The sequence below is a fragment of the Acinetobacter sp. TR3 genome (genome assembly GCF_027105055.1).
GTDB lineage: Bacteria > Pseudomonadota > Gammaproteobacteria > Pseudomonadales > Moraxellaceae > Acinetobacter.
Genome location: NZ_CP114264.1, coordinates 288,357 through 749,729 on the forward strand (window position 1 = coordinate 288,357; position 461,373 = coordinate 749,729).

Annotated in this window: 409 protein-coding genes, 17 tRNA genes, 3 rRNA genes, 1 other RNA gene, 13 pseudogenes and 2 riboswitches (2 of these 445 running past the window's edge); of the genes and pseudogenes, 274 read left to right on the forward strand and 169 right to left on the reverse strand. The window is 39.3% G+C overall.

Annotated elements, in window-relative coordinates; all coding sequences use genetic code 11:
- On the reverse strand, positions 1 to 96 hold the start of the coding sequence (locus O1449_RS01390) for a DsbA family oxidoreductase (RefSeq protein ID WP_269229006.1). Its footprint begins 600 nt before the window's first position; the window shows 96 of its 696 coding nt (coding positions 1–96); the start codon lies at positions 94 to 96; its stop codon lies beyond the left edge, outside the window.
- 176 nt (positions 97 to 272) lie between these two features.
- Between O1449_RS01390 and O1449_RS01395 the strand changes: the two genes are divergently transcribed.
- Positions 273 to 1,022, forward strand: coding sequence for a hypothetical protein (locus tag O1449_RS01395; protein WP_269238950.1), 750 nt, complete (start codon positions 273 to 275; stop codon positions 1,020 to 1,022).
- 54 nt (positions 1,023 to 1,076) lie between these two features.
- On the opposite strand, the gene O1449_RS01400 is transcribed toward O1449_RS01395, so the two are convergent.
- Positions 1,077 to 1,775 (reverse strand): hypothetical protein, encoded by a 699-nt coding sequence (locus O1449_RS01400; RefSeq protein WP_269229004.1) that lies wholly within the window; start codon positions 1,773 to 1,775, stop codon positions 1,077 to 1,079.
- A gap of 296 nt (positions 1,776 to 2,071) precedes the next feature.
- Here O1449_RS01400 and O1449_RS01405 point away from each other — a divergent pair, with 296 nt between their 5' ends.
- Positions 2,072 to 2,572, forward strand: a complete 501-nt coding sequence (locus tag O1449_RS01405) for a hypothetical protein (RefSeq protein WP_269229003.1) — start codon at positions 2,072 to 2,074, stop codon at positions 2,570 to 2,572.
- 55 nt (positions 2,573 to 2,627) lie between these two features.
- Here O1449_RS01405 and O1449_RS01410 read toward each other — a convergent pair whose 3' ends face one another.
- The 4 genes from O1449_RS01410 to fadB form a co-directional block, all read right to left on the reverse strand.
- Complete coding sequence (locus O1449_RS01410; protein WP_269229002.1) at positions 2,628 to 3,251, reverse strand: PH domain-containing protein; 624 nt, start codon at positions 3,249 to 3,251, stop codon at positions 2,628 to 2,630.
- Positions 3,252 to 3,409: 158 nt separating this feature from the next.
- Positions 3,410 to 4,795 (reverse strand): antiviral reverse transcriptase Drt2, encoded by a 1,386-nt coding sequence (gene drt2 / locus O1449_RS01415; protein WP_269238951.1) that lies wholly within the window; start codon positions 4,793 to 4,795, stop codon positions 3,410 to 3,412.
- A 410-nt stretch (positions 4,796 to 5,205) separates the two neighbouring features.
- On the reverse strand, positions 5,206 to 6,378 hold the full coding sequence (gene fadA / locus O1449_RS01420; RefSeq protein WP_269238952.1) for an acetyl-CoA C-acyltransferase FadA: 1,173 nt from the start codon (positions 6,376 to 6,378) through the stop codon (positions 5,206 to 5,208).
- Positions 6,379 to 6,390: 12 nt separating this feature from the next.
- Complete coding sequence (gene fadB / locus O1449_RS01425) at positions 6,391 to 8,544, reverse strand: fatty acid oxidation complex subunit alpha FadB (protein WP_004659309.1); 2,154 nt, start codon at positions 8,542 to 8,544, stop codon at positions 6,391 to 6,393.
- Between the two features lie 608 nt (positions 8,545 to 9,152).
- Here fadB and O1449_RS01430 point away from each other — a divergent pair.
- The 7 genes and pseudogenes from O1449_RS01430 (at position 9,153) to O1449_RS01460 (ending at position 16,463) form a co-directional block, all read left to right on the forward strand.
- Positions 9,153 to 10,217 (forward strand): GGDEF domain-containing protein, encoded by a 1,065-nt coding sequence (locus O1449_RS01430; protein ID WP_269229000.1) that lies wholly within the window; start codon positions 9,153 to 9,155, stop codon positions 10,215 to 10,217.
- A gap of 158 nt (positions 10,218 to 10,375) precedes the next feature.
- Positions 10,376 to 11,290, forward strand: coding sequence for a lipid A hydroxylase LpxO (lpxO, locus tag O1449_RS01435; RefSeq protein ID WP_269238953.1), 915 nt, complete (start codon positions 10,376 to 10,378; stop codon positions 11,288 to 11,290).
- A gap of 71 nt (positions 11,291 to 11,361) precedes the next feature.
- Positions 11,362 to 11,682, forward strand: a pseudogene (locus O1449_RS01440) (hypothetical protein); the annotation flags it as partial.
- 106 nt (positions 11,683 to 11,788) lie between these two features.
- Positions 11,789 to 13,588: an excinuclease ABC subunit UvrC gene (uvrC, locus tag O1449_RS01445; RefSeq protein ID WP_269238954.1), complete on the forward strand. Its 1,800-nt coding sequence runs from the start codon at positions 11,789 to 11,791 to the stop codon at positions 13,586 to 13,588.
- A 104-nt stretch (positions 13,589 to 13,692) separates the two neighbouring features.
- Positions 13,693 to 14,490: a thioesterase family protein gene (locus O1449_RS01450; protein ID WP_269228998.1), complete on the forward strand. Its 798-nt coding sequence runs from the start codon at positions 13,693 to 13,695 to the stop codon at positions 14,488 to 14,490.
- A 105-nt stretch (positions 14,491 to 14,595) separates the two neighbouring features.
- Positions 14,596 to 15,183 carry a CDP-diacylglycerol--glycerol-3-phosphate 3-phosphatidyltransferase gene (gene pgsA / locus O1449_RS01455; RefSeq protein ID WP_005218610.1) on the forward strand — a complete coding sequence of 196 codons (588 nt, stop codon included), beginning with the start codon at positions 14,596 to 14,598 and terminating at the stop codon, positions 15,181 to 15,183.
- Positions 15,184 to 15,302: 119 nt separating this feature from the next.
- The gene (locus O1449_RS01460; protein ID WP_269238956.1) at positions 15,303 to 16,463 is read left to right on the forward strand and encodes a hypothetical protein; all 1,161 of its coding nucleotides are present in this window, start codon (positions 15,303 to 15,305) and stop codon (positions 16,461 to 16,463) included.
- Between the two features lie 212 nt (positions 16,464 to 16,675).
- On the opposite strand, the gene O1449_RS01465 is transcribed toward O1449_RS01460, so the two are convergent.
- Entirely contained in the window at positions 16,676 to 17,449 is a 774-nt protein-coding gene (locus tag O1449_RS01465) for an IclR family transcriptional regulator (protein ID WP_004659301.1), read from the reverse strand.
- A gap of 416 nt (positions 17,450 to 17,865) precedes the next feature.
- Here O1449_RS01465 and O1449_RS01470 point away from each other — a divergent pair, with 416 nt between their 5' ends.
- The 3 genes from O1449_RS01470 to O1449_RS01480 are packed head-to-tail and all read left to right on the forward strand — an operon-like array spanning position 17,866 to position 21,222.
- Complete coding sequence (locus O1449_RS01470; protein ID WP_269238957.1) at positions 17,866 to 19,959, forward strand: FUSC family protein; 2,094 nt, start codon at positions 17,866 to 17,868, stop codon at positions 19,957 to 19,959.
- Positions 19,952 to 20,167 (forward strand): DUF1656 domain-containing protein, encoded by a 216-nt coding sequence (locus tag O1449_RS01475; protein WP_269238958.1) that lies wholly within the window; start codon positions 19,952 to 19,954, stop codon positions 20,165 to 20,167. Before O1449_RS01470 ends, O1449_RS01475 begins: the two co-directional genes overlap by 8 nt.
- Positions 20,168 to 20,220: 53 nt before the next feature.
- Complete coding sequence (locus O1449_RS01480; protein WP_269238959.1) at positions 20,221 to 21,222, forward strand: HlyD family secretion protein; 1,002 nt, start codon at positions 20,221 to 20,223, stop codon at positions 21,220 to 21,222.
- 166 nt (positions 21,223 to 21,388) lie between these two features.
- On the opposite strand, the gene ruvX is transcribed toward O1449_RS01480, so the two are convergent.
- The 3 genes from ruvX to recN all read right to left on the reverse strand — a co-directional run bounded on the left by ruvX (position 21,389) and on the right by recN (position 24,153).
- Positions 21,389 to 21,832: a Holliday junction resolvase RuvX gene (ruvX, locus tag O1449_RS01485; protein ID WP_269238960.1), complete on the reverse strand. Its 444-nt coding sequence runs from the start codon at positions 21,830 to 21,832 to the stop codon at positions 21,389 to 21,391.
- A complete protein-coding gene (locus O1449_RS01490) occupies positions 21,825 to 22,379 on the reverse strand; it encodes a YqgE/AlgH family protein (RefSeq protein WP_269228992.1) in 555 nt (184 codons plus the stop codon). The genes ruvX and O1449_RS01490 overlap by 8 nt, the downstream gene beginning before the upstream one ends.
- Before the next feature lie 115 nt (positions 22,380 to 22,494).
- The gene (gene recN / locus O1449_RS01495; protein ID WP_269238961.1) at positions 22,495 to 24,153 is read right to left on the reverse strand and encodes a DNA repair protein RecN; all 1,659 of its coding nucleotides are present in this window, start codon (positions 24,151 to 24,153) and stop codon (positions 22,495 to 22,497) included.
- A gap of 342 nt (positions 24,154 to 24,495) precedes the next feature.
- Between recN and ppnP the strand changes: the two genes are divergently transcribed.
- The 3 genes from ppnP to O1449_RS01510 all read left to right on the forward strand — a co-directional run bounded on the left by ppnP (position 24,496) and on the right by O1449_RS01510 (position 26,695).
- Complete coding sequence (gene ppnP / locus O1449_RS01500; protein ID WP_004659291.1) at positions 24,496 to 24,822, forward strand: pyrimidine/purine nucleoside phosphorylase; 327 nt, start codon at positions 24,496 to 24,498, stop codon at positions 24,820 to 24,822.
- 181 nt (positions 24,823 to 25,003) lie between these two features.
- Positions 25,004 to 25,753: a 23S rRNA (guanosine(2251)-2'-O)-methyltransferase RlmB gene (rlmB, locus tag O1449_RS01505; protein ID WP_269238962.1), complete on the forward strand. Its 750-nt coding sequence runs from the start codon at positions 25,004 to 25,006 to the stop codon at positions 25,751 to 25,753.
- A gap of 30 nt (positions 25,754 to 25,783) precedes the next feature.
- Positions 25,784 to 26,695, forward strand: a complete 912-nt coding sequence (locus O1449_RS01510; protein WP_269238963.1) for a DMT family transporter — start codon at positions 25,784 to 25,786, stop codon at positions 26,693 to 26,695.
- On the opposite strand, the gene coaE is transcribed toward O1449_RS01510, so the two are convergent.
- The 4 genes from coaE to pilB are packed head-to-tail and all read right to left on the reverse strand — an operon-like array spanning position 26,692 to position 31,125.
- A complete protein-coding gene (gene coaE, locus O1449_RS01515) occupies positions 26,692 to 27,297 on the reverse strand; it encodes a dephospho-CoA kinase (RefSeq protein ID WP_269238964.1) in 606 nt (201 codons plus the stop codon). The genes O1449_RS01510 and coaE overlap by 4 nt on opposite strands.
- Before the next feature lies 1 nt (position 27,298).
- Positions 27,299 to 28,159 carry a prepilin peptidase gene (locus O1449_RS01520; protein WP_269228987.1) on the reverse strand — a complete coding sequence of 287 codons (861 nt, stop codon included), beginning with the start codon at positions 28,157 to 28,159 and terminating at the stop codon, positions 27,299 to 27,301.
- Positions 28,159 to 29,385, reverse strand: coding sequence for a type II secretion system F family protein (locus O1449_RS01525; RefSeq protein WP_269228986.1), 1,227 nt, complete (start codon positions 29,383 to 29,385; stop codon positions 28,159 to 28,161). Before O1449_RS01525 ends, O1449_RS01520 begins: the two co-directional genes overlap by 1 nt.
- Positions 29,386 to 29,409: 24 nt before the next feature.
- On the reverse strand, positions 29,410 to 31,125 hold the full coding sequence (pilB, locus tag O1449_RS01530) for a type IV-A pilus assembly ATPase PilB (RefSeq protein WP_269228985.1): 1,716 nt from the start codon (positions 31,123 to 31,125) through the stop codon (positions 29,410 to 29,412).
- 344 nt (positions 31,126 to 31,469) lie between these two features.
- Between pilB and tpiA the strand changes: the two genes are divergently transcribed.
- From tpiA to O1449_RS01575, 9 genes are all read left to right on the forward strand, one after another.
- Positions 31,470 to 32,261 carry a triose-phosphate isomerase gene (gene tpiA / locus O1449_RS01535; protein ID WP_269238965.1) on the forward strand — a complete coding sequence of 264 codons (792 nt, stop codon included), beginning with the start codon at positions 31,470 to 31,472 and terminating at the stop codon, positions 32,259 to 32,261.
- A 12-nt stretch (positions 32,262 to 32,273) separates the two neighbouring features.
- Positions 32,274 to 32,603 (forward strand): preprotein translocase subunit SecG, encoded by a 330-nt coding sequence (gene secG, locus O1449_RS01540; RefSeq protein ID WP_005162938.1) that lies wholly within the window; start codon positions 32,274 to 32,276, stop codon positions 32,601 to 32,603.
- Between the two features lie 57 nt (positions 32,604 to 32,660).
- Positions 32,661 to 32,745, forward strand: a tRNA-Leu gene (locus O1449_RS01545).
- 44 nt (positions 32,746 to 32,789) lie between these two features.
- Positions 32,790 to 32,866 (forward strand) — tRNA-Met (locus O1449_RS01550).
- 88 nt (positions 32,867 to 32,954) lie between these two features.
- A tRNA-Met gene (locus tag O1449_RS01555) sits at positions 32,955 to 33,031 on the forward strand.
- Positions 33,032 to 33,228: 197 nt separating this feature from the next.
- Entirely contained in the window at positions 33,229 to 33,753 is a 525-nt protein-coding gene (gene rimP, locus O1449_RS01560; protein WP_269228983.1) for a ribosome maturation factor RimP, read from the forward strand.
- Between the two features lie 37 nt (positions 33,754 to 33,790).
- Positions 33,791 to 35,275 (forward strand): transcription termination factor NusA, encoded by a 1,485-nt coding sequence (nusA, locus tag O1449_RS01565; RefSeq protein ID WP_269238967.1) that lies wholly within the window; start codon positions 33,791 to 33,793, stop codon positions 35,273 to 35,275.
- A 10-nt stretch (positions 35,276 to 35,285) separates the two neighbouring features.
- The gene (infB, locus tag O1449_RS01570) at positions 35,286 to 38,000 is read left to right on the forward strand and encodes a translation initiation factor IF-2 (RefSeq protein ID WP_269238968.1); all 2,715 of its coding nucleotides are present in this window, start codon (positions 35,286 to 35,288) and stop codon (positions 37,998 to 38,000) included.
- Positions 38,000 to 38,401 (forward strand): ribosome-binding factor A, encoded by a 402-nt coding sequence (locus tag O1449_RS01575; protein ID WP_269238969.1) that lies wholly within the window; start codon positions 38,000 to 38,002, stop codon positions 38,399 to 38,401. Before infB ends, O1449_RS01575 begins: the two co-directional genes overlap by 1 nt.
- Positions 38,402 to 38,557: 156 nt before the next feature.
- On the opposite strand, the gene O1449_RS01580 is transcribed toward O1449_RS01575, so the two are convergent.
- From O1449_RS01580 to O1449_RS01655, 16 genes are all read right to left on the reverse strand, one after another.
- Positions 38,558 to 38,938 (reverse strand): Na+/H+ antiporter subunit G, encoded by a 381-nt coding sequence (locus tag O1449_RS01580; RefSeq protein ID WP_269228981.1) that lies wholly within the window; start codon positions 38,936 to 38,938, stop codon positions 38,558 to 38,560.
- An 11-nt stretch (positions 38,939 to 38,949) separates the two neighbouring features.
- Entirely contained in the window at positions 38,950 to 39,225 is a 276-nt protein-coding gene (locus tag O1449_RS01585) for a monovalent cation/H+ antiporter subunit F (protein WP_269228980.1), read from the reverse strand.
- The gene (locus tag O1449_RS01590) at positions 39,222 to 39,749 is read right to left on the reverse strand and encodes a Na+/H+ antiporter subunit E (protein WP_269238970.1); all 528 of its coding nucleotides are present in this window, start codon (positions 39,747 to 39,749) and stop codon (positions 39,222 to 39,224) included. The genes O1449_RS01585 and O1449_RS01590 overlap by 4 nt, the downstream gene beginning before the upstream one ends.
- A complete protein-coding gene (locus O1449_RS01595) occupies positions 39,749 to 41,560 on the reverse strand; it encodes a monovalent cation/H+ antiporter subunit D (RefSeq protein WP_269238971.1) in 1,812 nt (603 codons plus the stop codon). Before O1449_RS01595 ends, O1449_RS01590 begins: the two co-directional genes overlap by 1 nt.
- On the reverse strand, positions 41,560 to 41,928 hold the full coding sequence (locus O1449_RS01600) for a Na+/H+ antiporter subunit C (RefSeq protein WP_050042068.1): 369 nt from the start codon (positions 41,926 to 41,928) through the stop codon (positions 41,560 to 41,562). The genes O1449_RS01595 and O1449_RS01600 overlap by 1 nt, the downstream gene beginning before the upstream one ends.
- Before the next feature lie 2 nt (positions 41,929 to 41,930).
- A complete protein-coding gene (locus tag O1449_RS01605; RefSeq protein WP_269238972.1) occupies positions 41,931 to 44,774 on the reverse strand; it encodes a monovalent cation/H+ antiporter subunit A in 2,844 nt (947 codons plus the stop codon).
- A gap of 429 nt (positions 44,775 to 45,203) precedes the next feature.
- A complete protein-coding gene (locus tag O1449_RS01610) occupies positions 45,204 to 46,586 on the reverse strand; it encodes an ATP-binding protein (protein WP_269238974.1) in 1,383 nt (460 codons plus the stop codon).
- A gap of 23 nt (positions 46,587 to 46,609) precedes the next feature.
- On the reverse strand, positions 46,610 to 48,112 hold the full coding sequence (locus O1449_RS01615) for a UvrD-helicase domain-containing protein (RefSeq protein ID WP_018677438.1): 1,503 nt from the start codon (positions 48,110 to 48,112) through the stop codon (positions 46,610 to 46,612).
- A 9-nt stretch (positions 48,113 to 48,121) separates the two neighbouring features.
- Complete coding sequence (gene hisIE / locus O1449_RS01620) at positions 48,122 to 48,889, reverse strand: bifunctional phosphoribosyl-AMP cyclohydrolase/phosphoribosyl-ATP diphosphatase HisIE (RefSeq protein WP_269238976.1); 768 nt, start codon at positions 48,887 to 48,889, stop codon at positions 48,122 to 48,124.
- Positions 48,890 to 48,971: 82 nt separating this feature from the next.
- Complete coding sequence (locus tag O1449_RS01625) at positions 48,972 to 49,394, reverse strand: hypothetical protein (protein WP_269228974.1); 423 nt, start codon at positions 49,392 to 49,394, stop codon at positions 48,972 to 48,974.
- 34 nt (positions 49,395 to 49,428) lie between these two features.
- Positions 49,429 to 49,815 (reverse strand): VOC family protein, encoded by a 387-nt coding sequence (locus O1449_RS01630; protein ID WP_269238977.1) that lies wholly within the window; start codon positions 49,813 to 49,815, stop codon positions 49,429 to 49,431.
- Positions 49,816 to 49,841: 26 nt separating this feature from the next.
- Positions 49,842 to 51,158, reverse strand: coding sequence for an FAD-dependent oxidoreductase (locus O1449_RS01635; protein WP_269238978.1), 1,317 nt, complete (start codon positions 51,156 to 51,158; stop codon positions 49,842 to 49,844).
- Positions 51,159 to 51,279: 121 nt separating this feature from the next.
- Positions 51,280 to 52,899 carry an ABC1 kinase family protein gene (locus tag O1449_RS01640; RefSeq protein WP_269228971.1) on the reverse strand — a complete coding sequence of 540 codons (1,620 nt, stop codon included), beginning with the start codon at positions 52,897 to 52,899 and terminating at the stop codon, positions 51,280 to 51,282.
- Between the two features lie 12 nt (positions 52,900 to 52,911).
- Entirely contained in the window at positions 52,912 to 53,592 is a 681-nt protein-coding gene (locus tag O1449_RS01645; RefSeq protein ID WP_269228970.1) for a ubiquinone biosynthesis accessory factor UbiJ, read from the reverse strand.
- 10 nt (positions 53,593 to 53,602) lie between these two features.
- Positions 53,603 to 54,544 (reverse strand): bifunctional demethylmenaquinone methyltransferase/2-methoxy-6-polyprenyl-1,4-benzoquinol methylase UbiE, encoded by a 942-nt coding sequence (gene ubiE / locus O1449_RS01650; RefSeq protein ID WP_269238979.1) that lies wholly within the window; start codon positions 54,542 to 54,544, stop codon positions 53,603 to 53,605.
- A 195-nt stretch (positions 54,545 to 54,739) separates the two neighbouring features.
- Positions 54,740 to 55,447, reverse strand: coding sequence for an FFLEELY motif protein (locus O1449_RS01655; RefSeq protein WP_269239653.1), 708 nt, complete (start codon positions 55,445 to 55,447; stop codon positions 54,740 to 54,742).
- A 204-nt stretch (positions 55,448 to 55,651) separates the two neighbouring features.
- Here O1449_RS01655 and pap point away from each other — a divergent pair, with 204 nt between their 5' ends.
- The gene (pap, locus tag O1449_RS01660) at positions 55,652 to 57,070 is read left to right on the forward strand and encodes a polyphosphate:AMP phosphotransferase (RefSeq protein ID WP_269238980.1); all 1,419 of its coding nucleotides are present in this window, start codon (positions 55,652 to 55,654) and stop codon (positions 57,068 to 57,070) included.
- A gap of 28 nt (positions 57,071 to 57,098) precedes the next feature.
- Here pap and O1449_RS01665 read toward each other — a convergent pair whose 3' ends face one another.
- Entirely contained in the window at positions 57,099 to 57,605 is a 507-nt protein-coding gene (locus O1449_RS01665; protein WP_269228966.1) for a hypothetical protein, read from the reverse strand.
- A 182-nt stretch (positions 57,606 to 57,787) separates the two neighbouring features.
- Here O1449_RS01665 and O1449_RS01670 point away from each other — a divergent pair, with 182 nt between their 5' ends.
- The 3 genes from O1449_RS01670 (at position 57,788) to recD (ending at position 66,988) form a co-directional block, all read left to right on the forward strand.
- Entirely contained in the window at positions 57,788 to 61,426 is a 3,639-nt protein-coding gene (locus O1449_RS01670; protein WP_269238981.1) for an exodeoxyribonuclease V subunit gamma, read from the forward strand.
- A gap of 3 nt (positions 61,427 to 61,429) precedes the next feature.
- Positions 61,430 to 65,143: a UvrD-helicase domain-containing protein gene (locus O1449_RS01675; RefSeq protein WP_269238982.1), complete on the forward strand. Its 3,714-nt coding sequence runs from the start codon at positions 61,430 to 61,432 to the stop codon at positions 65,141 to 65,143.
- Positions 65,144 to 65,242: 99 nt separating this feature from the next.
- Positions 65,243 to 66,988, forward strand: coding sequence for an exodeoxyribonuclease V subunit alpha (recD, locus tag O1449_RS01680; protein ID WP_269238983.1), 1,746 nt, complete (start codon positions 65,243 to 65,245; stop codon positions 66,986 to 66,988).
- A 703-nt stretch (positions 66,989 to 67,691) separates the two neighbouring features.
- On the opposite strand, the gene O1449_RS01685 is transcribed toward recD, so the two are convergent.
- Positions 67,692 to 68,990: a serine hydrolase domain-containing protein gene (locus O1449_RS01685; protein WP_269228962.1), complete on the reverse strand. Its 1,299-nt coding sequence runs from the start codon at positions 68,988 to 68,990 to the stop codon at positions 67,692 to 67,694.
- Between the two features lie 239 nt (positions 68,991 to 69,229).
- Here O1449_RS01685 and rpsO point away from each other — a divergent pair, with 239 nt between their 5' ends.
- The 4 genes from rpsO (at position 69,230) to O1449_RS01705 (ending at position 74,790) form a co-directional block, all read left to right on the forward strand.
- Entirely contained in the window at positions 69,230 to 69,499 is a 270-nt protein-coding gene (rpsO, locus tag O1449_RS01690; RefSeq protein ID WP_004637724.1) for a 30S ribosomal protein S15, read from the forward strand.
- 257 nt (positions 69,500 to 69,756) lie between these two features.
- Entirely contained in the window at positions 69,757 to 71,847 is a 2,091-nt protein-coding gene (pnp, locus tag O1449_RS01695; protein ID WP_171062387.1) for a polyribonucleotide nucleotidyltransferase, read from the forward strand.
- 256 nt (positions 71,848 to 72,103) lie between these two features.
- Positions 72,104 to 73,426, forward strand: coding sequence for a dicarboxylate/amino acid:cation symporter (locus tag O1449_RS01700; RefSeq protein ID WP_269238986.1), 1,323 nt, complete (start codon positions 72,104 to 72,106; stop codon positions 73,424 to 73,426).
- Positions 73,427 to 73,566: 140 nt separating this feature from the next.
- Complete coding sequence (locus tag O1449_RS01705) at positions 73,567 to 74,790, forward strand: magnesium transporter CorA family protein (protein WP_269238987.1); 1,224 nt, start codon at positions 73,567 to 73,569, stop codon at positions 74,788 to 74,790.
- Between the two features lie 26 nt (positions 74,791 to 74,816).
- On the opposite strand, the gene O1449_RS01710 is transcribed toward O1449_RS01705, so the two are convergent.
- From O1449_RS01710 to O1449_RS01735, 6 genes are all read right to left on the reverse strand, one after another.
- Positions 74,817 to 75,143, reverse strand: coding sequence for a chaperone modulator CbpM (locus tag O1449_RS01710; protein ID WP_004659218.1), 327 nt, complete (start codon positions 75,141 to 75,143; stop codon positions 74,817 to 74,819).
- Between the two features lie 11 nt (positions 75,144 to 75,154).
- The gene (locus O1449_RS01715; protein ID WP_269238988.1) at positions 75,155 to 76,099 is read right to left on the reverse strand and encodes a DnaJ C-terminal domain-containing protein; all 945 of its coding nucleotides are present in this window, start codon (positions 76,097 to 76,099) and stop codon (positions 75,155 to 75,157) included.
- A gap of 141 nt (positions 76,100 to 76,240) precedes the next feature.
- A complete protein-coding gene (locus O1449_RS01720; RefSeq protein WP_269238989.1) occupies positions 76,241 to 76,852 on the reverse strand; it encodes a LysE family translocator in 612 nt (203 codons plus the stop codon).
- Positions 76,853 to 76,965: 113 nt separating this feature from the next.
- Entirely contained in the window at positions 76,966 to 77,841 is an 876-nt protein-coding gene (gene hslO, locus O1449_RS01725; RefSeq protein ID WP_004659214.1) for an Hsp33 family molecular chaperone HslO, read from the reverse strand.
- Positions 77,842 to 77,960: 119 nt separating this feature from the next.
- Positions 77,961 to 79,778, reverse strand: coding sequence for a cation:proton antiporter domain-containing protein (locus O1449_RS01730; RefSeq protein WP_269238990.1), 1,818 nt, complete (start codon positions 79,776 to 79,778; stop codon positions 77,961 to 77,963).
- Between the two features lie 121 nt (positions 79,779 to 79,899).
- Entirely contained in the window at positions 79,900 to 82,125 is a 2,226-nt protein-coding gene (locus O1449_RS01735; RefSeq protein WP_269239654.1) for a primosomal protein N', read from the reverse strand.
- 161 nt (positions 82,126 to 82,286) lie between these two features.
- Between O1449_RS01735 and gspF the strand changes: the two genes are divergently transcribed.
- The 3 genes from gspF (at position 82,287) to O1449_RS01750 (ending at position 84,694) form a co-directional block, all read left to right on the forward strand.
- Positions 82,287 to 83,492, forward strand: coding sequence for a type II secretion system inner membrane protein GspF (gene gspF / locus O1449_RS01740; RefSeq protein WP_269228955.1), 1,206 nt, complete (start codon positions 82,287 to 82,289; stop codon positions 83,490 to 83,492).
- A gap of 23 nt (positions 83,493 to 83,515) precedes the next feature.
- The gene (gene gspG, locus O1449_RS01745) at positions 83,516 to 84,085 is read left to right on the forward strand and encodes a type II secretion system major pseudopilin GspG (RefSeq protein ID WP_442865290.1); all 570 of its coding nucleotides are present in this window, start codon (positions 83,516 to 83,518) and stop codon (positions 84,083 to 84,085) included.
- A gap of 264 nt (positions 84,086 to 84,349) precedes the next feature.
- Complete coding sequence (locus O1449_RS01750; protein WP_269238993.1) at positions 84,350 to 84,694, forward strand: hypothetical protein; 345 nt, start codon at positions 84,350 to 84,352, stop codon at positions 84,692 to 84,694.
- Between the two features lie 51 nt (positions 84,695 to 84,745).
- Here O1449_RS01750 and O1449_RS01755 read toward each other — a convergent pair whose 3' ends face one another.
- Positions 84,746 to 85,006, reverse strand: coding sequence for a DUF2798 domain-containing protein (locus O1449_RS01755; RefSeq protein ID WP_269238994.1), 261 nt, complete (start codon positions 85,004 to 85,006; stop codon positions 84,746 to 84,748).
- Between the two features lie 244 nt (positions 85,007 to 85,250).
- On the opposite strand from O1449_RS01755, the pseudogene O1449_RS01760 reads away from it, so the two are divergent.
- Positions 85,251 to 85,448, forward strand: a pseudogene (locus O1449_RS01760) (tRNA-binding protein); the annotation flags it as partial.
- Here O1449_RS01760 and lnt read toward each other — a convergent pair.
- Together lnt and O1449_RS01770 are read right to left on the reverse strand one after the other, a co-directional pair.
- On the reverse strand, positions 85,432 to 86,991 hold the full coding sequence (gene lnt, locus O1449_RS01765) for an apolipoprotein N-acyltransferase (RefSeq protein ID WP_269238996.1): 1,560 nt from the start codon (positions 86,989 to 86,991) through the stop codon (positions 85,432 to 85,434). The pseudogene O1449_RS01760 and the gene lnt sit on opposite strands and share 17 nt — an antisense overlap.
- Positions 86,988 to 87,827, reverse strand: a complete 840-nt coding sequence (locus O1449_RS01770) for an HlyC/CorC family transporter (protein ID WP_269238998.1) — start codon at positions 87,825 to 87,827, stop codon at positions 86,988 to 86,990. The genes lnt and O1449_RS01770 overlap by 4 nt, the downstream gene beginning before the upstream one ends.
- 175 nt (positions 87,828 to 88,002) lie before the next feature.
- Here O1449_RS01770 and tusA point away from each other — a divergent pair, with 175 nt between their 5' ends.
- Both tusA and O1449_RS01780 read left to right on the forward strand, forming a co-directional pair.
- A complete protein-coding gene (gene tusA, locus O1449_RS01775) occupies positions 88,003 to 88,260 on the forward strand; it encodes a sulfurtransferase TusA (protein WP_269239655.1) in 258 nt (85 codons plus the stop codon).
- 35 nt (positions 88,261 to 88,295) lie between these two features.
- Positions 88,296 to 89,090 carry a hypothetical protein gene (locus O1449_RS01780; RefSeq protein WP_269238999.1) on the forward strand — a complete coding sequence of 265 codons (795 nt, stop codon included), beginning with the start codon at positions 88,296 to 88,298 and terminating at the stop codon, positions 89,088 to 89,090.
- A 281-nt stretch (positions 89,091 to 89,371) separates the two neighbouring features.
- Here O1449_RS01780 and O1449_RS01785 read toward each other — a convergent pair whose 3' ends face one another.
- A complete protein-coding gene (locus O1449_RS01785; protein ID WP_269239000.1) occupies positions 89,372 to 91,084 on the reverse strand; it encodes an electron transfer flavoprotein-ubiquinone oxidoreductase in 1,713 nt (570 codons plus the stop codon).
- A gap of 187 nt (positions 91,085 to 91,271) precedes the next feature.
- Here O1449_RS01785 and O1449_RS01790 point away from each other — a divergent pair, with 187 nt between their 5' ends.
- The 5 genes from O1449_RS01790 (at position 91,272) to O1449_RS01810 (ending at position 95,711) form a co-directional block, all read left to right on the forward strand.
- On the forward strand, positions 91,272 to 91,895 hold the full coding sequence (locus tag O1449_RS01790) for a DUF1285 domain-containing protein (protein WP_269239002.1): 624 nt from the start codon (positions 91,272 to 91,274) through the stop codon (positions 91,893 to 91,895).
- Positions 91,896 to 91,938: 43 nt separating this feature from the next.
- Positions 91,939 to 92,817, forward strand: a complete 879-nt coding sequence (murI, locus tag O1449_RS01795) for a glutamate racemase (RefSeq protein WP_269228946.1) — start codon at positions 91,939 to 91,941, stop codon at positions 92,815 to 92,817.
- A gap of 104 nt (positions 92,818 to 92,921) precedes the next feature.
- Entirely contained in the window at positions 92,922 to 93,950 is a 1,029-nt protein-coding gene (locus O1449_RS01800; protein ID WP_269228945.1) for a DUF4062 domain-containing protein, read from the forward strand.
- 69 nt (positions 93,951 to 94,019) lie between these two features.
- The gene (gene hemH, locus O1449_RS01805; protein ID WP_050042094.1) at positions 94,020 to 95,036 is read left to right on the forward strand and encodes a ferrochelatase; all 1,017 of its coding nucleotides are present in this window, start codon (positions 94,020 to 94,022) and stop codon (positions 95,034 to 95,036) included.
- Between the two features lie 30 nt (positions 95,037 to 95,066).
- Positions 95,067 to 95,711: an MBL fold metallo-hydrolase gene (locus O1449_RS01810; RefSeq protein ID WP_269239004.1), complete on the forward strand. Its 645-nt coding sequence runs from the start codon at positions 95,067 to 95,069 to the stop codon at positions 95,709 to 95,711.
- Here the strand turns inward: O1449_RS01810 and O1449_RS01815 are convergent.
- Positions 95,708 to 95,899 carry a DNA gyrase inhibitor YacG gene (locus O1449_RS01815; RefSeq protein ID WP_241334719.1) on the reverse strand — a complete coding sequence of 64 codons (192 nt, stop codon included), beginning with the start codon at positions 95,897 to 95,899 and terminating at the stop codon, positions 95,708 to 95,710. The genes O1449_RS01810 and O1449_RS01815 overlap by 4 nt on opposite strands.
- A 91-nt stretch (positions 95,900 to 95,990) precedes the next feature.
- Between O1449_RS01815 and O1449_RS01820 the strand changes: the two genes are divergently transcribed.
- The 4 genes and pseudogenes from O1449_RS01820 (at position 95,991) to O1449_RS01835 (ending at position 98,720) form a co-directional block, all read left to right on the forward strand.
- Positions 95,991 to 96,635 carry an SAM-dependent methyltransferase gene (locus O1449_RS01820; protein ID WP_269239006.1) on the forward strand — a complete coding sequence of 215 codons (645 nt, stop codon included), beginning with the start codon at positions 95,991 to 95,993 and terminating at the stop codon, positions 96,633 to 96,635.
- The gene (locus O1449_RS01825; RefSeq protein ID WP_269239007.1) at positions 96,628 to 97,818 is read left to right on the forward strand and encodes a TIGR03862 family flavoprotein; all 1,191 of its coding nucleotides are present in this window, start codon (positions 96,628 to 96,630) and stop codon (positions 97,816 to 97,818) included. Before O1449_RS01820 ends, O1449_RS01825 begins: the two co-directional genes overlap by 8 nt.
- Positions 97,819 to 97,896: 78 nt before the next feature.
- Positions 97,897 to 98,025 (forward strand): annotated as a pseudogene (locus tag O1449_RS01830) (GFA family protein); the annotation flags it as partial.
- 56 nt (positions 98,026 to 98,081) lie between these two features.
- Positions 98,082 to 98,720 carry a flavin reductase family protein gene (locus O1449_RS01835; protein WP_269239009.1) on the forward strand — a complete coding sequence of 213 codons (639 nt, stop codon included), beginning with the start codon at positions 98,082 to 98,084 and terminating at the stop codon, positions 98,718 to 98,720.
- Between the two features lie 14 nt (positions 98,721 to 98,734).
- Here the strand turns inward: O1449_RS01835 and O1449_RS01840 are convergent, their stop codons facing one another.
- Positions 98,735 to 99,067, reverse strand: coding sequence for a HopJ type III effector protein (locus tag O1449_RS01840; protein WP_087547239.1), 333 nt, complete (start codon positions 99,065 to 99,067; stop codon positions 98,735 to 98,737).
- 126 nt (positions 99,068 to 99,193) lie between these two features.
- On the opposite strand from O1449_RS01840, the gene O1449_RS01845 reads away from it, so the two are divergent.
- The 3 genes from O1449_RS01845 to O1449_RS01855 all read left to right on the forward strand — a co-directional run bounded on the left by O1449_RS01845 (position 99,194) and on the right by O1449_RS01855 (position 101,031).
- Positions 99,194 to 100,045 carry a DUF2071 domain-containing protein gene (locus O1449_RS01845; RefSeq protein ID WP_269239010.1) on the forward strand — a complete coding sequence of 284 codons (852 nt, stop codon included), beginning with the start codon at positions 99,194 to 99,196 and terminating at the stop codon, positions 100,043 to 100,045.
- A 59-nt stretch (positions 100,046 to 100,104) separates the two neighbouring features.
- A riboswitch (Fluoride riboswitch) is annotated at positions 100,105 to 100,171 on the forward strand.
- A 133-nt stretch (positions 100,172 to 100,304) separates the two neighbouring features.
- A complete protein-coding gene (gene crcB, locus O1449_RS01850) occupies positions 100,305 to 100,685 on the forward strand; it encodes a fluoride efflux transporter CrcB (protein ID WP_004659163.1) in 381 nt (126 codons plus the stop codon).
- Between the two features lie 79 nt (positions 100,686 to 100,764).
- Entirely contained in the window at positions 100,765 to 101,031 is a 267-nt protein-coding gene (locus O1449_RS01855) for a DUF190 domain-containing protein (protein ID WP_269239656.1), read from the forward strand.
- 100 nt (positions 101,032 to 101,131) lie between these two features.
- On the opposite strand, the gene O1449_RS01860 is transcribed toward O1449_RS01855, so the two are convergent.
- Both O1449_RS01860 and O1449_RS01865 read right to left on the reverse strand, forming a co-directional pair.
- Positions 101,132 to 101,386, reverse strand: a complete 255-nt coding sequence (locus O1449_RS01860) for a type B 50S ribosomal protein L31 (RefSeq protein WP_005218504.1) — start codon at positions 101,384 to 101,386, stop codon at positions 101,132 to 101,134.
- A 136-nt stretch (positions 101,387 to 101,522) separates the two neighbouring features.
- Positions 101,523 to 102,818: an ABC1 kinase family protein gene (locus O1449_RS01865; RefSeq protein WP_269239012.1), complete on the reverse strand. Its 1,296-nt coding sequence runs from the start codon at positions 102,816 to 102,818 to the stop codon at positions 101,523 to 101,525.
- 148 nt (positions 102,819 to 102,966) lie between these two features.
- On the opposite strand from O1449_RS01865, the gene O1449_RS01870 reads away from it, so the two are divergent.
- Positions 102,967 to 103,320, forward strand: coding sequence for a hypothetical protein (locus tag O1449_RS01870; RefSeq protein WP_269239014.1), 354 nt, complete (start codon positions 102,967 to 102,969; stop codon positions 103,318 to 103,320).
- 101 nt (positions 103,321 to 103,421) lie between these two features.
- Here O1449_RS01870 and O1449_RS01875 read toward each other — a convergent pair whose 3' ends face one another.
- Together O1449_RS01875 and O1449_RS01880 are read right to left on the reverse strand one after the other, a co-directional pair.
- Positions 103,422 to 104,783, reverse strand: a complete 1,362-nt coding sequence (locus O1449_RS01875; protein ID WP_269239015.1) for an MATE family efflux transporter — start codon at positions 104,781 to 104,783, stop codon at positions 103,422 to 103,424.
- 30 nt (positions 104,784 to 104,813) lie between these two features.
- Positions 104,814 to 105,275: a DMT family transporter gene (locus O1449_RS01880; protein WP_269239016.1), complete on the reverse strand. Its 462-nt coding sequence runs from the start codon at positions 105,273 to 105,275 to the stop codon at positions 104,814 to 104,816.
- Between the two features lie 116 nt (positions 105,276 to 105,391).
- On the opposite strand from O1449_RS01880, the gene hemW reads away from it, so the two are divergent.
- On the forward strand, positions 105,392 to 106,546 hold the full coding sequence (gene hemW, locus O1449_RS01885) for a radical SAM family heme chaperone HemW (RefSeq protein ID WP_269239017.1): 1,155 nt from the start codon (positions 105,392 to 105,394) through the stop codon (positions 106,544 to 106,546).
- A 124-nt stretch (positions 106,547 to 106,670) separates the two neighbouring features.
- Here hemW and O1449_RS01890 read toward each other — a convergent pair.
- The 4 genes from O1449_RS01890 to O1449_RS01905 form a co-directional block, all read right to left on the reverse strand.
- Positions 106,671 to 106,746 (reverse strand) — tRNA-Lys (locus O1449_RS01890).
- A gap of 21 nt (positions 106,747 to 106,767) precedes the next feature.
- Positions 106,768 to 106,843, reverse strand: a tRNA-Lys gene (locus tag O1449_RS01895).
- 120 nt (positions 106,844 to 106,963) lie between these two features.
- The gene (locus O1449_RS01900) at positions 106,964 to 108,805 is read right to left on the reverse strand and encodes a long-chain-acyl-CoA synthetase (protein ID WP_269239018.1); all 1,842 of its coding nucleotides are present in this window, start codon (positions 108,803 to 108,805) and stop codon (positions 106,964 to 106,966) included.
- 190 nt (positions 108,806 to 108,995) lie between these two features.
- Complete coding sequence (locus tag O1449_RS01905) at positions 108,996 to 112,310, reverse strand: Rne/Rng family ribonuclease (RefSeq protein WP_269239019.1); 3,315 nt, start codon at positions 112,308 to 112,310, stop codon at positions 108,996 to 108,998.
- Positions 112,311 to 112,690: 380 nt separating this feature from the next.
- On the opposite strand from O1449_RS01905, the gene O1449_RS01910 reads away from it, so the two are divergent.
- The 5 genes from O1449_RS01910 to O1449_RS01930 all read left to right on the forward strand — a co-directional run bounded on the left by O1449_RS01910 (position 112,691) and on the right by O1449_RS01930 (position 116,144).
- Positions 112,691 to 113,038 carry a hypothetical protein gene (locus O1449_RS01910; protein ID WP_004659153.1) on the forward strand — a complete coding sequence of 116 codons (348 nt, stop codon included), beginning with the start codon at positions 112,691 to 112,693 and terminating at the stop codon, positions 113,036 to 113,038.
- Between the two features lie 62 nt (positions 113,039 to 113,100).
- Positions 113,101 to 114,033, forward strand: a complete 933-nt coding sequence (locus tag O1449_RS01915) for an RluA family pseudouridine synthase (protein WP_269228929.1) — start codon at positions 113,101 to 113,103, stop codon at positions 114,031 to 114,033.
- Positions 114,030 to 114,704: an HAD-IA family hydrolase gene (locus tag O1449_RS01920; RefSeq protein WP_269228928.1), complete on the forward strand. Its 675-nt coding sequence runs from the start codon at positions 114,030 to 114,032 to the stop codon at positions 114,702 to 114,704. The genes O1449_RS01915 and O1449_RS01920 overlap by 4 nt, the downstream gene beginning before the upstream one ends.
- A gap of 77 nt (positions 114,705 to 114,781) precedes the next feature.
- Positions 114,782 to 115,480: a helix-turn-helix transcriptional regulator gene (locus O1449_RS01925; RefSeq protein ID WP_269228927.1), complete on the forward strand. Its 699-nt coding sequence runs from the start codon at positions 114,782 to 114,784 to the stop codon at positions 115,478 to 115,480.
- Positions 115,481 to 115,532: 52 nt separating this feature from the next.
- Entirely contained in the window at positions 115,533 to 116,144 is a 612-nt protein-coding gene (locus O1449_RS01930; protein ID WP_269239020.1) for a glutathione S-transferase family protein, read from the forward strand.
- 38 nt (positions 116,145 to 116,182) lie between these two features.
- Here O1449_RS01930 and O1449_RS01935 read toward each other — a convergent pair whose 3' ends face one another.
- Positions 116,183 to 117,091, reverse strand: a complete 909-nt coding sequence (locus O1449_RS01935; RefSeq protein WP_269239021.1) for a LysR substrate-binding domain-containing protein — start codon at positions 117,089 to 117,091, stop codon at positions 116,183 to 116,185.
- A gap of 381 nt (positions 117,092 to 117,472) precedes the next feature.
- Here O1449_RS01935 and O1449_RS01940 point away from each other — a divergent pair, with 381 nt between their 5' ends.
- Positions 117,473 to 118,525, forward strand: a complete 1,053-nt coding sequence (locus O1449_RS01940) for an MBL fold metallo-hydrolase (protein ID WP_269228924.1) — start codon at positions 117,473 to 117,475, stop codon at positions 118,523 to 118,525.
- Here O1449_RS01940 and O1449_RS01945 read toward each other — a convergent pair.
- The 3 genes from O1449_RS01945 to O1449_RS01955 form a co-directional block, all read right to left on the reverse strand.
- Positions 118,512 to 118,919, reverse strand: a complete 408-nt coding sequence (locus O1449_RS01945; protein ID WP_269228923.1) for a DoxX-like family protein — start codon at positions 118,917 to 118,919, stop codon at positions 118,512 to 118,514. The genes O1449_RS01940 and O1449_RS01945 overlap by 14 nt on opposite strands.
- Positions 118,916 to 119,356, reverse strand: coding sequence for a thiol-disulfide oxidoreductase DCC family protein (locus O1449_RS01950; protein ID WP_269228922.1), 441 nt, complete (start codon positions 119,354 to 119,356; stop codon positions 118,916 to 118,918). The genes O1449_RS01945 and O1449_RS01950 overlap by 4 nt, the downstream gene beginning before the upstream one ends.
- A gap of 91 nt (positions 119,357 to 119,447) precedes the next feature.
- A complete protein-coding gene (locus O1449_RS01955; protein WP_269228921.1) occupies positions 119,448 to 120,968 on the reverse strand; it encodes a catalase in 1,521 nt (506 codons plus the stop codon).
- Between the two features lie 616 nt (positions 120,969 to 121,584).
- On the opposite strand from O1449_RS01955, the gene O1449_RS01960 reads away from it, so the two are divergent.
- Positions 121,585 to 122,046 carry a hypothetical protein gene (locus tag O1449_RS01960; RefSeq protein ID WP_269228920.1) on the forward strand — a complete coding sequence of 154 codons (462 nt, stop codon included), beginning with the start codon at positions 121,585 to 121,587 and terminating at the stop codon, positions 122,044 to 122,046.
- A gap of 62 nt (positions 122,047 to 122,108) precedes the next feature.
- On the opposite strand, the gene ptsP is transcribed toward O1449_RS01960, so the two are convergent.
- Entirely contained in the window at positions 122,109 to 124,400 is a 2,292-nt protein-coding gene (gene ptsP, locus O1449_RS01965; protein WP_269228919.1) for a phosphoenolpyruvate--protein phosphotransferase, read from the reverse strand.
- A gap of 98 nt (positions 124,401 to 124,498) precedes the next feature.
- On the reverse strand, positions 124,499 to 124,969 hold the full coding sequence (locus O1449_RS01970; RefSeq protein ID WP_269228918.1) for an RNA pyrophosphohydrolase: 471 nt from the start codon (positions 124,967 to 124,969) through the stop codon (positions 124,499 to 124,501).
- Positions 124,970 to 125,152: 183 nt separating this feature from the next.
- On the opposite strand from O1449_RS01970, the gene O1449_RS01975 reads away from it, so the two are divergent.
- The 6 genes from O1449_RS01975 (at position 125,153) to O1449_RS02000 (ending at position 129,529) form a co-directional block, all read left to right on the forward strand.
- Entirely contained in the window at positions 125,153 to 125,812 is a 660-nt protein-coding gene (locus tag O1449_RS01975) for an HAD family hydrolase (protein ID WP_269228917.1), read from the forward strand.
- 66 nt (positions 125,813 to 125,878) lie between these two features.
- Complete coding sequence (locus O1449_RS01980) at positions 125,879 to 126,121, forward strand: hypothetical protein (protein ID WP_004916632.1); 243 nt, start codon at positions 125,879 to 125,881, stop codon at positions 126,119 to 126,121.
- A 2-nt stretch (positions 126,122 to 126,123) separates the two neighbouring features.
- The gene (locus O1449_RS01985; protein ID WP_269228916.1) at positions 126,124 to 126,390 is read left to right on the forward strand and encodes a hypothetical protein; all 267 of its coding nucleotides are present in this window, start codon (positions 126,124 to 126,126) and stop codon (positions 126,388 to 126,390) included.
- Positions 126,391 to 126,454: 64 nt separating this feature from the next.
- On the forward strand, positions 126,455 to 127,888 hold the full coding sequence (locus tag O1449_RS01990; RefSeq protein ID WP_269239022.1) for a DUF2252 domain-containing protein: 1,434 nt from the start codon (positions 126,455 to 126,457) through the stop codon (positions 127,886 to 127,888).
- Positions 127,889 to 127,939: 51 nt separating this feature from the next.
- Positions 127,940 to 128,686 (forward strand): sporulation protein, encoded by a 747-nt coding sequence (locus tag O1449_RS01995; protein WP_269239023.1) that lies wholly within the window; start codon positions 127,940 to 127,942, stop codon positions 128,684 to 128,686.
- Positions 128,687 to 128,767: 81 nt separating this feature from the next.
- A complete protein-coding gene (locus tag O1449_RS02000; RefSeq protein ID WP_269239024.1) occupies positions 128,768 to 129,529 on the forward strand; it encodes a hypothetical protein in 762 nt (253 codons plus the stop codon).
- Between the two features lie 16 nt (positions 129,530 to 129,545).
- Here the strand turns inward: O1449_RS02000 and O1449_RS02005 are convergent, their stop codons facing one another.
- Both O1449_RS02005 and O1449_RS02010 read right to left on the reverse strand, forming a co-directional pair.
- A complete protein-coding gene (locus O1449_RS02005; protein ID WP_269239025.1) occupies positions 129,546 to 130,409 on the reverse strand; it encodes a LysR family transcriptional regulator in 864 nt (287 codons plus the stop codon).
- 53 nt (positions 130,410 to 130,462) lie between these two features.
- On the reverse strand, positions 130,463 to 130,669 hold the full coding sequence (locus tag O1449_RS02010) for a DUF2061 domain-containing protein (protein ID WP_087536325.1): 207 nt from the start codon (positions 130,667 to 130,669) through the stop codon (positions 130,463 to 130,465).
- Between the two features lie 270 nt (positions 130,670 to 130,939).
- Here O1449_RS02010 and leuC point away from each other — a divergent pair, with 270 nt between their 5' ends.
- The 4 genes from leuC to leuB all read left to right on the forward strand — a co-directional run bounded on the left by leuC (position 130,940) and on the right by leuB (position 134,869).
- Positions 130,940 to 132,358 carry a 3-isopropylmalate dehydratase large subunit gene (gene leuC, locus O1449_RS02015; RefSeq protein WP_004659116.1) on the forward strand — a complete coding sequence of 473 codons (1,419 nt, stop codon included), beginning with the start codon at positions 130,940 to 130,942 and terminating at the stop codon, positions 132,356 to 132,358.
- A 12-nt stretch (positions 132,359 to 132,370) separates the two neighbouring features.
- The gene (gene leuD / locus O1449_RS02020) at positions 132,371 to 133,021 is read left to right on the forward strand and encodes a 3-isopropylmalate dehydratase small subunit (protein WP_269239027.1); all 651 of its coding nucleotides are present in this window, start codon (positions 132,371 to 132,373) and stop codon (positions 133,019 to 133,021) included.
- Positions 133,022 to 133,168: 147 nt separating this feature from the next.
- Entirely contained in the window at positions 133,169 to 133,744 is a 576-nt protein-coding gene (locus O1449_RS02025; protein WP_087542947.1) for a hypothetical protein, read from the forward strand.
- A gap of 45 nt (positions 133,745 to 133,789) precedes the next feature.
- A complete protein-coding gene (gene leuB, locus O1449_RS02030; RefSeq protein WP_269239028.1) occupies positions 133,790 to 134,869 on the forward strand; it encodes a 3-isopropylmalate dehydrogenase in 1,080 nt (359 codons plus the stop codon).
- Positions 134,870 to 134,935: 66 nt separating this feature from the next.
- Here the strand turns inward: leuB and O1449_RS16310 are convergent.
- Positions 134,936 to 135,304: pseudogene (locus O1449_RS16310) on the reverse strand (hypothetical protein).
- A 189-nt stretch (positions 135,305 to 135,493) separates the two neighbouring features.
- On the opposite strand from O1449_RS16310, the gene O1449_RS02035 reads away from it, so the two are divergent.
- The gene (locus tag O1449_RS02035) at positions 135,494 to 135,865 is read left to right on the forward strand and encodes a lysozyme inhibitor LprI family protein (protein WP_269228907.1); all 372 of its coding nucleotides are present in this window, start codon (positions 135,494 to 135,496) and stop codon (positions 135,863 to 135,865) included.
- A gap of 61 nt (positions 135,866 to 135,926) precedes the next feature.
- On the opposite strand, the gene infA is transcribed toward O1449_RS02035, so the two are convergent.
- Positions 135,927 to 136,148: a translation initiation factor IF-1 gene (infA, locus tag O1449_RS02040; RefSeq protein WP_001284370.1), complete on the reverse strand. Its 222-nt coding sequence runs from the start codon at positions 136,146 to 136,148 to the stop codon at positions 135,927 to 135,929.
- 229 nt (positions 136,149 to 136,377) lie between these two features.
- Between infA and O1449_RS02045 the strand changes: the two genes are divergently transcribed.
- Complete coding sequence (locus tag O1449_RS02045; RefSeq protein ID WP_004659105.1) at positions 136,378 to 137,385, forward strand: AraC family transcriptional regulator; 1,008 nt, start codon at positions 136,378 to 136,380, stop codon at positions 137,383 to 137,385.
- A gap of 41 nt (positions 137,386 to 137,426) precedes the next feature.
- Here O1449_RS02045 and truA read toward each other — a convergent pair whose 3' ends face one another.
- The 5 genes from truA to asd form a co-directional block, all read right to left on the reverse strand.
- A complete protein-coding gene (gene truA / locus O1449_RS02050; protein WP_269239029.1) occupies positions 137,427 to 138,224 on the reverse strand; it encodes a tRNA pseudouridine(38-40) synthase TruA in 798 nt (265 codons plus the stop codon).
- 16 nt (positions 138,225 to 138,240) lie between these two features.
- Positions 138,241 to 139,209 carry an asparaginase domain-containing protein gene (locus tag O1449_RS02055; protein WP_269239030.1) on the reverse strand — a complete coding sequence of 323 codons (969 nt, stop codon included), beginning with the start codon at positions 139,207 to 139,209 and terminating at the stop codon, positions 138,241 to 138,243.
- Positions 139,210 to 139,253: 44 nt separating this feature from the next.
- Positions 139,254 to 140,432 carry a FimV domain-containing protein gene (locus O1449_RS02060; RefSeq protein WP_269228904.1) on the reverse strand — a complete coding sequence of 393 codons (1,179 nt, stop codon included), beginning with the start codon at positions 140,430 to 140,432 and terminating at the stop codon, positions 139,254 to 139,256.
- 61 nt (positions 140,433 to 140,493) lie between these two features.
- Positions 140,494 to 141,996 (reverse strand): FimV/HubP-related protein, encoded by a 1,503-nt coding sequence (locus O1449_RS02065; protein WP_269228903.1) that lies wholly within the window; start codon positions 141,994 to 141,996, stop codon positions 140,494 to 140,496.
- Positions 141,997 to 142,137: 141 nt separating this feature from the next.
- Positions 142,138 to 143,256: an aspartate-semialdehyde dehydrogenase gene (gene asd / locus O1449_RS02070; RefSeq protein ID WP_004659097.1), complete on the reverse strand. Its 1,119-nt coding sequence runs from the start codon at positions 143,254 to 143,256 to the stop codon at positions 142,138 to 142,140.
- Positions 143,257 to 143,445: 189 nt separating this feature from the next.
- On the opposite strand from asd, the gene O1449_RS02075 reads away from it, so the two are divergent.
- Positions 143,446 to 144,555, forward strand: a complete 1,110-nt coding sequence (locus O1449_RS02075; protein WP_269228902.1) for an endonuclease/exonuclease/phosphatase family protein — start codon at positions 143,446 to 143,448, stop codon at positions 144,553 to 144,555.
- A 284-nt stretch (positions 144,556 to 144,839) separates the two neighbouring features.
- Here the strand turns inward: O1449_RS02075 and O1449_RS02080 are convergent, their stop codons facing one another.
- Entirely contained in the window at positions 144,840 to 145,775 is a 936-nt protein-coding gene (locus tag O1449_RS02080; RefSeq protein ID WP_269239031.1) for an LpxL/LpxP family acyltransferase, read from the reverse strand.
- A 137-nt stretch (positions 145,776 to 145,912) separates the two neighbouring features.
- Between O1449_RS02080 and O1449_RS02085 the strand changes: the two genes are divergently transcribed.
- The gene (locus tag O1449_RS02085) at positions 145,913 to 146,440 is read left to right on the forward strand and encodes an O-acetyl-ADP-ribose deacetylase (RefSeq protein WP_269228900.1); all 528 of its coding nucleotides are present in this window, start codon (positions 145,913 to 145,915) and stop codon (positions 146,438 to 146,440) included.
- Positions 146,441 to 146,498: 58 nt separating this feature from the next.
- Here O1449_RS02085 and O1449_RS02090 read toward each other — a convergent pair whose 3' ends face one another.
- A complete protein-coding gene (locus tag O1449_RS02090; protein WP_005051278.1) occupies positions 146,499 to 148,409 on the reverse strand; it encodes an ATP-binding cassette domain-containing protein in 1,911 nt (636 codons plus the stop codon).
- Positions 148,410 to 148,441: 32 nt separating this feature from the next.
- On the opposite strand from O1449_RS02090, the gene O1449_RS02095 reads away from it, so the two are divergent.
- The 12 genes from O1449_RS02095 to O1449_RS02150 all read left to right on the forward strand — a co-directional run bounded on the left by O1449_RS02095 (position 148,442) and on the right by O1449_RS02150 (position 159,399).
- Positions 148,442 to 148,687 (forward strand): SlyX family protein, encoded by a 246-nt coding sequence (locus O1449_RS02095; protein ID WP_018677344.1) that lies wholly within the window; start codon positions 148,442 to 148,444, stop codon positions 148,685 to 148,687.
- 204 nt (positions 148,688 to 148,891) lie between these two features.
- Positions 148,892 to 149,341, forward strand: coding sequence for a hypothetical protein (locus O1449_RS02100; RefSeq protein ID WP_004659081.1), 450 nt, complete (start codon positions 148,892 to 148,894; stop codon positions 149,339 to 149,341).
- Positions 149,342 to 149,374: 33 nt separating this feature from the next.
- Complete coding sequence (gene topA, locus O1449_RS02105; protein ID WP_269239032.1) at positions 149,375 to 152,014, forward strand: type I DNA topoisomerase; 2,640 nt, start codon at positions 149,375 to 149,377, stop codon at positions 152,012 to 152,014.
- Positions 152,015 to 152,105: 91 nt separating this feature from the next.
- Entirely contained in the window at positions 152,106 to 152,864 is a 759-nt protein-coding gene (locus O1449_RS02110; RefSeq protein WP_269239033.1) for a hypothetical protein, read from the forward strand.
- A gap of 179 nt (positions 152,865 to 153,043) precedes the next feature.
- Positions 153,044 to 153,616 (forward strand): HdeD family acid-resistance protein, encoded by a 573-nt coding sequence (locus tag O1449_RS02115; RefSeq protein ID WP_269239034.1) that lies wholly within the window; start codon positions 153,044 to 153,046, stop codon positions 153,614 to 153,616.
- A gap of 118 nt (positions 153,617 to 153,734) precedes the next feature.
- Positions 153,735 to 155,714 (forward strand): ATP-dependent helicase, encoded by a 1,980-nt coding sequence (locus O1449_RS02120; RefSeq protein ID WP_269239035.1) that lies wholly within the window; start codon positions 153,735 to 153,737, stop codon positions 155,712 to 155,714.
- A gap of 64 nt (positions 155,715 to 155,778) precedes the next feature.
- Entirely contained in the window at positions 155,779 to 156,024 is a 246-nt protein-coding gene (locus O1449_RS02125; protein WP_004802550.1) for an RNA recognition motif domain-containing protein, read from the forward strand.
- Between the two features lie 6 nt (positions 156,025 to 156,030).
- Entirely contained in the window at positions 156,031 to 156,390 is a 360-nt protein-coding gene (locus O1449_RS02130; RefSeq protein WP_269239036.1) for an ASCH domain-containing protein, read from the forward strand.
- Positions 156,391 to 156,462: 72 nt separating this feature from the next.
- Positions 156,463 to 156,966: a DUF6586 family protein gene (locus O1449_RS02135; RefSeq protein ID WP_004659066.1), complete on the forward strand. Its 504-nt coding sequence runs from the start codon at positions 156,463 to 156,465 to the stop codon at positions 156,964 to 156,966.
- A gap of 112 nt (positions 156,967 to 157,078) precedes the next feature.
- Complete coding sequence (locus O1449_RS02140; RefSeq protein WP_005162636.1) at positions 157,079 to 157,357, forward strand: hypothetical protein; 279 nt, start codon at positions 157,079 to 157,081, stop codon at positions 157,355 to 157,357.
- Positions 157,358 to 157,718: 361 nt separating this feature from the next.
- The gene (locus tag O1449_RS02145; RefSeq protein WP_004659062.1) at positions 157,719 to 158,453 is read left to right on the forward strand and encodes a Bax inhibitor-1/YccA family protein; all 735 of its coding nucleotides are present in this window, start codon (positions 157,719 to 157,721) and stop codon (positions 158,451 to 158,453) included.
- Between the two features lie 142 nt (positions 158,454 to 158,595).
- Positions 158,596 to 159,399, forward strand: a complete 804-nt coding sequence (locus O1449_RS02150; RefSeq protein ID WP_004659060.1) for an enoyl-ACP reductase FabI — start codon at positions 158,596 to 158,598, stop codon at positions 159,397 to 159,399.
- Positions 159,400 to 159,559: 160 nt separating this feature from the next.
- Here O1449_RS02150 and O1449_RS02155 read toward each other — a convergent pair whose 3' ends face one another.
- The 5 genes from O1449_RS02155 to O1449_RS02175 all read right to left on the reverse strand — a co-directional run bounded on the left by O1449_RS02155 (position 159,560) and on the right by O1449_RS02175 (position 165,925).
- A complete protein-coding gene (locus O1449_RS02155; RefSeq protein ID WP_269239037.1) occupies positions 159,560 to 160,087 on the reverse strand; it encodes a CbrC family protein in 528 nt (175 codons plus the stop codon).
- Between the two features lie 47 nt (positions 160,088 to 160,134).
- Positions 160,135 to 161,535, reverse strand: a complete 1,401-nt coding sequence (locus O1449_RS02160; protein WP_269239038.1) for an efflux transporter outer membrane subunit — start codon at positions 161,533 to 161,535, stop codon at positions 160,135 to 160,137.
- Between the two features lie 127 nt (positions 161,536 to 161,662).
- Positions 161,663 to 163,654, reverse strand: a complete 1,992-nt coding sequence (locus tag O1449_RS02165; protein WP_269239039.1) for a MacB family efflux pump subunit — start codon at positions 163,652 to 163,654, stop codon at positions 161,663 to 161,665.
- Position 163,655: 1 nt separating this feature from the next.
- Positions 163,656 to 164,990 (reverse strand): MacA family efflux pump subunit, encoded by a 1,335-nt coding sequence (locus O1449_RS02170; protein ID WP_269239040.1) that lies wholly within the window; start codon positions 164,988 to 164,990, stop codon positions 163,656 to 163,658.
- Positions 164,991 to 165,097: 107 nt separating this feature from the next.
- The gene (locus O1449_RS02175; RefSeq protein WP_269239041.1) at positions 165,098 to 165,925 is read right to left on the reverse strand and encodes an SIR2 family NAD-dependent protein deacylase; all 828 of its coding nucleotides are present in this window, start codon (positions 165,923 to 165,925) and stop codon (positions 165,098 to 165,100) included.
- A 500-nt stretch (positions 165,926 to 166,425) separates the two neighbouring features.
- Here O1449_RS02175 and O1449_RS02180 point away from each other — a divergent pair.
- A pseudogene (locus O1449_RS02180) lies at positions 166,426 to 166,875 on the forward strand (bacteriohemerythrin).
- A gap of 4 nt (positions 166,876 to 166,879) precedes the next feature.
- Here the strand turns inward: O1449_RS02180 and holA are convergent.
- The 4 genes from holA to O1449_RS02200 all read right to left on the reverse strand — a co-directional run bounded on the left by holA (position 166,880) and on the right by O1449_RS02200 (position 171,922).
- The gene (holA, locus tag O1449_RS02185) at positions 166,880 to 167,869 is read right to left on the reverse strand and encodes a DNA polymerase III subunit delta (protein WP_269239042.1); all 990 of its coding nucleotides are present in this window, start codon (positions 167,867 to 167,869) and stop codon (positions 166,880 to 166,882) included.
- A 9-nt stretch (positions 167,870 to 167,878) separates the two neighbouring features.
- Positions 167,879 to 168,388, reverse strand: coding sequence for an LPS-assembly lipoprotein LptE (locus O1449_RS02190; protein WP_269239043.1), 510 nt, complete (start codon positions 168,386 to 168,388; stop codon positions 167,879 to 167,881).
- A 211-nt stretch (positions 168,389 to 168,599) separates the two neighbouring features.
- Complete coding sequence (gene leuS, locus O1449_RS02195) at positions 168,600 to 171,224, reverse strand: leucine--tRNA ligase (RefSeq protein WP_269239044.1); 2,625 nt, start codon at positions 171,222 to 171,224, stop codon at positions 168,600 to 168,602.
- A gap of 329 nt (positions 171,225 to 171,553) precedes the next feature.
- Complete coding sequence (locus O1449_RS02200) at positions 171,554 to 171,922, reverse strand: DUF4124 domain-containing protein (RefSeq protein ID WP_269228882.1); 369 nt, start codon at positions 171,920 to 171,922, stop codon at positions 171,554 to 171,556.
- Positions 171,923 to 172,429: 507 nt separating this feature from the next.
- On the opposite strand from O1449_RS02200, the gene O1449_RS02205 reads away from it, so the two are divergent.
- From O1449_RS02205 to O1449_RS02220, 4 genes are all read left to right on the forward strand, one after another.
- Complete coding sequence (locus O1449_RS02205; RefSeq protein WP_269239045.1) at positions 172,430 to 174,157, forward strand: acetolactate synthase 3 large subunit; 1,728 nt, start codon at positions 172,430 to 172,432, stop codon at positions 174,155 to 174,157.
- Positions 174,154 to 174,645 carry an acetolactate synthase small subunit gene (gene ilvN, locus O1449_RS02210; RefSeq protein ID WP_005162601.1) on the forward strand — a complete coding sequence of 164 codons (492 nt, stop codon included), beginning with the start codon at positions 174,154 to 174,156 and terminating at the stop codon, positions 174,643 to 174,645. Before O1449_RS02205 ends, ilvN begins: the two co-directional genes overlap by 4 nt.
- Positions 174,646 to 174,749: 104 nt before the next feature.
- The gene (gene ilvC, locus O1449_RS02215; RefSeq protein WP_004655853.1) at positions 174,750 to 175,766 is read left to right on the forward strand and encodes a ketol-acid reductoisomerase; all 1,017 of its coding nucleotides are present in this window, start codon (positions 174,750 to 174,752) and stop codon (positions 175,764 to 175,766) included.
- Between the two features lie 680 nt (positions 175,767 to 176,446).
- A complete protein-coding gene (locus tag O1449_RS02220; RefSeq protein ID WP_269228880.1) occupies positions 176,447 to 178,507 on the forward strand; it encodes an EAL domain-containing protein in 2,061 nt (686 codons plus the stop codon).
- 109 nt (positions 178,508 to 178,616) lie between these two features.
- On the opposite strand, the gene O1449_RS02225 is transcribed toward O1449_RS02220, so the two are convergent.
- A complete protein-coding gene (locus tag O1449_RS02225) occupies positions 178,617 to 179,765 on the reverse strand; it encodes an alpha/beta fold hydrolase (protein ID WP_269239046.1) in 1,149 nt (382 codons plus the stop codon).
- Positions 179,766 to 180,025: 260 nt separating this feature from the next.
- Between O1449_RS02225 and arsC the strand changes: the two genes are divergently transcribed.
- The 4 genes and pseudogenes from arsC to O1449_RS02245 all read left to right on the forward strand — a co-directional run.
- Positions 180,026 to 180,460: an arsenate reductase (glutaredoxin) gene (arsC, locus tag O1449_RS02230; RefSeq protein ID WP_269239047.1), complete on the forward strand. Its 435-nt coding sequence runs from the start codon at positions 180,026 to 180,028 to the stop codon at positions 180,458 to 180,460.
- 58 nt (positions 180,461 to 180,518) lie between these two features.
- Positions 180,519 to 180,839 carry a metalloregulator ArsR/SmtB family transcription factor gene (locus O1449_RS02235; protein WP_046738165.1) on the forward strand — a complete coding sequence of 107 codons (321 nt, stop codon included), beginning with the start codon at positions 180,519 to 180,521 and terminating at the stop codon, positions 180,837 to 180,839.
- A 132-nt stretch (positions 180,840 to 180,971) separates the two neighbouring features.
- Positions 180,972 to 182,012, forward strand: a complete 1,041-nt coding sequence (arsB, locus tag O1449_RS02240) for an ACR3 family arsenite efflux transporter (RefSeq protein WP_269239048.1) — start codon at positions 180,972 to 180,974, stop codon at positions 182,010 to 182,012.
- 5 nt (positions 182,013 to 182,017) lie between these two features.
- Positions 182,018 to 182,218 (forward strand): annotated as a pseudogene (locus O1449_RS02245) (NADPH-dependent FMN reductase); the annotation flags it as partial.
- 127 nt (positions 182,219 to 182,345) lie between these two features.
- On the opposite strand, the gene O1449_RS02250 reads toward O1449_RS02245, so the two are convergent.
- Together O1449_RS02250 and O1449_RS02255 are read right to left on the reverse strand one after the other, a co-directional pair.
- On the reverse strand, positions 182,346 to 184,637 hold the full coding sequence (locus O1449_RS02250; protein WP_269239049.1) for a TonB-dependent receptor: 2,292 nt from the start codon (positions 184,635 to 184,637) through the stop codon (positions 182,346 to 182,348).
- A 205-nt stretch (positions 184,638 to 184,842) separates the two neighbouring features.
- Positions 184,843 to 185,776: pseudogene (locus tag O1449_RS02255) on the reverse strand (IS5 family transposase).
- A gap of 226 nt (positions 185,777 to 186,002) precedes the next feature.
- Between O1449_RS02255 and O1449_RS02260 the strand changes: the two are divergent.
- From O1449_RS02260 to O1449_RS02290, 7 genes are all read left to right on the forward strand, one after another.
- Entirely contained in the window at positions 186,003 to 187,595 is a 1,593-nt protein-coding gene (locus tag O1449_RS02260) for a peptide chain release factor 3 (protein ID WP_005218358.1), read from the forward strand.
- Between the two features lie 162 nt (positions 187,596 to 187,757).
- Positions 187,758 to 188,585, forward strand: a complete 828-nt coding sequence (locus tag O1449_RS02265; RefSeq protein ID WP_269239050.1) for a hypothetical protein — start codon at positions 187,758 to 187,760, stop codon at positions 188,583 to 188,585.
- 108 nt (positions 188,586 to 188,693) lie between these two features.
- A complete protein-coding gene (locus O1449_RS02270; protein ID WP_269239051.1) occupies positions 188,694 to 189,608 on the forward strand; it encodes an RsiV family protein in 915 nt (304 codons plus the stop codon).
- Positions 189,608 to 190,423, forward strand: coding sequence for a TatD family hydrolase (locus tag O1449_RS02275; protein ID WP_269239052.1), 816 nt, complete (start codon positions 189,608 to 189,610; stop codon positions 190,421 to 190,423). Before O1449_RS02270 ends, O1449_RS02275 begins: the two co-directional genes overlap by 1 nt.
- Before the next feature lie 127 nt (positions 190,424 to 190,550).
- The gene (gene acnA / locus O1449_RS02280) at positions 190,551 to 193,307 is read left to right on the forward strand and encodes an aconitate hydratase AcnA (protein ID WP_269239053.1); all 2,757 of its coding nucleotides are present in this window, start codon (positions 190,551 to 190,553) and stop codon (positions 193,305 to 193,307) included.
- Positions 193,308 to 193,417: 110 nt separating this feature from the next.
- On the forward strand, positions 193,418 to 194,605 hold the full coding sequence (locus O1449_RS02285; protein ID WP_269239054.1) for an MFS transporter: 1,188 nt from the start codon (positions 193,418 to 193,420) through the stop codon (positions 194,603 to 194,605).
- A gap of 61 nt (positions 194,606 to 194,666) precedes the next feature.
- Entirely contained in the window at positions 194,667 to 195,437 is a 771-nt protein-coding gene (locus tag O1449_RS02290) for a tRNA threonylcarbamoyladenosine dehydratase (protein ID WP_269239657.1), read from the forward strand.
- A 30-nt stretch (positions 195,438 to 195,467) separates the two neighbouring features.
- On the opposite strand, the gene O1449_RS02295 is transcribed toward O1449_RS02290, so the two are convergent.
- Complete coding sequence (locus O1449_RS02295; RefSeq protein ID WP_004658972.1) at positions 195,468 to 195,950, reverse strand: hypothetical protein; 483 nt, start codon at positions 195,948 to 195,950, stop codon at positions 195,468 to 195,470.
- A 336-nt stretch (positions 195,951 to 196,286) separates the two neighbouring features.
- Here O1449_RS02295 and O1449_RS02300 point away from each other — a divergent pair, with 336 nt between their 5' ends.
- Entirely contained in the window at positions 196,287 to 196,682 is a 396-nt protein-coding gene (locus O1449_RS02300; RefSeq protein WP_269239055.1) for a GNAT family N-acetyltransferase, read from the forward strand.
- A 9-nt stretch (positions 196,683 to 196,691) separates the two neighbouring features.
- Here the strand turns inward: O1449_RS02300 and dusA are convergent, their stop codons facing one another.
- The gene (gene dusA / locus O1449_RS02305) at positions 196,692 to 197,696 is read right to left on the reverse strand and encodes a tRNA dihydrouridine(20/20a) synthase DusA (RefSeq protein WP_269239056.1); all 1,005 of its coding nucleotides are present in this window, start codon (positions 197,694 to 197,696) and stop codon (positions 196,692 to 196,694) included.
- Between the two features lie 502 nt (positions 197,697 to 198,198).
- Between dusA and O1449_RS02310 the strand changes: the two genes are divergently transcribed.
- The 4 genes and pseudogenes from O1449_RS02310 (at position 198,199) to posA (ending at position 204,383) form a co-directional block, all read left to right on the forward strand.
- Positions 198,199 to 198,492 (forward strand): hypothetical protein, encoded by a 294-nt coding sequence (locus tag O1449_RS02310; protein WP_269239057.1) that lies wholly within the window; start codon positions 198,199 to 198,201, stop codon positions 198,490 to 198,492.
- Between the two features lie 24 nt (positions 198,493 to 198,516).
- Positions 198,517 to 199,676, forward strand: a protein-coding gene (locus tag O1449_RS02315) for an IS3 family transposase (RefSeq protein WP_269239058.1) whose coding sequence is annotated in 2 segments (ribosomal slippage) — positions 198,517 to 198,751 and positions 198,751 to 199,676 — 1,161 coding nt in all. Because the reading frame shifts where the segments join, the coding sequence is not laid out codon by codon here.
- 3 nt (positions 199,677 to 199,679) lie between these two features.
- Positions 199,680 to 200,003: pseudogene (locus O1449_RS02320) on the forward strand (phosphatase PAP2 family protein); the annotation flags it as partial.
- 381 nt (positions 200,004 to 200,384) lie between these two features.
- Positions 200,385 to 204,383, forward strand: a complete 3,999-nt coding sequence (gene posA, locus O1449_RS02325; protein ID WP_269239059.1) for a delta-poly-L-ornithine synthetase PosA — start codon at positions 200,385 to 200,387, stop codon at positions 204,381 to 204,383.
- Positions 204,384 to 204,397: 14 nt separating this feature from the next.
- Here the strand turns inward: posA and O1449_RS02330 are convergent, their stop codons facing one another.
- Complete coding sequence (locus O1449_RS02330) at positions 204,398 to 205,009, reverse strand: HvfX family Cu-binding RiPP maturation protein (protein WP_269239060.1); 612 nt, start codon at positions 205,007 to 205,009, stop codon at positions 204,398 to 204,400.
- Positions 205,010 to 205,169: 160 nt separating this feature from the next.
- On the opposite strand from O1449_RS02330, the gene O1449_RS02335 reads away from it, so the two are divergent.
- The 5 genes from O1449_RS02335 (at position 205,170) to O1449_RS02355 (ending at position 207,907) form a co-directional block, all read left to right on the forward strand.
- Entirely contained in the window at positions 205,170 to 205,478 is a 309-nt protein-coding gene (locus O1449_RS02335) for an HvfA family oxazolone/thioamide-modified RiPP metallophore (protein ID WP_005218272.1), read from the forward strand.
- 66 nt (positions 205,479 to 205,544) lie between these two features.
- Entirely contained in the window at positions 205,545 to 206,408 is an 864-nt protein-coding gene (locus O1449_RS02340) for an HvfB family MNIO-type RiPP peptide maturase (RefSeq protein WP_269239061.1), read from the forward strand.
- Positions 206,359 to 207,111, forward strand: a complete 753-nt coding sequence (locus O1449_RS02345) for an HvfC family RiPP maturation protein (RefSeq protein WP_269239062.1) — start codon at positions 206,359 to 206,361, stop codon at positions 207,109 to 207,111. The genes O1449_RS02340 and O1449_RS02345 overlap by 50 nt, the downstream gene beginning before the upstream one ends.
- A gap of 2 nt (positions 207,112 to 207,113) precedes the next feature.
- Positions 207,114 to 207,734 carry an RNA polymerase factor sigma-70 gene (locus tag O1449_RS02350; RefSeq protein ID WP_269228829.1) on the forward strand — a complete coding sequence of 207 codons (621 nt, stop codon included), beginning with the start codon at positions 207,114 to 207,116 and terminating at the stop codon, positions 207,732 to 207,734.
- Positions 207,728 to 207,907: a zf-HC2 domain-containing protein gene (locus tag O1449_RS02355; protein WP_050041726.1), complete on the forward strand. Its 180-nt coding sequence runs from the start codon at positions 207,728 to 207,730 to the stop codon at positions 207,905 to 207,907. The genes O1449_RS02350 and O1449_RS02355 overlap by 7 nt, the downstream gene beginning before the upstream one ends.
- A 113-nt stretch (positions 207,908 to 208,020) precedes the next feature.
- On the opposite strand, the gene O1449_RS02360 is transcribed toward O1449_RS02355, so the two are convergent.
- The 4 genes from O1449_RS02360 to O1449_RS02375 all read right to left on the reverse strand — a co-directional run bounded on the left by O1449_RS02360 (position 208,021) and on the right by O1449_RS02375 (position 211,987).
- Positions 208,021 to 209,736 carry a cation:proton antiporter gene (locus O1449_RS02360; RefSeq protein WP_269239063.1) on the reverse strand — a complete coding sequence of 572 codons (1,716 nt, stop codon included), beginning with the start codon at positions 209,734 to 209,736 and terminating at the stop codon, positions 208,021 to 208,023.
- Between the two features lie 223 nt (positions 209,737 to 209,959).
- Positions 209,960 to 210,115 (reverse strand): 50S ribosomal protein L33, encoded by a 156-nt coding sequence (gene rpmG, locus O1449_RS02365; RefSeq protein WP_003654787.1) that lies wholly within the window; start codon positions 210,113 to 210,115, stop codon positions 209,960 to 209,962.
- A gap of 12 nt (positions 210,116 to 210,127) precedes the next feature.
- Positions 210,128 to 210,364, reverse strand: a complete 237-nt coding sequence (gene rpmB, locus O1449_RS02370) for a 50S ribosomal protein L28 (RefSeq protein ID WP_004649871.1) — start codon at positions 210,362 to 210,364, stop codon at positions 210,128 to 210,130.
- A 168-nt stretch (positions 210,365 to 210,532) separates the two neighbouring features.
- Entirely contained in the window at positions 210,533 to 211,987 is a 1,455-nt protein-coding gene (locus tag O1449_RS02375; protein WP_269239064.1) for a coniferyl aldehyde dehydrogenase, read from the reverse strand.
- Between the two features lie 121 nt (positions 211,988 to 212,108).
- On the opposite strand from O1449_RS02375, the gene O1449_RS02380 reads away from it, so the two are divergent.
- The 5 genes from O1449_RS02380 (at position 212,109) to O1449_RS02400 (ending at position 215,824) form a co-directional block, all read left to right on the forward strand.
- Positions 212,109 to 212,810, forward strand: a complete 702-nt coding sequence (locus O1449_RS02380) for a TetR/AcrR family transcriptional regulator (protein ID WP_269228826.1) — start codon at positions 212,109 to 212,111, stop codon at positions 212,808 to 212,810.
- Positions 212,811 to 212,896: 86 nt separating this feature from the next.
- Positions 212,897 to 213,760, forward strand: a complete 864-nt coding sequence (purU, locus tag O1449_RS02385) for a formyltetrahydrofolate deformylase (protein ID WP_269228825.1) — start codon at positions 212,897 to 212,899, stop codon at positions 213,758 to 213,760.
- A 245-nt stretch (positions 213,761 to 214,005) separates the two neighbouring features.
- Complete coding sequence (locus O1449_RS02390; RefSeq protein WP_269239065.1) at positions 214,006 to 214,755, forward strand: energy transducer TonB; 750 nt, start codon at positions 214,006 to 214,008, stop codon at positions 214,753 to 214,755.
- Between the two features lie 42 nt (positions 214,756 to 214,797).
- Positions 214,798 to 215,418, forward strand: coding sequence for a MotA/TolQ/ExbB proton channel family protein (locus O1449_RS02395; RefSeq protein WP_269228823.1), 621 nt, complete (start codon positions 214,798 to 214,800; stop codon positions 215,416 to 215,418).
- Position 215,419: 1 nt separating this feature from the next.
- A complete protein-coding gene (locus O1449_RS02400) occupies positions 215,420 to 215,824 on the forward strand; it encodes an ExbD/TolR family protein (RefSeq protein ID WP_046738246.1) in 405 nt (134 codons plus the stop codon).
- Between the two features lie 47 nt (positions 215,825 to 215,871).
- Here O1449_RS02400 and msrA read toward each other — a convergent pair whose 3' ends face one another.
- The 4 genes from msrA to thyA form a co-directional block, all read right to left on the reverse strand.
- Positions 215,872 to 216,396 (reverse strand): peptide-methionine (S)-S-oxide reductase MsrA, encoded by a 525-nt coding sequence (msrA, locus tag O1449_RS02405; RefSeq protein WP_046738247.1) that lies wholly within the window; start codon positions 216,394 to 216,396, stop codon positions 215,872 to 215,874.
- 339 nt (positions 216,397 to 216,735) lie between these two features.
- Positions 216,736 to 217,791 carry an Lnb N-terminal periplasmic domain-containing protein gene (locus tag O1449_RS02410; protein WP_269239066.1) on the reverse strand — a complete coding sequence of 352 codons (1,056 nt, stop codon included), beginning with the start codon at positions 217,789 to 217,791 and terminating at the stop codon, positions 216,736 to 216,738.
- A gap of 20 nt (positions 217,792 to 217,811) precedes the next feature.
- Positions 217,812 to 218,321, reverse strand: a complete 510-nt coding sequence (locus O1449_RS02415; RefSeq protein WP_018677325.1) for a dihydrofolate reductase — start codon at positions 218,319 to 218,321, stop codon at positions 217,812 to 217,814.
- 21 nt (positions 218,322 to 218,342) lie between these two features.
- Positions 218,343 to 219,185: a thymidylate synthase gene (thyA, locus tag O1449_RS02420; RefSeq protein WP_046738249.1), complete on the reverse strand. Its 843-nt coding sequence runs from the start codon at positions 219,183 to 219,185 to the stop codon at positions 218,343 to 218,345.
- A 171-nt stretch (positions 219,186 to 219,356) separates the two neighbouring features.
- Here thyA and O1449_RS02425 point away from each other — a divergent pair, with 171 nt between their 5' ends.
- Positions 219,357 to 220,181 (forward strand): YwqG family protein, encoded by an 825-nt coding sequence (locus tag O1449_RS02425; protein ID WP_269228820.1) that lies wholly within the window; start codon positions 219,357 to 219,359, stop codon positions 220,179 to 220,181.
- Between the two features lie 45 nt (positions 220,182 to 220,226).
- On the opposite strand, the gene O1449_RS02430 is transcribed toward O1449_RS02425, so the two are convergent.
- The 3 genes from O1449_RS02430 to O1449_RS02440 all read right to left on the reverse strand — a co-directional run bounded on the left by O1449_RS02430 (position 220,227) and on the right by O1449_RS02440 (position 222,471).
- The gene (locus tag O1449_RS02430; RefSeq protein ID WP_269228819.1) at positions 220,227 to 220,802 is read right to left on the reverse strand and encodes a xanthine phosphoribosyltransferase; all 576 of its coding nucleotides are present in this window, start codon (positions 220,800 to 220,802) and stop codon (positions 220,227 to 220,229) included.
- 88 nt (positions 220,803 to 220,890) lie between these two features.
- On the reverse strand, positions 220,891 to 221,595 hold the full coding sequence (locus O1449_RS02435) for a DUF3108 domain-containing protein (protein ID WP_420001492.1): 705 nt from the start codon (positions 221,593 to 221,595) through the stop codon (positions 220,891 to 220,893).
- A gap of 195 nt (positions 221,596 to 221,790) precedes the next feature.
- Positions 221,791 to 222,471: a hypothetical protein gene (locus O1449_RS02440; protein ID WP_269239067.1), complete on the reverse strand. Its 681-nt coding sequence runs from the start codon at positions 222,469 to 222,471 to the stop codon at positions 221,791 to 221,793.
- A gap of 287 nt (positions 222,472 to 222,758) precedes the next feature.
- Here O1449_RS02440 and O1449_RS02445 point away from each other — a divergent pair, with 287 nt between their 5' ends.
- On the forward strand, positions 222,759 to 223,646 hold the full coding sequence (locus tag O1449_RS02445; protein ID WP_269228818.1) for an energy transducer TonB: 888 nt from the start codon (positions 222,759 to 222,761) through the stop codon (positions 223,644 to 223,646).
- A gap of 279 nt (positions 223,647 to 223,925) precedes the next feature.
- Positions 223,926 to 226,118 (forward strand): TonB-dependent siderophore receptor, encoded by a 2,193-nt coding sequence (locus O1449_RS02450; RefSeq protein WP_269239068.1) that lies wholly within the window; start codon positions 223,926 to 223,928, stop codon positions 226,116 to 226,118.
- Positions 226,119 to 226,190: 72 nt separating this feature from the next.
- On the opposite strand, the gene O1449_RS02455 is transcribed toward O1449_RS02450, so the two are convergent.
- The 4 genes from O1449_RS02455 to miaB form a co-directional block, all read right to left on the reverse strand.
- Positions 226,191 to 226,490 carry an antibiotic biosynthesis monooxygenase family protein gene (locus tag O1449_RS02455; protein ID WP_269239069.1) on the reverse strand — a complete coding sequence of 100 codons (300 nt, stop codon included), beginning with the start codon at positions 226,488 to 226,490 and terminating at the stop codon, positions 226,191 to 226,193.
- A gap of 11 nt (positions 226,491 to 226,501) precedes the next feature.
- Positions 226,502 to 226,987, reverse strand: coding sequence for an rRNA maturation RNase YbeY (gene ybeY / locus O1449_RS02460; RefSeq protein WP_087537278.1), 486 nt, complete (start codon positions 226,985 to 226,987; stop codon positions 226,502 to 226,504).
- A 72-nt stretch (positions 226,988 to 227,059) separates the two neighbouring features.
- The gene (locus tag O1449_RS02465; protein ID WP_005218240.1) at positions 227,060 to 228,136 is read right to left on the reverse strand and encodes a PhoH family protein; all 1,077 of its coding nucleotides are present in this window, start codon (positions 228,134 to 228,136) and stop codon (positions 227,060 to 227,062) included.
- A gap of 39 nt (positions 228,137 to 228,175) precedes the next feature.
- Entirely contained in the window at positions 228,176 to 229,627 is a 1,452-nt protein-coding gene (gene miaB / locus O1449_RS02470; RefSeq protein WP_269239070.1) for a tRNA (N6-isopentenyl adenosine(37)-C2)-methylthiotransferase MiaB, read from the reverse strand.
- Positions 229,628 to 229,926: 299 nt separating this feature from the next.
- On the opposite strand from miaB, the gene O1449_RS02475 reads away from it, so the two are divergent.
- From O1449_RS02475 to O1449_RS02490, 4 genes are all read left to right on the forward strand, one after another.
- Positions 229,927 to 231,834: a transglycosylase SLT domain-containing protein gene (locus O1449_RS02475; RefSeq protein WP_442865332.1), complete on the forward strand. Its 1,908-nt coding sequence runs from the start codon at positions 229,927 to 229,929 to the stop codon at positions 231,832 to 231,834.
- A 27-nt stretch (positions 231,835 to 231,861) separates the two neighbouring features.
- Positions 231,862 to 232,548, forward strand: coding sequence for a ribonuclease T2 family protein (locus O1449_RS02480; RefSeq protein WP_004658910.1), 687 nt, complete (start codon positions 231,862 to 231,864; stop codon positions 232,546 to 232,548).
- Between the two features lie 167 nt (positions 232,549 to 232,715).
- Positions 232,716 to 233,702 (forward strand): malate dehydrogenase, encoded by a 987-nt coding sequence (locus O1449_RS02485; RefSeq protein WP_269228814.1) that lies wholly within the window; start codon positions 232,716 to 232,718, stop codon positions 233,700 to 233,702.
- 158 nt (positions 233,703 to 233,860) lie between these two features.
- On the forward strand, positions 233,861 to 234,103 hold the full coding sequence (locus tag O1449_RS02490; protein ID WP_241283369.1) for a DUF2789 family protein: 243 nt from the start codon (positions 233,861 to 233,863) through the stop codon (positions 234,101 to 234,103).
- A 25-nt stretch (positions 234,104 to 234,128) separates the two neighbouring features.
- On the opposite strand, the gene O1449_RS02495 is transcribed toward O1449_RS02490, so the two are convergent.
- Together O1449_RS02495 and O1449_RS02500 are read right to left on the reverse strand one after the other, a co-directional pair.
- Complete coding sequence (locus tag O1449_RS02495) at positions 234,129 to 234,656, reverse strand: hypothetical protein (RefSeq protein WP_034600662.1); 528 nt, start codon at positions 234,654 to 234,656, stop codon at positions 234,129 to 234,131.
- 55 nt (positions 234,657 to 234,711) lie between these two features.
- Positions 234,712 to 235,332: a 2OG-Fe(II) oxygenase gene (locus O1449_RS02500; RefSeq protein ID WP_269228813.1), complete on the reverse strand. Its 621-nt coding sequence runs from the start codon at positions 235,330 to 235,332 to the stop codon at positions 234,712 to 234,714.
- A gap of 119 nt (positions 235,333 to 235,451) precedes the next feature.
- Between O1449_RS02500 and O1449_RS02505 the strand changes: the two genes are divergently transcribed.
- From O1449_RS02505 to hisC, 17 genes and pseudogenes are all read left to right on the forward strand, one after another.
- Entirely contained in the window at positions 235,452 to 236,309 is an 858-nt protein-coding gene (locus O1449_RS02505; protein WP_004658904.1) for a 23S rRNA (adenine(2030)-N(6))-methyltransferase RlmJ, read from the forward strand.
- A 49-nt stretch (positions 236,310 to 236,358) separates the two neighbouring features.
- Complete coding sequence (gene pssA, locus O1449_RS02510; protein WP_269239071.1) at positions 236,359 to 237,192, forward strand: CDP-diacylglycerol--serine O-phosphatidyltransferase; 834 nt, start codon at positions 236,359 to 236,361, stop codon at positions 237,190 to 237,192.
- Positions 237,193 to 237,208: 16 nt separating this feature from the next.
- The gene (locus O1449_RS02515) at positions 237,209 to 238,270 is read left to right on the forward strand and encodes a DUF6670 family protein (protein WP_269239072.1); all 1,062 of its coding nucleotides are present in this window, start codon (positions 237,209 to 237,211) and stop codon (positions 238,268 to 238,270) included.
- 410 nt (positions 238,271 to 238,680) lie between these two features.
- Positions 238,681 to 240,218, forward strand: a 16S ribosomal RNA gene (locus O1449_RS02520).
- Between the two features lie 59 nt (positions 240,219 to 240,277).
- Positions 240,278 to 240,354, forward strand: a tRNA-Ile gene (locus tag O1449_RS02525).
- Between the two features lie 36 nt (positions 240,355 to 240,390).
- Positions 240,391 to 240,466 (forward strand) — tRNA-Ala (locus O1449_RS02530).
- A 367-nt stretch (positions 240,467 to 240,833) separates the two neighbouring features.
- Positions 240,834 to 243,724 (forward strand): 23S ribosomal RNA (locus O1449_RS02535).
- Positions 243,725 to 243,898: 174 nt separating this feature from the next.
- Positions 243,899 to 244,013 (forward strand): 5S ribosomal RNA (gene rrf, locus O1449_RS02540).
- Together the 16S, 23S and 5S rRNA genes with 2 tRNA genes alongside form the textbook arrangement of a ribosomal RNA operon.
- 142 nt (positions 244,014 to 244,155) lie before the next feature.
- On the forward strand, positions 244,156 to 244,773 hold the full coding sequence (locus O1449_RS02545) for a hypothetical protein (RefSeq protein ID WP_269239073.1): 618 nt from the start codon (positions 244,156 to 244,158) through the stop codon (positions 244,771 to 244,773).
- Positions 244,774 to 245,065: 292 nt separating this feature from the next.
- Positions 245,066 to 246,514 carry an RNA polymerase factor sigma-54 gene (locus O1449_RS02550; RefSeq protein WP_269239074.1) on the forward strand — a complete coding sequence of 483 codons (1,449 nt, stop codon included), beginning with the start codon at positions 245,066 to 245,068 and terminating at the stop codon, positions 246,512 to 246,514.
- Positions 246,515 to 246,680: 166 nt separating this feature from the next.
- Positions 246,681 to 247,022, forward strand: coding sequence for a ribosome hibernation-promoting factor, HPF/YfiA family (gene hpf, locus O1449_RS02555; protein WP_005158799.1), 342 nt, complete (start codon positions 246,681 to 246,683; stop codon positions 247,020 to 247,022).
- Positions 247,023 to 247,157: 135 nt separating this feature from the next.
- Positions 247,158 to 247,409 carry a BolA family iron metabolism protein IbaG gene (ibaG, locus tag O1449_RS02560; RefSeq protein ID WP_004663844.1) on the forward strand — a complete coding sequence of 84 codons (252 nt, stop codon included), beginning with the start codon at positions 247,158 to 247,160 and terminating at the stop codon, positions 247,407 to 247,409.
- Between the two features lie 6 nt (positions 247,410 to 247,415).
- Positions 247,416 to 248,675 (forward strand): UDP-N-acetylglucosamine 1-carboxyvinyltransferase, encoded by a 1,260-nt coding sequence (gene murA, locus O1449_RS02565; RefSeq protein WP_269229639.1) that lies wholly within the window; start codon positions 247,416 to 247,418, stop codon positions 248,673 to 248,675.
- Positions 248,672 to 249,361 (forward strand): ATP phosphoribosyltransferase, encoded by a 690-nt coding sequence (hisG, locus tag O1449_RS02570; RefSeq protein WP_087536792.1) that lies wholly within the window; start codon positions 248,672 to 248,674, stop codon positions 249,359 to 249,361. Before murA ends, hisG begins: the two co-directional genes overlap by 4 nt.
- Before the next feature lie 92 nt (positions 249,362 to 249,453).
- Positions 249,454 to 249,582 (forward strand): annotated as a pseudogene (locus tag O1449_RS02575) (DUF4272 domain-containing protein); the annotation flags it as partial.
- A 131-nt stretch (positions 249,583 to 249,713) separates the two neighbouring features.
- Complete coding sequence (gene hisD / locus O1449_RS02580; protein ID WP_269239075.1) at positions 249,714 to 251,003, forward strand: histidinol dehydrogenase; 1,290 nt, start codon at positions 249,714 to 249,716, stop codon at positions 251,001 to 251,003.
- 64 nt (positions 251,004 to 251,067) lie between these two features.
- Positions 251,068 to 252,153 (forward strand): histidinol-phosphate transaminase, encoded by a 1,086-nt coding sequence (hisC, locus tag O1449_RS02585; RefSeq protein ID WP_269239076.1) that lies wholly within the window; start codon positions 251,068 to 251,070, stop codon positions 252,151 to 252,153.
- A 13-nt stretch (positions 252,154 to 252,166) separates the two neighbouring features.
- On the opposite strand, the gene pabB is transcribed toward hisC, so the two are convergent.
- The gene (pabB, locus tag O1449_RS02590) at positions 252,167 to 253,516 is read right to left on the reverse strand and encodes an aminodeoxychorismate synthase component I (protein ID WP_269239077.1); all 1,350 of its coding nucleotides are present in this window, start codon (positions 253,514 to 253,516) and stop codon (positions 252,167 to 252,169) included.
- A gap of 520 nt (positions 253,517 to 254,036) precedes the next feature.
- On the opposite strand from pabB, the gene filA reads away from it, so the two are divergent.
- The 6 genes from filA to filF all read left to right on the forward strand — a co-directional run bounded on the left by filA (position 254,037) and on the right by filF (position 262,311).
- A complete protein-coding gene (gene filA, locus O1449_RS02595) occupies positions 254,037 to 255,026 on the forward strand; it encodes a putative pilus system protein FilA (RefSeq protein WP_269239078.1) in 990 nt (329 codons plus the stop codon).
- A 271-nt stretch (positions 255,027 to 255,297) separates the two neighbouring features.
- A complete protein-coding gene (gene filB / locus O1449_RS02600) occupies positions 255,298 to 256,131 on the forward strand; it encodes a putative pilus system C39 family peptidase FilB (protein WP_046740010.1) in 834 nt (277 codons plus the stop codon).
- A gap of 45 nt (positions 256,132 to 256,176) precedes the next feature.
- A complete protein-coding gene (filC, locus tag O1449_RS02605) occupies positions 256,177 to 257,292 on the forward strand; it encodes a putative pilus system protein FilC (protein ID WP_269239079.1) in 1,116 nt (371 codons plus the stop codon).
- A 12-nt stretch (positions 257,293 to 257,304) separates the two neighbouring features.
- Complete coding sequence (gene filD / locus O1449_RS02610) at positions 257,305 to 258,969, forward strand: putative pilus system OmpP1/FadL family transporter FilD (RefSeq protein ID WP_171249222.1); 1,665 nt, start codon at positions 257,305 to 257,307, stop codon at positions 258,967 to 258,969.
- Between the two features lie 11 nt (positions 258,970 to 258,980).
- The gene (filE, locus tag O1449_RS02615) at positions 258,981 to 260,279 is read left to right on the forward strand and encodes a putative pilus assembly protein FilE (protein ID WP_442865333.1); all 1,299 of its coding nucleotides are present in this window, start codon (positions 258,981 to 258,983) and stop codon (positions 260,277 to 260,279) included.
- A 19-nt stretch (positions 260,280 to 260,298) separates the two neighbouring features.
- Positions 260,299 to 262,311, forward strand: coding sequence for a putative pilus system protein FilF (filF, locus tag O1449_RS02620; RefSeq protein ID WP_269239081.1), 2,013 nt, complete (start codon positions 260,299 to 260,301; stop codon positions 262,309 to 262,311).
- Between the two features lie 38 nt (positions 262,312 to 262,349).
- Here the strand turns inward: filF and O1449_RS02625 are convergent, their stop codons facing one another.
- Entirely contained in the window at positions 262,350 to 262,898 is a 549-nt protein-coding gene (locus tag O1449_RS02625; protein ID WP_269229648.1) for an NUDIX hydrolase, read from the reverse strand.
- 120 nt (positions 262,899 to 263,018) lie between these two features.
- Here O1449_RS02625 and O1449_RS02630 point away from each other — a divergent pair, with 120 nt between their 5' ends.
- The 8 genes from O1449_RS02630 to O1449_RS02665 all read left to right on the forward strand — a co-directional run bounded on the left by O1449_RS02630 (position 263,019) and on the right by O1449_RS02665 (position 269,693).
- Positions 263,019 to 263,633 (forward strand): CoA pyrophosphatase, encoded by a 615-nt coding sequence (locus O1449_RS02630; protein WP_005218190.1) that lies wholly within the window; start codon positions 263,019 to 263,021, stop codon positions 263,631 to 263,633.
- A 36-nt stretch (positions 263,634 to 263,669) separates the two neighbouring features.
- Positions 263,670 to 264,200, forward strand: coding sequence for a gamma carbonic anhydrase family protein (locus O1449_RS02635; RefSeq protein WP_269230401.1), 531 nt, complete (start codon positions 263,670 to 263,672; stop codon positions 264,198 to 264,200).
- Positions 264,201 to 264,341: 141 nt separating this feature from the next.
- Positions 264,342 to 265,040: a tRNA (adenosine(37)-N6)-threonylcarbamoyltransferase complex dimerization subunit type 1 TsaB gene (tsaB, locus tag O1449_RS02640; protein ID WP_269239082.1), complete on the forward strand. Its 699-nt coding sequence runs from the start codon at positions 264,342 to 264,344 to the stop codon at positions 265,038 to 265,040.
- A gap of 8 nt (positions 265,041 to 265,048) precedes the next feature.
- The gene (locus O1449_RS02645; protein WP_087536804.1) at positions 265,049 to 265,870 is read left to right on the forward strand and encodes an undecaprenyl-diphosphate phosphatase; all 822 of its coding nucleotides are present in this window, start codon (positions 265,049 to 265,051) and stop codon (positions 265,868 to 265,870) included.
- Complete coding sequence (locus O1449_RS02650) at positions 265,870 to 266,679, forward strand: class I SAM-dependent methyltransferase (protein WP_269239083.1); 810 nt, start codon at positions 265,870 to 265,872, stop codon at positions 266,677 to 266,679. Before O1449_RS02645 ends, O1449_RS02650 begins: the two co-directional genes overlap by 1 nt.
- A gap of 202 nt (positions 266,680 to 266,881) precedes the next feature.
- On the forward strand, positions 266,882 to 268,327 hold the full coding sequence (locus O1449_RS02655) for a C13 family peptidase (RefSeq protein WP_269239084.1): 1,446 nt from the start codon (positions 266,882 to 266,884) through the stop codon (positions 268,325 to 268,327).
- A complete protein-coding gene (fghA, locus tag O1449_RS02660; protein ID WP_269239085.1) occupies positions 268,296 to 269,135 on the forward strand; it encodes an S-formylglutathione hydrolase in 840 nt (279 codons plus the stop codon). Before O1449_RS02655 ends, fghA begins: the two co-directional genes overlap by 32 nt.
- A gap of 135 nt (positions 269,136 to 269,270) precedes the next feature.
- Positions 269,271 to 269,693 carry a hypothetical protein gene (locus O1449_RS02665; protein WP_269239086.1) on the forward strand — a complete coding sequence of 141 codons (423 nt, stop codon included), beginning with the start codon at positions 269,271 to 269,273 and terminating at the stop codon, positions 269,691 to 269,693.
- A 197-nt stretch (positions 269,694 to 269,890) separates the two neighbouring features.
- On the opposite strand, the gene O1449_RS02670 is transcribed toward O1449_RS02665, so the two are convergent.
- Positions 269,891 to 270,166: a DUF2218 domain-containing protein gene (locus tag O1449_RS02670; RefSeq protein WP_269239087.1), complete on the reverse strand. Its 276-nt coding sequence runs from the start codon at positions 270,164 to 270,166 to the stop codon at positions 269,891 to 269,893.
- A gap of 186 nt (positions 270,167 to 270,352) precedes the next feature.
- Here O1449_RS02670 and rpe point away from each other — a divergent pair, with 186 nt between their 5' ends.
- The 17 genes from rpe (at position 270,353) to O1449_RS02755 (ending at position 283,453) form a co-directional block, all read left to right on the forward strand.
- Positions 270,353 to 271,039, forward strand: coding sequence for a ribulose-phosphate 3-epimerase (gene rpe / locus O1449_RS02675; RefSeq protein ID WP_269239088.1), 687 nt, complete (start codon positions 270,353 to 270,355; stop codon positions 271,037 to 271,039).
- 367 nt (positions 271,040 to 271,406) lie between these two features.
- The gene (locus O1449_RS02680; RefSeq protein ID WP_269239089.1) at positions 271,407 to 271,826 is read left to right on the forward strand and encodes a hypothetical protein; all 420 of its coding nucleotides are present in this window, start codon (positions 271,407 to 271,409) and stop codon (positions 271,824 to 271,826) included.
- 68 nt (positions 271,827 to 271,894) lie between these two features.
- Positions 271,895 to 273,784, forward strand: coding sequence for a copper resistance system multicopper oxidase (locus O1449_RS02685; RefSeq protein ID WP_269239090.1), 1,890 nt, complete (start codon positions 271,895 to 271,897; stop codon positions 273,782 to 273,784).
- Complete coding sequence (locus tag O1449_RS02690; RefSeq protein ID WP_269239091.1) at positions 273,771 to 274,667, forward strand: copper resistance protein B; 897 nt, start codon at positions 273,771 to 273,773, stop codon at positions 274,665 to 274,667. The genes O1449_RS02685 and O1449_RS02690 overlap by 14 nt, the downstream gene beginning before the upstream one ends.
- An 82-nt stretch (positions 274,668 to 274,749) precedes the next feature.
- Positions 274,750 to 275,253 (forward strand): cobalt transporter, encoded by a 504-nt coding sequence (locus O1449_RS02695; protein ID WP_269239092.1) that lies wholly within the window; start codon positions 274,750 to 274,752, stop codon positions 275,251 to 275,253.
- 2 nt (positions 275,254 to 275,255) lie between these two features.
- Positions 275,256 to 275,801, forward strand: a complete 546-nt coding sequence (locus O1449_RS02700) for a hypothetical protein (RefSeq protein ID WP_269239093.1) — start codon at positions 275,256 to 275,258, stop codon at positions 275,799 to 275,801.
- 172 nt (positions 275,802 to 275,973) lie between these two features.
- Complete coding sequence (locus O1449_RS02705; protein ID WP_004663797.1) at positions 275,974 to 276,291, forward strand: DMT family transporter; 318 nt, start codon at positions 275,974 to 275,976, stop codon at positions 276,289 to 276,291.
- An 18-nt stretch (positions 276,292 to 276,309) separates the two neighbouring features.
- The gene (locus O1449_RS02710; RefSeq protein WP_269239094.1) at positions 276,310 to 276,792 is read left to right on the forward strand and encodes a methylated-DNA--[protein]-cysteine S-methyltransferase; all 483 of its coding nucleotides are present in this window, start codon (positions 276,310 to 276,312) and stop codon (positions 276,790 to 276,792) included.
- A 342-nt stretch (positions 276,793 to 277,134) separates the two neighbouring features.
- Positions 277,135 to 278,355 carry a bifunctional glutamate N-acetyltransferase/amino-acid acetyltransferase ArgJ gene (gene argJ, locus O1449_RS02715; RefSeq protein ID WP_269229662.1) on the forward strand — a complete coding sequence of 407 codons (1,221 nt, stop codon included), beginning with the start codon at positions 277,135 to 277,137 and terminating at the stop codon, positions 278,353 to 278,355.
- Between the two features lie 143 nt (positions 278,356 to 278,498).
- Positions 278,499 to 279,563, forward strand: coding sequence for a quinolinate synthase NadA (gene nadA, locus O1449_RS02720; RefSeq protein ID WP_269239095.1), 1,065 nt, complete (start codon positions 278,499 to 278,501; stop codon positions 279,561 to 279,563).
- 143 nt (positions 279,564 to 279,706) lie between these two features.
- Positions 279,707 to 279,783, forward strand: a tRNA-Pro gene (locus O1449_RS02725).
- Positions 279,784 to 279,851: 68 nt separating this feature from the next.
- Positions 279,852 to 279,928, forward strand: a tRNA-Arg gene (locus O1449_RS02730).
- 36 nt (positions 279,929 to 279,964) lie between these two features.
- Positions 279,965 to 280,040 (forward strand) — tRNA-His (locus O1449_RS02735).
- Between the two features lie 17 nt (positions 280,041 to 280,057).
- Positions 280,058 to 280,134, forward strand: a tRNA-Pro gene (locus O1449_RS02740).
- Positions 280,135 to 280,447: 313 nt separating this feature from the next.
- Complete coding sequence (locus tag O1449_RS02745) at positions 280,448 to 280,915, forward strand: DMT family transporter (RefSeq protein WP_269239096.1); 468 nt, start codon at positions 280,448 to 280,450, stop codon at positions 280,913 to 280,915.
- Between the two features lie 113 nt (positions 280,916 to 281,028).
- On the forward strand, positions 281,029 to 281,664 hold the full coding sequence (locus O1449_RS02750) for a nuclease-related domain-containing protein (RefSeq protein ID WP_269239097.1): 636 nt from the start codon (positions 281,029 to 281,031) through the stop codon (positions 281,662 to 281,664).
- Positions 281,665 to 281,848: 184 nt separating this feature from the next.
- Positions 281,849 to 283,453, forward strand: coding sequence for a GMC family oxidoreductase (locus tag O1449_RS02755; RefSeq protein ID WP_269239098.1), 1,605 nt, complete (start codon positions 281,849 to 281,851; stop codon positions 283,451 to 283,453).
- A 23-nt stretch (positions 283,454 to 283,476) separates the two neighbouring features.
- Here the strand turns inward: O1449_RS02755 and ntrR are convergent, their stop codons facing one another.
- The 3 genes from ntrR to O1449_RS02770 form a co-directional block, all read right to left on the reverse strand.
- Positions 283,477 to 284,232: an ADPR responsive transcriptional repressor NtrR gene (gene ntrR / locus O1449_RS02760; RefSeq protein WP_269239659.1), complete on the reverse strand. Its 756-nt coding sequence runs from the start codon at positions 284,230 to 284,232 to the stop codon at positions 283,477 to 283,479.
- Between the two features lie 191 nt (positions 284,233 to 284,423).
- The gene (locus tag O1449_RS02765) at positions 284,424 to 285,911 is read right to left on the reverse strand and encodes a nicotinate phosphoribosyltransferase (RefSeq protein WP_269239099.1); all 1,488 of its coding nucleotides are present in this window, start codon (positions 285,909 to 285,911) and stop codon (positions 284,424 to 284,426) included.
- A gap of 25 nt (positions 285,912 to 285,936) precedes the next feature.
- Positions 285,937 to 286,815, reverse strand: a complete 879-nt coding sequence (locus tag O1449_RS02770; RefSeq protein WP_269239100.1) for a phosphoribosyltransferase family protein — start codon at positions 286,813 to 286,815, stop codon at positions 285,937 to 285,939.
- A 340-nt stretch (positions 286,816 to 287,155) separates the two neighbouring features.
- Between O1449_RS02770 and O1449_RS02775 the strand changes: the two genes are divergently transcribed.
- The 3 genes from O1449_RS02775 (at position 287,156) to O1449_RS02785 (ending at position 291,490) form a co-directional block, all read left to right on the forward strand.
- Positions 287,156 to 288,328, forward strand: coding sequence for a zinc-binding dehydrogenase (locus O1449_RS02775; RefSeq protein ID WP_269229669.1), 1,173 nt, complete (start codon positions 287,156 to 287,158; stop codon positions 288,326 to 288,328).
- Positions 288,329 to 288,481: 153 nt separating this feature from the next.
- Positions 288,482 to 289,477, forward strand: coding sequence for an alpha/beta hydrolase (locus tag O1449_RS02780; RefSeq protein ID WP_269239101.1), 996 nt, complete (start codon positions 288,482 to 288,484; stop codon positions 289,475 to 289,477).
- A gap of 357 nt (positions 289,478 to 289,834) precedes the next feature.
- Positions 289,835 to 291,490, forward strand: coding sequence for an exo-alpha-sialidase (locus O1449_RS02785; RefSeq protein WP_269239102.1), 1,656 nt, complete (start codon positions 289,835 to 289,837; stop codon positions 291,488 to 291,490).
- A gap of 79 nt (positions 291,491 to 291,569) precedes the next feature.
- On the opposite strand, the gene O1449_RS02790 is transcribed toward O1449_RS02785, so the two are convergent.
- The 4 genes from O1449_RS02790 to O1449_RS02805 form a co-directional block, all read right to left on the reverse strand.
- Positions 291,570 to 292,853 carry a ribonucleotide-diphosphate reductase subunit beta gene (locus tag O1449_RS02790; RefSeq protein WP_269239103.1) on the reverse strand — a complete coding sequence of 428 codons (1,284 nt, stop codon included), beginning with the start codon at positions 292,851 to 292,853 and terminating at the stop codon, positions 291,570 to 291,572.
- Between the two features lie 41 nt (positions 292,854 to 292,894).
- Complete coding sequence (locus tag O1449_RS02795; RefSeq protein WP_269239104.1) at positions 292,895 to 293,359, reverse strand: hypothetical protein; 465 nt, start codon at positions 293,357 to 293,359, stop codon at positions 292,895 to 292,897.
- A 24-nt stretch (positions 293,360 to 293,383) separates the two neighbouring features.
- On the reverse strand, positions 293,384 to 293,512 hold the full coding sequence (locus O1449_RS02800; protein WP_269239660.1) for a preprotein translocase subunit YajC: 129 nt from the start codon (positions 293,510 to 293,512) through the stop codon (positions 293,384 to 293,386).
- A 71-nt stretch (positions 293,513 to 293,583) separates the two neighbouring features.
- Complete coding sequence (locus O1449_RS02805) at positions 293,584 to 296,418, reverse strand: ribonucleoside-diphosphate reductase subunit alpha (RefSeq protein WP_269239105.1); 2,835 nt, start codon at positions 296,416 to 296,418, stop codon at positions 293,584 to 293,586.
- Between the two features lie 545 nt (positions 296,419 to 296,963).
- On the opposite strand from O1449_RS02805, the gene bfmR reads away from it, so the two are divergent.
- Both bfmR and bfmS read left to right on the forward strand, forming a co-directional pair.
- Entirely contained in the window at positions 296,964 to 297,680 is a 717-nt protein-coding gene (gene bfmR, locus O1449_RS02810) for a response regulator transcription factor BfmR (RefSeq protein WP_269239106.1), read from the forward strand.
- Between the two features lie 40 nt (positions 297,681 to 297,720).
- The gene (gene bfmS / locus O1449_RS02815; RefSeq protein ID WP_269239107.1) at positions 297,721 to 299,361 is read left to right on the forward strand and encodes a sensor histidine kinase BfmS; all 1,641 of its coding nucleotides are present in this window, start codon (positions 297,721 to 297,723) and stop codon (positions 299,359 to 299,361) included.
- An 88-nt stretch (positions 299,362 to 299,449) separates the two neighbouring features.
- Here bfmS and O1449_RS02820 read toward each other — a convergent pair whose 3' ends face one another.
- A complete protein-coding gene (locus O1449_RS02820) occupies positions 299,450 to 299,806 on the reverse strand; it encodes a hypothetical protein (RefSeq protein ID WP_213072473.1) in 357 nt (118 codons plus the stop codon).
- Between the two features lie 122 nt (positions 299,807 to 299,928).
- Positions 299,929 to 300,104, reverse strand: a pseudogene (locus tag O1449_RS02825) (GGDEF domain-containing protein); the annotation flags it as partial.
- Between the two features lie 413 nt (positions 300,105 to 300,517).
- On the opposite strand from O1449_RS02825, the gene ndhC reads away from it, so the two are divergent.
- The 16 genes from ndhC (at position 300,518) to O1449_RS02905 (ending at position 317,614) form a co-directional block, all read left to right on the forward strand.
- A complete protein-coding gene (ndhC, locus tag O1449_RS02830; protein WP_004663758.1) occupies positions 300,518 to 301,069 on the forward strand; it encodes an NADH-quinone oxidoreductase subunit A in 552 nt (183 codons plus the stop codon).
- 6 nt (positions 301,070 to 301,075) lie between these two features.
- Positions 301,076 to 301,753, forward strand: coding sequence for a NuoB/complex I 20 kDa subunit family protein (locus O1449_RS02835; protein WP_004638049.1), 678 nt, complete (start codon positions 301,076 to 301,078; stop codon positions 301,751 to 301,753).
- 85 nt (positions 301,754 to 301,838) lie between these two features.
- Positions 301,839 to 303,626, forward strand: a complete 1,788-nt coding sequence (gene nuoC, locus O1449_RS02840) for an NADH-quinone oxidoreductase subunit C/D (RefSeq protein ID WP_046740048.1) — start codon at positions 301,839 to 301,841, stop codon at positions 303,624 to 303,626.
- A 12-nt stretch (positions 303,627 to 303,638) separates the two neighbouring features.
- Positions 303,639 to 304,148, forward strand: a complete 510-nt coding sequence (gene nuoE / locus O1449_RS02845; RefSeq protein ID WP_004675093.1) for an NADH-quinone oxidoreductase subunit NuoE — start codon at positions 303,639 to 303,641, stop codon at positions 304,146 to 304,148.
- Positions 304,145 to 305,470, forward strand: coding sequence for an NADH-quinone oxidoreductase subunit NuoF (gene nuoF, locus O1449_RS02850; RefSeq protein ID WP_269239108.1), 1,326 nt, complete (start codon positions 304,145 to 304,147; stop codon positions 305,468 to 305,470). The genes nuoE and nuoF overlap by 4 nt, the downstream gene beginning before the upstream one ends.
- Before the next feature lie 11 nt (positions 305,471 to 305,481).
- Complete coding sequence (nuoG, locus tag O1449_RS02855) at positions 305,482 to 308,166, forward strand: NADH-quinone oxidoreductase subunit NuoG (protein ID WP_269229676.1); 2,685 nt, start codon at positions 305,482 to 305,484, stop codon at positions 308,164 to 308,166.
- Positions 308,167 to 308,169: 3 nt separating this feature from the next.
- Positions 308,170 to 309,186: an NADH-quinone oxidoreductase subunit NuoH gene (gene nuoH, locus O1449_RS02860; RefSeq protein WP_004663752.1), complete on the forward strand. Its 1,017-nt coding sequence runs from the start codon at positions 308,170 to 308,172 to the stop codon at positions 309,184 to 309,186.
- Positions 309,187 to 309,204: 18 nt separating this feature from the next.
- On the forward strand, positions 309,205 to 309,747 hold the full coding sequence (gene nuoI / locus O1449_RS02865; protein ID WP_269229677.1) for an NADH-quinone oxidoreductase subunit NuoI: 543 nt from the start codon (positions 309,205 to 309,207) through the stop codon (positions 309,745 to 309,747).
- Positions 309,747 to 310,265 carry an NADH-quinone oxidoreductase subunit J gene (nuoJ, locus tag O1449_RS02870; protein WP_269239661.1) on the forward strand — a complete coding sequence of 173 codons (519 nt, stop codon included), beginning with the start codon at positions 309,747 to 309,749 and terminating at the stop codon, positions 310,263 to 310,265. Before nuoI ends, nuoJ begins: the two co-directional genes overlap by 1 nt.
- Positions 310,265 to 310,573 (forward strand): NADH-quinone oxidoreductase subunit NuoK, encoded by a 309-nt coding sequence (gene nuoK, locus O1449_RS02875; RefSeq protein WP_004638057.1) that lies wholly within the window; start codon positions 310,265 to 310,267, stop codon positions 310,571 to 310,573. The genes nuoJ and nuoK overlap by 1 nt, the downstream gene beginning before the upstream one ends.
- Entirely contained in the window at positions 310,570 to 312,465 is a 1,896-nt protein-coding gene (gene nuoL / locus O1449_RS02880) for an NADH-quinone oxidoreductase subunit L (protein WP_269239109.1), read from the forward strand. Before nuoK ends, nuoL begins: the two co-directional genes overlap by 4 nt.
- A 1-nt stretch (position 312,466) precedes the next feature.
- Positions 312,467 to 314,065, forward strand: coding sequence for an NADH-quinone oxidoreductase subunit M (gene nuoM, locus O1449_RS02885; protein ID WP_269229679.1), 1,599 nt, complete (start codon positions 312,467 to 312,469; stop codon positions 314,063 to 314,065).
- A gap of 3 nt (positions 314,066 to 314,068) precedes the next feature.
- Positions 314,069 to 315,565: an NADH-quinone oxidoreductase subunit NuoN gene (nuoN, locus tag O1449_RS02890; protein WP_269229680.1), complete on the forward strand. Its 1,497-nt coding sequence runs from the start codon at positions 314,069 to 314,071 to the stop codon at positions 315,563 to 315,565.
- A 107-nt stretch (positions 315,566 to 315,672) separates the two neighbouring features.
- A complete protein-coding gene (upp, locus tag O1449_RS02895; RefSeq protein ID WP_269239110.1) occupies positions 315,673 to 316,308 on the forward strand; it encodes a uracil phosphoribosyltransferase in 636 nt (211 codons plus the stop codon).
- Between the two features lie 117 nt (positions 316,309 to 316,425).
- Positions 316,426 to 316,719: a cold shock domain-containing protein gene (locus O1449_RS02900; RefSeq protein WP_269239111.1), complete on the forward strand. Its 294-nt coding sequence runs from the start codon at positions 316,426 to 316,428 to the stop codon at positions 316,717 to 316,719.
- 187 nt (positions 316,720 to 316,906) lie between these two features.
- Entirely contained in the window at positions 316,907 to 317,614 is a 708-nt protein-coding gene (locus O1449_RS02905; protein ID WP_269239112.1) for an excalibur calcium-binding domain-containing protein, read from the forward strand.
- A 15-nt stretch (positions 317,615 to 317,629) separates the two neighbouring features.
- Here the strand turns inward: O1449_RS02905 and gigC are convergent, their stop codons facing one another.
- Positions 317,630 to 318,514 carry a LysR family transcriptional regulator GigC gene (gene gigC, locus O1449_RS02910; protein ID WP_004663735.1) on the reverse strand — a complete coding sequence of 295 codons (885 nt, stop codon included), beginning with the start codon at positions 318,512 to 318,514 and terminating at the stop codon, positions 317,630 to 317,632.
- A gap of 84 nt (positions 318,515 to 318,598) precedes the next feature.
- Between gigC and O1449_RS02915 the strand changes: the two genes are divergently transcribed.
- A complete protein-coding gene (locus tag O1449_RS02915) occupies positions 318,599 to 319,360 on the forward strand; it encodes a ferredoxin--NADP reductase (protein ID WP_269239113.1) in 762 nt (253 codons plus the stop codon).
- A gap of 20 nt (positions 319,361 to 319,380) precedes the next feature.
- Here O1449_RS02915 and O1449_RS02920 read toward each other — a convergent pair whose 3' ends face one another.
- Positions 319,381 to 319,803 (reverse strand): hypothetical protein, encoded by a 423-nt coding sequence (locus tag O1449_RS02920; protein ID WP_005218098.1) that lies wholly within the window; start codon positions 319,801 to 319,803, stop codon positions 319,381 to 319,383.
- A gap of 206 nt (positions 319,804 to 320,009) precedes the next feature.
- On the opposite strand from O1449_RS02920, the gene O1449_RS02925 reads away from it, so the two are divergent.
- The 3 genes from O1449_RS02925 to O1449_RS02935 all read left to right on the forward strand — a co-directional run bounded on the left by O1449_RS02925 (position 320,010) and on the right by O1449_RS02935 (position 322,431).
- Positions 320,010 to 320,210, forward strand: a complete 201-nt coding sequence (locus O1449_RS02925; protein WP_034601857.1) for a hypothetical protein — start codon at positions 320,010 to 320,012, stop codon at positions 320,208 to 320,210.
- Between the two features lie 222 nt (positions 320,211 to 320,432).
- A complete protein-coding gene (locus tag O1449_RS02930; protein ID WP_269239114.1) occupies positions 320,433 to 321,995 on the forward strand; it encodes a mechanosensitive ion channel in 1,563 nt (520 codons plus the stop codon).
- A gap of 256 nt (positions 321,996 to 322,251) precedes the next feature.
- Positions 322,252 to 322,431, forward strand: a complete 180-nt coding sequence (locus tag O1449_RS02935; RefSeq protein ID WP_004663725.1) for a hypothetical protein — start codon at positions 322,252 to 322,254, stop codon at positions 322,429 to 322,431.
- 35 nt (positions 322,432 to 322,466) lie between these two features.
- On the opposite strand, the gene O1449_RS02940 is transcribed toward O1449_RS02935, so the two are convergent.
- Entirely contained in the window at positions 322,467 to 323,663 is a 1,197-nt protein-coding gene (locus tag O1449_RS02940; RefSeq protein ID WP_269239115.1) for an NAD(P)/FAD-dependent oxidoreductase, read from the reverse strand.
- Positions 323,664 to 324,043: 380 nt separating this feature from the next.
- Here O1449_RS02940 and O1449_RS02945 point away from each other — a divergent pair, with 380 nt between their 5' ends.
- A complete protein-coding gene (locus tag O1449_RS02945) occupies positions 324,044 to 328,147 on the forward strand; it encodes a beta strand repeat-containing protein (protein ID WP_269239116.1) in 4,104 nt (1,367 codons plus the stop codon).
- 39 nt (positions 328,148 to 328,186) lie between these two features.
- Here O1449_RS02945 and O1449_RS02950 read toward each other — a convergent pair whose 3' ends face one another.
- Positions 328,187 to 329,056 carry a 1-aminocyclopropane-1-carboxylate deaminase/D-cysteine desulfhydrase gene (locus O1449_RS02950; RefSeq protein WP_269239117.1) on the reverse strand — a complete coding sequence of 290 codons (870 nt, stop codon included), beginning with the start codon at positions 329,054 to 329,056 and terminating at the stop codon, positions 328,187 to 328,189.
- Between the two features lie 334 nt (positions 329,057 to 329,390).
- On the opposite strand from O1449_RS02950, the gene O1449_RS02955 reads away from it, so the two are divergent.
- Positions 329,391 to 330,068 carry a DUF1345 domain-containing protein gene (locus O1449_RS02955; protein WP_269239118.1) on the forward strand — a complete coding sequence of 226 codons (678 nt, stop codon included), beginning with the start codon at positions 329,391 to 329,393 and terminating at the stop codon, positions 330,066 to 330,068.
- Between the two features lie 100 nt (positions 330,069 to 330,168).
- Positions 330,169 to 330,927 carry a class I SAM-dependent methyltransferase gene (locus tag O1449_RS02960; RefSeq protein WP_269239119.1) on the forward strand — a complete coding sequence of 253 codons (759 nt, stop codon included), beginning with the start codon at positions 330,169 to 330,171 and terminating at the stop codon, positions 330,925 to 330,927.
- A 46-nt stretch (positions 330,928 to 330,973) separates the two neighbouring features.
- Here the strand turns inward: O1449_RS02960 and O1449_RS02965 are convergent, their stop codons facing one another.
- A complete protein-coding gene (locus tag O1449_RS02965; protein ID WP_269239120.1) occupies positions 330,974 to 332,596 on the reverse strand; it encodes an oleate hydratase in 1,623 nt (540 codons plus the stop codon).
- A 397-nt stretch (positions 332,597 to 332,993) separates the two neighbouring features.
- Here O1449_RS02965 and O1449_RS02970 point away from each other — a divergent pair, with 397 nt between their 5' ends.
- Positions 332,994 to 333,575 carry a LysE family translocator gene (locus tag O1449_RS02970; RefSeq protein WP_269239662.1) on the forward strand — a complete coding sequence of 194 codons (582 nt, stop codon included), beginning with the start codon at positions 332,994 to 332,996 and terminating at the stop codon, positions 333,573 to 333,575.
- A gap of 61 nt (positions 333,576 to 333,636) precedes the next feature.
- Here the strand turns inward: O1449_RS02970 and O1449_RS02975 are convergent, their stop codons facing one another.
- The 3 genes from O1449_RS02975 to metG all read right to left on the reverse strand — a co-directional run bounded on the left by O1449_RS02975 (position 333,637) and on the right by metG (position 337,376).
- Complete coding sequence (locus O1449_RS02975) at positions 333,637 to 334,614, reverse strand: MBL fold metallo-hydrolase (RefSeq protein WP_269239121.1); 978 nt, start codon at positions 334,612 to 334,614, stop codon at positions 333,637 to 333,639.
- Between the two features lie 133 nt (positions 334,615 to 334,747).
- The gene (locus O1449_RS02980) at positions 334,748 to 335,233 is read right to left on the reverse strand and encodes a hypothetical protein (protein WP_331276178.1); all 486 of its coding nucleotides are present in this window, start codon (positions 335,231 to 335,233) and stop codon (positions 334,748 to 334,750) included.
- Between the two features lie 85 nt (positions 335,234 to 335,318).
- Positions 335,319 to 337,376, reverse strand: a complete 2,058-nt coding sequence (gene metG / locus O1449_RS02985; RefSeq protein WP_269239663.1) for a methionine--tRNA ligase — start codon at positions 337,374 to 337,376, stop codon at positions 335,319 to 335,321.
- 202 nt (positions 337,377 to 337,578) lie between these two features.
- Between metG and O1449_RS02990 the strand changes: the two genes are divergently transcribed.
- Positions 337,579 to 338,040, forward strand: coding sequence for a hypothetical protein (locus O1449_RS02990; RefSeq protein ID WP_269239123.1), 462 nt, complete (start codon positions 337,579 to 337,581; stop codon positions 338,038 to 338,040).
- A gap of 23 nt (positions 338,041 to 338,063) precedes the next feature.
- Here O1449_RS02990 and O1449_RS02995 read toward each other — a convergent pair whose 3' ends face one another.
- Complete coding sequence (locus O1449_RS02995; RefSeq protein WP_269239124.1) at positions 338,064 to 338,561, reverse strand: hypothetical protein; 498 nt, start codon at positions 338,559 to 338,561, stop codon at positions 338,064 to 338,066.
- A 107-nt stretch (positions 338,562 to 338,668) separates the two neighbouring features.
- On the opposite strand from O1449_RS02995, the gene O1449_RS03000 reads away from it, so the two are divergent.
- The 3 genes from O1449_RS03000 (at position 338,669) to apbC (ending at position 341,323) form a co-directional block, all read left to right on the forward strand.
- Positions 338,669 to 339,205, forward strand: coding sequence for a GNAT family N-acetyltransferase (locus O1449_RS03000; RefSeq protein ID WP_269239125.1), 537 nt, complete (start codon positions 338,669 to 338,671; stop codon positions 339,203 to 339,205).
- Between the two features lie 190 nt (positions 339,206 to 339,395).
- A complete protein-coding gene (locus O1449_RS03005; RefSeq protein WP_269239126.1) occupies positions 339,396 to 339,932 on the forward strand; it encodes a hypothetical protein in 537 nt (178 codons plus the stop codon).
- A 161-nt stretch (positions 339,933 to 340,093) separates the two neighbouring features.
- The gene (apbC, locus tag O1449_RS03010; RefSeq protein ID WP_016652929.1) at positions 340,094 to 341,323 is read left to right on the forward strand and encodes an iron-sulfur cluster carrier protein ApbC; all 1,230 of its coding nucleotides are present in this window, start codon (positions 340,094 to 340,096) and stop codon (positions 341,321 to 341,323) included.
- Positions 341,324 to 341,341: 18 nt separating this feature from the next.
- Here the strand turns inward: apbC and O1449_RS03015 are convergent, their stop codons facing one another.
- A complete protein-coding gene (locus O1449_RS03015) occupies positions 341,342 to 341,914 on the reverse strand; it encodes a DUF2062 domain-containing protein (RefSeq protein WP_269239127.1) in 573 nt (190 codons plus the stop codon).
- Between the two features lie 311 nt (positions 341,915 to 342,225).
- Between O1449_RS03015 and O1449_RS03020 the strand changes: the two genes are divergently transcribed.
- The 7 genes from O1449_RS03020 (at position 342,226) to O1449_RS03050 (ending at position 352,562) form a co-directional block, all read left to right on the forward strand.
- Positions 342,226 to 342,819, forward strand: coding sequence for a LysE family translocator (locus tag O1449_RS03020; RefSeq protein ID WP_269229701.1), 594 nt, complete (start codon positions 342,226 to 342,228; stop codon positions 342,817 to 342,819).
- Between the two features lie 114 nt (positions 342,820 to 342,933).
- Complete coding sequence (gene dcd, locus O1449_RS03025; RefSeq protein WP_004663684.1) at positions 342,934 to 343,503, forward strand: dCTP deaminase; 570 nt, start codon at positions 342,934 to 342,936, stop codon at positions 343,501 to 343,503.
- 325 nt (positions 343,504 to 343,828) lie between these two features.
- The gene (locus tag O1449_RS16280) at positions 343,829 to 346,402 is read left to right on the forward strand and encodes a hypothetical protein (RefSeq protein ID WP_331276179.1); all 2,574 of its coding nucleotides are present in this window, start codon (positions 343,829 to 343,831) and stop codon (positions 346,400 to 346,402) included.
- A 13-nt stretch (positions 346,403 to 346,415) separates the two neighbouring features.
- Positions 346,416 to 347,909 carry a hypothetical protein gene (locus tag O1449_RS03035; protein WP_269239128.1) on the forward strand — a complete coding sequence of 498 codons (1,494 nt, stop codon included), beginning with the start codon at positions 346,416 to 346,418 and terminating at the stop codon, positions 347,907 to 347,909.
- 75 nt (positions 347,910 to 347,984) lie between these two features.
- Positions 347,985 to 348,743, forward strand: a complete 759-nt coding sequence (locus tag O1449_RS03040) for a hypothetical protein (protein ID WP_087547007.1) — start codon at positions 347,985 to 347,987, stop codon at positions 348,741 to 348,743.
- Between the two features lie 27 nt (positions 348,744 to 348,770).
- Positions 348,771 to 351,431 carry a DUF6160 family protein gene (locus O1449_RS03045; protein WP_269239129.1) on the forward strand — a complete coding sequence of 887 codons (2,661 nt, stop codon included), beginning with the start codon at positions 348,771 to 348,773 and terminating at the stop codon, positions 351,429 to 351,431.
- 96 nt (positions 351,432 to 351,527) lie between these two features.
- On the forward strand, positions 351,528 to 352,562 hold the full coding sequence (locus O1449_RS03050; protein ID WP_269239130.1) for a DUF6160 family protein: 1,035 nt from the start codon (positions 351,528 to 351,530) through the stop codon (positions 352,560 to 352,562).
- 80 nt (positions 352,563 to 352,642) lie between these two features.
- Here the strand turns inward: O1449_RS03050 and O1449_RS03055 are convergent, their stop codons facing one another.
- Complete coding sequence (locus tag O1449_RS03055) at positions 352,643 to 353,572, reverse strand: tRNA-dihydrouridine synthase (protein ID WP_269239131.1); 930 nt, start codon at positions 353,570 to 353,572, stop codon at positions 352,643 to 352,645.
- Positions 353,573 to 353,652: 80 nt separating this feature from the next.
- Entirely contained in the window at positions 353,653 to 354,462 is an 810-nt protein-coding gene (locus O1449_RS03060) for a cytochrome C assembly family protein (protein WP_269239132.1), read from the reverse strand.
- 147 nt (positions 354,463 to 354,609) lie between these two features.
- On the opposite strand from O1449_RS03060, the gene ffh reads away from it, so the two are divergent.
- Both ffh and O1449_RS03070 read left to right on the forward strand, forming a co-directional pair.
- On the forward strand, positions 354,610 to 356,016 hold the full coding sequence (gene ffh / locus O1449_RS03065; protein WP_004663664.1) for a signal recognition particle protein: 1,407 nt from the start codon (positions 354,610 to 354,612) through the stop codon (positions 356,014 to 356,016).
- Positions 356,017 to 356,173: 157 nt separating this feature from the next.
- Positions 356,174 to 356,820: pseudogene (locus O1449_RS03070) on the forward strand (RBBP9/YdeN family alpha/beta hydrolase).
- 5 nt (positions 356,821 to 356,825) lie between these two features.
- Here O1449_RS03070 and O1449_RS03075 read toward each other — a convergent pair.
- Positions 356,826 to 357,569 (reverse strand): pantothenate kinase, encoded by a 744-nt coding sequence (locus O1449_RS03075; protein ID WP_269239133.1) that lies wholly within the window; start codon positions 357,567 to 357,569, stop codon positions 356,826 to 356,828.
- Between the two features lie 14 nt (positions 357,570 to 357,583).
- Positions 357,584 to 358,336 (reverse strand): biotin--[acetyl-CoA-carboxylase] ligase, encoded by a 753-nt coding sequence (locus O1449_RS03080; RefSeq protein WP_269239134.1) that lies wholly within the window; start codon positions 358,334 to 358,336, stop codon positions 357,584 to 357,586.
- Positions 358,337 to 358,365: 29 nt separating this feature from the next.
- Between O1449_RS03080 and O1449_RS03085 the strand changes: the two genes are divergently transcribed.
- Entirely contained in the window at positions 358,366 to 359,166 is an 801-nt protein-coding gene (locus tag O1449_RS03085; protein ID WP_269239135.1) for a sulfite exporter TauE/SafE family protein, read from the forward strand.
- On the opposite strand, the gene O1449_RS03090 is transcribed toward O1449_RS03085, so the two are convergent.
- A complete protein-coding gene (locus O1449_RS03090; protein ID WP_269239136.1) occupies positions 359,163 to 359,705 on the reverse strand; it encodes a GTP-binding protein in 543 nt (180 codons plus the stop codon). The two genes, O1449_RS03085 and O1449_RS03090, sit on opposite strands and share 4 nt — an antisense overlap.
- Positions 359,706 to 359,719: 14 nt before the next feature.
- Positions 359,720 to 360,685: a hypothetical protein gene (locus O1449_RS03095; RefSeq protein ID WP_269239137.1), complete on the reverse strand. Its 966-nt coding sequence runs from the start codon at positions 360,683 to 360,685 to the stop codon at positions 359,720 to 359,722.
- A 345-nt stretch (positions 360,686 to 361,030) separates the two neighbouring features.
- On the opposite strand from O1449_RS03095, the gene O1449_RS03100 reads away from it, so the two are divergent.
- From O1449_RS03100 to O1449_RS03120, 5 genes are all read left to right on the forward strand, one after another.
- Positions 361,031 to 361,726, forward strand: coding sequence for a GntR family transcriptional regulator (locus O1449_RS03100; protein WP_269239138.1), 696 nt, complete (start codon positions 361,031 to 361,033; stop codon positions 361,724 to 361,726).
- Positions 361,727 to 361,736: 10 nt separating this feature from the next.
- On the forward strand, positions 361,737 to 365,246 hold the full coding sequence (gene smc / locus O1449_RS03105) for a chromosome segregation protein SMC (protein WP_269239139.1): 3,510 nt from the start codon (positions 361,737 to 361,739) through the stop codon (positions 365,244 to 365,246).
- Between the two features lies 1 nt (position 365,247).
- Complete coding sequence (locus O1449_RS03110; RefSeq protein ID WP_269239140.1) at positions 365,248 to 366,234, forward strand: cell division protein ZipA C-terminal FtsZ-binding domain-containing protein; 987 nt, start codon at positions 365,248 to 365,250, stop codon at positions 366,232 to 366,234.
- 72 nt (positions 366,235 to 366,306) lie between these two features.
- On the forward strand, positions 366,307 to 368,340 hold the full coding sequence (gene ligA, locus O1449_RS03115; protein WP_269239141.1) for an NAD-dependent DNA ligase LigA: 2,034 nt from the start codon (positions 366,307 to 366,309) through the stop codon (positions 368,338 to 368,340).
- On the forward strand, positions 368,337 to 368,855 hold the full coding sequence (locus O1449_RS03120; RefSeq protein WP_269239142.1) for a DUF6155 family protein: 519 nt from the start codon (positions 368,337 to 368,339) through the stop codon (positions 368,853 to 368,855). The genes ligA and O1449_RS03120 overlap by 4 nt, the downstream gene beginning before the upstream one ends.
- Before the next feature lie 70 nt (positions 368,856 to 368,925).
- On the opposite strand, the gene O1449_RS03125 is transcribed toward O1449_RS03120, so the two are convergent.
- Positions 368,926 to 369,981 carry an SDR family oxidoreductase gene (locus O1449_RS03125; protein ID WP_269239143.1) on the reverse strand — a complete coding sequence of 352 codons (1,056 nt, stop codon included), beginning with the start codon at positions 369,979 to 369,981 and terminating at the stop codon, positions 368,926 to 368,928.
- Positions 369,982 to 370,333: 352 nt separating this feature from the next.
- Between O1449_RS03125 and ftn the strand changes: the two genes are divergently transcribed.
- Positions 370,334 to 370,798, forward strand: a complete 465-nt coding sequence (gene ftn, locus O1449_RS03130) for a heteropolymeric bacterioferritin subunit Ftn (protein WP_004663600.1) — start codon at positions 370,334 to 370,336, stop codon at positions 370,796 to 370,798.
- 52 nt (positions 370,799 to 370,850) lie between these two features.
- Here the strand turns inward: ftn and O1449_RS03135 are convergent, their stop codons facing one another.
- Positions 370,851 to 371,429, reverse strand: coding sequence for a peroxiredoxin (locus O1449_RS03135; protein ID WP_269239144.1), 579 nt, complete (start codon positions 371,427 to 371,429; stop codon positions 370,851 to 370,853).
- Positions 371,430 to 371,624: 195 nt separating this feature from the next.
- Here O1449_RS03135 and O1449_RS03140 point away from each other — a divergent pair, with 195 nt between their 5' ends.
- The 6 genes from O1449_RS03140 to O1449_RS03165 all read left to right on the forward strand — a co-directional run bounded on the left by O1449_RS03140 (position 371,625) and on the right by O1449_RS03165 (position 377,474).
- The gene (locus O1449_RS03140) at positions 371,625 to 372,338 is read left to right on the forward strand and encodes a hydrolase (protein WP_269239145.1); all 714 of its coding nucleotides are present in this window, start codon (positions 371,625 to 371,627) and stop codon (positions 372,336 to 372,338) included.
- 296 nt (positions 372,339 to 372,634) lie between these two features.
- A complete protein-coding gene (bioA, locus tag O1449_RS03145; protein ID WP_269239146.1) occupies positions 372,635 to 373,930 on the forward strand; it encodes an adenosylmethionine--8-amino-7-oxononanoate transaminase in 1,296 nt (431 codons plus the stop codon).
- Positions 373,917 to 375,071: an 8-amino-7-oxononanoate synthase gene (locus O1449_RS03150; protein WP_269239147.1), complete on the forward strand. Its 1,155-nt coding sequence runs from the start codon at positions 373,917 to 373,919 to the stop codon at positions 375,069 to 375,071. The genes bioA and O1449_RS03150 overlap by 14 nt, the downstream gene beginning before the upstream one ends.
- Positions 375,062 to 375,871, forward strand: coding sequence for a malonyl-ACP O-methyltransferase BioC (bioC, locus tag O1449_RS03155; RefSeq protein WP_269229724.1), 810 nt, complete (start codon positions 375,062 to 375,064; stop codon positions 375,869 to 375,871). The genes O1449_RS03150 and bioC overlap by 10 nt, the downstream gene beginning before the upstream one ends.
- A complete protein-coding gene (bioD, locus tag O1449_RS03160; protein WP_269239148.1) occupies positions 375,868 to 376,512 on the forward strand; it encodes a dethiobiotin synthase in 645 nt (214 codons plus the stop codon). The genes bioC and bioD overlap by 4 nt, the downstream gene beginning before the upstream one ends.
- A gap of 290 nt (positions 376,513 to 376,802) precedes the next feature.
- Positions 376,803 to 377,474: a hypothetical protein gene (locus O1449_RS03165; RefSeq protein WP_269239149.1), complete on the forward strand. Its 672-nt coding sequence runs from the start codon at positions 376,803 to 376,805 to the stop codon at positions 377,472 to 377,474.
- Positions 377,475 to 377,548: 74 nt separating this feature from the next.
- Here O1449_RS03165 and O1449_RS03170 read toward each other — a convergent pair whose 3' ends face one another.
- The 5 genes from O1449_RS03170 to O1449_RS03190 form a co-directional block, all read right to left on the reverse strand.
- Positions 377,549 to 377,968 carry an ExbD/TolR family protein gene (locus O1449_RS03170; RefSeq protein WP_269229727.1) on the reverse strand — a complete coding sequence of 140 codons (420 nt, stop codon included), beginning with the start codon at positions 377,966 to 377,968 and terminating at the stop codon, positions 377,549 to 377,551.
- A gap of 14 nt (positions 377,969 to 377,982) precedes the next feature.
- Positions 377,983 to 378,411: an ExbD/TolR family protein gene (locus tag O1449_RS03175; RefSeq protein ID WP_269239150.1), complete on the reverse strand. Its 429-nt coding sequence runs from the start codon at positions 378,409 to 378,411 to the stop codon at positions 377,983 to 377,985.
- A gap of 11 nt (positions 378,412 to 378,422) precedes the next feature.
- Positions 378,423 to 379,298, reverse strand: a complete 876-nt coding sequence (locus O1449_RS03180) for a MotA/TolQ/ExbB proton channel family protein (protein ID WP_269239151.1) — start codon at positions 379,296 to 379,298, stop codon at positions 378,423 to 378,425.
- Positions 379,299 to 379,340: 42 nt separating this feature from the next.
- Entirely contained in the window at positions 379,341 to 380,051 is a 711-nt protein-coding gene (locus O1449_RS03185; RefSeq protein ID WP_269239152.1) for a TonB family protein, read from the reverse strand.
- A gap of 153 nt (positions 380,052 to 380,204) precedes the next feature.
- Complete coding sequence (locus O1449_RS03190; RefSeq protein ID WP_269239153.1) at positions 380,205 to 382,904, reverse strand: TonB-dependent receptor; 2,700 nt, start codon at positions 382,902 to 382,904, stop codon at positions 380,205 to 380,207.
- A 659-nt stretch (positions 382,905 to 383,563) separates the two neighbouring features.
- On the opposite strand from O1449_RS03190, the gene O1449_RS03195 reads away from it, so the two are divergent.
- From O1449_RS03195 to O1449_RS03220, 6 genes are read left to right on the forward strand one after another with little or no spacing between them, the layout of a single operon-like run.
- Positions 383,564 to 385,348: an ABC transporter substrate-binding protein gene (locus O1449_RS03195; RefSeq protein WP_269239154.1), complete on the forward strand. Its 1,785-nt coding sequence runs from the start codon at positions 383,564 to 383,566 to the stop codon at positions 385,346 to 385,348.
- 14 nt (positions 385,349 to 385,362) lie between these two features.
- Positions 385,363 to 387,177, forward strand: a complete 1,815-nt coding sequence (locus O1449_RS03200) for an ABC transporter substrate-binding protein (RefSeq protein WP_269239664.1) — start codon at positions 385,363 to 385,365, stop codon at positions 387,175 to 387,177.
- Positions 387,178 to 387,235: 58 nt separating this feature from the next.
- Positions 387,236 to 389,254 (forward strand): M3 family metallopeptidase, encoded by a 2,019-nt coding sequence (locus O1449_RS03205; RefSeq protein WP_269239155.1) that lies wholly within the window; start codon positions 387,236 to 387,238, stop codon positions 389,252 to 389,254.
- Between the two features lie 12 nt (positions 389,255 to 389,266).
- Positions 389,267 to 390,205 carry an ABC transporter permease gene (locus O1449_RS03210; protein WP_269239156.1) on the forward strand — a complete coding sequence of 313 codons (939 nt, stop codon included), beginning with the start codon at positions 389,267 to 389,269 and terminating at the stop codon, positions 390,203 to 390,205.
- Positions 390,206 to 390,215: 10 nt separating this feature from the next.
- Positions 390,216 to 391,358, forward strand: coding sequence for an ABC transporter permease (locus O1449_RS03215; RefSeq protein ID WP_269239157.1), 1,143 nt, complete (start codon positions 390,216 to 390,218; stop codon positions 391,356 to 391,358).
- A 13-nt stretch (positions 391,359 to 391,371) separates the two neighbouring features.
- The gene (locus O1449_RS03220; protein WP_269239158.1) at positions 391,372 to 393,105 is read left to right on the forward strand and encodes an ABC transporter ATP-binding protein; all 1,734 of its coding nucleotides are present in this window, start codon (positions 391,372 to 391,374) and stop codon (positions 393,103 to 393,105) included.
- A 57-nt stretch (positions 393,106 to 393,162) separates the two neighbouring features.
- Here O1449_RS03220 and rluB read toward each other — a convergent pair whose 3' ends face one another.
- From rluB to O1449_RS03235, 3 genes are read right to left on the reverse strand one after another with little or no spacing between them, the layout of a single operon-like run.
- Positions 393,163 to 394,113: a 23S rRNA pseudouridine(2605) synthase RluB gene (gene rluB, locus O1449_RS03225; protein ID WP_269229736.1), complete on the reverse strand. Its 951-nt coding sequence runs from the start codon at positions 394,111 to 394,113 to the stop codon at positions 393,163 to 393,165.
- Between the two features lie 40 nt (positions 394,114 to 394,153).
- Positions 394,154 to 394,753, reverse strand: a complete 600-nt coding sequence (gene scpB / locus O1449_RS03230) for an SMC-Scp complex subunit ScpB (RefSeq protein WP_004663573.1) — start codon at positions 394,751 to 394,753, stop codon at positions 394,154 to 394,156.
- Positions 394,750 to 395,544 carry a segregation and condensation protein A gene (locus O1449_RS03235; protein WP_269239159.1) on the reverse strand — a complete coding sequence of 265 codons (795 nt, stop codon included), beginning with the start codon at positions 395,542 to 395,544 and terminating at the stop codon, positions 394,750 to 394,752. The genes scpB and O1449_RS03235 overlap by 4 nt, the downstream gene beginning before the upstream one ends.
- 273 nt (positions 395,545 to 395,817) lie before the next feature.
- Between O1449_RS03235 and O1449_RS03240 the strand changes: the two genes are divergently transcribed.
- Both O1449_RS03240 and O1449_RS03245 read left to right on the forward strand, forming a co-directional pair.
- Positions 395,818 to 396,977, forward strand: a protein-coding gene (locus tag O1449_RS03240; protein ID WP_269238047.1) for an IS3 family transposase whose coding sequence is annotated in 2 segments (ribosomal slippage) — positions 395,818 to 396,052 and positions 396,052 to 396,977 — 1,161 coding nt in all. Because the reading frame shifts where the segments join, the coding sequence is not laid out codon by codon here.
- Between the two features lie 53 nt (positions 396,978 to 397,030).
- Positions 397,031 to 397,750, forward strand: a complete 720-nt coding sequence (locus O1449_RS03245; protein ID WP_269239160.1) for a GNAT family N-acetyltransferase — start codon at positions 397,031 to 397,033, stop codon at positions 397,748 to 397,750.
- A gap of 10 nt (positions 397,751 to 397,760) precedes the next feature.
- Here the strand turns inward: O1449_RS03245 and O1449_RS03250 are convergent, their stop codons facing one another.
- Positions 397,761 to 398,378, reverse strand: a complete 618-nt coding sequence (locus O1449_RS03250) for an L-threonylcarbamoyladenylate synthase (protein WP_269229739.1) — start codon at positions 398,376 to 398,378, stop codon at positions 397,761 to 397,763.
- A 91-nt stretch (positions 398,379 to 398,469) separates the two neighbouring features.
- Positions 398,470 to 399,132: an elongation factor P hydroxylase gene (locus O1449_RS03255; protein WP_269229740.1), complete on the reverse strand. Its 663-nt coding sequence runs from the start codon at positions 399,130 to 399,132 to the stop codon at positions 398,470 to 398,472.
- Between the two features lie 95 nt (positions 399,133 to 399,227).
- On the opposite strand from O1449_RS03255, the gene O1449_RS03260 reads away from it, so the two are divergent.
- The 7 genes from O1449_RS03260 to O1449_RS03290 all read left to right on the forward strand — a co-directional run bounded on the left by O1449_RS03260 (position 399,228) and on the right by O1449_RS03290 (position 403,170).
- Positions 399,228 to 399,788 (forward strand): YceD family protein, encoded by a 561-nt coding sequence (locus O1449_RS03260; protein WP_269239161.1) that lies wholly within the window; start codon positions 399,228 to 399,230, stop codon positions 399,786 to 399,788.
- A 78-nt stretch (positions 399,789 to 399,866) separates the two neighbouring features.
- A complete protein-coding gene (gene rpmF, locus O1449_RS03265; protein ID WP_004638135.1) occupies positions 399,867 to 400,052 on the forward strand; it encodes a 50S ribosomal protein L32 in 186 nt (61 codons plus the stop codon).
- A 197-nt stretch (positions 400,053 to 400,249) separates the two neighbouring features.
- A complete protein-coding gene (fabD, locus tag O1449_RS03270) occupies positions 400,250 to 401,242 on the forward strand; it encodes an ACP S-malonyltransferase (RefSeq protein WP_269239162.1) in 993 nt (330 codons plus the stop codon).
- Positions 401,239 to 401,973 (forward strand): 3-oxoacyl-ACP reductase FabG, encoded by a 735-nt coding sequence (fabG, locus tag O1449_RS03275; RefSeq protein WP_004663557.1) that lies wholly within the window; start codon positions 401,239 to 401,241, stop codon positions 401,971 to 401,973. Before fabD ends, fabG begins: the two co-directional genes overlap by 4 nt.
- 86 nt (positions 401,974 to 402,059) lie before the next feature.
- Positions 402,060 to 402,296 carry an acyl carrier protein gene (gene acpP, locus O1449_RS03280; protein WP_004655272.1) on the forward strand — a complete coding sequence of 79 codons (237 nt, stop codon included), beginning with the start codon at positions 402,060 to 402,062 and terminating at the stop codon, positions 402,294 to 402,296.
- A gap of 185 nt (positions 402,297 to 402,481) precedes the next feature.
- Entirely contained in the window at positions 402,482 to 402,754 is a 273-nt protein-coding gene (locus O1449_RS03285; protein ID WP_269239163.1) for an acyl carrier protein, read from the forward strand.
- 173 nt (positions 402,755 to 402,927) lie between these two features.
- Positions 402,928 to 403,170 carry an acyl carrier protein gene (locus O1449_RS03290; protein ID WP_269229744.1) on the forward strand — a complete coding sequence of 81 codons (243 nt, stop codon included), beginning with the start codon at positions 402,928 to 402,930 and terminating at the stop codon, positions 403,168 to 403,170.
- A gap of 157 nt (positions 403,171 to 403,327) precedes the next feature.
- Here the strand turns inward: O1449_RS03290 and O1449_RS03295 are convergent, their stop codons facing one another.
- Positions 403,328 to 403,876 carry a TetR/AcrR family transcriptional regulator gene (locus tag O1449_RS03295; RefSeq protein WP_269239164.1) on the reverse strand — a complete coding sequence of 183 codons (549 nt, stop codon included), beginning with the start codon at positions 403,874 to 403,876 and terminating at the stop codon, positions 403,328 to 403,330.
- 118 nt (positions 403,877 to 403,994) lie between these two features.
- Here O1449_RS03295 and O1449_RS03300 point away from each other — a divergent pair, with 118 nt between their 5' ends.
- The gene (locus O1449_RS03300; protein ID WP_331276184.1) at positions 403,995 to 404,549 is read left to right on the forward strand and encodes a glutathione S-transferase family protein; all 555 of its coding nucleotides are present in this window, start codon (positions 403,995 to 403,997) and stop codon (positions 404,547 to 404,549) included.
- Positions 404,550 to 404,559: 10 nt separating this feature from the next.
- Positions 404,560 to 405,252, forward strand: a pseudogene (locus O1449_RS03305) (SDR family oxidoreductase).
- Positions 405,253 to 405,309: 57 nt separating this feature from the next.
- Here the strand turns inward: O1449_RS03305 and O1449_RS03310 are convergent.
- Positions 405,310 to 406,077 (reverse strand): hydroxymethylpyrimidine/phosphomethylpyrimidine kinase, encoded by a 768-nt coding sequence (locus O1449_RS03310; protein ID WP_269230410.1) that lies wholly within the window; start codon positions 406,075 to 406,077, stop codon positions 405,310 to 405,312.
- Between the two features lie 93 nt (positions 406,078 to 406,170).
- Here O1449_RS03310 and O1449_RS03315 point away from each other — a divergent pair, with 93 nt between their 5' ends.
- Complete coding sequence (locus O1449_RS03315; RefSeq protein ID WP_269229747.1) at positions 406,171 to 406,845, forward strand: HAD-IA family hydrolase; 675 nt, start codon at positions 406,171 to 406,173, stop codon at positions 406,843 to 406,845.
- Between the two features lie 50 nt (positions 406,846 to 406,895).
- Here the strand turns inward: O1449_RS03315 and ribB are convergent, their stop codons facing one another.
- The 12 genes from ribB to O1449_RS03375 form a co-directional block, all read right to left on the reverse strand.
- Positions 406,896 to 407,555, reverse strand: a complete 660-nt coding sequence (gene ribB / locus O1449_RS03320; RefSeq protein ID WP_269229748.1) for a 3,4-dihydroxy-2-butanone-4-phosphate synthase — start codon at positions 407,553 to 407,555, stop codon at positions 406,896 to 406,898.
- Between the two features lie 94 nt (positions 407,556 to 407,649).
- Positions 407,650 to 407,807: riboswitch (FMN riboswitch) on the reverse strand.
- A 218-nt stretch (positions 407,808 to 408,025) separates the two neighbouring features.
- Positions 408,026 to 408,406, reverse strand: a complete 381-nt coding sequence (panD, locus tag O1449_RS03325; protein ID WP_269229749.1) for an aspartate 1-decarboxylase — start codon at positions 408,404 to 408,406, stop codon at positions 408,026 to 408,028.
- Positions 408,407 to 408,552: 146 nt separating this feature from the next.
- Positions 408,553 to 409,134 (reverse strand): aminoacyl-tRNA hydrolase, encoded by a 582-nt coding sequence (gene pth, locus O1449_RS03330; protein WP_005158359.1) that lies wholly within the window; start codon positions 409,132 to 409,134, stop codon positions 408,553 to 408,555.
- A 19-nt stretch (positions 409,135 to 409,153) separates the two neighbouring features.
- Entirely contained in the window at positions 409,154 to 409,450 is a 297-nt protein-coding gene (gene rplY / locus O1449_RS03335) for a 50S ribosomal protein L25 (RefSeq protein WP_004663523.1), read from the reverse strand.
- A 97-nt stretch (positions 409,451 to 409,547) separates the two neighbouring features.
- Complete coding sequence (locus O1449_RS03340; RefSeq protein ID WP_004663520.1) at positions 409,548 to 410,501, reverse strand: ribose-phosphate pyrophosphokinase; 954 nt, start codon at positions 410,499 to 410,501, stop codon at positions 409,548 to 409,550.
- Between the two features lie 37 nt (positions 410,502 to 410,538).
- Positions 410,539 to 410,613, reverse strand: a tRNA-Gln gene (locus tag O1449_RS03345).
- Positions 410,614 to 410,698: 85 nt separating this feature from the next.
- A tRNA-Gln gene (locus tag O1449_RS03350) sits at positions 410,699 to 410,773 on the reverse strand.
- Positions 410,774 to 410,790: 17 nt separating this feature from the next.
- Positions 410,791 to 410,865 (reverse strand) — tRNA-Gln (locus O1449_RS03355).
- 29 nt (positions 410,866 to 410,894) lie between these two features.
- Positions 410,895 to 410,969: transfer RNA gene (locus tag O1449_RS03360), tRNA-Gln, on the reverse strand.
- A complete protein-coding gene (ispE, locus tag O1449_RS03365; RefSeq protein WP_269239166.1) occupies positions 410,968 to 411,801 on the reverse strand; it encodes a 4-(cytidine 5'-diphospho)-2-C-methyl-D-erythritol kinase in 834 nt (277 codons plus the stop codon). Before ispE ends, O1449_RS03360 begins: the two co-directional genes overlap by 2 nt.
- Before the next feature lie 13 nt (positions 411,802 to 411,814).
- The gene (gene lolB, locus O1449_RS03370) at positions 411,815 to 412,396 is read right to left on the reverse strand and encodes a lipoprotein insertase outer membrane protein LolB (RefSeq protein ID WP_269239167.1); all 582 of its coding nucleotides are present in this window, start codon (positions 412,394 to 412,396) and stop codon (positions 411,815 to 411,817) included.
- Positions 412,397 to 412,400: 4 nt separating this feature from the next.
- Positions 412,401 to 414,119, reverse strand: a complete 1,719-nt coding sequence (locus tag O1449_RS03375; RefSeq protein ID WP_269239168.1) for a tetratricopeptide repeat protein — start codon at positions 414,117 to 414,119, stop codon at positions 412,401 to 412,403.
- Between the two features lie 79 nt (positions 414,120 to 414,198).
- Between O1449_RS03375 and hemA the strand changes: the two genes are divergently transcribed.
- Positions 414,199 to 415,482, forward strand: coding sequence for a glutamyl-tRNA reductase (gene hemA / locus O1449_RS03380; RefSeq protein WP_269229753.1), 1,284 nt, complete (start codon positions 414,199 to 414,201; stop codon positions 415,480 to 415,482).
- A 6-nt stretch (positions 415,483 to 415,488) separates the two neighbouring features.
- On the opposite strand, the gene O1449_RS03385 is transcribed toward hemA, so the two are convergent.
- Positions 415,489 to 417,375 (reverse strand): DNA primase, encoded by a 1,887-nt coding sequence (locus O1449_RS03385; RefSeq protein WP_269229755.1) that lies wholly within the window; start codon positions 417,373 to 417,375, stop codon positions 415,489 to 415,491.
- Positions 417,376 to 417,504: 129 nt separating this feature from the next.
- Complete coding sequence (locus O1449_RS03390; RefSeq protein WP_269239169.1) at positions 417,505 to 418,584, reverse strand: outer membrane protein assembly factor BamD; 1,080 nt, start codon at positions 418,582 to 418,584, stop codon at positions 417,505 to 417,507.
- A gap of 71 nt (positions 418,585 to 418,655) precedes the next feature.
- On the opposite strand from O1449_RS03390, the gene rluD reads away from it, so the two are divergent.
- The 3 genes from rluD (at position 418,656) to O1449_RS03405 (ending at position 421,189) form a co-directional block, all read left to right on the forward strand.
- A complete protein-coding gene (rluD, locus tag O1449_RS03395; protein ID WP_004663505.1) occupies positions 418,656 to 419,705 on the forward strand; it encodes a 23S rRNA pseudouridine(1911/1915/1917) synthase RluD in 1,050 nt (349 codons plus the stop codon).
- Positions 419,706 to 419,792: 87 nt separating this feature from the next.
- Positions 419,793 to 420,533: a peptidoglycan editing factor PgeF gene (gene pgeF / locus O1449_RS03400; RefSeq protein ID WP_269239170.1), complete on the forward strand. Its 741-nt coding sequence runs from the start codon at positions 419,793 to 419,795 to the stop codon at positions 420,531 to 420,533.
- Positions 420,534 to 420,616: 83 nt separating this feature from the next.
- On the forward strand, positions 420,617 to 421,189 hold the full coding sequence (locus tag O1449_RS03405; protein ID WP_269239171.1) for a flavodoxin family protein: 573 nt from the start codon (positions 420,617 to 420,619) through the stop codon (positions 421,187 to 421,189).
- A gap of 39 nt (positions 421,190 to 421,228) precedes the next feature.
- On the opposite strand, the gene smpB is transcribed toward O1449_RS03405, so the two are convergent.
- From smpB to O1449_RS03420, 3 genes are all read right to left on the reverse strand, one after another.
- Positions 421,229 to 421,702, reverse strand: a complete 474-nt coding sequence (smpB, locus tag O1449_RS03410; protein WP_269239172.1) for an SsrA-binding protein SmpB — start codon at positions 421,700 to 421,702, stop codon at positions 421,229 to 421,231.
- Positions 421,703 to 421,828: 126 nt separating this feature from the next.
- Positions 421,829 to 422,023 carry a helix-turn-helix transcriptional regulator gene (locus O1449_RS03415; protein ID WP_087536779.1) on the reverse strand — a complete coding sequence of 65 codons (195 nt, stop codon included), beginning with the start codon at positions 422,021 to 422,023 and terminating at the stop codon, positions 421,829 to 421,831.
- Between the two features lie 123 nt (positions 422,024 to 422,146).
- Complete coding sequence (locus O1449_RS03420; protein WP_005217913.1) at positions 422,147 to 422,434, reverse strand: pyocin activator PrtN family protein; 288 nt, start codon at positions 422,432 to 422,434, stop codon at positions 422,147 to 422,149.
- Positions 422,435 to 422,633: 199 nt separating this feature from the next.
- Between O1449_RS03420 and O1449_RS03425 the strand changes: the two genes are divergently transcribed.
- Positions 422,634 to 423,605 (forward strand): hypothetical protein, encoded by a 972-nt coding sequence (locus O1449_RS03425; protein ID WP_269239173.1) that lies wholly within the window; start codon positions 422,634 to 422,636, stop codon positions 423,603 to 423,605.
- A gap of 130 nt (positions 423,606 to 423,735) precedes the next feature.
- Here the strand turns inward: O1449_RS03425 and O1449_RS03430 are convergent, their stop codons facing one another.
- Positions 423,736 to 424,668: a hypothetical protein gene (locus O1449_RS03430; RefSeq protein ID WP_269239174.1), complete on the reverse strand. Its 933-nt coding sequence runs from the start codon at positions 424,666 to 424,668 to the stop codon at positions 423,736 to 423,738.
- A 614-nt stretch (positions 424,669 to 425,282) separates the two neighbouring features.
- On the opposite strand from O1449_RS03430, the gene O1449_RS03435 reads away from it, so the two are divergent.
- The 11 genes and pseudogenes from O1449_RS03435 to O1449_RS16315 form a co-directional block, all read left to right on the forward strand.
- Positions 425,283 to 426,161: a YagK/YfjJ domain-containing protein gene (locus tag O1449_RS03435; RefSeq protein ID WP_269239175.1), complete on the forward strand. Its 879-nt coding sequence runs from the start codon at positions 425,283 to 425,285 to the stop codon at positions 426,159 to 426,161.
- A gap of 99 nt (positions 426,162 to 426,260) precedes the next feature.
- Entirely contained in the window at positions 426,261 to 426,533 is a 273-nt protein-coding gene (locus tag O1449_RS03440) for a hypothetical protein (protein WP_269239176.1), read from the forward strand.
- A gap of 573 nt (positions 426,534 to 427,106) precedes the next feature.
- Positions 427,107 to 428,165, forward strand: coding sequence for a DUF932 domain-containing protein (locus O1449_RS03445; protein WP_269239177.1), 1,059 nt, complete (start codon positions 427,107 to 427,109; stop codon positions 428,163 to 428,165).
- Between the two features lie 103 nt (positions 428,166 to 428,268).
- Positions 428,269 to 429,381 (forward strand): YqaJ viral recombinase family nuclease, encoded by a 1,113-nt coding sequence (locus O1449_RS03450; RefSeq protein ID WP_269239178.1) that lies wholly within the window; start codon positions 428,269 to 428,271, stop codon positions 429,379 to 429,381.
- 171 nt (positions 429,382 to 429,552) lie between these two features.
- Positions 429,553 to 430,470: a recombination directionality factor gene (locus O1449_RS03455; RefSeq protein WP_269239179.1), complete on the forward strand. Its 918-nt coding sequence runs from the start codon at positions 429,553 to 429,555 to the stop codon at positions 430,468 to 430,470.
- A gap of 328 nt (positions 430,471 to 430,798) precedes the next feature.
- Entirely contained in the window at positions 430,799 to 432,529 is a 1,731-nt protein-coding gene (locus O1449_RS03460) for a class I SAM-dependent DNA methyltransferase (RefSeq protein ID WP_269239180.1), read from the forward strand.
- Complete coding sequence (locus tag O1449_RS03465) at positions 432,519 to 433,958, forward strand: AlbA family DNA-binding domain-containing protein (RefSeq protein WP_269239181.1); 1,440 nt, start codon at positions 432,519 to 432,521, stop codon at positions 433,956 to 433,958. Before O1449_RS03460 ends, O1449_RS03465 begins: the two co-directional genes overlap by 11 nt.
- On the forward strand, positions 433,948 to 435,264 hold the full coding sequence (locus tag O1449_RS03470) for a restriction endonuclease subunit S (RefSeq protein WP_269239182.1): 1,317 nt from the start codon (positions 433,948 to 433,950) through the stop codon (positions 435,262 to 435,264). Before O1449_RS03465 ends, O1449_RS03470 begins: the two co-directional genes overlap by 11 nt.
- Positions 435,257 to 437,656 (forward strand): AAA family ATPase, encoded by a 2,400-nt coding sequence (locus tag O1449_RS03475; protein WP_269239183.1) that lies wholly within the window; start codon positions 435,257 to 435,259, stop codon positions 437,654 to 437,656. Before O1449_RS03470 ends, O1449_RS03475 begins: the two co-directional genes overlap by 8 nt.
- Position 437,657: 1 nt before the next feature.
- Positions 437,658 to 440,759 (forward strand): type I restriction endonuclease subunit R, encoded by a 3,102-nt coding sequence (locus O1449_RS03480; RefSeq protein ID WP_269239184.1) that lies wholly within the window; start codon positions 437,658 to 437,660, stop codon positions 440,757 to 440,759.
- Positions 440,760 to 440,987: 228 nt separating this feature from the next.
- Positions 440,988 to 441,086: pseudogene (locus tag O1449_RS16315) on the forward strand (Fic family protein); the annotation flags it as partial.
- 382 nt (positions 441,087 to 441,468) lie between these two features.
- On the opposite strand, the gene O1449_RS03490 reads toward O1449_RS16315, so the two are convergent.
- Complete coding sequence (locus O1449_RS03490; protein WP_269239185.1) at positions 441,469 to 442,695, reverse strand: tyrosine-type recombinase/integrase; 1,227 nt, start codon at positions 442,693 to 442,695, stop codon at positions 441,469 to 441,471.
- A gap of 315 nt (positions 442,696 to 443,010) precedes the next feature.
- On the opposite strand from O1449_RS03490, the gene coaD reads away from it, so the two are divergent.
- The 5 genes from coaD to O1449_RS03515 all read left to right on the forward strand — a co-directional run bounded on the left by coaD (position 443,011) and on the right by O1449_RS03515 (position 444,558).
- Entirely contained in the window at positions 443,011 to 443,502 is a 492-nt protein-coding gene (gene coaD / locus O1449_RS03495) for a pantetheine-phosphate adenylyltransferase (protein ID WP_004663488.1), read from the forward strand.
- A complete protein-coding gene (locus O1449_RS03500) occupies positions 443,503 to 443,766 on the forward strand; it encodes a YfhL family 4Fe-4S dicluster ferredoxin (RefSeq protein WP_004663486.1) in 264 nt (87 codons plus the stop codon).
- Between the two features lie 26 nt (positions 443,767 to 443,792).
- An RNA gene (gene rnpB, locus O1449_RS03505) (RNase P RNA component class A) lies at positions 443,793 to 444,148 on the forward strand.
- A 61-nt stretch (positions 444,149 to 444,209) separates the two neighbouring features.
- Positions 444,210 to 444,286: transfer RNA gene (locus O1449_RS03510), tRNA-Met, on the forward strand.
- A gap of 195 nt (positions 444,287 to 444,481) precedes the next feature.
- Positions 444,482 to 444,558: transfer RNA gene (locus O1449_RS03515), tRNA-Met, on the forward strand.
- A gap of 218 nt (positions 444,559 to 444,776) precedes the next feature.
- Here the strand turns inward: O1449_RS03515 and O1449_RS03520 are convergent.
- Both O1449_RS03520 and O1449_RS03525 read right to left on the reverse strand, forming a co-directional pair.
- Positions 444,777 to 445,808: a hypothetical protein gene (locus tag O1449_RS03520; protein WP_005217857.1), complete on the reverse strand. Its 1,032-nt coding sequence runs from the start codon at positions 445,806 to 445,808 to the stop codon at positions 444,777 to 444,779.
- A complete protein-coding gene (locus O1449_RS03525) occupies positions 445,801 to 447,426 on the reverse strand; it encodes an NAD+ synthase (RefSeq protein WP_004663482.1) in 1,626 nt (541 codons plus the stop codon). The genes O1449_RS03520 and O1449_RS03525 overlap by 8 nt, the downstream gene beginning before the upstream one ends.
- Positions 447,427 to 448,162: 736 nt before the next feature.
- Between O1449_RS03525 and O1449_RS03530 the strand changes: the two genes are divergently transcribed.
- Positions 448,163 to 448,333: a hypothetical protein gene (locus O1449_RS03530; protein WP_269229762.1), complete on the forward strand. Its 171-nt coding sequence runs from the start codon at positions 448,163 to 448,165 to the stop codon at positions 448,331 to 448,333.
- Between the two features lie 55 nt (positions 448,334 to 448,388).
- On the opposite strand, the gene O1449_RS03535 is transcribed toward O1449_RS03530, so the two are convergent.
- The 3 genes from O1449_RS03535 to O1449_RS03545 all read right to left on the reverse strand — a co-directional run bounded on the left by O1449_RS03535 (position 448,389) and on the right by O1449_RS03545 (position 450,826).
- Positions 448,389 to 448,907: a hypothetical protein gene (locus O1449_RS03535; protein WP_269239186.1), complete on the reverse strand. Its 519-nt coding sequence runs from the start codon at positions 448,905 to 448,907 to the stop codon at positions 448,389 to 448,391.
- 218 nt (positions 448,908 to 449,125) lie between these two features.
- On the reverse strand, positions 449,126 to 449,578 hold the full coding sequence (gene hemJ / locus O1449_RS03540; protein ID WP_269229764.1) for a protoporphyrinogen oxidase HemJ: 453 nt from the start codon (positions 449,576 to 449,578) through the stop codon (positions 449,126 to 449,128).
- An 18-nt stretch (positions 449,579 to 449,596) separates the two neighbouring features.
- Positions 449,597 to 450,826, reverse strand: a complete 1,230-nt coding sequence (locus tag O1449_RS03545; RefSeq protein ID WP_269239187.1) for a beta-ketoacyl synthase N-terminal-like domain-containing protein — start codon at positions 450,824 to 450,826, stop codon at positions 449,597 to 449,599.
- A gap of 289 nt (positions 450,827 to 451,115) precedes the next feature.
- Here O1449_RS03545 and O1449_RS03550 point away from each other — a divergent pair, with 289 nt between their 5' ends.
- From O1449_RS03550 to rimI, 8 genes are all read left to right on the forward strand, one after another.
- Positions 451,116 to 452,465 (forward strand): EcsC family protein, encoded by a 1,350-nt coding sequence (locus O1449_RS03550; protein WP_269239188.1) that lies wholly within the window; start codon positions 451,116 to 451,118, stop codon positions 452,463 to 452,465.
- Positions 452,466 to 452,636: 171 nt separating this feature from the next.
- On the forward strand, positions 452,637 to 453,011 hold the full coding sequence (gene rpsL, locus O1449_RS03555) for a 30S ribosomal protein S12 (RefSeq protein ID WP_004638184.1): 375 nt from the start codon (positions 452,637 to 452,639) through the stop codon (positions 453,009 to 453,011).
- A gap of 160 nt (positions 453,012 to 453,171) precedes the next feature.
- Positions 453,172 to 453,642: a 30S ribosomal protein S7 gene (rpsG, locus tag O1449_RS03560; protein WP_005190966.1), complete on the forward strand. Its 471-nt coding sequence runs from the start codon at positions 453,172 to 453,174 to the stop codon at positions 453,640 to 453,642.
- Between the two features lie 177 nt (positions 453,643 to 453,819).
- The gene (gene fusA, locus O1449_RS03565; protein ID WP_050041360.1) at positions 453,820 to 455,958 is read left to right on the forward strand and encodes an elongation factor G; all 2,139 of its coding nucleotides are present in this window, start codon (positions 453,820 to 453,822) and stop codon (positions 455,956 to 455,958) included.
- A 93-nt stretch (positions 455,959 to 456,051) separates the two neighbouring features.
- Positions 456,052 to 457,242: an elongation factor Tu gene (gene tuf / locus O1449_RS03570; protein ID WP_269229021.1), complete on the forward strand. Its 1,191-nt coding sequence runs from the start codon at positions 456,052 to 456,054 to the stop codon at positions 457,240 to 457,242.
- Positions 457,243 to 457,444: 202 nt separating this feature from the next.
- Positions 457,445 to 458,326: a metal-dependent hydrolase gene (locus O1449_RS03575; RefSeq protein ID WP_269239189.1), complete on the forward strand. Its 882-nt coding sequence runs from the start codon at positions 457,445 to 457,447 to the stop codon at positions 458,324 to 458,326.
- Positions 458,327 to 458,548: 222 nt separating this feature from the next.
- Positions 458,549 to 459,433: a metal-dependent hydrolase gene (locus tag O1449_RS03580; protein ID WP_269239190.1), complete on the forward strand. Its 885-nt coding sequence runs from the start codon at positions 458,549 to 458,551 to the stop codon at positions 459,431 to 459,433.
- Between the two features lie 93 nt (positions 459,434 to 459,526).
- Positions 459,527 to 459,988 carry a ribosomal protein S18-alanine N-acetyltransferase gene (gene rimI, locus O1449_RS03585; protein ID WP_269239191.1) on the forward strand — a complete coding sequence of 154 codons (462 nt, stop codon included), beginning with the start codon at positions 459,527 to 459,529 and terminating at the stop codon, positions 459,986 to 459,988.
- On the opposite strand, the gene O1449_RS03590 is transcribed toward rimI, so the two are convergent.
- Positions 459,974 to 460,789, reverse strand: coding sequence for an arginyltransferase (locus tag O1449_RS03590; protein ID WP_269239192.1), 816 nt, complete (start codon positions 460,787 to 460,789; stop codon positions 459,974 to 459,976). The genes rimI and O1449_RS03590 overlap by 15 nt on opposite strands.
- A gap of 26 nt (positions 460,790 to 460,815) precedes the next feature.
- Positions 460,816 to 461,373, reverse strand: partial view of a leucyl/phenylalanyl-tRNA--protein transferase gene (gene aat, locus O1449_RS03595; protein WP_269239665.1) — the 3' portion only. Its footprint extends 174 nt past the window's final position; the window shows 558 of its 732 coding nt (coding positions 175–732); its start codon lies beyond the right edge, outside the window; the stop codon is at positions 460,816 to 460,818.

Sequence of the window (461,373 nt, forward strand, 5' to 3'; positions counted from 1 at the left end):
AAGCTCAATTCCTGCTTGTTCAGCAATATGTTCAAGACGCTTTTTCCCAATATAACAAAAAGGGCAAACCACATCTGACCAAATATCTACGCGCATGGTATATCTCTACAATTTTAGTTGGTTTGATAATAGGGGCGTAAGTACGAAATTTAAAGCGATGAAAATGTAATGCTCCGTTACGAGAAATGAAATAAAAATCAATTAACAGCCTATGTTTGATTGATTAAACTTAAATTCAGAACATAAAAAATATAATTAAGATTGGAGGCTGTATGCGCCGTTTTCTATTATTCCTTGCAGTCATTGTAATTTGTATAAGTACTTTCTTTTTCTATCAATATCGTGTGCAGCAAAAAGCAGCCAATACTGAACAAATGTTTGAAATTGTTATGGCTGAAAAAATGCGTGAGCTCTATGACCAAGCGCAAGATTGGTCAAAACCTGTGCAACTGAATGTACATGATGATCGTTTGTCAGGTGATTATAAGTTGATGTCCGAGTTTCTACTTAGTTATTGGATGCAAAATGTTGAAGCGCGAAATCATTATTTAAGGCAACTCAAAGCAGCAAATTGGGATACTTTTTTAGATGTAGAGCGTTTGGATCAAGATCGTCAGCAAGCTTATAAAGAAACAGAACAAATGCTTCGCGAGGTTCGGAAAATATCGGCTGAATATGAACGAAAACGGCAACAAATACAGACCGATTCACTTAAACAAGCAAAAAGTTTGGCTATTCATAATGAAATGAGAAAATCCTTACAAGTTAAATTAGAACATAACCTTAAAGTAGATAAAGCACATGATATTTTCCCGATTGAACAGAAAATTATAGAAAAAGCACAGGCAATGTTCGATATGTTGAGAACCTACCCATGGCAGAAACAAGACAAAATGATTCTTTTTCAAGAAACAATACAAGTGAAAAAGTTTAATGCACTTTATCAAGATGTGCTCAGATTAAATCAGAAGATAGATAAAATTAAGCAAAACAATGTTGAAGTATTAGATGAAGAATTGTAGTTCGATCAAGCAATGATTCAGCCTGTGAATCATTGCTTGATTGTAACATCAACTTTAGTCGAAAATCTTTTCCGCTGCTTGGAACGGTAAACTCACCACATCAATCGCTACAGCAAAAGGCAGTAAAACCAGTTTTTCTAAAGGATTCATACCTGATTTTGATTTATAACTTTCTTCTTTATTGGTATAGATAGAGACTTGGTAAGGCTTACTTAATGCTTTTAATGAGGTGAGATTATTTGCAGCAGGGTATACGACACCAGCAAGCTTAATATCAAAACAGAACCGCTGTGCATACATACGCTCATCGCTTGAGGATGAACATTCTTTTGCGCCATTTTCAATAAAGAACTCTAGATCTTTTTTGCTTAAATCTTCTTTAAGTTTTATATAGGAAAGTGGCAATGTACCTGAAAAATTACCATCATTCTTTTCAGAATAAAAACTCAAGTCCCGTGTTATTTGGATATTTTTAGCATCAAGTTTACTGATCAAGCTCACAAATTGAGAACCACCTTGAGTCAAAATATAGCTGTTTTTTTTCCCTGCAATCACGATACTGTCTTTGGGTAAATTTGACGATGTTTGCGCAGGTCGCCCAAAAGCAACCACATTGTCTTCAACTAAAGTGACACGTTCTGTTCGAGTATAGGTTTTGTTGTCTTTGTTAATCAGTGTTTTGGTTGCGCATCCCGTTAAACATAATGCTGTAATTGATATCGCTGTAGTCATTTTAATTAGAGTTGAAAACATCCAGTTCTCCTAATGATTTAAGTTTAAAATTTAAAAAAATAATTGATATTCATACAATATTTAAAAGACCATAATGAAAAATCTAAGTAGAAGCGAGGACTTTTCTCTTAAGTATGGCGATCTTTACAAAGATTAAACATGATCGCTAATACGGATAAATTTGATTTCTCGTTTAAAATTTTGGTGAAATTTACCGTTTATCAGAGTGATACAGAATTCAATATTACTTTGTTGTAGGCTTAAGCTTATAGTTATTTTTATTCAATATTTAAGGTGAATGATTTTTGGAGCAAGTGATGAACTTTCTAAAACGATCAGCGCTGATGATGGCATTTACTTTGGTTGGATTTTCAGCAGTACATGCCGAAGAGGTTGCAACTTTACCAACCATTCGTATTATGGCTGAATCTGAATTACGTGAAGAAGTCGTAGGACCTACTCCATTTCAAGAAGATAAAAAGGTACGTCAAGCACTTCAGCATCGTATTTATAAAACCCATACTGATATGCAGAATGCAGGAATTCCTGAGAATATTAGTGCAGTTGAATTTGAACCAAAGGTGCAGTCAGGCTTATCTCAAGTTTCACCTGGGTTACAAGAGTATATTCTAGCGGTGGCTTCAGGTTTTCAATCATCTGATCCAACTAATGGTGTATTTAAAATATTAGAGCCACTTAATATAAATCGCAACAATATTGATGGCATTCGTGATGGTTCGATTAAAGTCAATTTGAATGATATTTTGCTATTACAGCAGCAAATTCAAAATGGTTTAAAAGATTTTAGACAACCATAGCTTATATCATTGATTAAGATAAAAATCCCCGCATATCTAGTGGGGATTTTTTCTATTATTGTTTTAGGTAACGCTCAAAAATTGCAGAGAAATCATAGTTCTCAATTTGTTTACGACGTTCAGTAAACTTATTTTCAACTTGAATGGTGGTCTGAGAAATAATATCAGGGAGGTTTAACAACACTTGTTCTGGTAATTCACGCAGAGAAAACATGTTATTCACAGCTTGTTGAGTGATGACTAGCGAATTTATTTGACGTTCAATTTCTTTGCATGCTTCCCCAATACTAAATAGAGCTTTATATAAATCTCGTACCTTTTCGATTTGTGATTTTTCAATATCAATTGAATAACTTGCACCACCAAGTTGGAATTTGATTTCGACGTCCCGATCAATTGTACCTGCTGTTTCTAGAAGCACCCGACTAATCTGATAGTGTTTATATGGATAGCGATTCAACGTCCGTTTTTTGCTGACCGCACTTGTACCATCTAGATGAATGAAAGCGGTATTGGTAAAGCAGTATTCGTCGGTTTTTGCTTTGATCAAAAAGAAAATTTTTTCATTGTCTTCATGGAAAATATAGTCATCAATATCCGTCTTATCATAATCTCTAGGTTCAATAATCTTACCGATATCACTGGTTCCCATTAGATCAGCTGCCATATTTTTAAACATTGTTAGAACCTTATCGTTTTTGGAACTGTGATCATAATTTGTCATATATTGTTTTGTCTAGAAAATACTTTTAATTAAGTAGTTTAGATTTTTTTGGTTTTAAGATTATTTCTCTACATGATTTTTATGATGTGGTAAAGAGTGGTTTACTCTGAAATTTATTTTTTAGGAGTAGATTCTAAAAGATGATATTCTTTATTGAGTTCATTATGCTTCTTTATATGCATTTGAATTTTAGACCAGTGAGGCTTGATTTGTCTTTTTATAGCAGGTTCATTCATAATGGATGCTGCTCTTAGGGCATAGCTAATATAATTTCTTTTCCCAATAAATGAAAACCGCCTGTAGATATGTTTTTTATGCCTTTCTAACGGTTCTTCACCTCTTTTAATTCTCGAATTATTGATCTTTAATAATTTCTTATTAGTCATTCGAATGGCTTTTGAGGCTTTGTATTGATATTGGATTAAACCAGCATCACGTAGTAGAATTTTTTTACCATTATAAGTAAAGCCGAGATATTGAAGTGGCTCTCTACTCATATGTGGTTTATCATAAACATGTAAACCATTTTTAAAATAAACTAACTTAGTTTTTTCGGGATGAATTTGAACCTTTAATTTGCTAATCATTTTTTTTGTTTCTAAGTGGATTTTCATGCCTAGGTCTAAGTCACATAATATTAGAATATCATCACAATATCTGTAATATGATGCATTAAGTTTTGATAGATAACTGTTAATATTTTTATCAAAATCAAACATGTAGATGTTTGATAGGAATGCGCTTATAGCAGAACCTTGAGGAATTCCTTTAGTTTTATCTTCTTTGATAATTAATTTATTTTTCCTAATTTTATTTCTAAAATCATGGCTAGAGCATAATTTTTTTAAATCTCTATGATTTTTATTAATGGATAACTCTAAAATGCTATAAACATCTTTTTTATTTACATAAGAAAATTTTGTGATTGATTTATAAACTTGATAATGGTCTTTAGGTAAATAATCGGTTTCTAATATTCTAAGCCAAGCTTCTTTTAAGATTTGATGATCAAGTTCATCGAAAAATTTTTTAATATCAAAACATAAAGCGACGCAGTCTCTTCTTTCCCTTATTTCATCAAAAATTTTTTTGGCAAAATGAATGTTATTTGGTGAATTTGGTAGTTTTCTAAAAGCCAAAATATTTTCTGATAGATTAGACTCTTGAATTAATTTTTCATAATTTGGTGTAAGCAATGCCGCATAATAAGCATATATATGACCATCTATATGAGAAGAATATTTGATAGGTCTAATTTTTTGGGGACATTTAACAATAGCATATCTATCTTTCTGACCTTTTATCTTAATAATTTTGGTCTTATCTTTTTTGATTTTTCTTGATGTAAGTTCAAAATGTATAAATGGGTGGAAAGCATGCTTTTCAATATTTTTAGGATTAGTTACATAGTCATAAACTTTTTTAGGCTGCATTGGGTAATCAAAATGCAAATATTTTCTCTGCCGATTATGAAAGAAATCTATATCTATATTTGTCATTATTAGAAAACTCAAGAAAAGGTTGACGATAATCCTCGTAAAAACGTTCTATCCTATGAATAGAATTTCTTGAGCATACCTAAGTACCCAATATTACGTACCCTCTAGAAGAAACCTTCTACATCGTCTTTAGATCACGAAAGGATTATACTATGAGAAGCATTGATTACATTCTGTGGAGTTCAATATACATTGGCTGTACTTTATTCCAAACAATATGCAACGTTTCACCAGAAATGTTAGATATCGTTCTAACATTGTGTGGAGCAACACTTGACAACAGATTACCTTCCCTATGTACTTTTACATAGGCAATTTAAATATATTTAAAGTTTGTGGATATTGCAATATTCGATTGATAATAAAAATCCCCGCAAAATGCGGGGATTTTCTTTTTATCTCAGTGTCGATTAAACACGTTCGATAATAGTCGCGATACCTTGACCAAGACCGATACACATGGTCGCAAGACCGATTTGCGTATCTTGTTGTTCCATCACGTTCAACAATGTTGTTGTGATACGCGCACCAGAACAACCCAATGGATGACCTAATGCAATCGCACCACCATTCAAGTTGATGATGTCTTGTTTCTCATAAACGCCTAAGCCTTTCATTACTGATAAGCCTTGTGCAGCAAATGCTTCGTTTAATTCGATAGTTTGGATATCCGCCATCGTTAAACCAGCACGTTTAAGCGCTTTTTGAGTTGCTGGAACAGGGCCGTAACCCATGATTGCAGCATCACAACCTGCAATCGCCATAGAGCGAATCACAGCACGAGGTTTTAAACCTAAAGATGCAGCACGTTCAGCTGACATCAACAACATTGCAGATGCACCGTCAGAAAGAGCAGAAGAAGTTGCTGCTGTTACTGAACCACCTTTAGGATCGAAAACAGGTTTCAATGCTTTGAATGCTTCAAGGTTTGCATCAGCACGAATTACTTCGTCGATGTCACACAAGATTTTGAAGCCATTTGCATCATGACCTTCAACACCCACGATTTCATTTTTGAAACGACCTTCTTGAGTTGCAGCCCAAGCACGACGGTGAGATTCAACACCAAACGCATCTTGTTCTTCACGAGAGATACCATTCATACGACCTAACATTTCAGCAGTTAAGCCCATCATGTTCGATGCTTTTGCATAGTGTTTAGATGCTTCTGGGTTAAGGTCGATGCCGTGCATCATACCTACGTGGCCCATGTGCTCAACACCACCAATGATGAAGATATCACCTTGGTTAGTTGCAATCTGTGCAGCAGCCGTATGGATTGCTTGCATAGAAGAACCACAAAGACGGTTTACTGTTTGACCGCCAGCAGTTTTTGGAATGTCAGCCAATAAACCAATATTACGAGCAATGTTCATACCTTGCTCTAAAGTTTGGTTTACACAGCCCCAAATGATGTCTTCAACTTCATTGGTATCAAACTGGTTACGAGCAACAAGTGCACGTACCAATTCAGCAGATAAACTGTCGGCACGAACATTGCGGAACATACCGTTACGTGATTTGCCCATTGCTGAACGAACGCCATCAACAATTACAACGTCACGTGGATTTAAAGTAGCCATTCACGTTGCTCCTTAACCGTAGAATTTTTTGTTGTTAGCAGCCATGTCACGCAACATTTGTGGCGCTTCATAAGCCTTACCTAAGTGTGCATATTTGTCGCAAAGCGCAACGTATTCAGCAACACCTGTTTGGTCGATGTAACGGCATGGACCACCACGGAATGGAGGGAAACCTACACCCATGATCATCGCCATATCTGCTTCAGAAGCAGTTGCAACGATGTTGTCTTCTAAGCAACGAACTGTTTCGTTACAGAAAGCAAGCATCATACGGTCAATGATTTCTTGGTTGTCAAACTCGCGTTTTTCACCAGTCACGAAAGGCGCAATGATTTCGTAAGCTGTTGGATCAACAGTTTTCGCTTTCTTACCTTTCTTATCTAACACGTATTTGTAGAAACCAACGTCATTCTTTTGACCAAGACGTTTTGCTTCGTACATCGCTTCGATAGAACCTTTGTAGTCTGGCTTCATACGGTCAGGGAAACCTTCAGCCATTACTTCTGCGCCATGAACACCTGTATCGATACCAACAACGTCGATCAAGTATGCAGGACCCATTGGCCAGCCGAATTTCGCCATGACATTATCCACTTGTTGGAAATCCGCGCCATCTTTTACAAGAAGGTCGAATGCACCAAAGTAAGGGAACAATACACGGTTAACTAAGAAACCAGGGCAGTCGTTAACAACGATAGGTGTTTTACCCATTTTCTGAGCAAGAACAACAGTAGTTGCAATCGCTTCATCAGATGTCTTCTCACCACGGATCACTTCTACCAATGGCATCATGTGTACTGGATTAAAGAAGTGCATACCAACAAAGTTTTCAGGACGTTGTAATGCTTTCGCCAAACGCGTAATTGAAATCGTAGACGTGTTAGAAGCAATAATCGTGTTTTCACGAACATTCTTCTCAGTGTCTGCAAGTACCATTTCTTTTACTTTTGGATTTTCAGTCACTGCTTCGATCACGATATCCACTTCTTTAAACTCATCGTAGCTTAAAGTTGGACGGATGCGAGCAAGTGTTTCACCCATTTGCGCAGGTTTCATTTTTTTGCGTTCAACTTGCTTGGTCAGTAAGCCATTCGCTTCTTTCATACCAAGTGCAAGTTGTGGGTTACCAATGTCTTTCATGATGATTGGTGTGCCTTTGCTTGCCGTTTGGTAAGCAATACCACCACCCATGATACCCGCACCTAATACAGCTGCTTGGTTAACAGGGTGAGCACCTTTCTCATATTTCTTCGCAGTTTTCTTCACAACTTGGTCATTGATGAATAAACCAATCAATGCGCCTGCTTGAGGAGTAATCGCTGCTTTAGCAAAACCTTGAGCTTCAGCTTTTAACGCGTCATTACGTGTAAGGCTTGCACCTGCTTGTAATGAGTCAAGTAACAATTTTGGCGCAGGGTATTGTGCAGGGTTTGCTTTTGCAAGTACCGCACCTTTTGCTGTATTGAACGCCATCATTTGTTCAAGTGGGTTCAATTTAATTGCGTCTAATTTTTCTTGACGTTTTGCTTTCCAATTCAAACGACCAGCAATGGCTTGTTTAACCAAATCAATCGCAGCTTCTTGAAGTTTGTCAGCAGCAACAACCGCATCTACAGCACCATCTTTTAGTGCAGCAGCTGGTTTTTTCGGGTTCGCCATTGCCATCCATTCAACAGCATTGTCGATACCAATTACACGGCTTAAACGTACGCTACCACCAAAACCAGGATAGATACCGAGTTTGATTTCTGGTAAGCCAACTTGTGCTTGCTCAGACATGACACGGTAGTCACACACTAAGCACATTTCAAAACCACCACCAAGCGCTGTACCGTTAATAGCAACAACTTTAGGGATGTCTAAATCTTCAAAGCTATTGAAGACGTCATGTACAGGCATAAGCCAATCAACAATTGCTTGTTCACCAGCAGCGAAGTTGTCGCCAAATTCAGTAATATCTGCACCAACGATAAATGTTGATTTACCAGAGGTAACAACTAAGCCTTTAATGTCGTTATTGGCTTTAACCGCAGCAATTGCTGCTTGGAAGTCTTCGATGGTTGCACGGTTAAATTTATTAACCGACTCACCTTGTAAGTCAAAGCGGAATTCTGCAATTCCGTCCGCAAGCATTTGGACGGTAATGGCATTGCCAGCGTGGATCATGCCTGATCTCCCTTGTTGTGGAGGATTCTGAGTTGATGTCATAAAGCGTGTATGCGTTAGCGCACACAAAATGCTTCGCTAATCTTACGATAACTATATCCAAAAAGGACATAACAAGTTGTATCAAGCCGTGACGCTAGGGTCATCTATTCTTTTAAAGAATTTATTTCTAAGGCTTGTATAAAAATAGAAAGCTATTTTTTCCTTTAAAAACAGTGAAAAGTTGATTGATTTTAGTCATGTGATTATCGGTTTTAAACGTAAAAAGTGTATTAAGCAAGCCATAAATCATTTTTAAATTCATATTTTTTTTATTAGCATATTTAATCTAATATTTAAGTTAAGTTGATAAAGTTATGGCTTATTTATTGCTTTATTATAGATATAGAGAAAGCAATGTTTTATTGTTAACTCTTTGTTGAAAAAGGATTTTGAAAGATTTTTTTTGTTTTTAAAATGAGACATGATTTGATTTTGTGACAAAAAATGTTAGTTATAGCTATTTTTAGGGTTTATGTGAAAACGAATAGAAAAATAATTATTTGTTGATGATGTGGTTGAGAAGCTGAATAAAAAAACAAACCTGTTTAGGAAAGGCTGGGTAAAGGATGAAACCAACAGACCAAACATTGATGAAACAAATGCATATTTCGATTGAAGAAATTGAATATCGACGATCTTTGCTTAGTTTAAGTCATCAAGAATTACAGCAGTTGGTTGACTTAGGGGAACAAATCGATCTTGAGTATCTACTTGACCAAGTTGTGATTACCTTTTATCAACAGCAAACCTCGATTTCTGAGATAGCTTCACTGATTGGTGATATAGACACTTTATCACGGTTACAACATGCACAACGCCAATACTTGATAGAACTTTTTTCAGGTAATTATGATGCCAATTATGTCAATAATCGATTGAGAATCGGTTTAGTGCATAAACGAATTGGTGTCGAACCCAAATTATATTTATCCGCTGTCTATCATCTCAAAACCATGCTGATATCGATGATTCAACAACAATTAGGCGATACAGAGAATTTTCATCAAATACGTTCTACTTTAGAAAAGTTATTTATGTTTGATATTTCGCTGGTTGTAGAAACTTATGTATGGAGTTTAGTCAGTGAGTTGAAGGCATCTAAAGAAAAAATTGAGCAATATGCGTCTGTGTTAGAAGATCGTGCTCAGCAAATGGAAGCTTTATCTCAAACTGATCCGCTCACAGGACTATTAAATGTGAGACATTTAAATCGTATTTTAAATTCGACAATTTATGCGGCTGAACGAAGTTTAGAACCCGTTACAGTCGTATTTATTGATATCAATGATTTTAAAATAATTAATGATAATTTTGGGCATTCTAAAGGTGATCAAATCTTAAAGATTGTAGCGGATGCGATTCGATTCGTTGCACGTTTGGATGATCATTGTTTTAGATGTGGTGGAGATGAGTTCTGTATTGTATTTCCGCGTTGTACTGAAGCACAGGCACTCGAAAGTTTCGTTCCGAGATTACTACAGTATGTTTATCAAATTGAGCCGAATATTACTTTGAGTATCGGTGCAAAACAAACAGATCATGTTGATGGCTACTTAGATGCATCTACTTTGATTCATGAAGCTGATGCAAAAATGTATTTGGTCAAAAAACAGCAAAAAATAAAAAAATAACAATTTTCATTGAAAGATTTGTTTTTATATATACATGATATTTATTGTTTATTTTTTCTAATTAATTAAGTAGAACAAATTGCTGAACCAAAATTGGCTAGAAATTAAAAAAGACGATGATAAAATTCCGAGATTCATTTTTTTGGTCGATTTTTTCAATGGTTAAATGGATCATTTTAGCGATTTTCATTATTTCAGCTTTGTACATTCAGCGACGCGGTAAAGTAAAGCATTCGTTTTATCGTCAATTTTTTGATCACTCAACGATTCTTGCACCTATAAATTTTTTAATGTACATGTTTTCTAAAGTACCGAATCAACCTTATATTGATACTCAGTATTTTAAAGATTTAAAAGTTTTAGATGAAAATTGGGAAATGATTCGAGACGAAGCCAAAGCTTTATATGACAAAGGTGGGATTAAAGCTTCAAGTAGTTATGACGATCTCGGTTTCAACTCTTTCTTTAAAACAGGTTGGAAACGTTTCTATTTGAAATGGTACGACTCTGCGCATCCATCTGCCGCTGAACTTTGCCCAAAAACAACTGCATTATTAAAAACCCTTCCAACAATTAAAGCTGCGATGTTTACTGAGTTAGCACCAGATAGCCGTTTAGTTCGCCATCGTGATCCTTATGCGGGTTCATTGCGTTACCATTTAGGTCTTATTACACCAAATGATGATCGCTGTTTTATTGATGTCGATGGTCAGCGTTATTCGTGGCGTGATGGTGAAAGTGTAGTGTTTGATGAAACCTATATCCATTATGCGGAAAACACCACTGACCAGAATCGTATTATCTTTTTCGCTGATGTAGAACGCCCATTAAAAACCCGTTTTATAGAAAAGTTTAATCATTGGTTTGGTAAAAGTGTCATGACGGCAGCCAGTTCACCCAATGAAGCGGGTGATCAAACTGGTGGGTTGAATAAGCTTTTTGGATATATTTATCAGTTTCGTTTAAAAGCCAAAGCCTTAAAAGCAAGCAATCGTGGTTTATATTATTTTTTGAAATGGTTCATCATGTTAGGGCTATTTTTCTTAATTTTTATTCGGCCTTATGTATTTTAAATCTGAATGAGATCAACGCCCGAAAGGGCGTTTTTTGATAGCGATGATTTGGTTGTTTATTTGTTTATTAATGTTGGCAAAAACAAGTTCAGTTGAGTACTCAAGATTATATTGAGTCATATCCAACTCAAAATCTGTCACATGTAAGTATAGGAAGCAGTATTATCCGCCAAGATATTTGGCAAAATGCAGCTTGGACTGCATTTACACCTAATACTGAGTTTAATTTAGCAGATACACGCATTCGTCATCAGTCTCGTGAATATTGGGGTTTTTACCATACAACTAGAGAAGTTAATCCAATCGCTCCAACAAATGAACTAGCCTATGATTTCTTTAATGAGTCTGCATTTAAGAGCGCTGATCAAGTATTGAGTCGAGTTTTTAAATAATTGGTGTTATTTGAGTTGTTGAATTGATGAATTTTGGCTCAATTGACTTGAAATTGATTTATGCAGACTACATCATCGAAAGCATTACTGATGATGAAAGTCTGCTGTGAATCCAAACGCGCGTGAACACATTGAAAAAATATTGATTCATATGACTCAATTGCCTGGTGTTTATAAAATGCTCGGCAAAGATGGAGAGTTACTGTATGTCGGAAAAGCCAAAAACTTAAAGAATCGTGTATCCAGCTATTTTGTTAAAACGATTGATCATCCTAAGACACAGGCTTTAGTGGCGCGAATTTATGACATCGAAAGTTTAGTTGTTCGTTCTGAAACAGAAGCATTATTACTTGAACAAAATCTGATTAAATTACATCGTCCGCCATACAATATTATGTTGCGTGACGATAAGTCGTATGTCTATATCTTCGTTTCAGCAGATAAACCTTACCCACGTATTGCTAGTGGCCGTGGCAAAGGTAAACATCAAGTTGGCAAGTTTTTTGGTCCATATCCAAGTGCTTATAGTGCTAGAGATACACTACTTGTATTACAAAAATTATTTAATGTCCGCCAATGTGAAAACAGTTATTTTTCACAACGTAAACGCCCTTGTTTACAGTATCAGATTAAACGTTGTACAGCGCCTTGTGTCGGTCTGATTAGCCCTCAGGACTATAAGGAAGATGTGGATAATTCAATTCGTTTTTTACAGGGTGATACCAAAGAACTCAATCAAGAGCTGATTGGAAAAATGGAACAGGCTGCGGAAGCTCTTGAGTTTGAAAAAGCCGTATTTTATCGTGATCGTCTTGCGTTATTGCGCGAGGTTCAAGCACAACAAGCAGTATTTAAGATCAAAGGCGAAGCCGATATTTTGGCGATTGCCTATCAAGCGGGTGTGACCTGTGTGCAAATCATGTATGTGCGTAATGGGCGGATGCTGGGTGGTAAAAGTTATTTTCCAGATATGTTGGGAGATGATTTGGCGCAAATGCTGAATGATTTTATGGCGAATTTCTATTTCCAAGTGGCGGATGAAGTGCCATCAGAATTGATTGTAAATGTAGATATTCCCGACCAAAAACAATTAGAAAAAGCATTACAACAAACCTTCAATAAGAAAGTTCAAATCAAACATAAAGTGCGAGAAACTCGGGCTGAATGGCTAGAGTTGGCGCAAATGAATGTGCAACATGCGATTAAAGGTAAACTGAGTAATCATTTGGAATTGAACGAGCGTTTTCATCAACTTGAACAAGTGGTTGGAAGACCTATTGATCGGATTGAATGCTTTGATATCAGTCATACCATGGGTGAAGCACCGATTGCTTCTTGTGTAGTCTTTGATCAGGGCGGTGCAAGAAAGCGAGATTATCGTCAGTTTGCGATTCAGGATATTACGGGCGGTGATGATTATGCGGCGATGCGCCAAGCATTGATACGCCGTTATAAAAAAAATATGTTACCTGATCTACTCTTGATTGATGGTGGTAAAGGGCAGTTGCATATGGCGATGGAGGTTATGCAAGAATTAGCGCTTGATGCTTTTATGATTGGTGTCTCTAAAGGTGAGGGACGTAAACCGGGGTTAGAAACGCTACATTTTACCGATGGGACTAAGATTCAATTACCCGAAGACCATAAAGCTTTACACCTCATCCAACAAGTGCGAGATGAAGCGCATCGTTTCGCCATTACCAAACATCGAGCTAAGCGTGATAAACGCCGTAGTAGTTCTGTTTTAGAGGCTATTCCTGGGCTAGGGCCAAAACGCCGTCGTGATCTACTCACTCATTTTGGTGGTATACAAGGGGTTTTAAAAGCGTCAGAAAAAGAGTTGATGCTTGTACCGGGTTTGGGTGAAGTCATGGCGAGAACGATTTATAAAATTTTGCATGAATAATTTGACTGATTGGCTCAATCTCTCAATGACTGATGCGTCAATGATCATTCACAAACAGAGAAAAACATTTAAAGATAAGATGGTTTGACGATTAAGGAAAGATAATGTCATTGCTTCCGCTGTATCAACAGGTTGAACATCAAGAGTGGATTGATATTCCCTCAGGATGGTTACAAGGTCGCACCGTATTTGGCGGTTTAGTTGCAGGATTATTAATCCAAAAGGCGCAGAGCGTGGTTCATGATACAACAAAGCAATTATTGAGTTGTAATGTGACCTTTGTTGGTCCTGTGCAAGAGGGGCAGGCTAAACTCACGGCGGAGGTGTTGCGAGAGGGTAAATCGGTTACAACCTTAGAAGTGCGGTTATGGCAAGCAGATACTGTACAAAGTATTTTAATAGCAAGTTTTGGTTCGCAGCGTGAATCTCGGATTCATGTGCAAAATCTACCGCAAATTCCTGATTATCCACTGCCAGCACAGTTGGAAAAAACGGCTTATATTGAAGGTTTAATGCCACAATGTTTGCAACAGTTTGAACTATGTTGGGCTGAAGGTAATTATCCAATGGCTGGCAGCAAAGTACCTGACTTTGGCGGATGGTGTCGTTTTATTCCTCAGTTGCATCCAAATCGCGAAATGAAATTGGCCGATCTATTTGGATTGATGGATGTGTGGCCACCGGGTGTGTTACCAATGTTTAAAACCCCTGCACCAGCAAGCTCATTAACATGGCAAATTACTTATTTGCAGCCGATTGCTCATCAAGTACAGGATTGGTTCAAATACAAAGTAGTGACTGAATATGCTGAACATGGTTATTCAACCGAGTATGCCTATCTTTGGGATGATGAAAATCGACTGATTGCGGTACTTCGACAAACAGTTGCCGTTTTTGCCTAGTCGACACTGCCGTGCATTTCGTATAAAGTTGTTTACACATGGATACAATCTCGGCACATCCTTTGTGCGACATGCATATTTGATGCGAACAACATGGTGGTGTTTATGAGCACAGGGCGAATCCTGAACATTCCTAATATTTTAACTTTGGCGCGTATCGCCCTCATTCCTGTATTTTTGGCAATAGCCTATTGGCCACCTGCAATTGGAATTGCTGAGCATCATGGGGGAATGATGCGACATCTGATATTGACTGCAATCTTTGTTCTTGCAGCAGTGACAGATTGGTTCGATGGTTATTTAGCTCGGACTTTGAATCAGACTTCTGCTTTCGGGCGTTTCCTTGATCCAGTCGCCGATAAGCTTATGGTTGCAGCCGCATTAATTGTATTGGTGCAATGGCAACCGACGATCTCAATGGCTTTTGCTGCAATTGTGATTATTTCGCGTGAAATTACCGTTTCGGCATTGCGTGAATGGATGGCTGAATTGGGTGCACGTACTAGCGTTGCAGTTTCTACGGTAGGAAAGTACAAAACAGCATTTCAAATGATTGCGATTAGTGTGTTCTTATTAAACTGGAAACCACTCGAAATCTGGGCATATGCTTTACTCTATACCGCCGTTATTTTGACTTTATGGTCGATGTTTATTTATATGAAAGCTGCTTGGCCATATTTAAAACAGCCTTAAAATGATTTGCCATCACTATTTTATTTAAATTTAATAAAAATCTAGATAATCAAAGCATTCACTATAAAATTTGTGAAATATAGTGAATGTTAAAAATGATAACGTAGGAACACGGTTACATGTCATCTTTATTATATTTATCAAATCAAGAGTTGTATCTATTACAAAATCAAAAAACACAGACTATAGATTGTCATGCGGTCAGTCAGTACAAGAAAAATTTACAAGAAATTAAGCAGCGCAAACAATGGAAAACCACTGGTACTGGCGCGCAATTTATGGGGTTGACCCGTCAAGATGATCCAAATGAATTAGCCTATGTATTTCCAGTTGATGCGGTATTGACTGATAATCATCAGATGATTTATGCGGCGCGACTACAAGATGGTTGTGCAATTTATATGAAATCATTAACTGAGTTACAACAGCCAGAAGCTTTAGTTCTTAGAAACAATGAATTTATTGTTCATCATCTTGATTATGCAGCGCAAAAACAAAGATTAATTTTATCTGCAAGTAAAGGTTATGCTTATGAAAGGCATCTTTGTGTTTTGGGGTTAGATTCGAATCGCATCCAATATATTACAGAAGGTGACTGTCAAGACGAACATCCAAGTTTTGATCCTCAAGATCCTGATATTGTTTATTATGATAGCTGTGGTTTTGCCTATGATCATCAAGGTAATGTCAGTGTGGGACCGAAAGAGATTTGTCGCTTGAATCTAAGAACAGGTGAACTAGAAACAATTATTGCTGATCCGAAGTTTGATTTTTATAAACCAAAAATTGATACGGCGGGGCAGCTTTATTTCCTTAAGCGTCCATATAAAAATCAGCATCACAGCGGCAATTCACTCAAAGATATTATATTTGCGCCGTTCAAAATTATTCGTGCTGTGATTGGTTGGTTAGACTTTTTTACGCAACGTTATACTGGCGAATCGCTTAAGTCGACTTCAGGTGCAAATCCTGCTAAGACTAAACAAAAATCTGAAGAAGAATTATTTGTTGAAGGTAATTTGATTAAAGCTCAGAAAACTTTGCAACAAAATCAAAGTGCAGGTGAAAAATTTGCGGGTGTGATCCCTCGTAATTGGGAACTGATTCAATATGCAACGAATGGGGAGCAGAAAGTTCTGAAAAGAGGGGTGTTAGGCTATGCCCTGAATCAGGATGGTTCGCTTTATTATTCAAATGGTAAATATTTGGTTGCAATGTCGACTGATCAGACTGAACAGATGTTGGTTGAAGCAAAGTTAATCAATAAAATTATGTGTTAACTCAATAAATTTATTCTAACTCATTGTTTATAAATTATTTTAATTAAGAGTTTTGGATGGCGCTTAAGAAAAAAGCCCATACAAAGATGAGCTTAGTTCTCTGAGGAAATACACGCTCTTTGGGAAAGCATGCTGAAGAACATAATCATAATATGAGAATATATTGCTATTTACAACGGATAAAAATGTAAATATTTTTTAAAATTCTCAATTCAGTTTGACTGATTTTCGGAAAGTGTTGCAAATTTATGCTCAATTTGCGCTGCATTATTTTGCAAGATCTCGATCAGTTTTTGAATATTCAAGAAATCAAAACGATTTTTTGATGCTACTAGCGTGAGTGCAATCGGCGCTTCTTTAGTAGAAAAGCGAATCGGCACGGAAAGGCCACATACCATTGGATCAATCTCACCCTGCGATAAATAAAAGCCTTGTTTTTTAATTTTCCGCATTTGCTGCATAAATTCATCGAGGCTATGGGCAAAGCCTACCTGAGCAAGTTCCTGAGTAAACTGATGATAATAAGCTTGAATATGCTGCTTCGAGAGATGAGCAATCACAATTTTGGGTGAAGCACCTACATAAACAGGGCGTGGACAACCTCTTCCGTAAGAAATAAGTTCTGCTTCTTTAAAGGTTTCATGGTGTAAATCAATACAATAATCATGGTTTAAATAGGTTAATAAACAACAGAGTTCAGTACGATCTACGATATCACGCATAAAAGGAATACTGATCTGAACCAATGGATCTGTACTATGAGAAATATAATCAAGAACGGCAATTTTAGACCCTAAAGTGTAGTCTCCTGATGTACCACTAATGCGTTTTAAAATATCTGTTGAAACAAGTTCTTTAAGATAACGATAGGCTGTGGGTTTTGACAGACCAAGCTCATCACAAATGATATCGACATTGATAATCGGACGTGAAACTGAAAATAAATCCAGCACGGTGAGAATTTTACCAAAACTCGAAATTGCCATGATCCGTTGTCTACTCCTTAAAAATAACGTGAAAATCGAACTTTTATTGCTTTATAACAGAAAAGCCCGAGATCGTGTATGGACTTTTAGGTCGGAATATTTTTGCTCAATCAATTAGGCATTGAATTGAGAAAAGATATGGTTTTTATTGAAAATATTTTAAATTAAAATGAAAAATTATCAAATAGTGATAATTTATGTTGACTAATTTGCTTTGTTTTGAAAAAATTATAGATGTAGTGTCTTTATTGGATAATGAAATTAGTTAAATTATCTCCATTTGCTCTAGACACTATGCCTTGTTCCCCATAATCAGCTTTTTCTTGTCAACTGATTTAATACTCCAAATCGGTCTAACTTCGTGCCACATTGTTATGTGTCATTAGATCAGGCTGACTTAGAATTGAGACATATTCATGTTACTTAAACAGCTGTTAGCTTTCAGACCGAGCCGACTTGATCTTATTTTTGCTTGTAAAACCTTTGTAGCAGGCATGCTGGCGCTGTTTATTTCTTTTGAATTAGATTTGATTAATCCGATGTGGTCGATTGGAACGGTCATGATTATTGCCAATCCTTATTCGGGAATGGTGTCTTCGAAATGTGTGTATCGTTTGATTGGGACTGTAGCAGGGGCAGTCATAGCACTGTTATTGACCCCACATTTTATTAATACGCCGTGGCTATTTACGGTTATTTTATCTCTCTGGGTGGGCTTTGCTTTATATGTGTCATTACTAGACCGCACGCCGCGTAGCTACGTATTTATGTTGGCAGGATATTCAACTGCCATGATTGTTTACAATGCAATTACCTATATCGATACCTACAATATTTTTGATATCGCTGTTGCACGTGTACTTGAAATCTCTGTTGGGGTGGTCTCTTCCGCCGTTGTTTCGGCAACTTTTTTTCCAGTTCATGTTGGCGCAATGATTAAGCAACGTGTCAATAAAACGTTAAACGATCTAGAAGCAACCTTTGAAAAATTGATTGCAGTTCAAGAAACACCTGAAAATTACACGCAATTTTTATCTGTGATTACTCGTGATGCCTCTGATATTCATGCCTTAGCTGTACATTTGGCTTATGAGAAAGGTGAGTTGAAAGGCATGACCAAACCTTTACAAGAAATGCTACATCAAGTGTCATTGGTGGTTGCGAATTTGGTTGCATTGTCTCAACGTGTGAAACAACTCGAACATTTGCACTTGGTTAATCTTGTTTCGCATTTGGATATGATTCGTCAGCATACTTTGACATTTTTAAAACAAGAGAAAAGTTTAGTACCTGCTGATTTACAGACTTTGCCAATTGGATTTGAAGAGGATTTCGCTGAGCTGATTTCTAAAGTAACGTCTGAACAGAAAGTTGTATTGGCTGCATTAAAGATGGATGTTCGTCATTTTATAGCCAATATCTTGGCAGTAAAACTACTTTGGCAACAAATTCAACAAGGCAATAAAGAGATTCCAATAGAAATTACAGCCATTACGACGAAATATCCAAGTTTACATCGTGATCATGGTATTGCGATACGAGGTGGAATTAGTGCGGTACTGATTACTTTTATTGTCACTGCAGCTTGGATTCTGTCAGGTTGGAAAGCGGGTTTTATGATGGCGCAAATGGGTGCAATTACGGCGTGTATCTTAACGGCTTTGGATAACCCAGTACCTGTGCTGCGGATTTTTATTTGGGGCAGTATTGTATCCGCAGGCTTAGTATTCTTATATGCATTTGGTATTTTTCCGCATGTGACTCATTTTTGGCAATTGGCTTTGGTGCTATTCCCTGTGTTTTTAGTGGCTGTCAGCATGATGGCAAATCAAATGTTAATGCCTGTAGGAATGGTACTTGGGATTAACACCATGATGGGACTGAATCTGCATAATAAATACAGCATGGATGCTGTTTCTTATTTAGATAGTTCATTTGCAATGGTTCTGGGCGTATTGGTTTCACTCATTGTGATTGATTTAGTTCGAGCTGTTTCACCTGATACCAGTGCAACGCGAATTTTAACTTTACATTATCAGGCGATGCGTCAGGCATTAAATCTATCTTATGGTAGTGAGTTCAAAATTCATCTACGCAGTATGTTGGACCGAGTTGGAGTATTGAATACCAAAATGGTTCAAAATCCTGAAGTTAAGATCTCGATTCAGAATGCTCTGATTGAAAGTAGTTCAATTATTGACTTAGTCCGATTGCAAGAAATCAGCCAAAAACTCCCCCAATTGGTCAGTTTGAAAAATGAAGTCAATGTACTGCAACAGCAACTGACAGAATATTTTCAAATGCAGGAGAAACAACTTTCTCTAAACCATTTTCCAATTCGAATTGTACAGCAGATTGATCTATTACAGCGGATTACAGTGCAAATTGAAGATGAGCAACTCGCTCAAAGAATGTTGATTTCTCTGAATAATATTCGTGAAAGCATAGGGCACGTCTCAACACAAAAGATGGATTCAGAAATATATGATTTAGGTGTATTGCATGGGTGAGATTAACGTTTATGGAATCTATATTCCAATTCTTTTGGTGCAAGCCATCATCGCCTACGTGCTTTTTAAGCTGATGAGTCCACTGATCGATCGTTTAGTTATGAGAGGTTGGGTTGTACTACCGAACATTTTCAACTTGTGTTTGTACTTGGGATTGTTGCTGTGTATGCATTGGTTATGTCTTTATTTACAAGGTACAAGCCTTTAAGTAGCTCTCTCCGAAATTTAATGATTTAAAAATATGTGGTAAAGGTGATGAACATGAATGCATTTGATGTACGAAAAGTCATACGTCCAATTGTATTAGTACTTTCGGTTTTGATTGCGATATATGCAGTCGTGCATTTATGGAATTACTACAATGCTGCACCGTGGACACGTGATGGTCGTGTGCGTGGTGATGTGATTCAAGTGGCTTCGGATGTGAATGGATTAGTAACTGAGGTTCTGGTACAGGACAATCAAACGGTAAAGAAAGGACAAGTTCTTTTCAAGATTGATGTTGAACGTCAAGCGCTTGATGTTGAACAAGCTAAATCTGATTTAGCAAAAGCCAATGCTGGTTTGGCTCAGGCGCGTGCAAACTTAGTCGGTTCAAAGGCAAATTTGGTCAAGACTGAAGCTAATATGAAATTGGCTGAGAAGAATGCAGCACGTTATGCCAGTTTGATGGATGGTGCAATCTCTAAGCAAGAGCAAGATCAGGTTTTTGCTACACGCGATCAGGCGATTGCGGAAAAAGAGCAGCTAGCAGCGAGTATTGAACAGGCCGAGGCTGCTATTCAACAACAGCAAGCTTTGATCGACGTGGCGAATAGCAATTTACATTTAGCTCAGCTCAATATGAGTCGTTCGGCAGTCGTTGCACCTGCGGATGGGACCTTAGCTAACTTTGATTTACGTGTTGGGAATTATGTTAAAGTTGGGCAAGCGGTTGCTGCGCTGCTAGATCGTCGTCAGCTTTATGTCGTGGGCTATTTTGAAGAAACCAAATTGAATCGTATTCATGTCGGTGATGCTGCAACGGTACAGTTGATGGGGGATCGCCAGTTAATTCGTGGTCATGTTCAAGGTATTGCAACAGGGATCGAAGATCGTGAGCGTTCTGGTAGTTCTAATCTATTGGCAAATGTAAACCCTACTTTTAGTTGGGTACGTTTAGCGCAACGTGTGCCTGTAAAAATTGTTTTAGATGAACAACCTCAGAATCCATTGGCTTTTGTTTCAGGGCGAACTGCAACCGTGAGAATTATTGAGAAATAATCAGGCATAGTCTGAGCTGATTTATTTTTTAAGAATTGCATTCTAAATTTTATTCAAATGGTTTGGGTTATAGACGTGCTAAAGCAGTTATTTTGAGCATTTGGATCTGATTTTATCACGGTACATCAGTGTGCTATACCGTGATAAAGCGCTTAAATATAAATGATTAAGGTGTTATTCCATTAGGATCACGATACCAGCTTTGAATGAGTAGTGCAGCTGCGAAACTATCAGCCGATAATCGTTTTGCTTGGCCTTTGTTTTGATAAGACTCAAGTTCTTCTCTCGCTTCGCGTGTAGTCAAGCGCTCATCCACCATCCACGTTGCAATATTGGTTTGATGACGCAAACGTCGTGCAAATTTTCGTGCGCGAGCGGAGAGTTCAGATTCACTATCATCCATATTTAATGGCAAACCGACTAAAAAAAGATTGGGTTGCCATTCTTTGACGAGTTTTAATAGCTGGTTCCAGTCAGGGATACCATCTTTCATGACGAATAATGGCAAAGGATTAGCACTCTCAATAGTTGATTGACCAATTGCGATCCCCATTTTTTGAGTACCAAAATCAAAGGCCATAATAGATTGCGAAGTTTTAAAATCAGGCATGACCAATCTCTGAAGCAAACCATGTACGGTCTACCCCCATTTTTTTGTATGCCGCATCCCAACGATCGCCGTAAGGTAGATTAAAGATTAAATCCATATCTGAGTCACAAATCAGCCAGTCACCACGTGCCATTTCTTCTTCAAGCTGATTTTTGCCCCAGCTGGCATAGCCTAGGGCAATTTGGTAACGACCGACACCTTCGTTATGTGCAATTGCATCCAAAATATCTTTACTGGTGGTAATGCAAACATTTTCACCGACTGCGATTGATGAATGCCAAGTAGGTTGACCTGTATGTAGGACAAAACCTGCTTCTGGGCGTAATGGTCCACCTTGCAACACGGCATGAGGTTGTACATTATCTGCATCAATCTCTAAATCATTCAATAATTCTTTGATCTGTAACTCAGAAGGGCGATTGATAATAATGCCTTGTGCACCATCTTCATCATGGCGTGCCACATAGATAACAGTATTGGCAAAGAAGTCATCTGTTATGTCTGGTGGAGCGATGAGACAACGGTGAGTTAGATATTGTTTCGTCACCTAGGCGATTCTCCATCAAAAATATTATGCTGATCTATCTATATAGGTTCTTCTTATCAACATACAAGAGTTAATCGGATTTCGCCAATCTTTTTCTCACATTTTGTTATGCGTTTTAAGCGGATTGAAATTTTAGTTGACGCAGTTGTTTGGCATGTTGCAAGGTGGTTTCGCTAATCTCAACGCCGCCAGACATACGTGCTAGTTCTAGAATACGTTGTTCTTCATTTAACTCAATAATAGTACTGCTTGCTGGATCTGTTTGTTGTTTTTTGACCAATAGGTGTTGGTCAGATTGTGCAGCAACTTGAGCTTGGTGGGTGATACAGAGTAGTTGTACATGCTGAGCTAGATCGGCGAGTAAACGACCAACCACTTCGGCCGTACCGCCACTAATTCCGACATCAATTTCATCAAAGACCAAAACTTCGGATTCTGTTTTTTCGGCATTCATCACTTGCATGACCAGTGCAATACGAGAGAGTTCACCGCCAGAAGCAACGCGAGCCAGCGGTTGTGCAGGAATCCCTTTATTGGCAGTGAAAAGAAGCTGAATAAAGCTGAGGCCTTCGGCATTTGCTTCCATTGGCTCGAATTTAAATTCAAAATATGCTTCTGGTAGAGCAAGCGGCTTCACTTGTTCAGTCAATTGCTTCGCCAATGGAACTGCGGCTGCACGACGAATATGATCTAGATGTTCAGCTTTTTGCATAAAAATTTGATAAGAAATTTCTACTTGTTCCGCTAAGGTTGCAGGATCTTCTAATAGATGTAATTGCTCTAATTCCTGTTGCCAAGTTTCATATTCTTGTTTGAGTAATTCAGGTTGGGTACGGTGTTTGCGCGCGAGACGATGGAAAATTTCTAAGGTTGTATTGAGCTGTTCCATTCTTTCAGGATCAAAGCTTTGGCGATCAATAAATTGGCGTAAACTCGCGGTTGCATCTTCAATCTCACTTTGCGCATTGAGTAACGAATTATAAATATTTGATAACTGTTCACTGCGTCCTGCATGAGACTCTAAACGACGAATGATTGAAGCAACTTCTTGAGTGATATTTTGTTCCGCCTCATCCAAGACATTTAGACTGTAACTACAGTCTTGCATAATATGTTCATGATGGCTGAGACGATCAAACTCTTGTTCCATCTCTCGATAATCCGTTTGGACAATCTCTTCAAGTTCTTCAATTTGAGATTCTAAATTTTGTATTTTTTGAATACGTGTGGCTTGCGCATCTAAAGCGGCTTGATGTTGGCGAATGTTTTTTTGCCATGTGCTATACGCTTCACGTACTGCATCTGCTGGTTCGGCAAAATTATGATAACGATCTAACCAGTGCTTCGGATAAGGGGGCTCAAGTAATTGCTGTTGGCTATGCTGGCTATAAAGTTGTACCAGTAAGCGTCCAATTTCTTTTAACTCAGACAAGCTACTTGGGCGCCCATTGATCCATGCTTTGCTTCGACCTGTCGCAAATATGACACGTCTTAAATGAATCTCACCAGAATCATCATCTAGTTCATGTTCTGTAAGCCATTTTGCTTCCGCACTTTCAGCTTGATAACTAAACACAGCAGTGACGTCTGCTTTATCTGCACCATAACGGACATAGTTGGTATCGGTACGTTCACCCAAGCATGCAGACAGTGCATCTAACAATAACGATTTTCCTGCACCAGTTTCCCCAGTCAAAACATTGAAACCTTGTTCAATATCTAAAGCTAAATGGTCTGCAAGTGCAAAATTAATTAAAGTTAAATGGGTGAGCATATATGCATCCAGTGCACGTAATCTTTTGCTTAAAGATAGAGAAATTTTGCTAATCGAACAAGAGGAGCAGCGTTGTGTTGATGAAATCATGTTTTATTTTTGGAGCTGTTTTGAATAATTTAGTGATGTAAAGCTTATCTATCAATTTATAAGATTTTTTCTATTGTAGTTTAGATCGGATGCTTTGATCTAAAAGCGCTTGTGAGTTGAACATTACTTTAGTAGAAAGGCATAAAAATTGCTGTTAAAGCATGATAAAAATGGATTGATTAGTGACGCAGGCACAATTAAACTACGTCCATCATAACCTAATATAAATGCTGCATTATTTGGAGAGTAGGCATGAGTTCAGTGCAGTTTGATCATGTTACGGTCATTAAAAAGTCAAATGTATATTTTGGTGGGGCATGTATCAGCCATACTGTACAATTTGAAGATGGTACTAAAAAGACATTAGGTGTGATTTTACCTACTGAACAGGCATTAACTTTTGAAACACATGTGCCAGAACGTATGGAAATCATTTCTGGTGAATGTCGTGTAAAAATCGCAGATAGTACAGAAAGTGAGTTATTCCGCGCAGGTCAGTCTTTTTATGTCCCAGGAAATAGTGTTTTCCACATCGAGACTGATGAAGTACTTGATTATGTATGTCATTTAGAAGGTTAACTGATCGCTTCTTAAATCGGGTACACTATACCTAAAGAGAATCCTGTAAATTCATTTTGCAGGATTTTTTTATTAAATTCCCTTGTGGAGCTATTCGCTCCTCACCTGTAAAGCTACTTTGCAGGATTTTTATTTTTCAAAATCTCCCTTTATAGATCGGGAATACTGCAAGAGGTCGTTCATGGCAAAACCTGAATATTATTATGGCGTTCATTCGGTTGAGTCATTATTGGAGTTAGAGCCTGAACGCGTTTTGACTTTATTTACCTTAAAAGGTCGTGATGACCAGCGATTACAAAAGATTTTGCAACTCGCAGAACCTTTTGGTATTAGCGTCCAAAAGGCGAGTCGGGATAGCTTGGAAAAGCTTGCAGGCTTACCTTTTCACCAAGGTGTAGTGGCTGCAGTTCGACCACATCCAACCTTAAATGAAAAAGATTTAGACGAATTGATGCAGCAGTCACCGGACGCTTTGTTACTGGCATTAGATCAAGTGACTGATCCGCATAATCTCGGTGCATGTATTCGTACTGCAGCTGCGATGGGTGTTCAGGCGGTGATTGTGCCACGTGATCGTTCAGCTAGTTTAACCCCGACGGCACGTAAAGTTGCAGCAGGTGGGGCGGAAAAAGTTAAGTTCATTCAAGTGACTAACTTAGCTCGAACCTTAGCTCATTTAAAAGAGACCACACATACACGTGTTGTTGGCACAATGCTAGATGAAAAAGCATTGCCAATTCAGCAATGTGACTTTAAGGGTGCAGTTGTCATTGTTATGGGTGCGGAAGACACAGGTTTAAGACCGATTACTCAGTCTCAATGTGATCACACGGTATATATTCCGATGTCTGGTGATTTACAAAGTCTAAATGTGAGTGTCGCAACTGGTATGGCACTTTATGAAGCATGTCGCCAGCGTAGTGTTGTATAATTCATGCAAGTATTGCCAATGTAATCTTAAATGACTGCTCGTACACAAGGTTATCTATTTGTTTTAATTACAATGTGTATTTGGGGGGGATTTACCATTTTCTCCCGTTTAAATTTACATTGGCATGTGAGTGCATGGGATTTGGTGGCAATGCGTTTTGCGATAGCCTTTCTTATTTTAATGCCTGTGCTCATTTATAAAAAAGATTTAGCTTTTTTATGGCATCCACGTCCAGTCATTTTAGCCTTAACAGGTGGTTTAGCCTATTGTCTAACCGTTTATACGGCTTTTTTGCAAGCACCAGCAGCTCATGCTGCAATTTTCTTAAATGGCTGTATTCCTCTATGTACGGCGGTTGCTGCTTATTTATTGTTTAAACAGCCTTTTGATAAACATACTTGGTTAAGTCTTAGCATCATGTTAAGTGCGCTTGTATTAATGAGCTATCTGATGCTGCATGATCAAGCGGCCGCTTTTGGCTTAGGCGATTTACTTTTTTTTATCAGTGCTGTTTGGTGGGGAGTTTTTACAGTATTGCTTAAACAATGGAAATTATCGGCTTGGCATTCCATGGCAAGCGTGGCAATTTGGTCGGCGATTATTTATTTACCTGTCTATATTTTATTTGTTCCAAAACATTTTCAAGAAGCAGAACCCATTCATTTAGTCATTCAAGGTTTATTTCATGGTGTATTGGTCGTAATTATTGCAACTTTGACCTATGTTGCTGCGATTGAGCGTTTAGGTGCATTTAAAACGGGTAGTATTGTTACTTTGGCACCTTTTATTGCCGCTGTGATTGCTGTTCCACTGCTTGATGAGCCTTTAAATACAGCGATTGCTTGTGGTTTAGTAGGAATGGGTATTGGTGCATTACAGCCATGGCGCTGGTTTAAAAAAGACACGCTGAGTGAACGACTCGCGCAACAGAAGCAGGATTAAAATGCCTGTTCAGCAGTTTGTAGATATTTTAGATGTAATGGTTTTAGTTGTTGATGAAGGTGCTCAAGTAAACCATCATTCATAACAATATCATTTGCGAGTAATTGCTTTTGGGTGCGAGGCATTTGTACCGCGATAATTTTGCGGATTTGTTCTTCATTTTGTCCATCTCTTTGACTTGCACGTTGTAGTTGTGTTTGTTCATTTGCATCGATGAGTAGGGTATGATGCACAAGTTCATGTTGATTGGTTTCAAAGAGAAGAGGTGAAACTAAAATGACATAAGGGCTTTCTGCTTGTTGTAATTGTTGAATAATGGATTGGCGTATAGCAGGGTGAGTGATCTTTTCGAGTGTTTCTCGCGCTTCTGGAAACTGGAATATGTGTTCACGAAGTGCACGTCGATTCAGATTGCCATCTTCTAATAATACCCAGTCTCCAAAAGAAAGTTGAATTTCTTTCAAAGCAGGTTGACCCGGCTCAACCACCTCACGAGCTACAATATCTGCATCGACTACAACAATTCCTTGGGATTCAAACCATTGTGTCGCGGCGGATTTGCCACTACCAATGCCACCAGTAATGCCCAAGATAAAACTCATATTATCCACCTAGATATATTTTCATAATTTGATTTCCCCATAAAAATGCAATCCAGCCAGCAATTGCAATATAAGGACCAAATGCAAATGGTTGGTTTTCACCACGCATTTTTATCAAAATAATTCCAATAATTGCACCAACAACTGAAGAGAGTAGCACAATTAGGGGGAGCATCAATGGTCCCATCCAAGCACCTAAAGCTGCAAGTAGTTTAAAATCACCATAGCCCATACCTTCCTTGCCTGTGACGAGTTTAAAGATATAGTAAACAATCCATAAGCATAGAAAGCCAATCAAATAGCCCCAAATCGCTGAACCAGCAGAAGTATAAATAGTGAAACTATTGATTCCCAAGCCTAGTGCGGCAAGTGGTAAGGTAAAGCGATCGGGTAATAGCTGTGTGTCGAAATCAATAAACGTTAATGTGATTAAGACCCAAGTGAGTATTAAGCCAAATAACATTTGTACGGTCGCACCAAATATAGCAACTACTATTAATGAGCAAATCATTGTTAATAGTTCAATAAGTGGATAGCGAATACTAATTGGATTTTGGCAAGCACCACATTTGCCACGAAGCATTAACCAACTCATTACAGGAATATTTTGATACCAGTGAATAGCAGATTTACATTTTGGACATGTAGATGGTGGGGTGCTTAAGGTTAATTTAGTTTCGTCTATTATAGGTTGTTCTGGGTGTAACAACATTTGGCATTCATGATGCCATTCTTGTTCCATCATCTTTGGTGTTCTATAGATGACGACATTTAAAAAACTACCAATGCATAAACTTAAAAGTCCAACTGCGACATATAACGCAGTTGGGTTGTCTATAAAGTAAGATAAAAATTGATGCATTACATTACTGATCCCATTTGGAAAATAGGAAGGTACATCGCGATAACTAGACCACCCACGAGTACACCTAATACCGCCATGATCAGTGGTTCCATCATTGATGTTAAGCCATCGACTGCATTATCCACTTCATTTTCAAAATGTGTTGCGACTTTATCTAACATCGTGTCCAATGCTCCAGATTCTTCACCAATTGCAACCATTTGAATCGCCATGGACGGGAATTTATTTGACACACGCATCGCAAATTGTAGCTGTTGACCTGTTGCAACATCCTCACGAATTTTCATCACAGCTTCTTCGTAAACAACATTATTCGTTGCACCAGCTGTAGATTCGAGAGCATCAATCAGTGGTACACCAGCGGCAAAAGTGGTTGCAAGTGTACGGCTATAACGAGCAATAATCGCTTTATAGACTAGATCACCAAAAATAGGTGCTTTGAGTGCCATTTTATCTAAAAAGTCTCTGAATTTTTTACTACGTTTTTTTGTTTCTAAGACGCAGGCAATTAATGTTGCAATTACTATAATTAAGATAAACCAGTATTTCTGTGTCCAATTGGACATGTTTACAACCATTTGAGTAAATGCTGGAAGATCTGCACCGAAGGAACTAAATAGGTCTTGAAACACTGGAACGACTTTAACCATTAAAATCACAGTTACAATCACGGCTACAATAAGAACACTAATTGGATATTTCATGGCTTTTTTAATTTTTTGTTTTAATAATTCGCTTTTTTCTTTATAGATCGCAACACGATCTAGCATAGTTTCCAATGCACCCGATTGCTCACCCGATTCAACTAATGAACAGAATAGATTATCAAAATGTTGTGGATATTTTTTTAGCGCGCCAGCAAATGTATTGCCACCTTCAACTTCCCCTTTAATTCCTAGTACAACTTCACGCATAGAGGGATTTTCTAAACCCTCGGCGACGATCTCAAAGCCTTGTACTAAGGGTACGCCTGCTTTCATCATGGTTGCTAATTGACGAGTAAAAATCGTAATATCTAATGTTGATACTTTTTTCTTCATTAAACCTTCGAGAATATTTTTGCGTTTTTCTCGAATATTTTTAATGGTAATTCCTTGTTTTCGTAACGTGACTTTGGCTAAAGCCATGTTACGTGCTGGAACTTCCCCTTTGATTTTAGCCCCTTTACGATCTATTCCTTCATAGGCAAAAGTAGGCATCATTTGCGCTTTTTTAACTGCCATGATTATTAATCCTTATTATTAATTTTATTCACTTGTTACTCGGTTAATTTCCTGCAATGAGGTAATTCCTTGCATTACTTTTTTCAAACCAGAACGCCGGAGATTATTAAACCCTGCTTGTTCTGATGCTGCTGCAATTTGCAGTGCATTTCCATCTTCCATGATAATTTTAGAGATTGCGGGGGTGACCTTCATGACTTCATAAATACCTACTCGCCCTTTATACCCTTCACGGCATTCAGGACATCCAATAGGCTGAAATATTTGTAAATCTGGATTGGCTAAATCTTGTTCAGTAAATCCTAGTTCAATGAGACTCTGCTTAGGTACATTAAGAGGTATTTTACATTGTGAGCATAAACGTCGTGCTAAACGTTGTGCGATAACAAGATTAACTGATGTTGCGATATTAAACGAAGGTACACCCATGTTGCGTAAACGAGTTAAAGTTTCTGGCGCACTGTTGGTATGCAGTGTTGACATCACCATATGACCTGTTTGCGCTGCTTTAATTGCAATTTCGGCTGTTTCCAAATCACGAATCTCACCGACCATAATTACATCCGGGTCTTGGCGTAAGAAAGCCTTTAATGCAGCAGAGAAAGTTAATCCCGTCTTTGGATTCACGTTGACCTGATTAATGCCTTCCAAGTTAATTTCAACAGGGTCTTCTGCTGTTGAAATATTGGTATCTTCAGTGTTTAGAATATTTAGACCAGTATATAGCGATACGGTTTTACCAGAACCTGTTGGACCTGTAATCAATAGCATTCCTTGAGGCTTTTCAAGTGCTTCAATGAATAATGCTTTCTGATCATCTTCATAACCTAATGCTTCAATCCCGAGCATAGCACTTGATGGATCCAAAATACGTAGTACTAATTTTTCTCCAAATAAAGTAGGTAAAGAGTTAACACGGAAATCAATTGCTTTGGTTTTTGATAACTTGAGTTTAATACGACCATCTTGAGGCATTCGTTTTTCTGAAATATCCATTTGGGACATAACTTTTAAACGAGAAGCCAAGCGATTTGCCATTTGTAATGGTGGGGTAGCAATTTGGCGTAGAACGCCATCTACACGATAACGCACACGATACGTTTTTTCGTAAGGTTCAAAATGTAAATCTGATGCGCCCATGCGAATTGCATCAATTAAAAGCTTATTAATATATTTAACAATAGGCGATTCATCACCTTGAGATGAATTATCGTCATTTTCTTGAGGAGAATCTTGATTAACATCGATATCTAAATCGAAGTCTTCACTGTCACCAAAATCGAAACTACCTGAATCACCGAAATGTTGTTCGATTAACTTTTCAAGTTTCGTATGCTCAACAATAATTGGTTCAATATTAAGTTTCGTATTGAACCTAATTGCATCTAATGCATCAATATTAGTTGGGTTGCTCGTAGCAACATACAAAATTTGTCCACGTTGTATTAACGGAACAACACGATGTTTTTGTATGAGTTTATTGTCGGTTAATTCTCGAGGTAATAATCCAACATCGTAAACCGCCAAATCAAAAAGTGGTTCGCCAAATTCTACGGAGATGCTTTCTGCAATGGTAAGTGGAGAAAGACGATGTTGTTCAATCAAATGAGCAACAATATCTTGTTTGGCTTTCTTGGCTGCATCAATTGCATTCTGCATATTTGCAGCAGTCATATGACCATCTTCAACTAAACGTCGAATGAACCCCGAAAACTTTGGAGACGTATGTAATCCTGACATCTGTCCGCCTTACTGACAATATGGTTATAATAGCTATCCTCAAAATTATACTTTTGTTACGTAAAAATACCACTATAGAAAGTGTTGTTTTTTACTTGGTTCATATTGAAAAACTTGAACTGATCGATTTTTTTACAAATTAATTTCAGATTCAGTGAGTAGCGTTCGCTAGAAATAAAGCAAACTATTGTAAGAAATCGACATATACATGTAAAAAAAGTTGATGGTTTTTTGGATCTATTTTCTTTTGGTTGAAACTTAAACTGAAAAGAAAAACTGAATTTTATAAAAATACGTGTAAAATATGCAGCATTTTTTATAAATTAGTCGTAGGTGGGCGAAGTATGTCGAATTCGGCGATTACCCCTTGGGTTATTGGCAATTGGAAAATGAATCCAATGCATGCGAATGCTTTCCAATTAATAGAAGAATTTAAGCAGTTACTACAACAGGACAATATTTCTCCTGAGCAATGTCATATTGGTGTAGCGCCAATAACGATTGCGTTGATTGGTGTTCACGCTCAGCTAAAAGATGCAACCAGAGCTGTTTATACTGTGGCTCAGGATCTTTCTCGTGTGGCAGGTACTGGTGCTTACACAGGTGAGGTGAGTGCGGAACTGTTAAAAGATAGTCAGATTGAATATGTATTGATTGGACATTCTGAGCGCCGTGAATTATTTGGTGACAACGTCAATATTTTAAAAGCAAAACTGCAAAATGCATTAAATGCAGGTTTAACCGTGATCTATTGCGTTGGCGAAAGTTTAGAGCAGCGTGAGCAAGGCGCTGCTGAGCAAGTGGTATTACAACAAATTTGTGATATTGCATCGGTCGTTAAAGCTGAACAATGGCAAAATATTGTGATAGCGTATGAACCGATTTGGGCGATTGGAACAGGGAAGACAGCTTCACCTGCGGATGCTCAAGCAATGCATGCAAAAATACGTGAAGGCTTAAAACAAATTACATCATTCGGTACAAACATGGCTATATTGTATGGTGGTAGTGTCAAAGCCGACAATGCTGTTGAGTTGGCTGCATGTCCTGATATTAATGGCGCTTTGGTTGGAGGTGCATCACTCAATGCACAATCTTTTTATCAAATTGCAAAAGCATTTGCTCAAAGCAAATAATAGGAAGTAGAAATGTATAGTTTTATACTCGTTGTACATATCATTTTAGCAATTATGATTATTGGATTGGTTTTAGTGCAACAAGGTAAGGGTGCTGAAGCAGGAGCGTCGTTTGGTGGCGGTGGTGCTGCTACGGTATTTGGTGCTTCTGGAGCGGGTAACTTTTTAACACGCTTAACCGCGATTTTTACAGCCTTGTTTTTTGCTACGAGTTTAACTTTGGCTGTTTTTGCAAAAAAACAAACAGCGGATGCGTATAGCTTAAAATCCGCTCAAACCACGACCTCTGCACCAGTAACATCGCCTGAAACTTCATCAAACGCACCTAAAACAACTCAATAAGTTGAATTAGTGCTTTCCTTTTTATATTTAAAGGAATAGAATGCGTCCCACAAAGCTGCGGTGGTGGTGGAATTGGTAGACACGCTACCTTGAGGTGGTAGTGCTTTAGGGCGTGGGGGTTCAAGTCCCCCCTTCCGCACCAAGCTTAATAACCAGTAAGTTTGGTGTATGCAGTGTATATGTTGTTGCGGGATGGAGCAGTCTGGTAGCTCGTCGGGCTCATAACCCGAAGGTCGTTGGTTCAAATCCAGCTCCCGCTACCATTTGATTAAGGTGCAACTTAATCAAGCAGGTGTGAAGAAAACTTAAATTGACTTTTTTTCATATTTGTATATAATTTTTGCACGTTGTTGCGGGATGGAGCAGTCTGGTAGCTCGTCGGGCTCATAACCCGAAGGTCGTTGGTTCAAATCCAGCTCCCGCTACCAAGTTTCTAAAAGAGGCTCACGATAAGGTGGGCCTTTTTGCACAGTGGACTTCGGTTTTCTGTGTAATGTAGGGGCGATTTACGCCCTTTTTTATTGGTTGTTTAGCTATCGTGTAGTGTTCGACATCAATTGGTCAAATAGTCGTGCTTCACTATACGGTTAAGATTGATTGGCTCGCATGAGAGCGACGAGAGTAAATGAAATTATCAAATAAATCTCAAGCATTGCATGATCTAATCGCGCCAGCAGTAGCTGCGTGTGGTGTAGATCTATGGGGGATTGAATTCCTACCTCAAGGTAAACGTTCTTTATTACGTATTTATATTGATAAAGTAGTTGATGAGAATGTTGAACCTATCTTAAATGAAGATGGCGAAGTTGAACAAGGGCGTGGTATTGGCGTTCAAGATTGTGTTTTAGTGACACAACAAGTGGGTGCAATGCTTGATGTTCATGACCCAATTTCAGGTGAATATGCTTTAGAAGTTTCTTCACCAGGCTGGGATCGTCCATTTTTTCAACTCAATCAATTGCCTGCTTATGTTGGGCAACAAGTGGCTTTACGATTAATTGCTGCCGTCGAAAATCGTCGTAAGTTTCAAGCGAAATTACTTTCTGTAGACTTAGAAAATGAAATCATTCAAGTTGAAGTGGAAGCTAAACATGTGCTTGAAATTGATAGTAATAATATTGATAAAGCAAATTTAATCTATCAAGACTAATATTAACTTAATTTTATAAGAAATCGGTAGGTGACTTATGGGCCGCGAAATTCTTACCGTTGCAGAAACGGTTAGTAATGAAAAAGGTGTTAGTCGTGAGGCGATCTTCCAAGCATTAGAGCAAGCACTTGTTGCAGCAACGAAGAAAAAGTTTTACGAAGGAACCCATTCAGAAGAAGCACAGCTTCGTATTGAGATTGATCGTAAAACAGGTGATTATCGCACTTTTCGTCAGTGGACAGTTGTGGCGGATGAAGATCATGAAATGCCAGCTTGCCAAGATGCAATCTCAGATGTTGATCCATCAAAATGGTCAATCGGTGATGTGCGTGAGCTAGAAGTTGAGTCAATTGAGTTTGGTCGTATTGCTGCTCAAATTGCGAAACAAGTCATTGTACAAAAGATTCGTGAAGCTGAGCGTGCTTTGGTTGCCGATGCCTATGAATCTAAAGTGGGTGAGTTGATTTACGGCGAAGTCAAAAAACAAACCAAAGATGGTTTCATCATTGATCTAGGTGATAACGCTGAAGCTTACTTGGCGCGTGAAGAAACCATTCACAAAGAAATTTTGCGTCCTAAGCAACGTATCAATGCCATTTTATACAGCGTAAACCGCGAAGGTCGTGGCGCGCAATTATTATTATCTCGTGCTCGTCCTGAGATGTTAATTGCATTGATGAAAAAAGAAATTCCAGAAATTTCTGAAGAAATCATCGAAATTAAAGCAGCTGCTCGTCAACCGGGTGTTCGTGCTAAAATTGCAGTGAAAACCAATGACCATCGTATTGACCCTGTAGGTGCATGTATTGGTATGCGTGGTACACGTATTCAAGCAGTACAACAAGAGTTGAATGGTGAGCGTATTGATGTCGTGGTGTGGTCAGATGATCCAGCACAATATATTGCAAGCGCATTAGAGCCAGCTGATGTATCAGGTATTGTACTAGATGAAGATGCACGTAGTGCAGATATTATCTTCGCAACGAATGATCAGTTAGCACGTGCAATTGGCTCGCAAGGGCAAAATGTTCGTTTAGCATCGGAATTGACGGGTTATAAACTCGACATGATGTTAGAAGAAGAGTATCGTGCTCGTCAGCAAAATGAAGCACAACAGTATTTAGATATGTTTGTTACACGTCTCGATATTGAAGAAGATTTAGCAATGGCATTGGTGGAAATGGGCTTTACTTCATTAGAAGAGATTGCTTATGTTCCAGCTGAAACATTTGATGAAATTGAACTAGATGCGGATTTAGTTGAATTGCTTCAAAGCCGTGCTAAAGAAGCTGCTTTAACTGATGCACTGAAACAGCAAGAAAATATTCAAGAGCCAAGCGCAGAACTTCTCGGTATGGATGGTATGACCACTGAGATTGCTTATGCATTGGCGGCGCGTGGTGTGGTTACAATTGATGATTTGGCTGATCAAGCGACTGATGATATTTCGGATATCGAAGGTTTAGGTCATGACAAAGCAGGTCAATTGATCATGAAAGCACGTGAATCATGGTTTAACTAGGAGATAATAGATGACGGACAAGTCGATTCAAGAGTTAGCGCTCAGCGTAGAACGTCCTGTAGAGAAACTCCTAGAGCAGGTTCGCGAAGCAGGTCTACCACAGCGTAAAGCAGATGACATTATTACCGCTGAACAGCAAAATACTTTGGTCAATCATTTGAAAAAAGTACATGGTCAGGACAGTGGTAACACAGGAAAAATTGCGTTGAAACGTAAAACAACCAGTACTGCTAAAGTAACAAGTACTTCGGGTAAAGCAAAAAACATTAATGTTGAAGTTCGCAAGAAACAAGTTTTTGCTAAACCGAATCCAGAATTACTTGCAGCAGAAGCGAAAGCACGTGCAGAAGCAGATGCTAAAGTACGCGCAGAGCAAAATGCACGTGATTTAGCTGTTCAAAATGCACGTAATGTAGCTGAACAAAAAGCCAATGCAACGTTAGAAGCAATGCGTGCAGCACATACTTCTGAGAGTGCTTCACAAGCTCCTGCAAAAACCGCAGTTGTGGTAAAGAAACGGGGTAGCGACAAGGTAATTAAAGCACCTGTTGTCAAGCCAACAGAAACCCCTGAACAGAAAAAAGCACGTGAAGCACAAGCAGCTCAGTTGAAAGCAACTGAAGAAGCAGTGCGTCGTAAAGCAGCTGAAGAAGCGCAACAGCGTACACTTGAGCAAATGCGTCAGATGGCATCAAAATATTCAAGTGATGATGCAACGACAACGATTCGTGTTATTGATGATTCGCCTTTGGCTGCGGGTCTCGTTGGTCAGGCATACGAAGATTCTTTCAATAAAGAAGACCGTGAAATCAAACGTGGGGGCGCAACTGCAAATCCTCGTGCTGGTAAGAAAGGTGGTCGTGGTGGCGATGCTCAGTCTGAGCAAAGCTTCAGTAAGAGCCATAATAAGCGCGGCTTGAAAACCAGTCAGGCAAACAAGCATGGTTTTGAAAAACCTGTTAAAAAACAGGTTTATGATGTTGAAATTGGTGAAAAAATTGTAGTTGCCGATCTTGCACAAAAGATGGCGATTAAAGTTCGTGAAGTTATCAAAACACTTATGAAAATGGGTGAGTTGGTCACTCAAAACCAAGCAATTGACCAAGATACTGCGGTACTCGTTGTAGAAGAAATGGGTCATAACCCAGTATTAGTTTCTGATACACAAGCTGAAGATAATTTATTAGAAGCAGCTGAAGAAGCACGTGGTGAACAAACGACTCGTCCACCAGTAGTAACAATCATGGGTCACGTTGACCATGGTAAAACGTCATTGCTGGATCGTATTCGTCGCTCTAAAGTGGCAGCGGGTGAAGCGGGTGGTATTACACAGCATATCGGTGCTTATCACGTTGAGACTGAGAAAGGAATTATTACTTTCTTAGATACACCGGGCCATGCAGCGTTTACGTCTATGCGTGCACGTGGTGCAAAAGCAACGGATATCGTGGTTCTTGTTGTAGCTGCTGATGATGGTGTAATGCCACAGACTGCTGAAGCAATCGACCATGCACGTGCAGCGGGTACACCAATTATTGTTGCTATCAACAAAATGGATAAAGAATCTGCGGATGTCGATCGCGTATTAAACGAATTAGCACATAAAGAAATCGTACCTGAAGAATGGGGTGGTGATACACCTATCGCTAAAGTTTCAGCACATTCTGGTGCGGGTATTGATGAGTTACTTGATCTTATCTTGATCCAATCTGAACTGATGGAGCTTAAAGCTTCAGCAGAAGGTGCGGCGCAAGGTGTAGTAATTGAAGCACGTGTTGACAAAGGTCGTGGTGCGGTAACATCAATTCTTGTACAAAATGGTACATTGAACATTGGTGACTTGGTTCTTGCGGGTTCATCTTATGGTCGTGTACGTGCGATGGTTGATGAAAATGGTCAACGTATCACTTCAGCAGGTCCTTCAATTCCAGTTGAAATTTTAGGTTTACCTGATGCACCAATGGCAGGTGATGAAGTTCTTGTAGTGAATGATGAGAAGAAAGCACGTGAAGTTGCTGATGCTCGTTCTGACCGTGAGCGTCATAAGCGTCTAGAGCGTGCCAGTGCAATGCGTCTTGAAAACATCATGGCATCTATGGGTAAAAAAGATATTCCTTATGTGAATGTCGTACTCAAAACTGATGTGCGTGGTACTTTAGAAGCATTACATGTTGCGCTTGACGAACTTTCTACAGATGAAGTTAAAGTCCGCATCATTGGTTCTGGTGTTGGTGCAATCACTGAGTCAGATGTGACTTTAGCTGAATCTTCAGAAGCAGTATTATTAGGTTTCAACGTCCGTGCAGATAACACTGCTCGTCAAAAATCTGATCAAGATGGCATTGATATTCGTTATTACAGCGTCATCTATCATTTAATTGATGATGTAAAAGCTGCAATGAGCGGTAAGCTTGCACCTGAACATCGTGAAACGATCTTGGGTGTTGCAGAAGTGCGTGAAGTCTTCCACTCAAGTAAATTTGGTGCAGCAGCAGGCTGTATGGTACTTGAAGGTATGTTACACCGTAATAAACCAATTCGCGTATTACGTGATGACGTGGTTGTATTCCAAGGTGAACTTGAATCTCTTCGTCGTTATAAAGAAGTGGTTGAAGAAGTTCGTGCCGGTATGGAATGTGGTCTTGCGGTGAAAGGCTATAAAGACATCAAAGTCAAAGACAAGATCGAAGTCTATGATGTTCAATTGATTAAACGGAGTCTTTAATGGCGGGTAGCCAACGCTTAAAGCGGATGGCGGATTCAGTACAACGTGAGTTGTCTGAGCTGATCCGTCAAGAGCTTAAAGATCCTCGCTTAGGTGGTCTAGTGACCATCTCTGCGGTGAAAGTCAGTGCAGACATGGGTTATGCTGAAGTTTATGTCACTGTGATGGGACGTGAACTTGGTGATGAGCAAAGTGAAGTCGCAAATAAAGAAACTTTAGATGTATTGAATAAAGCTTCTGGTTTCTTGCGTCATGAGTTGAGCCATCGTATCAAGACACGTATTACGCCAAGATTGCGTTTCCATTACGATAAAACCAATGCCTATGGTAACTATATGTTTGGTCTGATCGCGGAAGCTGTGAAGGATCTGCCTGAACAAGGGCAAGACGATAAAGAATAAGTTTTAAAAGAAAGCCACCCTCGGGTGGCTTTCTTTTGTGCTATAGATCATTGTGATTGATATGATTTTTTCTATTAAAATTATATCTTTCAGCTAGTTAATTAGTTTAGGCTTTCTGAAACTTAAAAACACATTGAGCTCAATAAAAAGACCAACTTAAAGTTGATCTTTCTTTTCTGCATTACGACGATAACGTTGCCATGGTAGCGGACGATTTAAAGCTTCTGGAACATCACCACTGGTTGAACGCAAACGTAAATGAATTGCAGCTTGTGCCATCAAATTTGCAGATACTGGGGCAGTAATAAATGCAAATAAAGTAATCAATAATTCAGCAAAACCGAAATGACCTTGAGTCGCTCCAAATATCATAGCCGCAATTAAAAAGCTCCCTAAGCCTAGCGTACTTGATTTAGTCGGTGCATGTAGGCGCATAAATAAGTCGGGTAAGCGAATCATTCCGATTGAACCTACGAGCATAAAAAATGCACCAAAGATCAAAAAGAACGAAATGATAATCTCAAAAATTATTTGCATAACCTCTCTCCTTAATCAATCACATGTCCAGTGGTAAAATAGCGAGCCAGTGCAACAGTTGAAACGAAACCGAGCATCGCCACCAATAAAGCACCTTCAAATACATTGGTACTTGCCCAATAGATACCTAACACCACAATTAGGCATATTGCATTAAGAAAAAGAGTATCGAGTGCTAACAAGCGATCAACAACAGATGGTCCAATGATCATGCGGATGAGACAAAGAAACATGGAGATCGTGATTGCCACTAAACTAATCGCAAGTGCATAAGGTAAAATGGTCATTTCGCTGCTCCTTCTGCAATCTTTACATCAAAGATTTCGAGCAAAGGTAGCTCATAACGATTTTTGATGTCTTGAATATCTAATTCAGCATTATCGGTACTGAGTGCATGAACTAAAATATCTCCTCGCTCTTGATCAATCCCTGCGGATACCGTACCTGGCGTCGTTGTAATGATCATTGCGAGTAGAGTATTTACTTGCTCATGCTCAGTTTCTAGAGGGACGCGATACCATTTTGGATGCAACTCATCCATTGGCCCAAGTACCATTTTAGCTACACGAAAGTTTGAAATCACAATATCCCATAACACCACAAAAAAAAGTTTGATTGCAGGAAACCAATGAATATGTGGTGTACGTGCAATAAAAGAGCTTACCAAACGTGAAACAAAGATACCTAATAGAATTGCAATAAAAATATCTGTGATGTCTAAACTATGTGACAGCATGAGCCAAGTCACGAAAATTAAAAATGACACAAAGGGGTGGGGAAACCAACGATCAAGCAAAGCACGTTTTTGCATTAGTGTTCCTCCATCGGTTTTAATTGTGTAGCATTTGGAATAGTTGGATTTGATAAAGTTTGCTCTGCAATTTGACGTTGTTTATATTCCGAAATATGCTCGCCTTGTAGCGTCGGTTTTGAGATAACATCTGGAATTAATACCGCATTATGATCCTCAACCTCACCACCATATTTAGTTTCAGGCAAATACGCTGCATCAAATGGCTGCACGCTAATGGCACGACCTTGACTATCATGTTTTAGAATCGCTTGTTGATAAAGCGCATGATTTTGAATTTGTTGTGCAGTTGAAGTTGTATAACTCTGAATTGGTGCTGCAAATACAACATAACTTATCAAAGCAGTCAGTAATACATAGATTGCTTTGTCATTCCGATTAGGTGCTGTATCAGGTAGTGATTGATAAGCGATATATGCTGATTCTTTAGGATTTTCTTCGGGTTGGCTAGCACGCCAAAAAAGGATAAAACCAACACGTGTGAATGCGATAATGCTGAGTAAGCTAACAATCAGAATAACAGCAATAATCCAACCTTGATAAGGCGCTTCAGCGGTAGCCTGTAAGATAAAAACTTTACCTAAGAAACCACTGAAAGGGGGTAGACCTGCCATCATGAGTGCAATGGTAAAATAAGTAAAAGCAGCCGCTTTTTCCTGTTTGATTTTAGGTGCAACTTTTAAGTGGTCTTTGAAAGAACCACGTTGTGAGGTCATCCAACCACAGAATAAATAGAATGCAGCGGCAACCAGCGTACTATGTACTAAATAATACAATGCTGCTGACCATGCTTGGGTATTAAACATGGCAATAGCGATGAGTAATGTTCCAATCGATGACAACACCATAAAGCCAACAAAACGGCGTAAGCGTTCAGCAGCAATTGCGCCGATTACACCATATAATGAAGTAATCAAACCAATCATTAATAAGCAGTTTTTGAAAATACTCTGTGCCATTGCATCATCAAAAACAGTACCATTGACACGTAGAATGGCATAAATACCAACTTTGGTCATAATAGTAAAAATTGCAGCAACGGGTGTGCTTGCAACAGCATAGGTTTTTGGTAGCCAAAAGCCGACAGGTAGCATTGCTGCTTTGATTCCAAATACTACAAACAGTAACAAGCCACCCGCGATAGCAAGTTTATGTTGATCGCTGTCTAGGGTTGGGATAAGGCGACCCACATCAGCCATATTTAAACTACCAACACTGCTGTAGATCATCCCTAAACCAATCAAAAATAGCGCTGATGCGAGTAAGTTAATCGTGACGTAATGTATGCCTAGCTGGAAACGCGGTCGCCCTTGACCATGTAATAGCAATACATAAGATGCCATTAACAGGATTTCAAAAAACACGAATAAGTTAAATAAGTCACCTGTCAGGAATGCACCCGTTATACCCATTAATAAAAAATGGAACATGGTGTGGAAATAGCGCCCACGTGTGTCCCAGTTATCACTTGCATACCAAATGACAGGCACTGCAAGTGCATAAGTGAGCACCAACATGAATGCAGCGAGACGATCGAGAGCTAAAACAATTCCAAAAGGAGCAGACCATTCACCAAGTTGGTAAACGGTAACTTGACCTGTATTGGCGATCATCAAATAACTGATTGCTGTGATTAAGCCTAGAAGTGCAGAACCTAAACTAATGCCACGTCGCCAAGGTTGGCGCCAATCCTGTTTTAGAGAACCGGAACCAGGATTGCCTAATAAAAGTAATAAAAAACTCGTAAATGCTGGAATCAAAATACTTAAAATAGGAGTATGAGCATGCCAAAAATTATTGAAATCAAACATTATGGCTCATCCTCACGTGGGTCATAAGTTACCGTTGGTTCTTCTTTGGAGTCAACATGATCTGTTCCAGATTCATAGCGACTACGTAAAGCAAGCTGTACAATAAAAGCGGTTGTTGCAAAACCAATCACAATCGCAGTCAGTACCAACGCTTGCGGTAACGGATCTGTTACTTTAGTTGTTTCTGTAATGATTGCAGGTGCATTAATTTGAATACGACCGACTGCAAATAAAAATAAATTTACGGCATAACCGATCATGGCCAGACCGAGTACGACAGGAAAGGTTCTGGCACGTAAAATTAAATAGATGCCTGTTGCTGTTAGAAGACCAATTCCCGAAGCGAGCAAAAATTCAATACTAACCATTTTTATTTATCTCCACTTGGAACAGGTCCAGACATACTTGAGTGACGCGAATCACCTAAGACTGAAATTAGCAGCATTGTCGCGCCAACAACGGTCATATAAACCCCGAGATCAAATGAGACAGCCGAAGCTAAATGCATTTTCCCCAATAATGGTGGTTCTATATAAATATGTGCTGTTGTTAAGAATGGGCGTGTCCAAAACCAAGCTGCAATACCCGTTAAACCTGCAATTGCTAAACCTGAGCCAATCCAAATCTCATATAAGCGACCAGATTTTGCTTTAATCAATTGCTCAGCTTGATCTTGACCCAATACGATATATTGAATGATGAGTGCCATTGCCGTGATCAGACCTGCAATGAATCCACCCCCGGGATAGTTATGCCCACGCATAAAAATGTAGATACTGACGACAAGGGCAAGAGGAAGTACCCATGAGGCTGAAATACGTAACATCAATGGTGAAGGGTTAAAACGATAAGATAAACCTTGTGTCATGGTAGTGCCATGCGCACGCATACCATCCATGAGACACAGTGCTCCTATTGCTGCAATACCCAATACTGTAATTTCACCGAAGGTATCAAAACCACGGAAATCAACAAGAATGACATTGACGACGTTTGAACCACCGCCTAATGGGAGGGATTGTTGTAAGAAGAACCATGAGATTGAATTATGTTCTCGTGTTAGTATTAGCCATGTAATCCAACCAATACCGATACCACCTGCGATTGCTAAGCTTGCATCTCGCCAGCGGCGTGGACGACTCGATTCGTAAGGGGTTAACTGCGGTAATAACGATAAGCTCATCAACAATAAAACAGTAGTAACAACGTCAACTGTGATCTGAGTAAGTGCAAGATCTGGTGCAGATAGGGTGACAAACACCATGGTGACAACAAGTCCAACAGCACCACTAATTAAAACAGCTTTAATCCGTTCGTGGTGGAACCACAACATCATCCAACAGCCAGAGAATAATGTGAGCCATAAGACCACAGCAATCCATGGAGCATGGGTAAGCTCACGTGTGCCAGTTGTTAAACCCTGATTGAATAGGGGTAAACCCACCATGATGATGCTAAAGAAAACAATCCAAAGAAGATAACTTTGTAGAGAACCAGTTTCTGTCTTTTGTTTGATTTTTCGACTGGTAAGTAAGAGATGCTTCAGGAATGATTCAAATAAAAGTTTGCCTTGGAATTTACCTAAATAAGGGTCTAAGTCAATTTTACGTAAACGCTCATTTTTAATGAGGCTAAAGTAAAATAAACCACCACCCATCAATGCAATCAGACTCATGATTAAAGGTGCATTAATACCATGCCAAATCGCTAAGTGAACACCCTCAAATTCAGGTTGAGCCAAACTCGCACGCATTACACTATTCACGACTGTTCCAGCCAATAGTGCAGGCAGAATACCGACCAGAATACATAATGTCGCTAATATAATCGCTGGTAAGCGCATTCCGAGAGGTGGTTCGTGCGCATCTTTATTAGGAATGTGTTTACCAATCCCACCATCAAAGAACACACCATGTACCAAACGAATAGAATAAGTAACAGCAAAAATACCGGATAAAGTTGCTACGGTGGCTGCAATTATCATTACTGGGCCTGATAGGTTTGCCAGTAATTCCGTAAAGAACATCTCTTTGGAAATAAAGCCATTGGTCAGCGGTACACCAGCCATCGAAGCAGCGGTGATCATGGTTAGGGTACCTGTGAACGGAAGGAGTTGCCAGATACCACTGAGCTTACGTAAATCACGTGTTCCTGTTTCATGATCAATAATGCCTGCAATCATGAAAAGAGCAGCTTTGAATGTTGCATGATTAATGATATGAAAGATTGCTGCTGCAACAGCGAGTGGTGAACCAATGCCGAGTAAACAAACAATCAAACCTAAATGGCTGATGGTTGAATAAGCTAAAAGCCCTTTGAGATCTTCTTTGAATATGGCGAAACCTGCTGCCATACACAAGGTAAATAGACCAACAAAGGTCACAATGTTGTGGTACAGCGCAGCACCAATAAATAGAGGGGCTAAACGTGCTAATAAGAAAATGCCTGCTTTTACCATCGTTGCTGAATGTAGATAGGCTGAAACAGGGGTGGGAGCTGCCATTGCATTTGGCAACCAAAAGTGAAAAGGAAATTGCGCACTTTTGGTAAATGCACCTAATAAAATTAAAAGTAGCGTTGGAATAAATAACTGATGTTGTTGAATGGAGTCTTTCATTAACACCAATTGGTCAATCTGGTAAGTACCCGTGATTTGTCCTAAGAGGACAAAGCCCCCTAGCATCGCCAAACCGCCCATCCCTGTGATGGTGAGTGCCATACGTGCGCCACGTTGGGCGGCATCATATTGACTCCAATAGCCCACGAGCAAGAATGAAGAAATACTGGTCAGTTCCCAAAATACCAGTAAGATAATCAAATTGTTGGAGAGTGAAATTCCAAGCATAGCCGCCATGAATAGCATGAGCAACTGATACAGTTTACTGAGTGAGTTTTTGGGACTGAGATAATAATAGGCATAAATATAAATCAGTGTGCCGATCCCACTAATCAGTAAGCCGAATAATAATCCTAACGCATCAAGGCGAAAACTAAGATTGATGCCTAGTTGTGGAAGCCATTCCCAACTCTGTTGCAGGGCATTACCCTGTAAAACCGTTTCAGCTTGGCTAAGCAGTAAAATAAAACAACTCAGGCTAATGCCAATTGCTCCAATTGCCGTCATACCCCGTGAAATACGTTGCAATTGTGAGACAAGGGTTGTGCCAAGTATGAGTGGTAATAAAATAATAATCGGTAGCACACTGATATCCATGTCGATGATTTAGGTCGAGAGAGACCTAATGGTGGATTTTCTTCCAAGACTTAAGGCATTCAAAGAGAAAGCCAAATTTTCAAGTCTCGAAACCCAATCAAGTTAACGGAAAGGGCAAGTTGTATTGCACAACTTGAAAGTAAAAAATGAATTTTATTTTACTATAAAAAATCAACAAAAATCTGATGTTATTACATGAAAATAACAACATCTTTGTCGCTAAAACTTGTCTATCAATGTTTTTTGTTCGCTATTTAATTGAATATTTTCCATTCAATTATCTGTATACATAAGAGGGATAGAGATCTGGTCTTGGATCAAATGCTTGTCCCTACAATCTAGTGTTCAGGTATATAAGACCTATTCAAAAGAAAAAATTGATCTCTAGTTTATGAGGATTAATGATGCAATCAAGCTTAAACCCCAATATTAAAGTGATGTCTCTTGAGGGGTATCATCAATTTTAAGTAGATGAAGCAAATTACTCTTTTCTTGCTCATCAAGCGCTTGGATTTGATGAAAGAGTTCATCAACTTTACTGATCAAAGTTTCTGATTCTAATAAGTGTTGATTCTGCTGCAAGAGAATGCTTTCTGATTGACTTAACTCATTATAGAGTTGTGAAAGTTGTTGTTGAGATTTCTCAAGATTAATCTCATAAATTTCTTTATCACCTAACCTTAAGCATTGATATTCTAAAGCATGTTCTAATAATTCATCGCGATTGCCTGAAGCAATAATTTGCAGTCTTGGAAATGCTTGATGTAAACGCTCTAAAATTTCAGCACTCATATTTTGATCTAACTGATGCTCAATTTGATCAATTAATAATATGCCTTCACCTTCTAAACAAGGGTCGAAACAATGTGGATTAAGCAAGCATAAACGACGTGTAATATCACCTACCAATGCAATCCATGATTTAAGAGAGGCCGATAATTGCTGAAATGGAATGGTCTGATCTTTGTAACGCACCATTAATTGAAGCTTAGGGATATATTGAATATAGATATCATTCAATTCTGGAAAAATGGTATGTAAGCTTTTTTTCAGCGCATATAAATTAGGTGCTGAAAGTTGTTTAGGATGATTCATCAGTTCTTGTTGTAATTGCTGCAAAACCTCTGATTGATTCTGCTGACTGAAATCGTTGCCAATAATACGTCTGACAATGTGGGCAGAGTGAGCATTTTCAACATCACTAATTTCTCGTAGCCACTCAAAGAAACGCGCAAAAGTTGTGTATGGAATCGCCATTAAATCGTAGGCAGCAATATCTTGTAATGTTCCTGGTGCATTCTTACTTTGTAAATTGACTTCTTGCACAAAACGTTCAGCAGGATAGTAGGCAATGAACGGTAAACCAAATAACGGGTCTTGAAGACTGGTTTTTTGATACAACGACACCATTTGATCCAATTGTTGAGTTTCAACTTGGCTAATGCCCACGCCTTGACTGTTAAATGTTTTAAATAATTTCCAACTACAGTTCTGAGTGTCAGTCATTTGTGCAGAGCTACTTTCTGGTAGATGATGATTTAATTCGCTGCTCATTCTAACTTGGACTTGAACTTTGGCTTGTAAGCGTGTCAACAAAATATCTTGATCAGCAATCACAACACCAGCAGTGCGAATATCTTTATAACGTGCGGAGAACCACGTTAAGGCTTGATAGATATTTCTTAAAATTGTAGTTTTGCCTGTGGCTTGCTCACCTAAAATAAGCGTGATGGGACGTTTTGCAGGTTGAAATTCAATGGTTAAATCTCGAAACATCCCAACATGTTTAAATAGCACTGATTCAAGTTGCATAAGCTCCCCCTGAACATAAGCGCTTAACCTACGGACTGGCGAAGACTTGAGGGAGCGCCCCGTTTTAATTGTTGTATCAAATCGTAAAGATGATGAATATTTAAACTTACTTTAGCACGAGTACAGGCAACATAAAGTAATCTTAATTCCTCATCTGTAATTTTGTGTTCTAGTCCATTGATTTTAAATTGATAATCATCTTCGATATGCACACGATTCCATTCCAAGCCTTTGGCTTTATGTGCGGTGGAAATCACATAATCTGCTTGTTCAATGGGCGTGATTTTAGCAAGCGCTTTTTTGAGTGGCTCAGTACCGTGATCATCAACCAGTTTAACTAAGGGCTTAATATCACTACCATCATTGGTTTCACAATATTCATGCACATCATGCCAAGAGTTGAACCAAGCCAATTCGGGTACATCGGTAATACGTTTGCCTTGTTTGAGTAAACTGGCTGCATCAACAAAACGACTGAGTTTTTGGTGATCAGCTTGCAAACCGACTTTGTCACCATGTACTAAACCTGAGAGTAATAGTTCCATTGCTCTTGCATTGGTACGGCATAGAATTGCATCACGCATTTTGGTATGCGGTTTATTCACCACACTCGATTTAACATTTGGATTGCCAAGTAGCGGAACAGTTTCATTTAATGCACCCAGCAGACTATTGGCAACATCAGCAATTGCATCGCCAAAACGGAAAGAGGTGGTTAAGCGACTTTCATGTAATGGCATTTGTTGCATGGCATTGACCGCACCACGCCAAGCATAGATTTGTTGATGTGCATCACCGACATAAATCACTTGTGTGCTTTTTTGGCGTAGTAAAATGCCAAGCATCAATGGGTCAGCATCTTGTGCTTCATCAAACAGAACATAATCTGTTGGAATATTGGGTTCTGATAATGCCCAAAGTTTGAGGTAAATATCGTGACCAATGCCTGCTTGATGATTTTGATCAATCGACTCTAACCAACGGCGTTCAACTGCTGGATATAAGTGCTGTTGTAACGATTCAATATCATCTTGATGCAACCAGTTAGGTGCTTGGATATGACGAGGGGCAGGGTATTGTGAGCTGGTCGAGCAGAAATAGCTGACGGCATTGGCAACCAAACTCGCAAGACGACTTGGCATCAATACATATTTTTCGTAACGTCCACCCATTAAACGACGCAGCGTAATAGGCTCTAAACGATATTCTTTAGCGATAAAACTTGGGCTTAAGCGAGGTAGTCGTAATTTATCAGTCACGCCACGCGGTACGCTACGAAAGGCAAGAGAGTGAAAGGTACGACAATTTACATTGCCATGAAATTTACTCTGTGCTTCAGATGCAATGGCTTTGTTGAAAGCCAAATACATACCACGCCGTTCGGGCATGGCATCACTGATCATTTGTAAAGTCGTGGTTTTACCTGTGCCAGCATACGCAATCACTTTAAAGGACTGACCTAAACGAGCATTGTCTATCGCAATCGCTTGCTCATAGGTGGCTTTGGGTTTCTCGATATTCGACACAGGCAGGGGTTACGCTTCTTGGCTACGGTTGGCTTTTTCAACCAAACCAGAAAGACCTTGGCGACGAGCCAGTTCATCTAGAACTTCTTGTGGATCAAGGTCGAAGTAGCCGAGCATTACAATCGTGTGGAACCATAAATCTGCAACTTCATAAATCAGATCATGCTTATTTTCTAAAGAAGCATGTGCTGCATAATCTTTGGCTGCAATAATGCTTTCGATGCTTTCTTCGCCGACTTTTTCTAAAATTTTATTAATGCCTTTTTTGTATAGGCTGGCAACATAAGAATTATCTGCTTCAGCTTTTTTACGTTCTTGCATCAAACGCCCTAAGTGACTGAGTACGTCAACTTGTTCAGCTTGACCATGATCGTGTGCTTCGACTTTTGCAGATGCGCCGTAAATTGCAGTTGGATCTTTCAGTTGAGCATCTACAATCTCCCAACCTTGAGGGGTCAGTTTGCGATAGAAACAAGATTCACGACCTGTATGGCAAGCAATTCCACCATGCTGTTCAATTTGCAGAATAATCACATCAGCATCGCAATCTAAACGAATTTCATGCACTGTTTGGAAATGCCCTGATTCTTCGCCTTTGTGCCACAATTTTTGACGTGAACGTGAGTAATACAAAGCTTGATTTTTTTCAGCAGTCAGTTGTAAGGCTTCACGATTCATCCACGCAACCATTAACACTCGACCAGTTTGATGATGTTGTGCAATGGCAGGAACAAGACCATTGGAATCAAATTTAACTTCATCTAACCAGTTTGACATGAGTGAAAAATCCATTGAGCGGAAAGCCGTTAGTGTAGCGGTTGTGACTAGGGTTGGCTATGCTTGTTGGGTAAAAAATGCTTTAGGTGCTTGGTTGGATATAAGTACCCATGAGTTTTTTGTTTTCTATTTCGAGAAAGGGTAATGCAGAAGCAACAATGATCAGCATACCCCAAGGATAGCTTGACCAAAACCAAGCATCAACTAAAAAATAAGCGCCTGTGATATAAAGCCAAATGTTTAAAATTCGAGGCAAATATTTTTGATGGATCAATAGAAGAAATATAAAGGGCAAGCTGTCCCATAAAATCACCCACGGAAATAGAGGGCTGATCACCAATCGTCCTATCGTTGATTTAGGATTTATTTGCCATTCAATAAAGTGATGGTGAAAATTTAGAAAACAAAACAAGTTAAAAAGGCTAGGAAATAAAAACCAGCATCCTTTTCGAATCGCCTTGCCTTTATCCTGCCGATACAAAGCCCATAGAAAACTATATTTCATGTCTAACCCTATTTTTATTGATGAATTTTAATTTTTAAGTATTGAGATAGTTCGATATTTCAATCAAGTTCTGATCTGGATCACGTAAATAAATCGAAAGAATTTTTCCTATTGCCCCAGTTCTTTCGATAGGGCCTTCAATGATCTCAATGTTTAATGCGTGAAGATGTGCAATCACGTCCTTTAAAGGTGTTTCAGCAATAAAGCATAAATCCGCAGAACCTGCAGTCGGACGAAGTGCTTTAGGTTCAAACTCTTTGCCAACTTGATGCAAATTAATTTTTTGATGACCAAATTGAAGTACCTTACGATTTTCACCGAAAGTAATCACTTCAAAATTCAGAGCAGATTGATAAAACTGACAAGTTGTTTCAATACTAGCGACTGTCAGAACTAAATGATCTAAATAACTTATTTTCATTTTTAATTCAAATCCTATTTTTACGCTTAGTCATATTCAGGTAGTGATTGATTGTTTTGAATTAATGCATTTTGATTGTGTGGGTATGTCGCAATCTGTTGATAGCTCATATGTTGGAACATACCTGTTTTTAAACCTGAAATGGTAATCGCCATTTCTTTACGAAAATAGGGGATTTGATACATCCACGGAAAAGTGAGATCACGTAAGCCACCCGTCCACCAATGATCAGATTGATAAAGTGGAGTCAGTAAACGACTAAGGAATTGATAGAACTGAGTCGAGGAACGACGCTGTTGATGATAATGTTGCCATAACATTGACCAGTCAATTTGCTGATTTTTCTGAGCGGCGCGTAATGATTGGGAAAAAGCCCACGCATCTAAAAGTGCCATATTCGCACCTTGTCCCAATTGTGGACTCATGGCATGTGCAGCATCACCAATCACCCCGATTCGACCTTGTCCGTATCGAGACATCACCACATCACGATATTGAGCAGATAACCATTGCGGTTGATTGTGTTCATCCAATAAAAGTTGTTCTAGCCATTCAGCGACATCAGACCAACGATCTGATACTTGCTTTAACCAATCTTGTTTTGATTGTTCAGTTTTTAAGAATGATTGCAGTTGTGATGTTGGTAAACTCCAAAACACACTGGAAAGTCGTTGCTGAGGAGCAGTTGGGATAGCACCTGTTGGCAGAACGCCCATCATGATTTTAGAACGATCATAGAATTGATGCAGGATCTCAGGATTTAAATTTAGGCATTCAGGCACGATTGTCCATGCAGCTCCCCACGGATAAGCTTGATCAACTTTGACCCATGCTTTAGGGCGAAGTTGGCTGCGCGCGCCATTGGCAATTAGTACAGCATCGAAACAGTCATCAAAGTTGTGTTGTTGATCAGTGCCAAATAATCGAATTTCATGCGGCTGTTCTTCAATGCGTTCAATATGATGGCTCATTCGCCACGTGACATGACTTGAATATTCAGCGAGTTTTTGAGTGAGGATATAGCACAACGTAGAACGATGGATGCCGAGACCATAAAGGTTGTTGCCTGCCTGATGATAGTGGCTATTCACCAATAGACGTTTATTGGGAAGTTGTCCTTCTAAACCTGTGACTTTTGCCCCGAGTTTTAATGCCTGATCGAGTATGCCTAAATGTTCAAAAACAGCCAAACCCGCAGGTTGTAGTAACAAGCCTGCGCCAACAGGCGATAGTTCTTCAACCTTTTCAAAAATCGTGACCTGATGACCTTCTCGTGCGAGCAAAATAGCAGTCGCCAGTCCCGCTGTACCTGCACCGATAATGGCGAAATGTGGTGTTTTCATTATTTATTCTTTTTTAAGGATCTATAAATTTGTTTAGCTATGATCTTAATTGAATCACGGCAATTTCTGAAAATAAATCTTGCTTATAAAAAATCCCTTGTCAGTACAAGGGATTTAGAACTTATTTCATAATTCGCCAAAGTGCGATCAATGCACTCAATCCAATCAAGACCACTGAGACAAACCAAGGGCTGATGATGGCAATGGTCAGTAAAATCAACATGGTACTGCCAAACATCCAACTACGGCGTTGCTGTTGTTGCATTTGCAAACGCATTTGCTGAATTTCGCGGAGTTGTTTGTCCTGCCATGCGGATTGGTTTTTTAAACCATTTAAACTGTCGATCAGTAGGGTCGGTAAGTCTTGAGCGCCTAATAACAAGTCTGGGATTTGTTGCCCGAGTTCTTTGATATTTTTAACTGGGTTCATATTGGCTTTGACCCATTCGGTCAAAATCGGTTTTGCCAGTTTCCAAATATCAAGTTGTGGGTAAAGATCTGTGCCTAAGCCTTCAACATGTACCAAGGTTTTGAGTAACAACATCAATTGCGGTGGAATTTCTAAATGGAAACGACGCGCAATATCCATGACTTGAATTAAAATTCCTGCGAAATCCAGTTGATCCATTGGTTTTGAAACCATCGGCCCAACTGTGCGACGCATTTCACGCGACAAGGCATCTTGGTCAGTCCCCGGCGGAATCCAACCTGCTTGATGTACAATCTGAATCAATTGCATAAAGTTGCTGTTCATCACTGCAAGCAACATCCGTGCAATCGTCATTTGATCATGCTTAGACAATTCACCCATGATGGCACAGTCCAACGCAATAAAGCGTGGGTTGCTTGGGTTAATGGTTTCAACAAACACATTACCCGGATGCATGTCGGCATGGAAGAAATTGTCACGAAACACTTGGGTAAAGAAGATGGTTAAACCTTTTTCAGCCAAATCAGCACGATCCATACCCAAACGATCAAAGGTTGCGATATCTGAAATAGGCACACCTGTGATGCGTTCGGCTACCATGACATCTTTACTGTCCATATAGACTTCAGGCACGTACATCATGCTTGAGCCTGTAAAGTAATGACGCATACGGCGGGTATTATCCGCTTCTAGACTCAAATCAAGTTCATTCAAGATAATTTGACGATAGTCTTGAATAATTTCAGATAAATGCAGAGCACGAGCTGCTTCTAAACGATTTTCAAGCCAGTCACCGAGCCATGCCAAGATTTCAAAGTCTTGCAGAATTTGATTGCGAATATCAGGGCGAGTGACTTTAACTACCACTTCACGACCATCGTGTAAGGCAGCAGTATGGACTTGTGCAATCGATGCCGCAGCAAGGGGTTGCTCATCAAAGCGAGAGAATAATGTGGATACATCTGCTTTGAGCGATTCTTGGATGCGTTGTTTTGCCAATTGGGTGTCATAGGGTTTGACACGGTCTTGTAACAACACCAATTGTGATAATACTTCTGGTGGAATCAAATCACGACGAGTAGAAAGCAACTGACCTAGTTTAATCGCTAAGGGTCCCATATCCTCTAAAGCTTCTTTGAGCTTGAGCGGATTCTTTTTCTCACGGCTTGACCATGCCGCAGGGTGGGTTTTGATAATGTTTAGGGCATGGCGTGCTTTAACTGGTAATTCTTCCGCAGGGAACAAGGTGTCAAGGCGGTAGTGTGCTGCTATACGCCAGAGTTCGAGTAACCGTGTAACATGCGGAATCATATAAAATCTTACCTAGTCTTGAGAGGATTGTTTTTGTGGGTTGAAAGAAGCCTGTAATTGCTGAAACTTAGCTTCTAAGCGATCTAGCTCTTGATTGAGCTGGCGAGTTTCTCGATTCAGATCATCCATTTGCCAACGTGGAGCAAATAAACCACTATCTTCTTTAAGTGCATCTTCGACAAAGAACAAATGACTTTGCAACGAGCGTTTTATTTGTTGAGGTGCAAGCTGAATTCTGCCCAACTCATGTGCCAGTTGTGGACCAATCCAAGGGGATAAATGCGCCGCAAGATCAGGCTCGACCTGTTGCATAATTCTTTGAATGTCTTGCAAAAGATGATAATCACCCTGTAAAGGAATATTACCAATCTGATCCATATCACTCAACAGCAGCTTTATTAGCTCGACTACATTCGCAACTTTTAAAGTCGCAGTAGCATCGGTAATCTTATTTTGATTATCGAAAGGACGTTGTTCGAAAATTGAAGGCGTTTGAGCCTGTCCTGTGACAGTAGGTTCTAGGCGAACTTTATTTTCATCAAAAAAAACATCAACTGAGAGTTGTGGGCTATCAATCACAACACGTAATAATTGCCCTTGCAGTTGATTGAGTTGAATGCGTGTAATCGCATCCAAATCAATCACATGATGAATGATACGTTCGACTGCACCGAGTGCTAAAATCGACCACATATCTTAAGCCTTAAAGTTTGAATCCGCGGTGAACTGCAACAATACCACCAGTGAGGTTATGGTAGTCACAGCTTTGGAAGCCTGCATTTTCCATCATGCCTTTGAGGGTACGTTGGTCTGGATGCATACGAATAGATTCTGCAAGATATTTATAACTTTCAGAGTCATTTGCAACGAGTTTACCCATGATTGGTAATGCAGTGAATGAATAAAGATCGTAAAGCTTAGAGAATGGTTCGAACACAGGTTTAGAGAATTCGAGAACCAATAAACGACCACCTGGTTTAAGTACACGATACATGGCTTGTAGTGCGGCATCTTTATCGGTCACGTTACGTAAACCAAAACTGATGGTCACTAAATCAAAACTGTTATCGGCAAAGGGTTCTAAAGTTTCAGCATTGGCAAGTACGAAATCAACATTGGTACAGCCTGCATCAAGCAGACGATCACGACCTACATTTAACATAGATTCGTTAATATCTGACAGTACGACATGACCTTGTGGACCGACTTCACGGCTAAATACTTTTGCTAAGTCACCTGTACCACCCGCAATATCAAGTACATGTTGACCACGGCGAACACCTGACATATTAATCGCAAAACGTTTCCAAAGGCGGTGAATACCAAATGACATTAGGTCATTCATAATGTCGTATTTACTTGCAACTGAATGGAAAACTTCAGCAACTTTTTGTGCTTTATCATCGCTACTGACGGTTTGATAGCCAAAGTGAGTGGTTGCTCCAACATTTCCCGTGTTGGCACCACGTGGCAAATTATATTTCGGTACTGATGTATTCGGTGTTGATGTTGAACCTTGTTGTAACGATTGCTGTTGACCTTGAGGTGCTCCTTGAGGAAGTGGAGAACTGAGGAAAGGACTGACTTTGTCTGAACTTGGGTTTTGCTCAACTTCTGGGGTAGGCTGTTGGTTTTCGTTAGACATTGTTTTCTCCTAAACTTTCGCTCTAGCGGCACGAATCAGCAAGCATGATGACAGATTTTGTATTTTTTTACAGGGTTTAGCATATCATTGTTATGAATAATATACAGAAAGTCACACGCTCAAAAGCATTTTTAATTTTTGTTTTTGAATTCAATAATCCCTCCTAACACGAAGAGGGATGGCGATCAATTCAATTTAGTCACGAAATGGGTTTGGGTGACCAGCGTGCACTTTTTCTATGATTTCACGTTCTTTTGCCGTAAATGTTTTGATAAACGTTGCAGCAGACTTCATTGGTTTCATTGCTGCAAAACCTTCTTGGATAAACTCGTACATACGTTCAAATTGATATTTGGTTGCAATGCCTTTACACATTTTAAAAGCTGCATACATCATCGTAGAGCGCATATACTTATCTAATGTGAGACCAAGCTCGTCAAGTAATTGTAATTGTTCATAACGTGCATCGCCTTGATCGAGTTTGACTAAGGTCTGGCGCATGATTTCATCAGTTAGTGGTGTTTCTAAAGGATAATCTTTGAGTAGTTGTTCTGCGACTTGTTCATCAAGTTGAGTGGCAAGTACAGCAAGACTGACCGATTTTGTTCCTGTTTTAATTGCATTTTCAGGGAGTAAGCTTTCTGCTTTATGTGCATATTTCAACAGGCGTTCGATTTGTTGTGCAATTGCATCAAAATCAGGACCACCATACAAGCGATTGAGAAAATATTGTGCCATCAGTTGATTTTCAGGCAGAGCAAAAAATTCTTTATGGGTTTCTGCGATGCGTGCTTTCATCCACGCTTGTACTTCATGCAGACGTTGCTTAAGTGCTGGATTTTGGTGGTAATTCAGAGTTTGATATTGTAATAAAAGATGATCAAATGCAGCGAGTTTTGACATATTCGAACTCAAATAAAATAAAACCAGAAAATCATAGGCTGCATCATAACGAAGAACCATGACAGCATAAACTCTAAATGTCTAACAATCGGTCACTATGTTGATACACGGATTGAGTTCTACAGAAACTGTACAAGGGTTTTGCATGCAGTGAAATAGATTTCATTATACTTATTCTTAATAATGAGCCATTTAGAGCCGAATATGAGTGTACAACAACCAAAATTTGAATTGCGTGATGAAGATGCGTTGTCTTTAGATTTGATTGAAGCCCAATATGCCTTAAAAGATAGTCAAGATAAGAAAAATGCAAAAAGTGTTCTGATTTTGGTGAGTGGGATTGAACTGGCAGGGAAAGGTGAAGCGGTTAAACAATTAAGAGAATGGTTAGACCCACGCTATTTAAGAGTTAAAGCAGATGCACCACGGTTATTAACGACCTATCAAACCTTTTGGCAGTCTTATACGCGCTTTATTCCTGCCGAAGGTCAGATCGTGGTGATGTTTGGGAATTGGTACAGTGATTTGCTGTCAACCGCCATGCATGTGTCAAAACCATTAGATGAAACATTGTTTGATACTTATATCGAACAGATGCGTTCTTTTGAGCATGATTTACAACATAATAATGTGCATGTGGTCAAAGTCTGGTTTGATTTATCGTGGAAGTCTTTACAAAAACGCTTAGACCAAATCGATGCTTCGGAACAGCATTGGCATAAATTGCATGGCTTAGATTGGCGCAATAAAAAACAGTACGATACCTTACAAGGTTTAAGCCAAAGATTTACCGATGATTGGTTTGTGATTGATGGCGAAGATGAAGCCTTACGTGATCAATGCTTTGCCCAATACATATTACAAACCTTACAAGAGTTGCCTGACCATCAAACCAAAGTCACTGAAAAATGGCAGCAAGCACAGATTCCCACAGCACTGTTAGAACCCCAAAAGCAAAGCTTAGATAAAAAAGACTACAAAGAGGAATTGAACAAATTAACCAAAAAAGTGGCGGATGCTCTACGTTATGACGAGCGAAAAGTGATTGTTGCTTTTGAAGGGATGGATGCCGCAGGTAAAGGGGGAGCAATAAAAAGAATTGTTAAAAAATTAGATCCACGTGAATATGAAATTCATAGTATTGCTGCACCTGAACGTTATGAATTACGCCGTCCTTATCTATGGCGTTTTTGGAATAAGCTGAATGATGGTGGGAAAATCACCATCTTTGATCGTACATGGTATGGTCGTGTTCTAGTTGAACGTATAGAAGGTTTTGCTTCAGTTGTTGAATGGCAACGTGCTTATAACGAAATCAACCGTTTCGAGGAAAACTTGGTAGATAGCCAAACCGTGATTGTGAAAATTTGGCTGGCAATCAGTAAAGATGAACAAGAAATTCGATTTAAAGATCGTGAACAAACCCCACATAAGCGTTTTAAGATTACTGAAGAAGATTGGCGTAATCGTGATAAATGGGACGATTATTTAAAAGCTGCTGCAGATATGTTCGAACGAACCAACACAGATTATGCGCCTTGGTATGTAATCGCTACTGATGATAAAAATACAGCACGAATCGAAGTTTTAAAGGCGATTTTAAAACAACTCAAGGCGGATTAAACCGCCTTGTCGTCATCAAATATTATGATTAAGCCACAATAGTACTGCGACTTTTTTGTTGAATTCGTTTGGCAAGGTTATAGCAATCTTGAATATGTGCTTCAGTGATTTTACGCATCATGAAATAACCGAGGCTTGCAGCAACCAGTTGTCCACCTAAAGGAATAAACTTGGTCACTTGCTTGGTGGCAATTTTCGTGAAAAAACCATTAAAAGATTTTTTCATTGCTGTGCGCGCCACCACAAAACCTGAAAATTCGAAACCACGTTTGCGTAGTTCATCCCAATGCACTTTTTTAGTTTCAGGGTCGTAAACACTGATATGTTCAGGTGCTAAACCAAAACGCGCATTAATATAAGGAATAATCTGAGAGAGCATGCCCAAATCAACGACCACATCAAAAAATGGGATGGGTACAATCGCTGCGCCTGCAGACCAATATGCACGATTTTTGGTCAGTGCCAAACACTCTTCACGAATTTGCTCCAAGTTTAAGCTTGGATCAATCGAATCAGGAATTTTTTCAATTTTCATAAAGTTATACCTAAAGTTTATCCCTCGATAGTACATTCAATCGGATTGAGTGGTGAATTTCAAAACAATTTATTTATTTCCTTGTGTGTTTAACGTGACATAGTTATATGAAGTTGTATAGTGATAAATATGTACGTTTTTGTGCAATACAATAAGCATTCCTGATGAGGTCATATTCGTAGATGGGTATTCATGTTATTCAAAGTCAACGCCTTGAAGTGTTATTACAAGGTGTGATGGCATCAATCACCCAACCGAGTTCTTCTCCATTTCAGGTATTTAAAACTCAGCATTTTATTGTCCCTAGCCCCGCACAAGAACAATGGTTGACGCAGAAAATTGCCGAACAACAAGGCATGACCGCCAACTATCAATTTCATCAACGCATTCGTGGTTTTCAGTGGTATGCCTATCAGCAAGTATTAGAAAATAAAGAACAAGTGCGTAAAGCCAATATTCCTCGCTTGATTTTAAAATGGCGCATTCATCAAGCTTTACAGCCTTTTATTCAACCCGAACAGAATAGCCTTGCACAAGAACACCCTTTATATTCGATTGTGCAACGGATTTATGCTAGTGCTGATCAGTTGCAGCAAGGTACTGAAAAAAAACTTAAAAAACAAAGTATGTTGTATTGGGTGGCGGAGCAGGTTTCACAACTGTTTAATAACTACATGATTTATCGTGGTCATTGTCAACGCGGCTGCCAAAGCAATTGTACCTGTGTGGGGAATTGGCTATCGACTTGGGGACAGAATAAAGCCTTAAATATCGAACAATTGATTGCGCCCACGGATCAACAAACTTCAGCCTTTAGCTTGCAACAAACTGAACAGTTGGAAGCTTGGCAGCGTTGGTTGTGGCAAAACTACTTTCATGATGACTTTGTTGAAATACAAAGCATTGATGCTGATTTTTGGCAGCTTCTAGAGAATCAGCAGACACGTCAGAAAGCGTTGACACAACTGCCAAGTCAGGTGATTGTATTTACGATTTTAGATTTACCGCCGAGCCAACTGCAATTTTTACGTCGTTTGGGGCAATATCTGGATGTGGTAATTTTGCACTATAACCCATCACAAGAATATTGGGCTGACAGTGTCGATCCACTCTGGAAGAAGCGTTATGACTTGGGTGTAAAAGAGCGCTATATTGCCAAACATCCCAACGCCAGCGATGCAGACATTGCTGCTTTCTTTGACAGTTTCAGTTTGGGCTTTAATGCCTTAAATCGTGAGTCTCGACATCCATTGCTGACCCGTTTGGGCAAGCAGGCACGTGACCACTTTTCGCTGTTGTCACAACTGGCAACTGGAGATGAAGGTAAATGGGTTGATGCCTTTGTAGAGCAGTTTCCTGAAACGCTACTGGGTAAAATTCAATCCGATATCTTCTATTTGGCGGAGCCACAGTTGCAGCAATATGAGCTTGCGGCAGAAGATGAATCCATTCAAATCCATGTTTGCCACTCCAGCATACGACAACTCGAAGTCTTAAAAGAGCAGTTGGTGCATTGGCTATCTCAGGCGGATGCTCAGCCACGTCGTCCAAATGACGTATTGATCTTGGCTCCGAACTTAGCTGAACTAGAGCCTTTGATCCGTAGTGTGTTCCCAGCAGTTGCCAATGAACATGAGATATTTTTACCTGTTAAAATTGCTGGCGTTGCGCAATTAGATGCCTTAAACGCATGGCGTGCTGTACTCGGACGTTTGCAACTGACACAAGGGCGATTTAATCAAGATGATTTTGCGGATTGGCTCAATCTTTCCGCGACGCAACAACGTTATGGCTTGGATTATACACAGGTACAACGGATTCTGAGTTTACTCGATGATGCTGGCTTTAAGCGTGGTTTAGACGAACAACACTTAAAGCAAAGTTTGAGTGACGATGATCAAGACTATCGTTATAGTTTTAAATTTGCTTTGGACCGTTTGGCTTTAGGAATTGCTGTGCCTGCCCATGTAATGGTGCAGGATATGCTTAGTTATGCCTTGGTGCAGCCAAGTGATTTTGAACTGATAGGTATTCTGATTCAGATCTATCAAGATTTAGCAGCGCGACGAGATTGGCTGGTGGCACATGAGCAAGGACAGCGTTTGCCTGTTGAGGTATGGTTGCAACGGATCAAACAGGATGTACAAGAGTTTGAACAAGCCGATGTGGTGGCATTAAAAGCAATCCGTGAAATTATTCAGAAGCAGGAGCGGATGCTGACTCTGGCCAGCTATTATGACGATGCAGAAATGCAGTTGCGCCAAATTACCTTACCTTTGCCTTATATTATTGAAGAAATTCAGCGCACATTGGAAAGTCAGTCTGCGCAAGTTGAACCGACAGGACAAATTACCTTTAGTCAGATTGGACAAATTCGCCCGATTCCTTATCGTTTGATCGTGATGTTGAACTTGGATACAGGTAAATTTCCAAATCGGGACAGTCATATTCCGTTTGACTTGATGGATGCACTACGTCAGCAATTAGGTGATCGCTCTCGTTTGGAAGATGATCAGGGAGCATTTTTAGATGCAGTCCTGCTGGCGCAAGAACAAGTTTGGTTGTTTTATAATGGCTTTGATCTTAATGATGGCGAAGTCAGAGAACCATCCAGTGTGTTGCAGGGCTTCCGCGAGCATTTGGCTTTGATTGTAAAACCGACTAGCGGCGAAGATAGTCTTCCTTTATCAGAAGTGGATTTAGCTGGATTGTATGCATTACAAATCCCGCCACAGCTTTATCCACTGTATCATTTACATCGGTTACAGCCTTTTGATCCACTCGGCTTTGTTTCGAATCGGCCTGTGCGCTTCCAAGACCAATGGTTTAAGGTCGCCTCACAGATTCAGCAGGTGAAGGGTGAGCGACAGGCGTGGGCCAATATCACCTATCCCGTTGAACAAAATGAAATGATTATTTTGGAGAGTCAGCAATGGATTCAGGATATTAGTTTCCCTGCACGGTTGTATTTAAAGACCTTGGGTGTGGAAAATTTAACTGCACAAGCATCGCTTGATCAAGCTGAACCGTTATTACTCGATGGTCTCGGTAAATATGCCATTCGGTATTTTTTACAGCAGCAGGATGAGTCGATATCACCGAGTATTTTGCAAGATCAGTTGCCCGTTGGCAAAGTTCAGCACAGTGCTTGGCAGCAAAGTCGCTTAGAGCAGCAACGCTTGTCGGAACGCTTGCAGCAGTATGCCCCAGCGCCGACTGAAACCACGCAACGGGTTTGGCGGGTCTCGAAACAATTACAAATCGCCTGTGTGACCCCGAAACAACTGAGCCAAGATTGGGTCAGTTTGGATGCTTCCAGTGCACGTGCCAAGCGCTTTGCCAAAGTCTGGCTGGAATACTTGCTTTGGTTGGTGGTATTGAATAGTGAGACTGTCACAACGAAGCGCCGAATTGTGGTGTTTAGCGATCAGACGGTGATTTGTGAAGGATTAAATTCACAACAGGCACAGCATTATTTAAATGCATGGTTACAGCTTTGGCACGATGCACAGCAGCAGCCTGTGGTTTTGCCTGCAGCCTTAGTATTAAAGCCACTAGAAAAGGGCAAACAATATGAATGGATTGAGCTGGATTCAACTCAGATGTTAACTGAAGACAGTCAAAAGCAAGTCTTGAAGGACTGGAATGATACGGGGGATTTCTCGGGTTTTGATATGACCCAGAATGAAGCTTGTAAATTGCACCGTGATTGGCAATTCATTTTGCAGGAACAAGATGCAACCGCTTTATTACAATATGCCTGTGATCATTATTCTTATGATTTGTATCAACCGATTTTTGAATTTTTACGGGTGGAGTAAGACATGAACTCAAAGTACCCAGTGTCTTATCAGCCGATTAGTGATATTCAATTTGAAGGGCTGCATTTAATCGAAGCCTCAGCAGGAACGGGGAAAACCTATACACTTTCTAGTTTGATGGTGCGGATTTTCTTAGAAAAATATCTACCCAATCAGGTGATTGCCACCACCTTTACCCGTGCTGCTGCAGCAGAACTGAAAACGCGTATCCGTTTGCGTCTGGTCGAAATCCTTGAGTTTTTAGAGCCTTTCCGTGATGTATTGGCACAAGATATTCAGGCCAAGGCATTACAAGAGTCTGATCCCTTAAAACAACAGGTCTTACAAAACTTTGCGCCACGAATTGCCTATGCCTGTGAACGGCTAAAATTGGTCATCGATCAATTGGATGAATTATTTGTTGGAACCTTGGACAGTTTTAGCCAAAAGCTATTGCGTGAGTTTGCCTTTGAAAGTGGCAAAATTGAACGCGCAGAAATTACTGAGGATGCCAAAAGCTACACCCGTCAATTGATTCATGATGTGTTGCGGGAATGGATTCAGACCCAACCCCAGCAAGTGATCAATGCGATGTATAGCGTGGGTGGACTGAAGAGTGTCGATCATTTTGTCGGGATGGTGGAAAGCTCGCTGAATTTTAGTTCGGCACAATTTAAACTGCCTGTCATGCCTGAAATTGAGTTGGATCAGTTGCAGCAGTGGCAACAGCAAGCGCAGCAGATTGACCTGAGCAGCTTGGCTGAATACTTTCAGTTAGAGGGCGCCTATTATGCACATATCAATGGTGCTTCTTTCCGTAACAATGCCTTTCATAAACTGTTTACAGAATCCTTGCCACCATTATTAACTGCACTCAACAGTCCTGAGAATATACAGATCTTTGATGCCTATTTTGCCGATGCACGTGATGCGGTATTTAAGTTTTTAGACAAACTCGAAGCACAAAAAATTTTTAAGAAATGTCCTGCGGAAATTGCCGAAGGCTTCTATCAACATCCATGCGTGCTGCAACTGCAAAAGCTGTTTCAAGCTGTACAGCAGACTCAGCAAGAATTTGAGCAGTTACAGGTCTATTTAAAAGCTTATTTGTGTGTTGAAGTCAAAAAGCGTTTGCCGCAAATGTTACAGCAAAAAGGGGAGACCACCTTTGCTCAGCAAATTAAGACGTTGTCTGAAGCTTTAAAAGGTGAGCAAGGACAATCTTTTGCGGTATTTGTACAGTCACGCTATCCATTGATTCTGGTGGATGAGTTTCAGGATAGCAACCAAGACCAAGACGATATGTTGGCCAGTATCTGGCGCCATCCGCAGCGTTACCAAAAAGGCTGCATGATTATGGTGGGCGACCGTAAGCAGGCGATTTATGGTTTCCGTGGCGGAGATATGTTGACCTTCCTGAATGCCTATCAGGATATTATGGCCAAACAGGGGCGTGAGTATAAGTTGGTACATAACCACCGTTCGGTGAAAGAGCTGGTTGAAGTGGTGGATGTGCTATTTCAGCGCCAGATCGATTTTGGTGAGCAGGTCAGCTATGACCCGATTCAATCGGGTTCACGTCCGCACCCTGCCTTGATTGAAAATGCCCAACCCAATCCAATGCCTTTACGCTGGTTGCATTTGCAAGAGGGCAATGAACAGGCCACACAAGTGGCGTGGCAGATTCAGCACTTACTCAATCAATCGTATTTAAAGCAATTGTACTTAGAAGGTGATGTCCCGACTGCGATTGATGAAGATGATATTGCTATTCTTTCGCGTAGCCATCGCCAACTGGATGAAGTGCAATATGTATTGGAACGTATGGGAATTCGGGTCAACCGACCGTCGAAACGTAGTGTGTTTGATTCCCCCATTGCACAGGATGTGGGGGCCTTATTGACGGCGTTGCTTCATCCTTATGACGAAGCCAAGCTCAAACGGGCTTTGCTCAGCCGTTTATTTGGCTTTGATCTGGCTCGACTGTTGGCCTTAGAACAAAGTGCAGCAGGCTTGAGTGATTATATTCAGCAGTTTGATGACATACGTGAAATGTGGCTGAATCAGGGCTTTTTATCCGCGTGGCAGCGCTGCTTAAATCAGTTTGGTCTTTGGCAGCAACTGGTGGCCACACAAAGTAAAGACAATGAGCGTGCCGTGGTGAATCTACGCCACCTCACTGATCTCTTGAGTCAGCACAGTGAACATGTACAAGGGATGCAAAACCTGTATCACTGGTATTTAAAACAATTAAATTCACCAAGTGATCGCGATTGGGAGCTTGAACACAAGCTGTCCAGTGAAGCGGGTGTGCAACTGATGACCATTCATCAGTCCAAAGGCTTAGAGTTTAAAATCGTCTTTTTACTGGGGGCGAATAAGGCCTTTACTGAAGTACAGAAAACACTGAATTTTTCTACCACTGAAATCCAGTTGCCTGAGACAGGCCAAATATGGACGCAACGGGTGGTAGCAGTGGCGGATAAAAATTTTTTACAGCAAACTGAGCTGGATCAACATCAGCAACGCGCTTTAGCGGAACAAAATCGTTTGTGGTATGTGGCACTGACGCGTGCCAGTCACCGTGTTTATGCCGTGTTTGAACCGGGAAAAGGCGATAAGAATAAGTTTTCAGGTTTGGCTTTTTGGAAGAATCAGGGCGATCACTTTCAACATCCCTATAGTGCCGATGCTGTGCTGATCTTAGCGCGACCACAAGCCTTACAGATGCAACAAACTCAACAACAGCGCGTACTGTTGGCCCAAGCATTGCCGACACAACGTTTTTATGCACGCGGAAAAACCAGTTTTAGCTATTTGGCACAACATTTAAAGCACAAAGCGACTCGGGCTGATCGCTTGGCTAATATCGATACCGATTTTGAGCAAGCAGAAGATGAGTTGAATCTTGCAGAATTGGAAAATAAAGCCACGTCCCAGCCGATTGCCTGGATTAAACAGTATTTCCCGAAAGGGACTTTGGCGGGCAATTTCTTACATGAGATTTTTGAGCAGATTGATTTTCAGCAACCCCACATGTGGGTAGAAGAAATTCGCCGTCGTTTTAAAAATACCTATCAAAGTTTATGGTCAGAGCTACTATTTCAATATCAACAGCATTTCTCTGAACAAGAAAATGCTGAGCAGCAACTCTATCAATGGATTGCTGATTGGCTTAGTAAAGTATTACACACGCCACTGAATCAGGGTTTTCAGTTAAAGCAATTAGTTGCAGGACAATATCTGTCGGAATGTCCATTTTATTTGGCGTTATCTGATCGAGTGCTGGCGATGCAGCGTGTACAGCAGCTATTTGAGGAATATGGCATCGAAATGCCTGAGTTACTTGAAGCTAAATCTGCCCGTTATTTAAATGGTTCAATCGATTTAGTCTACTTCGATGGACAGCGTTACCATATTGCCGATTATAAGAGTAATTATTTGGGGGCAGCGCAACTGGATTATCAGCCTGCTCAGATTGCAGAAAGTATGTCGCTGTCGAGCTATTGGTTACAAGCCGCTTTATATTTAGTGGCATTGCATCGTTATCTGTCAGTCAAATTGCAGGATTATGATATGCAACTGCATTTGGGTGGCGCATCTTATTTGTATTTGCGCGGCATGAATGGGCAGACGCAGCAGGGTTATTTTTACTGGAAACCTGAGGATGAGTTTATTTTACGCTTAGATGCGATTCTTGGATATTTCGCTGAGGATAAAGCAGGAAAAATAGTGTAGATAAAATAGATGATTTTAGATTAAACAAAAACTTATCATGTGGATAAGAGTGTTTATAACCTTGTGGACAAGCGTGTGGGTAAGTTTGAGGATAACTCTGTGGATAAGCTAATCAGTGGTCAGTCAGAACAAATGACTTGGTTGAATATGTGGAGTAACTACCTCACACAAGCACCCTTTTCTCAGTCTGCTCAAGCAGTTAACGCTGCGCATATTTTACAGCAATTGGTTGAAGCCAGCTTGCAAGGTGACAGTTGTATCGAAGTCGATACGACACAGCTTGAAGCATTGGGTGATTTGGCTGTTTCTAGCGAAATCGCAACCACACAGGTTGCCCCATGTGTCTATGATCAGCAGGGCTTGGCATTATACCGATATTGGTACTTAGAGCAACGCCTTGCACAGCAGATTTGTCGATTAAAGCGACAAACGATTCAGGTTGTTGATACCGAACATTATCAAGACTTACTCAGTGATGAACACCAGCAGGCTGCACTGAAAATGGTGTTGCAACAAGGTCTGAGCATTATTACCGGCGGGCCAGGGACAGGTAAAACCTATACTTTGGCACGTATTATTGCAGCCCTCAACCAGACCATACCTGATATTCGTATTGCCATGGCAGCACCGACAGGCAAAGCCGCACAGCGTATGCAGGAAGCATTACAAAACTCTTTTAATGATCCAAAATTATTGCAATCAGGGCTCATCACCGATGAGTTGCGTAATCAAACCACACAGACCTTGCACCGTTTACTGGGCATGGGCAATCGACAAATACCACGCTTTCATCTCAAACAACCTCTGCCATATGACGTGATTGTGGTGGATGAAGCCTCAATGCTGGATTTAAATTTGGCAACTCTGTTATTTGAAGCTGTTCCAGATCAATGCCGACTTATTTTGCTCGGTGATGCCAATCAGTTGGCTTCGGTTGATGTCGGCTCGGTTTTGGCTGATTTACAGCAAGTACAGGGATTGGCTGAAAACCGAGTCCAGCTACAGACTAGCCGCCGTTTTTCTGGTGAAGCCAAGATTGGGCAATTCGCACGATTTATTCAGGCACAGCAAACTGTAAGTAATCCCGATTTAGTCTTATCAAAACTAGAGATGGACATTGTTCCTGCTGCACCTTTGCAAACAATTTCCTTGAGTAAGGATATGCCAGACCTGATTCAGCTGGAATATTTACCCGAGCAACAGCAGGTTGATGTTGAGCCTTATCAGCAGAAGCTAATGGCAGGATTTCACGGCTATATCGAGGCTTTAAAACATTATATACAGGCAGATGAGTCTGCTGAGCAAATCCAGCATGTGGTTCAAGCCTTTGATGATTATCGAATCTTAACGGCAGTTCGACATGGGTCATTGGGGATTGAGCAACTGAATCGTTATGCGGGGCATTGGCTCAATCAGCAACTCAAACAAATCGCTGTTGGAGACTGGTATATCGGACGTCCTGTCATGATGACCTATAATGACTATCAGCTTGGAATTTCTAATGGTGATATCGGCATCTGTTTTAAGCATCGCACTCAGTCACAACAATTCGAAGTCTTTTTCCCGAGCTTAAATAAATGGATTGCAGCGCACCGACTCCCACGCAGTATGCAAACCGCTTTTGCTTTAACCATTCATAAATCACAAGGTTCGGAATTTACCCATACTGCGATTGTTTTAGATGCACATGCCGAGAAACTATTGAGTCAGGAATTGATTTATACCGCAGTGACACGTGCTAAAAAAGTAGTGAGTATTCTGGCTGATCGGAAGGCATTACAACAGTCATTGATTACTAGAACCGTTCGTCGTAGTGGTTTAGTGCAAAAGATCAATTTAGGGTGATTATGAACTTATTCTTTAAAATTCACTGTTTTGTAAGTAAAAGCTTACACGAATTCGAGATATTGTCGCTAGAGTGAAATAACTGTTTTTGAGATCATGTACACACAAAGAGCCTAGCAAGGAAAGCTAGGTAAATCGCACAAATATAATAATAAAGTCAATGAGACAGCGAACTTACAGTGAGGTAAGTGATAAAAGAGGAAACTTACAGCCGCTAAGCCTTGTAGTTTTGGGAGAGACTACAGGGCTTTTTTATTTTTAATCTTACTAATGTCATGATAATTATTGTATTTATTTTAATCAAAATGATTTTAATGAAGAATATCTACCTCTGACTGTGTGAAGCAAACATTAATTTTTCTATAAAAGCTTTGAACCAAAAGTTTAAATTAAAAATATGATTGTTTGACAATTTTCCTGTATTATTAAGTTAAATGTTATACAGACCTGTACGTTTTTGCTTACATAGAGATAAGAAAAATGCTATTTTTCTCCACAATTAGTTCTGACAGAATAGTCGGTATAAAGAAGATACACACTCAAAGCAAAAACATAAAAAGTGATGTGTAAAATACGTTCAGAGGGTCTGAAAGTAGCTTAATAAGAAACATAAAGAATAATAATAGAAAACTGAAAAGAACCTTGAATAACGCGCAAAAGCCCAAGTCTGACTTGGGCTCTTTTTTTGCTGCGATCAAATGAATTAGACGATGTCTGCTTCGTGTCGATCTGTTGCAAATAATGAACGACGTTGATTCTTTGGAATCTTAGGGCAGTTTGTTGAGATTTGATATAATGTTTTGGCAAGAGCAGGGAGGTGTGTCCCAACGACAGATTTTCCTGTGGTAAGCAACGATACACTAACATCACGCTCTGGATCTGCCCAACATAAAATATTAGAAAAACCAATGTGCCCAAAAGCCTGACCAGTCATTGGACCAAATAAACCGACTGGATTACTACCAAGCATTGGACCTAACGCATAACGCATTGGGGCGAGTAGAGTACGGTCTAGGCTTGTTCCTGATGTTGGTAGGGTTGAGCGAAATACAGTTTTTGCGCTCATGATTTCTTTACCCTGATATTCACCACCGCTGAGTAACATTTCAAAAAAGCGACCAACTTGTTCAGCACTGGTATAAATGTTTCCAGCAGGACAAATAGTATCCATGAAACGAGTATCATTGGTGACATCCACTGCAAGTTGTAAACCACCACCGAGTACATGATTAAGATAATGGTCTGTACCTAAGCTTGGGTGAATTCCTGTGGCATAGTTTAGTGCAACATTGTCTCGATATTCTGGTTTCAAACCATAGTTGAAATAATCTAGCCCCATTGGTTTTTCAATATTTTCAGCCAAAAACTCACGTACGCTTTGTCCAGTTACACGCTGAACGATTTCACCTAGGATATAACCAGCGGTAACAGCGTGATAAGCAAGATGTGTCCCTGATGGCGAAACAGGTTTAGCTGCGCAAAGTACTTTTAAGATTTCTTCTTGGTTAAATAAAAGTTCTGGTGTGACTTCTGTATCAATACGTGGAATCCCGCCACGGTGAGAAAGCAAATGGAAAATAGTCGCACGACGTTTACCATTGACCCCATATTCAGGAATATAGTAGCTAATCGGATCGAGCAGATTTAAATCACCGCGCTCATCCAACATATGGATCAGCATTGCTGTAACCATTTTTGATGCAGAGAATAAACATACAGGCGTATCAGGCGTACCAATTTTTGCATCCGCGGCTAAGCCATCTGGGGAGTTACCCTGTGCATAACCAATACTGCGGTTCAGTAAGATTTGTCCTTGACGTCGCAAACATAATGTAACGAGTGGATAGTTTCCTGTTTTATACAGGCATTCAACGCTATTCCAGATCTTTTGAATCTGTTTTTCAGTCATTCCACCCAATTCAGCTGCAACTTCATCTTTTGAGCGAATCACTTGATTTAAGTCATTTGGTACATAACAAGTATTGGTTGATAAAATTTTCACGATTCCCTCGCAATATTTTCGTTTTCTTTCGTCTCTGTCATAAATTGAAAACAGATATACGATAGTGTGCCTATTTTGTTCAATGCTGTCAGCTGCCGAAATGCCAGCAAAGTTAAAACATTTTTGCAATATGGTGATAGATCACTTAAAATAGGTGACTTGCTGTAGTGATGCACGGCAGTCAGTTGCTTGCAACTGATCATTATCATTTTATTTTTTAAGCATCTCGGAGAAATCGAATGGCTTTAACTAACGCAGATCGCGCAGAGATCATTGCTAAATTTGCTCGTGCAGAAAACGACACTGGTTCACCTGAAGTACAAGTTGCTTTATTGACTGCTCAAATCAATGATTTGCAAGGTCACTTTAAAGAACACAAACATGACCACCACAGCCGTCGTGGTTTGATTCGTATGGTTAACCAACGTCGTAAATTACTTGACTATTTAAATGGTAAAGATCATGGTCGTTATGTTGCTTTGATCGGCGCATTAGGTTTACGTCGTTAATTCGATTTTACTTTGTTTTCGCTATTTCGCATGTTGCAATGCTTTATCGCTGAAAAGAGAGTTTCACCTGATTTGGTTTAGGTGATTTTAGAAGGGGCGCTTGTTCGCTCCTTCTTTGTGTTTAACTTTTATGTAAAAATTTTGATCTAGTGCGATGGCTTCTAAGCTTTGTCATTTATCTACACATGAGTTGTAGTCTGAATGCCAAACCTTAGGGGTCTCACTAGAATAAAACTAGGAAAATATAATACATGTCAATGTTTAATATCGTTCGTAAAGAATTCCAATTTGGTCAGCACCAAGTTGTTTTAGAAACGGGTCGTGTTGCACGTCAAGCAAATACAGTTTTAATCACCATGGGTGGTGTAACTGTGCTTGTTGCGGTTGTTGCACAGCCAAAAGCAAAAGCGGGTCAAGACTTTTTCCCGTTAACTGTTAACTATCAAGAAAAACAATATGCGGCGGGTCGTATCCCTGGTGGTTATGGCAAGCGCGAAGGTCGTGCGTCTGAAGCTGAAACTTTAATTTCTCGTTTGATTGACCGTCCGATTCGTCCATTGTTCCCAGAAGGTTATTTCAACGAAATCCAAGTCACAGCAACAGTTGTTTCTTCTGACAAAACAATGGATGCTGATATTGCTGCGATGTTAGGTACATCTGCTGCATTGTCGATTGCGGGCACACCTTTCCGTGGTCCAATTGGTGGTGCACGTGTTGGTTTGATCAATGGTGAATATGTTCTTAACCCAACGTTAGAACAACTTGCACAATCTGATCTTGATCTTGTCGTTGCAGGTACAGAATCAGCAGTGTTAATGGTTGAATCTGAAGCGAAAGAACTTTCAGAAGACCAAATGTTAGGCGCAGTACTTTTCGGTCATGACGAAATGCAAATTGCTGTACAAGCAATCAAAGAATTTGCTGCTGCAGTTGGCGCGAAAGAATCTGAGTGGGTTGCTCCAACGCACAATGAAGAATTACGTGCTAAATTAAAAGAAGCATTTGAAGCAAAAATTTCAGAAGCGTATACGATTGCGGTAAAACAAGAACGTTATGCAGCTTTAGATGCACTTTATGCAGAAGCAAAAGCGCAATTCGTTCCTGAAGAAGATGTTGATGGCATCGCTGATGAAGTTGATTTCTTATTCGAAGATCTTAAATACCGTACCGTACGTGACAACATCTTGTCTGGTAAGCCACGTATTGATGGTCGTGACACCAAAACAGTTCGTGGTATCGACGTTCAAGTGGGTGTATTAGGTCGTGCTCATGGTTCAGCATTGTTTACACGTGGTGAAACACAAGCACTTGTAACTGCAACTTTAGGTAACACACGTGATGCATTGATGGTTGATACCTTAGCGGGTACGAAAACTGACAACTTCATGTTGCATTATAACTTCCCAGCTTACTCTGTAGGTGAAACGGGTCGTGAATCAGGTCCTAAGCGTCGCGAAATTGGACACGGTCGTTTAGCACGTCGTGGTGTACAAGCGGTTCTTCCACCTGTTGATCGTTTCCCTTACGTACTTCGTATCGTATCTGATATTACTGAATCAAACGGTTCATCTTCTATGGCGTCTGTTTGTGGTGCATCTCTTGCACTTATGGATGCAGGTGTTCCGCTTAAAGCACCAGTTGCAGGTATTGCAATGGGCTTAGTAAAAGAAGGTGAGCGTTTTGCAGTTCTTTCAGACATCTTAGGTGACGAAGACCACCTTGGTGATATGGACTTTAAAGTAGCAGGTTCTGCGAATGGTATTACTGCACTTCAAATGGACATCAAGATCGAAGGGATTACTGAAGAGATCATGGAAGTTGCATTAAACCAAGCTTTTGCTGGTCGTATGCATATCCTGAATGAAATGAATAAAGTCATTTCACGTGCGCGTGCAGAAATCAGTGCGAATGCGCCGACTTTCGAAGTGATTAACATCAATCCAGATAAGATTCGTGATGTGATTGGTAAAGGTGGTGCTACCATTCGTGCCATTACAGAAGAGACCAAAGCTGCGATTGATATCGAAGACAATGGTACAGTTCGTGTATTTGGTGAAACTAAAGCTGCTGCTCGTGCTGCGATTGCAAAAATCCAAGCACTGACTGCTGAAGTTGAGCCAGGCAAAATCTACGACGGTAAAGTGATTCGTATCGTTGAATTTGGTGCGTTCGTAAATATCATGCCTGGTACGGATGGTTTACTTCACATTTCACAAATCTCAAATGAGCGTATTGCGAATGTGACCGACGTGTTAAAAGAAGGTCAGGAACTAAAAGTACAAGTTGCTGATGTCGATAATCGTGGTCGTATTAAGTTGACAATGAAAGATATTGAGCAAGCTCAATAATAGCAATACTTTTGCTTAAAAAAAGCGCATTGTTTTTACAATGCGCTTTTTTATTAACTAGATGAAAACTATAAATATAAATTGGCGAAACAATAAACATAAAATTATTTTATATTAGACATTAGTCGAGTGCTTAAATTGTGAGGATTACAATTAACGTAGAATTCCCCAAATTTCCGCTCCTGCCTGTGTTTATAAGGTTTTAGATAGACAGTCGGAAGTCTATTTGTTATCCCAATATGAAGGAATATCGCACATGCACGTCGACCATGTAGCCGCAGGTCAAGATGACCAGCAGCCACCAAAGAAACCCAAGTTTTATCAAATTCTTTATGTACAAGTGATCTTCGCAATTGTTGCGGGGATACTATTAGGTCATTTCTTTCCTGAGTTTGGTGAAAGCTTAAAGCCGCTTGGTGAAGCTTTTATTAAAATGGTGAAAATGATTATTGCGCCTGTGATTTTCTTGACTGTCGTGACTGGTATTGCAGGGATGAAAAATCTTGGCAGTGTGGGTCGTGTTACAGGTAAGGCAATGATTTACTTCCTGACCTTTTCAACACTTGCGCTGATCATTGGTCTGATTGTTGGTAATGTGATTCAACCAGGTCATGGTTTAAATATTGATCCAAGTACATTACACAGTACTAAAGTTGATGAATATGCAGCTAAAGCACATGAATCAACTATTACAGGTTTCTTGATGAATATCATTCCAGATACATTGGTGAGTCCATTTGTATCAGGTCAAATTCTTCAAGTTTTGTTTGTCGCAGTCTTATTTGGTTTGGCACTTGCTAAATCAGGCGATTTAGGCCGTCCAATTACTGACTTCTTGCAACAATTAACCAATCCTGTATTCACTCTAGTGGGTATGTTAATGAAGTTTGCACCTATTGGTGCATTTGGTGCGATGGCATTTACCATTGGTGCTTATGGGATTAGTTCAATTGGGAACTTGATGTTATTAATCGCAACTTTCTACATCACCGCATTACTTTTTGTCATTGTTATCTTGGGTGCAGTCGCTCGTTATAACGGTTTTTCGATTATCGACCTGATCCGTTATATCAAAGATGAACTGTGGTTGGTTCTTGGTACAAGTTCATCAGAAGCAGCGCTCCCATCATTGATGGCGAAAATGGAAAAAGCAGGCTGTGAAAAATCGGTTGTGGGTTTAGTAATTCCGACAGGGTATTCATTCAACTTAGATGGTACTAATATTTACATGACATTAGCTGCATTATTCATTGCACAAGCATGTAATATTGAATTGACACTCACTCAACAAGTGACAATTTTATTGGTGGCTATGCTCAGTTCTAAAGGGGCTGCGGGGATTACGGGCGCAGGCTTTATTACTTTGGCAGCAACGCTTTCGGTTGTTCCTGCGATTCCAGTTGCGGGAATGGCATTGATCTTAGGTATTGATCGCTTTATGTCTGAATGCCGTGCTTTAACCAATTTAGTTGGTAATGCTTGCGCAACAATTGTTGTTGCAAAATGGGATAAGGCATTAGATAAAGAGCAACTCGACCAAGCCTTAAAACATGGCGTGGTAGTAAACAAAGAAGTTTAATACCGCCTAATTTGTAAAAGCCTCGATGCCTCGCATACGAGGCTTTTTCATGTCATTTGATTTTGATAATAGAATAAACATAGCTTTTTATTGTGCTTCATGGCAGCATTTCTATAGATTTTCAAACTTATCTCGACTCTATGCAGCTTTATTATTTTTATCGTCATAACAGTGAAAATACGATTTTTATTAGCGTGGAACAACAAACAGAACATACGCTTGAGTTTTTGTGGGTTGATAGTTTGAGACAGGATTTGGTTAATCATACCGATTCTTGGCAAAAAAATATTTATGAGCATACGGGTGTAGTGCTTAACGAATTTCATATGCGTGATTTGCTCAATATTGAACATCCTTGTGCTTTTGATACAGTTGAAGAATATGACCTATTAGTATTTCGGAAATTGATCAGTCCAGACGATCAAATTTATGAAAGTGACAATGCTTTAGAATCTCATGAAAGTATTTTTGGCCTAGCAACTACACCGATGAGTTTTATCCTAACACCGAATATTTTGGTGAGTGTGAGGGAGCAGGGAAATAAAGCAATCGAAAGCTATATTCAACGTATTCAAGTAATTATGGGGCGTCCGATTGCTGAACAAAATAAGCCGAGAAAATTAGCCAGTACACCTGCCGATTTATGTTTACGCTTATTGAACAGCATGATTGATGGCTATTTGAATTTACGTACGCCACTGACACGTCGTGTTGAATATTGGCAACAGCAACTTTTGCAGGGCAACCGCCGTTTTAAACAGTGGCATCAACTCTTTCATGAAGATATGGCATTCCAACAAATCGAAAATTTATGTGAGGAACAAATAGAGACCTTACAGGAGTTTCGAGATGAGTTAGTTGATAATTATCATCATGTGATGGGGGAGCATAAGCATAAGAATCAAGACATTCTCTTGGTTCGTCTCAATGATTTAATGAGCCATATAGAGCGTGTTCAAAAACATACCTTGCGTTTAAGAAATGCGATTCAATCGGCCATTGATTTACATTTTTCAGCTATTGCGAATCAAACCAATGAAAATATGCGTATTTTAGCAATTATTACGGCAATATTTGCCCCGTTGACCTTATTAACAGGGATTTATGGGATGAATTTTGAATTTATCCCAGGGTTAAAGTCACCTGTTGGTTTTTGGATTATGCTTGCAGTCATGCTAATGAGCACGGTGGTACTGTTGTACTATTTTTACCAGCAACATTTAGTAGGGCGTGGTGAACGGAGCGTAATTGATTTATTGGCACAACAGCATAAACAACGAAATGTAAATTTACTTTGGTTCTTAGACTATGAACCAATTAAGCAAACACTCAAAGAAGTAGAGAAAATGACTAAACTTAAATAAAGCGTTTAGTCATATATAAAGTTGCCTTAGTGAAAATGTTTGAGCTGTTTACGCAGTTGCTGTACTTCATCAATCAGATCCAACATCACCGCAACCGCTGATAAGCTAGCATCGAAGTCACGTTGTAAACGATAAGCTCGACGTGCTCGTGCTACATCTTCACCGATAAACTGATAACTTTGTGGATCGACTTGGATTTGTAAAATTTCATAATCAATCAGTTTTAAAACCCAATCCGTACTTTGACCACATGCTTCTGCAAAGTGTTCGAGATCAAGTGCCAATTGTTCATCAATAATTTCAACTTGGCAGTGACCGTCATATTGAATTTCTTTGTATTGAATAGTTGTCATGATCTTACTCCTTATGAGGCACGAGGTCTGAATGAAGCAAAGGCATCTGCAAACTGTTGATAAGCCTGTTGCTCTTGCTCACTGTGTGCTGGTGGTAAAACAATATTAATAATTAGATATAAATGCCCTGCGATTTTGTTTGGTATCCCTTTATCTTTGAGACGTAATTGTTGTCCATTCTTAGCATTTTTAGGTAAATTGACTTTGAGTTGCCCTGCGGGAGTATTGACTTCAATGCTTTGTCCTAGAGCTGCTTCCCACGGAGTTACATCAATAGTTTGATAGACATCAGCGCCTTCAATACGAATGCGGTCGGTATCTTTATATTGGATTTCAATATAAAGATCACCATTTTCACCGCCATTGATACCACTTTGTCCTTGACCATTTAAGCGAATTTGCTGACCTTCTTTCATTCCTTTTGGAATCTTAACCTGCAAGGTTTTTCGCTGGACTTCAGGCTCACCATAGACGTTATAAGTTGGAATTTGCAAGGTAATCTGTTGAGTTGAACCGTGATAGGCAATATCTAAATCGACTTGAATACTGGCATGTTGATCCTCACCCCGATAGCTGCGTTGTTGGCGTTGCGAACGTTGTTGTCCGCCACCAAAACCTGAGCCAAATCGACCAAATAAATCCTCAAAGCCACTAAAGTCAGCACCTTCACCTGAGCTTTGGCGATAGAACTGTGAGTCGTCAAACCCATTTGGATTGCCTTGTCCAAAATTAGAGAAACCTTGTGGATGATCTAAGATCTGATCGTATTCAGTTTTTTTTGTAGCGTCACTTAAGGTGTCATAGGCGACATTAATCGCCTGCATTTTTGCTTCCGCATCGGTTTCTTTGCTCACATCAGGATGATATTTACGTGCTAGTTTTCGATAAGCTTTTTTAATTTCATCTGCTGAGGCATCTCTTGAAACACCTAGCTCTTCATAATAATTTTTTGCCATGATCTTAAATATAATAATGAGATGTTTCTTTCATTATGAAACGAATCCAAGAGATTTCAATGGATTCGATTGTATAAGAGTTGTTTTGTTTAGCTAAAAGCTTAGAGTAAGTATCGGTACTTTCGGTTTTCTAAGATCACTTTAGATAAAGGTTTCAATCAGCCCATAGAGTGCAATCAACACGAGTAGAGCACCACACAGACCTAGAATCTTTGGATAGATTTTGCTTTGAGAGAGACGACTGAAGAACAGATAGACTAAAGACAAGGTTAAGAAGTCCAAAATAATCCATGTGACCGTAAGTAAGCTTAAACTGAAATTGATGTTCGGAGAGAGATGAATAAACTGTGGGAAAAAAGCCGAAAAGAAAATAATATCTTTTGGATTGGAAATTCCCACCAGAAAGCCTTTTTTAAAGCCTCCGCTTTGTGTGGATACGGTTTGAATGGCGGTTGGATGTGGTGCCTGAAGCACTTCTTTAATAATGCTATAGCCCAGATAGGCAATATAAAGGCAACCTAATATACGAATGGCTTTTAGGTAGTTCTCATCAATCGTGAGAAAGCCTTTGAGAATGAGTACAGAAATAAAAATTAGGATTAAAGAAGCGAAATTGGTACCAAAAATAGTTTCTAATGCTTTTCTATAACCGCCTTTCAGACCAGCACTCGCCACTAAGATCATTACGGGGCCGGGGGTAGCAATCAAGACAATAACGCTAATAATAAATAAGAAATATTCGAAGTAATTCATAAGTCAAAATTAAGGTCTATGTTATTGGGAGATTTGAAAATTGTTCTATCGGATAGACCTTAATACAAAATAAAAAAAGACGGAAGCCCGTCTTTTTTTATTTTACTTTTCAATTAACTTAAATGTTCACCAAATAAGCCTAAAGCTTCTTCTGCGCTAAACTCGTAACGTGTATTACAGAATTGGCAATCCATCTGGATTGGATTTTGTGCTTCTAGTGTTTCATGAACTGCATCCACACCAATTTGAATCAAAGCGTGGGCACAACGTTCCTTTGAACAGGTACAACCGAACTTTAACTGCTCAACTTCAGGTAAACGAACTTCTTCTTCGTTATACAAACGATAGAGAATTTCATTGGCTGAAAGATCCGTCAATTCCTCGGGTTTAAGGGTTTCAGTCAACATGGTCAAACGAGGCCACAAGTCTTCATCAACCAATTTTTGTTCTTCTTCGTTATTACGAGGGAGTAGTTGGATTAATAAACCACCTGAACGTTGACCATTAGTTGCCAATACAATATGTGTTGGAATCTGTGCAGACAAATCATAATATTGCGTTAAGCAACCTGCTAATGTCGGTTGATCAAATGGTACGATACCTTGGTAGCGTTCGCCGTGTTCAGGTTCAATATTGATGAACAGCACAGGGTTGGTCAGGGCAGCAAGCACGGTACGACTATCTTTACCTTCTGTGAAGCGCGGATCTTCTTCATAATCTGCGAGCGCACGAACTTCACCTAAGTGATTGCATTCAGCCATAGCCCATTTAAATGTTCCACTTGCTTGAATTTGTAAACTAATACGACCACGAATCTTGAGTGTACTTGCAAGTAAGGCGGTTGCACTCAGCATTTCACCCAAGAGACTTTGTACCGCAGGCATATATTCACGTTGCGCCAAAATGGTTTGTAGTGCTTCTTCCAAATGAACCACTTCACCACGAACAGGGCAGTCTTCGATAAAAAAGCGTTGGCGTAAATCAGACATATTTTTCTCCAGTGCTCCTTCGAGGGAGCGCAAAGCAACGCTTTGCTTTGTAACGCACTTCAGACTTTATAAAGAGGTGCATGGTTATGCAGTCAATAATGGTGTCAGTTTGCCAAAACTCAAGATGTTTCATTGAGTGATTTTGCATCACTTTGTGTGTTTTGATCATTGCTCGCACGATCTAAAATCAAAGTTTTTGTATTTGCAAATAAATACTCAAGCTCGGCAATAGCACTTGGATGATTTTTAATGATCTCTTGTTGATTAGAATTCCAATGTTGCTGGATAAGCCGTTCATCTTCTTGTTTAAAATGCATCATCAAATTTTGTGCTTCATTTTCGCAAAGACCTGTTTCAACTAAGGCTTGCTGTGCCATACTTAACGCAGATGCGTAGGTTTCACGCCAAATCTGTGAAATCCCTAAATCATGAAGTAATCGTGCATGATGACGATCTCGAGCACGAACCAAAATGGTTAACTCTGGATAATTTAAACGCAGATGTCGTGCTAGATTCATGCTGTCCTCGACATCATCAATCGCAATAATCAGTAACTTGCAGTATTCAATACCTGTAGCCCGTAGGTTTTCGATTTGTGTAACATCGGCATCAATAAAACGATGTCCATATTGTTCAATAAAATCAGCATCAGGTTGGTTGCTATCAATCACGTTAAAGTGTTTCCCTTGCGCATGTAAAGCACGTGCAATGACTTGCCCAAAACGGCCAAATCCAATAATGAGAATTGGATGTCGTGGGATATCAGCATTAGCCACAGCGACTTTATTTTTTTGCAGCATCGGTAAAATTTTCCGATGAAAAAGTGCGAAAAGTAAAGGTGTGAATAGCATCGAACCCAAGATAATGAGAAATGTCGGTGCTAATAATTCTGTACTCAGTAAATTTTCGCTTTCAGCCAGCTTGAGCAGAATAAAACTAAATTCACCACTTTGTGCCAAGTTGATTGCAAACAGCGTACTGAGCTTTGCATTGCGTTGTTGGTAATAGCTGATCGCACCTATCACAACTGCTTTAATTATGACCAGTGCAAAGATTAAACCTAGAATCAAGAGTGGAGATTGGCTTAAAGGTGTCAATGAAAGACCTAAGCCAATCGCCAGAAAAAACAAGCCTGTCGCCGCATCTTTAAAGGGTTCGACAATACGTTCCACCTCAACTTTAAATTCACTCTCAGCAAGTAAAAGTCCAGCTAAAAATGCAGCAATCAAAATATGAAGATTTAAAATATCCATAATCAGGATGACTGAAAGCAGGATGAATATGCTGAGTACAGGAATGAGATGAAGACTGTTTTTATGCGCCAAGAAACGAAATATAGGACGAACTAAATAACGATTGGCTAAAAATAGGCCTGAAATCGTAGCGATGAGCGCTGCAAAATAGGCGATTCCATGTCGAGTAGAGGCTGTGTCTTCTAGTAAAGGAAAGAGTGCAATCAGAATGACGGTAATAAAAGCCTGAAATTGTAAGGTGGCTAAAGTAGCTTGTTCTAATTTATGGTTGCTCTGTTGTTTTTGTTGGAGTCGTTGTTGTGGAAGAATCAACGCAGAGAGCGCTAAAGCACATCCGAGAATCAGACTGTGCAACACTTGATTAACCAGTAAGAAACATGCTCCAACTAGAAGGATCGTGATGATGAAGTATTGTAGGCCACTATTTTTTAAGATGCCTCTGCGTTCTCCCCACAGTTGTAGCGGGCGAAAAGCAAAGCCAATAAAGAACATCACGGCAATCATACCGAAATGCAGCAGTTGATTAATCAGTTTAGGATCTTCAATCAAACCAGAAACGCTTGAACTAAGCAAAATCCCTGCAATCAGATAACCTAAAACAGTGGTGGAGGCATAGCGTTTTGTCAAAGGAACAAAAATTAAAGCCGCAGCCAGTAAAAAAATAATCGGGAGCAGTAAAGACATTGAATGCCTCAATTTTTCTATTTTATCTAGACTAACTCAAATGAAGCGCCTGTAAAAATATGATCTGCAAAGATGATATTCGGAAACGCCCTTGGTCATTTGAATCAACGGACGTTTAGCTTTAACTAAACTCTTGTGGATCAACATCGATCGAGAGTCTGAGCAAATGCTGACGTGGTAAATGTACCACTTGTTGCCACCATTGACGTAAATAAAAGTGCAGCTTGGCGCGATCAGTTGATAAAATCACCATATGCGCGCGATAACGACCAGCTTTACGTTCCATCGGTGCGGGAATGGGTCCCCAAATATCCACGATATCACTTGCCATTACTTTCAATTGTTGTGCAATATCTGCTAAGAATTGTAGGCTATAATCTCTGTCTTTAGATTCAACCCGAACCAATACTGCATAACGATAAGGCGGTAACATCGCGATTTTGCGGTCAGCCAGCATCTGTTTGGCGACAGTGCGGTAGTCATGTTCAATCAATGTGGTCAGCATCGGATGATCTGGACGCAAACTTTGCAAATAAACACTGCCTTTATGCTCACCACGACCAGCACGGCCAGCGACCTGTACAATCAGCTGTGCGGTTCGCTCAGGTGCACGTGGATCAACACTGAGCAGTCCTGCATCAATATCTAAAATCGCAACAAGGGTAACATGCGGAAAATGATGACCTTTTGCCAGCATTTGTGTGCCCAACAAAATGCTCGGTTTATTTTGCTGAATGCGATCATAGATTTTTTGCCAGCTACCGACTCGACTGGTGCTGTCACGATCGACCCGAATCACTTCATGATGTGGGAACAGCTCCTGTAAATGTTCTTCAAGTTTTGCTGTTCCTGCCCCAATAGTTTTTAAGCTTTGTTTCTGACATGCAGGACAATGATCAGGCAGACGATTGATTGTGCCGCAATGATGACAATGCAAATAATGGTAGGGCTGTGAATGCAAAGTAAAATGCGCATCACAATGTGGACAGTTGGCTTGCCAACCACAGCTTTCACACATCAGGATCGGTGCATAACCACGTCGATTTAAAAAGATCAGTACCTGTTCTTTACGCTCTAAAGTATGTTTGATCTGTTCGATCAGGGTTTGGCTGAGACCATGCTTCTTTTTTGCGACTTTTAAATCCACCACATACATTTTCGGCAGTACCGCCACGCCCGCCCGTTGATTTAGTTCAAGCAAGTGCAACTTACCTGATTCCACCAAATGATAACTGTCGATACTTGGGGTGGCTGAACCGAGAATGACAGGACAGCCTTGCAAGTGACCACGATACAACGCCACATCACGGGTATGGTAACGGAAACCTTCTTGCTGCTTATACGAAAGATCATGTTCCTCATCTAGAATGATTAAGCCCAAATGCGGCAGTGGGGTATAGATTGCTGAACGTGTGCCAATAATAATGGAAGCTTTGCCCGTTTGTGCATGTTGCCATGCTTGTAAACGTTTTGAGTCATTTAAGCCTGAGTGCAGTAAAGCCACATCGCAATGAAACCGTGATTTAAAACGGGCGACCGTTTGTGGGGTTAGGCCAATTTCAGGTACCAGTACCAATATTTGTTTGCCTTGTTTTAGCACCTCATGCATGACTTGCAAATAGACTTCAGTTTTGCCACTACCAGTCAAACCATCGAGTAAAAATGCTTGATAGTGATGCTGTGCTTTGAGGATATGTTGAATGGCTTTCTTTTGATCTTTGTTTGGTGTCAAAGGCACTTGAGCCAGCTGCACAGGCGTTGGGGTGAAATCATGCGGTTCTAGACAACATTCAACCAAGCCCTTTTTTTCTAATGCCTTTAAAGTTGAGGTTTCTACACCACTGAGATTGAGCACATTCTCCGTAGAACCATGTGGATGAAGCTTTAAAACCTGATAGGCATCATATTGTTTTTGAGAGCGTTTTAATAAGGCATTTGGGTCATCGTATGGGATGATTTTCCATAAATGAAACAGAATGTCTAAGGCGCGCCCTTGTCTTAATAAAGTAGGCAGAGCGCTTTGCATCACCTCACCAATCGGGAATTGGTAATATTGTGCTGACCATGTCAACAAAGTTAAAACTTGTTGATCTAGAATTGATTCCTGATCGAGTAATTCTGTGATGGTCTTAAGTTTGAATTGCCCTGTGAATAGGTCATTAGGATCAACTTTTTCAGTAATGATTCCAATCAGATTTTGCCGTCCAAATGAAATCGCAACACGTGCGCCAACCTGTGCTTGATCGTATTGCTCAGCACTGACCGTATAGTCAAACGTGTCATACACATAAACGGGTATTGCAACTCGAATACGGTACAAAATAGCGTTAGAATTTTGGCTAGGCATATAGGCTTCATTCATGAGTAAAATGGCATGACTGCATGTCATGGAATTATGCTAAAGTGCAAAGTGTTATGTCGATGAATTTCTTGTGAAAGTATCAGGTTTCATTTCAAACACGGATGCAACTGTAACAACAACTATTTTGGGACAATTAGAACAGAACCATGCCTGCTTATCAATTTACCGCGCTTGATGCCTCTGGAAAGCAACATAAAGGTGTGCTGGAAGGGGATTCCGCACGCCAAATTCGTCAACAGTTACGCGATAAAGCATGGACACCCATTGCGGTTGATGCCGTTGAGCAAAAAGACAAACAGCAACAACGCTCATGGTTTAAAAAAAGCTTTAGCGCCTATGATCTTGCCCTGATGACCCGTCAGCTTTCAGTCTTGGTCGCTGCAGGAATTCCACTTGAAGAAGCACTGCGTGCAGTGAGTAAACAAAGTGAAAAATCACATGTCCAAAATTTATTAATCGCCGTACGATCCAAGGTTTTGGAAGGACACTCACTGGCGAAAAGTATGCAGCAGTCGGGGCGATTTCCTGAGCTGTATATTGCAACGGTTGCTGCGGGTGAGCGTTCAGGCCATCTTGATCTGATTCTAGATCAGCTTTCGGATTACACCGAAAATCGTTTTGCCATGCAAAAGAAAATTCAGGGTGCGATGATTTATCCGATCGTACTGATGTTGATGTCTTTCGGAATTGTCATGGGTCTAATGACCTATGTCGTGCCTGAAATTGTCAAGACTTTTGAGCAAAGTAAAGAAGCCTTGCCTTGGATTACCGTAGCGCTCATGAAAGCCAGTGCTTTTATTCGGCATACTTGGATTGCTATGCTGATTCTCGCTTTTATTGCGATCATTCTATTTACCCGCTTTCTAAGAACAACCGCAGGGCATTATGCCTTTGACCGATTAACACTCAGATTGCCACTATTTGGTAAACTTTCGCGTGGTATAAATGCGGCACGTTTTGCCAGCACCTTGTCGATTCTGACCCGTTCAGGTGTGCCTTTGGTTGAGGCTCTACGGATCGGTGCTGAAGTGAGTAATAACTGGGTAATTCGTGATGCGATTGAAGTGGCGATGGAGCGTGTAACAGAAGGTGGTAATTTGGCAACACAATTGGAGCGTTGCGGTTATTTTCCCCCAATGATGGTACAAATGATTCGAAGTGGTGAAGCTTCTGGTGAATTAGATCGAATGTTAGATCGAGCTTCAACCATGCAAGATCGTGAGGTGACGACCTTTATTTCTACATTACTGGCCTTACTTGAACCTTTGATGCTGATTTTTATGGCGGCAATTGTATTGGTGATTGTGATTGCAGTAATGTTGCCAATTATTAATATGAACAATATGATCTGATGAGTAAGATGTAAGAGATGAATATGAATAATTCAATAGATAAACAAAATGCTGGACGTAGCTTGAATGCTTCTACCCTTGCGGAATCTTGCAACTCAGAGTCCGAGTATAATCTTAATCCTGCCATTCGAAGCATAGCTTCTCGTCTTGCGACCCGACCGAGCGTTGCTCGGTTTAATCGGGTCTCAGGATTTACACTCATTGAAGTGATGGTTGTTATTGTAATTTTAGGTGTTTTGGCTGCATTAATCGTTCCGAACGTGATGGGACGTGGTGAAAAAGCCAAAGTTGATACGACGAGTATTACACTCAAAGGCGTTGCTGGCGCTTTAGATCAATATAAGCTCGATAATGGTCGTTACCCATCCATGCAAGATGGTGGTTTAGATGCTTTGGTCAACAAACCTGCGGCCGCTAAAAACTGGTTGCCAGGTGGTTATGTTAAAGGTGGTTATCCAAAAGATAGTTGGGAAAATGATTTACAGTATGTAATTCCAGGCCGTGAAGGTCGTTCATTTGATTTATATTCGTTTGGCGCGGATGGTAAAGAAGGTGGCGAAGGTAATGATGCGGATATTTATTATCAGCCATAATGTTTGAATAAAATATCACTTCACTTTTGAATTAAATAAATAGAAAGTGAAGTGATAATATTTCTTAATTAAATAAAATAGCATAACTATTTGAAAAATATAAAATGAATAAAATATTGAATATGTGAGAGTTATAATAAGAATTATTCCCATATTTGATAGTTACAACAAAAAGAAATTATGCAGAAAAATAGACTATTTCTTTAGATCAAAGCTTTGCATAATAAATTCAAGCCTTTGAAAAATAAGATGTGGAGAAATCAGATGAAAGCATTCTTTATGTTGGATGAACTCAATCAGTTTCATTGGGCAATGCTGAAATCTGTGTTGTTTATTTTAAGCCTATTACCGATGAGTGAAGGTGCTTTGTCCTTATGGCAAACGACTGAGGGTAGTAGCCAAATCATGATCGGCTTCTTTGCACTGAGTATGTTGAGCGCATGGTTTGTATTGTGTTTTTTAAGTGCCTTAAAAACCAGTGTCTGGGATAACCATGAGCTGATTTCTAAATATGAGCAGCTTGTATTTAAAGCCTATCGCTATATTCCGATGCTGTTTTTATCGAGTCTCGTGGCTTATTTATCGGTGCAATTGTCGATTAATTTCTAAGCCCAATATATGCAAAAAACGTAGACTAAGATCTACGTTTTTTGTCTCAAATTAAGTCGGTTGAACCAGTAGCATGGTTAATTTACGTACAATAGGTAATACTAATAGCAGCACAGGAAATGCAATCAACCAAGAAATCCCCCATGCTGACATCCACGTCGCAGAAGAAAATTGTTCAAAACCCATACTTCTGAGTGTACTAATACAAGACACAATAAAGGTCATAATAATCGATAAGAAGAAGGGTAAAACAATAGATGCGTAACGATTTGGAATCTTTTGAAAATTAAAAGAAGATTTTGAATTCTGCATTTTTTACTCCGTAAACCAACAAACGCCAGTGCCTTATCAAAGATAAAAATATCTTGATCAAATAGCTCCACGCTTTGTTGGAGATATGTTGGCACGTTGATTGACGTAAACGTTTACGGCTTTATGATCAGCAAAATTAATTTAGCATGAAGTCTATAACTTTAAAAGAAAAATGAGAATTTTATTAAATTTCTTCAATGATCTAAACCGTATGTAAATGGAATAAATGAAGTAGAATAATTTTACCAAGCTATATCAACCTGATGATTTGATTGGAAAATTGGCTGTTGCTGTGAATTTCCTGAAAAAACAAATTAGTCCGATTCAATCAAAGTGCTTGTTGACAGATTTTCATAAGACGGAAGGGGATGTTGTGCTTTGTGTCCCAGAGTTTGATGTTCCTCTGGGCACAAAGTTATTGTCATTTATCGACGGGATTTAAACGAAATATCAACTTTACGTGGGCGATAAATCCATCCCATTACTAACAATAATAGTGAGAAAATCAAGATTGGATAATCACTCAAACGATTATATAACGTTTGCCCTTGCATAGCAGGCAAATCACCACGTAATACAAATTCCTGATTTAAGGGGGCTTGTTTCACAATGTGCCCATTGTGATCAATAAATGCAGTTACACCCGTATTAGTCGCGCGAATAAACCAACGACCATTTTCTTTGGCACGCATTTGTACCATTTGTAAATGTTGCCAAGGACCTGCTGTACCTGTAAACCAAGCATCATTTGAAACAGTAATTAAAAAGTCACTATTCATCGCATTACGACGGGTCAGATTAGGATAAGCGACTTCATAACAAATGGCTGCTGCAAGCGCATGTCCTTTGATGGTTAGAGGCTTTTGATTGGATTCCCCACGTGAAAAACCACTCATACTGATATCATTTTGCATCGCAGGTAAAACCCATTTCAGCATTCCTGAAAGAGGAATATATTCGCCAAATGGAACAAGACGTTGTTTTTTATACAAGCCATGCGAATCACTGCCTGATGCCATAATACTGTTGTAATACAAGGGTTCACCCACTTGTTGAGACTTTGGCATATCCCAATAAGGGATTCCAGTCACCCAAGCGCTATCTGCCTTTTTTGCTTGAATATCCATTGCTTTTAAAAAGTCTGGAATATCCGTTTGAAATAAGGGAATAGATGATTCAGGCCAAACGATCAGATCACGCCCCCATTCTGCACGGGTTAAAGTGGCATAGATTTCTAAAGTTTTAATTTGATACTCAGTCAACCATTTCAGGTCTTGTGGAATATTCCCTTGAATCAGTGAAACACTCAGAGGTTTAGCTGCTTTAGGATGCACAAATTGAATCAACCCAGCACCCCATGCACCCACTATCAGTAGTGCAGAAGGAATAGCCCAGAACCAACGACGATTTAAAAACTCGACCAAGGCACAAGCCAAGACAATCACAACAAAAGAAACAGCATAGACACCAAATAAAGGGGCATAGCCATCGAGTAAGCGTTCAGTGAAAGCATAGCCTGCAAATAACCATGGAAAACCTGTGAATACCCAAGTTTTCGCCCACTCAAATAACACCCAAAGTGGGGCGAAGGTTAACGGTGTTTCTGGGAAAAAGCGACGGTACAGCCATGTTTGAAAAGCTGTAAATAAACCCATGGCTGCCGCCATAAATGCAATCATCAAAATGCTTAAAAATGCATTGGTATCACCATAAGTATGGATAGAGGTGTAGAGCCAGAACGCACCGACAAACCATAAACCAAAACCATAGGCCCAACCTAGCGCAAAAGCTTGGCGTGGGCTACGTTGACGTAATACAGCATATAACAGAGCTGGTGATAGAATCGCCAGCCACCAAAAATAATAAGGTGCTAAAGCTAAACTAAAGATTGCACCTGAAATGAGTGCAATCAAAAGGGGGAAAATAAAGGGTAACTGTTTTTGCGGTTGAGAAGTTTTTAACAGCTTTTCAAAATAGGCTCTCATTGACGTACAGCTCGAATCAGATGAATAGTGCGTGCATCTGCTTCAATAATGGTAAATTGCCAATCTCCAAGCTCAATGGTTTGACCTTGTAAATCGCTTACTAAACCAATCTCTTGCAGCAGTAAACCGCCCATAGTTTCAACTTCATCATCAGAAAAATCTGCATCTAAAATTGTGTTGAAATGTTCAATTGGTGTAAGTGCCTGCACAACCCATGTATTGGCTGTAGTTGGATCATTGTCAGGTACGATATATAGTGCTTCTTCATCGGCAATATCGTGTTCATCTTCAATTTCACCGACGATCTCTTCGAGAATGTCTTCAAGGGTGACTAGGCCAGAAGTTGAACCATATTCATCGATGACAATTGCAATATGTGTTTGTGTATTTTTTAACATACGCAAGACTTGATCTGAACGAGCACTTTCAGGCACGAAGACAGGTTGGCGCATCAGTGAATGAATATCAACTTTGACATTACGCTCGGTTAGGAAAGGTAAAAGGTCTTTCGCTAATAAAATACCGACCACATTATCGCTTTGATCTGCTGAAAATACAGGGAAGCGTGAATGTGCAGAATCAATCAGTACATCCAAAATATCTAACAGTTGATCATCTTCTTGTAAGCTGATAATCGCTGTGCGTGGCGTCATCACTTCTCGAATCTTTGTTGCTGGGAGATCAAGTACACCCTCAAGCATAGCAACGGTATCTGGCTCTAAAAAGCGGCGTGAGTCTTGAACTAACTTGAGTAATTCATCGCGGGTTTCAGGTGCAGTACCTAACCATTTTCTTAAGCCACGCATACCCCACGACGGACTGGATTCCTCGACCATGATCTTTCCTAAAGACTCTCTATATCAATTAGATGATTTTCATCATACCGAAGAAAAAGCGGATATGCATCAATAAAACGATGCGAAAAATGTACAGTTTTTCAAAAAGCTGTTGATAATTTTTATCGACTTACTTTATGTTAAAATGTGAATATTAAAATATATGAGTATGATGATGTCCGAACGACCTCAACTTCCCACTGTTCAACTTAATACTAGAGGTTTACGTTGTCCTGAGCCTGTAATGATGTTGCATCAAGCCATTCGCAAAGCCAAGTCGGGCGATATTGTTGAAGTCTTAGCTACAGATCCATCAACATCATGGGATATTCCAAAGTTCTGTATGCATCTTGGGCATGAGTTGGTATTAAAAGAAGAAAGTCTGGATGAAAACAGTAATACTGAATATCGATATTTAGTGCAGAAAGGGTAGTCTGGATATTGAATTAAATTTGAGGAAATGGTTCAGTGAAATTAAAACAGTTTGAAAAACACATGTGGGTTTTTGAAACTTTGATTGATAAGGATATAGAGCAGCAATTTGATGAAGCATTGGAGTACTTGTCTCAAGGCAGTTTACTTGCATCAGAGTTGACTCTAACTAGGCTACTTTCTGAGTATCCCCAACATATTGATGCTTGGGTTCATCTTGGGTTGGTTTATGAATATTCTAGTCGAAAAATGGAATCTTATCTCGCTTTGCGTGAGGCTCATCGTATTGGACTGGCAGCATTTCCCACTACATTTAACTGGGATAAAGATTTATTGGAATGGGGCTTTATTGAGAACCGCCCATTTTTAAGGGCTTGCTTTAATTTAGCTTTACACATGGCTGATACACCGATGGCTGTTGAAGCGGAGCAGATTTTTACAAGATTAGTGAAGATATCCCCAAATGATAATCAGGGAGCACGCTATCTGTTATTAAAACGCTTTCTTGAAACAGAGAATAAATTAAAATTGCAATGGCTGGATACCAAGTATCCAGAAGACCATAGCCCTGAATTTTTATATGGAAAAGTATTGTTTGCATTAATGCAGCAAGATATCGATAGAGCTAAAGCCACATTTTCTGAAGCAAAAGCCGCTTTTCCACTGGTTGCTCGAGAACTCAAGAAAAAACGTCATCCTAAACCTGCTGAATTTGAGGAGGGATATATCACTGTGGGTGGGAAAGATCAGGCATTTGTTTACTGGAGAGAGTTTGGTCATCTTTGGCAATATGGAAGCCCCACTTATGAGTTTTTATTGGCCAATATATAGTCATGCTATGAATAAGCTCTGACATTTTGGGACAGGGTGATATATTTATTATGCTTCCTTGATCAGGCTATTTTTAAGCAAATTTTCCAACTTGGCTATCTCAGTAATTTCACGCCATTGAATATTCTGATGTTTGAGTTGCTTAAACACCTTTCCTTTATATCCATAAAAAGAAAAAATTGCATTGATTTTAGCTTGAATGTTAAAAGTAACAAAGCCCCAATCTTTCAATCAGGGCTTTGAGTAATGACTATGTAATAGATTACATGTTTGGATACTAATTACATATTCGGGTAGTTCGGTCCGCCGCCGCCTTCAGGCGTTACCCACGTAATGTTTTGTGAAGGGTCTTTAATATCACAAGTCTTACAGTGTACGCAGTTTGCTGCGTTAATCTGGAAGCGCTTAGAACCATCATCATTTTCCATGATTTCATAAACACCAGCAGGGCAGTAGCGTTGAGCAGGCTCATCCCATTTCGGTAAGTTTACATTCACTGGCACTGATGGATCGGTTAGCTTTAAGTGAGCAGGCTGGTTTTCTTCATGTACTGTATTCGATACGAAGACTGAAGATAAACGGTCAAAGGTCAACTTACCATCTGGTTTTGGATAGTTTGGTTTGAACGTTGATGCATCTACAGTTTTAAGCGCAGCAAAGTCTTGTTTTAAATCGTGTAACGTAAATGGGACTTTAAGGATATTTTGATCGATAAAGTTAAATGCGCCACCAATCCAAGTACCAAACTTGTGCATTGCTGGACCAAAGTTACGTGCTTGATATAATTCTTCTTTTAACCAAGAATTATTGTACTTATCTGTATAAGCAGTTAACTCTTTAGCAAAATGATCGTCACCTTCAAGGACACGAGCAATTGCAAGATCACCACCTTTTTCTACGCCAGCAGCGATTGCTTCAAAAACAGCCTCACCACACAACATACCTGATTTCATTGCAGTGTGAGAGCCTTTGATTTTTGAAAAGTTCAAGAAACCAGCATCATCACCAATTAAGCAACCGCCTGGGAAAGTCAGTTTAGGTAAAGAGTTAAAGCCACCTTTTACAACTGCACGTGCGCCGTAAGAAATGCGTTTACCACCTTCAAGGAATTGCTTAATGGTTGGGTGAGTTTTCCAACGTTGCATTTCCATGAATGGATACATATTTGGATTTTCATAAGATAAATCCACAATCATACCCAAAGTCACTTGGTTGTTTTCAGCGTGGTATAACCACCAACCACCCGCAGAACCTGTTTCAGATAAAGGCCAACCCGCACCATGCATGACTAGACCTGGTTTGTGTTTCGCTGGGTCGATTTCCCAAAGTTCTTTAATACCAATACCGTAATGTTGCGGATCAGCATCTTTATCAAGATTATATTTTGCAATTAGGCGCTTACCGAGGTGACCACGGCAACCTTCAGCAAATAGCGTATATTTTGCATGGAGTTCATAACCAGGCGTGAAGTTATGTGTTGGCTCACCATTTTTGCCAATCCCCATATCACCTGTTTGAATCCCTTTCACAGTACCATCTTCATGGTAAAGCACTTCAGAAGCAGCAAAACCTGGGAAGATCGAAACTTCTAATTCTTCAGCTTTTTGACCTAACCAACGCACAACGTTACCGAGGGAAATGACATAGTTCCCTTCGTTGTGCATTGATTTTGGTACCATCCAATACGGCATTTTTTGTGCTTTCGTATCAGAAAGTAAGAAATAGGTTTCGTCGCCCGTTACAGGTACATTAAGTGGCGCACCTTCTTCTTTCCAGTTCGGGAACAATTCATTCATGGCACGTGGTTCAAGTACAGCACCAGAAAGGATATGCGCACCTACTTCAGAGCCTTTTTCAACAACACACACTGAAAGATCAGGTAGGTTGTTTTCAATCGCTAATTGACGAATTTTAATCGCAGCAGATAAACCCGCAGGCCCTGCGCCTACGATCACTACGTCAAACTCCATCGCTTCACGTTCGATGTGTTCCATGTAGGACTCCTCATATTTTTAAGGGTGGCAACCGTAATATTGCGATTCGGTGCTGCCATGAGTGTTCTGAATTGCCAAACACAAATGCTACTATTGTGCTTGCAAACGTTTGGGATAGTATAGTTTTAAACCTTGGGCTCGCCAATTGGCTGAGCGGTCATATTTTCTCGTCAGCAAGGCATAAACTATGATAAATGAAAATGATTCTTCACAAAACCCTTTAGAAAATCAGGGAAAAATCGTGTTTCCTGATGATAGAAACTTAATGAACATTTCACAATACTTAAAAGATGTACAGCAAAGTCACAAAAGGTCAATTCCACCTTTAGACCAATGGCATCCAAAGCATTGTGGCAAAATGGATTTGAAAGTAAAAGCCAATGGCGAATGGTGGCACGAAGGTCAATTGATCAAGCGGCAGGCGCTATTGGATTTGTTTACTAAAGTGCTTTGGAAAGAAGAGGGTAAATTTTATCTTAAAACACCTGTAGAGCAGATTGAAATTGAGGTGGAAGATGAGCCTTTATTAATCAATCATGTGGATCAAATTGAAATCGATGGAAAATCTTATTTGCAAGTCTCTACAAGCAATCAGGACGTCGTGATTGTGGATGAAACACACCCTATTTTTATGCGTGAATATGCAGGTGAATTACGCCCATATGTACATATACGTTTTGGTATCAATGCTTTAATCCAAAGACAAAGTTTTTATCATCTTGTGAACTATGGTTCTTTGTCTGAAAATGCTCAAGGTGAGGCTGTTTTAACGTTAAAAAGTGGTGATTTGATCTTGCATTTGAGCACCTGAGGTTTAAGCTTAAAAGATTAGATAAATTAGTGCTCACGTGTGTATGACAGCTGTTCAACCTATGCCTCTCTTATTGGATCCTATGCCACACGCATCTGCTGATGCGCCAATTGGGGTTTTTGATTCGGGTATTGGTGGATTATCGATTGCACAAGAAATTGCACAACATTTACCGAATGAACGCATTCTTTATTATGCAGATACAGCGCATGTTCCCTATGGTGCGCGTTCAGACCAAGAGATTCGCAAGCTTACTGCTCAAGCAATTGAGTGGTTGTATCGACAAGGTTGCAAAATTGCAGTTGTCGCTTGTAACACTGCTTCAGCTTTTAGTTTGGATTATTTGCGAGATTATTATGGTGAGCGTTTTCCAATCGTAGGTTTAGTTCCTGCGTTGAAGCCTGCTGTGATTCAAACCCAATCTAAAGTTGTAGCGGTGTTAGCAACACCAGCAACTTTTCGTGGTCAATTGATTAAAGATGTCATGCTCAAATTTGCTGAACCTGCTGGAGTGAAAGTTCTCGCTGTAACCAGTTTAAAACTTGTACCTTTTGTAGAGTCAGGCCAGCAAATGAGTCAAGGTTGTTTGAATGTATTGCAAGAGATTTTACAGCCTGTTGTTGCTCAAGGTGCGGACTTTTTAGTGTTGGGTTGTACCCATTATCCCTTCCTTAAAGATGCGATTCGTCAGGTTTTTGGTGAAAAGTTAAAGTTAATTGACTCTGGGCAAGCGGTTGCACGACAAACAGCATACATTTTGATAAAAAATAGGTTATTATGTGACAAAATAAGTCATAATATTACACGTATTGAATGTTATGTCAGTGGTAATAATGCGATTGAGTTATCATTAGTGCTCAAACATCTAGTACCAGAACAAATAACATGGACGATTCGCAATTTGGATGAAATTACTGCTTAAGTGCGTAAAATCTAATCATATTTGTGGTTTTATCTAGGTTATCTATTAATAAAATTTAAGCAAAATAGCTTAAAATTATTGATCAGTGAGTTGAGGCTTAGCCTATGCAAGATACCCGTTATCAAGTGTTTATTTCTACGTCTGGCAATGAAATGCAACCAGAGCGAGCAGTCTTGACTCAAACTTTGGTTGGGATGGGGTTCTTTTCGTGGGGCTTAGAACAGCGCACACCATTAAGTACCTCTATTGCTCGTCGTCAAATAGATGACTGTGATTACGTCGTAATCTTATTAGGTAGCCAGTATGGCGAACAATCCGTTTCAGGTGTGGGTTACATGCATTTGGAATATATTTACGCCATGACGAAGCAGAAACCCGTGATTGTATTCATGCATGAAGATCCTGAATCACGTGATGCTGTATTACATGATCATAAATTAGAATTAAGAGAAAAATTCAAAGAGTTTAGAAAACAGCTTCAACATGAAGTTGATCAAGTTTTTACTTATCGGACTTTGCGTGATTTAGAACTTGCGGTACGTTCGAATATGCCGCAAATGTTAGAACGTTATCCTGTGGTCGGTTGGGTGCGTCCGCAAAATACCCAAGTTTTACAAGATGAAATTGACAGTTTGCGTGCAAAAGTAAAACAACTTGAAACTGAAGTTGGAAGTCGAGAAGTCGATCCGATTGCAACTGTTCCAAAGGTATCAATGCATGAGATTTATTCATTTGAATATCGTATGCATGCTTATCAAGATGGTAATTTCAAAGAAGTTAAACCATTCCGTAAAATGACATGGGCACAATTACTGAATGTCTTAGGTGCCTCATTTGTAATTCCTACACCTGAAGAATATTTTTCTAAACGTATGAATGAATATTTAAATGAAACAGGTCTCGATGATGCACGTGTAGAAATGCCAAGAGCGCATGCTGTTTCTCGCGCGCAAATCAATATTCGTGCACTCCATGAAATTAAAACACAAATGCGTCAAAATGAATGGATCATTCCAACTGGCCGTGATGATCGTCAACGGATGTTATGGCAATTGACCTCAAAAGGGCAGAAGTTATTAGAAAGTAATATTTTGGATAGTAATCGGGTTTTTCAATTTAAGACTATGCATTAATTCAATTTAAAAAATAATCATAAAGCTGCTAAAGTAATTGAAGAAATTCAGCTATAGCGGAAGCGATCTATGTCAGCTACACCAAAACCAAAAGTGACTGTGGTTTTAGCAAATTTAGGTACGCCAGACGAAGCCACTGTGCCAGCAGTACGTCGATTTTTAAAACAATTTTTATCCGATACACGTGTAATTGAAATCCCGAAACCGATTTGGTGGATTATTTTACATTTATTTGTATTGACATTCCGTCCTAAAAGAGTGGCTGAAGCTTATGCTTCCGTATGGTCAAAAGATTCACCAATGCGAGAAATTGTGCTTGAGCAAACTGAATTGGTGAAGCGACGTTTACAATCGGAAAATCAGCATTTTGATTTGACGGTTGTTCCTGCTATGACCTATGGGCAACCCAGCATATATGGTGTTTTTGAGCAGCTTGAAAAAAACCCACAAGAGCACGTTATCCTTTTACCTTTATTTCCGCAGTATTCCGCAACATCAACAGCACCCCTTTATGATGCTTTTGCAAAATGGATTCCTAAACAACGCCATTTACCCGGTCTGACGTTAATCAAAGATTATTATCAACATCCCATGTTTATTCAGGCATTGGCGGATAGTGTTGTCGCTTATCAAGCCAAATATGGTAAACCTGAAAAATTATTGATGTCTTTTCATGGTATCCCGCAGCCGTATGCGGATAAAGGTGATCCCTACGCTGATCGTTGCCGTATGACAGCGAAACTCGTCGCTGAGGCATTGCACTTAAATGAGCATGAATGGGCTATTAGTTTCCAATCTCGCTTTGGTAAGCAGGAATGGGTTAAGCCATATACAGATGTGATTTTACAGCAATGGGGTGAGCAAAAAGTTAAATCAGTGCAAGTATTGAGTCCTGCATTTTCGGCGGATTGTTTAGAAACATTGGAAGAGTTGGCCATCCAGAATAAAGAACTGTTTCAACATGCGGGTGGTGGGGAATATGCTTATATTCCGGCTTTGAACAGCGATCAAGCGCATATTGATTTGCTTGCTAGTCTGGTTCAGGCTAATCTTGACGCTCTCACTCATACCTTAGCCCATCGTTAAATTGATGTTTTATTTCGCCAGAGGTTTTTTATGTTGCAAGTCAAAATTGTACCCGTTACTGCATTTGCCCAAAATTGTTCTATTCTTTGGGATAGTGAAAGTAAAGATGCTGTTTTGATTGACGCAGGTGGTGATGCCGCTGTACTCAAACAACAAGTAGAAGCACTCGGTTTAAATGTTAAAGCACTTTGGTTAACGCATGGGCATCTTGATCATGCAGGTGCGGTAGGTGAACTTGCTAAGACATGGAATATTCCAGTGATTGGGCCGCATAAAGAAGATCAGTTTTGGCTTGATATGATCCAAGAAGTCTCAGCACGCTATGGTTTCCCGATCCCACAACCTGTCAAAGTTGATCAGTGGTTAGAGGGGGGCGAAACGTTGAAACTGGGTGAAGATGAGTTTGAAGTCCGTTTTGCGCCAGGTCATACCCCAGGTCATGTGATGTTCTATAATGCCAAACATGGTTTGCTCTGGACCGGTGATGTATTGTTCAAAGGTTCGATTGGGCGTACTGATTTTCCAAAAGGTAATCATCAGCAATTACTGGATTCAATTCAACGTGAATGTTTTAGTTTGCCTGATGAAACTCAGTTTATTTCAGGTCATGGACCTATCAGTACTATTGGTTATGAAAAGCAATTTAACCCATTTGTTGCAAGCAAAGCAGGTTAGTCCTCATAATCATCTTCTTGGCGTTGTAAGCCTGCTTGAGGAGCATCTTGAGTCGGTAATTTATATTCATCACTTGCCCAAGCACCTAGGTCGATCAATTTACAACGCTCTGAGCAAAAAGGACGAAATTCATTAGCTTCCCAAGTGCTGGCTTCACCACAACGAGGACAGGGAAATGTACGTGGCATAGAAAATTCCTAAAACATAAAACAAATAGATTAGGCAAAAGTAAAGTGAGTTGTTAGACTTATGCCGATTTCTAGATAGTTTGATGAGATTATGTCGATTCGTCAATTTCAAGCACAACGTATGCAAGCCCCTCGTGATTTTATTGCCATTCCTAGTACACCGATTTGTGTCGAAATTGGTGCTGGAAAAGGCAAACATGCCTTGTTGTTTACGGGGCAAAATCCGCAAACCACGTTGTATGCGATTGAACGAACCAAAGAAAAATTTATGGCGATGCAAAAACAGCATCAACTAGAACCGCGTGAATATCTCAATCCGATTCATGCCGATGCTTTACCTTGGATTGTGCATGCCTTATATCCAGCTCAAGTGGAACAATTTTTTATTCTTTACCCAAATCCAGAGCCGCATAATCCTGCACAGCGTTGGCTGAATATGCCATTCTTTGAGTTCTTAGTATCTCGCCTTCAGCCCAATGGTACGCTTACGCTCGCAAGTAATATCCCTTCATATATTGATGAAGCGGAACAGCAGTTGCTTGAGCTGTGGAAATTACCGTATGAAAAACAAAAAATTGCAGCAGATTCTGCACGTACTCATTTTGAAATTAAGTACTTGGAACGTGGTGAGTTGTGCCAACAACTGATCATTCGAAAACCAGAAGGCTATACAACCCGTTTTGATGATTTCGCACCTTTGCAAGGGCAGAATATTCAAGAGAACCTTGATGTCTAAACGCATTGCGATTATTGGTGCAGGTCCAGCGGGCTTGATGGCTGCTGAAGTGTTGAGTCAATACAACTATCAAATTGATGTGTTTGAACAAAAGCCTTCGGCTGCCCGTAAGTTTCTTATGGCGGGAAAAACGGGTTTAAATATCTCACATGCTGAACCTGTAGAGACTTTTGTACAGCGCTATGATCGTGTGGATTGGTTGAGCCCTTGGGTGAAACAATGGGATGCTCAGTGGATTCAAAATTGGATGCAAGGTCTTGGGATCGATTCGTATGTCGGCAGTTCAGGACGCGTCTTCCCTGTAGAAATGAAAGCAGCGCCGTTACTTCGTGCTTGGTTAAAACGCTTGATTCAGAACGGTGTGAAATTTCATTATCGTCATCGTTGTGTGGATTTATCCAACAATCAACTCACGATAGAGAATCAGACTCAGCAATTTAGTGCAACTTATGATGCGATTGTGTTGGCCTGTGGAGCAGTGTCATGGTCACAATTAGGCAGTGATGGCGCTTGGCAGCAATGGCTTCCTTCCGATGAGATTGAACCATTTCAGGCTAGCAATGCTGGGGTTCTGAAACAATGGTCGTCGTTTATGCAAGATTGTTTTGGTCAGCCACTCAAACGAGTTGATGCGTGGGTTACATCTGAGCGAAAGACACATGGCGATATCATCATTACGCATTATGGTTTTGAGAGTGGTGTGATTTATAAGCTGGGGCGTGATTTAAGAACACAGCTGAGCCAAAAGAAAAACCTAAAACTTCACCTAGACTTACTTCCAGATCTCAGTATTGAACAATTAGAAAAGAAGTTACAAGCCAATAAGAAGCAGTCACTTACTAACCTTTGGCGTAAAGCAGGCTTGGATCAGGTCAAAATTAATCTGCTTCGGGAAATCGTTGATAAAAGCTTATGGTCAGATGCCAAGCAAATGGTGCAGCAGATCAAACATCTCAGTATTTCTTTAGATGGCTTCCGTCCAATCGAAGAAGCGATTAGCTGTGCGGGCGGGGTCAAGCAAGATATTTTATCTCCACAATTGCAATTGAAATCTAATCCTTATGTGTTTTGCTGTGGCGAAATGCTGGACTGGGATGCACCAACAGGTGGATATTTGCTGACGGCTTGTTTTGCCACAGGGCGAGCAGCAGGGCAAGGCGTACAACATTTTTTAAGCAGATAAATACGCTGTTTTGTACTTTGTTTGATATGTGAATAGTGTTAGTTTTGAGTAGTCAATAAATATAGGATGTATGATGATATGTCTGAACAATCGCCAGTATATCAAGGGAGTTGTTTATGTCAGGGCATCCGCTACGAAATTCAGGGTGAAATTGGTGAGATCGTTCAGTGCCATTGTCAGCGTTGCCGTAAAGCGAACGGGACTGCATTACAGATGATTTACCACAATATATCGAACGCCCATAAGTAGGTAGTGCAAGCATTATGATTTTTGAAACCTCTGAGTTAGATGCAAATCAGATCTATCGTTTGTTGGTTGGGGGAATTACGCCTAGACCCATCGCATGGATCAGTACCATTTCTGCTAGTGGCGTAGCCAATATAGCCCCTTATTCATTCTTTAACGTTGCGAGTTGTCATCCTCCCATCCTTTGGTATTCACAAGTCAATCCAAGAAATGGGCAAGATAAAGATACTTTGAGAAATTTAATCGAGACGCAACAATGTGCGATTCATATTGTAAATTCACAACTGCTTGAACAGATGAATTTATCTTGTGCTGTATTGCCTCCAGAGCAAAGTGAGTTTGATTTTGCTGAGATTGAGTCTGAACCAAGCCATGCGGTCGCAGCCTTGGCAGTAAAATATGCACCAGTGCGATATGAATGCGAATTAAGAGAAGTCATTCAACTCAGTAGCTTAGCATCTGGAGGTACAGTCGTATTGCTGGATGTCAAATCGATTTATGTTGATGATCGGTTATGGGATGGACAGATGATTGATCAACAGCAACTCGATAGTGTTGGGAAAATGGGTGGCGATTTTTATAGTTTAACGACAGATTTATCTAAATTAGTTAGACCCAACATTACAATAGAAAATGATGATAAAAAAGGAGGTTAAGTACCTCCTTTATCTTATTTTGCAGTCAGTGCTTTACCTTCAAACTTCACGCCATCCCAGCCATTTTGCATAAACTGACGGATATTTTGATGATCTGTTGCTTCAGGTGTCGCCAATACAGATGCATAATGTTCCGCAAATAAACTGAGCGTCTCCGCTTGATTTAAGCCTTCGATTTGCGCAAAGCTGAGTACTTTTGCGCTGCCTTGGTTTTCGGTTGCAGCATTTGATTGTGCGCCATTTTGAAAGGCTGTTGGCGTATGTTGATAACGCGCTTCAATAAATGCCAATACGTCTGCAAACTTTGCTGAACCATCTTTAAGTTGTGCCAATAAGCTTTGAGCCATTTCAAAATTCCATATTTGGTGAAGTAATGCCCGCATCATAACATTTAAATACAGCATCGTATTTGAACTGGACGTTGTAATCTTGGCATTTTATGCTCAAAGCGAGCATCAATCTTTTGAATAATAATGAATAGACACCGTTTAAGGTGGTCCTCACCATGGTCTACATTGCGATTTTTCGCACCGATATTAAGTTGTCGTTTTGTCTTGCAACTCCGTCGTATGGTGATGCGCATTCTTCCTTTTATGCGTTTACAAAGTCAGGTGAGCAATGTGGTTTATTTGTCTTGGTTGGTGGATGTTGAGCAAGTTCGCCAGCGTTATCCAGATCCTGTTATTTTATGGGAAAAGCAGGGCAAAACCATCTTTACTATTTTAACTTATCAGCACCAGCATTTTGGCTTTAATTTCCTTGGAAAACTACGCCAGCTAATGCCTTCACCTCGGCAGAGTAATTGGCGCTTTTATTTAGATGAATCAAAGCCCAAGACCGTAATCTTTGAACAAGTGATCGTTGATCAAGCTCTGTATGTGATCGGTGGTCGCCTCGCCAGTGATGTGATGCCTGCGCAATATGCGCCAAATTTTCAGCATCAACGAGATGGAAACGCGATTCATACTTGTATTCGCATGGATGAAGATTATTCTTTTAGCAGTGATATACACATCACCACGCAGAAACGTTTACCTGAGGCTTGGCAAAGCTTATTTTCCTCATGGGAGGAGGCCGTTCAATTTTTGGTGGATCAAGATCATGCGTGGGCTGAATGGATTGACCAACCGACTCGGATGTCGCAAGGGGATATCAACATGCCTGTGCAATTTCAACAAATTCAGGCTGCTGAGATCCATAAATTACAGGCTCCTCAATTGTTGCAACAATTTGATTTAGATGATGATGCCGCAGTTTTCACTTTTGTGATTCCTAAACTGGATTTTTATGTGGTGGGAGAAAAAGTATTGCCAGAATCTCAATAAATTGTGGATAACTTTGTGTTTATACACAGCAGTTGAGTTGTCGAAAAATTATGTTATTTTAGAGCAAAAGAGATGGCATTCCTCCTATTACAAACCGCCGTTTTGGCTAATGATGCCTACGTTACCTTGAACAGGGGGCGTAGGTTTGTGCGTGCTCTGTTCTCATTTTTGGAGTTCGCAGATGACAAATTTTCAGAAAAATATTTATCAATCTATGTTTAATGTCTGTTTATCTCCAACCTCAGGTTTGGAGTAAGTTATGTATTATCCATTACTTTCGATTGCTTTAGGTTCGGTACTCGGTGCATGGTTACGTTGGTTTTTGGGTTTAAAGCTGAATCCTATTTTTCCCAATATTCCTTTAGGAACGGTCACCGTCAACTTTGTTGGTGGCTTTATTATTGGTTTTGCAATTTCCTATTTTTCTCAAAGCTCTCTCAGCCCCAATTACAAACTGTTCGTGATCACGGGCTTTTGTGGTGCATTGACCACGTTCTCAACATTTTCGGCTGAGATTATTACCTTATTACAAAGTGGTAAATTGGGTTATGCCTGTGCTGCGATTTTGATTCATGTGCTTGGATCATTGCTGTTTACCATCTTAGGTATGAGCCTGCATCAATGGCTTAGTGCTACATAGATAGCCAAGGAGTGATGAAATGAATGGATTTTTAATTACTTTTTATACGACACAAAACCATAATGTTTAGGGAAAACCGATTAGCGAATGGCTGTTGGCAGTCGCAAGTCAAATGAATTTGCGTGGGGCGACAGTATTAGCGGGTTTGGAAGGTGTTGATTATCAGGGTTTATTTCATTCTGCTCGTTTCTTTGAATTAGCGGATCGACCTATACAAATTCAATTTGCAGTAAGCTCTGAACAGGCAATCGAATTATTGAGTTATCTGAATAATAAAAAGATTTCTTTATTCTATGTGAAAACACCGATTGAATTTGGCATGGTGGGTAAATCAACTGATCGCTAGGATGCATAGAATCTAGACATAAAAAAAGAAGTCTAAGCGGAGGAGATATAACCTTAGACTTCCAATATTAATAGCTTAATGAATGAAACTTAAAACAAGATTAACCTTTGCGATTAAAACGTGCAAAGCGTTTGTTAAAGCTGGCAACACGACCTTCATTACTTGCTTGGCGTACTTCACCTGTATAAAACGGATGCGATGCACTTGAAATATCTAGGGTAACGTATGGATAGACTTTTCCTTGATATTCTTTGCTTTGTTTGGTCTGTAGTGTGCTACCAATTAAAAAGTAGGCATCAGCATTGGTATCATGAAACAAGACTTGTTGATAAGCAGGATGGATATCTTTACGCATTTTAAATGACTCCTATTTTTAGGGTATGTTATAACATAACAATATATGGAGTCAATTCTAATGCTTTCAAGTGAGTGATCTATAAATTGTAGGTAAAATATTTCACCCCCTTTATTCAAAATAAAGGGGGTGGTTTTTAGTAATTTGGAACAAGCTCTTCAAATAAATCATTTAAGTTGTCGTGAACTTTAAGGTGAATCAAGTTCCAATAATGTCCTGAAATCGTACGGTTGACCATGAGCGTATCTGGAGAAGGTTTAAATACATCCCAATATTTCAGCGATTTTTTAACAAGTCGCATTCCATCGTGATGCGATGAATTTTCGGCAAAGTCATAATGCGTGCTTAATGGGCGCAATAGGATTTCAATCCATTGCGTATACAGTTCTGTTGGAAATTTCTGCTTTTCAGCAATCGAATGCAGTGCAACCAATAAATCCTCAACCTGAGCAATATCCTCTTGGCGAGCTGCATTGACCAATGCTTTAAAGTGTTGAATGATTTCAGGGGATAGTGTTTTGACGCTACCGTAATCATAAATAATCACACTGCCATCTTCACGGAAAGCGAAGTTGCCCGGATGAGGATCACAATGAAAACGCTTCAAGAAAAACATTTCTTGTCCCAAGGCACGAATCAAACGACGACCGATTTGATTACGGGTTTCAACTGACCATGTACTTGCGGTTTCAATCGAATCGCCTTGTTCAAGACTGAGCGTCAGTACGCGGCGAGACGAATAATCTTTATAGACGGTTGGTATGATGATTTGATCATCCAACTTCTCATGAAAAATTTTAAAAACCTCGAGGTTTTGTGCTTCGATTTCATAGTTCAATTCAGCAGAAAGGCTGTCCTGAATTTCTTGAAATAGTTGATCTTGTAGCTTCTTATCAATCTTAAGTACGCCCATTAAGCGCAATGCGAGGCGGACTTGCTTTAAGTCACTTTCACAGGCTTGGTCAACCCCTGGATATTGTACTTTCACCACAACTGCTTGCCCATTTGGAAGTACCGCACGATGTACTTGACCAATCGAAGCTGCTGCAAATGGTTCGGTTTCAAAAGAGCTAAAAATTTGGTTTAAGGGTTTGCCTAACTCTTTTTCTACTTGCTGTTGGATCGCAGCAAAAGGCATAGCAGGGGCTTGGCGTTGTAGTTTGGCAATTGCTTTGGCGACTTCAGGTGGAAAGATATCTTTATACTGTGAGGCAATTTGCCCGACTTTCATCACAGCACCTTTCATTTCACCCAATGTATCGGCAATTTGTAGACCGATGTCTTGGAACAATTGGCTGCGTGCTGCGTTTTTTTGTTCTTCATCTGCGGTGAGATTACGAATGGAGTTGGCAACGCTTTTACTGGCAATACTTGCGGTCATACCAGCCAGTTTAAAAAAACGTCTACTGGCAGAGCTTGCATGTTTTGCCATATTCGTTTGACCTCATTCGATTCAGTTTCAAAGTGATACCCTGATCATAGGCGACAAAACTTAAATTGCCTATAACAAATAATGTTAAGTGATGTAAGAATATAATCGGATATAGTTAAAATATTTAGCTCTAGGTCTATGAGATAAAATGCCAAAATCCATATGGAAATTACATTTAAATGCGACATCAGAACGTTCTGCTCAAAAGATCATACAGCAATGTATAGATGTATTTGAAAGAGTACCAATAAGCTTAAAGATTGAAAAATATAATAAAGGCGGTTACATGGCAACGTTGGAACTTGCACATGACGAAAACTATTCTTGGTCGGAACTTGTGTTGGAAATAATTGCACTTGGTCAACGCTTAGGGAGTGGTTGGAGTATCTATGGCAATATTAATGATGATCCAAGTGCCGTTTTAAGTAAAAGCATGGGTAATCATATCCGAGTAAGTGGCGTTGACTGGGCTGATTGGTTATTACTCAAAGATCAACTGTAAAGGTGATAATCATCTGCATAGGCGAACGCAGTTCGTCTGTACACATATGACGATGGTAGGGGAGAACTGTGTTCTCCCTCGACATTGCAAGCAGATCTTTCCTAAAGCTTAGCGTTAATCATTTGTCCTAAACGCTTATTATTTAAATATAAACGACCCATCAAGAATACACAGGCGATGCTTAAACCGATAATTAACCCAAGCCAAACGCCTGCAACGCCCCAAACTGTGTAACGTGCAAGATATAAACCAATTGGGAAAGCAATCACCCAATATGCCATTAAGGTAATCCACATCGGTGCTTGGGTGTCTTGCATACCCCGTAAACAGCCTGCGGCACTGACTTGCCATGCATCCATCAATTGATATGCCATCGCAAACCAGAGCAAGTACATGGCGACTGGGATAACGTGAATATCAGTCGTATAGATTGCCACGATATAGGGGCGCGCTACAGCAATCAGTGTCATGGTCAAAGCAGCAAAAACGGTTGCACTAATCAACCCCACTTTTTGAACTTGGCGCATCGCATACCAATTTTTCTCTCCATAATAAGTACCTACACGAATCGTGAGTGCAATGGCAAGAGATAATGGGATCATAAATAATTGTGAAGTCACAGAAATTGCAATCTGATGCGCCGCAATCGCATTTTCACCGAGTGGACTCAGGACAATCGCGCCTGTGCTGAAAATACTCACCTCAAAAAATACAGCTAGACCAATCGGTAGACCTAGCTTTAAGATGCGTTTCACCCATACAGGGTCAATTTTTTCCCATTGTGTGAAAATGGGCGCTTGTTGATAAGCCTTGGCTTTTGAAATATAAACCGCGAGTGTAATAAACATCAGCCATTGTAGGATTGCGGTTGCAAAACCACAGCCTGCACTGCCTAAGGCTGGAATAGGTCCAAAGCCATACATAAAAATAAAGTTCAGTGGAATCAATACCAATAATGCAATTAAGCTAATCACAGTCACAGGTCGTGGATGCCCTAAGGCTTCTGAATAACTGCGCAATGCTGCATACATCATCACCGCAGGCATACCAAAGCCAATCGCATGTAAGAACAGGCTTGCTTTCGGTAATAGGCTTTCAGGAACGCCAAATAAGGGTAAAAACATCGGCATAAATTGTAGAATCAACATCGATACGATACCGAGGATGACCGCAACCCATAAGGATTGATGTGCAATAGTCGGAATTTTCTCTGGTGTTCTTGCACCGCGTGCTTCAGCGACTAAAGGTGTTGTTGCGATCATGATTCCTGCAAATAACAACATAATTGGAATCCATAAACCAACACCGACAGCAATGGCTGCCAAATCAGCAGCAGAAAGATGACCTGCCATGATGGTATCAATAAGACCAAGCCCAGCTTGAGCAAATTGGGTGATCAAGATCGGAAACATTAAATGAAATAATTGCTTAAGTTCAAACCGCTTGGTTGTCGCGTGAGACACAAAAAATACTCTTATTGAATTGAGGGGGAATTAGCGTTGTAGAGTGAATATAACACCAATAAAAATGACAATACTGCCGACAAGACGTTGCCAATTGACAGGTGTTTTTTCTGTACCTAACCAGCCGAAATGGTCAAGTAACATTGAAATGGTCAATTGGCCGAAAATAACTAAGCCTGAAAAAGTCAATAATCCTAGTTTGGGTGCAGTATAAATGCTCATGCTGATGGCATAAACCCCAAGACAGCCACCAATCCACAGAAACCATGGAATTTGAGCCAGTTCCCCTAAGCTTGGTTTTGCTACGCTTTGAAAATAAACCATACATGCAAGCACAATTGTCCCTACCAAAAAAGAGAGTAAGGCAGCTTGAAGAGGTGAGTGCAAATGTTCTCTAAGTTGTGAATTAATTGCAGTTTGAAATGCCATTGCAATACCAACACCTAATGCAAGAGGAAGAATAAATAGCAATTGGCTGGTGATTTTGATCATTTTATCAATCTAATTGTTCTTCGTTGTTTCAGTCTAACCGAACAGTGAAGTGATGATAATAAGCGGATTGATAGAGTCATGTTAAAATAAAAGGGTTCTGTTGTTGAGCTTCCATTTTGAGTCATTTAAATCCAGCAAATATTCCACTTTCACTTTATATCCATATGCCTTGGTGTGTGCGTAAGTGCCCTTATTGTGACTTCAATTCACATGCTGTTCCTGATGGGGAATTGTCTGTGGATTTAGAGCAACAATATCTTGAGGCACTGGTGGCTGATTTTGAGACTCAAATTGAAATGGCGCAAGGTCGATCAATTCATAGCGTATTTATTGGTGGTGGAACACCGTCTTTAATTTCAGCACAAGGTTATCAGTGGTTATTTAGTCAATTAAAGGCGCGATTAGACTTTGAAGTAGATTGTGAAATCACATTGGAAGCCAATCCTGGAACGGTTGAACATGATCCATTTGCGGATTATCTTGCCGTTGGCATCAACCGTTTATCATTAGGTGTACAAAGTTTTGATCCTGAGCATTTACAGCGACTGGGTCGTATTCATACAGCGAATAATGCTTTAGATGCAATCCAACAAGCGCGTCAAGCAGGCTTTGAGCGCGTTAATGTTGATCTCATGCATGGTTTACCACAGCAAACGCAAGAACAGGCTTTAAATGACCTTAGATTAGCTGTAGAACAGGGTGCAACACATATTAGTTGGTATCAACTGACCATTGAGCCAAATACGGTGTTCTTTAGAACCCAACCCGTATTGCCACAAGATGAAGTTTTAGAACATATCCAAGAATTGGGTGAGGCTTATTTAAAAGCGAATGGTTATATCAATTACGAAGTCTCAGCATGGCGTAAAGAAAAACCCTCAGCACATAATTTGAATTATTGGAAATTTGGTGATTATTTAGCGATTGGTGCAGGTGCGCACGGTAAGGTAACACGCCCTGATGGTATTTATCGTTTTCAGAAAACCCGTTTGCCGAAAGATTATTTAGCCAAAGTGCCTGCTGATCATGTACAAATGAAACGTATTGATGCAGATGAATTGCCATTTGAATTTATGATGAATGCTTTACGTTTAAATGATGGGGTAGATGCGAAATTTTATACTCAACGCACAGGTCTTGATTTGCAAGATATCAATGAGACGCTGAATCAATTACGTGACAAAAAACTTTTGGTCGATGATGTAAATCGAATTGCTTGCACAGAGCAGGGACATATCTTTTTAAATTCGGTGTTGGAAAGTTTTTTATAATTTAGGTGCAAGATTGCTTTGAGCAAGGATGCTTAAAGTAATCTATTAGTTGTTGTCATCTTTTAGAAAGATAGTTCGCACAAAATAAAAAACCTCATCATTTATGATGAGGTTTTTTAGAATCTGGTGGGTCGTCCGCGACTCGAACGCGGGACCAACGGATTAAAAGTCCGCTGCTCTACCAACTGAGCTAACGACCCATAAGGGTTCAAAACATTAGATGGTGGGTCGTCCGCGACTCGAACGCGGGACCAACGGATTAAAAGTCCGCTGCTCTACCAACTGAGCTAACGACCCATCTCGTTTTGATGTTGCGTATTCTAGCAACTTATTCAGCTAACACAAGAGGAAATTTAAAAACATCTGCATGATTGTTTATAAAAAGCACGATTTCCTCTTGTTTAGCTAAAAAATAAACTAGAAACGGTACTGATAGCTTTGAATGTTATCAAAGATTTCAGTATTTACATCACTATAGCTGTTTGTACCTGGTAATAAAACCAATAAACGTTCAGATGTTTTGCTTGGGTTAAAGCTATCTTCTTTAAGTTTATTCTTTTGGTATTTAAATGTACCAGTGGTTTCAACTTTTGCTTGAATGCGTAAAAATACTGGAATTGCATAAGATGGTAAGCATTTTTTAAATACATTCACCATAGCGCTTAGATCAGCATCATTGAGTTCTGCGCCATCGACCAACGTGATTGCTGCCATACCTGCACGACCATTGGTATTTGGAATTTCAACACCATACACCACTGCCTCTACAATTTTGTCATATTCGCAGACCATGTTTTCAACTTCAGTTGTAGAAACGTTTTCACCTTTCCAACGGAAAGTATCGCCTAAACGGTCTACAAACTGCGCATGACGGAAGCCGATATCACGAACCAAGTCTCCAGTATTGAAGTATGAGTCGCCCTTGTTAAACACATCTTTTAAAATAACAGATTTGTTCTTCTCTGGGTCTGTATAGCCATCGAAGGGTGATCGGCTAGTGATCTTACCGACGAGTAAGCCGACTTCACCTGTTTTGACTTTTTTACAGTTGCCTTTCTTATCGCGAACCAACTCATTCTTTTCTTTATCGAATTCAACAATTGCATATGGAGTAGGAGAGAAGCCAACTGTATTGTCAAAGTTAAAGATATTACTAAAACCTACATTACCTTCACTTGATGCATAAAGTTCAAGTACTTCTTCTACACCAAATCGTTCTTTGAACTTACCCCAAATATTTGGACGCATCCCGTTACCAATCATTTTGGTGACACGGTGAGCGCGATCTTGTTCGGTGACTGGTGCATCAATTAAGTAACGGCAGAGTTCACCAACATAGCCAATTGCCGAAGCATTGAACTTTTGAACATCTTTCCAAAATGCACTGGTTGAGTATTTACGACGTACAGCAAGCGTTGCACTACCTGCAATTACACCACACCAGCACACCACCACACCTGTCGCATGATAGAGTGGAAGAGTCACATACATCACGTCATTTTTACCGAGGTTAAGGATATGTCCATACGTGCCGTAAGCTAGAGTCCAACGGCTGTGTGTGAAAATAACAGCTTTTGGTAGGCCCGTTGTACCAGAGGTATAAATATAAAATAAACCATCTTTACCCGTTACTGTACGTGTGGTAGATGGATTGAATTTAGGAAATTGATCAATTTGTTGTGCCAGATTGACATAACTTTTAGGTGCAATGCCTGCATTTTTTCGTGTTTCTAGATCAGCAAACCAGTGGAAACGATCTTGTGGCACTTTTAATTCTGGGCGAGCTTCATCAATCGCAGCACGGACTTCTTCACCTGCAATCACTGCAATTGGATTAACCAAATTAATGCTATGAGCGAGGACTTTACCGACTTGTGATGTGTTTACGAGTGCGATCGTGACACCAATTTTAGCTAAAGCAACAATCGTAGCAATCAGTTCAGGACGGTTTTCAACCATCACTGCAATTACATCACCTTTTTTAGCGCCAAGCGATAAATAGTAATGCGCAATTTGGTTTGCCCATTCATTCAGTGCTTGGTAGCTGTAGCTTTGATCTTCAAATAACAGAGCGATGCCTTGAGGGTTACGCTTGACTGCTTTTTCAAAGGCAATGCCTAAACCAGCAGGTGAAGTTGGCGTTCGTATATATGCTTGTTTAAGTCCATTGAGAATATGAGGTACTTTGGTGATGAAGTTTGGAAGTCTAGTAGCAACATCACTAAGGGTAATAATATCGGTCTGCGTAGTTTGGCTCATATCAATCCTGTTTTATTTTTCGATTAGTCCAAAAATGGCTATCTGTTAGAACACAACCATTAACATCATTGTTGTTAATGCTATTTTTACTGGTAAGTTCCTAGAGCAATCAACCTAATCTGACAAAATAACAAAAAAGCCTAGTCATCGAAATGACTAGGCTTTGCCTTATTGAGTGCAATTTAGCAAATTATTCATTGCCAGTTGTGCTCTTTTTAGGTGGTCTTCCACGAGGGCGACGAGGGCGGCTAGATTTTTCCTTTTCTGCCTTCGCTGCTTCATCCTCTAGTTCTGCTTCAGTCGGCTCAGCTTTTTCAACAGCTTGAACAGTTTCAGTCGATGTTACTGGCTCAGAAGCTTCAACTGGTGCGGCTTCTGCTGGAGTAACATCAGTACTGTCTAGTTCTAGTGGTTGTTGCGCTGGAGTGGATACTGTTTCATCTGCAATAATATTAACGACTGTTTCTGGCACTTCTTCTTTCGATTCGGTGCTTTCAACAGGTGCAGCAGTCGTATTTGCAGCGATATGAGCTTCCTTAGCTTGTTCAGCGGCAAGTTTAGCCAAGCGACGACGTTCGCGAGGATCATTTGCAACACGAGTAGCAGGTGCTTCAGGTGGAGTTAGTGCCAATACAGGTGCAGGTTCAACTTCTTCAGTTTGCTTTTGAGTTGGAAGTTCAGCATCACGGGTTACGGGACGTTTTTCTTCAGTAACAGCTTCAACCACTAAAGTGTTTGCATATTGCTCAGCAAACTTCTGTAATGCACGATTAAATGTTGTCACTAAGCCGAATTGCTCAATCAAAATAGTACAGTCTTCACCATATACATGACGAATCAGACTACTCATCGTGTACTGAGCTAACGTTGGAATTTGTGACGGTACAACTTTAGGCACAATGGCTTTAGGCGATGATTGCGAATCACGATGACGACGACGTGAACGTGGATCATTGCTAGCACGTTTTACAGGTGCTGGAGCAGCTTCAGTTGATGTCACTTCTTCAACTTCTGTAGCCACTTGTTCTGTTTGAACAGGTTCAAGGACTTCAGCTTGCTCTACAGCAACAGGTGCTGTTTCAGTTTTTGTAACTGGATTAGCCTGTTGTTGGTTTAATGCAACAATTTCACTCTGACCTTGATCAATATTTACGATCAATGCTGTGTTCATTGGTTCTGCGCGAGGTGCATCAATCACATCAACTTTAATTTGTTGAGGATTCACTACAGTTTCAGGTGTAACCGCAGCAGTTTCATTTAAAACACTTTGGTCACGATGACGGTTTGGTCGATTTGGACGCTGTTGGTTATTGCGATCACGACGTGGTAACGCGTTTGTATCATTACCATGTACAGCATCATGATGTTGCTGTTGGTTTTGATGTTCTTGTGGTTGTTGGCGTTTTTGCTGACGCTTTAACTCACGTTGCTCTTGGCGTGATGGTTGCTCTTGACGAGAAGAAGCTTGAACATTTTCTTCCTGCACTTGATTTTGTTGCTCATGTGCATGTGAATGATGTTCACGTTGTTCTTTATGCTTACGTTTCTTCGGATTTTGCGATTGATTTGGGCGATGAGATTTCTCATCCTTCTCAAATGATTCACGTGCTTCTTGTTTCACTGGTGATTGTGAAATATAAGCATTATTTGCAACGGGTGCGACTGCTTCAGTCGTTGTAACAGGTTTGACCTGACCAAATTGACCACGGCTTACCGCACCGTTATTAATCATTTGTTCAATTGATGCTGCTGCATTTTGTGCTGAACGTGATTGATCAGTGGTTTGCGCTTGCTTTTGAACAAATAAATTTTCTAACCAAGCACAAGGACTAGCTGACTTTTGTGCAACTGCTTGTTGTGTTTGTTTAGGTTGAGCTGCTTGCTGTTGTGCAGCTTTCTTTTGCTGCGCTGCGGCATTGTTTTGTGCAGGTGCAGCATGCGTGTGCTCTGCTTCTTCTAAATGCCATTCAGAAGACTCATAACCGAGTTGTTTTTCACTGTCACGGGTCGCTTCAGTACGTTCATAGCTTGAAGGCGCAAAGCCTGCTGGATTGTACTGAATTTCATAGTGTGGCGTTTCTAAATGTGGATGCGGCAAAATGGTGACACGCACATTGGAAGTTTGCTCCAGATATACAAGGCTGTGACGCTTTTCATTTAATAAGAATGCTGCGATTTCAACTGGAACTTCAACTTGAACTTCACCTTGACGCTCGCGTAAAGCAATTTCTTCGACCTTGCGCATAATCGAAAGTGACAATGAACGTAAGTCACGGACCATACCCGTGCCATGACAGCGTGGGCAAACGTAGCCAGTCGCTTCTTCTAAAGAAGGGCGTAAACGTTGACGGCTCATTTCCATGAGGCCAAAACGTGACAGTTGACCGAATTGGATACGTGCGCGGTCACTTTGCGTTGCTTCACGTAATTTCGCTTCAACCATACGTTGGTTACGGTCTTTGGTCATGTCAATAAAATCGATTACGACTAAACCGCCAATATCACGCAAACGAAGTTGACGTGCGATTTCTTCAGCTGCTTCCAAGTTGGTGTTTAAAGCAGTTTCTTCAACATCATGACCACGCGTTGATTTCGCCGAGTTAATATCGATTGAAACTAAAGCTTCAGTTTGGTCAATGACGATTGAACCACCAGACGGAAGTTTAACTTCACGTTCATAAGCGGTTTGAATTTGGCTTTCGATACCGAAGTGAGCAAATAGAGGCTCATTCAAGGTATAAGTTTTTAACTTATCAAGTTGGCGTGGCATGACTGCTTTTACGAAGTTATAGGCTTCGTTATAAGCTTGTTCACTATCAATCAGGATTTCTGCAACATCATCACGTAAGTAATCACGGATCGCACGTGTCACTACACCTGCTTCTTGGTGAACTAACATTGGTGATGGACCAGAACCTGCTGAACCTTGGATTTGAGCCCAAAGGTCAAGTAAATGTTGCAAATCAAGTTGCAATTCTTCTTGTGTACGACCAATACCCGCAGTACGAACAATGACGCTCATGCCACGAGGTACATTTAAAGAAGATAGAATTTCTTTGAGTTCTTCGCGCACAGAACCTGAAATCTGACGGCTAATACCGCCACCTTTCGGGTTGTTTGGCATAAGTACTAAATAACGCCCTGCAAGAGAAATAAAAGTAGAAAGCGCAGCACCTTTGTTACCGCGCTCTTCTTTTTCGACTTGAACCAATAATTCTGTGCCTTCAGTGATGAGTTCACGAATATTTGAAGTTTGACGAGGATCCGCTTTGAAATACGAGTTTGCAATTTCTCGCATAGATAAAAAGCCTTGACGCTGTGCGCCGTACTCAACGAAAACTGCTTCTAAAGAAGGTTCAACGCGAGTGACATGACCTTTATAAATATTTGATTTTTTTTGTTCACGAGTACGATTTTCTAAATCGAAATCGTAAAGACGATTACCAGTAATCAGTGCAACGCGAACTTCTTCGGCGTGGGTTGCATTAATCAACATACGTTTCATGGGTGTGACACCTAATAGTGATGCACACAAACAATCAGCCCGATACTTTTGAGCAAACATCAAATTGGCGCGATCAAGATTCAGAAGCAGCTTTGTACATGATGCTCTGAAACCACTGACTGTAAATATTCAGTTTGTGCTTTGATACGTTTATTTCGATGTCAGCAATAGTGCCTTAATCTTCAGTCTAATGATATTTCATCCATGTTTTGCATCTGTTAAATATCGTTAGACCCAGCATAATCAAAGTTCCTAGACGCTTCACTGGCGGGTGAGCGGTGCATTGGATGGTGACTTTCACTGTCATTAAGCATTGAAGTCGATCCATCTGGAAGTCTCGTGATACGGAATGATCATCGTATCTCTGCTTAGCAGTTCCAATGCATCAACGCTTTAGCCTGAATGCGACATCAGGGAGCAAATTGTCTGATGTGGATCAGTTTACGTTTAATAACCAACAAATTTGTTGGCAACATATTTTTTCTGAACAAACTGTATGTGCTGATGCACAATTAAACGCAACAGTTTGCCATTTTGCCGATATAATAAGCCTTCGGCGTCGGCATAATTCTTTAGGACCTATCCGAGTTATTGGTGAGTATCTCGTCGATTTAAAATTTTATCTAAATAAAATTTCTGATCTGATGCTCACTTACGGTGGTATCCGTGCGCTGAATATATCAAACCTTGCGGCATCTGCCTATGGGCTAAGTTTAGGTTTCTTGTGAAATAACTTAGCTAAATGATCAATTTTTAATCATATTTAGCAAATCTTGGATTAATCGAGCGTATGAATTCTACACAACAATGGCAAAGTGTCACTTGGTTTGACGTGGATGAGCATCAAGACGGGCAGCGAATAGATAATTTTTTATTTACCCGATTAAAAGGTGTACCGAAGAGTCGAATCTACCGTTTGATTCGTGAAGGACAAGTACGTGTAAACAAAAAAAGAATAAAAGCGGAAACACGTTTGAATATTGGCGATCAGATTCGTGTCGCACCAATTCGTTATGAACAAAAGGATGAAAGCGCGGCACCAGTGAGTGATGGCGTGGCGCAAAGCCTGCTTAGTCGTGTGGTTTACGAAGATGAAGGCTTATTGGTCGTGAATAAACCGTCTGGTATTGCCGTCCATGGTGGCAGTGGTGTGGCATATGGTTTAATCGAAGCCTTGCGTGCTGCGACAGGTAAAAAATATTTGGAACTGATCCATCGTATTGACCGAGATACTTCGGGCTTGGTTATGATCAGTAAGAAACGTAGTACCTTAAAACTGCTTCAGGATTTACTACGCGAGCATAAAATTCAAAAAACGTATGCGGCGATTGTCAAAGGACAAGTCAGTTTGGATCAGCAATTGATTGATGCGCCCTTATTGCGTTATGAGCTTGCCAATGGTGAACGTCGTGTCCGTGTGACCAAAGACGGTAAGCCGAGTAAGACTGACTGGAAAGTGGTTGAACGTTTTAAGACAGCGACTTTGGTGCATGCGTCACCGCTTTCGGGACGTACCCATCAAATCCGTGTACATGGTTTAAGTATTGGTCATCCTTTAGTTGGTGATGATAAATATGGACACAATACAGACTATAAAGGTCCTGAAGCACGTCGTTTATGCCTACATGCCATGCGCTTAGAAATACCAAACTATCCAGTGATTGAAGCGCCAATGCCAGAAGATATGCAACAAGTGATCAATGAATTGAGAAAGCAGAAATGAGTCAAAATATCGAATTGGTGATTTTTGATTGGGATGGCACTTTATTCGATTCGGTTGGACAAATCGTGGCGAGTTTGCAATATGCGGCGCAGCAGTTTGAGCAGCCTTTAACGAATGAAGCTGCAAAAAGTATCATTGGCTTAGGTTTACCTGAAGTGATGCAAATCTTATTTCCGCAGGTTCCAGATTTGCAGCAAGATATTTTGCAATGCTATGCAGATCATTATGTTGCAAACTCAAAAGGCGATGCATGGTTTAGTGGTGTGGCAGAGTTGTTGGCTGACTTAAAACAACAAGGGATCAAGCTTGCAGTTGCGACGGGTAAAAGTCGTAAAGGTTTAGATCGTGTATTAAGTCAAACCAATAGTCATCAGATTTTTGATATTACCCGTGCAGCTAGTGAGACCAAATCTAAACCTGATCCATTGATGTTGCAGGAGATTCTTGCTGAGTTGGATGTAGCCGTTGAATGCGCCATTATGGTGGGGGATACCAGTTACGATTTAGAGATGGCTCGAAATCTGAATATGCCACGTATTGGCGTCAGCTATGGGGTGCATAGTATTGAAACTTTGCAACAATACCAGCCTTTAACGATTGCTCATAATGTGCAGGATTTACATGCTTATTTGCAAAGTATATTGGAACGCGCAGTGATTACTGAAAGTTAAGCGATTCACATTATTTGCAAAGATAAGATGGTGAGAAAGCTGATTTTCTCATCATCAATAATAACAATAGGGATAGCATGAGTCGTTCTATTCGATTACTGAATTTATTACAACTCCTTCGACAATATCGTTATCCAGTCACCGCACAAGTTTTGGCTGAGCGTTTGCAGATTAGTCAGCGTAGCGTTTATCGTGATATAGACACTTTGCGTGAACAAGGCGTTCAAATTGATGCAGCGGCAGGATTGGGGTTTCAGCTTAAAGAAGATTTTTTGCTTCCTCCAATGACCTTGAATGAAAATGAAATTGAAGCCATGTTTTTAGCCCTATATTGGCTCAAAAGTATTCCTGACCAAGCTTTGAATGAAGCATCAATTTCAGTGTTAGCAAAATTAAATGCGGTATTACCTGAACATCGGCAAAGTTTATTACAGCAAACCACATTAAGAGCCTTTAACGTATGGCTACCTGTCAATCAAATATTGGTTGAGCAAGTCAGAGTATCGATTCGATCTCAAGTTAAAATTTTCTTTGATTATGTTGATGAACAGCAACGTACCAGTGCGAGAACCGTTTGGCCGTTTGCACTTGGGTATTTTAATGACAAGATTGTGCTCGCTGCTTGGTGTGAATTACGCAATGATTTTCGAAATTTTCGACTTGATCGTATGCAAAGTTTAAATTTAAGCCAAGAGCTCTATCCACAATTCAAACAACAACTTTTTCAACAATGGTGGACTCAGGAAGTATGCCGTTCGACTACTGACAAAAACTGACAATGTGAACGATTAAATTTTAATAACACCAATAAACAAGGAAATATGAAAAATGACACTTAAATTTTATACAAATACTCAGTCTCGCGGTATGGTTGTTGATTGGTTGCTCATTGAGCTGGGGGTTGCCTGTGAGCGAATAGAAGTGGCTTACCAGACAGAAATGAAGGCACCAGAATATTTAAAAATAAACCCTTTTGGAAAAGTTCCTGTTCTAGTCGATGGAAATATAGTGATTTATGAGCTTGGAGCAGTGTGTGCATATTTGACAGATAAGTTCGCGGATAAGGGCTTAGCACCAGCACTCAATGATCCTAAGCGAGGGTTGTACTATCGTTGGCTTATGTTTATTTCTGGACCTTGGGAAGCAGCATCGACCAACAAAATGTTGGGTGTAGAGATAAAATCTGATCAGAAAATGTTTGTGGGCTATGGTGATTATGAAGAAGCTTATCATGCCTTTATTCAGGGCTTAAATGAGGCTGATCCATATTTATGTGGGCAACAATTTACCACAGCAGATGTGATGGTTGCAGCAATGTTATTTTGGCAGTTGAAAATTGGTCAAATACAGACTCATCCCGTAATAGAACAATATTTAGAAAATGTAAAACAGCGTGAAAGTTATCAAAAATTTGTAGCGTTTTTTAGTGATCCAGCCTAAGTAGACAAATAAAAAGCCGATTTAAATCGGCTTTTTTCTTAGCTTGCATAAAGTGCTAACTGTTCTAGCTCGAAAACTTGTCTAATTTCTTCCAAAAATTGTTCTGCTGCTTGGCTTGGTGAGGTTCGATGGAAACTCATAAATACATCGAGACTCGGCAGAGGGTAGTTTAATGGGCGAACAACGATTTGATCCGTCGCAAGTGCTTGCATATAAGAAGGTAAAATCGCGCAACTCAAACCACTATGTACTGCTTGAATACATTCAGCGATCGTGTTGGTTTCGTGGACCGATTTAAATTTAATTTGATGCTGATCGCTGTATTTCAGAATCGTTTGAGCCAATGGTTGAGAAATTTTATGTGATAGAATGGTCAGTTCCAATCCATTCAGTTGTTCAATATTTAATGCATTAAACTCCACTAAAGGATGCTGTTTCGGCAAGATAAAAATTAACGGTTCTTTCAAAACCAATTGACTGGCAAAATATTCATTTTGAAAGTCTTGATTAATAAAAATAATGTCTAAATCACCTTTTTTTAATTCTGCGATTTGATCACTTTCTTTTAAGTTTAATGTGTTGATTTGCAGTTTAGGGGTTTTTATACGTAACCTAGGGAAAATGTAGGGAAAAATTCTAATTTCAGCAGAAGGTACAAATCCGATTCTTAGGCATTGTACTTTTGCTGCCGCAACTTGTCGCGCCATAGTAATGGCTTTGTCCGCTTGAGTTAAGGTTAAGCGTGCTTGTTCTAAAAAAACCAGACCTTCCTCAGTCAATTCAACTTTACGTTTGGTGCGATAAAATAATTGAACACCAATATCATCCTCTAAGTCTTTGATTTGTTGGCTTAAAGAGGGTTGAGCTGTATGTAACTTTAGTGCAGCCTTGCTGAAACTAAGCTCTTCTGCAACCGTAATGAAGTAGCGTAAATGACGTAATTCCATTAGACTGATCCAAATATGTCTTACTATTATTGTAAAGTATGGGTGTTAGAAAGTACTTCTCGATGTCCATTATATAATAGCTGTTTTTGTAAACAATATACTTTATCTTAAAATATAAAAAATGTATTAGAAAAATAAAAAAACTATATAAGCTAAATAGTGGAAAAGTTTGATATGTACCCTAAAATTGTATTGACTCGACTAGATAAAATCAGCATAACTAACAAGCTTATGTTAGGATCAAGTTCGATTGTTGAGAGGTGGTTAAACCCTCTAAAAAAATCATACAATTAGATTGATTTTAAAAGTTAGAGTAAGACTGCTCATTATCCCAATTCTATCGGAATTTTGTGCGATTTAATTCCAGCAAAGAAGAAGTACATGAAAGATAAGCCGACATTAACCTATCAATTGCCGACCAAATCTTGCTTGAGCCATACTTGGGGAAAACCTCCATTTCCGCATGAGTCTTCTGACCATTGTGGCATTGATCGCTTTTATAACTTGGAAAAACCGCTCACGCCTTTTGATCGTAAGGGTTTATTTAAATGGCTAGCGACACGAAAATCTTATACTTGGAATGTTGATCGTGCGCATGAAGCTAATTTGCGTAATCAAATGCTTGAGTTACCACAAAATAGACCACACGCAGATTTAAATAATTGGCAGATTTGGTTTGTAGGACATGCAACGGTTCTGATCCAAATAGGCCCTTACAACTTCTTAACCGATCCTGTTTGGTGTGACTATGTTAGTCCAAAGCAAGGTCAAGGCCCACAACGAGTTTGCCCGGCAGGGATCGCTTTAGAAAAGCTTCCAACGATTCATGCAGTATTATTAAGCCATAATCATTATGACCACATGGACTTGGCTACGTTGGAGTGGCTGCATCAGAAATTTAAAATGCCGATTTATACGGGTTTAGGTAATGGTTACTACTTAGCAAAACATTTACATGTGATTGAAATGGATTGGTGGCAAGAAATTCCTTTTCATGACGAAATCAAGATAGCCTATACCCCAGCACAACATGCTTCTGGACGTGGAGCACGGGATCAAAATAGAGCTTTGTGGGGTGGTTTTTCGCTTCTAGCAAAGACAGGACATTGCTTCTTTGCGGGTGATACAGGTTACGCAGGGCATTTCAAAAAAATTCATGAACGCTATGGTGATGCACGTATTGCATTATTACCCATAGGTGCTTATGAGCCACGAAAGTTAATGCGATATGTGCATATGAATCCACAAGATGCTTTTCACGCTCATTTAGATTTACATGCGCATCGTTCATTGGCCATTCATTTTCGTACTTTCCAACTTACTGATGAAGACCGCAATGCTCCTGAACATGAGTTACAACAAGCAATGAAATCCTCATCTAAATTAGTCAATCCATTTTATTGTATTCGTGAAGGACATTTCATTCGGGCTTAGTGTGAGTCTTTGCGTTGAGACACCAGATTGAAATCAGCGAAAGACTCCCTAATGCAATATTCATCACGACGGGATTAAATGCTTGGTAAATTTGATTTGGGTAAATGAATAGAATAAAAATAAATAACCCAACTAAACTCAAAATACTGAGCCAGTGCAAATATTGATGTCTTATAAACAGAAAGAGAATACCAAAAATGATCTCGCTAATCCCTGAAAGCGAGACTAACCATGGTATATACACATCAGGAATATGTAATTGTTGCCAAACGTATTGTTCACCCTCTACCTGAAAAATTAATTTAGGAATTAAACCTTGATAAATCCAAAGAAAGGCAATAATCAGCTGACAGAATTTTAAAATCTGTGCAATTGTAAGTTCAGCATTTCTCATCTTAAAACATCATCCAATAAGAAATGCTGTTTATCACTCGCTTGAATCACATAACAATCTTCAGTCTTACCAAAAAGTTGATAACGATTAAGGGCAATGCGTCGATAAGTAAAGTCACGTACAAATTTTGGAACAAACTTGCCATATCGTAATGTGTTGTAAGGAAAATCAAGGGATTCCATCACACGTAAGAAAGCTGTTGATTCAGTGAATAATTGTCCCTTCTCAAGTAAGAGCATGGTTTCAAAATGGTCAGTTGGGAAATGATACTTTTTTAAGATTTGTTGCCCCAAGTCTGATTGCACAGAAACCAGTTTGAATTGATAACGTGGATCATGCTTGATCATAAAATTTGCCCATGCTGAGCAAAGAACACACACGCCATCGAACAAGATAATATTATGGTTTTGAATCAGTTGATCTAATTGTTTTGACATGATTATTTTTCTTAAGAAATTGACTAAATTGTTACCCAAGTTCATAAAAAAAGCCATCTGAAGATGGCTTTTTATTTGGATCTTTTAGGGTTTAAAGAAAGCTTGGTAAGTGACGAGCAGGGTCAGTCTCACGGGCAGTTTGCGCATCAGCAACAGTCATACCGAGTGCTTTTGCAACACCTTCGCCATAAGCAGGGTGGCAAGCATAGCAATTGCGGATATGACGATACTTGATAAAGTCCAACGCGTCGCCCATCGCGCGTGCTGTATTGCCAAATAAGGCATCTTGCTGTTCAGGAGTCATTAACTCGAACAAGGCACGAGGTTGACTGAAGTAGTCATTATCATCTTCACGATAATCCCAGAAGTCTGCATCGCCATTGATTTTCAATGGTGGTTCTTTGTACTGCGGCTGTTCTTGCCATTGGCCGAAGCTGTTGGGTTCATAATGTGGTAAACCACCATAGTTGGCATCAATGCGACCTTGACCATCGCGGTGATTACTGTGAACAGGGCAGCGAGCAGCATTCACTGGAATTTGTTGATAGTTCACACCTAAACGGTAACGTTGCGCATCCGCATAGTTAAATAGACGTGCCTGTAACATACGGTCAGGTGAAACGCTAATACCTGGCACTAAGTTACTTGGTGCAAAAGCCGACTGTTCAACATCTAGGAAGAAGTTTTCAGAGTTGCGATTGAGTTCAAACTCACCAACTTCAATCAGTGGATAGTCGCCATGAGGCCAAACTTTAGTTAAATCGAATGGATGATATGGAACTTTCTCAGCATCTTGTTCTGGCATGACTTGTACGAAAAGCGTCCATTTTGGATAGTCTTGACGTTCGATGGCATCGAATAAATCGCGTTGATGGCTTTCACGGTCTTGACCCACCAATTCACCAGCTTCTGCATCAGTTAGGTTTTTAATTCCTTGTTGCGTTCTAAAGTGGAATTTCACCCAGAAACGTTCATTGGCTGCATTAATGAAGCTATAGGTATGACTACTAAAACCATGCATATGTCGGTAGCTAGCAGGGATACCGCGATCTGACATTACAATCGTGACTTGATGCAGTGCTTCTGGCAATAAAGTCCAGAAATCCCAGTTATTGGTGGCACTACGAAGGTTGGTTTTTGGGTCGCGTTTTACTGCTTTGTTGAGATCTGGGAATTTGCGTGGATCACGTAAGAAAAATACAGGGGTATTATTACCCACCATATCCCAGTTACCTTCTTCAGTATAAAATTTTAAGGCAAAACCACGGATATCTCGTTCAGCATCTGCTGCGCCACGTTCACCTGCAACCGTGGTAAAACGAGCAAACATTTCTGTTTTTTTGCCAATTTCGCTAAAGATTTTAGCGCGAGTATATTGAGTAATATCATGGGTAACTGTAAATGTACCGAAGGCACCAGAACCTTTAGCGTGCATACGACGCTCAGGAATCACTTCACGGACAAAGTTGGCAAGTTTTTCATTTAGCCATAAATCTTGGGCTAATAAAGGACCCCGAGCACCTGCTGTCATACTATTCTGATTATCCACCACGGGTGCGCCAAAATCAGTGGTTAAGTGGCTATAAGGACATTTTTTATCGTCTTGGCTCATGTTCTATCTCCATCAAGATGACCTGTGAGTTGGGTCATCCGAACTGTTTGACCGTTCAAAGATATGAATGTTTAACCGTATCAGCTACAAAATGGGTATCAAAAATGAAGATGCCTAAATTGATTTTTAATGATGAGGTTTACATCCTTTGTATTTTTACTCTAGGTTGATGAAAGTTTTTTTTCCAATGGATTAAAGTTGATGTCATAAATGCTTTATCCGATTGAAGCTGTTTAAAGCTTAAAGATCAACTGAGTTTTTGTAGATATGAAATTTGTTAAGAATAGATAAAAGATAATGGAAAAATAAAGACTTACTGGATTGCTAGGTTTTAACTAGAAGTAGGAAAAAAGCTGACATTCAGAAACAAGCTTTGATTAATTTCTTTCATTCAGAGACATCTTTGCCATGTTGGAGTTATGTAAAATCACCTAAAAATAGTCATTTGAGAATGCGTTTGTTTAATCTTTTTTGACGTGAATGAGCGGATTTAATACCTGTTTTTATATTCAATTTTGGTATCTAAAAACATAAACTCGGTTGGAGATATGTAAAACCCCATGATATTAAAATTTGCTATGTTATTTTGAGCTTAATTTTGCAGAGATTAAAACAAATGAAGAAATTAGTGCTCGGTTTAGGGCTATCTTTAACCGTCTTAGCAGGATGTACATCTATTATGCCGCAGTCAGATCAAACTAAAGCGGATGCAGCTCAATCACTCAGTGTTGAATTTGTGGGACAAGGTACTTATAACGTTGTGCAACAACAAGGTACGGTTCGTTTATATGCGGTTGAAAACCGTATGGCAGATGTTCCAGCGACCTTAATCACACAAAAGAAAATACAAGTATCTCAGGTGCCTTTTACAGTTGATTTGAATATTCCTGCAAATCATCGTCAAACTATTCAGCCATCAGTTCGAGATAATACAGAATTGAATTACTATATTACATGGGAACCTGATGTTAAAAATTTAACTGGTAAAGATCTGATTGCAATTGATTATGATCGTAAATTCCCAGCGGTTAGCCTGAATAAAACCAAACAACAGATCTTTTTACGACAGAATCAATAAATACTGAAAATAAAAAAGCGATCAACTGAGTAATGATCGCTTTTTTATTTTCTACAATCATGTTAACTGACTAAACGATTTGATTTGACCATATCTGCAAGGCCATGAGTTTTAAAGTAGTGTTCAAGCCAACTTTTGATGACCAGAGGGTTATTCATGTGTAAAACATCATCTAAGAGTTGTTTTGCATCACTCATTGGGACATGACAAATCGCTTTACGAACTCTTAATATATTGCTAGAACTCATGGAAAGTGTATTGAAACCCATCGCCATCAGTAAAATGGCAGATAATGGATCTCCTGCCATTTCACCACAGACACTGACTGGTTTTTGATAAATATGGCAATCTTCTACCAAACGGTTTAAAGCACGTAATACAGACGGATGAAAGTGCGAATATACGTTAGCAACATGAGGATTGTTACGATCAACAGCCAATAAATATTGGGTTAAGTCATTTGAGCCAACTGAAAAGAAGTCGACTAGCTCCGCAAACTCACCAATTTGTAAAAGTACACTCGGTACTTCAACCATGATCCCAATTTTAGGCTTAGTGATTTTGACTTGTTCTTCTTCTTGTACAGCTAACCAGTCTCGTTCCAATAGATACAAGACTTCCTCAACTTCACTGACACTTGTCACCATCGGTAACAAAATATGCAAATTATTCAAACCAATACTGGCTTTTAGCATCGCACGAATCTGCGCTGAGAAAATTTCAGGATGATCCAGAGTAAAGCGAAGACCACGCCAACCTAATGCCGAGTTTTCCTCTTCAATACTAAAATAAGGCAAATCTTTATCTGCACCGATATCGAGAGTTCGCATAATCACGGGCTTATTGGCAAAATGGCTCAACTGCTGACGATAGATGGCACGTTGTTCTTCTTCACCTGGGAAGCGTTCGCGTAGCATAAATGGAATTTCACTACGATATAAACCGACACCTTTTGCACCACGTTGCACCCCACGAACCACATCAATCATCAAACCTGTATTGACGAACAACGGAATAGAAACACCATCAGGTGTAATTGCATCCTTGGTTTCGTATTGCTTTAAATCTTTTGCGATTTGTTCTTCTTCTTTCTGGACTTCTTTATAACGTTGACGCAAACGACGTGGTGGATTAACAAAGATACGCCCTTGATAAGCATCGACAATCATTTCAATGTCATCAAGCGTGGTGATGGGTAACTCAGTCACACCGACAACAGTTGGAATACCTAACGCACGTGCAACGATCACCATATGTGAATTCGCTGCACCTTCAGAAGTCACAATCGCAGCGATTTTATCAACAGGAAGTTCAACTAAAGCCGCCGTGCTAATTTCCTCACCAATTAAAATACTGTCTGGGCTAAGTTCACGGTGGCTCGAATCATTTTCTTGTAAGCAGGCTAAAATACGGCGACCGAGGTCTTTGAGATCAGAGACGCGTTCACGTAAGTAATCATCTTCCATTTGTGCAAAAAGTGCTACATGCTTATCAATGACTTTACGAACCGCACCTTGTGCCCAACTACCTGCACGAATATGATCTTTGATTTCACTTGGCAATACATTTTCATCTAACATTCGTAAAAATACGCTAAATAATGCGCGTTCTTCTGACATCAATGAATCTTGCATTTTCTCATCTAGAGATTGGATATCTAAACGTACTGCTGCAATCGCTTGATCTAATAGGTCAAGTTCATCACTGATATCTTCAGCCTCACGATCAGGAATTGCAGCAAGATCGGCTGGGGGATAGAGCACGATGGCACGACCTAATGCAATCCCTCCAGCACCTGAAACCCCTTGGAATGTTTTGTAAGATGAACCACTGGTCGGTTTGCGGAAAACATCAATATTTCCGACCGCATGCGCATGGGCAATTACCCCTGAGAGTTGCGCACATAAGGTGACCAAAAATGATTCAGCCGCCTCACTAAAGTCTTGAGACTCTTTATTTTGAACAACTAAAACGCCCATCACTTTACGGCGATACATCACGGGTACGCCAAGAAATGAGTTAAATAGCTCTTCACCTGTTTCGGGCAAATAAGCAAAGCGTTCATGCTTAGGTGCGTTATCTAGGTTTACAATTTCTTCACGTTTACCGACTAAACCGACGAGGCCTTCACCAACACTCAAAGAAACGTGTCCAACAGCTTCAGGTTTTAAACCCTTTGAAGCCATGAGCACATAGCGTTTGTTTCGTTCATCCAATAAATAAATGGAGCATACATCTACATGCATCGCTTCAGCTACATGATTGACCATAATGTCCAAAGAATCATGCAAACTGACGGACGCATTAATTTCTTGCACAATGCGTCTAAGCGTGTCGAGTTGCATGTTTGACATGGATGTTTACTCCAATTTATAAATCGTTATCGGTCTAGTTATAACAGCTCTATAATCAAAAATCATTGCTTAAAGTGATGATTTGTTGACGATTAACGCTACGGTAATTGTAAACACAACTCCATCATGGCTCTGCGGTAAACATCTCTTTTGAAGTTCACTACTTGACCTAATGGATACCAGTAACTCACCCATTGCCATTCATCGAACTCGGGTGGGTCTGATAGATTTAACTGAATATGATGCGGCGATGCCGTTAATTTCAGTAAAAACCACTTTTGCTTTTGTCCAATACATACCGGATCAGAATCTGACCGAATGTACCGATGTGGCAAACGATAACGCAGCCAACTTTTAGTCTGCGCTACTATTTGGACGTGTTCGGGCAATAAACCGACTTCTTCTCTCAGTTCACGATAAAGTGCCTGTTCAGGGGTTTCTCCAAACTGGATCCCTCCTTGTGGAAATTGCCAAGCATTGTGACCAATGCGTTTTGCCCATAAAACTTGTCCGTCATCGTTTGCCAAAATGATCCCGACGTTGGGTCGGAAACCTTCTGAGTCGATCATTTGGCTACCTAAATTTTCTCTATATCGTTGACTTTGATCTCGGGGACAGTCACTCTTCACGTCCAACTCGAAAAAGGTCAAAGTAAAATGTTTAAAATTGCTATGATCTTAACGAATTTTTAGTCACTTACGGAAATAGATTTACGTTTTTTTTCTTTAATTTGCATTTAAATGAGCATTTATATGAAATTGGCTTTGTTTGATTTAGATCACACCCTGTTAAATACCGATTCTGACCACTCATGGGGTGAGTTTTTAGTGAATGAAGGTTTGGTTGATCCAGTTCATCATCGTCAAATGAATGATAAATTCTACGAGGACTATAAGGCAGGGCAGCTTGACCCGATTGCCTATAACGAATTTGTCTTTGAATTTTTGACCAAGCATGACAATACTTATTTAACTGAACTACATCAGTTGTTTATGCAAAAAGTGATTCGTCCCCAAATGCGCCCAAAAGGATTTGATGCAATCAAGAAGCATCAAGATTTAGGTCATGCGATTGTTGGGATTACTGCAACCAGTGATTTTATTACTGCACCGATTTTTCGTGAATTTGGGATTACAGAAATTATTGCCACCAATGCCGAAGTTCTTGATGGGAAGTATACGGGTAAGGTGACAGGTTTACCTTGTTATCAGAAAGGTAAGCTTGCTCGTTTAGATCAATGGTTACAGGGAAGAGCAGTTGATGAGTCTTGGGCGTATTCAGATTCGATTAATGATCGTTTCTTGCTTGAGTATGCAACCCATGCGATTGCGGTGAATCCAGACGATCGTTTAGAAAAATTAGCGCAAGAACAGAGTTGGGATATTCAAGACTGGTCGATCGTATCCGTATAATCTTTACTTTGCTCACATAGTACTTATGATGTTAGAAGAATAGGTATTATGTGAATCGGAAATATCGTGAATAATAAGAATTCAGAGCGTAGACGATATCGCCGCTCAGATTGGGGTGAACAGTTCCTTAGCCAAGGTTTTGATGCTTTGATTAGTGAATTGTTATTCTACTTGATTATCCTTTTATTTGGGGGGGCAATAGGTGGCATTATTTTTGCCTGCATAACGTTTGGATTTGGCGCATTATTTTTGGTTTTACCTTTTGTGATGCTGCTTTATTATGTTGTTAGGAAATTTGTGAAAAAATAAAAATGAATGATCATCCACAGAAGAACGAACCTAGCAAACAGCCAACATGTAGGCAGGTTTGCACAGCATTTTTTGGTGAATTGGTGGGACAACTTATCCTATTCGGCGCTTTTTTTCTCATCACCAATGTCTATTTTGCTTATGTTGTATTTGGTTTTGGCGCATTATTTTTGATTTTACCTTTTGCAATGCTGATTTATTATGCAGCAAAAAAGTATGTGCAAAAACAAAAGGCGCATGATAAAAATTATGAATTGAGTGAAAAATAAAAATTATTTATCTGATCCATTCAATTTATTGTTATAACACTACTGAATTTATGTCGGGGGTGTTATGAAAAAACAACAACTTAAACTGCCAAAACAACTATGGACAGAAGAGAGCATTGATCTTACCAGACACAGCTATCAAGGTAAGCTACTCACCAAAAGTGAAGGTTTTAAATTAGGCAAAACACAACGCAAAAAAATTCCGCGTGAGCAATTATCACAATTGTCAGAACGACCAAAAGATACAACGGCTTTAATGATTTATGATTGGAGCAATCAAGGGCGTTTAGAGCAGCTTAAGCCGATTCGTGCCAAGCGTATGAGTGTTTCACCCTTTACGTTCTATCGTGGTATGCCTTCTTTAATGTTGTTTGATCAAGCTTGGGAACAGCATAACTCAGGATTATTTCAACAGATCTGTGGGGATTGTCATTTAAGTAATTTTGGCGGTTTTGCTAGCCCTGAACGTAATCTGTTATTTGGAATTAATGATTTTGACGAAACTTTAGTTGCGCCATTTGAGTGGGATTTAAAACGTTTAGCGACCAGTTTTGTGATTGCAGCACGTGATATTGATCTTGCTGATAAAGTGGGTTTAAAAGCCATTAAAACCATGCTGAATAGTTATCGCCAACATCTACTGCAAAATACTGAATTATCACCGCTACAAGTTTGGTATGACAAGGTCGATGCCACGACATTACTAGAGAATACGGAATGCCGAAAGCTCAGAAAGAAAAGAGAGAAGCATCTTGATTCAGCACAAAAGAGAAATGCACATTCGGTTTTGCCAAAGTTAACTGAAAAAAATGAGGATACAGGTTTTAGGCATTTTATTGATGACAAACCACTTTTATGGCACCCTCAGACAAATGAACCTTTTGCCCACAATCTTGATCAATTCTTTTCATGTTATCGAGATTCATTGAAATTTGATCGACAAGTTTTACTTGATCGTTATCAACGTACAGACGTTGCACTCAAAGTGGTTGGGGTGGGGAGTGTTGGAACACGATCGGCGATTGCTTTATTTCAGGATGCAGATCGAGAGCCTTTGATCTTGCAAATGAAAGAAGCTAATCCTTCAATCTTGAGTCCTTTATTCCTTGAAAAAGTGAAACATGAAGGTGAGCGTGTCATACATGGTCAGCAGTTGATGCAAGCGGCAAGCGACATTTTCCTCGGTTTTTCTACCTTAGAAAAACATTTCCATGTGCGTCAGCTCCGTGATATGAAAATCTCAGTTGATTTAGCGGATATGGATGACGAATATTTTTATGAATATGCTGAAAGTTGTGGCTTAGCATTGGCGCATGCACATGCAAAATCTGGTAATGCCGATGTTTTGATGGGCTATCTAGGTGAAGGCAACAAGATTGTAGATGTTTTGCAAGAGTATGCCATGCGATATGCTGAGCGTAATTTGAATGATTATCAGCAATTTATGAACGAAATAGCAGATGGCAAGCTTCAAATCGCTGGGGATGAAGCACTTTAAAAATAAGTAGCCAGTTATAGATTTAACGAAATAATTCAAAAGGGTCGAAACATGTTTAAAAAAATGATGTCAAGTTTAGGTATTCAAGGGGTAACTGTAGAAACGCATTTGCATAATCCAACTTTACAAGCGGGTGGAACATTAGAAGGGGAAATTAGTTTTAAAGGCGGCTCATCTGATAAAGAAATCAATAGTTTGTATTTACAATTGATGACCATCGCCGAAGTTGAGTCAGGGGATCATGAATTTAATCAACCTTTGATTTTGGATCAGTGGTTAATCAGTTCAAATTTTTTATTAGCTGCACATCAATCCCATCATATTCCATTTACGATGCAAATCCCATATGAAACGCCTATCACTGAAGTTTCTTGTCGCCGTAATGGGACTCGCGTTTGGATCAATACACATATGGATGTTGATTGGGGACTAGATGCAACTGATCGTGATTATTTAAGTGTGTTACCCACACCAACCATGCAAGTGTTTTTACAAGCAATGCAACAATGTGGTTTTGTCTTATCGAGTGTCGATGTAGAAAAAGGACAACTCACGGCACGTAATTTTCGATCAACCATTGGTTGCTACCAAGAATTAGAGTTTGTTTCTTCACATCTGTTCAGCGGTTTTAATGAGGTCGAAGTGTCATTTGTTGCAGAAGCACATCAAATGCATGTGATGTTAGAAGTGGATCGAACTTTGCGTTCAGATCAGCTATTGACGATGACACTTCCAAATCAGCAATTAGATGTGAGTCAAGTGACGCAACAAATTCGCCGTTTGTTAAAAATAGGATAATCTATATCATCGATGCCTCCCATAATTATTGGGAGGTTTTAATGTCATATAACTGTCATCTTTTGTTCTTAAGATGACAGTATGAAAATAAAAATAAATCAGGAAGCACAGACTTCCAACAAGCTTGATGCATTACTCAAATTAGAACGCCAGCAACCGATGATAAAAACACGCTGGATGATCCTGCCGATTTTAGTCTTACTGCTCATGTATAGCTGGCAACAGCAGATCTTTAGCGCTTGGGTTTTACTCCCATTAATATGGACAATTATTGTTTTAAACCATGTTTTGATCGCCAAGACTCGAAGGAGTAAATTAGAGAAGATTGAGCAACTCAACATTGATCCAATATTTTGGAATAAATTCAAACAACAATATCCCGAACTGAGCTTAAAACAACGTCGACTGATTGAACTTGGATTTAAAGATTACTTGGCATTACATGTGATGCAAAAACAAGCCTATGCCATGCCATCACATGCAGTCGATGCTTTATGGCATGTGATGTTGCAATATCCGATCCAATATCAGCAATTATGTGAGCAAACCATAGGTCGAACGTTGAATCATAGCCCTTATGATGGAACAACGAGACCAGAAGAACAAGCAAAGCAATTATTTGAAGCTTGGAAATATAGCTGTATGTTACATGGATATAATCCAAGCAATACGATGCAATTGCCACGACTTTTTGCGGTTGATCAGGTGTTCGGTTGGGAAAATGGACAATCGTTTGAACTGGCGCAAATGACTAAAAATTTTGCAAAATATATGCAGGATCAATCATCATCTTCATCCAGTTGTGGCAGTAGCTGTAGCAGTTGTGGCGGAGGCGGTGACTAACTTAGCTTTAGCTAGCCTAGCCAAGTTGCATCATATTGATTAATTCTTCCGCTGCTTTAGATTGAATCCGTGCAGGATGCCACACCATACCCAGTTGACGTTGCATATCGAGATTCAGATCAAGTTGTTTTAAATCTTGGTTCACCAACGTTTTAGGTAATACCGACCAACCTAAACCAATAGAAACTAACATCCTGATTGATTCTAAAGGATTGTTGCTCATGCTGATTTTAGGTTTTAAGCTCTTTTTTTCAAACTCTGCTAATGTGATTTGACTGGTATAAGTGTGTGCTGCGGGTAAAAGGCTAGGATAAGCAATCAAATCTTCTAATTTAAGTTGTGATTGTTGTGCTAAAGGATGAAAAGGTGAGGCCACAAAAACCAAAGGATCATTCCAAATCGTCAAGTAGCTTAGTCGTTCATCTCCAATTGGAGGGAGTGTTAAAAAGGCCAGTTCGAGTTCACCTGCTAAAACTTGTTCATGCGCCTGTTCTGAGTCTACAAAATGCACATCTAAAGTGACTTGCGGAAAAGATTGCACAAAAGCTTTCAGTGGGTCTGCGAGATGATGCAATCCGATATGATGACTTGTCCCAATTTTTAAACGACCCTGTACCTGATTCTGCTCATGACTCAGCGTATGATGAATTTCACCTAATTCATTGAGCCATGTTCTCACTTTCGGTAATAAAGAATGTGCAGCATGGGTCGGTTGAATACCGCGTCCTGCGGATTCAAACAGTTTTACTCCAAAATATTCTTCAAGCGTATGAATTCGTTTGGTCACCGCAGGTTGAGTAATAAATAATTGTTCTGCTGCAATCGAAATTGATCCCGTTTCCATCACTTTTAAAAATGCTTCAAATGCAGCAAGATTCATACAGGCCTACTCAAATAACTTTAAAATATGTGCTCAGATATTGATGTTGAAAATTAGAAATAATTCCAAACTTTTTCATGGAAGAAAAAGGCAAAAGCTTGTACGGTTGGTTCAATTAAACTTAAGGTTGCGGCCATGATTAAATTTCCCGTAATCATATAGGCAACTATCATCGCAACACTAATATGCATGATGTAGTAACTCAAGGTTTTTTTTAAAGTCCGTCGATTGTTAATCACGAATTGCTGAATGTTTGCCATATCGCTCACCATTTCAAATCCTATTTAATTAAATAGTAATGATTATCATTTAAAAAGTAAAAAAGAAATTTCTACTCTCGATGATCGAACTTTTAGATAGATAAGCATTGATCTCTTTATTGAAAAAAATTGATGCATAAATGAATTAGGTATTCCAAAAAGTTTGATAACTAATAAAAATGATAAATTAGATTTATGTGAAAGCATTGCTATAATAAATTTAAGATTTAGTTACCCAGTCCTATGACAAGCACGTTGGAGAGCGACGACATGGCAGGCAAGACATTATATGACAAATTATGGGATGACCATTTAGTTAAGCAACGTGATGATGGTTCAAGCTTGATTTATATTGATCGTCATTTATTACATGAAGTGACTAGCCCTCAAGCATTTGAAGGCTTACAACTTGCTGATCGTCAGCCTTGGCGTTTAAGTGCCAATGTCGCAACACCTGACCATAACGTTCCAACTTCTAAAAAAGAGCGTGAGCAAGGCATTGCTGGAATCGAAGATGATACCTCTCGTATCCAAGTCCAAACTTTAGATGATAACTGTAAGACCTTTAATATCGTTGAATTTGGTATTAATGACATTCGTCAAGGTATCGCCCACGTGGTAGGACCAGAGCAAGGTTTAACTTTGCCGGGTATGACCGTGGTCTGTGGTGACTCACACACAGCTACACATGGCGCATTTGGTTGTTTAGCACACGGTATTGGCACGTCAGAAGTTGAGCATGTGTTAGCAACTCAATGTTTAGTACAGAAAAAATCGAAAAACATGCTTGTTCGTGTCGATGGTGTATTAGGCAAAGGCGTGACGTCGAAAGATGTTGTTTTAGCAATTATCGGCAAAATTGGAACGGCTGGTGGTACAGGCTATGCCATTGAATTTGGTGGTCAAGTGTTCCGTGATATGTCGATCGAAGGGCGTATGACCGTATGTAACATGGCAATCGAAGCGGGTGCGCGCGTAGGTATGGTTGCTGTTGATGACAAAACCATCGCTTATGTGAAAGATCGTAACTATGCGCCTAAAGGTGAGCAGTGGGATCAAGCCGTAGAATATTGGAATACCTTACACTCAGACGAAGATGCTGTATTTGATGCAGTCGTCGTATTGAATGGCGCTGAGATTGAGCCACAAGTGTCTTGGGGAACTTCTCCAGAAATGGTGATCCCTGTTTCGCAAGCAGTACCGACTTTAGAACAAGCAAAAGATGATGTTCAGCGTAATGACTGGACTCGTGCTTATCAATATATGGGTTTAACTGCTGGTCAAGCGTTGTCTGATATTCAATTAGATCGTGTCTTTATTGGTTCATGTACCAATTCTCGTATTGAAGATATTCGTGCTGCGGCAGATGTCGTGAAAGGGCGTAAAGTTGCATCTAGTATTAAACAGGCGATGATCGTTCCGGGTTCAGGTTTGGTGAAGCAACAAGCAGAACAAGAAGGCTTGGATCAAATTTTCTTAGATGCTGGTTTTGAATGGCGTGAACCAGGTTGTTCAATGTGCTTAGCAATGAACGCTGATAAATTACAACCAGGTGAACATTGTGCATCTACTTCGAATCGAAATTTTGAAGGTCGTCAGGGTAACGGTGGTCGTACACATTTGGTAAGCCCAGCAATGGCTGCAGCGGCTGCTATTGCAGGTCATTTTGTTGATGTACGTTCATTCTAAAGGAGCAAAATCATGAAAAAATACACTGTAGAACAAGGTATTGTTGCACCTTTAGATCGTGCAAATGTTGATACTGATTTAATCATTCCAAAACAGTTTTTGAAGTCAATTAAGCGCACAGGTTTTGGCGATAACTTATTTGATGAATTGCGTTATTTAGATGAAGGTTATTTGGGGCAGGACATTAATAAACGTCCTAAGAATCCAGATTTTGTTTTAAATAAACCGCGCTATCAAGGTTCAACAATTCTATTGGCACGCACGAATTTTGGTTGTGGCTCTAGCCGTGAACATGCGCCTTGGGCATTAAATGAATATGGTTTCCGTACAGTAATTGCACCAAGTTTTGCAGATATTTTCTTTAATAACTGCTTTAAAAATGGCATGTTGCCTGTGATTTTATCTGAAGAGATTGTTGATCAGTTATTCAAGGAATGTGCTGAAACAGAAGGTTATCAATTGACCATCGATTTAGAGGCACAGGAAGTACGCACGCCAACAGGTCAGGCATTTAAATTTGAAATTGATCCATTCCGTAAGCACTGCTTATTAAATGGTTTGGATGATATTGGCTTAACTTTGCAAGTGGCAGATGATATTCGCGCTTTTGAGGCCAAGGCAAAACAAGTACGTCCTTGGGTGTTTCAAGAGATAGAAGCTTAAGTTTTATTTATATCTCATCAATATAAATATAGCTTAATGTTTTAGTACATTTTAAATATAGCCATAGCGCGGACATGGAACTCTTGTTAACATGCAAGTAGATATATTCGCTTGCATGTTTGCATGATATAGGACTGGGCTTGAATAATGAAAAGAAGACTCCCTCGCAGTATTTTGCTGTGTTTAGGTGTTGGTATGACATTAACCGCATGTCAGAATTCTACGAATATGGTTGATCAGGTTCGTATTGCCCAAAATACAGTAGGCAATAAAGCAGAAAATGCAACTTTGTATTGTTCAGGCGTCGAAAATTGTGAGTTTGAACGAATCAATGATATTGCCGTGATCGATGCCAAATCGCACCGTATTAGCCAACAGGCGATGGAGCAAGGGATTGTACGATTGCATGGTTCAGTTTTTAGTAGAAAACAACAAGTCTACTTAAATGTACCAGCCAAACAATATGAAGTAGTCATTCGCTTTTATCCTATTTCACCAGACCGAGCTGAAACCTTCCATGTGATTCATGCGTTCAAGCCGCATCAAAGCTATACCTTTAAAATGTACCGAGACCGTGCATATCGTTCGGGTAGTTTATTAAATGTTTCTATACCTGAACCCTTATGTGTGGATTTGCAACAAGAACAGCATACGATTCGTCGATTCTGTCGCCCATATGATGTGAGCACAGGTTTGGGTGAATTTGTTGAGAAAAAGATTTAATCGGCTTGCAGTATGAACGCTGCATATATGAAACTGGAAGAATAAATGTCTAAACATATTTTAATTTTAGCAGGCGATGGTATCGGTCCTGAGATTGTTGGTGCAGCTGAGCAAGTACTAACTAAGGTGAATCAAAAATTTAATTTAGGTTTGACATGGGAACATGGTTTACTGGGTGGTGCAGCAATTGATGCACATGGTGAACCTTACCCAGCTGTCACTAGTGAACAGGCGAAAAAAGCCGATGCAATCTTGTTGGGTGCGGTTGGTGGTCCTAAGTGGGATACCATTGAACGTTCAATCCGTCCAGAACGTGGTTTGCTTAAAATTCGTAGCGAATTGAATTTATTCGCAAATTTACGTCCTGCGATTCTTTATCCACAATTGGCTGATGCTTCAAGTTTGAAGCCAGAAATCGTTGCTGGTTTGGATATCCTCATTGTTCGTGAATTAACAGGGGGGATCTATTTTGGCCAACCACGTGGTATTCGCGAATTAGAAAATGGCGAAAAACAAGGTTATAACACTGATGTTTATTCAGAAAGTGAAATCAAGCGTATCGCCAAAGTTGCATTTGAGCTAGCAGGCTTGCGCGGTGGCAAAGTATGCTCGGTTGATAAAGCCAATGTATTGGAAGTGACTGAATTGTGGAAGCAAACGGTTACTGATTTACAGCAAGCACAATATTCAAATATTCAACTCTCACATATGTATGTTGACAATGCTGCGATGCAGTTAGTGCGTGCACCAAAGCAGTTTGATGTGATCGTCACAGGTAATTTATTTGGTGATATCTTATCGGATGAAGCAGCAATGTTGACAGGTTCGATCGGCATGTTGCCTTCTGCATCTTTAGATGAAAATGGCAAAGGCATGTATGAGCCATGTCATGGTTCTGCACCAGATATTGCTGGTCAAAATGTTGCTAATCCATTGGCAACTATTCTTTCAGTTGCGATGATGTTACGTTATACCTTCCGTGAAGAAGCTGCAGCAAAAGCAATTGAAGATGCTGTAGGTCAAGTATTAGATCAAGGTTTGCGTACAGCAGATATTATGTCTGAAGGCATGACAAAAGTTGGTACAGATGCTATGGGTGAAGCCGTAGTTTCAGCACTTAACTAAGTGTTATAGCCAATTAAAAACGCAGCTTGGGCTGCGTTTTTTTATAACTTAATGTATATAAGCGAACTAACAAGCCTTGCTTTCATAGCGAATAGAGCGAGCAATTTGTTGTTGGTCTAGCTCAAAAATGATGTGACATTTTAAATTGAGATCATAAGTACTATCTGTATTGCCAGCACTTTGAATTGGTATATTTTGAACACTAAGTTCAGCCGATTGAGCAATAGGAATTGGGTGAATGACAGTGTAAATCAGCTGATTGCTTTGTTTGATTGGTTGGGCGATAGTCTGAAAACCTAGAGGTTTTAAATCGAACTGCTGTTGGATTATGGTTGCAGATTGCCCAATAAAAAGTTGTAAATAATCAGGTAGGCTGGTTCGATTTTGGTATGCTGTGGTACATGCTTATAAAGATAATATGATTATAAATAACAAATACTTAAATTTTCATTTTGATCAGTCCTTATCCTCTCATCTATTTTTATTCAATCCTTAAATTATGTTGGTGTCGAGTTCATTTGTGTGAATTGATAAAAATATACAAACTAGTCTATTTTTAGGCAATATTCAATTGAGTTCAAATGTGCTTAGATAGATAGCATATTAAGCGATTGAGAAAACTTGATGCACAAATTTATATTTGGACTGATGTGTGGCGCTTTAGCAACATTCAGTCATGCAGATAATTGTGATAAGGCACGCAATACGTATGATGATATTTATTGCACGAATAAAATTTATGCGAGTGCTGATGCTGATTTAAATAAAAATTACCAGCAATTACGTCACCAACTCGATGAGACACAACAAAAGATTCTTAAAAAGTCTCAGCTCGCATGGATTCATCATCGAGATGCAGAATGTACTGATGATCAAAAAAATAGCGTAAGCGTGCAATGTAGACTTACGACGACACAAGAGCGTAATCATTGGTTAGAGGAAAGATTGCGTGAGTGTCAAACGGTAGGGTGTAAAACAACACGTTTGAGTGAGTAATAAGAATCAAGCATAAAAAAAGCCACAAACAAAATGTGGCTTTTTTGCATTCACGAATCTCTTAGCGCGCGCGATAAGTGATACGACCCTTTGTTAAGTCATAAGGTGTCATTTCTACTTTTACACTGTCGCCCGTCAAAATACGGATATAGTGTTTGCGCATTTTACCAGAAATGTGAGCAATAACTTCGTGACCGTTTTCTAAACGTACACGGAACATCGTATTAGGAAGCGTTTCGGTGACAACGCCTTCGAACTCAATGAGTTCCTCTTTATTGGCCATAGCCTACCTGATGATCAAATTGGAAAGGGGCAAATTATAGTCAATTTATTTGAATTTTACAAGGTGAAGCGTATGTAAACCTTTTAGATCTTTATTCATAAAAACTGTCGGACAATTGACAATTTTTTTTAACAAAAGAAGCAGAATATTGTTGTCAGTTTGGTCAATCAACGTTAATCTAAAATTGTTGTTATTGTTACAAGAACGTATCTACAGGGAAGGGCACTGAGTGGGTCAGTTAACAGATGCATCAGTTGTATTGCGCTTTGGTTATCAGGCAATTCGTAAAGCAGGATTGCCAACTGAAGAGATTCTAACAAAAGCAGGGGTAGCGCTAAATCAAATTGATACCAATGCCAGAACGCCATTAAGTGCGCAAAATGCATTTTGGATTGCTGCACAGGAAGTCAGCAATGATCCTGATATTGGATTGCATTTAGGTGAGCATTTACCACTCTATCGTGGTCAGGTGATTGAGCATCTATTTATTAGTAGTGAAACATTTGGTGAGGGTCTAAAACGAGCTTTAGCTTATCAGCGTCTGATCAGTGATGCTTTTGATGCAAAACTCGTAGTTGAAGATGGTCGTTGTTATCTCACCAACGGTGAACAGTTTTGGTCAGATAATTTAGTCAATCGCCATTTCTCTGAATGTGCTATGTCAGGCATCCTACGTTTCTTTAAATTTATTACTGAAGGTCAGTTTCAGCCAATTTACATCGACTTTAATTTTAGTGATGGTGCTGATGATGATGAATATTTCCGAGTATATGGTTGTCCTGTTAGTTTAGGACAAAAAGCGACACGTCTTTATTTTGATGTGGCAGTGCTTGATTACCCCTTGTGGCAAGCTGAACCAGAACTATTACAATTACATGAACAACTAGCGATTGAGAAACTACAAGAGCTTGCGCGGTATGATTTGGTTGGTGAAGTTCGCCGCGCGATTGGTTCAACTTTAGAAAGTGGTGAAACTACGTTAGAAACAGTTGCAGCTCAATTAAGCATCACGCCACGCCGCTTAAGAACACAGCTTAGCGAGGCGAATACGAGCTTCCAGCAAATCCTTTCAGATTATCGTTGTCGTCTAGCGAAGAAATTATTGGCGAATACCAATGAAAGTGTAGAAAGAATTGTGTATTTAACGGGTTTTTCTGAACCAAGTACGTTCTATCGTGCATTTAAGCGTTGGACGAATGAAACCCCTGTCGAATATCGTAAGCGTAAACAGCGCTAATTTTTCTAAGAAAAAAGCCTTATCTCCCGATAAGGCTTTTTTTATTCAGGCAGATTTAACCATTGGGGACCTAAAGGTAGCTGTGGTAAATCAAACTCATCAGGATAATAGGACTGAATAAAATATAAACCATCAGGTGGGGCGGTAATGCCTGCAGCGGTACGGTCTTCTGCGGCAAACATGGTATCGATATGATCAATATCGTACATACCTTGCCCAATCTCAAGCAGGCATCCCATGATATTCCGTACCATATGATGTAAAAATCCATCGGCTTGAATATCTAATACTAAATAGCGTCCATGTTCAAATAGACGACAGTGTTTTACATGACGTATGGGTTGGTTGGATTGACATGCAGCAGCTCGGAAAGTCTCAAAGTTATGCGTTCCCTCAAATTTGGATGCAGCGACAATCATCTTCGGTACATCTAATTTTTGATAAAGATGAGTGACTTGTTTATACAATAGTGCAGGACGGGTGGGTGCGTTATAGACGACATAGCGATAACGTCGAGCAATCGCTTTGAACCGTGCATGGAAATTCTCATCCATGCGTTTAATCCATTGAATTGAAATATCTTTTGGAAGTTGACTATTGGCACCACGAATCCAACCTTGTTCTGGGCGAATGGCTTCGGTGTCGAAGTGAGCCACCATATTGGTTGCATGCACACCCGCATCCGTACGGCCAGCACCATGCAAAATAATGGGCTCATTGGCAATACGGCTCAGCACTTTCTCGATGGTTTCTTGAACAGTTACAACACCAGCCTGCTGAGTTTGCCAACCACGGTATTGCGTGCCACAAAATTCAATACCGATTGCATAACGTTGCATGTTTTAACCTCAAATATTAATGCTGATGCCAATTAGCGAACCATTGTTCGTGGCTCGGATATTTTAAATAGATTTGCAAGACTTTTGCATATAAATCAGCATGGCTATGGCAATCATTGATTAAAACTTTGGCAGATTGAATCCATGAACTGACGGCATAACGTTGATCTAGTTGCCCAAAGGTCACTTGGGTGCTGATAATAGGCAGACATTTTTTTTGATACAGTTGCTCAAACCGCATCAGAATTTCCTCATTTACTGCAATATTGCCTGTGCCAAATCCTTGTAGAATCAAGAAATTTGGTGGGTTAAGCAGAATATTTTTTAACTGTAGAATGAGTTGTTCTTTTGCAATCGGCTGCAACATCAAATTTAAGATGCTGAGTTCAGTTGCTTGCTGAATATATTCATTTTGAACAACAAGAAAATCTGCTGTGGTTTGACAACTTTGATCTGCTTTAACACCGACGAAAGCATCCAACTCAGTGGTATGTGCTTTTAAGGTCGTTTGTGCGTGAAAAACTTGTTCATGGAATGCTAGATAAACACCAGTTGGCAAAGAGAGGACTTGCTCTAATGCCAAATATAGGTTGCCTGTGGCATCTGTAAATTCACGGGTATCATTGCCTTCAACATTCAATAATGGGTATTGGCTACCTGTAATGATGGCATGACAAGAATGTCCCAAGAAACGAGCAAGTGTTGCTGCAGCGTAACTTAAAGTGTCTGTCCCATGAATAATGACAAAATGTTGAAAACCATTGAGTTGCAATTGCTGGATTTGTTGTACCAACTTTAGCCAATCCGTTGCAGTGCAGGCACTACTGTCTTTGATACTAGGCGCAGCGAAACATTCGACCTGTAAATGATGTGGAATGATCTTAGCTAGTAAAGGTAGAAAATCCTGTTCTGGCATCGGCATCAATGGTTCACCAACGCAACCAAACGTCCCACCCATATAAATTAAAGCGATTTTTTTCATCATAAAAAAAGCAGTCTGAGAGACTGCTTATATTAGACCGATCAAATTCAGGAAGCTATTTTATTCAGTAAACTTTGTGAATGTTGTTGTTGCTCTGCATTAAATGACGGGCTATTTTTTAATAATTCACGTGCAGAATCATAAGCGCCCAATTCAATATATTGCTCAGCAAGTTCTAGATTGAGCTGTGCTTCATCAAGTTGTTGTAAATCAGGAAATGATTGTACAAGAGGGTCGTTGATTGCAACAGATGTAGTTTGAGGCGTGGTTTGAACAGGTTCAAGTTCAACAACTGATTCCGTAACTTCAACTTGCTTGTTTTCTGTCGGTTCAAAACTAAAATCTAACGTTGGTGCTGCTTCAGTTTTTTGTTCTGTAACTTCTAAGTTTGAAAAATTGAAATCTAATTCAGGCTTTGCTTCTTCAACTACAGGAGGAGTTGCAGGTGCAGCATCTAAATTGAATGAGAATTCTAAAGGAGCAGGCTCTTTATTCTCTTGTTGCTCGATTGTTGGTGTAGCTTCGGTTGTTTCCTTTTTCTCAAAGGAAAAATTAAAATCTAATGGCTGAACTTCTGGGACTGGTTCAACTGGTTTAACTTCTTCTGCTGGTGCAACATATCCAGATTGTAAGTCATCAAATGATTGTGACGTTTTTGATGCCGCTAATGCGTCAAAATCTGCGTTGTTTTGCTCTGTTGCTAAACTATCTGATGTACTGGTTTGCTGGAAATGGCTTGAGCCTGAATTGAACTCAATTGCATCAGGTTGTTTATTTTTTTCATATTCACGTTGCTTTGCTTCAGCAGCTTCAGCAATATCATCAAGTTTCAAAGCATGAATATGTTTGATCAATTGATCAATTGCAAAATCATCTTTTTGAGCTAAGTGAATATCAAGGAGAAATAAATATAACTCATGTTGGGAGTTATCTTGTTTTAAAATCTGATTGATTTGTGCTTCCGCGCCTTGATAATTGCCACTTTGAATTTGCTGTTCAATTTTCTGGCGTAAAGACTCTGGAATCGCGGTTGCGGCGGCTGGAACAGATTCCTGTTCTTCACGTGCTAATGTCGTACGTGAAGTTTTAGTTGTCGCTGCTTTTTTCGCTGATTTTGCTGTAGCACCTTTTTTAGGTGTTGCAGTATTTTGGTTGTCACTGCGTTTTTTTAAAACGATTGCAACAACTAATGCAACGATTAGCAGTACAATTATTATAGTTGACATGATCTAAACCCCTTAAAGATAGAGCCGCTTTGGTGCAAATTTATGAGAATCTTCTCGTAACCTAGCGTGTTGGCTTTTTAGTTTCCTGCTGCACTTTCAACTGATCTTGTAACTCTGCAAGCCGAGCATTTAATAGCTGAATACGTTGTTCCTTGTTACGTAATGCCAATTCTAACTGTGTTACGTTTCTTTGTAATGTAACGGTTTTTTCTCGTGCTGTCATAACTTTTAATGATAAATCTGCACTGGTTTTTTGCTGTAATGTGTCTTTTTTCGCACTTCCATTGCTTGAATCTTGGTTACTTTCAGCGACTAGTGACATTTCAGCTTGCTGTAGGCGATATTTGGCTTGACCTGATCGAGGATGTGTTACCTGTGCTGCTATTTGATTTATTGCTGTATTTTGACGGGATAGTGTTGTATTTAGATTGAAATTTAAGCGAGACCCTTGTCTTAAACGATTTGCATTACCACCAATAAAAGCATGCTTATTCTGTGCTTTGATCTGATTCATAACTTTAGCAACAGGCTGTTGTGTTTGTGATGCGATTTGTTGCGCAATACTCCATAAAGATTCGTTACGCTGCACGACATGCTGTTGAGCTGAGTTATTAGATGCAGTCATGGAGTTGCTATTTGTGGCTGGTACTTTCTTTTTAACTTGTTGTGTATCTTGCGTAGGTTGTTGTTTCTTAATTTTTTCTTGTGGTTCAACTGGTTTTTTGTCGAGTGGTTTTGATTCTTTTTCGATTGGTGTAGGTGGTTGGCTCGCAGTTTGAACTGGCTGAGCTGCGACTTGAACAATAGGCTGTTTAGTCATGGTAGGCGTTGGATTTGATTCAATTTTTACTGGTGCAGTCGTATTTATATTATTTGTTTCGATTCTAGGGTTAATTTTTGCAGTTGCAGTGTCCTGATTTTGGCTTGGTATCGGCGTTGTAACAACAGATATTGCTACTGGAGAGCTTTGCTTTGATTGTGAGCTATTTAATATTGGTGGTAAAGCTGAGGAGACATTTAATAAATTTTCTTGCTTTAAATTAAGCTCTTTTGCATTTGTTGCAATTGGTGAACTGAAGCGAGTGCTTTCGGGCAAATTGAGTGCAATATCTTTTTCACTGACAATATATTTAGGTGAAAGCGTTTTTTCATTTGCAGCTGCTTTAGCGGATATCGCTCTTGAACTTTGTCCTATAGGCTGCTTAATATGCTTTAAATGTGCTGCACCACTTTCTTGTATTTTAAGAATAATATTAAGTTCACTGTCTGTCATTGGACGTGTAGAGGTAATCACAATCACCCCTTCACCTTGTGAATTACGGCGTGTATAAAAATTTAGGCCACTCGGAGGCTGATGAGCAGCACCCATCATTAAAAGATCTTCAGGTGTTGCTAAACCTACATCTAATTTTGCGGTAGGATCGGCTTGATGAAAACTCATTTCTGCGTAGAGTAATTCACCAGGTGCAGATTGGATTTGCAATGGATCGAGTGTAATCGCATAAAGGTGTTGCGAAGAAATGATGGCTAAAATGGCAACTTTTAATTTGTTATAAACAGTCATCTCGATCCATGAAAAAGTGATGTTTTAGTCAATTCAAAAGTATACATTACCGTGATGTAAATGAATTGTAAAATATTCATGTTTGATAAAAAACAAAAGCCGATCAAATGTGATCGGCTTTTGTTTTTTAAATGTTTTTGCTTAAGCGTTCTTGTATTCAACCAAAATACGAAGCATACGACGTAAAGGTTCAGCAGCACCCCAAAGTAATTGGTCACCCACAGTGAATGCGCCTAAATACTCTTTACCCATATTGAGCTTACGTAAACGACCAACTGGAACAGTTAAAGTACCAGTTACAGCAACAGGAGTAAGGTCAGTCATAGAGGCTTCACGGGTATTTGGAACCACTTTCGCCCATTGGCTTGATTGACGAATCATGTCTTCGATTTCATCAAGCGCAACATCTTTTTTCAACTTCAAAGTAATGGCTTGAGAGTGACAACGCATTGCACCAATACGAACACAATGACCATCAATAGGAACAATCTGTTGATTGCCTAAGATCTTGTTGGTTTCAACCTGACCTTTCCATTCCTCTTTTGATTGACCACTTTCAAGCTGTTTATCGATATATGGGATCAATGAACCCGCTAATGGCACACCAAAGTTAGATTTTGGAAAACCTTCACCACGTTGCAACTCGGCAATTTGACGGTCAATATCAAGAATTGCAGATTTTGGATCATCCAATAACGTTTTAGTATTGTTATATAAATAACCCATACCAGTGATCAATTCACGCATGTTTTGCGCGCCCGCACCAGAAGCTGCTTGATAAGTCATCGAAGTTGCCCATTCCACTAAATTATTTTGGAACAGAGAACCTAAACCCATCAACATTAAAGAAACGGTACAGTTACCGCCAACGAAAGTTTTAGTGCCGTTGACTAAACCATCTTTAATCACGTTTAAATTGACCGGATCAAGTACGATGATCGCATCATCTGCCATACGTAGTGTAGATGCTGCATCAATCCAGTAACCATCCCAACCTTCAGCTTTTAGCTTAGGGAAAATTTCAGATGTATAATCACCACCTTGACAGGTTAAAATGACATCCATTTGCTTCAGACTGTTAATATCTGACGCATCCATAAGTGCTGGTGCAGTCTTACCACCAAATGAAGGTGCTTCGCCACCTGCATTACTGGTAGAAAAATAGAATGGCTCAATGTGAGCAAAATCATTCTCTTCAACCATACGTTGCATGAGGACAGAACCAACCATCCCACGCCAACCGACCAGACCTACTTTCATGTCATTGTGCCTCGGTATGTAAAAAACTTTAAAGGGGTTTGAGTGTATCAAAAGCGACCACAACTGCAAGCTTTACGTAAATAAAACGATAATTTTATTGAGTGGAATAACTTGTTTGTATTAGATAAAAAATTGATAAAGCTATAACTTCTTTAAAAAATCCAAGATAACCCTAAGAGTACAATTAACATGATATGGATCGAATTTTGTGCGGTACTGGTTATTTGGCTGAGCCTGTGGTCTTTGATTCCTCGTGATGAATGGTGGTTTCGCGGTGCAGATTTTCCTCGTTTGCAAATATTGGCAATAGGAATAATCGCCCTATTGGGTTTGTTATTTATGCAAACAGAATGGACTTTAACGCGAGAAGTACTACTTTTGGGGCTTATCGCAGCGGTCGCATTCCAATTAAAAATGGTTTTGCCTTACACGCCAATATGGCGTAAACAAGTTCAGCAGGTGAAACAAGGGCAATTAAATCCAGAGCAGCAAATTTCTTTGTTGGTTGCTAATGTGCTTACACCTAATCATCAATATGATTTATTGTTGAAACATATTGATGATTTACAACCAGATCTAGTACTGACATTAGAGTCGGATCAAAACTGGCAAGATGCATTACAGCCTATAGAAAAACAATATCCTTACCGTGTTGCAGTGCCATTGGATAATTTATATGGCATGCATTTGTATAGCCGTTTACGTTTAGATGATTCTGAAATTAAATTTATTTTAAGCGATGAAATTCCATCTATACACGCCTCGGTAACATTACGTTCAGGTATCCAAGTACAGTTATATTGTTTGCACCCTAAACCACCAAGCCCAACTGAAGCCAAAGATTCAACTCTAAGAGATGCTGAACTTTTAATGGTTGGTGATCGAATTAAAGATTTAGATGAAAGTTGTATTGTCATGGGAGATCTTAATGATGTGGCATGGTCACGCACCACGCGATTATTTCAACGAATCAGTGGCTTGCTAGATCCACGGGTAGGTCGCTATTTCATGAATACTTTTCACGCAGACTATCGACTTTTACGTTGGTCTTTAGACCATATCTTTCATAGTACCGACTTTGGCTTAGTGGAAATGAAACGATTATCTCATATAGGTTCTGATCATTTTCCAATATATGTCGTTTTACAGACGGGTCGTATTTTTGAGCAACAGCAGGAAGAACTAGAACAAAGCGCTGAAGATGAGCAAGAGGCTGAAGAAGCGATTCGGGATGGTATAGAAAAAGCAGAACAAGAGCACAAGCAAGTTGTTGATGAATTGGCTCAGCCTTATAAGTGACTCAATAGAATGAAATGGCAAATATCGTGATGTAAGCAATATCGTACATTGATTTAAGTCTACGGCGAATAGTCGAGTTTGATCAAAAGGTTTATTCTAAATACATCAGCACAAGGATGCAGGAAAGGATTTCCGATTAAGGATAGCGACGCTGAAATGGAAAAACGTATTATGGATATGATGCATGAGATGGAAGCAAGATAATAAAAAATGATGTGAAAGCACAACCTCATTTACCCGAGTTTTGCAGGATGCGAAACTCGGGTTTTAATTTTCTCTAATTATTAATAAATTTTCTCGTAACCTTCTGCTCGGGTTTTGAATCTACGGTGAAACCACATCCATTGAGTTGGTGCGATACGCAATTGAGCCTCAATGATTCTATTCACCCGAATTGCATCATCGAGTTCATTTTCACTGGGCATATTTTCAACAATAGGCTCAATCAGAACTTTGTATTGTGGATTACGAACATCACCATAACGATAAAAATAAAGCGGGATTGCAACAGATTTGGAGATTTTTAATAGACGACGATGTGCAGTAACAGTGGCAGCAGGAACACCGAAAAAAGGCGCCATGACACCTTGTTTTAAGCCAAAATCTTGGTCTGGACTATACCAAATCGCACCGCCATCTTTTAAGCGACGAACCAAGCCACGCATATCATCATGATCAATTTGCTGTTGATAAATGGTTGCGCGACAACGATAAATCAGCATATCCAACATCGGATTATTCTGTGGACGATAGACCACATCAGGCTCAAAATATTGAGCACAAATATAACCACCTGCATCCAATAAAGTACTGTGTGTACCTAGCAATAAGATACTTTTGCCTTGTGCTTTGGCTGAGTTGATGTGCTCTAGACCTTCAATACTATGGCGTCCTTTAAACCAATTTGGACAATACCAAGCATTTAATGTTTCAAATACACCCAACATCATGTCGACAAACACTTGTTTTGCTTGTACTTCAACCTCAACAGGAGACCATTCAGGGAAGCAAACTTCCAGATTTCTGATTGTGGTTTTTCGACGTGATTTGAGCAAGTGCCAGCATAATGAGGCTAAACCATGTGCCAAGCGCCATTGAATTGCCCAAGGTAAGATTGCTAAGAGCATGAGAAAAGTGATGGCGATCCAGATTTTCCAATACTTAGGGAGTAAAAATTCCCATTGAAACTCGCCAGGGATATAAGACTGCTTTTGACTCATAAACTCGAAATATGAATAACGTTGAATTTTGAAGCAGTGTAGCATGAAGTCGGTTTAGTAATTTAAATGTTAAATAAAACCGCAGTTGTTGTAGCGTAAATCAGCCATTAAACAGCTCTGATAAAGAGGAGAAGATTTTGAAAAGTATAAAAATAATGAAAGGAGATATTACCCAAATCACGGTAGATGCAATTGTTAATGCGGCCAATACTTCACTATTAGGTGGTGGAGGTGTAGATGGTGCAATTCATCGTCGTGGTGGTGTAGCGATTTTGGCAGATTGTCAAAAGATTCGTGCCAAGCAAGGTGGTTGTGCAGTTGGCGAAGCGGTCATGACCACCGCGGGGAATCTACCAGCAAAATATGTGATTCATACTGTTGGACCAACATGGTTAAATGGTGAGAAAAACGAACCAATTTTATTAGAAAATGCTTATCGTAATAGTTTTAAACTCGCTGATCATCTGGGTTTAAAAACAATCGCCTTTCCAAATATTTCAACAGGAATTTATCGGTTTCCTAAACAGCGTGCTGCTCAAATCGCTTTTACAGTGATTAATGACGAGTTAAAACAAAGTCAGTCAGTCCAAGAAGTAATTTTTGTTTGTTTTGATGATGAAAATTTTAATATTTATCATTCATTAAAAGATGATTTTGAAATCTAAGCACTCATTGGATTTTAATAGAGCATCTATCATTTATGGATAGATGCTCATCATCTGATTAATTGCCTTTCGACATATTTTCTAAGATGTCCCAACGTTCCAACTTCTCAAGCAAAGATTCTTCAATTTCTGCTAAACGTTGACTCGCCAAAGTTGCAGCATTAGCGTCAGAGACAAACCAAGAACCATCTGCAAGCTTTGCTGAAAGTTCTGCTTGTTCTTTTTCAAGTTTTTCCATTTCAGCAGGAAGTTGTTCTAACTCACGTTGGTCTTTATAACTGAGTTTGACTTTTTTAGGCGCTGATGCCGCGGCGGCAGCCGCTTCTGCTTTGGCTTGCGCTTTCTTAACATCACTTTTTTGATCGACAACTTTGTCATCTGGGCGTTGTTCTAAGTAATCTTGATAACCACCAACGTATTCATCAATATTACCTTTGCCGTCAAAAACCCACGTTGAAGTCACGACATTATCCATAAAGGCACGGTCATGTGAGATCAATAACAAAGTGCCTTTATACTCAGATAACATCTCTTCAAGCAACTCAAGTGTCACCATATCTAAGTCATTGGTAGGCTCATCCATCACGATTAAGTTCGATGGTTTCAATAACAGTTTTGCCAATAAGATACGGTTTCTCTCACCACCCGACAGTGCTTTCACTGGTGTACGTGCACGCTCTGGTGAGAATAAAAAGTCTTGTAAATAACTATAGATATGACGACGGTTACCATTTACATCAACAAAATCAGAACCTTCAGAAACGTTGGCCATCACTGTTTTTTCAAGGTCTAAGGCGTTACGTAGTTGATCAAAATAAGCAACTTCTAATTGAGTACCTGTTTTAACTGAACCTGCGTGTTCGATTTCACCCAAAATAGCTTTAATCAGTGTGGTTTTACCGACACCATTATCGCCCACTAAACCGATACGATCTCCACGAAGAACCAGTGCTGAGAAATCTTTGATAATCGGCGCATTATCACCAAAGGTGACACTTAAATGTTCAATTTCAAATACCAATTTACCTGAACGATTGGCATCTTGGGTCGCCATGCTGACTTTGCCTTGTTGCGAGCGACGAGCTTTAGATTGCTCACGTAAATCTTTTAGTGCACGAACACGACCTTCATTACGTGTACGACGAGCCTTGATGCCTTGACGAATCCATGCTTCTTCTTCAGCTAATTTTTTATCAAATAAAGCATTTTGTTTTTCTTCTGCTTCCATTTGCTGTGCTTTAAGATCTAAATAGCGTGAATAGTTACCTTCATAGCTACGTAAAATACCACGATCTAGTTCAACAATACGGGTTGCAATGCTATCCACAAATGAACGGTCATGTGAGATAAATAATAAGGTTAGATTATTTTGATCAAGCAGGAATTTCTCTAACCATTCAATACTTTCTACATCTAAATGGTTGGTAGGTTCATCGAGTAATAGCACATCTGGTTGAGTCAGTAATGCACGTGCCAATAATACGCGACGTTTACGACCACCCGATAAATCTGCAAGATCGGCATTTGGATCAAGTCCCATTTTACTGAGAATCGAATTTACTTTATTTTCTAATGCCCAACCATCAAGCTGATCAAGCTTGTGTTGTAACATTCCCATATGATCACAGGCTTCCATATCACCCAACACACAAGCATCACTTGCCTCGTGATACGCTTTAAGTACAGCCGCCGCTTCACCTGCGCCATCTGCCACGATATCAGCCACTTTACCTGAGTCCATTGGTACATCTTGGGCTAACATTGAAACAGTTAAACCATTTTGAATTGAAACTTCACCTGTATCAGGCAATAAGCTTCCCTCAATCAGTTTAAGTAAAGTAGACTTACCTTCACCATTACGACCGATTAAACAGACTCGTTCGCCACGTTCTAGGTTAAAGTTCGCGCCGTCGAGTAGGGCAGGCCCACCAAATGCGAGGTGGACATCCCTTAAAGTAATATAGGCCATAATGTTTCCTAAAAGCTCAGATGAGGTCTGAAATGACTAAACAACAAAATTGTGATGATCACGCGTCATTGTCCGCACCCATTGAAGATTTGCAAGTCCGAATTGCATTTTTAGACGATTTAGTTGAACAATTGAATGAACAGCTTGCGATTCAGACTCAAGAAATCGCAATTTTAAAAAAACAAATGCAACTTTTATATCGTCGAGTTGAATCATCAGATTTATCAGAAGGGATTGCGCCTTTTGATCCAATGAGTGATAAACCACCGCATTATTGATCATATAGATGTTGAATAATAAGGATCTGAGTTAAAACTTAGTCATGCTCTTAGGGAAAAATATTTTTAAATTTCAGAATAACAACGTGAAATTACGATTATATCGTCAGGTTTAACTTCTTATTCTGAATAGAATAGCAAGGAAAACTTGCGTTTTTGATTCAAGTTATGTAACGCTAATAAAAGAAAGTTTTGGGCTAGTTTATGAGTAATGTTGGAATTTGGATTACAGTTGCGATTGTATTATTTGTATTAGGCTCAATTTTTGGTCTACGCGTGAGTCCTCGAGAAAAAGCACTGGGGATGATGCGAGATCAGGCTCGGAAAATGGGATTACATCCACGTTTAATCGTCGCACCTGACTGGACGAAAATTCCAATGGCTTCTGAAAAGCGTGCCAGTATGGTGGCTTATTATAGTGTACTGATTCCAGAAGGTCGTTTAGCTTTAATGCGTGCAAGAGTCGTGGATGGCAAACTTCAAGTTGTTCAAGGGGATCAGAAATTTAATGATTCACCCATTGCATTAACAGGAGTTTATGCTATTGATATGCAGGCGAACTGTGTCGGGCTATATTGGGATGAAGAAACTGATTTAAGAGCCACTCAGCTTGAAGCAATGAAAGCATATTTACATGAATTAGCTCAGCGCTAATTATTTGATTAATTATAGGAAAAACGATTTATTATGGCGAATACTCCACGCTCTGCTTCAAAAAGCACAGCAGCACCAGCCTCTGCTGCAACGAAACGTGCCTTAGTGATTGTGGAGTCGCCTGCAAAAGCGAAAACCATTAATAAATATCTAGGGTCACAATTTGTGGTGAAGTCGTCGGTGGGTCATGTACGTGATCTACCAACAGGCGGTGGGGCAAAGTCTACTGAAAAAAAGCCTGTAACACGCGCTAAACTTACAGAAGAACAGAAAGCTGAGAAAGCTCAAACTGCACTTATTAATCGTATGGGGGTTGATCCTGAACATGACTGGATTGCGCAATATGAAGTGCTTCCAGGTAAAGAACATGTCGTCGCTGAACTAAAAAAACTTGCCAAAGATGCTGATGCAATCTATCTCGCAACGGATTTGGATAGAGAAGGAGAAGCGATTGCTTGGCATTTAAGAGAAGTAATTGGCGGTGATGACAGTCGTTACCATCGTGTGGTGTTTAACGAGATTACGAAAAATGCCATTCAGGAAGCGTTTAAACAGCCAACACGTCTTGATTTAAATCGAGTGAACGCTCAGCAAGCACGTCGTTTCCTTGACCGTGTGGTGGGCTTTATGGTGTCGCCACTGTTGTGGGAAAAAATTGCCCGTGGTTTATCGGCAGGCCGTGTGCAATCGGTTGCGGTCAAACTGGTGGTCGAGCGTGAACGTGAAATCCGTGCCTTTATCCCAGAAGAATACTGGCAAGTTTTTGCAGATACTTTGTCGAAGAAAGATGACATTCGTCTTGAAGCGGTTAAACAAGCCGGTAAGACGCTTAAACTTAAAAATAAAGCTGAAACCGATGCGCTATTAAGCGTATTAAAAGATGCTGAATATAAAGTTGCATTACGTGAAGATAAACCTACCAAGGTTAATCCAAGTGCACCGTATATCACGTCGACTCTTCAACAAGCAGCAAGTACCCGTCTAGGTTTCTCTGTAAAGAAAACCATGATGCTGGCGCAGCGTTTGTATGAAGGTGGTTTTATTACCTATATGCGTACTGACTCAACATTCTTGAGTGATGATGCGGTCAATATGGTACGTAATCATATTCAGCAAAATTTTGGTGAAAAATATGTTCCTGCCAAGCCAAACCGTTATGGCAATAAAGCAGGCGCGCAAGAAGCCCATGAAGCGATTCGTCCATCAGATGTTGGATTGACGGGGGATAAACTTGCAGGCGTTGAGCGTGATGCTCAGCGTTTATATGATTTGATCTGGCGTCAATTTGTCGCTTGTCAAATGACACCAGCAGAATACCTGTCTTCGACTTTGACGGTTGAAGCATCAAATGTTGAATTAAAAGCCAAAGGCCGTACCTTGGTATTTGATGGCTTTACCCGTGTTCGTGGTGCCAATAAATCAGATGATGATATTTTATTGCCTGCGGTGAAAGTCGGCGAAGTACTCAAGTTAGAAAAACTTGATCCAAGCCAGCATTTTACCAAACCACCTGCACGCTTTACAGAAGCATCTTTGGTGAAAGAATTAGAGAAAAAAGGCATTGGCCGTCCATCGACTTATGCTGCGATTATCTCGACCATTCAAGAACGTGGTTATGTGAAGCTGGAAAACCGTCGTCTCTTTGCAGAGAAGATGGGCGAGATTGTCACCGACCGTCTTGATGAAAGTTTTAATAACCTGATGAATTATGCATTCACTGCAGATTTAGAAGGTCAGTTAGACCGTGTGGCGACAGGTGAGCGTAATTGGAAAGAGTTGCTGGATACCTTCTACGGTGACTTCAAGAAACGTTTGACCAATGCGCAGGGTGAAAGCGGCATGCGCCGTAATCAGCCTGTCGAAGTTGCTGATGTATCTTGTCCTGAATGTTCGCGTCCAATGCAAGTTCGTACTGGAACAACGGGTGTATTCTTGGGGTGTTCAGGTTATAACCTGCCACCGAAAGAGCGTTGTAAAGGCACACTTAACTTAACACCAGTCGAGTCTTTGGCGGCATTGTCGGATGATGATGGTGCTGAAACTGCTGATTTGATGTCGAAACACCGTTGTTCTAAATGCGGTACAGCAATGGACAGTTATGTAGTCGATGGTGGTCGTAAATTGCATGTTTGTGGTAATAACCCAGATTGTGATGGTTACGAAGTCGAAGAAGGCGAATTCAAGATTAAGGGCTATGACGGTCCAACCATTCCATGTGATAAATGTGATGGTGATATGCAGTTAAAGACAGGTCGTTTTGGTCCGTACTTCGCTTGTTCAAGCTGTGACAATACCCGTAAAGTATTAAAGAGCGGTCAACCAGCACCGCCGCGTGTTGATCCAATCAAAATGGAACACTTACGTTCAGCCAAGTATGATGATTTCTTCGTGTTACGTGATGGTGCGGCAGGTCTGTTCTTAGCAGCCAGCAAATTTCCGAAAATTCGTGAAACACGTGCACCGAAAGTGGCTGAATTACGTAGTGTTGCTGAGCAGCTTGATCCGAAATATCAGTTCTTGTTAGAAGCACCAGATGTCGATCCAGAAGGCAATCCAACGGTAGTGAAATTCAGCCGTAAGAACCAAGCACAGTATGTAGGTTCTGAAACCGCTGAAGGGAAGCAAACCAAGTGGAGTCTAGTGTTCCAAGATGGGAAATGGGTAGAAGCTTAGTGATTTAAGTGTTAAGAAAATGCTGGCAATTGCTGGCATTTTTTATTGAGTAAAGAAAAATAATAATGACTTTGGGTTGGGGAAGAAGTTCATGTGGAAAAATATCCGAGTTGCATGCTTATTGCTGGTGTTGTTAATTGTTGCGATCAATACTTATCGTGATCAAAATCAGGATTGGAATCAGCCGATTAATGTATTGTTGCATCCGATTAATGCCGATGGTTTAGCTACAACACAGCAGTATATTCAACAATTACAGCAAGATAACTTTTCCGAGGTCAAGCAATATTTAGAAAAAAACAGCCAGCAATATCGAGAGCAAAGCAGCTACTTTATGGTTCAAATCGGACGGGAATTGCAACAAGCACCACCGAAGATGTCTGAGCAGCCAAGTATTCTGAATAATATTCTATGGAGCCTAAAGTTTCGCTTTTATGCATGGAAGCAGCATCAATCGATTGATGGTTCACCGAGTTTAACTCTATATCTGAATTTCTATGATCCGAAGCAAAATCGGGAACTCAAGCACTCAACTGCGCTGGAACGTGGACGAATTGGTTCAGTCAATCTGTTTGCCTCAGCTAAACAGACACAGCAAAATAATGTAGTGTTGGTGCATGAGTTATTGCACGGTTTTGGCGCGACCGATAAATATAACTTAGCCAATGGTGAACCTATTTTCCCGATTGGCTATGCACAGGCAGATAAACAGCCGCTCTATCCACAGACTGAAGCTGAAATTATGGGAGGACGGATTCCGTTGTCCGAGCACAAAAGTAAAATGCCAAATGATTTAGAACAAACCGTGATCAGTGTGCTGACTGCACAAGAAATAGGCTGGATCAAATAAATTGTGGATAAGTTTAACTTTACCCACATGGGATCACATAACTTACTAAAAGAAAAATAATGAAATAAAACACATGTTTTTCTGACATTCCATCATTAATTATCAACATGCCTTATACAGAAAAACATTTCAAAGACGCTCAAAATATAAATAGAACATTGATGATAAAAGAGTAAATAATGATGAAAACCGTGGGTAATGATTTGATTCGTAATCAGCTCCACGCTGACCGTAAATGGTATCTGTTATTGGGTGTGTTATTGGTTGTTTTCGGTTTAATTCTTTTAGCAGCTTTACCATTCGCAACTTTATCTGCTGTACTTTTATTTGGTGTCTTAATGATGCTTGGTGGCATTTTACATTTTATTGCCGCATTTATGGTATTTAAAGGGGGCACACGTTGGTTGTGGGCTTTGTTTAGTGTGCTATATCTAGCCGCTGGTTACTTTGCTTTTACCACACCTGTGATTACTGCGGTGGTCTTAACCAGCTTCTTAGCGATTGCGCTTATTATTGCAGGGGTGATCCGAACTGCAAATGCATTTATTCTTAGACCGATTTCTGGTTGGGGGTGGGTACTGTTTTCAGGCATCTTGACTTTATTAACTGGGGTTCTGATTTTATCATCACCTGATTCACCGTTTTGGGTGTTGGGGATCTTCCTTGCAATTGATATTTTATTCCAAGGGATTAATTACCTGACTTTTGCGGGTGCAATTAAGCAGTTACCACATAGCTCAACCACAATTTAAACGATCAAGCTAAAACTAAGAGCATGTAATACACATGCTCTTTTTGTTTTTGTAGTCGGAAACATTTCAATGGCTTGAGTCTGCTAAAATAGTATTTCGTTTTTAATTGACCGATTGTATGACGCTTGCCAAGCTAATTGATGAACTGAATCCACAACAAAAACAAGCAGCCACAACCACGGCACAAAATTGTTTGGTCTTGGCTGGAGCAGGTTGTGGTAAAACCAAAACCATCGTGGCAAGAGCAGCATATTTAATTGATCAAGGTTTGCCAGCACAACAAATTCAGATTCTAACTTTTACCCGACGTGCGGCTAGTGAAATTGTCACGCGGGTGGAACAACATATGGGCGCACAGGCCAAAGGTTTACGTGCATCAACCTTTCATACTTTTTGTATGTATCTTTTGCGCCGTAATCCACGTGCTTTTGGGTTGACCCAGTTCAGTATTATTGATCGAGATGATCAGTTGCTGATGTTCCGTCTGTTACGGGGTAAAGACAAGGGCAATGTGTTGCCGAAAGCGGCCGAATTGTGTGATCTCTATTCCTATGCGCGTAATACCAAAACTAAATTGTCAGATGCATTGGTTGAGCAGTTACCCCAAGCGCTTGAGTATAAAGCTCAAATTGCTGAATTGATGAAAGCCTATGAGCAACGCAAGCAAGAACGTAATTTTCTAGATTATGATGACATCCTATCTATTGTTGCCGTGCATTTGCAAAGTTCACCAGAGTTAGTGAAGTGGGTCACTGGTTTTTGCTCTGCCTTATTGGTTGATGAAATGCAGGATACCAATCCACTGCAATGGGCTTTGTTACAGCCGATGGTGGGCAAGGTCAAATTGTTTTGTGTCGGCGATGATGCGCAGTCAATTTATGGCTTTCGTGGCGCAGATTTTGAAAATATTCATCATTTTAAAGAACGAGTGCCTGATGCCGAAATACTGACTTTGGAAATGAATTATCGTTCGACCCAAGGTATTTTAGATTTATCCAATTGGCTGCTGGAGCAGAGCCAAATTGGATATGACAAACATCTACAGGCTTATCGGGGCAAAGGGTTAAAGCCACAACTGCATATCTTGAGCAATGAGTTTGAAGAAGCCAATTGGATTATTCAGGACTTGAATCGTCGTCATATGCAAGGTGCGGCTTGGGCAGAACATATGGTGTTGTTGCGCTCAGGTTTTAGTGGACGTTATTTGGAAGGTGCTTTGATTGCAGCCAATATCCCTTATCGTTTTGTTGGTGGGGTAAAACTGCTTGAATCGGCGCATGTTAAAGATGTCTTGAGCTTGCTTCGGGTCAGTGTTAATCCACAGGATGATTTGGCTTGGATGCGTTTCCTGACGCTTTGGGATGGCGTGGGTGATGTGGGTGCTAGTAAATTGGCGCAAGAACTGATTCAACTGCCTGATATCGAAGCCCGTTGCCAACGTTTAGAGCGACATGGCAAAGTACCACAACAGGCGATTTTAATTTTGATGCAGCTCGATGTATTGCAGCAGCATGTTGAAGCTTGTATAGGCCTTGCACTGGATGCGCTAAATGAACAGCTGGAAAATAACTATAAAACTAAAGATTGGTCACGCCGTGTTAAAGACTTTGATTTGGTCAAGCAATTGGCACGTAAACACAGTGCTCTTGGGGAGTTCTTAGAGGAATACGTACTTGATCCAATTTCTATCTCAGAAATTGATAAAACGCCTGACCAAGATTTAGTGACGCTGATTACCATCCATTCAGCCAAGGGTGCTGAACAAAAAGTCTGTTATGTGCCACATGTTTCTCCAAATCAATATCCTCATGCACGTGCACAAGGCGATTTTGATGATGTTGAAGAAGAGCGTCGTGTGCTGTATGTGGCCTTAACACGTGCAGAAGATGAATTGATTTTGACCAAACAGAATTTAAATTTATGGTCACAAGATCAATATGATGAGCTAGGAAGAAAAATAGAAAGTTACTTCCTCAATGATTTACCTCAACATTTAGTCGATGTTCAGATTCATCGAGATATTCCACATGGCTATGGCCAAAGCAATCGTTCTCGCACGGCTGCAATCAATTTAGGTTTTGGGATTGATTTCGATTAAACTAGGCAGATTCAATTTCTTTTGATTCATTGATTCTACAATGAATCATCTTTTAGGTTTTAGCATGAAAATTTTAGTTCGTAATTTAGACCGTAATGTGACTGATGCGGAAATTCTCGACTTATTCAAAGCATATGGAAAAGTTGAGTCTTGTGTCGTGGTCAAAGACGAAGCAACGGGGAAATCGAAAGGTTTTGGTTTTGTTGAAATGCCAAATCCACGTGAAGCGATTAAAGCAATTAAAGGTTTAAACACCTTGAAAGTAAAAAGCCAAGGCATTCGTGTCAAAGCTGCGGACGATAAAGCTTAATTATCAATGTTAAAGCAATATACTGCTTTATCAATTGTTGCACCAAATGCTGAGCGAATAGTGAAGAAAATAAAAACGCTTGAAGTTCGCTCATGGCAACCTGAAATGTTGCCATTGAAAGATTTGAGGATTGTAGAGAATCAACACTTTCTTTTGAATGATGGGGATGAAGACGTTGGTTTTGCCGTTGCACTGGTAGATATTGAATCAGTGCATCCATGGCAATCTGATGAAGTTGGCGCAGCTTGTGCAACGTATTGGGCTGAAGGATATTTGGCTTGGGTCATTCGCAATATCCGTCCGATTGATCCACCGATTCAAGTTATGGCCAAGCGAAAACTTTATCGTATCGAATTGATGTTGTGAGTGCTATTTGTTTCAGCATCAATTCGCTTTACAATCAGTCTTGATTTAAATGAACTGAAAAAGGGATTTATTATGTCTCGTGTTGCTCGCTACCATGCTGATCGTACCAATCAAAAATTGTATTTTGCCCGACTTGCATGTCAACAAGCTGAGCAAACTGAACATATTCAACAAGCACAGGCATATCGAGAGGCAGCAGTATTTCATTTACACGGGGCAATTTTAGCGTTTTTACAAGAATTGGTGCGTTATTATCGTTTAAATGATTTACAACCGACGTTTAAGTCGATTGAAGAACAGATGGCAGTTAAAGGACAAGTCTCACCAGAAGTTTCAGTATTACAGCAACTTGCTAAAGATGGTTTTATTGCAGAACTCAAACGTGCGTATCGTTTATGTCAGTACGCACCAGAGCCAACAGCTCCAGAGCCTGAAAATGAGACCTCATCGAATTTGATTATTAAGGTGACTCAAAGTCCTCAAGCATGGTTACCCGATGCGAAAATATTACGAGAATGGCATAGAGAGTTAAGTCATTTGATTGACGGTTTTCGTAATGAAATGGTTGAGTTTTAATTCGAGTACAACATAGACTTGAAATATGAGTGAATAGCACTTATATAAATAAGACGTGAGATTGCAAAGTGCAGTAGCGCTTTGCCACCATGTAGAAACATGGAGTAATTGTATGTCAATGCAACAGTTAAAAGAGTTATTTGGTAGCCAAGAAGCCGTTCTCGAGTTAGTTCAACTTGAAGGTGGAGAGCTTGCCTTGCGTAATGCTGGTTCGGAAGCAGAGCCTTTGGTTAAAATTCAATTTAGTGAAGATGTTAAAAAGATTTTGGGTGATCAGACACCAACCGTTGCACAGCATATGATCCAAGCCGCTTTATTTGGTTTGTTGGAAAAACAGATGAATCAGTTACAAGCAGAAGTTATTGATGAGCAACCGCAGCACTTTAGCTAAAAGGGCTGTAATATTTCACTCTAATCTAAAAAATGATTTAAAAAGGAGTCCTAAAATGCGACTCCTTTTTTATTGATTATGTTACTTAGATAGATGCAGATTTTATTACAATTAATTCACTTGGTATAAAGATATCTAAACCGTAAATAAAAGCTTATGGTTCTCGCTACGAAATGAAAGTTATAGCCATAAAATGTGCTTTAATTTTGCAATCAAGTATTTTGTTTTATATATTTTTAATTGATTAGCTATCAATAAATTGCAAAAAATTAAAGCTTTATTAAATGTAAAAAATATTGGGATTGAATAAAAAATATCATAAACTCAATTTTTATTTGCTTACTATAAAAAGAGAGTTTACATGCAAAGTAATAATCCAATTTTAACTCGGGTGGAAACCTATACTGATATAACTGAGCCAATGACCATTCAAGGTGCTATTCAGAAGTCAGTATTATTGACAGTGATTGCAGCTGTATTGGGAATGGCACTATTTTTCTATTGTGCAATCACTGCTAATCTTTCAATTGCCTATGCTGCAACAATTGTTGGAATTATTGGGAGCTTAATTTTAGCTTTGATTACCACTTTTAAATCAAATACTGCACCAGCTTTAGCAATTCCTTATGCATTATTTGAAGGTGCATTTCTAGGCGGTATTTCTTTTATTTTTCAACTGAAGTTTCCAGGTGTTCCTTTACAAGCTTTGCTTGCGACCTTTGTTACAACCTTGGTTTTATTTGCGTTATATAAATTCCAAATTATTCGTGCTACTGAAAAATTTAAGGCAATTGTAATTTCAGCTTCTATTGCGATTGCTTTAGTTTTTGTTGTGCAGATCGTTTTACGGTTGATCTTTGGCTCAAGTATTCCTTATATCTTTGAAAGCAATTGGTTAGGTATCGGTTTTGCTGCATTTGTTGCTGTAATTGCTTCACTGAACTTAATTTTGGATTTTGATCTTATTGAAAATGCAGCAGCACAACGCGCTCCTAAAGCATTTGAATGGGTATGTGCGATTGCTTTACTTGCGACTTTAGTGTGGATGTACTATTCATTCATGCGCTTATTAAGCCTAATTCAAGGTGATGATTAAATTTAAATTGATATAAAACAAAAATCGTCTTCATATGAAGACGATTTTTTTTATGCAAGATTGTAAAAAAGGTGGATTATGCAATTCCGAAAAATCAGGAATGTTGGCATGATGTGGTGAAAATTTTTCGAGTGAGAATAAGATGTCACAAGGACTTTTAGCTGGTAAGCGTTTTTTAATTGCTGGTATTGCAAGTAAATTATCAATTGCTTTCGGTATTGCGGCAGCATTACACCGTGAAGGTGCAGAGTTAGCATTTACTTATCCAAATGAAAAGCTAAAAAAGCGTGTTGATGACTTTGCAGCACAGTTTGGTTCAACCCTAGTTTTCCCTTGTGATGTAGCGATTGATGCAGAAATTGACAATACTTTTGTTGAGTTGGCAAAACATTGGGATGGTTTAGACGGTGTTGTGCATTCGATTGGTTTTGCACCTGCACATACGCTGGATGGTGACTTTACCGACGTGACTGATCGTGACGGTTTTAAAATTGCACATGACATTAGTGCCTATAGTTTTGTCGCGATGGCTCGTGCGGCAAAACCATTATTACAAGCACGTAAAGGTTGTTTATTGACTTTGACTTATCAAGGTTCTGAGCGTGTGATGCCAAACTATAACGTGATGGGTATGGCGAAAGCATCGTTAGAAGCGGGTGTTCGTTATTTAGCACTAAGCTTGGGTAAAGAGGGGATTCGTGTGAATGCAATCTCTGCTGGACCAATCCGTACATTAGCCGCGTCTGGTATCAAGTCTTTCCGTAAAATGTTAGATGCCAATGAAAAGATCGCGCCATTACAACGTAATGTGACTATTGAAGAAGTGGGTAATGCAGCATTGTTCCTTTGCTCACCGTGGGCTTCTGGTATTACGGGTGAAATCCTTTATGTTGATGGTGGTTTTAATACTGTAGGTATGAGCCAATCAATGATGGATGATGAATAATTAGATTAATCTAAATTATTTGATAAAGCCGCTTTAATAGCGGCTTTGTTTTTGGAAAATAGTAAGTTTTTTAAAAACTAATAGCTCAGACTATTTTATATGAACTGCGAAGCTAGTTTTGAATTGAAAATATCAAGTGTTGGGAAACAGTTTATTTGCTTTATGCAAAATCCACAGCGTAAGTTTTCATACCACAGATTCTACACTTAAATTTGTAAACTGAAGGGTTTCCACCTTTTTCATAGGAAGCAACTATCTCTTGCCATAAATTTTGGTTAATTTTTTGTTTTTCTAAGACAGTCTTTAACGTAGCTCCTGTTATTTCTAATAAGTCGAGTTTTTCTGCATCACCATGAAATTCACACGCATCGTTACAATGTGATAACCACACCTCTTGTTGCCAAGAATTAAAGCCAGGAGTTCGTTCACAAACTTCTTTTACAATAGTTTTATCAAGTCCAGATTTAAGTAATGGATGTGAGTCAGTAAACTCACCATCAAATTTCTCAGCAGCTGAGCCATTCGCAATACACCAAGGGCAAATAGTTTTTATCTCCTCCTCGGCGTAGATTGTAGAAGTGGCTCTGTAGCCCTGAGCAATACCACAACACTCACACGTTGCACTTGTTACTTCTATAGCACCTGTTTTGATAGGATCTGGGTGATATTTAAATATAGGAAGTTCCATTATTCCCCTCAATTAAAGCTAACTATATAAAACTACGGCCACTTAAGCTATTGCTCAGGTAATTCTTTCACAGGACTTCCGCCAAGTGCTTGCATTAATGTCACATACGCATTGTATTGATTCTGCTTGGTTTCAACTAGGCTGAGTCGTGCATTGCGTGTGGTCTCTTGAGCATCCAGTAAATTCTTTAATGCAATCGCACCATTGCGATAACGCACTTCGGTCAATCGCTCAGTTTTATCTGCTAATTCGACATTACGTTGCTGTAACTGTACTTGTTGATTCAGTTGCGCTCGATTTGACAAAGCATTTTCAACATCTGCAAAGGCTTGATATAAAGTTTGACGATACTGTGTAATCGCTTTCTCATATTCAAGATCACTGATTTCAATATTCTTTTTCATATCATTATATTGCAGGAAAGGCAGGCTTAAACTCGCCCCCAATGTCAACGCAGGATTCTTTAATAATTGAGTGAGTGAGGTACTCGAAGAACCTAAACTACCCGTAAGGTTAATCGATGGATAATAACTTGCTTTAGTTGCATCTTTAGTGGCTAAAGTTTTGCGTAGGCGTAATTCTGAGGCTTGTAAGTCTGGGCGGCGCGATAAAATATCCGCGGGTAAACCCACAGCGATATTTGGTAAAGCATTTCGTGGTAGCTGTCTCGGCTCTTGAATATTCAATTGCTGAATAGGTTGATGCAGCAATACCGCAATGGCAGTACGTGCTTCGACTCGTTGTTGCTCAATTTGGCTCAGACTGGCTTTTTGACTTTGAACTGATTGTTCAGCTTGGGTTAAATCTAAACCTGAAACCGCACCTGCTTTATACTGTGATTGCACCAAAGAATAAATTTTTTGAGTAGATGCTAGATTCTGCTGAATAGTTTGGTAGCGTTCATTTAAATAGCCCAATTGCCAGTACAGTTTCGCTGTCGTCGCAACTAAACTTTGTGCTGTGGCCTGCAAATCTTGTTCAGTGGCTAAGGCTTCCCATCGGCTTGCTTCCGTTTGATTGGCGAGCTTGCCAAATAAATCGAGTTCATAGCTAACACCGACACTGGTCGATAAACCACGATCAGAGCCATCGCCTGAACGGAGGTCATAGTTATGACCTGCTGAAATACTTGAACTGGTTCGAATGCCTTGTTTATTTTCAGCCAAACCTGCCTGTAATCGAGCTTGTTGAAGGGTAATTCCTGCAACAGTTAGGTCACTATTTTTAGCCAACACTTGTTCGACCAACTGATTCAGTTGGGCATCATTAAACAGTGTCCACCACTGATCAGTTAGATTCACATTCTTATTTTTTTGCGTATCATATTGGAACTGTTGTGGCACTTGGGCTGCTGGGGCGTTATAGGGTGTTTTCACCACGGCAGAACAGCCAGCCAAGGAGCCAGTCAGTACCAGTGCAAGTGCGATTTTATGTTGTTTGAATAACATTGATCGTCATTCCCTTAATAATTTGAAAAATATTATCGTCTTGATCTATTCTTAAAAATCCTTCCCAATCTCCATTTAAAAAAGGAGGAATTCCCCTCTTTTAAAAAGAGGGGGGAGGGGGAGATTTTTATTCTCTCGCTAAAGCAGCAACTGGATCGAGTTGTGCTGCATTTCGTGCTGGCAAGAAGCCAAATACAATACCAATCATGCTTGAACAGACAAAAGCCGCTATGATTGAGGTGGTTGAATAACTCATCTCAATAATGCCTTTGGCAAAGTGTCCAATAATTTGCCCAATCCCTAAAGAAAGCAGCACACCCAGTACACCACCTAATAAGCAGACTAAAATTGCTTCAATCAGGAATTGCTGCAAAATATCGCTTTGTCGTGCGCCAACCGCCATACGTACCCCAATTTCTTGAGTTCGTTCAGTCACAGAGACCAACATAATGTTCATCACGCCAATTCCACCAACCACAAGAGAAATCACGGCGATTGCAGAAATTAATAGGGTCATTGTGGCTGTGGTTTGCTGAATCGTCTCACGGATACTGTCAGAGTTCTGAGTGAAAACATCTTGTGCGCCGTGACGCTGTTCCAGCAAGGTTAGAATTGCATTTTCAGCCGCACTACTTGGATATTCATCTTTAATGCGAACAATGATGCTACGAACATTGGATTGCCCCAACATGCGACTCATCACTGTTGAATAAGGTAAATAAACATTCAAACTGTCAGAACTACCCATGAAGCCTTGTTGAGCATCAATCACGCCGATGATTCGACTTGGTACGCTACCTAACAGCAGTACTTGACCAACAGGATTAGTACCATCTGCAAAGAAAGTCTTTTCAGTATTGGTATCAATCACCACATCTTGCGCACGTTGTGTGACGCTGTCTTTATCGAAAGCTTGTCCCGACTTAAAGGTCATGCCTTTGACATAGAAAAAATCAGCACTGACACCATTTACGGTTGCCGATGCTTCGGTATCTTTGTAGCGTAGCGTCACACTGGTATTGGCAGATGGACTGACCCCATCGACATAAGGTTGTTCAGCTAGCGCATCCGCATCGGCAGGCACTAGTGTTTTCACTTGGGAGGCACGTGAATTGTCACCAAAGCCACGACCCTGATAAACGCTAATGGTGTTAGTGCCTAAACTACTGATATTTTGTAAAATCTGCTTTTGTGAGCCATTCCCAAGCGCAACCACCGAGACCACGGATGCGATCCCGATAATAATCCCAAGCATGGTCAAGAAAGTCCGCATACGGTGGGCATTCATGGCAAGCAGTGCCATACGGAATGCTTCACCGAGACGATCGAAAAAAGACCGCCAAGCCGAGGTTTTCTTTTGTGATGAGCGTTGCAGGGTTTGATGTTCTAAATCGGTATCTGCATTTTCAGGTACGTTGGCACGGTCTGAAATAATATTACCATCACTGATCTCGATAATACGGGTCGCATTCTTGGCAACATTAAGATCATGCGTCACCAGAATAATGGTATGGCCTTTGGCATTCAGCTCACGCAAAATGCGCATCACTTCGACACCGCTATTCTTATCCAATGCACCTGTTGGCTCATCGGCAAGAATCACATCACCGCCATTCATCAATGCACGGGCAATCGACACACGTTGTTGCTGACCACCAGATAGCTGGCTTGGTCGATGATGTAAGCGTTCTTCAAGTCCTAGTTCTGAGAGTAGCTCAGCAGAACGTTGTTGACGGAGTTGGCTGTCCACACCTGCATAAATCGCAGGAACTTCGACATTACCTGCGGCGCTTAAATCACCGAGCAAATGATAACGTTGGAAAATAAAGCCAAAATATTCACGGCGAAGTTGTGCTAGCTCATCTGCTTCGAGTAGACGTGTTTCTCGACCACTGACTTGATAGCTGCCTGCGGTAGGTTTATCGAGACACCCCAAGATATTCATGAGGGTCGATTTACCTGAGCCTGATTGCCCGACGATTGCAACCAGTTCACCAGCATAAATTTTTAAATTAATGCCTTTGAGGATTTGCACGGTACCTTCACCCGCAGGAAATTCACGGGTGAGGTCACTAACCTCAAGTAATGGCTGTGAAGAATGCGTTTGATCTTGAGTCATATTACATTCTCATTGCACGTTGATTGCTACGTTTTGCTGATTCGTTTGAGCTATCAGTTGCATCTGCAATCACCACTTGATCGCCTTGTTTCAAACCTCTAAGCACTTGTGCAGTCACACGATTGTTAAGGCCGATTAACACAGGTTGAGGTTGAGCAGTCCCGTCTGCTTGTAAGATTCGTACGATGCCTGTGGATGCTTTACCTTGAGCAATCAAGGCTTTTTCAGCTTCAGTTAAATCGAGACGTTTCGGTTGTTGTATTTTTTGAGTATCGGTAGTTTTCGCTTGATTTGCCGCCGTTGAATTATTGCTATTGTCTTTTTTGTTTGAACGTTTGCTTTGTATCGCAGCAGCAGGGATCGTCAGCACATTTTTCGCTTCAGCTAAAACAATATATACCTGTGCAGTCATATCAATACGTAACTTACCGTCTTCATTTGGAACATCAAACAAAGCATTGTAATACACGGCTGTGCTTGATGAAGATGAACTGGTATTGGTTGTTTCGGTGTTAATTGAGTTTGGTGCAGGCTCAACTTGACGTAGCTGTGCGTAATGTTTTTTATCGCTATTGCCTAATGTGGTGAAATACACGGTTTGACCTTTTTCAACCTTCATCACATCGGCTTCAGAAATTTGGGCTTTGATGGTCATGTTGTCAAGCTTTGCCAATTTCACAATCGTTGGTGCGGTTTGATTGGCATTTACGGTTTGACCTTCTTCGGTCACAATGGCAACCACTGTCCCATCCATCGGAGCAACAATACGGGTATAACCCAAATTCTCTTGCGCAGTTGCGAGGGTTAAACGAGATTGTTCAATTTGCGCATTGATTGCTGCAATTTGAGCTTGTGCTGTTTTAAAGTTCGCTAGTGCTGTTTCAAGTTCTGCACGTGAAGTTGCATCTTGGCTAAACATGGCTTGTTGACGTTTATATTCAGCTTCAACTTTGGCTAGATTGGCCTGTTGTACCGCCAATTGAGCCTGTTGATTTTGAATACTGGCTTTGGCTGTTTTCAACTCATTTTCTTGGCGAATCGAGTCAATTTGTGCAATCAGTTGACCTTGTTTGACTTGATCGCCTAACTGTACATACATTTTTTTCACTTGACCTGAAACCTGTGCGCCGACGCTGACCATTTTGGTTGCTTCAAGTACACCCGTTGCGAGTACAGAATCTTCAATATCACCTTTAGAGACTTCAGCACTAATATATTGTGGTGCTTGATCTTTAGGTTTAAAGAAAAACCATGCAACGGCTGCAATAATCGCAACACCGATAGCGATCATTATTATTTTACTGAATGGTATTTTTTTAGAACTTGTTTTTGGCATGGCAACAGATCGAGATTTAGAAACTCAAACCAGTATAAAAGCGAAATAAGGATAAAACGTGGATATTTTTAATCTAGAATGATAATTATTATCAAATTTTTTTGGAATTATTTGATTAGAATCTGATAAATATTTTGAATACCAATGACTGCATTTTCTGCGATTGAGACTCCTCCCTTGGATGGAAGCATTGCTTCACGAGGATTGATTCGGATGAGTTGTGGTGCGAAACGCTCACTAAAATAACGGACTGTTGGAATCGCTGTACCTGCACCTATTTCAATGACGATAGGGTGATTGTGGGCTTCTAAAAAAATTTCTAAGCGTCTTGCTTGTTGAGTATGTCTTTGGCTGACCCAAGCATAATCATTAAACATCAGAATATTTGGACGGGATAACGTTCCACAATGTGGACATAGTGGAAGTTTTCCTAGCCATTGACAATTTTGATGATCAATCTCAGGCGTTAATTCATTTGCTGACCATGTTTTGAGTTGGCAAGGTTCTGAGCATTGAAGATGGTGGATAGAGCCATGACACTCATAAATTTGGTTTGGATCAAAACCTGCTTTTTGAAACTGCCCATCAACATTCGAAGTAAATATAAAGTAGGGTAGTGCTAACCTTTCAGCCAGTTGTTTGAGTAAATTAAAACCTTGATGTGGCATGGTTTGACGATATAGTGCCAAACGATGTCCATAAAAACCCCATGCTAAATGTGGCTGAAATTTAAATGCTGCTGGATTGGCTATTTCGCTAAAGTCGATACGTTGTTTACCAAGTTCTGGATAAGCTCGCCACATGCCTTGATTGCCTCGAAAGTCGGGCAGACCTGAATCAATGCCCATACCTGCACCCGCACTGATAATTAGGCTATCGGCTTTTGAGAATAAATTTTTAATTCTTCCAATTTCGATGGGGCTGAGCTGCTGCATGATCCGTATTCTTATCCTATGTCATTATATTTTATTGAGATGATCTCAGCATAATTTACCCTAAAAATTGAGAAATATTGAGTGAATTTTGACTTGCTGCTGATGATTGATCTAACGGTGATTGATGACTTCTTGAGTTCTATAAATTAGATGATCTTGATTTAGGAAAGATTACGTTTATGTATTTAAATGAAAGTAGGTTGGATTACATCATTCATTAAAAAAGAGTGACCTCTCTGATTTAACTTTTTCAATCCTCCCATATTTTCATTAAGATAGTTATTTAAAAAATAATAATTATAAATTTCAATTTCTTATATTTGTTTTTAATATGAGGTAAATAAATTTAATAAAACCTTAATTTTTTTATGGATTTAAGGGTTTAAAAATTGTAAGATCTAATTCCATATTTTTTATGGTTTTAATCAAAGCAATAAAGTCATAAAAAATATGCAAATAAGTACAAGTGATTTGATAGGAAAATTCACAGGGGAAATAAAATGGAATGGCAAGAAAGCTTTAATATCGGTATCGATGTAATTGATCATCAGCATCGCCAAATATTAGATTATATCAATAGATTAGAATAAATTCGGGTGAGTGGTCATCGCTCTAAGATTCAAGAAGTATTGGAAGATCTGATTGATTACATGCAATCACATTTTAGCTTTGAAGAAAATTTATGAATGCAGGTCAATTATCAATATTTACCTTCGCATAAAGGTATACATGATTTATTTGTCAAAAGACTGAATGATTATCGTCAACGCTTTGAAAAAGGGGAAGCAGTTGAAAATGATTTATATCGATTACTCTCAAAATGGTTGATTAATCATATACAGCATGATGATCAGGATTATGTCGATGCTGTGCGTGATAATATGATTCGATATTTACGTACCCAAGAACAAACCAAAGGAAAGAGCTGGTTCGCTCGTTTATTTAACTAAAAAGTTATGATGAGAACAGGCGGTTGCCACATAACTCTCCGACCGCCTGTAGCATAAGATGCTCTGAATTTTCTTTAGACATCCCTTTAATTGCAGCATCAATGCGTAACAACAGTTCAGGCCAAAGCAAGAACTGTCTTGGATTCAGCCGACGTAAAGCTTGTTGATATTGTGATACTTTAGTTTTCCAAATACCAATTTGTATCGCATTATGGGGCTGCTCAAAGAGTTGCATCAAAAGACGCATTTCTTTATTTAATGTCCACAAAATTAGACTGTCAGGTTCACCAGCCGCAATTAAATATTGATAAATCTTAATGGATTGCGCCAAGTTACCAGCAAGTAGCGCATCGCTCAGATCATAAGTGGTATAACGTGATTGATCTTGCAAACAAGCATATAGCTGTTCAATCTGAATTTTTTGTATATCAGGAAAGGTATCTGCCACACGCATTAGGCTGTTTTTAGCTGCGAGTAGATTATGTTCATGGTGCTGCATCAGCCATTGCCAAGAATCATTATTTAGCTGAATGCCTAATTTTTCTGCTTCTAAATTTAAGATTTTTTGTCGGTCTTGTGGATAGGTTGCGGTCAAAGAAACTACAACACCATTGGCCTCCACGACTTGGAAAAAGGCAGACTTTAAACTGCTGCTGTCTTGTTTAGGCAAAACGATCAGCAATAAGTTATGTTCATTATGTTGAATATAGTTTTTCAGCAGTTTTAGGCCGTTGGCATCAGGCTTGATATTGCCATGTACTTCAATGGCGAGTTGTTGTGAAAATAGCGATAAACTATTCAGCGCATTAAAGACATTCTTCCAGTCATTAACACTGCTAATGTCATAACGCTGACGTTCAACTTCATGCTGTTGCCAACTTTTACGGAATGCATCAAGTAGATTTTGCTCAAGCAAAGGTTCTTGCCCATGAATGATCCATGCGCCACGGGCTTCATTGATACGTTTTAATGCTTGAACATAATCTAACTTCATAAAAAGTAATTATGGTTGAGCTTTGGGTAAACGATTGGCTGCAATCTGACGTGTCACTTGCTGAGCAATATCATCAATCACGATTCGATTCAAATAAGCTTCTTGTTGGTTATCGGTGTTTACTGTTGCCACATCATATTGGTAAGTACGTGATGCGGTGAGTGTGCGTGGTTCAGTAATTTTATTACCTTGGCGATCTTCGATTTGGAAAGTCACGGTTAAACGCAATAGCACTTCAGTCAATTTACCATTCAATAACTGGCGACGAGGCGTGTAATCTAAAATACGAAGTACATAGGCATCATTGGCATTACTGAGTTGTACGCCTGTAGCACTAAGATAGATACTTAAACGATTTTCGAGTTCATCGGTATTGTCAGGTAAAACCAAAGTGAGTTTGTTATAAACCAATGGTGTTGCCGTTGGATAGCTTCCCTTTAAATGAAAGCCACAGCCAACTAGGCCTGCACTTAGACCTAAAGTTAATACAACTGCTGCAACACGTTGAACTAAATGCATGCTTTGTCCTTATGATATTCCAACAAATATGGAAGATTTAATCTTGATAAATTGACCACATTTTAGAATCAAAGCCCGTTGAATAACAGCGGGCTTTGATGAGGTTTTGTTTATTGCTTTTGATCCCCCCTCTTTTTAAAGAAGGGTTAGGATGAAGCTAATAACCCCTCCCTAGCCCTCTCCTGAGAGGAGAGGGAATCTAAGCAGAAAATTAAACCACTAAATTAACAAGTTTATTCGGAACGACAATTTCTTTCTTGGTTGGACCAGTTAAGAATTGTTGCACTTCTGGCAGTGCTTTTGCTAAAGCCAATAATTCATCTTTAGAGATATCGACTGCGACGTCTAACTTACCACGAAGTTTACCATTCACTTGTACAACAATCGTTTGCGTATTACGGGTTAACGCTGATTCATCCACTTGTGGGAACAGTGTCGTATTAATATCAATACTAAACTGTGCTAAAAGTGTTTGACTTAAATGTGGTGCAAATGGTGCAAGTAAAGTCAATAAAGTTGTAATTGCTTCACGTGCAACAGCCGCATCATTGTCATCTTTTGCTTCAAATTTGTTGGTCGCATTCAATAATTCCATCAATGCTGCAATAGAAGTATTGAACGCATGACGACGTTCGATGTCATCACCCACTTTTTGGATGGTTTCATGGGTTTTGCGACGTAAATCTTGCGCATCTTTCGATAGGTTTACTGTATCAATTGCAGTCGCCTGATTGCCTTTTTCAAGGAAACCCGCTGCTAAACGCCAGACACGTTTCAAGAAACGGTTTGCGCCTTCAACACCTGCATCTGACCATTCTAATGATTGATCAGGTGGTGCAGCAAACATCATGAAGACACGAGCAGTATCTGCGCCGTATTGATCAATAATGGCTTGTGGATCAATACCATTGTTTTTCGACTTAGACATTTTTTCTTGTCCGCCGATCACAACTTCCTGACCATCACCTGAATATTTCGCAGATAGAATGCGACCTTTTTCGTCACGTTCTAATTCGATGTCAGCAGGGTTAAACCAAGTTTTTTTGCCACTCTCTGCTTCACGGTAGAAGGTGTCTGCCAACACCATGCCTTGAGTGAGCAAGTTGGTAAATGGTTCATTACCTTGTACCACGCCTTCATCACGCATCAACTTATGGAAGAAACGCGCATAAAGTAAGTGCAGAATTGCGTGTTCAACACCACCGATATATTGGTTTACTGGAAGCCAGCTTTGCGCCGCTTCAGGTTTTACCATACCACCCGTAAAGTCTGGAGATGCATAACGTGCATAGTACCAAGATGATTCTACGAACGTATCCAAAGTATCGGTTTCACGACGTGCGTCGCCACCACAGCTTGGACACTTAGTTTCGTAGAATTCAGGCATCTTGTTCAATGGGTTACCCGAACCATCGGGAACTACATCGGTTGGTAATACCACAGGTAATTGATCTTCTGGAACGGTGACTTGACCACAGCTATTACAGTTGATCATTGGAATTGGGCAACCCCAGTAACGCTGACGAGAAACACCCCAGTCACGTAAACGGAATTGAACCTTAGCATTCGCTAAAGTTTGTGGTTCTAATTTTGCAAGGAAGGCATCAAAAGCGGCTTGGAATGCTAAACCATTAAACTCGCCAGAATTTACCAATTTGCCTTCTTTAGAACCATACCATTCTTGCCATTCAGTTGCTGAGTATTCAGCATCATCAGCACCTCTGGCATCAATCACTTGTTTGATTGCTAAATTGAATTTATTGGCAAATTCAAAATCACGCTCATCATGTGCAGGAACTGCCATTACAGCGCCTGAACCGTATGACATCAACACATAGTTCGCAATCCAAACAGGGAGATCTTCACCTGTAACTGGATGCTTCACGAATAAGCCTGTTGCCATGCCTTTCTTTTCAGCAGTGGCTAAATCAGCTTCTGCGACTGAACCCATACGGCATTCTTCAATAAATGCAGCAAGTTCAGGATTATTTTCAGATGCTTTAAGTGCCATAGGGTGTTCTGCTGCAACAGCAACATAGGTCACACCCATCAAGGTATCAGCACGCGTGGTATAAACAGTTAGACCATCTGCATAAATTTCAGTATTGGCAGAAGGGAAGGTGATTTCCATCCCTGTAGAACGACCAATCCAGTTACGTTGCATGGTTAAGACCTGTTGTGGCCAACCGTCTTTTAATGTGTCTAAATCGTCTAATAATTCTTGTGCATAGTCGGTAATGCGGAAGTAGTACATTGGAATATCGCGTTTTTCAACCAATGCACCAGAACGCCAGCCACGACCATTTTCAACTTGCTCGTTAGCTAACACAGTCTGGTCTACAGGATCCCAGTTGACTGTTGAAAGCTTACGATAGATCAAGCCTTTCTTATAAAGTTGTACGAATAACCATTGTTCCCAATGGTAGTACTCTGGTGTGCAGGTCGCAAACTCACGATCCCAATCGACTGACAAGCCCAATTTTTTTAATTGGTCACGCATATATGCGATGTTTTCAAAAGTCCATTTTGCTGGTGCAACTTGGTGTGCAATCGCTGCATTTTCAGCAGGCAAACCAAATGCATCCCAACCCATTGGTTGTAATACAGTTTCGCCTTTTAAACGATAAAAACGGCTGATCACGTCACCAATGGTGTAGTTACGCACATGCCCCATATGCAGTTTGCCACTTGGGTAGGGGAACATCGACAGGATATAGCGATGTTTGCCCTCTACAGTGTCTGCAACTTTAAAAACTTTGCGATTGTCCCAGTCTTGTTGAACTTGAGGCTCAATGGCACTTGCTTGATATTCGGAGTCAATGTGAGAAGTCGTCATAGGGATATGCGATACAACAAAAAAGTAAAGTTAAGATTGCTGCACAGCATAGCGCAAAATAGGGCGGGATGTCAGTTTTTAGCTGAGGATTTTATCTTCTAAATGATGCGAGTGGAAACCAGTTGGGGTATTTTTAAAAAGTGAGTATCTTTGAATTTGTTAAAGGCTCTCTTTTTTAGATGAAGATGCTTTCAATACAGCCCTCATAATAATCTGTAAATATTGAAACAGTATTGATATATTAATTTGTTTTTTAATAATATTTTTATTTTACCCAAACAAGGTGGCAAATCTAAAATAGTCACCTTGTTTGAACCGACTAAAACAGTCTAAAGATTTGGTTTTACTCTCACTGGCGCTGTGACAGGTGTTTGAATAGGTGGTGCAGCAGCAGGAGCTTGAGGTATTTCATCTATTGGTGGTCGAGTCATATTTTGATTGGGTTGACTTTCAGACGGTTGATTTTCGTTTTGAGGTTGCTGTGCTTTCTGCGGGATTGCATTTTGAGTGCTACTTCCATAAGTGGAAATTTTATCTAATCGTTTTGCTCCTTTTGGTGGAGGCGTCGTGGTGTAATGGGTTGAACCATTAGCATCCATCCATTTGTAGTACTGCTGAGCATAATTTTGGCTAGAACAAAGAAGCAGAGTCGTAGTTGCGACAGCGTATAGGCTTGTTTTAAAATATGATGGTTTCATAATTTGATCTCCCCCAAAAGAATTTCGTCTATATTCGATCAAAATGTTTGAATTAGCCAATCACAATGCCTATTTTTGTATAAAAAGAAAATAGTTTTTTGATAAATGGGCATTTGGATCGATAAATCACCTTAAGCTGATAGATTAAAAAAACAACAGCTAAAAATTATTCTAAAAAAACCTTTTCTTTATTCTTGACTTTGTGTATGAAAGCAACAAAAATGCTTGCTTAGTTTTATATGCGCTTATTTGATCACCCTTCGAATAAATGTCATGGTTTGCAATGGACATTCTTTCTAGCCGAGAGAATGATTTTTTGAAATATGTTTATCCCAACATGTTTTGATTCGAGATGTAATAACAGCTTATACGGCTGATGAGTCAGAAAATTTTTCCTATTGCAGCAAAAACGAGTAGAATACGCACACTTAGAAAAGTGCATAAGTTAATGAATGAAAATACAATTTATGTCTCCCATAAATTGTACTAACACTAGGGTGAATCACGTTGGAACTTTTATCTGGTGGTGAAATGCTCGTTCGTGCGCTTGCGGACGAAGGCGTAGAGCATGTTTTTGGTTATCCAGGCGGCGCAGTTTTACATATTTATGATGCGCTTTTTCAACAAGACAAAATTAATCATTACCTTGTACGTCATGAGCAAGCTGCTGGTCATATGGCAGATGCATACTCGCGCGTAACTGGTAAAACAGGTGTTGTTCTTGTGACTTCTGGTCCAGGTGCAACAAATACTGTTACTCCTATTGCAACTGCCTATATGGACTCAATCCCAATGGTGATTTTGTCTGGTCAGGTTGCAAGCCATTTGATTGGAGAGGATGCATTCCAAGAAACAGATATGGTTGGTATTTCTCGTCCAATCGTAAAACACAGTTTCCAAGTGCGTCACGCCAGCGAAATTCCTGCAATTATTAAGAAAGCATTCTATATCGCAGCTTCTGGCCGTCCAGGCCCAGTGGTTGTTGATATTCCTAAGGATGCCACCAATCCAGCAGAAAAATTTGCCTACGAATATCCTGAAAAAGTGAAGATGCGCTCATATCAGCCGCCTTCTCGTGGACATTCAGGTCAAATCCGCAAAGCAATTGATGAGCTGATCACTGCTAAACGCCCAATTATTTATACGGGCGGTGGTGTTGTTCAAGGTAATGCTTCTGCACTATTGACTGAACTTGCGCATCTATTGGGTTATCCAGTAACCAATACATTGATGGGCTTAGGTGCTTTCCCAGGTAATGATCCACAATTTGTGGGTATGTTAGGGATGCATGGTACTTATGAAGCCAATATGACGATGCATAATGCAGACGTGATTTTGGCCATTGGTGCGCGTTTTGATGACCGCGTGACTAATAACCCTGCAAAATTCTGTCTCAATGCGAAAGTGATTCATATTGATGTAGATCCAGCGACCATTTCTAAAACGATCATGGCGCACATTCCTATCGTTGGTGCGGTTGAGCCAGTTCTTCAAGAAATGTTAGCTCAGCTTAAACAGATGAATGTGTCTAAGCCAAATCCAGAAGCAATTGCTGAATGGTGGTCTCAGATTAATGAGTGGCGTAAAGTTCATGGCTTACGCTATGAAGCAGCTCAAAATGGTGAAATGAAACCACAACAAGTGGTGGAAGCGCTTGATCGTGTGACCAATGGTGAAGCGATCATTACGTCTGACGTAGGTCAGCACCAAATGTTTGGTGCAAACTACTACAAATACAAACGTCCACGCCAATGGATTAACTCGGGTGGTCTAGGCACGATGGGTGTTGGTTTACCGTATGCAATGGCAGCGAAGCTTGCATTCCCAGATCAACAAGTCGTGTGTATTACAGGTGAAGCATCAATTCAGATGTGTATCCAAGAATTATCAACATGTAAGCAATATGGCTTAAATGTGAAAATTCTTTGCTTGAATAACCAAGCTTTAGGCATGGTGAAGCAGTGGCAAGACATGAACTATGAAGGGCGTCATTCAAGCTCTTATGTAGATTCTTTACCTGATTTTGCAAAATTGATGGAAGCTTATGGTCATGTAGGTATTCAAATCAATCATGCAGATGAGTTGGAATCTAAACTGGCTGAAGCAATGGCAATTAATGATAAATGTGTATTCATTAATGTCATGGTTGATCGTACAGAACATGTTTATCCAATGTTGATTGCAGGTCAGTCGATGAAAGATATGTGGTTAGGTAAAGGGGAGCGCACGGCATGAGACACATTATCTCTGTACTTGTAGAAAATGAAGCAGGCGCGCTTTCTCGTTTGGTCGGTTTATTCTCTCAACGTGGTTACAACATTGAGACTTTAAACGTTGCGCCAACTGAAGATGAAACTTTATCTCGTTTGACGCTGACAACTTATGGCGATGATCACAAAATCGAGCAGATCACAAAACAACTGAATAAATTAGTTGAAGTGGTTAAGGTGGTTGATTTGTCAGAAGGTGCACATATTGAGCGCGAGCTTATGTTGATTAAAGTGAAAGCTTTAGGTGCCGCTCGTGCGGAAATTAAGCGTACAGCTGATATTTTCCGTGCCCAAATCGTTGATGTAACACCAACCACTTATACGATTCAGATCGCAGGTACAACTGAAAAGATTGATGGTTTTATTGATGCACTTGCTGAAAATACCATTCTAGAAGTTGTACGTTCTGGTGTGTCTGGTATCGCACGTGGTGAAAAAGTTTTAAGTATTTAATCGCTTCCCCAATTCTTCATATAGAAATGCAAGAATTGGGAAGTTTCAAAGGATCTATCCTTGTAAAACAAGGGAAATGACAAAAATTTTAGCGGAGAAAACAGATGCAAATTTTTTACGATAAAGACTGTGACTTATCAATCATCCAAGGCAAAAAAGTTGCAATCATTGGTTATGGTTCACAAGGTCATGCTCACGCACTTAACTTGAAAGACTCTGGCGTTGACGTAACTGTTGGTTTACGTGCAGGTTCTACTTCTTGGAAAAAAGCTGAAAATTCTGGTCTTAAAGTATCTGAAGTTCCAGCGGCTGTTGCTCAAGCTGACTTAGTGATGATTTTGACTCCAGATGAGTTCCAATCTCAACTTTATCGTGATGTGATTGAGCCGAATATTAAAGAAGGCGCGACTTTAGCATTTGCTCATGGTTTCTCTATTCTTTATAACCAAGTTGTTCCACGTAAAGATTTAGACGTAATCATGGTTGCTCCAAAAGCACCAGGTCATACTGTACGTTCTGAATATCAACGTGGTTCAGGTGTTCCTGACTTAATCGCAATTCACCAAGATGCTTCTGGTAATGCACGTAACGTAGCGCTTTCTTACGCTTCAGGTGTAGGTGGTGGTCGTACAGGTATCATCGAAACTTCTTTCCGTGAAGAAACTGAAACTGACTTATTCGGTGAGCAAGCAGTTCTTTGTGGTGGTGCTGTTGAATTGGTTAAAATGGGCTTCGAAACTTTGGTTGAAGCTGGTTATGCACCAGAAATGGCTTACTTCGAATGTTTACATGAACTTAAGTTAATCGTTGACTTAATGTTCGAAGGCGGTATCGCTGACATGAACTACTCAGTTTCTAACAATGCTGAGTACGGTGAATATGTGACTGGTACTGAAGTAATCAACGAACAGTCTCGTGAAGCAATGCGTAATGCATTGAAACGTATCCAATCTGGTGAATATGCAAAAATGTTCATTCAAGAAGGTGCGTTGAATTACCCATCTATGACTGCTCGTCGTCGTCAAAACGCTGCGCATGGTATCGAAGTAACAGGTAATAAGTTACGTGCGATGATGCCTTGGATTCAAGCGAACAAAATCGTAGACAAAGAGAAGAACTAAGTTTTAGTTTAATCTTTAAAAGCCCTTGTTTGTACAGGGGCTTTTTATTGGATCATTCTAATGTTACGCATTGGTTAAACATAGCTCTACTCTTGCACAGGGGAAAAGCGATGCTTTTCTATTTCCCTACTCCTTGCGTAGGAGACCCTACTCATGATTCAAGCAAACAAAATCGTAGACAAAGAGAAAACTAAGTTTTATCTCTGAGTTAAAAGAAACCTCTTGTTGATAAATGAGGTTTTTTAATGCTGTTGATAACAGAGTTATAACAATACTGACATTAAAAAGGCATAAGATATTTATAAGCCAAGTACTTTACATCGTACTTAATACATGACAAAAACAACAAAACTGCAATGAGACTTAAGTTCATCGTGCAGTTTAAAACAAATAAGAAGTAACTACTTAAATACTAAAACACCTAGCAAAAATAAATTGGTCTTTCGGTAAAAAAGTACAATAAAAAAGCAAGTCTTTTCATTGGTTTGAAATGATTACATGTTTTTATTCTATTGATTTATAAAATGAAAAAGACTTGACCTTATGCTAGATGATGTTATTGTTAAGGAAAGTTTATGAATACACAATTTGTATCTTTTTTGAGTGTTAATGATCGTTCTGATTTCGAGCAATTCGCTCAACAAATAAAAAAAAGTACTGAATAATCATGGAAGTCCTTTATGGTTCACGTTGATTACGATAGCACATGGGTCATCGTTTCCATTTTGGTTGCAGTAGCGACTTGTTATGCTGCAGTTTCAATGGAAGAACTCGTTTTTAAAGCTGCTTATAAAAAGTTTGAGAAAAGCATTTTAGTAACGAGTGGGTTGACTTTAGGCTTGGCAATATGGGCAATGCATTTTATTGGAATGCTTGCGAGCCATTTACCTGAAGGCTATCATTTTGATATTAGTTTGACTGTGCTTTCATATTTGATAGGCGCAACTGCTTCGGTATTTGCTGTTTGGCTAACGACTAGACCTACTTTACCTATGCCACGTCTGATTTTAGGTGCATTATTCTTAGGGCTAGGGATATCTGGAATGCATTACACGGGGATGTTGGCGCTTTCAGTTGAGCACCATCAATTGAGATATGATCCATTACTCGTGATTTGTTCAGTACTCATCGCTGTATGTGGTTCTGGTTTGAGCTGTTTATTTGTTTTTAAATATAAAACCGCTGTTAAATATAAAACTGCATTAAAGGCTGTCGTTGCAATATTGATGGCTTTTAGTATTGTAGGTATGCATTACACGGGTATGGCAGCCACTTATTTTGATACAGGATTTGTGGAAGCACTTGGTTCAGCACAAACAGAGCAAGCCGTTTTATTATTTACCATTATTTTTATTACCAGTTTAGTGTTTGTCGCTGGTTTTGCTGTCGCAGTTTTAGAAGCCCGATTAGAAGAGCGTAATCAACAATTAGTTAGAATAAATAAAGAATTAGCAACTCAGTCACTACATGATTCATTAACAAAGTTGCCGAATCGATTATATTTGACAGATTATGCAGAAGTAATCTTCAGCCATCATCGTTTACGAGAAGAAAAAGCAGCATTTTTATATGTAGATTTAGATCGCTTTAAATCGGTAAATGATGCTTTTGGACACCATATTGGTGATCAACTTTTAATTCAAATGGCTAATCGGTTACATGAAAAATTAAGTTCAAGCCATAAGCTATTTCGTATTGGTGGTGATGAGTTTGTACTGGTCTCTGAAAACACTGATCTTAATGAAGCGATGTTACTGGCAGAAGAAGTTCTGCATTTTATTCAAGAAGCATATCTGATCGCGACAAAAGAAATTAATATTTCTGCAAGTTTGGGAATCGCGATGTATCCTGAGCACGGTACGAATGTTCAGGACTTATTAATTAATGCAGATGTAGCAATGTTGGCCTCTAAAGAACAGGGGCGGAATACGTTTACGGTTTTCCATTCCGTTACAGATCAGCAAGATGTCCGTAGTCAATCCAAATTAATTAATGATTTGTATAAAGCGGTAGATGAGCAGCAATTTGTTTTATTTTATCAGCCTAAATTCACTGCGAATTATCAAGTTTGTGGTGTTGAAGCGCTCATTCGCTGGAAGCATCCAAGCTTAGGTTTGTTGACTCCTCAAATGTTTATTGAAGGTGCTGAAAAAACAGGGTTAATTATTCCAATGGGCTATTGGGCATTGGAGCAAGCTTGTCAGCAGATTCAAAAATGGGAACGAAGTAATAGTCCTTTTTATCCAATTGCCGTCAACTTATCTGCATTACAATTTGAAAATAAAAAACTTTTTAACGTATTAGAACAGCTCTTAGAACAATATCAAATTCAGCCCCACAATCTTATTTTAGAAATCACTGAATCAACAGCAATGCATCATATTGATTCAAGTATTCGCACTTTAGAACGCTTGCGTAAGTTAGGAATTCGGATCGCCATTGATGATTTTGGAACTGGCTATTCAAGCTTTTTATATTTAAAAGATCTGCCTGTTGATGAACTTAAAATTGATCGCGGTTTTCTCATAGATTTACAACCAAATTCGAAAGAAGAAGCAATTCTAGAAAGTATAATTCACCTTGCCGCTAGGTTAGGCTTAATCGTCACAGCTGAAGGTGTAGAAACACAGCAACAAGCTGATATTTTGACTAATTTAGGATGTAATCAATTGCAAGGTTATTTATTGGGTATACCTGTAAATGTTGAAAATTTAGTGTTGAATCGTCACAACTTTGCTTAATTTATTTTGACTTTACGATATCTATATCATCTATTCACGAAAAAGGCTGCTCATATCTTTTCAAGTAAAAGAGATTCACAGCCTTGATTATTTTAGCAATTATAAGCAGTTAATTTGAGCGCTGTTGCAACCATGCGCTAACTACAGGCCAAACTGCTTGTGGTGCTTGGCTACCTGAAACCAAACCCATATGACCACCGGGAACGATTTCAAAGGTTTTATCTTGGCTACTGATCAAATCCATTAATGGTCGTACAGCTTCTGCAGTCACAATAATGTCAGTATCCCCACCAACCGCAAGTACTGAACATTCAATATCTTTAAAATCAGCAGTTTGATCTCCAAATTTCACGAGACCTGTCGAAAGTTCGTTATCAATCCAGAAACGTAAAATAATATCGCGCATTACACCACCAGGATAGGCGAGCATATTGTCAACAAACGAACTTGATGTTGCGTGATTAATGACAAACTGTCGATCGTTCAAATTTTTCAGTAATTGCCAATAATTTTTAAAATTACCTACTGGATCTGTGAGCTTAAATCCAAGCGTATTTTGCCAACCATGAATATGGAAATAGCGGCTCGGAATTTGACGGATTCGAAAATTAGTATTGGTTCGTACCCATTGCGCTGGTGTGTTTAACTTTTGATAAAGCTTGCCAATATAACCTGATTGATGAGTGTTAATTGGTGATGCCAAAATCATTAGATTCTTAATATTTTTATCTTTAAATAATGAGGTATAGCAAAGTGAGATAGCTCCACCGAGACTCCAACCATACAGTGATAGTTGTTGTTGTCCGCTATGTTCACGAATTTTGCTGATAAAGTCGGGCATAAAGATTTTGATATATGTACCGAAATTATATTTAGCTTGTTTACGGCTTGGTGTGCCCCAGTCAATCATATACACATCAAAACCTTGGCTTTGAAAGTAACGAATGAGACTACGATCAGGAAACAAATCGAACACTAAGGTATTCGCTGCTAATGGGGGAATAATAACGAGTGGTACACGGTGTTTATTTTCACCCGATTCTACATTTGCCTTGTAAAACCGTAAGCTAATAATTTCACGTTCATAAACGACTTCAAAAGGTGTTTTTCCTGACAATGCCAGTTGATGTCCCCTCAAGAAACGATCTGCCGCATTTGAAAATACTTGTGCAGCTTGCTTACCCGCACGCGTTTTTAAGATTGATTGGGCTGTTTTAGCATTAACAAAGGTATTTTTAACTTTAGGCAATTGAGTCATCGTGCAAGAACTCTATGGTTACAACTGTGTAGCCGCATATTAGAAGAAAAATTCTCTAAGCTCAGTGACTCATTTGCTTAACTTGTATTCCAAAATGATCAACTTGAGACAATATTCTGTAATTTACACGATTGAATTTTAAAGTTTTGGAAAAAGAGACAGCAGGTAAACTGATTTAATCGAGGTGTTGGATATATGAAATTGCATATATATGAAAATTCATATATAAAGAATTTAAAAATTAATTAGGTCTTAATTCGATGGCAATTTCATTAGATGTGACGATATATCACAATCCAGCATGTGGAACTTCACGTAACACATTGGCTTTGATTCGTAATACAGGAATTGAGCCAAATGTTATTGAATATTTGAAGACTCCTCCGACTCGTAGCGAGTTAATTCAGCTTATTCAAGATGCCAATTTAACGGTTAGAGCAGCGATTCGTAAAAATGTAGATCCTTATCGTGATCTAGAACTGGATCGTGAAGATTGGACGGATGAGCAACTAACCAGTTTTATGCTTGAGCATCCTATTTTGATTAATCGACTATTTGTGGTGACGGCGTTAGGAACTCGCTTGAGTCGTCCATCCGAAGCTGTCTTAGATATTTTGCCATTGGCACAGAAGGGTGCTTTTACTAAAGAGGATGGTGAGCAGGTGATTGATGAAAATGGGCAACGCGTAAATTAAAAATTTGGCTTTTATATATGGAAATTTACATATTCATATAAGCAAATAGGAAGTGAAGATGGATCAAGTGAATTTTTTTAAATGCTTAGCGGACGAAACACGTCTCAATATTGTCACTTTAGTTGCTGAGCATAAAGAATTATGTGTGTGTGACTTGACTGAAAAATTACAACTCAGTCAACCAAAGATCTCTAGACATTTAGCGTTATTACGTTCATCAGGTTTATTGCAAGACAGACGACAAAGCCAGTGGGTGTATTACAGCATTCATCCAGAGTTGCCTGCTTGGTGTCATGAATTACTCAATCTCTTGGTACGTGAACAAACTTCCGCAAGTAACCAATCTCAGTCTCTCCAAATTAAAAGTTATTGTGAGTAATACCGCATGAAATTTATTTTCCTATCTACTGCGAATAGCTGTCGCAGCATTTTGTCCGAAGTACTTTTTATATGTCTCGTCCTGAATTGATTGCTGCAATCAATCACATCTCAGATATTGAATGAGAACATCATGGCTCAACAAAAATTATCCTTTTTAGATCGTAACTTAACCCTATGGATTTTTATTGCCATGGGGATGGGAATTGCGATCGGTGTGTTTTTACCTCAAGCTTCTGTTGCTTTAGACAAAATGAGTGTGGATTCCGTCAATATTCCAATTGCGATGGGTTTGATTTTGATGATGTATCCTCCCTTAGCAAAGGTTGATTACGCGGCGTTGCCTGAAGTATTTAAAGATAAAAAAACCTTAACTTTATCTTTGGTTCAAAACTGGATTATTGCGCCTATTTTGATGTTTGGATTAGCGATTATTTTTCTACACAGCTACCCAGAATATATGACGGGCTTAATTTTGATTGGCTTAGCACGCTGTATTGCGATGGTTTTGGTGTGGAATGGCTTAGCCTGTGGTGATAATCAATATGTTGCGGCATTGGTGGCTTTTAACAGTATTTTCCAGATTTTATTATTTAGTAGTTATGCTTGGCTATTCCTCACTTTCTTGCCACCTTACTTTGGTATTGCAGGACAAGTCATCCATGTAGATTTTTGGACGATTACCGATGCGGTGCTGGTTTACTTGGGCATTCCTTTTTTTCTTGGTTTCATGACGCGATTGACTTTAGTCAAAGCCAGAGGTCTCGCTTGGTATCAAGATGTCTTTTTGCCGAAGATCAGTCCTTTAAGTTTGTTGGCATTACTGTTTACGATCGTTGCGATGTTTAGCCTAAAAGGTGCTGATGTCGTGAGCTTGCCTTTCGATGTGATTCGTATAGCAATTCCCTTGACCATCTACTTTATTGTGATGTTCTTCATCAGCTTCTTTATGAGTAAATGGATGGGCAATGATTACCCTAAAACCACCGCAATTTCGTTTACCGCTGCGGGGAATAACTTTGAATTGGCATTGGCTGTCGCAATTGCGACCTTTGGTTTAGCTTCACCTGTGGCATTTACCACTGTGATTGGCCCATTGGTTGAAGTGCCTGTGCTGATTGCTTTAGTCAGTGTGTCTTTATGGCTCAGAAAAAAGTATTTTAAATCGGTGTAATTGTGATGGCTCTTCCAAATGTAGATATGAATTTGCTTGATCAACCCACTTTAGAAAAATTACAAGCGCAAGCCTTGAATCATGCACCACGTATTTTATTGTTGTATGGTTCGAATCGTGAACGTTCGTATAGTCGTTTAGCCGTGATGGAAGCAGGGCGCATCTTGGAGCATTTTGGGGCGGAAGTAAAAATCTTTCATTCTAAGCGTTATCGGAATGTGTCAATCAATGCAATTTATAATGTTTATCCATTATGTGGTGATTAAAAAATAGCCTCATCATGAGGCTATTTTTTCATTAAAGTCCATCGTTTAACGATGGACTTCTTAGGTCTTAGTATTTGAAGTTAATTGATAATACTGCGCTGCGACCTTCCGCTTCAGTTGCGTAGTGTGATGTATAAGCTTTAGTGAAATAACGTTTATCAGATAAGTTGTTTACATTAAGCTGTAAATCAACATTTTTATTTACGTTATAACGCGCCATTGCATCATAGCGAACATAACCTGGAACCCACTTGGTATTTGCTGCATCACCATAGACCTTATCCATTGCAACAGCACCAGCACCTAAAGTCAAAACAGGTAAAACTTGATATGTCGTCCAAAGCGTAGCACTATTTTTTGCTACGTTTTGAATTTGGTTACCATTCGTTGGACTTGGTACGTATTTACCGCTTGTATCCTTAACAAAACCTGCATCTACGATTTCACTATCTAAATAGGTATAACCAGCTGACACTGCCCATTTTTCAGTAATGTTGCCGTTTACACCAAGCTCAATACCATCAACACGTGTTTTTCCAATATTTCTTGTGAAACCATCGGTATCTAATGCACGTGTATTTTCTTTTTCAGTACGGAAAATTGCAGCTGTGAGGTTTAATTTTTCATTAAGAACATCCCATTTTGTTCCTAATTCATATGTCTTAACTTCTTCAGGTTTCAAATTGTTGATAGCGCGAGATTGTTCATCAGTCGTATTTCGGCCAGGTACACTAATCCCTTCTGAACCATCACCAGCATCAACACCTACAGGGTTTGCTGATGTTGCATAGCTAATGTAAATTGCCCCATTTTCAACTGGTTTAAATGTAAGCCCAGCTTGATAATTAAAGAAATCATTGCTAGAGCTGTATTTTGTTCCTGCCTTGATTAGAGTTGCACCTGATCCTGAATCTTTATTATATTGCACATCAGTTTCAAATTTGTCCCAACGAACACCAAGATCAAGTAACCATTGTGGTGTAATCGTAATGTTATCTAGAACATAAACTGATTGGGTTTTCGATGTGATATTTGTCACATTAGGATTTGCTTTTATATTTCCTAGCCATGCATTTCCTGAATTAGGATTATCTAAGCTAGTACACCATCCGTTTGAATTTATTAATGAACAAGCATTGGTTGTGCCGCTACCACCAATTTTTGAGGTGTTCGGATCCGTTACAAGATTTGTTCCTCTATCTGATTCCTGTTTAGCGTATTCTGCACCAGTGTTGAAACTGTGCTTTAGTGAACCCGTATTAAATTTACCAGTTAAAGTGAGTTGATCTGTAAAGCTATCGGTATTAGTTAAGTTTGTATTGACTCGGCGCCAAACTTGACCATTTACAATATTACCTTGGCTATCATCAGGTTGAGTCCATAAATAATCGTTTTTAGATTTACTGTAGACCGCCGTATTACTTAGCACTAGGTTATCAGTTAAATCATGTTCTAATTTAAAAGTACCTATCTGGTTTTCTTGTTTTTGGAAATCACGGTCTTTCCAACCATAGTAAGTGCCTTGTTTGACATCTACTGGCTTACCAGCAGTAACTTTCTTTATTGTATCGTATTGATATGGAATGCCAGAATCTGGCTCATCATTAGTTTTGAGGTAGTAATAACCTAATGTTCCACGAGTCGCAGTGTCTAGACCAAAGGTAATACTTGGTGCAATACCTGCACGTTTATATTCAGCACCATCATGTTGTCCCGCTTTTTCATTTTGATGGCCCATGACCACCACACGAGCTGCGACACCACTATTAAAATCTTTGTTTCCGTCTAAAGTGATACGTGCATAATTATCTGTACCCCCTGAGATCGAACCTTCTAAAGCATCGCCTTTTTTAGCAACCTTAGAAATCATGTTGATACTACCGCCTGAAGTACCAGCACCACCTAGAGCAGAAGCAGAACCTTTGGTGACTTCAACTTGTTCAACAGCAAACATTTCGCGGTTTTGAGAAGTTGCGTTGCGGACACCGTCTACATACATTGAACTTTCTGAGTTATACCCGCGAATAAACGGACGGTCACCATTTGGGTTACCACCTTCACCAGCACCTAAAGTGATCCCTGGAACTGTACGAAGTGCGTCGCTTAAAGTCGTGACTTGAGTATCCGCAATCAATTGTTTTGAAATAACTGAAACTGATTTTGGGGTATCTAAAAGAGGAGCAACGAATTTACGATTAGATGATTGGTCTACTTTTAAACCTTGTTCTTGTTGTGCTTGTGCATGAATCGTTGGGAGTTGTACTGGCTGATCTTGAGCGATGGCTGGTACTGCAATCACGGAGAGTGAAGATGCAATTGCGGAAGATACTAATTTCTTACGTGATTTGATAAAAGACATAATCGTTCACTCAGATATGAGAAAAATTTTGAGAATAATAATGATTCTTAATCCCGAATTCAATTGATAAGTCAACTATTTGTCGGATAGGAGGTAAAAGAAGAGAGAACTTAGGTCTAGGCCTTATGTACAAATAAGTTGTCGTCGTACATAGGCTTTGTTGCACAAAGGTTTGAAAGACAATGCTACCGTAATTGAGCTAAATTCAAGTCACAACTTGGGTATGTGGTCGACCAAATACTGTGAATTTATTCAAAACTGCTACACGTGCATAAATCTCATTCACCTGACTAGGAAAACTCCTTGCTGTTAATTTATCACCTAATAATTTGATGCAATGCATTTTGGTTTCCACTAAACTTCGATGATGATAACCAGACCATTTTTTCCAAAGTGACCTACCTAGCCGTTTGACTGTTTTTAATAATTCATTCCTCTCTCTAAATATCTCAATTTCTTATCTTTCCAAAGCTTTACATTCTTCCTAGGTGGAATGACTGCATGTGCATCTCAATCTAAAATGACTTGTCGGCAGTGCTTTGTGTCATAAGCACCATCTGTATCGACTGAATCAATTCGTTCATCCAATGGAATTTGATCAAGCAAATCACCAAGCACCTGTGAATCACTCACATTGTTTGTTGTGAGCTGAAATGCTCGTATTTGAAGGGTGTTAGCATCTATACTAATATGAAATTTGCGCCATTGGCGACGATATTCAGGCTGATGTTTCTTACGCTTCCATTCGCCTTCACCTAAAAATTTTAACCCTGTAGAGTCGACGAGTAGGTGCAATCCATCACGACTTTTCTGATAGCCTATCGCAATATCAATATGCTTTTGTCGTCTACAGAGGGGGGAGTAATCTGGTGCTGTCCAATTCAAACCACAGCGTTTAATCAGGCTTTGAGCAAAGCCTGGGACCATGCGTAAAGAAAGACGGAATAGAGATTTGATCATTAAACAGCATTGAATCGCTGTATCGGAATAAGTTTGATTTCGTCCGTATTTGCCTTGTGGCTGTGCATACCATTGGTCTTGGAATCAAACCAGATTGAAATATTTCCTCGCTTGATTAAAGCTTGGTTATACGAAGACCAATTGGTTGTACGGTAGATTTTAGGTGCAGACTTCTTCATCTGGAAATTATATTGCTGAAGAAGCCTTCAAGAATAGCTTTGTGCAATAAAGCCATTCGGTTGTTAACAAATAAAGCTTTGTGTGGATAACTTGGTACATATCAACAATCAATAAACAAGTTCACTAAATCTGCTACAATTGTGCCAATTTCGAATTCTCACTTTTCAGTTATGGTACATATCGAGTCATGTGTACGTAACTGTGTACATATTGAAGATTTTTCTCATGAGTTTTAAAGACGAATTAGCGGCACAAGTTGCCCAACGACGTACCTTTGCGATCATTTCCCACCCGGATGCGGGTAAAACCACGATGACCGAAAAGCTTCTGTTATGGGGCAAAGCTATTCAGGTTGCTGGGATGGTTAAAAGTCGTAAGTCGGATCGTGCTGCGACATCTGACTGGATGGAAATGGAAAAAGAGCGTGGAATTTCGATTACCACTTCTGTCATGCAATTCCCTTTTAAAAGTCACACTATCAACTTACTTGATACACCTGGGCACGAAGACTTTTCTGAAGATACTTATCGTACTTTGACTGCTGTTGACTCTGCATTAATGGTGATTGATGGAGCAAAAGGTGTTGAGGAACGAACCATTAAATTGATGGAAGTGTGTCGTATGCGTGACACACCGATCATTTCCTTCGTCAACAAGATGGACCGTGAAATTCGCGAGCCTCTAGAATTGCTTGACGAAATTGAAAACGTTTTGAATATTCGCTGTGTCCCAATTACATGGCCTCTAGGTATGGGGCGTGACTTTGCAGGGGTTTATAACCTACTTGAAAACAAGTTATATGTTTATAAAGCAGGTTTTGGCTCGACGATTACTGACATTGAGGTGCGTGATGGTTATGATCATGCTGATATTCGTGAAAAAGTGGGTGAATTAGCTTGGGCTTCTTTTGAAGAATCACTTGAGTTAGTTCAAATGGCCAATGAACCACTTGATCGTGAATTATTTTTACAAGGTAAACAAACGCCAGTACTTTTTGGTACGGCCTTAGGAAACTTTGCAGTAGATCATGTGCTTGATGCATTTATCAATTGGGCGCCAGAACCAAAAGCACACCCAACACAAGAACGTACAGTAGATGCCAATGAAGAGGGTTTCACTGGTTTTGTTTTTAAAATTCAAGCCAATATGGATCCGAAACATCGTGACCGTATTGCCTTTATGCGTATTTGCTCAGGTAAATATGAAAAAGGCTTAAAAATGAATCATGTGCGTATCGGTAAAGATGTACGTATTAGCGATGCATTAACCTTCCTTGCGGGTGAACGTGAACATTTGGAAGAAGCTTGGCCTGGAGACATTATCGGTTTGCATAACCATGGTACGATTCAGATCGGCGATACATTTACCAGTGGTGAAAAATTACATTTCACAGGTATCCCACACTTTGCACCTGAAATGTTCCGCCGAGTTCGTTTACGTGATCCGCTCAAATCTAAGCAATTGCAAAAAGGTTTGAAAGAGTTATCTGAAGAAGGTGCAACACAGGTATTTATGCCTCAAATTAGTAATGATTTGATTGTCGGTGCAGTCGGTGTGTTACAGTTTGATGTGGTCGCTTATCGTTTGAAAGAAGAATATAAAGTTGACTGTATTTATGAGCCTGTCAGTGTGCATACGGTACGTTGGGTACATTGTGATGATGAAAAAATTCTCAATGAGTTCAAGAAAAAAGCGCATGATCAGTTATCGGTAGATGGCGGCGGTCATCTGACTTATCTTGCACCAAGCCGTGTAAACTTGCAGTTAATGCAAGAACGCTGGCCAGACATTCAGTTCCGTAACACACGAGAACACTAGAATCTCCCTTGCGGAGCTTTAACGCTCCTCACCCATCTTTATAAAAGAGGGACTTTTTCATGAGTTCTATAACTATTTAGATTCGTGATGCTCCTCCCTTTTATAAAGGGTGAGCTGCGGTTGTAGCAGCGTAAGGGAGGGATTAAAATAAAGGATGATGAGATGAATACTTTAAAACCACTTTTTGCTGTCAGTATAATGATTGGAATGATGGCTTTAACGGCATGCGATCATCCTAAAAACAATGAGACTGATACAGCTCAAAACAAAAATCAAGTATCAACTCATACTGAAAAAGCCGAAGTCCTGCCATACCTCAATATGCAAGAAGCCAAAGCCGATTATGCCTTACCGTTCTGTGAAAAGAAGAACTGTATTGATGTTGATATTCAAACTATCAAAACCCAAGATGCGTGGCTTAACACATGGATTGCAAAAAATCAGGCCAATGTGATTCAACAACAAATTGAGCAAAACAAGAATTTAACCTTACAGCAAGCCGTGAATGCTTATGTGAAAAAGTCAGATGAATGGCAAGATAAATATTCTAAAAATAAAGCGTATGAGCTGCGCTTAACGACACGTATTGCTTCACAGCGTAATCAATATGTGTTGTTGCAAATTGGCGTTGATACACAGCAAGAAGATATTGCGGTTAAAGACAGATTTTACTTTTTCGTCGCTGATCGTAAGTTACAGAAAAATCTAACAGTACTCGATGTGATACAGAAAAATCAGCAAAATGAATTAAATAATATTATTCAAGCACATTATCAACAATGGATTGAAAAACAAAGTACGGAAGTGAAGAAACAAGTTCCTAAAAAACTGTATTGGGGACAGGCAGATTGGTTCTTCGATGGAGAAGGAATCGGTTTGCATTATCGTGCCAATGAAATCAGTAAAGATGCACCACAGTTGGATATTTATTTAACCACTGAACAAAGCAAACAGATGCTACAACCTGAAATTTATCAGCAAATGTTTTAATCTACTTGCTTGAGTTTCGTATAGAAATTGCATGCGCTTATAGCGGTTTTGCTTTAATTTCGATAGCATTTAAAAATCTTGTGTAATAACAATACTGATAGGTTTTAAATGAAAGCATTTTATAAATATAGCATTCTTGCAGGTGCGATTTTACTTGCTGCCTGCCAGCCGAAATCAGAGCCGAAAGAATCACAGGATAAACCGACAGATCCGCCAGTGGTACAGCAAACTGCTGAGCCAATTCTGCGTGGTGAAACCATGAAATTGCAGGTAAATTTACCTGAATGTAAAGGCAATACTTGTCCAGATTTCACAGTTGAACGATTACAAAGTAATTTCCCATTTATTGATCAGTTACTGGATCAACAGATTCTTAATCAACTGAGTAAAATGCTCGATGTCGTTGATGCTGATACCGCAGCAGCATCCGCACCCAAAACGGCTGAACAAAAAACAGGTTTAGATACTCAAGCACAAGCCTATGCCAATGCCTTTGTGAAAATCGATGAAGAGTTAAAAGCGCTCAGTAGTAGTCATCAGATCAGTCTGATGATTAAGCCTAAAATTTTGCAACCGAAAGGCAAGCTGGCAACTGTAGTGTTAAATAGCAGCAGTTATTTGGGTGGAGCGCATGGTTCAACCTCACAACGCTACTATAACTTTGATTTAGCGAACCAAAAACAGATTCAATTGCATGATTTATTATTGCCGAAGCAAAAAGCGAATTTAGACAAACTGGCGCATGACGCCTTTAAAGTGTGGATTGTAGATGCCAAACTTGCCACTGACCCGAAAGAATATGAACAGGCTTGGCCATTCCAAGTCACCGATAATTTCTTATTGGGTGAGCAGGGGTTAATTCTACAATATGGCGAATACGAGATTGGTCCTTATGTTGTCGGTTTACCACGTTTAGTTATTCCATTTAGTGAATTGCAGGGTGTTTTAAAACCTGAATATTTGCCAAAAATTGATACGCCAGCAGCGTCTACCCCTGCTGCAAGTACGCCAAGTCAAAGTTAATGCAACTGTTCGATACCCATACCCATTTTGATGTTGCCGATTTTGATATTGATCGGCAACATCTGGCTGAACAAGCAAAACAGGTTGGGGTCGATGCTTTAGTGTTAATCGGTTTTGTTGAATCACGATTCGATGAACTGATCCACACCCATCAACAATTACACGCTTGGGACAAGGTGCCGACTTCTTATCTGGCCCCTGGTTTACATCCTTTTTATATCGAACAACACCAAACCGAACATTTACAGCGGCTTGAGCAAGTCCTACAGCAGCATGATTGTGTCGCTGTAGGTGAAATCGGTTTAGATACTTTTTTAAAACAACATAAACAACCCGAACTGTTTGCCAAGCAACAGCACTATTTTAGTGAGCAATTGGCATTGGCAACACAATATCAAAAGCCTGTGTTATTGCATATCCGTAAGGCGCATGCAGAAACCATTGCCATTTTAAAAACACAAAAATTCAAATTGGGTGGCATTGCCCATGCGTTTAGTGGTGGTGTCGAAGAAGCCAAAGCCTTGGTTAAACTGGGCTTTAAAATTGGGGTGACAGGACAAATCACCAATCCGAACGCTAAAAAACTGCATCAAGTGGTGCAGGCGATTGGCAGTGAAAATTTGGTGATTGAAACCGATTGTCCAGATATGACACCGTTGTGTTGCCAAACTTCGAGCGAGCATCGTACCCGTAATACCCCTGTGAATTTACCTTATGTGCTGGAGAGTTTGGCTCAGTCCCTTAACCAGCCTGAATTACAGCTGGCTGCACAACTTTGGCAAAATTCACTGACTGCGTTGCGACTTAAATTTTAAGAGAATAAGCAAATAATCTCGTTAAAAATAAGATAACCAAAAGGGAACACACTCTTTTCTAAACAGGCTTACATTAAAGGAAGAACATCATAATAAATAAACTCGCCAATACTGGGAGGGTAACCGAATGGCTAGATATAGCAAAATCAATAGTTTTAATGCATTACAGACACTCACCGTTGGTTCGACATCCTACCAAATTTATAGTTTAGCTAGAGCAACCGAAACACTTGGCAATATTGATAAATTGCCAAAGTCTTTAAAAGTTTTACTCGAAAATTTACTTCGTTTTGAAGACCAAAAAAGTGTAAAAGTGCAGCATATTCAGGCCTTGGTCGATTGGCAGAAAAGCAAAAGTTCTGATCAGGAAATTCAATATCGTCCTGCACGGGTACTGATGCAGGATTTTACGGGTGTTCCTGCAGTGGTGGATCTAGCGGCGATGCGTGCTGCGATGGCACAGGCAGGTGGTGATCCCAACCTGATTAATCCTTTATCTCCTGTGGATTTGGTGATTGACCATTCGGTGATGGTCGATCATTTTGCTGATGAAAATGCGTTTGCCGAGAATGTTGAAATTGAAATGCAACGGAATGGTGAGCGTTATCAATTCCTGCGTTGGGGACAATCTGCCTTTAATAATTTTAGTGTGGTGCCACCTGGTACAGGGATTTGCCACCAAGTCAATTTAGAATATTTAGCGCAAGCTGTCTGGTTAGGTGATGATGAAGGTCAGGTGTTTGCCTTTCCAGATACCTTAGTTGGAACAGATTCACATACCACTATGATCAATGGACTAGGGGTTTTAGGCTGGGGTGTGGGGGGTATTGAAGCCGAAGCAGCAATGCTCGGGCAGCCTGTATCCATGTTGATTCCAGAAGTGATTGGATTCAAACTCACAGGCAAGTTGAATGAAGGTATTACTGCGACCGATTTGGTTCTGACCATTACCCAAATGCTGCGTCAAAAAGGCGTGGTGGGTAAATTTGTTGAGTTCTATGGCGATGGTTTGGCTGATTTACCTTTGGCAGATCGTGCCACCATTGCCAATATGGCACCTGAATATGGTGCAACCTGTGGTTTCTTCCCGATTGATGACGTGACATTGGGGTATTTAGCCCTAACTGGTCGTAAACAAGAACGTATCGATTTAGTTGAAGCCTATAGTAAACAACAGGGGCTATGGCGTCATGCAGGCGATGAACCTGTATTTACCGATACCTTGAGTCTGGATATGAGTACCGTACAAGCCAGTCTGGCGGGGCCAAAGCGCCCACAAGATCGGGTTTTGTTGGGCGATGTTCCGAAAACGTTTAATGCGTTGATGGAGCTGAATTTAAAACCAGCCAAAGAAGCCAAAGAACGTTTAGAGAATGAAGGCGGCGGAGGTACGGCTGTTGAAGCCAAGAAAGCGAATTTAGCGCATGAAGAACCTGCTTGTACCATTGATGGGAAATCGTATCCATTGAAGGATGGTGATGTGGTGATTTCCGCGATTACCTCTTGTACCAATACCTCGAATCCAAGTGTCATGCTGGCAGCAGGTTTGCTGGCGAAAAAAGCCATTGAAAAAGGCCTGCAACGTAAACCATGGGTGAAAAGTTCATTGGCGCCGGGTTCTAAAGTGGTCACTGATTATTTAGCTGCTGCAGGTTTAACGCCGTACTTGGATGAGTTGGGTTATAACTTGGTTGGTTATGGTTGTACCACCTGTATTGGTAACTCAGGGCCTTTACCTGAACCGATTGAAGAAGCTATTCAGTGTCATGATCTGAATGTGGCTTCCGTACTTTCAGGCAATCGTAACTTTGAGGGACGTGTCCATCCATTGGTAAAAACCAACTGGTTGGCGTCTCCACCTTTGGTCGTGGCTTATGGTTTAGCAGGGAATATCAGAACTGATCTAACCACACAACCGATTGGGCAAGACCAAAATGGACAAGATGTTTATTTGAAAGATATTTGGCCAAGTCAGTTTGAAATTGATCAAGTACTGCAAAAAGTGAATACTGACATGTTCCATAAAGAATATGCAGCGGTGTTTGATGGTGATGCAACTTGGCAGGCGATCCAGATTCCACAAAGCCAAACTTATGCGTGGCAGGATAATTCGACTTATATTCGACATCCGCCATTTTTTGAGGAAATTAATCAGCCTCCGAAGGCCATTCGCAATATTGAACAGGCACGCATCTTGGCGGTGTTGGGAGACTCAGTCACCACCGATCATATCTCTCCAGCAGGGAATATCAAAAAAGATAGCCCAGCAGGACGTTATTTACAGCAGCAGGGGGTTGAGCCGAAAGATTTCAACTCTTATGGTTCTCGACGTGGTAATCATGAAGTGATGATGCGCGGAACTTTTGCCAATATCCGAATTAAGAATGAAATGCTGGGTGGTGAAGAGGGTGGAAGTACCATTTTCATTCCAACAGGTGAAAAGCTGGCGATCTATGATGCATCCATGCTGTACCAGCAACAGAAAACACCGTTGCTGATTATTGCAGGTAAGGAATATGGCACAGGTTCTTCACGAGATTGGGCTGCAAAAGGGACTAATCTCTTAGGTGTTAAAGCGGTCATTGCTGAAAGTTTTGAACGGATTCACCGTTCTAATTTGGTCGGCATGGGCGTATTTCCATTGCAGTTTATAGATGGTCAAACCCGTCAATCCTTGAACCTCACTGGCCATGAAGTACTGTCGATTCATGGCCTATCTGATGATATCCAACCACATCAAACGCTAGATATTCAGGTGGTACGAGAAGATGGCAGTCAAGACCAATTCAAAGTGTTATGCCGCATTGATACCTTGAATGAGGTGGAATACTTTAAAGCAGGCGGTATCTTGCATTATGTATTACGCAATCTGATTGCTGCATAACGAAACACACTCTTAAATCAAAGATGAAAGCTGGTCTTTCATTTTTTTTTGTTTGAATTTCAAGCATTCAGCGTTAAGGTAGTCAAGCCCGATTAAATTGGATAAAGGCTTTGAATCAGTTACCACGCTATGTTTATTACCTTTTGGCTGCGCAGGCATTTAACTTAATTGCTGCTGTTCTGTCTGTTACTGTAGCTGCAATTGTGGGATTGAAATTAGCGCCAACACAGGCTTTGGCTACGGTTCCGTATGGTTTGCAGTTTTTAGCGATGTTACTGACCACCTTTATTTTTTCTTTTCTAATGAAAAAGCTCGGGCGGCATGTGGTATTTCAATTTGGTTGCGTCTGCCTGTTCTTGGCCGGTGTTCTCGGTTATTTGGCCCTACAGCAGCAACAGTTTTATTTATTATGCCTCAGTCATTTTTCACTGGGTTTATTTATCTCAACTGCGAATTTTTATCGCTTTGCTGCTTCTGATCGGCTAGCAACAGATTTAATTCCGAAAGCCACCGCGATGGTCATTTCGGGCGGTGTGATTGCAGCAATTATTGCACCCATGTTGGCAATTCAATTTCAGCAGGTAGCAGGTTTACCCGATTTCACTGCGATCTATTTCATCTTTAGTGTCTTGGCTTTGTTACTATCTCCGACTTTGTATCTATGGAACAAAAAATTTCAACGCCAGCAAAGACAGCAGGTGCTAATTGAACCAACCCAGCGTAGCAAACTGCCAAGTACTTTGATTATTGCTGCGGTGATCAGCGGAGCATTTGCCTACTATATTATGAATGTCATGATGATTATGTCCTCCTTGCACCTCAAGGAGCATCACTCATTTCATTATGCTTCGATCTCGATTCAGTTACATGTGCTGGCAATGTTTATCCCATCCTTCTTTGTGTCGAAACTGATTCAACGCTGGGGAACGCATACCACGATTTATGTTGGTTTTGCTTTGTTGATGTTATCGTCTTTAATTCCAATGTTTGGACAGGTCGGCATCTATATTAATGCTGCCTTGATCGTGTTGGGCGTGGGCTGGAATTTTGCTTATTCAGGTGCATCAACCTTGTTAGCAGGTCTTAACGAGCAGCAAAAACATCGTGTCCAAGGCATCAATGAAACAGGAATTGCTTTGTTTGCGACCTTAGGGGCATTTTTACCTGCACCGATTTTGAGTAGTCTCGGATGGATCAATGCAAACCTGTTGGCTCTATGCATGAGTCTGATCGTTTTTATCTTGTTGGTGATTTTAATTCGCCGAGATCAACCTTCAAGTAAAGTTTCAGCGGGTTAACCTAAAACCAGTTAAACACGGTAAAATAGTGCTTTGATTTAAAAGATAGACCACGACTGTGATGACCGATGTTCCTGTAAATGATGAATATGAGCGCCGTTTTGCTGGTGTTGCCAAAATTTATGGAGAAAATGCATTTTCGCATTATGAACAAAGTCATGTCATGGTGATTGGAATTGGTGGCGTTGGCAGTTGGGCGGTTGAGGCACTGGCACGTACAGGGATCGGTGAGTTGACTTTGGTCGATATGGATGTGGTAGCAGCATCGAATATTAACCGTCAATTACCTGCGATGAGTTCGACACTCGGACAAGAAAAAATCGAAGTGATGGCGGAGCGTTGTCGCCAGATCAATCCACGCATGAAAGTGAATGTGATTGATGACTATCTGACGCCTGATAATGTCAAAGAGATTTTAAATCCAGTACCCAGCATTGTTCTGGATTGCATTGATGACGTCAAAGCCAAACTTGCCTTAATGCTGCATTGTCGTTTTAACAAAATCCCGTTAATTGTTTCGGGTGGTGCAGGAGGAAAACTCGATCCACTGAAGATTCGCGTGGCAGATTTGTCCAAGACCGAACAAGATCCAATGTTGGCAAAGTTACGCACGCAACTGCGTTCAAAAGGGATTTGTAAAAAACCAAAAGAGAAATTCGGAATCACTTGCGTGTATTCGATCGATAACCCATTTTCCAGTGCAGATGTTTGTCCAAGTGCGGGTCTGCGCTGTGGCGGCTATGGTTCTGCGGTGGTGGTGACTTCAAGCTTTGCGATGGTGGCGGTGGCTGAAGTGCTGAAAAAATTAGATGCTAAAAAGCCTAAAACATAATGTTCGTTTAGGCTTTGATTCAGTCTTTTATTAACCAAGGCGGTAATAAGTATAAGTGACGTTTTTGTCTTTATAAACGTCATAGCTAGTCTGCTTAAAATCAGAAACCCATTGTGAGCCTGTAAAACCAGCAATATGACCATACACATGTTTTTTGGTGCGATGAATAATATAAATATCACCTGGCATTGGGTTATCAAAAGCAGGGTCTATTTGCTTATAGCCAATCTTTTGTAGCGTTCCACCCCAATCTGAGGCTGCTATAGGATGTTGTGCAATTTTCGCGCCCGCTGTTTGTAATGCGATACGAATTGATTTGGCACACTTTGCTGAACTATGAAATGAGGAAACACGAGAAAGTTTATCTGAAAACTTCTGTAAGTTAATTTGCTGCGAATTCTTGGATAATGCGTATGGCGGTGTAATATCTGCGGGAGTTTCTCTGAGCATAATGACTGCATTTTGAGTCTGTGCATGCATCATCGAATCTAATGAGGGTGCATCATAAATCATAGTTCAATCTCAACCAATCCTAAAACAACTTTAAAACGGTCGCCAAATTCCGTGGCTCGCAGATATTAAGCGATAAATCTTAAAAAAACTTATTTGCAATGTAATAATGTAACTTTTCGAGGGTGTTGTGAGGAACTTAGCGTAAAAATCACATAAAGAATCTTTTTTATTATCATGAATTTAGTTGTTAATTAGTTTGAATAAAATGATTTGTAAGATTATATTTCTTTTTTGATTGAAAAATATACGCAAGCGCTGATTCAAAGAAACAAAGCTTTGTGATTTAAAAAATAATAAACTATTGTTTATTAAAGTGAAAAATGGAAAGAATAACAAGTGATACGTCCAGCACAAGCAACAGATATCAAGCAAATAGTAGAATTAATTCAGCCATATATAAAAGATTTTGCACTGAATGCAGAGGGTGAAGCAAAATTTAGTCAGGATATGATTAAGAAATTACTTGAAATGCAAAGCATTGAATATTTTGTTTTCGAGAAAGAGTTATCCATTATTGGTGTGATTGCTTATAAACAACCTTCTCATTTGATTCATTTCTTTGTTAAGCAGGATTCACAACAGCAAGGAATAGGTCGTCAGCTTTGGATGTTTTTAGAAGATAAACTTTCTCAGCAACATTCAAAAATTACTGTGAATTCTAGTTGTTATGCAAAGCCCGTTTATGAAAATTTCGGATTACGCTATATTCCGATGTGCAAAAGTTATGCGTAGAACATCAAATTAACTTTGATGTTCTCGAACGTAATCTTCAGTACGTTGCATCGCTGTTTGGATATTGATGATTGCATTTTCAATGTCAGCAATCGTTTTGGCATTTCCACCACTGAGAGCCTGACGCCATTTACGTGCGCCTGGTAGATTTTGAAATAAACCTAGAATATGGCGAGTGATAATCGAAAGTGGAGCACCTTCAGCAACGCGTTGATGAATATAAGGCATCATGTGCTGCATGATCTCAAAACGATTAGGTGCTTCCAAATTCCAAAGGTCACCCATCTCCGCCAATAAGTACGGATTATGATATGCCTCACGACCAATCATGACTCCATCAACATGCTGTAAATGTTGTTGTGTTTCTTCAAAGGTCTTGATACCGCCATTAATCTCAATGGTTAGATGTGGGCGTTCTTGCTTTAAACGATAGACATCTTCATAGCGTAATGGTGGAACTTCGCGATTCTCTTTCGGCGATAAGCCCTGCAAGATCGCAATACGTGCATGTACAATAAAATGTGTGCAGCCTGTTGATGCCACCGTATCAACAAAATGCAGCATTTCTTCGTAAGATTGCATGTCATCAATCCCGATACGATGCTTTACAGTTACAGGAATCGATACTGCTTTTTGCATACTATGAATACATTCTGCAACTAAATTGGGTTCAGCCATTAAGCAAGCCCCAATTTTATTGTTTTGCACGCGATCACTTGGACAGCCGACATTCAGATTAACTTCGTTATAACCCCAGTCTTCGGCCATTTTGGTGCAGGTAGCAAGCTCTTGTGGATTTGAGCCGCCAAGTTGTAGCACAATTGGATGCTCTTGCTGATTGAAATCGAGATGGCGATTAGCACCACCGTAAATAATCGCGCCTGTAGTGACCATTTCGGTATACAACACGACATTGGGATTAAATAAACGGGCAAAGAAACGATAGTCTTTTGTGGTCCAATCCATCATCGGGGCAACACTGATTCGTGGTGTCTGAGTTTTTTCAATATTCATAAAAAATCATGCCTTTATTCAGTGTTAAACAACCTAATGAAATGATGGAGCGGATTGGAAAATGGACTATTTATGACAAATAGTGGGAAATAAACTTAAAGTAAGAATTCATCACTGATGTATGTCCAAACATTTTTAGGCAAAGCGCAACCGATTGATCTGATCGAACAGACACTATGACTAAATATTGGGATACATTGAGAGTGAGCATCAAAGAACGAAACTCTTCTAGCTTGATTAAGAGATTTCCAATTGCGCGCAATACTACCACAAATATTTAATCTATACATTTCGGACGGTATTGATGCCGCACACCCGTTGAGATTTTTTTAAATGCTATTTAGCAGCGTTCAGGTGTTAACTAATTAGAGCGTCTTTAATTCTGTTAATTGTGTCTAGGGTGGGCGTAGCTTCTATTTTCATCTATTTGATAAGACTTAATTTTGGTTTAAGTTCGTGTTTTTAGTCTATCTCGCATAAAGCCCTTATGGATTGATAGGCAATGTCTATTGAAGAGATCAATATTCGTATATTTAACTGGATTAATTCTGGTGCTACAGAAAACTCATTTTTTGCGAAAGTCGCTATGTTCTCATCATATAATCTGATAGGGACTTTTCTGATTTTTCTAACGGTTTTATTGCTATTTAAGGATAAAAAATATCAATTTCAGTATTTTAAAACCGTAGTAATGGTCGTTCTATCTTCATTTGTTGTGAAGTTATTACACGCATTTTATCATCATCCTGATCCTAGCCAAAATAATGGACAGCATGTCCCTCTAAAGATAACGTAACTTCAATCTTTGGAGATCCAAGAAATGGCTAAACGTTTTAGTCCGGAATTTAAACAGCAAGCAATTGATCATGCACTTTCAAACTCCCACGAGCCTATAGCTGCAATCGCCCATAAATTAGGTGTGGGTTATTCAACCTTAGATAAATGGATTCGTGAAGCCAATCCAGTAGGTTCAAGCAAACGTCAACTTTCTCCTGAACAACAGCGGATCTTGGAATTAGAAAAAGAAGTCAAACAGCTCAAGGAAGCCAATGACATCTTAAAAAAAGCGCATGTGTACTTTCTGACAGATCATGCCAAGAAAAGTACACGGTAATTCAAGATATGGATATAAATGAAGTCACTGTGTCTTCTGTCTGTAAATGCCTAGATGTCAGCACTTCAGGCTATTATGCCTGGCGAAAACGCCAGACCAATACAGCGCAGAAATACAATGATTTAAAAGTTGTATATTGGCAGCATCATGCGCGCTTGGGTGCACCGTCATTGGTACATGACATGCGTGATTTAGGTTATCGCATGAGCGAACGTACCGTTGGAAGGATGCTAAAAAAGCTTGGTTTACGTAGTAGGATTGCACGTAAATACAAGCATACGACTGATTCAAACCATCGTTTGTCTACAGCATCAAATTTGTTGGATCGCCAATTTACAGTTACTCAGCCTAATAAAGTTTGGACAACGGATATTACCTATATCCGAACTAAAGAAGGCTGGCTGTATTTATGTGTGATGCTAGATCTATTCAGCCGTCGTATTGTGGGTTGGCAAACCAGCCATCGAATAGACCGCCAATTGGTGTGTGATGCGTTTAATTATGCAATGGCTCGTCAGGGTTATCCAACGGGTGTCATGGTGCATTCGGATCAAGGTAGTCAGTACTGTAGTCGTGATTTTAGGGCGCTATTATTGACGAATAACTGTATTCAAAGCATGTCTAGACGAGGAAACTGTTGGGACAATGCAGTGACCGAAAGCTTCTTCCATACCCTGAAGGGGCATGTAGTACATGGCAGTGTATTTTCTACGAGAAAAGAGGCAAATGCTATCTTGTTTGAGTATATTGAAGTTTACTACAATCGAATCAGAAGGCATTCTGCAAATGGCTGGTTAAGTCTAGAAGCCTTTGAACAGAAATATTTCAAGAATTTAGAGGGATCGGTTGTCCACGATACTGTCTAGGATCATCCTAGACCTTTCGATCTTGGACTAGGGCACACCTTGATTCACCACAGTTCCAGTTCGTCTATGCCTAGCCAACATACACTCACTGTTGCAATTATCGCATTTTCATTTCTGATGTCTGAGTATCGTCAAATTGGTGTTTTCGGATTATTTGTAAGTTTGGTTGTAGGATGGTCAAGGATTTATATGGGAGTTCATTTTCCTTTTGATGTATTAGGTTCTTTTATTGTGGCTTTTCTAATTGTATTCAGCGTCAATATTTTGACTGAACGATTTATTTCAAAATCAAAGCAACCGATTACTGTACAAGCTGTAGATCTATAAATTGATAGATGACTTGTGTGAAAAACGAGCGATACATTGTGATCGCTTCCCTAAATAACGACCGTGTTTAAACCATAGGAAATTTACCATAGCATTTTGTGGATTTAGAAATAATTGTATGATTTATTTTCTGTGAAGAGTATTTGTTTAAATGTTGTTCAGTTTTTCATTTTTAATATTTTGATTTAATTATATTTCCATATTTTAAAATCTCTTTTTGTCCACTTCGTTACTTATATTCACTTTTCTCATGAGTTCAATTTAATCTGTTTTTAAGTTCAGCTCTTTAACTTACAGCATAACGACTAAATTTGATTCGTAAGCAGAAATTAAGATAGGTCTAAATTCTAGCGAAATCAGAACATTAAAGAGAGTATAAAAATGAACCAATGTGTGATGAACGCAAAAAATATTATTCGTGGTAAACACCACCCTGAGTTTTTGCAGAATGAAGTTTTAACCGATATTTTTATTCAGACAGCACAACGCCTACCAGAAAAAATAGCTTTAATCGAAGCAGATCAAACGATTAGCTATGGTGAGTTATATCAGCAAGCTCAACTTATGGCCAAACATTTAACCATCAAAGGCGTTAAAGCTGGCGAAATCGTTGGATTGTGGTTGCCACGTGGTATTGAATTATTAAAGTCTCAATTAGCAATCTGCTTAAGTGGTGCTGCTTGGCTACCATTTGACATGGATACCCCCGCAGATCGAATCGCAGTTTGTCTTGAAGATGCAGCGGCTGTAGGAATGATTACCACTGATGAGTGGTATGAGCACGTGTTGGAAGTGCCACAAAGCAAATGGACCAATACCGAACTACAAAAAACGCTACATGAAACTGTCGAGTTGGCAAAATCGACTCCTGAGCAACCTGCTTATATTATTTATACTTCAGGCTCAACAGGAAAACCCAAAGGTATTGTCATTACTCAGAAGAATATTTGTCATTTTCTGCGCAGTGAAAACAGTATTTTAGGTATCCAAGAACAAGACAAAGTTTATCAAGGCTTCTCAGTTGCATTTGATATGTCTTTCGAGGAAATCTGGTTGTCTTATTTGGTTGGAGCAACTTTATGGATTGCACCAAAATCTTTGGTTAGTGATCCAGAACGGTTATGTAAAACCTTGCAACAAGAGCAAATTAGCGTTTTGCATGCTGTACCAACTTTGCTCGCTTTGTTCCCTGAAGATGTTGCTAATTTACGCATCATCAATTTAGGAGGGGAAATGTGTCCAGACTCATTGGTTGAGCGTTGGGCATTGCCACACCATCAAATGTTTAATACTTACGGACCGACAGAAACCACAGTCTCTGCGAGTCTTGAATTGTTACAGCAGGGTAAGCCTGTCACGATTGGCAAACCATTACCTAACTACGGTATGTTGGTGATTAATGCTGATCGAGAGCTATTGGCACAAGGCGAAACGGGAGAATTGTGTATCTTTGGGCCAAGCGTGGCACAAGGTTATTTAGGTCGCCCAGATCTAACAGCGGATAAGTTTATTCAGAATCCATGGGCAACGAGTCCTGATGAAGAAAGTTTATATCGGACGGGTGACTTAGCTAAAATCGATGAATTTGGTCAAGTGCATTGTTTAGGACGTGCGGATGATCAAGTAAAAATTCGAGGTTTCCGCGTAGAACTTGGCGAAATCGAAGCTGCATTATGTGATCTCGATGGTATTGGCACAGCTGCTGTCATTTTACGTAATGAAGATGGTATTGATCAGTTGATCGCCTTTATAGCCGCAGAAATTGATGCAAAACAATCCATAGAAATTAAACAGCTTCGGCATCATCTTGGTCAGCGCTTACCGCCATACATGGTACCTAATCGTTTTGAAATTATTGAAGAAGTACCGAGACTACTTTCTGGGAAAATTGATCGAAAAGCACTAAAAGCAAGACCTTTAACAAGTGTGGTCGATCGGAGTGAATCAGATCAACCTCAAAATGAAGCTGAAGAAATTTTATTTGAAATCTTAAATCGACTGTTTCCGAATCTTCCGATTAAATTGGATGCCGATTTCTTTGATGATTTGGGTGGACATTCTTTATTAGCTGCAGTTTTAATTTCAAATTTACGTGAACATCCTGAATATAGTCACCTCACGATTCAAAGTTTATACCAAGCACGGAGAGTGGGAGCAATTGCTGCCTTGATGCTTGAGCAACCTGAACCATCATTATTTGATAGCCAAATTGGTCAAGACAATCCACGGAATCAAACCTATAAATGGCTCTGCGGTATTGCGCAGGTAGTCACAATTCCAGTGTTGATTTCAATTAACATTATGCAATGGCTCGCTCCATTCTTTACCTATCATTATTTTACTGGCGGCGCACGAGACAGTATTCCTTCTGCAATTTTGCTTTCTTTATTGGTTTATGTCAGTGTCATTATTGCTAGTTTTGCCCTTTCTATCATGGTTAAACGTGTGCTAATGGTTGGCGTGGGTGCGGGTCGTTATCCTTTATGGGGAATGACTTATTTCCGTTGGTGGTTGGCTGATCGGATGAGTAGTATTTCACCTGTTTATCTCTTATCAGGTTCAACTTTACTGAATTTATATCTCAAAGCACTTGGGGCGAAAATTGGACATGATGTTTCCATTAGTTCAGTGCATATTCGTATGCCATCTTTATTGACGATTGAGGATGGTGTCAGTCTTGGTTCTCAGGTGAATTTAGAGAATGCTAAAGTTGAACATGGGCATTTGGTCTTAGGTTCAATTCATTTGAAACGTGATAGTTATGTGGGTTCTTATGCGGTATTAGAAGAAAATACGGTGTTAGAACAAACTGCTCATGTCAATGCTTTGACTGCGATTGAATATGATACGACTGTGCCTGCTGGTGAAATTTGGGATGGCACGCCTGCGAAGAAGATTGGTCATGTGGATCAGTTAGAACAATTGGCACCGCGTCCAAAACTTTCTTTAATGCGTAAAGTTTCAGAGTATGTTTACTATGGAGTGAGTGCATTAATTATCGCTTGTATTTTCTTTATTCCAATCTTTCCAAGTTTCTTATTGGTTGATTGGTTAGATGTGAATGTTTTCAATATTGACCCGAATAACCATATTCAAACAGCGCTTTATTATTTCCTATTGGCCATTCCTGCGAGTGCGATGATGATGATCATTACCGCCTTGATTTCTTCAGCTTTACGTAAAATAGTATTACCTCGTTTAGAGGTGGGTACTTATGCGATTCATGGTGCTACGTATTATCGAAAGTGGTTCGCAGCCCAAATTTTAGAAACCAGCTTACAAACGCTACATGGTCTATTTGCAACAATTTATGCACCAACTTGGTTTCGTATGTTAGGCGCAAAGGTTGGTAAAAATACTGAAATATCAACTGCAACAGGCGTTATTCCTGAAATGCTCAGCTTGGGTGAAGAAAGTTTTATTGCTGATGCGGTGATGTTGGGTGATGAGGAGATCAAAGGCGGTTGGATGTCATTAAAATCAACAAAAATTGGTCATCGTAGTTTTGTTGGGAACAGCGCTTATATCGCAGATGGTACGGTATTACCTGATAATATTTTAATTGGTGTGCAGTCTAAAACGCCAGATAATCGAGAAATGTATTCAGGACAAACTTGGTTTGGTTCTCCAGCGCTACTTCTACCAGCACGAGAAGCCGCAGAGAAATACCCAGATCATCTTACTTTTAAACCGAGTCACAAACGCCGTTTCATGCGTGCTTTTATTGAGGGGCTACGGATTGTATTACCCGCAGCGCTTGCGATTGGTGTGGGGTATATGATTGTGCTAGAAGTGATAGATGTCATTAATAACTATACGATTTCAATAGGATTATTGGCTTTAACTCTCGCAGGCTTATTATATGGTGTGGGTTGTTTCATCATCGTGGCTTTATTGAAGTGGATTTTAATTGGACGCTACCAAGCTCGTTCAGCGCCAATGTGGACTATGTTTGTTTGGTTAAGTGAAGGAATTACAAGTTTATATGAATCAGTCGCGATTCCAAATTTCCTGAATTATTTAAGAGGAACACCAATGCTGCCATTCTTTTTGCGTATTTTGGGGGTTCGAATAGGGAAAGACGTTTATATGGATACTGCAGATATTACAGAGTTCGACTGTGTTGATATTGGAGATCGCGCTGAATTTAATAGTTTTTCAGGTCCACAGACACATTTATTTGAAGATCGTATTATGAAGATTGGTCAAGTAAATGTTGGAAGTGATGTGGTCGTGAATGCGAGAAGTATCATTTTATATAATGCCAATGTCAGTCATCATGCGGTGTTAGGACCATTAACTTTAGTGATGAAAGGTGAAAATATTCCTGCCAAATCAGCATGGATTGGCTCACCAGCAGTACCTTGGAAACATAAATAAGCCCTTCATAGGGCTTATAAGCGTTTGGTTAAATGATATTTCATCCAGAAATCTAAACTGATATAACGTCCACCACCGATAAAGATTAAAGCGAGTAACATCACTAAATAGGTCACTGCGAATTCAACACCATTATTTAAAATGACAAATGATCCGCTGGCAGTGAGCCAATCATAGTTACCATAGTTTTGTAAAATTTCATGGGCTTTTTCTAACTTCTCAGCGGATGCGAGAACTTGGGCATTTGCAAATGGTGCATTTGGATCGGCAATGGCTTGCCAACCATTCGGTAAGTGTACGGTTACAATTGCTACCAACATTGTGATGATAAGTGGGATACTGATAAAGCGAGTGAATAAACCTAATCCTAACAATACTGCACCAGCCAGTTCTGTTGAGGTTGCTAGAGCTGCCATCAATGTCGGGAATGGTAGACCGAGCCCCCAATCAGGATTACCAAACCATTCAATCGTGTCTTGGAAATGCATGAGTTTATTGCTTCCTGCCATCCAAAAAATGGGGACTAAATATAATCTGAGTGCTAGCGCAGCAATTCCATCGAAATGTTTTATACAGTGAGAAATTTTTTGATAATGTTGTGTTAGAAAATAAATAAAGTTTTTCATGGGAATTTCACATTGAGTACTGTTGAATAGTTATTAGTCGGATGAACATGGAACTTCTTACATATTTTTTTCATTTGATCTGTAATAAATCGTCTTTTACTCCGTCTAACTTAATGTACCTCCGTACAAACCGAGCAATTATCTTACAAGGAATACAAAAATGAATAAATTAAACTCAATCACATCAGTCGCTGCATTATTGGCTTTATCTGCTGTAGGCATCACTCACGTATCTGCTGCACCAACCACGACTACAACTGAGTCTCATGCATCGAAAGCTGCTGATGGGAAATGTGGCGAAGCCAAATGTGGTGCAAATAAGGCAAAACAACAACAAAAGTCTGCTGATGCAAAATGTGGGGCCAATAAAAAATCAGCAGAAGGGAAGTGTGGGGCAGCTAAGAAAACTGCTGATGCAAAATGTGGTGCAGATAAAAAAGTTGCAGATGGCAAGTGTGGTGCTAAATAGTTTAGATCAGCCGAATGATACCGATATATTTCAAATTGTCGGTATCAATTCAAAAAGGAAAACAGCATGACTGCATTGAATGGTGTTGGTTTAGGCTTAAGGCGTGATTTTATTGATACCTTTTTAAATGCGGAATCACATCCAGACTTTATTGAGGTTGCACCAGAAAATTGGATGGGTTTTGGTGGACGACACGCCAAGTTGTTGGCTCAATGTACTGAAAAATCACCTTTGGTGTGTCATGGTCTGTCCCTTTCTATTGGGGGACCTCATCCTTTAAATATTGAATTTATTCAACAGATCAAAGCATTTTTAAAGCAGTATCAAGTTTCCATCTATTCTGAGCATCTCAGTTATACCTCTGATGGGGGGTATTTATATGATCTATTACCGATACCGATGACTGAAGCTGCGGTCAAATATGTCGCTGAGCGTATCTTACGTGTTCAAGACATTTTAGGGCAGCGCCTCGTTATTGAAAATGTATCTACCTATTTAATGCCAAATGCAGAAATGAGTGAGGCTGAGTTTGTTTGTGAAGTACTTGAGCAAGCAGATTGTGAATTATTACTTGATGTTAATAATGTCTATGTGAATAGTATCAATCATGGCAGTGATGCTCATGGCTTTATCCAAGCGATGCCTAAAGAACGCATACGTTATATGCATATTGCTGGGCATGAACAAATGAATGAAAGCTTATTGATTGATACGCATGGTGCCGAAATTTGTGATCCTGTATGGCAGCTATTGCAATTTAGTTATCAACATTGTGGCGTTAAACCAACCTTGTTGGAAAGAGATTTTAATATTCCATCATGGCAACAATTACAGCAAGAATTGACAACAATTCAAACGATGCAGCAACAGGAGAACGGTTATGGTGCTCAAAGAAAGCACTTTCCAAACCACTCAGCAGCAATTCTGTAATTGGATTCGTGTACCAAATGCTGAACACACTAAAATATGTGATCTTGAGCGAATGCAGATTTATCGAGATTTATTGTTCAACAATATGTGTTCATTTATAAATTTAGTTTATCCCATAGCTCGTTCTATTCTACCTGCGGATCAATGGCAGCTCTTATTGGAAGAATTTTTTCAAAAAGCTAAATGCCAGTCACCTTTCTATAATGATATTTCGTTGCAATTTAGAGATTATTTGACTGAAAACCAACATCCAGTTTTAAGCCAAAATCCTTGGCTAGAAGAGTTGTTGCAGTTTGAGTGGTTGGAGTTGTATTTAGATACGCTTGAAATTGAAGACATTAACATTGTTGAAAAGACAAGTTGGCAACTCACACACAAAGTGTGGGTATTGGTCTATCAATATCCTGTTTATGATTGGACGGTTGATACAACGTTGACTGATATTGAAGTAATGCCAAGTGCAATTATGGTCTGGCGAGACCATCAGGATAAGGTTCGCTTGGAAAGATTGTCCCCCTTATTTGCGATGTTGATTGAGCAAATGAACCTAAAGATATACTCAGAGTTTGAGCTTCATGACTTAATTAAATTAATTGCACCAACTTTTTCTGAGCAAGAGATTACAATACAACTGCATCAGTTGGCAGCAACACTCACGAATTTAGGTTTGTTAAATCATTCTCAGAACAGTAATAGGAAGTGATCATGTCTGAGGCTGAATTGAATAATAATCAAGAGATATTGCATCAGCTTGAAAATCCTGAATTTCTAATGGATTTAAGACAACAGATGCTGAAGTTTACTGTTTTACAACTGTCCTCATTTCAGCAAGCTGAAGATGTGGTTCAAGAAGCATTAGTGAGTGCTTTGCAACATTTAGACTCTTTTTCAGGAAGAGCGGCGTTTAAAACGTGGGTTTTTGCGATTTTAAAAAATAAGATCATTGATCTGATCCGACAAAAGTCTCGATTGGTGACGATGACTGAATTATTTGATGAACAAGATAATGAGTTGAGTATCGACGAGTTATTTGATGCTTCGGGCCACTGGCATAAATATCAAGCACCTAAAGCGTGGCAAAGCCCTGAAGAAATGATGGAACAGCAAGATTTTTGGATTGTTTTTGATGCTTGTTTGAATCATTTGCCTGCTAAATATGCGCAGGTGTTTATGTTACGAGAAGTAAATGAACTCAGTTCAGATGAAATTTGCGAAAGGCTAGAGATTACTGTCTCAAATTTTAATGTCTTGATGTATAGAAGCCGAACTAGATTGCGTGAATGTCTAGAAAATAAATGGTTACTTAAGGAGGATTGCTCATGCTAACTTGCCGACAAGCAACACAGTTAATATCCGAGAAACAGGATAGACCACTTCAGTTTATAGAGCAGAGCAATCTACAATTACATTTATTTGCTTGTCGTTCTTGTCGCCGTTATGGCAAACAAATCAAAACACTTCGCCAGCTTTCAAAAGCGTTTAGCAAATACGAGGGTTAAATGTTATTAAGTATGTGGATTTTAGCTTTAAATCATAAGACTGAAATTTAAAAGATAAAAATACCAACTATCTGAATAATTGGTATTAGATGCTTTAATTTGAAAATAGATTGTTAATGTAACGTACTTTGATGAGCAAGCTCAATTTGGTTCAAGATATGATGGCTCATATTCTTCGCCATTTCTTCTTTCGCATAGAAAACTTCACCAATATTTTCATCGCGAATAACAGCAGCCTCTTCCTTGCTTTCAGCACAGATCAAGACCTGAATCTCAGGATTCAATTGCTTTGCAATATCGACAATACGATGAATATCTAAAATATCCATAGGGGAAATAACCAATAAACGAGCATGTTGAATATGGGCTTGTATGAGTACATAAGGTTCAGTCGCTTCACCGCTTACAGCAGCCATTCCTTGGGCACGCAGTTTTTCAACAATCTCACGATTTTCTTCAGCAATCACGACCTTGATATTCTGTTGCATCAGGTTTTCACTAATGCGGCGTCCTACACCACCATAGCCAATGATCACCACCTGATCATGTAAATAAGCTTGATCAACTTCATCTGGAAGCATGGCAAGCGGGTCGCCACTGCGTTCTAATAAGCGAGCTAAATGTGAGCGTTCTCGTATCCAGCGTTGAGCGGGTTCAATCGCTGAAAATACAAATGAATTTAAAGTTATTGAAAATAATGCGCCAGCAAGAATCAAGTTTTGTGCATCTAGGGTGAGTAGACCGAGTGACAAGCCTAATGTTGCTAAAATGAATGAAAACTCACCAATTTGTGCCAAACTAGCGCCTACAGTGAGAGCTGTATTAATTGGGTAGCGGAAGAATAAAACTAAAGCCATCGCTGCTAAAGTCTTACCAATCATGATAATGGCAACGACAGCTAAAATATGTAAGGGCTGTTCAATCAAGATTTTTGGATCGAATAACATTCCCACTGAAACAAAAAATAAGATCGCAAAGATTTCACGTAATGAAAGCGTCTCTTCTTCTGCTCTATGACTAAAATCAGATTCCTTCACCACCATGCCTGCAAAGAATGCACCTAATGCCATAGAAACGCCGAAAACAGCATAAGAACCATAAGCAACTGAAACAGCTGACGCAACGACTGTGAGCGTGAATAACTCGCGTGAACCTAAACGAGCAACACGTTGCATAATCATCGGTATGAGACGTTTACCAATAATCAGCATAAAGGCAATAAAGCCTGTTACTTTCAGTAATGTCAGTCCAATAGTGATCCAAATATTTTGAGATGGGTCAGCCCCCGCTAATGGATGTCCGCCAAGTAAAACAGCTGTTGCAGGTAACAGTACCAAGACCAAGACCATAACGAGGTCTTCAACTAACAGCCAACCCACAGCAATTTTACCATTGACAGAGTCGAGTAGACCGCGATCACCTAAGGCTTTAAGTAAAACAACAGTACTGGCACAAGAAAGACTTAAACCAAAAATGAGTGCTGAACCAAAACTCCAGCCCCAAAACATAGACACACCGATACCAAGTAAAGTTGCGACGGCGATTTGTAGAATTGCACCTGGTAACGCAATACGGCGGACTTGTAATAGATCATTGAGGGAAAAATGCATCCCTACGCCAAACATTAAGAACATTACCCCGAGTTCGGCAAGTTGATTGGCGAGATGTATATCTGCCACGATACCTGGGGTGTTAGGGCTTATAATAATACCTGCTACCAAATAACCAATTAATGGTGGTAGACGTAAACGTGCGGCTATATAGCCAAAAATAAGTGCTATACCGAAACCGACGGCAAGTAATATAATTAAATCAACATCATGAGGCATTGAAACTCCTTAATCATTGCGGTTAAGGTACAAATAATTCAGCATAAAACATGCCAAGAAAACAGCGAATAAATTGTAACAAGTAAAATCGGATTTGTTGATGACAATTTTTTTATTTATCAAAAAAAATTATGAGATAGTGATTCATTTTATTTTAGCTAAAACATTTTGTTTAGCAAAAAAAACGACTTCAGTTGAAGTCGTTTTTTTAAGAAAACTAAAATTATTTAATTTTAGCTTCTTTGAAGATTACGTGTTGACGGATTTTTGGATCAAATTTTTTGATTTCCATTTTTTCCGGCATAGTACGTTTGTTCTTAGTAGTGGTATAGAAATAACCTGTACCAGCTGTAGAAACGAGGCGGATTTTATCACGCATTGTTCAGACTCCTTAGATCTTTTGACCTTGAGCACGGAGATCAGCAACAACTTTCTCAATACCCAATTTATCAATAATACGCATACCTTTAGTGGTTAAACGAAGACGTACAAAACGCTTTTCGCTTTCTAACCAAAAACGGTGGTGGTGCAGGTTCGGCTCGAACCGGCGTTTGGTTTTGTTGTTTGCGTGCGATACGTTGTTACCAACGATAGGACGCTTGCCGGTAACTTGGCAAACCTTAGACATGGTGAACTCCATTGCTAGTTTATATAGCACCGTTTCGTGCAACTAGCCATTCAAGTAAACGGATGAAATCATTCAAGGGGCGTTTTATACCAAAAATACGATTAAAAGACAAGCGAATTTGGTAAAAACAGGACATGATCTGGTGTGATAGATCATGCCTTGATCAGCTTAGCGGAATAGTGTTTTCAAAAGCAGTTTATGTGTTGGTTTGTTGTACGGTGGTAGAATGAATTTTAAACTGTAGAGTTTAGGGCTTACAGGGTTTGACATCATAGAGCGCTCATGAGAGAAGCTGAAGAAGCCTTCTTTACCATGATATTTGCCCATACCCGATGCACCAATACCACCAAATGGGAGATCATCTTGCGCTACATGAGTGAGGGTTTGGTTAATACCAAAATGCCCTGAATGGGTACGTCCTGCAACATAATCAGCACGAGCCATGTCAATATCAAAATAGTAGAATGCCAGTGGACGTGGTCGACTATTAATGAACTGAATAGCATCTTCAATATGTTCATATTCTAAAATAGGAAGAATTGGACCAAAGATCTCATTCTTCATAATTTCCATTTCAGTGGTTACGCCTGTAAGTAAGGTTGGCGCAATTTTACGAACTTCAGTTAATGATTCTTTCTTGGTATTCAACTCTACAATCGTTGCACCTTGATCACGTGCATCTTCTAAATAGCCTTGTAAGCGATTGTATTGTTTATCGTTCACAATTGAAGTGTAGTCTTTGTTATCACGTAGGGTTGGATACATCGTGTTGACAAAGTCATTGTAATGCTTGGTGAATTCCGCTGTTTTACCCTTCGGAATAAACATATAGTCTGGCGCAACACAAGTTTGCCCTGCATTCCAAAGTTTACCTACCGCGATACGTTGTGCCACATCACGAATATTCATTGCCGAATGTACAAGAGCAGGCGATTTACCCCCTAACTCTAAAATCACAGGGACTAAGTTCTGTGATGCTGCTGCCATCACGGTTTTGCCGACAGACGTTGAACCTGTGAAAATTAATTTATCAAATGCTAAGTGGCTGAATGCATCTGAAATTGCGCCACCACCATTGACAACCGTAACCAGTTCTTGAGGGAACACTTCAGCAAGTGCATTTTCCAATACAGCACCAAACTGAGAAGATGCACTCGAAATCTTGATCATGGCATGATTACCCGCAGCTAATGCGCAGATCAGTGGACCAACAGAGAGCAATAATGGATAGTTCCACGGAGCAATGACTCCGATGACACCTAATGGTTGATATTGTACCCAGCCTTTTGCAGGTTGGTGTAACATACTGATATGGCGCTTAGAGGGCTTCATCCACTCAGTTAAGTTCTTGCTATAGTATTTGATATGTTCTAAACATGTTAGAACTTCGCCAATTTTGGTTTCCATAATGGCACGATTGCCATAATCTTGACTAATTGCGTTAGCAAATTGATCTTGATATTTTACCAAGATATTTTTAAGTCGAGCTAAGCGTTCAATACGTTCTTTGGCGCTTGGCACAGGATGGCGTTGGTAAGCTGCTTTTTGCTGTTCAAGCAAATCATGTAGCCGTTTCACATCAACATGAGGTGTCATAGCGGTTGTTTTTGTTTGACTGTTCATAGGAGTGGACCAAAAGAAAGCTTATTATTTTTTAATTTTTAGAGTAAATACTCTAAAGTGTCAAGTCGCTTTATAGGTTTGTTTTATAACCTATTGATAATGTTATAGATGGTTAAACTCAATGTCGCACGCTAAACCGAATAAAACAAAAGATAGAATTCTGCAAATCAGTTTGCAGTTGTTTAATGAGCGTGGAGAACGTTCGGTCACAACCAATCATATTGCTGCTGAACTCGGAATTAGCCCAGGCAATCTGTACTATCACTTCCGTAATAAACAGGAAATTATTAAAGAATTAGCACAGCAGTATCAGGCTGAAACCTTGGAAATGCTGGCATTACCAACAGATCGACCTTTAAATGCCAATGATAAAATTAGCTATTTTCAAGTGTTAAGCAATCAATTGTGGGCTTATCGGTTTATTCATCGTGATGTTTATCACCTTGTTGAAAATAATGAAGACTTCAGAAAAATATATCCGCGTTTTGCGGGGCAGGTGATGCAGCAAGGGCAAAAAATTTATCGTGCCTTTGTGGATGCCGGTTTGATGAAGATGACCGATTCGGAAATTGAAGCGTTGATTATCAACTTGTGGATTGTACTCACCAACTGGACTAACTTTTTGTATATGTCAGGGCATATCAGTGATAACAACCATTTGGAAGAAAAATGGGTATGGCAAGCTTTACGACAAATGGTGTTCTTGGAAGGCCCGTATTTAATGGGTGAAAGTCGTCAAACGTATGAACAATTATTAAAGTCTTTAGGCCCATCTGACTTATTTGCGAGTTTATCTAATCTGAAAAATGATAGTGATGAATAAGTGATAGGTATTTAGTCACAAGCAAAAAAGAGCTAGAATGCTCGGCTTGATTTTTAATTTTGATTCCAATAAGTGATATTAACCACATGAACACGACGACCGCCCACACTGCACGATTATTGATTACTTGCGAAGACAAGCCAGGAATCGTGCAAGCCGTATCGAGCTTTTTGTATCATCAGGGAGCAAATATTACCGCACTTGATCAGTATGCTACAGAAGCTCAAGGCGGACGTTATTTCATGCGTGTTGAGTTTGAACTTGATCATTTACATTCTCGTAAAGAAGCATTGATGCAAACCTTTGCTGCCAACGTTGCTGAACGTTATGAAATGCAATGGAAATTGACTTTTGTGGGTGAACTAAAGAAAGTGGGTATTCTCGTTTCTAAAGTGGACCATGCTTTATTGGAATTATTATGGCGCCATGCACGTGGCTCATTGCCATGTGAAATTACCCAAGTCATCTCAAACCATCCAGATTTGCGTGAATCAGTTGAAAATTTTGGTATTCCATTCCATGTAGTACCAGTCAATAAAGACAATAAAGTCGAAGCTTATGCACAAATTAATGACATGATGCAGGGCAATGATCTATTGATCTTGGCGCGTTATATGCAGATTTTGAGTGAAGACTTTGTTGCCAAGTGGGAAATGAAGATTATCAATATTCATCATTCATTCTTACCTGCTTTCGTTGGTGCAAATCCATATAAGCAAGCGTATGAGAAAGGGGTGAAATTGATTGGTGCAACAGCACATTATGTGACTGCTGATCTTGATCAAGGCCCAATTATTGAGCAAGATGTTGAACGTGTTAGCCACGATTACAATGTAGAGCAATTACGTGAGCTAGGTGAAGATGTTGAACGTAACGTATTGGCTCGCGCTGTAAAATGGCATTTGGAAGATCGTATTATTGTGGATGGTAATAAAACGGTTGTTTTCTAAATCAAATAGAATTTTTAAAAAAGCATGCTTTAAAGCATGCTTTTTTTACATTGATATTGCTATGTTATAACATTTTATTTTATTAAGTGTATATTTATCAATTTGTTGAGCATGATTCACAAAAAACCAGTTGCAAATGAAAACACTTCTCATTTATTATTATGCCACTTTTATTGTTCTATCCGATGCGTGAAATCGTTTTTACTTTGTAAAACGTCACCATCTATATAGGTACTTAGATTCTTATGAGTCAATCTCCTGCGATATTCAACATGCCACACCCGATGAAAAAGAAAATCATCGCTGCCTTAGTTGCAGTTGTGATTGGACATGTAGGAGTTCTGTGGGCGGTGAGCCACATGAAAACGATTGAGTTAAGACCAATCGAGAAAGAACCGCTTAAGGTGAAGTTCGTTAAGATTAAAGAACCACCAAAACCTGAACCACCGAAACCTAAAGAAAAGCCAAAACCTGAACCTAAAAAAGAGGTGAAGGAAGTTAAAGTTGTTGAAAAACCTTTACCTCCACCGAAAAAGATTGAAAAGGTTCAACAGGTCAAAGAGGCACCAAAACCTGTTCTTCAAAAAACTGAACAAAAGATTGAACCTAAAGTTGAAACCAAGGTCGTGACCACTGTGACTGAAAAAGTGGTTGAAAAACCACAACCCGTTCAGGAAGTTGCGAAACCACAACCTGCTGCTGATCCATCACCAAAACGTGTATCGATTGGTGGTTCAGGGGTTCAATGGAGTCGTTCACCGAAATTATCTGTTACAGCAAAAGATTTAGATAACCAAACACGCTCAGTGATGGTACTGATTGAAGCTGATGAGAAAGGTAAAATTACCAATGCACGTGTTACACGTAGTAGTGGTATACCGAATCTCGATGAAAAAGTTTTACGTGCTGTAAGAAGTGCGAAATTTAAACCGTATATGGAAAATGGTGTTGCTTACCCGATTCGAGCAGAGCAGCCGTTTGATCTTAGTCCTTAATAAATTTGAGTCCTTGCGACAGATTAAATCAGGAGTTCGTATATGAACTTTTCAGTTTATTGGCAACATGCAGATGCAGTAAGTAAAACACTGTATTTCATCCTTTTAGCAATGTCGATTGCAACGTGGACTATTTTCATTCTGCGCCTATTAGGAACACGCCAATTAAAACAACAAGCTTATACTCAACTTGTTCAAGCTTTGGCTAAGCTTAAATCTAAGTTACAGCCTTTATCATTTGAACAACGTAAAGCAGTTGCTGAACAAGCATTGCTTCGCCAAATTTCGGCAGAAAAATCTCAAGCAGAAAAAGGTGTATCTGTTCTTGGAACGATTGCTTCACTTGCGCCATTTGTGGGTTTATTTGGTACAGTTTGGGGTATTTTCCATGCATTGGTTGCGGTAGGTACAAGTGGTCAGGCGGGTTTAGCTCAAGTTGCAACTCCTGTTGGTGAAGCATTGATCATGACTGGCTTGGGTTTATCTGTGGCGATTCCTGCGGTATTGGCTTACAACATTTGTGTACGTTTTAATCGTGGTTTAGCGCATGATTTACAAGATCAAGCGCATAGCTTGTTAATTGATACGATGTTGCAGCAAGAAACACCTGTAAAGACAGAAACTAAAGCGACTCAACAAAGTTTAGTTGGAGGTCAAGCTTAAGATGGGCTTTCAATTGGGTGAAGACCACGACAGTGGCATGAATGAGATGAATCTCATTCCTCTGATCGACATTATGTTGGTATTGATGATTATCTTTTTAGTCACAGCAACGGTTGCTAACCCATCAATTCCATTAGCTTTACCAAAAACGACCGCTGACATTGTAGATCCACCACCAAAAGCAATCACCATCAGTATTAATGAAAAAGGTGAAGTGGCATGGGATGCTCAAATTATTAGTTTGGATGAGTTACAGACGCGTTTCCAAGAAGCAGGAAAAGCAGAAACAAAACCGACAGTACAGTTACGTGCTGATAAAGAATCAAAATACGACACAGTAGCGCAAGTCATGTCACGGGCGAGTGAAGCAGGGCTGAGTGATATTGCATTTGTGAGTGAAAACTAAAATTTGTTTCATAAAAAAAGCAACTCAGTGAGTTGCTTTTTTTATGCTTACTCTGTTTTGAGTAGTTCGAGATATTTTGAACGTAATTTTGACAGTTTTGGGGGAATGCTAAAATTGCAGTAACCTTGTGATGGATTACGGGCATAAAAATTTTGATGGTATTCTTCAGCAGGGTAAAATGTTGGTGCTGGGCTAAGTTCAGTTACGATATTGAGACCATCATTTTCTAAATCTTGAATAATTTTCTCCGCTTGCTGCTTTTGTTCATCATTAAAATAATAGACAACAGAACGGTATTGAGTGCCAATATCATTACCTTGGCGGTTTAACGTAGTTGGATCGTGGGTGGTAAAGAAAACATTTAGAAGTTGAGTATAATTGATTTGCTGTTCATCAAAGTCAATCAATACAACTTCTGCATGTTGAGTATTACCTTGGCAAACTTGATCATAACTTGGATTGTGAACGATACCACCAGCATAACCACTCACAACTTTTTCGACGCCTTTTAGTTGTAGAAAAACAGCTTCTACACACCAAAAGCAACCACCACCGAATAATGCTTGTTGCATAAATTTTCCCAATTTTTAATTCTAAGAATACTAATAAAGTATACGAAGTCACTGAAAAGTAAAAGCCCATTATCAATCAGAGATTTAGCTTTTTATGTCACAAAATCAAATAACTGATTCAGTATCCCTTATAAATTTCATAAAAATTCACCTAAGCCTTAGCATATTTTCCTATGTATTCATGATGTGGCATTTCTATCCACGATCTTGCAATAATTTGCGAGTGCTATTGTGGATTCGTGATCATCAAGTGAATGCATATATCTTGATTGATTTAAATCAATCAAGATGGACTATAGAAGGAGATTGAGTATTGTTTTGTTAAAAAAGCGAAATGGACTAATTTGCTTTTGGTAATCCATGTCGAATGATTTTCGAAAAATATTCACTGGATTGATCTGGTTGTTGTTCATATTTTTCAGCACGTGTATTAATCCATGCCAATTGATACCATTCTTTCATACTATAATTTTGATTAAGTGCTTTTAGATCAAAAAGATAGTTGGGTAAATAGCCTGAAGCCAGTAAACGATAATCTTTAGGTAAAGTTTGTGGGTTGATCGCTTGGATCATGTCAAAAACGAGCGTTGTACAATTACTTGTAAGCGTGTTGTACCATTTTGCTTCAGCACGTAATTCATCTGCTTTATGTAGATATTCGATAAATAACGCTTTACGTTCGGTTTGAGGCATTCTTATTGGAAATAAATAAACTTGTTCATGACGAATATTACTTCGCGTATAAATCAGATCTTTTTCATCAGAAGCCACTAAATTGAGTTCATATTTACGGAAAAAGCCACCAATCGCGGAAAATTCTTCTCCTTTTTCTTTGCGAATCTCGATAGAAAAAACCAAAGGTTTTTGATCTGAGAAATCGAAACTCACCAACGTATGCGCGATTTGAGGTCCCATCCAGTAGGATGTGATGACATTGACGCCTGTAATTTTATCTAGGTCAATTGTACGATTTTCCCAGCGAATGTCATAAGTGCCGTCTTTATGCCAATTAAAATTACGCACATTATGTAGCTGTACTAGATTGCCTTGCTTTTGGTAAGTAAGCTGCTCAGCGACTTCAGGGTTCCAGTCACGATCTTGGCGAGCCTCTAATGAAAAATACCAGACCAGTGAACAGGCAAAGGCAACACAGTAAATTAAAATATCAGTGCGGCGACTAAAAATATGCCCACTGACATAAACACCAAGTAGGCTGAGTGCAAACAGTGCCCAAAAAATGATAATGATTCGGCTAAAGATTGTTCCAAAAGGATGTTGAATCCAGAATGCCAGACATAACCAGATACTGGAGAGGATCACAAATAAGGCAAAAAAACTATGTAATAGCCCAATGCCTAACGCCAGTAAAAACTCACGTGATCCAATATTATGCATGATGACGCGCGATCCATTTTTTATTTTTGGTAGGTCGCAAACTCGAAAGCAATATTTGATTTTTCATCAATGTGTTGTTCTGAGTTTACTTTTCGAAAATCCTCAGAGATTTTTGGATAATGTGCATCGCCTTGTACATCTAAATCAACATGGGTTAATTCAAGACGATCGGCAATCGCAAGGGTTTGAGTAAAAATCTCTCCACCTCCAATAATAAATAAAGATGCTTTTTCAGAGTGTTGTACGTCTGTAAGTGCATGAGTTAAAGCATCTTCAATACTATGTGCTACTTTAACACCCTCAAATTGCCAATCTAAATCACGCGTGATGACCCAATTCACACGATTTGGAAGAGCACGCCCCATTGACTCTAAGGTTTTACGCCCCATGATCACAACACCACCTTGGGTAATTGCCTTAAAGTGTTTGAGATCAGCGGAGATATGCCACGGTAAAGCATTGCCCTTGCCAATACAGTTATTTTTATCCATTGCGACTACGTGTACAACTTCAAGACCTTGCCATGCCATTTTGTATTCTCTCTGATCTATTTAAACTGCGACGGGTGCTTTAATAGCAGGGTGTGACTCATAGCCAATAATTTCGATATCCTCAAATTTGAAGTCAAAAATATCAGTAATCTCGGGATTGAGTTTTAATTGACACAAGGGTAGCGGCTCACGTGTAAGCTGCAACTGTGCTTGCTCAAAGTGATTGGCATATAAATGAGTATCACCACCTGTCCAAACAAAGTCACCTACACCTAAGCCGCAAACTTGAGCAATCATATGTGTAAGTAGGGCATAACTGGCAATATTAAATGGCACACCTAGAAAAACATCTGCGCTACGTTGATACAACTGGCATGATAGTTTGTTATCTTGTACAAAAAACTGAAACAGGGTATGGCAAGGTGGTAAAGCAACTTTAGCTGCTTCATTTGGGTTCCAACCCGAGACGATCAAACGACGTGAATTGGGATTAGTTTTAATTTCATTGACGAGCCATTGAATCTGATCAAAACCATTTTGCTGATAGCTACCATCTTCATTTTGGGTTGCGCCAAAGTTACGCCATTGATGCCCGTAAACAGGACCAAGTTCACCCTCAGGGCGACCAAAACGTGCAGTTTGTTCTGCGGTTGCCCATTCATCCCAAATGCTGACTTTATTATCTTTGAGATATTGAACGTTGGTATCACCTTTCAGGAACCATAGTAGTTCAATCACGATAGAGCGAAAGTGTACTTTCTTGGTCGTTAATAGTGGAAAACCTTTAGAAAGATCAAAACGCATTTGATGACCAAATACTGAACGTGTACCCGTACCTGTACGATCGCCTTTATCGCCACCATTGTCGAGGATATGTTGTAAGAGGTTCAGGTATGTTTGCATCTTCACGCCTATCTTTGCTTTTGAACGCGCTGATTTTATCAGAATTTATGTGATAAATATCTTTTCAATTTGGCGACATCGATTGTCGCAGTTTAATCCTTATGCTCTGTTCCAGTATAGCCGATTGTTTTATATTAGATTCTATAAATAACGACATGGGTAATGAATACAATGAATTTTAAACCAGAAAGTTTGCCGAACAGTTTGCAGCCATTCTTAGAAAAAATTTCAGCTACTATTTTGCCAACAGTAACTTTACAGCTCAGTTCAAACGATGCCTTGACTGTATGGCAAAGTAAGATTGGGGGAGAACCGTACTTACCTTTGGATACTGCTTATCCTTTAGATTCTAATGGTAATCCTCTTGCTTTATTGGCTCAATTTAATTTTGCGGAAATTCCAAGTTTACCTAATTTCCCAGACAAGGGAATTTTACAGTTCTATATTGCTGCAGATGATTTGTACGGGATGAATTTCGACGACCAACAGCAGCAATCTGGTTTTAGGGTTTTATACTTTGATCAAGTGATCGAGGATACTTCACAATTAAGACAGGATTTTTCTGAGTTTGAGTTGGGTGAAGAGGATTATTTACCTTTTACTGGACAATACTCGATTGAATTTACCTTAACTACGCAACCAATCAGTTTGGGTGATTTCGCTTTTGCGCCGAAAATCTTAGGGACTGAAGACCTTTATGATTTTGAAGATCAATTTGAGGGTGGTGATTTTGAAGATGATTTTATCGAACCTTATCATGAACTTTTATCTGCAAGTGGACACCGTTTAGGCGGTTATCCATTTTTCACCCAAACTGATCCACGTCAATATAATGCAAATATTCAGGATTATATTCTACTATTTCAGTTGGATAGCGAAGATGCAGAGAATGAGATTATGTGGGGAGATTCAGGTGTGGGGAATTTCTTTATTCACCCTGAAGACTTAAAGAAACGAGACTTTTCCAAAGTGCTATATAACTGGGATTGTTACTAAATAAAAAAGCGGATGATCACTCATCCGCTTTTTTATTTTAAAAACTTATTCACTGATGAAGGTAACTTTGCCATCAGTCAAAGACTCAACACGCGCTAAAGATTCAACACGATAGCCTTTTTCAAGTAACACATCACGACCTGGTTGGAATGACTTTTCAATTACGATCCCAACACCAACAACCTCAGCATTTGCCTGATGAATCAAGTCGATTAAACCTAATGCCGCTTGACCATTTGCCAAGAAATCATCAATCACAAGTGCTTTATCACTTGAGTTGATGTGCTTGTTTGAAATCGCAATGGTGCTTTCAGTTTGTTTGGTGAACGAGAACACTTTAGAACGGTAAAGATCATCTTTGAGTGTTAAAGATTGGTATTTACGCGCGAAAATTACTGGAACACCCAGCTCCAAGCCAGTCATGATTGCAGGTGCAATTCCAGAAGCTTCGATCGTAATAATTTTAGTAATGCCAGCATCTTTAAAACGAGCAGCAAACTCTTTACCAATCTGTTGCATTAACACGGGGTCAATTTGATGATTTAAGAAAGCATCAACTTTCAAAACCTGATCAGATAGAACGATACCTTCATTTAAGATTTTCTGTTCTAAAGCGTACACGGGAGAATCCTCTAAACGGATGCTTTTTCAAGCAAAGGCATATTTTAAAAAGCATCTAAAAAATTGCAAGCTAAAATTGACCAGATGGTTAGTTGGTTTTACCCGAATAGCCTGTTAATAATAAGCCATAAGACGATTTACCATCATTATGTGCCATTTTTACAGGGAGATAATCCAGTTTTGGTGCTAACCAAAATACCGTATTACGTTCTGGTTTATCGTGTTGCATAACGACTTTAATGGTGCTGAACGTCCCATAATTGGTTTTGATGTTTTCAGTGCCTTGCTTAACAAAACGGCGTTCATCTAAGGCTTTTGCATCAGCAATTAAATATTTGGTTCTAAGTGAATTACTTTTTAAATCCTCACGGATTTGCAATTCAGCATTCAACTCATCTAACGCACCTGCTTGCCATGGGAATGAGCGAGCAGTGTCATCTTTTTTCGTATTCACAACTTTAGTGTTTGGATTAAAGTTAATACTCATGGTGTTGTTGTGAATTAAAATTTTACTGCTACGGCTAAATTTTTGTGATGTAATCTTATTATCCGCAAAACTAAATTGACTTGTTTCCGAGGCTGAGGCAATTCCGCCTGCTTTTGCACTAAACTGATAGGTCCAATTATTTCCTTGTTGCGAAAGTGTACGTGTCGCTGAACCGAGGTTTTTGTTGTTGTAGCTAAATTGATAGCTTGCTTGGAAAGGTGCCATTGCTAGAGCATGGCTAGACATGCTGACACTGAACAGGGCAGCCGACGTAATACTCACTACTTTCAATAATTTCTTTGTCATCACACTATATATCCTTTGAATGATCATCAATGAGCAATCATTCATTTATCATTACGATTTGTCGTTATTATGCCTGTAGATTATGAAGAAAAAATCAGGTTTTTTACTCAATGCTTGTTAATTTTTCGTATAAATCATGATGGTATTTGAGTAAGTGGCATAAATCTGAAATTCATACCACCCTGTTCAATACGATTATTTTCTAGTGTCTTTTTGCTGAATTGGCGTGACTTCTGTGTCATCTAATCCTTCTTCATCAAAGTCATCTTCATTTGGCGGATACAAAATGGCAGCCAAATTGACGTTCCCCCAAACAATCAGTTCGGCTGGACGGACTCTGGCGCGGTTCACATGAACTTTACTCAGTGTTTCAATAATACTTGCTTTCTTTTTAAACCAGCGATTTAAATCTAGATAAAGCAATTCATCTTTGACTGAAACAACTTCAAAATGCTCTAAGATTTTTCCTAGAGGATCTTCATCACGAAATTTTTGGTAATACCAAATCGCAATATAAAATCCCCATTTTTGGAAAATATTCTTAAATGATGCTTCAATCACTTGTGTATTACTAATTTGTTCGAATACCATCAGTTGAACATCTTTATTCATTTCCATTTGAATAAGTTTTAAATCAACGGATAAGGTGGTATGCAGCCCTTTGACATCAATCGTGGCATATAAACGTAGCCATCCATCATATAGATCAGCGTGTAGGTCTTGAATAATTCCAACTTTTTCTGTGACATAACGCTCCATTGTCGCATTGACAAAAACTTGTGAAAGTGCAAATTCTCTTTCTTCTTCAATGAATTCTTCTGCTTTTTGGTAAACTTTACGTAGACGTTTAACAACGGATGAAATTAGCGTTTGCATAAAAGTTGTTCCAGAAAGTGAATTGATTATAGATTTTTTGATGTTTCTAACCGAACTCAATCATCAATAAATCTGATGGCAATACCACGATCTTTGTATTAGCTAAAAAATAAAAATAAATTTCTGACTTGCAGTGTAGCAAAATTAATTGATACATTTTCATAAAATGATGGTACGGAAACACTGTGACTATAAGTGGATCACATTTTTTTAATATTTTGAATATTAGTTTGGTTTTATACGGTGATTGCTGTTGGGGATGAGACATATTTTGTCGCTTGAATACCATGTGGAATAAAAGAAATTTTCGTTCAGTACTGTCCCCTTACTGGTGGCAAGATCCAATTTTTATCGGGGCAGTTGCGTTAGCGATGCTTCTACATGGTGCTGTGCTTGCAATTCAGTTCGCAATGCCATCACCTACAGATACATCAACCAAAGAAATCGCAGTTACGGTTCGTACAAGTCAAGAAAAAGTCAAAGATGCCGACTTCTTGGCGCAAGCTGATCAAAAAGGTTCAGGTGATTTTCGTGAAGCACATCGTATGTCGAGTGATATGCCAGCTCCGATGGAAGCAGATGCGACAACAGGAGAGTCAGAGCTCGAGAGTTTAGAGAAAGTCCAGCAAAAACGAGAATTAAAATTTGAAGAAAAAGTGCTCATGACGGTTTTAAGCTGGCAGAAGCAAGCAGAGCAAACTGAACGTAAAAAAACCTTAGATGAGTTACAGAGTCAATTTCAAGCCAAAGCCGCGATGGTTGCGAGCTTGGAAGCACAATATTTACAACATCAGCAAAATTTTAGTCGTAAACAACGTATTAAAACAGTAGATGGGATTCAGGCAAAACAAGATGCATCAGCAGCTTATCTTGATAAATTTCGTCAGAAAGTTGAACTATATGGTAATCGTTATTATCCAGATGAAGCGAAACAACGACATTTATCGGGTGAAGTGCGTTTAATGGTCATTCTGAATGCCGAAGGTGGAATTCGAGCAATTCGTCTTATAGAAAGTTCTGGACATCCCATTTTAGATGAAGCGGCAAAAGCTTCGGTGCGCCGTGGAGCACCTTTTGGACCCTTTGATAACAATATGAAAAAGGACATTTCTGAATTACGAATTATTCGAACATGGCGCTTTGATCCTGTCGATGCGGAATTTGAAGTACATTAAAAGAGTGTACTTCTTTTTTGTTGTATTTTATAAAAATAAATAAAATAATAAAAATCAATGTTTTAATTTTTATAAAAACACGTAATTTAGATTATTAGATAAAAAACAAATAATTGAGTTTAATCGTTAGAGCTTGAATTGATAATAAAAACAATTATCATTTGCATTGTATTTTTGAGCTAATTCTCCTTTTGAAAATGAATGCATCCTTCTTGAAATTTATCGGGGGAATGAGATGCATGTTTTCAAGACCGTTCCCTTGCAATAAGGACATATTTCATGCATCAACCTCCAACTTTAAACCTGTTTAAAGCCCGCCCACTGGTATTGGCAATGGCTGCGATCCTGTTACCTTCATTGGCTTTTGCAGAAGAAGAAGCTAAAGAAAATGCAAAATTGCCAACGATTACCATCAAAGCAGAAGAAGGGGCTTTTGCTGTAACTGAAGGAAAGAAAAGTTATACAGCTAAAAGTACCAATACGTCGACCAAACTCAATTTATCGCTTAGAGAAACACCACAATCGGTCAAAGTTCTCACCCGTGAGTATTTGGATGATGCAAATATTACATCGTTTCAGGACTTGTTAAATAACGTCACAGGCGTGACTGTGAACCAGTGGGATGAACGTCAGTACCCAACAGCACGTGGTTTTGATGTTGACTATTATCTGTTTGATGGTGTTCCAAGCAATGTTGGAATGGAAGCCAATGATCCTGATTTAACCATGTATGATCGGGTTGAACTGGTGAAAGGCGCAAATGGTTTGATGACAGGTGCTGGGAATCCTGCAATTGCAATTAACATGATTCGAAAACATGCTAATGCGAAAGAGTTGACAGGGAATGTCAGCACTTCTTTGGGCTCATGGAATGCATGGTCAAGTTCAGCAGATATTTCAACACCATTAAATGCTGATGGTAGTGTCCGTGGTCGTGTCGTGGTAAAGCACGAAGACACTGACTCTTTTATGAAAGGGTATGAGAAAAATAATAATGTTGTATATGGGGTGGTTGATGCTGATATCACGGATAAAACCTATGTTTCTGTAGGTGCTGGTTATCAAAACCTAGAGAGGGATGGTGTACGTTGGGGAGGGTTACCAGCTTTCTATACCGATGGTACACGAACTAATTTTGACCGTTCGAAAACAGTTTCTTCTGATTGGACGTTTTGGGATACGGATACCACCACGGCTTTTGCGACATTGAAGCAGAATCTATTTAACGATATCAATTTGAATGTGAACTACGCTTACCGCGAAGTAAAACAAGACACGGCTTTATTATATCTAGGTTCAAGTTATTACAGTGACGGAAACGTTGTTCCAAACTCTGGGCGAGTAGATAAAGCAACCAATACGGGTTTTGGTTCATTGATGACTTGGTCAGATATAACAAAGACCAAAGAAAATAATATTGATAGCTATCTCTCAGCACCTTTTATGCTGGGGGGGGTAAAGCAGGAAATTGTTGCAGGTTTTATGTATAACCAAAGCAAGAAAGATAAGTGGTATTCAGGAACGCCGCCGATTGCATCAGGTGCTGTACTCGATTTTGATCATCCAAATATTCCATTAATTGGCGCAATTCAGAATAATAACTTGTATCAACCTCCAAATAAGACCACACAAACAGGTGCTTATCTTGCAGGCAAGTTTAGCTTATTAGAGCCATTGAAGTTAATTACAGGTGTTCGTGTATCTAATTGGAAATATGAAAGTGACGATGGTGTAGGCAATCGAGAATTTAATAATGAAGTCACGCCGTATTCGGGTTTAGTTTTTGATTTTCTTGATAATTATTCTTGGTATACAAGTTATACCAGTATCTTTAAGCCAGAAGATAAAAGAGATGTTAATCGCCAATACCTTGATCCAAGAGAAGGTAAAAGCTATGAAACTGGTTTAAAAGGCGAGTTTTTGGATGGGAAGCTGAATGCAGCTCTATCAGTATTTAAAACTCAACAAGATAATGTTGCAGAAGAGATTAATGGTGTTTTTGTACCCGATGCAAATGGCAACCCTACCAATGAAAAAGCTTATCGCAGTGTGGATGGTGTTGAAAGTAAAGGGGTTGAGTTTGAATTAGATGGGGAAATTAGAGATAACTGGAACCTGAGTTTTGGTGTTGCACATTTCAATGCCAAAGATGCAAAAGGTGAAGAAGTTCAAACTATGTCTTCAAGAACCAGTGCCAATCTCTTTACCAAATATACGCTCGATAAATGGAGTGTTGGTGGTGGGCTAAACTATAAGAGCAAATTTTATACTGGAGAAGGCAGTCAACGTATTAGCCAAGATGCATATGCTTTAGTAAACTTAATGGTGGGCTATGATATTGATTCAAATATTAAAGCGCAGGTTAACTTGAATAATATATTTGATAAAAAATATTATACGGGTATTGGGAGTAACAGTATGGTCTATGGTTCACCTCGTAACGTGACTTTGACGCTACGCTACCAATTCTAATTATCTTGAGAAATAAAAAAACGGCTAAATTCAGCCGTTTTTTATTGAAGATGTGGATAAGTTTGCATCTATTCACAAGCTATTTTGATTTGAATAAGCACGTTCAACTGTGCAGATTTCCACACTAAAATCCTGATACCATTTTTCTTTGCCCAAACGCTGAGCAACTAAATGTTCTGCATCGCGTTGCCACTGCTTGATATCTTCAAGACTGTTCCAGTAAGACAACGCGATTTCAAAACCATTTTCACTACACACTTCAAATTTGACACAGTTAAATTGACTCAAGGCTTTATTTCTCAGCTTCTGTGCCATTTCAGAGTAAGTTGCATCAAGTTGTTTGATCGTAGCTTTAAAAATAACGATATACATAGTGTCTTAAATTAGCTTTCATCTGCTTGATAAGGGTTGGCGATCCCTAGTTTTTTTAGAATCTCAATTTCTAAGGCTTCCATTTCTTCAGCTTCAGCTTCACTGGTTTCATGATCGTAGCCAAGTAAATGTAAAACGCCATGAACCAGTAAATGGGTGAAATGATCAATAGGTGTTTTTTGCTGTTCAGAGGCTTCTTGTAAAACCACAGGGATACAAATCACCAAGTCACCTAAAGGTTCAGCATCCAGTAAGTTGAGCATTTCTTCAGGAATATCGCTTGGAAAAGACAATACATTGGTCGGTTTGTCTTTTTCACGATATTGCAGATTCAGCTCATGGCTTTCTGCGAGGTCGACGCAGGCAATTCCGATTTCGCAGTCTACGTCGAGACCGACATGACGGAGTGTGGTTTCAATCTGCTTTTTAATTTGACCACGTTTTAGTGGTAATTCATTCGCTTGAAAGTCTTGTTGAAGACTTAAATTGATTTTCAAAATAGATCCTTAAAATCGTCCCCCTGATATGCGATTAAAGTATTGCAATAAAAGGGGGAGTGAGGGGGATTTTTAAATGTGTTGCGCATCTGCCGCAGAATCATTTTCTGCAATCAATGCTTCTTGTTTGGCTTTGCGTTCAGCACGAGCTTCAGCAGACAGGCGTTGCTGTTCACTGTCCCAACCTTCGTAGGCCTCAACAATTTTTTGTACCAATTGATGTCGTACCACATCACGGGAATGGAAACGAGTGATATGAATCTCATGGACATTTTCCAGTACACGTAATGCTTGTGCTAAGCCCGATTGTTGCCCACGCGGTAAGTCAACCTGTGTAACGTCACCTGTAATCACGGCACGTGAACCAAAACCTAAACGGGTAAGGAACATTTTCATCTGTTCTGGTGTGGTGTTTTGTGCTTCATCTAAAATGACGAATGAATGGTTCAGCGTGCGTCCACGCATGTAGGCAAGCGGAGCAACCTCAATCACTTGGCGTTCAATCAGTTTGGCCACTTTTTCAAAACCCAGCATTTCATATAGAGCATCGTAAAGTGGGCGTAAGTAGGGATCGATTTTTTGGGTCAAGTCACCCGGTAGAAAACCAAGTTTCTCGCCAGCTTCAACCGCAGGACGAACCAGTAAGATTCGTTGGATTTCATTACGTTCTAACATATCAACAGCAGCAGCAACTGCTAGATAGGTTTTACCTGTCCCTGCTGGGCCAATACCGAAGGAAATATCACTTTGTAAAATACGTTGCACATAACGCTTTTGATTGGCACCACGAGGATTGATTCGCCCTTTGCGAGTTTGCAGCCAAACGCTATCTAAGCCTGTATGTTCTTGTTCCGAATCATCCATGAAATCACGATCTGTCTGTGAACCTTGGATCATCAAATGTAAAACATCGGCACTGATTTGTGAGGAAATTTCTGATTCTTGATAAAGCCGTTGCAATAGTGCTTCGGCTCTTTCAACTGTTTCTATATCACCGTCTAGATAAAAGGCATCGCCTCGGTGAGTAATTTTGACATCTAAACGTTGTTCGATTTGTTTTAAATGCCCGTTATACGCACCGAGCATGCTTTTCAAACGTTCCATGGAAATTTCAGGGAACGTTACTGTACGTCGAATCGCTGCAGTCAAGAGAAACCCTTTTTGTTGACTTGTAAGAATACCCTTACATTACGCCACGTCAGGTTCAAGATTCAAGAGTTCACCATAAACTAAATTTAAAGTTTTAATTTCAGTGATCTCAATCTCTGCAAAACGTCCAACCCATGTCGCATCACCGATAAATGTAACCAAACGAGTATTGTCTGCTGTGCCAACCAATACATTTGGATCTTTATCCGAAACTTTCTCAATCAGCACACGTTCAATCTTGCCGAGCATGGCATCTGTTTTATCAATACTAGATTGTTTGATCACTTGCTGTACTTGTGCTAAACGATCTTTTTTGACTTGTTCAGGGGTGCTATCAGGTAGGTCAGATGCAGGTGTTCCCGGACGTTTTGAGTAAACAAAACTATATGAATGATCAAAATCTAAATCTTTAATGAACTGTAAGGTTTCAGCAAAGTGTTCATCTGTTTCCCCTGGAAAGCCGATGATGAAATCGCTAGATAAATGCATATCTGGGCGGACTTTACGTAATTTGGCAATTTTATCGATGTAGACATCAATGGTGTGGTTACGTTTCATGGCTTGCAGTACATCGTTTGAACCACTTTGTACTGGCAGATGTAAATGTGAAACCATTTGTGGTAAATCACGATAGCATTGAATTAAATCATCAGAAAATTCAAGCGGATGAGAAGTTGTATAGCGTAAACGTCCAATACCCGGAATTTCTGCAACTAAACGCAGCAGTTCAGGGAAAGTGCAAATTTCACCTTCAAACGTTTCACCACGATAGCCATTCACGTTTTGACCAAGCAAGCTGATCTCACGCACGCCTTTTTCAGCTAAGCCCGCGATTTCAGCCAATACATCATCGAGTGGACGAGAAACCTCTTCACCACGAGTATAAGGTACGACACAGAATGAACAGTATTTCGAACAACCTTCCATGATTGAAACGAATGCTTTAAAGCCTTCCACACGTGGCTCAGGCAAAAAGTCAAACTTTTCAATATCTGGAAAAGAAATATCAACTAATTTGATTTTTTCTTTCTTTGGTTTTTCAACTTGAGCTTGATGTTGATCCAACATTTGTGGCAAACGATGCAATGTTTGTGGCCCAAATACCATATCGACGTACGGCGCGCGTTTTTGAATATTGTCACCTTCTTGAGATGCAACGCAGCCACCGACACCAATCACTAGATCAGGATTCTGTTCTTTGAGTTTACGCCAACGACCTAAGCCACTGAACACTTTCTCTTGTGCTTTTTCGCGAATTGAGCAGGTGTTCATGAGCAGAATATCTGCATCATTTGGATTGTCAGTGAGCACATAACCATGTGAATCACCCAATAAGTCTGCCATACGATGACTGTCATACTCATTCATCTGACACCCTTGTGTTTCAATATATAACTTTTTAATTGAAACATCAGTGGTGTGCGTTGGCTGGGTAACAGTGTTTTCTGAAGCAGCTTTTACAGCACTTGGAATGAATGTTTGAACCGTCATGCAGGCTCCTAAACAAGGTGGATTTAAACAAACCGCGGATTATAGCAGTATTTTTACAAGAACGCAGAGAATAAAAAACTGACAAAAATGGACAGTTTGTGAATAAAAATGGATAAATTTTAATGAATATGAATCAGTAAGTTACATAACACAACAATAGTTGGAACTTAGACTTATTACACTATAATGGCGGGCAAAATTGAGCAAACGTATTGATGAAGATGAATAAACATCCCCAATTTACAACAATGGTTAGCAATAAAGTGAATAATAAGAAAAGCTTCCGTCGACTTGTTGCGATGGGAGGTGTGGTGATCTGCTCATCAGTATATGCTCTAGACGAACAATTTAATGATGCTCTACGTGCTGGAAGTTCTGGCAATGTTGCATTGCTCGATCAATACCAATATGAAATGCAAAATGATGCGCTAGGCTATTATCCAGAATATTGGAAACTCAATAACAATCTTGGATTACAACCCGCATCTTCAATTATCGCTTTTGCGCAACGTTATCCGCAATCAGCGATGGCTGAAAAATTAGCAGCAGATTATGTCGAGGAAAAAGTAAAACAAGCCAGTTTTAATGAAGTAAAACCTGTACTCAGCTATGTCACTAATCCTGACCAAGAAGAGAGTTGTGCGGTTGCACAAGTCCGTGCCAAAACGGGTGATAGTCTGGTTTTTGCTGAATATAAAGATATTTGGTTAACGACAAGTACACAGCCTGAATCGTGTAATGGTTTAGGGCGACTGATGTTATCTAGTCCTCTGATGACTGCTCAAGATCGTCAACAACGACTTTGGGGACAACTAAGAGCAGGTCAATCTGGTTTAGCGATTGCGACTGCTCAAACGATAGGTCTGGATTTGTCCTTGGCTCAGTTGAATCAGATCCAAGCGAATCCATTGGCATATTTATGGAATGCTCCTAAAGCTAGCAATACTGATTATGCATATCTAATTTTTGCATTGGGACGTGTCGCAGACAGTGATTTCACCAATGCTTTAGGAAATATTCAGCGTGTTGCACAAGATACTCCTCAATCTGTACAAAAATATTTATATCGTACGATAGGTTATGTGGGTGGAACGACGGTCATGAAGAATGGCTTTAACCGAGAAGTGTTAAATGCCTATGATCAAAGTTATGGTTATCCGTTTAGTCCAGAAGAAGCAGAAATTTATGCGCGCCAAGCGATTCGTTTTGGTGCTTGGGAAAGTTTAATTCGTGCAATTGATGCGATGTCAATCACGCAGAAACAAGAAGATCGTTGGCAGTACTGGCTTGCTCGTGCGTCTGAGCAGCGCTCAGATGCTCCTTCAAAGCAAGCTGCTCAACAGATTTACCGTAAGCTGGCACAAAGTGGAGATGATTATCATAACTTGCTAGCCAAAGATCGTTTAGGTGAACGTTATAATCATCAGCCTTATAACGAGCAACCAAGTTCACAAGATATTCAACGTTTAAACCAAAATATCCACTTTAAACGTGCATTCGCGTTAAAAAATATTGATGCGCCAGCAAATTATATTAATCGCGAATGGAATTGGGCAGTCCGCCAATCGTATTTGCAGCATGATGATGGTTTACTTTTAGCTGCCGCTAAGCAAGCGCATGATATTGGTTGGTATGACAGAGCAATCTATGCCGCAGACCGCACGACCTCGCGCCATAATGATACTTATCGTTATACAACACCACACCGTAGTAATGTCACGAGTCACAGTTACAATGCTGGTATTGATCCAGCTTGGGCATATGGTTTAATGCGCCAAGAAAGTCGGTTTGTTACATCAGCACGTTCACATGTGGGCGCAGGTGGTTTAATGCAAATTATGCCGAATACTGCAAAGTTAGTTGCACGACAAATGGGTGAAACTTATAACCCAGCGGCTCTCAGTGAAATGAATATCAATATTCGTTATGGGACATACTATCTGTCAATGATTCAAAGCCAGCTGAGTGGCAATGCTGTATTAGCAACAGCAGGTTACAATGCTGGCCCAAATCGTGCAAAACGATGGCAGCCAGATTTTCAAACCATGGCGGCTGATCAATACACAGAAACTATTCCATTGTTGGAAACACGTGATTACGTCAAACATGTGATGACCAATGCGACGCATTATGGTGTTGTGTTAGGGTTAGGCGCGCAATCCTTAGAAAAAAGGATGGGGACAATACCAGTGCGCAATGAACCTTAAAGAAGCAAAGACATTTAATTTGAAATAATGAAGTTTTTATATTTGATGAAATTTATGAATTTATTCAAGGGACGGTTAGTTCGATCATTGCAGATCTTGATCTGTTACTTGGTTATGTCACTTGCTGCGCCGTTACATGCTGCAGAGAACCCTGATATTTCGGGTTATGTGATGCATGTTCAAATGACTCCCGCAGCTTGTTCCTTTGATTCATCAAGACAAAAACAGCGTAAATGTTTAGAGGGTTATTCTCTTACTATCGCAAGCTTATTGCCAGAAGTTCCTTTAAATCGGGATTGTTCCACTAAAACTTCTGCGAAATTATCTCCCTTGCAAGCTAAAGTTGTGGCGCGTGTAATGCCCGATGAAAATGCACGTGTGCAACTTTGGCAAGATGTTGGAGGATGTATGTCGATGAATGCTAGTCAATATTTTAGAACGATTATTAATTTTGCTGAGCGCTTAAAAGTACCTGCTGATTTAACGAGTCCGAATACCATTGAAGTTCAAAAAGAAAACCTTCGACAACAATTCATGAAACTAAACCCCTCATTACCTCCTACAGGAATTCGCTTTACTTGTCAGTCTTCAAAATTTGATTCTATTTTGACTGAGATTCGGGTGTGTTATCAAAAAAATGGGCAATACAAACAATGTGCAAGTCATATTGTGACGGGATGTCCAAATGAATTTACAATTAAAGGCAGTTATTAAGCTTTTTCTTCAATTAATTTGTATTTTCTATCAGACTTTTGTTGAAATCCATTCTCTTTTAAATGCATCTGTGTTTGCTTTAGAGTACAATATTTGCCGTTTATGATAATTCGATTGAACCACTTTAGCGTTCAATTGTGCAAACGCATCTCATTGGAGAATATCACATGAAGCAACCCGTTCGTGTTGCCGTTACAGGCGCTGCAGGTCAAATTGGTTATAGCTTATTATTCCGTATCGCAAGCGGTGAAATGTTAGGTAAAGATCAACCTGTAATTTTACAATTGCTTGAAGTTCCTTTTGAGAAAGCTCAACAAGCGCTTAAAGGCGTAATGATGGAACTTGATGACTGTGCTTTCCCTTTATTGGCAGGCATGATCGGGACTGATGATCCTAAAGTTGCATTTAAAGATGCTGACTATGCTTTATTAGTTGGTTCACGTCCACGCGGTCCTGGTATGGAACGTGCTGACTTATTAAAAGTAAATGGCGAAATCTTTATTGGTCAAGGTCAAGCACTTAACGAAGTTGCAAGCCGTGATGTTAAAGTATTGGTCGTAGGTAACCCTGCAAATACAAATGCTTATATTGCAATGAAATCTGCTCCAGATCTTCCAGCGAAAAACTTTACAGCAATGTTACGTCTTGACCACAACCGTGCGTTAACTCAACTTGCTCAAAAAGCGGGTGTTGCTGTTTCTGATATCGAAACAATGACCGTTTGGGGTAACCACTCTCCAACAATGTATGCTGACTACCGTTTTGCAACTGCAAATGGCGAAAGCTTAAAAGACAAAATCAACGATGCAGAATGGAATAAAGATGTATTCCTTCCTACAGTTGGTAAACGTGGTGCTGCGATCATCGAAGCGCGTGGTTTGTCTTCTGCTGCTTCTGCTGCAAATGCTGCAATCGATCATATGCGTGATTGGGCATTAGGTACAAATGGTCAATGGGTAACTATGGGTATTCCTTCTGACGGTTCTTATGGTATTCCAGAAGGCGTTATGTTTGGTTTCCCTGTAACAACTGAAAACGGTGAATACAAAATCGTTCAAGGTTTAGAAATCGACGAGTTCAGCCGTGAGCGTATCAACTTCACGTTAAATGAACTTGAAGAAGAACGTGCTGCAATTGCAGACATGTTGAACTAATTTATCAGTTTGATAGATTGAAAAAGCACCTTTCATAAGGTGCTTTTTTTATGCTAAGTACACACAAAAAACAACAAGAAAATATAGGCATCTTTCTGTATGTTAGCAGTATTACTGTTAAATTATTTCTATTAAGTAACTTGTCTTGGAGAATAATAATGTTTGAACAACAACCGACATTGGAGCTTTTATTTGAACAATTAGGGCTTGGGGCAGATGATGCTGCAATTGAAAGTTTTGTGAAAACGCATCAGCTTAGTGCTGATCAGAAATTGCATGAAGCTGAGTTCTGGAGCGCGGGTCAGCGAGATTTTCTAAAAAGTCATTGGGACAAAGATGATGAATGGGCCATTGTGATTGATGAACTGAATCAACAGTTGCATGTAGACAGTACCAAGTAATGATTCAATAAAAATAAAGCTCACATCAGTGAGCTTTATTGCGTAATAGGGTACTAAACCATTCTTCTTTGCGGACTTCACCAAAAGCAGGATGAAGCTGCAATAACTCTAAATCATGTTCTAAGCAAGATACGTATTTCGTTAGCCAATACCGTGTTAATGCTGGTTCTTGCTTCGCAGCTGAAGCGTAAGCCAAGAAGAAATAAATCTCTAGGTGTTCTGTATATGCCAAAGGTTTAAGAATTTGCTGTGTAATTAAAGCAAAACGCTGCTCTTTAGTGAGCTCGAAGTAAATCATATATGCTTTAGCTAAACATAAAGACAAATTCAAATACAAGCTTAATGGCATTTCGTCGTATTCAATTCGTGCTTGTTCCAACAGTACGATTGCTTCCTGTAAGAAGTGTAATTGTTCCTGACGTACATGGCTGAGTACGACCAGCTGTAAACGCAGGTCAGCACGCTCTAAAGCAAGTTCAGGACTGTTGTTCTCTAAAAAGAGTTGGTCAGTTTCACCAATTCGTGCAATGACTTGTTTCGTCTCATTTGACATGTATTGATCCAGAATCATCAGTTATGCCTAGTTATATAAGGCTGTTTTCAGGAATTTAAAGGGCTTGGCCCTGATTCCAGATTGAGCCTCCACTGCGTAACCATGCAGTAATCGATAGACGTTGTTGTTTAGAAAGCAGAACTTCGTGCAATAAGTCACTTTGGAAAATTGCAAGGCGGTTTGATATTGGTTGAATAATATGCCACTGATCTTTTTTGTCCTGTAAGCGTAATTGTCCACCCCAATCTTCCTGCCAATCTTTATGTAGATAAAAAACGGTCGAAATCATTCGGTCATTTTTTTGTTGAGGATTATCACGATGTAAAGCATAAAATTCACCCGCGTTGTAGCAGGCAAAATGTGCTTCTACTTCTTTAATCCCAAGATAAAACGCCTGATTTAACGCTTGTGAGAACTCTTCTAAAGCTTGGATATGCTGTTGGGCAATCGGTAACTGACCATCAATCCATAGAATATGGTCACTACGGATATGACTGACAACGCCGTTTTGTACTCCTGCTGCTCTGAATTCAGCAAGATGGGTGCTACATTCTTGTACTAGAGATTCCACATATTCAGCCGAGTAGACATCATCAATTAGAGCAAAACCAAATTCATTTAAATCATCTAAAATTTGATTTAAGTTCCATGAACTTGTGAAAGAGGTTTGTTGCATAGAACTCCAGTTCATTAATAAGTTGATTACAGTGCAATTTTAGATGATCACATCAACGCTAAAGAATACTTTTTTCTTTCATGTTAAACTATCCTTTGAATTGAGGAATAATTGTCAACATGAATTACCGTCACCATTTCCATGCGGGTAACTTTGCCGATGTTATGAAGCATGTACTTTTGCTTCAACTGCTCGCTCGTTTAAATGCTAAAGATAAACCTTATCGATATATCGATACCCATGGTGGTGCAGGTAAATATGATTTATCTACGTCTGAAGCACAAAAATCAGGTGAGTTTTTAACGGGTATCCACCGTTTGGTCAAGCTTGATGATTCGATTAAACGTAATGCACCTGAAGGCATAAAACAATATCTTAAAATTGTTGAAGATATGCGTGCAGGTTCAGGTAAAGGCGCTTATCCAGGTTCACCTTGGTTTGCGCTTGAAGGCATGCGTGATATTGATAAAGCAACTATATTTGAAATGCAGCGTGATGTGTTTCAACAATTGTATTTTAATATTCGCGATAAACGTGCAGGCTTGCATGAGCGTGATTTTTATGAAGGCCTGATGGGTGTTATTCCGCCTAAAGAAAAACGTGGATTGGTCATGATTGACCCACCATACGAAATCGAGCGTAAAGATTTTCCGCAATTGGTTGAAATACTTCAAGCCGCTCATAAAAAATGGCCGACGGGTGTATTTGCAGTGTGGTATCCAATCAAAGATCGCGCCATGATTGAACGTTTTGAAAAGAAAATGTTCAAAACAGGAATTCGTCGCCAATTAATTTGTGAAATTTGTGTTTGGCCTGATGACACGCCAGTTGGCTTGAATGGTTGTGGTCTACTAGTGATTAACCCGCCTTGGAAATTCTCTGAAGATGCAGACCAAGCCTTACAATGGCTATTTCCGCATTTACGTATGAGTGAAAATGGTGGTCATGCCGCTGTGCGTTGGTTGGTGGGTGAATAACCCATCTCGCCACTAAAGAAGTCAAAATATTCTCGAGGAATTGAAAATAATGACAAATTCTCTTAAACCTGATGCTGATTTAAATAAAGAAGATCATTCTTTTGATGGCATCACCTTTGAAGTAGAAGAAGAAGAACAAACGCATGAAGGGCAAAAAGTAAAACGCCGTGGTATTTATTTATGGCCTAATCTTATTACTACAGCAGCATTACTTTCTGGTTTTTACTCCATTATTGCGAGTATGAATGGCAATTTTAATCAGGCGATTTACGCAATCTTTTTAGCTGCATTACTTGATGGATTAGATGGTCGAGTTGCACGCGCAATCGGTGCACAAAGTGCATTTGGTGAGCAGTATGATTCACTTTCTGACTTATTAGCTTTTGGTGTTGCACCAGCAATTCTGATGTATAGCTGGAGTTTACATGACCTTGGACGTATCGGTTTAGCCTGCTGTTTTATTTATACCGCGTGTGCTGCATTTCGTTTAGCACGTTTCAATGTACAAATTGGTGTGGTGGATAAGCGTTACTTTATTGGAATTGCGAGCCCATTAGCTGCTGTTACTGTGATTTCAGTGGTGTGGGTCGGTCGTGATTTCCCATTTGTTTTTGATTTAAAAGATATTGTGATTCAAGTAATCAACTCCGTTTTGATGGTTGGTGTTGGTTTACTTATGATTTCAAATATCAAATACTATTCATTTAAACAAATGGATCGTAAACGTGTACCTTTTGTTGTGATGTTGCCTGTGGTCTTGATTTTTGCCGCAATCACGTACAACATTCCAGTAGGAATCTTGATTGTATGCATTCTTTATGTACTTTCAGGCTTTGTAACGACTTTATTTGCTAAAAAGAATGAAGCAAAAATAATAACTTAGAAAAGAGAGGTTCAGTATGCCAATATTGATGAATAACAATCAATTAAAGCGGCTGAACCTCAATAAGTCAGAAGCTTTAACATTTTATCCGCCAAAAGGCTTATTTAAAATTGTTTATCAAGCTTTAATTCTGCCGAATTTACCTGAGCCCTTTCATTACTTAAATTTTATTAGTCTAATCGGTCAACCTCGCATTCCGATTTGTTATAACGCCAGTGCTATTACTACGACGGCAATTGATACTGCGACAGTTTTGGTCAGTAGTAGTGTATCAACTGTTGGGCATCTCAAAAGTTATAGTGCCAAAGAGCATTGTCAATTAGAACAAGACCGTTATCAGTTTTTAGATGTAGATCAAATCCAAGTTGATTTCCCAAATTATTATTTTAAGCGTGATGATGAGGAGCTCAGTTGTCAACTCAAAGTGAATATTGGTTCTGAAATAGAAAATCATTCAGCTTTACAATGGGGAGTTGGCGATTATTGGTATGTGCGTTGCCAATGTGAAGGGGAAATCACCTATAAAAAACAAAAGTATCAAATTGAAGCACAGGGTATTTTAAAACATGCTAGAGCCATTTATTTGCCTTTTATAGCTTTCCATTTTTTTACCTATCAAATCATTCAGATTAATGCAGATTTGCAAATTATTTTGTCCGAACTCAGAAATCAGTGGAATAGCATTATTTTTTCTCGCATTGAAATTCAGTCGAATGAACAGCAATCTCGACTTTATGATGATGAAGTCATTTTTGATGTCAGCCGTGTTTATCCAAAAGTTCAGACACCTAATGGTCGTGATATGTATTTACCTAGGGAATTCATTTGGCAATATTCAGAAAAGGATGCGGTTGTCTTTCAACTAACAGCACAAAGTCGAGGTGATTATAAATTTGGTTTGGCAGCAGGTTATGTGGGCAGCTTTCACTATCAACTCTTCTGGAACAATGAGAGTTATGAGGGCACTGGATACTGTGAATATATCGATTGCAGACCTTTACACTGGCAAGAAAAAAATAAAACTGAGCAAATAATCGACCAAATCGCACATTTTCAGCCTTATTTGTGTAAAAAATGATCGGTTGATGCGATAAGTGAAATAAATTTTCTAAAAGTGCTTGCACCTGATCTGAAATACTGTAGAATGCACATCCATCGGCGGTGATGCAGATAAAAACTTGTTGAGAAACAAGGATTTGGCTAGAAAGGTTAGATTCTTGGGTTGATTGGTAGGTTTAAAAAATATCGAAATTACCTGTTGACTTTAGTTTAGATTAGAGTAACATAGCCGACCTAGCTTGATGATGACGAATCATCGAGAAGATCATTAAGAGAATAGAAGAACAACTTGTGTGGATTTTTACTGGTTGATCGATCGAAAATATTTCATTGATTGAATGGTAGAAATTTCTCGAAGTTTATTTGAGCGAATTTTTAGTCAGAAAATTGATGAGCCAAGATTTGTAGCCATAAGCTACTAATGATTTTAAACTGAAGAGTTTGATCATGGCTCAGATTGAACGCTGGCGGCAGGCTTAACACATGCAAGTCGAGCGGAGATGAGGTGCTTGCACCTTATCTTAGCGGCGGACGGGTGAGTAATGCTTAGGAATCTGCCATTTAGTGGGGGACAACATTCCGAAAGGAATGCTAATACCGCATACGTCCTACGGGAGAAAGCAGGGGATCTTCGGACCTTGCGCTAAATGATGAGCCTAAGTCGGATTAGCTAGTTGGTGGGGTAAAGGCCTACCAAGGCGACGATCTGTAGCGGGTCTGAGAGGATGATCCGCCACACTGGGACTGAGACACGGCCCAGACTCCTACGGGAGGCAGCAGTGGGGAATATTGGACAATGGGCGGAAGCCTGATCCAGCCATGCCGCGTGTGTGAAGAAGGCCTTTTGGTTGTAAAGCACTTTAAGCGAGGAGGAGGCTACTAGTATTAATACTACTGGATAGTGGACGTTACTCGCAGAATAAGCACCGGCTAACTCTGTGCCAGCAGCCGCGGTAATACAGAGGGTGCGAGCGTTAATCGGATTTACTGGGCGTAAAGCGTGCGTAGGCGGCTGATTAAGTCGGATGTGAAATCCCTGAGCTTAACTTAGGAATTGCATTCGATACTGGTCAGCTAGAGTATGGGAGAGGATGGTAGAATTCCAGGTGTAGCGGTGAAATGCGTAGAGATCTGGAGGAATACCGATGGCGAAGGCAGCCATCTGGCCTAATACTGACGCTGAGGTACGAAAGCATGGGGAGCAAACAGGATTAGATACCCTGGTAGTCCATGCCGTAAACGATGTCTACTAGCCGTTGGGGCCTTTGAGGCTTTAGTGGCGCAGCTAACGCGATAAGTAGACCGCCTGGGGAGTACGGTCGCAAGACTAAAACTCAAATGAATTGACGGGGGCCCGCACAAGCGGTGGAGCATGTGGTTTAATTCGATGCAACGCGAAGAACCTTACCTGGCCTTGACATACTAGAAACTTTCCAGAGATGGATTGGTGCCTTAGGGAATCTAGATACAGGTGCTGCATGGCTGTCGTCAGCTCGTGTCGTGAGATGTTGGGTTAAGTCCCGCAACGAGCGCAACCCTTTTCCTTATTTGCCAGCGAGTAATGTCGGGAACTTTAAGGATACTGCCAGTGACAAACTGGAGGAAGGCGGGGACGACGTCAAGTCATCATGGCCCTTACGGCCAGGGCTACACACGTGCTACAATGGTCGGTACAAAGGGTTGCTACCTAGCGATAGGATGCTAATCTCAAAAAGCCGATCGTAGTCCGGATTGGAGTCTGCAACTCGACTCCATGAAGTCGGAATCGCTAGTAATCGCGGATCAGAATGCCGCGGTGAATACGTTCCCGGGCCTTGTACACACCGCCCGTCACACCATGGGAGTTTGTTGCACCAGAAGTAGGTAGTCTAACCGCAAGGAGGACGCTTACCACGGTGTGGCCGATGACTGGGGTGAAGTCGTAACAAGGTAGCCGTAGGGGAACCTGCGGCTGGATCACCTCCTTAACGAAAGATTGACGATCGGTAAGAATCCACAACAAGTTGTTCTTCGAAGATGTATCTGAGGGTCTGTAGCTCAGTTGGTTAGAGCACACGCTTGATAAGCGTGGGGTCACAAGTTCAAGTCTTGTCAGACCCACCAAATCTGAAAGATATATCGTTCATTAAGTGATAAGCTGGGGACTTAGCTTAGTTGGTAGAGCGCCTGCTTTGCACGCAGGAGGTCAGGAGTTCGACTCTCCTAGTCTCCACCATGTACTTTACAGAGTACAAGCTAAGAAGATTATAGAGTTTAGTGAATACAGTCTAATTTGACTGGTTTATTAATCTCTGTGATTTATCACAGTTTACTGCAAGCTGACGAGGCTGTAGTTAATCATTAACAGATTAGAATTTGAGTCTGAAATAAATTGTTCAAACTCGATTAAATAGGAAGATAACAAGTAATTGTTAAATTAATATTTAATCTGAGAACTAGCAAAAACACTGAATCAAGCGTTTTGGTATATGAATTTAGATTGAAGCTGTATGGTGATTAAGTTCACAGACAACGAATAGTAGCAATTAAGTTTGCAACGCTAACACTGACTTGTATGTGTTAACGACTGTTTGGGGTTGTATAGTCAAGTAATTAAGTGCATGTGGTGGATGCCTTGGCAGTCAGAGGCGATGAAAGACGTAATAGCCTGCGATAAGCTCCGGGGAGGCGGCAAATATCCTTTGATCCGGAGATTTCTGAATGGGGGAACCCACCCGCTATAAGGCGGGTATCATAAGCTGAATACATAGGCTTATGAAGCGAACGAGGGGAAGTGAAACATCTCAGTACCCTTAGGAAAAGAAATCAATTGAGATTCCCTTAGTAGCGGCGAGCGAACGGGGAGCAGCCCATTAAGTTGTGTGTGTTCTAGTGGAACGCTCTGGGAAGTGCGAACGTAGAGGGTGATATTCCCGTACACGAAAGGGCACACACAATGATGACGAGTAGGGCGAGGCACGTGAAACCTTGTCTGAATATGGGGGGACCATCCTCCAAGGCTAAATACTCCTGACTGACCGATAGTGAACCAGTACCGTGAGGGAAAGGCGAAAAGAACCCCTGTGAGGGGAGTGAAATAGATCCTGAAACCGCATGCATACAAGCAGTGGGAGCCGACTTGTTCGGTGACTGCGTACCTTTTGTATAATGGGTCAGCGACTTATATTCAGTAGCGAGGTTAACCGTATAGGGGAGCCGTAGAGAAATCGAGTCTTAATAGGGCGTTTAGTTGCTGGGTATAGACCCGAAACCAGGCGATCTATCCATGAGCAGGTTGAAGGTTGGGTAACACTAACTGGAGGACCGAACCCACTGTCGTTGAAAAGCCAGGGGATGACTTGTGGATAGGGGTGAAAGGCTAATCAAGCCTGGTGATAGCTGGTTCTCCCCGAAAGCTATTTAGGTAGCGCCTCGGACGAATACCATTGGGGGTAGAGCACTGTTTCGGCTAGGGGGTCATCCCGACTTACCAAACCGATGCAAACTCCGAATACCAATGAGTACTATCCGGGAGACAGACTGCGGGTGCTAACGTCCGTAGTCAAGAGGAAAACAATCCAGACCGCCAGCTAAGGCCCCAAAATCATAGTTAAGTGGGAAACGATGTGGGAAGGCATAGACAGCTAGGAGGTTGGCTTAGAAGCAGCCACCCTTTAAAGAAAGCGTAATAGCTCACTAGTCGAGTCGGCCTGCGCGGAAGATGTAACGGGGCTAAAACTATGTGCCGAAGCTGCGGATTTGACAATAGTCAAGTGGTAGGGGAGCGTTCTGTAAGCCGATGAAGGTGTATTGAGAAGTATGCTGGAGGTATCAGAAGTGCGAATGCTGACGTGAGTAACGACAAAACGGGTGAAAAACCCGTTCGCTGAAAGACCAAGGGTTCCAGTCCAACGTTAATCGGGGCTGGGTGAGTCGACCCCTAAGGCGAGGCCGAGAGGCGTAGTCGATGGGAAATTGGTTAATATTCCAATACTTCTGTGTAATGCGATGAGAGGACGGAGAAGGTTAAGTCAGCCTGGCGTTGGTTGTCCAGGTGGAAGGTTGTAGGCATGTATCTTAGGCAAATCCGGGGTACTCTATGCTGAGAACTGATAGCAAGCTGTACTTGTACAGTGAAGTGGCTGATACCATGCTTCCAGGAAAAGTCTCTAAGCTTCAGTTACACAGGAATCGTACCCGAAACCGACACAGGTGGTCAGGTCGAGTAGACCAAAGCGCTTGAGAGAACTCTGCTGAAGGAACTAGGCAAAATGGTACCGTAACTTCGGGAGAAGGTACGCTGCTGACGGTGATGGGACTTGCTCCCTGAGCTATTGGCAGCCACAGAAACCAGGCCGCTGCAACTGTTTATTAAAAACATAGCACTCTGCAAACACGAAAGTGGACGTATAGGGTGTGATGCCTGCCCGGTGCTGGAAGGTTAATTGATGGGGTTAGCGTAAGCGAAGCTCTTGATCGAAGCCCCAGTAAACGGCGGCCGTAACTATAACGGTCCTAAGGTAGCGAAATTCCTTGTCGGGTAAGTTCCGACCTGCACGAATGGCATAATGATGGCGGCGCTGTCTCCAGCAGAGGCTCAGTGAAATCGAAATCGCTGTGAAGATGCAGTGTACCCGCGGCTAGACGGAAAGACCCCGTGAACCTTTACTGCAGCTTGACATTGAACTTTGACCTTACTTGTGTAGGATAGGTGGGAGGCTTTGAAGTTGGAACGCTAGTTCCAATGGAGCCGTCCTTGAAATACCACCCTGGTAATGTTGAGGTTCTAACTCTGCCCCGTAATCCGGGGCGAGGACCATGTCTGGTGGGTAGTTTGACTGGGGCGGTCTCCTCCTAAAGAGTAACGGAGGAGTACGAAGGTGCGCTCAGCGTGGTCGGAAATCACGCGTAGAGTATAAAGGCAAAAGCGCGCTTAACTGCGAGACCCACAAGTCGAGCAGGTACGAAAGTAGGTCTTAGTGATCCGGTGGTTCTGTATGGAAGGGCCATCGCTCAACGGATAAAAGGTACTCTGGGGATAACAGGCTGATACCGCCCAAGAGTTCATATCGACGGCGGTGTTTGGCACCTCGATGTCGGCTCATCTCATCCTGGGGCTGAAGCAGGTCCCAAGGGTATGGCTGTTCGCCATTTAAAGAGGTACGCGAGCTGGGTTTAGAACGTCGTGAGACAGTTCGGTCCCTATCTACCGTGGGCGCTGGAAATTTGAGAGGATCTGCTCCTAGTACGAGAGGACCAGAGTGGACGAACCTCTGGTGTACCGGTTGTGACGCCAGTCGCATCGCCGGGTAGCTATGTTCGGAAGGGATAACCGCTGAAAGCATCTAAGCGGGAAGCCTACCTCAAGATAAGATTTCCCTAGGAATTTATTCCTCTAAAGAGCCGTTCGAGACTAGGACGTTGATAGGTTGGGTGTGGAAGCACGGTGACGTGTGAAGCTGACCAATACTAATTGCTCGTGAGGCTTGACTATACAACACCCAAACAGTTGTTGTATTCAAGATAAATTCAATACATAACTTGATTTAGTGTGAAAACTAGTTAAAATGCTGAACACAAAGTTAGACTCAATATCTAATCCGTTAATAACTCATTTGGAAAAAGCCTTGGCATAGATAAGACCAAAGCAAGTATCCATAAACAGTTTGCTGGCGACAATAGCAAGAGTGAACCACCTGATCCCTTCCCGAACTCAGAAGTGAAACCTCTTAGCGCTGATGGTAGTGTGGCGTTTGCCATGTGAGAGTAAGTCATCGCCAGCTTTTAATTCTAAAACACCCCCTCCGCTAATGCTGAGGGGGTGTTTTTTATTGGGGAAAATAGACTAAAAAATGATAGCGTAGAAAACATCGTAAATTTAGAATTATGGTACATTTAAAAATAAGTATGAGGAAAAGTATCGACATGATGTTTTTAATTTTCACAATATTTTGTGTATGTGTTTTTTATCAAATTTGTGTTTATATTAATCGTAGAGAAAGAATAAAAACCAGAATACCACATAAAAAGAAGGTTGTATTTGAAAGAAGATCCATTCCTCATATAGATGAAAAAATGCAGTTAGTAAATGAATCAGCAGCAATTAATAATCAAAATTATATAGAAAAAATAGATCAAGTACTTAAAGATTTGGAGGATAAAGGTGAGGTAATACTTATTTCAACTAATCCAAAATATATACCAAAATTTATATTTCATTCAATAGTTGAGGAGGTGTTGAAAGATCGGTACAGTGATTTTTTAATTGAATCTGATATACCTTATTTATTAGAAAGGGTTGCTCAAGAAGTAAGCTTAATATTCTCTGAGGATATAAAAAATGCGGAAAGAATAGCAAATGAGTTTTATCATAAATTATTATATCGCTATACTATGGTTCAGGTTGCAGAGATCATACATCATGAGACTCCTTTTGAGATAGCATTAAGAGCATTCTATAGTATAGAGTTGAAAAATATAGATAATCGAGATTTTAATTATCTGGACTGGAGAAAGCAATACTACATGAAGTTGAGGGGGTGAATCTATTCTTATGTGTCGGTGAAAAAATGTAAGAAAATTATCATTTATTAGCGTATCGATGTTAATTATAATAAATTTATCCTCTTAGCTAAAAGGAGGGTGGGAAAGATATTTATTTTTTACGTTAATTTTAACAATTAAGACACTTTTTGATGAGCTTTATCACCCTACTTACCATCAGAATGAAAAAGAAAAATAGGTAAAGATACCTTTTCTATAGGCTTCTGTATTTTTTTATGCTATAAATCTTCTTGCAGGCATGTTTTTTGCTTGTTTAAAAAGGGATTTTAGTATGAAGCTATCTGTAGGGTTGAAAGTTGCGAATAGTTTATCGTTAACCCCTCAATTACAGCAGGCAATTCGTTTACTACAACTTTCTAGTTTGGAATTGGAGCAAGAAATACAAATTCAATTAGATAGTAATCCGTTACTGGAAAAAATTGAAGAAAATAATACAACAGAAAGTTTATCTACTTCAGAGATCAATGAGTCAGGAGATTTAACAACTGAACTTAATGCAGACCATTTACCAAATGACTTGCCTGTTGATACCGAATGGGATGATATTTATACACATCAATCAACTGCATTAGCGTCGCCAGAATATGAGGAACGAGAGGATAATCGTCAAGTTCAATTGAGCCTAAAAGAACACATTTTAGAGCAAGTAAATTTATTACATTTTTCCACAGTAGATAAATTAATTGCTTATTGCATCGTTGATTCTTTAGATGATAAAGGGTTTTTAGATGCTGAATTAGATGATATTTTGCTTGCAGTTACTCGGCTATTACAGGAAATGGAGAGTGCTGATGAGGTTGAAGAAGATGAAATTATTGTTGTTTTAAAACATATTCAACGTTTAGATCCAATTGGAGTGGGTTCTCGAAATTTAGCAGAATGTTTAAAGATCCAATTAGAAGTCATAGATCAAAAAAAATCATACTTAGCTGAAGCAAAGTGTTTACTGAAGTATTATGAATTATTAATAGCAAATGATCTAAATAAACTATTAAAACAAACAGGTTTGTCTAAAGAGCAGTTGAAAGGTGCTGTTGATTTATTAAAAACATTAAAACCATATCCAGGATTAGAATTTAGCCAACAAGAATCTGAATATCAAGTTCCTGATGTTGTGGTTTCCAAGAAAGATCAGCATTGGCAAGTCCAGCTTAATCCTGATGTTATGCCTAAATTAAGGATTAATTCTTTTTATTCAAATATGATTCGTCGTGCTGATCAGAGTGATGATAATGTTTATTTACGTAATCAAATGCTTGAGGCGAAAAATTTTATTAAAAGCATAGACGAACGACATAAAACATTACTCAAAGTTTCAACTTGTATTGTGGAACATCAGCGAGCTTTTCTTGAACAAGGACCTGAGGCGATGAAACCTTTAGTTCTCCGTGATGTTGCGGAGGAAGTTGAATTGCATGAGTCTACTGTTTCACGTGTAACAACCAATAAGTATATGCTTACGCCACGTGGTTTATTTGAATTGAAATACTTTTTTTCAAGTCATGTTGGAACGACAACAGGTGGTGAGGCATCTTCAACTGCGATTCGGGCAATGATTAAAAAATTGGTTTCGAATGAAAATCCGCGTAAGCCTTTGTCTGATAATGCAATTGCGGAAATGTTGAAAGATGAGGGGATTGAAGTAGCTCGACGTACAGTCGCAAAATATCGCGAATCGTTACATATTCCATCGTCTTCAGAAAGAAAAGTCTTGATCTAAATTTCAAGGTGTGACTATTCTAAGCGTTCATTATGACGAAATAATGAATTTTTCAATAATCACTAAAGGAATCGCTAAAATGATTTAATGAATGTTGAATCTTAATATGCATTAAATTTGCTTGGGCGATTCTTTGTATCCTTAGAAAAAGGTGAGGGATAGAATTATGCAAATAACGATTCGTGGACACCATTTAACTATTACGCCTGCTATTGAAGAAAATATAAAAATGAAATTTAGTCAAATGACTAAGCATCTAGATCAAGTGAATAGTATGCAAATCAAATTGGCTAAAGATCATCAAATTGATAGACGTTCTCATAAAGGGAGCTCTAATCATATTGCTGAGGCGATTATTCGCTTACCGGGGATTGAACTGTTTGCGCAGGCGACAGCAGATGATATGTATACTTCGATTAATAAATTAACAGAAAAACTGAAAAGACAGCTTGCAAAACATAGAAAAATACAGTGTTCTTATCAACATGAGCTTGCAATTTTAACTTAAGTTTTTTTATTAAAAGAGGCTTTGCAAATAGCCTCTTTTTTTTATCGATAAAAAAAGAAACGGCTTACTGAATTATCTGAAAAAGTTATAGTAAAATGTATGGTTTGACGCCATGGTTGTATAAGAGGTCTAGTAATGAATAGTGAGCAGCTCACGCAAATTTTAAAAGAAGCTTTCCCTGAAGCAGAAGTAGCAGTGAGTGGCCAAGCTGGGAAATTCGACCTTCGAATAGTTGATGATCAGTTTGATGGCAAACGTACGATTACTCGTCAACAAGCCGTATATGCACCATTAAACTCTTATATCGCAAGTGGTGAAGTGCATGCAGTTACGATTCGCGCAATGACAAAAGACGAATGGCGCAAAGCAAGCCTTTTCGGAGCTTAAATATTAATGGATAAATTTTTAATTACGGGCGGTGTTAAGCTCGAAGGCGAAGTACGTATTTCTGGTGCTAAAAATGCAGCTCTGCCTTTACTTGCTGCAATGATTCTTGCAGATTCTCCGATTACTTTAACGAATGTACCTCATTTAAAAGATGTGAACACCTTAGTGAAGCTGATTGCTGGCTTAGGCGTTACAATGAGCTATGAAGGAGATACGGTTCGTGCGGATGCGTCAACATTAGATAATCAGTTTGCACCTTATGAACTTGTGAAAACTATGCGTGCATCAATTTTGGTACTTGGTCCACTATTGGCTCGCTATGGGAATGCTAAAGTTTCATTACCTGGTGGTTGTGCGATTGGTTCACGTCCTGTCGATCAGCATTTAAAAGCATTGGAAGCTTTAGGTGCGCAGATTGAAGTTGAAAATGGTTATGTCCATGCTTCTGTTGATGGTCGCTTAAAAGGTGGCGAAGTTATTTTTGACATGGTCACTGTTGGTGGCACTGAAAATATCTTGATGGCTGCTGTATTGGCTGATGGTGTGACCACGATTCGTAATGCTGCTCGTGAACCTGAAATTACTGATCTTGCACAAATGCTCATTAAAATGGGTGCCAAGATTGAAGGTCTAGACACAGATACATTGGTTGTAACAGGCGTTGAAAGTTTACATGGCTGTGAATATGCGGTTGTTGCTGATCGAATTGAAACTGGTTCATATTTAGCTGCTGCTGCAATTACAGGTGGTCGAGTTAAAACCACGCATACGGACCCAGCATTGTTAGAAGCAGTATTGGATAAGTTTGAAGAAATGGGTGCAGAAGTGACCCGTGGTGATAATTGGATTGAACTAGATATGCAAGGTAAACGTCCTAAAGCTGTGAGCTTTAGAACTTTACCTCATCCCGAATTTCCAACTGATATGCAAGCACAGCTTATGGCGGTCAATGTGATTGGTCGTGGTTTTGCAACGATTTCAGAAACAATTTTTGAAAATCGTTTTATGCATGTTCCTGAATTGTCACGTATGGGCGCAAATATTCAAGTGGAAGGGCATGATGCAGTCATAACTGGTGTAGATAAATTGCAAGCTGCTCCTGTAATGGCGACTGATTTACGTGCATCATTTTCTCTTGTTCTCGCTGCATTAGTCGCAGAAGGGGAAACCTTAGTTGATCGTATCTATCATATCGATCGTGGGTATGAACAAGTTGAAGAAAAGTTACAAAGTTTAGGTGCTCAGATTAAGCGAGTAAAAGGATGAATGACTTAAGAAACGATGATCCAAATTTTGATGTAATGGGTAATTTTGATCATGGTTTAACCTTAGCACTCAGTAAAGGTCGTATCTTAAAAGAGACATTACCTTTACTTGAGAATGCGGGTATTAATTTATTAGAAGATCCTGATAAATCACGTAAATTAATTTTCCCAACTACACATAAAAAAGTACGTATTTTGATTCTTCGTGCTTCTGATGTACCGACGTATGTGGAGAACGGTGCAGCAGATTTTGGTGTAGCGGGTAAAGATGTGCTGATGGAACATGGCGCCCAACATGTGTATGAGTTACTTGATCTAAAAATTGCAAATTGTAAATTGATGACTGCTGGTAAGGTTGGCATGGAACGTCCGAAAGGCCGTTTAAAAATTGCAACCAAATACGTGAATCTTACTCGTCAATACTATGCAAGTTTAGGTGAACAAGTTGATGTGATCAAACTTTATGGATCGATGGAGCTTGCACCTTTGGTTGGGTTGGGTGATTACATCGTCGATGTGGTCGATACAGGTAATACTTTACGTGCCAATGGTTTAGAGCCATTAGAAGAAATTTGCAAAGTTTCTTCTCGTTTAATTGTCAATAAAGCGAGCTTTAAACGTAAACAAGCCGTGTTAAATCCAATTTTGACGCAACTTGAAGAAGCTGTGAAATTACGTTCAGTATGATTTTGTATGATGATTCAAAAAAACCGTTCTTTTGAACGGTTTTTTTATCGCTTAATTTTCTAATTAAGGGAAAGAATGTCTTACTTTCAAATGATGCTCGTTTAAAACAACAAGATGCGCCTGAAAATTTAAATGCTTCAGTTGTTGTGGAACGTCATGGTGCTTTGAATTGGCTAATACAGCATGATGGAGATTGGGATAATCCAAACTTAAATACATAAAATTTAAAATATTTAAACCTAAAAATGATTTTTTCTATTAAAGCAGGTGGAAATGCTGATGTTATCTTGCCCACAAGCATGTTGAAAAAGAGTAAACTTAGCTTTCTCTTATTCGCCTTGTGGGTAAATTGATGCGACGTTTATCGACTCAGGATCAAAATTTTAAACAGGCATTTGCTGAACTTTTAGCATTTGAAACTGTGAATGATCCTCAATTAGTACAAACTGTAGACCAAATCATTGCTGATGTTCGGCAGTATGGTGATGAACATGTACTTAAATTAACACAACAGTTCGATCGACATCCAGCGCATCAATTCTCGGATTTGGAACTGACCCAAGCTCAACTTAAAACTGCATTTGAAGGCTTAAGCACAGAAATTCGTGAAGCCTTAGAATTGGCTGCAAAACGTATTCGTTCTTTCCATCAGGCACAAAAGCAGGAAGGTTGGACTTATGTTGATGATCTGGGTAATACCTTAGGTCAGAAAGTCACGCCACTTGATCGCGTCGGGATTTATGTTCCTGGTGGATTAGCATCTTATCCATCATCTGTACTTATGAATGCTTTACCAGCACATGTAGCAGGGGTTCCTGAAATTATCATGGTGGTTCCAGCGCCGAATGGTGAATTGAATCCATTGGTTTTAGCAGCTGCATATTTAGCAGGGGTAAGCCGTGTATTTACTATTGGCGGTGCTCAAGCCGTTGCAGCGTTAGCTTATGGAACGCAAACCATTCCAGCTGTCGATAAAATTACAGGACCGGGGAACCGTTTTGTAGCAGCAGCCAAACGTGCAGTCTTTGGTCAGGTGGGTATTGATATGATCGCGGGGCCTTCGGAAATTTTGGTGTATGCCGAAGGGGAAAATAATGCTGAATGGTTGGCTATGGATGTATTGTCTCAAGCTGAGCATGATACGGTTGCACAAGCCATTTTTATTACGCCAGATCAAGCACTTTTAAATGCTGTCGAAACAGCCATTGAAAAGCATTTAAGTGAATTGCCAAAAGCAGAAATTGCTCGAACTTCGATTCAAAATCGTGGTGCGTTGGTACTGGTAAAGGATCGTGCGGAAGCGATTAAACTGATTAATCAGGTTGCTCCAGAGCATTTAGAATTATGTCTTGATGATGCTGAATTAATGAGCCAAGAGATTCGTCATGCAGGTGCGATCTTTATGGGGCGTTATACGCCTGAAGCGATCGGTGATTATTGTGCAGGTCCAAATCATGTTTTACCGACTTCGGGTACAGCGCGTTTTTCTTCACCGCTCGGCGTTTATGATTTCCAAAAGCGTTCAAGTTTAATTATGTGCTCGCAAGAGGGCGTTAAAACTTTGGCTAAAACAGCAGATGTGTTGGCAGTTGAAGAAAATCTTGATGCCCATGCACGCTCGGCACGCTATCGTTATCAATAACCGATTCGAAGAATAGATAGGGGCTGATAGAAGCCCCTTTTTTGAGATATATGAGAGTAGAACAATGACGTTTACAACTGAACAAATGCGTTTTTGGAGTCCAGAAGTTCGTGAACTTGAGCCATATGTACCAGGTGAGCAGCCTAAGATTCAGAACTTACTAAAACTTAATACCAATGAAAACCCATATCCACCATCACCTAAAGTTGTGGAAGCTGTTCAAGCAGTTTTAACTCACCAAGCCGATGCTTTGCGCTTGTATCCAGATCCAGATGCGACCGCTTTAAAGCAGGCAATTGCTAAACAGCAGCATGTTGATGTTGCTCAAGTCTTTGTCGGTAATGGTTCGGATGAAGTTTTAGCGCATATTTTTAAGGCTTTTTTTATTCAGAAAGAGCCAATCCTCTACCCAGATATTACCTATAGTTTTTATCCTGTTTATAGCCAGTTTTTTGCAACGAAAACCAAGCAGATTCCATTGAATGACAAGTTCGAAATTGATGTTTGTGATTATGCACAGGAAAATGGCGGTATCATCATTACCAATCCGAATGCGCCAACCAGTATTGCATTAGGATTAGCGCAGATTGAGCAAGTACTTAAAACAAATCCTGATCGAGTCGTGGTGATTGATGAAGCTTATGTCGATTTTGGTGCAGAGTCAGCGGTACAATTGGTCAATCGTTACGAAAATTTAGTTGTTTGCCAAACAACATCTAAATCACGTTCATTAGCTGGTTTACGTGTTGGATTTGCGATTGCTCAATCTCATTTGATTGCAGCACTTGAAGCTGTAAAAAATAGCTTTAATTCCTACCCAATTGATCGTTTTGCGATTGCCGCGGCGGTAGCCTCATTTGAAGATCAAGCTTATTTTGAAGCGCAATGTGCCAAAGTGATTGAGAGTCGAGAAAAATTAGTTGGTGATCTCACGGCTTTAGGTTTTGATGTATTGCCATCGAAAGCCAATTTTATTTTTGCCACACATTTAGAATATGATGCTGCTCAACTGGCTCAACAATTGCGTGAGCAGGGCGTGATTGTGCGTTATTTCAATAAGCCACGGATTAATCAATTTTTACGTATTACAATTGGTACAGATGAACAAAATCAACGTCTAGTGGATACGCTTAAAACGCAAATTTTATAATTTGTAGAAAAATTTAGTTCTCAGATTTTTGCCATGTATTGAGCAAATCAAGCATGGCAGAAATTTTATCAAAGCATTCCTGATATTCAGCTTCTGCATCAGAGGCGATGGTGATGCCTCCACCTGCCCACATCGATAATTGATCCTGATATTTTTGAATAGTACGGATTAAGATATTCCAGCAACCTGTTCCATCAAAATTAAAATAACCCAAACTTCCACAATATGCGCCACGTGGAGTACCTTCTAATTCATCAATAATTTGCATAGCGCGAATTTTCGGTGCCCCTGTAATTGAACCACCCGGAAGGGCGGACAATAACATTTGCATAGGGTTTACTTCTTTTTTTAAGGTTGCAGTGATTTCACTGACCATATGATGAACTTGGTTGAAGCTTTCAATTTCGAAAAGTTTTGTAGTTTCTACAGATCCTGTTTCTGCATAAACACTTAAATCATTACGAAGTAAATCAACAATCATCACATTTTCAGCCTGATCTTTTTCAGAGCGGCTTAGCTTATCTTTAGATTGTTGGTCTTGCTCAGCATCATCAAAACGAGGCATTGTACCTTTAATTGGCCGCGTTTTAATTTTTCGATTTGTTTGAAATTCGATAAACAACTCTGGAGAACAACTGAGTAGCTCAAAATCATCTATCTTGAGATAGGCAGCATAAGGTGCATGGGTGAGCGCCCATAAATCCTGTGCTCGATCTAATAATGAACCTTGTGTTTTTGCAATAAACTCTTGAGTTAAATTAATTTGGTAGCAGTCACCAGCTTTGATATATTCCTGTACTTGATTAAATGCATGTAGGTATTGTTGCTTAGACCAGCGCGGATAGCATTTTTCTAATAATGAGAAAGGTGTTTTTTGAATATTGATTGATTGATTGAGTAGATTTATGACATTTTGATAAATACTTTCAGCTTCATTTTCATCACTATAAAAATACCAAGCATCATCCTGAAACTTTAAAAAAGTCGAATATAGACCTAAGAAAAAACTGGGTTGATTTCGTGAAACCATGTTTATAAATTGATTTGCACTATAGTCATAACTAAAAAAGCCAATATATCCACCGCTAAAAGTAGTTTTCATTGAATTTTCTGAATTGGCTTGAAAATTTAAAAAATCGCTAATAGGCAAGGTTGCTTGTTCATTCTTATATTTATTAAATTGAGTTTTATAAAATTTTTTTAGTTCTGACTGTTCTAATACTAAGAATTCTTGAGGCAAAAAACCAATTGTCGGGGTGTGATTATCATATAAATAAACTAAACCGGTTAGTTCATTCAGTTGTATAAGAAGGTCAAATGCAGAGGTGAGTTGCGTGTCAAGTTTTTGCTGAAAATGAGACATATAACAAAAATACATTCATATACATTTGGAAAATATAATTGTACTACAATCATCTAAATTCTACTGATATTTATCCTATAGATAAAAGCTTGAAAAATATTTGTGAAATATATCGTGATTCTATCCACTGAAATTGCAAAACAAGTTGAAATTTTCATACAGTGATTTAAGAAAGAGCAATTGTTTACATTTTGCAGTGATTTGGGCGAATAATAAGAGGTCAAAATTGGATATTTGACTATGATTTTCTAAAAATGCCGATTAGAAAAATTATAGTGCTTTCCACATGTTAGAGCATATAAGTTAAAGTGATGCACGAAAAAAGTATCACGCCGTTTGTCGGGTTATTTATAAAAATCGATTAACACTAGTTGAACATAAAATAACAAACCTGTAATTTAGTACTTGCTAAACGAACTACTCAAGGATTGGAAGTTCAAGTTGTCATTAAGAAAAAAACGACCGTGGACAGTTTAGAGTAGTGAAAGTCAAAAAATAAATGCTCTTGGGAGAGTGCTCAATGAAAATGTTTACTAAACTAGCTTTAGTTTCTTCAATGGCGATTAGCGCGAATGCAATGGCTATGCAGTCAATGGATGATGCTGCACTAAGCGCTGCAACAGGTCAAGACGGTATCAATATTGGTATTGGTATTTCTAAAATTGAAATTGATAAAGTTTTAATTCACGATAACGATGGTTTGACAAATACTACATTAGGCGGTACTAGTACTGCTGGTGCAATTGTAATTCAAGGAAACGGTACAGGTCTTACTGCTACTAAAGGTGTTGTAATTACAGCTCCAATGTTGAATGCTACTACTGTTGATAATACTCGTGCTTTAGCATCACATAACCTTGCTGACCTTACAATTGATACAGATGCTGGTACTGGTACAAATGGTGCTTTCCTTAACGTTGCAGCAGCTGTTTCTGGTTTAGATATCTACATCGGTGAAATTGGTGTGTCTGGCTCTAATGCAGCAAGCACTACAGTTCGTCGTGGTAATGATACAACTAACTACAACGCAATTTTATCTGGTTTAACAATCAAAACTGGTAAAATGGATGCAAATATTCAGCTAGGTGCTGCTCCACAAGGTGCGATGATTGTATTAAATACAACTATGCAAGGTGGTTTAGAGATTAAAAACCTAGGTATTGTTGATAGTTCTACAAAAACTGGTAACGGTGATGGTACAGCTACTAACCGTGCTGCAGGTCAAATTTTCCTTGATAGCATCAAAGTTTCAGATGCTAGCGGTGCAAACTTAACAGTGAATGCTGCTGTAAGTGTTGTTGGTAAAGAAGACACTAATAACGGTTACTTACGTATTATCACTGGTTCTGGTGCTACTACACCTAAAACTGATATGTACATCAAAGGTGTTCATTTAGGTAGCCAAGCAGCGGCTTCAATTGGTGATGTAGAAGTTCAAGGTTTACAAACTTACTACTTCAACGGTACTGCAAATGTTCAAGGTTCTATGATCACTATTTCTGGTCACTAATCTTGTAATAAAAAAAAGCGCACTAGTTGCGCTTTTTTTATTTGAAATAAGTATTTTTATGCTCTAAAACTTAGAATAATTTTGCTAGAGTACAATAAATTACTTAATGGCAACTAATTTTTATTAAAAAATACATTTCGTCAAAAAAAACTAAAAAAAAGCTGTTTTTTTTTATAAAAAAAGGTATCTTCAACATGCAGGGATGAGGTGTTTACGGACACTAAAATAAAATGAATAAGGCAAGTTGTGCCACTGTTAGAAAAAGAGACTTATGTTAGAGATCGCTTTAGGCTCAGCATTGATGTATTACTTTACAACGCAAGCCTTCGAAATAGAAAAAAAACCAGAGGGGACTGTATATTATACAGAGACCTTAGATTCTCGTAATCCTTCTTTTACACGTAATCATCGTGAGGCGGTCACAATTAAACCTGCTATAGAAGATCAATTTCGAGGAATTGTACGTCAGGCGTATGATTATAGTTGTGGCTCGGCAGCATTAACTACGTTGTTAAATGGCTATGGTGGTTTACGTTTGACTGAACAACAAACGATGACAGGTTTGCTTCAGTATGGTGAGTATCAGCGTATTATTGAGCGCCGTAGTTTTTCTCTGTTAGATATGAAGCGATTTGTTACTGCACTTGGGTTGAATAGTGGTGGGTATCGAGGGGAGTTTTCAGATTTAACCAGTTTAAAACAGCCTGCAATTGTTCCTATTACTTATGCTGGTTTTAAACATTTTGTTGTATATAAAGCATATAAAAATGGTCGAGTTTATGTGGCTGATCCATCATTAGGCAATATTAGTTTTGATGAAATTCGCTTTAAACAGATTTGGGATAATAATACACTTTTCATTGTAGATATTCCGGAAGAGTATCGTAAAAACTTATTAGCGTTGCAAGACTCAGATATGCGCCATGTAGAAGATGCAACTGTTAATAAATATGCTCTTGCGGAAATTCAGTTCCCGACACAAAAGTTTGAACGTATGGCCGATAAAGCATCAACAATGCGCCGAGTATTAGATGCAGACCCTACTTCCGCTACTTACAATCAACCAATTACGACTTTTATGCGCTTATATTACAAGCGGAAGTAATTTAGAAATCATTAAAATTAATGTATTAATAGGATGTAACGCAAAATGAAAAGTCCATGGATGAACATCAGTGTGTTGGCATTAAGTATGAGTGCGATTACAACAACACTTTATGCTGAAGAACAGAAATCAACGGAAGTTCAAACCGAACAAACAGCGCAAGTAGATCAAGCTACAGATGCAGTGAAAGATGACTCCAATGTAAAAGCTGGTGAAAGTCAAGCAACACAAGCAGCAAATGCATTACAAAAGCAAGAAGGTGATGCGACTAAAGAAACAAATTTACAAGAAGTATTTACATCTAACGAACGTCAATATTCATTGATAAAAAAAGGCGTTATTTCTTCTTATTATGACATTGATTACACATACTATCGAGATAGTAGACTAGATCTTGCTACAGGCGATAGTACAAGTGCTTTACAACGCTTACGTGTTGAAGAAGATGCAAACCATACACTTACAAATACATTTACGACACAATATGGTTTACTTGATAACTTGACCTTATCAGCATCTATTCCTCTCATAGCAAAAAAAGATTTATTACAGCAAAAAACAGCCGCAGGTTTAGGTGATATTTCTTTTGGAGCTCGTTGGGAACCGTTTCCTTTAAAACAAGGGCGTCTTCCGTTGGTTTTATTTGGTAATTTATCAACTAAAACTGGTGATAGTCCTTATGAAATTGGTATTGATGAGCTGTCAACTGGTAAAGGTTATTATTCTGTTGGTTTTGGTGCAAGTACTCGCAAATACATCGATCCTGTTGTGCTTTTTAGCTCAGTATCGGCGAACTATGGTCTGAAAGAATCTGGACTTAACCAATTACGCGGAAACAGAGTGTTGGAAAGTTTTGATCCAGGTTTAAGTGGTGGTTTTTCATTCGGATTTGCATATTCGTTTAACTACGACGTATCACTCACAATGTCCTATCAGCAAAGTTTTAACACTGGTGCAAAATTCTACTTCAAGAATGATGAAAGTTATAAATCGGCTGATCAAAGTAGTGCGATGCTTTCTTTTGCCTTAGGAGTTAGAGTCTCACCTGAAACAATTGTCAATGGTACAGTTGGTATTGGTTTAACGGAAGATGCTCCTGATGTATCTCTAGGATTATCTTTCCCACTCGATATTATAGGTTTTGGCAAAAAAGTTCGTTAAGGAGATGTAATGGTGAAATACCTAAAATTATGTCCTTTAACGGCAGCAATTTTTTTAGCTAGCTTATCTAATATTGCTAACGCACAATTAGGACAGGACTTATCTGTAGATTTACGTTCATTATCATTAGGAAATGCAGTTACTGCTGATCCACCAGGGATTAGTGCTGTACATTTTAATCCAGCAGCATTAGCTAAGATTGATGGGTTACAAACTGATGTGCAAGGTATTTTAGCTAACTTTGCTATTCAACGTGAGTATTCAGCTCCTGCTGGTTATAATGTTTTTGGTTATTCCGATGATCCATTGGTTTGTAATGATGGACCAGAAGTTAGAACTGGAATTTGTACAGACTTTAAAGGAACAGTTCACGGGGACGTTGAATACGCAAGTATTTATGTACCGATTCTTAAAAAAATCGTAGATTTAGGACCTAATTCTCCATTAGCCGCACCAACTGCTGCGATTGCTTATAAGCCACCGGGTTCCAAAGTAACCTATGCGACAGCTATGTACGCACCATTAGTTGCAGGTTTTGGCGCAGAAGATGGTAATCCAAGTAATTATATGGGTCAACAAGTTGCATTAGAGCGTATTACCTATTTATCCCCATCTTTTGGCTATCAAGTGAATGATCATTTATCAGTTGGTGCATCCTTTGGTATGTCTTACCAAGCGATCGCACTTAAAACGGATCTACGCTTTCCAAATGAAATGATTGGTGTATTGCGAATGGTAGATGAAGTGGTATGTACTCCATTTAAGAATAATGGGGATATTATCACCGATTTACTATTATTTGGTATTTGTAACGCCAAAGAAGGTATGAACCCGTTTAGTAAAATGGGGGCAATGGATGTATCTTTAGAGCAATCATTAAGTCCAAGTTATAATTTGGGCGTATTATGGGAGCCAACCGATGATTTTAGTTTTGGTATGGTCTATCAAAGTGAAGCTAAAATGCGATTGCGAGGTAAATATTTAATTAATAATGCGACAGCTCCACAACAACTCGTAGCTGGTTTAAATTCGTCAGCAACTGGTCAAATTCTTGCGGCAATTCTTGGCTTGCCTGGGTATGTTCCTAATGTGGAATCTGGTTTAGTTGCCATGGATTTTAAATATCCACAACATTTTAAAGCGGGTATAAAATATAAAATATTTCCCGACTTGCAAATGAATTTTGATCTCGGTTGGACCGACTTCGCTGCGTGGGATAAGTTTAAGTTTGAATTTGATCGACAAATATCATTATTAAAGGTTGCTAAACTTTTGTCTGCTGATGTGACGGATCGTTCTTTAGCTTTACCTTTAAAGTTTCAATCATCTTGGCGTTGGGGAATCGGTTTTGAGTATTCTGCAACTGATCGATTGAAGTTACGCATGGGTTATGAGCCTCGCACGAGTTCGATTCCTGACGATAAACGAAATACGATGGTACCTATTAATAATGCTCAATTATTTGGTTTAGGTGTCGGTTATCGATTTGATCAAGATACAGATTTAGATCTTTCAATTGGCTTCTTACGCAGTCGTGATGATATTCCTGCAAATACTAGTAGTCTTGCAAATAAAACAGGGGTTGATAATATTTTATTAAATCCATATGCAGGCTTAGATATTAAAACCAATACTAAGGTAACTTTGCTTGGTATCAACTATAGAACAAAATGGTAATGTTAACGACTATGATATTGAAACAATCTAAGCTTGCAATAGCTGTAATTATTACTGTTATTGCAAGTACTTCGGTTGTATATGCAGATGGTTTTTATACAATTATTGGCCCTGATGGAAGACCAATGATTATTCCTAAAAAACCAACAGAAAATGAGAATAGAACAGATAAGGTTATAAGTTCTACTCATGTTGATTCTTCGGCAGCATCAGAAAAAAATCTACCAGTTAGAAATAATGTCAATTTAAATTTACCAACAATACCAATGTCTAAGCAAGATGCTGTTAAGAATACAGCTAAAATGCAATCATCTTCAGAATCAAAATTAGCTTCTGAAGTAGTTAATCAACCAAAATCTCAAAATTTTATAAATAATTCAAAAGAAATAATTGATGCCAATACTAATAAAAAGGTAACACCAAAATTAAATGTTGCTAGTAAAAGTCTAACTACTATTGAGGCAGAATCATCTGCTTCATCTGCTTCATCTGCTTCATCTGCTTCATCTGCTTCATCTGCTTCATCTGCTTCATCTGCTTCATCTGCTTCATCTGCTTCATCTGCTTCATCTGCTTCATCTGCTTCATCTGCTTCATCTGCTTCATCTGCTTCATCTGCTTCATCTGCATTCATACAAGTAGATGGTATTGAATATGTCAATAATGAATATTTAGAAGATCAGGAATTTAATTTAGAGGGTAAAAAGCGCTTTTATAGTATGCCTGATGGTACAGGACGTATAGAGACGATAGAGCGCAAAAAAGGTGTAAGTCGATCAATTCTGGATAAAATGTTAAAAAAATCAAACCAGAGTCTAAATTCAATTACTTTATCTAATAATTATGTTCGTTTATCTGCACAAGATTTATCTCTGGCATTTGAGAATGATCGTTGTTTCTTAGAAAGTTATAGTAAAAATAAAACAATCAAGAGTTTAGTCCCTGAAAAAGAAATTGGCTTATGGCCTCGTAAACCTATAAAAGAAAAATTTGAATATGAATTAGTTAAGCTTGATCAAAATATTCAATATATGCAATTTGATTCTTATGCATCTAATACTGATAAACCAACATATTATTGGCCTTTAGTGATTTTTTTAGATAAGTCTGGTTGTATATTAGAAGGCGTGAGTGGATTTAAGAATCAGAAGATTCCAGCAACATTATTACAACATGCAGCCCTTCAAGGTGTAATTAAGATACCGCCTAAAAGTTATTATATGATGATGACTCCATTAGCATCAGCCGTGGATGTTCCAGAGCAGGAACTTTCAAATCAAGGACAGATTAAGATTGCTGCTTTACAGTAAGCATTAATAGGATGAACCCATGACAAATAACAAAATTTTCTTACCCTTTGCTTTAACGACATTAGTAGCATTATTACAAGGCTGTGGAGGCGAGAGTACAAAAATTAATGAAGATCCAAATAAAGGGGTTAGTGGCGTAACAACTAGTACGAGTTGTACGCCTACAAGTAGTGACTGTCTACCCTTTGCCATGGATTATCCTATTTCTGGTTTAAATTTTGATTGTAGTAGCGATAAGGCAAATCACTTTGCAACTAAACTTGATTCAAATGCTGTTGGGGGAGCTTGTAAATTAGGCGACACTGCAACTTTTTATATACAAGGTAAAGATGCTAGGAAAATTAACCTTGGTATTGTGAAATTAGATGATATTTCTAAGATTAATGACTTAAGGTATCCAGTACCACGCCTTCGAGTCATTGATTTAGCAAGCGCATTAACAGGAAAAATGCCAACAGCACTTGATCCAAATGATGAGACTATTCGTGTAGCGATAGCATTAATAAAAATTTTCCATAGTATTGGTCTTGAGCAAGAAGATAATGCTTTGGGGGATATTCAACCTACTCAGATTACTAACGAAAAGAAAGATCTATTATCTCAATTAACTAAAGATATTGGTGTTGCTGAACTGAGTAATGGATCTTATGTTGATATATTAAAGCCATGGTTGAATGTTAGTAATGTAACAGATGAACAAGCGATGGTGCTGCTTCAGCGTCTCTTAAATTTATCTAATGCAGGTGTATGGCAAACAACAATACCTTTCTTAAAGGCGGGTACAATTACACCTTCAGTTAAGACTCCAGATGGCTTTTTTGGTTGTAATCAATTAAATTATAATGATTGTGTTAATCCTGATAAAGGTAATGACCTTATACATTCGATGGGGGAAGTCTTTTTACTTACAGATCGACAAGGATATACAATAGGAACAGGCCAACAATGGCGAGGTCCTGCAAGTTTTATAGAGGGTAAACTTTATCCACCATCTGTATTAATTACTAAAGTCAAAGCTCAAAAAGTACAAATTAATCCTCAAAATACGTGGTTGAATCCTATTAATCGTGAAATAAACTCTAACCAACCGCTGCGTTTTGCTTTGACAACTAACCCATCAGAAGACTTAAAATTTAAGCAAGGTAAGTTGATTAATGGTCATACAATCCCTGGGACAGAATATATTTATAGACTGCTATTAAATGTTAAAGATACAGACTCAGTAAATACAGCACATTTGGGGCAATGGGAGCAAGCTATAGATAGTCGAGCTTATAATGGAAGTTTAGAAATTTATAAAGCAAACCCACCAAGTTACTTAGGTAAAGATGTTTTTAAAACCAGTGCAAATGTAAAAACAAATCAAAAATATATTTTCCCTTTATATGCGACTCTAATATTTGGTTTCTCTGATAATAGTATTCCTGACTCAGAAAAAATTAAATTAGGGATTGTAATTGACGAGAATGGTGATATCCGAACTGATATTCGTAAAAATTCTACATCTAGTGATATGTCCGGAGAGTGTGCAAAAATCCAATCTATTAATTCAGATGGGACGATCACTGATGAGTTTGGAGAAACTCAATATCGTATAGGCTCTACAGGAGCAACCTCTTTTACACCTACAAGTAAATCAGTATCTGTCCGAGCAATTTTATCTAATCCAAAATTTGGTGTATTAAATGGTGCTATGTTTGGATTAAATGTTGGTGTTATTTATAATGAAACGATTAAAGCTATTGGTGGCGCTAAAATTAATATTCACAATTTATTAAGTGATGCCCCACAAAAAGAAATAACATTAACTGACTTTACTGAGACAAGTAGTACAGTATATTGGTCAAACACTTATGCTTATTATCAGGGTGTGTATGTAAATCTATACGATAATTTAAAGGATACGGATAAAAATAATTATGTTAAACCAACAGACGAAGATCGTAAAATGGCTAAACGCTGGACTGGTCCAGTGACTATTCAACTAGCGGATCAAAATTTAAATGCATGTAAAGCTGTTAAAATAAAATAAGAGTTAAATAAAAAGACCGCGATAAGCGGTCTTTTTATTTAACCTGTATGATCTAAACGTGTACCTAATGTTTCTAAATGAGAAGGAAATAATCCTAGTTTACGATCTGAGAAATAATGTTTTAAAGTTTGTTCTACACTTGGAAATGCGAGTTCTGTCCATGGTATATCATGTTCTTCAAATAAACGGCATTCGAGACTTTCTTCTCCAGCTCCAAAAACACCATCTTTTAATTGTGCTTTAAATAGAACATAAATTTGCCCGATACGTGGAATATTATACATACAGTATAGTTGTTCAATATCAACTTCGGCTTCAGCTTCCTCACGTGTTTCACGTGCAGCGCCTTGCTCCATGGTTTCAAATAATTCCATGTAACCCGCAGGGAGTGTCCATAGTCCATAACGAGGTTCTATAGCACGTCGACAAAGTAAAACTTTGTCATCCCAAATGGCTAATGCTCCACAAATGACTTTCGGATTTTCATAGTGGATATTGCCACAGTGTGTACAGACAAGCCGTGTTTTATGATCGCCTAGCGGGATTTTTGCTTCAGTTTGATGTCCACACGCAACGCAAAAGCTCATAATTATCATCAACCATAGAGATAACTCAGCATAACTGAATTTTTATCACTTCGCATCATGATCTATGATTGTGATTGAAATTTCAGTTATGATGATTTGTAAGGAAAATGAGAAAAAGAGATGAGTCATATGGAAGAACCATCGTTAATACAGCTTTTACAACAACGGTTGCGTTTTTCCAAACGAATCCAACAAGCTGATGCAGCGGTTTTAATTGCAATTACACAAGAACAGCAACCTAAGGTCTTACTCACACGTCGTTCAATCCATTTATCTCAACATGCAGGTGAGGTGTCTTTTCCCGGAGGAAAGCGTGATCCAAGTGATACCAGTAATATTGTAGTTGCTTTACGTGAAGCACAAGAAGAAACAGCACTTAATCCTTTCGATGTCAAACTGTTAGGTGATTTACCGATACAACGTGCGCGTAGTGGTTTATCTGTGAAACCGATTGTAGGATTAATTCCCGCAGAAGTAGATCTAATTGCGCAACCTACAGAGATAGATCGTATTTTTTTTGCACCATTGCAGCAGCTAATTGATGCACCGCCTTTACCCTATGAAGTGCGTTTAGCTCGACAATCAATTTATTTTCCGAGTATGCAGGTTGAAAATGAGATCGTATGGGGCTTAACCGCTCGAATGTTAGTATCATTATTTCAGTATGGGCTAGGACATCAAAAAAAATGGCCTTTTTTAGTTAATCCTCCTCATTTTGGATTATCTAAATTCTAATCACGTCTTATTAAAATAGAGTAGTATTTTGTCATGATGTACACTTATCAGGGATTGAGCCCTAAAGCATTACATGAACCTTGGGATGGCTGGATTGCACCGAATGCAACGGTGATTGGTCAAGCTGAATTAGGTCGCCAAGTCAGTATTTGGTTTGGTGCGGTTGTAAGAGCTGATAACTGTAAAATTCGGATTGGTAATTTCTCGAATATTCAAGAGAATGCAGTTTTACATACTGATGCAGGTATTGAACTGAATATTGGGGATTATGTGACAGTCGGTCATCAAGCAATGTTGCATGGCTGTACAATTGGAGATAATTCTTTAATTGGTATCAATGCTGTAGTTTTAAATAATGCGGTGATTGGTAAAAATTGTATTATCGGTGCAAATGCATTGATTCCTGAGGGTAAAGTTATCCCTGATAATTCTGTGGTTATGGGGTCACCAGGAAAAGTGATCAAAACATTAGATGAGCATGGCGCTGCACGGTTACGCTTGAGTGCTTTACATTATGCGGAACATTATAAAAATTTCTTAACATTGGAAGAATTTAGCTTCGAATGATTTTAAGCTAAACTCGATTTAAATTTAGCCAAGTATAGACTTGGCTTTTTTGTATCTAGCAAAAGCCAATAACTCGCTTAGGGCGCTTGAGTGGGGTATGATACTCGACGTTTTTTATCTCTTTTAAGCTAAGGTTTTTGCATGAAGTTGCTTGCATTGGAAACTGCAAATGAGCACTGTTCTGTTTCATTGATTGATGATGTTGAAGAACTCTATTTTCAATTAGATGAGCGACCAAAAGCACAAACCCAAACGATTTTGCCTTTAACTGAGCACGCTTTACTGCAAACTCAAACTCAGTTAGCCGATTTAACCGCAATCGCGTTTAGTCGTGGGCCAGGTTCATTTAGTGGTGTGCGTATTAATGCTGCGGTTGCTCAAGCTTTGGCATGGTCACAAGATTTACCTGTTATTCCTGTATCAAGTTTGCAAGCGTTGGCGCAAGCTGCATATCGTTTAACAGGATTACAGCAGGTTACAGCTGTTTTAGATGCGCGTATGCAAGAAGTTTATATTGCTAATTTTAGTCTAGATGAAGATGGGATTATGCATGCTGTCGATGAAGAAAAATTATTAAATTTTGAACAAGCGACCGCATATCGTAAATTTACGGCGATTGGCTCAGGTTCAGAATTGATTAAGCCAAGTCAAATAGACTCGCAAGAGGCTTCCATTCTAAAAACGTCTGCAACAGAAATTCGAGCAACTGCGCAGGATATTGCAACCATTGCGCGAATTTATGCTGTACAAAAAAAATGGGTTGATGCTGAACATGCACTACCTGTGTATTTACGTGATGATGCATGGAAAAAAATTCCAGAACAAAGTAAAGCGAATTAAGGTTAATTATGGATCTTTTATTGCTATTTAAAGCAGCAATTATGGGTTTGGTGGAAGGGATTACTGAATTTCTACCGATCTCAAGTACAGGGCACTTGATTCTAGCAGGGCAGTTGCTAGATTTCTGGACGCTTGAAAAGCGAGAAATGTTTGCTGTTGCAGTACAAATTGGTGCAATTGCAGCGGTAATCTATGAATATTGGGGCAAGCTGTGGGGCGCATTAATCGGAGCACTCACAGGTCAAGAACAAGGTCGCCGTTTAAGCTTGAATTTAATTATTGCTTCTATTCCAATTGTGATTATTGGCTTGACCTTTGGCGATGTGGTAAAGGCTTATTTGTTTAATGCAGTTACGGTCGCAATTGCGCTCATTGTTGGTGGTTTCATTATTTTATGGGCTGAACGCCGTCAGCATAAAATTATAAGTCCTGAAGTCGAGGATTTGACCTTCAAGCAAGCAACGCTGATTGGTTTGATTCAATGTTTTGCTTTAATTCCAGGGACTTCACGTTCTGGTTCAACCATTATCGGCTCATTATTTTTAGGTATTTCACGTAAAGCAGCGGCTGAATTTTCATTCTTCCTTGGTATTCCTGTATTGATGGGTGCAGGCTTACTGGATATGTATAAAATGCGTCATGAATTACATAGTAATGATATGGCCATTTTAGCAGTTGGAATTATTGTTGCCTTTGTTTCAGCTTTAATTGTGATTCGTGCATTAATTCGTTATGTCTCTAAGCATGATTTCACCGCTTTTGCTTACTACCGTATAGTCTTTGGTTTATTTATTTTGGCGACATGGTGGACAGGTTGGGTGCATTGGTAATGCAGATGATCTGTTGGTATCAGACGGAGTATGCGGAGCAATTTCAAAAACTTCAAGCTCGTTTAGCGAGTTTGGATGTCGAACTAAAAGGTCAAATCGTTGAAAAAGTGAATGCACGTTTCCTTCGTCTGAATCCAGACATGGCCTTGGTTTTAGATGAGGATGGACTCAGTCTCGCTGCGAATGGGATGAAAATGCAACCGGATTGGCGTGCTGAGATTCCTCGTTTAAAGCGCGCTAGTCTGAAATCGGAAATGATTGCAAGAGCATGTCAATTAGGTGAAAAACCTAGCTTAATTGATGCAACCGCAGGCTTAGGTCATGATAGTTTATTGATGGCTTATCTCGGTGCTAATGTCCGTTTGGTTGAACGTCATCCGATCCTATTTGTGTTATTGGAATATACGAAAACTCAAGCGGAACACGATCCATTTTTGCAGTCTGTTATGCCACGGATTCAACTGATTTATGCTGATTCAACTGATTATTTAAATGGATTAAAGCAGCGAGATGAACAGATCGATGTCGTTTATTTAGATCCGATGTTCCCACAGCGAGATCAAAACCACCAAGCACAGAAGAAACAGGCGCAGGTCAAAAAGCAAATGCAATTATTGCATATGTTATTACCTGAAGATGGTGAAATGGATTTAGGTGATGAATTATTGCATCTTGCCAGTAAAATCGCTAAACGCGTTATTGTAAAACGACCCCGACATGCTGTTTATTTGGCCGATCAAGCTCCAGATCATCAATGGCTAGGTGATGCTTGTCGTTTTGATGCATATTTTCCCAAAAGTTCAACTTAACTTTTATCCAAGTGATTGTTTAGCTTAGGTGAATGCTCGGTAAAGATTTGTGATATAGTGCAAAAGCATGATTGATAAAAAATTCTTGTCGAGCTTAAATGAAGGAAAGACATTGTTCCTTTTAGGAAAAGTCATATTCATTTTATAAAAGATAGACCTATTCTCAATCTAAGCTTGAAAAGAGAAATACCCGAAGAACTTTATGATCGACCTCAAACCCTCCATTAATATCTGGCATGATTTTAAAAGTAACCAAATTGCTGGAATGTGGTTGTTCCTTGGGTCTAGACGTTCCTTACAGATTGTTCATCCATCAATTACGCAGCTCATTATTTGGGGTATTTTAGGTGGTTGTACCAACTCACTTTATAGCTGGTTGGTGGCAGGGCAAATTGGTGAGTTCAACCCTCAAGGTTTGATTGGTTATGCACTTTGGCCTTTTATTGCCTTAATTGTGGGGATTTTCCTTTCGCAACGCATGAATCAAGCCCGTTTAATGCTTGTACCCGCATTATTATGGTTAGTGCTTGATACCAATATCCTATTATTACAGTGCTTGATCCAATATTTAGGTTCAAATGGCTATCTAAATTTCATTCCCGATTCAATCTATAATGGTTTCTTACCGCCATTATTTGTTGGGCTATTTGTTTGGCAAAGTTTGGCTGTGATCTGGGTATTTTCACGGGCATTAAATTGGCCGTGGTGGGAGCGTGCTTTAGTTTTTATTGCGACTATTGCAACAATGGTGGTTTGGCAGCTTTCGGTAAAAGATCAACCGATTTGGAAAGTTGAAGAAACACCACCAAGTTTTGCTGAAGATGCTTTTTATGCGCAAAGCCATGTGTTGGACAAAGCTTTAGATCAAATCCAATATGGTGATATTGCGAAAAGCCATTGGTATTTTATGGGCGTAGCTGGGGATAGCTACGCTGATGTTTTCAAATCTGAAATTGAACGCATTAGAGAGCAATTTGATACTCGTTTTGGAACGTTTGGACGTTCCATTATGTTGATTAACAATCCTGCGACACGTTTAGATGTTCCAATTGCATCTAAAACCAGTATTGAATTAGCGTTGCGTCGGATTGGTCAGCAGATGAACCGTGATAGCGATGTATTATTTCTTTATATGACATCCCACGGTGAGCGTAATCACTTTGAAATTGAAAATGCACCATTAGAACTAGGGCAAGTCGATCCAAAATGGCTACGTGAAACGCTTGATAAATCAGGGATTCGTTGGCGAGTCATTGTTATTTCAGCGTGTTATTCGGGGAGTTTCATTCCTGCATTACAGTCGCCTGAAACTTTAATTATTACTGCTTCAGCAGCAGATAAAACCTCTTTTGGTTGTAATAATGAAGCGGATTACACTTATTTTGGTCGTGCTTTCTTTGATTTGGCGATGCGTGAACAATCCTCAATAAAAAAAGCATTTGATCAGTCTAAACAAACTGTGACACAGTGGGAAACTGCGCAAGGATTTGAACCATCTGAACCGCAATGGGCCATTGGTCGTAACATGGAATTGATGTTGCCACAACTTGAGCCGTATTTATTCCCAACACAAAATATCACAACAACAGACATTACAAAAACACAGGATAATCAACATGCAGCTACTGCAAAAAAATCGTTGTTTTGAGGGTGAACAGCGTATTTATCAATTGGAATCACAGCATCTTAAAGGTCTAACCAAAGTTGGAGTGTATTTACCTCCTGCTGCTTTAGAAGGAAAGCCTTGTTCAGCATTATTCTATCTTGCAGGTTTGACTTGTACTGAAGACACCTTTGCGATCAAAGCTCATGCACAGCGTATGGCTGCTCGACTGAGTCTGATTTTAATTAGCCCTGATACTTCTCCACGTGGAGAGGGCGTTGCACAGGGTGATCATTGGGATATTGGTCAGGGTGCAGGCTTTTATATCAATGCAATTCAACAACCTTGGGCTGAACATTACCAAATGGAGTCTTATTTGGTTGATGAACTCTACGCACATGTTTTACAAGCATTTCCAATTATCGAAAGTCAGATTGGAATTTTTGGACATTCAATGGGTGGACATGGTGCATTAACCTTGGCATTTAAATACCCAGAGCAATTTAAATCGGTTTCAGCTTTTGCTCCGATTTGCGCGCCAAGTATTTGTCCGTGGGGAGAAAAGGCATTTAGTCACTATTTAGGTGCAGATCAACAGCAATGGTTAGCGCATGATGCAACCACTTTAGTTCAGCAAAAAGGTGGAATTTTTGAGGAAATTTTAATTGATCAAGGTCTAGAAGATCAGTTTTATGCTCAATTAAACCCTGAAAAGTTTAAGCAAGCTTGCTTGGATGCAGGGCAACATTTAACTTTACGCCAGCACAAGGGCTATGATCATGGGTATTACTTTATTCAAAGTTTTATTGATGATCATTTGCAATTTCATGCGATTCAGTTAGAGAAGCATTAAAACTATTTTGTAGTCTATTTGATATGTGGGTTAAATTGTTAGATAGAGTAATGCCACGAAATGAGAAGAAAAATTGTGCAGTATACTTTTAATCATGTGGCAGTTATGCCATATAACTGTAGTTAGGTCTATTCAATGACGATCATGCGCTTACCAATCTTGCTTTTCATCTTAGCTACCACACCCGCTTGTGCAACTCAAAGAGCAGACTTCCACACACATGAAGGCGGCTTGCGAGAATCACTCGCTGTTAACATTTCATACCCAAGCCCTGCCACAGCATTAGCCGCCCTCAGAGCAAAACCTAACGTTACTACCGAAGAAAATGAGGAATGGTTTGTTCTGAATGACAAGGCTGAGAATTCGCTTTGGAGCATTACAAAACCTAGCCATTTCGCACACCCAACGGCTGTCCTACGCCACACCTATGAGAAAGATGGGCGAGTATTTATTGGTATGGACGTAAAGTGTGGGAACTCTAAGGAAAACTGCGATCGCGTTGTGCAGCAATTCATCGAGCTCAATAATAAGATTTATGACCAGTTCAATGTAAAATAGGTCTAACAAGTCGTTTAGGATGGACGCTTCAGCATACCCCCTTAACTGCGATGTTACGGCTTATTAATAAAGATATGACATCAGGAATTTTTGAAAAATTTGATAGCTTTGGGATTAAGAATGACCACTTACAATTCCATGCCATGCAACTAGAAAAAGTTGCAGGTTAAAAAAAGAAGCTCGATTGAGCTTCTTTTTTAATGATGCTGCCATTCAACAATAAACTCTTGTTGTGCCATACGATTTAAATGATCAATAACCACCTGTTCTAGACGAGCAACATCTTCTTGCTGATTTTCAATCAATACATCTAAATGCTGTTCTTGTGGTATAAGCGTCACCGTTGCTGTCGGCATAAAAATTTTTGAGTATGCTTCTGTTTCAGCCACTTCAAATTTATGCTTCCAGTGATTGAGCAAGCGCTTACTAATTCGTTTTGCTTCATCTGTTGTAATCTGTGTTGTGCTATTCATGTCTTAAGGTCATATTCTACTTTTTTCATTGTTAAAAATAACAAAATCATCTGAGATTAAAAATAGTATTCATGCAACGTGATGTTGCAAGTTTGCAATGCTGTAATAATGACTTTGTAACAAACCTAAGTGCGATGAATTTGCTATAATCTCCAGATTATTTTCTTAGAGTTTGCCAGGTCACCCATGTCCAAGCCTTATTTAATTGCTCCTTCGATTTTATCTGCTGATTTTGCACGTTTAGGTGAAGATGTAGAAAAGGTTCTAGCTGCGGGTGCAGACGTTGTGCATTTTGATGTGATGGATAACCATTATGTACCAAACCTTACTTTTGGTGCGGGCATCTGTAAAGCATTAAAAAGCTATGGAATTAAAGCACCGATTGATGTGCATCTGATGGTTTCTCCAGTTGATCGTATGATCGGTGATTTCTTGGAAGCAGGTGCAGACATTATTACGTTCCATCCAGAAGCAACAGATCATATTGATCGTTCTTTACAACTGATTAAGGCAGGTGGTGCAAAAGCGGGTTTAGTGTTTAACCCAGCAACGCCGTTACATTATCTGGATTATGTTTTGGATAAAGTTGATCAAATCCTGTTAATGAGCGTAAACCCTGGTTTCGGTGGGCAAAAATTTATTCCAATGACCTTGGAAAAATTGCGTCAAGCGCGTCAAATTATTGATGCGAGTGGTCGTGATATTCGTTTAGAAGTTGATGGCGGTGTTGGTCCTGCAAATATCCGTGAGATTGCTGAAGCAGGCGCCGATATGTTTGTTGCAGGTTCAGCGATTTTTGGTCAACCTGACTATAAAACGGTAATTGATCAAATGCGTGCAGAGTTGGCGAAAGTTGGTGCACCAGAAGTTTAGTGTTTTCATCCTATTTTTCACATAAATTTGTGGATAACTCTGTTTATAACTGGGTGGATAACCGTGTTGATAAGCAGGTGGATAAGGTGTTGTTAAAATAAACAAAATGATTTCAGTTGTTTATATTCACAGCAAAATGATGAAAAAAAGGACAAGTTTTTGTCCTTTTTTTGTGCGCTAAGCGATTTATTTTGCTTTGTTTTTGCCCATTAGTGATCTGATATTTTATTGTTCAATAAATTGGCAGCTTGGTTATGTAGGTGTGTGAAATTAGCATAATTTGAACATAAAGTAGATTGTGCATAACATAGAAAGAAATTATGCTAAGTAAATCGCATTCATTTGATGATTGATCCAAGGGTATTCAGTGCAACTTCATAAACAATACAAGCATTTATGGTTTGTATTCCTGATGATATTTTTCATTGGGGGAAGTGGTGTGGCTGTTGCAGAAGTTCAAGAAGTTCGATTGGATCAAAAAACGTCAATAGTGCAAACCATGCCGTGTCACGATCAGCAAATGATGGATCAACATCATCAAATGCAAATGTCACATGATGTGACCAATATTGTTAAATGCCATGATGGGCAAATGCAAGATCAGCAATATTGTCCTGACTGTAATAATTTTTCACATTGCCAAACGATCAATCTAGCACTCGATCAGCAGATTCCAAGCTTGTCTGGCTCGCCGTTTTTAGAACTGAGCAGCTATAAAAATACAGCGTATCAAGCTCGCCATCTTGCGGGTTATTGGCAAGAAATTTTACGTCCTCCTAGAACCTAATCTGTTTTACAGGCTCTTTGTTTTGTTGAAAAGAGCAATTTGAATTGTTAACAGATTAGGAAAATATCATGTCCTCAAAAATATCTGCTGGTGTCGTTGCTGGCTTAAGTCTATTTTTTGCACCTTATAGTTTGGCTGCAATCAAAGAATATCACCTGAATATTAATCAAGGTCTCGCCAATGTGACAGGGAAGCCTGTGCAACGTATGACGGTCAACGGTAAATTTATTGCTCCGCTTCTCGAATTTGAAGAGGGGGATGAAGCAGTGATTTATGTGCATAACCAGCTGAAGAATCAAAATACTTCTTTACATTGGCATGGTCTGCTTTTACCTGGGCTCATGGATGGCGTTCCTGGCTTTAATGGCTTTAAAAGTATCAAGCCGAATGGCAGTTTTGAATATCGTTTCAAGGTTCGACAAAATGGGACTTATTGGTATCACGCACATAGCAAAGGACAGGAACAAGATGGCTTATATGGTCCTTTGGTAATTTATCCTAAAGGTAAGCAACCTGTTGCTGTACATGAAAAAGCTGATCGTGATTATGTGGTGATGTTGTCTGATTTCCATGAAACAGAAAGTGACAAGATCATGGCAAATTTGAAGAAGTCGGCTGAGTATTACCAAAACCAACGTGAAACGGTAAGTGATGTCTGGAAGCAGGTCAAACAAGACGGTTTAAAAGCAACTTGGAAAGATCGTTCGATGTGGAACCAGATGCGGATGCTCAAAACCGATTTATCAGACATTACTGGTTATATTTTCTTGGTGAATGGGAAAACACCTCAACAAAATTGGACAGGTGCTTTTAAAACGGGTGAAAAGATTCGTTTGCGATTTATTAATGCTTCAGCGATGTCTTTTTTTGATGTGCGTATTCCCAACTTAAAAATGACTGTGGTTAGTGCAGATGGTCAGCCAGTGAAACCTGTTCCTGTGGATGAGTTTCGTATTGGTACTGCAGAAACTTATGATGTATTGGTTGAACCTGAACAAGCGCATTATCAAATTGAGGCAGAGTCAATAGATCGTTCTGGTTTTGCAATTGGGTCATTGCAGAATGAACAGGTGAGCAATCCAACCTCAGTGCAAATCCCAAAATCACGGCCACGTGCTTTATTAAGTATGGAAGATATGGGCATGGATCATGGCGCGCATGATCAAATGAATATGCCGAATATGGATCATAAGCAATCACAAGTACCACATGAAAAAGTGATACCTGTACCAACATCAGAGATCACGATGGATCATCGTTCACATGCTCAAATGGGCATGTCGCAAATGGATCACAATGGACATGGTCAGATGAATATGAGCAAGATGGATCACAGTGCTCATACGCAGATGACGATGGGGGAGATGGATCATAGCCAGCATCAAGCGGCTGCATCTTCTACAAAAGGAAGTATTGATCATGTACAGGGTTGGGCGAATGCAGCAACGCCAGTACACCAAAAAGCCTTAAATTATGCTGATTTGAAGTCACTGCAACCACAACCAGAAAGTTATCGCCGTCCAGCCGAGCGTGAATTGGTGATTCGTCTGGGTGGCACGATGGAGCGTTACATCTGGACGATTGATGGTAAAAAGTTTAGTGATCCTGATTTTAAGCCTTTAACAGTCCGCTATGGCGAGCGTATTCGACTGAAATTTGTCAATGAAAGTATGATGGCGCATCCAATGCATTTACATGGCATGTTTATGCAATTAGAAAATGGTCAGGCATTACAAGATATGCCCAATAAGCATACGGTGATCGTGCCACCGGGCAAAACCGTTACAGCGCTACTTACTGCGGATGAGCTAGGTAAATGGGCGATTCATTGTCACCTGTTGTACCACATGAGTGCGGGCATGATGAGTAAATTGATTGTCGCAAATGTCGATGACAGCAAGGTTTCACAAACTACGCCTGTTCAACCTACCCAAGGAGCGAGTCATGCACATCACTAAGCAAGCTTCTACGATGAAACGCTATACACAATTATTGGCAATGGGAGGCATGATTTCTTCTTTGAGTGTATTTGCATCTGCGCATGAGGGTCATGATCAAATGATGAAAATGGATCAGTCGGTACAACAGAATATATTGATGGAGACATCATCTCCTGTTGATCATTCAGGACATCAACCTGAATTAAAGCAAGTACCATCTGATATTCAACATGATGCACACGATCATCAGCGTGAACATGGTGGACAAATTTATCAAGCCACAACGATTAAAAATGCGTGGGTCGTTGATGATAGTCGAGGCAGTGCCAGTACTGAGCTAAAAACATGGGTGGGAGGTGATAAAAATAAAATATTCATTCAAGCACATGTTGAAAAAGCAGAATCGGAAAAAACTCAAACAGAAACAAAGCTGTTATATAGTCGTCATATTGCTGATTTTTGGGATGTCCAAGCAGGCGTTCGTTATCAATATCAACCTGAACAAAAGCATGATAAAAATCAATGGGACACGGTATTGGGATTACATGGTCTAGCGCCGTATTTCTTTGAAACAGAAGCCTATCTTTATGTAGGTCAAAACCAACGCTGGCAACTGAGTTTGGAAACAACACGCGATGTATTATTTACGCAAAAGTTGATTGCTCAACCTTATTTGAATGCAGATGTAATATTCAATGGTGAGTCAAGTTATGCAAATAAATCTGGATTATCTAAACTTCAGATAGGCCTGCAAACGCGTTATGAAATCAGTAAAAAAATAATGCCATTTATTGATATTGCGTACACATATAATAAAGGTTTGAAACAAACCGAATTGCAATCGGCTACAGACAGTAAAAAAGGTTGGCTATATGGTTTGGGACTTACGTTAAAGTTCTGATCCTTTGTCTAAAAGGTCACTATCCTGAGATACTGTTGGTTTATACTAGCAGTATCTTTTTTGAGTCATTCATGGTGCATAAATGGCTTTAGAACAACAAGACAATTTAATAACTGATAATGCAAATGAATCTCTAAGTCGGAGAGAAAAAACACAAAATTTGATTACTCAATTTGACGTTGTTCCACGTGATGGCAGTATGAAAGTCAGTTTTTATTATATTCCACACATGAGTAGTTTGGTGGAAGTACAACGTATTCGAAAAGCATTATTGCCATTTGCTGAAATCTTAGTTGAACATAGTATTGATTTAGACACACGTCATCTAACTTTATATCATCATTGTGCAATTGATGAGGTGACAATTGCTCTAATCCGCTTGAGCTTAGGAGCGGAGTTACAACAAACTTTGTCACATTATGAACCTTTAGAAATGAATACTTTGAATACAGATACTGCAACTTTACAGGAGCATAAAGTTGAGTCACAGGATAATTATTTAAGTGTTTTAGGTCATTTTTTAATTTCATGCTTAAATCATTTAAAGCAATGGATAAAATGCTTACAGAGAAAGAAGGATAATTAAGCATGCCAAGATGGATGTATGGCGTACTAGGATTGGCTATCGCATGGGTGGTTTGGACACAGGTATTAAAACCAGCGCCAAATATTAGTCAAATGACCACTCAACAAGGCGTACAGATTAATGCATTGGAGCGTTATGAAGGTGCATTTCGTGTGCTTTCTAGAGAAGACTACAATTTAGGGCGTGAAGCTGAATTTTCGCCAATGGATATTGCTGTTGGCTGGGGAGATATGGCAAATCCGCAGATCTATAAACAAATTGATGTATCACAAAGTAATCGTTGGTATCACTGGCGTATAGATCATCAACCGCCTATTTCTTTGAGAGAAATCGAAACGCATAGTGCCAATATGCACCTGGTTCCCGCCAATGCTTATGTCGCATCTCAAATGAAAAAAATTAAAAAAGATGATTTAGTCTATTTAAAGGGTTCTTTAATCGAAATACAGACAAAAGATGGTTGGCATTGGAAAAGTTCTTTATCCCGTGAAGATACAGGAAACGGGGCATGTGAGCTAATGCAGGTCGATCAGATTTCATGGCAGTAAATCTTAACCTTAGATAAAGCGTTTAATTTTTAAAATACTGCACTGGAATCCATACATAACCTTTCACATAATCTCGAAATTTTACAGTACACTGCTTTTCCTAAGAGGACGACCTCACTTCAAAAGCATCACGTTGGGACGACCCAACTCTTGTTAAGGTTGAGTGTAAAAAATGGCATGGGCAATTTTAATTTTGGCAGGTATTTTTGAAATTATTTGGGCATATTCAATGAAGATGTCTGAGGGTTTTACCAAGCTAACGCCAAGTATCGTGACCATCATTTTTATGATTTTAAGTGTCGTATTATTGTCAATTGCAATGCGATCGTTGCCTTTGGGTACAGCCTATACGGTTTGGACGGGAATTGGTGCGATTGGATCGTTTATTGTTGGCATCATGGTTTTAAATGAACCAATGACTGCGATGCGAATGATTGCTGCAATATTAATTGTATCGGGCCTAATGTTGATGAAATTGTCATCAAATTAATGGTTTAAGGAGAGAGTAATGCAACTGGTGTATATGTACATGGATTCTCCTGTGGGTGCATTAAAACTGGTTGCTCATGATCATGCATTGGTCGCCGTGATGTGGGACAATGAAGACCATAAACGAGTACGAATCGCCGAACTGATAGAGGATCGTCAACATCCGATGTTACTTCGAGTTAAAAAACAATTAGAAGAATATTTCGCAGGTCAGCGTCAGCAATTTGATTTACCTTTGGACTTTCAAGGCACAGATTTTCAACAACAAGTTTGGCAGGCTTTGTTGACCATTCCTTATGGTGAGAAGCGTAGTTATAAAGACATTGCAGTTCAGATTGGTAATGAAAAAGCGGTACGTGCTGTTGGGGCTGCCAATGGTAAGAATCCGATTTCGATTATTGCGCCGTGTCATCGGGTGATTGGTTCGAGTGGTGCTTTGGTTGGTTTTGCGGGTGGTTTGGATAAGAAGCAGATTTTACTGAGTTTAGAACAACAAATTTAGTTTTCAAAATGTAGATCGTTTGAGTGTTCACTTATCAAGAGTTAGCACAGCCATTTAGTTGAAGCATAACTTTATATGCATTGTGTATAGGCATTCTTTTACTTTTCAAAGATGAAAAGTAACAAAAATCTTTTGTTGGACAGAGGGCACATCCATGTAGCCCCTGTCCAACGGGCGGCATCCATGCCGCCTCACAATAGTGACTGCTGCATGAATATCTTATTAAAATCAGACAATGAAAGTACTTTTATTTTATAAATGATCCATGTCGTTAATACTCGATTTTAATCGCCTTTTGGAATAAGCTTAAGCCTTTCATAACAAGTTGAATGGAAGTTTAAAATGGCTGTTGGTGACGTAACAATGCCACTTATGCATGTGGTGCAGGGTGTAAAAATTGGCTCAACTGAAGCGTATGTACGTTATCCAAATCGACGAGATCTAGTCATTTTTGAATTTGCTGAAGGCTCAAACGTTGCTGGGGTGTTTACCCAAAGTGCCTTTGCTGCTGCGCCTGTTCAATTGAGTAAAAAGCATTTAGCAGAAAATACACCACGTTACTTGATTATCAACACAGGCAATGCCAATGCGGCAACAGGCACAGTCGGTTATAAAAATGCAGAAGCTACTTGTGCCAAGTTGGCTGAGTTAACTGGTGTTCATGCCAATCAGATTTTACCGTTTTCAACGGGTGTTATCGGTGAGCAATTACCAATTGAACGTTTAGTACAAGGTATTCAACCTGCACTCAATGATTTAAATGCTGATCGTTGGGCGGATGCTGCATCAGGCATTATGACCACAGATACTACGCCTAAAGGTGCTTCTGAGCAGTTTGAACTTGATGGCGTGATTTATACCATGACAGGTATCAGTAAAGGCGCAGGTATGATTCGCCCGAACATGGCGACCATGCTCAGCTTTGTTGCAACAGATGCGCCGATTTCAAAAGCATCTGTACAGCAGCTTTTGCAGACTACAGTTGAGCATTCATTTAACCGTATTACCATTGATGGTGATACCTCAACCAATGATTCTTGTATTTTTGTCGCAACTGGATTAGCAGGTGGTGTTGAGATTCAGAGTCAAGATGATGCACGTTATCAACAGGTACTTGATGTGTTGGCACGGATTATGAATCGTCTAGCGCAATTGATTGTGCGTGATGGTGAAGGTGCGACCAAGTTCATTACTGTACAGGTTGATGGTGGAGCAAACACGCAAGAGTGTTGTGATGTTGCTTATAGTGTTGCCGAGTCGCCGTTAATTAAAACTGCTTTATTCGCTTCAGATCCAAACTGGGGGCGCATTGTGATGGCGATTGGTAAGGCAGGTGTACCCAACCTCGATAGTAGTAAAGTACAAGTTTGGTTAGGTGATGTACAGATTTGCTTAGATGGTGGTGCAAACCCAGATTATACTGAAGAAGCAGGTGCAGCCGTCATGGCTGAAAAGGAAATTAGCATTCGTATTGACCTCGGTCGTGGTACAGCTAAAGACACGGTTTATACCTGTGACTTTTCTTATGACTATGTCAAAATTAATGCCGATTATCGTTCATAAATTTGCGTTATAATAAAGCCTCCACAGTGAGGCTTTTTTTATAAGCTGGTATGTGGATAGTGTGATATTAATTAAATGCTCACCAAGATACCCACGTTATAAGTTTGCAGCGATGCAAGCACGCAGGATAGAGAAGACGCTTTATGAATGATGCGAATTTAATTGCGAACGAAGCCAAAAATATTGTGCAGGCGCATTTAGATCGTTTGGGCGAGCCAAAGGACAATAGCCTTAGCCCAGAAGTGAAACAAGAAAAGTTTGCCCAAATTGCAGCTGAGTTGAAAAAGCGAAATGCAGTGCTTGTGGCTCACTATTACTGTGATCCTGAAGTGCAAGAGCTTGCCGAACTGACAGGGGGATGTGTTTCTGATTCGTTGGAAATGGCGCGCTTTGGTCGTGATCATCCTGCAACAACCCTTGTGGTGGCAGGAGTAAAGTTTATGGGCGAAACCTCTAAAATTTTATCACCTGAAAAAACAGTGTTGATGCCAACTTTAGAAGCAACCTGTTCACTTGATTTGGGTTGTCCTGTAGATGAGTTTTCAGCATTCTGTGATCAGCATCCTGATCATACCGTGGTGGTGTATGCCAATACCTCGGCGGCTGTAAAAGCACGTGCCGATTGGGTGGTGACTTCAAGTTGCGCAGTTGAGATCATTGAACATTTAGATAGTTTGGGCGAAAAAATTATTTGGGCACCTGATCAACATTTAGGTCGCTATATTCAAAAGAAAACGGGCGCTGAAATGTTGTTGTGGGATGGTGCATGTATCGTGCATGAAGAATTCCGTGCCCGTGGTATTGCGCAAATGAAAGCGCTTTATCCAGATGCAGCGGTTTTAGTTCATCCAGAGTCACCTGAATCTGTGGTGGATATTGCTGATGCGGTGGGAAGCACCTCGCAACTGATTAAAGCAGCTCAGACCTTGCCGCATAAACAAATGATTGTAGCAACGGATCGTGGTATTTTCTACAAAATGCAGCAAGCAGCGCCAGATAAAGAATTATTTGAAGCACCAACCGCAGGTGAGGGGGCAACTTGTCGTTCATGTGCACATTGCCCGTGGATGGCGATGAATGAACTGGATGGTATTTTGCATGTATTACAACATTCTGATCAAGAAATACACGTTGATCCAGCTCTTGCTGAACGCGCGAAATTACCCTTAGATCGAATGTTGAACTTTAGTGCTTCTTTGAAACGCTAAAACGTTTGAAAATGCTTGTTAAATATACATTTGATAAGGATTTATTCTTTTTTTGAAAAATAGGTGTTGACGTTCTAGGGCGTCGCGCCTAGAATGCACACCGTACCGCACGATGTGCGATACGCTAAAAGCTGAAAAGAAATCGGAGCATAGCACAGCCTGGTAGTGCACCTGGTTTGGGACCAGGGGGTCGTAGGTTCGAATCCTACTGCTCCGACCATTTAAAATATGTTGAAAAACATAGTTTTAAATATCGGCGAAGTATCGTGATAGTATTATCATCGTTATGCGCCTGTAGCTCAGTTGGATAGAGCATCCGCCTTCTAAGCGGATGGTCACAGGTTCGAATCCTGTCAGGCGCGCCATTTGGCAGCTTGGTATATAGAATCAAAGTTTTGATGGTGGATGTAGCTCAGTTGGTAGAGCCCTGGATTGTGATTCCAGTTGTCGCGGGTTCGAATCCCGTCATTCACCCCACTCTTTTATAGAGTAATCGGAGCATAGCACAGCCTGGTAGTGCACCTGGTTTGGGACCAGGGGGTCGTAGGTTCGAATCCTACTGCTCCGACCATCATCTTAAAGATGAGATAAAATACCGCTAAACAGCGGTTTTTTTACGTCTGGATTTTTATATCTTATTTTATTAAATAACTAAAAATTATTTATTCTTCTGAAATTATTTCTATCTCCAAGCTTTGATTATTTAATCAAAAGTATTTGAGTCACAATTGAACTATAGAATGCTTGATGCAGTATTTGTTTTTATAAGATAGTTTGAAGTAAGAGTTACTCAATCATTATGTTGAATATCTAAAAGTATGATCATAAGTTTCTCAATCAAATTAGTTCATAAAAATTAGAAACCTAAAAATGAGAGTTGATGAATGCAAAATATTCATTATGTTTTGATTAGTATATTAGGTGGGCTAGTTGTTCCACTACAACTGGCAGTGATTAATGCCTTTCGTCATAGTAGTGGTGCAAGCCAAATACAATCTACCTTCTTTCTTTATATCGGTGGTGCAATTGACTCGTTTGTTATTGCATTATGGATGGATGGAACGGTGAAACCACCATTTTATCAAAATACATCTTGGTGGATGTGGTTATCAGGTTTCTTGGGTTCACTTTATATTCTGTGTATGTTTGTCGCAGCACCACATATCGGTGCAACCAATACACTATTATGGATATTTTTAGGGCAAATGATTTTTGCTACCTTAATTGATCATAGTGGTTTATTAGGGATGCAAATAAAGAAAATAGATACTTTCAAATTATTTGGATTACTTTTTATTTTTATTGGTGGGTTGATTATGCTATTTGGCGAATATAGAGGTACGATCAAATAAAACATTACGGATTAGTTATTAACTCAGTTTTTATAATAATGTTTTATAAATATATTGTATATTTGATGCTGTTAATTTTTAATTTCTGAAAAATAAAATATTCATGGGGAAGTATGTTCTTTTATATTATTTTAATTCTTCTTATGCTTGCTGTAGTTACATATCTCAAATCACCGAATTTCAAGGGGAAAGTTGGTGAGTTTATGGTTTCTGAGCATGTTGCTAAGTATTTAAGTGCTGAATACGTATTACTCAATAATTGTACTCTACCTGATCAGAAAGACGGGACGACTCAAATTGATCACATTTTAATAAGCCCTTACGGTGTTTTTATTATAGAAACGAAAAACTATACGGGGTGGATTTTTGGTAGTGCTCGTCAGAGACAATGGACGCAAAAGATTTATAAAAAAAGTTATAAATTTCAAAACCCATTACATCAAAACTACAAGCATATGAAAGTTTTGGAGATGATTTTAAGTGATATAGTTGAGCCAAAAGATTTGCATTCAGTTATTGTTTTTACCCCTAGAAGTGAATTCAAAACAGAAATGCCTGAAAATGTATTTCGTGGAAAGGCATGGATAAATTATGTAAAGAGCTTCAATGAAGAAGTAATTAGTTCAATCAAGCAAAAAAGAATTCATTACAGAATAGAAAAAGAAATATTGGAATCTTCATGGAAAACAGATCGCCAACATGTTGAATATCTAAAACAGAAAAGCACGAAGAAAGATACGATAAATTAGCTTTTTGCTTTATCTGATAATTTATCTCAAATTCCTTGCTTAGTTTAGCTATTGTGGTTTGAATGATATCCAGTTAATTTTTAATTGTAGAGCATGGAGCTGTTAGACAAGTAATGCCGCTTATTTATGTGGTTTTAGGCATAATATTTTAACTTTTTAAAAAATGAAAATAACAGGGATAGAAATGACACAAGCAGCTTTTGATTTTGTAATTATTGGTGGTGGCTCAGCAGGTTGTGTACTTGCAGGTCGGCTTTCAGAAAATCCAAATATATCAGTTTGTTTACTTGAGGCTGGTGGTGATGGCAATAGCTGGTTGGTGAATACACCATCAGCAGCAGTTATCAGTATTCCAACCAAGATTAATAACTGGGCTTTAGAAACCATTCCACAAAAAGGTTTAAATGGGCGTAAAGGCTATCAACCTCGTGGAAAATGCTTAGGTGGTAGTTCTGCGATTAATGCGATGGTCTACATCCGTGGTCATCATAGTGACTATGACCATTGGGCAGCTCTAGGTAATACAGGATGGTCTTATCAGGATGTATTGCCATACTTTATAAAATCAGAGCATAACGAGCGCATTCGTAATGAATATCATGGTCAACACGGACCATTGAATGTCAGTGAATTGCGTTCGGACAATCCGTATCAGAAAACCTTTGTTGAAGCTGCGAAGCAGGTCAATTATCCGCTGAATGATGACTTTAATGGCGCAGAACAAGAAGGACTCGGTGTTTATCAGGTCACACAAAAAAATGGTGAACGTTGGAGCGCAGCACGTGGTTATCTGTTTCCTTATTTAGGTAAGCGACCAAATTTACATGTAGTTACCCAAGCTAAAGTTTCACGTATCGTTGTTGAAAATGATCGTGCTGTTGGGGTGGAGTATAGCCATAAAGGACAGACAATTGTTGTTAGCGCCAATAAAGAAGTTTTACTGTCTGCGGGTGCATTCCAATCACCACAAGTCTTGATGTTGTCGGGGATTGGCCCACGTCAAGAACTGGAAAAATACGGTATCCCTATAATTAAAGATTTAGCAGGTGTTGGTGAGAACCTACACGATCATCCTGACTTTATTTTTGCTTATAAGACTAAGAAAATGGAAGGAACCTTTGGGGTGTCGGTTGGTGGCAGTATTGATTTAGTTAAACAGATTGGGCGTTATCGTAAAGAACGTCGTGGTTTAATCACCACCAATTATGCTGAATGTGGTGGCTTCTTAAAAAGTCGTCCTGAGTTAGATAAGCCAAATTTACAATTACATTTTGTGATTGCTGTAGTAGATAACCATGCTCGCACGATGCACACAGGTCATGGTATTTCATGTCATGTGTGTTTATTGAATCCGCGTGCGCGTGGTTCAGTTAAACTCAGTGGTAAAAATGTTGATGATCCATTATTGATTGATTTTAAATTCTTAGAGGATGAACAAGATCTGCAAGATATGGTCGATGGATTTAAAGTCACGCAAAAGTTAATGAATGCACCTGCTTTAAGTGACAAAATTAAAGAAGATATGTTTACAGCGAATGTGCAGTCTGATAATGAAATTCGTGAGATTTTGCGCCAACGTGTCGATACGGTCTATCACCCAGTCGGCAGTTGTAAAATGGGTGTCGACGAGATGGCTGTGGTTGATCCTGAGCTAAAAGTGTATGGCATTGCAGGACTGCGTGTGATTGATGCGTCGATTATGCCAACAGTGGTGAATGGTAATACCAATGCTCCAGCGATCATGATTGCTGAAAAAGCAGTGGATATGATCCGCGAAACTTGGAAGTGAGTATATGGAGCTAAGGTTTTGCCTTAGCTCTTTTTATTTTCAGTCGGATGACGTGGTGTTTCTAACATACGTGGAAAAGTGAAATGATAATTGTCGAGTGCATAACGAAACAGTTGGGCATGGCGTTTGCCGACAATCTTTTGCTGTCCTGTTTCCTCAACTGCTCCCGCTTCTTGCATACGACGTCTAAATGATTTCTTTTCTAATGTATGACCTAAAATAATTTCATAAATTGTTTGTAATTCGGTCAGGGTAAATAATTCAGGCATGAGACTAGCAGGTAAGGCTGTATAGCGGGTTTTGTTACAAAGACGATCAAATGCTAACTGTAGTAAGTCTTTATGATCGAAAGCTAAATCAAGTTTCAAGGCTTCATTTATAGAAAGCCACTCACTCTTTTCTGTTGTTATACTTTGTTGGATTTGAAATTTATTGAAATCAATTAGGGCAAAATATAGCGAAGTGATTGACCAACCACGTGGATCACGATGCTGATTGCCGATGGTCTCAACTTGTTCAAGATAAGGGGAGTGAATCCCTGTTTTTTCAAGCAGTTTACGGTGAGCTGTTGCCATTAAGTTGGGATCGGTTTTTAAATCGACAAAGCCGCCAGGCAGTGCCCATTTCCCTTTTTCGGGGAAGTTGGAGCGTTGAATCATTAAAACCTGTAATTGACCTTTTGCCACAGAAAAAATTGCCATATCGACCGTAAACAGGGGGGTGTCGTAATCTGTTTTTTTATAGTGGGCAAGGTATTCCTTTTCGGAGGTATAGGTCATTTGGCGTTGTCTCATGGATGAGTGAATCAAGTATAAAGGTTTTTTATAGATTTGAATGAGCTGATGGTACATCCTGAGTGAAGTTCAATGTATCACTTCGAACTTCGTGCAAGATCGTTAATTGGGCGGCATCCTTGCCGCCTGTCATGATGTAGCGTAGTAAATTTAAAATTAGCAGTCTCGATATCTTTTTAGACCAATCTCTCCCGGATTTGATCAAGCGAGCATTCTCTTAATAATTGACCATTTTCAAATACGGTTTGCAGTGCACCCATCTTCTCCTGTTCAAAACTTTGTTGATCAAATAACTCAAAACCATTCTCAGTCTGTTCAACCCGTAATAGACCTTTGGCTGATTTTTTTACGCCTGAATCAGTCACGGGGTCTTTAAACAGTTCACGACCGATGCCATTGACCTGCCCCCAAGTAGCTTTTACAGCAAAACCAAAAGTATCTCGAGTTAAATAGTTGTAGGTATAACTGCCGATACCAAAGACTAGATTATTTGAAGCAAAGCCTTTGGCCTCCAAACCTTTTAAAATATTTTGCGCACGTTCTAGGGTAATCGAGTCACCATAAATCAAACCGACACGTTCATTCAGCACTTTATAGCCTTGAGTAGTTTCTGTTCCGCCAAAAATTTCCCATAAACATTGCACTGCACCTTTATAAGCGGGACTATTTAGCTCTGCATCAGGATCGCCACAGATAATTTTCACGGGATCACCTGAATCGGGACGGAACACTACTTTAGCAAGACCGAGGGCATTCGGTTGACGTTTTAAAATCTCCGCTTTTAATTCGACACTAAACTCGGTAATCACACGCCAGAAATCCCAAGTATCTGAAACGATACTGACGATACCTGTAGGATAAAGCTCACAGATCAAACGTCTAAAGGTCTCGATTTCACTTTCTTCACTACCCATACACATCACACTGTGTTCTGTTGCCGGTACTGAAACACCCACTACACCTGTTGCATTGTAATATTCTTCGGCATAGTCAATCGAAGCGACTGAATCTGTCCCAATAAAGCTGGTCAAGTGCCCCACGCCTGATTGGGCCGCATCATAGATGCCGCTCATGCCACGGCTACTGAAATCATGTCCTTGAACTGGGATGAAATCTAAAGGCGCGCCCGTTTTTTCTGCATATTGTGTTAATAAACGCTTATATTCATAAGCGATGGTTGCAGTGGTACAACTTTTCCAAAGCTCGGCACTGAGCACGGTTTCAATATAGTTGGTTAACCAAAAGAAGTTTGAATCAGTGTTGATAATGGTCAATACAGGCACTTTGATATTGACTCGGCTACCTTCTGGCAATGCTTTAATTTTTAAGGGTAAATAACCTAAATCATGCAAGGCTTCAATGTGTTCAACAGGCACAGCTCCGTCACCTAGAGAATTGTCCATACGACGTTTATAGGCCGCGACGACTTTGGCTTTGGGTTGATTAAAGAAGCCCTCGTTCCAAGTTTCAATCAAAAAATGTTTAACGAAACCTTGCAGACCAAAGAACACAATCTTGTCATCAAAATCAGGCAGCATTTTGGCTAAACGCGATGAGCGAGGCGTAAAGTTGGCATAGACGTATTCAGTTCCCACTGGATACTGACGACGGTGGTCTGCTTTATAGAAATCAATTGCATTGAGTGGGTTTATTTTAATACTCATTTTTATACTCCTCGTGCTTTTAATCTTAGTTTTGAAAATTAATGATATTGAGTTTGGTGGGTTCTACTTGAACCAAGCTGCTACTCGTAAACACTTGATCAATCAGTCCATCGAATACGGTTAAACCTTTGCTAAAAATGCCATGCGTGACATATAAAATAATGTTTTGGCAATTTAGGCTGCGCAGTTGTTTGGCAATACCAATAAAGGTTGCACCGCCATCACAAATATCATCGGTGATCACGGCTGTTTTTCCTGTCAAATCAGGGCTATCCACCGCAGTTGTTCTAATTTTTCCAGTGCTTGGATCGCGTTTCTTTTCACAGTGAATCACTTCAATGGCTTGTTGGCGTTGCGGATTGATGCCGTTTGCAATCGCTTGGGTGCGTTGTGTTGCTCCTGCATCGGGGCAGACCAAAATCGTATTGTCGGCGGTTAAGATCTGCATCAATGCTTCACTTTGTTGAATAATCTGAATTGGTTCGATATTGATCACCTGTTGGAAGCGGGTATTTTTGCGTAATAGTTCTAAGGTCACTTGACTATGACAATCCCACACCACAATTTTTTGACGCTGTCCTGCAAATTTTTCTGTATTGCTATTCAATAATTTAGTCATTAAATCAAGTGAGAAAGCCTGACCTTGTGCACAGATACGATCTTGACGTGCATATGGAAAATAAGGGATTTCTATCGAAAGGCGCGAGCCTTGTTCAAGTATTACATTTTCCAATAACAGATAATCCATCACATCTGTACTGTTATTCAGTGAGGCTTTGACCTGAGTGTCGGCTGTTAATTGGTTTAATAATTCAGGTTGCAGTTGAATATGACGCTCACCACCTGAAAACTGCAAAAACTCGATGGGAACATTCGCTTGAGCTGTCATAAGTTGGATCGTCATTTTTAATTTCTCTTTTATGGTGGCTTAAAGCCAGTAAATATATATTGTCATAAAGACACTATTAAATACAAGTGCTAAATTTGATCGTTTTAATGAAAATAGGGAAGTAATTTAGAAAATAGCCTCATCTATTTGAACTTAAAAGAGAATGATTTTTAACCTTTTTCATTGGTTGATTTATAAAGCTGACCTTATTCTTCTTTGATATTGATCTTTAGGTCATAGATTCTGACAATACACTTTGTCAAAATTAAAAATGAAATGCGTTAGCCAAACTGTTTTAATCAATAAAAAGTCAGAAAAGCTAACAAATGCAATAAAACAATAAGGAAAGCATCCTATGAAATCTCTGATTTGTCATAACGCTGAGTTAAAGCTAGAAGACAGTCTTCAATTAGTGCCTGCAAAAGGGCAAGTCTTACTTGAAGTGGTACGTTGTGGAATTTGTGGCTCGGATTTACATATGCAGCATCACTGTGACCATATGCATGATTTGGCAGCACGTGTAGGTTTTAATGGAGTTGCAAAATCTTCTGATAAATTAGTCTTAGGTCATGAGTTTTGCGGCAAGGTCTTAGACTATGGCCCAAAAACACGTCGTAAACTGAAAGCGGATAGTTTGGTTTGTGCGATGCCATTGTTAAATGTTGACCCGCAAGGTTATGTTCCGACGGGACTGTCGCCAAGTGCTTCGGGAGGTTATGCAGAACAAGTCTTGGTGCAATCCAGTCTGATGTTTGAAGTGCCCAATGGTTTAGACGCAGACAGTGCAGCGTTGACTGAGCCAATGGCAGTTGCTTTACATGCAGTACGTCGGAGTCGCATCAAGAAAAATGAACCAGCAATCGTGATTGGTTGTGGTCCAGTCGGTTTGGGTGTGATTATTATGCTCAAAGCGGCAGGCGTCAAAACCGTGGTTGCTAGTGATTTTTCACCTAATCGTCGTCGCTTGGCTGAGCAGTGTGGTGCAGATATCTTGATTGATCCTAAACAGCAATCTCCATTTAGTAGTTGGAAAGAGCTTGGCTTATTGGGCAATGTATCTGAAGCAATTAATATGGGGATGGGCATTTTTGATAAGGTGCAGACATTCTCATTGCCGTGGGTGAATGCTATGCGTGTTGGGGATAAGCTTGGCCTATTGCCTAAACGTCCCGTGATTTTTGAATGCGTGGGTGTGGCTGGCATCATGCAGCAAATTTTGGAGGGTGCGCCATTGTTCTCACGTATTGTGGGTGTTGGTGTCTGTATGCAAAGCGATAAAATTGAGCCTGCATTGGCAATTAATAAAGAATTGGAAATCCAGTATGTACTGGGCTATACACCGCTTGAGTTCCGTGACACCTTACATATGATTGCGGAAGGCAAAGTGGATTGTTCACCACTCATCACTGGTGTGGTGGGCTTGGAAGGTGTAGGGAATGCCTTTGATGCCTTACGCGATCCAGAACAACATGCCAAAATTCTGATTGATCCAAAACGAGCTGGTTCAGAGATTCAGCTATTGGGTTGATGATGTGAATTGATACATCTATTTCGTTGATATTATGGAGATAGATGATTAGGTCATGGATAAAATTAGGCAAGCATTACGATTGCCTAATTTTATAATCACGTTTATATCTATGTATATTATGTCTTGTTGTTTTAGATACGAGACTGAATCATGGAAATGATGATGAGAAAAATAATAATTTTAGCTGCATTGTTTTTAGTCTTGTTATTGAGTGTATGTTTATTTAGTCCAAAGCCAACTTTATGGTTGTTGCAACATAGTTTATTTGGCATTCCTCAAGACGATCGTCCTAAGCAATATCTCGATAAAAATGTACAAGTCTTTAAAGATTTACGCTATCCATCACGATATCAGAAGAATCAGTTTGATTTTTATGCGCCAAATCATCCTTTACAGTATAAACCTTTGATTATTTGGGTTCATGGTGGTGGTTTTATTGGTGGGGATAAGTTTGAAGTTAAGGAATATGCAACTCGTTTAGCATACAAGGGTTATTATGTGATGGTACTGAATTATGATTTAGTTCCTTCTGCTAAATATCCAGAGCCTGTGATTCAAGTCTCGGAGGCAATCAGATATATCAATACAAGCTTTGCAAATACACATCATTTGAATAGCTCTAATCTATTTATTGCAGGTGATTCGGCTGGCGCTCAGATTGCATTACAGTTTTTACTTGTACAGCACAATCCTCAATATGCTGCATTACTCAAAATACCTGCTATTTTAGAACCACAACAGATTCGTGGATCACTGTTGTATTGTGGACCTTATGATTTAAAAGATATGGTGCAGCAAGCAAATTCATCGATTACACGATTTGTATTCAAGCGTGTAGGGTGGGCTTATTTACAGGATAAAAATTGGTTGGTTAATCCAAATGATATTGGGCTAACGGCTTCTGATCATTTGACTGTAAACTTACCCGCAATCTATTTGACCGATGGAAATACAGCATCTTTTGAACAGCAAGCTCGGCAACTTGCTATAGAACTTAAAAAGCGTTCAGTTCCGACGACGACCAGATTTTTTGATCAGGCAACTTATCCGACAGGTCATGAATATCAATTTTTACTAAAAACTCTACCTGCTCAGCTCACCTTCAAAGATACATTGCATTTCTTAGAGGAAAATCGAACTAGGTAAGTTGTTTTGATTTATAGAAGTACTCATAAGTATTTCTAAGACTTTTTATTCAGTTTATGTTCTTTAAGAATCGAATTTTTCCTATTTTGGGAATGTGGAAGAATCTTTAAATGATGGTTAGATTTAAATATAAAATAGATAAGAGTTTTTAGATAGTGAAATTAATATTTTAATTTTACTTTTAAATAGAGGTTTTTTAGTGTGTTTAATTTTTTTATTATGTAGTTTAAACCAATTTTATTGTTTTGTTTGTGGTTTGTTATTCATAAATCTAGTAATGTTTGGCTTTATTAGGTAGAGGAGAATCGGTTCTCTTCTTTTGTATTTTTAGTTTCTAATATTGAAATGATGACGTAAATGAATAAATTAGATTTGATATTAAAAAGCAGCATTGCTTTGGTTATCTGTTTGGTATTACAAGCATGTGCGACAACGCCACAATCAAGAGCAGTGAATGGACATGCAAAAAATGTATTTCAACCAAACAAACAGGAAGAAAAATTATACCCTATTGTTTTAAGCATTGGCTTTAATACTGGAATGAATTTTCCAACATTGTTAGTGGAAAGTCTTTCAGAACAAACAATGATTCAGAAAAAAAATAAGGTATATGAAATTAACGTGATAAATGCTGACGTTTCGCGCTCTACCTTGATTTATAGCGGAAAACTACCTGCGGGTGAATATCGTATTGTCGAGCTGAATAGTTTTATGCCTAGTGCAAATCCTATGCTCACGGGGACTACAAAATTTATTAGTTTAGCTGATGATTCAATGGGTACTTTTAAGGTGGTTGAGGATACAACAACTGATCTTGGTCGTATGCTATTAACTCATGCAAACGATGCTTATATTTTTTCAAGGTCTGAAAACTATGCATCCAACAAAAATTTAATAAATAAATTTGGAGATAAATATCTTCAGGCAATTTATAGAGATAAGGTTTTAACAGGCTGGACTCAACCAATTGCAGAGATTGAAAAGAAATTTGGTAATGAAAATAAATTATTACCATTCGGGATGCAGTGTTTTAAGGAAACACAAGAGAATAGGGTGGTTGCAGCAAGTAAAATTGGCTCGGTTTTTTCTTTTTCCCTCATTGATGACATCAAAGATAGAAAAGAAAAAGCCAAAATACTTCATAGTCAAGAAGGCCTAGCTTTTGATTGTGTAACAATAAAAGAAAATAGTAGTTTTGATTTTTTAGCTTATGGTGAGATGAATAATTTCTATAAGCATCAAAAAGGGAGTGATGTGCTGAGTCCCGTTGATACGGGTAATTTGCCTATAGGAATCATTGCTTATGTTGTTGGTAACGATCAACAAGGTTGGTATTTAGCACATATTGTGGGAACTGATCTGACCATTTATCGTAGTGAACGTTTGGAAAAGGGTGATTGGAAACCTGTTTTAACAAAAAAAATATTTAATGCTTGGTTAGGGTTAAATGGTTTTTGGATGTGGGAGGATGAACATGGTTTTGATTATGCTGATATGTATGGAAATATTAATCGGTATGACTATGCAACCAAAGCATGGAGTCAAAATAAGGTACCCGATAATGCTAATATCACACAGTTGTTTGTTAACCCAGACCAATCATTTAGCTTGATTACTTCGAAAGGTGGTTTTGCAGGTATTTTTGCGAAGCAATTTAATTCAAAAGATCATGGTGCTACATGGCAAAAAATTGATAGCCCATTTAAGGTAAATATTTGGCCTGCACAATTTTCAAAGCAAGGGGATATTTACATTGCTTCTGGACCATTTAGTAGGGGAGAATTGGCCGTTAAAGAACATGGAACACAAGCATGGCAAAAACGTGAAATAATACCGCAGAGTTATGTCACGGTGCTTGATTCAGGTGCTCTTTTGAATACATATTTCTTATCAAGCTATGCTGTAGTCAAATTTTCTGAAGATAAAGGTAAGACATGGAAGGGAATTTATAGTACTTATAATAAGAAATTAAAAGAACTTGAAGAGCAGCAGAAAGCTTTAAACAAAAAGTAAGCTAATGATTTAATTTAAATTAGTAATAAAAAAACCGCCATAAAAGGCGGTTTTTTTATTACTTAGCTAATAAGTCTGTTTACCAGCTTAACGCTCCGCCCGTTTGGTAATCCGTAACGCGCGTTTCAAAAAAGTTCTTCTCTTTACGCAAGTCCATCATCTCAGACATCCACGCAAAAGGATTGGTTACACCTGCAAACTGTTCAGGTAAACCAAGTTGAGATAAACGACGGTTACAGATGAACTTCAAATACTCTTCCATCATTGCCGCATTCATACCCAATACACCACGTGGCATTGTGTCACGTGCATATTCGATTTCAAGCATTGTGCCTTCAAGAATCATCTGAATCACTTCTTGTTGGAACTCAGCCGTCCATAAGTGTGGGTTTTCAATCTTGATTTGGTTGATCATGTCGATACCAAAGTTCAAGTGCATTGATTCATCACGCAAGATGTATTGGAATTGCTCAGCAACACCGTTCATCTTATTACGGCGACCCATACTCAAGATTTGAGTAAAACCACAGTAGAAGAAAATACCTTCAAGAACACAATAGAATGCAATCAAGTTACGCAGTAAACGTTGATCGTTTTCAGGTGTACCTGTATGGAAATTAGGATCGGTTAACGATTGAGTGTACTTCAAACCCCATGATGCTTTACGTGCAACACTTGGAATCTCACGGTACATGTTGAAGACTTCGCCTTCATCCATTCCTAAAGATTCGATGCAGTATTGGTAAGCATGTGTATGAATCGCTTCCTCAAATGCCTGACGCAAAATATATTGGCGGCATTCAGGATTGGTAATATGACGATAGATTGCCAATACCAAGTTGTTTGCAACCAATGAATCTGCGGTAGAGAAGAAACCTAAAGAGCGCATTACAATCGTACGCTCATCTTCAGTTAAACCATTTTCAGACTTCCAAAGTGCGATGTCATGGTTCATGTTGACTTCTTGTGGCATCCAATGGTTTGCGCATCCATCAAGATATTTTTGCCAAGCCCATTCATATTTAAATGGAACAAGTTGGTTTAAATCCGCACGACAGTTGATCATCGCTTTATCATCAACTTGTACGCGCTGCGCACCCATTTCAAGCTCTTCTAAGCCTGGTGCAACATCAAGGTTTTCTAAGGCTTGAGATGCTCGAGCCAACGAATCGGTTGGATTTGTTGATCTGATGGTACTGGTTCCAGTGGGTTGTGCAACTGCCACGCGCGGCGATGGTTGCTCTGAATCAGATACCACTTGCGTATTAACCGTTTTTTGCGAGTCGAGGGACGCAGACTTGTGTTCAGGTGCAGTCGGTTTTTGCGTATCATCTTCAAAATCGTCCCAGCTAAGGATAGACATATTTAATCTCACTATAATCTTAATTTATTTACATTGCAGTTTTAAAAAATGAAAATGGCGCATAAAAAACATAGCAAAACAAAAAGGGTAATAATCAATCCCATCATCGCTAAACGTTTGAGATTGATAGCTGCGGGAAGTGAGTTTGGCGTTAATAATTTGCCTGTTTCATCATAAATGGCAATCGCTCTTGCCCCGCTACTTAGCCCTAGCTCTTGTAATGCTCGTATTTCTACTTGTGTTAAACCAAATTCCATTCGCTCCATTGCTTGAATAAACATATAAGGAGCTAGATACTTAAAACCGCCACCACCACGCTTGAGTAACTGCATTAATGTAGTTTCAGCGATACTAAAATCACCTAATAACGAACGTGGATGTGAAAACTGTGCACATTCAGTTAGATATTCTGTAGAAGATGGATAATGAAGTACTATCCGATCGACATAAATCTGTACTAAAACAGCAGGAGCATCAGCATATCGTTCTAAATCAGGTTGAAGCATAGTTCTACTTCCCAATAAAGCACTTTATTGATCCTGCTTACGCTGTTGTTTACGAATGGCTAAAAATGCATAGACCATTGGTATATAAAAGAAAATAAAGGCAAAGATTAAAACAGCTAGTCCTAACATATAGTTATGGCTAATATTCAACATCATCTTTGCCTCTATATTTTAAATCTTGAATAAGCCCTACTTTATTCGAGAAGGGCTATCCCAAGAGCTAATTACTGACAAGCTTCACAATCTGGATTGTCGATTGAACAAGCCATTGGTACTGGAGCTGCTGTTGTGAAACCATCTTCTTCAACTTGAGCTTCAGGTTTTTTCTCTTCAACTGCTTGAGCTGCAACGATAGGTGCTTCAATTGTCGCTGGTTTTACTGCATTCAGTGCACCCGTATTAATTGTTGATTTCTCAGCAGATGTTGCACCTAAAGCTCGGAGGTAATATGTGGTTTTAAGACCACGTAACCATGCCATCTTATACGTGATGTCGAGTTTCTTACCGTTTGCACCAGCAATGTAAAGGTTCAATGACTGTGCTTGATCGATCCACTTTTGACGACGGGAAGCAGCATCTACGATCCAACGTGTATCTACTTCAAACGCAGTTGCGAAGATTGCTTTTAATTCTTCAGGAATACGCGCAATTTTTTGAACTGAACCTTCAAAGTGTTTCAGGTCATTCACCATTACAGTATCCCACAGACCACGTTCTTTTAATGCACGAACAAGGTAAGGGTTGATCACGGTGAACTCACCAGAAAGGTTAGATTTCACATACAAGTTCTGGAAAGTTGGCTCAATCGATTGAGACACGCCACAAATGTTAGAGATCGTTGCAGTCGGTGCAATCGCCATCACATTTGAGTTACGCATACCGTCTTTTTGAACTTTGGCACGTAAAGTGTCCCAGTCTAAACGTTGAGTACGATCAACTTCAAACATACGCTCTGGACGAGATTTCGCAACGATTTCTAAAGAATCGATTGGTAGGATACCTTGATCCCACAATGAACCTTTGAATGTTGAATAAGCACCACGTTCGATTGCTAAGTTACTCGATGTTTCGATTGCATAATAGCTGATCACTTCCATTGATTCATCAGCAAAATCGACTGCTGCATCTGAACCATAAGCGATGCCCATTTCATAAAGTGCATCTTGGAAGCCCATGATACCCATACCCACAGGGCGGTGCTTCATGTTCGAGTTTTTCGCTTGTGGTACAGCGTAGTAGTTAATGTCGATGACGTTATCAAGCATACGTACTGCAGTTTTAATGGTACGAGCAAGCTTTTCACGATCTAACACACCACCTTGAACGTGTTGTACAAGGTTAATCGAACCTAAGTTACAGACCGCGATTTCATCTTGGTTTGTATTTAAAGTGATTTCTGTACACAAGTTAGATGAGTGAACTACACCTACATGTTGTTGTGGTGAACGTAAGTTACATACGTCTTTGAATGTAATCCACGGGTGACCTGTTTCGAACAACATTGAAAGCATTTTGCGCCATAAGTCTTTCGCACGTACTTTCTTGTGGAGCATGTTTTCTTGTTTTGCTACAGCTTCGTAGTGTGCATAACGCTCAGCAAATTCAGCACCTGTTAAGTCATGCAAGTCTGGTGTTTCAGAAGGAGTGAACAGTGTCCATTCAGCATCTTCAAACACACGTTGCATAAATAAATCAGGAACCCAGTTTGCTGTGTTCATGTCATGTGTACGGCGACGGTCATCACCTGTGTTTTTACGTAGCTCTAGGAATTCTTCAACGTCCAAGTGCCAAGTTTCTAAGTAAGCACAGACTGCGCCTTTACGCTTACCACCTTGGTTCACCGCAACAGCCGTGTCGTTGGCAACTTTTAGGAAAGGTACAACACCTTGTGATTTACCGTTTGTGCCTTTGATATATGAGTTCAAAGCACGCACAGGTGTCCAGTCATTACCTAAACCACCCGCCCATTTTGAGAGCATAGCGTTGTCACGCATTGCACCATAAATGTCATATAGGTCATCACCAATTGTTGTTAAATAACAGCTTGATAATTGTGGACGTAATGTACCAGAGTTAAACAGGGTTGGCGTAGAAGCCATGTAGTCGAAGCTAGACAATAAGTTATAGAACTCAATTGCACGTTCTTCTTTATTTTCTTCATTGAGCGATAGACCCATCGATACGCGCATAAAGAATAATTGCGGTAATTCGAAACGTACGCCATTTGAATGAATGAAGTAACGGTCAAATAAAGTTTGTAGACCTAAATAAGTAAACTGGTTTGAACGTTCTGGTTGGATCGCTGCTGCCAATTTTGCAAGGTCAAAATCAAGAAGATCAGCAGAAAGAAGATCAAGCTCGATCCCTTTCTTCAAGAAAGTTTCTAAAGCATCATTTTCTAATGTGTCTGTAGATAGACCTAAGAACTCTAAACCTGTGCTCACTAGCTCATTACGTAATAAGCGTGCAGTTACATACGTGTAGTTTGGCTCTTGCTCGATACGAGTACGTGTTGCCATCATCATGGTGGTTGCGATGTCGCTTTCTTTTACGCCGTTGTATAAGTTTTTAACGGTTTCATCGACGATCGCTTGAACATCAATCCCTTCCAAACCTTCACTTGCTGTTTCGATTGTCGCTGTGAGTGCATCGAGGTCTAATGGTTGGAGCTGTCCATGAGCATCAGTGATTTGAAGGGTAGGATGATGGTTCGCGCCTGCTTGCTGACGAGCAGTGGCACGTTGTTCACGATAAATAACGTAGGCACGTGCAACTTTTTGCTCGCCTGTGCGCATAAGTGCTAATTCAACTTGGTCTTGAATTTCTTCGATATGAATCGTACCGCCAGAAGGTAAACGACGATTAAACGTATTGAGTACCATCTCTGTTAATTGAGTGATACGGTCATGGATGCGACTAGAGTCAGCACCTTGTTGACCTTCAACAGCTAAAAAGGCTTTCCCGATCGCAACAGAAATTTTCTCGGCATTAAAAGACGCGATTTCACCAGTGCGCTTAATTACCTGAATTTGACCAGGAGTAGAAGTGATGATGCTCATGTCAGCATAGCTCCATTATCATCTATTTTTATGTTCATAGACCGTTTGAATCGAGCAAAATGTATGCCACGATGTTTGAGGGATAAACACAATACTTAGTGGTTAAAGTTTATTTTCAACACAAGATACGGGATTTTTTACAGTAGATCAATCCTTGACATTTTGGTAATTTTTTTTTCATGTCTTAACTGCTGAATTCACAGGCACATAGCATAACAAAGCCATTCAAAAAGGCTTATAGATAACTCTGTGGATAAGTCAAAAAACAAACACTTAAATTATTTTGGGTGAAGAAAGAAACAAATTGTTTAACATTGGCACAAAATCTATACTAAAAATTCATCCTGTCGGAAAAAGCAGATGAAATTAAAAAATATATTAAAATTCATAATTTAAATAAAAATATAACAAAAGTGCTTAGCCGTGTATCAGTTTGGTGAACGCCTACTTGTTTACAATGTAAACGTGTGTATATTGCAAAACATAAACCAATGTATCTGTCAGATTTTTATAGATAGATTCACTCTAATTGTAGGGGCATACAAATGAGCCAAGAAGAAAAGTTACCAAAAATTTTGATCGTTGAAGATGACGAACGTTTAGCTCGCTTAACACAAGAGTATTTGATTCGTAACGGTTTAGAAGTTGGGGTCGAAACAGATGGTAATCGTGCGATTCGCCGTATTATCAGTGAGCAACCAGATTTAGTTGTCTTGGATGTGATGTTACCGGGTGCAGATGGTTTAACCGTTTGTCGAGAAGTTCGTCCACATTATCATCATCCTATTTTGATGTTAACTGCACGTACTGAAGATATGGATCAAGTACTTGGTTTAGAAATGGGCGCAGATGACTATGTTGCTAAACCAGTTCAACCACGTGTTTTATTAGCTCGTATTCGTGCTTTATTACGTCGTACTGATAAAACAGTTGAAGACGAAGTTGCTCAACGTATCGAGTTTGATGATCTCGTGATTGATAACGGTGGCCGTTCAGTGACTTTAAACGGTGAGCTGGTTGATTTTACGAGCGCTGAATATGACTTATTGTGGTTGCTAGCTTCAAACGCAGGGCGCATCTTATCTCGTGAAGATATTTTTGAGCGTCTCCGTGGTATTGAATACGATGGTCAAGACCGTTCGATCGATGTGCGTATTTCACGTATTCGTCCAAAAATTGGTGATGATCCAGAAAATCCAAAACGTATCAAAACTGTGCGTAGCAAAGGTTATTTATTCGTTAAAGAAACTAACGGGATGTAATGTGTATCTTGCTTAAAATTAGCTTGGAATTATCTCCCTTATGCTAAGTCGAGTACTTAAAAACAGTATTTTCTTGCGAATTTATGCTGGATTAGTGGTTTTAGTTGTTGTTGTTGCCGCATTTTGTTATTTGCTGGTACAGGTCATCAACTATCAACGCGCGCAAGAATATCGTGAATATCTGACGGATGGTATTTCATATGTCATCAGTGAGGGGGTATCTCGACAGCCTCAAAAACAACAAAAGCTAGATTGGATTTCTGATGCCTCCGATTTACTAGAACTTCCAATCTACTATGTTGATGCAGCACGTGTAGAGCTTTCTCGTACTGAGAAAAAGCGGATTGCTGAGCAGAAATCAGTGGTTCGTTATGATGCCAATAACGGTGTGGGTTATATCATTATTGGCCTCAAAGATGATGCGAAACATTATCTTTATATCAAAGTGGATAAGCTCGGCGAGCGCCAAATGAAGGCATTGCCAATTTTTGTACTGGATTATTTGATTTTTTATCCGGGGCAAGAGCGTGAATATTTAGAAAGAATTAAAAAACATTTTTACTATCCGATTACGATTGCCAATATTAAAGATATTAATCTAGATTCAGAGCAAATCGGTCGTTTACGTCAAGACCAAAGTATTCTGTTATATAAGGATAGTGCAACTGTACGTGGTACAACGATTTCAATTGTTTCTCCAATGCCAAACCATCCTGCACAAGTTCTTATCTTAGGTCCAGTTCCAATGTTTAATTGGATGCCTTTTCAGCTTTCAGCAGGTATTACCTTATTTAGCTTATTCTTATTAAGTCTAGGTGTTTACGGTTTAATTCTACTGCTTGAGCGGAAAATTCGTCAGGTTCGTCATGCCCTGAATAAAATGAAATCGGGTGACCTGTCATTACGTGTTCCGATTGAAGGCACAGATGAAATGGCAAATTTAGCATCAAGTTATAATAATATGTCAGACCATATCCAGCGGTTGATTGAGGCGCAACGGGAATTAATGCGCGCAGTGTCGCATGAACTCAGAACGCCTGTGGCGCGTATCCGCTTTGGTATGGAGATGCTGGCAGAAGAGGATGACTATAGTTACCGTATTCAGCAGGTGGAGATGATTGATAAGGATATTGAGGCACTCAATACCCTGATTGATGAGATCATGACCTATGCCAAACTGGAGCAGGGCACACCATCACTTGATTTTGAAGACCTTGTGCTGGTTGAGGTGCTGGATCAGGTCGCAATGGAGACCGAGGCGCTCAAAACCCAGAAAGAAATTGAACTGATTGCTCCACCTCTGGCATTACGTGTTGATGCTGAACGTCGCTATTTGCATCGTGTGGTACAAAACTTGGTTGGAAATGCCGTTCGTTATTGCGATCATAAAGTTCGAATTAGTGGTGGTGTTCGTGCTGATGGTAAGGCATATGTCTGTGTAGAGGACGATGGGCCGGGCATTCCAGAGCAAGAGCGCGCACGTATTTTTGAAGCCTTTGCTCGTTTGGATGATAGTCGTACACGCGCATCAGGTGGGTATGGTTTGGGTTTATCAATCGTGAGTCGTATCGCGTATTGGTTCGGTGGAGATATTATGGTAGACCAAAGCCCTAACTTAGGTGGCGCACGTTTTACCATGACATGGCCAGCGAAGCGTTATAAACAAAACATAAAAAAATAGTTTTAGTTCATTTAAGCTTGTATGAAGAATATAAGAAAGCCAAAGCATCAAGCTTTGGCTTTAATTTTTCATGAAGCATAAATATTGCTTATTCATGAATAGATGAATCAGGCTCGATTAATGGATGACCAGACCTTAAGCCATTCAGTGCATCTATATTAAAATCCAAAAGTAAGGAATTATTTTTTACGTCTATTTTATAACTTTTAATCAATGGTTGATCGCCACTTAATGTTTCAACTTTATAGCTATCAGCAATGTTTAGAATACTTTCAAGATTGGTTGTTGTTGCAGCAAAGTCTTCTCTAAAGACTTCATAGATATCTCTTAGGTCGAAAATTGCATTATCAGCATCAGGGTGTTTTCGAATATAACTTTCAATGTGCCGCATCAGCAGTTGTGAAAAAAAGAAATAATCTGAGTCATGTGTATATTCTAAATGCATATTTTTCTCCTTGTTTGCTACTTTTAGAATATCGATCTCTCAGCCAAATAGTGTATAAAGTTAATTAAAGCATGTAGCTGAATTGCAAAATATTATGTCGAAATGACAACCTGATTTCGGCCCTATCTTTTTGCGTGGTAAAGCGCATTGTCCGCCTGCTTGAATAAATGCTCAATCGGCTGGTGATTTTCGGGCGTGCAAATGCACAGGCCAATGCTAAGCTGAATGAAAAATGCTGCTATTGATCAATTGAAATAGGAGTTTGGCTCATGTGTCGGCGAATCTGTTCGGCACAGGCATGAACAGCCTCCATGCTGACACTTTTCTTTGGGGGAAATTAGGTCGGGCTATTATATAAATTTTGTTTAAATTTTCAGCACAAATTTGTATCAATGCAATGATTTAGTTCATGCTGCAATATTTTTGAGCATTGATGACAAGTTGCGGATATTTTTGGCGCAAGAATAAAGAAAAAAATGATTAACATTGGTTAGTCGATTTGATAATTCGATTTTTAAGGGTGAATTTGTAGCGATCTAGGTCGTATCAGGAAATTAATCAACAAAATCATCCTAAAGACTAAAGCGCTTCAACTAGCATGAGAAATTAGAAATCAGGTACAATTGGCGGGATTAATTTTGTGTTTGGTGTATTTGAAGGCCAATACATACATTCTTTGTTAAAAATAGGCCTGCCAGGAGTTATCCCCGCATGAGTGCCATTACTCCATACGATTGGGCGATTATCGCCTTCGTGATCGGCGTTACATTTCTTTGCGTTTTTATGCTTACAGTTCCCTTACTCCTCGGGGGTAAAGCATGGGGGCGTGCGAAGCAAGAGCAGTTTGAATCAGGTGTAGTTGGTGCGGGCGGTGCTCGTATCCGCTTGTCAGCCAAATTCTATTTAGTTGCAATTTTCTTCGTTGTCTTTGACTTGGAAGCTCTTTACCTCTACGCATGGTCGACATCAGTTCGTGAAGTAGGTTGGTTTGGATTTACCACGGTCGTTATTTTTGTTGTCGATCTTTTGATCGCTTTGGTTTATGCAATTTCTGTAGGCGCGCTGAATTGGGCACCTGTAGATCGTCGTAAATCTGCTGGTGTGACAACAAAAATTGGTTCACCGAATATGAATATTGCTGACATTACTCGATTCAATAATATTGAAGAGCTTGTTGTCGATCCTACTGGTCATATTCCAGCACAGTCTTCTGGTCGTGTTAAGTCTAAAACACCGACTACATCATCATTTGAACAGGAGTAAGTCGGGATGAAATATACTTTAACCCGTGCGAATCCAGATGCCGATCAGTATCCATTACAAGATCGTCAAATCGTAACTGATCCTCTTGAGGAAGAAGTGAATAAAAGTGTGATGATGACACGTCTTGAAGATGTGTTGCATACCGCAGTGAACTGGGGGCGTAAAAACTCTTTATGGCCTTTTAACTTCGGTACATCATGCTGTTATGTTGAATATGCGACGACTTTAACTGGTGTACATGACTTATCTCGTTTTGGTGCTGAGGTTATTCGTGCTTCACCACGTCAAGCAGATTTAATGATTGTTGCAGGAACCTGCTTTGTCAAAATGGCACCTGTAATTCAACGTTTGTATGAACAAATGCTTGAGCCTAAATGGGTCATCTCTATGGGTGCTTGTGCGAACTCTGGTGGTATGTACGACATCTATTCTGTAGTACAAGGTGTCGATAAAATTATTCCTGTTGATGTGTACATCCCAGGTTGCCCACCTCGTCCAGAAGCATTGATCCAAGCATTGATGTTACTTCAAGACCAAATTCAACTAGAGCGCCGTCCACTTTCAGCGGTGATTGGTGATGATCTTCAGCCTGTGTATAAGCCAAAGATGATGCCAGAACGCGATCGTAAAAATGCGGAACGTATTGCGGTGAAAAATTTACGCTCTATGGATGAAATTAAATAATTTGAACGATGAATTGTGATATGTCTGAAGAGACATGATCATCGGGAAAATTGCCAGAATTTGTATTAAATAGGAAGCCAAGCCAATGGCTGAAACTGACATTGCTATGCCAGAGTCAACGCAAGTTGATTCACGCCCAGCATTTGCAATCGTAGAAGAGCTCAAAACCAAATTTGGTGAGAATTTCTATGTGCAGGCGACTTTTGAAGAGTTTCCAACAGTCTGGGTTGAGCGCGCACGCGTGCAAGAAGTCCTTATGTTCCTCCGTAAAGTGGAACGTCCTTATGTAATGCTGTTTGACTTATCTGCGGTTGATGAGCGTTTACGTGTTCACCGTGATGGTTTACCAGCATCAGACTTTACTGTGTTTTATCACTTGTTATCGCTTGAGCGTAATAGTGATATTCGTATTAAAGTTGCATTAAATGAAAATGATTTAAGCATCCCAACCGCAACCAATATTTGGCCAAATGCCAACTGGTACGAGCGTGAAGCTTACGATATGTTTGGTATCGATTTTGCTGGGCATCCAATGCTCCGTCGTATCTTGTTACCAACCTATTGGGAAGGTCATCCATTACGTAAAGAATATTCTGCGCGTGCGACAGAATATACGCCGTATATGCAGAATCAAGCGAAACAGGATTTTGAACAAGAACACCTACGCTTTGTGCCTGAAGACTGGGGTCTAAAACGCGGCAATGCTGATGAAGACTTCATGTTCTTGAACTTAGGTCCTAACCATCCATCTGCACACGGTGCGTTCCGTGTGGTATTGCAGTTGGACGGTGAAGAGGTGAAAGACTGCGTACCTGATATTGGTTATCACCACCGTGGTGTGGAAAAGATGGCTGAACGTCAAACATGGCATTCATTCATTCCGTATACGGATCGTGTTGACTACTTAGGTGGTTGTGCGCAAAACATGCCTTATGTGATGGCGGTTGAACAGCTTGCTGGTATTAAAGTACCTGAGCGTGCGCAAGTGATTCGTGTGATGTTGAACGAATTATTCCGTATCAATAACCACTTATTATTCTGTGGTACAGCGATTCAGGATGCGGGTGGTATGACCCCTGTATTCTATATGTTCGCAGACCGTCAAAAAGTCTATGACATCGTTGAAGCGATCACGGGTTACCGTATGCATCCAGCATGGTTCCGTATCGGTGGTACGGCACATGACCTTCCAAACAACTGGCAAAAACTTGTTAAAGAATTGCTAGAGTGGATGCCAAAACGTTTGAACGAGTACTACACTGCGGCACTTAAAAACTCAGTATTTATTGGTCGTACCCGCAATGTTGCGCAATACGATGCTAAATCTGCGTTGGCTTGGGGTGTGACGGGTACTGGTTTACGTGCGACAGGTATTGATTTTGACGTTCGTAAATATCGTCCATACAGTGGTTATGAAAACTTCGACTTTGATATTCCAGTGGAATATGAAGGCGATGCATATGCACGTGTTTTGGTTCACTTCCGTGAAATTACTGAGTCGTTGAAAATTATTCAACAGTGCTTGGACAACATGCCATCTGGTCCTTATAAAGCGGATCATCCACTGGCTGTTCCACCACCAAAAGATAAGACATTACAAGATATTGAAACCTTGATTACGCACTTCTTGAGTGTATCTTGGGGTCCTGTCATGCCTGCAGGTGAGTCATCATTTATGACTGAAGTGGTGAAAGGTGCGAGTACTTATTACTTGACTTCAGATAAGTCAACGATGAGTTACCGTACTCGTATTCGTACACCGACCTTCACACATTTGCAGCAAATGCCTTCTGTGATTAATGGCAGTTTGGTTTCTGACTTGATCATTTATTTGGCGACCATTGACGTGGTTATGGCTGACGTGGATCGCTAGGGTTAAACGATTATGATGATTTTGACTGATAAAAAACCTCGTGTGAATGTTGAAGGGATTTTGACTGCTGAAGAAATCCATGACATTGAACACCATATTGATCACTATCCATATCCACGTGCGGCATCATTGGATGCATTAAAATGCGTACAACGTCGTAATGGCTGGGTAGATGATGCTCAAATGAATGCAATTGCGCAATTGTTGACAATCAGTGTGGCGGATTTAGAGGGTGTAGCAACATTCTATAACCGTATTTATCGCCAACCTGTAGGTCGTCATGTGATTTTGTTATGTGACTCAATTGCATGCTTCTTGATGGGTGCAGAAACTTTAGCAGAAGCATTTCAGCGAGAGTTAGGCATCCAGTATGGACAAACCACAGCAGATGGTCGTTTCACCTTGCTCCCAATTTGCTGTTTAGGCAACTGTGATAAAGGTCCAACGTTAATGATTGATGAAGATACTCACGGTTTAGTGGATGTGTCATCAGTTAAACAGTTATTGGAGAAGTATGTATGAATACTGAACCAAAACCAATTTATGGCGACGGTAATCCAGAAACTCATCCACTCACTTGGCGTTTGAGTAAGCAAGAACACGTTCGTGCTGCTGATGAATACGAAGCTTTAGAAGGTTATGCAGGCTTCAAAAAAGCGCTCAGCATGCCACCAAAAGATGTACTTGACGTGATTAAAGCTGCGACAGTTAAAGGTCGTGGTGGTGCAGGTTTCCCAGCAGGAATTAAATGGTCGTTGATGGCACCGAATGATGGTGGTCCACGCTATTTAATTTGTAATGCTGATGAAATGGAACCAGGTACCTTTAAAGACCGTTTGTTGATGGAAAAACTTCCACATCAATTGATCGAAGGTATGTTGATCGCAGGTTATACCCTTGAAGCAACGCATGGTTATATCTTCATTCGTGGTGAATACATCGAAGCAGCTCAATACTTAAATGAAGCATTAGAGCAAGTTCGTGCCAAAGGTTACTTGGGTGAAAACATCCTCGGTACTGGTTGGAACTTTGAGATGTATGTTCACACGGGCGCAGGACGTTATATCTGTGGTGAAGAAACTGCATTGATTAACTCGCTAGAAGGTCGTCGTGCCAATCCGCGTACAAAACCACCATTCCCACAAGTTGCAGGGGCATGGGGTCGTCCAACGATTGTCAACAACGTCGAAACCTACAATAACTTGCCAGCAATCATGTTGCGTGGGCCAGAGTGGTATATCAACCTTTCTGCACATAAGTCTAAAGATCCAGGTACTAAGATTTATGGTGCATCAGGTAAGGTGAAATTCCCAGGACTTTGGGAACTTCCTTTTGGTACAACAGCGCGTGAAGTGATTGAAGAACATGCGGGTGGTATGCGTGATGGTCTCACTTTAAAAGCATGGTTACCAGGTGGTGCTTCGACTGACTTTTTAGCAGCTGAGCACATTGACTTGCCAATGGACGCTGAAAGCATCATGAAAGCAGGTTCACGTTTAGGAACATGTTTGTTGATGGTGGTGGATGAAACCCAATGTATGGTCTCTGCAACGCGTAACTTAGAAGAGTTCTTTGCACGTGAATCATGTGGTTTCTGTACACCGTGCCGTGATGGTTTACCTTGGGCAGTCAAAGCGCTGAAAGCACTCGAAACAGGTACAGGTAAGAAAGAAGATATCGATCATTTACAAGAACTGACGCGTAAATTATGGATCGGTAAAACTTTCTGTGCTCATGCACCGGGTGCGATGGAGCCGCTTATGGGTGCATTAAAATATTTCCGCCATGAGTTTGAAGCAAAGGTTAAAACCCATGCTCCTGCTCTTGACGTAGAACAAGTTTAAGGAATTCGACTATGGCTACAATTCATGTCGATGGAAAATCGTATGAAGTCAATGGCTCTGAAAACTTGCTACAAGCATGTCTCAGCCTTGGTATCGACATCCCGTATTTTTGTTGGCACCCATCCTTAGGTTCTGTTGGTTCTTGTCGTCAATGTGCTGTTACGCAATATAATAATGCGGAAGATACACGTGGGCGCTTAGTCATGTCTTGTATGACACCAGCTGCCGACAATACCTTTATTTCTATTGAAGACAAAGAAGCAACAGATTTTCGTGCATCAATCGTCGAATTCTTAATGACCAACCACCCACATGACTGTCCAGTCTGTGAAGAAGGTGGTCACTGTCATTTACAAGATATGACGGTGATGACGCAACACGATCGTCGTCGCTATCGCTTCACGAAGCGTACCCATCATAACCAAGAGTTGGGTTCGTTTATTGCACATGAAATGAACCGCTGTATCGCGTGCTATCGTTGTGTGCGTTACTACAAAGATTATGCGGGTGGTACAGACTTTGGTGTCTATGCCAATGCATCACGTGTTTATTTCGGTCGTCCAGAATCAGGAACTTTAGAGTCTGAATTTTCTGGTAACTTGACTGAAGTCTGTCCGACTGGTGTATTTACTGATAAGACGCATTCAGCACGTTATAACCGTAAGTGGGACATGCAATATGCACCAAGCGTATGCCAAGGCTGTTCTTCAGGTTGTAACATCTCACCAGGTGAGCGTTATGGCGAAATCCGTCGTGTTGAAAACCGCTTCAATGGCTCAGTAAATCAATACTTCCTGTGTGATAAAGGTCGTTTTGGTACGGGTTATGTCAATCGTGAAGATCGTCCACGTCAACCACAGTTCCGTAATGGTGATGCTGTTACAACAGTGAGTGTGGATCAAGCACTTGATCAAGTAATTGCTCAACTAAAAGGCAAAAAAGTATTAGGTGTTGGTTCGCCACGCGCAAGCTTGGAATCAAACTATGCGCTACGTCAATTGGTTGGACAAGACAATTATTCAACTGGATTGTCTCAAAAAGAGCAAAATCTGGTTGAATTAGCTGCATCAATCATGCAAACACAGGGTATTTACAACCCGAACATGCGTGAAATTGAAAGCTACGATGCGGTATTGATCTTGGGTGAAGACTTAACCCAAACTGCGCCACGTATGGCTTTATCAGTTCGCCAAGCAGCGAAAAATAAAGCCAAAGAAATGGCAGCTAAAACGCGTACACCAGATTGGTTGGCAGAGCCTGTACAACGTATTGGTCAAGATGCTAAATCTCCAATCTATATTCTTGCTGCAACGCAAACACGTTTAGCGGATGTGGCAACGGGTGAAGTAGTTGCATCGCCAAATGATATCGCACGTTTAGGTTTCGCGGTTGCGGCTGCTGTTAAAGGCGAAGCGCTTTCTGGTTTAGCTGATGATGCAAAAGCATTTGCACAAACGATTGCAGACACCTTGAAAGCAGCGAAAAAGCCTTTGATCATTTCTGGTACGAGTTTACAAGATCCTGCGATTATCGAAGCGGCTGCACAGGTTGCACAAAACTTAGGTGAACATGCAGGTTTATCATTGACTGTTCCTGAAGTGAACTCAATGGGCTTGGCATTATTCGGTGGTTTAAGTTTAGAACAAGCTTTTGCACAAGACTATGATGCCGTAGTTGTGGTTGAAAATGACCTCACTCGTCGTTTGCCAGTTGCTCAAGTAAAAGCTGCGCTTGATAAAGCTCAAACTGTGATCGTATTGGATCACAGTGAAACGCCAACCTTGAAACTTGCGGATATCGTGCTTTCTGCGGCAAGTTTTGCTGAAGGTGACGGGACTGTCGTGAGCCAAGAAGGTCGTGCGCAGCGTTTCTATCAAGTCTATGACCCAAGCTACTACAAGCCTGAATATGCGATCAAAGAATCATGGCGTTGGTTACATGCTGTTGAGACAGGTCTTAAAGGTAAAGCAGTCGATTGGACATTGCTTGATGATGTAATTGATGACATCGTGAAAAATGTGCCTGTACTTGAAGCGATTCAAGATGTTGCGCCAGATGCAGGTTATCGTGTTCATGGTTTGAAAATTGCACGAGAGCCACGTCGTTACTCAGGTCGTACTGCAATGCGTGCGCCGTTATCGATTCACGAGCCAAAACAACCAACTGATCCAGATTCAGCATTAACTTTCTCGATGGAAGGTTATGTGGGTAATCAGACAGCATCGTCTTTAGTACCTTTCGCATGGGCTGCGGGTTGGAACTCGCCACAAGCGTGGAACAAGTACCAAGATGAAGTCGGTGGTCACTTAAAAGGTGGTGATTCGGGTGTGCGTTTATTCGATCGCTTAGCAAAACGTCCTGCACGTAGCTATGTTGCACCGACTGCCGTGGTTGTGAATCCTGAAAGCTTCCGTCTTGTGCCAATGCACCATATTTTTGGTTCTGGTGAATTCACGATTAAAACACCAGCAATGGAATCACGTATTCCTGAAGCGATGTTTGCCGTGGGTGAACAAGATGCGACGCGCTTAAATGTTCAAGATGGTCAACGTATTACCGTGAAAGCAGGCGAAACGAGCATCAGCTTACCTGTACAAGTCATCGAATATTTACCAACAGGCTATATTGGTTATCCAATTGGTCTAGCACCAACCGTTTCATTGGCAGAGCCTGTGTCTGTGGCAGTAGGAGTGTAATTCATGAATCAAGAAATTATACGTCAAACGCCACTTTGGGCTGAGAACTGGCCAATCGCTTATTCAGTGATTCAAGCGGTTGTGATCCTGTTGGTGGTGGTTTTGGTTGCTGCATTAATGTCATTTATTGAGCGTCGTCTCTTGGCATTATGGCAAGACCGTTATGGTCCAAACCGTGTTGGTCCGGGTGGTATGTTCCAGATCGTTGCCGACATGCTCAAGATCATGTTCAAAGAAGACTGGACACCAAAGTTTGCTGACAAGCTGACTTTTCGTTTAGCACCAGCAGTTGCGATGGCAACTGCAGTACTTTCGTTTATGGTCATCCCAGTAAGTCCTACACTGGGCGTTGCGGATATGAGTATCGGTCTATTGTTCTTTATGGCAATGGCGGGTATTGCAGTTTATGCAGTGCTATTTGGTGGTTGGGCGTCTAACAACAAATACTCGTTACTCGGTGGTCTTCGTTCTGCTGCTCAAACTATTTCTTATGAAGTGTTCTTGGGTATCTCATTGATGGGTGTGGTTGCGATTGCAGGCTCATTCAATCTACGTGAAATCGTTGAAGCTCAACGTGATGTTTGGTTTGTTATTCCACAATTCATTGGTTTCATTATCTTTGTTATTGCTGGTGTTGCAGTGACGCATCGTCATCCATTTGACCAACCAGAAGCTGAGCAAGAATTGGCGGAAGGTTATCATGTTGAATATGGTGGGATGAAGTGGGGGATGTTCTTCGTTGCGGAATACGTCAACGTGGTTTTAATCTCTGCACTGATCGTAACGTTATTCTTCGGCGGATGGCTTGCACCATTTAACTTAGAAATTCCATTTGTTCCACCAGTTTTTTGGTTCGTGATTAAAACAGCATTCTTTGTAATGATGTTTGTATTGGCGCGTGGTTCTTTAATGCGTCCACGTTATGACCAAGTGATGAACTTTGGTTGGAAAGTTTGTTTGCCATTGGCGTTGGTCAACTTGTTAGTGACTGGTGCTGTGATTCTGATGAATCAGGCCTAGGACAGCAGGGAGTACAAAATGTATAAAATTCTAGCTGGATTTGGAACGATTGTCCGTTCGTTGTGGATGGTGTTTAGCCATGTAACACGTAAACGTGACACGATTTTATATCCAGAAGTACCAGCTGAACAAATTGTGCCTCCACGCTTTCGTGGTCGCATCATCTTGACGCGTGATCCAGATGGTGAAGAGCGTTGTGTGGCATGTAACCTTTGTGCGGTTGCATGTCCTGTTGGCTGTATTTCATTACAAAAAGCGGAAAAAGAAGATGGACGTTGGTATCCAGAATTTTTCCGTATTAACTTTTCACGCTGCATTTTCTGCGGTATGTGTGAAGAAGCTTGTCCTACAACTGCAATTCAGATGACTCCAGATTTTGAACTTGCTGAATATGTACGCCAAGACTTGGTTTATGAAAAAGAAAACTTATTGATTTCTGGCCCAGGCAAATATCCTGACTATAACTTCTACCGTGTTACTGGTATGGCAGTAAATGGTAAGGAAAAAGGTCAAGCACAAAAAGAAAGTGCACCAGTTGATGTACGGAGCTTATTACCATGATGTGGCCATTTTATTTGATGGCACTTGTGGCCATCGTATCGACAATTCGTGTTGTGACAAATACGAATCCCGTACATGCTCTTTTAAGCTTAATCGTTTCTTTACTTGCTGTTGCTGGTATTTTCATGATCGTGGGTGCGCCTTTTGCTGGTGCACTTGAGATTATTGTTTATGCTGGTGCGATCATGGTCTTGTTCGTCTTTGTGGTCATGATGTTGAACCTTGGACAAGATACGGTTGAACAAGAACGTAAATGGTTGAGTTCTGATGCATGGGCATATCCTGCATTAATGAGTTTCTTATTGGGCTTGGTTTTGGTTTGGATGTTGGGTGGAGAATACACCACGATTTCTGCACCATTAGGTACAGAAATTGTAGGTCCTAAAGCAGTCGGTCAAGCATTATTTACTCACTATCTATTATTGGTAGAAGTTGCCGCGATGTTATTGCTTGCAGCCTTAGTTGCTGCATATCACTTAGGCAAACGTGAACCAAGTGCAGAAGAGGATAAACAATAATGGGACACATCCCTTTAGAACATGGTTTGATTGTTGCAACCATCCTTTTTGCACTGGGTTTTTACGGTGTAATGGTGCGACGCAACCTATTATTTATGCTAATGAGCCTTGAAGTGATGATGAATGCTGCTGCATTGGCATTTGTTTTGGCAGGTAGTGTTTGGGCTCAACCAGATGGACAAGTGATGTTCATTTTGATCCTAACGCTTGCTGCGGCAGAGGCGTGTATTGGTCTTGCGATCGTCCTTCAGTTTTATCATCGCTTCCATCACTTGGATGTGGATGCTGCTAGTGAGATGCGCGGATGAGTACATTATATTTAACCGTTTTATTTCCGCTCATTGGTTTTATCCTGTTAGCGGCAGGGCGTAACAAACTGTCTGAAAATGTGGCTGCCATTATTGGTGTCGGTTCAGTGGGTTTATCTGCGCTATTTGCTTTAATCGCGGGTCTTGCATTTACCAGCAGTGGCCAATCCGTTTTTGTCCAACACTTATGGACGTGGTTCAGTGTTGGCGGTTTTGAGCCAGGTATTAGCTTGCACCTCGATGGTTTGTCATTATTGATGACAGGTATGATCACAGGTGTTGGTTTCCTGATTCACATCTTTGCATCATGGTATATGCGTGGTGAAGAAGATTACGCACGTTTCTTCTCTTATTTCAACCTGTTTGTTGCCAGCATGTTGTTGTTGGTACTCGGCGATAACTTGGCGTTATTGTTCTTAGGTTGGGAAGGCGTAGGTCTGTGTTCATACCTCTTGATTGGTTTCTACTACTCAAACCCTGCAAATGGTTGGGCAGCAATCAAAGCATTCACCGTAACACGTGTGGGTGACGTTTTCTTACTCATCGCATTGTTCTTGCTCTATCAACAGTTTGGTACGTTAAATACACAGTACATTGTTGAACATGCGGCGACTGTGATGACACAAAGCTCATCATTGTCGATTTGGACAGCATTGATGTTGTTCTTGGGTGCGGCAGGTAAATCAGCGCAAATTCCATTACAAACTTGGTTAGCTGATGCGATGGCTGGTCCTACACCAGTATCTGCATTGATCCACGCTGCAACGATGGTTACAGCGGGTGTGTACTTATGCTGCCGTATGTTCTCTGTGATGGAAATGGCGCCAGAAGTAATGCAGTTCATCTCGATTACAGGTGCAGTAACCTTACTTGTAGCTGGTTTTGCTGCATTGGTTCAAACCGATATCAAACGTATCTTGGCTTACTCAACTATGAGTCAGTTAGGTTATATGTTTATGGCTGTAGGCGCTGAAGCTTACCAAGCTGGTTTGTTCCACATGTTGGCTCATGCATTCTTCAAAGCATTATTGTTCCTTTCTTCGGGTGCCGTAATTCTTGCATGTCATCACGAACAAAACATTTTCAAAATGGGTGGATTACGTAAAAAGATTCCATTCGTATTTTGGTGTTTCGTCATCGGTGGTGGCGCATTGGCTGCACTTCCAATCGTAACTGTTGGTTTCTTCTCTAAAGATGCCATCTTAGGTGCAGTATATGCACAGTCTACAATTGCAAATATTCCACTTTACAATACGTTGTATTGGGTGGGTGTAGCGGGTGCTTTCTTAACTTCAATTTATACGTTCCGTCTAATTTGGGTTGTATTCTTTGGCGAAGAAAAAACCCATGCACATGCCATTCATGGCGTGACTTACTGGGCACCGCTTGCAATTCTTGCGACCTTATCAACAGGTATTGGTTATTTCTTACAAGCACCTGTTGCAAAATTATTGACTGCTGCAAGTATTCCAAGCTTTGTTGTTCCTGAAGCTTTAGAAGAAGCGGTTGCACATGCAGAACATTTAGCAAGTGGTGTTGCCCTTGTTGGTTTAGCTGTGGGTATCTTCTTGTTTGTTTTTGCATACGGTGCAGTAAAAGCTTTTGCTCAAACATCTTTGGGTTCAGGTCTAGCGCACATTTGCCGTACAGCATTTGGTTTCGATGCTTTGTATGACATCGTATTTGTAAAACCTTATTTATTGATTGCGAAAATTTTAGGTCGTGATCCAGTTGACGGTTTATGGTTAGTGCTCCCTGCAATTGTGAAGGGTGGTAATAGCTTTACAAGTTCGCGTCAAACAGGTTCATTGCGTGAATACGCATCAAGCATGTCACTCGGTGTAGTGGTGTTATTGATGATCTTGATCGTAGTTCAGGTTGTGGGGAAATAAAATGGAAAACAATTTAATTTTACCCGCACTGATTTTAGTTCCTTTCATTGCTGGTTTTATTTGTTGGTTGGTTGATAAATTTGACCAACACTTACCGCGTTGGATTGCCTTGATTGGTATGCTCATTACCTTTGGTTTGGGTATTGCACTATGGCAAACTGGTACATATAGCTACGAGTTGGGCGGTAAAGTCCCAACTTGGGCGGCTGAATTCCATCTCCCATGGATTCAGACTTTAGGGATTAGCATTCACTTGGCTGTGGATGGTTTATCTCTACTCATGGTTTTACTTACAGCGTTACTTGGTGTGCTTGCTGTTGGTTGTTCATGGGGTGAAATTCAAAAGAATGTTGGTTTCTTCCACTTAAACCTCCTTTGGAGTTTAGGTGGGGTTATCGGTGTATTCCTTGCAATTGACTTATTCTTGTTCTTCTTCTTTTGGGAGATGATGCTTGTACCAATCTATTTCTTGATTGCGTTATGGGGACACTCAGGATCAAATGGTCGTTCACGTGTTTATGCTGCAACTAAATTCTTCTTATATACACAAATTGCTGGTTTAATCATGTTAATCGGTATCTTAGGCTTAGTGGTCTATGGATATATGATGACAGGTATGATTGGTTTTGATTACAGCTACTTATTGGCTGTTGCAAACCACTTACCACCAGAAGTTGCATATGCACTTATGTTGTGTTTCTTTGTTGGTTTTGCAGTTAAATTACCTGTATTCCCATTACACGGTTGGTTACCTGATGCGCATGCACAAGCACCAACAGCGGGTTCTGTGGACTTAGCGGGTATTTTGATTAAGACAGCAGCGTACGGTCTACTTCGTTTCGTGATTCCATTCTTCCCAGCAGCGTCAGCTCAGTTTGCTGATATTGCAATTATTTTGGGTCTGATTGGTATTTTCTACGGTGCATTCTTAGCGTACCAACAAACAGACATGAAACGTCTGCTTGCGTATACGTCTATTTCACACATGGGTTTCATTTTACTTGCAATCTATGCAGGTAATATTCTGACTTTCCAAGGTCTGATGATCATGATGTTGGCACATGGTTTGTCATCTGCTGCATTGTTCATTATGTCGGGTCAAGTGTATGAACGTTTACATACCCGTGATTTACGTTTAATGGGTGGTCTTCGTGGGCAATTGCAATATTTACCATTCTTCTTGATGTTCTTTGTTGCAGCACTTGTCGGTGTACCTGGTCTAGGTAACTTTATTGGTGAATTCTTAATTCTTATGGGTTCATTCAAAGCTTATCCTGCATTCACAATCATTGCTGCTGTAAGTTTGGTATTTGCAGGTCTCTACGGTTTGATTTTGATTCACAAAGCGTTATTTGGTGAGCCAAATCCAGAACAAAAGCAACACTATACAAGCCCACTGAAAGACTTATCAGTACGTGAAGTGAGCATTTTGATGATCTGTGTGATTGGTTTACTTTGGTTAGGGCTTTACCCACAAACATTCTTGGATATGTCTCATTCAAGCATGCAGTGGTTAGTCAATAGTTATATGCCAGTACAAGAAGTTGTTGAAACTGTTCAACAGGCTGCAACTCAACTTGAACAAGTGGAGATGCGATAAACCATGAACTTCACACTTTCTTTTTCTGAGCTTATGCCGCTTGTCCCAGTGATGATTGTGGCATTGACCTCTGTTGTTGTGATGTTATTAATTGCGATTAAACGCAATCATAATCTTGTCGCAACAACGACGGTGGTCGGTTTAAACCTTTCTGCAATTTTTATTGCATACACCATGTTTAGTGGACACTTTGTTCCTGCGAACGTGATGGGCATGTTTATGGTTGATCCATTTACCATGCTCTACCAATTCCTGATTTTGATTGCTGCTTTGGCTTGTAGCACGCTTTCACATGCCTACATTGAAACGTATAAAGATAATCGTGAAGAACTTTATATCTTGTTACTTTGTTCTGTAGCAGGTGCAATGCTATTGGTTGCAAGTTCTCATTACGCTGCCTTCTTTATTAGCTTAGAGTTAATGTCAATTCCTGTGTATGGTATGTTGGCTTACACGCATCAACGTAGCCAATCTTTAGAAGCGGGAATTAAGTATCTTGTACTTTCAGCAACTGCATCTGCGATGTTGTTGATGGGTATGGCATATATCTATGCATATACAGGCTCATTGTCATTCTATGATTCTGTTCAAGCATTGATGACTGCGATCAAGCAACCAATGGTGCTATTAGGTTTAGGTCTCATTATCTTTGCTGTTGCATTTAAGCTTTCACTTGCACCATTCCATAAATGGACGCCTGATGTGTATGCAGGTGCACCAGCACCTATGGCGACATTCTTAGCAACGGCTGCCAAAGTTGCAACGATTGGTTTATTTGTACGTTACTTATTAAGTTCTGGTGCAATCTTAGTTGAATCAATAGTGACTGTTTTGACAGTCATTGCTGTGTTATCAATTTTGGTCGGTAACTTACTTGCAGTACGTCAAGTGAACTTAAAACGCATCCTTGGTTATTCATCAATTGCACACTTTGGTTACTTGTTGATTGCTTTGATTAGTATGACTTATGCAAGTTTAGGCAGTGTAACGGTTTATGTGATTACTTATGTATTTACAACAATCGGTGCATTTGGTGCAGTTGCGTTAATGTCTAGTCCATATAACAACGTTGATGAAGCACAAAGTCTTGCAGACTACCGTGGTTTGTTCTGGCGTCGTCCGATCTTGACTGCAACATTGACCGTGATGATGTTGTCATTAGCAGGGATTCCATTAACTGCAGGTTTTATTGGTAAATTCCTTGTGGTAATGGCTGCTGTAACAACTCAACATTGGTTCTTGGCTGCAATGGTCGTTGTAGGAAGTGGTATTGGCTTATATTACTACTTACGTGTGATGATCGTCATGTATATGACACCACCAGAAACACCTCGTATTGATGCTGACGCACATTGGGGAACTAAAGTTGGTGGTATCATGGTACTCGGTGCTGCATTGCTTGTATTATTACTCGGTATCTACCCAGATCCAATGATCAATTTGGCATTGAAGTCAGAAATTCTTTCTCCATTGCATTTCATGTTGTCTCAACAACAATAATGATTTGATTTGTACAAAAAAGCCTCCAAAATTTGGGGGCTTTTTTTAATGAATAGTAAAAAACAATCTATAATAGCTCTAGATTAATATTAGTTAGGTACTTACTCGTGTCGATTCAAGAAATTCGCCATCCGCTTATTCGTCATAAACTTGGTTTATTACGCCGTTCAGACATTAGCACAAAGAACTTTCGTGAATTGGCACAAGAAGTCACGATGCTACTGACCTATGAAGCGACTAAGGATCTACCTGTTGTGGATCATGAAATTGATGGATGGGCAGGTAAAGTCTCAACTCAGCGTATCGCAGGCAAGAAAATTACCATTGTTCCTATCTTGCGTGCGGGTATTGGTATGCTTGAAGGCGTTCTTAGCCTGATTCCAAGTGCGAAAGTCAGTGTATTGGGTTTAGAACGTGATGAGGTGACTTTAGAGGTTCGTACTTACTATAAAAAATTAGTACCTGATGTTGCGAATCGCTTAGCGATGATTATTGATCCAATGCTGGCAACAGGTAACTCTTTAATTGCTGCAATTGATGTGCTTAAAGCAAGTGGTTGTAAAGATATACGTGTTATGGTTTTGGTTGCTGCACCCGAAGGTGTTGCAAAAGTAGAAGCTGCGCACCCTGACGTACGTATCTATACAGCATCAATTGATCAAGGTCTGAATGAGGATGGCTATATCGTTCCAGGTCTTGGTGATGCGGGTGATAAGATTTTTGGTAGTGTTCAAAAAGATTAATTTTTGAAAATATGCTTAAAACAGAGACTTAATTCAACCGTATAGATTTTAGGGGAGGATTTAGAGTCTCTTTTTTTATATACTGAATGATAGTATTTGCAAAATTGGATGAATGTCATGAAGAAAGAATTTTATCAGGGAAAAGTTAAACAATATAATCCAGACAAAGGGTTTGGTTTTATTGCAACTGCTGAAGGCGAGATCTTTTTTCATATTTCAGATTTTCCAGCAGCGGAAGGTGAGCCGAAACGCAATGAAAAAGTAAAATTTGTAGCTCTAGAAAATAATGGAAAATTTAAAGCAGTACAAATTGAACGAGTAGATCCGAATCCTGCAAAAACTAAAAAAAATAAAATATTAGCTCATAATGAATCGATTACATCAGAATTGTTATCAAACTTTCGGCGTTAGGAGAATGCATGATGAATCGCTCATCAGCAAATAAAAATACTTGCTTTTACTTTATCGCAGTCACAGGGCAGCCTTATTTTTTTGTGATGATGTCAAATTTGATATATTACGTGTTGAATTTCTTGGGATAATCTGATGCTAAAAACTGGAACAATTAAAAAATATAATAAAGAATGGGGTTTCCGTTATGCAAAGTGATATTGATGTTGTAGTTACTCAAAGTAAGGCTTTGGAAGCATTGCTGGAGCAAAAATTTGGAGCTACTGGGCGTGGTTTGCATGAAAAATTAACTAGCATTGAATATCAGCTTGAAGTTGGGCTAGTGAAGAATATACGTTGGATAGCCACTATGCGTAATAAAGTGGTACATGAAAATTTCCAATTGACCAATCAAAATGACTTTTTAAGAAGTTGTCAGCGTGCTTTAGAGGGTTTGCAAAATACCCAGAATACTTTGAGAATTGTGGGAAATGTCCAAGAAATTAAGACTGTACCTGTAAATTCCTCATCACGAAATTCATATAATACAATTTCTGAACCAATTGTATCTCTTTCAAGACGAAAATCTAAACAAGAGCATGAATCAGGAGGTGTGTTTGGGACACTCATCACTGTCGTTATTGTTGGCGTAATTGGCTATTTGGTGTATGGTTTTATTCAAGGCTCTTTGCATCGTAATGAATTGGTAAATCAGCCTATCATCCAAAAAATGCTAAAAATCGCCAATACTCAAGCAGTAAATAGCAACCCCAATCATTTTCAATGTGATGGTCGAAAACATTGTTCTCAAATGCGATCACTTGAAGAGGCACGTTGGTTTGTAAGAAATTGTCCAGATACAGAAATGGATGGAAATAATGATGGTGAACCATGTGAGCGCCAATTTAGACATTAAAATAAAAGATCAGGCTTAAACCTGATCTTCACAAAAATGTAAAAAGGCTTTTAGTCCAGGACCTTGGTATTTTTGACGATGCACTAACATGTACAATGGGCGAGTTAATTGCCAATAAGGTGTATTAAGAATAACCAGTTGACCTTTCTCTTCCAGCGGTTCGATCGCGAGTCTTGAAACACAAGACATTCCCAAACCACCAGCAACAATTTTTAAAATTGCTTCGTTATGACCGAGAGTTAAACGAATATTGGCATCTGGTAGATCTTGTAAAATTGCATTGTCAAAAACTTCACGTGTGCCTGAGCCTTCTTCACGTAAAATCCATTCAACCTCATGGAAATCTGCTGGTGTAATTGGGCGATCTAACTTTGCCAGAGGATGATCAGGCGCACAGCAAACTGCAAGTTCATCATCTCGCCAATGAATACATTGCAATTGAGGCAAATGACAAGAACCTTCGATCAAGGCTAAATCAAGCTGAAATTGATTCACTGCTTCAATCATTTGGCGAGTATTGCCGACTTGTAATTGAAGATGGGCTTGAGGATGATGCTGTAAAAATTCAGCCATCAGATCAGGCATTAAATAATCACTGATCGTTAAGGTTGCACCTAAACGTAAATCAATACTTTGCAGTTCACCTTTAGCGGCTTGTTCAAAGGATTCGCAGCGACCTAAAATTTCTAAAGCTTGAGGTAATAAAAAACGCCCCAAATCATTCAGTTGTAAACGCTTGCCTAAACGGTCAAATAAAGGCGCACCTAAGCCATCTTCTAAATCAGCTAAAGCCATACTTGCTGCACTTTGTGTCAGTCTGACAGCATCACTCGCTTTGGTTACTGTTCCTTCTTGTGCAACCGCCACGAAAACAGCCAATTGGCGTAAGGTCATGCGCATGTTAAATAGCCTTAATGTTTTGAGTATCCATCAATTATTCGATCATGCTAACATGAGCCTACTGTTTCGTGCCACGTTCAAATCATGTCAATTGAAAAATTTAGCGTAGAAAAAGTTCTATCTGTTCATCGTTGGACTCACAATCTTTTTAGTTTCACCATGACTCGACCTGCTCATTTTAAATTTACAGCAGGGCAGTTTGCGCGAATTGGTTTAATGGTTGAAGGTGAGCTAGTTGTAAGAGCTTATTCTGTTGTTTCTTCGCCGTTTGATGAAACTTTAGAATTCTTTTCGATTGTTGTTCCCGATGGTGCATTTACGTCAAATTTGCAACACCTTAAAGTCGGGGATGAACTATATTTAGATAAAATATCTTATGGTTATTTGACTTTGGCAAGGTATCAACAACCTTTACCACAAGATCTTTGGCTATTGGGGACTGGTACTGGACTTGCACCATTTCTATGCATGTTACAAGACTTTGAAACTTGGAATAAATATAAACATATTCATCTGGTTTATAGCGTTCGCACAGAGTCCGAGTTGGCTTATGTGGAACGTATTGAAGAAATCGCAGCATCATTTGGTGAAGGGCATTCTGGATTTAAATTCATTCCAATTGTTACCCGTGATCCCAAAGCCGCATTACATGATCGACTCCCAATTTTAATTGGTAATGGTGAATTAGAAAAAGCAGCAGGATTAGCTTTGAACCCTGCAAGTAGTCATGTGATGTTGTGTGGTAATCCTCAGATGGTTGAGGATACAAAAGAGGCACTTAAACAACGAGGTTTAACGATGAATCGTCGTGGTGAAGGTAATATTGCAGTAGAGAATTATTGGTAGTCGTATGATATGGATATGCCTTAATGTACAAACATATCCATGAATTCACGGATTTCTTGAATTGCAGTATCGACATCAGTAGTTAGCCATGTCGGTTCAAAAATACCAATATAATGTTCTAAACGGTCTTGAGGAACAACAAGGCGAACAGGGCAATCTTCTTCGAGTAGGCGCCAAGGTAAAATAGGCACTTCATTGTCTAAAAAAGGTTGTACATTTCGAATATCAATAATCATTGCATTTACACAATCAGGTAAAGGCATGACGGAGAATTCTTCAGTACGACGACGGAAGTATTCTAAATCTCCCCACTTTAAGATATAGCTTGGCTTATTAAACTCAATAATTCCTATTAAATGTTCATCACGTGTGTGATGTAAAAAACATTGATGAGTAACATCCGTGTCTAAATCAAGAGAAACACTTTGTTGACTATAGGACATAAAGCAAAACATATGAGAAACGAAGCCGACTAGTATAGCTTATTTTTAGCGTATTCTAAAACCGACTACATTTTAAACAAAAAAATAAATAAAAAAAGTAGAGTTCTGCAAACACAGCAACGATAGTCCGAATCTTTTTCACACAATGCAACATTGAGTATTGCTAAGATAAAAGCCTAACAAATAAAAGGATGAGGGCTGCTATGATGCATGATTTTAGTAAGCCACAACCTCATGTGGCAAGTAAGGAAGAAATTGCACGTAAAAGGAAATTACCAGTCTATATGTTGTTAATAGTTGGAATTTTTCTGATAGCGTTGCTTGTATTTATGATCGCCGATCATTCAGCAAATCCAACTGCTCAAGTGATGATGTCAAATCTGCAGTCTGTACTTCTGAATGCTTAAATGGCTTTGACCAAAACAATTTATCTAAAAGCTCATTAGTGTGAACTAATGAGCTTTTTTGCAAAATTATGAGTGCTTTTTGTTGTATTAGTGATGCTGTCGATTGATTGAAAAATCTACAAAAACTAAGGTGATAAGCATTCATAGTTTGTGTGTTTCAACATAGAACAGTGATGGGTGATTTATATCAAGATTTAAAAATACAATATAAGGATAACTCGCATGAATGAATTTTTTAATGATCCCTCACATCGAGGGGGATTTGATGCCATGTATTACTGGGATCAGTTTCATCCAATTTTTGCAGCAATCGTGATCTTACTAGTGGGTTGGATTATTGCCTTAGTCATTGCCGCAGGTGTAAAGCGGCTATTGCAAAAGCTTGATACCAATCATAAGTTATCTTCGGCAACTGGTCGTACGCCCAATATTGAAAACTTGGTTTCTAAATTGGTGTTTTGGTTTGTCATGATTCTCGCTGTGGTTGGCTCACTCAATGTTTTAAATATTAGTGGTGTAAGTGACCCGTTTAGCAATATGGTAGGACGAGTACTTGCTTATATACCAAACTTATATGCTGCCGTTGCAGTAGGATTTATTGGTTGGATTGTGGCGCGTTTGGTACGTGCTGGATTGACCAATGTATTATCTAGAACAGAATTAGATGAGAAGCTAAGCAGTGAAGTTGGTGTTAACGCTTTAAGTAGTAATATCGCAGAAATTTTTTACTGGTTGGTTTTATTACTATTTTTACCAATTGTGCTGTCTATTTTAGGTTTAACGGGACTGCTGATTCCTGTACAAAACATGGTAAACGAAGCGATTGCTTATCTGCCTAATTTGTTTATTGCGGGTGTGATCATTTTTGTAGGTTATATTCTCGCCAAAATTGTGCGTGGTATTGTTGAGGGATTAAGTAATAGCTTGGGACTACAAACTCAAGCTGAAAAAGTAGGATTATTTAAAAACTCAAATGTATCGAAATTTTTAGGCTCATTTGTGTTTGCAATTATTGTCATCACAGCGTTGATCGTGGCATTTGAAGCTTTAGGAATCCAAGCGATTTCTCAACCCGCAACAGCGATGTTGAATGAAATAATGTATGCAATTCCACAAATTATTGCAGCTGGTTTAATTCTAATCGTTGCCTATATTGTGTCTCGTTTTATTGGACGTTTAGTGGCTGAGTTGATTTCAGGTGCGGGAATTGATGAAATTCCAATCAAGCTTGATTTGCAACGATTCCTTGGACAAACCCGTGTTTCTGATGTGATTGGCTACTTAATCATTTTCTTTACCATGCTGTTTGCTGTTTCAGAAGCTGCGAATCGACTTGGATTAGACCAAGTCAGTGTACTGATTGCGATGTTTATTCAATTTGGTGCCAGTATTTTACTGGGTGCAGTCATTTTGGTGATTGGATTCTGGCTCGCCAATGTTGTGGCGAATGTGGTTCAACGTGGTGAGTACAATAGTTCACGTTGGTTAGCAAACCTAGTTCGTATTTTAATTATGGGCTTAGTGATTGCGATGGGTCTAAAAGCTATGGGTATTGCAGATTCAATTGTGAATTTGGCTTTTGGTTTGACGCTTGGTTCAGTTGCAGTTGCTTTTGCCTTGGCATTTGGTTTAGGTGGTCGTCAACCTGCAGAACGCTTATTGACAGATTTATTAGATAAGGCAAAGAATGAAGATAAGCAACCAAATCCGTTACATAAAGAAATCACACCAAGCCCTTCGGTACCACCAATAACACCACCGACTCCACCTTATTCAGATGAATAGTAAAAAAAATCTTTGATTTTTTGAACCAATTCGACCACTCTAAGCAGGGTGGTCGTTTTGTTTGTATAAGCATTATTGAGTTTTTATCTATATCGTGATTAGGGCATATTTTAGAAAAACGAGACCTAAAACTGAGTTTTAGAGTACATATAACTGTAGTTTAATCGGATTAATCAAAAATTTGACCTGAAAAGCAATTCATTTATAGATAAAGTATCAATAGTCTCTAAATAAAAATTCTATAGAGGAGAGTGAAATGAAGAGGCCAAATCGCGTATTTGCACCGATTATAATTGCAGGTATTACTGTAGGTTTTTTGGCGAGTGCGTACAAATTTGTTGTTGCGAAATCAAATACAGCCAAAGAAAAACCAATTGAAAATACTCAAAAAGTATCTTCTACAGAAGCCGCTAACTCTTCAGATCATCATGCTTAGTGTTATTTAGCAATCGGCTTAATGTGTTAAGTGAACTAAACAAATTGAGCCGCGGCTTGAGCCGAAGACCATGCCCATTGGAAGTTATACCCTCCCAAATGACCTGTTACATCGAGTACTTCACCGATAAAATATAAGCCTTTCTGCTTTTTACTTTCCATGGTTTTTGAAGAAACTTCGCTAGTATCTACACCACCTAATGTGACTTCAGCAGTACGATATCCTTCAGTTCCAGATGGCTTAACAGAAAAGGCGTGCAATTGATCAGCAATTTGCTCTAGTTGTAAATCGCTAAAATTGCCAATCGCAGTTTCACTTTGTTCCGCCCAAATTAGTTGTTGTAGCTCAAGCACGATACTTTTCGCCGTGAATTCACTGAGCAAAGTTCTGAGCAGAACTTTGGGCTGCGACTTTTTCTTTTCCTTGAAGAATTGAACTAAATCCTGGCTCGGGAAAAAATCAATTTTAAAGCTTTCACCCACATGCCAATAATTTGAGAGCTGTAATGAACTTGGTCCACTTAAGCCTCGATGAGTAAACAACAAAGCTTCAGTAAATTGATGACGATCATTCACCAGTGTTGCATCTAAAGCATTACCACTTAAGCGTGCTGTGACTTCTTTAAAATGGTCCGAAAAGGTGAAGGGGACTAGACCCGCACGTGTTGGAAACACATGATGACCAAACTGTTGTGCCAGTTCATAACCGAAACCAGAGCCTCCTAGTGTTGGAATAGATAAGCCACCAGTCGCGACAACGAGAGATTCACAGTGATAAGTGCCTTGATTGGTTTCAATGATAAAACCTGAATCTGTTTGTGCTGTTATGCTTTGTATTTCGCAATGGGTCTGAATCTGAACGCGTTTCGCTTTATTGCATTCTGCAAGTAAAAGTTCAAGGATTTCTTTTGCGCCTTTGATTGTAAAGAGCTGACCGTGTTTACGTTCTTCATATTCAATACCATATTCGCAGACCAAACCAATAAAATCCCAGTTGGTGTAACGAGTGAGCGCTGAAATAACAAAGTGTGGATTTTCAGAAATATAATTTGATGGTTCAACATCTAGGTTAGTGAAGTTACACTTGCCACCACCAGACATTAGAATCTTTTTACCTACTTTATTGGCTTTTTCTAATACGACAACGGAACGTCCACGGTTACCAGCCTCTGCAGCCAACATCAAGCCTGATGCACCTGCACCTAAAACAACAACATCAACTTGATGAACCATGAGGATTACTCGGTAGACGAAAAGCGAGCGATTATAAAAGATTTAAGCGAAGTTTAGTACGCACAATTCACAATCCCCAAATTATTTGTAATCGATATGAAGATCTCTGTGGTTTACATTATTGGATACAAAAAATGTACAGTTTTTTTAAAAATAATCTTTAACGTAATAAAAAATGAGCATGTGCTGATGTAAAATAAAATTAAAATTTCAGTCTCTATTTGATATTAAATTTTGATATTTTTCAGATAATTTTGTTGTTTCTTGCGGCGGCCTGATGTTGTGGGGATGAATATGTAGAGGGATTCTCTCTGTTTTTTTAATAGCACTCTATAGCCAGTCAAAGCTAAAAATTTAATTTGGGGGGCGCTATGTTGGGCATGAATACTTTTCACTTATTTAATATGATGAAATTGCGATGCGATTATCTCCTAAATCTATTTGTTGTCACTTTATTCTGTCTATCCAGTGTTTCTCTTGCGAACGCAGCTTATCAGCGTGGATATTTAAATTTAGGTTTTGAAACGCCGACCATTGCGACAGGAAGTAACGTTTGCCGTGTCTATATTAGTAGCACACGTGTCCCAGGCTGGCTGACCACACATCCTTATGGTAATGAAGCTGTTAGTGGGACTTGTTCGATTTCTACCAATGGCTCAGGACAATTGATGGAAATGTGGGCTGGGTCAAGAAATATTGACGGTACCAATACCACGCTAACGAATACGATTAAAGCGCGAGAAGGCAATCAATTTGTAGAGTTGAATGCAGAGGCTGTTTCGACCGTGTCTCAGAATATTTGCTTGGTTAACGGTGAGTCGGTATCTTGGAAATTTAGCCACAATGGTCGTAATACCACAGACGATACCATGTTATTACGAGCTGGCTCTCAGACCATTGCAACGGTATCGACAAGCAAAACAGGTGACGGTCAGGTCACGAGTTGTTCATCTGGGACATGCTCGGTGTCAAGTGGTTCGGGTTCAGGAGTTGGAGCTACAACAGGTTCCACCATTAAACGTTGGGCAGATTATAGTGGAACTTTTACTTACACAGGCGCAACGAGCCAAGTACCGATGGGATTTCAGTCCACTTCTGGAACGGGCTCAAGCGGAAACTTTTTAGATGCGATACAAATTATTGTAAAACCCATTATTGAATTTAGTTCAGCCAATTATGTTGTACCTGAAAATGGTGGCACAGTGCAGCCGCTTAAGGTTATTGTGGTCGGTGATGTACCGAGTGGGGGTATTTCATTAGTCTTTAATGTGAATGATGGCACAGCTCAATTGGGTGTCGATTATAAAATTAATGGTGGAGTTGCAAACACTTTCACCAAGACGATACCACAAGGTAATTACGGTGCGGGGACCCCTTATGTTCTTGAGGTTCCTGTCGAAATTCTTAATGATTTAGTGAATGAAGTTGACGATACATTTAATGTAACCATCAATCAAAGTAACGATTTTCATATTATGTCATCAAATGATTGCGGAGCATCTGGTAATGGTGTCGCAAACTATGTGATTAGTGATGATGATCAACCCACAGATATGGACTTAAAAGTTGAGAAGAAACAAAGAATAGGGACATCTGGGTCATTCTTATCTAATGCATTGATTATGAATGTTGGTGATACCATTCAGTATCAGTTGGTCATTAGTAATAATGGTGAAAATGCTGTGAGTGATACCAGCCGAGCTAGTTTTACCGATTCAGTACCAAGTAATTTCAATACACTTTCTATACTCAGCACAACGAAAGCAAATGGTGCGATCACTTGTAGTGCAAGCTTTACAGGCAATAATTTAAGTGGGCAGTTTAGTGGTCCCAAAGGTGCAACTTGTACGCTTATTATTCAAGCTAGAGCAAATAGCGCAGGGATTATTACCAATACTGCGACAGTGAGTGTGCCGTCTGCCAATACTGACATTTACCCATCAGATAACAGCAGTAGTGTACAAGTTTCAATTGCAAAAGCTCTAATTACCTTAACCAAATCTACGATTGGTGGGCTTGGAACATTTGGCTTTGCATTAACAGGTACAAGCCAAACGTCGGGAACAATCACAACATTGACTCAGGGTGAAGAATATCAGGTTGATGGTGATACAACATTAACAGGCATACAGCCTTTTGTGGTGACAGGAACAGGTAATGTCACGATTAATGAAAATAGTTTACCGACGGGAGGAGGCTGGAGCCTAACAGGAGCAAGTTGCCGTAATAGTGCAGGCAATGCTGTTGGTAGTCAGTCTGGTTCGACCTATACACTTACAGCGACTGATATCACCAATAACCCCAATTTAAACTGTAACTTTGTGAATACTAAAATTCCAACGGTAAAGATTCAGAAAATTTCTCAGGGAGGAACGGGAACATTCGGTTTTGCGAATACTAATTTATCCAGTAGTTCCAGTAATGTTGCGACAAGTTTACAAGGATCACCCAATATTGGAACGGGAATATCGCCTGTTTTAACGGTAGTGAGTAATGCAACAGATGTTGTTATTAGAGAGTCATCAATTGCGACGGGTTATGCACTAAAATCTGCAAGTTGTACTGATTCAAATAGTTTTATTACAGGAAACATTGGTACATTTGGTAATTTTAGTACCGATAGAATCAGGATTCCGTACACCTATTTAATTACTGGTGGTGCTGACATTACCTGTACTTTTATTAATAGTAAGCCTAGTTTGGTTATTAAAAAAATTAGCCGTGGTGGGGTAGGTAAGTTTGATTTCACAGGTAATAATGGGATTGCCAATCACTCGATTACCACAACTATCCAAGATACGGAAACGGTTGGTGAGACCCAGTATTTTACCAGTCCTAACCCTTCAACAGATGCGGTGATTACTGAATCGAGTATGCCAACAGGTTTCCGTTTAACCAATGCTGTTTGTACAGGATTGCCAACTAGCTCTGTAACGCCGAATTATGTCAATGGGACAGTCACACTTAATAAAAGTGGAATTGTCTCAGGTGCAGATATCATCTGTACGTTAACTAATACGCTGACCACATTAACGATTGTTAAAAAATGGGAAAATGCCATAGCGGGTGATAGTGTAATCGTCAATAGTGTTGGTTTTGATACCAATGCGACCACAGCAGTTTCGGTTGCTGATCTGACAGGCGAAAATACCACGACGGGAACACCTGTGATTCTGATGCCAAATATGGTCGGAAAAACGGGCACAATTTTTGAGGCATTTAGCAAAGGTGATGTAGCAGATTATAATAGTACCTTGATTTGTACAGGCAATAACACAGCTTTAAATGGTAATAAATTAACGATTCACAGTGATGATGCAGCAATTGTTTGTACATTAACCAACAGCCGAAAAAAACTGGTTTTAATTACGGGGCGTGTGTTTAATGATAATGGGGGTAGTATCAATAACAGTGTTACAAATGCCTATAATGCACTTCAAGATGCCAATGAATCAGGTATTGCAGGCAGTAGCCTGAAGCTCGCAAATTGCTCTGGGGTAGAACTTAATGTTGTGACCATCAGTAATAGTAATGGCGATTATAGTTTTAAAGTAGAAGACAGTGTTTTAACGAATCCATTTTGTATTGTGCAAACAAATTTGCCTGAATATAGCTCGGTGAGTGGTTCGAGTCCAACGGGAAGTTATAACAGAAGTACGGATACGATTTCACACCCTAAAACAACCGCAACCAGTTATCCAAATAATAATTTTGGTGATGCAAATCTGAATATCGTACTGACTGAAGACGGGCAACACACCATAGCTTCTGGAGAGGTCACAGATTATCCACATCGTCTCAATTCACAAGCTCCAGTACAAATTACTCAGTTCAATCAGTTATCTACCCAACAACCCAACAGTGGTAATGACCAAGTTTGGCAAGCTTTGGTTTATAAAGATACGAACTGTAATGGGAATGTGGATACTAGTGAAACCATATTTAATCCAACCGTAGCGAATCCATATACATTACAACCCAATGTAGATTTTTGTTTGGTTCAACGTGTTCATTCACCTACAAATGTCATGGCAGGCGCACAGCATGTTTCGACCTTAGAGGCAAGTTATAGTGTGATCTTGGCAAATCCAACACAGACAATTACGGGTCAATCAACTAAACGACAAGATGTCACATTGATTGGTAAAGCGGGTCTTAGCTTAACTAAAAAGGTACGCGCAGTTGCCAGTTGTCCTTCAACGTCGGCTGATCAAAACCAATTTGCTGTAACGAATCAAGCAAATAAGGTCGACTATTTAGAGTATGAAATCACCTATAAAAATAATAGTACCAAGATGCTGAATAATGTGAAAATTAAGGATAGTTTACCTATAGCCACCAGTTTCGGTAGTATGAGTTGCAATTCAACACCGAATGGTAATACTTGTAATATCAATCATGTCGGAGATGCATTAGAGTGGAATTTAACTGGCGTATTAAATCCCGCAGCGACAGGAACCGTGAGGTTTTGTGTAAATCAATAACATCAATCTAGGTTGAATGATAAAAATGATTTTGGTGATTTATGTTTGAAAACGGCCTTGTAGCCCACCTGTATGAATCGCCAAAATTCGTGTATTTGCTGGAAAGTGGTTCTGTTGAATTAAATCAAACAGTCCCATCATCATTTTAGCGGTATATACCTGTTCCAATGGAATCGCATAACGCTGTTCAAATTGCTGCATAAATTGTAGTAGTTCATCGGTAGTTTTCGCATACCCCCCACAACAATAGGCATCGGTTAATGTCCAATTGTTTTTAGTGGTCCACTGTTGAATATCGTGTTGTAAAAAATCACCTTTCAACGCCGAAAAGCCTAAAACCTGCTGTTGTTCTGAACTGCTTTCAATCAGTCCTGCAATTGTTCCACCAGTTCCAACGGCACAGCAAATCACATCATAATTTTCTTTATCTTCAGATGTGAGAATTTCTTGAGTACCCTGAATTGCAAGTGTATTTGTTCCACCTTCTGGAATTATAAAGGCTTGAGGATATTGCCCTTGTAATTGCTGTAAATACTCCGATTCATGACGCAGACGATATTCAGCTCGACTGACAAAATGAAGCTGCATCCCGAAGTCCTGCGCCGTTTGTAGCGTTGGATTCAAATCTTGTGTGCTAAGTTCTTCTCCGCGAATGATGCCAATACTTTGAAAACCAACGAGCTGTGCTGCATAAGCTGTTGCTGCAATATGGTTGGAATAAGCCCCACCAAAGGTGAGAATTTGACGTAAACCTTGTTGTTGAGCTGCGAAAAAATTGTATTTGAGTTTGAAGAACTTATTGCCTGAAATTTGTGGATGAATCAGGTCAAGGCGTTTAACTGTCAGTTGAATTGAGCAAGGAAGTGCTAATGTTTGATAAGGTGTATCAAAGGCAATGTGATCAAACATTTGAGATCATTAAAAATAAATTGAATCCTATTGTAAGTGTATTCGATTGTGAAAGTCAGTATTGTTCTTCGAACCTCGTTTATCTTAGTCAGTATTGGAATGGCTAAATTACTTTATGCATGATTCGATTTAGTCCAATCTAATTCGCTTATGTTTTAACTACTTTCCGATAACATTTGCCGTAGATGAATTTCAAAAGTTTAAGTGTCGATCACTTGGCTTATGCTTTGTGTGGTTTAGGTAAAATCTAGGTAATAAGGTACTTTGAGATCAGATTACAGTGTTAAATATAAGCCTAAATTGATTGTGAATAAAAAATAGCAGTAGGTGAAAGATGCAAGGCTTTGTAAAGCGTTTTGCGAGAGGGCTAAAACATCGCCCATACTTATCAGCAACCTTTGGTTTAGGTCTCGTGATTTATGCAGTTTTGCATTTTTTCACCCATTGGCAATGGGCAACTTGTTTGCAAATAGGCTGGAATATTGCCATTTGGTTATATTTATTTCTGACCTTAAAAATGATGTGGCACTTAGATGCAGTACATATTTTACAAAGAGCCAAACAACAAGATGCAGGCAAATGGATCATTCTAAATGTCGTGTTGATTGCGATTGTGATTTGTTTTATTTCGATTGTGGTGCAATTAAGTCATGTCCCAAAAGACCAAACTTTTTTAAAAGGATTTCTAATTTTATTGACCATAGGGACTATTTTTTCAACATGGCTGTTGCTGCATACTTTATTTGCGATTCACTATGCGCATGATTATTATCTTGCCAAAAGTCAGCAAAAGAATCCGGGTTTAGATTTTCCAAAAACCGATCAACCTGATTATCTGGATTTTATTTATTTTAGTTATATTATCGGCACTTCTGCACAAACGGCAGATGTTTCCATTACCAGTTCTGAATTGAGGCATCTGAATATTTTTCATTGTGTCTTGGCTTTTATTTTTAATACCATGATTTTAGCCATCGCAATCAATGTCGCAGCCAGTTTGATTGGATTATAATTGATAACTTATTTTTATTAATTAAACTAAAATTCATCATTTTTATTTTTGATTAGTGTCGTCTATTTTAAAAGCTAGATGACATCGCAAGGATAAAAACATGACCACTCAGCATCAAGTGAATCAACAGCAATATCAGGATAAATCGCAAGCTTATTTAAACAGTCAAGTGCATGCACAAGGCGTCGAATTTCAGAAAATGCAACAATTCATCCAATCTCATCAATTCCAAAAAGTCTTAGATTTGGGCTGTGGTGGAGGGCATGTAACTTATCAGGTGGCAGCATTGGTGGATGAAGTGATTGCTTATGATTTAACCCCGTCAATGGTCGAACTCGTATCGACTCAAGCCAAACAACGAGGTTTTGAAAACGTGATTGCCCAACAGGGTGCAGCGGAAAAATTACCTTTTATAGATCAACGTTTTGACTGTGTGATCACGCGTTATTCAGCGCATCATTGGCAGAGTGTTGCTCAGGCAATGCATGAAATTTATCGTGTATTAACTCAATGCGGCAAAGTTATTATTCTTGATATTTTAGGAAATTCAAATCCTGTGATTGATACTTTTTTTCAGACCATTGAAACGATTCGAGATCCGAGTCATGTCAGAAATTATAGTTTACAAGAATGGATGCATTTTGCTGAATATGCAGGCTTTAAAGTTGAAACGGTTGAAAAGCAGCGTTTAGATTTAGATTTCCAAAGTTGGACAGAACGGATGCAAACGCCTGAATATGCCATTACCACCATACGTAATTTACAGAACAAAGCATCAGAGCAGGTGCAACGATATTATCAAATCAAAGCTGATGGTTCATTTAGCAGTGATGTTGCTTATATCGTTTTATCAAAATAAGGTTAAAAACCATAGGGCAGCAATCTGCCCCATGGTTATTTAAAACTTAGTGAAAAACTGCTTCCAAAGCATTTAAGCCAACTTTAGGATCAAGTAAACCATTGTAAATCTCTGGAATTTCACGCTCGACACCTAAGAGTTGATAAATGGCAATCATGGCACAACGTACTGAATATTCCACAGTGAAAACCACATCATCTTCAAGCTCTACGAATTGACCTAAGAAAGCAAAGTTGACCGCATTTTCTGGAATCACCAATGGGCGATCACCTGCTTTACGACATGCAAATAGGGCAGAGGCATAAGGCATCATTACTGTGCTAATGTCGGTATGTGCCAACACATGATCCAAGATATCATCGAAACCAAGTTGATGAATCAACTCAATTAAAATCTCTTGACCTGTCGCTTCACTCATCGGTTTTTTAATGTAATCACCGATATGGTCAATTTCAAAACCATAGCCCCATAAGGTGAATTTACCTTCTGGTAAGTCAGCAAAATGCGGTTGTGCAGGAACGACCACAGACAAATGCCAACCAGATTCAAACCAAGTCATCAATGCACCTGTACCGGGTTCATTTCCCGTGTAATCAATGATCCGTTTTAGCAGTACATCATCATGCATAGTGAGCGTAAAAGATTTCCATTTATGCTCATCAATGTTGCCATAGAAGGTCATTGGGCGACCAAAATCAGGGGCTTTTTGAGCCAATGTTTCCCACAAACGCCAGCCATGATCTTGTCGGTCACGAATCAGCTCAGGAACATCGAATTTATCGCCATAGCGTGAATCAGCCGTAATCGAACCTAAAGTAAAGAGCGCAAGATCATGCTCACCCAGTTGAATTTGTTCAGTGCCTTCTAGAATGTTGACATAAAGTTGAGTCGCTTTACGTTCCTTCGTTTGGGTATCTTCGACAAAGTCCGCATCTGTGACATAACTACCAAAACGAACATCAACGCCTTGTTCCACCAACCAACGTTGTAAGGGATGAATCATTGAATCATATTGATTGTATTTGGTTCGTTTTACGCCTGCTAAGGTATGGATGCGCGGTAATTCTTGAATGAAACGTAAAAAATAACGGCGTAATTCTGCTGCGCTGTGCCATTTTTGAAAGGCAAACGTAGTTCGCCACATCCGCCAAAAGTTGCTTTGGAAAAATGCATCATCAAAAAATTCATCAATACGGCGGCTACCGATACGATCTTCTTTTAATGCCAGTAGACGTAACATTTGAGCGCGGTTGAGCGTTGATAATCCCAATTTTTGAGCTTCTGCAATAATATGGTTTGAGTCAATCAAACGTGCTTGAGCATTGGTTTTGACTTGTTCATTGAACTCACGGCATTCTTCACGGACAGAAATGTCTGGGTTTTCTAATGATGGAATGCTTGAAAATAAATCCCAAGTACACAGATAAGTCTCATCGGTCAGCATACGTCCACCACGTGTGACCCATGCTTGATTTGGATTGAGTGGATTATGCCCACCATCCATCGAACCACCTGAAACATTCAGTTCTTCTAAAATATGGATATGTTCGGCTGGCACTTTAGCATCACGAATCGCAAAAGCAGCCGCGGCCATACCTGCAATCCCGCCGCCAACAATCCAAAGATGTGATTTAGAGCGATCTAATGTTTTAAGTCTTATATTTTGCATCTGATGTGCCTCGTTTGTAGTTCTAAAGAAAATTAAAGACATAATTTTATTATGGGATTATATGTTTTAAAAATATATGAAAGTTCTGCTAAAATTCGATGATAAATTTTTATCATAAAAATACTTTAATAGAAAAAATGGATGCACAATAAAATTTTAGTATTCATATGCTATATTTTAACTGTTTGATATTGAAATTAAATTGAGTTTTTACTCTATTTTTAGTTTTTTACTAAATATCAAATTGCTTGAAAAATCCTTAAATTTATAAACAGAAATCAAAAAAATTATATCTTCTATTATGGTTTTTTAAGTAAAATAAATAGTTGAAAATTACTTTAATTCAGAGGCTCACTTGGAATCATTATTGATTTTAGGCTCTATTGCTTTGGCATTAATGTTGGGGGCAATTAGTCCCGGTCCTACATTTATTTATGTTGCCAAAAACTCAATTGCGATTTCACGTAAACATGGCTTATTTACTGCGCTTGGTACAGGCACGGGGGCAGCATTATTTGGTTTGCTTGCAGTGATGGGGCTACAAGCAATTTTGTTGGCTGTGCCTTCTGCCTATATCGCTTTGAAAGTTTTTGGTGGTCTGTACTTACTTTGGCTGGCGTTTAAAATCATTAAACATGCTAAAGAACCCATGGAAGCCATGAATGGTACTGTGAAGACCATGAGCTATGCACAGGCTTTTCGTTTAGGGCTGATTACCCAGCTTAGTAATCCGAAAATAGCGATTATCCTTGCCAGTATTTTTACTGCGTTATTACCGAAAGAAATCCCAACATATTTTTATGTGGTATTGCCGATGCTGTGCTTCTTTATTGATGCCGGTTGGTATTCTCTGGTTGCGGTGGCATTGTCTGCGGAAAAACCACGCCGTGTATATTTAAAGTTTAAGAAAGTATTTGATCGTGTTGCAGGTGGGGTAATGACCTTGCTTGGGTTGAAGTTGATCTTTGGGATGAAGTGATACCGTAAAAAAAGCGACCATGAAAGTCGCTTTTTTATTGCCTAGAATCAGCTCATTTGTCTTAATCTTTAAAATGTACAGGAATCCATTGATAGCTCTTTCCATCTGCTGAATAAATATGTCCAATGCCGGGGAAAGGCAAATGTGGAGCGGCAATGGTTTGTCCATTTTTAGCGAAATTAGCAAATTGCTTTAAACGCGTTTGAACCGCTTTTTTCGGGTCTATATCGTATTCGATTGCAGTTTCTGGTTTATCAAATTGAACTGTATGTGAATGTACGATGTCACCAATAAAAACTACCGATTCACCGTTGGTTTTTAGTTCATAACTAAAATGTCCCGGTGTATGTCCTGCCGTGTTAATAACTTTAAAGCCTTGAATCTCATCACCGAGTTTATAGGTTTTAAAGCGTTGTTTGGTTTGGTATGGGGCAATGGCTTCCTTAATCTTTTCGACTGTCCCTAAGTAATTGGCTTGTTTCTCTTTTGGTAATTTTGCTGCTTGTTTGGGATCTAGCCAATAATTGGCTTCATCATTCGATACGTATACGGTTGCATTAGGAAAATTGACAACGCCATCTTTACTGATACCGCAAACATGGTCAGGGTGTAAATGCGTAAGTAAAATGGTATCGACCTGTTCAGGTTTGTAGCCCGAAGCAACCAGATTTTTTAGAATGGAGCCTAAATGTGGGCCAAAACAACTGGCTGCACCGCTATCGACTAGTACCAGTGATTTTCCTGTATTGACGAGGAACGCATTGATAGAGGTTTGTACGCCTTTATCTTGATCTGCATAGTATTTCTTCAAAATTTGTTGCACTTGTTGTTGAGAAATATCTTTAAATAAGTTTGGCGACATAAAGTTGGTGCCATCCAATAATGCAGTGATTTGTACATCACCCACTTGGTGTTGATAGTAGCCTGCAACCTGTTTTTGTTGTTCAATGACTGGCAGGGTTTTGCTTGTTTCTGCATGGATAAGGAATGGAAGGCTGCTTAAGAATGATGCTGAAAGGAGTAGGGCTGTTTTTTTCATAAGGTCATTAAAGTTATTAGAGAAACAACACTTTTAACATGAATTGCAACTTGACAGGGAGGATTTTCCAACAAAAAATCTGTCTGTGTAAGTGAGTTTTGTTCTGAGTTTCAAAAGAGTTTATGTTCGTGCTTCAATTTATTTGTCGATTGTTTTGGACTTTTTTCCATTCAATAACAGTGCAAATTAATATTGTAGGGAGGATGAGAACAAATTGCAGATAACCAAAGGTGATTAAAGGTGATGGGGTGAGTATAGCAAGAATTAAAATAAAGGGTGCAAGCATAAAGCCTAAAATGCAACTATAGATCATGCTGCGCATTAAGGATATTTGAGCAAGCTTTTTGGCAAAGAAATGCTGGAACAACAATTGAGTGATTATTGCAGGAATGATACCAAGTAAATAACCAAAGGGTGTAATTAAAAATAATCCTCCAATCATTGGAAATATGATTGAGGGCGTAATGAGACCTTTTAAAAAGCGTATTGGATCACCAAACATAATGGGGCTATGAATTGTGATTACAATGATTAATGTTCCAATAAATGGTCCCCAAATGACAAATGCTGAACTAAGCCATTTAGGTTTCTGTGGAAAGCTCGTGTTTGTAATAGGCATATTATAAGTTTTATCATGGTTTTATTTTTGCACACTAACACAAAAAAAGACTTCCAAAGAAGTCTTTTAAGTCACTAGACGCTGATTAAGACACTTTATCGCCAGCTTTAGCGCCAGATTCAGGTGAAATCACCCAAACACCTTCGCCATTACCTGCGGCAAGTACCATACCGTTAGAAATACCAAAACGCATTTTGCGAGGTGCAAGGTTTGCCACCATCACCACTAATTTGCCTTTTAAATCTTCTGGCTGATAAAACTCACGAATACCACTAAACACATTACGTGGCTCAGCTTCACCTACATTTAAAGTGAGTTGAAGTAATTTATCAGAACCTTCTACCGTTGCAGCTTCTAAAACTTCAGCTACACGAAGGTCAACCTTCATAAAGTCTTCAATACCAATAATTTCAGCTTCACCTACTTTAGGTTCAGGCTTTTTCTCGGCTTTCTTCTCTTTTTTCTTTTCTACTTTTGGCGCTTCTGCCGCAGCAGCTAAAGAATCTTTCGATGCATCCACCATCGCAGCAACCGCTTTAGGATCAACACGCTGCATCAGTGGTTGGAATTGAGCAATTTCGTGTGCAACGAGGATTTGCTGACGTGATGCAAAGTCAAAGCTTTCAAGTTGTAAGAAAGACTGAACTTGAGCCGCAAGTGTTGGAAGAACAGGAGCCAAGTAAATCGCGAGCTGACGGAATAAGTTAATACCAACCGAGCAAACATCATGAACTTGTTGTTCTTGACCTTCTTGCTTTGCAAGCGCCCAAGGCTTTTTCTCATCAATATATTGGTTTGCTTTATCCGCAAGCGCCATAATCTCACGAACAGCTGCGGAGAATTCACGTGCTTCATAGGCTTGGGCAATTGAATCGCCCGCATCAATAAAGCTTTGAACCAATTCAGGCTCAGCACAAGTGTTAGAAAGCGTATTATTGAAATTGCTGTTAATAAATTTTGCACAACGGCTGGCAATATTCACCACTTTACCGACAAGGTCAGAATTCACTTTCTGTACGAAGTCATCCAAATTCAAATCTGAATCTTCAACTTTGTCAGAAAGCTTAGAAGCAAAGTAATAACGTAAATATTCAGGATTCAAGTGCTGTAAATAAGTTTCAGCTTTGATGAATGTGCCGCGAGATTTTGACATCTTCTGACCGTTCACCGTTAAGAAACCATTAACGAATAAACCAGATGGCGTGCGGTAGTTCGCACCTTCAAGCATTGCAGGCCAGAACAGTGCATGGAAGTAAACAATGTCTTTACCAATGAAGTGATAAACTTCTTTATCACTGTCTTTTTTCCAGAAATCATCAAAACTTAAATCAGGACGTTTGGTTTTGATGTAGTTTTCAAAACTCGACATATAACCAATTGGTGCATCGACCCAAACATAGAAATATTTGTTTGGCGCATCTGGAATTTCAAAACCAAAATAAGGCGCATCACGTGAAATATCCCAATCTGATAAACCTGCTTCAAACCATTCATCTAGCTTGTTGGCAATCGAAACAGGTAAACGACCTTGATCACGCGTCCATTTTTGTAAGTATTCTGAGAAATTCGGAAGTTTAAAGAAATAGTGATCTGATGATTTCTCAACAGGGGTCGCACCACTCAATGTTGAGCGTGGATTTTCTAACTCTGTTGCATTGTACGTTGTACCACAGACTTCACAGGCATCGCCGTATTGATCTTCCGATTTACATTTTGGGCATGTGCCTTTAATGAAACGGTCAGACAGGAACATGCCTTTTTCAGGATCAAAAAGCTGATTGACAGGACGAATTGCGATATTGCCTGCTTCACGGTTCTTAATATAAATTTCTTCTGAACGCGCTTTGTTCTCATCACTATTGGTTGAATCATAGTGATCGAAATGCACGCCAAAACCATCAAAATCACGAATGTGCTCTTTCTGAACATTGGCAATTTGCGCTTCAGGGCTGATGCCATTGGCTTCAGCACGTAACATGATCGCTGTACCATGAGCATCATCCGCACATACGTAAGTCACGTCATGACCCATTGCACGCATCGCACGAACCCAAATATCTGCTTGGATATAACCGAGTAAGTGACCCATATGGATAGGACCATTGGCATAAGGAAGGGCATTGGTGACTAAAATTTTACGCACGGATATTGTTCTCTCATTCGTATTTACAAGGCAAATGATTTTACATGACTTAAGAGCGACTTGCACAAGGGAATCGGTGAAATCTTTATAGCCTGATGGGAAATCATTATTTTCAAACTTCATACAAGCTTCACTTTGGCTTCAACCAAAACACATTTCATTTGTTAAGAATAAGTACAATCTCAAAAATAGAGGAATAGAAATGAGGTCTTGGTCTTTGGTCTGTGCATCACTCTCAGCTAGTTTAGTTTCTGTTTTTAGTTTTGTGATTCCATTTTGCCTGTTTTTAAATTTTCGACAGAATCACCTGATTCATGTGGTCAGTGATGGCATGGAAGTGATGATGTATTTGACCCCAATACTCATCGTTTTGGCTTTTATCTTTTATCTGATTGTTTTTGCAGTATTGAAATTGCCCACTCAGATTTTTGACTTATACCAGTTTTTAAAAATAAGTTTTGTGATCTTAATTGCTTGGGCTTTACTTGTCTTAATGATTCTATTCGAAGATCAGGTCAATCAGATTGATTTTGCAACTTTAAAGATCGGTGTTTTGATATATTTCATCATGCTGCCGATTCTGGCGTTAGGATGTATGAGTGCGAATAGTTGTTATTTTGTGATGAATAAAGTATATCAAAAGAACAACAATATCCTATTTTGATTAAAAGTACGCATCCCTAAGGATTACATACTTTGCATCTGCTTAACGGTCACACTTTGCTTAGAGTTCTTTCTTAAAGAGATGATTTTTCCTTTAGATAAGAAATGAATGTGATAGCTCTTTAGGCCATCTGTTTTCGGATCAACCGTGATTTCAGCAAAGAGTGGTGTTTGCCAAAGTTCATCACTTCCTAACGTACCTAACCACGCTTGAGCTTTGATCACAGCCGTAAATTCATTTTTGATTTCTAAATTACTAATACTTAGTTCGCTACACCAATGAACGGTCTTTGGAAATTCAACTTTTGAAAATTTCCAACAAATTGAAAGTGCCAAGCTTGTTGCAATTCTAGCATAATCGTTGCTTTCATTATGAATGACAGGAAGTAATTGTTCTGCCAAATCACCTTCAAAAGAATCAATCATGTTTTGAATTCTTTTTTTACTCGACAGGATATAGTTCAGTCGCTTTTCTTGAGCTTGAAGTTCATGTTGAATTTCTAAAAGTTCATTTTCATTCATAGATAAAGCTTTATCAATAAAGTTAGGATTACGATAATGCAAAAGTATATCTGATCTAATTGTTTATATTGTGAATAGTTTTTAATTGAAATTTGATGGTTGTAAAAATGATCGAAACACCCAGACTGATTTTACGTCAATGGTTAGAAACAGATTATTCAAGTTTTGCAGAGATGAGCGCTAATCCAGAGGTTATGCGGTATTTTCCAAAAATACTTAATCGATCAGAAAGTGATGCTTATATTGATAAATTAAAAGCAATCATTCAAAAACAAGGTTGGGGTTTTTGGGCAGTGGAATTAAAAGAAACCCAACAATTTATTGGTTTTGTGGGTTTACATGATCAACCCACACAATTTTCCTTTTCACCTTGCGTTGAAATTGGTTGGCGCTTAGATCAAGCTTTTTGGGGGAAAGGTTATGCGCCAGAAGCGGCAAATGCTGCCTTAGCTTTTGCTTTTGATCAGTTGAAACTAGAAAAAGTTGTATCTTTTACCACACTAGATAATAAAAAATCTCAAAAGGTGATGGAGAAGATAAAAATGAGAAAGATCACTGAATTTCAACATCCTGCTTTAGATCTCAATCATCCATTAAGCTGGCATGTGCTGTATGAAATATCTAAACAGGAGTTTAAAGGATAAAACTGCTGTTATTCTTTTATATGATTTTTATATCTAAAAATTCAAAAGGTTACCGAACAGAAATGATTTGAATCTTCCTGTATCCCATTTGTTTCAATTTGCATCAATTCCTCTAAATATCCGCAGAATCTTGTATAACTATAACCGAAAGCAACAGTAATTTATTACGATATAACAAGAGGAACAAGACATGAGTAATGACAAAATTGATCAGTTAAAAGAGTTCGCATCAAAAGACTTGGAGCAAACTAAAACAGATTTACAGCAAGTCAAAGATAAAGTCAGCGAACTTGGAAATGACATCAAGCAAAAAGGTCAGGAAACTGTCGAAGACGTTAAAAACTTTGCAGCTAAAGATATTGATCAAACGAAAGCTGATCTGCAACAAGCAAAAGATAAAGCGAATGAGTTGAAGCAAAAGGGTGAGCAAGCTTTAGATGATTTAAAAACAAATGCAACGGATCAGTATGGTGAGGGTAAAGCTGCTTTATCTGCTAAAGCAGATGAGCTGAAAGAAAAATTGGCAGATACTCAGCATGCAGCCAAAGAGAAATTAGATCATTTAAAAGAAGAAGCAAGCCATAAGTTAGAAGATGCCAAAGCAAAAGCTGCTGAATTAAAAGATGAAGCAGCTGCTAAGCTTGAAGATCTAAAAGCTCAAGCGAGCCATAAACTGGATGATTTAAAGAAAGCTGCAACAGATACATTAAATAAATTCAAAGGTTAATCTTTTGATGACTATTTAAGATTCACGCTTATATTCAGAGAAGAAAACACGTTCATAAAAAATGAGCAATTATCTTCTCTGGGATGAGCGTCCAATGTTCAATACTGCTAAACTAGCCAAACTCAGTGATATATTGATCGTCTGTTTTTGGAGTAAACAAAATGTCGTGGCTTTCTTCCTTAAAATCTGTTTTTTCACCAGCACAAGAAGTGAAGGAAGATGAAATTCAAACTGTTTTACAAAATTATGTGCTGCCACATTCTGAAAATGCATTAAAAGATCGTATCAGCCAAGTGAATGTACAAGGTCGAATTTTACAACTCACGATTAATACTTTTCCTCAAGAAAAAGATCACTTACAACAGATTCACGATGAACTCGCTGAAGCTCTGGAAAAATGCGGTATCCAAGAGTTAAATTTACATATTATTCAGCAAAAACATGCAGCGCATGGTGAAGCAGGTCATAGCTGCTCATCGAAGCCAAAAGCAGAAAATAGCAATTTACCACCTGTAATGGATGCTTCTCCTAAAGCGGAAGTCGATCCCAATAATCCACCGATTCAAAAAGCTGCACCGCAACAACGCGATGTGGCTGCACATCCACGTATTCAAAATGTAATATTGGTATCGTCGGGAAAAGGTGGGGTCGGTAAATCAACCACGACAGTGAATCTGGCGCTTGCATTGCAACAACTCGGTCTAAAAGTCGGTGTTTTGGATGCAGATATCTATGGTCCAAGTATTCCAACCATGTTGGGGAATGCGGGACGTACTCCACAAATTGAAAATGAAAATTTTGTGCCTTTAGATGCGTACGGTATGGCTGTGCTTTCAATCGGACATTTGATTGGTGCACACAATACACCTGTGGCTTGGCGTGGTCCTAAAGCGACTGGTGCATTGATGCAACTTTTTAACCAAACACTTTGGCCAGATTTAGATGTGTTAGTGATTGATATGCCACCTGGTACAGGTGATATTCAATTGACTTTAGCACAACGCATTCCAGTAACAGGCGCGGTGATTGTCACGACTCCTCAAAATGTTGCACTTATGGATGCGGTAAAAGGAATCGAACTCTTTAACAGAGTAAATATCCCTGTACTCGGTGTTATTGAAAATATGTCGACACATATTTGCTCTAATTGCGGACATGAAGAACAGATCTTTGGGATAGGCGGAGGAGATCAATTGTCTGAGCAATATGATATTCCTTTATTAGGACGTTTACCTTTAGACGCAAAAATTCGTGAACATGCAGATAATGGTAAACCAAGTGTGATTGCTCAGGATGCAGCTGCAGAGAGCTACCTCAATATCGCACAAGCTGTATTAAAACAAATGGATAAATTGCCAAAACGTCAGCGTGATGAAAATCGTATTTTCTAAATTTGAAAAGCCTCTAATTTAGAGGCTTTTTTTAATTTCATTATTTGATTGCAGTGCTTGTTTTCTTTTTTTCCAAGCATTCACTACGCTCCAACGCCAAAGTAAATGTGTAATTAAATAAAAACTGATCGCAAATAAAATCGCTTCAATCACAAGTCCTGACACTAAAATCTTTGCAAGGCTGAAATCAATATGGCCATGACCAAAATTCTTAAGCCAATTCAAAATTTGATGTAAAACACCCAATAACATGTCCGTATTGATCATATGTACATGATAAATTTTAGTTCCAAACCAAAAACCTAAATAGAGAATTGGAACGACAGTGAGCGGATTGGTTAACCAAGCCATACATAGGCCAATAGGCAAGTTTACTTCAAACCATAACACAGTCAAAATAATGAATAGGCTATGAAAAGGGACAGGTAATATTCCCCAAAATGTTCCAATAAACATGGCTTTCGCGATAGAACGACGGTTCACATACCAAAGCAAAGGATTTAAGGTGCGTTCACCAAAAATTCTCATAAATTTTAGACGAGCCACTTTCTCTGATGAAGGCAGCCACTTATTAAAAAATTTCTTAGGCATAAGCGAAGAAGCACATTGAAAGAAAAAGTGAACGAATGTATATAAAATAACATTATTTACTTATTGAAAACTTAAAATAGAACCAAAGTTTATCTTGTTAAAAAATAAGAATACTTAGAATACGTTATATGTGTTGTATTTTAGCGTATGTTTTTACTCATGTGACTCTTGAGTAGAGTGTACTTGTAATTAATAAAATATAGATAAAACATTTATTTAAATAGGCTCTCGTCATAAGTGCTTACAGTTAAAATTTTGCTATCAACTGGTAACTATATTAATCTAAATTTATCTTGTAGTGAGGTCATTCGATGATTTCATGGTTTTTTATTGGTTTAGTGATAACTATTTTGCTCACTCCTGGTCCAACCAATACTTTACTTGCTTCCTCTGGTATTCAGGTGGGATTGCGTAAATCTCTATTGCTGATTCCTGCAGAAGCAATTGGTTATATTCTTGCGATCAGTGCATGGGGAATGTTGATTGGTAAAGTCTCAGCGACATTACCTTTATTACCAACATTTTTAAAACTATTAAGTGCAGGGTATATTATTTTCCTTGCGATTAAATTATGGCGTACAGCAAATCAAGAAGTGATCTTAAATCAACCTACAATAAGACCTAGAGAATTGTTGTTTGCAACACTATTAAATCCTAAAGCTTTATTATTTGCTTCAGCAATTTTCCCAACAACAGCATGGCAAGCGCAAGAAATCTATGTTGCGCATATGAGTAGCTTTGTTGCACTCATTCTTCCAATTGCACTATTTTGGATTTCGGTTGGCGCTGTGTTGGCAACCAATAAAGTAAAATGGTTGTCTCAATCTAACTTACAGCGCACAGCATCAGTTGTACTGATCAGTTTTGCCATTCCTATTAGCTATTCAGCTCTAATCAATCTCTAATTCTAATTTTCTGCTGCCTTGAACCACCTAGGTAGCAGGGTTCTGTTGTTTTCATTAATGTCGTTTTACGTTAAAGTACTCGCCAATCATTAACTTAGATTTTGGATAAAAGTCATGGCAATAAAATCTGATCGTTGGATTCGTGAAATGAGCGAAAAACACGGCATGATTGAACCTTATGCAGAGAATCAAGTCCGTTTCGATGAAAACGGAGAAAAGTTGATTTCTTATGGGGTGTCTAGCTATGGCTATGACGTCCGTTGCGCACGTGAATTTAAAGTTTTTACCAATGTTCACTCTGCAATTGTTGATCCGAAAAATTTTGATGATAGAAGTTTTATCGATATCGAATCAGATGTCTGTATTATTCCACCGAACTCATTTGCTCTAGCGCGTACGATTGAATATTTCCGTATCCCACGAAATGTCCTAACAGTATGTTTAGGTAAATCGACTTATGCCCGTTGCGGTATTATCGTGAATGTAACGCCACTAGAGCCTGAGTGGGAAGGTCATGTTACGCTTGAGTTTTCAAATACAACGAATCTCCCAGCACGTATTTATGCGGGTGAAGGTGTTGCACAAATGTTGTTCTTTGAAAGTGATGAAGTTTGTGAAACATCTTATAAAGACCGTGGTGGTAAATACCAAGGTCAAACAGGTGTAACTTTACCGAAAACATGATTTGTAAATTACATTTTGCAACAATCATAATTTTTTTGGTTGTTGCAATAGAAACCTTATATTTAAAGAATAAAAAATATAATATTCATACACATATTTAAAAGAAATTATTTAAAAACAATAATTCATTCATCGGAAAATAGAAGGTTTACCTAATATATTTTGCATTTGTGTAAATTTTCGGCATAATGAAGAATGAATATATATGGGTAAAGTTACCTGTGTCTGAGTGATGTTTGGATACAATTTCTCTTTTAGGGAATCACTCAAAAGGAAGTTAGAAAAATAACGATGGTGCGGAGCATCGCGTAATGGGAAGGTCAAGATGACTACACTTCATACGGTATCATTTCAAAAAACTGTTTTGGCGACTTTGATTGGTTTATGTCTAAATCAGTCAGTTTTTGCATTGCAAGAATTATCAGACGATGGTTTAAGTGAAACCACTGGTGAAGGTATCGCTTTACTACCCCAAGATACTTATATGATTTTCCGTGGCGCAGGTCCTAACGAGGCTACTCCATTGGCTGGAGCGGATGGGATTGCTGGTAATACGGATGATCGATTAAATGATACTGGTTATATTCGTTACATTCCTGTTGGCCCTTTAACATCGGAAGCTAGTGCAGCTGGTGCTGGTAAAGCGGATTTATTTTTATATGGTTTAGCGGTATCTAAATCTGATAATAATACCAATACCCGTATAGCAAGTACTGCTGCTAATGCAAGTATTAAGAGCTGGGGAACAGCAAGTAATCCTTGGTTATTAAAGGCAAGTACTGCTTACAATGTACCTGATTTTTATGTCAATGGTACAAATGGTGGTACATCTAAAAGTTCAGTTACTTACCTTTCTATGGAAGCTCCACTTTATAATCAAAGTCTTGCTGGACTTACATCAGATACAGGGCTAGATGCTTATAAACTTAAATTGGGTTTATGGGCTGATGCTTTCGTGAGAGATCCAAGTAAAATAGAAGGTGACGCAAATCAATTTTGCTTAAATGGTTGTACTCGTAATACAAGTGCTGTAAACACGGCGCAAATACCACGTGAAAATCGATTACGATTGCAGGCGATTTGGAATAATTTCAGTGTAAATGGAAGTAATTTACAATTGTTCCAAACTTTAGGGGGAGTTGGTCTTTCTGGTGATACTGGTATCAATAATGGTATGAGTAAATTTTATAATAATACTCTTGGAGCTTCAGGTATTTTGCGTTTTAACAGTGGGGATGCTGCAAATGTTAAAGCAACTTACAATGCTGGTGTATCAACAAGAACTTATAATACAGACAGGAATGCTACAGCAGCATCAACAGGATGGTCAAACACAGAGGTTTGGAATACCTATGCTAATACCAGTATTTTAGGTGGGGATAATGGCTCTGCTGGCGGATGTAATGCTGGTGGTGTCCAATTTGGTTCTGTTGCTTGTCAATTCCGTTATAGAGATCGTGCTGTAAAAGATACCGTTTCTGGAGCATCTTGGACTGCACCAGATCCAAATGGAAGTAATGTTTTACGATTGAGTACAAAAGAAACTTCAAATACTAGTTTAGTCTCGACACCTGCTTTGGGTGGAGGAAATGCACCTACATTTGCAGCAGATGATGGAATATTTATTTATAACCCTAACATTAATTTAGTATTAGGCTCACTCTATCAACCAGTTGTTTTAGGTTCCGATGGTAAAAACTTTAGTTTAGAAATAGCTCGGATTCCAAATAAACAGGAAATTTACACAAAAATTTATACTCGGTATGCTGGTGATACAGGTGATGCTGGGGTGACGTATTATGGTTCTACCTGTAACGTTTACCAATGTGGTAGCTCAACTGTTGCTGGGTATCAGGGTGGATCTGCTTTAAATGATTATTCATCTACAGCTTTAGCAGGTAAAAAGCTTGCGACGCATAGTAGTATTAGTTTTGGTACTGTGAAAAGTAATGATGGTGGGCAAACTCTAGTTGCTGATAGTAGTGTTGAAGCATTAGGGATATTTTTTGGCACACCACAAAATAGAACGAATATTTCAGGAACTCAAATTTTTAGGGAAGCTCAATATCAACAACGGCAGCAACGTGTTGATACCAGTTATATTGTGACAGATCGTTATCGACTCACGGTTTCTAATGGTGCTGGTGGGTTATTTGGTGGTGGGGGTACTGCGACTAGACAAGATCCATATGGTCGACCTTCTATTTCCTGTAATTATACTGGAGGTCTTTTCGGACAAGGTTGTTCGAATTCAGTTGATCGTTGGTACAATACTTCTGGTAATCATGTTGATTGGGTTTATTTAACTAATGTTGATGCAAGTGGTAACAAGATCTTTGGCAATGACGATGGTACTTATGCTCGTTATTGTACGAATACCACAACAGATTGTTTAACTTGGTACAATGGAGCAGCATTAGGTGCTAGTGGTACAGGGAATGGTTATCCTGCAGCTGTTACCAATGTAAATCAAATCATTGGCGGTAGCATGGCGAATCCTGGAAGTGGTCAGCGTGGTGCGGATGATTGTTGGCCTGGCGAGTCAGGTGGTGCGTGTAATGGTAGTTCTGGTAGTACCACAACAGGTGGATTGTATGGACTATCACGTTTAAGCGCAGTGAATAACGGTGGTAGTTCTAATACACCTACCCCAACGCATGTGAATAATACAAATTGGACGTATGGAACACGTGCAAATGCACCTTGGTTTAGAGTTGCAGGTGGACAAGAAGCTGTTGCATATGGCTCAGGTTTAGGATCTTCAACTGCTATCTCTTCTGATATTGTGCCAACTGCGATAACAGGTGGTGTGAATCCATCAGCATTAAATAACTTTGGTTCAGCTGTAATTGACGGTTTATTAATACAGCATCTAAAAATTACAACAAAGGGATTATAAGACAGGAGTCATTATGTTTAATTTTAATGTTTTGGGCTTTAGTATAGCTACTGTTTTATTTAGTCAAGGACTATATGCATCTTCAATGGTTGATTTGACTGACGATGAGTTATCAAAAGTGCAGGGTCAAGCATTGATGAGTCTGTCTTATATTTCACCTGTCGATACTAAAAACTTAGAATCGACTCGTACAGGAAGTACTAAAGATATTGGTTTCTATAAATTAGGTATGGAAGCAGAGATTGAATTAAACGCGAATATTAAAAAACTACAGTTAGGCTGTGGTGGTGTAAATGGTATTGGTGACTGTGATATTGATATTGATAATTTAAGTTTAAGTGGTTTAAAGGTTGATAGTAATGGTAAACCTCTTGCAATGACTAATGAGGAAAGAGCTGCTTCTTCGGCAAAAATAACCAATCCATTTATTGAATTTGCAGTTAAAAATCCTGAGTCTGCTTCTATGCGTCAAGTTATAGGATTCCGTTTAAGTGCAGAAAAAGCGCTAGGATTATTATCAGCTGGAACGGAAAATACTGGAGTTGCAAATGGTATTAATACTATTTCTGGCTATATGAAAGTACAGTCTGACAGTTCAGGTATCATAAAAGGGTATGCAACGACAGCAGCAGCGAGAGATAATCTTTATGGTACCTATTTAAATCCAAATGATTTAGTGATTACAGGTGCCCTAACAGCATTAGGTTTAAATGGAGCCGATTTTAAGACTTCTGGTGGTGGTTTTAATATTCCTACGATTGAAAGGAACTATTTTGAAATTCCAGCAATTTTAGTTAATGAAACTAGAGCAAAGTCTAAAATTTTATCAGCTGCTGTAAAGGTCCCTAATATCTATGTTGGTGGACCTGGTGATGCAAACTACCCTGTGAATGGGTCCGTGCAATATAACTCAAGTGGTCCACATGATCCAGCATACCCAGAGCCTTCAGCTATTTATACACAAGGCGGTCGTGTTGAAGCAACAGTAACAAGATGCTATGGAATTTCTTGCCTTGTCGCGCAAGAAGGAGATGTATTCAAGAATATTTATATGAATGGGCAGATTTCAAATATTACTGCAAATTTAAATCTAAATCAGTCTTTAGGTTTAATTCATAATTTACCGATTAACTCGCCATTTTCTTTATCTTTACAGCAACAAGCATTGCAGTGGCCAGGAGCGAAATCGGATGATGTTGCACAAAAAGGTTGGTGGATGTCATTTAATGATCCAGTGAATATTGGATATGTAGTTCCGCAAGATCCTATTGATATTTCTCCACTTTTTCCTCAGATTGCAAGTGCTGTTTCCTACTATTTACGCCGTGGTGGTGGTAATGAAGCAAATACAAATGATCTTGGGGGCTTGTTAGGAAGTGGGGATTTAACAGTGAATATCGGAAATATCGATTTAAGAAATAGTGCGTTAAACTTAAATATTAGTAACCTTAAATTAACAAATCAAAATTTTGCACCTAACTGTTGGGGTGGTTTGAAGTTTTGTTAATAGCTATTTTCGGGAAGAAAGTGGTGGTTTAGTAATCAATAGCTGGTTTTGATGCTATAAGTAAAGGATATTATAATGAAGAAAATGATGATTTTGCTCCTATTCAGCACAAGTATAGTACATGCTGAATTAAAAACTTTGGATAGCCAAGCTTTGAGAGAGGTTGAGGGGCAAGCTGGAGCAGATTTGTCATTGAAATTTTCATTAAATCATACCAGTACTTATCAATTTGATGATGGTGTTGGTGGTGTTTGCGATAAGACAGCGAATAATAATACTGGTTTAGGTTATTGTCATTTAGGACTTTCGGTAAATAAACGATTTGTTAGTAGTCGTGTGCAAGGAGCTAACACTTTGTGGGATGTACCAGAAAGTGATCCAACTTTAGCAAATCCAGCAAGAAAATTATGGCTAGTGTTCAAGGGAATCCAAGGAACTGTTGATATTCAAAAACTAGGTTTAGATGGTGTTGATTTAGTATATCAGAATGATGGTGGAGTTGATCAGATTAAACCTTCTATGCAACTTAGCCTTGATGCTAGTATGCCTATTTTAATTAGAAATTTTGGTTTTAATGCACTTGCGATTGAACAAGATGATTTTACAAGTTATATCGATTCAAATGGTAAAGTGGTTGAAGGTTCTGCTAGTACCCCACCAACTAGTGGGTATGGATATTTAAAAGCAACGACTTATAACGCAACGAATGCTGCAACATCGTTATATGATCAGGGTAAGGAAACTGGGTTTGTTGGTATGAGAATGAATGGTAATCTTGCTATACAAGGTAAGATCATGATGTTTGGTTGTGATAGCAGTCATCCACGTTGCTAGAGCTAGAGATTATCAAGGATTGAAGTGATGAAAAAAAATAACCAAAATCACAATACAGCATGGTTTGCATTAAATACTTTAGCAACAAGTATGCTACTCATAAATTCTGCGCATGCATTACAAAGCTTAGATGATAGTGCATTGCGTAATGTTAATGGTCAAGATGGAGTTCATATTTCAACCTCTTATGATGAAATCAATGTTGATAAGCTTTATTGGCAAGATAATGCTGGAATAGGAACTTCGAGTAGAACAAATAGTAATTTACAAGCGACAGCTGAAAATTTTAAGATTCAGTCAACCAATGCTAATGTTTCAAACTTACCTATTTCAAATCGGACTCCAGGGACAGATTATAAAATAAATATAGGCAGTGGTAGCGGTAGTGATGCTGGTAGAACTGGACTAGATTTAGCCATTTCGGCAAATCCTTCTTTAATTACAATTGATCAATTTAAAGTATGTGACACTGAGTCTACTCAGCGTTGCAGCGCCCCAATTGGGAATATGGCAATTCAAACAAGTTCAGTTATTGATCTTAATTTTAAGACTCGTGATGGACTTTTTAGTAAAGATAAGCAAGCAACTTTAGATTTAGGATTGAAAAATGCGAATATCTATTTAGGACAAAAAGATGTTAGTAATGAGCTTAATCAACTCATACTTAAGAACTTTAATTTTAACTTTTTAGGTAAAGGCGTTATGTTTGTAGATGCCATTGGTGGCTTTAGATTACAAACTAATTCCGACGGTGTTGGTAAAGCAACAATTGCATATAATTCTAATGGCACAATAAATTTAGCATCTAGTACTCAACCAGATGCAACACATGGATATGTTGATTTTAGAAGAACTACAGATTCTGCATCTAGTAATTTAAGAAATACTGGCAGTTATGGTAATGGTGTAGTCGGTGCTGGTGGTGATACAACAAACTCAGGTTTAAATTTAGAATTTTTACTGAATAAAGATGTAAGCAAAACTTCACCTTATGTTCTTGATGGGACTAATAGTCCAAGTAATGCCAAGGGATTAATACGTGTTGGCGCAAGTGGTCGAATGGTAAATGGTTATTTACAGTTGAGAGGCTTGAATACAACAAATAAGAATAATCCAGATTATACTGGAGTAAATTATGGTAAATCAGATCAAAGTAATATTGTTGGTAGAACTAACAACTTAAGCACTGATTTATCATTAGCAGCAAATAATCCTATTACTACAACAACTGGAAATAATATTATGGGGAGTACAGGCATTGCTTTCCGTATGGCTGCTGAATTTACTAAAGATAATGATCCAATGTTGGGAAGTGATGGTAAGGCAACTACGCTAGAAATTGGTAATGCAGGTTTAAATACTTATGGTTTTGAATTTGGAAATTTAACTGGATTAGTAGCGACTGATCGTGGTTCATTTGATAGTGGCAATGTATATGTGAATCTAGCTGATACTCGAACAGTTTTATTACCTGCAAATAAACTTTTCCAAACCAGTCGATTTGGTAATGGTAATTTTTTAACTAGTAATAATGATTATGTTCAATATATCTATACAGACACTCCAAATGGTATCGCTGCAAATCAAAATCCTTATAGTTTACTAGTAGCTGTTCGAGGTGCTGAATTCCAAGCAATATCTCGTCGAGGTCGTTTTACAAATAGTGCTCGAACAAATGATGCAACTGGCGCAGCAGTTCCAAATATTGTAGAGCATAATGGTACTAATGAATGGGGACTAGCATTACCTTTTTATAATTTAAATGCCAACATGGCGATTTTTGGTACCAATGTTGATGCATCTACTGCTTATGCTTATACGTCTGATTATAAAGGCTATAATAAATCACCTACAAATAAAGTTGTTGTTGGCACAGGTTTAACACCGCGTCTAGGTTTTTCACTGGCCATGAGTACTGAGGGTGTAAGTTCTGATGGAAGTAAAACAACATCAATTTTAGTAATTGATGGTAAAAAAATAGGTGCTAACAATCAACCTGTTGATTATTATATGGGGTTGCGTAATATTGATTTATTACTCAAAGGCACTGGTAATATTGGTGTAGAAAAGGGTAGTTTAAACGTTAGTTTAAAAGATTTACTTATTGTGGCTGCAGCGCAAGTTGCTGCTGGATATCTACCAGGGACAACTTACCAAACTTGTGTATTGTCTACATCAAATGCAGGATGTAGTAGCTCTGTTCCAGCTAATAATAAAGTAGCATTAAATAATTTTGCTACATCAAATGATGTGCTATTTGGTATTAAGTTACGCGCTGGCGGTAGCATGGATTTTTCACTTATACCAAATAGTGAGTATAAGTCGGATGGAACTGGGAGTAGTTTAAATATTGTTGGTGATTTTACTTTAGACCCAAAACAAGGTAATACAATTCAAATTAGTGATCCTCTTGATGGTTCTACACTCGGTTTAGATAATTTAACGGGTAAAATGGCATTTAATAATGCAATTGTAATTGCCCCAAAAGCGAACCAGAATGGTGCTGAAGGGATGGTTAGTTTTAATTCGTCTTTTACATTGAACCCAGATCGTACTACTGATGGTGTTTTTCGTGCGAGAGATATAAATCTATATCCACCTAATACTGGTTCTGGCGCTCGTTTAGGTGAATTAGCAATCACTGGCGGTAGATTAACTAGCCAATTTGGTATTATGCCACGTAATTAAAGTGCATCATCTATTTGGTCTGAAATAGATTGAATAGATGATAAGCTATGTTAATCTATTGGATGTATTTTAAACATTTGTCTACGGATCAGGGCAATGAAAAAAAATAAAAAGCTAGGATGTCTATTGTTACTGCTATTAAGTCCATACTCTATAGCGATGCAACCTATGGATGACCAGAGTCTTGCTACAATGACAGGGCAAGATGGTCTGACTATTCAAGCACAAGCAAATGTTGAGTTTAAGCAGTTATCTATGATAGATAATGATGGTTTGTCATACGGTAGCGGTTCTTCATTATATACATCGCCTGATTATACTAAAAGGGCTGGTTTAGTGATTGGAGGGCAAACGTCTTCTAGCCCTATTCGAGTTGTAGGGCTAAATGGTTCTAGTGAAACTATTCTTGGATTCAATGCTGTAATTGACTCAGATGTTGGGACTGTTTTAAATAAAGGAGCTTTCACAAATATTGCTTTATCTTTTAACAGTAATATCACAGGAATTCGTATTTCTCCTTTTTCTGTATATGCTGCTAGCGAAAGTACTCTCTCTGATATCATTAGTAATTCATACACTAAAAGTACAATCTATGATAGTTCTACATTAAAACCTAAAGCAGGTTTAGCGAAAGAAATTGTAAGAGTTGGTGGTGCAAGTGGGATAGATATCGTTTTTGCCGCTAATAAACCAACAGTAAATATTCAATTAGGTGCAGCACCACAAGGACATATGATTATGTTTGGAGGTGCAATAAATTCAATTTGTGGTTCAGGTAGTGGTTGTAATATAGTTGCTGTTTCTGACTATGATGGAAGCAATAATCCATATGGTATCGGTTTTGATTTTAAATTTACGGGTTATAATAATTCACCTTTTGGGCTGACTGGTTTTTATGCGGGTATTGAGGGTAAAAATGGCACGGACTCTGGTGGGTTGGTTTTTGGGAATTCGGGAGTTTCAGACAAATTTAACTTAAGTTTAAATAACGTAATTTTAGGGCAGTCTGGAAGTTCGTCTACGACATATCCATCGAGCACTTTTAATGGATTGCCAAATGCTTCAATTGGAAGTATAGGTGCTGTAGGCGCATCAGTTACTAACTTAAAGATGAAAGTTAGTGGGATGTAATAAGATTGTGACAGTATATTAGTCATTTTATTAAAGCGACCTCAGTCGCTTTTTTATTAATATACTATTATTAAAAAAGATCAGCTCTGCTCCAAGTAATTAATAATATCATCCAGTTGTTTTTCTTTTTTTACTTTTGTCCAGAGCTCTTGAGCCTCTGGATAGGCTTTCGTCATCATACCTAACCATTGCTTATAACGTCCGATCATTCCAATTTCAGTTTTGTACTGACCACTTAAAAAACGTTGCTGGAGTTGCACTAACTCTGGCCAAGAAAGGATAGCTTGATCACTATTCTCTCGAATACATAAGGTGAGATCTGGTGTAGTCACAGCACCTCGACCAATCATAATATCATGGCAATCTGACTGCGCTATACACGCTTTGGCATCAGTATTATTCCAAATCTCACCATTCGCAATCACATTGATGTCTAAAGCTTCGACGATTGGCTGAATTTTTTCCCAATAGGCAGGTGGGGTATAGCCATCTGCTTTAGTACGCGCATGTACGGTAAGCCAATTTGCGCCAGCATCTTCTATCGCATGTGCATTATCTAAAGTGTGGTTTTCATCTAGATAGCCCAGACGCATTTTAGCTGAAACGGGTATATGTGCAGGTACAGCATCACGAACAGCTTTAACTAAGAGATGTACGGTTTCAGGTTCATCCAATAGAACAGAACCGCCACGATGACGATTAACAGTTTTAGCAGGGCAACCAAAATTAAGATCAATTGCTGGGGCACCGAGTTCAACAACTTTCGCTGCGTTTGCTGCTAACATTTCTGGATTATTGCCAAGAAATTGAACATGAACTGGTGTGCCAGCCGCAGTTTTACCTGAGTTTTTGAGTTCAGGACAAAAACTATAATAAATATGATCTGGAAGAATACTATCGGTAATACGAATAAACTCGGTTACGCACCAATCAAAACTGCCGACATGAGTGAGCACATCACGCATGATTGGATCAGTTAGACCTTCCATTGGAGCGAGCACAAGTTTCACGATTAGTATTACCTAATTAAAAGAATACAGCGTTATACGCATTTTCAGATAGGCTGTCTAGTTTATTATGAAACTAGAAATTAACGTCCCAAAATCATTTCTAAAACAAACTTACTACCGATAAAACCAATTGCAAGTAAGATAAAACCTGTAATGGTAAAGCGAATTGCTTTACGTCCGCGCCAGCCAAATTTGTAATGCCCAATTAAAAGCGCACCATATAAAAACCATGAAATAATACTAAAAGCGGTTTTATGAGCAAGATGTTGAGCAAAGAAGTTATCAATTGTAAAAAAGCCAAAGAGAAGTGCAGCAGTGAGTAACCCAAAACCTGTGATAATTAAATCAAAGAGTACCGATTCCATCACTTGGAATGGTGGAAGTAAGTTAACCCAAATTCGTCTTTTTTGTTTCTTCTTAAGTTCTCTATCTTGAAACCAAAGTAATACTGAATGAATGGTTGCCATCAGTAAAACAGCATAAGCTGATAAAGAGAGGATGATATGAAGATCTAAACCTAAGCTATGTTGTTCAATGACTTGGTTTGGTTGACTAAAAGCATATCCTAAAATTAAACCAATTGCGGCAACAGGAGTGCCAATTAAATTTAATGGCAAGATTGGTCGAATTAAACTTAAAATTAAACTGAGTGCTAGCATCAGCCCCGAAGTGAATGAAATCAGGTTAAATACATCATAATTCACGCCAATTGGTGTCATCATATCTTGATAGAGCACAGTACTATGCAGTAATAGCCCTAGACCAATCATAATCGAATAACACCAAAGATTTGGAGTACGTTTTGACATCAAACGTATAAACAAATACCAAAAAGAACTGGTATAAGCTACAAGTGCCAAAATTGTGTAAACCAAGGGGAGACTGATCATGTCAAACCTTTTTCAGGGGGTTGAATAATATTCACTATATAAGATGTAAATTCGCTTCGAACTACAGTATCCTATAGCATCTTACGCATAAATTTTCTATTTTAAGAAAGATTTTTTTGCAACTAGCCATTTTAAGCGGATTTCGCAATGTTTGATACCTTAACAGAACGACTCACACAGAGTTTAAGAAATGTTACTGGCTCAGGGCAGCTGACCGAAGACAATATTAAAGATACCTTACGTGAAGTACGTATGGCACTTCTTGAAGCCGATGTGGCATTACCTGTAACTCGTGAATTTATCGCGAAGGTTAAGGAAGAAGCTCTCGGTCAAGAAGTCATGACTCAGCTTTCTCCAGGTCAGGCATTTGTAAAAATTGTCTATGATGAACTCACCAAAATGATGGGTGAGGCAAATGAGACTCTAGATTTAAGCGCAAAGCCACCTGTCGTGGTTTTACTTGCAGGTTTGCAAGGTGCGGGTAAAACAACAACTGCCGCAAAATTAGCGCGTTTTCTGAAAGAGCGCCAAAAGAAAAAAGTAATGACTGTTTCTGCTGACGTCTATCGTCCAGCCGCAATCAAGCAGTTAGAAACAGTATCCAATGAAGTTGGTGTGGGTTTCATTCCATCAGAAGCATCTGAAAAGCCAATTGATATTGTTAATCGTGCGATTGAACAAGCTAAAATCCAGTTTGCTGATGTTTTAATTGTTGATACCGCAGGACGTCTGCATGTCGATGAAGACATGATGGATGAGATTAAAGAATTACACGCTGCAGTTAAGCCAACAGAGACTCTGTTTGTTGTCGATGCGATGACAGGTCAGGATGCTGCTAATACAGCAAAAGCGTTTAACGATGCTCTGGCTTTGACTGGTGTTATTCTCACTAAAACTGATGGTGATGCACGTGGTGGTGCTGCGCTTTCTGTTCGTGCGATTACAGGTAAACCGATCAAGTTCTTGGGTATCGGTGAAAAACTAGATGCACTTGAGCCATTCCATCCAGATCGTGTTGCACAACGTATCTTAGGTATGGGTGACGTACTTTCTTTAGTCGAAGAAGTTGAACGCAAAATCGACAAAGAAAAAGCCGAAAAAATGGCGAAGAAATTGCAGAAAGGCGGAACCTTCAACTTTGAAGATATGCTGATGCAATTTGAGCAAATGAGCAAGATGGGCGGGATGATGGGCTTCTTGGATAAGTTGCCTGGCATGAGTAACTCTGGTATTCAAGATGCGATTGCACAAGCAAATCCTGAAAAGCAAGTGAAAAAAATGGAAGCGATTATTCAATCGATGACCATTAAAGAACGCCGTAACCCAGATTTGATGAATCCAAGCCGTAAAAAACGTATTGCTGCGGGTTGTGGTATGGATGTTGCTGAAGTGAATAAATTAATTAAGCAACAAGCTCAAATGGCGAAAATGATGAAGAAATTTGCGAATCCGTCAGGAATGAGCAAAATGTTGAAGTCATTAGGTAATATGCAAAAACAATTTGGTGGCGGTAACATGGGACCTTTATTTGGTAGTAATGAACCCAAAAAATAACCTAAAGCTATCTAGAAAAGGCGCAAATTGCGCCTTTTTTGTTAAATATTTCTTGTGCATTTAAGTATAAATTTAATACAGAAAATCAATATGAAAATAAACAAATAAGGGGCACAATAATTTTAAGTATTTGTTTTATATTTATAAAGTGTTATATATGTCACATAATTCGAACGGTAAGGTATTTATATTACATTGTGAAAATGCAAATCCAGAGCAGCATTGGTATAGTCAAATCATTATAAAACTAATACAACTCAGTCGATGAGTTATTTCGAGTTTTTTTTGAATCATGTATGGATAATAAAGTGGTTTGACTATATTTATGGTTAGAACAACAATTAAAATCTGACGGAATTGCCGCTGAACGTATATTTCTTGCGGACTCGAATCACCCAGAAGCTGAAAATTTGGCAAACTTGTTTAGAAACACAACTACAAGATTTAAATGAACAGAGTATTGTTGTTGCCCATGGATTGTCTGGTATTGCCGTGGTTCACTTTCTAGCAAAGCGTCTGTAACAAACTCAGTTGAAAGCATGCTTATTTATTGCTGCTTCTAATGAACCTATAGCTAAATTTCCTGAATATGATGAATTTATTCAGCATTCAAATTTTACGAGCGCCGTAATCCGAGCCAATGTTAAAAGACACCTCGTTTTCTTTTCTACGAATGATCCTATTGTCCCAGTGCCTTTGACCTTTAAATTTTCAAATTTACTGAATGCCCAACTGATTGAAGCTGTTCAGGCAGGGCATTTTCGTACTGAAGATGGATATACGATGTTTCCTCAGTTGTTCTAGATACTTCAAACATTGGTTAATGCTGACTTAAGTTGAACGTAATTTTTTAGTCCTTTAAGTAAGAGATCAGATTCAATCAACGGCCGATGATGTTGCAGAAATTTGGCGAATATATCAGCATCTCCACCTGTTAAAATCAGGTGTTTAGGTGATTGTTGCATAATTTGATCAATGGTACTAATTAGACCTAGCAAGATACCGTGATGTACAGCATCAACGGTGTTGTGTCCAGGTTTTAAATTATCAAAAGCCGAATCTGGAATTTTAATGCCCTTGGTATTTTGAATGAGTGAATCTCGTTGCAAATATAAATTTGGCAGAATATAACCGCCTAAATGTTGTAAGCCTTCTACTAAATCGATGGTCAGCGCTGTACCACAGCCAATCACACAAAAGTTTTGATCAGGTTTTGAAATTGCTAAGACCTGTAACCAACGATCAATCCCGAGTTGACTTGGAACATCATAACCACAACGAAGCCCTGCATAATTAGCATGTACCTGAGCGAAGATAATTGGAATTTCCAAAATATCGAGGATCATTTGAATACGTTGATTATTTTCTGTGTCTAAAACAGATGAAATCCCAACCTGACTTAAATTTTGATGCCTAAAATGTTGAATTAAACCTAACAGTAAATCGGCAGGTGACTGTAAATGTAATTCTGCAGCATGCTCAAGCACTTGATCATTTTCGGTAATCCAATATTTTAAACGGGTATTACCGATATCCAACCATAGACTTTTCATAAAATGATCATTCCTTAAATTGGTGCGAGGCGTAAACGGCCTTGATAGAAGGGTTGAACATGATCGGTTTTAATTAGTACAGCACCATCATTGGAGATGCCTTGAAAATATCCCTGAATTTTACCTTGGGCATGTTCAAATTCAACGTGTTGATTGAGCCATATTGCATGATGGTTAAAGCGTTCAGCTAAATTATAACTGCCATGTTCAAACCACTGAGAAGCCTCTTGAATCGCAGTGTAGAGCTCAGCAATCAGCATTAAACGATCAGTATGAGCTAAACCGAGCATCGCCAGAGAGGTAATTGGCTGATCCGCATTTTCTACAGGGGGTGTATTTAAATTGATCCCGACACCGACGATCGCTTGATGTGCTGAAAGTGGCTCAACCAAAATTCCACCCCATTTACCTTGTGGACTATATAAATCATTGGGCCATTTGACTTGTAGGCTTAAACCTTGCAAGCTCGGCATTTGCAGAATATTTAAAGCAACTTCCAGTGCAAGGCGACCATCTAAGGCAGTCTTAGTGTGAATCAGTGTACTTAAATAAATATTTCCTTCAGGAGATGCCCATTGTCGTTGATGTTGACCTCGACCTTGTGTTTGCAGTGCACTGCAAACTAATCCTGAGCTAATGCCTTTTTGCGCAATTTCACGCATATCATCATTGGTCGATGTTGTCGTGGTTTTGAGCAAGACGATTTCAGGAAATTGATTTTTTGCATTAAGTAATTGCTGAAGCTGGCGAGTTGCTAAATCTTCCATTGTTTTACAAATAGAGTGGTCATGTGTTTATGGAGTTAATCATATATTTGCTGATAGGTGCAATTGCTGGATTTACTGCAGGTTTGTTTGGTGTTGGTGGTGGCTTAATTATTGTACCAATTTTATATATTGTCTTTACTCAAATGCATTATGACCCGAATGTGATCATGCATATAGCAGTGGGGACATCTTTAGCTACCATTATCGTAACATCAATTAGTTCTGTGACTGCTCACCATGAAAAAGGTGCTGTCTTGTGGAATGTATTTCGTAATTTAGCACCAGGTTTAGTTTTAGGGTCTTTTTTAGGTGCAGGTGTGGCTGATTTACTCTCTGGGCAGCATTTACAGTTAATTATTGGTATATTTGCAGTGTGGATGTCGTACAAAATGTTTAGCGGAGCGCATGCTGTTATTGATCCAAATCGCCACTTACCATCTGCACCATTACAGTTTATTGCTGGTGGTGGAATTGGAGTGGCATCTGCGATTTTTGGGATTGGCGGTGGTAGTTTGACCGTACCATTTTTAAATCGTCATGGTGTGGTGATGCAGAAAGCAGTGGCTACTTCAGCGGCGTGTGGATTGCCGATTGCGATTGCTGGTGCAATCGGATTTATGTGGTTTGGTACAAAAGAGCAAATCAATGTGCCAAATACGATTGGTTATGTTCATATTTATGCTTTTCTTGGTATTAGCGCAATGAGCTTTATTACAGCTAAACTGGGAGCAAAGGTAGCACATCGCTTATCAGCTGCGATGTTAAAAAAGTGTTTTGCAGGCTTATTAGTTGTTGTAGGCTGCTACTTTATTTATAAAGGTTTAATTTAAGTTATCAGCCCATAATGTACTTCAATTGTTGCGATTAAGGTTTCGACCAATAGCAAAACATCATCTTTTTGACGTGCATCGATGAAAAACAGAGGGTAATTAACGCCTTGTGTTGCAAGCCAATCTCGGTATATCGAAAGCGTTCTTTCTGGTTTTCGGTCAATATGAGTAATTGCAATCACAATATTATTGCCAAATGGTTTGAACGCTTCTACATATTGAGCTAGATCGAGTAGTGGATTTTCAGCAGCATGGTCAATCATGACAATCGTACCAATTGCACCTTTGCAGATGACTGCCCAAATAAACTCAAAACGTTCTTGTCCAGGCGTCCCGTATAATCCGACTTTGACGCCGTCATCTAAAGTAATCTCACCATAATCGATACCGACAGTGGTGAGCATTTTTTCATGTGATTCAATATCAGTATTTAAAGCCTCGGTGCTGAGTACATCAATTTCCGAGAGGACATTTATCGCCGTGGATTTACCTGACCCCATTGTTCCACCAAAGACAATTTTATATTGTTGTAAAATCATAGAATTATCCTAGGTTAGAAGCCGAAACGATTACGTAATCGACCAAACAGTTTTTTCATAAAATTTTGTTCAGTCATATTTTGACTATTTTGTGGATGAAAATTGGCTTGATTATCTTTGATAATTTTGCCGTAATTTGCACCTAAACTTGCTGCGACAAATTGCTTGACGCGCTGTTCCGGTAATTTTAATTGGTTGGCTACAACTGAAATTTCAGCCCCTTTAGCAAAACAAGCAGCCATACGTAAAATATCTTGCCGCTCAATTTTATTTATCGGTTGTGGCCAAATCTCTAAATAGAAACTTGATGCAGAGGGGGGGCAAAGTTCATTAAAATCTTTTGATGCCCAAATTAAATTCCATAACCATTGTTTTAAATCTTGTTGTGGAGTCTCAGTGATCCAAAGTTGGTCATTTTGTGTGGCGTAGGTGTAATTCAAGCTTGGATCTGTATGTAATGTTTGTAGCATCGGATTTTGCCAAATCCATTCGTTACGAGCGTCTGCAATTGCAACTAAACCATTGTTATCAAATAACTGAATTTTCCCATTTTTAGGATTAAGGATTTCTTGTAGAACTTCCCTAATCTGTTTGCGATGAATTGTAGTATTGGTTGCTTGAGGTGGGGATGCTTTTTCTATCGCAGCATTTTTAGATAAGCGCTCATTTAGCCATTGATGTAATGAGTGAAGATGATTCAATGGTAGATATAGAATGTCATCTTCGATTGAACTATTTTTATTTGCATCATTGGCAATTTGTAGAACATTAATATGGTTATTTTTGATTAAGCTTTTGATATTCGGTGAATCAAAAAAAACATGATTGATCATCAAAATATCGAGCTGCGGTTCAGAAATATTGCTCCAATTGACTTGGATATGACTAGGAATAGCAGTTTGTATATGTTCTTTTAATTCATTCAATGTTCTGAGACTGAGCCCAAAAATTGCGATATTAACAGCTTGATGAACACTCATAATGCTACTCATAATTACTGATCAATTCAGTAAAATTAATAAAAATGTGTTTGTATCGGTAATAATATTATTTTATGTGATTTATATCAATAAATTTTGGTAAATAAACTAATTTTCAGATATTCGGTTAGCACGATTTCGTAAGCTTAACTCATTGATCTTAAAGATAAGTGATTTAATTTTTTAATCAAATATTTTCTAAAAGTATTGTTTTTATCTTTCGATTGACTTAAAAAGCAATAAAATTGTTAGACAATGATATAGAATTTATGCAGTGAGATCAGTTAAAACAAAAAAGCGCAAATAGCATTGGAATATGCGTATAACAACGATAGCGAGGGGATCATGAATCTCGAAGAGGCTGATAGTCTTTCTGAACAGATTGCAAAATATATTAGTGAACAAATTATTAGTGGTGAGCTGGTTGAGGGAGAGCGTATTCAAGAGCTACGTATTGCGAAAGAATTAGATGTGAGTCGAGGTTCTGTTCGTGAAGCTTTGCTACTACTAGAACGTACTTATTTAATTGAAATTTTCCCACGACGTGGTGCAATTGTTTCTGAAATGTCAGCTCAACAAGTTAAAGCTCTGTTTGATACCAATGTCATGCTACTTGGGCATATTGTGCAACGAATTAGTGAGACTTGGAGAGTTAACGAGGCTGAACAGCTACAGACCTTATTAGATCAACTGGTTGAATTTGTACGTGCCGGGGATATTGAAAAATTCTACGATTCGATTTTTAAATATTTAGCAGATCAGCATGATATGGTGGCGAATCCCTATTTAATGCAATTTTATAAAGAATTGTTGCCTTCGTTACGTCGTAGCTACTTTTTAACCTTAAATACTTCACGTCGTGAATTACAGGAATCTTTTACCCTGTTTAAGTTAGTGATTGATGCTATTTTGATCCGAAAATCACAACAAGCGGCTTTATTTATGGAAGATTTTTGTCGACACTTACGTAACCTTGTGTTGGAATCTCTGACACGTATGAAACAGATTGAATTGGCTTGGGCTAGACGCTCACGCCGCTAGTTAGGGCAGTATGCGTTTAAGCAGTTTAAAACTTTCAGGCTTTAAATCTTTTGCCGATAGTACTACATTACATTTCAAAGCAAACCGTACTGCGGTGGTTGGACCGAACGGTTGCGGTAAATCAAATGTCATCGATGCTATTCGTTGGGTGATGGGTGAATCCAATGCACGTCAGTTGCGCGGCGGTAGTATGCAGGATGTCATTTTTACTGGAACGGCTAAACGGAAGCCTGTCGGGGTTGCCAGTGTCGAACTTCGTTTTGATAATACCTACGGTAAATTAGGTGGGTCTTATAATGCCTATAGCGAACTGGCAGTCCGTCGCCAAGTGACGCGTGAAGGTAAGTCTGAATATTTCTTAAATGGCACGCGTTGTCGCCGTCGTGATATTACCGATATTTTCTTGGGTACAGGTCTAGGGCCTCGTTCTTATGCGGTGATTGAACAGGGTATGATTAACCGTTTAGTCGATGCCAAGCCTGAAGAAATGCGCGTGTTTATTGAGGAAGCCGCAGGGGTATCTCGTTATCAAGCACGTCGTCGTGAAACCTTACAGCACTTAGAACATACTGAACAGAATTTGGCACGTTTAGACGATATTGCGGCTGAACTAAAATCACAACTCAGAACATTAAAACGTCAGTCTGAAGCCGCGATTCAATACAAGACTTTAGAAGGGCAGATCCGTACATTAAAAATTGAGATTCTTTCGTTTCAAGCCAATCAAAGTCAAAAGTTACAACAAGAATATACGGTTGAAATGACGGCGCTGGGTGAAAACTTTAAGTTGGTTCGTTCTGAGTCACAGACCATTGAACACGATCTTGAAGCCACCAGTGCTTTATTCCAACGCTTAATTCAGCAATCTTCACCTTTGCAGCATGAATGGCAACAGGCCGAGAAAAAGTTGTCTGAATTAAAAATGACTTTGGAACAAAAACAGAGTTTATTCCAGCAAAACAGCAGTAGTTTGGTTCAACTTGAACAGCAAAAATTACAAACCAAAGAGCGTTTGCAACTATCCGAATTACAGGTCGAAACTTTAACAACTCAATTTGATGAGCAAAACGAAAGCTTACTTGCCTTAGAGCAGCAAACGCAAACTGCTGAGCAAAATTTTAGCGATGTTCAAGCCCAACATAAGCAAGCACAGCAGCAATTTGAACAACTGAAAACTCAAGTCGATCAGCAACAACAAAAAAAGTTGCAGATGGCTGCACAAATTGAGCAATTGGGTAAGAATGTTCTGCGGATTGAGCAGCAAAAGCAGACTTTGCAAACGCAAAGCACTCAGATTCGTGCTCAGGTTCAGGATGATGAACAGGCGCAGTTAGAACAATTACAGCAGCAACTGCAACAGGAAATAATTGCGTTAGAAACCGCGATTGAGCAATTACAGCAGGGTGTTCAGACACAGCAAGATCAACAACAGTTGCAGAAGGCCGATGTACAGAACTTGAAAACTGAGATTCAGGTTTTATTGGCTGAACAAAAGAATTTAAATCAATTGGTGGCGAAGCAGAGCCCGAAGCATGATCAAAATGCAGCTCGATTGATGCAAAGCCTACGTTTAACTGCTCAAGCTAAAGCGCATGCAAACATTATTGAGAAGTTCTTGGCCAAGTGGTTGCAAGCGCATTTACTGGATGGTGAACAGTCATTTCAGGAAGGTGTGGCTCGACAGTTAAAAACAGAATCTCCCTTGCAGAGCTATAATCGCTCCTCACCTCTTTTAAAAAGAGGGGAACTCCCTCCTTTTATAAAGGAGGGCTGGGGTGGATTTAATGATTATTTAAGTGATTGGATCGAAGCCCCGCAATCTTCGCTCTGGTCAAATGTTGCCGTGGCTGAAGATTTAGCAACTGCATTAAATTATCAATCTGATCTCATTCAAGCGCAGTCAATTTTAAGCCTCGATGGTTATCATGTCGGAGCAGATTGGGTGATTGGTCTGCATTATGATGAAGACAGCCAAAGTGCGCAGGGGATGCTCAGCCATCAAATCCGTTTAGATGAAATTGAACAGCAGCTTGCGGAGAAGCAAGCACAATTGCTTGAGTTGGAACATCAATTTTCACAACAGCAGCAAGGGTTGCAACAGCAACAGTACAACTTACAGCAACAACAGCAAAATCTGAAACAAAAGCAGAAAGAGCAGCAACAGCTTGATGTACAAATTGCCAAACTACAAAGTACGGCACAGGCATTTGTATTACAGCAGATGCAATTAGCAGATCAACTTAAACAGCTCGATGTGCAACTTGAAGAAGATGCCATGCAGCGTGATGATTTGGAAATTGATTTACATGCACTTGCACTCAAATTAGAAGCAGTATTACCGAATTATAAGACTTTACAGTTTCAGGTCGAAAATCTGAATGAACAGTTGGATGAGCAACAACAGCAGTTGACGCAACAGCAGCAGCAACGTGAAGCTTTGCGCCGCCAGACCTCGCAAGCCAATCAGCAAATTGAGTTGCTCGAAAAAGATATTTCATTTCTGAAAACCCAATATCGACAAATCATTGAACAGATTGAGCAAGCGAAAAAGTTTGTTGATCCGATTCAGCTTGAATTACCGAACTTAGAGTCGCAATTCCAAGAGCAATTTCAGCAAACAGAAAAGCTGCAAAAAAATTGGAATGAGTGGCAACTTGAACTGAATCAAGTCCAAGAGAAACAGCAGCAATTGACAGAACAACGTCATCAAGCACAGCAAAAAGATGAGCAGGTGCGTGAGCAGTTAGAGCAAAAGCGTTTGGCTTGGCAAGCTGCTAAATCAGATCGTGAGCATTATCTGGAACAGCTCAAAGAACTCAATGCCGATGCCTTATCTGATCTCTCGATTGAAATAAAAGATCATCAACAGAAATTAGAAAGAGCATTGCAACAATTTGATAAAATTGGTGCGGTAAACTTGGCAGCTTCACAAGAATATGCAGACGTGTCACAGCGTTTTGATGAACTGAGTCATCAGATGCAAGATCTACAAAATACGGTTGATCAGCTCAAAGATGCGATGAAAAGTATTGATCAAGAAACACGTAAATTATTTATGACCACCTTTGATCAGGTCAATCAAGAGCTGCAAGTGTTGTTTCCAAAGGTATTTGGTGGCGGTGAAGCGACCTTAAGTCTTGAGGATGATTGGCAGTCTGGGGTGAAATTGATGGCACGTCCACCTGGCAAACGTAATAGTTCTTTGGCACTACTTTCAGGTGGTGAAAAGACTTTAACTGCTTTGGCATTGGTATTTGCGATCTTTAGGTTGAATCCTGCACCTTTCTGTGTATTAGATGAAGTTGATGCACCACTTGATGATGCCAACGTACAGCGGTATTGTAATTTGGTAAAAGAGCTTTCTGAACAAGTGCAATTCATTTACATTACACATAATAAATTGGCGATGACAATGGCAACTGATTTACTGGGAGTGACCATGCCAGAGCCGGGCACATCAAAATTAGTGACTGTCGATTTAGAACAGGCAAAAGAATACGGGTTAGTTTCGGAGTCCTAGTATGGAAATGAATACAATAATAGGCATTGTTATCGCCGTTGTGATTATGCTCGTTGGGTTAGCAATGGTTTTGAGAAAACCAAAAACAGTTGAGCCATCATTAGACGCTGATTTACATATTAATTCTGACAGCAATCAGCCTGTGATCCCGCGTAATGTACGAGAGCAGCTTCTACAAAAAGACACTGTAATCTCAACAACTGAACGGGTTGAACCAAGTTTTAAAGCAGAAACTATTCAAGTAGATATTCAAGCAGCACCAGTACAAACTGTTGCAGAAGAGAAAGCTGAAGAAACGGTAAAAGTTGCGGCTGAGCCTGTCATTCATACTGAAATCAATACAAGCATTGAACGATCAGAAGATCAACCACGAGTAGTGGAGGTATCTGATGATGAAGACTTATTAGATAAAGCTGATGAAACGAAAGTTGAGCCAGAACTGAGTTTAAATCCAAATATTGCAACTGTTGAAATTGAAGAATTTGATGGTGAGAGTAATATCTTGGATGTGCATTTACATGAACAGCAACGTTATGATGATGAAAGTGCATTAGCAACAGCTGAGCAGATTATTGCGCTGAATGTTTTTCCAAATCCACGCCGTGCGTTGTCGGGCGATAAAGCATTAAAAGTATTGCTGAAATATGGTCTCCGCTTTGGTGAAATGTCGTGTTTCCACCGTTATGAAAATACAGAAGAGCCAAGCACATTGATGTTCTCTGTATTGCGAATGACGGACAATGGTCCTGCTGGCTTTGATTTAGAAAGTTTATCTGGTGAGCAAGTACAAGGTTTAGCATTCTTCCTTGCACTGCCAAATAGCAAAGCTGTGACTGGCTATGACATGATGACTAGTATTGCAGGCTTAATTGCGCGTGAAGTCGATGGCAAAGTCTATGATGAAAATAATTTAGAATTTACGCCACAATTGAAAGAACATTGGCGTCATCATGTGATTGATTACCGTCCAAATCAAGCAACCGTCTAATGAATCTTTTATAATAAATTCAGTAAAAAATTATAGGGCGGTTTTTCCGCCCTTTTATATGGTGAAATTTAAATGGAACACAACTCAGTTATTGAGCAAATGCGTCAGTTAATTCAACTGATTGCAAAGCATAACCATGCTTACTATGTGATGGATGAGCCATCCATTTCTGATAGTGAATATGACCATTTATTTCATCAGCTTAAAGCTTTAGAACAACAACATCCAGAATGCATTCAGGCAGATACACCGACCAATAAAGTCGGTGGTCAAGCCTTGTCAAAATTTGAAAGTGTGACCCATGCTGTTCCCATGCTGTCATTGGGAAATGTCTTTAATCAAGATGATCTATTTGCTTTTGCACGCCGTATTGATGAACGTTTACCGAACCAAAAAGTTCAATATGAAGTTGAACTCAAGCTTGACGGTTTGGCGATTTCACTTTGGTATGAAAATGGTGTACTGGTTCGTGGTGTCACTCGTGGTGATGGTGAGACAGGTGAAGACATTACCCAAAATGTTAAAACCATTCGTAACTTGCCAAAAGTTCTATCGGGTCAGCATCAAGCGATTCCACAATTTTTAGAAGTCCGCGGTGAAGTGTTGATGCCGAAGCAAGGCTTTGAAAAACTCAATGCCGATCAGGAAGCGAAAGGTGATAAGACCTTTGCGAATCCACGTAATGCCGCGGCAGGAAGTTTAAGACAGCTTGACCCAAATATTGCTGCGTCACGTCCATTGGCATTCTATGCTTACGGTATTGCTCAGTGTGAGCCTAGTCATGGTCTCGCAACGATGCATGATAGTTTACATTGGTTAACCAAATTTGGTTTTGAAATCGCTGAGCGTCAATTCTTGTGTGCTTCGATTGAAGAAGTACAACAACGTTATGAACAAATTCAACAAGAACGTCCAGATTTAAAAGTTGAAATTGATGGCATGGTGGTGAAGGTCGATGATCTGAAACAACAACAACAATTGGGTTTTTTGAGTCGTGAACCGCGTTGGGCAACCGCTTATAAATTCCCTGCACAAGCTGCCTTGACCAAAGTTGAAAATATTGATTGGCAAGTCGGACGTACTGGAACACTTACCCCAGTTGCACGTTTAGCACCCGTCTTTGTGGGAGGTGTAACTGTTTCCAATGTGACTCTACATAATATTGGTGAAATTCATCGTTTAGACGTACGCGTTGGCGATACGGTCAGTGTGTACCGTACGGGTGATGTGATTCCGAAAGTTGAAAAAGTTTGGGCTGAATTTAGACCTACTGATGCGGAGATGGTACATCTTCCGACGAATTGCCCTGTATGTGAATCGCCTGTTGTTATGCCAGAAGGTGAAGCACTAGCACGTTGTTCGGGTGGCTTATATTGTGCGGCACAACGGATTGAAGCCATTCGTCACTTTGTATCCCGTAAAGCCTTGGATATTGAAGGTTTGGGAGATCGTTGGGTAGAGTCGTTATTACATCTCGATTTACTCAAAGATGTTGCCGATATTTATCATTTGCATGAACATCGTGACACCTTATTGACTATCGAGAAAATGGGTGAAAAATCCGTTCAAAACCTGATTGATGCCATCGAAGCGAGTAAGAAAACGACTTTGGCACGTTTTATTTATGGCTTAGGTATTCGTGGTGTAGGTGAAACCACGGCACGTATGTTAGCCAATACCTTCCAAACTTTGGATGTTTTGAAAGCTGCCGATGTTGAAGCACTTAAGAAAACGCCTGATGTCGGTGATATTACAGCGGAGTGGATTGCAGATTTTTTCCAAGTACCGCATAACATTGAAGTACTCGATCGTTTATTGGCAGCGGGGATTCATTGGGATGCACCAACTGCTCCGACACGTCAACCATTGAATGGTGAGAGTTGGGTGGTGACAGGCACACTGGAAACCATGGGCCGTGATGAGGCGACACAGAAGTTACAAGCTTTGGGTGCACGTGTCAGTGGTAGTGTTTCCAGTAAAACCAAATGTGTCGTTGCAGGTGAAAAAGCAGGAAGCAAATTGGATAAAGCACAGAAATTAGAAATTCGAGTGATGAATGAACAAGAGTTTTTAGACTTTTTGGCGCAATACGGAGGTGTTGAATGAGTATTAAAGCATTGAAAGCCCATCTGGCCACAAAACCTGAAAAAGAATTGCTTCAAGAAATTGTTAAACTATATCAACAGTTTTCAGTAGTCAGAGATTTTTATGATTCACAGATAAGTGCAGAGGGGGCAAATGACGTACTTTCTAAATATAAAAAAATAATTCAAGATGAATTTTTGCCCAAACATGGATTTGGTGATGCACGGTTATCTGTCGCACGAAAAGCGGTTATGGACTTTAAAAAGCTCAATGGATTAAATATACATCTAGTTGATCTTGCAATCTATTATGTTGAAACTGGAGTAAAATTTACCAACATGTATGGCGATATTAATGAGCCATTTTATAATAGCATGGAGTCAATGTTTGCTCAGGCAATGAAATGGATGAAGCAGCTCAATGTAGAAAGTCAATTTCAACAAAGAGCAACAAAAATTTGTCACGATACAGATGGCATTGGCTGGGGGTTTCATGATGGACTATGTGAAACTTATAGTGATTATTTTGATGATTAATACTTAAAAGTATTAAAAGTATAAGAAACAAGCCTATTCAAACCGATGTGGTTGAATAGGCTTTTTATTGTTAAATATATTTTTTCACAATGCCATCATCGAGTAATTGCTGGAAATGTTCGCAAACACTGCCACGGATATCTCGATAGTGAATACCTAACTCATTCACACTACGCTGTGAATTAAAGTAGATTGGATAACCCATATTCAGTTTGACAAATTGGCGTGAATGACCAAATACGGGTGCAACTAAAGAGAATGCTGTTTTAGGTACAGTGAAATGTGGGAATGGGTATCTATAACCGAATTTTTGCGTTAAGGCTTTGCCCATTTCGAGCAAACTTAATGTTCCGCCACAAATGATATAGCGACCTTGCGCTTTAGGATTGAGTGCCGCAGCAACATGTGCATCTGCAACATCACGGACATCTACGATTCCATTCCACATTGGCGGTACACCAAATAATGTTGTGCCATTCCCGAACTGTTGTAAAACTTCGATACTGCCAGATTGACTTGCATCAGTGAGTGATGGTCCCATCACCAGTGCAGGGTTGATACAAACAAGACTCCAACGATTTTGTTGCTCGGCCATTTCCCAAGCTTTACGTTCAGCAGCAACTTTTGAATATGGATAAGGTTGATGGGTTTCACTACTGGTGTTATTCCAATGGTTCTCATCAAATTCATTATTTGCTGTGTTTTGAATTTCAACTGCATCACCATAAGTTGAAGCAATACTTGAGGTTAAAACCACACGTTTCACTGATTCTGTACGATTTACACTATCTAAGACATTCTCTGTACCTTTGACTGCAGGTTCAATAATGTCTTTAACCGCATCTTTATAGTTAGTGACAACAAAAGGTGATGCTGTATGAATGACGACTTCACATCCTTGCATGGATTCATCAAAAGAATGTGCTTCGAGTAAATCTGCTTTGAAAAATTGAATTTTTCCAGATGACTTGTCTGCAATATCATATAAATGCTGAATTTTATTTTTCTTTGATGGGTCCCGAACTGTTGCATGAACGTTATAGCCTTGATTGAGCAGTCGTTCGATAATCCAGCCAGCAATATAACCTGTTGCGCCAGTGACTAATATTGGTTTACTTTTGTCCATTGTTATTTCCGCATAATGTTTTTGTGATTGATGTTATTTAACGAATTTTGCTCAAACAAACAACGGCTGAACAGTCATTTTTTATAATTTATGCTTAAAAGCCGAACTGAATAAGAAGCATTGCGAATCGTTACAAAAATTCAAACAACAGATTTTTCCTAAAATTATGCTTTAGATGGTTTTTGAATCTTATGCAAAGGCTTATTTTACTTGGATAAATTAAGCTAATTAGAACTGTAAATGCGTATGTTTCTCATTTTAATTTGATAAAAATCATAAACTTACACATAATATTTTTGCAATTGCTGTCTAATTTCACCATAATAGACTTATTCGATAGGGAGTAAGTATTATGCGTGGCAATCCAGAAGTCATCGACTATTTAAATATGCTCATTGGCGGTGAATTGGCTGCTCGTGATCAATATTTAATTCATTCAAGAATGTATGAAGATTGGGGCTTAAGTAAAATTTACGAGCGTATTGATCATGAAATGCAAGAAGAAGCTTCACATGCTGATTCAATCATTCGTCGTGTTTTATTTTTGGGTGCTCAACCTAATATGAATCGTGAAGACATCAATGTGGGTACGGATGTTGTAAGTTGTTTAAAAGCTGATTTAGCACTTGAATATCATGTGCGTGAAAAACTAGCGACAGGCATTAAGCTTTGTGAAGATAAAGGTGATTACATTAGTCGTGATATGTTGCGTCAGCAGCTTTCGGACACAGAAGAAGATCATACCTATTGGTTAGAAAAACAATTGCGTTTAATTGAATTAATTGGTTTGCAAAACTATATTCAATCGCAAATTTAAGTTTTTGTGAATTAGAAAAACTCAGCAGATGCTGAGTTTTTTTGTTTAAGCACTATTTTTTAATTTGAGCATCTTTTAAATCTTTTAATACTTGATCAGCATGCGTTTGCGTATTCACACTCGTGTAGTGATACATAATTGCACCTTGAGGATTAATCAAGAAACTCTCACGTTTAGCAATTTTTGTAATCCCGAGGTTTCTAACAATGCCAAATTTTCCAGCAAGTTCGCCTTTTTCATCTGCCAAAATTGGGAACGGTAAACCAAGCTTTTGTGAAAACTTTTGGTGTGATGCAACATCATCCAAACTGACACCCAAAACTACTGCATTTGACTTTAAGAATTGAGGATAAAGTGATTTAAATTGATTCGCTTCTTGAGTACATCCCGCAGTGTCATCTTTAGGGTAGAAATAAAGTACAATCCACTTGCCTTTATATTGGTTCAAAGTGTGCCATTTGCCACTTTGATCTTGTAGTTTGAAATCTGGCGCAGACTGTCCCACCCATTCTTTTTGAGCTGTATTTTGCTTAGAAAAAATAGAAGTTTGCGCTGTACTAAGGCTAGGGATACCAAGTAAAAAAAACGAACTGCATAAAATAATAACTTTGGACTTTATCGTATTCATCATGTTGATCTCAAAGTGTAATAAACTCTACTTTAGCAAATTTCGAAACCATATGGGTTAGAAAATTCTTTAAAGAATTTTGATCCGTTTTATGGTGTCTTTTGAGCAAAGCATAATGAAAGGGATTGATTAGGAAAATAATGACTCGTATAAATCGGAGAGTATACTGCATTCAAGTTTTTGGAATTGAGCAAGCACGTGACTTATAGGATTCTACTCATCACGGGATGGGGCGGTGGTGTCGAATTATTAAAACCTTTACATGAGGCTTTAGAGAAACAAGGACATGTGGTTGAGCGGATCAATATCTTTAATGCGCTGGATGGTGACATCTTGCAACAGCATGTTGAACTTGCGGTTAAATATGATGTAATTGTCGGGTGGTCGCTTGGCGGACAACTGGCAACAATCTTGGTCAATCAAATACAACAACAAGATGCAGAACAGAAAGTTTTAATCACTTTAGCATCGAATCCATGTTTTGTTGCTCAAGCAGATTGGATGACTGCCATGCCTGTTGAAACTTTTATGCAATTTAAAGAATCATTTGAACAGGATGCCATTACCACGCTAAAACGGTTTGGCTTATTGGTCTGTCAAGGTACAAGTTCGGCAAAAAAAGACTTCGTGGCTATGCAGAGATTGATTCGTCCACAACCGATTGCATTGCTTAGACAAGGTTTAAAGTTGCTAGAGCAATTAAATCTGGTTGAGATATATAAAAATTATCAAGGTAGACAGTTGCATGTCTTTGCAGAGCATGATGCTTTGATTCCTTACCAAGTTGTCCCAAAAACTAAAGATTTAGCTGCAAAGAATTTATCTGTTGTTTCGATTGATGGAGCTTCACATGGTTTTCCTTGTTTTATGGTTGAGCAGACTGTGCAGATAATTGAAGATTTTATTCAATAGACGGTTTAATCTTGCTTGAATTGAACGTTCTCGCAATATATTTTAGTTTTTGACACGTTTAAGATTACGCATACGGATTTTAAATCTGTTAGGGCGGAGTCGTGCTGAGTTTTAATTTAATTTCAGGATAAGCTTTCAGCTAGACTTACTTTGGTTTTGCCCAAAGTAAGCAAAGGCATTTGTTAAGCTGATGGTACATCCTTGATACCACAGCTTAACAGGCGGCATCCATGCCGCCTCCATGATCGTAGATACTGCCATGAATTTAATTGGCTTAGGATGAGGAGTAAGAACGGATGACCGATTTATTTGATTTAGAACATATATGGCATCCCTATACTTCGATGTTAAATCCATTGCCAACCTTTAAAGTCAAACGTGCTTATGGCGCAACCATCGAACTAGAAGATGGTCGAACTTTGGTTGATGGCATGTCGTCATGGTGGTGTGCGATTCATGGCTATAACCATCCTGAACTGAACCAAGCAGTTACAGATCAATTGCAAAACATGGCGCATATTATGTTTGGAGGTCTGACCCATGACCCTGCAATTGAATTAGGCAAATTACTATTAAAAATTACGCCGCCGAGTTTAGATAAAATTTTCTATGCAGATTCAGGTTCAGTTGCTGTAGAAGTGGCCTTAAAAATGGCAGTTCAATATTGGGCGGCATTGAATCAACCTGAGAAAACTAATTTGATTACCACGCGTTCTGGCTATCATGGCGATACATGGAATGCGATGTCGGTATGTGATCCAGTCACAGGAATGCATCAAATTTTTGGTACAAGTTTACCGAATCGAATTTTTGTACCCGCGCCACAAAGTCGCTTTGATGCAGAATGGGACCCACAAGATATTCAGCAACTCAAACAGCAGATTGAGCAGCATCATGACACTATTGCTGCACTGATTATAGAGCCGATTGTACAGGGTGCAGGCGGAATGCGTTTTTATCATCCTGAATATTTACGTCAGGCCAAGGCGTTATGTGAGCAGTACAATTTGTTGTTGATCTTTGATGAGATTGCCACGGGTTTTGGACGTACAGGCAAAATGTTTGCATGGGAACATGCCCAAGTAGAGCCAGATATCATGTGTATTGGTAAGGGCTTAACAGGCGGTTATATGACGCTGTCTGCGACCTTAACGACTAAGCAAGTGGCTGAAACCATTAGTCGTGGTGAAGCGGGCGTGTTTATGCATGGCCCGACCTTTATGGCGAATCCATTGGCTTGTGCAGTTGCGTTAAGAAGTACTCAACTGTTGGTGGAACAGGATTGGCAAGCCAATATTCAACGAATTGAAAAGATTCTGGCTGAACAGTTAACCGATTTAGCCCAACTTGACCACGTTGCGGATGTACGGGTTTTAGGTGCGATTGGCGTGGTTGAATTAAGATCTAATGTCGACATGAAAACCTTACAGCAACAGTTTGTTGAACGGGGTATTTGGGTACGACCATTTGGAAAATTGGTCTATGTGATGCCGCCGTACGTGATCACGGATGATGAACTCCATTATTTATTGGCACAGATGAGTGAAGTGGTAAAAAATATGCAAGGAGTAAATGCCAATGTCCTTGCTTGATCATTATGCCGAACAGCTTGACCAGCTCAAACAACAAGGGAATTTCCGTCAATTTACGTCAAATCAACAGCAGGGAAAATGGATTACCATTCAAGATCGAACAATGTTGAATTTGGCATCCAATGATTATTTGGGCTTAGCCGCTGATTTAAGTTTAAGAGAAGAATTTCTCGATACGCTGAAAGTTGAACGAGCGCTCTTTAGTTCATCTTCGTCACGCTTGCTCACGGGTAATTTTGCAGAATATGAACAATTTGAAAATATCCTAAGCATAGCCTTTGGTCGTGCTGCCTTACTGTTCAATAGTGGCTATCACATGAATATCGGTATTTTGCCTGCATTATGTGATAGCAAAACCGTGATTTTGGCGGATAAACTAGTTCATGCCAGTATGATTGATGGTATTCGTCTATCGAATGCTCAATATGTGCGTTATCGTCATAATGATTTGCAGCATTTGGAACAGTTATTGCAAAAGTATCATCAAGATGAGCAAATTGAACGTGTCATTGTGGTGACTGAAAGTATTTTTAGTATGGATGGTGACGAGACGGATTTAGCTGCATTGGCGCAGTTAAAACAACGTTATGTCAAAACCATGTTGTATGTCGATGAAGCACATGCGATTGGGGTTAGGGGGGAGCAAGGTCTAGGCTGTGCTGAGCAATATGGTGTATTGGATCAGATCGATTTCCTTGTTGGGACTTTTGGTAAAGCAATTGCCTCAATTGGCGGTTATATTATTTGTGATTCAATCATCCGTGACTATCTGATCAATAAAATGCGTCCACTTATTTTTAGTACAGCTTTGCCTCCAATCTCGATGGCATGGTCAGATTTTATTTTTAATAAAGTATTGAGCATGCAGCAACAGCGTCAGCACTTGGCCGAGATCAGTCGGTATTTACAGCAAGCGGTAATTGCAAAAGGTTTTTCAAGCCCATCGAGCAGTCATATCATTCCAATTATCTTGGGTGAAAGCCAAGCGGCCATTGAAAAAGCACGCTATGTACAACAACAAGGTTTTTATGCTATGCCAGTACGCCCACCAACAGTGCCACAAAATAGTTCACGCTTGCGTATTTCTTTAACTTCTTTGGTGCGAAAAAACGAATTGGAACAATTGGTGGAGTGTTTGTGAGCATCAATAAAGCACTGGTTGCCCAACGTTTTGCCAAAGCAGGGCAAAGCTATGTCGAGCATGCTGTGGTACAGAAACAGATTAGTGCACAGTTATTTGAATATCTTAAACAATATTGTCCACAGTCTTTGCCATCCGTACTTGAAATCGGTTGCGGTTCAGGCAATTTAACGCATTTATTTCATACTCATTTTCAGTTTGATCAATTATTTTTAAATGATCTTTATGAGGATGTAGATCAGCATTTTTCAAATTTTAAATCCCCTCACTTGCGAAGTGATACTTCTCACCCTTTTATTAAGGGGAGACCTAAGGTTGATTGGTTGATCGGTGATATTGAGCAGCTTAAATTACCATCTGGATTAGATGCGGTGATTTCGAGTTCCGCTTTGCAATGGATGACTGATCTACCTGCATTATTACAACGAATTTATGATGCTTTAAAACCGAAAGGCTATTTGGGTTTCTCTACATTTGGTGAAAACAATTTAATTGAAATCAAGCAACTGACAGGACAAGGTTTAAATTATTATTCCAGTGAAGTATTGAAACAGAAACTTGAAGAGAGTGGCTTTGAGATTGTGTTTATACAAGAAGAGCAAAAACATCTATATTTTGATGATCCTAAATTAGTTCTGCATCATCTAAAAGCGACAGGTGTAACAGCAACATCGAAATCGCATCGCTGGACGAAACAATCCTTGCAGCAATTTTATTCAGATTATCAACAGTTTTATGATGAGCAGGGTTTTCGCCTGACTTATCATCCGATTTATGTGATCGCGCGGAGAGCAGCATGAGTGCAGCAATTTATTTTGTCAGTGGTATTGATACTGAAATTGGTAAAACTTATGCCACAGGTTATCTCGCCAAACTTTGGACCGAACAGGGACAGCGTGTCATTACTCAGAAGTTGGTACAAACTGGCAATGTAGATATCTCGGAAGATATTGAAAAACACCGTGAAATTATGGGAATGGGTTGGTTTCAGGAAGATCATGAAAAGCTGACCATGCCTGAGATTTTTACTTATCCAGCCTCACCGCATTTAGCCACACGTTTGGATGGACGTGATCTGGATTTTGCCAAGATCGAAGCAGCGACCAAAGAATTGGCGCAGCGATTTGAGGTGGTACTGTTGGAAGGTGCAGGTGGTTTGATGGTGCCTTTAACCACAGAATTGTTGACCATTGATTATATCGCTCAGCATCAATTTCCTGTGATTTTGGTGACTTCAGGACGTTTGGGCAGTATTAATCATACTTTATTGAGTTTAGAGGCATTAAAGCAGCATGGTTTGAGTTTGCATGCTTTGGTATATAACTTAAAAGATGAATCGAAAGATCCACTTATTTCTAAAGATACAGCGGATTATTTAAAGGCTTATTTGGCAAAGCATTTTCCTGATGCTCAATGGATTGAATTGGAAAAGTTTAATTAACTTAAATTTTGCTTAGAATAAATACTAACTTATTGAAATAATTGTCTAGCTTCTTTAACGGAGTCATACTCCGTTAAAGCCAAATTTAGGTTAAACCTGCGGTTCGCCCTACTTTGGTTTCGCCCAAAGTAGGCAAAGGCATTGTCATCCACAAAACCTGTTCTCTTGTGGGTTTTGTTTTTATTATTTCGCAGAAACAATATATTGCAAAATTCACGCAGGTTGTGGATGACGTTTCCGAGTATCATATTTCATGTGAGAATTTCTGTTAAATAAAAGCAAGGTCAAGAATGAACAAGAATAAGAAATTAGTTTTATCCATTTTATGTGGGTTCTTCATAACAGTTTCAGTATCTCACGCTGCTGTACCTCCAGATAAAACCATTATCAGTTGGATCACTAATTTACAAGATTCAAATGCCAATCCTCCTCAAGCCATTCAGATTGATTCGACCGAAGCCGTAAAACTGATCTCAGGAGAAGAAGCCTATTTATCGGGTGTGAGTTTTGAAAATGCAGGACGTAATTTTTGGGCTGGTTATGTATTAACTCGTCCAAAATTAAAACAATCTCGAATTTTAAAGGAGTTTGGTGGCCAATCGAATAGCTTTAAAGTGCATTCAACCGTTTATAAAGGCAAACCGATTCAACTGATCGAAATTGAAAGTGCAGGTTCAGGACAAGGGACAGTCGAGTCGAGTAAAAGCTTGGTTTATTTCAATCAATGGACGAGTAAACTGATTACAGAGGTCGAAGAATCTTCTTATGGTGGGCGCTATGATGAAAAGTTAGGAGAAGAAGATTGTCGCACAGGGCGGGAAAATTCAGGCTATTTAAATGTGATGCCTTATTCACCTTATGTGATTCGAACGACAGTAACCGGAGATGCATGTAATAACAAACCACAAGGCTATAAGGTGAGCAGTAAGCTTATTCCTGTTGTCATCAATGAAATAAAATAAAAAAAGCTAACAAGCGAACTTGTTAGCGCAGGAGTAAAATTGTAGTTATCTGATTAATTTTTTGTTTTTATTATTTAGTTATTACTGACGATACCGATTTTGGTTACATTGCTCTGTTGAGCGAGTGCCATCACCATCGCGATATTCTTATATTCAGCTTGAGCATCAGGTTTAAACTTGATCTGATCCTGATCAGCTTTTTGCGCAACAGATTCAAACAAAACCTTCAACGCTTGGCGATCAGCAACAGCTTGATCATTCCAAAAAATATGCCCTTGCGCATCAACCCGTAAATTGATGGTTTCAGGTGGCTTCTGATCTGTTGGCGGTGGTGGTGTGCCATTTGGCAAATTAATGTTAATGGCGTTGTTTGGAATTGGGATGGTGATAATGAACATAATCAGCAGCACCAACATGACATCAATCAGCGGTGTCATGTTGACGTCAAGCATCACATCTTCTTCTTCATTTTTCGAACCCACATTCATACCCATGTGTGATTCTCCTATTATGGTGTAGAAGCAGGGGGAGTCGTAACAAAAGCGATTTTGCCAATCCCTGCTTGCTGTGTTGTGCTGATCACCTGATCTATCGCTTCATAATGTGTCTGTTGATCGCCACGAATATGAACCTCAGGCTGCGGATGTTTTTGCGCTTCAGCTTGTAAACGGGCAAGTAACGTTTCTTTATTTGCAACGTGTTGTTCATTCCAGAAAATATCCCCCGTTTTATTGACGGAAAGCTGGATATTTTGTGGTGTGGTGGCATAAGGTGTATTTTTTTCTTCAGGTAGTTTTACTGGAACAGTGTGTGTGACCACTGGAACTGTGATTAAAAAGATAATCAGCAGCACCAGCATGATGTCGACGAGTGGAGTCGTGTTAATCGTCCCGATGACATCATCATCACTTTGATCTGAATTAATCATCATGCCCATAATGGTGTTCCTTATTTAGAATCACGGTTTGGGTGATTACTGTTTAAGTCACCGCTGAGTAATACGGCATGCAGGTCTGAACCAAATGAACGGACATTATCCATGACTGCTTTATTGCGGCGAGTCAGCCAGTTATAACCAAGTACCGCGGGTACAGCGACAGCTAAACCAATTGCCGTCATGATTAATGCTTCACCCACAGGACCTGCGACTTTATCAATTGATGCTTGGCCTGAAATACCAATCGCGGTGAGCGCGTGATAAATCCCCCAAACTGTTCCAAATAAACCAACGAAAGGTGCAGTTGAACCTACTGTTGCGAGAAATGCCAAACCATTACCTAAATGGCTTTGTACTTTATCAATCGCACGTTGAATCGAAATCGTTACCCATGTGTTGAAATCAATACGTTCTAATAAAGTGCCATCGTGATGTTTGGTTGAGCGAATGCCTTTTTCAGCAATATAACGGTAGCTGCTATTGCTATTTAAACTTTCTGCAGCGCTATTTAAAGACTCCGCTTCCCAAAAATGGCGTTCAGCTTCTGTGCCATGGCGTTTAATTTTACTTTGTTGGAACACTTTCGACAGAATGATGTACCACGTTCCAATCGACATTAGTACCAAGATAAATAATGTTGATTTTGCGACCAAGTCACCTTCGCGCCAAAGGGCTTCTAAGCCATAAGGGTTATGTACTTTCTCAACAGTTGCAGGCAAGGGTGGCGGTGTTGGTGCGGCTTGTGCTGCGGTATCAGTTGCTACAGTCGTTACTGCTGTGGTTTGCGTGGTTTCATCCGCCCACACGCTTGCAACTGGAAGTAAGGTCGTACCTGCGATGAGGCCAATTGCTGCGATTCGAGAGAGTTTTTTTACAGTTTTATTCATTTTAAATTCTCCAAAAAATTGTTTAATTCACTTCTATATGCATTAAGAAATCGTGAATGGATATTCGATCTCGTACCATTCTTGTTGTGGTACACCGTCTTTCATTGCTGCTTTAAAAGTACACAGGCTATACGCTTTAATAGCCGCCTTATCTAAGCTTTTACTGCCGCTTGATTTCTTGACTTTTGAGTCAATGACTTTGCCTGAACCATCAACCAGCACACGAATACGCACTGTACCTTCTTCTTCATTCATCAAGGCTTCACGAGGGTATTCTGGTTTCTGACATCCCGCTTCTCCTTCGGAAACCCCACGTGAAATACCAGCAGGTTTTGCAGGTGCTGGGGGAGCAGTATTTGCAACTGGTGCGGCAACAGGGCTAGGACTTGGAGAAGCTGCTGTGACATGTGCGGGCGTTGTCACTGAAGTTTTAGTCGGTTGTGTAGGTGCTGGTTTTTGCACAGGTGTAACTTTCTCGACCTGTTTAGGTGGATCAGGCATCTTGGCCACTTTTTCGACCATTTTCGGTGGCTCGGGTGGCTTTTCTTTAGGTTTTGGTTCCTCAGGTTTTGGAGGTGGTTTGATGTCCTGAATAATCTGTAGTTCTACAGGTTTGTCGACGGGCTTGCTAAATTCTGTCGCTAAACTTGTCATCAGAATATAGGCGATAATGAGATGTAGAAATAACACCAGACCAATACCGACAAGGCGTTTGGCAGGTTGATTTTCACTCTCAGAAAAGGGGATGCCCATAAATACTCCTGAAATTGTAATCATGGATTCATCGTCGTTTGGAGGAAGGGATCAATTAAAAATTGATACTAACCGCTTTAATTTTTGATGAATCAGAGGATTACGGTGAACCACTACAACAGAAGGAACATCATGTCGTAGTGGCGAAACACATTAAAATTTATAAGTACCGCGGGCGAAGTAAGTTCGACCTGTTACATCACCAAAACGTGGGTCATAGCCATACTGGAAATTCTCCAAGGTGTTGGATGCTGTTGGTTCTTCATCAAAGATATTTTTAATACCGAGTGTTAAATCCAGATTTTTGAAACCACGGTATGTGCCCGAAACGTTATAAAGGGTATAGTCACTGACACGATGATTCTTATAACCGTCATCAAGATTTTCTGAGTTTTGATCTTTATAGCCGCGTGTAAATTGCTGTTGGAAGTTGAGTGACCAGTCTTCATAGCTCCAGTTAAGATTTGCGACATGCTTCCAACGAATGGTTGGTCCATCATCCTTGTAAACACCTAAACTGCTGATCCACTCACCATTTTTTTCATTTTGATATTCGTATTTGGTGACATAGGTTCCATCAATTCCAAAGCCAAAACGACCAGTTGATGTGACAGGAGTTAAATAGTTCAGGCTGACATCAAAACCTTGGGTTTTTAAATTGCCCATGTTCTGCATAGTTGTAATGATATAGTCGATTGAACCATCTGCTTTACGAACAAATTTGTCTTTATATTTATCTGGGTTTTCAAAAATGGTCGATGCTTCAAGTGCCGAGATTTGATTTTTAACTTCGACATTGTAGTAATCTAGAGAGAACACAAGGTTTTTGATTGGTTCAAGTACAAAACCTGCTGTGATCGACGTCGATTTTTCAGGCTCTAACTCTTTGTTACCACCTTGCATACGATCAAACTGCTGATCACAGTCACGAGCCTGACTACCATCAGGGGTAGCTTTGCCCCCTGGACATAAAATTGGGTCACTGTTACTTGGTGATAAAGTTCGACTATTGGTTTTATTGATTTCATATAAGGTTGGTGCGCGGAAGCCTGTACTATATGAAGTACGGAACATTAGTTGTTTAAGTGGTTCCCAACGTAAAGCAACTTTTGGATTAAAGGTATCACCGACATCACTATAGTTGTCGTAGCGCGCTGCAATTTGTGCTTCTAACGTTTTATGTAATGGGATTTGTAGTTCGGTAAATACCGATGAAATATCGCGCTTGCCTTCCTGATGTGGATTGTTTGGATCAGTCCCAACGCTTGGTAAACGAGCAGCGAGATCTGAATTTACAGTAGAATCCCACTTGTCATGGCGGAAACTGCCGCCAAATGCGAAACCTACATCACCAGCAGGTAAGGTATAAATTGGTCGGCTTGCAGTAAAATCGACTGTACTCGATTCTAATTTTGCTTTGTTATAATCTCCTGAAAGTGAGAGTTTGTTCCAAAGATTTGGATCATCTCCAGCTGCCTGTGGACCAAATGGATTAAGTTGGCCAGCATCTAAAGCGGATTGCACGGCAGCTTTATCTAAATATCCACTGCTTGCTGTCTCGGTGACGGCACTGCGTGCATAGCTGACACCTGTATTGATATCCCAACCATATGCTTCACCTTCAATACCTGCAAAAACTCGGTGAGATTCATTCTCGGTATCACTGATGCGATTGCCGGCTTGTGAGCGGAGTGAGAGTAGAAGTGGTTCACCACTGAGGCCCGCAACAGTGGGTACTAAACCATTCCCAGGATAATACTTACTATTCTTGCTAATTGAGACTTTATTATTGCCGTTATAGACATCAGGTGCGACTGAGGTTGAGACCTTGTTATTGGCATAAACATATTCACCAATAGCGTTGAAGCTATCATTTAGCTTCAGTGTTAAACGACCCATTGCCGAAATATCTTCTGTTTTCGGTACGATTCCAATCAGGTTTTGGGTGTTTAATAGGCAAATTTTATCAAGCGCTTCAGTACCTGCATAACCTCCACAGCCCGTTGCTGCATAAGGATTTCCACTGGCTCCATTTTTAGAATCAACGAAATTGGCAGGAAAAGAGGCTGAACTTCGTGCATCAAGACCAAGTTCGGGAATCAGGCTGCCTTTTGCACTAACCTTTCTATCTTTAGCCATGATGTCATTGCCATGGCGATAATCAACCACACCAAATACATTAAAACCATTATCTTCAAGGTCACCATAACCACCAAAAATACTGAAGTCTTGGGTATCACCACCTTTGTGTTCAGGTTGAGTAAGACCACCACTGATATTTAGTCCAGTGAATTGTTTTTTGGTGATGAAGTTAATAACCCCACCAATTGCATCCGTACCATAAATTGCAGAAGCACCATCACGGACGATTTCGATACGTTCTAGCATAGCGAGGGGAATGATATTTAAATTAGTCACACCACTATCAAATGCACTTGCAGCCAAACGGCGACCATTGAGTAAAATCAAAGTCTTATTTTCACCAACGCCTCGTAAATTGGCTGTTGCTCCTGCTGTGCCAGAACGCCCGACGTTTTGTGAAGTAACAAAACCAGCTTGGTTGGCAGTAATTTTGGTCAGTGCTTCTTCTGTCGTAGTCACCCCTTGTTTCAGAATCTCGTCTACTTTGACAATGGTAATGGGAGACGCGCTCTGGGCTGCAACGCCTTTGATGGATGAACCTGTAACAGCAACTTTTACGACTTTGGCTGCTTTTTCCTCGGAAGGCGATTCGGCCTCAGCAGCATGAGCTATGGTTAAACACAGCATACTTAAACTGAGCGTACTGAGTTTAAGTATGGTTTTGCTCGCTTTTGGCAGAGCAGTTGGTTGAGCGAAGTTGGCTTTTTTCATTGATTATTTAACCCCTAAATGGATTGCCACTCTAAAAATTCAATAAATCCGTTTTAGCAAGAGCTGTGCCAAACCCTATTTTTAGATTTCGCTTAATGTAGAATAAAATGTGTAAAAGTGTTTTAGTTTTTATATATAAGCTTTTCATATTTTTACTAAATATTAAAAATATTGAAGTAATTCTAAATGTGGATTGGTTAACATAAAGTTCCAAATGAAGTATGGTTTTATAATGCATTAAAATGAATCATAAAATTTTATTTTTGCTTTTTTGTGGTGCAAATCATATTTTATTGTTATAAAACAAATGTTTTATTATTTTTATTTCATTGAAATGGAAAATAATATATAAAAATATGATTTGGCATAAAGTTACTTTTATTTAAGATGCGTGAAAACTAGATCTGCTAATAATACATTTTGATTAAAAATTAAACATAATTTTTTTATTTGAAAAGTGGCATGAAATTAGCAAGGTAATTTTCGATCTTTAAGGGGGTTTTTCTTTTAACTTAATTTTTCCAACTGGTAAAAATCATTAAATAAATGATTTTTTAATAAAAAGTTGGAATGAGACACGCTGAAAGGGAAATGGTTGTAGTGTTGAATGCTATGCAAAAGTCTAGTATTTATTAAAAAACGATGATGTGAGCACTGATTTGAAGTCAACTTTTTTTACGGTCACTGTATTATCAACCGTTATTGCATTTATGCCGATGGGGTATGCAAAAACACCTGCTCAGGCAGATAAAGTACTCCGTGTTGCTTTTGAAGCCCCAGATGATGGTTTTGATATGGTTAAAACTTTTAATTTTTACAGCGGAAATGTCGCCGATGTAATTTTTGAAAGATTGCTTCAATACGATTATCTCGCTAACCCAGTAAAATTGGTTCCATCTACAGCAGAAAGCCTACCTGTGATTGAAAAAAATGGTCAGGTTTATATATTTAAAATAAAGCCAGGGATTTATTTTACCGATGATCCTGCATTTAAAGGTAAACGCAGAGAGCTGGTTGCAGAGGATTATGTCTATTCCATTAAGCGGATATTAGATCCTAAAAATCATGCCTCAGCATTTTCTTTTATTGATAATAAAATTGTTGGTGCAAATGCACTGGTGGACCAAGCCAAAAAAACGGGCACATTTAACTATGATGCCAAGATTGAAGGTGTAAAAGCATTAGATAAATATACAATTCAATTTAAGCTGACCCAACCTGATTATAATTTTCCTTATATTCTTGCCTATAGCACATTTGGAGCGACGGCTAGAGAAGTGGTTGAATATTATAAAGATCAGTTAGGCATGCATCCTGTGGGAACAGGGCCTTATATGCTGAGCAAATATATACCCCGCAGCAAGATCGAATTAGTTGCAAATCCTGATTATCGCGGTTTTGTCTGGAATTTTAAATCGACAGGCACGGCGTGGGATAACCTGCTAGTTAAAGAAATGAGTGGCAAGAAAATGCCGCAAATTGGCAAAGTCAATATCAGCATTATCGAAGAAGAACAATCACGTTGGCTCGCTTTTCAGTCCAAACAACTGGATTTTGATAAGGTCACTTCAAGTGCAATTCCTAAAGTGCTTGATCAAAATAATCAGTTAAAAGCAGAAATGCAAAAGCAGGGTATACGTTTGTATGCCAATAAAGAGGCAGAGATCACCTATTCAATGTTGAATATGCGTGATCCTGTTGTTGGTGGGAATAGCCTAGATAAAATTGCGTTAAGACGTGCCATCGCCATGTCTTTTAATGTCAATGAATATATTCGTATCTTAAGAAAAGGTCAGGCGGTTAAGGCTGAAATGCTGGTACCTGCAGGCATTAATGGTCATAACCCGAATTATCGCAGTAGCATTGGTTACAATCCTGTTTTAGCCAATAAATTACTGGATCATTTCGGCTATAAAAAAGGCCCAGATGGCTATCGTAATCTGCCCAATGGCAAGCCTTTAACCTTAAAAATAAATACCGAGAGTGGTACAGCTTCCGTGATGTATTCTGAATTGTGGAAGAAAAATCTAGATGCAATCGGGATTCGGGCAGACTTTAAAGTCAGTAATTTTGCCGATAACTTAAAAGCCGCAACCCAGTGTCAATACATGATGTGGAGTGGAGCATGGCATGCGGATTATCCAGAGGGTGAAAATTTCACGCAATTGCTTTATGGTCCGAATGTTGGTCGTGGTAATCAATCCTGTTATCAGTCAGCTGCTTATGACAATTTATATAAACAGGCAATGCAGCAAGCCCCTGAAAAACGTATGCCATTCTATGAAAAAATGAGTCGCCAAATTGAAGCAGATGGAACGTGGATTTTACAAGATACAAGGATTCGGAACTGGTTGATTCAACCTGATGTGCAGGGATTTAAAGCTCATCCAATTATGAATACCAACTGGCAATACTTAGATATTGTTCCACCCAATCAAAAATAAGTGATGTGTTTATGATGAAGCAAAATTTTAAACTTTCGATGCAACGGACTAGTCTGGTGCTGTTATTGGGGACAACATTAAGTCTAGGGGTAACGATTACAGAAGCGAAAAGCCCTGCCGATCCAAAAAAAGTGTTACGTTATGCTTTTCCCGTAGCTGAGACTGGATTTGATCCTGTTGCTGTACAAGATTTATATTCAGCACATATTTTGTATTCAGTGTTTGAAACATTATATACCTATGATTATTTAGCTTCACCCGCAAAACTCGTTCCAAATACGGCGGTGGCTTTGCCAGAAGTGAGTACCGATGGTTTGACCTATACCATTCGAATAAAAAAAGGAATTTATTTCACCCCTGATCCTGTATTTAAAGGCAAAGCGAGAGAATTAACTGCAACAGACTATGCCTATTCTTTTAAACGTTTGCTTGATCCAAATCTACATTCACCCAACAGTTGGTTGTTTGATGGACGTATCTCAGGAATAGATAGTGCTATCCAGCAAGCAGCGAAAAATGGAAAATTTAATTACGATCAGCCGATTGCAGGGCTACAAACACCAGATCGTTATACTTTGGTGATTCGATTAAAAGAGCCAAATTATAATTTTCCAATGCTACTTGCACATCAACCAACGGGTGCAGTCGCGCGTGAAGTGATTGAACATTATCGTGATAAAGCAGGCTATGCGATGGGACATCCTGTAGGGACAGGGCCTTATGTTCTCGTACAATGGACACCAGGCTCGCGTATTATTTTGAAAGCAAATCCTGATTATCGCGGTTATACATGGAATTTTAAAGCGACCCATCCTGAAGATCAGAAAATCGTAAAGCAAATGCAAGGCAAAAAAATGCCGCAGATTGGTGTGGTTGATATTCAAGTGATTGAAGAATCACAGTCAGGATGGTTATCTTTCCAAAAAGATGGGCTAGATATATTTACTTTAGATGGTGAATTACCTGCACAAGCTTTAAAAGATGGTCAGTTAAAGCCAGAGTTGGCAAAAAAAGGGATTCAACTTTCACGTATTGCTGACCCTTCGATTGATTATTTGTATTGGAATATACAAAACCCTGTGGTCGGTGGCGTGAGTAAAGAGAAAATTGCTTTACGCCGTGCAATGGCGATGGCAACCTCTAAAGAGAAATTTATCAACATTTTAGCCAAAGGGAACGCCAAAAATTTAGAATCGCCGATTCCTTATGGTATCGCGGGGCATGATCCCAATTATAGAAGCAGCATTCCGTATTCCGTCAAAGCAGCAAATTTATTACTAGATCGTTATAACTACAAAGTGGGCAAAGATGGTTGGCGGATGTTGCCGAATGGCAAGCCACTGGTGATTGAGTTTATGCCATCCAGTAGCAGTGCACGCAGTATGCAGATGGCAGAACTGTTAAAGAAAGAATTAGCCAATATCAAAGTCAATATGGTCTCTAAACCTGTGCCTTTTGCAGAAGGTTTAAAGGCTGAAAAACAATGTAAAACCATGTTTAAAGCTTCCGCTTGGATTGCAGACTATCCTGATGCAGACAACTTTGTGCAGTTGTTTTATGGCAATAATATTCATGCCACCAACCATACTTGTTTTAAATTGCCAGAATATGATCGTTTATATGAACAGTCATTGAAACTTGCTGATGGTCCTGAACGGAATTTGTTATATCGCAAAATGTCACGTCTTTTAGAGTTTTATGCGCCTGTACAATTCATATCGACCCGTTACCGTACTGTCGTGGCTCAACCTCGAGTGATTGGCTATAAAAAGCATCCGATTCTGCCCGCAGAGTGGATGTACATTGATATGCAAGATAAGCAACCTTAGTCCTATAAAAGGGTTCGCAAGAAACCCAAATGATTGATGAATTAAATTGGAGAGAATAATGGCGAAAAAAATGTTGAAACGATCGACACTATGTCTGTTATCTATGGCGATCACAGGGATGAGTCAAGGCGTGTGGGCAGTAAGCACATCTGCTGTTTTACCTATTTTTAAACTGAATTACAGTGCAGAATGGTGCGATGCTAATTTACACAAGTTACAACAGCGTATTTCTCAATTAGAACAACAATCCATTCAACCGCAATCGACAGCTGCACCTGTTCTAGCTGAATGGGATCAATTGATGGCAAGCTTTGAGGATTTTTCTGGGCCAATTAGCTTATATAGCAATGTGCATCCCGATGCGAAATTTCGTAAGGCTGCTGATGATTGTGAAGTAAAAATCAATCAGTTGCAGACTGAAATTTATCAGAACCCAAAATTGTATCAACGAATTAAAAATACCAAAACAACAGATCCAATTGATCGTAAATATCGTCAAGATATTCTTGATCAATTTGAAGATACAGGGGTGCAGCTTGCGCCTGAAAAACGAGCACGTTTAAAACATATATTGGATGAACTCACCAAACTTTCGCAAGAGTTCTCTCGTAATGTCCGCGACAATCCTGAAAAATTAGAATTCACACCAGCCGAATTAAAGGGACTACCTGAAAGTTATATTTCAGGCTTAAAGAAAAATGATAAAGGCAATTATTTATTGGGTTTTGAATATCCTGAATATCAACCATTTATGGAACTTTCAGACAGTGATGATGCAAGAAAACGTTATCAAACGGCATTTACACGTCGTGGTACAGAAAAGAATTTAGTCCTGCTTAAACAGATTGTTGACTTACGTTATGAATTAGCACAGCTATTTGGTCAGCCAAGTTATGCAGACTGGGCATTAAAGAAACGCATGGCGAAAACACCAAAAACAGTGAATAACTTCTTAGCAGATGTTCATAAAGTCGTGGCACCTTTAGAGCAAAAAGAGGTGCAGCAGTTACGTGTATTTAAAGCTAAAACCCTAAATATTTCTTTGGAAAAAGCTGAAATTAACCGTTGGAATGTGGGGTATTGGAGCGAAAAACTACGCAAGGACAAATACCAGATTGACCAAGAAAAACTGCGTGATTATTTCCCAACACTCGCCGCACAGAAATGGTTATTTGCAATTTCCGAGAATTTGTATGGTATTCAGTTTAAAGCCGCTAAAGTGGATACGTGGCAACAAGAAGTTGAATATTACGATGTTGTAGACCAAAAAACAGGTGAGATATTGGGTAGCTTATATATGGATAAGTTCCCACGTGAAGGTAAATATGGTCATGCAGCAGTATGGGGCGTATATGGGGGCAGTACGCTGAGTAAACGTAAACCAATTTCAGTATTAGTGACTAATTTTAATCGTAAAGGTTTAAACAGCAATGAGCTTGAAACTTTTGTGCATGAGTTTGGGCATGCTTTACATGGAATTTTGTCAAAAACCCGCTATTCGGGTCAGTCAGGAACATCAGTAGAGCGTGATTTTGTTGAAGCACCATCGCAAATGTATGAAGAATGGGCGCGCCGTAAAGAAACTTTATCTAAAGTCGCTGACTATTGTGATCCTGCTTGTCCGAGAGTGGATGATGCACTGATTGCACGTTTAAAAGCTGTGCATAATTATGGACGTGGATTAGGGTATGCACGCCAAACGCTTTATGCACAATATGATATGGCATTGCATGTCGCTGATGCACTAAGTGTACAGCCAATGGATGTGTGGAAAAAAATGGAATCCGCAACCGCTCTAGGCTATGTGCCGAATACTGAATTTCCTGGGCAGTTTGGACATCTGATGGGCTATCAAGCGGGCTACTATGGTTATATGTGGTCTGAAGTATTGGCTCTGGATATGTTGTCTGCTTTCGGTGATAACTTGAATAATCCAGAAGTGGGTCAGCGTTACCGCCAAACGATTTTATCTCAAGGCAGCCAAAAGAATGCAGCTCAACTGGTCAAAGATTTCTTAGGCAGAGAACCGGATAACAAAGCTTTCTTGAGTGAAATTACAGGTCAACGGGTCAAATAAGGATGTGCCATTATGCTTGCTTATGTCGTGCGTAGACTATGGCAAATGATCCCGACCATGTTGGGCGTCATTCTGCTGATTTTCTTCTTGTTTAACTGGGTGGGGGGAGATCCTGCATATATTTTGGCAGGGAAAATGTCTAGCCCAGAGCAAATCGAAAACATCCGTAAACAATTGGGCGTTGATCAGCCCTATTATGTGCAGCTGTGGATTTTTATTAAACAGATTCTGACTTTCGATTATGGTGCGAGTTGGAGTACGGGAGAGCCTGTATCACAGATTATCCTGACCCGTTTAGGGCCTTCACTGACTTTATTGATTCCACTGACGATTTTACAAACCGTGATTTCAATTATCCTTGCTTTAGCGGTTGCTTCAGTTCGTGGATCACTGACAGATCGTATGGTGATGATGCTGTGTACTATTGGCATGTCGATCAGTATTTTGGTGTATATCATCGTGTTCCAGTATGTGTTGGCATACCAACTCAGTTGGTTCCCCGTACAAGGCTGGAGTGATCAGTTTAGTCAAAACTTATTCCAATATTCTTTGCTACCTATCTTAATCATGTTGGTGGTGAGCATTGCCCCAACGCTACGTTTATATCGAAGCTTCGTCCTAGATGAAATTAACCAAGATTATGTGCGGACTGCGCGTGCCAAAGGTGTGGGGGAGTCTCGGGTACTGAGTGTGCATGTGTTGCGTAATGCATCGATTCCAATTGTCACTGAAGTGATGGCTAGTCTGCCTGCCTTACTGATTGGTGCTTTCCTGATTGAGCGATTCTTTGGTATTCCGGGTATCGGGCGTGAAATTATTATTGCGGTTGAGCGTAGTGATTTTCCTGTAATTAAAGCGATTACCGTATATATCGCTGTTGTGACTATGATTTTTAACTTGATCGCCGATCTGATTTATAAGCTCCTCGATCCTCGCGTACAGTTGAAATAGGAGGATGACAATGCTCAGTACAATTTTTAAAGGCAAATCCTCCTCAAGTGAATCTCCTGCATCAACAGGACTCTGGCAGTTGGCATTGAATCGATTGAAATCAGATCGAATCGCCGTGGTTTCTTTCTTGGTGGTGCTGTTTTATTTCATCTTGCTCGCGTTATCAATGACAGGCGTGATTGCTTCCAATTGGAATAAAGAAGTCGCCGTCAGCTACGCGCCACCAACATTTTTAGGGGTGGATACTGAGTCAGATCAAATGAAAGACAGTAGCCAGAAGATAGCGGCATTACCTGAAAATCCAGTTGATCCATTGAAAGATGTGATTCAACAGCTCAATGCCGAAATTCAGGCTGAACAACAAGGTAACTCAGTCATTGATAATTATGGTGTGGTTGATCCTTTAGCAGAGGATATGCTGCAAATTGATCAACAGCTTGGTGGGCATCTAATTGATCAAAAACAAGAGTTAAAAACCACGTTGCCTTTTGGGGCAGATAAGTGGGGGCAAGATGTGCTGCTCAAAACTATTAAAGGTGCTGAAACCTCAATTCTGGTCGGTTTGTTATCCGCTTTATTGGCGGTGGTGATTGGTACTTTTCTTGGCGCGATTGCAGGTTATTTTGGCGGTTGGATTGATGATGTACTGAACTGGTTCTATAACATCTTCACTTCGATTCCTTATCTGCTATTAGTGCTCGCGATCGCTGCGGTACTCCAACAAAAAGGAATTTTGTCAATTGTTTTGATTTTAGGTCTAACGGGTTGGACTGGGGTATTTCGTTTGGTTCGTGCTGAATATATGAAGCACAAATCGCGTGAATATGTGCTTGCCGCAAAAGCCATTGGTGTTAGCCATTTACGCCGTATGTTTGTGCATATTTTTCCGAATGTCAGTCATATCGCGTTGGTTCAAATTTCGATTCTGGTGGTGTCATTCATTAAGTCTGAAGTGATTCTGAGCTTCCTTGGTTTTGGTGTTCCTGTTGGTGTGGTGTCATGGGGCAGTATGTTGAATGAAGCACAAAGTGAATTGATTTTGGGCAAATGGTGGCAACTGGCTGCGGCATCGATTGCAATGGCTATTCTGGTCACAGCATTCTCCATGTTTACTGATGCATTGCGCGATGCTTTAGATCCTAAGTTGAAATAGCGGAGAGAAAAATATGCAACATCAAAATGAAACACCGCTATTACAAGTAGACGATCTTCAGATCAGCTTTAAAGGCGAAAATAAACAATGGATCGAAACTGTTAAAGGCATTTCATTTTCAATTCCAAAAAATAAAACTGTGGCACTGGTTGGTGAGTCGGGCAGTGGTAAGTCTGTGACTTCATTGGCGGTGATGGGTTTATTACCGAAAGGACAAAGTCAAATTGCAGCGCAAAGTCGTATTACTTTTGAGGGTAAGGATTTACTGAATTTATCTGCAAAAGAAATTCGGAAAATCTGTGGTAAGGAAATTGCCATGATTTTCCAAGAGCCGATGTCCTCGTTGAATCCTGTCTTTACAGTGGGAGATCAAATTGCCGAAGTGCTGTGCATTCATTTGGGCATGGGACGCAAGCAAGCCAGAATACGAGTGCTTGAGTTACTTCGAGAAGTCGGTATCCCTGCACCTGAAACAAAAATAGATGCTTATCCAAGCCAGCTTTCTGGTGGTCAGCAGCAACGGGTTATGATTGCGATGGCAATCGCCTGTGAACCAAAATTATTGATTGCGGATGAACCGACCACGGCATTAGATGTCACCATTCAAAAGCAGATCATTGATTTATTAGAATCCTTACGTCAACGTCATCAAATGTCGATGCTTTTTATTACCCATGATCTAGCACTGGTTGGCGAAATTGCTGATGAAGTGATCGTGATGCGTCATGGTGAAATCCGTGAATGTGGCGCTGTTGAACAAGTGCTGGAACAGCCGAAAGATGTGTATACCCGTGCTTTGTTGCACTGCCGACCACAACTTTCAACACGTCCATACCGTTTACCTGTGACCAGTGATTTTATGAAGCAGGACGAAAATGGACAACTGATTGAATCAACCCATTTGTCCGAATTAAATCTGAAACAGCGTGTCCGTGGTTTGTCTGGTGATGAGCCGATTGTGCTTGATGTTAAAGATCTGAAAAAGTCGTTTTATAGCCGTAAAGGTTTATGGGGGCGAGAGGAATTTCAGGCCGTAAAAGGCGTGTCCTTCCAACTGGCTAAAGGCAAAACCCTTGGTCTCGTTGGCGAGTCAGGTTCAGGTAAAACCACGATTGGTTTATTGCTGATGCGTTTACATGAGGCGACGGGCGGGCAAGCCTTGATTGGTGGAAAAGATATTCTTGCCATGACTGAGAAAGAATTTTCACGGTATCAGCGTAAGATTCAAATTATTTTCCAGAACCCTTATGCTTCACTCAATCCACGCTTTACCATCGGGCAGATTTTATTGGAGCCAATGCGAATTCATGGTATTGGTCAAAATGATGTCGAGCGTAAAAAGATGGCATTGGAACTGTTAGAACGAGTCAGTTTGCCTGCGCAAGCCTATGATCGTTATCCACATGAATTTTCAGGTGGTCAGCGACAACGGATTGCCATCGCACGCTGTCTGACTTTAAAACCTGAGATTTTGATCTGTGATGAATCCGTTTCTGCTTTGGATGTTTCGGTGCAGGCGCAAGTTTTGAATTTATTGCAGGACCTACAGGATGAATTTGGTTTGAGTTATATCTTTATTTCGCATGATTTATCTGTAGTGAAATATATTTCTGATCAGGTGATGGTGATGAATCATGGGGAATTGGTTGAAATTGCCAATTCAGATGAGTTGTATTTACATCCACAACATGAATATACCAAGAAACTGCTGAATGCCATTCCGCAGGGAGTAAGCCATCATCATTAAAATTCAAGCATAAAAAAACGCTCTAATCAGAGCGTTTTTTCATTTTAAAGCCAAGAATTAGAACTTCTTAAAGCCTTTATTAAAACCAATGGTTTTACGACCATTGTTATTGTTGCCATTACCGCTTGGACGTTGCTGTTGCTGTGATTGATTTTGCTCATCGTCACGGCGTTGTTGACGTAAATAACCACCACGACGTGCAGTCAATGGTTTTTCTGCCATTTTTTCAGTACGACGTTTTGCCATACCAAATAAGCCAGTACCTTGACGTGGTTTTAATTCCACTGATTTCGCTAAGTTGTCGATATCAGTTTTATCTAATTCCATCCAACGACCTGTACGTAATTCACGTGGCAAAATGACAGTGCCATAACGGGTACGTAACAAGCGACTTACTTTTAAGCTTTGTGATTCAAAGATACGACGTACTTCGCGATTACGACCTTCTTTAACCACAACTTGATACCAACGGTTGATACCTTCACCGCCAATTTCAGAGAATGATTCGAATTTGGCTGGACCATCTTCAAGCTCAACACCTTTCAGCATGTTATTGCGAATTTGTGGCGTGACTTCACCCATTACACGAACCGCATATTCACGCTCAACTTCGTTTGAAGGGTGCATTAAACGATTCGCAAGTTCACCATCATTCGTGAATAACAATAAACCAGTACTGTTAATATCCAGACGCCCTACCATCACCCAACGATCATTGGCGATTTGTGGTAAATGATCAAATACAGTTGGACGTTTCTCAGGATCATTGCGTGAGCAAATTTCACCCTCTGGTTTATAGTAAATGAGAACACGGCGGCGAATTTCATCTTCAATCTGAAACTGAACTTTACGACCATCGATACGGAGTTCATCTGTAGGTTCAATACGTTCACCCACTTGAGCAATTTTCCCATTGATACTGACGCGACCAGCAGCAATGACTTCCTCCATATAGCGACGTGAGCCTAACCCGACTCTCGCTAAAACCTTTTGTAATTTTTCACTCATGACAGCACAACCTTAGACATAATGATCAACAGTTCACCTCTCAAGACTTCGGTGCATGTGCATCGAGTGTCATGAATGCTTCCTTGGCGTTCTGCAGGGGAGGCAATTGACCTAGCGAAGCTAAACCAAATGCATTTAAAAATTGGGGCGTTGTGACTAACAACGCAGGTCTTCCAGGTAGATCTCTAAAACCAGATTCTTTGATCCAGTTCCAGTCAAATAAGTTTCTCAAGATCTGACTATTATTCGATACACCACGAATCTGTTCAATATCAGCACGTGTAACGGGCTGATGGTATGCAATCACTGCGACTGTTTCGAGTAGCGAGGGCGATAATTTGGTTGGGCGTTCTGGCCAAACCTGCGCAATAATATTGCGATACTTTGCTCGCACCTGAAAACGGAACCCTTGAGCCGTCTCAATTAACTCAATTGAACGGCCATGTTGCAACATCGCAAGTTGCTGCAAAAAATGACGTAATTGTTGTTTATTATATTGGTTTTGAAATGCTTCTTTTAGTCGTGCAAGTGAAACTGGTGAGTCACTGGCGAACAAAATTGCTTCAATCTGTAATAAGACATCGTGATGAATATCTTCAAGTGACATTCCTTCATTGGTGTCAAATGGATCTAAACTCATGCTGCAATGCCTTGAACTGTTAAAGGAGCTTCAATACCTGTATGGATGATTTGAATTTTTTGCTGGCGCGTGAGTTCAAGCACTGCCATAAAAGTCACCACCATGCCCATACGACCTTGCATAGGATTTAATAATTCCATAAAACTTAATGCTTGACCTGATGCAAGTTGGCTTTCAATAAATGCTATACGTTCTTCGAGCAGTACTGGTTCCTGCGCAACAATATGTGTAATCGGTTCTGGACGATTAAACACACAAAATAGTGCATCACGTAAGGCATCGACATCATAACCTTCATAAATTGGAGCAATATGTCCAATACTTACATTGGCACTAAAAGTATCTCTTTCAAAGATTGGCATTTGCCCCAATCGTTCAGCCGCTTGCTTAATACGGAGGTATGTTTCTAAACGATCAATCAAATCTTGTTTAGGATCTTTTTCAAATTGATCAACTATAATTGGTTTTGGAAGCAATAATCGTGATTTCAAATCAGCGAGTAGTGCTGCCATCACCATATAATCTGCAGTTAATTCGATATTCAAAGACTTCATACTATCCATATAGGATAGATACTGTGTTGCGATTGGAGAGATATCGAGTTGTAAAAGATCAAAGCCATTTTTCTGAATCAAATAAATCAGAAAGTCTAATGGTCCTTCAAACTGCTCCAGTAAAATTTCAAATGCGGCAGGTGGAATGTACAAATCTTCAGGTATGACTTCTTGCCACTCGTCAAGCACACGAATGGAAGGAATTAATTCCAAGGTCGAAGGAAGAATTTGATTCATTACCGTTTATAAGCCACGCGAATTTTCAAAAGCATGAAAGGATGATTTTTTTGTGTTCAAGAAAGTGACACATGCTACAAGCAAGCCTATTCTAATCGAAATCCTTCATTTAATAAATTACTCACTTACAAAAACCTTAAAGTTCTCAGGGTATTTTCTATACTTATGCAAGCGAATATGGATGATATAAAAATCTTATGTGATCCTAGCCAAAATAATGGACAGCATGTCCCTCTAAAGATAACGTAACTTCAATCTTTGGAGATCCAAGAAATGGCTAAACGTTTTAGTCCGGAATTTAAACAGCAAGCAATTGATCATGCACTTTCAAACTCCCACGAGCCTATAGCTGCAATCGCCCATAAATTAGGTGTGGGTTATTCAACCTTAGATAAATGGATTCGTGAAGCCAATCCAGTAGGTTCAAGCAAACGTCAACTTTCTCCTGAACAACAGCGGATCTTGGAATTAGAAAAAGAAGTCAAACAGCTCAAGGAAGCCAATGACATCTTAAAAAAAGCGCATGTGTACTTTCTGACAGATCATGCCAAGAAAAGTACACGGTAATTCAAGATATGGATATAAATGAAGTCACTGTGTCTTCTGTCTGTAAATGCCTAGATGTCAGCACTTCAGGCTATTATGCCTGGCGAAAACGCCAGACCAATACAGCGCAGAAATACAATGATTTAAAAGTTGTATATTGGCAGCATCATGCGCGCTTGGGTGCACCGTCATTGGTACATGACATGCGTGATTTAGGTTATCGCATGAGCGAACGTACCGTTGGAAGGATGCTAAAAAAGCTTGGTTTACGTAGTAGGATTGCACGTAAATACAAGCATACGACTGATTCAAACCATCGTTTGTCTACAGCATCAAATTTGTTGGATCGCCAATTTACAGTTACTCAGCCTAATAAAGTTTGGACAACGGATATTACCTATATCCGAACTAAAGAAGGCTGGCTGTATTTATGTGTGATGCTAGATCTATTCAGCCGTCGTATTGTGGGTTGGCAAACCAGCCATCGAATAGACCGCCAATTGGTGTGTGATGCGTTTAATTATGCAATGGCTCGTCAGGGTTATCCAACGGGTGTCATGGTGCATTCGGATCAAGGTAGTCAGTACTGTAGTCGTGATTTTAGGGCGCTATTATTGACGAATAACTGTATTCAAAGCATGTCTAGACGAGGAAACTGTTGGGACAATGCAGTGACCGAAAGCTTCTTCCATACCCTGAAGGGGCATGTAGTACATGGCAGTGTATTTTCTACGAGAAAAGAGGCAAATGCTATCTTGTTTGAGTATATTGAAGTTTACTACAATCGAATCAGAAGGCATTCTGCAAATGGCTGGTTAAGTCCAGAAGCCTTTGAACAGAAATATTTCAAGAATTTAGAGGGATCGGTTGTCCACGATACTGTCTAGGATCAATGCTTAAATCTGCCATTAAACATCATATTTCTAAACTATAAGTCACCATGAAAAATTATTTAAAAACACAACAGAATCAGTTCGGACAAACGATAGGCTTTTCGCTTGAAGAAAATGTGACAGCTTCACCCGTGCAGGGAAAATTATTTGGGCAATACGTTCAGTTGATTGATGTAGCAGATGGAATTACGAATCAGGTCGCAGAACAGTTATGGGAAGTTGTATCCACAGAACCCGATGAGCAATGCTGGACTTATCTGCCATATTCTGCACCACATAGCCAACATAGTTTAAAAGATTCATTAGACAACTTATTCGGCTTTAAAGATTCCACTCACTTTCTAATTCAAGTTGCTGAAGAGATACAAGGTTGGGTTGCTTTGTTAAATCCGAGGCTTGGGCATGGCGTGATTGAGATTGGTAATGTTTATTTTTCACATAAAATGAAAAAATCAAAGGCATCAACTGAAACAATTTTTTTACTGCTAGAACAATGTTTTGCACAAGGTTTTAGACGTATTGAATGGAAATGTGATGATTGTAATGCGCCTTCTAAAGCTGCAGCATTACGCTTTGGTTTTCAATATGAAGGTTTATTCCGCCAAGACAGAATTGTGAAAAACCGAAACCGAAATACCGTATGGTTTTCAATCATTGATGAGGAATGGTCAGACTTGGAGAAAACCTATCAGCAATGGCTGAGTCCTGATAATTTTGATGCGCAGGGTTTTCAGAAACAACGTCTTTCAGAATTTTTTATCGACTAAAGATCAGTGCTTACTCAAAAGCACTGACATCACCCACACCACGACGGACAACTACAGGATTTTCTCCTGATAAATCTACAATACTCGTAGTCGATAAAGTGCCAAAACCACTATCAATAAACACGTCAATTCGTTTGGCCAGTTGATTTTCAATATCATAAGGATCATCAAGCGGATCTTTTTGATCAGGCAAGATCAATGTACTGGTTAATAACGGTTCACCAAGTTCTTGTAATAAAGCTTGTGCAACAGGATTACTTGGAATGCGCAGACCAATTGTTTTTTTCTTTGGGTGCATTAAGCGCTTTGGCACTTCACTGGTGGCAGGTAAAATAAATGTAGTAATAGCAGGGGTATTGGCTTTTAACAGTCTGTACATCGCATTATCGACTTTTGCATAAGTTGCAATATCCGATAAATCACAACACATAATTGCATATTGATGTTTAGGACCTAAGCCACGAATTTGAGCTATTCGCTCCATCGCACTTTTATTCCCAATCTGACAACCAATCGCATAGGCTGCATCTGTTGGATAAACCACAACATCACCCGCACGAATACGCTCAACGGCTTGTGTGATTAAGCGAGCCTGTGGATTTTCAGGATGAATATGTAAATGTAACATTATTATTGTAACTCCCTGATCTTTATGGCTGAATTAAGTATGAAACTTGTTCTAGTAAAGATGCAAGTCTTAGATGTGTTAATTTTGTCATTCAATCAAGTAATTCACGTTTAAATTCATTTAGTTGTAATGGTAAGCCATTACGGGTACAAACACAGATATAGTGAATAAAAAGTGCAGCATCTCGTGGTAAAGTGGCTTCACCTGAAAAATAACGTTGTACTTGAGCAAAAACATTATCTTTAAATTGTGTCCCATTGCCGCTATCACCCGTTAGGTTATCTAAAGAGACACGAAACTTTCGACCAAAGGCTGTTGCAAATAACCATTCAATGGCTTGAGGCTTAATTTCAACTTGTTCAAATAAAGCTTGCTGTTCTGCAGTACGACCATCGGGTGCATACCAATAACCTAAATCAGGTAAAAGGCGACGTTTTTCACCTGAAATACTCCAATGACTAATTTCATGTAAGGCACTGTTAAAGAAACCATGTGCAAATTGGATTTTTGCAGGTTGTTGATTTATCGCTGGGAAATATTCTGGTTCAAAATCACCTTTAACAAGCGTGACATTATGGTGGGAAAACCAATCATTAAAGTGTAAAATAAGCCAATCAACCTGTTCTGGTTCTGTTGTTAACTCTTGCCAAGATGAGCGTTGCACTTGATCTGGTGTTAACATAGGAGCATTGATTGAATGGGGGCTAACAAGTGATGAAGTTGTTACTTCAAGTTGCGGCTGCAACAGATGCATTGCTGTGTTACCACGAGTTCTGTCTAAAGAAGTGCAAAATTGTATCTTAATCTTTGACAGAGTACCGATGAATTTGTAGAATTGCCGCCTTAATTATGTCAGCAAATACTTTTCCAAGCCAAATCGAGCCATTTAAATGGGCTGAACAGGGCTATACATGGTCAGGAACACTGCCATTGTCTCGCTTTGCTCGTATTGCTCGAGAAGCTGTTGGTTCAATTGATGATCAATTGATCAACATAGACTGTAAGCTATCAATGGATGCCTATCATCGCATTGTATGGTTAGATGGACATATTGATACTAAAGTTCCAATGGAATGCCAACGTTGTTTGGGACCTGTTGAAATTGAATTAGTCTCAGAATTTCATTTAGCTTTAATTGATGATGAGTCACTGATAGAGCGATTGGATGAGGATGCTGATTTCATCGTTTTAGGTGAAAGTGAATCGTCGAAAAAAGGGAGTATTGATACACCTGCTTCGATTGATTTACTCGCATTACTAGAAGATGAATTGTTATTGTTGATGCCTTTGTCTCCCAAACATGATGTTTGTGAGCATAAACATCAACCTGTCGTTCAGGACGTTGTCGAAGAAAAACGGGATAATCCGTTTGATGTTTTGGCAAGTTTGAAAGGCAAACTTAACTCATAACACAAATTGTGTTATCCTGTTGAGTTAAGACAACTGAATTTGTTCTGATCCATTTTTCGATCTTTGTAAGGAGCCATCATGGCCGTTCAGCAAAACCGTAAAAGTCGCTCTCGCCGTGACATGCGCCGTTCACATGACGCTTTAACCGAGAATGCATTATCTGTAGACCAAACTACTGGTGAAACTCATCGTCGTCACCACGTGACTAAAGACGGTATTTACCGTGGTCGTCAATTATTCGCTAAAGCAGCTGATGCTGAATAATTGAGTTATATGCATTAAGCGTTAGCTTAAAGTATAAAAAAAATGGGAGCGAAAGCTCCCTTTTTTGTTGTTTTTCGCAATTAAAAAACGATTTAATCAATGGTAAATTGCCGCATCGGAAAAGAGTCTGTTGTCATTCTCATCTAGAATCATGAGGGTTGATAAAACTGGCGATAGACCATTTTAAGGATTTTTATATGTCGACTAAGCGACTTGAGCAGGCTGCTCAAGCAACAAAAACAGCATTTGTTTTTCCTGGTCAGGGTTCACAAAAAGTAGGGATGTTGGCTGAGCTTGCAGAGCAGTTTAGTGTCGTTCGAGATACCTTTGCAGAAGCATCAGCAGCACTTGGTTTCGATCTTTGGCAGATTGCCCAAAGTGGTGAGGGTTTAGATCAAACTGAAAATACTCAACCAGTTCTGCTAACAGCAAGTATTGCCTTATGGCGTGTATGGTTAGAGTTAGGTGGTATAGCACCGAAATACTTGGCTGGACATTCTTTGGGAGAATATAGTGCGCTTGTTGCAGCAGAGGCAATGACTCTAGCTGACGCGGTTAAATTAGTCCATTTACGCGGAAAATTGATGCAGAGTGCTGTTCCTCAAGGTACAGGCGCAATGGCTGCAATTCTTGGTTTAGCCGATGAGAAAGTGATCGAGCTTTGCCAAAAAGTGAATGTAACTGCGGCTGGTCAAGGTTCGGTTGAAGCGGCGAATTATAATGCGCAAGGTCAGGTGGTGATTGCAGGCAGTACAGCTTTGGTTCAGCAAGTCATGGCTGAAGCAAAAGAGCAATCAGGTAAAGCGATTGCATTGCCTGTTTCTGTTCCGTCACATTGTACCTTGATGAAACCAGCAGCAGAAAAGTTTGCTGAAGCTTTGGAACAAACTGCCATTGAGCTACCCCACCTTCCTGTAATACAAAATGTCAACGCGGAAATCGCGACAGATGTTGCTCAATTACGACAGGCATTGACGGCTCAGTTATATCAGTCAGTTCAATGGACACGTACCATGCAATATCTTCAAGATGAAGGTGTGCAGTATGTGGTTGAATGTGGACCAGGTACAGTACTCAGCAATCTTGCCAAGCGATTACCCAACATAGAAAAAGCATTTGCGATTGATAGCAAAGCACGTATGGAAGATGCCCTAAACGCAGTGTTAGTGGCAGAAGGAAAAATTGCATGACACAACAACGAAAAGTTGCGTTAGTGACAGGAGCAAGCCGTGGTATTGGCGCAGCAATTGCACAGCAACTCATTCAAGACGGTTATTTTGTGGTAGGCACCGCAACTTCTGAATCAGGTGCGCAAAAACTGACAGAAAGCTTTGCTGAACATGGAGCAGGTGCTGTACTCGATGTTCGTGATGGTGCAGCGATTGATGCACTTGTATCAGATATTGAACAGAAATATGGTTCAGTACTGATCTTGGTGAACAACGCAGGCATTACCAAAGATAACTTGTTGCTTCGTATGTCGGAAGATGATTGGGACGATATTCTCAACATTCACCTCAAAGCCGTTTACCGCTTATCTAAGCGTGTATTGAAGGGCATGACCAAAGCACGTTTTGGCCGCATTATTAACATTAGTTCAGTGGTTGCACATTTTGCCAACCCTGGACAGGCGAACTACTCAGCAGCAAAAGCAGGGATTGAAGCATTCAGTCGTAGCTTAGCCAAAGAGATGGGGAGTCGTCAGATTACAGTGAACAGTGTTGCACCTGGTTTCATTGCCACTGAAATGACTGATCAGTTAAGCGAAGATATTCGTAAAAAAATGACTGATCAAGTAGCTTTAAGTCGTCTAGGTGAACCTCAAGATATTGCTGATGCAGTGAGTTTCTTGGCTAGTGATAAGGCTAGTTACATTACTGGTACAGTTTTACACGTAAATGGTGGGCTATACATGGCCTAACTGGCGATGTATAAACTTTTAAAAGTTTTTATATTCAATTAAACTAGTGGCAAATTAAAACGCCACAAGCAATGAGGAGAATTCCTGTGAGCGATATCGAACAACGCATCAAACAAGCTGTAGCTGAACAATTAGGTATGCGTGCCGAAGAGATTAAAAACGAAGCATCTTTTATGGATGACTTAGGTGCTGACTCTTTAGATTTGGTTGAACTTGTAATGTCTTTCGAAAATGATTTTGACATCACGATTCCAGACGAAGATTCTAATGAAATCACGACTGTTCAATCTGCAATTGATTATGTAACCAAAAAACTTGGTTAATCATATCGCATGATTAAAAGCCACCTTTTCGGTGGCTTTTTTATATGTTCAACTTTTCATATGAATAGATGTAAAAATATCTTACAAGAAAAATAAACGATAAATATGAGAATAATTTATTTAGATGTATAAAATTTACTCTATTTAAAATAACTTACTAAATCATAAAAACAAAAGGAAACTTTATGAATATAGACAACCGTATTAAACAAATCATCATTGAGCAGCTTGGTGAAGATGAAGATGAAGATGAAGATGAAGATGAAGATGAAGATGAAGTTGTACCAAATGCAACTTTTATAGATGATTTAGGCGCTGACTCTTTGGATGTTGTTGAGCTGATTATGGCTTTTGAAGAAGAGTTTGGTATTGAGATTCCAGATGAAGAGGCAGAAAAAATTCTCTCAGTCCGTAATGCTATTGATTATGTGGCAGCTCATGTAGGAGAAGATAGTTAGATTTAAGCTAAGAAAAAGCTGATTTTTTAGATATTTAATTTTATGCTTGAAAGAATAAATACATATTTTTACAAGAAAAAATAAACTATTAATATGCAAATAATTTATTTGAGTGTATAAATTTTATGCTATTAAAAATAATTTATTAGATCATAACAACAAAAGGGAATTTTATGGATATCGCAAAACGTATTAAAGAAATCATCATTGAAGAATTGCGTGTGGATGAAGATGAGGTTTTGCCTAACGCATCTTTTACAGAGGATTTAGGTGCTGATTCATTGGCTGTAGTTGAACTCATTATGGCTTTGGAAGGAGAGTTTGGTATTCAAATTCCATATGAAGAGGCAGAGAAAATTATCACAGTTCGATCTGCAATTGATTATATGGCGAATATTGTGGGAGAAGATGCGTAAATTGCATGATGCTTTGAGCTGATCGAAAGCAGCATGGAGTCATTTTTGTGGTTCTCTATGAAGAATTAACTTAAAAATATACATAGATTTACAAGACGTACTTATGATGATAATTGCGTCAAGTCAAGAAGGCGCGCTATGCGCCTTTTTATAGAATTCAAATATGATTTAATAATTGTTTAGGAAGTTTATCCATTAATTGTAAAAAAGGCGTTGGGCTTTGTAATGCTCTAGATAAGATTAAAGCCCCTTGAATGCGTATCACGGTATCTTGTGCCCGTTCTAAAGCTTGATCCTCTGTCATTCCTGCATCTTGTAAAACGAGTGCAATGTTTTCAATCAATCTTAAAAAGACAGGTTGGATTTGAGGTAAGAAGATTTGGTGAGCTTCACTCAAGGTCAAAACTGCCAAAATGCATCCCACATGACCATTTTCGTACACCTGCTTCAATGAATTTGTTAAAGCTTCTAAGCGTTCAATGGGCGGGGTACTGCTTTGTAGATGAGTAAAAATATTGTCTTCGCGCCATTGTTCTAAATAGCTCAAAACCTCTTGTGCCATTTGTTGTTTCCCATTTGGAAAATGATGGTACAAACTGGCTTTACCTAAACCTGTACGTTCTGAGATTTTAGATAAAGATGCACCTTCATAGCCGTATTCTCTAAAAATACTTAACAAAGATCGAATCAATGTCGGTTTATCCATAAAAAATTACTCAGATCACTTGTTTTTGTACCGATCGTTCGGTACAGTAAAACTATAACCACAAAAGAAGATGACAATCAAACTTTATAATACTGTAATCTCAGGAAATTGTTAAAAAATCAGATTGTTACTTTCATTTCTGAATTTAGACTACGAAAAAGTCTCTATAAATTTACTTCATCAAGAACAAAAAACGGCAGAGTTTCTAAAGCTCAATCCTTTAGGGCAGATTCCTGTTTTAGAGGATCAGGGGAGATATATCCATGATTCACAGGCAATTTTATGCTATCTAGCCAAAACATATGATGCTCATCAGCTTTGGTTTCCACAAGAAACAATCGCAATGACACGTATTTTAGAGTGGTTGTTTTTTGCTAACCAAAGAATTGCTTCTAGTTTATCGGCAGCTCGGGCATTTCATTTGATCAAGAAACCGAATATTGATATCGAGCATGTCACTGTGATGTCACATGCATCATTAGCAGTGGTGAATCAACATTTAAAAACAAGACATTGGTTGGTTGGTGAATCAGCTACGATTGCAGACATTGCCTGTTACCCCTACATCGCTTTAGCGCATCAAGGAAACATTGAATTAGATCAATATCCAGATGTTCAAGCTTGGCTAGCACGTTTCCAACAATTACCGCATTTTATTGAATTAGATGAATAATAGGTTGATGATGAAAAAAGTGGTTATCACTGGAGCAAGTCAAGGGATTGGGCAAGCAATTGCCCAGAAATTCTTAGATCAGCATTATGAAGTGCATAATATTTCTCGCCATGTACCACAATATTCACATCCTAATTTACATCATTGGCAAGCAGATATGCTGCATTATGATCAGCTTGAGAACGCAATTCAGCAGATTGGGCAGTTTGATGTGCTGATTAATAATGCAGGCTATATGAATACACTTACAGCAAGTTCATATACATGGGAAGAAATGCAAAAAATTATGAATGTAAATCTGATTCATACCATGCAATTGAGTATAGATGTGGCTGAGAGTGTGTTTAAAACACAGCAATCTGGGCGCATCATTAGTATTGCATCAATTGCAGGGCAAATGGGACATCCTGATATTTGGTATGGAATTTCAAAAGCAGGGTTGATAAATGGGATGCGTAGTTTAGCTTGAAGTCATGCCCAGTATCATATTCAAACCTTTAGCCTCGCACCTGGTCCTGTTGAAACTCAGATGATGCAAAAGATTCCGATTGACAGACAGAAACGTTTAAAAGAAGCCACTTTGAATCAGCAGTTTTGCCAAGCACAAGAAATTGCAGATATGGCATTTTGGTTAGCGGATGCAGCACCCAATTGTTTAAGTGGTGAAGTTTTTGATTTGAATAATGGTGTGAACTATCGTTAGTGTATCTTGAGCAAATGAATAGAAACCTGCATATTTCTATTCATTGCCACTAAAGTATTAAAAGCGTTTTGGAACCTTTTGCCCATTGGGTACAGGTGTCTCAGCCTGTTTTAATACGCCAAACAACCATGTTTCGGCATGTTGAACGGCGATTTTTAAAGAATCGCCTAAAGCCAAACGCCCTGCAATGAAGCTTGCCAAAGAACAGCCTGAACCATGATATTGACCTTCTAAACGAGGGCAATGGCTTTCAGCAATCATTTTGCCGTCAGTATAAAGTACATTGCGAATATGATCAGGTGTATCTTCATGTCCACCTTTCACCAATACCGCTTTTGCGCCCATTTCAAATAATTTTTGAGTGGCTTGCTCAATATCATCAATACCTGTTAAGGCTCTTAATTCAACGGTATTGGGGGTGATCACGGTTGCCAATGGAATTAATTCAACAAATGCTTTAACTAATGTTGCTTGATCACCGAGTGAACCTCCGCTATTTGCCACTAAAACTGGATCGAGTACATATAGATAATCTGGATGTTGACCTAAAAACTCAGCTAAGGCTGCGATATTATCGGTTGTACCCAGCATGCCTGATTTTACACATTTAATGGGTAAATCACCCACTACCGCATTTGCTTGAGCAAGTAGTAACTCTTTTGAAGTGGCTTCAAAACCAAACACTTGTTGCGAATTTTGAATGGTTAAAGCAGTACAAGCAATTGCTGCATGTGCGCCACTTTGCCCAATTGCTTCAATATCTGCTTGTAAGCCAGCACCACCCGATGGATCTAAACCTGAAAAACATAGTACGGTAGGACGCACAGCCATTTCCTTTTATTCTCTCATTTAGGCTAGTATATGGGAGTTTCGAGAAACTCTCGACTATGTTATGTAAGGCTTTAAGAGATTGAACGAATGACGATCAAAAATATTCTGATTGATTTAGATGGGACTTTAACTGACCCTAAAGCGGGTATTCATCGCTCAATTCGTTATGCTTTAGAAAAATTGGGTCATCCTTTAGCCGATGAGGTTGATTTGGATTGGACGATTGGACCTCCGTTGAAAGCTTCTTTGGCAAAGTTATTAAATACTCAGGATGATGATTTTGCTGAACAAGCGTTACTTGCTTATCGCGAGCGTTTTTCAGTGACTGGCTTATTTGAAAATGAAGTCTATGCAACAGTCGTAGAAACGTTGCAACAGTTACAAGTACAAGGTTATCAATTATTTTTAGCGACAGCAAAACCGACTGTTTATGCGAAACGCATTTTGGCTCATTTTGAATTAGATCAATATTTTACTGAAATGTATGGTAGTGAATTAACCGGTGAGCGTACCAATAAAGCTGATTTGATTGCTTATATTCTGGAAAAAGAGCAGTTGGATGCACGGCAATGTATCATGGTGGGCGATCGCCAATATGATGTGATTGGTGCGCGTGCCAATGGTATTGAAACCATTGCTGTAAATTATGGTTATGGAACAGCAGAAGAACTCGTTCAGGCACAACCGATTGCCCAAATCTCACAATTCAGCCAATTGATCAGCAAAGTTGATGAACTTAATGTGGAACGAAAAGTTTCATAACCATTGAAGTAATGGAAAGCCTCGATGATTCGAGGCTTTTTATTCTTTGATTAGAGATTATGCTTCAAGCGATATTGAACTAATTCTTCAATACTAATGAGTGTTAAACCATGTGTTTGAGCATAAGCCAAAACTTGAATACCTGATGCCATAGAACCATCTGGATTAGTCAATTCACATAATACACCTGATGGTTTTAAGCCAGCCAAGCGAGCTAAATCAATGGTTCCTTCGGTATGTCCACGGCGAGTTAATACACCGCCATCACGTGCGCGTAATGGAAATACATGACCTGGGCGACTCAAGTCACTTGCAATAGCACCATCTTTAGTGGCAGCTAAAACTGTTGTTACGCGATCTTTAGCAGAAACACCTGTCGTAACGCCTTGAGCTGCTTCGATCGTTACCGTGAATGCTGTTTTAAATTGGCTAGAATTGTCGACCACCATTGGTGGGAGTTCTAAATGATCGGCTAGCTCTTCGGTTAAGCATAAACATACAATACCAGAACCATCACGAATCATTTGTGCCATGGTTTCGACAGTGAGTGTTTCAGCAGCAATAATTAAGTCGGCTTCATTTTCGCGGTCAAAATCATCCATAACCAAGACGGGTTTGCCTTGGCGGATGTCTTCTAAAGCTTGTTGAATACGTTGTTCAGCAGGAGAAAGGGCTGAAAAGAAAAGTTCGGGTTGAATTAAACTCGACATAATGAAACGCTCTCGTAAATAGGATACGGTTGAACATTTCAGGACTGATGTAAAAATAAGCGCGCACCAAAACGAACCAAAGTTGTTCTGGTAATTTCGTCTTCTTTCATCCGGACTATACCGTCGGCTTTGGCATCTCACCAAATCTGCGAGTATATAAATATATATACAGGCTCGTGGGCTGATTAGGTCGGTGATGATCAAAGCCTAACTTACCACCGGTGGGGAATTTCACCCCGCCCTGAAGCGATGTGCTTTGATTATAGCTAGTTTTTTGAGAGGAAAGGGAACTATTTATGAAATGGATCGTTCTATTGAAATATGAATTTAAGCAAATGAAGTTTCGGTTTTGTCGTGGAGAAATCATTGTTTTTGAATTGTTTTGATGAGTTCCATTTAGCATTTGGTATTGACCCAGCCATAAAAAAAGCCAGTTCATATTGACTGGCTTTTTAGGAATTTTTTACTGCTTATGCAATTTGTACAGGAATACAGTTTGCTGTGTGATTGACTGTATTGTCTGGATTTGCATAAACCAAACGTGGTTTGTGGAGGTTTGCTTCTACTTCAGTGAAATCACCAAAAGTTGCAATAATGACTAAATCACCCACATCAGCTTGGTGCGCTGCGCCACCATTGACTGAAATGATACCAGAATCTTCTTCACCACGAATTGCATAAGTTGTGAAGCGTTTGCCGTTCGTTACGTTCCATACATGGATTTCTTCGTATTCACGAATCCCTGCTAAGTCCATTAATACACCATCAATTGCACAAGAACCTTCGTAATGAAGTTCTGCATGAGTGACAACTGCACGGTGAATTTTACATTTTAATAAACGAGATAGCATGGCTAGCGTCTCCTGAGTAAGACCTAAGATGAATATCTTATTGGTTGACTTGTCACGTTTCCCGCTGGCGATAGGCGGTTTGATGCGCATTTTGCGCTTAAAAATGCAATATGGCAAGCGTGATTGATCAACAATTCAGTTTAAATTTAAGCGGGTTTGTATGCATTAATTTGATTCATGGCCTGTGAAACTTGTCCATCGACAAGCATTTTCACTTTTGATAAGGCATGATCAATCGCTGCATCCATTAAAGCTTGTTCACTGCTAGGAGCTTTGCCAAGCACATGACCAGAAACACGTTCTTTAGAACCAGGATGTCCAATTCCTATGCGTAAGCGATGGAAATTAGCACCAATATGTGGAACGATGTCACGAAGACCATTATGTCCGCCATGTCCACCACCTGATTTTAAACGAATAATGCCAGGATCCATATCGAGTTCATCATGAGCAACAAGAATTGCTTCAGGTGCAACTTGATAAAATTTGGCAAATGGTACGACACTTTGACCAGAACGGTTCATGAAAGTGGTAGGTAAGAGTAAACGTACGTCATGACCATCAATTTGACCACGACCGCTGTATCCATGAAATTTTGGATCAGCCTTTAAAGAAATACCATAACGATCTGCAAGCTGTTCTACGAACCAGAAACCTGCATTATGGCGGGTTTGGGCATATTCCTTACCAGGATTACCCAAACCAACAATTAGCGAAATATTTGACACTAATTTACGCCTTTAACACTTATGCGCGTTTGAAGTCAGCGTGCATAGGTGTGTTTTTAGCTGGGTGACGTTGTAACGCTTGGATTTTAACGTTTTCAACTTTATCACCGATTTTGATCTCGATAACTTCTTCGAAGAAAGCATTGTTTTCTAAAGCTTTAACGATTTCACGAAGCTCTAAAGTAACAGCTACAGGCTCAGCGCTACCACCATAGATGATTGCTGGGATTTGAGCAGCGTGGCGAAGGCGGCGGCTCGAACCTTTCCCTTGTTGTGCTACTTCACGTGCTTGAGCGTTTAATACGAAGTTTGCCATGGGCATATCCTCATTGAGTTTGAGTAACTAAACTTGCGACCAGTTTAGTGATAGAAAAACCCTAGCGAGCTAGGGTTTAAGAAAAAAAGCTGGGCTATTATAGATAACTATCGAACATAGCGCTAATAGATTCTTCGTTATTGATACGACGAATTGTTTCAGCAACCATGCTTGCAACAGAAACTTGGCGAATTTTACCTAAGTTTGCTGCTTCATCTGAAAGAGGAATCGTGTCAGTAACAACGAGTTCATCAATAACAGAGTTACGAAGGTTATCAATCGCTTTGCCTGATAAAACAGGGTGAGTCGCATAAGCAATCACTCGACGAGCACCAAATTGTTTCAGTGCATCTGCAGCTTTGCAAAGCGTACCTGCTGTATCTACCATGTCATCAACAATGACACAGTCACGATCTTTTACATCACCAATCAAATGCATCACTTGTGACTCATTTGCTTTTTGGCGACGTTTATCAATAATCGCTAAATCGATATCACCTAACTGTTTTGCAACAGCACGTGCACGAACAACACCACCTACGTCAGGAGATACAACCATTAAGTTGTCATGTTGTTGTTGACGTAAATCAGCTAACAACGCTGGCGTACCATAGATGTTATCAACTGGGATATCGAAGAAACCTTGAATTTGGTCTGCGTGTAAGTCGATCATTACCACACGGTCAATACCTACAGTTGTCAGCATGTCTGCAACAACTTTTGCAGTAATTGGAACACGAGCAGAACGTGGACGACGATCTTGACGTGCATAACCGAAATACGGAATGACTGCAGTGATACGACCAGCACTTGCACGACGCAAAGCATCAGCCATGACCAAGATTTCCATCAGGTTATCGTTGGTAGGCGCACAAGTAGATTGAACGATAAAAACGTCTTTACCACGAACATTTTCAGTAATTTCAACTGAAATTTCACCATCAGAAAACTTGCTTACAGAAGCAGCACCGAGAGGGATATGTAAATGGCTTACGACTTTTTGGGCGAAATGTGGATGAGCACTTCCACTAAAAACGACAAGATTGGGCATGAAGCACCCTTGGCGGTTGGCTTATAATGAATTTGGATGGCAGGGGCGGCTGGATTCGAACCAACGGATGCCGAGATCAAAACCCGGTGCCTTACCACTTGGCGACGCCCCTAATGCGGCAGAACTTTAATCGTTTTGTATGATAATGTCAATATAATTGAGCAAGTATCGATATAAAACAAGTCTGTCTAAAGATATGGCAGGGGCGGCTGGATTCGAACCAACGGATGCCGAGATCAAAACCCGGTGCCTTACCACTTGGCGACGCCCCTAATTTGATAATATGTAATGGCAGGGGCGGCTGGATTCGAACCAACGGATGCCGAGATCAAAACCCGGTGCCTTACCACTTGGCGACGCCCCTATATATTACATATATCTACAGATGAAAATTGGCAGGGGCGGCTGGATTCGAACCAACGGATGCCGAGATCAAAACCCGGTGCCTTACCACTTGGCGACGCCCCTAACATGTAACTGAAAAATTTCTTAAAGGAGATTCTGCCAAACTATTGACCAAGTAAGCTTTACAAGGCGCATTTTGCAAAATTTTCTTTATATCCATTTCACTTGTTACTTCAATAAAAACACAAGCACCTGTACCTGTAAGCTTTGCTAGACCAAATTGATCTAAATATTGCATTGCTTCTTCTACTTCAGGATATAACTGTCGAGCCAAAGGTTCAAAGTTATTTCCAAAATTAAAAGGTTCTAACTGATAGGCGCAAAATGTAGTGATCTTAGAATCTCTTGTCAATGTTTTTTGTGAAAAAAGTGCTTGAGTGCTGATAAAACAGTCAGGTTTTAAAATTATGAATTGTTTTTGAGCTAAGTCTATGAATGATAAATGTTCACCTATGCCTTCTGCCCATGCATTTCGACCAAAAATAAAGATAGGCACATCTGCACCCAATTGCACACCATAATCAGCGAGTTGCTGTTCATTTAAACTGCATTGCCACAGTTGATTCAGTACGATGAGTGTGGTGGCAGCATTAGATGAACCGCCGCCAAGACCAGCACCCATAGGAATATTTTTCTCTATTTGAATATTTAACCCACATGGTTCTTTTGCATGGGGTTTGAGTAATTGGGCTGCACGATAGATTAAGTTTTGTTCAACAGCAACCTCGTTTAAGCCTTCAATATGAATCATTCCATCCGCAATTGGCTCAAAAGTCATCCAATCATATAAATCAATCAGTTGAAAAATAGTTTGTAATTCATGATAACCATTGTCTCTACGACCAGTGATATGCAGAAATAAATTCAATTTAGCAGGGGAAGGTACTCTAATCATAAAAGAATCTAATCTATCGGTTTTGAATCACCATTGTAATACGGTTTTCTTTATCGTCAGCAAGTGCTTGCTTCAACAAAAGTTTATTTGGAAGGATTTGCTTATCGTTATAGCTAAAATCAACAGTCCAGCCATCTTCAATGAGCTGTTTCAAGCGATTTTGTTCGTCTTTGCTCGCTTGAGCATTTTGCGTCGCAGGCTTCGCTTGTACCCAGTAGGCAAGGTGCATAATCGGTGCCTGCCAACCTGTCGCTTTTTCCAGTAATTCTTCAGGTGTAGCTGCCGTAATCAGACCTGTTTTGGCGCTATTTAAGGTGACTTGACCTGGTTTCCCTTCAATTTGGGTTTTCCCAACACCTAAAATTCCAGTCAGTTCAATATCAAATTGATCTTGTTGTTGAACCCATGTAAAAAAAGCACTGCCAGACTGTTGTGGTGTACGTACACCTATTTTACCTTGTAAGCTAAAGTTATTTTCATCTTGCACTTGTGGTGAAGCAATTATCTTATTTGGTTGGCTTAGATGTTGGCAGCCTGTTAATACTAGAATACTACTGCTACATATCGCGACACATAATTTTGAAAACAAGCGCATGTATTTAACTCTTTTTTACAGTGATAGGTAAGATTAAGCTATCAAGTTGTTGTAATTGTGGGGTATTTGCATGTTTTTGTTTCAATTGCTGTAACACCTCACTAAATTGTGTGAGTGCGCCTTGCATATACAGCGCTTTAGCATAGCGAACGCCAATATTGATATTTTGGCTAATTGAATAGGCTTGTCCCAAGACTTTGGCTGCGGTATCAAAATCATTTTGTAGAAAAGCGATATAGCCTAATGTATCAAGAATAGAGGCTTGTTCAGGTGCAAAGTTGAGCGCTAGTTCTGCATATTTTCGTGCTTCTTTTAGACGACGATTTTGCAATGCTAAGGTATACGCATAAGCGTTTAAATAGGTCGGGCTATTGGGTTCAATAATTAAAAGTTGCTTTAGGGTTTTATCTAATTTATCCCGATCGGTATAAGGATCCAGCAATAATACTTCTGCATAAATCAGTTCAGGATCATCGGGTAAGCTCTTAATTGCTTCATCTAGCAATACTAAAGCTGCTTTTTTATTATCCATCTTTTTTAAAATATCAGCTTGAGCTTGATAAAGAAAACTTGCATGTTGTGGATAATTCACCCGCTCTTGTGTAAGAAAGCGTAAAGCATCATTCAATTGCCCTTGCTTTTCGAAAATAGTGACCATATTGCGTCGAGACACAATATATAAGCTGCCATCTACGAGCCGATAATATGCTTTTGCAGTTTCATAATGTTGTTTGCGCTGTGCATTGATTGCAAGATAGTAATAAGCTTCATTCTGATATTTTGCTGAAGAACGTAATTCAACTAAATATTGTTCAGCTTTTTCGTATTGTTTTAAATCAATACTGGTTAAGCCGGCAATAAATAAAGCTTCTTCAGTTTTTGGATAATCTTTGATAATACTTTCAAGCTTATCTAATGCTTGCTGTTGTTGATTGATTTGAATGTAATAGCGAGCTTCAGCTAATCGTATATCAATATTGGTTTTATTTTTTCGACTGGCTTGTGCAAACCATTTTTGTGTTTCAGCATCGTCGCGTAAAGCCATTAATAGATTGGCTTTCATCAGAATGAAACTGGTCGATTTTGAACGTTTACGTAAGGCTTTATTGATATTATTTAATGCTTGCTCATATAAGCCATCTTGCGCTTCTAATCCAGCGATTAAAGCTAAGATAGATGGGTTTTCACGTTCTTTACTGGTACGTAAGGCATTTAATAAAATTTCACGATCTTGTGCTTGTTCGGGTGCAATCCCTGCCAAAATTTGTTCGAGATCAGCAGTTGGGTCAATATTTAAGATTTTGTCTAATGTTTTTGCTGCCAATTCATATTCATGGGTTTTTAGGGCAATATGTGATAAGTAAAATAAAGCAGGAACATCTTTGGGTTCTTGTTCTACCCAATGTGTTGCAATATCTAACGCAGATTGAAAATCGTTATATTCTAAGGCGACATCTAAAGCACGCTGTTTGATGGTGGTTGAATTACTTTGAATAGCAAGCACAGTATAATTATGTAGAGCAGTTGCGATATCATCATAAGCAAGCGAAAATTCAGCCACCATACTTTGTTGTAATGCGCTGTCAAAACTTTTATCTGCATACATGTCGTGTATTGCTTGTGCAGAGACATACGAGCTCATGCTACCTAACAACAAGATTGTGGTAGAATACCGTCGAATCGTCTTGCCGCTAAAAAGGGTACGGCGATATAGCTGACGCAATTTTTATTGATCCAAAGTAATGCTTTTTATGACACCGATGTTGCACAATAACATAAATTTAGCGAAATGATGATCTGATATGTCTTTCTTTGCATTGGGTGTCAACCATCAAACAGCTTCTGTTGAACTTCGTGAACAAATCGCTTTCAATGCAGAGCGATTAGCTGCGCTATTACTTGAACAAAATAAACATTCACCTTTGAATGATTTAGTTGTTGTATCAACTTGTAATCGCACTGAAGTTTATGCCATGACAGAAGATGCTGATAGTGTTCTGACTTGGTTAGCCCAAGTGAATAATATTGATGTAAAACAGTTAATTCATCATGTTTATCGTTACGAAAATGCTCAAGCTGTTACACATTTGATGCGTGTTGCAAGTGGTTTAGACTCTTTGATGTTGGGTGAGCCGCAAATTTTAGGGCAAGTTAAAAGTGCTTTGGCTTTATCTAAAGACGCACAAACTGTGTCGCCTGAACTAAATAGTGTTTTTGAATATGCTTTTTATGCAGCGAAACGTGTTCGTTCAGAAACCTCTGTAGGTAGCCATGCTGTTTCAATGGGTTATGCAGTTGCTCAGTTAGCATTGCAAGTTTTTAGCCGCCCTGAAAAGTTAACGGTTATGGTGGTTGCCGCAGGTGAAATGAATAGTTTGGTTGCTAAGCATTTAGCGGAAATGGGGGTGGCAAAAATTTTAATTTGTAACCGTAGCCGCGAACGTGCGAATCTTTTGGCACAAGAAATTGCCCATCAAGTTGAGGTTGAAATTATTCCCTTTGCTGAGCTTGCACAAAACTTGCATAGAGCGGATGTGGTCTCTAGTTGTACAGGTAGTTTGTATCAAGTGATTGAATATTCAGACGTTAAAGCTGCATTGAAAAAGCGTCGCTATCAACAAATGTTGATGGTCGATTTAGCTGTTCCGCGTGACATTGATCCCAAAGTGGAATCATTGGATAACGTGTATTTATATGGCGTAGATGATTTACAAAGTGTGATTGATGAAAATTTAGCGCAACGTCGTCAGGCGGCTGTTGAGGCTGAAATTATGGTGAATCAATTGGCTACTCAATTGATGACCCAACAAAAAGTGAAAGAGGCGAGTAGCACCATTCAAGCTTATCGTCAGCACAGTGAAGAAGTCAGCCAAAAAGAATTGGCACATGCACTAGAGTTACTGCAACATGGTCATGCAGCAGAACAGGTCATGCAGGAGTTTGCTCATCGCCTATCACAAAAACTTATGCACCCAACTTCTATTTTATTAAGAGAAGCTGCTAAAGCTGAAAATCCAGATTATTTTGAATGGTTACAGCAACATCTACAGGATGTGTTTGAGCATGAGCGTAAACCGAGACAGTAACTTAGCTTAGGACAATAACTTCAAGCTAATCTGTTTTGTTAATTCATTTAATTGTTGACGTAAATTGCGTGATTCAATGAGTGAGATAGGTGATCTCAGTTTTAATTTTAAATATTTTTCTTGTAGATTTAATGAAAAGTCCTTAGCCAATTTATCAGCAATCTCAGGTGCTTGAGTTAATGACTCAATATTGGTTCTCTGCATAACATCGGCAATCTCATGACTATAACGACTACATGCACCGAGTACGTAATAGGTTGCTAATTCCTGATCATCAGGTAAATCATCAAATACAATATTGAGCACCGCTAAAACTTTAGCCAGCAGCTCAGTTTGGTCAATCACCGCCAGTAATTCTTCAAAATGAATATAGAGGAATGGGTGATGCATTAAAATTGCGATTGCAAAATCTTCATCTTTGGTTTGAATATTAAAAGATAAAGATGCATCGTGGCTGATTTGCGGGGTAAAGCGTTTGCCTAGACCGAGTTTCTCACGGAAAGACTGACTCAGTAGATAACGGAATGAACCATGTTTAGGTAATAACTCTGTTAATTCACGTAGTTCTCCCATGACTAAACTTTTACCTTCTGGCGTGCTAACGTCATGCTGTCCTGTTAAATGGGCAAACACAAAGTCAGATAAAAGCGGTGCCTGTTGTAATAATTTTTGGAAGTTTTCTAAGCCTTCACGACGAATTAATGAGTCTGGATCATGTTCATTCGGAAGCACAAAGAATTTTAATTCACGACCATCATTGAGTAAGGGTAGCGCAATTTCTAAGGTGCGTCGTGCTGCTTTTTGTCCAGCAGCATCCCCGTCAAAGGCAATGGTAATACGAGAATTTTGTTTAAATAGGGTAGTTAAATGATCCGCATTACTGGCTGTTCCCAGTGTTGCGACAGCACCATTGATACCATATTGCTGCAATGCAATCACGTCCATATAGCCTTCGACCATTAACCAATCGTTGGCTTTGAGTTTACGACCCTCATACAAACCATAAAGCAATTGATTCTTGTGGAATACCTCTGAATCTGGTGAGTTAATATATTTAGGTTTAATTTCATCATTGAGCGCACGACCACCGAAACCAACCACGCGTCCTTTATGATCACGGATCGGAAAAATTACCCGCTCACGTAATAAATCAAAATCTCGACCACTATCACTAGAGCGAATCAGACCCAGCTGTTTCAAACCTTCAATATCTTGTGGAAAGGCTTTTTCTAAATGCTGCCAATCCTCTGGTGCATAACCTAAACGCCAAAATTGAATCGTTTGTGCCGATAAGCCACGCTGTTTGAAATAATTTTGTGCTTTTTGACTGATTGGGAGTTGGCGTTCATAAAACTGAGCAACATTTTCCAATAAGTCATAGAGATTACCTTCTTGAACTTGTTCATCCATATAAAAGGATGGATCAAATTGAGCAAAAGGATCATCCATAACACGATCTATATCGACAAAATGCCCATCTATAAATTCGTCTGCTACAGAAATAGGTGCTGGATTTTCAGCGACTGACGTGTTTGTTGGTTGAGCCGCTGCAATTTGTTGAGGACTGCGTTTATAAGAAAGTTTTTTATTGTCGTGATTATCTTTCGGTAATTCGATGCCTGTCTGATTAGACAAATCTTTCATCACATCGACAAAGTTACGACTATCAATGTCCATTAGGAAACGAATCGCATTACCATTGGCTTGACACCCAAAGCAGTGGTAATACTGCTTATCTCTATATACATGGAATGATGGAGATTTTTCCTGATGGAATGGACAACAGCCCGAGTAAGTACGCCCAGTCTTTTTTAACTTCACACGTTGACCGATTAAATCGACGATATCAGTTCGATCTAAGATTTGATCAATCGTATGTTGTGGAATTGCCATGTACATTTAACCATTTTGGACTGAGAGATAACATCTTCGTTGAAGTCAGTGTGTCAGAATTCATTGTTGCATAAAATGAAAAACAGGCAAGGGTAGACTTGCCTGTTTTGTGGTTTTGATGAGTGCAAATTAATTTGCAGCATCAGCCCCCCACGTTTCTTTGGTCTCAGGCTTATCTAATAGCCCGAAGCTTAAACGGTTCATCCAACTTGGTTTATCGGTTGGTTCGTCAATAGGAGCAGAATCGCTTTCTTCAGTTGTCGGTTTATCTAATAAACCAAGGCTCAAACGATTTGTTAAGCTGCGTTGCTCAGTTTCACCATTGGTTTGTTCTTTTACTTGTACCGTTTTAGATTCGCGGCCAAGCAAGCCTAAAGTGGCACGATTGACCCAACTACCTTCTTTACGAGCAGCACGAAGATTTACTTCACCATTTGCCTTAACTAAATTTGGATAGTTTAGTTTTAAGAGATCAATATATTGCTGAGACGTGGCTTGATCGCCTAATTTTTGGTAGCTATAAGCTAATGTTGCAAGTGCTTCTGGTGTTTGTGGTGTTTGAGGGTAGCGTTCAATGACCCATTGTGCGCGTTCAGCAGCAGCCAACCATGCTTTACGTTGAATATTGAAACGCGCCGCATTCATTTCACTTTCGGCCAATTCTTGACCGATAAATTTCATACGTTGTGCAGCATCTACTGAATATTGGCTACTTGGGAAACGACGAATCAAGTCTACAAAGTTTTGATAAGCGACTTTAACGTAGCTCACATCACGATGTGATTGTTGTAATGACGTATAACGAATCAAACTGTCGTAATTCATTTCCATATTGGCTACACCCCGAACATAGTAGGCGTAATCAACATTTGGATGCTGTGGATTTAAACGAATGAAACGATCTGCCAGTGCAATCGTACCTTCATAATCTCTTTGTTTAAATTTGGCGTAGAGGAGTTCAAGTTGTGCTTGTTGCGTGTATTGTCCAGTTGGATAATACGTATCTATTGCTTCAAGTGATTTAACAGCATCAGTATATTGATTACGTTCAAGTGATTTTTGTGCTTTTTCAAAATAGACTTGTTCACTTGACTGTGGGCCTTTATCAACCACTTCTTTTTTGCTTGGATTACTGCTACAACCGACAAATACAGACGCTACGCCTAAAGATAAAGCCAATATGGTAATTTTATAATGGGGTAGCGACATAAAAATTCCTCTGTTTTTGGGACAATAAGCTACAATGGTGTTATTAAACCATTTTTGTATCGATCATCAAAATGACTTCAACACAATCTTCCAATTCAAACCTTTCTGAGACAGATTTCTTACTCGAAGATTCTGTCGATGCAGATAATCATAATTCTGATGCAACTGCAACACGTTTATCGTTGCAAATTCAACTCGATGAAGAGTATCTAGGTCAGCGTATTGATCAGGTTGCTGCATTGGTTTGGAGCGAGTTCTCTCGTGAAAAGCTTAAACAGTGGATGAAAGACGGGCATCTGTTGGTAAATGGTAACATTGTAAAACCTAAATATCGTTGCGAAGGCAATGAATTGCTTACGCTGAATGTTGAATTAGAAGCCCAAACATCGAGTCAACCTGAAAATATTCCTCTCAATATTGTCTATGAAGATGATGATATTATTGTGATTAATAAAGAAGTTGGCATGGTGGTTCATCCAGGTGCTGGTAATCCCACAGGTACTTTGGTCAATGCCTTGCTTTATCATGCACCGAAACTAGCTGAGCTTTCACGTGCAGGTTTGGTACATCGTATTGACAAAGACACCAGCGGTTTATTGGTTGTTGCAAAAACATTGGAAGCTCAATTTTCTCTCAGTAAACAACTTGCGAAAAAAACCGTTTATCGTGTTTATGATTTAGTTGCGTATGGCAATATCATTGCGGGTGGCACAATTGATGAACCGATTAAACGTCACCCAGTCGATCGTGTCAAAATGGCGATCTTACCGGGCGGACGTGATGCAGTAACACATTACAATGTGAAAGAGCGTTTCCGTGACTTTACTCGTATTCAGGCTCAACTTGAAACAGGACGTACCCATCAAATTCGTGTGCATTTTAGTTATCTTGGACATGGTTTGGTAGGTGATCCTGTTTATGTTAATCGTGTTCGTTTTCCTGCTGGTGCATCAGAAGTCTTAATTGACATGTTACGCAGTTTTAAACGTCAAGCCTTACATGCAGCAAAATTAGGTTTAGTGCATCCGCGTACTGGTGAAGAAATGATGTTTGAAGCGCCATGGCCAGAGGATTTCACTCAATTGGTTGAAGTACTTCGCCAAGAGAATGAAGCTTATTAAAAAAAGTTCTCTTTAAATAAAGGGGGATGTGTTTAGCTTCTCCCGTTCAAAAGCTAAGGGATATATTCTGGTAAGAGGACAGATTTTATGGAATTTGTACAAGGGTTGCCCAAAGGAATATATGTTGGGCAAACAGGTATTCAGCATCCTCAAACGATTGCAACTCAAAATGAAAATCTATCAGGATTTAATCTGGCTTTGCACGTGAATGATGATGCACAACGTGTTCAGCAACATCGAATGCTATTGTTGAATGAGTTGTCTGCATTTGGTGTAGATAAAATCACGTGGATGACACAAACGCATAGCAGCATTTGTCATACGATTAACGAGCAAATTCCATTTATTGCACTTGAAGGTGATGGCTTAGTTACGCAAAAAGCAGGTCATGCCTTAATGATGATGACTGCTGATTGTTTGCCTATTGTTTTGGGTAATAACGAAGGTACAGAAGTCGCTAATCTGCACGCAGGTTGGCGTGGTTTGGCTAATGGAATTGTCGAAAATACCGTGACGGAAATGAAATCTCAGCCCACTTGGGCGTGGTTAGGTGCAGCGATTAGCCAACCTTGCTTTGAAGTCGGGACTGAAGTAAAAGCCATTTTCTGTGAGAAATATCCTGAATTAGCCGTTGCTTTTATTTCAGGTCAAACTGAAGGTAAATATCAGGCTGATTTGTATGCGATTGCCCGTTTTATTTTAAATCGCTTAGGTATAGAAACCGTTTTAGGTGGTGATCAATGCTCTTATCAGCAAGCAGAGGATTATTTTTCTTACCGACGTGATGCAAAAACGGGACGAATGGCAACATTTGTATTTATGCAATAAATCATATCCTTTGCGCTATTGATTCGCCTTGTATTCGTTAAAAATGTTAAACTTGATTCAATTCATTGGTTTTTAAATTATCCATGTCTGTTATTGAGCAAATTACTCCCCAAGTTAAAGTTTGTGTGATTTATCACAGTCCTTATGGGCATACGGCCAAAGTTGCGCAATACATTGCTCAGGGTGCGGAGCAGGCAGGTGCTGACGTGCATCTACTTTCTGTGGCTGCACCGCAATGGGATTTATTAGATCAAGCAGATGTAATCGTGATGGGGTGTCCAACCTATATGGGGAGTCTTACATCAGCATTGAAACAGTTCATGGAGGATTCTTCTAAACGCTGGTTGGCACGTACATGGCAAGGGAAATTGGCTGCGGGTTTTACCAATGGTGGTGGACTTAGTGGCGATAAGCTCGCCGTATTACAGCAAATTAATTTATTTGCGATGCAGCATGGCATGTTATGGGCTGGTTTGCCATTTATGCCAACAGGAAGAAGCCCATTGGATATTAATCGGATGTCGAGCTTTCTGGGTTTAATGACGCAGTCCGATAATGCTAGCGTTGAAATTACACCGCCCGAAGGGGATTTAGAAACTGCACGCAAGTTCGGTAAATATTTGGCTGAACTGCGACTAAAGCATGTAGTGATTTAATACTTCATAATAAAAAACCTCCAATTCGGAGGTTTTTTATTATTTATGCAACATTCGTGCTTTATCACGTTGCCAATCACGGTCTTTTTCAGTTGCACGTTTGTCGTGTAATTGCTTACCTTTAACAAGTGCGATTTCTAGCTTCACCAAATGACCTTTCCAATAACATGCTAAAGGTACACATGAATAGCCTTTTTGATTAACGGCACCTAAAAGTTTTTCTAGTTCGCGACGAGAAAGTAATAACTTACGTGTTCGTGTAGATTCAGGAACCACATGCGTTGATGCCGATAATAACGGCTGAATTTGCGAACCGAATAAGAAGGCTTCACCATTTTTAAAAATGACATAACTTTCGGACAGAGTCATACGACCTGCACGTAAAGACTTAACCTCCCAACCTAGGAGGGACATGCCTGCTTCAAATTTTTCTTCGATAAAGTAATCGTGACGCGCTCTTTTATTCTGAGCAATCGTGCCACCATTATGTTTTTTTACAACAATCTTGTTCATTTTAACCTTTTGAAAAAGAATAATTAAATTCTATAGTTTTTCCGAGTTACCCGTTTGGTTACCCGTTTTAAAAGGCTCTTAATTTAAAAAGAAAGCCTGCATTTAGCAGGCTATCATATCAGAATTTTACTTGTGTTTTTCTACAACTTTTTTAACACTTGATTCGTACCAAAAGACTTCTTTCTCGCTAACTCTGATTGGCTGTGGAATTTCACCTTTTTTAATCATTCGATAAAATTTGGTTCTGCCAATAGAAAGCAGTGTCATAAACTCTTTTGCTCGAACTCTACGATCAATATTAAAGTTATGTGCAACTCCCATTCTACCTTACCTCACTAGTACCGATACTTTGCCAATTTGTGAATTTTTTACCAGTAGAAGTAACTTCTCCGATGATGCTTGTAATTTTGCCCTCAGAAATGGTATTCATGTAATTATCCCCACTTATGAAGCTTTGATTGCTTTCTGCACTTTGTTTTGAAAGATAGAATATTGAATACGGTAAATATCATCAATCACTTCAGCCAGCTCATGTAGATTTACAAAAAAAGCCCCTTTCTGACTTTCATCAATTCGGAAACATGTAAATGGAAACCTCTGTTGACGAGCCCTTGTCAACATATTCTCCTTGTTTAGGTTCGGATAGTATTCCTTTACAACATCTTCAAGTTTTATATGGACTGATCGGTACTTTAAAAATAGGTAATCGCTAGTTGTTAAATCTGTAAGCATGTTTTTTCCTTTTGCGCTCTAATGTGGTAGAGCATTTAAAGTTGTGTGTGGGTGTGTGATCACAGTTCTTATTATTCCCCTTAAGATTAGCGTAGATAAGGAATCAACAGCCGTAAAAATAATTTTTTTGGAAATCTAAAAAATGTACAATCTTTATAGGTAGGTATGGTCTATGGTTTAAAATGAGAACAAAACTGATATGAAAGTATTTGATAAAGATTTAATTGGTGAATTAGAAGCTGAGGTGTTAAACCAGTATCTTCAGATCATTTGGCTGGAAGACTATTTAAATAATGATCTTGTAGTACACCTACATGTCGCATGTGCTTTGGAAGAAAAATCTAATCCAAGAACAATTCAAGACAAGATGAAACTAGCCACCGACATGCAGGTAAATGTAGACGGAAAGAAGAATTTCGGTTCACAGCATTTTCAAATGCAGTTGCAATTTACTATTGAGGAATATAAGACCATCTATCAGGAAATGGACGAAAGTAGTAAAAACCCTCGATATGACTTTATAAAGGAATATGGTTACTCAATAAGTGACCTGATTTCTATTTTAGATCAACTAGCGAATTTGAAAGATTGTCTGGAAGAGATGAATGACAACGAGAAGCTTAAGGCGTATAAGGAAATATTTCATGAATATATCACTCTAAATACTATTGCCTATGGTATTAAGAACCCATCCTTAAAACAAAAAATAGATAAAGGTAGAAGTACTCAAGGTGAGTATCAGAAACTTGTAAAAGCAAAAAAAACAATTTTCTTTAATCTATTAATTACACAAGTTACAGCTAAGAAAAGTAAGTACCCAAATGTGTCAAAAGCAATTCATGACAACATGGATGAAGTTATGCGTCAGTTCCAAAAATTTGATGAAGGATGGATAGAGTTAAAACAGGAGTTAAACATAGTTAAAATCATAAAGTTGAATCAACAAAAGTTAAATGAAACATTAACAGCATCAGAGTTAAAAAAGATTGAACAAGAGATTGTTAAGTTATCGTCTTTGATGCAACAGCTTGATTATGCCTTAAGTAATGGTTATCCCTTTGAGACGTTAGATAATATACTTCCCTTTAACACCGTTTCTCTAGATGAGGTGTTAATGAAGGCCTTAAGGCTTGAAAAAAGTATAAAAGAGCAATGTATTGAATCCAGTTGATAAGTCAAATTAATTTATATCAGATGTTTGGAGTTGATGTGTCGCAGATTTTTGCATACATCTCTTGGGCTACCATATTTAAATATTCATGGATGGGGTGCCCATCCATGAATGTCTATAGGTGTAAAAACTATAGTTTATAATAATGATTGCCCGTGTCATTACTTCTACACTCTTTTACGTAGTGTTCATTGATAAGTCGGTCAATCACTTTTTCTTCAGTTAAATTGTATTTTTTTGAAAGTATCTGCAAGCACTCAAAGGTTACATCAGTAAAAAAGTAATAATGTTTACGCCCTTTGTGTTTCTTTCGGTAACTTTTCTGATACCAAGCATTTGATAGTTTATCTCTTAGAGCTTTATAGATGTGAGGATTTGTATCTAGCAAAACATCAAAAATGGCATTAACGACAATTTTATAGTCTTGAGGAATAACAGGCGTATAGTCTCGACTATTATAGAATCTAGCATTTTCAGAGTCTTGATCCATATAATTTTTAGCCCATAAGTAAAAGTCATTGCTGTCGAAACTCTTAAAATGTAATTCATTCTTGGCTAGTATTGTACTGAAGCGTTCTTCTATATTGTTAAGAAATCGGTTGGATCGTGAAAATGAAGGTGAGATAAACAGCATATAAAGAAATCTAAAATAATCATTTTGGATGGTTAACATAGTACGCCACGAAATCTCTCTATCATATGACATCGAATGAAAGGTAAAATATAATAAACGCTTATTCGTTTTATAGTCTGAAATGTCTTTTCCTCGTATATTAAGATTATCTCTAAATATTTTTAAACTATCGATAAAATTAAAAATGCTATTCTCATTAATATTTGTATAATTATCTAGAATTTTTCTTCTAATCTCATCAGTGTTTTTTAATGTGTTTAATATATTAATAGTGGATTGTATTAACAGGTCATCTGTATCACTAATATTAATATTGCAACGATGCTCCTCATTATCTTTATTCATTAAATGTAGAAACCAGATCATATCATCATCCGTAGATGCTTTAATAAGCTGATTAAGTTCTTTATGTGCAGAGCTTTGATACATGATAATTTCCTTCTTACAGTAAGCTTTACGTGAAGTTTAGCCAAATGTAGAGGGAGTTTTAGGGGAGTTTCTAGGGAGATTTCAGTTGATTTCCCATGATTTTCTTATAAGCTTTGAGTAACGTATATAAGGGGTATGCTATCAACTTGTAGTGGTTATGCTATGCAAAATATCTGCAACAAATGGGACAGGCTCTAGCTTAGTTATTGCTCTGTTCAATTTTAATGGAATCGAATACAACGAGTAAGAGTATTATGCCTCGGATAACTTGACATTAAGCAGATAGCTTAACATGGATGTAAAACTACCTGTATATCACAGTTGTTGACATTAAAACCAACTTGATGAGTATATTTTACATTGTTAAAATAGATTGTAGTGTAGGTGTAATGACATAGTTCATAATACTAATCTAATATTTGTTTATACTACTAACCTAGTATTTGTATAAATATATTTATGATCTAATTCAGAACTAATAAACAAACGTATTAACCCATCAAATTAAGAACACAATTAAATTTCTTCTAATCAACAATCATGTCAAAGCCTAAATGTAATTAATTACCCTGTAGCCATTTCATGTAGTCCTAAACAACTACAGGTAAATGAGCATGCGTCTAAATGTTAATCACCATGAAATTAATGAATCAGCATTATTAATCAAAATTGAACGCTTTGTTCTATCAAGCTTGGATGCAACACGACAGCCACGGTCTTTCTATGAAGACTTTAGCAATCACCTTTTAGATTTTTATCAGGTCTATAATCCTGATTTTAGCTACTCATGTTTAATCATGCTGTTTTGTAGTTTACTGTATGACTATGATCTGGAACGTGAATCATCTTCATCCCTCTACTATCGTTTAAATCAGAGATCATTTAGAGAATGGCAAAACTATTTCAATCAGGCTAGAACTGACCACTTTAATGAATTGAGTCAGCATCGTTATAATGAAAGTTTAAATACTGACAAACTTGATAATCGGCTATGTGAATTGCTGAGCAGTTATTCAGCCTTGCTTGTTGTTCGTGTGGATTTATCGTATGTAGTGAATCCAGATATTGAACAGGTTGATGCCGATTTAGAAAAATTACGAAGAAAGATTAGTCGTTCCAGCTATGGAGATGACTTATTACTTTTTGTATGGGCATTAGAGCAAGGCGAAAGGAAAGGCTACCATTGCCATGTGGCATTAGTTTTTGATGAGCGTAAGCGCATTGGTGCATGGAGTATTGCCAAGGCTATAGGTAAATTTTGGGAAAGTATTACAGATGGTGAAGGAAGCTATTTTAACTGTCATGATCGTAGATACTTAAAGCAATACGAAAATCAAGGCAATATTGGTATTGGAGTTGTTTTTAGTAATTTTCATCATCAAGCAAAGAATATGCGCTCAACACTCTCGTATCTGGCTCAGCCTGAAAAGCTTCAATATCTCCGTGTGAAAACCTCCAGTAAGATGCGTACCTTTGGCATGTCACAGCGTTAATTGAAACTCTAAACAGATATGTACCATCTAGATGAGAAACATCTTCTCTTTATTGGCTTACCACAACGCTAAGCCTTTTTTATTTCAGAGGTACATCTTATGCAAATCAATTGTCCATATTGCCATTCAGAGCATGTGATCCGTGTTTTACAAAATAGCGGTTCACAAGCTGGCAACCAAAGTCTGGCATCGTCAGCATCATTTGCCACGATGGGTGCTGCATTATCAAAAACCTTGCCTGTGTCCCCTCTGGTTGGAGGGATTGCTGGAGCCGTAGTCGGTGGTTTACTTGGTACAGTGTTTGGTTCTGCTTCAACTCAAACTGTGCAGTCCTGCTTTCAATGTCAGCATTGTGGGCAATCCTTTTACTGAAGAAAAACAGGGAAGCAATTTATGCCTCCCTGTTTGAGTTGTTATTGCCGCCATTACCACCGCCACAAGCAGTTAATAACATTGCCCCACAAAGGATTGATAACTTATATTTTTCCATGTTAATAGAATTCTCTTAGGGAAAAGAAGTTCTACCAAAACATTATTATGGTGGCAGAACGAAAGGGGGTTGACAGACTGGCCGAAAAATCCCAGCACGCGCGGACGCGTCCCCCCCCCCCCGTTCCACCGCAGAGGGAGGCACGAGGGAATGCACACTAAAAGAATGATCTCTTAATGTTTTTCGGAACGGTCTGTCAAAACCGACTGGCAATCTAGGCCAGCATGGGATTCATAATCGCTGAAAAAGAACACGTCAATTTATTGATTCAGAAAAATTAAATGATGAACAAAATGAATTTAAAAAAATTCAGATATATACCATCTAGGTGAATCAATGTATTCAAAAGCATTTTGATGTCTTCCCACTTTGGCCTGCTCCCCCAGCAGGCCTTTTTTTATGCACAAAATCTGAATTTGCATCATGCAATTTCAATCTTTTAAAAGGAAAACCGTATGGCACATTTAGTTGAAACTATGGCATTTGTAGGACAAACCCCTTGGCATGGCCTAGGCAATGAACTCACACCTAATCAACCTTTAGAAATCTGGGCACAACAGGCAGGCATGGACTGGCGCATCGAGTCTTCGGATGTTAGCTACATGGCCCAAAATGAAAAAGGGCAGAGCATCATCATGCCGTTTGAGGAACAACGGGTGCTGTACCGTTCCGATACCCATGCACCTTTATCCGTCGTTAGCCAACGCTTTCAGGAAGTACAGCCCATGGAAATCCTGCATTTCTACAAAGACCTGACTGAACAATCAGGCTTTGAACTGGAAACCGCAGGGGTACTGAAAGGTGGCAAGAAATTCTGGGCACTAGCTAAAACAGGACAAAGCTCAGCTTTAAAAGGCAAGGATATCAGTAATGGCTACATTTTATTGGCAACTGCCTGTGATGGCACGCTTGCAACCACAGCACAATTTACTTCGATTCGTGTTGTGTGTAACAACACGCTGGCGATTGCACTCAAAGCACACAACAGCACATCGAACAATGCTGGTGTGGTCAAGGTTCCCCATAGTACCCGATTTGATGCAGAGAAAGTGAAGCAGCAACTCGGCATCTCGGTTCGTGCATGGGATGAGCACATGTATGAAATGAAGCAACTCAGCCAGCGTAAAGTGACACAGCAGGAAGCCGCAGCTTACTTTGATGCGGTATTTAACAATACCAATCTCAGTATGGCTGAACAAGATGAAAGCATTATTCAGTTTTATCGAAATGCAGCCATGCCGAATCAAACAAACTCATCCAAAGCAGACAATAAAACTGAACCCAACGGACGTGCCATGTCCAAGGCGATGACCATGTTTAATGGACATGGGCGAGGGGCTGAACTTAGCTCAGCCAAGGATACCGCCTACGGTTTGTTGTGCAGTATCACGGAATTTGTGGATCACGAGCGTCGTGCCATGAGTCAGGACTACCGTCTGGACTCTGCGTGGTTTGGGGCAGGAGCAGCTATTAAACAGCGTGGGCTGGAACAGGCCTTAAGAATGATTGCCTAAATTAGCCTAAGCAAACTTAACTCAAATTTATTTTCTAAAGCTGCATCTTCGGATGCAGCTTTTTTATGCCGCAAATTTCCATTTTACCCACTAGGACAGTCCAATGAATATCAATACCCAGATTCAAAACACCCTAAACCATCCACCACTACAACTGTATTTACCGAACCTAAACCAACAGAGTCAGCAGATTGAAGTTGGAACACGAAGCAAACGTCTACCCCGAAAAGCAAAAATACCCACAGCCAAACGTCTTGCCAACACCAAACAGATGAATTACCAGCAATGGCTGGAGGTTAGAAAACAGGGCATTGGTAGTAGTGATGCTGCCACCGCCTGTGGACTCAATCCGTATATGTCGATGCTGGAATTATGGATGATCAAAACTGGTCGAATGCAGCAGAGCATTGAGGATGAAAGTGCTGGCTATGCACCCCTGTACTGGGGCAAACAGCTTGAACCACTTGTTGCCGAATACTACAGCATGCACACCAACAACAAGGTACGGCGGGTCAATGCAGTGCTGCAACATCCTGATGAAGACAAACACTTTATGCTCGCCAACCTTGACTATGCCGTGGTGGGCAGTGATGAGGTGCAGATACTGGAATGTAAAACGGTAGGGGAATATGGCGCAAAACTATGGAGGGATGGCGTACCACTTTATGTGCTGTGTCAGGTACAGCATCAACTGGCGGTGACAGGCAAGCAGGCGGCACATATCTGTGCCTTGGTCTGTGGACATGAAACTAGAATCTTTAAGGTGACAAGAAGTGAAACGGTGATCCAGCACATCATCAATGCTGAACGTCACTTCTGGCAATGTGTGGAATCCGATATTCCGCCAAGTGTTGATGCTTCAGATTCAGCAGCCAAAGCCCTGCAACAACTCTATCCAGAACAAATTCCATTAACAGTAGAAGACCTGACCCAAAATGAACAGGCCAACTACTTATTCAACCAGCTTATAGAGGAGAAACACAAGGTTGAACAGCACCAGCAGTATTTTGATGAGTTAAAACATCAATTACAAATGATGATGAAAGATGCTGAACGTGCTGTATTTACAGGAGGATCAGTCACTTGGAAAAAGTCACAGGACTCCATCAGCCTAGACAGCAAATCTCTGCTTAAACAACATCCTGAATACCTACAGCAGTTTCCACAAACCAAAGCAGGAACAAGGCGTTTTCAGATTTATCCCAATGATGGATAAAGTGACCTAAAAATTCCTCCAAATTCAAAAACGACAAAAGCCGCCCCTGTTCTTCCCGAGGGAAGAACAATATGGACGGGCTTTTGCTGATCGATCACATCTATTTATTCAATATTTCCAACGTTTCACATAAAGCAGTGAATCAGTAAGAAAATACCAGAGGACATACCTATGATTAAAGGTTTAGCCATTACCCCACCTGTTTTAGGTCGTATTAGCATCGGCAAGATTGTCGAAAAGAACGGCAAACGTATTCCTGAAAAGGATGATCAATTTACCATTACCAGCCAAATCCAGAATAAGGATGGCTGGGTCAAACATCCACTAGATGAACAACTTAGAGTTAAAGTACCGAACCAAAACCAAAAGTTAAGAAGCATTCCTGTGCGTATGATTTTCAACGATCCTGAATTGAATTTACGGGCAGAGTACAGTCTCTTTGACCGACAAACAGGACGCTTAATCTGTTCAGGCAATGGAGAAACCTGTCAGCGTTTTTGTCAAAACGGCATTGAACAACATCCATGCCCATCACCTGATTTATGTCCACTGGCACAGGGCGGGCTGTGTAAGCCTTATGGCAGACTCTACGTTAATTTAGATGAATCGGATGAGTTTGGCACATTCATCTTTAGAACCACAGGTTTTAATAGTATTCGTACCTTGGCGGCACGGTTGCGTTATTACCATGCGGCATCAGGTGATTTGCTTTCATGCTTGCCGTTGCAACTCACCTTGCGAGGTAAAAGCACAACACAAAGCTATCGTACCCCGATCTATTACGTGGACTTGACCTTACGTGAGGGCGTGAATTTGCAGGAGGCGATTAGCTCAGCCAAGCAAATCAATGAACAGAGCAAGGCAGTAGGGTTTTATCAGGAGGCTTTAGATCATGTGGCACGGCAGGGCTATGGCAATGCCAGTTTTGAGGTGGGAGGTGAAGAGGGGCTGGATATTGTTGAGGAGTTTTACTCGGATCAGCAGAATACTGTTGATGTGCAGCCTGATTCGTCATCTGTTCATCAGGCTATGGATGATGCCACGAGTATAAAACAGGGGCTTCGGCAAAGTGTACGCGCTGTCAATTAGGTCAGAGTTATTGGCAGAAAAATACAGAACTCGGTTTTGTAGTGATTGCTAAATTATTAATATCAATAAGATAAAATAAGAGAACTGCTGTTTTCTTATTTTTTTGGTTAATTACAAGTTATTATACTTATCTGCGACATATATGGTCGTACCTATGCCGAGTTGTCTAGCTTTATGCTTTGGTAGGTAATTAAAATATAAAATAGTATATGTCTTTATTTTTTTGTGTAGTACACGACTTTTCATTCGTCTTAGATGTGCTAACGTAATAAACTATTGAACATTAAGTATAAAACCACAGCGGTTGACCATTGATCGAGGATAAAGAATGAACTCATTGGAACAAAAGTTTCTAAATGACTTAGATGATAAGCTCTGGAAAGCCGCTGATAAATTACGTAGCAGTTTAGACGCTGCTAACTACAAGCATATTGTCCTTGGGCTGATTTTCTTAAAATATGTATCTGATGCCTTTGATGAGCGTCAGTCTGAACTTAAAGATTTATTTGCTCAAGCGGATGATCACAACATCTATTACATGCCTCGCGATCAATACGATACAGAAGAGGAATACCAACAAGCAGTCGCTGATGAATTAGAAATTATCGATTACTATCAAGAAAAAAATGTGTTTTGGGTGCCTAAAGCGGCACGTTGGACGACTTTACAAAATACTGCCGCTTTAGCGATTGGTTCGATTATTTGGCAAGATGAACATGGGCAAGATGTCAAACTACGTTCTATCTCTTGGTTAGTCGATAATGCTTTTGATGAAATTGAGAAAGCCAATCCCAAACTTAAAGGTATTCTGAATCGTATTGGGCAATACCAGCTTGATAATGACAAGCTATTGGATTTGATCAATACTTTTTCTGACACCAGTTTTACCAAGCCTGAATATAATGGCGAAAAACTGAGTCTGCACAGCAAAGACATTCTCGGGCATGTCTACGAATACTTTTTAGGGCAGTTTGCTTTAGCAGAAGGAAAACAAGGTGGGCAATATTACACACCTAAAAGTATCGTGACCTTGATTGTAGAAATGCTGCAACCTTATAAAGGGCGAGTTTATGACCCTGCGATGGGTTCAGGTGGTTTCTTTGTTTCCAGTGAAAAGTTCATTGAACAACACGCACAGGAAAAGCATTACAAGGCATCGGAACAGAAAAAGCATATTTCGATTTACGGACAAGAAAGTAACCCAACCACATGGAAACTTGCTGCCATGAATATGGCAATTCGTGGCATTGATTTTAACTTTGGTAAAAAGAATGCCGATACATTTTTAGATGATCAGCATCCAGACTTACGTGCTGATTTTGTCATGGCAAATCCACCATTCAATATTAAGGATTGGTGGCACGCTTCACTGGAAAGTGATGTACGTTGGAAATATGGCACACCCCCACAGGGCAATGCCAACTTTGCTTGGATGCAGCACATGCTACACCATCTCTCACCAACAGGCAGTATGGCACTTTTGCTTGCCAATGGTTCGATGAGTTCCAATACCAATAATGAGGGTGAAATCCGTAAAAACCTGATTGAAGCAGATTTGGTCGAGTGTATCGTCGCATTGCCAGGGCAACTATTTACCAATACGCAAATCCCTGCCTGTATTTGGTTTTTGACTAAGGACAAAAAGAATGGTTTGTCACTAGATAAAAAGAAAGCCAATCGTGAAGGCAAGACGCTATTTATTGATGCTCGTAACTTGGGCTATATGAAAGATCGTGTACTACGTGACTTTACCGATGCAGACATTGCCAAAATTACCGATGCTTTACATGCTTGGCAACAAGGCGAAAATTTTGAAGGTGAAGCTTATCAGGATGAAAAAGGTTTTTGTTTCTCTGCTGAGTTAAAAGACATTCAGAAGCATGATTATGTTTTGACGCCAGGGCGTTATGTGGGGGCGGTAGAGCAGGAAGATGATGGAGAGCCATTTGCTGAGAAAATGGCACGCTTAACAGGACAACTTAAACAGCAGTTTGCTGAAAGTGCTGTACTGGAAAGTGAAATCAAAAAGAATTTAAAAGGCTTAGGTTATGAGTTCTGAGCAACCATTACTGCTTGAGATTCAGAAAGGCGAAAGTAAAACGTTAGAATTTAAGCAGCAGTTACCTAAAGGTCAGCAGATTGCCAAAACATTAATCGCTTTTGCGAATAGTAGTGGCGGAAAGTTAATTATTGGGGTGACTGATGATCGACAATTAGTAGGTATTCAAGAAGATATTTTTGACCTGCAAGATAAAATCACCTCCATGATTTATGAGTTGTGTGCGCCACAACTGGCCGCTCAAATCTATATTGAGAATATAGACGGTGTAGAGTTACTGGTGGTGGAAGTGGCTCGGGGAAGTTTATTTCCGTATTACCTTAAATCTGTAGGACGTGAGCAAGGCACATATATCCGCCTAGGTGCAAGTAACCGTGTGGCATCGCCTGAGCATATTCAACAACTGGAACTTCAACGGCTGAATATCAGTTTTGATGCCTTAGCCAATTATCAATACCCTTTAGAAAAGCTCGATTTAACGGTTTTAGAAGCAGCGTTTAAAGCTGCTGATAAAACACTGACTTTAGAAAAAATGTTGAATCTAAAGTTAGTGATTGAAGAGCAGGGGCAGCGTTATGCCAGTCATGGTTTATTGATCTTACTCGGTCAATATGAGCATGTAATGACCCAATGCGCCCGATTTAAAGGCACAAATATGAGCGTGTTTTTAGACCGTAAAGAATATACAGGCGATTTATTTTCACAAATTGAGCAAGCCGAAATTTTTATTAAAAACCATTTGTCTTTACGTGCCGAAATTCGTGGCTTAAAGCGTTATGACTATTTGGAAATTCCAGAAAATGCCATCCGTGAAGCTTTAATCAATGCCTATGTGCATCGGGATTACAGTAACTTTGGACGCAATATCAAAGTGGCTGTATATGATGATTTGGTCAATATCGTCTCCCCAGGTGGTTTGCCCAATGGTTTAACCGAAGCCGACTTGTTACAGGGACGCTCGGAAATTCGTAATCGGGTTTTGGCACGTGTGTTTAGAGAGTTGGGCTACATTGAGCATTGGGGCAGTGGTCTGCAACGGATCAAGCAGATGTGTGAAGCCGAAAAACTGGCAACGCCTGAATTTTTAGAAACCAATGATTTTTTTGATGTGAAGTTATATCGTCCTGTGATTGAATCGATAGGTGGTGCAATAGGTGGTGCAATAGATCATTCAAGTGGTGCAATTGAGGGTTTAGGTGGTGCAATCGAAGCAAGCCAACTCACCGAACGCCAACAAGAAATTTTAGTTTTAATTCAGCGTAATCCGAAAGTTTCTTATCGCTTTTTGGCAGAACAACTTGGTATTAATCAATCTGCCTTACAAAAGCATCTGAATCATTTAAAAGATGCAGGCTGGCTTGAGCGTATGGGTGGAACTCGTGGTTATTGGATGATTAAGAAAGAGTTTGGAGTGAGAGATGAATCCTAGTTGGTCATTAAAAAAAATATCTGATATTTGCGATTTTCAAAATAGTAAACGTATCCCATTGAAAAGTCTTGATAGGGAAAAAAGACAAGGGGAATATCCATACTATGGCGCATCAGGGATTGTTGATTATATTGATGATTATGTTTTTGATGGAAAATACCTACTTATATCGGAAGATGGTGAGAACCTAAGAACTCGTAATACACCAATCGCATTTCAAGCAGAAGGAAAATTTTGGGTAAATAATCATGCACATGTTTTATCTGAAAAGGAGCAAGGAGTTTTAGATTATTTAGAATATTATTTTTCAATTCTTAATATAAATCCATATATTACTGGTGCAGTGCAACCTAAACTTAATAAAGCTAATTTAGATGTAATAGAAATTCCTATTCCATCTTTAGATGAGCGTTTGAAAATTAATCAAATTTTAAATTCATTAAAAGAAAAAATTAAATTAAACAACCAAATCAACCAAACACTAGAATCTATTGCTCAAGCCATTTTTAAAAGTTGGTTTATCGACTTTGAACCTGTACGTGCCAAAATTACTGCAAAACAAACTGGTCAAGACCCTGAATTTGCCGCTATGTGTGTGATTAGTGGTAAAAGTGAAGCTGAGCTTGAGCAAATGGCAGCGGAAGATTTTGCTGAGTTACAAGCGACGGCTGCACTTTTTCCTGATGAGTTGGTAGAAAGTGAGTTAGGGGAAGTGCCGATGGGGTGGGGAATTGGTTGTATTGGAGATATTGCAAAATATAGTTCTAATAAAATTTTGTTAAATGATTTAACGCTTGAAAATTATATATCTACAGAAAATATGTTACCTGAAAAAAAGGGGATCGAAAAAGCAAGTTCATTACCAAAGGCAAATAGTGTTCCAGCGTTTAGGCAAGGGAATATTTTGGTTTCCAATATCCGACCTTATTTTAAGAAAATTTGGTTTTCTTTTTTCGATGGTGGGCATTCTAATGATGTATTGAACTTTGATGTCTTAGAAAAAGGTACGGAAGAATATTTATATAATTTAATTTACCAAGACAGTTTTTTTGACAGAATGATGGCTTCATCTAAAGGTTCAAAAATGCCTAGAGGTGATAAAAAAGCAATTATGGATTTTCAGATAATTGTACCGCCGATAAGTTTAAGGTGTTTGTATTCTGCAAAAGTAAGATCATTTTATTTTTATCAAAATAAATTGAAAATTGAAAATCAAACATTAATTGATTTAAGAGATACTTTATTACCAAGGTTGTTGTCGGGTGAGATTTCTTTGAATAAAAATATGGGTAGTATTGATGATTAAGAAAATTAAAAGTATCGGCAACCTTGCGGTTTTTAAAGGTTTTGAATGGGATTCTAATGTTAGGAATAATGGGGGAGCTGCTGATACCTTTAAAGACATCAATATAATTTATGGGCGAAATTATTCTGGAAAGACATCTTTATCTCGAATAATTAGAGCACTAGAGATGGGGAAAATATCGGATAAATATAACAATCCAGAATTTTGTGTGAAGTTTTCTGATAAAGAAGTAACGCAAAACAACCTAACATCTCATGGGAAGAAAATTAGAGTTTTTAATGAAGACTTTATTAAAGAAAATTTAAAATTTATTGTGCATCAAGATGATGGCATTCAATCATTTGCTATTTTAGGTGAGAACAATAATATTGTTGAAACCGAAATTCAAACGATTGAAAATGAGCTTGGAAAAAAGGAACAGGGTCAAGAAACAGGATTGTATGCTAAAAGGGTTCAAGTAATCAGCAGTTATGATGATGCTAAAATAGTATGGGATAATGCGAAAAGAGCATTAGATAAGCAATTAAGTGATAAAGCGACAGATAGAAAAAATGGAATAAAATATCAATCTGAAAGATTTGGCGATCAAAACTATAATGTTCAGAAACTTAGTAATGATATTAGAGAAGTATTATCTGAATCGTATAAAGAGTTATCTTTAGAAGAAATTGAACAGTTTAGAAAGCTGAGTTTAGAAAAATTATTAGATGAATTTTCTATAATTGAACTTCCTAAAATTAGATTATCTAATTTTGTTGAAAAAACCGAAAAACTGGTTGCAAAAAAAATTAGTTCATCTAACAAGATTGAAGAATTAGTTAAAAATGCAATTTTGAATCGTTGGGTTAATGAAGGTAGATCTTATCATAAAGATAAACTAAGTAATTGCGCTTTTTGCGGAACTCTTATAAGTGAGGAGAGGTGGAAGGAATTAGACCAGCATTTTGATAAAGAATCTAAGATCTTAGAAGATGATATAGATAGTCTCATTGTAGATATTGAATCAGAGAAGAAGAGTTTCTCTTTATTAAAAGTTGATAAATCAAAATTTTATTCAAAATTTCATAAAACACTTGATATTATTCAAACAGATTTGGAAGAAATAATTGGCAAATATTATTTAATTTTAGATAGTTTAATTGATCAATTAAAAGAACGGAAAGCGAACATTCTTACTGAAAAGGATTTTATTAATCCTAATAAAGATGTTGAAGATTTAAAGGTAATATGGACTTCATACCTAAATATTAAAAAAGAATCGACCGAGTTTAGTAAACAGTTATTAAATGAACAAAAACATGCTAAAGATAAATTGCGTTTAAATGAGATCTCTAATTTTTTAGAAATTATTAAATATCAAGATCAAGTCGCTAATATTGAAGCCTTGAGTATCAAAGTTGTTGAAAATGAAAACAAAAAGATATCTATAGATGAGATTATTAGCCAAAAAGAGCAACTTATCAAAACTAAAAAAGCAGAACTTCGTGATGAAGAAAAAGGTGCAGATAAAGTTAATGAGTTATTAAAAAATTTCTTTGGACATCATTATTTATCTTTGCAACCAATAACAAATGAAAGTGGAGTGAGATTTGAAGTTATTAGAGAAGATAAAAAAGCATATCATTTAAGTGAGGGGGAATGCAGTTTACTTGCTTTTTGCTACTTTATGGCAAAATTAGAGGATATTGATACTAAAGGTTCAAAGCCAATTATTTGGATTGATGATCCTATTTCTAGCTTAGATAGTAATCATATTTTCTTTATTTATAGTTTGATTAACGAGAAAATTGTTAATAATCATATTTTTGGTCAACTATTTATTTCTACGCATAATTTAGACTTTTTAAAATATTTAAAAAAGGTTGATGGAAAATTTTTAAATTCGAGTGGAAAACCTCAGAATTATCAAAAAGAGTATTTTTTGATCTCAAGGGTGAATGATACTTCTAAGATTAGTATCATGCCAAAATATCTTAAAGAGTATGTAACGGAATTCAACTATTTATTTCATCAAATTTATAAGTGTTCTATTATTGAGGTTATTGATGATTCAAATTATATAACTTTTTATAATTTTGGGAATAATGCTCGAAAATTCTTTGAAATTTACTTGTATTACAAATACCCTGATAAAGGTATGACAGAAGAAACCTTAAATTTATTTTTTGATGGGGATAATATTCCTGCTCTTTTGACAGATAGAATCAATAATGAATATTCACATTTGTGTGGCGTTTTTGAACGTGGTTCTTCACCTGTAGAAGTTCCTGAAATGCAAATTGCAGCCAAAAGAATTATCACCAAATTAAGTTCAGATAGAGAACAGTTTATTGGTCTGCTTAAAAGTGTAGGCGAAGATACAAGCAACATTAGTTCTGCTTCGGAAGTATAAAATGAACGAAACACAACTTGAAAACCTATGCCTAGACTGGTTCTCTGAAAATGGCTGGGAAATCGTTCATGGTGTCGATATTGCGCCTGACAGTAGCAATCCTTTACGCAAAGACTATAAACAAGTTCTGATTGAAGCAGACTTACAAGCCGCTTTTGAACGCTTAAATCCACATTTGCCAGCGAGCTGTTTTGAGCAGGTTTTACAAAAACTGAGTAAACCCGAAAGTCTGGACTTAATCACCAATAACCGTGCTTTTCATAAAATGCTATTGGAAGGCGTACCTGTCAGTTATAAAAAAGAAGATGATTGGATAAATGACCATGCGTTTTTGGTCGATTTTAATCATGTACAGCAAAACCGCTTTGTCGCAATCAATCAATTTACTATCCAAGGCACAAAGCAACCAAGACGACCTGACATTATCTGCTTTATTAACGGTATCCCTTTTGCTGTACTTGAGCTAAAAAGCCCAACCGATGAAAACGCCGATATTTGGGATGCGTTTAACCAACTACAAACCTACAAAGAAGAAATCTCTGATCTGTTTGTTTTTAATGAAGCTTTGGTGGTGAGTGATGGTATTACAGCTCGGGTGGGGTCATTAACAGCAAGTCAAGAACGTTTCTTGCCGTGGCGTACCATTAAAAATGAAGATGATAAGCCTCAGCTAGAATGGGAACTGGAAACGGTGATTCGAGGTTTCTTTGATCGTGAGTTATTTCTCGATTATATCCGTTTCTTTGTGCTGTTTGAAACTGATGGTGAAAAAACGATTAAAAAAATTGCAGGCTATCACCAGTTCCATGCAGTGCGTGAAGCTGTTCAGGCGACTATTGCCGCATCGAATCCTACAGGAAATAAAAAAGCAGGGGTGGTTTGGCATACCCAAGGTTCAGGTAAAAGTATCTCGATGTGTTGCTATGCAGGTAAGTTACTTCAACAACCAGCCATGCAGAATCCTACCTTATTGATTGTGACGGATCGTAATGACTTAGATGGACAGCTATTTGAAACCTTTAGTCAAGCACAAGAATTATTAAAACAAACGCCAGTACAAGCCAATAATCGTGATGAGCTGAGACAACTCCTTGCTGAACGTGAGTCGGGCGGTATTATTTTTACCACGGTACAAAAGTTTGCTTTGCTCGATGGAGAAGCTGAGCATCCATTACTGAATGGTCGGCACAATATTGTGGTCATGTCCGATGAAGCCCACCGTAGCCAATATGGACTCAAAGCCAAACTGTCGAATGATGGGACTTATAAATTTGGCTATGCCAAGCACATGCGTGATGCCTTAAAGAATGCTGCCTTTATTGGTTTTACAGGTACGCCAATTTCCAGTGAAGACAAAGATACCCGCGCTGTTTTTGGCGATTATGTTTCAATTTACGATATTCAAGATGCAGTAGAGGACGGCGCAACCGTGCCAATCTATTATGAATCTCGTTTGGCAAAATTGGATATTAATAAGGCTGAAATCGAGGAACTGTCTGATCAAGTCGATGAAGTGGTAGAAGATGAGGAAGATGTCGGTAGTCGTGAAAAGACCAAAGGTGAATGGAGTCGATTAGAGAAGTTAGTAGGTGCAACACCACGCCTGAAACAGATTGCTGCGGATTTGGTGACGCACTTTGAAGCCCGTACTGAAGCCACAGCAGGCAAAGGTATGATTGTGACTATGAGCCGTGAAATCTGTGTGCATTTGTATAATGAAATTATTGCATTGCGCCCAGATTGGCATGATGATGACCCGAAAAAAGGAAAAATCAAAATTGTGATGACAGGTTCAGCATCGGATAAGCCTTTGCTACAGCCTCATATTTACAATAAGCAAGTGAAGAAAAATTTAGAGAAACGTTTTAAAGATGTGAATGACCCTTTGCAGTTGGTGATTGTGCGTGATATGTGGCTGACAGGTTTTGATGCACCGTGTACGCATACCATGTATATCGACAAACCGATGAAAGGGCATAACCTCATGCAGGCGATTGCTCGTGTGAACCGTGTTTTTAAAGACAAGCAAGGTGGTTTGGTTGTTGATTATATCGGGATTGCCAATGAGTTAAAGCAGGCATTAAAAACCTATACAGATGCCAAAGGAAAAGGCGAGCCAACCTTACGTGCAGAAGAAGCCTATGCAGTGCTTGCTGAAAAAATGGATGCCATTCGTGGGATGTTTGCCAAGACCACTGATCAAGCTGGGTTAGATTTAAGCAGTTATGAAACACAAGCACACCGACTGATTATTCCAGCAGCCAACTATGTGCTAAGTCTAAAAGATGGCAAAAAACGCTTTTTAGATTTAGTGCTCGCAGTCAATAAAGCTTTTTCATTGTGCGGTACGCTAGATGAAGCCAAGACCTTACATAAGGAAATTGCATTTTATTCAGCCATTAAAGCAGTGATCAGTAAGCATACTTCTGTGGATCGTAAATTATCGCAAGCAGAAAAGGACAGTACGCTTAAACAAATTCTGGATAATGCTGTTGTGGCTGATGGTGTAGCAGATGTATTTGCGCTATGTGGTTTAGATAAACCCAATATCGGCTTGCTGTCAGATGAATTTTTGGAAGATGTACGACAAATGCCGTACCGTAACTTGGCAGTCGAATTATTAGAAAAATTATTGAATGATGGCATCAAGGCAAAAACACGTAATAACCTTGTGCAAGAAAAACGCTTCTCAGATCGCTTGCAGGAAACTCTAAGGAAATATAACAACCGTGCGATTGAGACTTCACAGGTGATTGAAGAGCTGATTCAAATGGCGAAAGAGTTTCAGGCTGAAATGGAACGTGAAGCTTCACTCGGTTTGAATCCCGATGAAATCGCTTTCTATGATGCTTTAGCAAATAATGAAAGTGCAGTGCGTGAATTGGGTGATGATACGCTGAAACAAATTGCTCGTGAAATCACTGAGAAATTGCGAAAATCAACAACGGTGGATTGGCAGGTTCGAGATAGTGTACGTGCCCAGCTTAAAATCTTGGTACGTCGTACCTTGCAGCGTTGGAAGTACCCGCCTGACAAAGCAGCTGAGGCGATTGAATTAGTCATGAAGCAGGCTGAAATGTTATCGAATGCTTGGACAAACTGATAAAAGTTTAAGGAGTAGGTTGTTCTGCTCCTTATTAAGGATTTGGATTGAAAAATGATTTTGATGTCATTTTTAGATTTCATCAGCAAGCGATCAAGTCAACGTATATGATACCGATCAAGCTACCGTACAAGATGGCGATTATGTTCAATGTTAAATTGCGGTTATGTGGCAGAGGGAATAGAGTTTGATAGAATTAATGTCTTTACTTCATCATCGAATACTCCACAGAATTACCTTAATCCAGCAATAGAAGCAGGGTTGATTCAACGTATCATTCCAGACAAACCAAAAAGTCCGAAGCTAGGATATAGATTGAGTTTATAAAGTTAAGTGGCTCAATCCCAAATAAGCTACTAGATTGGTTGAAAAGCAACCAATCAAAATAAAAATAAGAGGTACTTGAAATTGGACAAAATATGGACGTTATTTGCGCCTATATTACGCCTAAAAAATTGAAAATTTTAATTAAGTTTTTGATTTAAATTATAAATAAAATTTCACTTGTCCAATCCATCAAAGGGAGATTTTTTCTTTAAGCTCTCGTATCTCTTGCATAGTGAATAGTCTAGCATGATTGATTTTGGACGTTTAATGACACCTTTGACAGCATAGGTAGGATCAACATCTGCTAGTCCTTTCAAAATGCAAGCCAGCATAATCATCCTGAGAGTTGTAATTTCATTAGAAAATGCCCTCATTAACAGTTTTATTTACAGGCTAAGTCTCTCCAACTGTCAACAATGTCAGCCCAGTCTTGCATCATTTTCCGTCTTTGTTTTAGATGTTTTGAATGATCATAAGAGGCTTTAGTTTTATTGGATTCGGCATGTGCTAATTGTTTCTCTATCCACGCTTCCTCGTAATCCTTTTCATATAGTAATGTTGATGCTGTGGCTCTAAAGTCATGAGTAGTTACATCTTTAAGACCGATATACTCCAGCATGCTATTTAAAGTTGATGGTGAAAGCATCCCACTACTCTTTTTGCTAAAAATAGCAGGGAACACCAGAATGCCATCACCTGATATTTCATGCTGCTGTCGTAAAACCTTATATGCTTGATCTGAAATTGGTAGTACGTGGATTCTAGCTTTCTTCATCACTTCAATTGGAAATGTAATTAATCTTGATTCAAAGTCTACCCATGACCATTGCATCTTCCTGATTTCTACAGCGCGCAGCATTGTGTATAAGAGAATAAAGCCTGCATTCTTCACAGTTTGTGTGCCATTGTATTTAGGTAGACTTGTTCTTGCTTTATATCGCTCTTCTTTCGTTAATGCTCTTGCATGATTGACACGAGGACGTTTAATTACATCACGTACTGCATAAGTAGGATCATTCTCAGCACGAAGCGTTGCTATAGCATATCGAATAACACTACCAACAAATCTTCTGTTCTCAAGTGCGGCAGAAGCACCAGTAAATCTTCCTTTTGATTCTTTTACAATTCGATCTACAGTGTTATCAATTACTTTAAGCACATCTGCTGCTGTTACCTCGTTTACATTCTTCTTCCCAATCACAGGTGAAATATCTTTTTCTAAAGCAATATCAAACTTCTCTTGATATGTTTCAGATTTTGAACACATTCGTTTCAGTTTAAATTCAGCAGCAATTGAATCGAAAGTATTGGTTGATTCGGCTAATGATTTGGCTTTGATATTTTTTCGATCTTCAACAGGGTGTATACCTTTTGCTAGTTTTGCTCTCATTTGTTCTTTTAAAGAACGAGCCTCAGCTAGACTAATAGAAGGGTATTCCCCTAAGCTCATTGATGATTCTTTGCCCTGAAAAACAAATTTGAATCGCCATACCTTAGCACCAGTCGGTCTAATCTCTATATATAGTCGATCAGAGTCTAGTAGCCTATATAATTTATCTTTTGGTTTCAGACTCTTAATTTTGACATCAGAAAGTTTTGTAGTAGCCATTGAGAGTATTTTGAATGAAATGTTACCCGTATTATTACCCGTTTTTATAAGGAATTAAAAGGCACTAAAAAGAACTAAGAAACATAATATTTATTTTATTTCAATTGCTTAAGTATTATAAAAGAACTGTAAGGAATTATAAAAAACATCAACCATTATTATTTTTTACTACTGTTGCTTGCGCCATAATTCAAACTTCCACAATTACATCTATTGTGCCGTAAAATGCAATCTTTTTCCATCGTTTAGCAATTTCGCGTTTAGAGCTAAATTTGTTAAAATATGTACCTTATCTCATTAACTAGAGTACAACGCATGTCTAAAACACGTGTGATTTATCCGGGGACTTTCGATCCAATTACCAACGGGCACGTTGATTTGGTTGCAAGAGCATCAAAAATGTTTGATGAAGTGGTTGTTGCAATTGCAATTGGTCATCATAAAAATCCAGTGTTTAGTTTAGAAGAGCGTGTAGAATTAGCAAAAGCTTCATTAAGCCATTTGTCTAATGTAGAGTTTGTTGGTTTTGATGGTTTATTGGTCAATTTCTTTCGTGAACAACGTGCAACTGCGGTACTGCGTGGTTTAAGAGCGATTTCAGATTTTGAATATGAATTTCAATTGGCGAATATGAACCGTCAACTTGATCCTCATTTTGAATCAGTTTTTTTAACCCCATCAGAGCAATATTCATTTATTTCATCAACATTGGTAAGAGAAATTGCTCGATTGAAAGGTGATGTGAATAAGTTTGTGCCCGCTGTTGTTGTTGAGGCATTTGAACGCAAACATCAGCAAGGTTGGTAGATGTCTCTTTATATTACTGATGAATGCATTAACTGTGATGTTTGTGAGCCAGTATGCCCCAATGAAGCCATTTATATGGGGGAATTGATTTATGAAATTAACCCTGCACTTTGTACAGAGTGCATTGGGCATCATGATCAGCCACAGTGTCAGTTATTTTGTCCAGTTGATTGTATTCCGCTTGATCCTCAGCATGTCGAGTCACAAGATGAGTTGATGGCAAAATATAAAAAATTAACTGCACAAAAAAATGCGAGCAATTAATTTCTAACTTTGATAATATGCGCCACGAAGTGGGCTGGACGGTCGCTGCTGTGGAGGTCTCCGTGACTGAAACAGGGGAGGAAAGTCCGGGCTTCATAGGGCAAGGTGCCAGGTAACGCCTGGGCGGCGAAAGTCGACGGCAAGTGCAGCAGAGAGTAGACCGCCTCATTCGTGAGGTAAGGGTGAAAGGGTGCGGTAAGAGCGCACCGCGTGTCTGGTAACAGTTCACGGCAAGGTAAACCCCACCAGAAGCAAGACCAAATAGGAATCCTGAGGCACGGCCCGTGCTGGATTCGGGTAGGTCGCTTGAGCGTATGAGTGATTGTACGCCTAGAGGAATGATCGTCCTCGACAGAACCCGGCTTATAGGCCCACTTCTCAAAATTTTTGAAATTGTGCTTGACGTGTGTATTGAAAGTTAAGATAATGCGCCCACAGTTTTCGGCTATGTAGCTCAGTTGGTTAGAGCACCGCACTCATAATGCGGGGGTCACAAGTTCAAGTCTCGTCATAGCCACCATTTTATAGACCACGCTCCTGCGTGGTCTTTTTTTATTTGAACTTTTTTTAATTAATTTTTTTGTTTGAGAGAAGATTTGTTGAAAAGTAATCAAATAAAAATTAAAAGCACAAAAACTGTTCATATGTTTCATGTTTTCAATGTCATACACTTGACCTGTTATGTAGAACACTAGATAATGCGCACACAGTTTACGGCTATGTAGCTCAGTTGGTTAGAGCACCGCACTCATAATGCGGGGGTCACAAGTTCAAGTCTCGTCATAGCCACCATTTTATAGACCACGCTCCTGCGTGGTTTTTTTTATGTGCTTTTATTGGCTACTCGACCTGCTAAGCATCAACTGAATATTATTTATAGATTCAAGATAAAAAAGTATAGCCATCAGGTTTTCTGATGGCTTCAGTTGATTAGCTTTAATGTGATTGAATTAGAAAATTAAAGAGATATATTGATTTAATCTCAATATATCTCAGCAGAAAAATAATAATTATAAATGCTTTTCAATCGTCGCTAGAGTTTGATGACTTTCATAAAAAGGTTTTACGATCATGGTGATAATAGGTTCTAATACGCCATGTTCATCTAAGGCTACAACGACTTTAGGATAAAAACGTACAGCTTCATTTTGAAGATCTGACTCTTCAATCCCAATCGCAGCAAATACATCCTCTAAACTTTCGTCTTCATAAAAATCATAAAAGACTTTTACGCCGTATAGAATAAGATCTTGAATATAGGAAGACTGACGTAGCTCTTTCCAGTATTCATAAATCATTACAAAGAATTCTTCAACATCCAAAGGTGTGACTTGTTTGGTGTATTCAGATAAAGGTTTAGCTTTATTATCTTCCCAGATATTACGTGCCAAGCTCTCTAAGTCATCGTTTGAAAGTAAGCTTAAATCGGCAAGTTGTTCTTGGATAAAGCGAGCAATACTTTCTTCGATTTTCTGTTCAATGCGTTGTTGTTGACGATGTGAAAAAGTCTTTAGTTTCTGCTGCCACTGATATTTGCTTTCAGAAATTTGTTCTTCATCAGATTGTGAAAATAATTTTGGTAATTTATTTTGTAAAGTTGTGGTTGCAATATATTGGCATAATTGCTGAATTGAAGGGCTTTCTTTCAAGAAGTGGTTTAAATAATGTCGAATATTTTCTAATTCGAGAAATTTAGATAACCACATTTCAAATTGGTGATCTGAAAAAACATCTTCTAAATGTGCTGAAGACTGTAAAGAAAAAACATGCAAGCGTTGAGCAATTTCACCAATAAACTCTAATAGCCCAGCACCAAGCTGCATTTCAAAGGCATAACGCTTAACAACGGCTTGGATTTGTTCAAGCTCTATCACTTCTTTCAGTTTGATATTTGGTGCATGTTGTAGAAACAACTGAATAAACTGCTGAAAGAACTCAGGAGAAAGCTGTGTAGTAAGCTGATTTTTATAAAATGCCACTTGCTCAAGCATAAGTGCTTGAGCAAGTAATTGTGACTTTTCAGAAACAATTTTTTCAGTCATTCGCGGTCCATCCATTGACGATAGGGTAGCGTCGTTCGCGACTGAAAGCACGTGAACTAATACGTGGGCCAATTGCACCCTGACGACGCTTGTATTCATTACGATCAACTAAGCGTATTACTTTTTCAACCACTTCAGCTTCGTAGCCTTTTGCAATAATGTCTGCTTGGCTAAGATCTTCTTCGATATAAGCGTACAGAATTGCATCAAGTACATCATAAGCAGGTAAAGAGTCTTGGTCTGTTTGATCAGGACGCAGCTCCGCTGAAGGTGGGCGAGTAATGACACGCTCAGGGATCACAGGTGTTTCACTTAATGTATTACGGTATTTTGCTAATTCGAAGACGATGGTTTTATAGACATCTTTTAATACAGAGAAGCCACCAACCATATCACCATAGAGTGTGCAATAACCGACTGAAATTTCAGACTTGTTACCTGTTGAAAGTACAAGGTTGCCAAACTTATTTGATAAACCCATGAGTAAAGTACCACGGGTACGTGCCTGTAAATTTTCTTCAGTTGCGTCAGCAGGTGTATTTCCAAAGAATGGGAATAGGGTCTGCATGAAGCTATTTACGATTGGGTGAATCTCTGCAATACCGAAAGTTACGCCCATGCGACGTGCTTGTTCTGTTGCATCTTCTACACTCATTTGAGAGGTGTAAGTATAAGGCATCATCACGGCTTGTACTTTATCAGCACCAATCGCATCAACAGCAATAGCAAGTGTCAAGGCTGAATCGATTCCACCCGATAAGCCCAAGATCACACCTGGGAATCCTGAGCGTTGTACGTAGTCACGTGTTGCCATGACCAATGCTTGATAGATTTCGGCAAAAGTATCTAAAGTTGGAATTGCATTAGCAGTTTTAAACTGTTTTTGCTCTGCATCATATTCAGTCACATAAACAGATTCTTGAAAACTAGGTGCTTGTAATGCAAGTTCGCCATTTTTGTTACTGACAAAACTTGAACCATCAAAAATAAGATCGTCCTGTCCACCCACTTGATTGACATAAACAATATTTAGATTCAGTTGTTTTGCGAGTTCATTTAATGTTTGGATGCGATGCTGTGGTTTGCCGACTTCATACGGAGAAGCATTTAAGACAAGCACCGTTTCAACATTCAGTTGGCTAAGTTGTTTGACGGTATTCAGTGACCAAACATCTTCACAAATCAGTACACCAAACTTATGACCTAAATACTCAAAAACGAGATGTTGATGACCATCTTGGAAATAACGTTTTTCATCAAAGACGCCATAATTTGGTAAGTTCTGTTTGTTGTATATTCCTAAAACTTGCCCATCTTTAATCACTGCGGCTGAGTTGTAACGGTGACCATCTTCTGTTTGGTGAACAAAACCAAACACCATAACGATATCTTTCACTTCACTTAATTGAGCGAACGCTTTTTGAGTGCGTTTTTGTAAATTCGGGCGAAGTAATAAATCTTCAGCTGGGTAACCTAGCGTAGAAAGTTCAGGGAAGATGATTAGATCAGCCTGTTGTTGTTTCGCTAAATTTGCTTGCTCAACCATCTTTTGAGTATTTGCGTCAATATTGCCAATATGCGGAGAAAATTGAGCAAGGGCAATTTTAAAATTTTTCATTCAAACCTAATCCTAAGTCTTAACAAGTGCTGATATACAAGATTTTGATTTATATAAGTATAGTTTTAAAAACGTTTGTATATCATGGTGCTAAACATTCTGCATCTTAAAGAAAAATGACAAGTTCACTAATATATACTAAATGCACATTTTTCTGCGTAAAAATAACAAGTTTTTCTGTATAAAATACGAAGATCTATGGATCAATCTGTGTATTTGAAGTTATCCATATCAATCTATTGGGCAAAAATTTCAAAATTTAGTGCTTTTGTATAATTTTTCATTTCATCTTTTCATACTCTGGTGACAGATTAATTACAGCAAATACAGATTTTTTAATACGCTAGACCTATTCAATCACTGATAGAATTCGCAAAAAAGATTAATTTATTGAGTGGTTTATTATTTTTAAAATAAATAAATTCAATGTTTTATGTCTTTGTGATTGTTTTTTATACCATTCGTCGGGTAAATCTATTTATTGCTTGAGTGTACGCGTGTACACTGCTATTATCCTAATCAATGTGAACATGTGTACACTGTAATTTAAATCAAGTATGTGAGTAACATACAAAAAGAGGTAACGAATATGTCAATTTTATTATTTCCTGTGGTTGCATTTGGCTTGGCAGTTGTTGTTGGTCGTATTGGTACAGTGATGTTTCAAGAGCAAGACAAATAAACTTTAGATTTAATCAGTCAGTTAAGAATTTCCTATATTCAAGAGGTTAGAGTGATGATGATTTCAACCATTTTATTTCCAGTAATTGCCTTTGGATTGGCAATTGGTGTGGGGCGTATTGGTACAATTATCATGGATGATATACGCAAAGATACGGATTTTACGACGAATATGGACAGCCGCCATGAACTTAAATCTAAAATGCGCAAAGGTTCTGTTGCATAAAGCAGATTGCGAATTTCTAACTTAAAAGCCCTGTCATTTATTTCACAGGGCTTTTTTATTGGTTCAAAATAATATTTGGAATCTTCTTTAAAAAAATATCTCGTGCAATATCACCTTGTTGTTCAATGTTGTAACTGGTGAAAGTCTTGGTTTGAATAAAGTGATAATGATAGGGATTATACTTTTTAAAACTAAGATAGTAGCCTGTCTGTAACAACATTCCTTTTAAGATGACATTGGTTTTTTGCTGAAATTGCAAGATGTGGGCCAATTCATGAATAAAAATTGCCTGAAGATCTAATGAACATTTTGAGTAATCTTGGTAAAAATGTTGTTTATGTACAAATAGATTGCCGTTTGGCGCCATAAAAATATTCAATGGCTGCCACGGTAAATAAGGAATATTAAAGATTTTTACTGCATGATAATCAATCAGATCACCGAATACAGATTGAGCGAGTGCAACTTCGCCATCAGTTAAGCCACGCCATTTAAATTCATTCATGTTAAGAAAAACAATCAGAAATGATATGAGCAGAGAGGGAATAGCGTGCAATGATTCGAATAATTTCATCTGATTCAAATTCAATTCATAATTTGTTTAATACCATAGCAAATAGTTTAATTAGAAAACCAATTTTTGATTGCGCTTAGTTTTGTAATTGTTGCGATGCGATTCAATTTTTTGATTTTAGTTCATTAAAAGTTAAATAGTTTTAAATCTCATACATAATCTTAATTTGATTCTAATTTTATAAAATTTGATGACCCATTAAAAAGCAAAAACCCCAATTAGAACTGGGGTTTTACAACAACAAGGATGACGACTGTAAATAGGATGAGAGTCGGCATTTCATTAAAAAAACGCCAAAACTTGTGTGACTTATAATGAGCGTTACCAATCAATTTCTTGCGATAATAACCGCAAATAAAGTGGTATATGACCAATAAACCCACCAGACCGACTTTAAGATAGAACCATAAAGCTTCATGGTAGTGTCGGGTTGCATCACCCCAATCGACAAGGAAGTGGGCAGTAATGAGTGTGGCAATCATAGATGGCCACATAATACCGCGATACAACTTGCGTTCCATCACCTCAAAGCGTTGATGACTAACGGCATCTTCACTCATAGCATGGTAGACATAAAGCCGGGGTAAGTAGAACAATGCAGCGAACCAGCAAACCACGGCAATAATATGTAATGCTTTTACCCATAAGAAAGCATCAGAAGGTGCATCCATCGATAATCCTAGGTGGGATTATGCATCCCACTTCTTGAAAATAAGGCAGGCGTTTACGCCGCCAAAGCCAAAACTGTTACTCATCACAGTATTCAGTTTTGTATCACGTTTTTCAAGTACAATATCGAAACCTTGTGCGCCTTCATCAAGCTCAGTCACGTTGATGTTTGGAGCAATAAAGTCATTTTGCATCATCAATATAGAATAAATCGCTTCTTGAACACCTGCAGCACCTAAGCTGTGACCCGTCATTGATTTGGTTGAACTAAGTGGTGGAACTTGTCCTTCACCAAATGCACGCTCCATTGCTTTAAGCTCAGTCACGTCACCCGCTGGTGTTGATGTACCATGTGTGTTGACATAATCGATTTGTTCTACACCGTGTTGTTTTGCTTCATCTAATGCCATGATGATACAACGTGTCGCACCTTCACCACTTGGTGCAACCATATCTGCACCGTCGCTATTCGCTGCATAAGCAACAACTTCAGCTAAGATGTTCGCACCACGTGCTTGTGCATGTTCAAGTGATTCAAGAATAATGAAACCACCACCACCAGCGATGACAAAACCATCACGATCCGCTGAGTAAGGGCGAGATGCAGATTCGGGAGTATCATTATATTTAGAACACAATGCACCCATTGCATCAAAAAGTAAGCTTTGAGACCAGTGATCTTCTTCACCACCACCCGCAAGCATTAGGTCTTGTTTACCCAATTGAATCAGGTTGTAGGCATAACCAATTGCATCAGCAGAAGTTGCACATGCACTGGTAATTGAATGCGCAACGCCTTGTAGTTTCAATGCTACACCGACATTGGCAGTAATTGTGTTACTCATATTACGGGGAACAAAGAAAGGACCAATTTTACGTGCGCCTTTTTCTTCTAATAGCTTAACCATCTCTGCAACTGATGCAGTTGAGTTACCGCCGCTACCACCTGCAATACCATAACGAGGGTTATTTGCTAGATCCTCTTGTTTTAGACCCGCATGTTCTACTGCTGCAATCGCTGCGTTATAAGCATACATCGCACATACACCCATAAAACGCTTGATTTTACGGTCAATACCATCAAAATCTTGTTCAGCAGCAGCGCTGACATGACTTTTAAAATTTAATTCGGCATAAGTTGGATTAAAACGTGTTCCTGAGATTCCATTTTTTAAAGAATGAGTGACATCTTCTAAAGAGTTACCGATACATGAGTTAATGCCCATACCAGTGATTACAACACGTTTCATTTACAGATCCCTTTTATGGTAATACGAAGCCTTATGCATATCGCTATAAGTACAAATCAGGAGAAAATAACGATTTAAATGGCTTATGAGTGAATGACACCATCATAGCAGAAAGGTTTTTTATTTCTTATGGCAAATTTTATGCCTATTTCTAGTTGTGTAAATATTCGTAAATATAAATGCAGTTGAGACAAAAGGTAATGAAAGAACACAGATAAAAGTTGAGATAAATTTGCATTCAACCTAGTATTTACCTAGAGATGCACAAATTATAGAACAGAGGTACTTGATGACAAAATCTAAAAACAAGCAATCTTCAGGTTTATTTACCCAAGCCTTTGGAGTGGCTAAAAAGCTCAGTTCAGAAATACAAAAACTTCAAACTGCCCCTAAAACATTAGCAGATGGATCTACAGATTCATCTAATGTGATCGAAGGGAAGGCGCGTTTTAAAAGCCCATTTGAGATTGAGCAATACGAAAGCCCACAACATATGTTACGTCAACAGTTACCTAAATTGTCACATCAACTTTTGGGTCGCCATTACACAAAAGTAAATAATGTTGCATCTTTCATTTCACCTGACATGGGCGAAAAAGTTTCTGATTATTTATTTCAGTGGTTGAATGAATTTAGTTCCAATACTTCACTTACAGAAAAGATTCTGGAAGAGGCAGGTGTAAAAGATATTACCGAACTCACTCAAGATACTGGGCGTTCTCAACGTTTAAGTCAGGCATTAATCGAACAAAATAAATTATTAGCCGCTGCGCAAGGCGTTATCACGGGAGCGACAGGAGTTTGGGGTGCAGCCGTTGATATTCCTGCCTCGATTGTTCTAGCACTAAGAACAATTTATCAAACGGGTCGCTCTCATGGGTTTGATTTGGCTGATGAGACAGATCAAGAAGTGGTTGCCTTTATTTTTAAAGAAATTGATTTGGGTATTATTGCTGAAAAACAAACATTATTGATTGCATTAAAAGCTTTGAAGTCGATGTTAGAAACCCATGACTTACAACAGTTTCAGCAGTTGCTTGGATCGAGCAACGATATTGAGCTTGTAAAGAAATGGTTTGTTGATGAGGAAGGACAGTTTAAATGGGGGTGGTTGAATCATATCCCTCAAGCATCTGTGATTGGTAAATTAACACCAGTTGCTGGTGCTGCTTTAGGTGGCTTTTATAGTTGGCGTTTACTCGAAGATGTAGGACACAAGGCACAATCTGTTTTCGGGGCAGCCCGTTTTTATTTGAATGAATATCCGAATGAAGATCTTTCACCCTTAGAAGCCTATTACAAAGCGGAAGCATTATTAAGAAAGCCGAATTCACAATTGTTAAATGCAACAGAGACTACGACAAATGCATTAAGTAGTGTTGATGAAAGCAAAAATGATGTGATTACCAATGTTTCAGTGCAATCTAAAGATCATGCTGCTAAAGAAATTCAGACGAATGAAAACGTTGAGCAGAGTATTCAACAGCTTGCATCAGAGCATGTGGTCAAGCACGAACATACTGAACAGCAATCTGCTTTGAAAGAGCAATCAAATGAATTACTCACTTCTGATGAATCGGAACTATCTACAGAACCAAAAACAATCGATATAGAGCCTGCATCAACAAAACACAGTTAATTATTTTGTTGGTGTGATTTAGACATCAATAAAACAACAAAATTATAGAAATGGTCAGCACTTGCTTTATCTTGCAATGTTGACCATTTTTACTTCTTGGCTTACAATTATGTGCCCTTAAAAAGAGGTGTTTTTCTTTTTAAGGTTGTTTAATAACGGGAGAATTGCCAAATGGCAACAACAAATCAGTTGATCCGTAAGGGTCGTACAACTTTGATTGAAAAATCAAAAGTTCCTGCGTTGAAGGCTTGTCCACAACGTCGTGGTGTATGTACACGTGTATATACGACTACTCCTAAAAAACCTAACTCAGCAATGCGTAAGGTTTGCCGTGTTCGCTTAACTTCTGGTTTTGAAGTATCAAGCTATATCGGTGGTGAAGGTCATAACTTACAAGAGCACAGTGTTGTGCTTATCCGTGGTGGTCGTGTTAAAGACTTACCAGGTGTACGTTACCATACCGTTCGTGGTTCTTTAGACTGTGCTGGTGTTAAAGATCGTAACCAGTCACGTTCTAAATACGGTGCTAAGCGTCCTAAGAAGTAATTCTAGGAAACTAGCCCAAACAACCCTTTAGCGTTTCGCTTGTTTGAATTCTTCATAGATTTGTAATTCAAGCGACGTATAGTAAGGCCAGCGTAGCGTACATGACACTTGTACAAACTGCTGGATTATCCTGAAGTGTCATATTATTAGGTGTATTAAAATGCCAAGACGTCGCGTAGTCGCTGCTCGTGAGATCCTTCCAGATCCAAAATTTAGCAGCCAAACAATCGCTAAATTCATGAACCACGTAATGCAAGATGGTAAAAAATCTATTGCTGAAAGTATCGTTTACGGTGCTTTAGACCGCGTTCAAGAAAAAAACAAAGTTGACCCAGTTGAATTTTTCGAGACTACTCTTGAAAAAGTTCGTCCTATGGTCGAAGTAAAAGCACGCCGTGTTGGTGGTGCTACTTATCAAGTACCTATGGAAGTGCGCCCATCCCGTCGTACTGCCTTGGCTATGCGTTGGTTAGTAGATGCTGCTGCTAAGCGTTCTGAAAAAACGATGGCTTTACGTCTTGCTGGTGAGTTGCTTGATGCAGCTGAAGGTAAAGGTTCTGCGATCAAAAAACGTGAAGACGTGCATCGTATGGCTGAAGCCAACAAAGCCTTCTCTCACTACCGTTTCTAAGCGGATAAAACAGTCCCTAATCAGGAGAATATTCATGCGTACAGCAGCTAGATTCAACATTGCTTTCTATCAAAGTGGGAGCTTTGCGGGTATTTAAGTTGCCTGCTTGAATATTTGTACGCATCAATTTAATTGATGCGTCCTGTTTTAAATATAACATTTAGGAATGTAGACATCATGGCTCGCCAAACTCCAATTAGTAATTACCGTAACATCGGTATCTCTGCGCACATTGACGCAGGTAAAACAACTACAACTGAACGTATTTTGTTCTACACAGGTGTATCTCACAAGATTGGTGAAGTACATGACGGTGCAGCAACAATGGACTGGATGGAACAAGAACAAGAGCGTGGTATTACAATTACCTCTGCTGCGACAACTTGTTTCTGGTCTGGTATGGGTAACCAATTTCAACAACACCGTATCAACGTAATTGATACACCGGGACACGTAGACTTCACGATCGAAGTTGAACGTTCTATGCGTGTTCTTGATGGTGCGTGCATGGTTTACTGTGCTGTAGGTGGTGTACAACCTCAGTCTGAAACTGTATGGCGTCAAGCAAACAAATATAAAGTGCCTCGTTTAGCATTCGTGAACAAGATGGACCGTACAGGTGCAAACTTCTTCCGTGCTGTTGAGCAAGTTAAAACTCGTTTAGGTGGTAATCCTGTACCTATCGTTGTGCCAATCGGTGCTGAAGATACGTTTGCAGGTGTTGTTGACCTGATCGAGATGAAAGCGATTATCTGGGATGAAGCATCTCAAGGTATGAAGTTTGAATACGGCGATATTCCAGCTGACCTCGTTGATACTGCTGAAGAATGGCGTACCAAGATGGTTGAAGCTGCTGCTGAAGCTTCAGAAGAATTAATGGACAAGTACTTAGAAGAAGGTGATCTTTCTAAAGAAGAAATCATCGCTGGTCTTCGTGCTCGTACATTAGCATCTGAAATTCAAGTAATGCTTTGTGGTTCTGCGTTCAAAAACAAAGGTGTTCAACGTATGTTGGATGCTGTAATTGAATTCTTACCATCGCCTACAGAAGTTAAAGCGATCGAAGGTATTCTTGACGATAAAGATGAAACTAAAGCATCTCGTGAAGCATCTGACGAAGCACCGTTCTCTGCACTTGCGTTCAAAATCATGAACGATAAGTTCGTAGGTAACTTAACTTTCGTACGTGTTTATTCTGGTGTTCTTAAACAAGGTGATCCGGTTTATAACCCAGTTAAATCTAAGCGTGAGCGTATCGGTCGTATCGTACAAATGCACGCGAACGAGCGTCAAGATCTTGAAGAAATCCGTGCAGGTGATATCGCAGCGTGTGTAGGTCTTAAAGACGTTACGACGGGTGATACATTATGTGATGAGAAGAACATCATTACTCTTGAACGTATGGAATTCCCAGAGCCAGTAATTTCATTGGCTGTTGAACCAAAAACTAAAGCTGACCAAGAAAAAATGTCTATCGCTTTAGGTCGTTTGGCTAAAGAAGATCCATCGTTCCGCGTTCGTACAGATGAAGAATCTGGTCAAACAATTATTGCTGGTATGGGTGAACTTCACCTTGACATCATCGTTGACCGTATGAAGCGTGAATTCGGTGTTGAAGCGAACATTGGTAAACCAATGGTTGCTTACCGTGAAACGATCAAAAAGTCTGTTGAACAAGAAGGTAAGTTTGTTCGTCAAACAGGTGGTAAAGGTAAATTCGGTCATGTATATGTTCGTTTAGAACCTATGGATGTTGAAGAAGCTGGTAAAGAATACCAATTCGCTGAAGAAGTTGTCGGCGGTACAGTACCTAAAGAATTCTTTGGTGCGGTTGATAAAGGTATTCAAGAACGTATGAAGAATGGTGTATTGGCTGGTTACCCTGTTGTGGGTATCAAAGCGACATTATTCGACGGTTCTTACCACGATGTCGACTCTGACGAATTGTCGTTCAAAATGGCAGGTTCTTACGCATTCCGTGATGGTTTCATGAAAGCAGATCCTATCTTGCTTGAACCAATCATGAAAGTTGAAGTAGAAACTCCAGAAGACTACATGGGCGATATCATGGGTGACTTAAACCGTCGTCGTGGTATGGTTCAAGGTATGGACGATCTTCCTGGTGGAACTAAAGCAATTAAAGCTGAAGTACCACTTGCTGAGATGTTTGGTTACGCGACTCAAATGCGTTCTATGTCTCAAGGTCGTGCGACATACTCTATGGAATTTGCTAAATATGCTGAAACTCCACGTAACGTGGCTGAAGGCATCATCGCTAAGTTCCAAGCTGGCGGTAAAAAAGGTGACGACGAGTAATCTTTCGATTACTATATTACCCAACTAAAATTTAGTTAAAAAACCAAGTGCTCATGGGCGACCCTCATGAGCAGTTTATAAAGGAAGATCATCATGGCTAAAGCCAAGTTTGAACGTAATAAACCACACGTAAACGTGGGTACAATTGGTCACGTTGACCATGGTAAAACAACTTTAACTGCTGCGATTGCAACTATCTGTGCAAAAACTTACGGCGGTGAAGCGAAAGATTACTCACAAATCGACTCAGCTCCTGAAGAAAAAGCACGTGGTATTACAATTAATACTTCACACGTAGAATACGATTCTCCAATCCGTCACTACGCTCACGTAGACTGTCCTGGTCACGCCGATTATGTTAAAAACATGATTACTGGTGCTGCTCAGATGGATGGCGCGATCCTTGTATGTGCTGCGACTGATGGTCCAATGCCACAAACTCGTGAACACATCCTTCTTTCACGTCAGGTTGGTGTACCATTTATTCTTGTATTCCTTAACAAGTGTGACCTTGTTGATGATGAAGAATTACTTGAATTAGTAGAAATGGAAGTTCGTGAACTTCTTTCTACTTATGACTTCCCTGGTGATGACACTCCAATCATCCGTGGTTCAGCGCTTCAAGCATTAAACGGTAATGACGGTCCTTACGGTGAAGCATCAGTTCTTGCACTTGTTGAAGCGCTTGACTCTTACATCCCAGAACCAGAACGTGCAATCGACAAAGCATTCTTAATGCCAATCGAAGACGTATTCTCTATTTCTGGCCGTGGTACTGTTGTAACAGGTCGTGTTGAGTCTGGTATCGTTAAAGTTGGCGAAACAGTTGAAATCGTTGGTATCCGTGACACAGTTGTAACGACTGTAACTGGCGTAGAAATGTTCCGTAAACTTCTTGACGAAGGTCGTGCGGGCGAGAACTGTGGTGTTCTTCTACGTGGTACTAAGCGTGAAGACGTACAACGTGGTCAAGTACTTGCTAAACCAGGTACAATCAAGCCACACACTAAATTCGATGCGGAAGTATATGTACTTTCTAAAGAAGAAGGTGGTCGTCATACTCCATTCCTTAACGGTTACCGTCCACAGTTCTACTTCCGTACAACTGACGTAACTGGCGCAATCAAGTTACAAGAAGGCGTAGAAATGGTTATGCCTGGTGACAACGTTGAGATGTCAGTAGAGTTAATCCACCCGATCGCAATGGACCCAGGTCTACGTTTTGCGATCCGTGAAGGTGGTCGTACTGTAGGTGCTGGTGTTGTTGCTAAAGTAACTGCATAATCGCTTAGAGTAATAAAAAAACACCCCTTTGGGGTGTTTTTTTATGTCTATTGTTCGACAATCTATCTTTAATAGTGTCCTAAACTGATACCTTGCTGTCCTAAACTGCACTTAATTCATCGCAATAAAACCGTAATATAAAACACAAGAAAATGAACAAAAGTACTAAATGGAAATTTTCCATTTAAAAGGAGTCAGAAGCATGAATGCTAAAGTAAATATTTCAAATCGTGCAGGTGCAAGTTTTCCAGTACGTCGTATGAATTTTGATTTTGATCAAGTGCCAGAATATTGGATGGATGGTTCGGCTGGCTTAACTCATTTCATGACTGGTTTGTCTGCATTATTCCCAGATGGCGAGAAATTATTTATTGATGCTGTACGTGCTGTACGTTATCACCCAACTATTAAAGATAATGCAGAACTACAAAAAGAAATCAGTGCTTTTATTGGTCAAGAAGCAATGCACACTCAAGAGCATGTAAATTTTAATGCTTCTGCACAAAAGTATGGTCATGATGTTAGATCTTTAGAGCAGATTACAGGACGTTATATCCAATTTGCGCTTAAGAATTTTTCAAAAATCGTTAAACCGTTTGGTATGACAAGAGAAATGGTTGATCTAACGGCAACTACAGCGCTAGAACATTTTACTGCAACGATTGCTTCTGAATTGTTACGCAATAAACACATTCAAGATTTAATGACAGATGAGACCATGTCATATATGTGGTTCTGGCATGCAGTTGAAGAAAATGAACATAAAGCAGTGGCTTACGATGTATATGAGTCAGTATTTGGAACTGGATTGAAGGCATATAGTTTACGTACTACAGCACTTGTATTTGCTATGGTTTTAATCTTTATTCTTCAATCTTATTTTACTTTACGTCTACTTCAACAAGATAAAAAACTAAATCTGAAAGAATTAGGCATGATTTACAAATATGCTTATAGTCCATCAAAAGGGATTATTACAGGTATGGCGGGTGAAATGTTGGCTTACTTTAGACCACGTTTTCATCCAAATAATTTAGATACCGTAAAATTACTTAAAGATTGGAAGGCGAAATTAGGTTTTTAAATTAAAACATCCATTAGCTAAACCTATGTAAAAAGAGCAATAAAATTGCTCTTTTTTTATTTTGAATATTACATTGAATAAACTTTTTTAAATCATACTGACATGTCCTAAGATGATGCTTTTCTGACCTTATCTGCACTTATTTAACGCGTTCAAAGAAGCGTATAAATAAAGCATAGATAATTTTTAATCAAATATATCCATTGGGTAGGAGAATAAGGTATGAATGCTAAGGTCAATATTTCAAACCGCGCTGGCGCTAGTTTTCCTGTACGCCGAATGGATTTTGAATTTGGTGAAGTGCCGCGCTATTGGGCAAATGGTGATGCTGCTTTAACTCATTTTATGACTGCACTTTCAGCACTGTTCCCAGAGGGTGAACAATTTTTTGTGAATAGTACCCGTGCAGTTAGAAATGATCCAAAACTTGCTGATCCTCGATTACAAAAAGAAATTAGTGCTTTTATTGGTCAGGAAGCGATGCATTCTAAAGAGCATTTGGCATTCAATGCAGCTGCTCAAGCTTATGGTTATGATGTGCGTAAATTGGAAGCACAAACGGGTAAAGTCATTCAATATGGAGTTGCTATAATTACTAAATTATTAAAACCATTTGGTTTTACAAAAGAGATGATTGGTTTAACGGGTACTTGTGCCTTGGAGCATTTTACATCAACGATTGCTGAAGAATTATTGTCTAACCCAGATATTCAATCCATGTTTATGGATGAGACCATGTACCATTTATGGATGTGGCATGCAGTTGAAGAAAATGAACATAAAGCGGTAGCATTTGACGTTTATGAAGCGATGTATGGGCAAGGATTTAAAGCTTATTTTATGCGTTCATTAGCTTTAGTGATTGCAATGGGTTTAATTTTTATTACCCAGTCATATTTCACTGCGACTCTTTTAAAAACTGATGGCAAACTTACATGGCGAGATACCAAATATATGCTCAAGTTCATGTATGGCTACAAAGGTTTTATGACACGTCAAATTCCAACGTTATTGGCATTTTTAAGACCAAAATTTCATCCGAATGATGATGATACAACAGCTTTATTGAATAAATGGCGTGCTGAATTAGGCTTTAATATGAGTTAATGAAAATGGGCAATTAAAATTGCCCATTTTTTTATTCAAATTTATGATCAAATTGCTGATAATCTGCGTCAATATTTTATAGAGTGATAGATCGTGATTCGATTGATGCAAGAGAGCGATGTAGACAGTGTTGTTGCAATTGAGCGCTTAGTACAAACACATCCTTGGTCGAAACAACAATTTCAAGAATCTTTAGCTTCGTATCAGTGCACGGTCTATGAGCAGTCGAATCAGGTCGTTGGCTTCTGTATTTTGCAGCCTGTTCTAGATGAGGCCAATTTATTACTGATGGCTATTCATCCAAGCCAACAGGGCAAAGGTCTTGGATACGAGTTGTTAGGTTATTCAATTCAACTTTTAAAAAATAATCCGATTCAAATTTTTTTAGAAGTACGTGAAAGCAATCTTGCTGCAATTCGTTTGTATGAAAAAACGGATTTTCATCAAATAGACTTACGCAAAAATTATTATCCCAATTTAGATGGTACAAAAGAGCATGCTGTGATTATGGTCAAAACATGCACTGATGATTTTGCCGCTTTATTTAATAATTAAGTTATCCCACTCCGATGGTAGTGTCGTCATTAATGAATTTCCAAGTTGATGAATCTCTTTTTCTGAGAGTGGGCGGTTAAGGCGGCGCCATTGCCCATCTAATAATAATTCCAGTGGCGTATATTGTGATTTATAGTTCATTTTAGCTGAGTGAGGCACCCAATACCCTAAATATAGGTAATCTAAATTTAAAGTGCTGACATATTCAATTTGTTTAAGAATCGCAAAAACACCAAGTGAACGACGTTGTTCTTGAGGATCAAAAAAAGTATATACAGCAGAGAGACCATCATCCATTAAGTCACAAGTAGAAACGGCAATAAGTTTCTGATCATCCCAAAGTTCGATAAAGAAACTTTCTGTACAACTGTGAACGAGGAATTTTTCAAACTGATCTAATGTCGCTGGATACATATCGCCATCTGCATGACGCTCGTTAATATAACGTTCATACAAATTATAATGCTGTTGAGTGGCTTGCGAGGTTGGCAAGATACTCATTGTTAAATCTTGATTACGCTTCCATGCCTTTTTCTGGCTGCTATTCATTTTAAATTCTTGAATTGGAACGCGGCAAGATAAACATTGGCGACATAAGTTGCATTCTGGTCGATAGACAAAATCACCACTACGCCGAAAACCGACACGTGAAAGTTCAGACAATGTCACCACATCAATACGGTGAATTGGATCTAAAAATACCATTCGAGCTGATTTGTTATCAAGATAACTACAGTCGTGTGGCGGTGTTATATAGTACTGTAAGTCATTTAAAAGGGACTTGGGTTGGTATGATTTCATTAATCTCCCTCCAAGGTGTTAATCCATTAACCGTTTAATTTTGCAAAAACTGCTATTGTTTTACTTGAAAATACACGTTCTTGATAACTTTTCCAATTGATAGAGGGGGCAATAATTACATCTTGTAACGATTTTAGGTAGACTTGGCGAGAAAGTGTACGCGCACCTAAGCTTAAAAGATGGTCATTGACCAGTTGGCAATCAATCCAAGGAAGCTGATTTTCTTGACCGATCAACATGAGTGTATAGAAAGCCATTTTAGAAACGTCGGTTTCAGTACTAAACATGGACTCACCAAAACAACCTTTTCCAATCGTTACACCATATAGACCACCAACCAATTTTTCTTGGTGCCAGACCTCAATGCTATAGGCATAACCCGCTTTAAATAGAGAACAATAGCCTTCGATTATATCTTCACTAATCCATGTTTCATTTGCATAGCTGCGGGGGAGTGAACATGAGCGTATTACATCTTCAAAAGCATGATTCACTGTAATCCGATAATCATGTTTTTTCATATTTCGAATTAATGATTTACTTGGTTTATATGCATGAGGCTCAATAATGCAACGTGGCTCTGG

What these genes read in the sequence shown, in the direction of transcription:
- O1449_RS02745 (WP_269239096.1), top strand. Translation starts at nt 280,448, where the DNA reads ATGCAAAATATTCATTATGTTTTGATTAGTATATTAGGTGGGCTAGTT.
- O1449_RS02190 (WP_269239043.1), bottom strand. Translation starts at nt 168,388, where the DNA reads ATGCATTTAGTTCAACGTGTTGCAGCAGTTGTATTAACTTTAGGTCTA.
- hslO (WP_004659214.1), bottom strand. Translation starts at nt 77,841, where the DNA reads ATGTCTGATTTACGCCAACGCTTTTTTATCGAAGACTGCCCTGTTCGT.
- bfmR (WP_269239106.1), top strand. Translation starts at nt 296,964, where the DNA reads ATGAGCCAAGAAGAAAAGTTACCAAAAATTTTGATCGTTGAAGATGAC.
- O1449_RS02130 (WP_269239036.1), top strand. Translation starts at nt 156,031, where the DNA reads ATGTTAAAGCAATATACTGCTTTATCAATTGTTGCACCAAATGCTGAG.
- O1449_RS02425 (WP_269228820.1), top strand. Translation starts at nt 219,357, where the DNA reads ATGAATTTTAAACCAGAAAGTTTGCCGAACAGTTTGCAGCCATTCTTA.
- scpB (WP_004663573.1), bottom strand. Translation starts at nt 394,753, where the DNA reads ATGAGTTTAGATCCATTTGACACCAATGAAGGAATGTCACTTGAAGAT.
- hemJ (WP_269229764.1), bottom strand. Translation starts at nt 449,578, where the DNA reads ATGGATGCACCTTCTGATGCTTTCTTATGGGTAAAAGCATTACATATT.
- O1449_RS02970 (WP_269239662.1), top strand. Translation starts at nt 332,994, where the DNA reads ATGTTGGGGGCAATTAGTCCCGGTCCTACATTTATTTATGTTGCCAAA.
- pabB (WP_269239077.1), bottom strand. Translation starts at nt 253,516, where the DNA reads ATGTCTCATTTTCAGCAAAAACTTGACACGCAACTCACCTCTGCATTT.
- O1449_RS01915 (WP_269228929.1), top strand. Translation starts at nt 113,101, where the DNA reads ATGAATTCTACACAACAATGGCAAAGTGTCACTTGGTTTGACGTGGAT.
- pgeF (WP_269239170.1), top strand. Translation starts at nt 419,793, where the DNA reads ATGGAATTTGTACAAGGGTTGCCCAAAGGAATATATGTTGGGCAAACA.
- O1449_RS03035 (WP_269239128.1), top strand. Translation starts at nt 346,416, where the DNA reads ATGTTTAATTTTAATGTTTTGGGCTTTAGTATAGCTACTGTTTTATTT.
- O1449_RS02415 (WP_018677325.1), bottom strand. Translation starts at nt 218,321, where the DNA reads ATGGCATGGCAAGGTCTTGAAGTTGTACACGTAGTCGCAATGGATAAA.
- O1449_RS01810 (WP_269239004.1), top strand. Translation starts at nt 95,067, where the DNA reads ATGTTGCAAGTCAAAATTGTACCCGTTACTGCATTTGCCCAAAATTGT.
- leuD (WP_269239027.1), top strand. Translation starts at nt 132,371, where the DNA reads ATGAAAAAATACACTGTAGAACAAGGTATTGTTGCACCTTTAGATCGT.
- O1449_RS03415 (WP_087536779.1), bottom strand. Translation starts at nt 422,023, where the DNA reads ATGGGAGTTGCACATAACTTTAATATTGATCGTAGAGTTCGAGCAAAA.
- O1449_RS02785 (WP_269239102.1), top strand. Translation starts at nt 289,835, where the DNA reads ATGAATAAATTAGATTTGATATTAAAAAGCAGCATTGCTTTGGTTATC.
- O1449_RS01950 (WP_269228922.1), bottom strand. Translation starts at nt 119,356, where the DNA reads ATGTCAAAACAATTAGATCAACTGATTCAAAACCATAATATTATCTTG.
- O1449_RS03135 (WP_269239144.1), bottom strand. Translation starts at nt 371,429, where the DNA reads ATGATGAATACGATAAAGTCCAAAGTTATTATTTTATGCAGTTCGTTT.
- O1449_RS03530 (WP_269229762.1), top strand. Translation starts at nt 448,163, where the DNA reads ATGATGATTTCAACCATTTTATTTCCAGTAATTGCCTTTGGATTGGCA.
- O1449_RS01630 (WP_269238977.1), bottom strand. Translation starts at nt 49,815, where the DNA reads ATGAAAATAAGTTATTTAGATCATTTAGTTCTGACAGTCGCTAGTATT.
- O1449_RS01635 (WP_269238978.1), bottom strand. Translation starts at nt 51,158, where the DNA reads ATGAAAACACCACATTTCGCCATTATCGGTGCAGGTACAGCGGGACTG.
- O1449_RS01910 (WP_004659153.1), top strand. Translation starts at nt 112,691, where the DNA reads ATGCATCAACGCTTTAGCCTGAATGCGACATCAGGGAGCAAATTGTCT.
- O1449_RS02795 (WP_269239104.1), bottom strand. Translation starts at nt 293,359, where the DNA reads ATGCTTCAACCTGATTTAGAACGATATGCTGATGCTCCTGCTGTTTTA.
- O1449_RS02515 (WP_269239072.1), top strand. Translation starts at nt 237,209, where the DNA reads ATGCCAATATTGATGAATAACAATCAATTAAAGCGGCTGAACCTCAAT.
- O1449_RS03180 (WP_269239151.1), bottom strand. Translation starts at nt 379,298, where the DNA reads ATGAATAAAACTGTAAAAAAACTCTCTCGAATCGCAGCAATTGGCCTC.
- O1449_RS02780 (WP_269239101.1), top strand. Translation starts at nt 288,482, where the DNA reads ATGGAAATGATGATGAGAAAAATAATAATTTTAGCTGCATTGTTTTTA.
- O1449_RS03430 (WP_269239174.1), bottom strand. Translation starts at nt 424,668, where the DNA reads ATGTATCAAAGCTCTGCACATAAAGAACTTAATCAGCTTATTAAAGCA.
- O1449_RS02095 (WP_018677344.1), top strand. Translation starts at nt 148,442, where the DNA reads ATGACTAAACAACAAAATTGTGATGATCACGCGTCATTGTCCGCACCC.
- O1449_RS02545 (WP_269239073.1), top strand. Translation starts at nt 244,156, where the DNA reads ATGATGTTTTTAATTTTCACAATATTTTGTGTATGTGTTTTTTATCAA.
- O1449_RS02155 (WP_269239037.1), bottom strand. Translation starts at nt 160,087, where the DNA reads ATGGAACTTCCTATATTTAAATATCACCCAGATCCTATCAAAACAGGT.
- O1449_RS02340 (WP_269239061.1), top strand. Translation starts at nt 205,545, where the DNA reads ATGACTGCATTGAATGGTGTTGGTTTAGGCTTAAGGCGTGATTTTATT.
- O1449_RS03220 (WP_269239158.1), top strand. Translation starts at nt 391,372, where the DNA reads ATGCAACATCAAAATGAAACACCGCTATTACAAGTAGACGATCTTCAG.
- O1449_RS03340 (WP_004663520.1), bottom strand. Translation starts at nt 410,501, where the DNA reads ATGCCCAATCTTGTCGTTTTTAGTGGAAGTGCTCATCCACATTTCGCC.
- O1449_RS02355 (WP_050041726.1), top strand. Translation starts at nt 207,728, where the DNA reads ATGCTAACTTGCCGACAAGCAACACAGTTAATATCCGAGAAACAGGAT.
- O1449_RS01470 (WP_269238957.1), top strand. Translation starts at nt 17,866, where the DNA reads ATGTTACTTAAACAGCTGTTAGCTTTCAGACCGAGCCGACTTGATCTT.
- fadB (WP_004659309.1), bottom strand. Translation starts at nt 8,544, where the DNA reads ATGATCCACGCTGGCAATGCCATTACCGTCCAAATGCTTGCGGACGGA.
- O1449_RS01865 (WP_269239012.1), bottom strand. Translation starts at nt 102,818, where the DNA reads ATGGCAAAACATGCAAGCTCTGCCAGTAGACGTTTTTTTAAACTGGCT.
- O1449_RS03175 (WP_269239150.1), bottom strand. Translation starts at nt 378,411, where the DNA reads ATGGGCATGATGATTAATTCAGATCAAAGTGATGATGATGTCATCGGG.
- O1449_RS01990 (WP_269239022.1), top strand. Translation starts at nt 126,455, where the DNA reads ATGAAAAAACAACAACTTAAACTGCCAAAACAACTATGGACAGAAGAG.
- O1449_RS01705 (WP_269238987.1), top strand. Translation starts at nt 73,567, where the DNA reads ATGCAGCTTTATTATTTTTATCGTCATAACAGTGAAAATACGATTTTT.
- O1449_RS02115 (WP_269239034.1), top strand. Translation starts at nt 153,044, where the DNA reads ATGATGAAAACCGTGGGTAATGATTTGATTCGTAATCAGCTCCACGCT.
- O1449_RS02990 (WP_269239123.1), top strand. Translation starts at nt 337,579, where the DNA reads ATGAGGTCTTGGTCTTTGGTCTGTGCATCACTCTCAGCTAGTTTAGTT.
- O1449_RS03435 (WP_269239175.1), top strand. Translation starts at nt 425,283, where the DNA reads ATGCGTCTAAATGTTAATCACCATGAAATTAATGAATCAGCATTATTA.
- O1449_RS02500 (WP_269228813.1), bottom strand. Translation starts at nt 235,332, where the DNA reads ATGCAACAAACCTCTTTCACAAGTTCATGGAACTTAAATCAAATTTTA.
- O1449_RS02260 (WP_005218358.1), top strand. Translation starts at nt 186,003, where the DNA reads ATGAGTTTTAAAGACGAATTAGCGGCACAAGTTGCCCAACGACGTACC.
- O1449_RS02750 (WP_269239097.1), top strand. Translation starts at nt 281,029, where the DNA reads ATGTTCTTTTATATTATTTTAATTCTTCTTATGCTTGCTGTAGTTACA.
- O1449_RS01735 (WP_269239654.1), bottom strand. Translation starts at nt 82,125, where the DNA reads ATGCCTAGCCAAAATTCTAACGCTATTTTGTACCGTATTCGAGTTGCA.
- bioA (WP_269239146.1), top strand. Translation starts at nt 372,635, where the DNA reads ATGACCGATTTATTTGATTTAGAACATATATGGCATCCCTATACTTCG.
- O1449_RS02980 (WP_331276178.1), bottom strand. Translation starts at nt 335,233, where the DNA reads ATGCCTATTACAAACACGAGCTTTCCACAGAAACCTAAATGGCTTAGT.
- acnA (WP_269239053.1), top strand. Translation starts at nt 190,551, where the DNA reads ATGGCTAGATATAGCAAAATCAATAGTTTTAATGCATTACAGACACTC.
- O1449_RS01400 (WP_269229004.1), bottom strand. Translation starts at nt 1,775, where the DNA reads ATGTTTTCAACTCTAATTAAAATGACTACAGCGATATCAATTACAGCA.
- O1449_RS02080 (WP_269239031.1), bottom strand. Translation starts at nt 145,775, where the DNA reads ATGAGTCAAAAGCAGTCTTATATCCCTGGCGAGTTTCAATGGGAATTT.
- O1449_RS01930 (WP_269239020.1), top strand. Translation starts at nt 115,533, where the DNA reads ATGACACTTAAATTTTATACAAATACTCAGTCTCGCGGTATGGTTGTT.
- smpB (WP_269239172.1), bottom strand. Translation starts at nt 421,702, where the DNA reads ATGAACAAGATTGTTGTAAAAAAACATAATGGTGGCACGATTGCTCAG.
- O1449_RS03080 (WP_269239134.1), bottom strand. Translation starts at nt 358,336, where the DNA reads ATGGAAGATTTAGCAACTCGCCAGCTTCAGCAATTACTTAATGCAAAA.
- O1449_RS03440 (WP_269239176.1), top strand. Translation starts at nt 426,261, where the DNA reads ATGCAAATCAATTGTCCATATTGCCATTCAGAGCATGTGATCCGTGTT.
- fusA (WP_050041360.1), top strand. Translation starts at nt 453,820, where the DNA reads ATGGCTCGCCAAACTCCAATTAGTAATTACCGTAACATCGGTATCTCT.
- O1449_RS02100 (WP_004659081.1), top strand. Translation starts at nt 148,892, where the DNA reads ATGAGTAATGTTGGAATTTGGATTACAGTTGCGATTGTATTATTTGTA.
- O1449_RS02655 (WP_269239084.1), top strand. Translation starts at nt 266,882, where the DNA reads ATGATCGACCTCAAACCCTCCATTAATATCTGGCATGATTTTAAAAGT.
- crcB (WP_004659163.1), top strand. Translation starts at nt 100,305, where the DNA reads ATGTATTATCCATTACTTTCGATTGCTTTAGGTTCGGTACTCGGTGCA.
- O1449_RS01655 (WP_269239653.1), bottom strand. Translation starts at nt 55,447, where the DNA reads ATGTCAAAACTCGCTGCATTTGATCATCTTTTATTACAATATCAAACT.
- O1449_RS03095 (WP_269239137.1), bottom strand. Translation starts at nt 360,685, where the DNA reads ATGAGTGTTCATCAAGCTGTTAATATCGCAATTTTTGGGCTCAGTCTC.
- O1449_RS02700 (WP_269239093.1), top strand. Translation starts at nt 275,256, where the DNA reads ATGCCAAGATGGATGTATGGCGTACTAGGATTGGCTATCGCATGGGTG.
- O1449_RS02550 (WP_269239074.1), top strand. Translation starts at nt 245,066, where the DNA reads ATGAAGCTATCTGTAGGGTTGAAAGTTGCGAATAGTTTATCGTTAACC.
- O1449_RS01510 (WP_269238963.1), top strand. Translation starts at nt 25,784, where the DNA reads ATGACTGCTCGTACACAAGGTTATCTATTTGTTTTAATTACAATGTGT.
- O1449_RS02330 (WP_269239060.1), bottom strand. Translation starts at nt 205,009, where the DNA reads ATGAAAAACTTTATTTATTTTCTAACACAACATTATCAAAAAATTTCT.
- O1449_RS02940 (WP_269239115.1), bottom strand. Translation starts at nt 323,663, where the DNA reads ATGGTTCATCAAGTTGATGTTGTTGTTTTAGGTGCAGGTGCATCAGGC.
- O1449_RS01410 (WP_269229002.1), bottom strand. Translation starts at nt 3,251, where the DNA reads ATGTTTAAAAATATGGCAGCTGATCTAATGGGAACCAGTGATATCGGT.
- hemA (WP_269229753.1), top strand. Translation starts at nt 414,199, where the DNA reads ATGTCTTTCTTTGCATTGGGTGTCAACCATCAAACAGCTTCTGTTGAA.
- O1449_RS01900 (WP_269239018.1), bottom strand. Translation starts at nt 108,805, where the DNA reads ATGAGCCAAACTACGCAGACCGATATTATTACCCTTAGTGATGTTGCT.
- leuS (WP_269239044.1), bottom strand. Translation starts at nt 171,224, where the DNA reads ATGACGACTTCTCACATTGACTCCGAATATCAAGCAAGTGCCATTGAG.
- ispE (WP_269239166.1), bottom strand. Translation starts at nt 411,801, where the DNA reads ATGATTAGAGTACCTTCCCCTGCTAAATTGAATTTATTTCTGCATATC.
- O1449_RS01995 (WP_269239023.1), top strand. Translation starts at nt 127,940, where the DNA reads ATGTTTAAAAAAATGATGTCAAGTTTAGGTATTCAAGGGGTAACTGTA.
- O1449_RS03580 (WP_269239190.1), top strand. Translation starts at nt 458,549, where the DNA reads ATGAATGCTAAGGTCAATATTTCAAACCGCGCTGGCGCTAGTTTTCCT.
- O1449_RS01940 (WP_269228924.1), top strand. Translation starts at nt 117,473, where the DNA reads ATGAAAGATAAGCCGACATTAACCTATCAATTGCCGACCAAATCTTGC.
- dusA (WP_269239056.1), bottom strand. Translation starts at nt 197,696, where the DNA reads ATGAATATTGAAAAAACTCAGACACCACGAATCAGTGTTGCCCCGATG.
- ribB (WP_269229748.1), bottom strand. Translation starts at nt 407,555, where the DNA reads ATGTCGAGTTTAATTCAACCCGAACTTTTCTTTTCAGCCCTTTCTCCT.
- nuoG (WP_269229676.1), top strand. Translation starts at nt 305,482, where the DNA reads ATGGCTACAATTCATGTCGATGGAAAATCGTATGAAGTCAATGGCTCT.
- O1449_RS03480 (WP_269239184.1), top strand. Translation starts at nt 437,658, where the DNA reads ATGAACGAAACACAACTTGAAAACCTATGCCTAGACTGGTTCTCTGAA.
- O1449_RS03295 (WP_269239164.1), bottom strand. Translation starts at nt 403,876, where the DNA reads ATGGATAAACCGACATTGATTCGATCTTTGTTAAGTATTTTTAGAGAA.
- fabG (WP_004663557.1), top strand. Translation starts at nt 401,239, where the DNA reads ATGACACAACAACGAAAAGTTGCGTTAGTGACAGGAGCAAGCCGTGGT.
- O1449_RS02685 (WP_269239090.1), top strand. Translation starts at nt 271,895, where the DNA reads ATGTCCTCAAAAATATCTGCTGGTGTCGTTGCTGGCTTAAGTCTATTT.
- O1449_RS01975 (WP_269228917.1), top strand. Translation starts at nt 125,153, where the DNA reads ATGAAATTGGCTTTGTTTGATTTAGATCACACCCTGTTAAATACCGAT.
- O1449_RS02345 (WP_269239062.1), top strand. Translation starts at nt 206,359, where the DNA reads ATGGTGCTCAAAGAAAGCACTTTCCAAACCACTCAGCAGCAATTCTGT.
- smc (WP_269239139.1), top strand. Translation starts at nt 361,737, where the DNA reads ATGCGTTTAAGCAGTTTAAAACTTTCAGGCTTTAAATCTTTTGCCGAT.
- filB (WP_046740010.1), top strand. Translation starts at nt 255,298, where the DNA reads ATGTTAGAGATCGCTTTAGGCTCAGCATTGATGTATTACTTTACAACG.
- thyA (WP_046738249.1), bottom strand. Translation starts at nt 219,185, where the DNA reads ATGCAAACATACCTGAACCTCTTACAACATATCCTCGACAATGGTGGC.
- O1449_RS02695 (WP_269239092.1), top strand. Translation starts at nt 274,750, where the DNA reads ATGGCTTTAGAACAACAAGACAATTTAATAACTGATAATGCAAATGAA.
- O1449_RS02350 (WP_269228829.1), top strand. Translation starts at nt 207,114, where the DNA reads ATGTCTGAGGCTGAATTGAATAATAATCAAGAGATATTGCATCAGCTT.
- O1449_RS02955 (WP_269239118.1), top strand. Translation starts at nt 329,391, where the DNA reads ATGCAAGGCTTTGTAAAGCGTTTTGCGAGAGGGCTAAAACATCGCCCA.
- O1449_RS01460 (WP_269238956.1), top strand. Translation starts at nt 15,303, where the DNA reads ATGTCATCTTTATTATATTTATCAAATCAAGAGTTGTATCTATTACAA.
- O1449_RS02915 (WP_269239113.1), top strand. Translation starts at nt 318,599, where the DNA reads ATGTCAATTGAAAAATTTAGCGTAGAAAAAGTTCTATCTGTTCATCGT.
- O1449_RS03255 (WP_269229740.1), bottom strand. Translation starts at nt 399,132, where the DNA reads ATGCATCTGTTGCAGCCGCAACTTGAAGTAACAACTTCATCACTTGTT.
- O1449_RS03460 (WP_269239180.1), top strand. Translation starts at nt 430,799, where the DNA reads ATGAACTCATTGGAACAAAAGTTTCTAAATGACTTAGATGATAAGCTC.
- O1449_RS01860 (WP_005218504.1), bottom strand. Translation starts at nt 101,386, where the DNA reads ATGCGTAAAGATATCCATCCTGCTTATCAACAAGTCTTGTTTCATGAT.
- nuoF (WP_269239108.1), top strand. Translation starts at nt 304,145, where the DNA reads ATGAATACTGAACCAAAACCAATTTATGGCGACGGTAATCCAGAAACT.
- pssA (WP_269239071.1), top strand. Translation starts at nt 236,359, where the DNA reads ATGACAAATTCTCTTAAACCTGATGCTGATTTAAATAAAGAAGATCAT.
- O1449_RS01750 (WP_269238993.1), top strand. Translation starts at nt 84,350, where the DNA reads ATGAAAGCATTCTTTATGTTGGATGAACTCAATCAGTTTCATTGGGCA.
- O1449_RS02710 (WP_269239094.1), top strand. Translation starts at nt 276,310, where the DNA reads ATGCAACTGGTGTATATGTACATGGATTCTCCTGTGGGTGCATTAAAA.
- O1449_RS02275 (WP_269239052.1), top strand. Translation starts at nt 189,608, where the DNA reads ATGCAACTGTTCGATACCCATACCCATTTTGATGTTGCCGATTTTGAT.
- pnp (WP_171062387.1), top strand. Translation starts at nt 69,757, where the DNA reads ATGTTTAATATCGTTCGTAAAGAATTCCAATTTGGTCAGCACCAAGTT.
- O1449_RS02790 (WP_269239103.1), bottom strand. Translation starts at nt 292,853, where the DNA reads ATGTCTATCCTTAGCTGGGACGATTTTGAAGATGATACGCAAAAACCG.
- O1449_RS02065 (WP_269228903.1), bottom strand. Translation starts at nt 141,996, where the DNA reads ATGACTGTTTATAACAAATTAAAAGTTGCCATTTTAGCCATCATTTCT.
- rplY (WP_004663523.1), bottom strand. Translation starts at nt 409,450, where the DNA reads ATGGCAAACTTCGTATTAAACGCTCAAGCACGTGAAGTAGCACAACAA.
- ffh (WP_004663664.1), top strand. Translation starts at nt 354,610, where the DNA reads ATGTTTGATACCTTAACAGAACGACTCACACAGAGTTTAAGAAATGTT.
- O1449_RS02005 (WP_269239025.1), bottom strand. Translation starts at nt 130,409, where the DNA reads ATGAATCTTGCTGCATTTGAAGCATTTTTAAAAGTGATGGAAACGGGA.
- O1449_RS03455 (WP_269239179.1), top strand. Translation starts at nt 429,553, where the DNA reads ATGATTAAAGGTTTAGCCATTACCCCACCTGTTTTAGGTCGTATTAGC.
- O1449_RS03125 (WP_269239143.1), bottom strand. Translation starts at nt 369,981, where the DNA reads ATGGACAAAAGTAAACCAATATTAGTCACTGGCGCAACAGGTTATATT.
- O1449_RS02375 (WP_269239064.1), bottom strand. Translation starts at nt 211,987, where the DNA reads ATGAACAGTCAAACAAAAACAACCGCTATGACACCTCATGTTGATGTG.
- O1449_RS02220 (WP_269228880.1), top strand. Translation starts at nt 176,447, where the DNA reads ATGGTTCACGTTGATTACGATAGCACATGGGTCATCGTTTCCATTTTG.
- O1449_RS03200 (WP_269239664.1), top strand. Translation starts at nt 385,363, where the DNA reads ATGAAGCAAAATTTTAAACTTTCGATGCAACGGACTAGTCTGGTGCTG.
- panD (WP_269229749.1), bottom strand. Translation starts at nt 408,406, where the DNA reads ATGCTATCTCGTTTATTAAAATGTAAAATTCACCGTGCAGTTGTCACT.
- O1449_RS03390 (WP_269239169.1), bottom strand. Translation starts at nt 418,584, where the DNA reads ATGTCGCTACCCCATTATAAAATTACCATATTGGCTTTATCTTTAGGC.
- ftn (WP_004663600.1), top strand. Translation starts at nt 370,334, where the DNA reads ATGCGTGGCAATCCAGAAGTCATCGACTATTTAAATATGCTCATTGGC.
- O1449_RS01450 (WP_269228998.1), top strand. Translation starts at nt 13,693, where the DNA reads ATGTCATTGCTTCCGCTGTATCAACAGGTTGAACATCAAGAGTGGATT.
- O1449_RS01845 (WP_269239010.1), top strand. Translation starts at nt 99,194, where the DNA reads ATGAATAGACACCGTTTAAGGTGGTCCTCACCATGGTCTACATTGCGA.
- O1449_RS03575 (WP_269239189.1), top strand. Translation starts at nt 457,445, where the DNA reads ATGAATGCTAAAGTAAATATTTCAAATCGTGCAGGTGCAAGTTTTCCA.
- O1449_RS01480 (WP_269238959.1), top strand. Translation starts at nt 20,221, where the DNA reads ATGAATGCATTTGATGTACGAAAAGTCATACGTCCAATTGTATTAGTA.
- arsC (WP_269239047.1), top strand. Translation starts at nt 180,026, where the DNA reads ATGGCAATTTCATTAGATGTGACGATATATCACAATCCAGCATGTGGA.
- O1449_RS01985 (WP_269228916.1), top strand. Translation starts at nt 126,124, where the DNA reads ATGAATGATCATCCACAGAAGAACGAACCTAGCAAACAGCCAACATGT.
- O1449_RS03110 (WP_269239140.1), top strand. Translation starts at nt 365,248, where the DNA reads ATGGAAATGAATACAATAATAGGCATTGTTATCGCCGTTGTGATTATG.
- O1449_RS01955 (WP_269228921.1), bottom strand. Translation starts at nt 120,968, where the DNA reads ATGAGCCAAGACGATAAAAAATGTCCTTATAGCCACTTAACCACTGAT.
- O1449_RS01600 (WP_050042068.1), bottom strand. Translation starts at nt 41,928, where the DNA reads ATGGTTAGTATTGAATTTTTGCTCGCTTCGGGAATTGGTCTTCTAACA.
- fadA (WP_269238952.1), bottom strand. Translation starts at nt 6,378, where the DNA reads ATGGCTACTTTAAATCCACGTGACGTTGTAATTGTTGATGGCGTTCGT.
- O1449_RS02295 (WP_004658972.1), bottom strand. Translation starts at nt 195,950, where the DNA reads ATGATTTATGATGCACCCTCATTAGATTCGATGATGCATGCACAGACT.
- O1449_RS02755 (WP_269239098.1), top strand. Translation starts at nt 281,849, where the DNA reads ATGACACAAGCAGCTTTTGATTTTGTAATTATTGGTGGTGGCTCAGCA.
- pilB (WP_269228985.1), bottom strand. Translation starts at nt 31,125, where the DNA reads ATGTCAGGATTACATACGTCTCCAAAGTTTTCGGGGTTCATTCGACGT.
- O1449_RS01870 (WP_269239014.1), top strand. Translation starts at nt 102,967, where the DNA reads ATGCCAAAATCCATATGGAAATTACATTTAAATGCGACATCAGAACGT.
- O1449_RS03020 (WP_269229701.1), top strand. Translation starts at nt 342,226, where the DNA reads ATGATTTCATGGTTTTTTATTGGTTTAGTGATAACTATTTTGCTCACT.
- O1449_RS03245 (WP_269239160.1), top strand. Translation starts at nt 397,031, where the DNA reads ATGAAAAATTATTTAAAAACACAACAGAATCAGTTCGGACAAACGATA.
- O1449_RS01905 (WP_269239019.1), bottom strand. Translation starts at nt 112,310, where the DNA reads ATGAAACGTATGTTGATTAATGCAACCCACGCCGAAGAAGTTCGCGTT.
- ligA (WP_269239141.1), top strand. Translation starts at nt 366,307, where the DNA reads ATGGAACACAACTCAGTTATTGAGCAAATGCGTCAGTTAATTCAACTG.
- nuoK (WP_004638057.1), top strand. Translation starts at nt 310,265, where the DNA reads ATGGGACACATCCCTTTAGAACATGGTTTGATTGTTGCAACCATCCTT.
- O1449_RS03450 (WP_269239178.1), top strand. Translation starts at nt 428,269, where the DNA reads ATGAATATCAATACCCAGATTCAAAACACCCTAAACCATCCACCACTA.
- O1449_RS03005 (WP_269239126.1), top strand. Translation starts at nt 339,396, where the DNA reads ATGAGTAATGACAAAATTGATCAGTTAAAAGAGTTCGCATCAAAAGAC.
- O1449_RS03550 (WP_269239188.1), top strand. Translation starts at nt 451,116, where the DNA reads ATGACAAAATCTAAAAACAAGCAATCTTCAGGTTTATTTACCCAAGCC.
- O1449_RS02250 (WP_269239049.1), bottom strand. Translation starts at nt 184,637, where the DNA reads ATGTCTTTTATCAAATCACGTAAGAAATTAGTATCTTCCGCAATTGCA.
- rpsO (WP_004637724.1), top strand. Translation starts at nt 69,230, where the DNA reads ATGGCTTTAACTAACGCAGATCGCGCAGAGATCATTGCTAAATTTGCT.
- O1449_RS01730 (WP_269238990.1), bottom strand. Translation starts at nt 79,778, where the DNA reads ATGTCTTTACTGCTCCCGATTATTTTTTTACTGGCTGCGGCTTTAATT.
- O1449_RS02945 (WP_269239116.1), top strand. Translation starts at nt 324,044, where the DNA reads ATGAATACTTTTCACTTATTTAATATGATGAAATTGCGATGCGATTAT.
- O1449_RS03425 (WP_269239173.1), top strand. Translation starts at nt 422,634, where the DNA reads ATGAAAGTATTTGATAAAGATTTAATTGGTGAATTAGAAGCTGAGGTG.
- O1449_RS01800 (WP_269228945.1), top strand. Translation starts at nt 92,922, where the DNA reads ATGCAAGATACCCGTTATCAAGTGTTTATTTCTACGTCTGGCAATGAA.
- O1449_RS03050 (WP_269239130.1), top strand. Translation starts at nt 351,528, where the DNA reads ATGAAAAAAAATAAAAAGCTAGGATGTCTATTGTTACTGCTATTAAGT.
- O1449_RS03090 (WP_269239136.1), bottom strand. Translation starts at nt 359,705, where the DNA reads ATGATTTTACAACAATATAAAATTGTCTTTGGTGGAACAATGGGGTCA.
- O1449_RS02770 (WP_269239100.1), bottom strand. Translation starts at nt 286,815, where the DNA reads ATGACGATCCAACTTATGACAGCTCAAGCGAATGTTCCCATCGAGTTT.
- gspG (WP_442865290.1), top strand. Translation starts at nt 83,516, where the DNA reads ATGAATAATTCAATAGATAAACAAAATGCTGGACGTAGCTTGAATGCT.
- O1449_RS02270 (WP_269239051.1), top strand. Translation starts at nt 188,694, where the DNA reads ATGAAAGCATTTTATAAATATAGCATTCTTGCAGGTGCGATTTTACTT.
- O1449_RS02665 (WP_269239086.1), top strand. Translation starts at nt 269,271, where the DNA reads ATGACGATCATGCGCTTACCAATCTTGCTTTTCATCTTAGCTACCACA.
- rimP (WP_269228983.1), top strand. Translation starts at nt 33,229, where the DNA reads ATGAAATTATCAAATAAATCTCAAGCATTGCATGATCTAATCGCGCCA.
- O1449_RS01610 (WP_269238974.1), bottom strand. Translation starts at nt 46,586, where the DNA reads ATGCAACTTGAATCAGTGCTATTTAAACATGTTGGGATGTTTCGAGAT.
- hemH (WP_050042094.1), top strand. Translation starts at nt 94,020, where the DNA reads ATGTCAGCTACACCAAAACCAAAAGTGACTGTGGTTTTAGCAAATTTA.
- O1449_RS01645 (WP_269228970.1), bottom strand. Translation starts at nt 53,592, where the DNA reads ATGTGGTCGATTTTAGCACTCGGTGCAGTCGAACGTATCATTCATCAT.
- O1449_RS02690 (WP_269239091.1), top strand. Translation starts at nt 273,771, where the DNA reads ATGCACATCACTAAGCAAGCTTCTACGATGAAACGCTATACACAATTA.
- O1449_RS02445 (WP_269228818.1), top strand. Translation starts at nt 222,759, where the DNA reads ATGTGGAATAAAAGAAATTTTCGTTCAGTACTGTCCCCTTACTGGTGG.
- O1449_RS03260 (WP_269239161.1), top strand. Translation starts at nt 399,228, where the DNA reads ATGTCAGCAAATACTTTTCCAAGCCAAATCGAGCCATTTAAATGGGCT.
- pgsA (WP_005218610.1), top strand. Translation starts at nt 14,596, where the DNA reads ATGAGCACAGGGCGAATCCTGAACATTCCTAATATTTTAACTTTGGCG.
- O1449_RS03470 (WP_269239182.1), top strand. Translation starts at nt 433,948, where the DNA reads ATGAATCCTAGTTGGTCATTAAAAAAAATATCTGATATTTGCGATTTT.
- O1449_RS02380 (WP_269228826.1), top strand. Translation starts at nt 212,109, where the DNA reads ATGTCGCACGCTAAACCGAATAAAACAAAAGATAGAATTCTGCAAATC.
- O1449_RS01925 (WP_269228927.1), top strand. Translation starts at nt 114,782, where the DNA reads ATGAGTCGTTCTATTCGATTACTGAATTTATTACAACTCCTTCGACAA.
- O1449_RS02265 (WP_269239050.1), top strand. Translation starts at nt 187,758, where the DNA reads ATGAATACTTTAAAACCACTTTTTGCTGTCAGTATAATGATTGGAATG.
- O1449_RS02820 (WP_213072473.1), bottom strand. Translation starts at nt 299,806, where the DNA reads ATGCATTTAGAATATACACATGACTCAGATTATTTCTTTTTTTCACAA.
- rpe (WP_269239088.1), top strand. Translation starts at nt 270,353, where the DNA reads ATGTCCAAGCCTTATTTAATTGCTCCTTCGATTTTATCTGCTGATTTT.
- apbC (WP_016652929.1), top strand. Translation starts at nt 340,094, where the DNA reads ATGTCGTGGCTTTCTTCCTTAAAATCTGTTTTTTCACCAGCACAAGAA.
- O1449_RS01970 (WP_269228918.1), bottom strand. Translation starts at nt 124,969, where the DNA reads ATGATCGACTCAGAAGGTTTCCGACCCAACGTCGGGATCATTTTGGCA.
- O1449_RS02995 (WP_269239124.1), bottom strand. Translation starts at nt 338,561, where the DNA reads ATGAATGAAAATGAACTTTTAGAAATTCAACATGAACTTCAAGCTCAA.
- ppnP (WP_004659291.1), top strand. Translation starts at nt 24,496, where the DNA reads ATGAGTTCAGTGCAGTTTGATCATGTTACGGTCATTAAAAAGTCAAAT.
- O1449_RS02200 (WP_269228882.1), bottom strand. Translation starts at nt 171,922, where the DNA reads ATGAAACCATCATATTTTAAAACAAGCCTATACGCTGTCGCAACTACG.
- O1449_RS01675 (WP_269238982.1), top strand. Translation starts at nt 61,430, where the DNA reads ATGAACTCAAAGTACCCAGTGTCTTATCAGCCGATTAGTGATATTCAA.
- O1449_RS02645 (WP_087536804.1), top strand. Translation starts at nt 265,049, where the DNA reads ATGGATCTTTTATTGCTATTTAAAGCAGCAATTATGGGTTTGGTGGAA.
- hisC (WP_269239076.1), top strand. Translation starts at nt 251,068, where the DNA reads ATGACGTTTACAACTGAACAAATGCGTTTTTGGAGTCCAGAAGTTCGT.
- O1449_RS01465 (WP_004659301.1), bottom strand. Translation starts at nt 17,449, where the DNA reads ATGGCAATTTCGAGTTTTGGTAAAATTCTCACCGTGCTGGATTTATTT.
- O1449_RS03085 (WP_269239135.1), top strand. Translation starts at nt 358,366, where the DNA reads ATGGAGTTAATCATATATTTGCTGATAGGTGCAATTGCTGGATTTACT.
- O1449_RS02390 (WP_269239065.1), top strand. Translation starts at nt 214,006, where the DNA reads ATGAGTCAATCTCCTGCGATATTCAACATGCCACACCCGATGAAAAAG.
- lolB (WP_269239167.1), bottom strand. Translation starts at nt 412,396, where the DNA reads ATGCGCTTGTTTTCAAAATTATGTGTCGCGATATGTAGCAGTAGTATT.
- O1449_RS03210 (WP_269239156.1), top strand. Translation starts at nt 389,267, where the DNA reads ATGCTTGCTTATGTCGTGCGTAGACTATGGCAAATGATCCCGACCATG.
- O1449_RS03535 (WP_269239186.1), bottom strand. Translation starts at nt 448,907, where the DNA reads ATGAAATTATTCGAATCATTGCACGCTATTCCCTCTCTGCTCATATCA.
- O1449_RS02475 (WP_442865332.1), top strand. Translation starts at nt 229,927, where the DNA reads ATGGGAGGTGTGGTGATCTGCTCATCAGTATATGCTCTAGACGAACAA.
- O1449_RS01755 (WP_269238994.1), bottom strand. Translation starts at nt 85,006, where the DNA reads ATGCAGAATTCAAAATCTTCTTTTAATTTTCAAAAGATTCCAAATCGT.
- O1449_RS03520 (WP_005217857.1), bottom strand. Translation starts at nt 445,808, where the DNA reads ATGACTGAAAAAATTGTTTCTGAAAAGTCACAATTACTTGCTCAAGCA.
- O1449_RS03185 (WP_269239152.1), bottom strand. Translation starts at nt 380,051, where the DNA reads ATGGGCATCCCCTTTTCTGAGAGTGAAAATCAACCTGCCAAACGCCTT.
- O1449_RS02835 (WP_004638049.1), top strand. Translation starts at nt 301,076, where the DNA reads ATGAAATATACTTTAACCCGTGCGAATCCAGATGCCGATCAGTATCCA.
- leuC (WP_004659116.1), top strand. Translation starts at nt 130,940, where the DNA reads ATGGCAGGCAAGACATTATATGACAAATTATGGGATGACCATTTAGTT.
- O1449_RS02455 (WP_269239069.1), bottom strand. Translation starts at nt 226,490, where the DNA reads ATGTATATCGTTATTTTTAAAGCTACGATCAAACAACTTGATGCAACT.
- filA (WP_269239078.1), top strand. Translation starts at nt 254,037, where the DNA reads ATGAAAATGTTTACTAAACTAGCTTTAGTTTCTTCAATGGCGATTAGC.
- nuoN (WP_269229680.1), top strand. Translation starts at nt 314,069, where the DNA reads ATGAACTTCACACTTTCTTTTTCTGAGCTTATGCCGCTTGTCCCAGTG.
- nuoH (WP_004663752.1), top strand. Translation starts at nt 308,170, where the DNA reads ATGAATCAAGAAATTATACGTCAAACGCCACTTTGGGCTGAGAACTGG.
- O1449_RS03545 (WP_269239187.1), bottom strand. Translation starts at nt 450,826, where the DNA reads ATGAAACGTGTTGTAATCACTGGTATGGGCATTAACTCATGTATCGGT.
- ilvC (WP_004655853.1), top strand. Translation starts at nt 174,750, where the DNA reads ATGCAAATTTTTTACGATAAAGACTGTGACTTATCAATCATCCAAGGC.
- miaB (WP_269239070.1), bottom strand. Translation starts at nt 229,627, where the DNA reads ATGACGGTTCAAACATTCATTCCAAGTGCTGTAAAAGCTGCTTCAGAA.
- nuoL (WP_269239109.1), top strand. Translation starts at nt 310,570, where the DNA reads ATGAGTACATTATATTTAACCGTTTTATTTCCGCTCATTGGTTTTATC.
- O1449_RS01520 (WP_269228987.1), bottom strand. Translation starts at nt 28,159, where the DNA reads ATGCATCAATTTTTATCTTACTTTATAGACAACCCAACTGCGTTATAT.
- nuoC (WP_046740048.1), top strand. Translation starts at nt 301,839, where the DNA reads ATGGCTGAAACTGACATTGCTATGCCAGAGTCAACGCAAGTTGATTCA.
- O1449_RS02035 (WP_269228907.1), top strand. Translation starts at nt 135,494, where the DNA reads ATGCACAAATTTATATTTGGACTGATGTGTGGCGCTTTAGCAACATTC.
- asd (WP_004659097.1), bottom strand. Translation starts at nt 143,256, where the DNA reads ATGAAAGTAGGTCTGGTCGGTTGGCGTGGGATGGTTGGTTCTGTCCTC.
- holA (WP_269239042.1), bottom strand. Translation starts at nt 167,869, where the DNA reads ATGAAGTTAGATTATGTTCAAGCATTAAAACGTATCAATGAAGCCCGT.
- O1449_RS02440 (WP_269239067.1), bottom strand. Translation starts at nt 222,471, where the DNA reads ATGCAAACGCTAATTTCATCCGTTGTTAAACGTCTACGTAAAGTTTAC.
- infB (WP_269238968.1), top strand. Translation starts at nt 35,286, where the DNA reads ATGACGGACAAGTCGATTCAAGAGTTAGCGCTCAGCGTAGAACGTCCT.
- O1449_RS03075 (WP_269239133.1), bottom strand. Translation starts at nt 357,569, where the DNA reads ATGAAAAGTCTATGGTTGGATATCGGTAATACCCGTTTAAAATATTGG.
- O1449_RS02110 (WP_269239033.1), top strand. Translation starts at nt 152,106, where the DNA reads ATGTGGAAAAATATCCGAGTTGCATGCTTATTGCTGGTGTTGTTAATT.
- O1449_RS02160 (WP_269239038.1), bottom strand. Translation starts at nt 161,535, where the DNA reads ATGTTATTCAAACAACATAAAATCGCACTTGCACTGGTACTGACTGGC.
- O1449_RS03235 (WP_269239159.1), bottom strand. Translation starts at nt 395,544, where the DNA reads ATGAATCAAATTCTTCCTTCGACCTTGGAATTAATTCCTTCCATTCGT.
- O1449_RS02935 (WP_004663725.1), top strand. Translation starts at nt 322,252, where the DNA reads ATGAAGAGGCCAAATCGCGTATTTGCACCGATTATAATTGCAGGTATT.
- O1449_RS01825 (WP_269239007.1), top strand. Translation starts at nt 96,628, where the DNA reads ATGTCTAAACGCATTGCGATTATTGGTGCAGGTCCAGCGGGCTTGATG.
- O1449_RS03000 (WP_269239125.1), top strand. Translation starts at nt 338,669, where the DNA reads ATGATCGAAACACCCAGACTGATTTTACGTCAATGGTTAGAAACAGAT.
- O1449_RS01880 (WP_269239016.1), bottom strand. Translation starts at nt 105,275, where the DNA reads ATGATCAAAATCACCAGCCAATTGCTATTTATTCTTCCTCTTGCATTA.
- O1449_RS01580 (WP_269228981.1), bottom strand. Translation starts at nt 38,938, where the DNA reads ATGCAAATAATTTTTGAGATTATCATTTCGTTCTTTTTGATCTTTGGT.
- nuoE (WP_004675093.1), top strand. Translation starts at nt 303,639, where the DNA reads ATGATGATTTTGACTGATAAAAAACCTCGTGTGAATGTTGAAGGGATT.
- O1449_RS01960 (WP_269228920.1), top strand. Translation starts at nt 121,585, where the DNA reads ATGAAGAAATTAGTGCTCGGTTTAGGGCTATCTTTAACCGTCTTAGCA.
- O1449_RS02055 (WP_269239030.1), bottom strand. Translation starts at nt 139,209, where the DNA reads ATGATGAAAAAAATCGCTTTAATTTATATGGGTGGGACGTTTGGTTGC.
- hisIE (WP_269238976.1), bottom strand. Translation starts at nt 48,889, where the DNA reads ATGTCAAACTGGTTAGATGAAGTTAAATTTGATTCCAATGGTCTTGTT.
- O1449_RS02800 (WP_269239660.1), bottom strand. Translation starts at nt 293,512, where the DNA reads ATGTTGAATATTAGCCATAACTATATGTTAGGACTAGCTGTTTTAATC.
- O1449_RS02170 (WP_269239040.1), bottom strand. Translation starts at nt 164,990, where the DNA reads ATGCCAAAAACAAGTTCTAAAAAAATACCATTCAGTAAAATAATAATG.
- ruvX (WP_269238960.1), bottom strand. Translation starts at nt 21,832, where the DNA reads ATGCCTGATTTTAAAACTTCGCAATCTATTATGGCCTTTGATTTTGGT.
- O1449_RS01665 (WP_269228966.1), bottom strand. Translation starts at nt 57,605, where the DNA reads ATGAAAATTGAAAAAATTCCTGATTCGATTGATCCAAGCTTAAACTTG.
- O1449_RS02450 (WP_269239068.1), top strand. Translation starts at nt 223,926, where the DNA reads ATGCATCAACCTCCAACTTTAAACCTGTTTAAAGCCCGCCCACTGGTA.
- O1449_RS03315 (WP_269229747.1), top strand. Translation starts at nt 406,171, where the DNA reads ATGACGATCAAAAATATTCTGATTGATTTAGATGGGACTTTAACTGAC.
- O1449_RS02060 (WP_269228904.1), bottom strand. Translation starts at nt 140,432, where the DNA reads ATGTCAACTATAATAATTGTACTGCTAATCGTTGCATTAGTTGTTGCA.
- O1449_RS01945 (WP_269228923.1), bottom strand. Translation starts at nt 118,919, where the DNA reads ATGAGAAATGCTGAACTTACAATTGCACAGATTTTAAAATTCTGTCAG.
- O1449_RS02965 (WP_269239120.1), bottom strand. Translation starts at nt 332,596, where the DNA reads ATGCAAAATATAAGACTTAAAACATTAGATCGCTCTAAATCACATCTT.
- hisD (WP_269239075.1), top strand. Translation starts at nt 249,714, where the DNA reads ATGCGACGTTTATCGACTCAGGATCAAAATTTTAAACAGGCATTTGCT.
- O1449_RS02395 (WP_269228823.1), top strand. Translation starts at nt 214,798, where the DNA reads ATGAACTTTTCAGTTTATTGGCAACATGCAGATGCAGTAAGTAAAACA.
- O1449_RS03190 (WP_269239153.1), bottom strand. Translation starts at nt 382,904, where the DNA reads ATGAAAAAAGCCAACTTCGCTCAACCAACTGCTCTGCCAAAAGCGAGC.
- O1449_RS01395 (WP_269238950.1), top strand. Translation starts at nt 273, where the DNA reads ATGCGCCGTTTTCTATTATTCCTTGCAGTCATTGTAATTTGTATAAGT.
- O1449_RS02435 (WP_420001492.1), bottom strand. Translation starts at nt 221,595, where the DNA reads ATGACAAAGAAATTATTGAAAGTAGTGAGTATTACGTCGGCTGCCCTG.
- leuB (WP_269239028.1), top strand. Translation starts at nt 133,790, where the DNA reads ATGTCTAAACATATTTTAATTTTAGCAGGCGATGGTATCGGTCCTGAG.
- murI (WP_269228946.1), top strand. Translation starts at nt 91,939, where the DNA reads ATGACAGCTGTTCAACCTATGCCTCTCTTATTGGATCCTATGCCACAC.
- bfmS (WP_269239107.1), top strand. Translation starts at nt 297,721, where the DNA reads ATGCTAAGTCGAGTACTTAAAAACAGTATTTTCTTGCGAATTTATGCT.
- gigC (WP_004663735.1), bottom strand. Translation starts at nt 318,514, where the DNA reads ATGCGCATGACCTTACGCCAATTGGCTGTTTTCGTGGCGGTTGCACAA.
- O1449_RS01785 (WP_269239000.1), bottom strand. Translation starts at nt 91,084, where the DNA reads ATGGAACACATCGAACGTGAAGCGATGGAGTTTGACGTAGTGATCGTA.
- rpsL (WP_004638184.1), top strand. Translation starts at nt 452,637, where the DNA reads ATGGCAACAACAAATCAGTTGATCCGTAAGGGTCGTACAACTTTGATT.
- lnt (WP_269238996.1), bottom strand. Translation starts at nt 86,991, where the DNA reads ATGAGAGCCTATTTTGAAAAGCTGTTAAAAACTTCTCAACCGCAAAAA.
- O1449_RS01820 (WP_269239006.1), top strand. Translation starts at nt 95,991, where the DNA reads ATGTCGATTCGTCAATTTCAAGCACAACGTATGCAAGCCCCTCGTGAT.
- O1449_RS02650 (WP_269239083.1), top strand. Translation starts at nt 265,870, where the DNA reads ATGCAGATGATCTGTTGGTATCAGACGGAGTATGCGGAGCAATTTCAA.
- O1449_RS03420 (WP_005217913.1), bottom strand. Translation starts at nt 422,434, where the DNA reads ATGCTTACAGATTTAACAACTAGCGATTACCTATTTTTAAAGTACCGA.
- purU (WP_269228825.1), top strand. Translation starts at nt 212,897, where the DNA reads ATGAACACGACGACCGCCCACACTGCACGATTATTGATTACTTGCGAA.
- O1449_RS01710 (WP_004659218.1), bottom strand. Translation starts at nt 75,143, where the DNA reads ATGACAACTATTCAATACAAAGAAATTCAATATGACGGTCACTGCCAA.
- O1449_RS02175 (WP_269239041.1), bottom strand. Translation starts at nt 165,925, where the DNA reads ATGCAGCAGCTCAGCCCCATCGAAATTGGAAGAATTAAAAATTTATTC.
- ubiE (WP_269238979.1), bottom strand. Translation starts at nt 54,544, where the DNA reads ATGTCTAACGAAAACCAACAGCCTACCCCAGAAGTTGAGCAAAACCCA.
- O1449_RS03525 (WP_004663482.1), bottom strand. Translation starts at nt 447,426, where the DNA reads ATGAAAAATTTTAAAATTGCCCTTGCTCAATTTTCTCCGCATATTGGC.
- O1449_RS01525 (WP_269228986.1), bottom strand. Translation starts at nt 29,385, where the DNA reads ATGGCAGTTAAAAAAGCGCAAATGATGCCTACTTTTGCCTATGAAGGA.
- arsB (WP_269239048.1), top strand. Translation starts at nt 180,972, where the DNA reads ATGGCTCAACAAAAATTATCCTTTTTAGATCGTAACTTAACCCTATGG.
- truA (WP_269239029.1), bottom strand. Translation starts at nt 138,224, where the DNA reads ATGCAACGTTATGCAATCGGTATTGAATTTTGTGGCACGCAATACCGT.
- O1449_RS01770 (WP_269238998.1), bottom strand. Translation starts at nt 87,827, where the DNA reads ATGGTCGAGGAATCCAGTCCGTCGTGGGGTATGCGTGGCTTAAGAAAA.
- O1449_RS01700 (WP_269238986.1), top strand. Translation starts at nt 72,104, where the DNA reads ATGCACGTCGACCATGTAGCCGCAGGTCAAGATGACCAGCAGCCACCA.
- O1449_RS02310 (WP_269239057.1), top strand. Translation starts at nt 198,199, where the DNA reads ATGTCTATTGAAGAGATCAATATTCGTATATTTAACTGGATTAATTCT.
- O1449_RS03590 (WP_269239192.1), bottom strand. Translation starts at nt 460,789, where the DNA reads ATGAAATCATACCAACCCAAGTCCCTTTTAAATGACTTACAGTACTAT.
- nuoJ (WP_269239661.1), top strand. Translation starts at nt 309,747, where the DNA reads ATGTGGCCATTTTATTTGATGGCACTTGTGGCCATCGTATCGACAATT.
- O1449_RS02360 (WP_269239063.1), bottom strand. Translation starts at nt 209,736, where the DNA reads ATGCCTCATGATGTTGATTTAATTATATTACTTGCCGTCGGTTTCGGT.
- O1449_RS01670 (WP_269238981.1), top strand. Translation starts at nt 57,788, where the DNA reads ATGGGTATTCATGTTATTCAAAGTCAACGCCTTGAAGTGTTATTACAA.
- O1449_RS01790 (WP_269239002.1), top strand. Translation starts at nt 91,272, where the DNA reads ATGATAAATGAAAATGATTCTTCACAAAACCCTTTAGAAAATCAGGGA.
- O1449_RS02125 (WP_004802550.1), top strand. Translation starts at nt 155,779, where the DNA reads ATGAAAATTTTAGTTCGTAATTTAGACCGTAATGTGACTGATGCGGAA.
- tusA (WP_269239655.1), top strand. Translation starts at nt 88,003, where the DNA reads ATGTCCGAACGACCTCAACTTCCCACTGTTCAACTTAATACTAGAGGT.
- O1449_RS01640 (WP_269228971.1), bottom strand. Translation starts at nt 52,899, where the DNA reads ATGATTCCGCATGTTACACGGTTACTCGAACTCTGGCGTATAGCAGCA.
- O1449_RS02000 (WP_269239024.1), top strand. Translation starts at nt 128,768, where the DNA reads ATGAAAATAAAAATAAATCAGGAAGCACAGACTTCCAACAAGCTTGAT.
- coaD (WP_004663488.1), top strand. Translation starts at nt 443,011, where the DNA reads ATGTCTAAAACACGTGTGATTTATCCGGGGACTTTCGATCCAATTACC.
- ntrR (WP_269239659.1), bottom strand. Translation starts at nt 284,232, where the DNA reads ATGACCTATACCTCCGAAAAGGAATACCTTGCCCACTATAAAAAAACA.
- rpmF (WP_004638135.1), top strand. Translation starts at nt 399,867, where the DNA reads ATGGCCGTTCAGCAAAACCGTAAAAGTCGCTCTCGCCGTGACATGCGC.
- topA (WP_269239032.1), top strand. Translation starts at nt 149,375, where the DNA reads ATGGCGAATACTCCACGCTCTGCTTCAAAAAGCACAGCAGCACCAGCC.
- O1449_RS02145 (WP_004659062.1), top strand. Translation starts at nt 157,719, where the DNA reads ATGCAAAGTAATAATCCAATTTTAACTCGGGTGGAAACCTATACTGAT.
- O1449_RS02410 (WP_269239066.1), bottom strand. Translation starts at nt 217,791, where the DNA reads ATGCATAATATTGGATCACGTGAGTTTTTACTGGCGTTAGGCATTGGG.
- O1449_RS02150 (WP_004659060.1), top strand. Translation starts at nt 158,596, where the DNA reads ATGTCACAAGGACTTTTAGCTGGTAAGCGTTTTTTAATTGCTGGTATT.
- O1449_RS03250 (WP_269229739.1), bottom strand. Translation starts at nt 398,378, where the DNA reads ATGTTACATTTACATATTCATCCTGAAAATCCACAGGCTCGCTTAATC.
- O1449_RS02135 (WP_004659066.1), top strand. Translation starts at nt 156,463, where the DNA reads ATGTCTCGTGTTGCTCGCTACCATGCTGATCGTACCAATCAAAAATTG.
- ptsP (WP_269228919.1), bottom strand. Translation starts at nt 124,400, where the DNA reads ATGTCAAACATGCAACTCGACACGCTTAGACGCATTGTGCAAGAAATT.
- O1449_RS02625 (WP_269229648.1), bottom strand. Translation starts at nt 262,898, where the DNA reads ATGAGCTTTTGCGTTGCGTGTGGACATCAAACTGAAGCAAAAATCCCG.
- O1449_RS01935 (WP_269239021.1), bottom strand. Translation starts at nt 117,091, where the DNA reads ATGGAATTACGTCATTTACGCTACTTCATTACGGTTGCAGAAGAGCTT.
- nuoM (WP_269229679.1), top strand. Translation starts at nt 312,467, where the DNA reads ATGGAAAACAATTTAATTTTACCCGCACTGATTTTAGTTCCTTTCATT.
- nusA (WP_269238967.1), top strand. Translation starts at nt 33,791, where the DNA reads ATGGGCCGCGAAATTCTTACCGTTGCAGAAACGGTTAGTAATGAAAAA.
- O1449_RS01840 (WP_087547239.1), bottom strand. Translation starts at nt 99,067, where the DNA reads ATGGCTCAAAGCTTATTGGCACAACTTAAAGATGGTTCAGCAAAGTTT.
- O1449_RS02120 (WP_269239035.1), top strand. Translation starts at nt 153,735, where the DNA reads ATGACGCTTGCCAAGCTAATTGATGAACTGAATCCACAACAAAAACAA.
- O1449_RS02505 (WP_004658904.1), top strand. Translation starts at nt 235,452, where the DNA reads ATGAATTACCGTCACCATTTCCATGCGGGTAACTTTGCCGATGTTATG.
- O1449_RS02630 (WP_005218190.1), top strand. Translation starts at nt 263,019, where the DNA reads ATGAGTCATATGGAAGAACCATCGTTAATACAGCTTTTACAACAACGG.
- O1449_RS03040 (WP_087547007.1), top strand. Translation starts at nt 347,985, where the DNA reads ATGAAGAAAATGATGATTTTGCTCCTATTCAGCACAAGTATAGTACAT.
- bioD (WP_269239148.1), top strand. Translation starts at nt 375,868, where the DNA reads ATGAGTGCAGCAATTTATTTTGTCAGTGGTATTGATACTGAAATTGGT.
- tsaB (WP_269239082.1), top strand. Translation starts at nt 264,342, where the DNA reads ATGAAGTTGCTTGCATTGGAAACTGCAAATGAGCACTGTTCTGTTTCA.
- ilvN (WP_005162601.1), top strand. Translation starts at nt 174,154, where the DNA reads ATGAGACACATTATCTCTGTACTTGTAGAAAATGAAGCAGGCGCGCTT.
- O1449_RS02705 (WP_004663797.1), top strand. Translation starts at nt 275,974, where the DNA reads ATGGCATGGGCAATTTTAATTTTGGCAGGTATTTTTGAAATTATTTGG.
- O1449_RS01715 (WP_269238988.1), bottom strand. Translation starts at nt 76,099, where the DNA reads ATGGCAAAAAATTATTATGAAGAGCTAGGTGTTTCAAGAGATGCCTCA.
- O1449_RS01590 (WP_269238970.1), bottom strand. Translation starts at nt 39,749, where the DNA reads ATGCAAAAACGTGCTTTGCTTGATCGTTGGTTTCCCCACCCCTTTGTG.
- O1449_RS01835 (WP_269239009.1), top strand. Translation starts at nt 98,082, where the DNA reads ATGATTTTTGAAACCTCTGAGTTAGATGCAAATCAGATCTATCGTTTG.
- O1449_RS02140 (WP_005162636.1), top strand. Translation starts at nt 157,079, where the DNA reads ATGTCAATGCAACAGTTAAAAGAGTTATTTGGTAGCCAAGAAGCCGTT.
- O1449_RS03120 (WP_269239142.1), top strand. Translation starts at nt 368,337, where the DNA reads ATGAGTATTAAAGCATTGAAAGCCCATCTGGCCACAAAACCTGAAAAA.
- O1449_RS02480 (WP_004658910.1), top strand. Translation starts at nt 231,862, where the DNA reads ATGAAGTTTTTATATTTGATGAAATTTATGAATTTATTCAAGGGACGG.
- O1449_RS02165 (WP_269239039.1), bottom strand. Translation starts at nt 163,654, where the DNA reads ATGACTCAAGATCAAACGCATTCTTCACAGCCATTACTTGAGGTTAGT.
- gspF (WP_269228955.1), top strand. Translation starts at nt 82,287, where the DNA reads ATGCCTGCTTATCAATTTACCGCGCTTGATGCCTCTGGAAAGCAACAT.
- murA (WP_269229639.1), top strand. Translation starts at nt 247,416, where the DNA reads ATGGATAAATTTTTAATTACGGGCGGTGTTAAGCTCGAAGGCGAAGTA.
- O1449_RS03500 (WP_004663486.1), top strand. Translation starts at nt 443,503, where the DNA reads ATGTCTCTTTATATTACTGATGAATGCATTAACTGTGATGTTTGTGAG.
- O1449_RS03165 (WP_269239149.1), top strand. Translation starts at nt 376,803, where the DNA reads ATGAACAAGAATAAGAAATTAGTTTTATCCATTTTATGTGGGTTCTTC.
- O1449_RS03290 (WP_269229744.1), top strand. Translation starts at nt 402,928, where the DNA reads ATGGATATCGCAAAACGTATTAAAGAAATCATCATTGAAGAATTGCGT.
- O1449_RS02485 (WP_269228814.1), top strand. Translation starts at nt 232,716, where the DNA reads ATGAAGCAACCCGTTCGTGTTGCCGTTACAGGCGCTGCAGGTCAAATT.
- O1449_RS01405 (WP_269229003.1), top strand. Translation starts at nt 2,072, where the DNA reads ATGAACTTTCTAAAACGATCAGCGCTGATGATGGCATTTACTTTGGTT.
- O1449_RS02775 (WP_269229669.1), top strand. Translation starts at nt 287,156, where the DNA reads ATGAAATCTCTGATTTGTCATAACGCTGAGTTAAAGCTAGAAGACAGT.
- O1449_RS01815 (WP_241334719.1), bottom strand. Translation starts at nt 95,899, where the DNA reads ATGCCACGTACATTTCCCTGTCCTCGTTGTGGTGAAGCCAGCACTTGG.
- O1449_RS01625 (WP_269228974.1), bottom strand. Translation starts at nt 49,394, where the DNA reads ATGAAATATAGTTTTCTATGGGCTTTGTATCGGCAGGATAAAGGCAAG.
- O1449_RS02960 (WP_269239119.1), top strand. Translation starts at nt 330,169, where the DNA reads ATGACCACTCAGCATCAAGTGAATCAACAGCAATATCAGGATAAATCG.
- rluD (WP_004663505.1), top strand. Translation starts at nt 418,656, where the DNA reads ATGACTTCAACACAATCTTCCAATTCAAACCTTTCTGAGACAGATTTC.
- O1449_RS03150 (WP_269239147.1), top strand. Translation starts at nt 373,917, where the DNA reads ATGTCCTTGCTTGATCATTATGCCGAACAGCTTGACCAGCTCAAACAA.
- O1449_RS02805 (WP_269239105.1), bottom strand. Translation starts at nt 296,418, where the DNA reads ATGAGCATCATCACTTCTACTCCTGGTCAAATTCAGGTAATTAAGCGC.
- O1449_RS03215 (WP_269239157.1), top strand. Translation starts at nt 390,216, where the DNA reads ATGCTCAGTACAATTTTTAAAGGCAAATCCTCCTCAAGTGAATCTCCT.
- O1449_RS01920 (WP_269228928.1), top strand. Translation starts at nt 114,030, where the DNA reads ATGAGTCAAAATATCGAATTGGTGATTTTTGATTGGGATGGCACTTTA.
- O1449_RS02495 (WP_034600662.1), bottom strand. Translation starts at nt 234,656, where the DNA reads ATGTCAAATGAGACGAAACAAGTCATTGCACGAATTGGTGAAACTGAC.
- O1449_RS02925 (WP_034601857.1), top strand. Translation starts at nt 320,010, where the DNA reads ATGCATGATTTTAGTAAGCCACAACCTCATGTGGCAAGTAAGGAAGAA.
- O1449_RS02025 (WP_087542947.1), top strand. Translation starts at nt 133,169, where the DNA reads ATGAAAAGAAGACTCCCTCGCAGTATTTTGCTGTGTTTAGGTGTTGGT.
- O1449_RS02930 (WP_269239114.1), top strand. Translation starts at nt 320,433, where the DNA reads ATGAATGAATTTTTTAATGATCCCTCACATCGAGGGGGATTTGATGCC.
- O1449_RS03170 (WP_269229727.1), bottom strand. Translation starts at nt 377,968, where the DNA reads ATGGGTATGAATGTGGGTTCGAAAAATGAAGAAGAAGATGTGATGCTT.
- hpf (WP_005158799.1), top strand. Translation starts at nt 246,681, where the DNA reads ATGCAAATAACGATTCGTGGACACCATTTAACTATTACGCCTGCTATT.
- fabD (WP_269239162.1), top strand. Translation starts at nt 400,250, where the DNA reads ATGTCGACTAAGCGACTTGAGCAGGCTGCTCAAGCAACAAAAACAGCA.
- O1449_RS03405 (WP_269239171.1), top strand. Translation starts at nt 420,617, where the DNA reads ATGTCTGTTATTGAGCAAATTACTCCCCAAGTTAAAGTTTGTGTGATT.
- nadA (WP_269239095.1), top strand. Translation starts at nt 278,499, where the DNA reads ATGAATGATGCGAATTTAATTGCGAACGAAGCCAAAAATATTGTGCAG.
- coaE (WP_269238964.1), bottom strand. Translation starts at nt 27,297, where the DNA reads ATGAGTTTTATCTTGGGCATTACTGGTGGCATTGGTAGTGGCAAATCC.
- secG (WP_005162938.1), top strand. Translation starts at nt 32,274, where the DNA reads ATGTATAGTTTTATACTCGTTGTACATATCATTTTAGCAATTATGATT.
- O1449_RS02090 (WP_005051278.1), bottom strand. Translation starts at nt 148,409, where the DNA reads ATGGCCTATATTACTTTAAGGGATGTCCACCTCGCATTTGGTGGGCCT.
- O1449_RS03445 (WP_269239177.1), top strand. Translation starts at nt 427,107, where the DNA reads ATGGCACATTTAGTTGAAACTATGGCATTTGTAGGACAAACCCCTTGG.
- O1449_RS02635 (WP_269230401.1), top strand. Translation starts at nt 263,670, where the DNA reads ATGTACACTTATCAGGGATTGAGCCCTAAAGCATTACATGAACCTTGG.
- posA (WP_269239059.1), top strand. Translation starts at nt 200,385, where the DNA reads ATGAACCAATGTGTGATGAACGCAAAAAATATTATTCGTGGTAAACAC.
- O1449_RS02900 (WP_269239111.1), top strand. Translation starts at nt 316,426, where the DNA reads ATGAAGAAAGAATTTTATCAGGGAAAAGTTAAACAATATAATCCAGAC.
- filC (WP_269239079.1), top strand. Translation starts at nt 256,177, where the DNA reads ATGAAAAGTCCATGGATGAACATCAGTGTGTTGGCATTAAGTATGAGT.
- O1449_RS02920 (WP_005218098.1), bottom strand. Translation starts at nt 319,803, where the DNA reads ATGTCCTATAGTCAACAAAGTGTTTCTCTTGATTTAGACACGGATGTT.
- argJ (WP_269229662.1), top strand. Translation starts at nt 277,135, where the DNA reads ATGGCTGTTGGTGACGTAACAATGCCACTTATGCATGTGGTGCAGGGT.
- O1449_RS03060 (WP_269239132.1), bottom strand. Translation starts at nt 354,462, where the DNA reads ATGATCAGTCTCCCCTTGGTTTACACAATTTTGGCACTTGTAGCTTAT.
- O1449_RS03475 (WP_269239183.1), top strand. Translation starts at nt 435,257, where the DNA reads ATGATTAAGAAAATTAAAAGTATCGGCAACCTTGCGGTTTTTAAAGGT.
- O1449_RS02490 (WP_241283369.1), top strand. Translation starts at nt 233,861, where the DNA reads ATGTTTGAACAACAACCGACATTGGAGCTTTTATTTGAACAATTAGGG.
- O1449_RS16280 (WP_331276179.1), top strand. Translation starts at nt 343,829, where the DNA reads ATGACTACACTTCATACGGTATCATTTCAAAAAACTGTTTTGGCGACT.
- hisG (WP_087536792.1), top strand. Translation starts at nt 248,672, where the DNA reads ATGAATGACTTAAGAAACGATGATCCAAATTTTGATGTAATGGGTAAT.
- O1449_RS01585 (WP_269228980.1), bottom strand. Translation starts at nt 39,225, where the DNA reads ATGACCATTTTACCTTATGCACTTGCGATTAGTTTAGTGGCAATCACG.
- O1449_RS01720 (WP_269238989.1), bottom strand. Translation starts at nt 76,852, where the DNA reads ATGAATTACTTCGAATATTTCTTATTTATTATTAGCGTTATTGTCTTG.
- fghA (WP_269239085.1), top strand. Translation starts at nt 268,296, where the DNA reads ATGCAGCTACTGCAAAAAAATCGTTGTTTTGAGGGTGAACAGCGTATT.
- O1449_RS02235 (WP_046738165.1), top strand. Translation starts at nt 180,519, where the DNA reads ATGGATCAAGTGAATTTTTTTAAATGCTTAGCGGACGAAACACGTCTC.
- rluB (WP_269229736.1), bottom strand. Translation starts at nt 394,113, where the DNA reads ATGAGTGAAAAATTACAAAAGGTTTTAGCGAGAGTCGGGTTAGGCTCA.
- filF (WP_269239081.1), top strand. Translation starts at nt 260,299, where the DNA reads ATGACAAATAACAAAATTTTCTTACCCTTTGCTTTAACGACATTAGTA.
- nuoI (WP_269229677.1), top strand. Translation starts at nt 309,205, where the DNA reads ATGTATAAAATTCTAGCTGGATTTGGAACGATTGTCCGTTCGTTGTGG.
- rpmB (WP_004649871.1), bottom strand. Translation starts at nt 210,364, where the DNA reads ATGTCTAAGGTTTGCCAAGTTACCGGCAAGCGTCCTATCGTTGGTAAC.
- O1449_RS02225 (WP_269239046.1), bottom strand. Translation starts at nt 179,765, where the DNA reads ATGACTCAATTGCCTAAAGTTAAAAATACCTTTGTTAATGCTAAAACA.
- O1449_RS03100 (WP_269239138.1), top strand. Translation starts at nt 361,031, where the DNA reads ATGAATCTCGAAGAGGCTGATAGTCTTTCTGAACAGATTGCAAAATAT.
- recN (WP_269238961.1), bottom strand. Translation starts at nt 24,153, where the DNA reads ATGCTCACCCATTTAACTTTAATTAATTTTGCACTTGCAGACCATTTA.
- msrA (WP_046738247.1), bottom strand. Translation starts at nt 216,396, where the DNA reads ATGCAACAAGCATTATTCGGTGGTGGTTGCTTTTGGTGTGTAGAAGCT.
- O1449_RS03385 (WP_269229755.1), bottom strand. Translation starts at nt 417,375, where the DNA reads ATGGCAATTCCACAACATACGATTGATCAAATCTTAGATCGAACTGAT.
- O1449_RS01595 (WP_269238971.1), bottom strand. Translation starts at nt 41,560, where the DNA reads ATGTTTGATTTCAATAATTTTTGGCATGCTCATACTCCTATTTTAAGT.
- filE (WP_442865333.1), top strand. Translation starts at nt 258,981, where the DNA reads ATGATATTGAAACAATCTAAGCTTGCAATAGCTGTAATTATTACTGTT.
- O1449_RS01605 (WP_269238972.1), bottom strand. Translation starts at nt 44,774, where the DNA reads ATGGATATCAGTGTGCTACCGATTATTATTTTATTACCACTCATACTT.
- O1449_RS03465 (WP_269239181.1), top strand. Translation starts at nt 432,519, where the DNA reads ATGAGTTCTGAGCAACCATTACTGCTTGAGATTCAGAAAGGCGAAAGT.
- infA (WP_001284370.1), bottom strand. Translation starts at nt 136,148, where the DNA reads ATGGCCAATAAAGAGGAACTCATTGAGTTCGAAGGCGTTGTCACCGAA.
- O1449_RS02335 (WP_005218272.1), top strand. Translation starts at nt 205,170, where the DNA reads ATGAATAAATTAAACTCAATCACATCAGTCGCTGCATTATTGGCTTTA.
- O1449_RS02290 (WP_269239657.1), top strand. Translation starts at nt 194,667, where the DNA reads ATGACCGATGTTCCTGTAAATGATGAATATGAGCGCCGTTTTGCTGGT.
- O1449_RS02400 (WP_046738246.1), top strand. Translation starts at nt 215,420, where the DNA reads ATGGGCTTTCAATTGGGTGAAGACCACGACAGTGGCATGAATGAGATG.
- tuf (WP_269229021.1), top strand. Translation starts at nt 456,052, where the DNA reads ATGGCTAAAGCCAAGTTTGAACGTAATAAACCACACGTAAACGTGGGT.
- O1449_RS03205 (WP_269239155.1), top strand. Translation starts at nt 387,236, where the DNA reads ATGGCGAAAAAAATGTTGAAACGATCGACACTATGTCTGTTATCTATG.
- tpiA (WP_269238965.1), top strand. Translation starts at nt 31,470, where the DNA reads ATGTCGAATTCGGCGATTACCCCTTGGGTTATTGGCAATTGGAAAATG.
- O1449_RS02670 (WP_269239087.1), bottom strand. Translation starts at nt 270,166, where the DNA reads ATGAATAGCACAACACAGATTACAACAGATGAAGCAAAACGAATTAGT.
- O1449_RS02075 (WP_269228902.1), top strand. Translation starts at nt 143,446, where the DNA reads ATGATATGGATCGAATTTTGTGCGGTACTGGTTATTTGGCTGAGCCTG.
- rlmB (WP_269238962.1), top strand. Translation starts at nt 25,004, where the DNA reads ATGGCAAAACCTGAATATTATTATGGCGTTCATTCGGTTGAGTCATTA.
- dcd (WP_004663684.1), top strand. Translation starts at nt 342,934, where the DNA reads ATGGCAATAAAATCTGATCGTTGGATTCGTGAAATGAGCGAAAAACAC.
- O1449_RS01475 (WP_269238958.1), top strand. Translation starts at nt 19,952, where the DNA reads ATGGGTGAGATTAACGTTTATGGAATCTATATTCCAATTCTTTTGGTG.
- rpsG (WP_005190966.1), top strand. Translation starts at nt 453,172, where the DNA reads ATGCCAAGACGTCGCGTAGTCGCTGCTCGTGAGATCCTTCCAGATCCA.
- pap (WP_269238980.1), top strand. Translation starts at nt 55,652, where the DNA reads ATGAGTGTACAACAACCAAAATTTGAATTGCGTGATGAAGATGCGTTG.
- ibaG (WP_004663844.1), top strand. Translation starts at nt 247,158, where the DNA reads ATGAATAGTGAGCAGCTCACGCAAATTTTAAAAGAAGCTTTCCCTGAA.
- O1449_RS03045 (WP_269239129.1), top strand. Translation starts at nt 348,771, where the DNA reads ATGAAAAAAAATAACCAAAATCACAATACAGCATGGTTTGCATTAAAT.
- O1449_RS02010 (WP_087536325.1), bottom strand. Translation starts at nt 130,669, where the DNA reads ATGGCAAACATTCAGCAATTCGTGATTAACAATCGACGGACTTTAAAA.
- O1449_RS01575 (WP_269238969.1), top strand. Translation starts at nt 38,000, where the DNA reads ATGGCGGGTAGCCAACGCTTAAAGCGGATGGCGGATTCAGTACAACGT.
- ndhC (WP_004663758.1), top strand. Translation starts at nt 300,518, where the DNA reads ATGAGTGCCATTACTCCATACGATTGGGCGATTATCGCCTTCGTGATC.
- O1449_RS02975 (WP_269239121.1), bottom strand. Translation starts at nt 334,614, where the DNA reads ATGAAAAAAACAGCCCTACTCCTTTCAGCATCATTCTTAAGCAGCCTT.
- O1449_RS02905 (WP_269239112.1), top strand. Translation starts at nt 316,907, where the DNA reads ATGCAAAGTGATATTGATGTTGTAGTTACTCAAAGTAAGGCTTTGGAA.
- rpmG (WP_003654787.1), bottom strand. Translation starts at nt 210,115, where the DNA reads ATGCGTGATAAAATCCGCCTCGTTTCTACAGCTGGTACAGGTTATTTC.
- lpxO (WP_269238953.1), top strand. Translation starts at nt 10,376, where the DNA reads ATGGTTAAATGGATCATTTTAGCGATTTTCATTATTTCAGCTTTGTAC.
- O1449_RS03015 (WP_269239127.1), bottom strand. Translation starts at nt 341,914, where the DNA reads ATGCCTAAGAAATTTTTTAATAAGTGGCTGCCTTCATCAGAGAAAGTG.
- drt2 (WP_269238951.1), bottom strand. Translation starts at nt 4,795, where the DNA reads ATGACAAATATAGATATAGATTTCTTTCATAATCGGCAGAGAAAATAT.
- O1449_RS03490 (WP_269239185.1), bottom strand. Translation starts at nt 442,695, where the DNA reads ATGGCTACTACAAAACTTTCTGATGTCAAAATTAAGAGTCTGAAACCA.
- O1449_RS02950 (WP_269239117.1), bottom strand. Translation starts at nt 329,056, where the DNA reads ATGTTTGATCACATTGCCTTTGATACACCTTATCAAACATTAGCACTT.
- O1449_RS01430 (WP_269229000.1), top strand. Translation starts at nt 9,153, where the DNA reads ATGAAACCAACAGACCAAACATTGATGAAACAAATGCATATTTCGATT.
- O1449_RS02765 (WP_269239099.1), bottom strand. Translation starts at nt 285,911, where the DNA reads ATGAGTATTAAAATAAACCCACTCAATGCAATTGATTTCTATAAAGCA.
- O1449_RS03285 (WP_269239163.1), top strand. Translation starts at nt 402,482, where the DNA reads ATGAATATAGACAACCGTATTAAACAAATCATCATTGAGCAGCTTGGT.